Raw genomic sequence first — 449,004 nt, forward strand, 5'->3', positions numbered from 1 at the left:
TCGAACCGCGCGAAAACACGCCGCGCATCGTGCGCGAAGAGAATTACGGGGACGTCTGATATGGCCGAAATTCGTAACTACACCATGAACTTCGGGCCCCAGCACCCTGCGGCCCACGGTGTGCTGCGCCTGGTGCTGGAGCTCGACGGCGAAGTCGTGCAGCGCGCCGATCCGCACATCGGCCTGCTGCACCGGGCTACCGAGAAGCTGGCGGAAACCCGCACCTGGATTCAGTCCGTGCCCTATATGGACCGTCTGGACTATGTGTCCATGATGTCCAACGAGCATGCCTACTGCCTGGCCGTTGAAAAGCTGCTGGGCATCGAGGTGCCGGTCCGTGCCCAGTACATCCGCGTGATGTTCGACGAGATCACCCGTCTGCTCAACCACCTGCTGTGGATCGGCTGTCACGGCCTGGACGTGGGTGCCATGGCCATGGTGCTGTACACCTTCCGCGAGCGGGAAGACCTGGTCGATGCCTACGAGGCCGTTTCCGGTGCCCGCATGCACGCAGCCTACTACCGTCCGGGCGGCGTCTATCGCGACCTGCCGGACCGCATGCCCCAATACACCGAGAACCGCTTCAAAAGCGCGTCCACGGTCAAGACCCTGAACGAGAACCGCACCGGTTCCCTGCTGGATTTCCTGGAAGACTTCACCAATCGCTTCCCGACCTATCTGGACGAGTACCACACCCTCCTGACCGACAACCGGATCTGGAAGCAGCGTCTGGTGAACGTCGGCGTGGTCAGCCCCGAGCGCGCCCTGCAGCTCGGCTTCACCGGCGCCATGCTGCGCGGCTCCGGCATTGCCTGGGACCTGCGCAAGAAGCAGCCGTACGAAGTCTATGCCGATCTGGATTTCGACATTCCCGTTGGCGTGAACGGCGACTCCTACGACCGCTATCTGGTGCGTATGGAAGAAATGCGCCAGTCCAACCGCATCATCAAGCAGTGCATCGACTGGCTGCGCAAGAACCCGGGTCCGGTCATCACCGACAACCACAAGGTTGCACCGCCGGCCCGCGAAGGCATGAAGTCCAACATGGAAGAGCTGATCCACCACTTCAAGCTCTTCACTGAAGGCATCCACGTGCCCGAAGGCGAGGCCTATGCCGCCGTCGAGCATCCCAAGGGCGAGTTCGGCATCTATTTCGTCTCCGACGGTGCCAACAAGCCGTATCGCATGAAAATCCGTGCTCCTGGCTACGCCCACCTGGCGGCCATGGACGAGATGGCACGGGGCCACATGATCGCCGACGTGGTGACGATCATCGGCTCCCAGGACATCGTTTTTGGCGAGATTGACCGCTGATGCTGACTCCCGAATCCCTCAAGAAGATCGACCGCGAGGTCGCCAAGTATCCGGCTGATCAAAAGCAGTCGGCGGTGATGGCATCTCTGGCGATCGCCCAGGAAGAAAAAGGCTGGCTGGCCGACGAAACCATCGAGTTCGTCGCCAACTATCTCGGCATGCCGCCCATGGCGGCCCTGGAAGTGGCCTCCTTCTACAACATGTACGATCGCAAGCCGGTGGGCAAGTACAAGCTCACCGTCTGCACCAATCTGCCCTGCGCCCTGACCGGCGGCGAACACGCCGGTGAGTACCTGCAGCAGAAGCTGGGCATCGGCTACGGCGAGACCACTCCCGATGGCAAGTTCACCCTGGTCATGGGTGAGTGCATGGGAGCCTGCGGCGACGCCCCGGTGATGATCGTCAATAACCGGTCCATGTGCAGCCACATGAATCCGGAACAGATCGACCAACTGCTGGCGGAGTTGAAATAATGGCCATTCTGGGAGCGATCAACCCCACCCTGACCGCCGGCTGGAACGGTGACGCGGGCTGGAGCCTGAAGGATTACGTGGCCCGCGGTGGCTACGAGGCCCTGAAGAAAATCCTGGCGGAAAAGATTCCCCAGGAACAGGTCATTGCCGAAGTGAAGACCTCCGTCCTGCGCGGACGGGGCGGCGCCGGTTTCCCCACCGGTCTGAAGTGGAGCTTCATGCCCCGCTCCTTCCCCGGCGACAAGTACGTGGTCTGCAACTCCGACGAGGGCGAGCCTGGCACCTTCAAGGACCGGGACATCCTGCGCTACAACCCCCACTCCGTGATCGAAGGCATGGCCATTGCCGCCTACGCCATGGGGGCCACCCGCGGCTACAACTACATCCACGGCGAAATCTGGGAAGTGTACAAGCGCTTCGAGGATGCCCTGGACGAAGCCCGTGCCGCCGGTTTCATCGGCCAGAACATCCTGGGCTCCGGCTTCAACTTCGAACTGTTCGCCCACCACGGCTACGGCGCCTACATCTGCGGTGAAGAAACCGCCCTGCTGGAGTCCATCGAAGGCAAGAAGGGTCAGCCCCGCTTCAAGCCTCCGTTCCCCGCCTCCTTCGGCCTTTACGGCAAGCCCACCACCATCAACAACACCGAGACCTTCGGCTCCATTCCCTTCATCATCCGGGACGGTGGCGAGAAGTTCCTCAACCTGGGCAAGCCCAATAACGGCGGTACCAAGCTGTTCTCCATTTCCGGCCACGTCAATCGTCCCGGCAACTACGAGATTCCGCTGGGCACCCCCTTCAGCACCCTGCTGGAGATGGCCGGCGGCGTGCGCGGCGGTCGCAAGCTCAAGGCGGTGATTCCCGGGGGCTCTTCCGCTCCGGTGCTGCCCGGCGACGTGATGATGGAATGCACCATGGACTATGACTCCATCAGCAAGGCCGGCTCCATGCTGGGCTCCGGTGCGGTCATCGTCATGGACGAGACCACCTGCATGGTCAAGGCTCTGGAGCGCCTCTCCTTCTTCTATCACGAAGAGTCCTGCGGCCAATGCACTCCCTGCCGTGAAGGCACCCCCTGGCTGTACAAGGTGGTGAGCCGCATCGAGCACGGCCTGGGCCGTCCCGACGACCTGGATCTGCTCGATTCCGTCTGCGAAGGCATCATGGGCCGCACCATCTGCGCCCTGGGCGACGCCGCCGCCTTCCCCGTGAAGAGCTTCATCAAGCACTTCCGCGACGAATTCGTGCACCACATCGAACACAAGACCTGTCTCGTGCCCAAGGATGTCCAGCGGGCGGGTAGCGGGTTCTTCAAGGCTCAGAACTGAGGCTTAAGCGACATGCTTGAAATCGAAATCGACGGCAAGAAGGCCGAGGTACCCGACGGCAGCACGGTGATGGATGCCGCGCAGCAGGTGGGTGTCTACATTCCGCACTTCTGCTACCACAAGAAGCTTTCCATCGCCGCCAACTGCCGCATGTGTCTGGTGCAAGTGGAGAAGGCGCCCAAGCCGCTGCCGGCCTGTGCCACTCCCGTGACCAACGGCATGAAGGTGTTCACCCACTCCGAGCTGGCCGTCAAGGCCCAGAAGGGTGTGATGGAATTCCTCCTCATCAACCACCCCCTGGACTGCCCCATCTGCGACCAGGGCGGCGAATGCCAGCTGCAGGATCTTTCCGTGGGCTACGGCGGCGTCAAGAGCCGCTACCAGGAAGAGAAGCGGGTGGTGTTCCACAAGGACATCGGCCCCCTCATCTCCATGGAGGAGATGAGCCGTTGCATCCACTGTACCCGTTGCGTGCGCTTCGGCCAGGAGATTGCCGGCATCATGGAACTGGGCATGGCGAACCGGAATTTCCATTCCGAGATCACCACTTTCATGGCCCGCACCGTGGATTCCGAGCTGTCCGGCAATGCCATCGACCTGTGCCCGGTGGGTGCCCTGACCTCCAAGCCTTTCCGCTACAGCGCCCGCACTTGGGAACTGCAGCGTCGCAAGTCCGTCAGCCCCCACGATTCCCTCGGCGCCAACCTGGTGGTCCAGGTCAAGGGCAACAAGGTCATGCGCGTTCTGCCCCGTGAAAACGAGGAAGTGAACGAGTGCTGGATTTCCGACAAGGACCGTTTCTCCTACGAAGCCCTGAACAGCGAAGAGCGCCTGACCAAGCCCATGGTCAAGCAGGGCGGCGAATGGAAGGAAGTGGAGTGGAACGTGGCCCTGGACTACGTGGCCCACGGTCTGAAGGACGTCTCCCGTGAGTTCGGCGGCGATGCCCTGGGCTTCCTGCTGTCTCCCCACGCCACCCTGGAAGAACTGGCTCTGGCCAAGAAGCTGGCTGCCGGCCTGGGTTGCGACAACGTGGACTTCCGCCTGCGTCAGCGCGACTTCTCCGCCGACGGCAAGCGTACCGGCACTCCCTGGCTGGGCCTGAAGCTGGCCGAGATCAAGGATCTGGACGGTGCCCTGGTGGTCGGTTCCTTCCTGCGCAAGGATGCCGCCCTCTTTGCCCAGCGCCTGCGCCAGGCCGCCAAGAAGTTCACCAAGGTGAGCTTCATCGATGTGGCCGGCGATGACCAGCTGATCAACACCCATGCCCGTCTGACCCTGGCCCCGGCCGACCTGATCCGCGGTCTCGGTGCCGTGGTCAAGGCCGCCGCCCTGATCAAGGGCGTGGCAGTGCCCGCCGGTCTGGACAGCCTCAATCCCTGTGAAACCGCCCAGAAGATCGCCCAGTCCCTGGTGGATGGCGAGAAGAAGGCCGTGTTCCTCGGCAGCGTGGCCCAGCAGTCCGGCGACGCCGCCCAGCTGCAGGTGCTGGCCAACGAACTGGGCAAGATCACCGGCGCCACCGTCGGCTTCATCGGCGAGGCCGCCAACAGCGTCGGCGGTTATGTGGCCGGCGCTCTGCCGGGCAAGCTCAATGCCCGCACCATGCTGGAACAGCCCCGCCAGGGCTATCTGCTGCTGAATGCCGAGCCCGAGTTCGACTTTGCCAATGCCCAGCAGACCCTGGCCGCCCTCAAGCAGGCCAAGCTGGTGGTGTTCATGTCCGCCTTCAAGCACGCGCCGGCCCTGGAGTACGCCGATGTGATGCTGCCCGTTGCCCCCTTCACCGAAACTGCCGGTACCTTCGTCAATGCCGAAGGCCGTGTGCAGAGCTTCAACGGTGTGGTGCGGCCCCTGGGCGAAGCCCGTCCGGCCTGGAAGATCTTCCGCGTCCTGGGTAATGTGCTCAACCTTTCCGGCTTCGATTACGAAAGCGCCGAAGCAGTGCGCGACGAGTTGCTGGGGCAGGGCACCGAATTCGCCGCCGGTCTCGACAACGGCATCAGCGGTGTGAATGTGGCACTGGCCCCGGCCCCTGCCGGTCTGCAGCGGGTGGGCGATGTGCCCATCCACTTCGCCGACACCCTGGTGCGTCGCGCGCCTTCCCTGTTGCGCACCCGTGACGGGCAGGCCCCCGTGGCCCGCATCAACGGCGCCACGGCAGCCCAGTTGGGTCTGGAAGAGGGCGCCCAGGTTCGTGTGCGCCAGGGCGACGGTACTGCCACCCTGACCCTGAAGCTGGACGAAGGGACTCCTGCCGGTTGCGTGCGGGTTCCCGCCGCCCATGCCGCCACTGCGGCCTTGGGTGACCTGTTCGGCACCATCACCGTGGAGCGTGCATGATGGATATGCTGCAGCAATTCATTCAGGGCGTTTTCGGCCCCGCCTGGCCGGTGGTCTGGAACCTGCTCAAGATCGTCGCCGTGGTTGCCCCCCTGCTGCTGGGTGTGGCCTACCTGACCTACTTCGAGCGCAAGGTCATTGCCTACATGCACGTGCGGATCGGTCCCAACCGGGTCGGTCCCCTGGGCCTGATCCAGCCGATCGCCGACGGCCTCAAGCTGTTGCTGAAGGAAATCATCGTTCCGTCCGGTGCCGACAAATGGGTCTATCTGATTGCTCCCGGCCTGGCCATCGCTCCGGCGCTGGCAGCCTGGGCGGTGGTGCCCTTTGCCGACGGCCTGGGTGTGGCCAATATCGATGCCAGCCTGCTCTACATCATGGCCATCGCCTCCATGGGCGTGTACGGCATCATCCTGGCCGGTTGGGCTTCCAACTCCAAGTACGCCTTCCTCGGTGCCATGCGTTCCGCGGCCCAGATGGTGTCCTATGAAATCTCCATGGGCTTTGCCCTGGTGACCGTGCTGATGGTGTCCAACAGCCTGAACCTCACCGAAATCGTGCGGGCCCAGGATCACGGCATCTTCGCCGGCATGGGCCTGACCTTCCTTTCCTGGAACTGGCTGCCCCTGCTGCCCATGTTCATTGTCTATCTGGTCTCAGGCGTGGCTGAAACCAACCGGGCCCCGTTCGACGTGGTGGAAGGTGAATCCGAAATCGTGGCCGGCCACATGGTGGAATACTCCGGCATGGCGTTCGCCCTGTTCTTCCTGGCCGAATACGCCAACATGATCCTGATTGCAGCCCTGACCTCCCTTTTGTTCCTGGGCGGCTGGCTGTCTCCGGTGGGATTCCTGCCCGACGGCTTCTTCTGGCTGGCCGCGAAGATGTCCTTCGTGCTGTTCCTGTTCCTCTGGTTCCGTGCCACCTTCCCGCGCTACCGTTTCGACCAGATCATGCGTCTGGGCTGGAAGGTGTTCATTCCGGTTAGCCTGGTGTGGTTCACCGTGGTCGGCGTCTGGATGATGTCGCCCCTGAACATCTGGAAGTGAGGATTACACCATGGGTGCCATGAAAGATATTGTTAAGAGCCTGTTCCTCAAGGAACTGTTCCAGGGTATGAGCGTTACCGGGCGCTATTTCTTCGCCCGCAAGATCACCGTTCAGTATCCGGAAGAGAAAACTCCGCAAAGTGCGCGCTTCCGTGGCCTGCATGCCCTGCGTCGCTACCCCAACGGGGAAGAGCGCTGCATCGCCTGCAAGCTGTGTGAAGCGGTCTGTCCGGCGATGGCCATCACCATTGAAGCGGCCCAGCGGGATGATGGTTCCCGTCGCACCACGCGCTACGACATCGACCTGACCAAGTGCATCTTCTGCGGTTTCTGCGAAGAAGCCTGCCCGGTCGATGCCATCGTCGAAACCCGCATTTTCGAGTATCACGGCGAAAAGCGCGGCGATCTCTACTACACCAAGCAGATGCTCCTGGCCAACGGCGACCGCTACGAAGCGCAGATCGCCGCTGACCGTGAAGCCGATGCCAAATTCCGCTGACGGGACCTGAAATGGAATTCAAGACTGTCGTTTTCTACTTCCTGTCGGCGATTCTGGTTTACGCCGCCCTGCGGGTGATCACTGCCCGTAACCCGGTCCATGCCGCCCTGCATCTGGTGCTGTCCTTCTTCAGCGCCGGTGGCGTATGGGCGCTGCTGCAGGCCGAGTTCCTCGCCATCTCCATCGTTCTGGTCTATGTCGGCGCGGTGATGGTGCTGTTCCTCTTCGTCGTCATGATGCTGGACATCAACATCGACCGCATTCGCGAGGGCTTCTGGAACTACCTGCCCCTGGGGGCCGTGGTCGGCCTGCTGATGGTCGTGGAAATGGGCGCCATCCTGGGTAGCCAATACCTCGGCGCTGCCGAAGCCCAGGTGCCCCAGACTGCCGCCGGTGTCTCCAACGTCAAGGAACTGGGGCGTCTGCTCTTCACCGAGTACGTCTATCCCTTCGAACTGGCGTCGGTGATTCTGCTGGTGGCCCTGATCGCCGCCATCGTCCTGACCCATCGGGGCGCCAAGAAGACCAAGTACACCGATCCTGCCAAGCAGGTGTTCGTGAAGGCAGCCGACCGCATCCGCGTTTTGCAGATGCCGGCCGAAAAACAGGACTAAACAACGTGGCTGCGGCCTGGCCGCAGTCTGCTGAAGAAGGATAAGGGAGGCCCCTTGCTTACTCTGTCGCATTTCCTCGTGCTTGGCGCGATTCTCTTCGCCATCAGCGTGCTCGGTATCTTCCTTAACCGGAAGAACCTGATCGTGCTGCTCATGGCGATCGAACTGATGCTGCTGGCGGTGAACATGAATTTCATCGCGTTCTCCCATTACATGCAGGATCTGGCCGGGCAACTCGCCGTTTTCTTCATCCTCGTCGTCGCCGCGGCCGAATCTGCAATCGGCCTCGCCATCCTGGTGGTGCTGTTCCGCAATCTGCGCACCATCCATGTGGATGATCTGGACAGCCTGAAGGGTTAAGCATCTATGGATATGAAGAGCCTCTATCTGCTGGTTCCCCTGGCCCCCCTGGCGGGTGCCATCGTCGCCGGCCTGTTCTGCCGCGTCATTCCCCGCTGGCTGGCCCACACGGCCACCATCCTGGGAGTGGCCGTGGCGTTCATCACCTCCATCGTCATCTTCCAGGACGTGCTGGCGGGTAACAGTTTCAACGGCACCGTCTATCAGTGGCTGGCCAGCGGCGAATACAAGTTCGAAGTGGGTTTCCTGATCGACAAGCTGACGGTGACCATGATGCTGGTGGTGACCTCCGTCTCCCTGATGGTGCACCTCTACACCATCGGCTACATGCAGGAAGACCCCGGCTACAACCGCTTCTTCAGCTACATCTCGTTGTTCACCTTCTCCATGCTGATGCTGGTGATGAGCAACAATTTCATGCAGCTCTTCTTCGGCTGGGAAGCCGTGGGCCTGGTTTCCTATCTGCTGATCGGCTTCTGGTACACCCGTCCCACCGCCATTTTCGCCAACATGAAGGCCTTCCTGGTGAACCGGGTCGGTGACTTCGGTTTCATCCTCGGCATCGGCCTGGTGCTGGCCCATTTCGGCAGCTTGGACTACGCCACCGTGTTCGCCAAGGCGCCTGAACTGGCTAACAAGACCATCAACATCTGGGGTTCCGCCGATTGGTCCCTCATGACCGTTGCCTGCATCTGCCTGTTCATCGGCGCCATGGGCAAATCCGCCCAGGTGCCGCTGCACGTGTGGCTGCCCGATTCCATGGAAGGCCCGACCCCCATCTCCGCCCTGATCCACGCGGCGACCATGGTGACTGCCGGCATCTTCATGGTGGCCCGCATGTCCCCGCTGTTTGAACTGTCCGACACGGCGCTGTCCTTCGTCCTGGTGATCGGTGCCACCACCGCCCTGTTCATGGGCTTCCTCGGCATCATCCAGAACGACATCAAGCGCGTGGTGGCCTATTCCACCCTGTCCCAGCTGGGTTACATGACCGTGGCCCTGGGCGCTTCCGCCTACTCCGTGGCCATCTTCCACCTGATGACCCACGCCTTCTTCAAGGCCCTGCTGTTCCTCGGTGCCGGTTCCGTCATCATCGGCATGCACCACGACCAGGACATGCGCAACATGGGCGGCCTTCGCAAGTACATGCCCATCACCTGGATCACGTCCCTGATCGGTTCCCTGGCCCTGATCGGCACGCCGTTCTTCGCCGGCTTCTACTCCAAGGACTCCATCATCGAAGCGGTGGCCCTGTCCAACATCGCCGGCGCCAAGTACGCCTACTTTGCGGTCATGGCCGGTGTCTTCATCACTGCCTTCTATTCCTTCCGCATGTATTTCCTGGTCTTCCATGGCGAGGAACGCTTCGGCAAGGCTCACCACGATCATCATGGCGACCATGAGGACGAAGAACCGGCCGACGACCACCACCACGGCCTGGCTCCCGGTCAGAAGCCCCACGAGTCTCCCTGGGTGGTGACCGTGCCCCTGATCGCCCTGGCCATTCCGTCCGTGATCATCGGTTACATCGCCATCGAGCCCATGCTCTTCGGCGACTACTTCAAGGGCGTCATCCACGTCAATGAAGAGGCCCACCCGGTGATGGAAGCCCTGCATCACCACTTCCATGGTGCCGTCGCCATGGCGCTGCACGCCGTGACCACCCCGGTGTTCTGGCTGGCCTTCTCCGGCGTTGCCCTGTCCTGGTTCTTCTACATGAAGCGCCCCGACATCCCGGCTGCCATCAAGGCCCGTTTCTCCGGTATCTACACCCTGCTGGACAACAAGTACTACTTCGACAAGTTCAACGAAGTGGTCTTTGCCGGCGGTGCCCGCCTCCTGGGCCGCGGCCTGTGGAAGGGCGGTGACGTGGCGCTGATCGACGGTCTGCTGGTGAATGGTTCCGCCCGTCTGGTGGGAGCGATCGCTTCCGTGGTCCGCTTCTTCCAGTCCGGCTACATCTACCACTATGCCTTCACCATGATCATCGGCGTGTTCGTGCTGCTGACCCTCTGGTTTAACCGCGCCTAAGCTAGAAGACTGGGATCAATATGTCTGGTTACTTGCTCTCTCTCGCCATCTGGACCCCGATTGTGGCCGGTCTGGTGGTGTTGTTCACCGGCTCCGACCGCAACGCGCCCCTGGCCCGCGGCCTGGCCCTGCTCGGAGCCGTCCTGGGTCTGCTGGTGACCCTGCCGCTCTATACCGGTTTCGACAAGGCCACCAGTGCCATGCAGTTCGTCGAACAGGCCTCCTGGATCGCCCCCTTCAACATCAACTACCACCTGGGGGTGGACGGCATTTCCATGCCCTTCGTCATCCTCAACGCCTTCATCACCATTCTGGTGGTGCTGGCCGGCTGGAAGGTGATCGAGCAGCGGGTGGCCCAGTACAACGCCGCGTTCCTGATCATGTCCGGTCTGCTCAACGGCATCTTCTGTGCTCTGGACGGCGTGCTGTTTTACGTCTTCTTCGAGGCCAGCCTGATTCCCCTGTACCTGATCATCGGCATGTGGGGCGGCCCCAACCGGGTTTACGCCGCCATCAAGTTTTTCCTCTACACCCTGATGGGCTCCCTGCTGTTCCTGATCGCCCTGATCTATCTCTTCTTCCAGTCCGGCGGTTCCTTCTCCATCCAGGACTGGCATCAGCTGCCCCTGGATCTGACCACCCAGATCTGGCTGTTCCTGGCTTTCCTGGTGGCCTTCGCCGTCAAGGTGCCGATGTGGCCGGTGCACACCTGGCTGCCCGATGCCCACGTGGAAGCGCCCACCGGCGGTTCCGTGGTGCTGGCCGCCATCGCCCTGAAGCTCGGTGCCTACGGTTTCCTGCGCTTCTCCCTGCCAATCGCTCCCGATGCATCCCATGAGCTGTCCGGCTTGATGATCGGCCTGTCCCTCATTGCCGTCATCTACATCGGTTTCGTTGCCCTGGTGCAGGCCGACATGAAGAAGCTGGTGGCCTACTCCTCCATCGCCCACATGGGCTTCGTCACCCTGGGCTTCTTCATGCTCAACCCCCTGGGCGTCGAGGGTGCGCTGGTGCAGATGATTTCCCACGGCTTCGTTTCCGGCGCCATGTTCCTTTGCATCGGCGTGCTGTATGACCGCATGCACAGCCGCCAGATTGCCGATTACGGCGGCGTGGTGAACACCATGCCCAAGTTTGCCGCCTTCTTCATGCTCTTCTCCATGGCCAACGCCGGCCTGCCTGCCACTTCCGGCTTCGTCGGCGAGTTCATGGTGATCCTGGGGGCCGTCGAGTACAACTTCTGGGTTGCTTTCGCTGCCGCCACCACCATGATCGTTGGCGCTGCCTACACCCTCTGGATGTACAAGCGGGTGGTTTTCGGCGCCGTCGCCAACAGCCACGTGGCCGAACTGGAAGACATCAATGCACGGGAATTCTTCTTCCTCGCCATCCTGGCCCTGTGCGTCCTGGGCATGGGCCTGTATCCCCTGCCTTTCACCGAAGTGATGCATGCGTCGGTCAATGACCTGCTGCAGCACGTGGCCCAGAGCAAACTCCAATAATGGAAGCCGCCATGCTGACGAATTTCGTTATTCCCGACCTGCTGCCGGCAGCGCCGGAACTCTTCATCCTGGCCATGGCCTGCGTGATCCTCATTGTGGACCTGTTCGTCAAGAGCAAGGCCCGCACCCTGACCTTCGCGCTGACTCAGCTGACCCTGGTCGGTTGCGCCGCCATCACCTACATGACCAGCACGGGGGAGATCACCTATACCTTCTCCAACATGTTCGTCGATGACCTGATGGCGGACCTGCTGAAGCTGTTCCTCGACCTCACGGTCATCGTGGTCCTCTTCTATGCCCGCGGCTACATCGCCGAGCGGGTCTCCATGGCCAAGGGCGAGTTCTACGTCCTGGTGCTGCTGGCGACCCTGGGCATGATGGTGATGATTTCCGCCAACCATCTGCTGACCCTGTACCTGGGCCTGGAAATGATGTCCCTGTCGGTCTACGCCATGGTCGCCCTGAACCGGGATTCGACCCAGGCTACCGAAGCCGCCATGAAGTACTTCGTGCTCGGCGCCCTGGCCTCCGGCCTGCTGCTGTACGGCATCTCCATGGTCTACGGCGCCACCGGCACCCTGGAAATCACCCAGGTGGCCCAGGCCCTGGCCCAGGGCGCGGTCAACAAGACCATCCTGATCTTCGGCCTGGTGTTCCTGGTGGCCGGCATCGCCTTCAAGCTGGGCGTGGTTCCCTTCCACATGTGGATTCCGGACGTCTATCACGGCGCTCCCACCCCGGTGACCCTGTTCATTGCCTCCGCCCCCAAGCTGGCCGCCTTCGCCATGGTCATCCGCCTGCTGGTCAACGGCCTGTTCTTCCTGGCGCCCGATTGGCAGCAGATGCTGATGATCCTGGCCGTGCTGTCCATGGCCATCGGTAACCTGGCTGCCATCGCCCAGACCAACATCAAGCGCATGCTGGCCTATTCCGCCATCTCCCACATGGGCTTCATGCTGCTCGGCATGGTTTCCGGTGTGGTCGGCGGCGATGCCCGTTTCGCCCTGAATGCCTACAGCTCCTCCATGTTCTACATGGTGGCCTACGTCATCACCAGCGTGGCCGGCTTCGGCATGATCCTGCTGCTGGCCCGGGCCGGTTTCGAGGCCGACTCCCTGGACGATTTCAAGGGCCTGAACAAGCGCAGCCCCTGGTTCGCCAGCATGATGATGGTGGTGATGCTGTCCATGGCCGGCATCCCGTTCTTCGTCGGCTTCTTCGCCAAGTTCGCCGTGCTGCAGGCGGTCGTCGCCGCCGGCTACATGTGGCTGGCCATCGCCGCCGTGCTGTTCTCCCTGATCGGCGCCTTCTACTACCTGCGGGTGGTGAAGCTGATGTACTTCGATGCTCCCCTGGACGAAACCCCCATCGCCTCCGGCTTCGACACCAAGCTGCTGCTGTCCGCCAACGGCCTGGCGGTGGCCCTGCTGGGTCTGTTCCCCCAGACCCTGATGTACCTCTGCGCCGTGGCCCTGGTGCGCTCCCTCTGAGGCGCCTTCCAGCCCCGCTCAGCAACGCCCCGGCAGCCCCGGGGCGTTTTCTTTTTCCTTGTTGCAACCCTTGCCGGAGCCATGCGTGGAAAGTCAAACCAAGCCCGATGCCCATCTCGTCGAAGAAACCCTGAGTACCGAGCAGGTCTGGCGGGGCCGCCTGCTCGATGTTCGCCGTGACCAGGTGCGTCTGCCGGACGCCCATGAGGGGGTGCGGGAGTACATTGTCCATCCCGGTGCCGTGGTGATCATTGCCGTGCTCGATAATGGCAAGCTGCTTTTCGAACGCCAGTACCGCCACCCGGTGGGGCAGGTGTTCCTCGAACTGCCTGCCGGCAAGATCGATCCGGGGGAGGAAATACTGAAGACCGCCATCCGCGAACTGCGTGAGGAAACCGGCCATGCCGCGGGTCAATGGCGCTATCTGGGGGTCATGCATCCCTGCATCGGCTACTCCAACGAGCGCATCGAGATACTCCTGGCCCGGGAACTGATCCGGGAGTCGGCTCCCCAGTTGGATCACGGCGAGCATCTGGAGGTGATCGAAATGTCCCTGGAGGAGGCTGCCGCCGCCATCCGCGACGGGCGCCTGACCGATGCCAAGACCATCACCGCCCTCTATTGGGCGGAAAAGGTGCTGCAGGAAGGCTGGTGATCTAGGTCACCAAAGCAAAAGGCCCGCAATTGCGGGCCTTTTGCTTGATATCAGCCGTTGCTCAGACGGTATCGTCGCAGACCACCCGGTCGCGGCCGCTCTGCTTGGCGCGGTACATGCGCTGGTCAGCCTTTTCCACCAGGGTTTTCCAGTCCAGGGTCTGGTCTTCCAGGCGCTCGGCGATGCCGATGCTGGCGGTCACCGGCGAGCCGTCCGGACGCAGGCCGAAGCCGGCCTGGCGCATCCGCCGCATGGCCTGCTGGGCCTGTTCCAGATCCGTGTTGGGCATGATCAGGATGAATTCCTCGCCGCCCCAGCGGGCCAGCATGTCGCCCCGGCGCAGATTGTTCGAAATGGAGTCGGTGGCGCCCACCAGGACGCTGTCGCCGGCCTCGTGGCCATAGCGGTCATTGACGGCCTTGAAGTTGTCCAGGTCGAGGAAGGCGATGGCCAGGGGAGCGTTGCTGCGGGTGGAGATGATGAACTGCAGTTCCAGCACTTCCTCGCCGCTGCGGCGGGAGAAAATGCCGGTGAGGGGATCCCGCACGGCCTGGCGTACCAGGGCGATCATGAAGGCGAGCTGGGATAGTCCGGCCAGGGTGGACACACCGGTGATCAGGGTCAGCAGCCAGAAGGCGCCGGCAAAGGACGGCCAGTCCAGTGTGGCCCAGCTGATGATGCCGGAGACGGCCTGGGCCAGCAGCATGGGCAGGGCGAAGAGGATGTTCTCCAGCAGGGTCAGGGGGAAGATGGAGAGTCCCGCCAGCAGGACGAAGGGCAGGAAGGCGTAGCCGGCACCGATGGCGGCCTGCATGCCGGTCAGCTGGTAATTGACCAGCAACTGGTGGGTGGCGACGTAGAAGACGGTGGGGATGGCAAACAATATGGCCATGGCCCGGTAGGCGTCCGTGAGGCTGCCGGAGGGGCGGTAGTAGAGCACCAGCAGGGCAAAGGCGACGCTGGCCAGGATGCGCATGGAGGCCAGGGCGAACCACAATGGGAAGGGGAAGACCAGGTAGTCGATGATGCTCCACAGGGGCGTCAGGACGGCGAAGAGGAAGGCGAACAGGCGCACCCGGTTCACGATCATGGTCGCACGCCGCCGGGAGAGCAGAGTGAGGTGGAAATGGGGTGACACCAGCCAGGCCAGCTCGGCCTGGTTCAGCTCGCCGGGCATGAGGCCGGTGAGGCGGTGCCAGACGATATGTGCAAGTCGACTGGTCATGAAAAAGGGTCTTTTGTCTCGATGTAGCCTGTCGTGTTGTTGGTTGTACGGTGCCCCAAAAACAAGGGCAGCCCGCAGGCTGCCCGAGAGGATAGCATCAAATTGTTGCGCTGCGCTTAGCCGCAGGAGCCCACGGCGCCGCAGGCGGTGCAGAATTCGCAGCCATCCTTTTTGATGACCGTGGTATTGCCGCATTCGCTGCACAGCTTGCCCTGGGTGGGGCGAACGCTGTTGGAGGCTTCTTCCGGCGCTTCCAGGATGCCCATCTGCTGCAGGGGCACGCCCTGCTCGTCGAGGATGCCGAGCATGGCGTAGCGGTGGATGATGAGCTGGGCCAGGTAAGCCACCGTGGACGGGTAGTTGGTCTGGCGGCGGGTGCCGGGCACGAAGGCCATGAAGTCGCCCAGGGGTTCCGGGTAGTCCAGCAGCTTGCGCAGCTTCATGCCGATCCAGGCCGGGTCCACCACCCGCATGTCGAGGGAGAGCAGCTTGCACAGGCCGTCCAGGGCGCGCGGATAGTTGCCGGAGAGCCACATGGAGTAGGGGCGGGTGACGCCGTCGGGCAAGGTGATTTCCTTCAGGCCCAGGACGAAGTCTTCGCCGGTGGTCGGGTTGAAGACATCCACCGTCCAGGACAGGGTGCCGTCGGTGCCGGTCTTCGGTTCCTTGGCGCTGAACATGGCGTCCACCACCGGAGTCGGGCCTTCGTGCTTCATGGCACCCAGCTGCTCCACACGCCAGTGGATCACCTGGGCCATGGCGGAAACGATGGAGGGCATGCGCTTGTGCTCGCCGTGGGGCGGGAAGGGCAGGTCGAAAGCGTCGCCCGGGGTCTTGGCCAGGGCATCCAGCTTCATTTCCAGCAGGCCCCGGTCATTGGCCCGCATGTCCATGGACAGGGTCTTGGCCACGGCACCCAGGCCGCGGGGCACGTCGGGACCGTTCACCCAGATCTCGAAGGGCCAGGAGCGGCGTGGGGCGCCTTCCTCTTCCTGCTCCACATGGCCGACGAAGAGGGCGAACTTGCCCTGGGGGTAATCGAGCATGTAGGTCCAGGCCATGTTGCCTTCCGGCAGGGTGGGGCGGCCGGGCCAGCGCAGGGAGGCCAGCACGGGGGCCGGCAGGTTCTTGATGGAGAGGCGGCGGTTGGCGTCGGAGACGAAATCCTGGGGGTGATTCTTTTCCTCTTCAGCCTGGGCCTGGGCCTTGGTCGGCTCGACGGAGAGCACGGAGCCCAGGATGCTGTTGGGCCGGTAGGTGGCCAGGCCCTTGAGGCCGGACTTCCAGGCTTCCACGTAGAGGTCCTGGAAATCCTCGTAGGGGTAGTCGCCGGGCACGTTCACCGTCTTGGAGATGGCGGTGTCGATGTAGGGGGCGACGGCTGCCACCATGTCCTTGTGGGCGGCGGCGGAAATTTCCAGGGCGGTGACGAAGTAGTCGGGCAGCTTTTCCACATTGCCGCCCTGGTGCTTGTAAAGGCGCCAGGCGTAGTCTTCCACCGCGTATTCCTTCAGGGTGCCGTCGGGCATGCGCTTCTTCCGGTTGTAGGTCCAGGAGAAGGGCGGCTCGATGCCGTTGGAGGCATTGTCGGCGAAGGCCAGGGAAATGGTGCCGGTGGGGGCGATGGACAGCAGGTGGGAATTGCGCAGGCCGTGCTTGCGGATTTCGGCCTTGACCTCGTTGGGCAGGCGGGAGGCAAAGTTGCCGCCGGAAAGGTACAGCTCGGCGTTGAAGAGGGGGAAGGCGCCCCGTTCCTTGGCCATTTCCACGGAGGTCAGGTAGGCGGTGTCGCGCATGAATTCGGAAATGCGGGAGGCCATGGCCCGGGCTTCGGCCCGGTCGTAGCGCAGGCGCAGCATGGCCAGGGCGTCGCCCAGGCCGGTGAAGCCGAGGCCGATGCGGCGCTTGTTGGCGGCTTCTTCCTTCTGCCGTTCCAGGGGCCAGTGGGTGGCGTCCAGCACGTTGTCCAGCATGCGGGTGGACACCTTGATCACTTCACCGAAAGCGTCGAAGTCGAACTCGGTCTGTTCGGAGAAGGCGTTCTTGACGAACAGGGTCAGGTTGATGGAACCCAGGCAGCAGCAGCCGTAAGGCGGCAGGGGCTGTTCGGCGCAGGGGTTGGTGGCCTCGATCTGCTCGCAGTAATTAAGGTTGTTGTCCTTGTTGATGCGGTCCAGGAAGAGGATGCCGGGTTCGGCGTGGTCGTAGGTGGACTTCATCACCTGGTCCCACAGGTCCCGGGCCCGTACCTTGCGATAGACCCACATGCCGTCCTCGCGCTGGAAGGCGCCCTGGGACTTCATGTCGGCGTTGGGTTCGGCCTTGTGCACCAGTTCCACCTCGCCGTCGGCTTCCACCGCCTGCATGAAGGCATCGGTGACGCCCAGGGAAATGTTGAAGTTGGTCAGGTCGCCCTTGTCCTTGGCGTGGATGAAGTCCTCGATGTCCGGATGGTCGCAGCGCAGCACGCCCATCTGGGCGCCGCGGCGGGCGCCGGCGGATTCCACGGTCTCGCAGGAGCGGTCGAAGACGCGCATGTAGGAGACGGGGCCGGAGGCACGGGACTGGGTGCCCTTGACCTGGGCGCCCACAGGCCGGATGGAGGAGAAGTCGTAGCCGACGCCGCCACCGCGACGCATGGTCTCGGCGGCCTGGGCCAGGGCGGTGTAGATGCCGGGACGGCCGTCCACCACTTCAACGATGGAGTCGCCGACCGGTTGCACGAAGCAGTTGATCAGGGTGGCGGCGAGATCGGTGCCGGCGGCGGAGTTGATGCGGCCGGCGGGGACGAAACCGTTTTCCTGGGCCCAGAGGAATTTTTCTTCCCACTTGGCCCGGTCCTTCTCGTGTTCGACGGCGGCCAGGGCGCGGGCAACGCGGCGGCGCACGTCATGCACGTTCATTTCCTTGCCCTTGGCGTACTTTTCCACCAGCACTTCGGTGGAGATTTCCTGCTCGGGCAGCGGGGCAAATTCGGGTGCTTCGGGAATGGCGGACAGGGAGAGCTGTTCGGCGACCTGATTCATGGGTTTCCTCTCCAAAAATGTGGGTATGCGGTTGGTAATATGCCCCGGTAGTCCGGAGTCGAATGGGAGGTAAAGCTACTACATGTAGTGGTGCTAGGCAAATGCTTGACTAGATGTAGTTGTTGCGCTGTTCCCGGGGTGGTTCGCGGAAAGGCTGGAAAAATCAGGATTGGCACATTTTTTGACAATAAAACGGTGGTTCCGTTTGCAGCCGGTGGAACAAAAAATACCTAGGGGGAGGGCGGGGGAGTAGGGGGTGGTCCGGGGTAGTCCGGTCACAAAATCCGGTGGGGCGATTGGCCGATGGCCGGGGCCGTCCAAGGGCGGCGGTGGCGGTCCGGGAGTCCGGACCGCCGAGGGGTGTTGCGGCTATTACAGGTTGAGCAGGGTGGCGGTGTGGCGGGCGATCATCCATTCCTCGTTGGTGGGGATCACCAGCACGTCCACGGTGCTGCGGGGTTCGCTGATGCGGTTGGCGTGCAGAGCGTTGGCCGATTCGTCGATGCTGATGCCCAGCCAGGAGGCCTGCAGACAGACGCGACGGCGCACTTCGGCTGCGTGCTCGCCGATGCCGCCGGTGAATACCAGGGCGTCGATGCCGCCGATGGCGGCCGCCAGGGAACCCAGCTCCCGCACCACGCGGTAGCAGAAGAGATCCACCGCCTCCTTGGCTTCCGGCTTGTCGCTGGCCAGCAGGGTGCGCATGTCCGGGGAAATGCCGGAAACGCCGAGCAGGCCCGACTCTTTGTACAGCAGCTTGGTCAGGGCCTTCACGTCCATGCCCTTGTTTTCCATCAGGTACAGCATCACACCCGGGTCCAGGGCGCCGGTACGGGTGCCCATCATCAGGCCCTCGACCGCGGTGAAGCCCATGGTGGACACCTGGCTCTTGCGATCCACCATGCCGCACATGGAGGCGCCGTTGCCCAGGTGGGCCACCACCACCCGGCCATTGGCCCGGGGCGAGTAGTCCGGCAGCACCCGGGCGATGTACTCGTAGGAGAGGCCGTGGAAGCCGTAGCGTTTGACCCCTTCGCCGGTGATCCAGCGGGGCAGGGCAAAGGCCTGGGCCACGGGGGCTTGGGTACGGTGGAAGGCGGTGTCGAAACAGGCCACCTGGGGCACTTCCGGCATCATGGTGCGCAGGGCATCGACGCCGTCCAGGTTGTGGGGCTGGTGCAGGGGCGCCAGGGGAATGAGCCGGGTCAGGTGCTCGATGATGTTGTCGTCGAGCTTCATGGGGCGCGAATAGCGCTCGCCGCCATGGACCACCCGGTGGCCCACGGCCACGATCTTCCAGCCCTTTTCATGGTCGTGCAGCCAGGAGATGAGGAACTCCAGGGCCTCGTGGTGCTGGCTTTCCGCATCGCCCTGGAGCGGGATGTCCACGTCGTCCAGCTTCTTGCCCTTGTCGTCCTTGGCCTTGATGTGGGCCTTGACGCCGATGCCGTCGATCTGGCCGGAGAGCACGGGTTCAGCAGCGATGCCGCCGCCGTTCTCCAGCTCGTAGAGGGAGAACTTGATGGAGGAGGAGCCGGCGTTGAGGGTGAGGACGGCGCGGGTCATTGGTTCTGCTTCCGGTAGGCGTGGGCCATCAGGGCGGCAATGGCGCAGGACGCGGTGCGGGTCTCGGCGGTGTCGGCGCGGGAGGTCAGCACGATGGGGCACTTGGCGCCCAGCACGACGCCGGCGGAAAGGGCGTTGGCCAGGTATTCCAGCTGCTTGGCCACCATATTGCCGGACTCCAGGTCAGGCACCACCAGGATGTCGGCCTGACCGGCGACGGCGGACTTGATGCCTTTGGTCTTGGCAGCCACCAGGGAAACGGCGTTGTCGAAGGCCAGGGGGCCGTCCAGCAGGCCGCCCTTGATCTGGCCCCGGTCGGCCATCTTGCACAGGGCGGCGGCATCCAGGGTGGACTGGATCTTGGGATTGACCGTTTCCACGGCGGAAAGGATGGCCACCTTGGGTTCCGGGTTGCCCAGGATGTGGAAGAGATCGATGGCATTCTGGATGATGTCCACCTTGTCTTCCAGGGTCGGCGCGATGTTGATGGCCGCATCGGTGATCATGATGGGCTTGGGATAGGTGGGCACGTCCATGTAGAAGACGTGGGAGATGCGGCGGGAGGTGCGCAGGCCGTTGGCCCGGGATACCACCTCGCCCATCAGCTCGTCGGTGTGCAGGCTGCCCTTCATCAGGGCCTCGCAGTCGCCGTTGCGCACCAGGGTCACGGCCATGGCGGCGGATTCGTGGCTATGGCGGGTATTGACGATGCGGATGCCCGTCAGGTCCAGTCCGTTTTCTTCGGCGACGGAGCGGATCTTGGCCTCCGGACCCACCAGGAAGGGTTCGATGAGGCCGGCCCGGGCGGCGAAGATGGGGCCCTTCAGAGATTCGGCATCGCAGGGATGGGCCACGGCCACGGGAATGGGTTCCAGGCCGGCGGCGGTGGCCAGCAGGGCCTGGTAGCGGGCTTCCTTGTCGCTGATGGTGAATTCGGGCAGGTGCACCCGCTCGCGGCGGATCTTCTCCGTCGGCGCCAGCACCTCGGCGGTGCCGCTCACCACCTGCAGGCCTTCCTGGTTGGTGCATTGGCAGTCGAAGAGGATGTGCTTGTTATGGTCGAACTTCTGCTTGGCGGTGATGGTGATGGTCACCGTGTCGCCGATGGTCACCGGCCGGGAGAAGTGCAGGGACTGGTCGACGTAGATGGTGCCCGGCCCCGGGAACTGGGTGCCGAGCACGGTGGAAATGAGGGCGCCGCTCCACATGCCATGGGCCACCACCTCCCGGAAAATGCCGCTCTGGGCGAATTCCGGGTCCACCACGGAGGGATTCACATCCCCCGACATGATGGCGAACAGCTTGATGTCTTCCGGACGCAGGGTCCGGATCAGGGTGGAAGAGTCTCCCACCTGGATTTCGTCGAAAGTCTTGTTTTCGATGTACTGCTCGGTGTGCTCAGCGTGCATGGCGCCTCCCGTTTTTGATTGTGTGGAGCTCTTAGCCGACGATGTTGTAGCCGCCGTCAATGTAGATGGTACCGCCGGTCAGGGTCTTCGCCACATCGCTGCACAGGTAGGCGGCCAGGGCGCCGACGTCGTCGATGGAGACCAGGCGGTGCAGGGGGGCCCGTTCCACGGCGTCCTTCATCAGGTCGTCGAAGTGGGCGATGCCGGAGGCGGCGCGGGTGGCCAGGGGGCCCGGGGAGATGGCGTGCACCCGGATGCCCTTGGGGCCCAGCTCGGTGGCCAGGTAGCGGGTGGAGGCCTGCAGGGCGGCCTTCACCGGGCCCATCATGCCGTAGTTGTCCACCACTTCATCGGCGCCCAGGTAGCTCATGGTCAGCAGGGAGCCGCCGTCCTTCATCAGGGGCTCGGCCAGCTTGGCCATGCGGATGAAGGAGTGGCAGGAAATGTCGATGGCCCGCAGGAAGCCCTGGCGGGAGCAGTCCACCACCCGGCCGTGCAGGTCTTCCTTGGGGGCGAAGGCGATGGAGTGCAGGAGGAAGTCCAGCTTGCCCCACTTCTGTTCGATGGCGGCGAAAACAGCTGCCAGCTGATCGTCCTGTTCCACGTCCAGGGGCAGCACCAGGGGGGCGGCCAGCAGCTCGGCCAGGGGGCGCACGTGGGGTTCGGCCTTTTCATTCAGGTAGGTGACCGCCAGTTCGGCGCCGCAGATGTTGAAAGCCTTGGCGCAGCCGTAGGCAATGCTCTTGTTGTTGGCGATACCGACGACCAGGCCTTTTTTGCCGTTGAGGTTGAACATTTGCAGAACTCCAGGTTAGTTGAATGAAGGTGAACCATCCGGCGTCCAGTCTGGACCGGGGCCGTTATTGCAATCCTGTTTTCGTTATCATGCCGCATTTTGTGTTGCGGTGCAGCATATCGATTTTGACCTAGATCAAGGCCTAGTGGCAGTAGGACCTTAGCGGACGAGGGATAAGCCGGTATTTCGTTCCGATGACGTCCCCGTTACAGCGGCTTGCGCTGTGTCAACGTTTTTGCATTGACCATACCTATAATCCTCCGGCATGACCTTACAAGGGGGAGGGATTTTGGAACCGATTGCCAATTCTCTGGATGCAGTCCTCGAGGCGGTTTTGAGTAAACGCCGCCGGGACCCCACCCAACTGCTGCAAATTCTCCGGGAAGTGCAGGAACAGGTGGGCTACATCCCCTCTCCCGCCCTCACCGCCATCGCCGCCGCCCTGAAGCTGCCCCGGGCCCGGGTCGAGGGCGTGGCCGGCTTCTACTCCTTCCTCCATCTGCAGCCGGTGGGCAAATACCGGGTGCTCTTCTCCGACAACGCCACCGACCGTCTCCTGGGCAATCTGGACCTGCTCGGCACCATGTGCCAGAAGCTGTGGGTCGAACAGGGCAAGGTGTCGGAAGACGGCCTGGTCTCGGTGGACGTCACCTCCTGTACCGGCATGTGCGACCAGGGTCCGGCCCTGCTGGTTAATGGCCGCCCCATCACCCGTCTCACCCACCAGCGCGTCAATGAAATCTGCGAGCTGATCCGTTCCCGCCGGCCCCTGTCCCTGTGGCCCCAGGAATACTTCCGGGTGGAGGACAACATCCGCCGCAAGGACGATCTGCTCAATACCGTGCTGGAGCCGGGGGCTGCCCTGGCGGCGGCCATGGCCCTGGGGCCCGAGGCCTGGCTGGGCGAGGTGCAGAAGTCCAGCCTGCGCGGCCGTGGCGGCGCCGGCTTCACCACCGGGGTCAAGTGGGAGGCCTGCCGCAACGCACCCGGCGAGGAGCGGGTCATCGTCTGCAACGCGGACGAAGGTGAGCCCGGCACCTTCAAGGACCGGGTGCTGCTGACCTCCTATCCGGACCACGTGTTCGAGGGCATGACCCTGGCGGCCTACGCCACCGGCGCCCGCCAGGGCTTCCTCTATCTGCGGGGTGAATACCGCTACCTGCTGGAGCCCCTGGAGGCGGCCCTGCAGCGCCGCCGGGAGGCCGGGCTGCTGGGGCAGGGCATCCGGGGCCAGGCCGGTTTCGATTTCGACATCGAGATCCATCTGGGGGCCGGCGCCTATGTCTGCGGCGAGGAAACGGCCCTGATCGAGTCCCTCGAAGGCAAGCGGGGCACGCCCCGCATCCGCCCGCCCTTCCCGGTGATCAAGGGCTATCTGGGGCGGCCCACGGTGGTCAATAACGTGGAAACCCTGGCCAAGACGGTGCTGATCGCCCTGGAAGGAGCCGAGCGCTTCGCCGCCGTCGGCACCGCCCAATCCACCGGCACCAAGCTCCTCTCCATATCCGGCGACTGCGCTTTTCCCGGCATCTACGAGTATCCCTTCGGCGTTTCCATCGAGCAGATCCTGGAGGATTGCGGCGCCACCGACGTGCAGGCGGTCCAGGTGGGCGGCGCTTCGGGCACCTGCCTGGCGTCCTACGAGTTCCACCGGGGCATTGCCTACGAGGACGTGCCGACGGCCGGTTCCTTTATGATCTTCGATACCAGCCGGGACCTCTTCGAGGTGGCGCGCAACTTCGTCCACTTCTTCGCCCACGAGAGCTGCGGCTTTTGCACCCCCTGCCGGGTCGGCACCTCCCTGCTGCAGAACTTCATGGACAAGCTGGCCACCGGCCACGGCGCCAAGTACGACCTGGCCGACATCGAGTGGATCAACCGCCTGCTCAAGGCGGCCAGCCACTGTGGCCTGGGCCTGGCCGCCGCCAACCCGGTAGTGGAGACCCTGATCAAGTTCCGCCCCGCCTACGAGCGTCGGCTCCAGTCCCTGGATTTCGCTCCCGCCTTCGACCTGGACCAGTCCCTGGCCGAGGCCCGGCGCATGACCGGGCGCGACGATGCCGACGCCCACCTGAGTTCCGTGGAGGCCCACTGATGAGCGATACCAAGAAATTCCTGCTGGACGGCAAGCCGGTGCTCTTCCAGGATGGCCAGACCATCCTGGAGGCCGCCCGCCAGGCCGGCCACTACATTCCCCACCTGTGCTGGCATCCGGATTTCCCGGCCCACGGTTCCTGCAAGCTGTGCATCGTCAAGGTGGGCGGACGCCACGTCTCGTCCTGCGCCATGCCGGCCAAGGAAGGCATGGAGGTGGAGAGCAATACCCCGGAGATGAACGGCGAGCGGCGGGCCCTGCTGCAGATGCTGTTCGTCGAGGGCAACCATTTCTGTCCCTCCTGCGAGAAGAGCGGCAACTGCCAGTTGCAGGCCCTGGCCTACGACCTGGAAATGCTCTCCGCCCATTTCAACCATTTCTATCCCAACCGGCCGGTGGATGCCTCCCACCCGGACGTCCTACTGGACTTCAACCGCTGCATTTTCTGCGAGCTGTGCGTGCGGGCCAGCCGGGACATCGACGGCAAGAGCATCTTCGCCCTCACCGACCGGGGCATCCACAAGCACCTGGTGGTCAATGCGGAAAGCGGCCGCCTGGCCGACACGGATTTTGCCGCCAGCGACCGGGCGGCCAACATCTGTCCCGTGGGCGTCATCCTGCACAAGCGCCAGGGCTTTGCCAGGCCCATCGGCGAGCGGGACTACGACGCCAAGCCCATTAGCGTGGTGGCCATGGAAGAGGTGGAAAAATGATCGTTTCCGGACGCAAGCTGCGGGTCGCCACCACCTCCCTGGCCGGGTGCTTCGGCTGCCACATGTCCTTCCTCGACATCGACGAGCATCTGCTGGAACTGGTTGAACTGGTGGAATTCGACCGTTCGCCCCTGACCGACATCAAGCACTGCGGCCCCTGCGATATCGGCATCATCGAAGGCGGCGTCTGCAATGCGGAGAATGTCCATGTGCTGCGGGAATTCCGCAAGCACTGCAAGATTCTCATCGCCCTCGGCGCCTGCGCCGTCACCGGCGGCCTGCCGGCCCAGCGCAACCACCTGGACGTAGGCCAGTGCCTGCAGGAGGTCTACCACACCTGCATCGGCGTCGAATCCCTGCCCGGCGGCCAGGTACCCAACGACCCGGAATTGCCCCTGCTGCTGGACAAGGTCCATCCCATCCACGAAGTAGTGCGGGTGGATTACTTCATCCCCGGCTGCCCGCCCTCGGGGGAGGCCATCTGGAAGTTCCTGACGGACCTTATCGCCGGCCACACGCCCCGGCTTTCCCATCCCATCCTGCGTTTCGACTGAGGCTTGCCCACCATGTTCGAACTTGAAACCGCGTCCCAGACCGACAACCTGCGCCGCGTCGCCATCGATCCTGTTTCCCGGGTCGAAGGCCACGGCAAGGTGACCCTGCTGCTGGACGATCACAACCAGGTGCAGCAGGTGCGCCTGCACATCGTCGAATTCCGGGGCTTCGAGAAATTCATCCAGGGCCGCCCCTACTGGGAAGTGCCGGTGATGGTGCAGCGCCTCTGCGGCATCTGCCCCGTCTCCCACCATCTGGCGGCCTCCAAGGCCCTGGACCTGGTGGTGGGCGCCGCCAGCATCACGCCGACGGCGGAAAAGATGCGCCGCCTCATGCACTACGGCCAGATGCTGCAGTCCCACGCCCTGCATTTCTTCCACCTGTCCTCGCCCGACCTGCTGTTCGGCTTCGATTCCGACGTGGGTCAGCGCAACATCGTCGGCGTCGCCGCCGCCCATCCGGAGGTGGCCAAGCAGGGCATCCTGCTGCGCAAGTTCGGCCAGGAGGTGATCCGCGTCACCTCCGGCAAGCGCATCCACGGCACCGGCGCCGTTCCCGGCGGGGTGAACAAGGCCCTGGACCCGGCCGACCGGGCCATGCTGCTGCAGGACGTGGAGCAGATGATCGCCTGGAGCCGGGACGCGGTGCATCTGACCAAGCGCCTGCATACCAGCAACCCGGCCCTCTACGACCAGTTCGGGCTGTTCCGTTCCAACCTCTTCAGCCTGGTGCGGGCCGATGGTGCCCTGGACTTCTACCACGGCCACCTGCGTCTGCGGGACGGGGACGGCAAGGTGCTGCTGGACGGCGTGGACTACCAGAACTACCACCACCTGCTGACCGAGGAGGTGAAGTCCTGGAGCTACATGAAATTCCCCTATGTGACCGCCATGGGCCGGGAGCAGGGCTGGTACAAGGTGGGCCCCCTGGCCCGGGTGCAGAACTGCGACTTCATTCCCAGCCCCCTGGCCGAGATCGAGCGGCGCGAATTCATGGACCACGGCCAGGGCGGCCTGGTGCACGCGCCCCTGGCCTACCACTGGGCCCGCATGATCGAAATGCTGCACGCCGCCGAAGTCATCAAGGAACTGCTGGCCGACGACGACCTGCTGGGGGATGACCTGATGTCCTGCGGCGACCGCCGCCGCGAAGGCGTGGGCGTGATCGAGGCGCCCCGGGGCACCCTGATCCACCATTACCAGGTGGATGAGGACGACCTCGTCACCATGGCCAACCTGATCGTCTCCACCACCCACAACAACCAGGCCATGAACGAGGCGGTGCGCCAGGTGGCGCGCCAGTACCTGAACGGCCGGGAAATCACCGAAGGGCTGCTCAACCATATCGAGGTGGCCATCCGCGCCTTCGATCCCTGCCTTTCCTGCGCCACCCACGCCCTGGGCCAGATGCCCCTGACCGTGGAACTGCTGGACGGCAGCGGCCGCCTGCTGGACCGCCGGGTCAAGGGATGACGCGCCGGTTGGTGGTCTTCGGCATCGGCAACCCCAGCCGCGGCGACGATGCCCTGGGGCCCCTGCTGCTGCAGCGCCTGGAGCAGGCCCGTCTGCCCGGAGTGGTGACGGTGGAGGATTTCCAGCTGCAGATCGAGCACGCCATCGACCTCCAGGGTCGGGATCTGGCCCTCTTCATCGATGCCGGGGAGGGCACGCCGGCGCCTTTCAGCTTCGCTCAGGTGACGCCCCTCTTCAATCCGGCCCACAGCACCCATTCCCTGGCTCCCGGCGCCGTGCTTGCCGTCTATGGCCAGGCCCTGGAACAGGCGCCGCCGCCGGCCTACGTCCTCTGCGTGCGGGGCCAGCGCTTCGAGCTGGGGGAGGGGCTCAGCCCCGCCGGGCGCCAGCACCTGGAGGCGGCCTGGGACTTTCTCCGCCAGCTGTGCACCGAGCCGGACCCGGAGCGCTGGAGCCAGCTCCGGCCCCTGCCCGGATTGCCGCCCCTGCTCTAGGATTCCGGGCCGCCGGTGAATTGACCTGCATCATGGTTTGTTCCCTGCCCGCCGACAGATCATGGCGCATGCTGCCCGGGGAGGGTGGCTCCTTTTTGGCAGAACGACCATGACCCATCCGACGTCCACCCAGCCCGGCCTGCTCCTGCGCGGCTTCCTGCTGCTGTTCCTTGCCGGTTCACTCCAGGCGGCGCCCTGGCCCAGCCCGGTGGCCTCCTACCAGGCCGTGGCGGCCGGGGAAGGGCGGGGCGAGGACATCCTCCTGGCGGCGGCCCCCGATTCGGGGCTGGAAGTCTCCTACGATGCTGCCAGCCGGCGCCTGCACCTGCACTACCCCATGGCCTTCAACCAGTTGACCGAAGGCTGGAGCTGGCGGCCCCTGGCCGATCCGGCCAGCGAGGACTACTACCGCTTCAAGTATCTGCCCCTGGGCAGCGTGAACGAGGAGCGGGACAGCTATGTGGGGGAGGACAAGATCGGCGAGCCGGAAACCATGCGGGTGCTCTGGCGTTACGACTATTTCCTGGCCTTCGACAATCTCTACGACTTCATGCCCCGGGGTACCGACGACGAAGCCGGCTTCGACGCCGAGCTGACCCTGGAGCCGGAGCAGGCGGCGCCCCTGCTGGAACCGGGGGCGGTGAGCCTGATCGCCCGGGTGCACCTGCAGGATCCCTACGTTTCCGAGAGCACCACCTTCTGGAAGGCCATCCATGCCCGGCCCACGGATTTCACCCTGAAGAAGCGCTACCTCATCGGCGAGGTGGAGGAAATCCGCTTCGTCACCGGGCAGAATCGAGTGCTGGCGCAGCTTCCGCGGCATCCGCAACAAAAACAGCAGAGCGGCAAGCCGTAAGGGCACAGCTTGCCGGGGGCTGCCGTGCTAAAATCTCGTTCTGTCACAAAACCTAAACTCAAAATTCATGTTCGGACGTCTGATGCCCCAAGAGGGCAAGTTTTTCGACCTGTTCAACGCTCACGCAGAACAGATCGTGCAGGGTGGTCAAGCCTTGGCCACCTTCATCAACCATCTGGGACGTAACCCCGAAGAGGCCACCCAGGCCGCCGACGCAGTGGATACCGCCGAAAGCCGGGCCGACAAGATCACCCACGAGACGGTCGCCCTGCTGCACAAGACCTTCATCACCCCCTTGGATCGGGACGAGATCCACTCCCTCATCACCGGCATGGACGACATCCTGGACCTGATCCAGGACGTGACCCAGACCGTCTCCCTCTACGACATCCGCAAGGGCACCCCGGAAGCCATCCAGCTGGCCGAGATCTGCGTCTCCTGTTGCGACCGGGTGCGCTGGGCCGTCTCCCTGCTGCCCAACGCCGACCAGGGTCCGGCCATCCTCAAGACCTGCGAGGAAATCGACCGCCTGGAGTCCGACGCCGACCGCGTCATGCGTTCCGCCATGTCCCGCCTGTTCCGCGACGAGCCGGACGTGCGCCAGCTGATCAAGCTCAAGGCCATCTACGAACTGCTGGAAACCGTGACCGACCGCTGTGAGGATGTGGCCAACATCCTCGAAGGCATCGTCCTCGAAAACTCCTAAGCGATAACCATGACTGGTCTCGAAATCAGCCTGGGAGTCGTGGTGCTCCTGGTGGTGCTGGCGTTGGCGTTCGATTTCATGAACGGCTTTCACGATGCCGCCAACTCCATCGCCACCGTGGTTTCCACCGGGGTCCTGAAGCCCCACCAGGCGGTGGCTTTCGCCGCCTTCTTCAACATCGTCGCCATCTTCATCTTCCAGTTGAAGGTGGCCACCACCATTGGCAAGGGCACCATCGATCCGGCCATCGTGGACCACATCGTCATCTTCGGTGCCCTCATGGGGGCCGTGGTGTGGAACCTGGTGACCTGGTTCTACGGCATCCCGTCCTCCTCCTCCCACGCCCTCATCGGCGGTCTGGTGGGGGCGGCCCTGGCCAAGTCCGGTCCCGATGCCCTGATCGCCGCCGGCATCCTGAAGACCGTGGCCTTCATTTTCGTCTCCCCCCTGCTCGGCTTCATCCTCGGCACCCTGCTCATGGTGGCGGTGTCCTGGCTGTTCTTCCGCACCACGCCGCGCAAGGTGGACAAGTGGTTCCGCCGCCTGCAGCTGGTTTCCGCCGGTCTCTACAGCCTGGGCCACGGCGGCAACGACGCCCAGAAGACCATCGGCATCATCTGGATGCTGCTCATCGCCGCCGGCCTGTCCCAGTCCAGCGACCCCATCCCCGTCTGGGTGGTGGTCTGCTGCTACGTGGCCATCGGCCTGGGCACCATGTTCGGTGGCTGGCGCATCGTCAAGACCATGGGCCAGAAGATCACCAAGTTGAAACCCGTGGGCGGCTTCTGCGCCGAGACGGGCGGGGCCATCACCCTGTTCCTGGCCACGGCCCTGGGCATTCCCGTGTCCACCACCCACACCATCACCGGCGCCATCGTCGGCGTCGGCTCCGCGCGCAAGTTCAACGCCGTGCGCTGGGGCATCGCCGGCGGCATCGTCTGGGCCTGGATCCTCACCATCCCCTGCAGTGCCCTCATTGCAGCCGGTGCCTGGTATCTGGGCAGCTTCCTGCTTTGATTCCCCGCCGCCCGCCCCGTCCGGGGCGGGCATAATGGAGCCTGACTCCATTTCCGCTCCACACCCATGGTCTGGCTCAAGCTCCTGGCGGTGATCGCCGCCTCCGTCCTGCTCGTCTGGTCTTTCCCCTTCCTTTGGGAAATCGGCATCGCCGCCATTTTCGGTGCCTGTTTCTGGCTCTTCGCCCGGCCGCCGCAAAACCGTCCCCCCGCCGACGACGGCCAGCCATGAGGGCATTGCCCCAGCGTCTCCGCGGAGGGCTGTGGATTGCCGCTTCCGCCGCCGGTTTCGGCGCCATGGCCATATTCGCCAAGCTGGCCTATGCCGAGGGCGTCGGCCTGGAAACCCTGCTCTTCCTGCGCTTTGCCCTGGGCGGCGCCTGCCTCGCCCTGATCCTGCGCTGGCGGCGCCAGACCTGGCCGGCCCCTGCCCTCTGGCCCGGGCTGGCGGCCATGGGCGGGATCGGCTACGTGGGCCAGTCCTACTGTTACTTTGCCGCCCTGCGCCATGCCTCGGCCGGACTCACGGCGGTGCTGCTCTATCTCTATCCGGTGCTGGTGACCTTGCTCGCGGCCCTGCTGGGGCGCCAGCGGCTCAGCGGGCGCAAGCTGCTGGCGGTGGGGGCCGCCTTCGTCGGCACCCTGCTGACCATCGGCGGCAGCCTGGCGGGCACGCCCCTGGGCATCGGCCTGGGCCTGGCGGCAGCCCTCATCTACTCGGTCTATATCCTGGCCGGGGAGCGCCTGACGGCCCGGGCCGGGGCCCTGGCCTCGGCTGCCGTGATCATGCTGGCGGCGGCGGTGGTGTTCGGCGTGCTGGCTTTCCATGCCGCCTCGCCGTGGCCGGCTTCCCTGGCGGGATGGGCGGCGGTGCTGGGGATCGTGGTGTTTTCCACCATCGTCGGCATGGTGGGGTTCTTCGCCGGCATGGCCAAGCTGGGGGCGGCGGATGCGGCCACCCTGTCCACCCTGGAGCCGGTGGTGACCCTGGTGCTGGCGGCCCTGTTTCTCGGGGAGGTGGTGGGGGGCTGGCAGTTGGCCGGCGGCGCCCTCATCCTGGGCGCGGTGGTGGTCCTGGTGCGCAGCCCGGTCATGCCGGAGAGGCGCGCCGGATAAGGCGCTCCGGCCATGCCCCGGTGTCGTGTCCGGGGCATGGGCCTGGTGGCAGCGGGCTTACTCGGCGATGGGCCGGGCGGAGGTGATGAAGGAGAGGGCCTTGGTGCTGTAGAGGTCCACATGCACCGCTTCCACCTGGGGCGTGTTCACGGTGGTCTCGGCCTGCCAGCGGATGAGGAAGTTGGCGCCGGAACCGCCTTCGTCCTCCCGCCGCTCGATGAACAGCTCCAGGGTGCCCAGGGGCGGAATGGTGCGCACCTTGGGCACGAAATCCTTGAGCAGCTTGCCGTCCGTGTCGTAGTAGCGGGCAGAGAGCACCTTGATGGGGTTCTTCGTATCCGTGTTGCGCACGCTGACCAGGGCCGACAGGTAGGACTTGTCCGGATTGCCGCCCTTGTCCAGGTTGCCGTGCCAGAGGTGGGAATAGATGGGCAGATAGAGGGTCTGGCTCTTGGCCTGGTAGATTTCCTGGGCCTGGACCGGGGCCGCCAGCAAGGCCCCGGCCAGCATCAGGCCGGCGAGGGTCTGCAGCGGGCGGAGCAGGCGATGGGGCAGGGCGTTGGCGTTCATGACAGAGGTCCCTTGGCAATGGTCAGAGGAGGAAGGCCCGCAGGGCATCGAGCACCCGGTCCGGCTGTTCCGCCATCATGGCATGGCCGGCGCCGTCGATCTCGGCTTTGCGCACGTCCTTGAGGGCTTTCGCCAGGTCGCCGGCGGCTCGGGGCGGGGTCATCAGGTCCCGCTTGGCGATGACCAGCAGGGCCGGGCAAGCCACCTGGGAGGCAGCTTCCAGTCCGCTCTGGTAGTCGTTGCAGTTGGACAGGTCGATGAACAGGGAGCCGGCCCGGGCGCGGCGCATCAGGGCCAGGCTGGCCCCGGGCTGCCAGGCGCCGGGCACGGTGTTGCCGCCCAGGCCCAGGGCATTGGACCACTGGTTAATCATGCGGTAGGCCTTTTCCGGTTTGTCCTTGGCGGCGGCCAGGAGTTGGTCGGAGACGGCCATGGGCACGGCGCTGCCGAGCAGGGCGATCTTGACGATGCGGCCGGGGTGGCGGGCGGCGGCTTCCAGGGCAGTCAGGGAGCCCATGGAATGGCCGGCCAGCACGGCTTTTTCCACGCCGGCCGCATCCAGCAGATCGGCCACCCAGTCGGCCAGGGCGACGATGGAAGCCAGGGGCTCGCCGCCGGAGCGGCCGTGGCCGGGCAGGTCCACCGCCAGCACGCTGTAACCGTGGTTGGCGAAATAGCGGCTCTGCAGGCCCCATACCGTGTGGTCGTTGGCGGCGCCGTGGAGGAAGACCAGGGCGGGCTTCTTCGGGTCGAAGGTCTTGCCGCCGGTGTAGGCGTAAATCTTGGTGTCGCGGACGATCAGTTCCATGGCCCCCTCCTTACGCCGCAGCCTTGGCCGCAGCGGCCAGGCCCCGGGACAGGTCTTCGATGAGGTCGTCCGCATCTTCCAGGCCCACCGAGAGGCGGATGGTGCCGGCGCCGATGCCGGCCGCCAGCAGGGCCTCGTCGGACATGCGGAAGTGGGTGGTGGAGGCCGGGTGGATCACCAGGGACTTGGCATCGCCCACGTTGGCCAGGTGGGAGAAGAGCTTCAGGGTCTCGATGAATTTCTTGCCCGCCGGGCGGCCGCCCTTGACGCTGAAACTGAAGACGGAGCCACAGCCGCGGGGCAGCAGCTTCTGGGCCAGGGCATGGTCCGGATGGCTTTCCAGGCCCGGGTAGGCGACGCTTTCCACCGCCTCGTGGGCAACGAGGAAATCCACCAGCTTGCGGGCGTTTTCCACATGGCGCTGCATGCGCAGGGGCAGGGTTTCGACGCCCTGCAGGATCTGGAAGGCGTTCATGGGGCTCATGCAGGCGCCGAAGTCGCGCAGGCCCTCGCGCCGGGCCCGCAGCAGGAAGGCGGCGACGGTGGATTCTTCGGCGAAGTCCATGCCGTGGAAACCGTCGTAGGGCTCGGTCAGGGTGGGGAATTTACCGGAGGCTTCCCAATCGAAATTGCCCGAATCCACCAGCACGCCGCCGACAGCGGTGCCGTGACCGCAGAGGAACTTGGTGGCGGAGTGGAAGACCAGATCGGCGCCGTGCTCGAAGGGCTTCAACAGGTAGGGGCTGGTGAAGGTGGAGTCGACAAGAAGCGGCAGGCCGTGTTCGTGGGCCAGGGCGGAAATGCGGGGAATGTCCAGCACGTCCAGGCCCGGGTTGCCCAGGGTCTCGCCGAAGAGCAGGCGGGTGTTGGGGCGGATGGCGGTGCGCCAGGCGTCCACGTCCCGGGTGGGAACGAAGGTGGTCTCGATGCCGAAGCGGCGCAGGGTGTAGTCCAGCAGGTTGTGGCTGCCGCCGTAGAGGGCGCCGGAGGCGACGATGTGGCTGCCGGCCCCCATCAGGGTGGCCACGGCCAGGTGCATGGCGGCCTGGCCGCTGGCGGTGGCGATGGCGCCGACGCCGCCTTCCAGGGCGGCGATGCGCTCCTCCAGCACCGACACGGTGGGATTGGAAATGCGGGAATAGACGTGGCCGGCCCGTTCCATGTTGAAGAGGGCAGCGGCCTGGTCGGAGTCCTTGAAGACGAAGGAGGTGGACAGGTAGATCGGGGTGGCGCGGGCGCCGTACTGCGGGTCGGGCACCTGGCCGGCGTGCAGGGCCAGGGTGTCGAGGGTGTAGCCGTCCTTACCGGCCATGGGCGTTCTCCTGAGGGTCTCGTTGTTCTTGGGCTGTCAGGCCGGCATGTCCGGCAGCAGCATGTCTTCCAGCAGCCTGATGCGGTCCTTGAGCTGCAGCTTGCGCTTTTTCAGGCGCCGCACCAGGAGCTGGTCCGGCGGCGGGTTGGCGGTGAGGTGTTCGATCACCAGGTCTAGGTCCCGGTGTTCCACTTCCAGCTCGTGCAGCCGGCCGCGGATGATGCCGGCCTCGTCGTCGCTCAGGGTCATGGGCTGTTTACATTCGTAAAATGATCTTTGCCGGCGGCTTTCTTCCCGCGAGGGAAGCGGCCGCCAAGGCAGGATCGAGGACGCATTGTGGACCATTCCACAGCGTACGGAAAAGGGCATAGAATAGACCGTACAATTCTAACCTTATGGAGGAGATCCATGTCCCACACCGTCATTGTCGTTTTCGGCAAAGGCAAGGAGTACGAATTCAAATTCACCCAGGCAGACCTCGGCGGCCAGACCGCGGAAGAGGCCCGTCGCTGGTTCGACAAGGAATTCGTCACCCTGGAATGCGAACCCTCCAATCCGGTGGGCAAGGTCCTGATCATCGACAAGGTACTCAACGTCGCCAAGTACGGCGGCGAAGCCCGCTTCGCCGAGGCCGGCGGCTGGGCCAAGGACTTCACCCGTAACGCCGCCCTGGCCCTGGGCCGCGATACGGTGCGGGTGGATGTGGCCGATTTCATCATCGGTTACTGAAACCGCAGCGGCGGGAAAAAAAGAACGGCGCACCTCGGTGCGCCGTTCTGCTTTTGTGCCTCAGTCTTTGCCATCGGCCAGGGCCGGGTGCCGGGCCAGCTCCCGGGTCCATTCCAGGGGCGGCTGGGATGCGGCGACGTACTGCTGGTGCCGCCGCAGATGGTCGCCCAGCAGGGTCCGGCCGGGTCCGGCCGCCGCTCCGCTGTAGGCCTGCAGCAGGCCCCGGTAGCACTGGCGGAAGCGGCGGGGCTCGCCTTGCCAGGCGTCCACCTGCTGCAGCAGCCGTTGCAGGAGCTGGGCGTCCTGCAGCAGGTGCCGGCCGTCCCAGGGATTGGGCCGGTCCACGGCGTGGCACAGGTATTTGAGATCGATGAAGCGCAGTCTGTCGCCGCTGCGGAAGGCCAGCAGGGCCCGGGCGGAGCGGGGCGAGGCGGCCAGGGCGCCGCTGTCGCCGAAGGCCAGGCGAACACGCTGCAGGGCCCGGGTCATGGGCGCCGGATTGGCGGGGTCGGCTGTCGGGTCCAGCCTGGGGCAGGGCTCCCCCAGGGCCAGGGCGAGGGCCTGCAGGTCGCTGCCGGCCTGGCTCACGGGGCGTCCAGGGGGCAGCGGCTGTCCCCTTCCTGGAGCCGCGGCCGCAGGGCCGGAGCCCGTTCGCCGAGATCGCGGAATTCCAGGCGCAGTTCGATGCGGCGACTTTCCTCGGCGCTGGCCTTCTGGAAATTGAAGGAGGAGCCGCCCACCAGGAACAGTTCCCGTACCGTCTGCTGGTCCGTCTCCGAGAGGGCGTCGGCGCTGCCGGCCGGGCTGGCGAGGAGGGCGCAGAGGACCCGTTCCGAGCGCTGCAGGCTGAGATTGAGGTTGTACAGGTAGCTGCCCCGGGCATCGGCGAAGCCCTCGACCACGATCTGCTTCAGCCATTTGCCGGCCACCGGGTCCCGGGCCAGGGCCAGGATCTTCGGCACCAGTTGCCGCAGCAGGCGGGCCTGCTCGGCGGAGAGCTTGTGGCTGTTGGTGTCGAAGCGGGCCCGTTCGCCGAAGTCCACGGACTGGCCGCGCAGGGTGACGCCGGGGAAGTCCCGGGTCATGTCCCGTACCCGCTGCAGCACCTCCCGGATGTCTTCCTCGCGCCGGGTCTTTTCCCGCTCGCTTTCGGAAATCTCGTGGGTGACCGCCAGCAGGGCCACGGTCATGGCCACCAGGAACAGCACCATGAGGCCTGACATGAGGTCGGAAAAGGAAATCCAGAAGGGCTTTTCCCCTTCCTCGCGGCGGGCGCGGCGCTTGCCGGGCAGGAGTCCGATCATGGCGGCGGTTTAGCCCTTGCCGTCGGCGAGGACGTCGCCCAGGTGTTCGATGGCGTCCTTCAGGTAGCCCACGGCCTCGGCCAGCTCCCGCTGGAACTGGGCGTTGCCGGCCTTGAGTGAACGCTCCACGTTGTCGGCGAAGGCGCCGTGGGCCTTGGCCAGGACCTCGCTGACGCCCTGCAGATAGACGTCGGCCCGCTGCTCGGCCCGGGCGAGGGACTGGGCGGCGCCTTCCAGGCGGCCCACCACCTCGTTGTTGAGGGTGGCCTCCCGCTGGGCCAGGGCCACCGTGCCCTGCACTTCCTGCAGCAGTTCCCGCAGGCTGGCGCCGACCTTGTGCTGCTGTTCCAGCAGCTGGCCGTTGCCGGCGCTGGCGGCGGCCAGGCTGCCGGCGGCGCTCTGGATGGCACGCCCGGCCTCGGCCACGGTCTGGGCGGTGTGGTCGAAGCTGCGCCCGGCGGCGGCGAAACCGCCGCAGGCCAGTTGCACGGCTTCGGCGCCGGCGCTGAGCTGGCCCATGGCCTGGCTGCCGGCCCGGTTGAAGCTGGCGACGCAGCTTTCCAGGGTGGCGGCGGCATTTTTCAGTTCCGTGGTGACGCCCTGCAGATGGCCGGCCACCTTGCCCATGAGCTTGTCGGTCTGCTCCGTCAGGCGCTCCTGCTGGGCCTGCTGGCCGCCGCCGATGGCCTCGGAGACGCCGGCCACCTGCTGGGCGAGCTGGCCGGCCAGCTGGGCCATGGATTCCTGGATGGCTTTTTCCAGGCGCTGGCTGCTGGCCTCGAAACGCTGGCCGGTGGCTTCCAGGCTTTGCAGCAGGCGGTCCTGGCGCTGCTCCGCCTCCCGCTCCTGGCGTCCCAGCTGTTCGCCGATCTGCTGACCCACATTGCCCAGCAGGCCGTCCAGAGCCTGGCTGATGCCGCCGGCCACCGCCTTGCCCTGCTGGGCCTCCATCCGTTCCAGGGTCTGGGTCAGGCGCTCCAGGGGCGCGCGGATGCTGTCGCCGACGGCGCCGGCCAGGCCCGCCGTCATGTTCTCCAGCTGGCGCTGGCCGGCCTGTTGCTGCTGCTCCAGCAGGCTGGCCATGGCCTGGCGCATTTCCGCCACCAGGGCCTGGCGCAGCTGGGCGGCCTGTTGTGCCGCCTGCTGGGCGGCGCCCTCGCTGGCGCCCACCAGGCGGGCCAGGTATTCCTCGCCGATGCCGGTGTCGAAGAGACTGTCGATGAGCTGGTTGAGGCGTTCCACCTGGCGGTAGCGGGCCACCACCAGGGATTTTTCGACCCAGGTGAGGAGCATGGCCAGGCCGATGGCGATGGCGGAAATCTTGAAGGCGTGGCCGACGCCCTGGATCAGCTCCCTGAGGCTGCCCCGCACCACGTCGGCGCTGGCGGAAACCTCGAAGTGGGTGAGGCCGACGATGAGGCCGGAAAAGGTGCCGAGGATGCCGATGCCGGTGAGGATGCCCGGCAGGTGCTTGTAGAACTCGGCCCGCAGGGGCGTATCCACCAGGGCCTGTTCGGTGAGGAAGCTTTCCGCCAGGGCCGTGGCGCGCCAGCGGGGGCCGGCCTCGGTGCGGGTCGGGTGCAGGGTCTGGGCGTATTCGCGCCACAGGTGGGCCAGGGGCGGGGCGCCCATGATGTCGCGGCCGATCTGCTGGGGATCGGGGTTGCCGCCGCTCTCCCGCAGCTGCTCCAGCTGCCCGATGGTGCGGCGGAAGAGGCGGCCCAGGCCCAGGGCGGGCAGGACGAAGCGGAAGATGAAACCGGTGCAGATGGCCGCCAGGAGCAGGGCGATGACCAGCATGTGGCCCGGAATGTCGGTGGCGGCGAGGAGGGAAGTGAGGGAGGAAGGCATCGGGCCCGGCGGGTCAGGGTGGTCGGCAAAGGCGGCAACGAGCCCGGATTCTAGCACCCCGGCCCGGCGCTGCTGCCGGTGGCCTCCGCTGCCGCAGCGGGGGAGCGGTGCGGGTCCGGGATTGATGCGGGTTTGGGGTGGCTGGAGGCCGGCGCCGTTCCTGGCCTCCAGCCATGGCATGGCCGGGAGGCACTTGCCGCCTGCCCTGGAGGCAAGGGGTGTCCGAGGTGGTCGTCGCCAGGGCCTGGGTGGGAACTGTTTGCATCTGTCATCTTTGCAGAGTGGAAAGAAAGTTTCCAGGTGTCGGCTTTGTGACGTCGCAAGGTTTACAACTTTATGAAACGCCATTTTACGCGAGTTCCGTAGCTGCTTGATTGTTATGGTTTTGCCCTGTCTGGCACGGTTCTTGTAATCGTCCCACCCCAATAAGGGCGCGGCGATCCCCGCGCAACCATGCAAATAGCCCCGTGGGAACGGGGCAACAGACCGAGGGTGAGGCCATGCAAGAGCAAAAACTCCAGTCCCTGGAAATCCACGAGCACGTCATCGAGGCGGCCAAGCGCCTGGAAATGGGCCGCCGGGAATTCCTCCAGTTCTGTACGGCCATGGCCGCCACCCTGGGCCTGCCGGCCGGGGCCGAGGCCGCGGTGGCCGAGGCGGTGGCGGTGAAGAAGCGCCCCTCCGTCATCTGGCTGCACTTCCAGGAATGCACCGGCTGTACCGAATCCATGCTGCGGGCCGAGCATCCCACCATCGAGAAGCTGATTCTCGACGTCATCTCCCTCGACTACCACGAGACCCTCTTCGCCGCCGCCGGCCACCAGATCGAGGCCGCCAAGCAGGCCGCCATGAAGGCCAACAAGGGCCAGTACCTGCTGGTGGTGGAAGGTGCCATCCCGACCAAGGATGGCGGCATCTACTGCAAGGTGGGCGGCAAGACCGCCATCGACATCGTCAAGGAATGCGCCACCGACGCCGCCGCCATCATCGCCATCGGCTCCTGTGCCTCCTGGGGCGGCATGCCTTCCACCGACCCCAACCCCACCGGGGCCGTGGGGGTGAACAAGATCATCGACAAGCCGGTGGTGACCATTCCCGGCTGTCCGCCCAACCCCTACAACTTCCTTTCCACCGTGGTGCACTTCCTCACCTTCGGCCAGCTGCCGCCGGTGGATGAGCTGGGCCGTCCCAAGTTCGCCTATTCCCGCCTGGTGCACGAGAACTGCGAGCGCCGCGCCCACTTCGACGCCGGCCGCTTCGCCATGGAGTTCGGCGACGAGGGCCACCGCAAGGGCTACTGCCTGTACAAGCTGGGCTGCAAGGGTCCCGAGACCTACGCCAACTGTCCCACCATCCTCTTCGGTGACGCCGGCGCCGGCACCTGGCCCGTGGCCTGCGGCCACCCCTGCATCGGCTGTACGGAGCAGGGCGTGGGCTTCCAGAAGCCCATCCACCAGACCGCCAAGGTCATGACCTACGCCCCGCCCGCCTCCTTCCCGCGCATCGTCGAGGAACAGGGCAAGGGCGCCTCCCTCGGTGCCGCCGCCGTGCTGGCTGCCGTGGCCGGGGCCGCCGCCGGGGCCGGGGCCATGGTGGCGAAGAACCTGGGTCTCTCCCACGCCGCCGAGGAGGCCGAGAAGGCCAAGCAGTCTTCCGAACAGAAACCCGCCGAGAAGGTGTGACCATGACTTCCCGTCGCAATTTCCTGAAAGGGACGCTGGCGGGGGGCGCAGCCGCGGCTGCGGTCTCCGTTTCGGTGAGTGGCCCGGCCTGCGCCCGGGACAACAATCCCCAGCCCGAGGGCGCCCTCGGCCTGCTCTACGACGCCACCCTGTGCGTCGGCTGCAAGGCCTGCGTCGCCGCCTGCAAGGAGGTCAATGGCAACCCGGCGGAATTCTCCACGTCTGAACAGCTGTGGGATACGCCCCTGGATACCACCGCCAAGACCTTCAACGTCATCAAGATGTTCCGCAGCGGCACCATGGAGACGAAGGACGATCCGGACAACGGCTACGCCTTCATGAAGACCTCCTGTCTGCACTGCAACGACCCCTCCTGCGTCTCGGCCTGTCCGGTGTCGGCCATGACCAAGGACCCGGTCACCGGCATCGTCGGCTACGACGCCGACGCCTGCATCGGCTGCCGTTACTGCGTTGCCGCCTGTCCCTTCGGCATTCCCAAGTACGACTACTCCTCCGCCACCGGCAAGATCGGCAAGTGCGAGCTGTGCCGCCACCGCCTGCCGGAAGGCAAGTACGCCGCCTGTGCCGAGGTCTGCCCCACCGGCGCCACCCTCTACGGCAAGGTGTCGGACCTCAAGGCCGAGGCCGAACGCCGCCTCTCCCTCAAGCCCGGCACCAAGACCGTGTTCCAGCGCGGCCAGCTGGGGGGCAAGGACCAGAGCTACGAAAACGTGGTGGGCCATTACGTGCAGCACGTCTATGGCGAGAAGGAAGTGGGCGGCACCCAGGTGATCAAGCTGTCCGCCGTGCCCTTCGAGAAGGTGGGCCACAAGCCCCTGCCCGAGCGTTCCGCCTCCTCCAAGTCGGAAACCCTGCAACACACGCTCTACGGCGGGCTGGTGATGCCCCTGGCGGTGCTCGGCGTGATGACCTATTTCGCCAAGCGCAACGTCAAGCCTGACGACGACGAGCTGTAAGGGAGAGATCGCAATGTCTGCACAACAACACGCTGCACCCACCCCCGTCGGCGGCAAGCTGCTGACCCCGGTGACCCTCACCGCGGCGACCCTGATCGTGGTGGCTCTGGCCATCATCCTGGTCCGTTTCGTCTTCGGCCTGGGCGCCGTCACCAACCTCAACGACGGCTACCCCTGGGGCCTGTGGGTGGTGGGCGACGTGGTCATCGGTTCCGCCTTCGCCTGTGGCGGCTTCTCCGTGGCCATGCTGGTCTACATCTTCAACAGGGGCGAATACCATCCCCTGGTGCGCCCGGCCCTGCTGGCCTCTCTCTTCGGCTATACCCTGGCCGGCGTCGGCGTCATCTTCGACCTGGGCCGCTGGTGGAACTTCTGGCACATCCTGACCCCGGGCTACGCCTCGGCCAACTCGGTGATGTTCGAAGTGGCCCTGTGCATCTCCCTCTACATCGTGGTGATGTGGATCGAGTTCTCCCCCACCTTCATGGAAAAGTGGGGCATGCACGAGAAGCGCAAGAAGCTGAACAAGGTGATGTTCTTCTTCATCGCCCTGGGCACCGTGCTGCCCATGATGCACCAGTCCTCCCTCGGCTCCCTGCTGGTGGTGATGGGCACCCAGGTTCATCCCCTGTGGCAGTCCATGGCTTTGCCCCTGATCTACCTGCTTTCCGCCATCACCATCGGCTACGCCGTGATTCTCTTTGAATCCTGCATGGCCGCCGCCGGCTTCCGCCGCCAGATGGAGACCCACATCCTGACGCCCCTGTCCAAGGTCATGCTGGGCATGCTGGCGGTGTTCCTGGTGGTGCGGATGGGCGACCTGCTGGTCCGCGGCGCCTTGCCCCGGGCTTTCGAGGGCAGCCTGCAGGCCCTCATGTTCTGGCTCGAGATGGCCTGCTTCATTGCTCCCCTGGCGCTGCTGGGCAAGGAAGCCTCCCGCCGCAACCCGGCCCGACTCTTCGTCGGCGCCGTGCTGCTGATGCTGGGCGGCGTCCTGCTGCGCATCAATTCCTACCTGGTGGGTTACGAGACCGGCGACGGCTGGCACTACTTCCCCTCCGTCCCCGAAATGCTGGTCACCTTCGGCATGTTTGCCATCGAGGTCTTCGGCTACATCGTCATCACCCGCCGCTTCCCGGTCCTGGCCGCGGAAGACGCTGCTGCACACTAAGAATTCAAGGAGAAACCCAAAATGACCAAGCGCGTAACGATCGATCCGGTGACCCGCATCGAAGGCCACCTGCGGGTGGACGTGGAAGTGAATGGCGGCAAGGTGACCAAGGCCTGGTCCTCCGGCCAGATGTGGCGCGGTGTGGAGAACATCCTCATCGGCCGCGACCCCCGCGACGCCTGGGCCATCACCCAGCGCATCTGCGGCGTGTGCACCACCGTCCACGCCATCTGTTCGGTGCGGGCCGTGGAGGATGCGCTGAAGCTGGAAATTCCGGTGAATGCCCAGTACATCCGCAACATGATCATCACCGCCCACAACCTGCACGACTCCATCGTGCATTTCTATCACCTCTCCGCCCTCGACTGGGTGGATGTGGTCTCCGCCCTGCAGGCCGACCCGGACAAGGCTTCCGCCCTGGCCGAGAGCCTCTCGCCGTGGAACCGCAACGGCAAGCACGAGTTCCGCAAGGTCAAGGAAAAGATCGCCGGCTTCGTCAAGACCGGCCAGCTCGGCATTTTCACCAACGGCTACTGGGGCCACCCGGCCATGAAGCTGCCGCCGGAAGTGAACCTGATCGCCGTGGCCCACTACCTGCAGGCCCTGGAAATCCAGCGCTTTGCCTCCAAGATCGTTTCCGTGCTCGGTTCCAAGTCCCCCCACATCCAGAACGTGGCCGTGGGCGGCGTGGCCAACCCCCTGGCGGTGGATTCCCAGTCCGTGCTGACGGTGGAACGCCTGCTGGCGGTGAAGGAATGGATCGAAAAGCTGGACGAGTTCGTCAAGCAGGTGTACCTGCCCGACGTGGCCGTGGTCGGCGCCCATTACCCCGAGTGGACCAAGATCGGCCGCGGCATCGTGGACTACCTGTCCGTGCCCGACCTGCCCCTGGACGGCAAGGGCACCCAGTTCGCCCTGCCCGGCGGCTACATCCAGAACGCCGACCTCGGCACCTTCAAGCCCATCACCCAGTTCGGCGACAAGTACTTCGAAGCCGGCGTCTCCGAAGCCGTCAAGCACGCCTGGTACTCCTACAAGGATGGCGACAACGCCACCCTGCACCCCTACAAGGGCGAGACCACGCCGAACTACACGGACTTCCAGGACGAGGGCAAGTATTCCTGGCTGAAGTCCCCCACCTTCTACGGCAAGCCCGCCCAGGTCGGCCCCCTGTCCCGCATGCTGGCCATGCTGGCCGCCGGCCACGAGCCCACCAAGAAGTACGCCACCCTGGCCCTGGACACGGTCTCTTCCCTGGCCAAGACCAAGATCGGCCTGGATGCCATGCACTCCACCATCGGCCGCCATGCCTCCCGGGCCGTGGTGGCCTGCGTCCAGGTGGACGAACTGGCCCACCAGTGGGACCTGCTCCTGGCCAACATGGGCAAGGGCGACCTCAAGACCTACAACAAGCCCACCTTCCCCAAGGGCGAGATCGCCGGCGTCGGCTTCCACGAAGCGCCCCGCGGCGTGCTCTCCCACTGGGTGGTGATCGACGACGGCAAGATCAAGAACTACCAGTGCGTCGTGCCCACCACCTGGAACGCCGGCCCGCGTAACGAGAAGGGCGTTTCCGGCGCCTACGAGGCCTGCCTGCTGGACAACCCGGTGGCCGATCCCGAGAAGCCCCTGGAAGTGCTGCGCACCGTGCACTCCTTCGACCCCTGCCTGGCCTGCGCCGTGCATGTGGTGGACAAGGAAAACGACCAAGTGGTGAAGGTCAAGGCGGCCTGAGCCGCCGGTTTGACGGGAAGCGGCGGCGCCGGTGGTGCCGCCGTTTTGTTTGGTGCCCCGGCTGGTCCCGGAGCATTTCTTGCGTTGCCTCAAACCGGCCCGGGGCCGGATTGTTTAAAGTGCCGCCCATGACTACTACCCCCACCATCGCCGTCCTTGGCGTCGGCAACATCCTCCTCACCGACGAGGGCATCGGCGTGCGCATCGTTGACGAGCTGCAGCGCCGTTACTCCCTGCCCGAGCACGTGCTGGTGCTGGATGGCGGCACCGCCGGCATGGAACTGCTGGAGCCCCTGGAAGGCCTGGACAAGCTCATCATCGCCGACGCCGTGCGGGTCGGCCAGCCGCCCGGTTCTGTCGTGCTGCTGCAGGGCGACGAGGTGCCCAAGTTCTTCCGCACCAAGATCTCGCCCCATCAGATCGGTCTCTCCGACCTGCTGGCGGCCCTGGAACTGACCGAGAAGGCGCCCAAGGCGGTGGCCCTCATCGGCCTGCAGCCCGTCTCCCTGGATACGGGCATGGCCCTGACGCCGGAGGCGGAAGCCAAGGTGCCGGAAATGCTGGAACTGGTGCTGGCCGAGCTGGCCAAGGCCGGCGTCGTGCCCCAAGCCATTGAAGGGATCGCCTGATGTGCCTCTCCATTCCCATGCAGATCGTCGAGCTGGAAGGCGAGGAGGGCGAGTTCGCCTGGGTCGAGCGGGGCGAGGGCGAGCACTTCCGCCGGGAGCGGGTGAACATGATGCTGCTCGGGCCCCAGCCCGTCGGCACCTGGATCCTGGCCTCCCTCGGCCTGGGCAAGGAAGTGGTGGAGGAAGAGGAGCGCCTGCTGATCGAGGATGCCCTGGCGGCCCTGGCCGAATCCCTGGAAGGGGACTACGACCCGGCCCGCCACTTCGCCGACCTCAACCGGCAGTAGGGCATGAGTTCCTTCCGCCCCCGCGTACCGGCCTGGACGCCGCCCCCTGCCCGGGAAGGCAAGCCCTGGGCCGATGACCCGGCACCCCGGCTGGAGGAGCACTTCCGGCGCGTGCGCCAGGGCACCATGGCCGGCATGCCTTTCCTCAACGAGGCCCTGGCGGTGGCGGCGATGCCCTTCGCCCGCGTTCAGGGCGACTGGGTCGGCATCGTGCTGACGCCCTGGTTTCTCCACGTCTATCTGCTGCCCGGCGGCGGCGAACTGTGGCAGGACCTGGCCCAGGGCCTGCGCCGCCAGGTGCAGCTGCCGGCCGGGACCATGGATTTCATCGGCGACGAGGACGAGGCCCTGGGCCCGCTGCAGTACTGTGTGCTGCTGGCGCCGGTGCCCCAGTTCGCTACCCAGGACGAAGCCCTGGCGGCGGCCCGGGAAGCCCTGGGCGCCCTGCTGACGCCGCCTCCGGCTGAGGCCGTCTTCACCCCCGCTGCCACCGTCGGCAACGAGGCAGGTGCGCCGGTCGCCACCGCTGCCGGCACTGCCGCTGCGGCCGCCACGGCCGAGAGCGCGGCCGTCAATGACGGGCGGCGGGGCTTCCTGCGGGGCATCCTGGGGCGCCCCTGAAACCCCTTCCCGGCGCCCGCCGGGACTGCCGCAAATGCCACGTCAGGCCTGACGCTGAGGGACGGCGGCGGGCTTTTGCACTATCATGTGCGTGAATTATTTCGCATCCTGCAGCACTCACCGAGCATTTCCCTTCATGAGCAAGGCTTTCACCAAAGAGTCGGACGACGCGGACGAGGACGAACTCGAGCCCGCCCAGCGCCTGCCGATCGGCACCAAGAACTACATGACGCCGGTCGGCCACGCCCGTCTCAAGGCCGAACTGGAGCATCTGCTCAAGGTGGAACGACCGAAGGTGGTGGAGGTGGTGCACTGGGCCGCCTCCAACGGCGACCGCTCGGAAAACGGCGACTACATCTACGGCAAGAAGCGCCTGCGGGAGATCGACCGCCGCATCCGCTTTCTCACCAAGCGCCTGGACAACTCCCTGGTGGTGGATCCCCTGTTGCGGGAAGCCACGGACCAGGTGTTCTTCGGTGCCACCGTCACCATCGCCGACGAACAGGGCCAGGAACAGACCTACACCATCGTCGGGGTGGATGAAACCGATATCTCCCGGGGCCACATCAGCTGGATCTCGCCCCTGGCCCGGGCCCTGATCAAGGCCAGGGAAGGGGATACGGTGCGCTTCCAGAGCCCCATGGGCCAGCGGGAGATCGAGATCGTCGAAGTCCGCTACCTGGCCATCGAGTAAAGACAGAAATCATGCATTACGACCTGCCCATCTCCCAGATCCTGCGGCACGAGCTGCTGGAATGCGCTCCCCAGACCACGGTGGCGGAGGCGGCAGGGCGCATGCACCAGGCCCGCTGCGGCTCCATCCTTGTGGTGGAGCTGGGGGAGGTGCGGGGCATCTGGACCGAGCGGGACGCCCTGGCCCTGAATTTCTCCGACCCCGAATCCATCCATCTGCCGGTTTCCCGGGTCATGAGCACGCCGGTGAAGACCGTGCGGGAAACGGACACCGTGGCCGACGCCGCCATCCGCTTTAAGCAGGAGCGCCTGCGCCACCTGCTGGTGGTGGACCGGGACGGGCGGCGCCTGGGTATCGTTTCCCAGACCGACATCGTGAACCACCAGGGGGTGGAGTTCTACGTGCACATGCGCGACGTGGGCTCGGTGCTGAAGAGCGCCCCCCTGCAGGTGCCCGGCAGCATGCCGGTGGCCGAGGCGGTGCAGCGCCTGCGGGAGGCCCGCAGCGACGCCGCCATCGTGGAGCACAACGGCCATCTGGGCATCCTCACCGGCCGCGACGTGCTGCGCCTGATCGGCCAGGAATCCCTCAACTGCAGCGCCGGCGAGGTGGCCACCTTCCCCCTCATCACCGTGCCGCGCAGTTCCACCCTGTACCACACGCGCAAGATCTTCAACGACCGGCGCATCCGCCACCTGGGGGTGATGGACGAGCACGGCCGCATCACCGGCCTGCTCTCCTACGCCGACATCCTGGACAGCGTCGAGCAGGAATACGTGGCCGAGCTGCGGGCCGCCCTGCAGGAGCAGAGCCAGCGGCTGCAGCAGTCCCGCCACGCCCTGCTGCTGGCCTCCAAGGTGGCCGAGTCGAGCCAGCAGGCGATCATGATCGTCAATGCGGAACGGATCATCCAGTCCATCAACCCGGCTTTTTCCGCCATCACCGGCTATTCCGCCGAGGAGGCGGTGGGCCACGATACCCGCCTGCTCAAGTCCGGCCTCCACGACGCCGACTTCTACCGTCAGCTCTACGCCGACCTGGCGGCCTTCGGCGTGTGGAGCGGGGAAATCTGGAACCGGCGCAAGAACGGCGAGCTGTACCCGGAGAACCTCACCATCACCTCGGTCAAGGGAGAGGGCGGCCAGGTCATCAACTATGTCTGCGTGTTCACCGACATGACCGAGCAGAAGCGGGCCCGGGACGACCTCAAGGAAAGTCACCAGCGCCTGGAGCAGCAGTCCAGCCTGACCGAGATGATCCTGGACACCCTGCCGGTGATGGTCTTCGTCAAGGACGAGGACGGCCGCTACCTGGTCATGAACGAGGCCGCCGCCGCCTTCGTCGGCCACGACAAGCACGAGGTGGTGGGGCGCAGCGATTTCGAGCTGTACCCGGCCGACGTGGCTTCCCGCCTGCGCCAGGACGACATCAAGGCCCTGGCGGCGAAGAAGGTCACGGGCCGGGAAGAGAAGCACCTGACGCCCAAGGGCGAGCGCTACCTGCTCTCCTACAAGCGGGGCGTGGACCTGGGCGGGCGGCGCCTGCTCATCGGCAGCTCCACCGACATTTCCGAGCGCAAGCAGGCCGAGCAGCTGCTGGCCGCCGAGCTCCAGGTGCTGGAGCTGATCGCCAGCGATGCCTCCCTGCAGGTGGTGCTGGACGCCCTGTGCAACCGGGTCGAGTCCCTCATTTCTGACTGCTTCGCCGCCGTCCTCCTGCTGCAGCCGGACAACGGCCACCTGGTGCTGGGCTCCGCCCCCAGCCTGCGCCGCACCTGCCGCGACGTGGGCCAGAACTGCCCGGAAAACCCCGCGGTGTGCGCCTGCGCCGCCGCCATCCGCACCGGCAAGCAGATCATCGCCGAGCACATCGACGATTCGGAACAGTGGCAAGACTGCCGCGACTTCGCCTCGGCCCTGGGGCTGAAGACCGCCTGGTCCACCCCCATCGTCTCCCCGGGCAAGGAAGTGCTGGGCACCCTGTCCCTCTATTTCCGCCAGGGCCGGCGTCCCAACCGCTTCGACAAGGACGTCATCGAGCACGCCTGCCGCCAGGCCGCCATCGCCATCGACCGCAACCGGGCCATGGATTCCCTGCACCGGCTGGCCACCGTGGACACCCTGACCGGCCTCAACAACCGCTCCCGCTTCCTCGACCAGGGGGAGGCGGAGATCACCCGCGCCCGCCGCCTGGGCCGCAGCGTGGCCGTGCTGATGCTGGACGTGGACCACTTCAAGCGCATCAACGACACCCACGGCCACGGGGCCGGGGACGTGGCCCTCAAGATCGTCGCCGCCATCATCGCCCGGGAGCTGCGGGCCATCGACATCTGCGGCCGTCTGGGGGGCGAGGAATTCGCCGTCATGCTGCCGGAAACCGACGGCCAGGGCGCCATGCAGGCCGCCGAGCGGCTGCGCCAGGCCGTGGCCCAGGAAAAGGTGCGGGTGGCCGAAGGCGTCGAGCTGGGCATCACCGTGAGCATCGGCGCCACCATCCTGGCGCCCCAGGATGCCAACATCGACCATCTGCTGGCCCGGGCCGACGGCGCCCTCTACGAAGCCAAGCGCAGCGGCCGCAACCTGGCGCTCTACGCCGCCCCCGGCAACATTCCCTCTTGAAATCCTGATTGCCGTCCCCATTTTCCGGGGCAACGACCGCGCCGGCCCCCGGGCCGGCACGGCGACAACCGTTCGTTCCCACCTTTTACCCACGGAGTCTTGCATGGGCGCACCCAAGGAAACCCTCGGCTTTCAGGCAGAGGTCAAGCAGCTGCTGCAGCTGATGATCCATTCCCTCTACAGCAACAAGGAAATCTTCCTCCGCGAACTCGTCTCCAACGCTTCCGATGCCTGCGACAAGCTGCGCTTCGAGGCCCTCAACAACAACGGCCTCTACGGCGACGATTCCGAGCTGAAAATCCGCCTCTCCTTCGACAAGGCGGCCCGCACCCTGACCATTTCCGACAACGGCATCGGCCTTTCCCGGGAGGAAGCCGTGGCCCACCTGGGCACCATCGCCAAGTCCGGCACCAAGGAATTCTTCGCCTCCCTCTCCGGCGACGCCCAGAAGGACGCCCACCTCATCGGCCAGTTCGGCGTCGGCTTCTACTCCGCCTTCATCGTCGCCGACAAGGTCACCGTCATTTCCCGCCGCGCCGGCCTGGAGCACAACCAGGCGGTGAAATGGGAATCCGAAGGCGCCGGCGACTACTCCGTGGAAATGGTGGAGAAGGCCGGCCGCGGCACCGACGTCATCCTGCACCTGAAGGACGGCGAGGACGACTTCCTCAATGCCTGGAAGTTGAAGTCCATCATCCGCAAGTACTCCGACCACATCACCCTGCCCATCGTCATGAAGGCGGAGAAGTGGGACGAGGAGAAGAAGGAACAGGTCCTCACCGACGAAGACGAGACGGTGAACCAGGCCAACGCCCTGTGGGCCCGCCCCAAGAGCGAGATCACGGAAGAGCAGTACCAGGAGTTCTACAAGCACGTCGCCCACGACTTCGAAAATCCCCTGGGCTGGATCCACGCCAAGGTGGAAGGCAAGCAGGAATACACCCAGCTGCTCTACATCCCCGCCCGGGCCCCCTTCGACCTGTGGGACCGCAACGCCCGTCACGGCGTCAAGCTTTATGTGAAGCGCGTCTTCATAATGGACGATGCCGAGCAGCTGATGCCGCTTTACATGCGCTTCGTGCGCGGGGTGGTGGATTCCGCCGACCTGCCGCTCAACGTCTCCCGGGAAATCCTGCAGCAGAGCAAGGACATCGAGACCATCCGCGGCGGCTGCGTGAAGAAGGTGCTGTCCCTGCTGGAAGGCATGGCCGACAGCGACGACGCCGCCGAGAAGGAAAAGTACGCCGGCTTCTGGAAGGAATTCGGCAATGTGCTGAAGGAAGGCGTGGGCGAGGACTTTGCCAACAAGGAACGCATCGCCAAGCTGCTGCGCTTCGCTTCCACCCACCACGACACCACCGAGCAGAACGTCTCCCTGGCCGACTACGTCTCCCGCATGAAGGAAGGCCAGGAGAAGATCTACTACGTCACCGCCGAGACCTTCCTCGCCGCCAAGAACAGCCCCCACCTGGAAATCTTCCGCAAGAAGGGCATCGAGGTGCTGCTGCTCTCCGACCGCGTCGATGAATGGGTGGTGGGCCACCTCACCGAATTCGACGGCAAGCCGCTGCAGTCCGTGGCCAAGGGCGGCCTGGATCTGGGCAAGCTGGAGGACGAGGCCGAGAAGAAGGAGCAGGAAAAGGAAGCCGGCGAGTACAAGGAACTCACCAACAAGGTGAAGCAGGCCCTGGAGGCCCGGGTCAAGGACGTGCGCATCACCCACCGCCTGACCGATTCCCCCTCCTGCCTGGTCTCCGACGAGCATGACCTCTCCGGCAACCTGGCGCGCATGCTCAAGGCCGCCGGCCAGAAGGCCCCGGAGGTCAAGCCCATCCTGGAGATCAACCCCCACCATCCGGCGGTGCAGCGCCTGAAGTATGAGGAAGCCCGCTTCGACGACTGGGCCAACCTGCTCTTCGAACAGGCCCAACTGGCCGAAGGCGGCCAGCTGGAAGACCCGGCCGGCTTCGTCAAGCGCATCAACGACCTGATGCTGGCCCTGTCCCTGGGCGGCAAGTAAGTCCGCCGCCAGGGCAGGCGAGGGCGGGGAGGCGGCATGGCCGCTTTCCCGCCCTTCGTATTTCTGGCATTTCCGCCGGCGAGGGCTTAGCATGGCGGAAAGAAACCACGCGCCGTACGTGGATATAACAAAGACCGCCATGAAATTCCGCCATTCCCGCCTCCCCCTGATGGCCGGCCTGTCCGGTCTCCTGGGTTTTTCCATCCTGGTCGGCGTCAGCCTGAAGAGCGACTACGACGGTCTGGAGGAGCGGGCCCGGGTCGAGGTGGGCAACCTGGGCCACCTCATGGAGCTGCACACCGCAGCCCGCATCCGCAACATCGACCAGATCCTGCAGGACGTGCAGGGCCACGTCACCCCCGAGGACATGGCCCGTTCCCAGGCCCAGCGTGGCGCCCGGGGCGAGGAGCTGGAGCGGCTGCTGCGGACCAAGCGGGAAATCGTGCCCGAGGTCCATGGCCTGCACCTGGTCAATGTGAAGGGAGATTTCCTCTACAGCTCCCTCAGTCCCCTGCCGCCCTACAACATGGCGGACCGCAGCCATTTCACCGCCCACGTGCAGAACCCGGAGGCGGGCCTGGTGATCGCCGAGCCGGTGCTGGGCCGCACCACGGGCAAGTGGACCCTGGCGGTAAGCCGCCGCCTCAACAATGCGGACGGCAGTTTTGCCGGGGTGGTGGTGGCCACCTTCCTGCCCGAATCCTTTGCCCCCTTCTACCAGAGCCTGGATCTGGGGCCCCACGGCAACGTCTCCATCCGCGACACCCATGCCCGCATGCTGATGCGCTTCCCGGCCCGGGACGACCGTATCGGCCAGCCGGTGGAATCCCATCCGGCCCAGCCCTACATGGCCCGGGGCGACCGGGAAATCCTGATGAAGATCCGCAGCGGCACGGACCAGGTGGAACGGCTGGTGAGCATCCGCAAGGTGGGCGAGTATCCGCTCTACGTCTTTGCCGGCATGGCGCCGGAGGACTACCTCAGCAACTGGCGCAGCAAGCTCTACTACTACAGTGCCGGCAGCCTGCTATTGGCGGCGGTGGTGCTGGGCCTGCTGGTGATCAACCGGCGCGGCGAACGGCAGGAGGAGTCGGCCCTGCGGGCCCTGGCCGAGACGGAGGGACGTTACCGCCTGCTGCTGGAAAACCTGCCGGTGGGCGTCATCCACTTCGATTCCCGCCTCTGTCTGACCTTCTGCAACGAGCGTTTTGCCACCATGGTGGGCAGCACGGTGCAGGCCTTGCAGGGCCTGGACCTGCAGCGCCTGCGGGACCAGTCGGTGCTGCCGGCCATGCGCCAGGCCCTGGCCGGGGAGGGCGGCACCTACGACGGCAGCTATCGCACCACCCTCAGCCATATCGACGTGTGGATATCCTTCCGCGCCAATCCCCTGCGCGATGCCAGCGGCACCATCATCGGTGGCATCGGCATCGTCGAGGACGTGGGCGAGAAGCGGCGGGCCGAAGACAGCCTGCGGCAAAGCGAGCGGAACTTCCGCACCATGGCCGACTTTACCTACGACTGGGAATACTGGCAGGGGGCCGACGGCCGCATCGTCTACATGACCCCCTCGGTGGAACGCATCACCGGTTACGGGGTCCAGGCCTTTGCCGACGATCCTTCCCTGCTGCAGCAGATCGTCCACCCCGACGACCGGCAGGAGTTCCAGGAACACCTCAACCAGGCAGTCTTCCATCACGAGCACATGGTGGACTTCCGCATCGTGCGCCGGGACGGGCAGGTGCGCTGGATCGCCCACGGCTGCCAGGCGGTGGTGGGAGAGGAGGGGGAGGCCCTGGGGCGGCGGGTGAGCAACCGGGACGTGACCGAGCGCAAGACCCTGGAAGCGGAACTGCAGGCCCTCAACAGTCGCCTGGAGGCCCGGGTGCAGGAGGAACTGGCGAGCAACCGGGAAAAGGACCAGCTGCTGATCCAGCAGTCCCGCCTGGCGGCCATGGGCGAGATGGTGCACAACATCGCCCACCAGTGGCGCCAGCCCCTCAACGCCCTGGGCCTGGTGATCGCCAACATCCGCGACGACTTCGCGTTTGGCCAGCTGGATGCGGCGGCCCTGGACGAAAGCGTGGGCCGGGCCCTGAAGCTGCTGCAGCGCATGTCCACCACCATCGACGATTTCCGCAATTTCTTCCGTCCCGACCGGGACCCGGCGGACTTCGACCTGGGGGCGGCGGTGGAGGATGCGGCCTTCATCATGGAGGCCTCCCTGAAGAACAACGACATCGCCCTGGAACGGGCCATCGAGCCGGACCTGCGGGCCTGGGGCTTCCACGGCCAGTTCTCCCAGGCCGTGCTCAATGTCCTGGCCAACGCCAAGGAGGTGCTGCAGGAGCGCCATGTGCGCCCGGCCCGCATCCGCCTGCAGGTCAGCCGTTGCGACGGCCAGGTGGAAGTGACGGTGGAGGACAACGCTGGCGGTATCCCCGGTAACGTCCTGGGGCACATTTTCGAGCCCTATTTCACCACCAAGGAGCAGGGCAGCGGCATCGGCCTGTATATGACCAAAATGATACTGGAGCGCAGCATGCACGGTAAAATAAGGGCTGAAAACACCGCCGAAGGCGCCCGCTTCGTCCTCACCGTGCCTTTGTACACCCTTCCGCCCACGGCCCCAATGCAATGAACGCCCTCGAAAAAGACCAAGACGCGGAATTCCTGCGCACCCTCAGCCTGCTTTACGTCGAAGACGAGGAAGAGGTGCGCCGGGAACTGACCCGCTTCCTCTCCCGCCGTTTTGCCAAGGTGGACGTGGCGGCCAACGGCCAGGAAGGGCTGGAACTGTTCCGTCAGCATGGCGGCTACGACATCGTGGTCACCGACGTGCGCATGCCGGTCATGGACGGCCTCTCCATGGCCGCCGCCATCAAGGACATCCAGCGGGAAGTGCCGGTGATCGTCATCACCGCCTACAACGAGATGGACTATTTCGTGCGGGCCATCGAGATCGGCATCGACCGCTACATCACCAAGCCGGTGGACCCTTTCCTGCTCATGGAGGCGGTCAGCCGCAGCGCCAAGATGCATTTCCACCAGCGGGAAATCGAGCGGGCCCGGGAGGAAACCACCGAGGCCCTGAACCAGGTGGTGGCGGTGCTGGCGCGGGCCATCGAAGTGCGGGACCCGTATACCGACGGCCACCAGAAGCGGGTCTCCCAGCTGGCCGGGGCCATCGCCGAACGCATGGGCCTGCCGGCCGCCCAGGTGGCGGGCATCCGGGTGGGGGCGTCGATCCACGACATCGGCAAGATCCAGGTGCCGGCCGAGTTCCTCAGCATGCCGCGGCGACCCTCGCCGGACGAGTTCGCCCTGATCAAGGCCCATGTGGAAGCGGGCTACGAGATCCTTGGCGACGCCACCTTCCCCTGGCCCATCGCCCAGATGGTGCGTCAGCACCACGAGCGCCTGGACGGCTCCGGCTATCCCCAGGGCCTGAAAGGGGACGAGATTTCCCTGGAGGCCCGCATCATCGCTGTGGCCGACGTGGTGGAAGCCATGAGTTCGGACCGTCCCTACCGGGCGGCCCTGGGTCTGGAAGCGGCGAAGGAGGAAATCCGCCAGCACCGGGGCACCCTCTACGACGGGGCTGCGGTGGATGCCTGTCTGGCGGTGCTGGAGAGCAATCCGGAACGCTACGTGGGGACGGCCGCCTGAGAGCGGCCGCATAACACCGGGAATAACGGGAAAGGGCGGGGAGGGCTCAGGCTCGGCCCCCGGCAGGCTGGCTTACAGCCCCTGCTCCGGCAGCAGATCGGGCCGCCGCCGCATGAGGCGCACGCAGGCGTTCACCACTTCGGCATCGTAAAGCTGGCCGGCGCCGCTTTCCAGTTCGGCCAGGGCCTGCTCCAGCCCCAGGGCGGGGCGGTAGGGACGGTGGGAACTCATGGCTTCCACCACGTCGGCCACGGCCAGGATGCGGGCTTCCAGCAGGATGGCTTCACCCTTGAGGCCCTGGGGATAGCCGGAGCCGTTCAGGCGCTCGTGGTGCTGGCGCACCATCTCGGCGATGGGCCAGGGAAAATCCACATCCTTGAGCAGCTCGTAGCCGGCCTGGGAGTGGTTCTTGATGATCTCGAACTCGATGGGCTTGAGCTTGCCCGGCTTGCACAGGATTTCGCTGGGGATGCGGATGGAGCCGATGTCGTGGATCAGGGCGCCGAAACGCACCCCTTCCACCACCTCCCGCGCCAGCCCCATTTCCTTGGCGATGGCTGCCGCCAGGGCTGAAACCCGCTTCTGGTGGCCGTCGGTGTAGGGGTCCCGCATCTCGATGGCACGGGCCAGGGCCATCACCGTCTGCTGCAGGATGTCGGCAATGCGGGTTTCCGCCGCCAGCAGGGCCTTCTGCTGGGTGCGCACCATGACTGCGTCGTGGATGGCGGTGAGCAGGGCGTCCGGGTCGATGGGCTTGGTGACGTAGCGGTCCACCCCCAGGTCGATGGAGCGCAGCAGGTAATCCCGGTCGCTGTAGGCGGTGACCACGATGATGGGCACCGCATGGCCCGTGGCGCGAATCCTGGAGGCCATTTCCAGGCCATCCATTTCCGGCATCTTGATGTCGGTCACCACCACGTCGTACTCGCCCTTGAGGAAGGCTTCCAGGCCTTCCCTGCCATTGACGGCCACCTCCAGGGTGCCGACGCGGCGGCCGAGGAAGCGGGAGAGCAGTTCCCGCACCTCGTCTTCATCTTCCACGTAGAGCAGGCGCAGGCCTTGCAGGAAGTTCAGATCGAGGCCGGGCGGGGTATGGGAGTCCATGAGCGTATTCTAATTCTTTTTCGGCTGGCGCACCGGCACGGTCAGGGTGAAACAGGCGCCGTCGCCCAGGTTGGCGGCGCTGATGCTGCCGTTCATATTGTGTTCGATGATGGTCTTGGCCATGTACAGACCGATGCCGCTGCCCTTGTCCTTGGTGGTGAAGTAGGGGTCGAATATCTTCGGCAGGATCTCCGGGGCGATGCCGCCGGCGTTGTCGCTGACCCGCAGGAGGATGGTTTCGCCCTGGCGCTGCAGTTCGATCTCGATGCGGCCGGCGGCGACCTTGCGCGCCAGGATTTCTTCCTTGGCATTGGCCAGGATGTTGAGCACCGCCTGGGCGAACTGGGAGGGGAAGCCTTCGGCTTCGACGCCGGGGTCCAGTTTTTCCACCAGTTCGATGCCGTGGCTCTTCAGGGTGCCCTGCATGATGAACACCGCCTCTTCCACGGCATGGCTGACGTCGAACTGGGTCATCTCCTTTTCCGGACGGAAGAAGTCGCGGAAATCGTCGATGGTGGTGGACATGCGCCCCAGCAGGCGCTGGGCGTCGGCCACAGAGCGGTCCATGACTTCCGGGGTGAGGGCCTGGAAGTCGTAGTCGTCCTTGATGTTGCGCACCAGCAGGGAGAGGGCGTTGAGGGGCTGGCGCCACTGGTGGGCGATGTTGTGCACCATCTCGCCCATGGCGGCCAGGCGGGATTGCTGGATCAGCATGTGGTCCTTCTCCCGGTTCTTCGCCAGTTCCTCCTGCACCCGCTGTTCCAGGTGCTCGTTGAGCTGGCGCAGGCTCTGCTGGGTGGCCTGGACCTGGTCCCGCATGGCGGCGAAGGTATTGACCAGGGTGCCGATCTCGTCCTTGCCGCCGGGGGGCAGGTGGGCGTCGAAGCGGCCCTCGGCCAGTTCCCGGGCGGCAGTCATGAGGCGGTTGACCGGGCGCCGCACCGTGGCGTCGAGCACCACGCCCAGGGCCAGGAAGGCTCCCAGCAGCACCGAGGCGAGCAGGGCGAAGAGGGTCTTCTGGGACTGGGCCACGCTTTCCAGCAGGGCCCGGTGGCTGATCCGGATGCGCAGGCTGCCGACGCTGTCGTTGGCCAGGTTCAGCTGCTGGGTGTGCAGCTGCTCGTCGGGCCCGGCCGGCGGGACGGGAGTGCCGGCCAGGGGGTAGAGCTGACGCCCTTCGTGGTCCTGCAGCACCACCTCGACCCATTCCGGATTCTCCTGGCGCAGGGAATCCAGGGTGTCGTGGATGTCCCCCAGTTGCCGGGCCACTACCAGGGGCAGCAGGCTTTCCGTCAGGTTGTGCATTTCCCGTTCCTGCTGCCGCTCGAAGACGGCGATCTGGTAGCGCACCGAGTCGGGCAGCCAGATGCCGTAGAGATAGGCGATGAAGGCGGTCCACACCAGGGCCAGGGGCAGCAGCAGCTTGAGGCGCAGGGTCATGGGTTCAGCGTTCCGGGACGAAGAAGTCTTCCAGGCCCAGGTCCTTCAGGGGCTGGTAGTCCTTCATGGCGGTGGGCACCATGCGGGCCAGGGGGATTTCCTGCAGCAGGGCCTTGCCCGCCGGGGTGGCGGCGAAGTCCAGGAGGGCGCTGCGCACCTGCTCGCGCACGGCCCCGTCGACCCGGGGATGGGCGGCGATGGGGTGGGCGGCGAAGGCGGCGGTGCGGTACAGCACCCGCAGGCGTTCCTGCACTTCCGGCTTCTGTTCGTTGAGGGTCTTCTGCACGCCGCCGCCGGCGCTGGCCAGGCCCTGGGTCACCGAGAGATAGACGGCGGTGTGGGAATTGACGTAGCGGGGCGTGAAATTGACCTTGTATTTGCGCACCAGCTCGGCCCGGATGAGCAGGCTGGCGCCGATGGCGTTGGGGGCGGGGAAGGCGATTTCCTTGCCTTCCAGGTCGGCCGGGGTGTGGAAGGGACTGTCCCTGGCCACCACCAGGATGCCGGTGACTGGTGTGTCGTCCCGCACCAGGGGAATGTAGCCGGCCGGGTTGGCCACCATCAGGTAGGGATTCATGTAGGCGAAATCGAAGGCGCCGGCGTTGTACTGGCGCTCGAAGCTGGGGATGTCGGGCATGATGGCCAGGTCGAAGCGCAGCCCGGTGCGCTTTTCCAGCTCGATGAGGATGGGTTTCCAGATGGCGAAGAGCTGGCGCCGCTCGAACTGGGGCGTCACCCCCAGGGTGTAGACCCGCTCCGCCGGCTTGCCGGCGGTGGCCTTTGCGGTGGCGGGGGCGGCAGGGGCCGCGAGGGGGAGCATCAGCAGGCCTGCCCACAGCAGGCCGGACAGGCGCCGGAGCAGCGGTCCCATGGTGGTTCCTCCTCGGGTGATGAGTGCCGGACGTCCCGTTGTCCGCTGCGCACGCCCTAGCCGGAAGCTGCGGGGGCGGAGTGGCGTTGCCGTCCCCTGGGGGTGGCGGAGGGGCAAACGGGGGAGCGCCAGTATCCCCTATTAAGAGTAGGGTTTCAATGGCGAAGGGCGGCGGGCCAGGCTGGAGAAGGGCTCCGGGCGGTGGCCCGGGGCCGGCTGGCAGCCTTATTTGGCGGGCTGTTTGGCGGCCTTCTTGGCGCCGGGGTGGCTGTTGGGATGGCTGCTGGTATGGCGGTTGATGCAGTCCCGCAGCTCGGGGCCGAACTTGTCCTGGCAAGCCGCCTGGGCCTTCTGCATGGCTTCGCAGCGATGGGGCTGGCGGCTCTTGCTGCAGTCGGCCTGGAGCGGGGCAGGGGCTGCCGCCGGGGCCTTGCCGGCCGGACTCCGCTCGGCTGGGGCCGACACGGCTGCCTGGGCGCAGAGGAGGGTCAGCAGGAGCAGGGCAGTGGCCGGGGCTTTCATGGTCGGTCCAATGTAAAAATGCGTATGGCCTGAGTATAGCGCCCTTGCCGCGCCCCCGGGCGGCGCGGGATTCGTTTATAGTGCGGATCAGTTCCGCCCCATGTTTCCGACATTTTCCGCCGCCATGCCAGCCTCCACTTCCGCCAGCGCCACTTCCGCCAAAGCCACCGTCGCCGAGCATCGCCTGACCCTGGGGGAACTGGTCAAGCTGCTGGTGGAGGACGGCATGGTGGATGCGGTGGTGGCCGACGGCCTGGTCAAGGAGCGGCGCTATCACCGGGGCGACGTCCATCCCCTGGTGGTGATCGCCGACCAGAACTGGAAGTCCCTGGTCCCGCCCCACAAGCCCCTGATCCTGGAAACCCTGACCGAGTGGCTGGCGGCCAAGGTGGGCCTCGACTACCTGCACATCGACCCCCTCAAGATCGACTTCTCCGCCGTCACCGAGGTGGTCTCCAACACCTATGCCGGCCGCTTCAAGATCCTGCCCATCCAGGTGACCACGCGGGAGGTGATCATCGCCACCGCCGAGCCCTTCCTGCGGGAGTGGGAGAAGGAGCTCAAGCCCATCCTGCGCAAGGACATCCGCCGGGTGGTGGCCAATCCCCAGGACATCGCCCGCTATCTGGTGGAGTTCTACAACCTGGCCCGCTCGGTGAAGAAGGCGGCGGCCGGGGGCGGCGAGGTCAGCGGCCTGTCCTCCTTCGAACAGCTGGTGGAGCTGGGCAAGACCAACCGCCAGTTCGACGCCAACGACCAGCACATCGTCCATATCGTGGACTGGCTGTGGCAGTACGCCTTCGAGCAGCGGGCCTCTGACATCCACATCGAGCCCCGACGCGAGTTGGGCATCGTGCGCTTCCGCATCGACGGGGTGCTGCACCAGGTGTACCAGATCCCGATGGCGGTGATGGCCGCCATGACCAGCCGCATCAAGCTCCTCGGCCGCATGGACGTGATCGAGAAGCGGCGCCCCCAGGACGGCCGCATCAAGACCCGCACCGCCGGCGGCCAGGAGGTGGAGCTGCGCCTGTCCACCCTGCCCACCGCCTTCGGCGAGAAGCTGGTGATGCGCATCTTCGACCCGGAGGTGCTGGTGCGGGACTTCGCCGAACTGGGCTTCGGCGAGGAGGACAAGGTCCGCTGGCAGTCCATGACCAGCCAGCCCAACGGCATCATCCTGGTGACCGGCCCCACCGGCTCGGGCAAGACCACCACCCTGTATTCCACCCTGAAGCAGCTGGCGACGCCGGAAGTGAACGTGTGCACCATTGAGGACCCCATCGAAATGGTGGAGCAGTCCTTCAACCAGATGCAGGTCTCCCAGAACATCGACCTGGGCTTTGCCGACGGGGTGCGCGCCCTCATGCGTCAGGATCCGGACATCATCATGATCGGCGAAATCCGCGACGGGGAAACCGCCGACATGGCCATCCAGGCCGCCCTCACCGGTCACCTGGTGCTGTCCACCCTGCACACCAACGACGCACCTTCCGCCATTTCCCGCCTGCTGGACCTGGGCATGGCGCCCTATCTGATCAACGCCACCATGCTCGGGGTCATGGCCCAGCGCCTGGTGCGCACCCTCTGCCCCCACTGCAAGAAGCCGGTGGACCTGCGGCGGGAGGACGAGGAAATCTGGGACAGCCTGGTGGCGCCGTGGAAATCCAAGCGTCCGGCCCAGATCTACCAGCCCGTGGGTTGCCTGGAGTGCCGCATGACCGGCTACATGGGCCGCATGGGCCTGTACGAGCTGCTGCTGATGTCCCCCGAAGTGAAAAAGCTGGTGACCACCACCACCGACGTGGCCAAGGTGCGGGAGCAGGCCTACCGGGAAGGCATGAAGCCCCTGCGCATTTCCGGCGCCATGAAGGTGGCCGCCGGCCTCACCACCCTGGAAGAGGTGATCAAGGTGGCGCCCCCGGCCAGCCAGGGCTGAGGCTCCGCGCGGTTCTCCGGCCCAGCTGCGGTCGGCGGCATCCATTCATCTCCGTGGCCGGGGCGTCCAGCTTCCGCCGCCTGCCCCATCCCGTCCCATTCCCGTGCCATTTCCGGCGCCCCCCCTTTTCCGCGAAAGACGCCCATGCTGCCTGAGGTTCTCCACCCCTATCCCGACGCCGAGGCGGCCGGGAAAATTCTCGCCGACACCCGGCGCTGGCTGGAGCGGGCCGTCATCGGCCTCAACCTGTGCCCCTTCGCCAAGTCGGTGCATGTGAAAAAGCAGATCCGCTACGCCCTCAGCGCCGCCGCCACGCCGGACGAGCTGCTGGCAGAACTGGAGCGGGAGTTCACCCTGCTGAGCGAGACCGACCCGGCCCTGCTCGACACCACCCTGCTGATCCATCCGGACGTGCTCACCGACTTCCTCGACTACCACTTCTTCCTGCAGGAGGTGGAGGCCCTCATCCGCAACCTGGGCTACGAGGGCGTGTACCAGGTGGCCAGCCTGCATCCGGATTACGAGTTCGCCGGCAGCGAGGCGGACGACATCGACAACGTCACCAACCGTTCCCCCTATCCGACCCTGCACCTGCTGCGGGAGGCCAGCATCGACCGGGCCGTGGCCGCTTTCCCCGATCCGGAGAGCATCTACGAGCGCAACATCGCCACCGTGCGCCGTCTCGGTCACGAGGGCTGGCGCAAGCTGTTGCAGGAGGAGCCGGGCCAGGAGTAAGCAAGGGCGGCCATCCCAGCCATGCCATGGCCGAACGCCGCGCCCTCTGGGCGTGAGCGGCATGGCCCCATGAAAAAAGGCCCGGGAGCTGCCTCCCGGGCCTTTGTCTTTTCCGGTACCGGCCGCCTACAGCTGCTCCAGGCTGTCCCGGCCCAGCAGCTTCCACAGGGACGGGGCCTGGCTGGGGCGCAGGCGCACCAGATAGACCTCATCGTTGCCCTGGCGGATGCGGGCCACCGCCTCGGCCACCGGCAGCTGCAGCAGGTGGGCCAGGATCAGGGGCGTGACGCCGCCGTGGCTGACCACCAGCACCTGGCCCTGGGGCTGCTCGCGGCGGATGCGTTCCACCGCCTGGGCCACGCGCCGGGCCTGGCTGGCGAGGGATTCGCCGCCGTCCAGGCTGTCCTCCAGCTTGCCGCTGCGGGCCTTTAACTCGGCCAGCAGGGCGGCTTCCTGCCCTTCCCGGCCGTCCTCGGCCATGCCCTCGAACTTGCCGAAGCTGCGTTCGGCCAGCTCCGGCAGGGCCTGCACGGTCATTCCGGGACGGGCCAGGGCGGCGCTTTCCCGGGCTCGGGCCAGGCTGCTGCTATAGACCGCGGCGAAGTTTTCGCCGGCCAGTTTTTCCCCCAGCTGCCGGGCCTGGCTGCGGCCCGTGTCGTTGAGGGGATTGTCGGTGCTGCCCTGCAGGCGCTTCTCCAGGTTCCAGGCGGTCTGGCCGTGGCGGGCCAGGTACAGCTCCAGCACCGCCTCCTCGGCCCGGGCCGGCAGGCTGGCGGCCAGGCCCAGGCAGAGGGCGAGGAGGGCGGCGAAGCGTTGGCGTTTGCCCATGGCGTCTCTCCTTAGCGGGCCTGCAGCAGTTCGGGCACCCGCAGCAGGATGAACTCGTTGTCGTCCTGCAGGTTGGGCTGTCGGGCGGCGGAATAGGGCAGGTTGTTGTCGTTGGCGACGACGATGTGCTCCCCGTCCACCACGTCCACATCCTCGATGGTGACGAAGGGGAAGGTGAATTTGCCGTCCTTGCCGCCGCGCCGGGCCAGGTGCTTCGGATCGTCGATGTCCAGCAGGTCGATGTGGCCGATCTTGCGCACGAAGCCGTCGCCGTCGGCGTCCTTCAGGCTGATCTTGTAGATGCGCTTGAATCTGGCCGGCACGTTCTGGCAGTCCGGGCGGGCCGGGCCGTTGCAGGCGTGCTCCGGCAGGCCCTCGCCGTTGTCCCGCTCGATGATGAGGCCGGTGTCGGCGTCGATCATGTTGAAGTCGCCGATGTTGTTGCCGTTCTGCTCCAGGCGGTACTTCCAGGAGCGGCCCGTCCATTCGCCCCGGGCCACGCTGAACTCCAGGATGCGCAGGTATTCCCGGCCGTCCTGCTGTTCCCATTTTTTCTCTTCGGCATTCCACAGGGGCCCTTCCAGCAGGGGGTAGAGGAACTGGCCGTCCCTGGAGGCGGCCATGCCCTCGTAGCCCCGGGAGCGGCGGGCCACGGTGGTGAAGCTGCCGCTGGTGGCCGGGGTGGTGACGCTGAAATGGTCCGGGGACTTGAGCACCTTGCCGTCCACCTTGGTCTCGAACACGGCCAGCACCTTGCCCTGGCGGTCGGTCTTGAGCAGGTAGGGGCCCAGCTCGTCGCCGAACCACACCGCATCGCCCATGGGCTGGATGGATTCGATGTCGAAGTCGGCCCCGGTCAGGTAGCGTTGGCGGGTGCCTTCGTTGACGATGAGGAAGGGCACCTTCTGGTCCGGGTCGTGCAGGGCGGCGCTCTTCACCAGTTTGACACCACCCTGGCCCCAGTCCGGCTGCAGCAGGTGAAACATCAGGAGGGCGTCGGCGCTGTTGTTGCGGACGCCGTAGCCGTTGTCCTGCAGCACCCAGTAGCGGCCCTGGCCGGCGTGCTTGATGCCGGAGAAGCCCTGCACCGGCTGGCCCTTGAAGGGCAGGGAGACGCCGGTGGGACGGGGCGCGTTCTTGTCCGAGAGATAGGAGGTGCCGGGCAGGGATGCGGGCGTGTCCACGCGCCGGGATTCGGGCCCGGTGTACTTGCCGGAGACGGCCAGGCTGGCCGGGGCATCCTTGGGCGGGGCGATGAAGGTGCGGGCCGGCAGCACGGCATGGCCCGCCAGGGTGGCGGGGAAAGCCTGGTCGGCCAGGGCGGGAACCTGGGCCAGGGCGGCGGCAAAGGCCAGGGCGAGGGGCGTCTTGGGGCTCATGCTTCTTCCATGGGTGGGGATGAAGCAGCCAAGCCTAGGAGACGCCTGTTGCAGGACGGTGACAGAAGCCGGCGTCCCGGCCGGGGCGGTGCTCTCAGCCGCTTCGGGAGAGCTGCTTCATGGCCTCGCCCAGGCCGGCCAGGGTCAGGGGATACATGCGCCGGCCCAGCAGGTCCTGCAGCAGCTGGATGGACTGGGTGTGCTCCCAGCGCCGCTGGGGTTCCGGGTTGAGCCAGACGGCGTGGGGAAAGGCCTCGGTGAGGCGGCGGATCCAGGCGGCCCCCGGCTCCGGGTTGGAGTGCTCGACGCTGCCCTGGGGGTAGAGGATTTCGTAGGGGCTCATGGTGGCGTCACCGACGAAGATCAGCTTGTAGTCGCTGCCGTACTTGTGCAGCACGTCGCTGGTGGCGATGCGCTGGTCGAAGCGGCGCCGGTTGTCCTGCCACAGGTTTTCATAGACGCAGTTGTGGAAGTAGAAGTGCTCCAGGTGCTTGAACTCGCTGCGGCAGGCGGAGAACAGCTCCTCGCAGACCTGGATGTGGTCGTCCATGGAGCCGCCCACGTCGAGGAAGAGCAGCACCTTGACCGCGTTGTGCCGTTCCGGGCGCAGCTGCAGGTCCAGGGTGCCGGCGTTGCGGGCGGTGCCGGCGATGGTGCCTTCCAGGTCCAGCTCCTCGGCGGCGCCGCTGCGGGCGAAGCGGCGCAGACGCTTCAGGGCCACCTTGATGTTGCGGGTGCCCAGTTCCACTGAGTCGTCCAGGTTGCGGAATTCCCGCTTCTCCCACACCTTCACCGCGGTGCGGTTGCCGCCGCTCTCGCCGCCGATGCGGATGCCTTCCGGATGGTAGCCGCCGTGGCCGAAGGGGGAACTGCCGCCGGTGCCGATCCACTTGCTGCCGCCGGCATGGCGCTCCTTCTGCTCCGCCAGCCGTTCCCGGAACTGCTGCATCAGCCGCTCCCAGCCCAGGGCCTCCAGCTTCTGCCGGTCCGCCGCGCTGAGATGGCGCCGGGCGGCCAGTTGCAGCCATTCCTCGGGCACGGCGCCGGCGTCGAAGCCGGGCAGGGTTTCCACTTCCCGGAAGTAGGTGGCGAAGGCCTGGTCGAAGCGGTCGTAGAGGCTTTCGTCCTTGATCAGGCAGGCCCGGGCCAGGATGTAGAAGTCGTCCAGGCTGGGGCCCACCACCCGGGCCTGCAGGGCCCCCAGGAGGGTGAGGAATTCGGTGGTGGAGACGGGCAGGCGGGCGTCCCGCAGGTGCAGGAGGAATCCGGCGAGCATGGCCTATTCCTCCACCGCGCCGGCCACTTCGACCCGGTTGCGGCCGCCGGCCTTGGCCCGGTAGAGGGCGGCATCGGCCGCATCCACCAGGGCGTCGGCGCTCTTGCCGTGGCCCGGGTAGCAGGCGACGCCGACGGAGAGGGTGGCCTGCAGGGCCAGGCTGCCGAAGTTCACCGTCAGCCCGGCGAAGCCGGCACGCCATTCCTCGGCACGCTGGCGGGCCGTCTCCAGGTCCACCCCGGGCAGCACCAGCAGGAACTCCTCGCCGCCGTAGCGGCAGGGTACGTCGCCGCTGCGGGCCCGGGCCTGGAGGAAGTGGCCGAGCTGGCGCAGCATCTCGTCGCCGGCCCGATGGCCGTAGGTGTCGTTGAGCTGCTTGAAGTGGTCGATGTCGAGCAGGGCCACGGCCAGGGGATAGCCTTCCCGCTGGGCCCGGGCCACTTCCCGCTCCAGGGTCTCGTCCAGGTAGCGGCGGTTGTAGAGGCCGGTGAGGGCGTCCCGGGTGGCCTGCTCCTGCAGCCGTGCCTGCAGCAGGTTGATTTCCTGGAGGCGGTAGGCCAGCTCGCCGTTGAGGGCCTGCAGGGCCTCTTCTGCCGCCTTGCGTTCGTTGATGTTGTTGAAGGAAACGAAGGCCAGGGGTTCTTGTTCCTCCAGCAGGATGCGGGCCGAGAGGAGGGCCCAGAAGGGCTGGCCGGCCGCATCCCGCAGGCGCACTTCCATGTCGGTCACCACCTGCTTCTGCCGCAGTTCCTCGATCAGCCGCTGGCGCTGGCCCATATCCACCCAGTAGTCCGGGGCATGGCGCCCCACGGCATCCTCCTGGGGCACCTGGAAGCAGGTGGCGGCCCGCTGGTTGATGTAGGTCACCAGGCTGTCCCGGAGGCGGGTGATGACCACCGGGAAAGGGGCGGTTTCCAGCAGGGTGCGGTAGCGCTGCTCGCTGTCCTGCAGGGCGGCGCGGACCCGTTCCCGCTCGGTGACGTCGGCGGCCAGGGCGATGACGCTGGGCGGCCCGCCGGCCTCGTCGCGGAGGATGGCGTTGCTCCATTCGCAGAGGATGGCGCGGCCGTCCCGGGTCAGGTTGCGGTTGAGGGAATACTGGATTTCCGGCCCGCGGAAAATGCTGTCCACGATGCCCTGCACCTGCTGCCGGGCCTCTTCGGGCACCATGTGTTCGAAGAAGCTGCGGCCCAGCATTTCCTCCCGGCGCCAGCCGAAGATTTCCTCGGCCCGGTGGTTCCATTCCAGGACTCTCGCTTCCTGGTCGTAGACGATGGCCGCCAGGGGCGCCGTCTCGAAGATGCGGGCCAGGTGTTCCCGACTCGCCCGCAGGTTGCGTTCGCTGCTGTCCCGCTGGCGCATCTGCCCCTGCAGGCGGCCGTAGAGGCGGTGGATGTAGAGGGCGGCGAGCAGGGCCAGGGCGGCCAGGAGCAGGGTGCCCCAGGCCCACGGCGGCAGGGGCTGGGGGCTGGCCGGGCGGTACAGCAGGGTTTCCACCGCATAGTCCCGGGGCATCATGCCCAGTTCCGCATAGGTGTCGCCGATGCGGCGCCAGCGGGCCGGGCTCATGTGACCCAGTTCCACCAGGGCCGGCTCGATCAGGGGGCGCATGCGTTCCGCCTCGAAGAGGAGGTGTTCCAGGCTGTGGCGGGTGGAGTAGTGCTGCAGAATCTCCCGGGCGGCGGCGTCCGGGTCGGCCAGGGCGGCGGCCCAGCCCTGCAGGCTGGCGCGGCGGAAGGCCTCCACCTGCTGCGGATGGGCGACGGCGTGGGCTTCGGCGGTGAACAGGGTGTCGCCGTAGAAGTCGATGTTGGCGGCCCGGGGCGAGAAGGAAAGGTAGGGGAAGCCGGCCTTTTCCAGTTCGTAGGTCTCGTCCGTGAGATAGCCGGAAACGGCATCCACCTTGCCCGCCATGAGGTCGGCGGCGGAGAAGGAGTGGGGGACGCGCTGCAGGCGTTCTTCCTTGACCTGTTCCCGGCGCAGGAAGGCGAACAGCTCGGCCTCCGTCGGTAGCAGCATGAGGCGCCGCCCTTCCAGGTCGGCCGGGCGGCGGATGGGGCCGCCGGCCCGGGCCAGCAGCACCAGGGGCGAGTGCTGGAAGACCGCGGCCAGGGCCACCACCGGCTTGCCCCGGCTGCGTTCCAGCAGCAGTTCGGAGGCGCCGATGCCGTACTGGGCCCGGCCGGCCAGCACCTCGGCCACCGGGTCGGTGTCGGCCCGGCCTTCGACGATGCGCACCTCCAGGCCCGCCTCCCGGTAATAGCCCCTGGCCTGGGCCATGTAATAGCCGGCGAACTGGAACTGGTGCTGCCATTTGAGCTGCAGGGTGACCGTTTCCAGGGCGCCGGCCGCACCTGCCGCCAGCAGCAGGCACAGGGCCGCCAGCAGATGGCGCAGCAGGCGGCGGTGGGCGGCTCCGGGGGGCATGGTCAGCGTCCCTGTCGGGCGAGGAAGACGAGCTTTTCGAAGAGATGAACATCCTGCTCGTTCTTCAGCAGGGCACCGTGCAGGGGCGGAATGCTGGTGCGGGCATCCTTGCTGCGCAGGGCCTCGGCCGGAATGTCCTCGGCCAGCAGCAGCTTGAGCCAGTCCAGCAGTTCCGAGGTGGAGGGCTTCTTCTTCAGCCCGGCCATCTCGCGCAGGCCGAAGAATACTTCCAGGGCCTCCTGCAGCAGTTCCCGCTTCAGTTCCGGGTAGTGCACGGCAACGATTTTCTCCATGGTCTCCCGGTCGGGGAAGCGGATGTAGTGGAAGAAGCAGCGGCGCAGGAAGGCGTCTGGCAGTTCCTTCTCGTTGTTGGAGGTGATGAAGATGAGGGGCCGGTGCCGGGCCCGCACTGTCTGCCGCGTCTCATAGACGTGGAACTCCATGCGGTCCAGCTCCCGCAGCAGGTCGTTGGGGAATTCAATGTCGGCCTTGTCGATCTCGTCGATCAGCACCACCACCGGGGTTTCGCTCTCGAAGGCCTGCCACAGCACGCCCTTGACGATGTAGTTGGCGATGTCGGAAACCTTGGGGTCCCCCAGCTGGCCGTCCCGCAGGCGGGACACCGCATCGTATTCGTAGAGGCCCTGCTGGGCCTTGGTGGTGGATTTGATGTGCCACTGGAACAGGGGCAGGCCCAGGGCCCGGGCCACTTCCTCCGCCAGCAGGGTCTTGCCGGTGCCCGGCTCGCCCTTGATCAGCAGGGGGCGTTGCAGGGTCACGGCGGCGTTCACCGCCAGGGTCAGTTCCCGGGGGGCGACGTAACGCGCGGAACCGTCGAAACGTGGGGTCATGGGGATGCTCCGGTGGGGTTGGCGGCACGGCGGCGAGGCGGCGCCCGGTCTTTTTCTGTTTCTCATTGTAACGACAGCGTTAAGTGGCCATTTGTTGATTTGTGCCGCTTGCCATTCCTGCCGTTTTGCTATAATCAAAAGCGATATTACAAAAGTTATGCCATTCCAAGAATGGCGTCTTTCCTTAGTCTCATGGCATAGCCTCTTTTTCGCGGCAGCAACGATGAAAATCAATCTTCCGGTTACAAATCAAGAGATTCCCTTTCCCCCCAATCAGTATCTGGTCTCCAAAACCGATCTCAAAGGCGTCATTACCTATGCCAACGACGCTTTCGTCGAGATCAGCGGTTTCTCCCGCGACGAGCTGATCGGTACCAGCCACAACCTGGTGCGCCATCCGGACATGCCGCCCCAGGCCTTTGCCGACCTGTGGCGCACGGTGAAGTCAGGCAATCCCTGGCGCGGCCTGGTGAAGAACCGCAGCAAGGACGGCGGCTTCTACTGGGTCGAGGCCTTCGTCGTACCGGTGGTGAAAAACGGCCATACCGAAGGCTATATGTCGGTGCGCACGCCGCCGGCCCGGGACAAGGTGCAGGCGGCCGAGGCCCTCTACCAGCGCCTGCGGGAGAACAAGAACGCCTCCCTGCCCCAGTCCGCTGCCGGCTTCTGGTCCCGCCTCTCGGTGAAGGGTCGCCTTGGGGCCATGATGGCGGCTTTCGTCGCCATCACTGCGGTGGTGACCGGCATCGGCCTCTCCGGCCTGCAGGAAGGCAACGCCAGCCTGCAGGAGCAGTACCAGCGCAAGCTGGAGCCGACTACGGTGGTGAACGAGGTGCTGGCCCTGCTGGGGGAAAACCGCTCCCAGATCATGCTGGCCCTGCAGCACGATCCCAAGAGCGAACTGGCAAAGCTGCACGACCACGGCCTGGAAGTGCATCTGGAAAAGACCCTGGCCAACCGGCAGCAGATCAACGCCCAGCTCGAAGCCCTGCAGAAGCTGCCCCTGTCGGAGAAGGAGCGGCAGCTGGTGGAGCAGCTGGGGGAGGCACGCAAGCAGTTTTCTGCCGAAGGCGTCAATGCGGCCCGGGATGCCCTCAAGGCCGGGGATTTCCATCAGGCCTCGGTGCTGCTGCTGACCAAGATCAACCCCATCTACGGCCAGGTGCAGCAGGCCGGCAAGGCCCTGGTGGATGAGCTGAAGGCCTCGGCCCGGGCCGATTTCGAGCGGGCCCAGGCACGTTACGAGAACATCCTGTGGGCCATGGCCCTGGCCACCCTGGCGGCCCTGGCCCTGGCGGTGGTGGGTGGCTGGCTGCTGGTGCGGGCCATCGTCAATCCCATGCGCCAGGCCATCGACACCTTCAAGCTCATCGCCGAGGGCGACCTCACCAGCGATATCGACATCAGCCGGCGCGACGAGGCCGGCCAGCTGCTGTGCCAGCTGGCCACCATGCAGGCCACCCTGAAGGCCATGCTGGACCAGATCCAGGAAGCCTCCCGCCAGATGGACCAGCGCTGTAGCCAGCTGGAATCCGAGGTGGCCCTGGTGGCGGCCAAGTCCCAGCAGCAGCTGGACGACGTGCAGAGCGTTGCCGCCGCCACGGAGGAATTCTCCCAGTCGGTGCAGGAAGTGGCCGGCCACGCCGGGGAGACTGCCAGCGCGGCCCAGAACTCGGAACGGCTGGTGGAGGAAAGCAACACCCAGATCGGCCGCAGCATGGCCGTCACCAACCGGGTGGTGGAAGCGGTGACCGGTTCTTCGGCCACCCTGCACGAGCTGAACACGGCCATCGACCAGATCGGCCAGATCACCCAGGTGATCAAGGAGATCGCCGACCAGACCAACCTGTTGGCCTTGAATGCCGCCATCGAGGCAGCCCGGGCCGGCGAGGCGGGCCGGGGCTTTGCCGTGGTGGCCGACGAGGTGCGCAAGCTGGCCGAGCGCACCACCACCAGCACCGCCGACATCACCGGCAACATCGGCGCCATCCAGGGTGCCACCCATGAGGCGGTGAGCCGCATGGAGCAGGCGGTGCGGGAGGTGGAGGAGGGCATCGGCATGATGCGGGAGAGCGTGGCCGGGCTGGAGGGTATTACCGCCGCTTCCCAGCAGGTCAGCGCCATGGCCCGGCAGATTTCCGAAGCCTCCCAGCAGCAGAGCATCGCCAGCCAGGAGGTGAACGGCAGCATGGAGCACATTTCCGTGCTCATCGAGCAGAACACCGCTACCGCCCAGGAGGCCCAGCGGGCCACCGAGGCCCTGGTGTCCACGGCCGAGGGCCTGCGCGCCATCCTGGCCGCCTTCCGCCTGTATCGCTGATCCGGCCTGGCGCCGGCAGCGGCAAACAAAAGGGGCGCCCGCGGGCGCCCCTTGTCATTGGTGCCGGGCCGGTATCAGGTGGTGAAGCGGCCCACCATGGTGTTCAGCTCCCGGGCGATGTTGTCCAGGGCCTCGGCGGTCTCGGCCGTGTTGCGCATGGCGGCGGAGGTCTCTTCCACCATCTGGGCGATCTGCTCCACCCGCTGGGCGATGCTGGTGCTGGCGGTGCTCTGTTCCCGGGTGGCTTCGGCCACTTCCTGGATGCGGTGCAGGGTGGTTTCCGAACCCTCGCGGATCTGCCGCAGGGCGTCGGCGGCGGATTCGGCCAGGGTGACGCCTTCTTCCACCTGGGGCAGGGCTGCATCCATGACCTGCACCGTCTCGTCGGTTTCGGTCTGGATGCTGACGATCATGTCCTCGATTTCCACCGTGGCGGAGGCGGTGCGTTCGGCCAGCTTGCGCACCTCGTCGGCCACCACGGCGAAGCCCCGGCCCTGTTCTCCGGCCCGGGCCGCCTCGATGGCGGCATTGAGGGCCAGCAGGTTGGTCTGGGCGGCGATCTCCTTGATGACGCCGGCGATGCCGGAGATTTCCTTGATGCGGCCTTCCAGGTGGCGGATCTTTTCCGAGGCGCCGGTGACCGAGCCGGCCAGGTTCTTGATGGCACTGGAGGCGGTGGTGACCCGGGTTTCGCCGTCGGCCGCCAGGCTGGCGGAATTGTGGGAGTCGGCCTCCGTATCCCGGGAACTGTCGGAAATGTGGTTGATGCTCACCGTCAGTTCCTCGATGGCGGCGGCCATGGAGGAGGTGGCGTCAGCCTGGTGCTGGGAGGCGGTGGACACTTCCTGGGAGGCGGTGTTGATGCGCTCGGCGTTGTTGGAGAGGGCGGTGGCGCTGTTGCCGATTTCCCGGATCACCTGGCGCAGTTCGCTCACCATCTGGCCGAAGGAGGCGAGCATGGAGCCCTTGGGCGCATTGCCCACCTCAACCGCCAGGTTGCCGGCGGCGGCCTGGCTCATCAGTTTGATGACGTCGGCGGGTTCGCCCCCCACCTGCTGGCGGATGCTGCCGCCCACCAGGAAGGTGGCCACCGCCACGGCGATGAGGATGATGGCGGCGATGAAGGTGTCGGAAAGGGCCCGCTCCCGCACTTCGGCGCTCACGTCGTCCATGTAGATGCCGCTGCCGATGACCCATTCCCAGGGGGCGAACAGCTTCAGGTACTGCAGCTTCTCCACCGCCTTGTCCGCCGGCTGGCCCGGGCGCGGGAACAGGGTTTCGACGAAGGCGCCCTCGGGCGCGGCCTTGGAGGCGGCCAGGATGTTTTTCAGGGTATAGCGGCCGAGCACGTCCTTCACCTCTTCCACCTTGCTGATGCCTTCCCATTCCGGCTTGGTGGTGTGCATGACGGTGACGCCGTCGCTCCTGTAGACGTAGAAGTATTCGGACTTGCCGTCGGCGCCGCCGTAGCGGCCGTGGCGCATGGCTTCCCGGGCCGCCTTCTGGGCCTCTTACCGGCTCATCTTGCCGGCGGCTTCGAGAGCCTGGTAGTTGGCGGCGATGCTGTAGGCCGATTCGACAGCGGCCTTGACCACCGCCTTGCGGCCGTCGGTCAGGTCCCGTTTCACCCCCCAGGCGCTGAGGCCGGTGAGCAGGACCATGCCGATGACGGACATGACCAGCAGCAAGACGAGCTTGGTCTTGAGCGAGAGTTTCGCAAACATGGATTTCCCCCAGGGTGTAGGTTTTTTGTCTATTACTTTTGGCTAATGTGGCTAAATACTGCACCTGTCCGTAGGGGAATGACAAGTGCCCGCCAAAGTCCGCGACAGGCGCGGAATTCCAGGGGGTGGGGGTGGCTGCCGTCAGCCAGGCGTCAGGTTCAGCCGCGGCCGGCGCGCTTGACGGCTTCCAGATAGGCTTCCGGGTCCAGCTGGTTGCCGGCCTGCTGGGCATGCCAGACGGCTTCGCCCAGGCATTCGAGCAGCTGGTGCTTGGCGGCGTGGGGATCGTCCAGGCGCCGGGCCAGGGCGTGGAAGGCTTCCCGGATGCCCCGGGGATGGTCGATGGAAATCTGCTCCTCCACCGCCAGATGCAGGGAGAGGTGCAGGAAGGGATTCATCTGCCCTTCCTCCGGCGTCCATTCCTGGCTCAGGGCCCGCTCCACGTCGGCCAGCAGGGCGTGGTATTCGGGATGCAGGCGGATCAGGTCCACGGCGATGGTTTCGGCGCCCACCAGGGGCAGGCCTTGCCGGTCTTTTTGCCAGGCGTCGCAGAAGAAGCGGCGCACCTGGTCGCGGCTGGGATTGAACATGGCTTAAATCTCGGAAAAGAGGGCGGTGACGACGCTGTTGTGCAGCAGCCGTCCGCCGTTGCTGGGGGCGATCTGGCCGCTGCCGTAGAGGCCCAGCAGGGGCACGCCGGGGAAGCGTTCGGTGAAGACCAGCAGGTCCCGGTCCTCGCCGCCGTAGAAATAGGGGCCGCGGCCGATGCAGGAGAACATCAGGCCCAGGCTGGGCCGGGGCAGCTCATCGCCCAGGGCCACCAGGGTGTCGCGCATTTCCTGTTCCGCCGCCAGGGGCTGGCGCACCGCCCAGGCCAGGGACTGGCCCGGCACCAGCTTGTCGGCCAGGGTGACGACACCTTCCGGGCCGGTGTCGATCACCGGCAGCAGGCGGCAGTAAGTGCCCTCGGGACGGTCCAGGGCATGGCCCGGTTCCGCCACCACGGCGGTGACGTGGTGCAGCAGGCGCCGCTCCCGTTGTTCCAGGGGCAGGGCCCGCAGCAGGGAATCCAGGGCGGTCTGCTGGCCCAGGGTATGCAGGTCGTGTCCCCGCACCTCCACCACCGGCGCCGGTTCGGTGAGCAGGCGCAGGCCGCAGGAGAGGGCGACGCTGGCCTGGCTGCCGGCGATGGCCAGGGACAGGCGGTGGTCGGCGCAGGGGCGGCCCTGCTGCCACAGCGGCCCGGGTTCGCTGGCCAGGGCGTCCAGGTGCAGGGCGCCGAAGCGCTGGCTGCCCGGGGTCGCCCATTCCGGCGGCAGGCTGGAGGCGGAGGCGAGGGAGAGCAGGGGCGCGGCGCCGGGACGGCCCGGCACCAGGGACAGGGGGCCGGCGAAAACCATGGCCGCAGCGGCGGGCCGGTCCAGCACCCAGCCTTCCTCGGTGAACAGGCCGGCGGCCACGCTGCCGGCCACCTGGGTGCAGGCGGCGGCACGGCTGGCGGCGAGCAGGGCCGGTTGCACCTGGCGGGAGAAGTCCTGGGTCAGGTAGAGCAGCACGCTGTTGGCGTGGCTGGCGCCGGCGGCAAGGAGTTTGTCCAGGGCCTGGCGCACCGCGTCCTCCGCCAGGCGGGGCAGGGGATCGTTGCCGGAAACCAGGGCGGTGGCGACAGTCATGGCAGTGCCTCGGGAGGGGCTACAGGTGGGCGGGTTCGGAACAGGTCTTGCCCGGATATTCGCACAGATCGGCGATGACGCAGCGTTCGCATTCGGGCTTGCGCGCCTTGCACACGTAGCGGCCGTGCAGGATCAGCCAGTGGTGGGCATCCAGCCGGTATTCCGGCGGCGTGGTCTTGAGCAGCTTTTCCTCCACCGCCAGCACCGTCTTGCCCGGGGCCAGGCGGGTGCGGTTGCAGATGCGGAAGATGTGGGTGTCCACGGCGATGGTGGGTTCGCCGAAGGCGGTGTTGAGCACCACGTTGGCGGTCTTGCGGCCGACGCCGGGCAGGGCCTCCAGGGCCTCCCGGTCCCGCGGCACCTCGCCGCCGTGCTGTTCCAGCAGGATGCGGCAGGTGGCGATGGTGTTCTTGGCCTTGGTGCGGAAGAGGCCGATGGTCTTGATGTAGTCCATCAGCCCTTCCTCCCCCAGGGCCAGCATGGCGGCCGGCGTCGGGGCGGCGGGGAAGAGCTTGCGCGTGGCCTTGTTCACGCCCACGTCGGTGGCCTGGGCCGAGAGCAGCACGGCGATCAGCAGCTGGAACGGGGTCTCGTATTCCAGCTCGGTGCGGGGCGCCGGGTTGGCGGCTTGGAGCCGGGCGAAAATCTGGGCCCGCTTGGCGGCATTCATGGTCTTGGGCTTGGCTGGAGGTTTGTTTTAGCCACAGAGATCACAGAGAGTGACTTGCCTCGTGATTGAGGCCGGTGGCTGGATTCAATTTTTATCTGACCGGAAAAGCAAGCCGGACGCCATTTTCAGCCGCACCTGGGTGGAGAGTGGCGTCCCTATTGCCTCCCAGGCCAAGCGTCCACATCTTTCTCGGTGTCCTCTGTGCCCTCTGTGGCAAGGGGTTTTCAATGGCAGCCGGCTTCCGCCACCGGCGCCGGCGGAGCCTTCTGCTGGCGGGCGGCGGCCCGGGCTTCGATCCAGTTCTTCCAGGCGATCAGGCAGCCCAGCAGGATGAAGGCGCCGGGGGGCAGGATGGCCAGCAGCAGGCCCGGGTAGTCCTTGGGCAGCAGCTGCAGGGGCTGCAGGCCGGGGAAGACCATGTCGATGCCGGAGAACAGGGTGCCGGCGCCGATCAGCTCCCGCAGGCCGCCGAGGAGGCCCAGGGTCCACAGCATGCCGACGCCCATGAAGACGCCGTCGGCGGTGGCCTGCAGGGGCGGGTTCTTGGCGGCGTAGGCTTCCACCCGGGCCAGCACGATGCAGTTGGTGACGATGAGGGGAATGAAAATGCCCAGTACCAGGTACAGCTCGTGCAGGTTGGCGTTGAAGAGCAGGTCCACCACTGTCACCAGGGCGGCGACGACCAGGATGAAGACCGGGATGCGGATTTCGTGGGGGATGAAATTGCGCAGGCTGGCGATGGCCACGCCGGAGAGGGCCATGACGATGATGGTGGCCAGGGACAGCATGACGCCGTTCACCAGGTTGGTGGTCACGGCCAGCAGGGGGCACAGGCCCAGGATCTGCACCAGGCTGGTGTTCTGCTTCCAGATGCCGTTGCCGGCGATCTGCTTGAATTCCTCGCGGGTGATCATGGTCGGCCTCGCTTATTTCCGGTCCGCTGCGTTCTTGTCGGCCGCGGCGAACAGTTCGTCCCGGTGGGCGTCCACGTAGGCGACGGCTTTCTTCACCGCCTTGACCACGGCCCGGGGCGTTACGGTGGCGCCGGCGTTGGAATCGAAATGGCCGCCGTCCTTCTTCACCTTCCACTCCTTCTCCGCCAGGGTGGCGAGGGAGAGGCCGTTGAACTGGGTGATCCAGGGCCGTTCCTTGTTCCTGTCCTTCTTCGGCTCCACGTAGTCGCCCAGGCCCGGGGTTTCCTTGTGCTGGGTGACGCGCACGCCGGCCACCCGGCCGTCGGCCTGCACCGCCAGGATCAGGCGGATCTTGCCGGCATAGCCGTCCGGCGCCACGGCTTCCAGCACCAGGGCCGCCGGAGCGCCGCCCATGCGGGCGCGGAAGACGGTGGAAGGTTCTTCCAGCCCCAGTTCCGGGGTGGGGGCCAGGGCCAGGGTGTCGTGCAGCAGGTCGTTGTCGTAGCTGGCGGTGGGCAGCACTTCGTTCACCAGCTTCATCTTCTCTTCCGTGGCCGAGGCCTGGATGGCCGGCAGGGTCCACTGGTAGGCGCCCGCCAGGAGGCCGGTGAAGACGATGACGAAGACGAACAGGATGACGGCGGTGCGCGCCGCCATGGTGCCGGCCGTGGGTTCCTTTACCGTCACCATGTCATTGGTCCTTCATGCCGAAGACCTTCGGCTGGGTGTACATGTCGATCAGGGGCACGCAGATGTTCATGATCAGCACGGCGAAGGCGATGCCGTCCGGATAGCCGCCGAAGACGCGGATGATGTAGGCCAGCAGGCCGACGCCGGCGGCGAAGATGAGCTTGCCCCGGGGCGTGGTGGCGCCGGATACCGGGTCGGTGGCGATGAAGAAGGCCCCCAGCATGGCGCCGCCCCCCAGCAGGTGGAAGACAGGATTGGCGAAGCCGGCGGGCTGCCACAGCCACAGCAGGCCGGCGAGGAGGCCCATGGCGCCGAGGAAGGCGGTGGGGATGTGCCAGGTGATGACCTTGCGCCAGATGAGGAAGAGGCCGCCGGCCAGATAGCAGAGGGCGATCACCGCCTGGGCGTTGCCTGCCAGGAAGGGCAGGGGCCCGCTGTGGCCTTCGTCGGCGCGCAGGGCGGTCTTCAACGCATCCAGCGGGGTGGCGCTGGTCATGCCGTCCAGGCGCGGTGCCAGGCCGAAGATCCAGTCCAGCTGCTGGGCCGGCGCCAGGTGGGAGCCGGGGCCGGGCCACTGGGACATGAGGGCCGGGAAGGAGACGATGCACACGGCGAAGGCGATCATGGCCGGGTTGAAGGGGTTCTGCCCGAGGCCGCCGTAGAGGTGCTTGGCGACGACGATGGCGAACAGCACGCCGACCACGGTGAGCCACCAGGGCGCCACCGGCGGGAAGGTGAGGGCCACCAGCCAGGCCGTGACCACGGCCGAGCCGTCGCCGAGGAAGAGGGCCAGGGGCTTGTCCCGCAGGCGCAGCATGGCGGCCTCGGCGGCCAGGGCGGTGAGGGTGGCGATGGCGATCTGGGCCAGGATGCCCGCGCCGATGAGCAGGGCGTAGGCGACAATGCCCGGCACCAGGGCCAGCAGCACCTGGGTCATGACCCGGCGCACCGAGGTGTCCTTGAGCAGGTAGGGGGAGGTGGAGAATTCCATGACCGGGGCGTCAGTTCTTGGGGGTTTGGCCGTCGTCCGCCGGAGCGGCCGGGGCGGCCTCGGCGGGATGGGCTTCGGGGTGGGCCAGTTCGGTCTTGGCGATGTCCCGCAGGCGGGCGCGGCGGGCCTCGATGTCGGCCACTTCCTGCTGCTGGGCGGGGGCCAGGTCGTCCGTATTCTGGGGCTGGGCCTGGGCGCGCTGGGCCTTGGCCCGCTCCATGGCGGCGGCGATGGCAGCTTTCTTGGCAGCTGCGGCGGCCTCTTCCGGACTCTGGGCGGCCGGCGTTGCAGTGGCTTCGGCCGGGGTGCCGCCTTCGGCAGCAGCGGCAGCGGCGGCTTCGGCGGCCTTCTTGGCGGCCTGGGCAGCGGCGGCCTTGGCCAGCTTCTCGGCCTTTTCCTGCTTTTCCCGCTCGTCCCGGAGCTGCTTGAATTCGAAACGGGTCTTGGCGCCGTCGGCCGCCTTCTTGTCCCGTTCCCGGGCCCAGATCTCGCTCTTGGCGAAACGGAAGTACTGCACCAGGGGAATGCGGGAAGGGCAGACGAAGGAGCAGCAGCCGCACTCGATGCAGTCGAAGATGTTGTATTCCTGGGTCTTGCCGAAATTCTTGGCGCGGGCGAACCAGTACATCTCGAAGGGCTGCAGTTCGTGGGGGCAGACCTGGGCGCAGGAGCCGCAGCGGATGCAGGGCATCTCCGGCGCCTTGGGCGGGAACAGGGCCGGCGAATGGGCGATCAGGCAGTTGGTGGCCTTGACCACCGGCGCCTTGGCCTCGGGCACCAGGAAGCCCATCATGGGGCCGCCCATGATGATGCCGTCGGTGTCCGCCTTGGGGCCGGCGATGGCCAGCAGTTCGTCCATGGGGGTGCCGATCAGCACCTCGTAGTTGCGTGGCTCGGCCACGTTGCCGGTGAGGGTCACCAGGCGGGAGATGACCGGCTCGCCGTGGCCCAGGGCGCGCCAGGCAGTGTAGGCGGTGGCCACGTTGAAGCACTGCACGCCCATGTCGGTGGAGCGCTTGTTGGCGGGCACTTCCTTGCCGGTGAGGACGCGGATCAGCTGCTTGGCGCCGCCGGCCGGGTACAGGGTGGGCACGCTGACGACCTGGAAGTCCTCGCCCGCGGCCTGTACGGCCTGGGCCATGGCGGCGGCGGCTTCCGGCTTATTGTCCTCGATGCCGATGAGGACCTTCTTCGGCTGCAGCAGGTCGCGGAAGATGGCGATGCCCTTGACCACCTCGGCCGCCCGTTCCCGCATCAGCAGGTCGTCGCAGGTGATGTAGGGCTCGCATTCGGCGCCGTTGATCACCAGCTCTTCCATGGGCACGCTGCGGGAAGCCTGGGTCTTGGCGTGGGAGGGGAACGCGGCCCCGCCCAGACCCACCACGCCCATGTCACGCAGCAGTTCGCGCACCTGTTCCGGGGTCAGGGTTTTGTAGTCGACGCTCTGCCGTTCGATCCAGCGGTCCTCGCCATCCGGCTCGATGACGACGCAGTCGGTGAGCAGGCCGGAGGGGTGGGCGGCGGCGTACATGCCCACTTCCCGCACGGTGCCGGAGGTGGGGGCGTGCACGGCGGCGGAGATCCAGCCGTCGGCCTCGCCGATCATCTGGCCCTTCAGCACCTTGTCGCCCACCTGCACCAGGGGCCGGGGCGTGCCGCCGATGCTCTGGTGCAGGGGCACGGCCACCACGGAGGGCAGGGGCGCCTTGGCGATGGGCAGGGTGACGGACTGGGCCTTGTTGGTGGCCGGCTTGACGCCTCCCTTGAACTTGAACAGCTGCATCAGGCCCATGGCTTAGGCGACCCTCTTCAATTCAACGACCGGGTATTTCCACTTCCACGTATCCACCGTTTCCTGGATCGGCTCCATGGTGATGCATTCCACCGGGCAGGGCGGCAGGCACAGCTCGCAGCCGGTGCAAAGGGATTCGACGATGGTGTGCATCTGCTTGGCGGCGCCGACGATGGCATCCACCGGGCAGGCCTGGATGCACAGGGTGCAGCCGATGCAGGTGTTCTCGTCGATGAGGGCCACCTGGGGCGGCTTCTCCACCCCGTCCAGGGGCTTGGCTTCCCGGCCCAGCAGGTCGGCCAGCTTGCCCACCCCCTCGGCACCGCCGGGGGGGCACAGGTTGATGTCGGCCTCGCCCTTGGCGATGGCTTCGGCGTAGGGCTTGCAGCCCGGGTAGCCGCACTGGCCGCACTGGGTCTGGGGCAGGATGGCCTCGATCTTGTCCACCAGGGGATCGCCGTCCACCTTGAACTTGACCGAGGCAAAGCCCAGGGCGGCGCCCAGGACGACGGCCCCCAGGGCCATGATGGCGATGGCGATGAGCATTATTGGTACTTGTCCAGGCCGGAGAAGCCCATGAAGGCCAGGCTCATGAGGCCGGCGGTGACCATGGCGATGGCGACGCCGCGGAAGTGAACCGGCACGTCAGCCCCCTCGATGCGCTCCCGGATGCCGGCGAAGAGCACCAGCACCAGGGAGAAGCCGACGGCGGAGCCCATGCCGAAGAGCAGGGACTCGACGAAATCGTAGTGGTTGGCCACGTTGAGCAGGGGCACGCCGAGCACGGCGCAGTTGGTGGTGATCAGGGGCAGGTAGATGCCCAGCACCTGGTGCAGCACCGGGCTGGTCTTCTGGATCACCATTTCGGTCAGCTGCACGATGGCGGCGATGGTGACGATGAAGGAGAGGGTGCGCAGATACTCCAGGCCGAAAGGCATCAAGAGGTAATGGTCGATGATGTAGCTGGCCCCGGTGGCCACGGTCAGCACGAAAGTGGTGGCGGCCCCCATGCCGAAGGCGGTTTCCAGTTTCTTGGAAACGCCCATGAAGGGGCAGAGGCCGAGGATTTTCACCAGCACCACGTTGTTCACCAACACGGCGCCGATGACGATGAAGAGATAGTGGCTGATCATGGTCGGATTTTCAGGGGCGGTGCATTATCCCGCCGAACAACGTAAGGGGCAACCTTGGCGGCCCTGGGGGCATTGCCCGCCGGGCCGCCCCGGAGGGCTCAGCGGCCCATCCGGCAGAGGGTTTCCGCTGCCTCCCGGACCAGGTCCGGCCCCCGGTAGATGAAGCCGGAATAGATCTGCACCAGCTTGGCGCCGGCCTCGATCTTTTCCGCCGCATCGGCACCGGAGAGGATGCCGCCGACGCCGATGATGGGCACCTCGCCCTGCAGGGCGGTGGCCAGCTTGCGGATCACCTGGGTGGACAGGTCCCTCACCGGGGCACCGGAGAGGCCGCCGGCCTCGTTGCCGTAGCGGCAGCCTTCGACGCCGTTGCGGGAAAGGGTTGTGTTGGTGGCGATGACCCCGTCCATGCGGTGCTGGCGCAGCAGGTCGGCGATGGCCTGGATCTGGGCGTCGTCCAGGTCCGGGGCGATCTTCAGGGCCAGGGGGGTGTGCTTGCCGTGCTTTTCCGCCAGGCGGGCCTGGGCCGCCTTCAGCTGGCGCAGCAGGTCGTCCAGGGCGTCGTCCCGCTGCAGGTCGCGCAGGTTCTTGGTGTTGGGGCTGGAGATATTGACCGTGACGTAGCTGGCGGCGGCATACACCTTCTCCAGGCAGATCAGGTAGTCGTCGGCGGCCTTCTCGATGGGGGTGTCGAAGTTCTTGCCGATGTTGATGCCGAGGATGCCGCCGCACTTGGGGAACTGGGCCAGGGCCACGTTCTGCAGCAGGTGGTCCACCCCCTCGTTGTTGAAGCCCATGCGGTTGATGATGGCCTGCTTCTCCTCGATACGGAACAGGCGGGGCTTGGGGTTGCCCGGCTGGGGCCGGGGCGTGACGGTGCCCACTTCGAGGAAGCCGAAACCCATGGCGGCCATGCCGTCGATGCATTCGCCGTTCTTGTCCAGGCCGGCGGCCAGGCCCACCGGGTTGGGGAAACGGAGGCCCATGACCTCCACCGGGCATTCCTGCGCCTTCTTGCCCATGAGGCAGGACAGACCGGCAGCGTGGAGGGCGGCCAGGCCGTTGAGGCCGATGCCGTGGGCCTTCTCCGCATCCAGGGAGAAGAAGATTTTGCGGGCGAGTGAATAGAGCATGGGCGCGATTTTACCGCAATGCACCATGGACCGGTCTTGCGGCATATGACTAAAGGTAAGGGCGCAGTTTTACCACACCCCGAGAAGCATTCCTATCTGCGAGATTGAATTGCGTATCGTAAAATGCTATTCGCACGGCATGGGACGGGCTGCGTCGGCCCAATTGGCGCGGTGTTCAGGGCGGAAGGGCGGAGACGGCGTCCATGCTGCCTGAATAAAGCGCCTGCGGCTCGGCTGGGATGGGGTGGATACGGCTTTTCGTGCAGGTTTTTCCGTTCTACAATAAGAATAATTCTTATTCGTTTCTTTCCTTTGCCATGAGCGCCGTCATTTCCCAATCCGATCTGGCCGTGGCCGCCCTCTACCGGGAGTACGGCGGGTGGCTGCGTTCCTGGCTGCGGCACAAGCTGGGTTGCGCCGAGAGCGCCGCCGATCTGGCCCAGGACACCTTTTGCCGCATCCTGCGGCGGGAAAATCTGGAGGGGCTGCGGGAACCCCGGGCCTACCTGACCACGGTGGCCCACGGCCTGGTGGTGGACCACTGGCGGCGCCTGGAGATCGAACGGGCCTACCTGGAAGCCCTGGCCTGGCAGCCCGAGGCCCTGGCTCCGTCGCCGGAGGAGCGGGCCCTGGTGCTGGAGGCACTGCTGGAAATCGAGGCCCTGCTCGCGGCCCTGCCGGAGAAGGTGCGCCAGGCCTTCCTCCTGGCCCAGCTCGATGGCCTGGGCTACCGGGAGATCGGCGAGCGCCTGGGCGTTTCCGAGCGCATGGTGAAGAAGTACATGGCCCGTGCCATGCTCCACTGCCTGTTGGCCGGAGGCGCCGCTTGAGCGCCCGGGCCGGCATCCAGGCCACCGACTACCGGGTGCTGCAGGCCGCGGCTGAATGGTTTGCCGTGCTCCACGACCCGGGCGTCAGCGCCGCCGAACGGCAGCGCTGGCAGGCCTGGCTCGAAGCCCGGGAGGAACATCGCCGGGCCTGGCAGCAGGTGGAGGCGGTAAGCCGCAGCTTTGCCAGCCTGCCCCGGGCCGGCCAGTCCGGCGAAGCGGCCCGGCTGGCGGTGGAGGCGGGCAGTCGCCAGCGCCGCATGCAGCGGCGCCAGGCCATGAAGGCCCTGGTGCTGTTCGCTGCCGTCGGCGGCATGGCCTGGGGCGGCCGGCGCCTGGGACTGTGGCCCGGCGAAGCAGCGGATTTCGAGACGGCCCGGGGCGAAACCCGGGAAGTGCAACTGGCCGACGGCACCCGGGTCTGGCTCAACACCGACAGCGCCATCAGCGTGCGCTTCCAGACCGGCGAGCGCCGCCTGGGCCTGCTGCGCGGTGAGGTGCTGGTGGAAACGGGCAAGGGCGAGCCGGGCGTGGACGACGAAGCGGCGCTCCGGCCCCTGCGCCTGGCCACGCCGGAAGGCCTGCTGCGGCCCCTGGGTACCCGCTTTCTGGTGCGCCGGGACGAAGACGCCGGTGCCGGCGAATCCCTGGCGGTGTTCGCCGGGGCGGTGGAAATCACGCCCCATGACCAGCCCGGGACCCGGCAGGTGATCGCCGCCGGCCAGGAAGTGCGCTACGACCGGAATGGCGTCGCCACCCCGGTACCGGCCCAGGCGGCGCGCCAGGCCTGGAGCCGGGGCATGCTGGTGGCCGATGACATGCGCCTGGGCGACTTCCTCGCCGAACTGTCCCGCTACCGCAGCGGCCACCTGGGCTGGGACCCGGCGGTGGCCGAGCTGCGCCTGGTGGGCGCCTTCCCCCTGGGGGATACGGACCGCATCCTGGCCAGCCTGGAGGAAAGCCTGCCCTTGCGGGTGCGCCGCACCCTGCCCTGGTGGGTCAGCGTGGAGCCCCGCTGAGGTTCTGTCACTGCGCCGGCCCCGGCCTGGACCGGATTTGAAGCAGGTCAGGCGGCGCCCCCAAATATTTGTTGCCGCTCCGGTTCCCTTTTTCGTTTCCCCCTCGGCAATGCAGATGAGCCCCCTGCGGCGCACATCTTCCACGCATTGATAGAGGTTTCCCCATGTCCTTCGCCCTGCCTTCCCGCCGGCCCCTGGTGCTGGCCCTGCAACTGGCCTTCGTCGCCGCCCCCATGCTGACGCCCGCCCTGATGCCGGCGGCCCAGGCCCAGGCGGCGGCACGCAGCTACAGCATTGCGGCTGGCACCTTGAGCCGGGTCCTCAGCCAGTTCGCCGCCGAGGCCGGGGTGCTTCTATCCGTTGATGCCGCCCTCACCGAAGGCAAGCAGAGCAGCGGTCTTCAGGGCAGCTACGGTGTCGCCCAGGGATTGGAGCGCATCCTGGCCGGCAGCGGTCTGGAAGCGGTGCCCCAGAACAGCGGCGGCTATACCCTGCGCCGCCTGCCCGCCGGCAGCGGCAAGGAGGCGGCCCTGGCCACGGTGGCCGTCACCGCCAACAGCGCCGGCCAGCCCGGCCAGCAGCCCAAACCCTATGCCGGCGGCCAGATGGCCCGGGGCAGCCGGGTCGGCCTGCTGGGGGACCTGGACATGATGGACACCCCCTTTGCCACCGCCGCCTACACCTCCCAGCTGATGCAGGACCAGGCCGCCAAGAGCGTGGCCGACGTGGTGGCCAACGATCCGGCGGTGCGGGTCTATCGCGGCTACGGCAACTATGCTGAGGCCTATACGGTGCGCGGCCTGCCCCTCTACGCCGACGACCTGGGCTTCAATGGCCTCTACGGCCTGCTGCCGCGGCAGTACGTGGCGGTGGAAATGCTGGAACGGGTGGAGGTGTTCCGCGGCGCCAACGCCTTCCTCAACGGCATGGCCTCCGGCAACTCCGGCATGGGCGGCAGCATCAACCTGGTGCCCAAGCGGGCCGGCGAGCTGCCGGTGACCCAGGTGACCGGCACCCTGCACGGCGATTCCCTCTTCGGCGGCCATGTGGATATCGGCCGCCGCTTCGGTCCGGACCAGTCCGTGGGCGTGCGGGTCAATGCCCTGAGCCGGGACGGCGAGGGCTCCATCGACCGGGAAAAGCGCAGCCTGGACATGCTGGCCGTGGGCCTGGATTTTCGCGGCGACAAGCTGCGCCTCTCCGCCGACTTCGGCTACCAGAAGAGCAAGATCCGCCAGGGCCGGCCCAATGTGCAGGTGGCTGCCGGTGTGGCCGTGCCCACGGCCCCGGATGCCAGCCGCAACTTCGCGCCGTCCTGGAGCTATTCCGACACCGAGGACACCTTCGCCGCCGTGCGCGGTGAGTACGACCTGAACCAGGACTGGACCGCCTACGCCGCCTACGGCGTGCGCTACAACAAGGAACTGGGCATCTACGCCACGCCGACGGTGAACAGCAGCAACGGCAACGCCACCATTTCCCGCTTCGAAGTGCCCCACGAGGAAGACGTGTCCACCGGCGAGGCCGGCCTGCGTGGCAAGTTCTCCACCGGCGGCGTCAGCCACCGGGTCAGCCTTTCCGCCAGCCGCACCAACCTGGTGGGGCGCAATGCCTGGGCCATGTCCTGGCCGGCCCAGAACACCAATATCTACAACCCGGCGGACCTGGCCAAGCCCGGCCTGGCCTTCTTCGGTGGCGATCTCAACAATCCCCAGCGCACCGCCGACACCCGCCTCTCCAGCATCGCCGTGGCCGACACCCTGGGCTTCCTGCAGGACAAGGTGCTGCTGACCCTGGGCGCCCGCCAGCAGAAGGCCCTGGTGGGCAACTATGCCTACGGCAGCGGGGTGCAGAGTTCGGTGTACGACGTTTCCGTTACCACCCCCTCCGCCGGCCTGGTGGTGAAGGCGGCCGACAATCTCTCCCTCTACGCCAACTACATCGAAGGCCTGCTGCAGGGCGGCGTCGCTCCCACCGGCACCGCCAACCAGGGCCAGGCCCTGGCGCCTTTCCGCTCCAAGCAGAAGGAAGTGGGGGCCAAGGCCGACTTCGGCCGCATCGCCGCCAGCGCCGCCCTGTTCGAGGTGAACCAGCTGAGCGCCGCCACCAATCCGGGCACCAACGTCTATGAAGTCAGCGGCGAGCAGGTGAACCGGGGCCTGGAACTGAGCCTCTTCGGCGAAGCCAGCCGCAACCTGCGCCTCATCGGCGGCATCACGGTCATGGATGCCAAGCTGGAACAGGCCGCCAGCGCCGCCAACGTGGGCAAGCAGGCCATCGGCGTGGCCAGATTCCTGGCCAACCTGAGCGGCGAGTACGACGTGCCCGGCGTGCCCGGCCTGGCGGTGGTGGGGCGCATGGTGCATACCGGCAAGCAGTACCTGGATACGGCCAACACCCAGGAAGTGCCGGCCTGGACCCGCTTCGACGCCGGCGTGCGCTACGGCTTCCAGGCCGGCAGCCAGGCCGTGGTGCTGCGGGCCAACATCGAGAACCTGGTGGACAAGAACTACTGGGCTTCCGCCACCGGCGGCTACCTGACCCTGGGCGCCCCCCGCACCCTGACCCTCTCCGCCACGGTGGATTTCTAAGGGCTTTCCATGCGGCGTTTCTGTTCCCTGCTGCACCGCTGGGTCGGCCTGGCCATGGCCCTGTTCCTGGTCGTGGCCGGCCTCACCGGGGCCATCATCTCCTGGGACCACGAACTGGACGAGTGGCTCAACGACCACCTGTTCGAGGCCGTCACCCCGGGCCAGCCCCTGTCGCCCCTGGAAGTGGTGCGGCGGGTAGAGGCGGCGGACCCGCGCATCCAGGTCACCTTCCTGCCTCTGCAGTTGGAGCCGGGGCACAACCTGCAACTGGGCGTGCGGCCCCGGCTCGATCCGTCCACCGGCAAGCTTTTCGTGCCGGGCTACAACCAGGTCTTCGCCGACCCGGTGAGCGGCGAAATCCGGGGGCGGCGGGAGTGGGGTGGCCTTTCCCTGTCCCGGGAAAACCTGCTGCCCTTCCTCTACAAGCTGCACTACAGCCTGCACATCCCCGACTTCGGCGGCAAAAATCGCTGGGGCTACTGGTTCATGGGGGGCGTCGCCCTGCTCTGGCTGCTGGACTGTTTCGTCGCCGTGGTGCTGACCCTGCCGGCAGGTCGCCGCAAAGGCAGGCTGGATGATCCTGTCGGGGCAGGGCAGGCCGAACGCCGCTCCTGGTGGGCACGCTGGAGCACCTCCTGGAAAATCCGCCGCGGCGCCGGCGCCTACAAGTTCAACTTCGACCTGCACCGGGCCGGCAGCCTGTGGACCTGGAGCCTGCTGTTCCTCCTGGCCCTGTCCTCCGTCTCCCTCAACCTCTACCAGGAAGTGTTCCGCCCGGTGCTGGCCGCCGTCTCCACCCTGACGCCGGACCCCTTCACCCAGCGTCCCATGCGTCCCCTGGAGCAGCCCATCGCCCCCCGCCTCAGCTACGCCGAAGCGATCGCCGCGGCCGAGACGGCGGCCCGGGCCCGGGGCTGGACGGAGCCTGCCGGCAGCCTCTTCTACACCCTGCAGTACGGCATCTACGGCGTCCAGTTCAACGAGCCCGGGGACGACTTCGGCAACATGAAGGTCAAATCCCTCTACCTGGACGGCCAGGACGGCCGCATCCTGGGTGAGCGGGTGCCCTGGCAGGGCACGGCGGCGGACGTCTTCGTGCAACTCCAGTTCCCCGTCCACTCCGGCCGCATCCTGGGCCTGCCCGGGCGCATCCTCATTTCCCTGATGGGCCTGGCGGTGGCCGTGCTGTCGGCGACCGGGGTCTATATCTGGTGGAAGAAGCGCCGGGGGCGGCGGCGCCGGGAATTGCAGCAGGAGGTGCCAGTGCTGGGGCCTGCCTGAAGGATCAGGGCTGGGGGGCTGGCTCAGTCTGGGCGGCGGCGAGTGCCTCCAGTTCCTGCCATTCCCCGTCCACCAGCCCTTCCAGGGGCTTGAAGCGGATCTTGTAGGCCATCTTGCGGCTGGCGCCGATCCAGTAGCCCAGGTACAGGTGGGGCAGGCCCAGTTCCCGGCACTGCTGGATCTGCCACAGGATGTTGTAGGTGCCGTAGCTGGCGCCGGGCACGTCCGGGTCGTAGAAGGTGTAGACGGAGGAGAGGCCGTCGGTGAGCACGTCGATGACGCTGACCATGCGCACGGCGCCGCTGCCGGGTTCGAGGAATTCCACCAGCCGGGTGTCCACCCGGCTTTGCAGCAGGAAGTGGGCGTACTGCTCGTGGCTGTCCTGGTCCATGCCGCCGCCGGCGTGGCGGTTGGCCTGGTAGCGCTGGTACAGCTCGTAGTGGCTGGCGGCGAATTCCAGGGGCACTTCCCGGGCCACCAGGTTTTCGTGCTGGCGGGCCACCCGCCGCTGGGTCCGGTCCGGGGCGAAGCGCTGCACCGGGATGCGCGCCGGCACGCAGGCGCGGCAGGCGTCGCACCAGGGACGGTAGGTGAACACGCCGCTGCGGCGGAAGCCGGCCCGCACCAGCTCGCTGTAGATTTCCGTGTTGATCAGGTGGGTGGGCGTGGCCACCTGGGAGCGGGCCTGCTGCTCCGGCAGGTAGCTGCAGCCGTAGGGCGAGGTGGCGTAGAACTGCAGCAGGGAAAAGGGCAGGGACGAGTCGTTGAGTTGGGACATGTCGGTCAGGCTGCGCTATGCCACAGGTGGCTTGCATCTGCCGCCGGCCAGGGGCCGGGGGCGGACCCCGCGGCCACCAGGGCGTCGAGGCGGGCGATGAAATCGTCCCGGGGGATTTCCCGGGCGCCGAGGGAGGCCAGGTGGGCGGTGTGCATCTGGCAATCTACCATGCCGAATCCGAGCCTTTCCAGGTAACGGGCGAGATGGGCGACGGCGATCTTGGAGGCGTCGCTGCGCCAGGAGAACATGGATTCGCCGTAGAACATGCGTCCCAGGGCGATGCCGTAGAGGCCGCCGACCAGTTCGCCATCCACCCAGGTTTCGACCGAATGGGCCAGCCCGAGTTCATGCAGGCGGCGGTAGGCGGCCTGCATCTCCGGCACGATCCAGGTGCCGTGCTGGCCCCGCCGCGGCGTCTGGGCGCAGGCGGCGATGACCCGGGCGAAGGCCGTGTCCAGGCACACCTCGTAGCCGCCCCGGCGCAGGGTCCGGCCGAGGGAGCGGGAAACCTTGAATTCGGCGGGGAACAGCACCATGCGCGGGTCCGGGCTCCACCACAGGATCGGCTCCCCGGGCGAATACCAGGGGAAGATGCCGCGCCGGTAGGCCGCCAGCAGGCGTTCCGGCGCCAGGTCGCCGCCCACGGCCAGCAGGCCGTTGGGCTCGCTGAGGGCGGTGGCGAGGGGCGGGAATTCGTGGGCGGCGGTGAGCCAGGGCAGCATGGGCGCTTTCAGCCGAAGGCAAAGGTGGAAGGGCGGGCCGGGGTGGGGCTCATTATAATGTGGCCCTTGCCCCGGACCAGCGCCCGGGAAAATTCTGCGAGACCTCCATGCTTTCTGCCCGTCGTACCTGCCTTGGCGCCCTCCTGGGGGCCGCTTCCCTGCTGCTTTGCGGCTGCGTCACCCTGGACCGGACGGAGGCCCCGGCAGCGGCGACGGCGGTGGGCCATCCGCCGCCCAAGGTGGTGCTGGCCCTGGGGGGCGGCGCCGCCCGGGGCTTTGCCCATGTGGGGGTGATCAAGACCCTGGAATCCCACGGCATCGTGCCGGACATGGTGATCGGCACCAGCGCCGGTTCCGTCGTCGGCGCCCTCTATGCCGCCGGCTATTCTGGCTACGAATTGCAGAAGCTGGCCATGAAGCTGGACGAATCGGCCATCACCGACTGGTCCCTGGCGGATCGGGGCGTGCTCAAGGGCGAGGCCCTGCAGAAGTTCATCAACGAGGCGGTGAAGCAGCAGCCCATGGAAAGGCTGAAGAAGCCCTTCGCCGCCGTCGCCACCGATCTCAAGAGCGGCGAGGCGGTGACCTTCCGCAGCGGCAACACAGGCATGGCGGTGCGGGCCTCCAGCAGCGTCCCCGGCGTCTTCCAGCCGGTCACCATCAACGGCCGCGAGTACGTGGACGGCGGCCTGGTCAGCCCGGTGCCGGTGCGGGCCGCCCGGGCCATGGGCGGCGAGGTGGTGATCGCCGTGGACATTTCCAGCAAGCCGAAGAACGGCAAGGTTTCCGGTCTCATGGAGGTGCTGCTGCAGACCTTCGCCATCATGGGCAGCCACCTGGGCCAGGCGGAGATGAAGGAGGCCGACGTCGTCATCCGCCCCGACATTCCGGGTATCGGCTCCACCGACTTCAAGTCCCGCAACGACGCCATCCTGGAAGGGGAACGGGCGGCCCAGGCGGCCCTGCCCCTGATCCGCGCCAAGCTGGGCATCCGGTGAGCGCCGTGGCCGCCGAGGAGAACGTCACCTGCGCCACCTGCCGGGCCTGCTGCTGCAAGCTGGAGGTGATGTTGCTGGGGGGCGACGACGAGGTGCCCGAAGCCCTGACCCGGCAGGACCCCTGGGGCGGCTGGATCATGCACCGCCTGGAGGACGGCTGGTGCGCCGCCCTGGACCGCCGCACCATGCTGTGCACCATCTACGAGCAGCGTCCCTTCATTTGCCGCGACTACCAGGCGGGGGATTACGACTGCCTGGAGCAGCGGGCCGCCGGCCTGCCGGCCTGACCCAAGGCCGGCCTCAGGCCAGGGCGGAGGGCCGTTCCGGGGCGGCCAGGGCCACCACGCTGCCGATGACCAGCAGGGTCGGCGGCTTGATGCCGTGGCGCTGGGCCGTCGCCGCCAGGGTGGCCAGGGTGCAGGTGTGGAGCCGCTGTTCCGGCCAGGTGGCGCGATAGACCAGGGCCGCCGGCGTTTCCGGGGCCAGGCCGGCGCCCTGCAGGCCGGCGGCGATGCGTTCCAGGCCGTGGATGCCCATGTAGATCACCAGGGTCTGGTTGGGCTGGGCCAGGGCCTGCCAGTTCAGTTCCAGGGCCTGGTCCTTGAGGTGGCCGGTGACGAAGACGCAACTCTGGGCATGGTCCCGGTGAGTCAGGGGAAAGCCGAAACTGGCGCCGGCCCCCAGGGCGGCGGTGATGCCGGGCACGATTTCCACCGGCACCGCATGTTGCAGCAGCACGTCCATCTCCTCGCCACCGCGGCCGAAAACGAAGGGATCGCCGCCCTTGAGACGCACCACCCGCTTGCCTTCCCGGGCCTTCTCCAGCAGCAGTTGGCAGATGTCTTCCTGGGGCAGGGTGTGGTTGCCGGCGGATTTGCCGACGTAGATGTGCTCCGCCGTCGCCGGGGCGAAATCGACGATGCCCGGGCCCACCAGATTGTCGTAGACCAGCACTTCCGCCGTCTGCAGGCGCCGCCAGGCGCGCAGGGTCAGCAGTTCCGCATCGCCGGGGCCGGCCCCCACCAGGGAGACGCTGCCCGGCGCCTGCTCCGACCAGACCCGGCTCACAGGCCGGGCCCCTGGTGGAAAACCAGATCGTCCACGGGGCAGCCGTGCTTCAGGTGTTCCTCGACGATGCGCTCCAGGTTGTCGGCGGTGACGTTGTAGTACCAGGTGCCGTCGGGCTGCACGCACATCACCGGGCCGCCCTTGCAGGCGGCGAAGCAATTGACGCGGGAACGCTTGACCCGCAGCTCGCCCTCGGTGAGACCGGCGGCCTTGAGCTTGTCGCCCAGGGAGTCGAAGAGGGCCTGGCCCTCGCCGTTCTGGGTGCAGCGGGGGCCGGTGCACACCAGCAGGTGGCGGCGGTAGTCGCCGATGCGGGGCTTGCTGACTTCGCTCATGCTTCCGCCTCGGCCTCGGTTTCGTCCGCCGCTTCCGGACCGGCGGCCAGGGCGGCGGCGATGTAGTCCTCCGGCAGGCGGTATTCCACGGCCAGTTCGGCGGCGCTCTTGCCGCTGTCGCGGATGGCTTCCAGCCAGCCGTTGAGGCCGGTGGAAAGGGAGCGGCCGGCCTGCTCGCCGCCCTTGGTGGAACGTTCACCCTCGGCCACGTCGTACTTGTTGGCATAGCCCCGGGGGGTGACCATCAGGCCGTCCCGGATGAAGGTGTTGGAGTTGCCGATGAGCACGGTGGACAGCATGCCGATGTCGGCCTCGGCCATTTTCTCCAGGGTGGTGAATTCCAGGCGCTGCTTGGGGCGGAAGGCGCTCTTGACGATGGCCACCGGGGTCTTGGGATCGCGGTGGCGCAGGAAAATGCGCTGGGCTTCCTGGATCTGGCGGGTGCGGCGGCCGCTCTTGGGGTTGTACAGGGCCACCACGAAATCGGCGTAGGCCACCGCATCCAGGCGGCGGGCGATGGTGGGCCAGGGGGTGAGCAGGTCGGAGAGGGAGATGGCGCAGAAGTCGTGGGTCAGGGGCGCGCCCACCAGGGCGGCGCAGGTGTTCAGCGCCGAGGCGCCGGGGACGATTTCCACCTCGATGTCCGATTCCGGGGTCCAGCCGGCCTGGAACAGCACTTCGAAAGTGGGGCCGGCCATGCCGTACACGCCGGCGTCGCCGGAGGAAATCAGGGCCACCTTCTTGCCCTGCCTGGCCCGGTCCAGGGCTTCGATGGCCCGGTCCAGTTCCTCGGTCATGGACTTCTTGATCACTTCCTTGCCGTCGATCAGGTCGGCCACCAGGCGCACATAGGTGACGTAGCCGATGATGGTGTCGGCTTCGGCGATGGCGGCCCGGGCGCGGCCGGTCATGTGTTCCACGGCGCCGGGGCCCAGGCCCACCAGCATGATCTTGCCGGTCTTGGCCGGGGTGTTGGTTTGAATGTCGGTCATGAAATCGTTCCTCGGAAATTCAGTGAATGCAGTGGTCGGGCTCAGGGCAGCAGGGCGATGGAAACGGTGGCATTGCGCCCGTCCGGTCCCCGCAGCTTGTGTTTTTCGATCAGCAGCCGGCTCATGTCGGTGCCGGCGGCCAGCAGGGCGGCGGCTTCCGACACCGACGGGGTGCCGGTGTACTTGCGCACCGTCTCCGACGGGTTGGGCACGGGTACGGTGGCCAGTACTTCCGGCGGGTAGAAGGTGAGGGTGAGGCCGAAGCGTTCGGCAAAGCCCAGCAGGCCCACCTCGTCCGCCTTCAGGGTGATGCTGGCACCGGCCGCCACCTGTTCCGGGGCGAGGCCGGCGGCGGCCAGGGCCTCCTGCACGGCTTGCGCAATGGTCGCCTCCGGGGTGCCCCGGTCGCAGCCCAGGCCCAGCGCCACTCTGCGGCTGCCCAGGCTCAAGCGCCTTGCTCCACGGGCGGCCGGTAGGTGACCAGGCGGCCTGCCAGACGGGGCGCCAGTTCCGGCGGCAGGGGGCGGTGGCTGATCCACAGCACGGCGGCGACGCTGTCCAGGTCCACCTCTTCCAGGCGGCTGAACTGCTTGATGTTGGCGGGCACCGGGCCGCTGCGACCATTGGCGTGGCGCGGCCACCAGTCCGGGCTGCCGGCCTCCTGCACCAGGGCCACCGGCTCGTCGTTCACCACGGCGGCGCTGGCCTTCACCACTTCGTCGTGGGTCGCTTCAAAGGTCCAGCCCAGCTCCCGGCCCAGCAGGTCCACGCCCAGGGTCTGGCGGGAATCGGAGGCGGTGGTGAGCACCGGGGTGGCGCCCAGGCTGGCCGCCAGGATGCCGGCCAGGGCGTTGGCGCCGCCCAGGTGGCCGGAGAGCATGGGAATGGCAAAGCGCCCGGCCTCGTCCACCACCACCACCCCCGGGTCCTGTTCCTTGTCCTTGAGGTGGGGGGCGATGAGGCGCACCAGGGCGCCCAGGGAGACGATGGCGACGATGCCGTCGAAGTTGGCGAAGAGGGCAGGAATCTGGTCGCCGGTCTTGCCGCCGTAGGTGGTTGCCGCGCCAGGAGTGCTGGCAACTGCGGCCTCCGCCTCGGCCCGGAATTTCTCCGGGGCGAACAGGCGGGCGCCGGGCAGGGCCGCCACCACCTTGCCCGCCAGGGCAATGCCGTGGCGGGTGATGGAGACGACGGCGATTCTCTCGTTGGGGAAGGGGAGGGGAATAGTCATTTTATTTTTTGGGTTGGGGCAAAACTGTTCAGGCGGCAGCCGTTTCGTCCTGCTGCTCGGCCTTGCGCTTGCGGCAGCCCCGGCGCAGTTCGCCGCGCTGGCGCTTGGGGTTCTGCACCAGCATGAGGGAGAGGTAGTTCACCTTCTCGCCCTTGAGGGAGGCCACGTCGCGCACGATGCGCTCGTCGGGGGAGCCCACCTTCTCGATGAAGCAGCTGGTGCTGAGCAGCTCGCGCCGTTCCAGCAGGTCCAGCACCTCATCCACCAGGGGCTTCACCTTGAGCAGCACCAGGGTGTCGAATTCGTCCAGCAGGTGGTCGATGACTTCCACGCCGTAGGCGGCGGGGATCACCGCCAGGGTTTCGTCTTCCTCGGCCAGGGTGGTGCCGGTGGTGGCGGCCGCGGCGGCAAAGGAGGAGACGCCGGGGATGGTTTCCACCTCAACTTCCGGCACCAGTTCCCGCACCACCCGGGCCAGGTGGCCGAAAGTGGCGAAGGTGGAGGCATCGCCTTCCACCAGGAACACCAGGTCCCGGCCTTCGGCCAGCAGCTCCACGGTGCGGGCGGCGGCCCGGGCCCAGGCCTTGGTCAGGATTTCAGCGTCCCGGGTCATGGGGAACACCAGTTCCTCGGCGTCGGCGGGCACTTCCAGACCACCCCGGGTGACGATGGAGAGGGCGTAGGAGCTTTCCTCCGCCTTCTTCACCGGATAGAGCCAGCGGGCGTCGCCGTTGAGCACGGCCCAGGCACGGCGGGTGATCAGTTCGGGGTCGCCGGGACCCAGGGAGGCGCCGATGAGGCGGCCGTATTTCTTGTCGGTCATGGTTTCACTCTTTGATTTTGGAAAGCCTTAAACATGCAGCGCAGCGGCCCTGATGCGACGCGTCGACGCAGGCAGTACAAGTAGTACTAGCGGTACGCCTAGGAGGCGCAACAAAGTCAGGGGCATGTTTCAGGCTTTCCTAGCGGAGACTATCCAGATGGGGTTTTGTGCGGCCATGCGGTGCATGTCCAGGATGGGCTGGCTGCGGCTGGCCTGGAGCTGGGTCACGTCCCAGTTGGCGCCGAATTTCTCCACCGCAGCGGCCAGGGCGGTGGTGGCGGTGGCCAGGTTTTCCAGGGTGACGAAGTTCATCACCAAGCGGCCGTTGGGCTTCAAGCGGGTGAGGATCAGCTCAATGAGGGCCGCCAGTTCGCCGCCGGAGCCGCCGACGAACACCGCATCCGGATCGGGCCAGGTCTCCAGCCCTTCCGGGGCCTTGCCGTGGCGCAGGGTGTAATTGGTGGCCTGGAAACGCAGGGCGTTTTCCCGGGCGTTGGCGGCATCGCCCTCGTTCTTTTCGATGGCATACACGTGGCCGTGGCGGCACAGGCGGCTGGCCTCCAGGCCGACGGAGCCGGAACCGGCGCCGATGTCCCACACCACGCTGTCGGGTTTGAGACCCAGCTTGGCCAGGGATAAAGCCCGGGCTTCCAGCTTGGTGATGAGACCCTTCTCCGGCTGGCGCTGGACGAAGTCCAGGTCGTCGAAACCGAAGATGGCGCGGCTGTCGGCCACGCTGCGTTCCACCAGCACCACATTGGGGTCGGGGAAGCTCATGGCCGCAGCCTGTTCCAGGGAAAGGTCGGGGAACAGCTGTTCCTCCGGCAGGGCCAGCTTGGCCGCCACCGAGAGGCGGACCTCCTCACCATAGCCCGCCGCCAGCATGGCCCGGGCCAGGCGGGCCGGGTTGTTGTCCGGGCCGGTGAAGGCGGCTACCTTGGGGTATTCGGCGATGGCCCGGATCAGCTTGTAGAGGCCGTTGTCCGGGGTGGTGCCGAACTGCCATTCGCCCGCATCGGCGGTGTGGCAGGTGGAGATGCGGTAGTCCTGCCAGGGCCGCTGGAAGCGGGCGAAGGCCAGTTGCAGGGTGGAGGGGGCGGGCAGCACGGTGACCGATTCGGCCCCCAGCTTGCCCACCAGATAGCTGGCCATGCCGTGGCAGAGGGGGTCGCCGGTGGCCAGCACGACAGTGCGCAGGCCGTCAGCGGCAGCTTGTTGAATCCAGCCGGGCACCTGGCCCAGCTTGCCGTCCATGTCCTTGAGGGTGGCGCCGGCGGCCAGATGGGGCTGCACCAGGGCCAGGGTGCGGCCGGCGCCGACGATGAGGCCGGCGGATTGCAGGCAGTGGCGGGCGGAATCCGGCAGGCCGGCCCAGCCGTCGTCCAGGATGCCGAGGACGGTGCAGTAGGGTTGTTTAGACACTTTCGCCCTCTTCGACGCGACAGATGAACTGGCCCTCGAAATCGCAGACCAGCACGGTGAGTTGGTAGGGACCCGGGTGGCAGGCCCGCAGGCTCTGCATGGCGTGGATGGCCAGGGCCCGGTGGAAGGGCACGGTGAGGCCCAGCAGGGCCAGGCGCTCGGCGGCGAAGCGGGCCGTCTCGGCGTTGCGGATTTCCTCCACCAGGTCGGCGGGGGCGCCCACTTCGGTGGCGCAGGCGGCCAGCAGGTCCCGGTCGATCTCCTGCTTCCAGGCGTGGGTCACGGCCAGGCCCTGGCCCATCTTGGTCAGCTTGCCCACCATGGCGCCGATGTAGACGTGCTGCATCTTGCGCTTGATGGCGCTCTGGAAGGCGGCCTTGACGAAGTCCCCCATCTGCACGAAGCAGGCTTCCTGCAGTTGCGGCAACTGCTTCATGGCGAATTTTTCGGTGCGGCCGCCGGTGGTGAACACCACGCTGGTCTGGCCCTGGCGCGCCGCCACGTCCACCGCCTGGACCACGCTGGCGCGGAAGGCGGCGGTGGAATAGGGGCGCACGATGCCGGTGGTGCCGAGGATGGAAATGCCGCCCAGGATGCCGAGGCGGGCATTGAGGGTCTTCTTCGCCATCTCCTCGCCGCCGGGTACGGAGATGGTCACCTCCAGGCTGTCGCCGGCGGCCAGGATGGCAGCGCCGGCCCGGGCCACGTTGTCGCTGATATTGCGCCGGGGCACCGGGTTGATGGCCGGGCCGCCCACTTCCAGGCCCAGGCCTTCCTTGGTGACGACGCCGACACCCGGGCCGCCCTTGAGGATGACCTGGCCGCCGCCACCGGGAATGCGCACCACGTCGGCGGTCATGTGGGCGCCGTGGGTGGCGTCCGGATCGTCGCCGGCATCCTTGATGCTGACGGCGTGGGCCCGCAGGGGCATGCCTTCGCCCTCGACGCGGCCGTCGGTGATCTGGAAGGGCACTTCCTGGCCGTTGGGCAGGCGGCAGAAAATCTGGGCCGGCACCTGGCCCTGGACCAGGCCCTGGGTGGCGGCCACGGCCGCCGCCGCCGAGTTGGCGCCGGTGGTGAAACCGGTGCGGTTGCCCCGTTCCCGCTTGGCCGTGCCCTTGCGGACCTTCTCGGCCGGCGGCGGCGCTTCGCTGTTCACGGGAGCGCTGTTGGCGGCTTCAGGCGGCATTGCGCTGGCGGGCTTCGGCGACGCCGAGGAGGGCGTGGATGGCCGCCACCACCAGGGTGGAGCCGCCCTTGCGGCCGCGGATGACGATCCAGGGCACGTCCTGCACTTCGGCCATCAGGTCCTTGGATTCGGCGGCGGAGACGAAGCCCACGGGCATGCCGATGACCAGGGCCGGGCGGGCCCCTTCTTCCTTGATCAGGCGCACCACTTCGATGAGGGCCGTGGGGGCGTTGCCGATGCCGACAATGGCCCCGTCCAGCAGGCCCTGGCGATGGGCCTTGCGCATGGCCTGCACGGCCCGGGTGGTGTCCTCGGCCTGGGCCTGGGCGATGACGTCGGCGTCGGAAATGAAGTGGTGGGTGGTGACGCCGAAGTGCTTGAGGCGGCTGGCGGAGAGGCCGACGCAGATCATTTCCACGTCCGCCACGATGGGGGTGCCGCCCTTGAGGATGGCAGCCAGGCCCGCTTCCACCGCTGCCGGGTGGAAGTCGGTGAGGCCGTTGAATTCGAAGTCGGCGTTGGCGTGGATCATGCGCCGCACCACCGGCCACTGGTCGGCGCTGTAGGCGTGGGGGCCGGCTTCGGCGTCGATGATGGCGAAGGAATCGTGCTCGATGGCGCGGCCGGCGGCGGTGAGCTGTTCGGTGACGACGTTGGCGTTGTGGTTCATGGCTTACCCGTGGGAGTGATGATCGTGGGAGTGATTGTGCCCATGGCAATGGCCGTGACCATGATCGTGATCATGTTTGCCCCCATGTTGGTGGCCGCAGCCGCCGTGGGCGTGGCCATGCTCATGTCCGTGGTCGTGGGTGGCGGTGTGGCTGTGGTCGTGCAGGTGCTCGTCCTCGGCGGCCAGGCGGTACTTGCAGCCGTCGCATTCGAGCAGGCTGCCTTCGGGCAGTTCATCGCCGCCCACCTTGGCATCCAGCAGGTCGAAGATGCCCTTGTCGAAGCCGAAGTGGGTGCCCAGTGCGAAGGCCACCTGGGGATACTGGCGCTGCAGGCGCTCGGCCTGGGCCTTGATGCGCTCCATGAGCACGCCGGTGAAGAGATAGACCGGAACGATGGCCACCTGGGTCATGCCCAGCTTGACCTGGCGCTGCACGGCGGTTTCCAGCCGGGGCCAGGTGACGCCGGTGAAGGCGATGTCCACCAGCTCGTGGTCGTTGTCCTCGAAGATCCAGCGGGCCATCTTGGCCAGCTCGCCGTTGGCGCCGGCGTCCGACGAACCGCGACCCAGCAGGATGACGCCGGTGGTGCAGGGGTCGGGCATGTCCAGCTGCTTCATCAGCCGGTCCAGCTGGCCCTGCAGCACCTCGAAAATCTCCCGGCCCATGCCCAGGTGGCGCACCACCTGGAAGTCCACGCCCGGGTGGCGGGCTCGTGCCTCTTCCACGGCGTGGGGCAGCTCCATTTTCACGTGGCCGGCGGCGTTGAGGATGAAGGGGATCACCACCACCTTCTTCGCATTGCCGGCGGCCCGGTTCAGGCCCTCATCCAGCAGCACCTCGGCGTGCTCGATGAAGCACACCTCGATGCGCCAGCCGGGGTGGCGTTCCCGCCACTGGGCGGCGAAATGGAGGATTTCCTTGTTGCCGTCCCGGTTGCGGGAACCGTGGCCGACCAGGAGCAGGGTGGTGTCTTGGGCACTGAAGGTCATGGGCATTTCTCAGGAGGCCTCGCCCACGCTGGCCTTGCGGAAGCGGTGGGTGAAGCTGGGGTCGTAGAGCTTGGAGCGGGCGATGTCCTCCCAGTCCCGGGCGCCGAGGGCCGGGCTGGCGATGATCATGGCCTGGGCGGCGATCTTCTCCGCCTGGCACTTTTTCTTGATGTCCGCGATGGTGCCGCGCACGATCTTCTCCTCCCCGGGCCAGGAGGCCTTCTGCACCACCAGGATGGGCGCATCCTCCGGCCAGCCGGCGGCCAGCAGGGCGCGCTGCACCTCGTGCAGCAGGGTGATGGAAAGGAAGATGCAGAGGGTGGAACGGTGGGCCGCCAGGGACTCCAGGTCTTCCCCGGGCGGCATGGGGGTGCGGCCGGCGACCCGGGTGAGGATCACCGTCTGGGTCACTTCCGGCAGGGTCAGGGTCTCGCCGGCCGCGGCGGCGGAGGCCAGGGCCGAGGAGACGCCTGGCACCACGGCCCAGGGCACGCCCACCTCGTCCAGGGGCCGGGTCATTTCCACCAGGGCGCCGTAGAGGCCCGGGTCGCCGGTCTGCAGGCGCACCACGGTCTGGTGGCGGCGGCTGGCCTGGAGCAGCCAGTAGGTCATTTCCTCCAGGGTCATGTCCTTGGAGTCCCGGATCTCGCAGCCCGGCGGGGCGTAGAGGGTGGCAGCCTGGTCCACCAGGGAGCCGGCGAAGAGGATGGCGCCGGCCTGTTCCAGCAGGCGGCGGCCCTTGACGGTGATGAGGTCCGGGTCGCCGGGGCCGGCGCCGACGAACCAGATCTTGCCGAGGGTGGCTGGGGTCATGGCATGTTCCTTCTCAGCAGTCTTCTTGTTGCAGCTGGGCCAGGAGGGCGCTGCAGCTGTGGATGGGGGTGTCGCCGCGGAGCAGGCCGCGCTGCCGCAGCTGCCGTTCCAGGCCGATCACCGAGGGCAGGCGCAGGCCGATGGCGGCCAGCTCGGCCTCGTGCCCGGCCAGGGCCGGGGCGTCGAAGCTGGCGCAGCAGCGGCCGGCGGCCATGAGGTGGATGCGGTCGGCCCAGCGGTAGGCGAAGTGGATGTCGTGGGTGGCCAGGAGGATGGTCATACCCCGGCGGTGCAGGCCGTCCAGCACCGCCAGCAGTTCCTCCTGCATGGCCTGGTCGAGGCCGGCCATGGGCTCGTCCAGCACCAGGAGCTCCGGCTCCATGGCCAGCACGCCGGCAATGCAGACCCGCTTCTTCTGGCCGAAGCTGAGGTTCTGCACCGGCTTGTGGGCCAGGTCGTCCATGCCCACGGCCTGCAGGGCGGCTTCCACCCGGGCGGCGACGGTGGCATCACTCAGGCCCAGGTTGAGGGGGCCGAAGGAGACGTCCTCCCGCACGCTGGCGGAGAAAAGCTGCCGGTCCGGATTCTGGAAGACCAGGCCCACCTTGCTGCGCAGGGCGCGCAGGCCGGCCCGGCCGTAGTCCACCGGGGCGCCGGCGTAGTGCACCCGGCCGGCGGCGGGGCGCAGCAGGCCGTTGCAATGCTGGAAGAGGGTGGTCTTGCCCGAGCCGTTGGCGCCGATGAGGGCGTTGCGGCTGCCCCGGGAAACGCTCAGGGAACAGCCGGCCAGGCCCGCGCTGCCGTCCGGGTAGCGGTAGTGCACGTCCTCCAGCTGCAGCAGGGGCGTGCTCACCGGCCGCTCCAGGCGAGCAGCACCAGGGCCAGGGCGGCCACGCCGGCCAGGCCGGCATCGCGCCGGGCATGGGGGTGGCGGCTGCCGAGGAAGCGCAGGGGACCGTCGTTGTTGCGGGCCAGGGCCGCCAGGTGCAGGGCGTGGGAACGCTGCCACACCTGCAGGGTGAGGTGGGCGGCCATCTGCCCCAGGCTGCGCAGCAGGCGGCTGCGGTCCAGGTGGCCGAGGCGGGCGGCCTGGGCGGCGCGCATATCCTGCAGGGCGGCGGCGAAGACGAACAGGGTGCGGTAGCACAGCACCATGATGTCCAGCAGCACCTCGGGGGTGCGCAGGCGGCGCAGCAGGGCGATGAGGTCGCTCAGGGGCGTGGTCAGCACCAGGAACAGCAGGGCCGCCAGGGCGCCCAGGGAGCGGGTCGCCACCACGGCGGCCTGGCGGGTGCCGGCGGCGGTGGCCTGCAGGCCGCCCCCATCCACGGAGACGGCCAGGGAGAGGGCGCTGATGGCGAGGAAGAAGAGGGCCGGGGCCGCCACCCGCAGATAGAGCAGGGGCGATACCCGGGCGCCGCCGATGGTCACGGCCGCCAGCAGGGCGGCCACGCCGAGCCCGGCGGCCGGGGTGGCGGCGGCGACGAAGGCGGCCGTCACCCCGCCCAGGGCGAAGAGGCCCTTGGCCTGGGGCGCCACGCCGCGCCAGCGGTTGGCGTAGGCCGACTGCTCGATCAGCACGCCGGCCCTTCCTGGTCCTCGTCTTCGCGCCGGGCTGCAGCTTCATCGCGTCGTTGTTCCCGGCGCAGCTTTTCCCGGGTGCGGGCGCAGCCCAGGTAATAGCCGATGAAGCCGGCGCCAAGGGCCGCCTGCAGGGCGAAAAGGAGGGAGGCGATCTCGCCGCTGGCCGGCTCCAGCAGGGGCTGGAACCAGGGCTGGTAGTCCGGGGCGATGCGGGTGATGAGGGCCTGGGCCTCGCTGTCGGCGCCGCCGAAGATTTCCGCCGGCTGGCCGTCCGGCCCGACCGGCCGTTCCACCAGCCACAGGGGCAGGGCCGCCAGCAGCACCACGGCGATGAGCAGCAGCAGGTTCTGGTGGCGCTTCATGCCCGCACCTCCGGCGTCGGGGCCACGCCCAGGTCCTGCAGTTCCTGCGGGTTGAAGCGCGCCAGGGCGTTGCAGATGACCACGGTCAGCAGGCCTTCGCTGATGGCCAGGGGAATCTGGGTGAGGGCGAAGATGCCGGCGAACTTGAGGAAGGAGGCGCCAAAGCCGCCCACCGGATCGGGGAAGGCCCAGGCCAGTTGCACCGAGGTGGTGACGTAGGTGAGCAGGTCCGCCAGGCTGGCGGCGAGGAACACGCTCACCGCCAGGGAGGCCTTGAGGCGGCGGGCCAGGGCGAAGATGCCGTAGGCTGCGAAGGGTCCCACCACGGCCATGGAGAAAATGTTGGCGCCCAGGGTGGTGAGGCCGCCGTGGGCCAGCAGCAGGGCCTGGAACAGCAGCACCACGGCGCCGATGGGGGCCATGGCGGCAGGACCGAAGAGCACGGCGCCCAGGCCGGTGCCGGTGGGGTGGGAACAGCTGCCGGTGACCGAGGGCAGCTTCAGGGCCGAGAGGACGAAGGTGAAGGCGGCAGCCACTCCCAGCAGCATGCGCTGCTCGGGATTTTCACGGATGCGGCGGTTCACGGAACGGATGCCCCAGGCGACGAAGGGGGCGGCGGCGACGCTCCAGCCCACGGCGTGTTCGATGGGCAGGAAGCCTTCCATGATGTGCATGAGTCTCTCCCTCGGCGAGCATGACGGTGGCGCACCAGGCGGGGGAGTTGTGGCAGGTCGGATAAAGGGCCGCGGCGGATGGAACAGCGAGGAGGCGGCAAATCACCAGAACCGTTCCCGTCACCCCGGGGAATGGTGCAACTTGTGATGTCAGGCCGGTCTTCTGGCTTGCCTTCATCCTTCCCTGCCGGCCTTCCCGTGATGAACCACAGTGGCGTGAGGCAGCGTCGTCTGGCTTACAGCAGCGGGGGCTGCGCCGGACTGTCCTGGGTGGTCCCTGGAGTCACCGGCTTCCCGTTTCACCGTCCCCGCAGAGCGCGAGGCACGGCACCTGAATCGGGGCGGATGATAGCCCACTCCCCCCGGGCTGGGCAATCCGCCGCGCCAGGCGCGGCGTTTGGCGAATCGGTTGGGGCGGGTTAGACTGGCCCCGCTTCGGTTCCCCCCTCCAGGGGATGAAAAGGGAATCCGGTGCGAGACAGGGCGGCGACGCCCCGACTCCAGTCCGGAACTGCCCCCGCAACTGTAGGCGGCGAGCGTTGCGCTCCACTCTTTGCCACTGGCGATACTGCCGGGAAGGCTGGCGCAACGTGACGACCCGCAAGTCAGGAGACCTGCCGCGGCATTACTTCATATCAATCCTAATTGGGGCGGGGTGTCCCCTGAGGAAGGTAAATGCGCGCATTCCCTGACTGTCATCGTTGTCCGCTCTCGGCTGCCTGCCGCTCCGAGCCGCTTTGCCGCGGCCCGGGGTGTTCGCCCTTCTCCGACGCTCCCGCTCCGCTTCATCCAAGGAGTTGCGCATGCGCATGGAAGCAATGGAAATCGGCGCCGTCGTGGGGACGGCCGCCCAGCCCGTAGAAGCCAATCCCGCCCCCACTTCGTCCACTTCGCCGCGGCAGCAGCAGGCCACCCTCATGGTGGACGTGGTCTTCCCCGAACAGGTGAACCACCACGGCACCCTTTTCGGCGGTTCTGCCATGGCCATGATGGACAAGCTGGCCTTCCTGGTGGCCACCCGGGAGACCCGCCGGCCCATGGTCACCGCCAGCAGCGGCCGCATCGACTTCCGCAAGCCCATTCCCCAGGGGCGCCTGGTGGAACTGTCCGGCCGGGTGGTGCAGCGGGGCCGGCGCTCGGTGCAGGTGGAGGTGGCCCTGGCGGCGGAGGACCTGGCCACCGGGCTGCGGGAGACCAGCGCCACCGCCCACTTCACCCTGGTGGCGGTGGACGGTCCAGGGGCGCCGCTGCAGGAGGACGACGAGAGCTTCGCCCAGCTGCCCGGCATCGGCCCGGTGACGGCCATGGTGGAGATGGTCTTTCCCGGCCACACCAACCACCACGGCAGCCTCTTCGGCGGCCAGGCCCTGGCCTGGCTGGGTAAGGCGGCCATGGTGGCGGCCAGCCGCCAGGCCCGCATGCCTGTGGTGATGGCCGCTTCCGAGCGCATCGACTTCCACGCGCCGGTGCTGGAGGGGGAGATCGCCGACCTGGCGGCCCGGGTGGTGGCCATCGGCAACAGTTCCATGACGGTGGAAGTGCTGCTGCACGCCGAGGCCCTGCTCACCGGCCAGCGCCGCCTGTGCACCCGGGGCCGCTTCATCATGGTGGCGGTGGGCTACGACGGCCGCCCGGTGCCCGTGCCCCAGCCCCTGGGGCGGCGTCTGGCCTAGGCGCCGGCCTTCGCCCGCCCCGGTCGGGGCGGGCGCCCGGTTTCCGGCCCGGAACGGCAGGCGGCAGGCTGCCCGGCCGGACAGCGGACCCCCGCCGCGGTGTGACATAGTCGAGCCAATTCAGCGGTGGCGGGCCGTTATACTGCCGACAGAAGAAGATGGGCCGGAGCCCGTGCCGTGATCGGCATGGCGCCCTCCGCAGCCCAGGCTGCCCGGGCATCGGCAGCGACGATCCCTCCAACCTGCCTAGTCCCCATGTCCCTCAAGACAGCCCTGGCCCTGTGCGCCGCCTGCCTTTCCCTGAGTCCGCTGCCCGGCGTCGCCTCCGAGCCGGCGTCCATCGTCTTCACGGCTGCCGAGCAGGCCTACCTGGACAGGGTGCGGTCGGTGAAGATGTGCGTCGATCCGGACTGGGAGCCCTTCGAGCGCATCAACGAGCAGGGGCGGCACGAGGGCATCGGCGCCGACCTGGTGCAGCTGGTGGCCCAGCGGGTCGGCCTGCGCATCGAGCTGCTGCCGGTGCGGACCTGGGACGAAAGCCTGGCCGCCGCCAAGGCCGGGCGCTGCCAGCTCATGAGCTTCCTCAACCAGAGTCCGGAACGGGACCGCTGGCTGAATTTCACCGCTCCCGTGTTCACCGACCCCAACATCATCGTCACCCGGGAGGAGCACGCCTTCGTCGGCGACCTCCTCGGCCTCAGCGGCGAGAGCGTGGCCCTGCCCCGGGGCACCATGGTGGAGGAGCGCATCCGCAAGGACTTCCCCAACCTGCGGGTGATCCTCACCGGCAGCGAGCCGGAGGCCGTCTCCCTGGTTTCCGAGCGCAAGGCCGACCTGACGGTGCGCTCCCTCATCGTCGCCGCCTACGCCATCCGCAAGGAAGGCCTGTTCAACCTCAAGATCGCCGGCCAGATTCCCGCCTACACCAACCAGCTGCGCATCGGCGTGATCAAGGATGAACCCCTGCTGCGGGACATCCTGGACAAGGGCGTGGGCACCGTGACGCCCCAGGAGCGGGAGGCCATCGCCAACCGGCACGTGGCCATCAAGGTGGAGCAGCACACCGACTACAGCCTGCTGTGGAAGAGCCTGGCCGTGGCCGCCTTCGTCCTGGCCGTGGTCATCTACTCCAACCGCAAGCTGAGCGCCCTCAACCGGGAGCTGGAGCGACTTTCCGTCACCGACAAGCTGACCGGCCTGTTCAACCGCATGAAGCTGGACGAGGTGCTGGAAAGCGAAATCCAGCGCTCCCAGCGTTTCGGCCAGCCCTTCAGCCTGATCCTGCTGGACCTGGACCACTTCAAGCTGGTGAACGACTGCCACGGTCACCAGGCGGGAGACCAGGTGCTGGTGGAAGTGGCCCGGCTGCTGCAGCGCCATACCCGGGAAACGGACCTGGCAGGCCGCTGGGGCGGTGAGGAATTCATGGTGGTCTGCCCCCATACCGACGAGGCGGGCGTCCGGGTCCTGGCCGAAGACCTGCGTCAGGTATTCGAGCTCAACGAGTTTCCGGTGGTGCGGCAGAAGACCGCCAGCTTCGGGGTCGCCACCTACCGCCCCGACGACCAGGCCAAGGACATCGTGGCCGGGGCCGATGCCGCCCTTTACCGGGCCAAGGACCTGGGCCGCAACCGGGTGGAATGGCAATAGGCGCGGGCGTGGGGCGCTGCCTTCGCCTGCTGGGCCTGGCCTGCCTCCTGGGCGCCTCCGTCCAGGGCCGGGCCGGGGACGATGCCGCGGAGGCCCTGGCGGGCACCACCTTCTTCGGCTATGGCAAGGCCATGTACGTCTTCGACGACAAGAAGGGCGGCCGGCCGAACCAGAACACCGCCGGCTTCGGCGGCAAGCTGGGCCTGGAGAGCGGCGACTACCGGGGCTGGCGCCTGCGGGCCGCCTGGTACACCACCCAGGACCTGGGCCTGGCCCGGGACAATCCGCGCCAGACCGACGCCTACATGTTCGGCCTGGACAAGCGCCCCTATTCCCTGTGGGGCGAGGCCCAGCTCATCTACAGCCGGGGCCGCAGCCGCCTGACCCTGGGGCGCCAGGAAATCCAGTCGCCCCTCATCAACAGCTACGAATACCGCATCATCCCCAACCTGTTCGACGCCTACGTGCTGAGCAGCCGGGAGCTGCCCGGCACCACCCTGACCCTGGGCTATGTCGGCCAGATGTCGGGCCTGGACGGCCTGGTGAGCTTTTCCGATTTCCGCAGCATGTCCCAGCAGACCTACACCTCCCTGCTAGTGGACGGCCGGGGCCGGCCGGATGCGCGCAACGGCGAGACCCTGGACCCCTCCACCGTGGTCGGCCACCGGGGCGTGTGGATGACGGGGGTGGCCTACGAGGGGGAGCACAAGCTGCAGCTGTGGCACTACTACGGCCGCGATACCCTGCAGACCGTCTATGCCGACGGCCGCTTCAAGCAGCCCCTGGGCCGGGGCTTTACCGCCCTCATCGACGGCCAGGCCTACCGGGTGTCCGAGGTGGGCGCCTTCCGCGACTATCTGGCCCGTCACGGCCTCAACGCCAGCTACGGCCTGGCGGGCCTCAAGGGCACCCTGGCCCATGCCCCCAGCGGCCTCAGCCTGGCCCTGATGGCCAACCGCTTCGGCGGCGACCAGCGCACCGTGACGGCCTACGGCAACTGGGGCGGCTATCCGGAATTCGTGCTGATGCCCTATCTCTACGCCGAGAACGACGCCATGTCGGCCATCGCCCGCAGCCGCCTGCGCAAGGCCACCCTGCTGCTGGACCTGGGCCCCTACGGCCTGCCGGAGCACAGCCTGCTGCTGGGCCACGCCCGCATGGACATCGACGAGGCCATCCTGCCCGGCGCCGACATCATCGCCAACAGCCTCATCTACCGGGCCCGGCTGACGCCCCGGGTCTCGGCCCGGCTGCACCTGGAAGCGCGCAGCTCGGCCCATTCCCGCTACGACAACCACTTCCTCACCCTGGGCCTGCGCTACGACTTCTAGGCCCGGGCCGCGCCCCGCTGCCGGCCGCGGCGCTTCTTCCACCACAGATAGACCCCGGTGACGGCGAGGCCGGCCACCACCAGCCCCATCAGGGAGACCAGGATACGCCCCGGCAGGCCCAGGATGCGGCCCGAATGGAGGGGGAACTGGGCTTGCACGAAAATGTCGGCGGCACTGCCCTGCCAGGGCAGGCGCTGGCCCAGGGGGCGGCCGTCGTCCCCGTCCAGGTAGAGCTGCTTGTGGCCGACGCCGCCGGCCCCGTGCTCGTCTTCCGGGTGGAAGAATTCCACCGTGTAGAAGCCATATTCCCGGGCGTAATAGACGCCACCCGCCGGCTCCGGCCAGCCGCGCCGGGCCGCTTCTGCCCGGGCCAGTTCCAGGATCGGGGCGTAGCCCAGGGCGGGCACCCGGGGCCGGGTCGGCGGGCTGGCTTCCCGGGTCTCGAAGGGGGTGGGCGTCACTGTCGAGACCAGGGACATGGCCGGGAAGAAGACTTCCCGGTAGAGGTTGAGGGAAAAGGCGGTGAAGGCCAGCACCAGCAGCAGGGCCCAGGTCCACAGACTAGCGGCCCGGTGCAGGTCGAAATTGAGGCGGTAGGCGCCGCTGCGCCAGCGCACCTTCCAGGCGATGGCCCAGCGCGCCCACCAGGAGCGCCTCTCCGCGATGTCTGCCTGGAGAGGCGCATCCTGCCTGGCCTGGCGGCCGGTACCCGATTGGAATCGGGGCAGGGTCAGCAGCAGGCCGGTGAAACAGTCCAGGGTCCACAGCAGGGCGACGCCGCCGAGGAGCCACACGCCCCAGTGGTCGATGCCCCAGAATTCCGGCAGGTGCAGGCTGAAGTGCAGCTTGTAGAGGAAGGAGACGGCGTTTTCCCGGTTTACCGGCCACACCGCGCCCCATTCCCGCCGGCCCAGTTCCTCCCCCGACACCGGGTCGAGGAATATCTGGTTGAAGCCGGGCCGGAGCAGGGCGCTGCCGTCGGCTGTGGGCCGGGGTTCCACCCACAGGGCCAGGCTGTGGCCCGGTTCCGTCGCCAGGGGAATGTAGGTGACCTGGATCTCCGGGTGCCGGGCCTCGGCCGCCGCCGCCAGGGCCAATGGGTCCCGGGGGTGGCCCGGGGTGGCGCTGTGCAGCAGGTGGCCGTTGAGCCACTCGTCCAGCTCGTGGTCCCAGGAGATGACGGCGCCGGTGAGGCCCGTCACCACCAGGAAGGCGGCCATGAACAGGCCGCACCAGCGATGGCCCAGGACCAGCAGGGGACGTAGTCGTTTCATGCTCACCAGCGGTAGTTGAGGCTGCCGATGACGCTGCGGCCCCGGCCCCGGTAGCAGTACCCGTCATGGCACATCAGGTACTCCTTGTCGGTCAGGTTGGTGGCGTTGATGGCCAGGGTGACGCCGGGGGCCAGCTGCTTCAGCTCGTAGCCGATGCGGGCATCCACCAGGGTGTAGCCGGCGTTTTCCCGGCTGTTGGCGCTGTCGGCGTAGCTGCGGCCGATGCGCCGGGCCCCCAGGCCCAGGTCCAGGCCCGCCAGGGTGCCACCCTCGATCTTGTACTTGGCCCACAGGGCGGCCATCTGTTCCGGCTTGCCCACCGGCACCTTGCCCTGGTTGCCGTCGTTGCTGCGGCTCACTTCCAGGTCCTGCCAGGTGTAGCTGCCCACCAGGTTGAGGCCGCCCTTCAGGTTCAGCACCGATTCCAGCTCCACGCCCCGGGAGCTGACTTCGCCGGTCTGCACCTGGTTGAGGACGTTGTTCGGGTCCCGGGTCTTGACGTTCTGCTGCACCAGATCGAAAACGCTCAGGGTCACCATGGCGTTGCCGTCCACCGGCTGGTACTTGAGGCCGGCTTCCCACATCTTGCCCTCGGTGGGCTTGAAGGCCTCGCCGGCCAGATTGACGCCGAACTGGGGATTGAAGGAGGTGGCGTAGCTGACGTAGGGGGCCCAGGTGTCGTTGATCAGGTAGAGCAGGCCGACGCTGCCGCTGGTGGCACTGTCCTTCTGGCTGCTGCTGGTATTGGTGCTGAGTTCCCGCTGGGTCTGGGTGACGTTGTCCCGGCGCAGGCCCAGGGACAGGCGCCAGTTGTTCCAGTTCACCTGGTCGTTGGCGTAGACGCCGGTCTGGCGTCCCTCCACGTCCTGGTTGGAAAGCAGGGTGTCCGGGTTGGCGATGGTCTGGTTGTAGTTGGGCGACCACATGTCGATGCTGGGGGCGCTGCCGGACAGGTAGCGGATGTTGCCGCCGAAGCGGTTGTAATCCACCCCCAGGGTCAGGGCGTGGCTCAGGGCGCCGGTGCGGAAGCGGCTTTCCAGGGCCGTGTCCACCGCCAGGGTGTTCATGTGCTCATAGACGCCGGTGGTGGTCCGGTCCACCGTGTGGCCGTCCGCGTTGAGGGAGGCGTCCAGATACTGGTTGCTGGTGGTGATGCCGCCGTAACGCAGGTTCTGGCGCAGGGTGAAGGTGTCGTCCACCTGGTGCCGGGCCTCGTAGCCGATGGTGGACTGGCGCTGTTTGAGGCCGTCGAAGGCCTCGTCGCCGGGCCAGAAGCGGGACAGCTCGCCCGAAGGCAGCTGCAGGGGCCGGGGCGAGGCAGAGGTCTCGTATTCCTGCCAGTGGCCGAGGAAGGTGACCTGGGTGCGGGCCGAAGGGGACCAGGTGAGGGCCGGGGCCAGGTAGTTCACGTCGTCGTTCACGCCCTTGGTGCCGGTGTTGGAGCGGCGCATGATGCCGGTGAGGCGGTAGCTCCAGTCGCTCTCCGGGGAGAGGGCGCCGCCCAGGTCGAACTGGGCCTGGGCGTGGTCGTTGTTGCCGGTCTGCACTTCCACTTCCCGCAGGGTCTGCCGGGTGGGCCGCTTGCTCACCCGGTTCACCAGGCCCCCCGGGCTGATCTGGCCGAACAGCACGGAGTTGGGGCCCTTGACGATCTCCAGCCGCTCCAGGGCGTAGGGCTCGCTGCGGAAGACGGAGAGCCAGCCGGTGTAGGGCTGGCGCAGGCCGTCCCGGTAGTCGGCGTCGGTGGTCACCTCGAAACCGCGCACGGTGATCTGGTCGAAGCGGGGATCGTCGCCCCAGGCCGCCACCTGCACCCCGGCGGTGTAGGCCACCGCCTCCTCCACGCTCTGCACCTTGCGCTCCCGCATCTGTTCCTCGGTCACCACCGAGATGGAGCGGGCGGTTTCCAGCAGGGGCGTGTCGCTCTTGGTGGCGCTGCGGGCGTCCACCGCCACGTAGCCGCTGCCCTCGGCGGCGGCGGAGACCTGCACCGTGCCCAGGGTGGTCTCGCCCCGGGTCGGCGGCGGCAGGCGGCGCAGGGAAAATTCCCCCGGGCTTACTTCGTTGAGACCCAGGCCGCTGCCGGTGAGGATGCGCCGGAAGCCTTCCTCGACTCCGTAGCTGCCCTGCAGGCCGCCGCTGCGCAGACCGTCCACCAGGGCCGGGTCGAAGGAGAGGCGGGCCCCGGCCTGGGCGGCGAAACGGGTCAGCACCTCGCCCAGGGGGCCGCCGGCGATGGTGTAGCTGCTGCGCACGGCCTCGGCCGCCTCCAGCCGGCCCGGCAGGGCGGGGGCGAGGAGGGCGCCGGCCAGCAGGAGCTGCAGGGCCAGGGCGAGGGGCCGGGGACGGCCGGGGAGGGCGCCAACAGCGCGTCGCGCCGATGACGGGGCGGGGGACAGGGACATGACTTCCGTTCCTTTCTTCGTTCGTATGGCCAGGGGGCTGGCGGGGAGAGGTCTTCTCCCGGTACACCGCACGAGGCGAAAAAAGGTATCAGGGCAGAGGCGAAATTTTTTGGACGATGCCTGGAGAGTGGCTCAGGACCTGGGTTCCAGGCTCACCCAGTAGCGCGTCAGGCGGCGCAGGGCGAGGGGCCGGGTCTTCACCAGCAGTTCCAGGGCCGCCTCCGTGTCCTGCAGGGGGAAGGTGCCGGAGACCCGCATTGCCGCCACCGCCGGATGGCAGCGCAGCACCCCGCTGCGGTAGCGGCCCAGCTCCGCCAGAAAGTCCGCCAGGGGCAGGTCGTTGGCCGTCAGCAGGCCCGCCTCCCAGGCGTCCTCGGCCGGGCCCAGGGGCGCCGGGGGAATGATGGTGTCGGCGGCGAAATCGCTGCGGGCGCCGCTCGGCACCACCTGGCGACCGCCGCTCTTGGTGGTGATCTCTACCGCTCCGGCGAATACGGCCAGGCGGGTGCGGTCCTCCAGCTGGCGCACCGAGAAGCGGGTGCCCAGGGGGCGCAGCAGACCCTGGGCGCTTTCCACCAGCAGGGGCCGGTTGCGGCCCGGCAGGTCGGGGGCGGTGGTGACCAGGATTTCGCCGTGGCGCAGGCGGATGCGCCGTTCCGTCTGGCCGTAGGTGACGCGCACGGCGCTGTCCGTGTTGAGCACCAGCACCGTGCCGTCTTCCAGTTCCAGGCGCTGCTGCTCGCCGGTGGCGGTCTGCCAGCGGCCGTCCTCCCAGGGCGCCTGCCGCCACAGGGCCACGGCGGCGGGCGCCAGGAGGGCGGCCAGGGCCAACTGGCGCAGGGCGGCGCGACGGCCGCGGCGGGGCGTCTCCGCCAGCACCTGGCGGCCCAACTGGCCCAACTGGGGCGGCAGTTCGGCAAAGTGCTGCATGACCCGCTCGGCCCGCTGCCAGGCGGCCCGGTGAGCCGGACTGCGGCTGCGCCACTGGGCGATGGCCTGGTGCAGCGCCGGGGTGTCGCCCTCGGTCTGCAGGCGCACCAGCCAGTCGGCGGCCTCCTCCAGCAGGCGCGGGTCGATGGCGGCCCCAGCGGCAGGAGTGGCAGAAGCGGCGGGTGTAGTGGGTGCAGCGGCGCTGGCGGGGGGCGGTGCCATCAGTCCTCCAGGGCGGCCATGCAGGCGATGAAGCCGTTGCGCATATGGCGTTTGACGGTGATGAGGGAGGTGCCCAGGCGTTCGGCGATGGCGCCGTAGGTGAGGCCGTCGAGCTGGGAGAGGAGGAAAATCTCCCGGGTCTTTGGCGGCAGTCCGGCCAGCATGGCGTCCACCCGGCACAGGGCTTCCAGCACCAGCAGGCGGGTTTCCGGCGAGGGAGCCTGGGCCTCCGGCAGCCGGGCCAGGGCCTCCAGATAGGCCTGTTCCACCGCCTGGCGGCGCCAGTGGTCCACCACCAGGCCCTTGGCGATGTGGGTGAGCAGGGCCCGGGGTTCCCCCAGGTCGGCGCCGTGCCGGCCCAGCAGGCGCAGGAAAGTGTCCTGGGCCAGGTCGGCGGCCTGGTGGCTGCAGCCCAGCTGGCGCCGCAGCCAGCCGTGCAGCCAGCCATGATGGGCGCGGTAGAGGTGGGCGAGGGGATCGGATGAGACAATAGCCAAGGAACTGCTCCTGATGGACGGGGCTTCCCTGGCTGGCGCCGCTTCAAACTGATCGGGCGTGGCTGGGTTGTTGCGAATTGTTCTTATTGTCTCGTTTTTGTGCCGAGGTGGTCAATGCGCTTGCAGCAAGGGGGAAAAGGGCGGTGTCGCCCGCAGCGGGAGGATGGGCGGTGAGCGGGAGCGGAAAAGCCGCGGCGACGGATTACCTGGCCGGCTATCCGGCCGAACTGACGGCCCGGGTGCAGCACCTGATCGGCCAGGGCCTGCTGGCGCCCTGGCTGCTGGAACGCTATCCCCGGGCCCATGAGGTGCGCACCGACCGGGCGTTGTACGACTACGTGCTGGATTTGAAGGGGCGCCATCTGCGCAATGCGGACACGCCGAGCAAGGTGGCCTTCGACAGCAAGCTGCACGACCTGCGCAACGCCCTCGGCACCCACACCACGGTGGCCCGGGTCCAGGGCGGCAAGTTGAAGACCAAGCGGGAGATCCGGGTCTCGGCCCTGTTCCGGGAGATGCCGGAGGCCTTCCTGCGCATGATCGTGGTCCACGAACTGGCCCACCTCAAGGAGCGGCAGCACGACAAGGCCTTCTACCAGCTGTGCCGGCACATGGAAGCGGACTACCACCAGCTGGAATTCGACCTGCGCACCTACCTCTGCTACCTGGAGCAGGGCGGTGCGCCCCTGTGGGCCGCCGCCTCGCCTTCCTCGCCGGGGGAAGCCCCGCCGGCCTAGTCTTCCAGCAGGCGGGTCTTGACGCTCTTGCCCTTGACCTTGGCCAGCTTGCGCACCGCCTCCCGGGCGATGTTGCGGGCCACGGCCACATAGGTGACCTGCTCGGTGACGGTGATCTTGCCCACCTGTTCCTTGGCGAAGCCGGCCTCGCCGGTGAGGGCGCCGAGGACGTCGCCGGGACGCAGCTTGTCCTTGCGCCCGCCGAGCAGCAGCAGGGTGGCCATGGGCGGCACCAGGGGCGCCTCGTTGCCGCTCTGCAGGCTGCCCAGGGTGTGCCATTCCGGCTCCATGCCCATCATCTGGGCGATGGTCTCCACCCGGCGCCGGTCCCGCGGGCTGCACAGGCTCAGGGCCCAGCCGTCCTCGTCACCGCGGCCGGTGCGGCCGATGCGGTGGATGTAGATTTCCGGGTCCGGCGTCACGTCCACGTTGATCACCGCTTCCAGCTGGGCGATGTCCAGGCCCCGAGCGGCCACGTCGGTGGCCACCAGCACGGAACAGCTGCGGTTGGCGAACTGGATCAGCACCTGGTCCCGCTGCCGCTGCTCCAGGTCCCCGTTCAGGGTCAGGGCGGAAAAGCCCTGGCCGTGGAGCACTTGCACCAGGTCCCGGCACTGCTGCTTGGTGTTGCAGAAGGCCAGGGTGCTGGCCGGGCGGTAGTGCTTGAGCAGGGTGCATACCGCCTGCAGCCGTTCCTCGTGTTTCACCTCGTAGAAGCGCTGGCGGATCTTGCTGCCTTCGTGCTGTTCCGCCAGCTTCACTTCCTGCGGCTGGCGCAGGAAGCGCTGGGCCAGTTCGGCGATGCCGGGCGGATAGGTGGCGGAGAAGAGCAGGGTCTGGCGTTCCGCCGGGCAGCGCCGGGCGACCCAGGCGATGGCGTCGTGGAAGCCCATGTCCAGCATGCGGTCGGCCTCGTCCAGCACCAGAGTGTTGAGGGCGGCCAGGCTCAGGCTGCCCCGTTCCAGGTGGTCCATGAGGCGGCCCGGAGTGCCGACCACGATGTGGGCGCCGTTCTCCAGGCTGGTGATCTGGGGCTTCATGGGGCTGCCGCCGCAGAGGGTGAGGATGCGCACGTTCTCCTCGCCCCGGGCCAGGCGGCGCAGCTCCTGGGTCACCTGCTCCGACAGTTCCCGCGTGGGGCACAGCACCAGGGCCTGGATTTCCAGACGGCGCGGGTCGAGGCGGCTGAGCAGGGTGAGGCCGAAGGCGGCGGTCTTGCCGCTGCCGGTCTTGCCCTGGGCGATGAGGTCGTGGCCGGCCAGGGCCAGGGGCAGGCTGGCGGCCTGGATGGCCGTCATGCTGCGGTATTCCAGCTGTGCCAGGGTGGCCAGCAGGCCGGCGGAAAGGGGCAGGCTGGCGAAGGACAGGTCGGCCGGGGCGTTCAGCTCGGCATCGGGGGAAGTGGGGGCGTCGCTCATGGGGTGCATCAGCTCCGGCGCCGGGCCTTGGGGGCCGGCTTGCGCTGGCGCTGGCCGGGGCGGGGCTTGTCTTCCACGGGCTTGGGCTTGGGCATCAGCAGGTTCTTGGCGCCGCCCTTGCCGGCCTCGCGGTGGGCCTGGATGGCGGCCTTGATGTCGTCGGCGGCCACGGTCACCACGGCGTGTTCGCCTTCGGGCTTGAAGGTGGACAGGTTGTCCTTGACGCGGAAGAGGCGCTCTTCGGCTTCGCCCTTCTTCGGCAGGTTGCTGACCATCTCCTCGGCCGCCGGGCTCAGGCGGAAACCGCCGTCTTCGGCCAGGACCAGGCCCATGCCGGAAAGGCGGGCGAAGGCCTCGCTCAGCTTGGCCTCGCTGGGAATGTTGCCCTGCAGGAAATCGATGGCGGCCATGATCTCCAGCAGTTCGGCCGGGCGGCGTTTGGCGGCGATGCCCAGGGCGAGGAGGAGGAGGGTGTCGATGTCGTGAATCTGTTTCATGGCGGGCCTTTGCAGTGCCGGGCTGACCGATGGGGTTCCCGGGCGGGGGTGAGAGTTTAACGGCTGGCGGGGGAAAGGGCGAATCGGCCGGTCGGCGGCGGGGGCGGAATTGGCGCTGCTTCTCTCACCACCTGCCCGCCGGGCCGCGCCGGGCGGGCATCCGCCGGGTCCATGCCCTGTCACTGAAGCGTGGGCGGGCGCTGGGCCTGATGCCCGCCGCTGCGGACCACCCCTGGCCCGGAGCAGGGTGCTAGTGCCAGGGCCCGCCTCCAGCCTGGCCCCTGGCATGATGGACAGGGTTTCAGGCGGCGCTTTGCGGCCCGCCGGCGACCCGGTTGCGTCCTGCCTCCTTGGCCCGGTAGAGCTGGGCGTCGGCCTGGCGTACCGCCTCGTCCATGTCTTCCTGCTCCGGCGTGGCCAGGGCAACGCCGACGCTGACCGTGACCTGGCGGTCGATGGGGGGCTGGCTGGCGGCGATGCCGGCGCGGATTTTCTCCCCCACCCGGGCGGCGTCGGCCAGGCTGCTTTCGGGCAGGATGACCATGAATTCCTCGCCGCCCACCCGGGCGATGAAATCGCTCTCCCGCACCAGGGTGCGCAGCGTCGCCGCCACATGGCGCAGCACTTCGTCGCCGCCGGCATGGCCCAGGGTGTCGTTGATGCGCTTGAAGAAGTCGATGTCCAGCATCAGCAGGCCGTAGCTGCCGCCATGGCGCCTCATGCGCAGGAATTCGTCCTGCAGGCGCTCGTTGGCGGCGAAGCGGTTGGCTAGGCCGGTGAGGGCATCCCGTCGGGCCAACTGGTGCAGTTCTGCATTGGCCTGGGCCAGGGCGGCGGTGCGCTCGGTCACCTTCTCTTCCAGCTGGGCATTGCTCTGGGCCAGGGCTTCCTGATGGCTGAGCAGGGCGTCGGCCATGTCCTGCAGGGCCGCGGCCAGGCCACGGATTTCCTGGGGCGCGTCGGCCACTTCCAGGCGGGTCTTTTCCTCCCCCGCCTCGATGCGGTGGGCCAGCGCGGCCAGGCGTTCCAGGGGACGGCTAAAGCGGGTAGCGCTCCACCACACCAGGGCCAGGAAGAGGATGGTGGCAGCTGCCAGGGACAGCAGCACCACCCGCTGCAGGTGCCGCACATCGGCCGGCTGGCGTACGACGATGCGCCAGCCCAGGCTCTGGCCGGCAATGAATTCCCGAACCGGGGCCGTGGCAGTGAGGTAGGAAATAGCGTCGCCCCAGCCATCGGTGGTGTAGGACTGGGGATTAAAGGCAGCCTTGTCCGGTGCCAGCAGAGTTTTTTCCTGGCTGTCGGGGTAGATCACCACGTTATCCTGGTTGACGATGAAGACGTCCAGGCCGTTGGTGGCCGCGTCGTGGGGTGTCATCACCTGGACCACTTCGGCGGCCCAGCGCCAGTGGGCGTGGGCAGCCAGGACCCCTCGCAGATGGCCGGCCTCGTCGAACACGGGCGAGGCGAAATCGATGAAGCGGACCGGCCCCTGGCCTTCGGCAGGGGGCAACAGCTTGGTCAGCAGCAGGGCTTCGTGGAGGTCGCCGAAGAAAGGGCCCTGCAGTCCGTTGATGAACCAGGGACGCTGGGCCACACTCTGGCCCACCAGCATGCCGCCGGTAGCGGCACGCACGGTGCCCTGGGCATCGGCCAGGCCGATCCAGGAATACTGGGGATAGGTTTCCTGGACCCGCTCCAGGCTGGATCGAAAGTCGGAGCTGTCCAGGGGGGCGCGGCGGTAGAGGGGGCTCTGGGCCAGCAGCTCGATTTCCCGCTGCCGCTCCCGCAGGTTTTCGCCGAGCACGGCGGCCACGGCGGAGGCCAGGTCCCGCAGGGCTTCCCCCCGGTCCCTGATCAGCCGGGCGGCATAGACGTGGTCCAGGTAGATGTAGGTCGGCAGACCCACCAGCAGGGCCAGTCCGATCAACAGCAGGGTGAGGCGGTTTCTGAAACTGTCCGGTAGGAGCGACATGGCTTGCAGTCCAGTAACAAGCATGGGATGTCTGGGTAGGCTGGTGGCCGAGTGCGCTTATTGGATCATGGTCTAGATCGCTCGGCTAGGCAGGAAAGTCACAAAACGAGGGCAAAATTTGCCCGCCGTCCCTTTTCTGTTCCTGCTGCAGTTTCAGGCCGCCGGAGTCCGCTTGAAGGCCACCACGTGGTCCACGTCGAGGCGGATGCCGATTTTCTCGCCGAGGGCGTGGTTGTGGTGGGAGGGCACCAGGGACAGCACCCGGGCGCCGCTTTCCAGGCGCAGGGTGTACAGGATGTCGGCGCCGCGGAAGGCCTTGTGTTCCACCGCGGCCTGCAGGGGGCTCTTGTCGTCGTGCACCACGTCGTCGGGGCGCAGCAGGATGTCCACGCCGCAGCCCTTGCCGCAGACGCCGCAGCCGGCGCTGCATTCGACGGGCACGCCGGATTCCAGGATGCCCAGTTCCATCTGCACCCGGTTGCCGGCCAGTACCGTGCCGGGGACGAACACGCCCTGGCCGACGAAGTCGGCGACGAAGCGGTTGGCCGGCTGGTGGTACAGGTTGTAGGGCGTATCCCATTGCTGGATGCGGCCCTCGTGCATGACGCCGATCTCGTCGGCCATGGCGAAGGCTTCGTGCTGGTCGTGGGTGACCAGGATGGCGGTGGTGCCGGCCTTCTTCAGGATCTCCCGCACCTCCAGGGAGAGGCGCTCGCGCAGGTCCACGTCCAGGTTGGAGAAGGGCTCGTCCAGCAGCACCAGGCGGGGCGCCGGGGCCAGGGCCCGGGCCAGGGCGACGCGCTGCTGCTGGCCGCCGGAAAGCTCGTGGGGATACTTCTCGCCCTGGCCGGAGAGGCCCACCAGGTCGAGCATGGCTGCCACCCGCTGCAGCCGTTCGCCGCCCTTGGTCTTCAAGCCGAAGGCGATGTTGTCGGCCACCGTGAGGTGGGGGAAGAGGGCGTAGTCCTGGAACACCATGCCGATGCGCCGCTGTTCCGGCGCCAGCTTGAAGCCGGGGCGGCTCACCAGTTCGCCGTCGAGGGCGATGCTGCCGGCGGCGATGTCCTCGAAACCGGCGATACAGCGCAGCAGGGTGGTCTTGCCGCAGCCCGAGGGGCCCAGCAGGCAGGCGATGACGCCGGCCTCGATGTGGAAACCGATGCCGTCCACCACCGTGTGGGCGCCGTAGCGCTGCATCACGTCCGCCAGTTCCAGATGGGCCATCTTTGGAGTCAGTTGAGAAGGATTGGCAATTATAATGTGCCGCGGCGCCTTTGCTGCCGCTTTTGCCGCTTCCGGCCACCCTTCCACCATGATCCCTATGCGCTCCCCCCTGCTGCCCGTCGCCGTTGCCATCGCCGCCCTGGTGGGCCTGCCCGTGGCCAGCGTGCTGACCCACCTCTTCGCCGGCGGCACCGGGGAAACCTGGCAGCACCTGGCGGCCACGGTGCTGCCCGAATACGTGGGCAACACCCTCTGGCTGTGCCTGGGGGTTGGCCTGGGCACGGCCCTGGTGGGGGTGGGCACGGCCTGGCTGACGGCCATGCACCGCTTTCCCGGCCAGGCCGTGTTCGAGTGGGCCCTGGTGCTGCCCCTGGCGGTGCCGGCCTATGTGCTGGCCTACGTCTATACGGACCTGCTGCAGTTCGTCGGCCCGGTGCAGACCTGGCTGCGGGAGACCTTCGGCTGGAGCAAGGCCGACTACTGGTTCCCCGAGGTGCGCAGCCTGGGCGGCGCCGTCGCCATGTTCGTGTGCACCCTCTACGCCTACGTCTATCTGCTGGCCCGGGCGGCTTTCCTGGAGCGGGCCTCGGGCATGCTGGAAGCGGCGCGGATGCTCGGTGTGGGGCCCTGGGCCAGCTTCTTCCGCGTCTCCCTGCCCCTGGCCCGGCCGGCCATCGTGGTCGGCGTTTCCCTGGCCCTGATGGAAACCCTGGCCGACTACGGCACCGTCGCCTACTTCGCCGTGCAGACCTTCACCACCGGCATCTACCGGGCCTGGTTCTCTTTGGGCGACCGCATCGCCGCGGCCCAGCTGGCCGCCAGCCTGCTCGGCTGCGTCATCCTGCTGGTGCTGCTGGAAAAACTCTCCCGGGGCCGGGCCCGCTTCCACAACACCACCGGCCGCAGCCGGCCCCTGGCGGGCCACACCCTCACCGGCTGGAAAGGCGCCCTGGCCACCCTGGCCTGCCTGCTGCCCCTCACCGCCGGCTTTCTCCTGCCCGCCGCCCTGCTGCTGAAAATGGCCCTGGCCGAGGGCGATGCTCAGTTCGGCCAACGCTTCCTCATCCTCGCCCGCAACAGCTTCACCGTGGCCGGCGTCACCGCCGCCGTGGCCGTGCTGCTGGCCCTGGTGCTGGCCTACAGCGTGCGCCTGGCCCGCCGCAGCCAGCCCGGCTGGCCCAGCCTGCTGGCCCGGGGCCTGAACCGGCTGGTGGGCCTGGGCTATGCCGTGCCCGGCTCGGTCATCGCCGTCGGCGTGCTCATTCCCGTGACCCGGCTCGACAACTGGCTGGCTGCCCAGTGGCAGGTCTGGTTCGGCGCCAATCCGGGGCTGCTGCTCACCGGCGGCATCGCCGCCCTGGTCTATGCCTACCTGGTGCGCTTTCTCGCCGTGGCCCTGCAGACGGTGGATGCCAGCCTGGGCAAGATCACCCCCTCCATGGACGACGCCGCCCGCAGCCTGGGCCTCTCCCAGGGCCAGACCCTGGCCCGGGTGCATGCGCCCCTGCTCAAGGGCAGCCTGCTCACCGCCGGCCTGCTGGTGTTCGTGGATGTGATGAAGGAATTGCCGGCAACCCTGGTGATGCGCCCCTTCAACTTCGACACCCTGGCCACCCAGACCTACACCCTGGCCGCCGACGAACGCCTGGCCGAAGCCTCCACCGCCGCCTTGGCCATCGTCGCCGTCGGCATCCTGCCTCTCATCGCCATCTCCCGCCAGATCGCCCGTTCCCGGCGCTGAGGCGCCGTCTTCGCCGCTGCGCGACGCCCCGGGGCGGCGGGTGCTACCATCGACGCTGCCGTATTCACTCAGGATGACGTCATGGCCCCCGCCAAACTGCTTGCCTTCGCCGCCGGCCTCGCCGCGCTGGCCGCTTCCACCGCCCCGGCCCAGGCCGGCATCTACAGCGACGACATGGCCAAGTGCCTGGTCCGCTCCACCACGCCGGCCGACCGGGCCTCCCTGGTCAAATGGATGTTCAGCGCCATGGCCCTGCACCCCGACGTCAAATCCATGGCCCGGGTGGAACCGGCCCAGCGGGAAGGGCTGGACCGCAACACCGCCAACCTCATCGTCCGCCTCATGACCGAGACCTGCCGCAGCGAAACCCAGCAGGCCCTGACCCTGGAAGGCCCCCAGACCGTGCAGCAGAGCTTCCAGGTGCTGGGCCAGGTGGCCGCCCGGGAACTCTTTTCCAACCCGGAAGTGATGGCCGGCGTCGGCAACCTGGGCAAGTACGTGGACCCGGCCCGCTTCAAGGGCATGGCCATGCCCGCCGCGCCCCAGAACCCCCGCTAGGCCCGGCCAGGGCGATGGCCCAGGCCCGAGGCAGGACGGACCTGTCCGGGCAGGCATGCCGGAGATGCCCATGGCTATTGGCTTGCAGGCCATCCAGGTTATGCTGGCCGCCTCACCACCTTTTGGGCGCAACCGTACCCGTTCAAACAGCGGGGCAAACCCGCCGAACCGCCTCACCGACCCCACGCAAAGGAGCGATCAATGCAACGACGTGAAGTACTGAAAACCGTCGCCGGCGCCGTAGCCGCCGCCATGGCCACCTCCGCGGCCGCCGCCGCCCAGGACCACCAGCATCACCACCACGACCACGGCGCCATGGGCGGCAAAAGCTACGCCGCCCTGATCGACAGCAGCAGCGACTGTCAGAAGACCGGCGAAGCCTGCCTCGCCCACTGTCTGGTGCTGCTGGGCCAGGGCGACAAGGAAATGGCCGCCTGCGCCCAATCCGTCAGCGAACTGCTGGCCACCTGTAATGCCCTGATGAAGCTGGCCCTGCAAGGCTCCAAGTTCACCCCGGCCATGGCCAAGGTCGCCGCCGACGTCTGCGCCGCCTGCGAAAAGGAATGCCGCAAGCACGAAAAGAAACACTCCGAGTGCAAAGCCTGCGCCGACTCCTGCGCCGCCTGCCTCAAGGAATGCAAGGCAGTGGCTGCCTGAGCCGTTTGTGATCGTAAAAAACCCCGGACTGCGTTGCGGCGGTCCGGGGTTTTTTTATGGGCGGGAGTAGGGGCTTCTGACTGAATGGAAGGCGGCTATCGGCCAAGAGCGGAAATTCGTCCTCGCCGGCAGTTTGACGCTCAAATGGCTGCTCTGCACCAGAAAGCCGTCCAAGGCGTTTTCTTGTATGCCGAGTCAACACGCCATTAGATAGCCTCCAAAGTCACCGAAAATGCATCAAATAAAATCCGCCTTCAGTTTCCACGAACGCATATCTACCTCCATACGCTTGATTACACACGCCTGATGCCTCAATCCTTCGAGTTGTTTAGATCGCTCTTCCTCGGAAAATTCAAGCCATGGATTTTTGGCACCCAAGTAGACCTCCTTTATCCCGGCAGTGAAGTGCATCAGCCGCAACCCTTTGGGTTCCTCGAGTGGCGTATAGCCAGACAGCTCATCGAAAAATTCCTCCTGAGAGTCTCTGAAAAAATCAATGGCCGTTCGGACAAGACGTACCTCCTCTTCGTAAACCCAAGAGGCGTGCTTTGTCAGAAACACCTTCCTGACGATGCTCCTGAATTCAGGCTCTCGAAAGCTTGAGTCACCACAGGCGCGAACCCACACATCGTGCAAAGAAGTGAGAAATGGATCAGACAGGATGTATTGGCTTTTCGTGTTTGTATAAACCACATCTCCTTCGTCCACAGAAATTATGTTTCTTTCCTTGTCTTCGAAGAATGGCCCGGTTACGTCATAACCAATAACAAAACCGCGATGACTATTTCCATAGTGAGACCACATCAACGGATTGTCGTAAGTTCGGGTCAAAGACAATATAACGACGCTATCAGCGAGTTCCTTCAGCTTGTCATGAAGGGCGCCAATTTCGCTCTCTGCGCCTAAGGCATTCCCCAAAAATGTGAGTTCAAAGGGGTCGTTGAATTCCGAGGGTTTCCGGAAACCAAGCTTTCTGCTGTTGAGCGCCTCTTTCCCCGATTCAAATCCATAGTACTTGTAAAGAATCATCCGCGAATTCCTTGACTAATCCTGCCGATTCCGGGCTAAACGAGTAACTGCTGAATTCTTCGCAGGTAGTCTTGTTCGGTAGCTAATTCGACACCGATTTTTCCAGCCAGGGTGCTTGCCGATTGCGTGTAACGGGAACTTGTAACGACCATCGCATAGTCGGCTTCGTAATACTCCTTTGCGGCGAAGACCTCCTGCACAGCCGTATTCCCTACCACCCCTGTATATTTCTTGGCCTGAATAACGATCTTGACTCCCTCGATCAGTATTAACACGTCAGCACCTTGATCGCCGGTTTTGGGTGTTGTCTCTATTTGTGCATTCGGGTAAACCCCTGAGATTTCCTCGATTAATTTTTTCTCGAATTCGATTCCGATTTCTGACGTGCTGCGTCCGCCCGGGCGAGAGAGGAATTTCACGGTGGCTATTAGCGCCCAAAGGAATCTCGCGCCGCCAACGCCCATCTCCTCCGCAAGATACTCCCTGAGATAGCGTGGTGCAGGTTCAGGAAAGAAGTCTACAGGCTGGACACCAACTAGATGCTGTTGTGAAAATCTCCGAGTAAATCCGCGCCAGAGCGACAATTTAGTCCCGCCAGCATGTGGGCAGTGCTCTTGCTCTGCTTGGGATAGTTCCTCAATGTGGGATTGTACGACCTCGATATTTTTGTCTACCAAGTCTATGAAACGGTTGACGCCCTGGACGTAAAACCATCGATAGATAACGAACTCCCCCACGTAATAGTCAACGCTTCGTGGATAGCTATTCCGACGCGTCCGAGTTTTCTCTTCGATGATTTTCTTGAAATCGTTCAGATCGAATAGTCTTTCGATCCTCTGCTGCAATTGCACCCGAAAACTCTCCTCAAGAATTGAGTCGGGGGCAAGATCGAAGTAGGAGCTCAATGGCATAAGGAAAATTTCGCCACCATTTTGCTGTAGGAAGGAAAGCTTTTCCTGCAGCAAGGAATGCTGGTTAACCCATTCGGCCTTACCCTTCTCAATGTCATTCAGCCATGCATCAGAGTTCGTCAACTCGGCATCGATCATTGCTTGTGTTTTTGCTGGGGTTTGTTCAGGTGAGGCGAGCCAGTCGACTGGCGACCTCTGAAGCTCAGATACTGAAAAGGGAAGGACTGCCTCAGCGACAGAAGGCGATTCCCGAACCGTCGCGGACCCAGCCGAGTCAATTCGGGATGCAGCTGGCTCACCGCCCAAACATTCGGCATCTGATCCATTTTCCAAGGACTTCGCCTGATTATTACGTCTAGATGTATGAGATAGCCAGCGTGTCAAAAAACGCATTTATCAAACTCCTCGTCGCGCCATTGCGAAGTGCAAATTTTCAGCTTCCAACGATAACAGACGCTGGGCACGATGATAGTCAAGGACGTGCGAACTTTTGTTTAAAGCAGCCATTGCCATTTGTATGGAAGAAAGCTGGGTAAGGCTGCGTAGTTCACGGTCAGACTCTACGTTGAACGGCAACTACGCATCAGAAACCTGCCGCAGTGCCAACGAGGCAACGAATGTCTCTTACGGGTCGATAACGGAGCACCACAATTTTTATTCCCAACAAAAACGCCGGCCCCAAGGCCGGCGTTTTTTTATCGCTACCACCCCAACTCACATGCTCTTCAAATTCTGGATGATCTCCCCGGCCATGGGCTGGGCGTTGCCGTAGAGCATGCGGCAGTTGTCGGTGTAGAAGAGGGCGTTTTCCACTCCGGAGTAGCCGGTGCCCTTGCCGCGCTTGATGACGATGACGTTCTGGGCCTGGTCGGCGTTGAGGATGGGCATGCCGTAGATGGGGCTCGATTTGTCGGTGCGGGCCGTGGGATTGACCACGTCGTTGGCGCCGATGATCAGGGCCACGTCGGCCTGGCCGAATTCGGCGTTGATTTCCTCCAGGTCGAAGATCTTGTCGTAGGGCACCCCGGCTTCTGCCAGCAGCACGTTCATGTGGCCCGGCATGCGGCCCGCCACCGGGTGAATGGCGAACTTCACTTCCACCCCGGCTTCTTCCAGTAGCTCGGTCATTTCCCACACCTTGTGCTGGGCATGGGCCACGGCCATGCCGTAGCCGGGCACGATGATGACCTTCTGGGCGTAGCGCATCATGGCGGCGGCGTCGATGGCGCCCAGTTCCTTCATGCTGCCGGCGATGGCCTCGCCACCCTGGGCGGCGCCGCTGATGGGCGTGAACAGGATGTTGCTGATGGGCCGGTTCATGGCCTTGGCCATGAGCTGGGTGAGCAGGGTGCCGGCGGCGCCGACGACGATGCCGGCAATGATGAGGGCCGGGCTGCCCAGGACGTAACCCTCGAACCCTACGGCCAGGCCGGTGAAGGCGTTGAAGAGGGAGATCACCACCGGCATGTCGGCGCCGCCGATGGGCAGGGTCACCACCAGGCCCAGCAGCAGGGCCAGGGCGAAGAAGGCCAGGATCAGCCCGGGGCCAGCGTTTTCAGCCAGCACCAGGGCGGCGCCCAGGCTCACCACCAGCAAGGCCAGCAGCACGTTGACGACGTTCTGGGCGGGCAGCCGGTAGGCCTTTTTCAGCAGGCCCTGGAGCTTGGCGAAGGCGACGCAGGAGCCGGTGAAGGAGACGGCGCCGATGAGGGCGCCGATCACTGCCAGGGTGACGGTCACCAGGCCGTGGGCCTCGCCCCGGGCCAGTTCCACGGCGGCGATGGCGGCCGCGGCGCCGCCGCCCATGCCGTTGTAGATGGCCACCATCTGGGGCATGTCGGTCATCTTCACCTTCTTCGCCGACAGCCAGGCGCCGACGGTGCCGAGGGCCAGGGCCAGGGCCATCAGGCCCAGGTTGTGCAGGTCCGGCACGAGGAAGGTGGCGGCCACCGCCACCACCATGCCGACGCCGGCCCGCAGGATGCCCTGGCGGGCGCTGGCCGGGGAACTCATGCCCTTGAGGCCGACGATGAAGAGCAGGGCGCCGAGGAACCAGGGCAGCTGGACGTAGAGGGGCAGGTTCATTTACGCACCCTCCTTGCCGCCGGCCCGCTTGCCGGGCTGGAACATGGCCAGCATGCGCTCGGTGACGACGTAGCCGCCGGCGGCGTTGGCCGCCCCCAGGGCCACGGCGAAGAAGCCGATGGCCTGCTCCAGGGGCGTTTCGGCCCGGCCCAGGGCCAGCATGGCACCCACCACGACGACGCCGTGGATGAAGTTGGAGCCCGACATGAGGGGGGTGTGCAGGATCACCGGCACCCGGGCAATGATCTCGTAGCCGGTGAAGGCGGCGAGCATGAAGATGTAGATCGCGATAAAGCCGTCCATTACGCCTCTCCCATGGCTTGTCTGACGCCGTTGTGCGTCGTCTTTCCGTCGCGGCACAGCAGGGTGCCGGCCACCACCTCGTCTTCCCAGTCGAAGGCCAGGCGGCCTTCCTTGATCCAGGGCGAGAGGAAGTTGTAGAGGTTCTTGGCGTACAGCTCGGAGGCGTGGGTCGGCATGCGGGAAGCCAGGTTGAGGGGACCGTGGATGTTCACGTCGTTGGCCACCACGTGTTCCCCCGGCTGGGTCAGGGCGCAGTTGCCGCCGGATTCGGCGGCCATGTCCACGATCACGGCGCCGTACTTCATGCCCTTGATCATGTCGGTGGTGACGATCACCGGCGCCTTCTTGCCGGGGATGGCGGCGGTGGTGATGACCACGTCGGCCTGGGCCACGGCCTTGGCCAGGCGCTCGGCCTGGCGTGCCTTCTCCTCGGCCGACAGCTCCCGGGCGTAGCCGCCGGCGCCATCGGCGGAGACGCCGGTGTCCACGAACTTGGCGCCCAGGGATTCGATCTGCTCCTTGGCAGCGGCGCGCACGTCGTAGGCTTCCACCATGGCGCCGAGGCGCTTGCAGGTGGCGATGGCCTGGAGGCCAGCGACGCCGGCGCCGATGACCAGCACCCGGGCCGGGCGGATGGTGCCGGCGGCGGTGGTCAGCATGGGGAAGAACTTGGTGCAGCGGGCGGCGGCGATGAGGCCGCACTGGTAACCGGCACAGGAAGCCTGGGAGGAGAGGGCGTCCATGCTCTGGGCCCGGGAAATGCGGGGCAGCAGCTCCAGAGCGAAGGCAGTGATGCGGCGTGCGTTGAGGGCCGCCAGGCGGGCCGGGTCCTCGAAGGGCTTGAGCAGGCCGATGAGGGTCGCCCCTTCCGGCATGGCGGCGATTTCCTCGGCGCTGGGGGGCGTTACCCGCAGCACCAGGTCGGCGCCGCCGTAGGCCTCGGCGATGCCGGGCACGGCCTGGACTTCCGGGTAGTCGCTGTCGAGAAAGTGACTTTCGCTGCCCGCACTCTGCTCCATGCGGATGGCGGCCCCGAGGGCCATGAATTTCCTGGCGGTTTCAGGCACCAGCGCCACCCGGCGTTCGCCGGACGCTCGTTCCCGAACCACCGCGATGTTCAGCGGCATGGTGATGTTCTCCCAAAGACAAAGTGATGAAACTGTTTTATTTGCCCGGGATTATGGTGTTCGGGTAGCGGGTGCTGTATTAGGGGATACCCTACGCCGGAGTATGGAAAAGGGCCTGGGTGGGGCGCATCGGGCCTCGCTCAGGGCCGATTCGCCCGGCGTCGGCCAGAGTGGGCGTTGCTGGCAAGAAAAAGCCCCGCCGGATCGCTCCGGCGGGGCTTTTGCTTTGCTCCCTTACTTCACTTCAAAGCGGGCCTGCAGGGGCTTGCGTCCGGGCAGTTCCACCGCGGCCACCACCTTGGCGCCAGGCTTGAGGCTGGCGGTGGTTTCCAGGCGGTTTTCCGCCGCCGGGGCCAGTTGCAGTTCGCGCTTGGCGCCGCCTTCCAGCACCGTCAGGCGGGCCTTGCCGCCCTGCACCGGCACCGGGGCGCCGTGCTGGGTGACGTAGAGGGCCACCTTGCCGGCCTGGTTCACCAGTTCCAGCTGGGCTTCGCCCGCTTCGGCGAAGATGCCCCCGTACTGGGGCTGGCCGTGTTCGGCATGGGCCATCACGGCGGCAGGGGCGGCCAGGGCGGCGGCCAGCAGCAGGGAGGAAGCGAGGGTGTGCAGTTTTTTCATGGCAGTGCTCCTTGGCAAATGGGAATTGATGGGTATGGGATGGAGGTTGGGAAATGGGCGCAGCATGGGCCGGCTCACAGGGCTTCGCCGCCGGCTTCCGCCAGCAGCCGTTCCGCCGCCGGCCGGGCATGGCGCCAGAACAGCAGGGGGGTGAGGAAGGTGTCGAGCAGGGTGGAGCTGATGAGGCCGGAGAAGATCACCACCGCCACCGGGTGCAGGATTTCCGTGCCCGGCTCGCCGGCTTCGAAGAGCAGGGGCGCCAGGGCGAAGGCCGCCACCAGGGAGGTCATCAGCACCGGCGTCAGGCGTTCCAGGGAGCCGCGGATGATCATCTCCTTGGTGAAGCCCTCGCCCTCGAAGCGCATCAGGTTGAGGAAGTGGCTGACCTTGAGGATGCCGTTGCGGGTGGCGATGCCGGCCAGGGTGATGAAGCCGATGAGGGCGGCGATGGAGAGGGGCTGGCCCGAGAGCCACAGGCCGATGACGCTGCCCACCAGTGCCAGGGGCACGTTGGCCATGATCAGCCCGGCCAGCAGGCCGGAGCGGTAGCGGCTGTAGAGCACCAGGAAGATCATCAGGGCCGAGACCAGGGAGAGCAGGCCGATGCGCCGGGCCGCCTCCTCCTGGGCCTGGAACTGGCCGCCCAGGGTGACGAAGTAGCCCTGGGGCAGGGGATGGGCCGCCACCACGGCGCGGATGTCCGCCACCACGTCGGAGAGGGCCCGGCCCTGGGCGTTGGCGGAAATCACCAGGCGGCGCCGGCCGTCGTCCCGGGAAATCTGGTTGGGCCCGTCCGACTCCTCGATCTGGGCCACCTTGGCCAGGGGTACCCGGCCCGCCGGGGTCTCGATCAGCAGCTGCTCCAGCCCGGTGGTGCCCCGGGCGCTTTCGGGCAGGCGCAGCACCAGGGCGAAGCGGCGGTTGCCTTCCACCACCTGGGTGATGCGCTCCCCGTCCACCAGGGACTGCAGGCTGGCCAGCAGCTGGGCCGTGGACAGCCCGTACTGGGCCGCCGCCCCCGCGTCGATGCGCACCTGGATCTGGGGCGAGAGCACCTGCTTTTCGATCTCCAGGTCGGCCAGGCCGGGGATGGCCTTGAGCCGTTCCTGCAGGGGGCCGGCCTGGGCCCGCAGCACATCCAGATCGTCGCCGAAGATCTTGATGGCGATCTGGGCCCGCACCCCGGAGAGCATGTGGTCGATGCGGTGGGAGATGGGCTGGCCCAGGTTGAGGGAGGCCGGCAGCACCGAGAGGCGCTGGCGCAGGTCGGCGAAGACTTCCTCCTTGCTGCGTTTGGAGGGCGTCAGGCGGATGTCCAGCTCGGTCACATGGACCCCTTCGGCATGCTCGTCCAGCTCGGCCCGGCCGGAGCGGCGGCCCACGTGTTCCACCTCGGGCACCTGGCGCACCAGCTTTTCCGCCTGGCTGGCCATGCGCACCGACTCGGCCAGGGTGGCGCCGGGGTTGAGGCGCAGGGAGAGGATCAGGGCGCCCTCGTTGAAGGGCGGCAGGAAGGTGGTGGGAAAGAAGGGAATGGCCGCCAGGGCCAGCAGCACCGCCGCCGCCGTGCCCGCCAGCACCGGCCGGGGCCGGGCCAGGACCCGCTGCAGCAGGTTCCGGTAGCGTTCCTTGAGCCAGCGCACCAGGCGGGTGTCGCCGTCGTGCAGGTGCTTCATCTTCGGCAGCAGGTACCAGGCCAGCACCGGGGTCAGGGTCACCGCCACCGCCAGGGAGGCGAGGATGGAGACGATGTAGGCGGTGCCCAGGGGGGCGAAGAGGCGGCCCTCGATGCCCGGCAGGGCGAACAGGGGCACGAACACCAGGGCGATGATTACGGTAGCGATGACCACCGCCGAGCGCACCTCGACGCTGGCGTCCCGTACCAGGGTCAGCAGGCGGGCCGGGCTCAGGGCTTCGTGGCGGGCCCGGGCCAGCTTGAGGCGGCGCAGGATGTTCTCCACGTCCACCACCGCGTCGTCCACCAGTTCGCCGATGGCGATGGCGATGCCGCCCAGGGTCATGGTGTTGATGGAGAGGCCGAAGTACTTGAAGACCAGGGCCGTGGTCAGCACCGAGACGGGGATGGCGGTGAGGGAGATGAAGGTGGTGCGGAAGTTGCCGAGGAAGAGGAACAGCACCGCGGCGACGAAGACCGAGGCGGCCAGCAGCTTCACCTCCAGGTTGTTGATGGAGGCCTCGATGAAGTTGGCCTGGCGGAAGGTCACCCGGGGCGCCGCCAGGCCCGGCGGCAGGGCCTTTTCCATGTCGGCCAGGGCCGCTTCCACGGTGCGCGTCAGGGCCACGGTGTCCGCCGCCGGCTGCTTCTGCACCGACAGGATCACCGCCGGACCGCCGTCGTAGCCCGCGTCGCCGCGCTTGATGGCCGGGGCGAAGGTGACGTTGGCGATCTGCCGCAGCAGAATGGGCTGGCCGTTTCTGGCAGTGACGGCCAGGTTCTGCAGGTCCTCCAGGCGGGAGGTGCGGCCCAGGTGGCGGATCAGGTATTCCCGGCCGTTGAGTTCCAGGAAGCCGCCGGAGGTATTGGCGGCGTAGCCCTGCAGGGCCGCCTTCAGCTGCTCCAGGGAAATGTCCAGGCTGCCCATGAGGCGGGTGTCCGGCTGCACCTGGAACTGGCGCACCTCGCCGCCGATGGGAATCACCTGGGCCACCCCGGGGATGGACAGCAGCCGGGGCCGCAGCATCCAGTCGGCGTATTCCCGCACCGCCATGGGCGTGGTCTTGGCCGGGTCGATGGGAATGGCGATGAGCAGGATCTCGCCCATGATGGAGGAGACCGGCGCCATGCGCGGCGTCACCGCCGGCGGCAGGGCCCCCTCCAGGGTGGTGAGGCGCTCAGCCACCATCTGCCGGGCCCGGTAGATGTCCGTCTCCCAGTCGAAGCTGAGGTAGAGGATGGACAGGCCGGCGGAAGAGACGGAGCGGATGCCCGCCACCCCGGGCAGGCCGTTCATGGCCGTTTCCAGGGGGAAGGTGACCAGCTGCTCCACCTCCTCCGGGGCCATGCCGCCGGCCTCGCTCATGAGGGTGACGGTGGGGCGGTTGAGGTCGGGAAAGACGTCCACCGGCGTGCGCGACAATTGCAGGCCGCCGAAGACCATCAGGGCGAAGGCCGCGGCCAGCACCAGGAGGCGGTTGGCCAGGCTGTTTTCCAGGAGCCACTTGAACATGCCGGTTCTCCTAGCGCACCTGGTTGAGCAGGGGGGCGCCCTGCACCACCACCCGGTCGCCCGGGGCCAGGCCCTGGGGCACCGCCACCCGGGCCCCGTCCAGGGGCTGGTAGCGGATGGCCCGGGGCTCGAACAGCTCGGGGCTGCGCTTGACCCAGAGGATGGTCTCGTTGCTGGGATTCTTCACCAGGGCCGTGGCCGGCACGGCGGCCGCCTCCAGGGTGCCCTTGAGGCGCACCTGGACCTTCACCGGCTGGCCCAGGGCCAGCCACTGGCCGACGCCGGCGCTGTGGTTGTCGAAGATCACCGGCAGGGCCTGTTCCTTGAGGCGTCGCCCGGCGCCGAGGAATTCCAGGGGAATGACCCGGGGCGCGGCCGGCCCGGCCCCGGCGCCGCCTTCGCTGACGGCGACGCTGGCCGCCTCGATGGCTTCGGCGGCCAGGGGCGTGTAGGCCATGGCCTCGATGTGCAGGCTGTCCGGGTCCACCACCTCGAAGATGATGTCCCGGGCCTCCACGATCTGGCCCGCCATGCCGTTGGCGGCGGCGATGACGCCGGTCACCGGCGCCACCAGGGTGTCCCGGTTGGAGAGGCCGCCGCCCACCGCTGCGATGCGGCCCTTGAGGCTCTTCACCTCACTCTCGGCCGCCTCGATGTCCTTGCGCGGCACCGTGTCGGCCAGTTCCTGCAGCCGGGCCAGGCGCTTTTCCGCCAGGCTGCGGGCGGCCTGCAGCTCGGCCAGCAGGGCGCTCTGGTTGGAACGCTCGATCTGGCCGGCGCTGGGCACCACGTAGGCCAGCACCTGGCCTTTGTGCACCTTCTGGCCGACGCTGGGCAGGCCCGCCGGACCCGGCTCCAGGCGCCCGGCCAGCATGGACTGGACGCGGCCGCCCTTGTGGGGGTCCATGATCACCGTGGCGTTCAGCTCCAGGGTGCGGGGCAGGGGGCCGGGAGTGACCGGCAGGGTGCGGATCTCGATCTGGCGCTGGCTGGCCTTGGGCAGGAAGACGCTGCCGTCGGCCTGGCGCCGGGGCGCATCGCCGGAGACCGGGGCGGCGGCTTCGTCGCCGTGGCCTTCGTGGGCCTGCAGGGGCATGGCCGGCAGGGCCAGGGCGGCGCCCAGGCAGGCGGCGAGGGATGCCCGCAGCAGCAGGCGGGACGGGATTCTACGGGCGCTCATACGGCACCTCCTTGTCGTTGCTGACGGCGGCGCCATGCCAGGCCAAGGCCCAGCAGCAGTGCGGCTGCCAGGGCAAGGCCGGCCAGCAGGGCCGTGGATATTGGGCCGGAGGCCAGGGCATGATCCTCATGCACGTCCAGATCCCCCAGCAGCAGGTCGCTTTCTTCCGCCTGTCCCTCGGCGGCGGGCAGGCTCAGGGTGAAGGTCAGGCTGTGCTCGCCGGCCTGTTGCAGGGCGGGCAGCAGGGCGGCGTCGCCGAGCAGGTAGTCGCCGTGCTCGGGGCGGAAGGCGGCGACGGCGCTCTGGCCACCGCTTTCCACTTCCAGCCGGGCGTTGAGCACCGGGGCGTTGTCGGCGCTGCGGTCCAGCCACAGCACCAGCCCTTCGGGACGCAGCCGGCCCACCAGTTCGAACTGGTCGGAGACGGCCTCCACCCGGGGGCTGGGGGCGGGACTGCCGGCAGGGGCGGCGGGGCCGTCGGCCCGGGCCGGGGCGGCCAGGGCGAGGCAGAGGAGCAGGGGGGAGATGAGTCGCAACATGGCTTTACTCCGGCAGCAGGCCCAGGGCCTGGCGCAGTTGGGAAAGGGCGGCGGCCGCCTGGATGCGGGAGCGCACCGCCTGGCGCTCGGCCTCGAAGGCTTCCAGCTCGATGCGCAGGCGGGTGGGCAGGTCGGCTTCGCCGAGGCGGAAGGCCTTGTCGTAGAAGCCCCGGTTTTCCGCCGCCAGCCGGGCCCGGGTTTCTGCCGCCGCCAGTTGCAGGCGGGCCGCATCGAGCTGGGCCCGGGCGGTCTCGCCTTCCTGGGCCAGGCGCTGCCGTTCCAGGCGCAGCTGGGTTTCGGCCTCGATCAGGTCGGCGTTGGCTTCGGCGATGCGGGCCTGGTTGCGCGGGGTCGAAGAGAAGGGCAGGCGCAGGGCCAGGGCCCAGGTCTGGTCCGTCATCTCGCCGGCGGCGCTGCGGTCGCGGCGGGTGGAAATGGCAATTTCCGGATTGGCCCGGGTCTGGCGGGAGGCCAGTTCCAGGGCCCGGCGGGAAACGGCGCTGCGCTGGGCCAGGTCCTGCAGCAAGGGGTGGCCGATAGCTGTAGCGGCGCCTTCGGCGTCGGCGCCATCCTCGTCGGCGAGGCCCGCAGGCAGGGCGTTGGCAGCAGGCTCCGGTTCCGTCTGCGGGGGGCCGTCGGCCGGCTTGGGAGGTTGGCCGGTGAGGCTTTGCAGGCGACGGGCAGCAGCCAGGGCGGCCACCCGGCTTTCGGCCAGGGCCGCCTGGGCGGCGGCCTGGGCGCCCTGGGCCTGGTTGAGGTCGGCCCGGGAAAGGTCGCCGGCCTTCATCCGCCGTTCCACATCAGAAGCGAGACGGGCGGCGTTGTCGGCCCGGGCCTGGGCCACCTGCTGGTCCTGGCCGGCCTGCTGCCAGGCCCACCAGGCGCTGCGCAGTTCGGCGGCCAGTTGCAGGCGGGCGGCCAGGGTGCGGGCGTCCAGGGCTTCCTTGCGGGCATCGGCCAGGGCCCGGGTGCCGTCCTTCTCGCCGGGCAGCCAGAGGGGCAGGGCGATGCCCGTTTCCACTTCCCGGGCGCCCCGGTCCCGGTTGTAGCGGTCGGTGCGGGTGGACAGGTCCAGGCTCGGCGGCTGGGCCAAAAGGGAGTCAGCGGCTTCCTGCTGGGCCCGGGCGGCGTCCTGCCGTTGGGGCAGGGCGGCAGCCAGGGGCTGGCGCTCCCAGGCGGCGGCAAAGGCCCGGGCCAGGGGCGTTGCCGGGGCGACGGAAGGCTCTGCGGCCCGGGCAGGGGACAGGAATCCCTGGCCGAGGCCCAGGCTCAGGGCGAGCAGGGCCGGCAGCAGGCGGGCGCGATGGCGGACGGGGTGCCCCGGATGGGGGGCGGTTGCGGTCTTCCGCATGGTTTTCTCCGGTGAGGCAGGGAAAAACCGGCGGTACTCCGCGGTGAGGTCACGGGCGCAGGCGGCGCGGCGCCTTTCAGGGCGTCGGCAGCATGGGCTGGCTCAACGGGAATTTCCGCCGGACTTCAGGCGGAGAAGGAGCGGGGGGGACGTTCCAGGCCCAGGGGAATGGGCGAGAGATAGCGGGCGGCGATGGCCGGGGGGCGCACGTCCTGGCCGGCAGCGGCCGGCAGGGTGGTGTCGGCGGTGAGACCGATGAGGTGGCCGAAAACGTGACCGGCGCAGTAGTGGTGATGGCCCGGCTGGCCCTGGCCGTCGTCGCCGGCGGCGTGGTGCTGGGGGGCGCAGTCCTGGTCGTGGTGGGTGTGCTGCAGGCTGTCGTGGGCACCCTGGTCGCCGTGGTGGTGCTCGGCCACGGCGGCATGGTCGTGGGGCGCGGCCGCACTCACCATTTCCCAGCCGAAGGTCGGCGTCAGGAAACCGGCCAGCATCACGGCCAGGAGGCCGCGGGCGATGGCAGTGGTGAGGAGGGCGGTGAGTCGCATGGGTCGCATTCTAGGCGCCGGAAGCGGTTTTGACCATGGAGATGGATCAAAAACGGGATCAAAAACGGCGGATGTCCCCCGGGGGCATCCGCCTGGCGCCGCTTCGGATCAGCGGTAGTTGGCCCGGTCGAAGAGGATCTGGGCCTTGGCCCGGTACATGGCCAGGGAACCCACGGGCAGGGCGTCGGCCTTGAACTTGCCGAGACTTTCCAGAGCCGGGTTGCCGACCTTGACGCTGGCCACCACCGGCCATTCGTTGTTGCCGTCGGCGAAGTAGCGCTGGGCTTCGTCGGAGGCCAGGTACTCGAGGAACTTCACGGCGGCGGCCTTGTGCGGTGCGTTCTTCAGCATGCCGGCGCCGGAGACGTTGATGTGGGTGCCGCTGGTCTTCTGGTTGGGCCAGACGACGCCGACCTTTTCCATGACCTTCTTGTCCTCGGCCTTGTCGGAGCGCAGCAGGCGGGCCACGTAGTAGGTGTTGGAGACGGTGACGCCGCATTCGCCGGCGGCCACGGCCTTGATCTGGTCGGTGTCGCCGCCCTTGGGGGCGCGGGCGAAGTTGGCCACCACGCCCTTGGCCCAGGCTTCAGCCTTGGCCTCGCCCTGGTTGGCGATGATGGAGGCCATCAGGGACAGGTTGTAGGGGTGGGAGCCGGAGCGGGTGCACACCTGGCCCTTGAGCTTGGGGTTGGCCAGGTCGTCGTAGTTCTGCACGTCCTCGGCCTTCACGGCGCTCTTGTTATAGACGATGACCCGGGCCCGGGTGGAGAAGGAGAACCAGTCGTCGGTGCGCAGATTGGCCGGGATGCGGGATTCCAGGACCTTGGACTTGACCGGGGCAAACAGGCCCAGTTCGTGGGCCAGGGCCAGGCGGGAGGCGTCCACCGTCAGCAGCACGTCGGCGGGGCTGTTGGCGCCTTCGTTCTTGATGCGCTCCAGCAGTTCCTCTTCCTTGCCTTCGATGCGGTTGATCTTGATGCCGGTCTGCTTGCTGAAATTCTCGTAGAGCTTTTCGTCGGTCTGGTAATGGCGGGCGGAATAGAGGTTCAGCACGTTTTCCTCGGCGGCCTGCAGATTGAGGGACAGGGCTGCGGCCAGGGCGCCGGCGAGAAGGGGGAGACGCAGGGTCATGGAGAACTCCAGCACGGGTTGGTCAGGTAAGTGTCAGATTCTAGTCAGGCTTGAGTTTTGTGTAAATGAGAATATTTCTTGTGCTGTAACCGGTGGTCGCGACAGCGGTGGCCGGGGCGCGGGCAACAAAAAAGCCGGCATCGGCCGGCTTTGTCGGGGAGGTGGTGGTGCTGTGTTACTGCTGTTCGGTGACGCGGCGGGCGCCGTTGTAGCGGGCCACCCAGTAGCTCTGGCGCATGTCCTCGACCCGCACTTCGCCGCCGGGGCGGGGGGAATGGACGAACTGGTTGTTGCCGAGGTAGATGCCGACGTGGGAGAAGGCGCGGCGCATGGTGTTGAAGAACACCAGGTCGCCCGGCTTGAGGTCGTTGCTGGCGACCTGCTCGCCCACCTGGCTCATTTCCTTGGCGGTACGGGGCAGGTTGAGGCCCAGGGAGTCCTGGAAGACGTAACGCACGAAGCCGCTGCAGTCCAGGCCGGAATCCGGCGTGTTGCCGCCGCGAACGTAACGCACGCCAACGAACTCCAGGCCCTTGATGATCAGGTCCTGGACGCCGCTGGTGTAGCGTTTGAAAAAGGTGGGTTCCTCCCCGCGGGGCTCCATCCTGAATTCATCCGCCGTGGCGGTGCCGGTGTTGGCCAGAACCCCGATGAACAGGGCCAGGAGGGAAGCTGCGAGCTGTTTTTTATTCAGCATGGGGCCGGACTTTATTGGAAAATCAGCCAGTTGTAAACCTAAGGTCATATACGTACAAAGCTTCTGTCACATTCGGTGGCCGGGGGTAAAGCCGCTTTTACACCGGCCTCGCCGCCGGGGCGCGGCGCCGTGGTTATAATCCCGGGACCCCGGTGGGCTGCGCAGGCCTTGCCTGGCGGTGCCGCCCCTGCGCCCGCGCCGTCCCCTGCTTGCCCCGGACCCCATGAGCCAACAGGAAAGATCATGACCGAAGCACCCCATCCCAGAATCTTGATCGTGGACGATTCCCGCATGGTGCGGGCTTCCATCATCAAGCACCTGAAAGGGCACTACGAGATCCGGGAAGAGGGCGACGGGGAGGCCGCCTGGCAGACCCTGGTGCTGGACCACGACATCCAGGCCGTCATTTCCGACCTGTCCATGCCGGTGATGGACGGCTTCGACCTGCTGGCCCGCATCCGGGATTCCAAGGTCAGCCGCCTGCGCCAGCTGCCGGTGATCATGATCTCCGGCGAGGAGGACGAGGAGTCCCGGGACAAGGCCCTGGCCCTGGGGGCCAACGATTTCATCACCAAGGGCATCGGCACCGCCGAGCTGCTGGCCCGGGTCGATTCCCTGGTGCGCCTGGGCCAGGCGGAGCAGGCGCTGCACAGCCACCAGGACCAGCAGTTGCGCCATCCCCACAGCGGCCTGTTCACCCGGGCCTATCTGGAAGCCCAGGCCGAACAGGCCCTCTCCCTGGCCGGGCGGCAGCAGGCTCCCGCCAGCGTGCTGGTGCTGGGCTTCGATTCCCTGGAACGCTATACCGCCCAGTACGGCGGCGCCCTGGTGGACAAGCTGCAGGAACGCTTCGCCAAGCTTTTGGCCGGCAACATCCGCAAGGAAGACAGCCTGGGCCACTATTCCGACACCACCTTCGCCATCGTCTCCCCCGGCACCCCGGGGGCGGCCAGCGAGGCCTTCGCCAACCGCCTGCGCCATGCGGTGGAAACTTCCAACATCGCCGTGCACGGCCAGCGTCTGCCCCTCACCATCAGCATCGGCATCGCCAGCTTCCCCCTGGACGGGGCGCCCAGCGCCACCAGCCTGCTGGCCATGGCCGAGGCGAGGCGGGCGGCGGCGGCCGCTGCCGGCGGCAACCGGGCCGTGGCGCCGGCGCCTGCCGTCGAACCGGCGGCGGTGCGCGGCGGCGCCGCGGTCAGCGTCGACCAGGCCCTGGCCATGCTGGCCGCCGGGCAGGACGAGGAATTGCGGCCCCAGGCGGCGGCTTTGGCCAAGGCCTTGATGCCCCTCCTTAGCTTTCTTAATTATGAATTACAATACGGGCCTTCCGCAGACGTACCGGAGTCCAAATTCCAGGCGTCGGGGGAACCCCAGGGCAACCGCAATCCGGGTGGGGATGCGCCCTAGGTGAAAATAGAACAGGACGAGATCAGCCTCGAATCCACCCCATAAAAAATAATCAGCAAACCAAAGTAGTGCAGGACGCAAACGCTAGAGGGAGTTTTATGACCAGCTACAAAGAGTTTCATCGTCGTTCCATCGAACAACCGGATGCCTTCTGGAGCGAGCAGGCCCAACTGATCGACTGGCACAAGCCTTTCGACCAGGTCTGCGATTACTCCCGTCCTCCGTTTGCCAAGTGGTTCGTCGGCGGCCAGACCAACCTGTGCTACAACGCCGTTGATCGCCACGCCAAGACCCGCCCCAACGACAATGCCCTGATTTTCATCTCCACCGAAACCGACGTGGAGAAGGTCTACTCCTTCGCCGAGTTGCAGCGCGAAGTCGAGCGCATGGCCGCCATCTACCAGAGCCTGGGCGTCAAGAAGGGCGACCGCGTCCTGATCTACATGCCCATGATTGCCGAAGCCTGCTTCGCCATCCTGGCCTGTGCCCGTATCGGCGCCATCCACTCCGTGGTCTTCGGCGGCTTCGCCTCCGGCTCCCTGGCCACCCGCATCGACGATGCCAAGCCGGTGCTGATCGTCTCCTCCGACGCCGGCATGCGCGGCGGCAAGGCCGTGCCCTACAAGCACCTGCTGGACGACGCCATCAACCAGGCCGAGCACAAGCCCGGCAAGGTGCTGATGGTGGACCGGGGCCTGGACAAGGCCTTCAACAAGGTCGAAGGCCGGGACGTGGATTACGCCGCCCTGCGCGCCCAGTTCATGGACGCCCAGGTGCCCGTGACCTGGGTGGAGTCCTCCGACCCCTCCTACATCCTGTACACCTCCGGCACCACCGGCAAGCCCAAGGGCGTGCAGCGTGACACCGGCGGCTACGCCGTGGCCCTGGCTTCCTCCATCAAGCACATCTACTGCGGCAAGCCCGGCGAGACCTTCTTCTCCACCTCCGACATCGGCTGGGTGGTGGGCCACTCCTACATCATCTACGGCCCCCTGATCGGCGGCATGGCCACCATCATGTACGAAGGCACCCCGATCCGTCCGGATGCCGGCATCTGGTGGCAGATCGTCGAGAAGTACAAGGTCAATGTGATGTTCTCCGCCCCCACCGCTGCCCGGGTGCTGAAGAAGCACGACCCCGCCTTCCTGCACAAGTACGACCTCTCCAGCCTGAAGCACCTGTTCCTGGCCGGCGAGCCCCTGGACCAGCCGACCCACGAATGGATCATGGGCGAGCTGAAGCTGCCGGTGATCGACAACTACTGGCAGACCGAAACCGGCTGGCCCATGCTGTCCACCGTGCGCGGCGTCGAAGACACCAAGATCAAGTACGGCACCCCGTCCTTCCCGGTCTATGGCTACGACGTGCGCATCTTCCGCGAAGACGGTTCCGAGTGCGACGCCAACGAGAAGGGCATCCTGGGCGTGGTGCCGCCCCTGCCGCCCGGCTGCCTGACCACCGTGTGGGGCGACGACGAGCGTTTCGTGAACACCTACTTCAGCCTGTTCAAGGAACCGCTGGTTTATTCCTCCTACGACTGGGCCATCAAGGATGACGAGGGTTACCACTTCATCCTGGGCCGTACCGACGACGTCATCAACGTCGCCGGCCACCGCCTCGGCACCCGGGAAATCGAGGAAGCCGTGCAGGGTCACCCCGCCGTGGCCGAAGTGGCCGTGGTCGGTGTGAACGACGCCCTCAAGGGCCAGCTGCCGGTGGCCTTCGCCGTGGTCAAGGACGCCTCCAAGATCGCCACCCCCGAACTGGTGGCGGCCCTGGAGAAGGAAGTGATGAAGCGGGTGGACGAGACCCTGGGCGCCATCGCCCGTCCCGGCCGCGTGTACTTCATCTCCGGCCTGCCCAAGACCCGTTCCGGCAAGCTGCTGCGCCGTTCCATCCAGGCCCTGGCCGAAGGCCGGGATCCGGGCGACCTCACCACCATCGAGGACCCCACCGCCCTGGAGCAGATCAAGGCCGCCCTCAGCGCCTGATCCCGCCGGCCTCCGGCAAAAAGCCCGCTGCATCGCTGCAGCGGGCTTTTTTTTGGACATTCGCCGCCGGCATCAGGCCGACGTCAGGCAGGAAGGGCCCAGATGGCCACGTTCCGCAGCGGCCTGCCGGCCGGTTGCGGCAGGGGCTCCCCCTCAGGACGGCAAACGGCTACACTGTCTGCCAAACGTCATAGGCGGCAGGCCGGCGCGGTGCCGGCGGCCCCTTCCTGGGGAGGAAAACAAGCGATGTCCACGTCCTGGCTCGCCACCAATCTGGTGGCTACCTTTCTGTTGCCGCCGGGCAACGGTCTGGGGCTCCTGCTGCTGGCCTTCCTCTTCCGACAGCGACGCCCCCAGCTCGCCATAAGCCTGGGACTGACGGGGGGATTGCTGCTGCTGGTGCTGTCCCTGCCGGTGGTGGGCCGTGCCCTGGTGCAGCGCCTGGAGGCGCCGCCGGTGGTGCCGGAGCAGGTGCAGGAAAAGGCCAAGGGAGCCGGCGCCATCGTCGTCCTCGGCGGCGGCCGCTACCGGGAAGCGCCGGAATACGGCGGCGATACGGTGGGCAACGAGACCCTGGTCCGCCTGCGCTACGCCGGGCAGCTGCAGCGCCAGACCGGCCTGCCGCTGCTGGTCACCGGCGGCACGCCGGACGGCGGCGAGGTGAGCGAGGCCGAGGCCATGGCCCGGGTGCTGCGGGACGAATTCAAGGTGCCGGTGCGCTGGGTCGAAGGCGAGTCGGACAACACCCGGGAGAATGCCCTGAAGACGGCGGCCCTGCTCAAGGAGGCCGGCGTGTCCCGGGTCCTGCTGGTCAGCCACGCCTGGCACCTGCCCCGGGCGGCCCTGGCCTTCAGCCGGGCGGGCCTGGAAGTGGTGCCCATGCCGACCCTGTTCCAGCGCGGCGTGCCCACGGCCCTGGACTACCTGCCCCAGGCCGACGGCCTGCGCGCCTCGCGCACCGCCCTGCACGAATGGCTGGGGCGTTTCTGGTACTGGCTGCGGGGCTGAGCCGGCCCCTTTTCAGGCGGCCCGGGGCAGCCGGGCCGCAGCCGGCGCGCCCAGCACCTGGGCGAGAAAATCCAGCGCTTCGCCGCTGACCCGGCGCCGCTCGTTGTCCAGGGTGATGATGTGGTAGCTGTCGTCCAGCACCACCTTACGCCGGCGCTCGGCGCTGATGCGGCGGTATACCTGCTCCGGGCTGCGCAGGCTGGCCACGTCGTCTTCCCGGGAGTGGATCACCAGGGTGGGGCTGACCACCTGGGGCAACTCCTTCTTGATGCTGCCGATCAGGCGCTGGGCCTGGTAGATGCCGTTGAGGGGCAGCTCCGAGGCGCCGGCGGCGGAGACTTCCCTTTCCCGCATGTCCCGTTCCACCCGGGCCCGCACCCGGGGATTCTTCAGGCCGAAGGGGGCCCGTTCCCGATAGGTGTAGATGTGGCGCAGGGGCGTGTAGTAGCTCAGGGGCAGGAGGAAGCTGTACCAGGGAATGCCCCAGCCGTCGTAGTAAAGGGTGGTGGCCAGGGCGAGCACCGCCGCCACCTGCAGGCCCCGCTGGGCCGCCAGGTGCAGGGCCAGGTCGGCGCCGATGCACAGGCCGCCGACAACCACGTGGCGATGCTGCTGCCGCAGTTCGTCGAAGACCGTTTCCACTTGGGCGTACCAGTCCTCCCAGGGGCTGCGGGCGAAGCGGCGGTCCAGCACGTCTTCGGCGCACACCGTATAGCCCTGCAAATGGGGAATGGCGACGCGGTAGCCGGCCTTTTCCAGCTCCTTGCCGAGGGGGGACATTTCGTTGGGGTTGCTGTAGAGGCCGTGCAGCAGCAGGACGGCGGCGTCGTCGCCGGGGGGAAGCGGGTGGGGCAAGTCACTCTCCTAGCCGTTGATCGGCTTATGGCGCGCCATGCTAGTCCCCGGGACTGACCCACCTCTGACCCTCCGCTGACCGGGGGCTGACCCTGCCGCCGGCGCCATCCCAGGCGCCAGCCGCGTTGCCGCTACGACTCCTTGCGGCGCCGATCGCCGGCGCTGCGACCGTCACGCGCCCATTGGCCCGTCCCTCGCTTCAGCTCTCGCTGCCGCTCACCGCCTGCCAGTAGGCCCGGTGCCGGGCGACGCTCTCCGACCGTTCCACCACCGCCTCGACCAGCCAGGGGCCGCCCGTGGCAACGGCCTCGGCGATGGCTGCCTGGAACTCGGCGCGGGATGCGGCCCGGCGGTAAGGCACCCCGTAGGCCGCCGCCCCATGGGCGAGGACGAGGGGCACCGGGGTCAACCAGCCCGTCTCGTATTCGGGCAGGGCCCGGGCCGGCAGATATTCGAAAATGCCGCCGCCGCCGTTGTTCACCACCACCAGCAGGCAGTCCAGCTCCCGGGCCGCGGCCAGGGCGTTGAGGTCGTGGTGGGCGGCCAGGTCGCCGAGGAGGGCGGCACTGTAACGGCCTTCGGCGCTGCCTGCCGCCGCCAGGCCCAGGGCCGTGGACAGCTGGCCGTCGATGCCGCTGCAGCCCCGGTTGCCATGCTCCTCCAGGGGTTTGGCGGAGAGGCCGGAAAAGGAATCGCCGTCCCGCACCGCCATGGAATTGCCCCAGAAGAGGCAGCTCTCCGCCGGCAGGGCCGCCAGCAGGTCGGCCACCACGGCCCCTTCCCACAGGTCGTCGCCGGCCGCGTCGAGGGCGGCCCGGGCCAGGTCCCCGGCCCGCTGCTCGGCGGCGCGCCAGGCCTGCATCCAGGCCGGCGGCGCCTTGGCCGCCACAGCCTGGGCCAGGGCCGCCAGGGTGGCGGCGGTGTCGCCCCGCAGCAGCAGGCTGGTACCCCGTTCCGGGTCGGGCCAGCGGCCTTCGCCTTCCAGCAGCAGCAGTTCGGTGCCCTGGTCCAGGCACTGGCTGAGCCAGGTCTGCAGGGAGCGGCTCACCTGGGCGTCGCCGCAGCGCAGGATCCAGGCCGGGGCCTGGGCGGCGGCAAAGGCGGCATCCCGCACCAGGGCTTCGCCGTGGGCGAGGAAATGATGGCTGTCGGGGCGGCTGTCGGCCTCAAGCCCGGCGGTATCGTGGCGCAGGCCGGAAAGGGGTTCGGCCAGCACCGGGCAATCCAGGGCCCGGGCCAGGGCGGCCACGGCCCGGGCGTAGTCGGGGCCGGCGCTGCCCGGCGGCAGGGCGCCGGCCAGGATCAGCCCGGGGCGCCCGGAGAGACGGGCCGCAGCCTGGGCCACGGCGTGGGGCGCCGGCAGCACCAGGGGCGGCGGCGCCTCCGGCGGATGGACCGGGCCCAGGTCCGGGCTGGCCGCCAGCTTGGCGGCGGGCGGCAGCAGAGGCTCGCGGAAGGGCAGATTGACATGCACCGGCCCCGGGCAGGGCCAGCGGCATTCGGCCAGGAGCCGGGCCGCCAGGGTATGCACCTGGCGCGGCAGGAAACCTTCCTCCGGCGTCGCCAGGGCGTGGGCGGCGCGCACGAAACCGGTGAACAGGCCGGCCTGTGCCACCGTCTGGTTGGCACCCCAGCCGTGCAGTTCCGCCGGCCGGTCGGTGGAGAGCAGCAGCAGCGGCACCCGGCCGGCGTCGGCCTCGATCACGGCGGGCAGCCAGTGGGCCGGGGCGGAGCCGGAGGTGCACACCAGGGCCACCGGCAGTTCCGTGGCCTTGGCCAGACCCAGGGCGAAGAAGGCGGCGGAGCGCTCGTCCACCAGTACGTGGCAGCGCACGCCCGCCTGCCGCAGGAAGGCCAGGGTCAGGGGGGTGGAGCGGGCGCCGGGGGAAATGACGACGTGGGCCAGCCCGGCGCCGGCCAAGGCGGCGGCGAAGTGGCGGGACCAGAGATAGTTGGTGGTGCCGGTGGCGTTCATGGGCGAAGGACCGTGAGGTTAGGCGCCGCGGCGGCTGGCGGCGGCAGGGGCTGGGGCCGAGGGTGCCAGGGCCTCCAGCATGGTGGCGAGCTTGGCCTCGGTTTCGGCCAGTTCCTGTTCCGCGGCGGAGCCGGCGACGATGCCGGCGCCGGCCTGGAGTTCGGCCCGGTTGCCGCGCAGGTCGGCGCAGCGCAGGGGCACGGCCAGGGTGCCGTTGCCGGCGGCGTCGATCCAGCCCAGGCCGCCGCTGTACCACAGGGGCCGTTCCTCGCCGTGGGCCTGCAGCCATTCCCGGGCCGGGGCCGCCGGCCAGCCGCCGACGGCGGGGGTGGGATGGAGCCTGGCGGCCAGGTCGAAAAGGCCGACTCCGGGCGCCGGACGGCCGTGGAAGGGGGTACGCAGATGGCTGAGGCCGGCGTGGCGTCTGCCGCCGGGCAGTTGCAGCACTTCCGCCGGGGCGGCCTGCAGTTCGGCGCAGAGGGGGGCCAGGGTGTGGCGGATGGCCTCGGCCACCCAGCCGTGTTCCCGCTGGTTCTTGTCCGAGGTCAGGGGGGCGTCGGCCCGGCCCCAGCCGGTGCCGGCCAGGGCTTCGGTGTGCAGCTGGCCGTCCTGCAGGCTGAGGAGCCGCTCCGGCGTGGCGCCGAGGAAGGTGCCGGCCCGGTGGCCGACGGCGAAGACGCTGCTGTCGGCCTGCTGGGTTGCCAGGGCGGCGAAGACGGCGGCCGGCTCCAGGGCGCTGTCGGCCTCGAAGGCGACGCGGCGGGAGAGCACCACCTTGTCCAGCTCGCCCCGGGCGATGGCGGCCAGGGCGGCCCGGGTGCGGGCGACGAAGGCCTGCTCGGGCAGGGGCGCCGGCGGCCGTTGCAGGTGGAGCGCGGCCAGCGGCGCGGGTTGGGACAGCAGGGTCCGTTCCAGCGTTTGCCACAGGGCCTCCCAGCCGGCCATGGCCTGGGCGGCGCCATGGGCGGGGCAGGTGAGGACCAGGGTCTGGCGACCGGCCCGGCGCCTCAGCAGCAGGGCGGGCACCCGCAGGCGGGCGTTCGGCAGGGGGCTGTCGCCGCTGGCGTCGTAGAAGGCAAAGCCCAGGTGGGCCAGGGGCGCCTGGAGGTCGCCGCTGCCATCACTGTCCTGCGACATGGCGGCAATCTGCCAGCGGGCCGCCAGGCCCTGCCAGGCGCCGTTGAGGGCGGTGAAGCGGCCCGGCCCGGCGCTTTCCACGGTGCAGGCGGCGCCCAGGGCCAGCCAGGCGTCGTCCGGCCGCTGCCAGGCCAGGCTGTCGGGGGCGGCGAGGTAGGGCAGGGGGCCGGCCATGGACAACGGGGGCGCCGGCAGGCACAGGCTGAGGAGGTCCGTGGGACGGGCCCGGGCGGCCAGGGCCGCCAGTTCCCCGGCCAGGCCGGGATAGCGCTGGCCGAGGCTGACGGTGCCGGCGGCGGGGCGGGCCTGGGGGCGGCTCATGGAGCTTCCCCTGGGGCCAGCAGCCCGTCCTGGGCCAGTTGTTGGGCCAGCTGCCGCAGGGCCGGACGTTGCAGCTTGCCCATGGGATTGCGCGGCAGGGTGGCGACCCGCTGGATCAGCCGGGGCCGGCGCGGCGAGGGCAGGCGTTCGGCGCACCAGCGGTGCAGGCCGGCGTCGTCCATGGCGGCGGAGTCGCCCACCACCAGGGCCAGCAGCCGGTCGCCCCACACCGGGTCGGGCAGGGCCGTCACCGCCGCGTCGCGCACGCCGGGGCAGGCCAGCAGCACCGCCTCCACCTCGGCCGGATGCACATTGACGCCGCCGCTGACCAGCATGTCGTCGGCCCGGCCCAAGAGGGTCAGGCTGCCATCCGCCTCCAGGCGGGCCAGGTCGCCGCTGACCAGGGCGCCGTCCGTCAGGCCCCGGCCCGGCTCCAGGTCCGGATTGAGATAGCCCCACATCACCTGGGGCCCGGCCAGGCGCAGCCGTCCTTGCCGATCCAGTTCGACACGGCAGCCGGCCAGGGGCGCACCGACCCGGCCTTCCTGCCAGGCATCGGGGGGCGGATGGATCCAGGTGGCGACCTGGGCGGCGCATTCGGAAAGGCCGTAGCTGACGCAGAGGGGCCAGCCGGCAGCCATGGCGCGGCGGAAGAGGGGGGCGGAAAGGGCGGCGCCGCCCACCAGCACGTAGCGCAGCGGGCCCGGCGGGACGCCGGCCTCCAGCAGCCGGTCGAGCATAGCCGGCACCAGGGACAGGTGGGTGATGCCGCCTGCGGCCAGGGCCGCCGCCACCGCTTCCACCGTGAAGCGGTCCAGCACCCGGGCCGTGGCGCCACTGCGGGCGCAGCGGGCGAGGATGGAGACGCCGCCGATGTGATGCAGGGGCAGGCAGGCCAGCCAGGTGTCGCCCGGGCCCAGGGGCAGGCGCTCGGCCGAGGCATCCGCCGCCGCCGCCAGGTTGGCGTGGCTCAGCACCACGCCCTTGGGCTCGCCCTCGCTGCCGCTGGTGGCGATGACCAGGGCCGGCTGGGCAGCCGCGGGTAGCGGTGGCAAGGGATCGGCAGCGGTCGCCGCAATCGTCGCAGCAGACGGCAAGGCCTCCAGCAGACGGCCCCGGGGGCCGGCCAGGGCCAGCAGGGCGGCGCGGCGTTCCGGCGAAGTGGCCGGGTCCAGGGGAAAGAGGGCGATGCCGGCCCGGGCGCAGGCGAAAAACAGCCGGGCCAGGTCCGGGGCGGGCAGGGGAGCGAGGAGGATGGTGCCGGGAGCAGCGCCCCAGGCAAGGAGCGCAGCGGCCAATGCCCCGCCATCCGCCACCAGCGCCCCACGCCGCCAGGCACCGTCAGGGGTGACCAGCTGGAGCGGATCTTCGGACAGGGGACCGAGCCAGTCCAGGGGCTCGTGGGGATCAATGAAAGGCGCGGGGTTCATCAGCGCCTGATTATACGCAGGGCCGGCGGGGGGCTACACGATGTGGGTCAAATCTGGGAACGGGCCAGGCGCTTCCTGTATTCCCGCTGCAAGTTCAGCCACATAGCAGGGGAGGTTGAAAAATAGCCAGCCAGCTTGGCGGCACTGTTGCTGGTAATGGAGCTGTTGCCACTGACGATTTTGCTGACGAGGGATGCCGAGAGCCCTGTTCTTCTTGCCAATTCAGCGCGTGAAAGACCTGAGGGCTTCATGAACTCTTCGAGGAGTATTTCGCCCGGGGAGATTTCGTCAAGCAAATGCCCATTGCCTGCAGGCCCGGACGGTGCTTGATTGCGTTGCGTAGGTTGTCCAGATTTTTCCATTGGCTGTTCACTCCCCAATAGCCGGTATTCGTTCAGGGGGGAATTTATCAGTCTGTACTGCAGGATGCACAGTTCAGAATGGACAAAGAGAACGTCGGAAGCAACTGAGGTGGATAGGGGGAGCCGCAATCGGTGGAGCGCGGGGGCGGTAGTGATTGGGCCTAGCGGCTCCTGACCTCGATGCGGCCGTTGCGGATGGCGTCGATGAACCGGTCCGCATTGGCGTCGCCTGGGCGGCGGCGCTTGTAGTCTTCCAGGTACTTGAGGGCGCCGTCCTGGTCCTTGAGGCTGAGATGAGCCATGCCCAGGGTGAAGGCGGCATCCGCGATGCCGGCGGCCAGAGCCTTTTCCAGGTAGGGGAGGGCTTCCCGGGGCTTGCCGGCGCCGGCCAGGAAAGTCCCGTACAGGTAGTTGCCCCGGGGATGGGCCGGCTCCAGCTGCAGCAGGCGCTGGAACAGGGCGTTGGCCTTGTCGGCGGCGCCGGGAATCTCCAGGTTGTGGCCCATGCTGCCGAGATGGGCAGCGCGGAGCAGCAGGTCGGGATTGGGGTTGGGCACATTGACCAGGGTGTCGAGCATGCCGGAAATTACCTTGACATCCTGGGTGGCCCGTTGCCGGTCCTGGGGCGTGTCGAACTGGGGCGGGTAGTTTTTGGCGTGGGCGGCCAGGTCGTTCAGCATCTGGTCCAGATAGGCGCCGTCGAAGCCGTATTTCTTGCCCGAGGGGGTTTCCGTCACCGTCAGCAGGCGTTTGGGATCGTAGGTTCCGTATTCCCGGGCATGGGCGGCGGTGCCCAGGAGCAGGGCGAGGGCGGCAAGGGTGATCAGTTGCAGGTGGCGCATGGATGGTGGCTCCAGGGGACTCCGGGTCGGTCCCGGAGGATGGCAGGAATGCAGCATATTTGCCATTGGCATGAATGTTGAGGGCCGGGACGCAACTGCCGGCGCTCGCCGCGGCGGGCGGGCGCCTCAGGCCGGCGTGGCGAAGGGCTGGAAACCGAGGCCGGGGCCGGCAGGGAGGGTGAGGTAGCCGGCGGCGACGGGGGGCGGGGCGCCCAGGTCCGTCGCCAGCCATTCGGCGGTGGCCAGGCCGTGGGCCAGATCACCGCCGAGGGCGGCGGCCAGATGGGCAGCGGTGAGGAGGCCGCAGGCGGATTCCAGGTTGCTGGTGACGACGCAGTCGCCGCCGGCGGCGGCGAAGCGCTGGGCCAGGGCCACGGCGGGGAGGAAGCCGCCGAGGCGGGGCAGCTTGAGGATGAGGCGGCGCACGGTGCCGTCGAAGAGGGCGGCCTGGGGCAGGTCGGCCAGGGATTCGTCCAGGGCCAGGGGGAAGGCGGCCCGGGCCTGCAGGGCGGCCCAGGCCGGGGCGCTGGGCTGGGCCAGGGGTTCTTCCAGGGCGTCGATGGGCAGGCCGGCCAGGGCGTCAAGCCAGGATCGGGCATCGCCTTCCTGCCAGGCCCGGTTGGCGTCCAGGCGCAGGGTGCTGCCGGCGGGCAGGCGTCGGCACAGGGCCTGGACCAGGGGTATCTCCTGGGAGGCAGGCGCCAGGCCGATCTTCAGCTTGAGTACCTGGAAACCGGCTTCCAGCGCGGCATCTAGAGCATCTGCCGTATGCGGGCCGAGGCTGCCCAGGCTGGCGTTGACCCGCACCCGCTGGCGGCAGTCGCAGCCCCGGATGCTGGCGTTGAGGGAGCGGCCGTTGCGCCGGGCCAGCAGGTCGAGCAGGGCGCTTTCGACCCCGGCCCGGGCGGCGGGAGTATCGAAGCTGGCGGCGTCGTTGAGGGCTTCCAGGGCGGCGGCCGCCTCCAGCCCCGTGAAGCGTTGCTGCCAGTGGACCAGGGCGGCGGCTGCGGCGGCGGGGGGTTCCGTACCGATGCCGGACAGGGGGGCGCAGTCGCCGTAGCCAACGCCGCCGTAGTCGTCTTCCAGGCGCACCAGCCAGCCTTCCCTCTGGTCGAGGCCGCCGGCGGCGCTGCGCCATTGCTGGCGGAAGGGCAGGCGGTAGGGCTCGAAGGTGAAGGCGCGCAGGGTCATGGGCGGAGTGTAGCGGGTTGCTCCGGCCGCCGGGAGGGGCTGGCGGGGCGGATGAGTGCGGATGCGGTGCGCTTAAGGCGGGCTTAAGGATCGGGCCTTAGGCTGCAGGCATCATCCTGTTGTGGAGTGTTCCATGGAAACCGTGACCTACCGCCGCCAGCGGGTGTTCGACCCCCTGCTGCGCCTCTTGCACTGGTTCAACGCCCTGGCCATCGTGCTGCTGTTCGCCACCGAGCTGGGGGCCGAGGCCCTGGAGAAGGGACCGGTGCGGGACGCGGTGTGGCACGGCCACGTGCTGCTCGGCTACGGCCTCATCGCCGGCCTGGGGCTGCGTCTGCTGTGGGGCTTGGTGGGGCCGCAACGGGCCCGCTGGAGCGACTTTTTCCACGTCTCCGTGTGGTTGCGCCGCCAGAAGGCCGATGCCGGCGCCTTCGGCCATGACGCCTGGGCCAGCCTGGCCTACCTGGGGCTGTACGCGGTCTTGATCGGCATGGGCGCCACCGGGCTGGTGGCTGCTGCCGGCTACTTCCAGCTGGGGCCCCTGGCCGATGGCGGCATCACCAGGGAACTGGCCCACAGTTTCAAGGAGGTGCATGAGCTGGGCGCCAATCTGGTGTGGGCCTTCATCGCCGTGCACATCGGCGCCCTGATCTGGCACGAGCGCCGCGGCGCACCCATGGCCCAGTCCATGGTCAGCGGCTACCAGTACCGGGTGGCGGACGAGTCGCAGCAGGCGCAATCCGCAGTATGAAAAAAGGGACCTGGAGGCCCCTTTTTTTTACGGCCGCTTGCGGTATTTGCCGAAGTCCGGCGGGCGCCGTTCGAGCCAGGCGTCGCGCCCTTCCCGGCCTTCCTCGGTCATGTAGAAGAGGCCGGTGGCGTTGCCCGCCAGTTCCTGGATGCCGGCCAGGCCGTCGGTATCGGCGTTGAAGCCGGCTTTCAGCATGCGCAGGGCCATGGGCGAGAGGCGCAGCATTTCCTGGCACCAGGCCACGGTTTCCTCCTCCAGCTTTTCCACCGGCACCACCGTGTTCACCAGGCCCCAGTCCAGGGCCTGGGTGGCGTCGTACTGGCGGCAGAGGAACCAGATTTCCTTGGCCCGCTTCATGCCGATGGTGCGGGCCATGAGGCCGGCGCCGAGACCCGCGTCGAAGCTGCCGACCCGGGGGCCGGTCTGGCCGAAGCGGGCGTTTTCGGCGGCGATGGAAAGGTCGCACACCAGATGCAGCACGTGGCCGCCGCCGATGGCGTAGCCGGCCACCATGGCCACCACGGGCTTGGGCAGGCGGCGGATCTGCATCTGCAGGTCGAGCACGTTGAGGTGGGGAGTGCCGCTTTCGTCGTGGTAGCCGCCGTCGTCGCCGCGCACCTTCTGGTCGCCGCCGGCGCAGAAGGCATCGGGCCCTTCGCCGGTGAGGATGATGGCGCCCACGGCGTTGTCCCGGTGGGCCAGGTGGAAGGCGTCGATGAGCTGCATCACCGTTTCCGGGCGGAAGGCGTTGCGCCGCTCGGGCCGGTTGATGGTGATCTTGGCGATGCCGTCACAGGTTTCGTAACGGATGTCGGAGTAGTCGGCCTGGGCAACCCAGGGCAGGGCGGGTCGGATCATGGCGTCTGGCGCGGGGATGGGGAAAGAAGGCGCCAGTATAACGGCCCGGGCGGCGCGGCGATTTGATCTGGAACCGCCCGGGTGGCAGGCCTTCAGCCCATGAGGAATTCCGGCCCCTGCTGCATGAGCTGGCCGGCCCGGCCCGGTACTTCGCCCCGGGTCACCTGGCAACGGGGCAGCATGTCCCGGTCCAGGGCGTCCACCATCTGGCGGCAGGCCACCAGTTCGTAGCCCTGTTCCTTCCAGCCGGCCAGGAGGCGCTCGAACTCGGGCAGCAGCTTCATGCCTTCCAGTTCGGCGTGCAGGGTGAATACGTGGCCGTTGTCGGGTGCGTCGTGGGTCAGGGCCAGCAGGCGGTCGGCATAGGTTTCGGCGGTGATGCCGTCCCGGCCCACCATTTCTTCCGCCGTCGGCAGGGTGGTGGGCAGCTGGGGGCAATTGACCAGCTCGCCCTCGATCACCGGCAGGTAGGGGCCGGTGCCCCGGGTGTCGCTGGCGTAGGCCAGGCCCAGCCGCTGGGTCAGGCGCAGGGCGTGGCGGGTGGTCTGCCAGCCGCTGGCGGCGCCGGCGGCGGGGCGCTGGCCGAGAATGTCCTCGTAGCGCTTGGCGGCCTTGGCCATTTCCACTTCCACCCATTCGTTGTCGGCCTGGGCCAGCTTCTTCTGCCACATCACCCGGTCCCAGCTCTGGATGCCGGTCTCGAAGCCGGCCTCATGCACGGCCCGCAGGATGTGGGCAGCGCGGCGGCCGATCTCGGGAGCGGGAATCCAGGCGCCGTAGAGCAGGCTGGTGAAGCCGTAGCGCTCCAGGCGGGAGAAGGTCTTCTGCCCGGCCGGCGTGGTGCGGGGCGGCACGTAGCCCGTGTTGTCCTTGCCCAGGGAGAAGAAGAAGGTGGCCTGGGCGCCGTGCTTCTGCAGGGCTTCCACCAGGCGGGGCACGCCGACGCGGGCGCCTCGCAGGGTGTCGACATTGATCTTGAGGGCGAGTTTGGGCTGGGACATGGGGCGATTTCGGGTCTGACTGGAGAGGCCGTCGCGGCCGGAATAGGATTGGCGCCGTCTTGCGCAGCGGCCGGGGGGAGATTGTAGTTTCATTCCGGCCGTTTGCGGTGGCCGTGTGGACGGAAATGGGCGGGAACAACGCGGGCAACGCTATCCGCCAATGAAAAAACGCGCTCCGGCGTTGGGTCCGGAGCGCGTTGAAAGTACAGCTGTCCGTCTTGGAGGAGAGGACAGCCTCAATTGTAAGGATATCTACTGACGCCTTTCTGACGGACTTCAGGCGGAGCGGGTGATGACGTACACGCCGAGGACGATGCAGCCGATGCCGAGGAGCTTCTGGGCACTGAGGGCTTCGCCGAACCAGTGCCAGGCGATGAAGGCATTGATGACGTAGCCGATGGAGAGCATGGGGTAGGCGATGGAGACGGGCACCCGGGAGAGGGCCATGATCCACACCACCAGGCTGACGCCGTAGGCCACCATGCCGGAGAGGATGAAGGGGTTGAAGGCCAGCTTGAGGCCGATGGGCAGGACGTTGTCCAGGTGGAAGTCGAAGTGGCCGACGGCGTTGGTGCCGGCCTTGAGCAGCAGTTGCCCGGCGGCGTTGAGGATGACGCCGGCCAGGATCAGGGAAAAGCTGATGGCGTTCATGCCCCTCAGCCCTGCAGCAGGGCGCAACCGACGCTGCGGCCTTCCGCCACCAGGATGTTGTAGGTGCGGCAGGCGGCCTGGGTGTTCATCACCTCCAGGCCGACGCCGGCCCGCATCAGGCCCTGCAGCAACTGGGGATGGGGAAAGCGCTGCTTGGCGCCGGTGCCGAGGATCATGATTTCCATCTTCAGCTCGGCGAGGAAGTCGAAATCGGCCTGGGTCAGGCTGTCGAAAGTGGCGTCGGTCCAGTCCTGGATCAGGCGCCGGGGCAGCAGCACCAGATTGCCCTGGTGGTTCTTACCGTTGATGGCCACGTAGTCGTCACCGTAGCCGGTGAAGGAATAATGGCCGTCTGTACTGTCTCTGTGGAGCTTCATGGTCGGCTGCGGTGCACAAACGGGGTAAGAAAGGGTAGGATTATAGCCTTTTTACGCGCCCGTCCGGACCGTCCGGCCGCTGGTGCCGACTGCCGGAATTCCCCTGCGCCCATGAAAGACTTTCCCCGCATCAAGCGTCTGCCGCCCTATGTGTTCAACATCACCGGCGAGCTGAAGATGGCTGCCCGCCGTCGGGGCGAGGACATCATCGACATGTCCATGGGCAACCCGGACGGCGCCACGCCGAAACACATCGTGGACAAGATGGTGGACGCCACCCAGCGCGGCGACACCCACGGCTATTCCGTTTCCAAGGGCATTCCTCGCCTGCGCAAGGCCATCTGCGACTGGTACCTGCGCCGCTACAACGTGGAATTCGACCCGGACAGCGAGGCGGTGGTCACCATCGGCTCCAAGGAAGGCCTGGCCCACCTCATGCTGGCCACCCTGGACCGGGGCGACACGGTGCTGGTGCCCAATCCCAGCTACCCCATCCACATCTACGGCGCCATCATCGCCGGGGCCAACACCCGCTCCGTGCGCATGACCGACGATGTGGATTTCTTCGAAGAATTGCAGCGGGCCATCCGGGAATGCACGCCCAAGCCCAAGATGATGATCCTGGGCTTCCCCAGCAACCCCACGGCGCGCTGCGTCGAGCTCGACTTCTTCGAGCGGGTGGTGGCCCTGGCCAAGGAGCACGACATCCTGGTGGTGCATGACCTGGCCTACGCCGACATCGTCTTCGACGGCTACCGGGCCCCCTCCATCATGGAAGTGCCCGGCGCCCGGGACGTGGCGGTGGAATTTTTCACCATGTCCAAGAGCTACAACATGGCCGGCTGGCGCGTCGGCTACATGGTCGGCAACAAGGAGCTGTGCGCCGCCCTGGCCCGCATCAAGAGCTACCACGACTACGGTACCTTCACGCCGATCCAGGTGGCCTCGGTGATCGCCCTGGACGGCCCCCAGGACTGTGTGGAAGAAGTGCGCCAGACCTACGAACTGCGCCGCAACGTGCTGGCCAAGGGGCTGCATGAGGCGGGCTGGATGGTGGAGGTGCCCAAGGCCTCCATGTACATCTGGGCCAAAATCCCCGAGCCCTATGCCCACCTGGGTTCCCTGGAATTCGCCAAGAAGCTGCTGGCGGAGGCCAAGGTGGCGGTCTCCCCGGGCATCGGCTTCGGCGATTACGGCGACGACCACGTGCGTTTCGCCCTGATCGAGAACGAGGCCCGTACCCGCCAGGCGATCCGCGGCATCAAGGACATGTTCCGCAAGGACGGCCTGCTCAAATAAGCCAGCCGCCAGACAAAACCGAATTGATCTTCGTCCGGCCCCGCCGGCAACCCCGCAGGAAAACAAAGTGCGACCCATCAAGAAATCCGCCAAGCTCGACAACGTCTGCTACGACATCCGCGGCCCCGTGCTGGAAAAGGCCAAGCAGATGGAAGAGGACGGCCACAAGATCATCAAGCTCAACATCGGCAACCTGGCCTCCTTCGGTTTCGACGCGCCGGAAGAGATCCAGCAGGACATGATCCGCAACCTGCCCAATTCGGCGGGCTATTCTGACTCCAAGGGCATCTTCGCGGCGCGCAAGGCCATCATGCACTACGCCCAGCAGAAGAAGGTCAAGGGCGTGGGCCTGGAAGACATCTACGTGGGCAACGGCGTTTCCGAACTGATCGTCATGTCCATGAACGCCCTGCTCAACCCGGGCGACGAAGTGCTGGTGCCGGCCCCCGACTATCCCCTGTGGACCGCCGCCGTCAGCCTTTCCAGCGGCACCCCGCGGCACTACATCTGTGACGAGGGCGCCGGCTGGCTGCCCGACCTGGACGACATCCGGGCCAAGATCACCGAGAACACCCGGGCCATCGTCATCATCAACCCCAACAACCCCACCGGCGCCCTCTATCCCGATGACCTGCTCAAGGAAATCGTCGAGATCGCCCGCCAGCACCACCTGATCATCTACGCCGATGAGGTGTACGACAAGGTGCTCTACGACGGCGTCGAACACACCGCCATCGGCTCACTTTCGGAAGACGTGCTGACCATCAGCTTCAACGGCCTTTCCAAGAACTACCGTTCCTGCGGCTACCGGGCCGGCTGGATGATGGTCTCCGGCGACAAGCGTCCCGCCGCCGACTACATCGAAGGCCTCAACATGCTGGCCTCCATGCGCCTGTGCGCCAACGTGCCCGGCCAGTGGGCCATCCAGACCGCCCTGGGCGGCTACCAGAGCATCAACGACCTGGTGGCCGAGGGCGGCCGCATGCGCCGCCAGCGGGACGTGGCCCACGAACTGATCACCTCCATTCCCGGGGTCACCTGCGTCAAGCCCAAGGCCACCCTGTACATGTTCCCGCGCCTGGACCCCAAGGTCTATCCGATCCAGGACGACCAGCAGTTCATCGCCGAACTGCTGCAGGAAGAAAAAGTGCTGCTGGTCCAGGGCACCGGTTTCAACTGGCCCGAGCCGGACCACTTCCGCCTGGTCTTCCTGCCCCATGTGGACGACCTCAAGGAAGCCGTCGGCCGCATCGACCGCTTCCTGGCCGGCTACCGCAAACGTCACGGCACCTGACCGCACCTGATTTTTCCAACCACGATAATTAACTCAGCAACTAGGGATCTTGCATATGAAAGCGATCAACGTCGGCCTGCTCGGCATCGGTACCGTCGGTGGCGGCACCTTCACCGTCCTCAAACGTAATGCGGAAGAAATTACCCGCCGGGCCGGCCGTCCCATCGAGATTTCCATCGTGGCCGATCGCAATCTGGACCTGGCCCGCCAGGTTACCGGCGGCGCCTGCAAGGTCACCGACGATGCCTTCGCCGTGGTCAGCGACCCCAATGTGGACATCGTCGTCGAACTGATCGGCGGCTACGGCGTGGCCAAGGACCTGGTCATGAAGGCCATCGAGAATGGCAAGCACGTGGTCACCGCCAACAAGGCCCTGCTGGCCACCCACGGCAACGAAATTTTCGCCGCCGCCCAGAAGAAGGGCGTCATCGTCGCCTTCGAAGCCGCCGTGGCCGGTGGCATCCCCATCATCAAGGCCCTGCGCGAAGGCCTCTCCGCCAACCGCATCGAGTGGGTGGCCGGCATCATCAACGGCACCACCAACTTCATCCTCTCCGAGATGCGCGACAAGGGCCTGTCCTTTGCCGACGTGCTGAAGGAAGCCCAGCGCCTGGGTTACGCCGAAGCCGACCCCACCTTCGACGTGGAAGGCGTGGACGCGGCCCACAAGCTGACCATCATGTCCGCCATCGCTTTCGGCATCCCCATGAGCTTCGACAAAGCCCACGTGGAAGGCATCACCAAGCTGGACGCCATCGACATCAAGTACGCCGAGCAGCTGGGCTACCGCATCAAGCTGCTGGGCGTGACCAAGCGCACCCCGGAAGGCGTGGAACTGCGCGTGCATCCCACCCTGATCCCGGAAAAGCGCCTCATCGCCAATGTGGAAGGCGCCATGAACGCCGTCCTGGTGAAGGGCGACGCCGTCGGCGCCACCCTCTACTACGGCAAGGGCGCCGGTGCCGAGCCCACCGCTTCCGCCGTCATCGCCGACCTGGTGGACGTCACCCGCCTGCACACCTCCGATCCGGAACACCGGGTGCCCCATCTGGCCTTCCAGCCGGACGCCGTGGTGGACCTGCCGATCCTGCCCCTGGCCGAAGTGCAGACCGCCTACTACCTGCGCCTGCGGGTGGAAGACAAGCCCGGCGTGCTGGCCGACATCACCCGCATCCTGGCCGACCAGTCCATCTCCATCGATGCCATGATCCAGAAGGAGCCGGGCGAGGGCGAAGTGCAGACCGACATCATCCTGCTCACCCACCAGACCCGGGAAAAGAACGTGGACGCGGCCATCGCCAAGATCGAAGCCCTGGCCGCCGTGCAGGGCAAGGTCACCCGCCTGCGCCTGGAAGAACTGCAGTAAGCCGCACCGCGCAGTCCTGACGGGCTGCGATGCAACAAGGACGGGCATCTTCAGCCTGCCATCCCGGAAATGTACGCCCCGTGCGGGTCTCCAGGGTGGTGCGGTGAAGGTGCCCGTCCTTTTCCTTTGGCAGGATGGGGCAAAAGGCCTTGGCCGCCTCAGGGGTTTTGCCTGTCTGGATCAAAGACGGAGCGGTGCCGCCTGGACACAATGGGCGCTCCTGTTTTTACTCCGATCCCTGCGAGGACATCCATGCACGCCTGCGACCAACCCACTCCCCTGGCCCTCTATCCCTTCGACGCCCGGGGCGTTGCCAAGCGCTTCCGCCACGCCGCCATCTTCGGCGCCTTCGACGCCCTGTTCCCCGGCGAGACCATGCGCTTCTGCAACGACCACGACCCCCTGCCGCTGCTGGACCAGCTGCTCACCCGCTACGGCGACGGCATCTCCATTGCCTACGTGCAGCGCGAGCCGGGCGCCATCGTCATCGACTTCACCAAGCAGGGCTGAGGCAGCGCGCCGGCCAGCCCGGCGCCGCCCGATCCCACCAGGCCGGCCTTGCGCCGGCCTTTTTTATCGCAACAGGCGAAGGGCGGTGGAGGGGGCGGTGTTGGCTTGGCCGAGAACTGCTGTTCCGGCCTGTTGCAGGATTTGATTGCGGGTCAGCCGGGCGGTCTCTTCTGCAAAATCCGCATCGGTGATGCGGCTGCGGGCGGCGCTGGTGTTCTCCACATAGGCCTGCACATTGGCCACCACCGCTTCGAAGCGGTTCTGCACCGAGCCGAAGGTGGCCCGCAGGTTGGCGATCTTGGCGATGTCCGCATCGACACTGCCGACCGCCGCCGCCGCCAGGGCCTGGTTGGTGATGTTGATGGTGCCGGTGGCGGTCATGCTCTGGTAGTAGGAATACAGGCCGGTGCCGGCGCCTACCCAGCCGTAACCTGCAGCGGCGTTGGCGGCGGCGTTGTTCACTGCCGCCAGGACGACTGCCGGTTTGGCGCCCGCATTGGCGTTATAGGCGGCTTCGGCGGCCTGGTAGGTGGCCCAGGCCGCGTTCTGGGCCGGGCTGCCGCTGGTGAAGCCGCTGACGTTGTAGGTGTTGCTGCCCACCGTGGTGGTGAGTCCGCTGGTGACGAATTTGCGCAGGGCCTGGTCGGCGGCGGTGATGGCGGCCAGGGGCGAGCTGCCGCCCTGGACGGCGCCGAGAATGGCGCTGGAGGCCTTGGCCGCCGGACTGGGACTGCCCAGGGATTGGGCCAGGTCCGTGGTGCTGACCTGGATGCGGTTGTCGCCGCTGCCGCTGTAGCCGACCTGGAAGGTCAGGGTGGAGGCGCCGGAGAGCAGGCGGGAGCCGTTGAAATCCGTGGTCTGCACGGTGCGGCTGATTTCCTGGGTCAGCTGGTCCACTTCCTTTTGCAGCTGGGAGCGGTTGCTGTCCACCATGGAGCCGTTGGCCGCCTGGATGGCGATTTCCCGGATGCGTTGCAGGTTGCCGCTGATCTGACCCAGGGCCGACTCGGCCACCTGGCTCAGGGAAATGCCGTCGTTGGCGTTGCGCACCGCCTGGTTGCCGCCGCGGATGATGGTGCTGAGGCCCTCGGCGATGGCCATGCCGGCGGCGTCGTCCTTGGCGCTGTTGATGCGCAGGCCCGATGACAGGCGCTGCAGCGATTGGGCGAGGGTCCCGGACGAGCGCGCCAGGTTCTGCTGCACGGTCTGTGCGAGAACGTTGGTGTTAATGATCAGCGGCATCGGGCGTTCGTACCATCGGGATGGGCGGCTATTCCGTATTTTTTGCGGAGCAGGGGGCTACCCATCCCTATCGGCCTTGGGCCCGCCAACTTGAGGGTGTTGCCCGTATTCGTCCTTACGTTATGCCCTTGGGGCGCTAGGCTTCGGCAAGGGGAGCGGCCGTGGTATCCTTCGGCCCTTCCTTAAGTCCTTGAACGTCCCGGATTTTCCATGCGCTATCTGTCTACCCGCGGTGATGCAGCCTCCTCCCCGACCCAGTCCTTCTGCGACATCCTCCTCGGCGGCCTGGCCCCCGATGGCGGCCTCTACCTGCCGGAAACCTATCCCCAGGTGAGCCGGGCCGAGCTGGATGCCTGGCGTCAGCTGTCCTACGCCGAGCTGGCCTTTGCCGTGCTGTCCAAGTTCATCGACGACATTCCCCCGGCCGACCTCAAGGCCATCTGCGACAAGACCTACACCGCCGAGGTTTATTGCCATGCCCGTCCCGGCGACAACGCCGCCGATGTGACCCCTATCCACTGGCTGGAGCAGGGCAAGCTGGCCCTGCAGGAACTGTCCAACGGCCCCACCCTGGCCTTCAAGGACATGGCCATGCAGCTCCTGGGCAACCTTTTCGAGTACGTGCTGGCCAAGCGCGGCGAAGAGATCAACATTCTCGGCGCCACCTCCGGCGACACCGGCTCCGCCGCCGAGTACGCCATGCGCGGCAAGAAGGGCGTGCGCGTCTTCATGCTCTCCCCGGACGGCAAGATGAGCGCCTTCCAGCGGGCCCAGATGTATTCCCTGCAGGACGAGAACATCCACAACATCGCCGTGCGCGGCATGTTCGACGACGCCCAGGACATCGTGAAGGCCGTCTCCAACGACGCCGCCTTCAAGGCCAAGTACAAGATCGGCGCCGTCAATTCCATCAACTGGGCCCGGGTCGCCGCCCAGATCGTCTATTACTTCAAGGGCTACTTCGGCGCCACCGAAAACAACGACCAGCAGGTGGCCTTCTGCGTGCCTTCCGGCAACTTCGGCAACATCTGCGCCGGCCATATCGCCCGCATGATGGGCCTGCCCATCGGCAAGCTGATCCTGGCCACCAACGAAAACAATGTGCTGGACGAGTTCTTCAAGACCGGTGTCTATCGGCCGCGCAAGACCGCCGAGACCTTCGTCACCTCCAGCCCCTCCATGGACATTTCCAAGGCCTCCAACTTCGAGCGTTTCGTCTTCGATCTGGTGGGCCGCGACCCGGCCAAGGTGCGGGAACTGTGGGCCCAGGTGGATGCAGGCCAGGCCTTCGACCTGCGCGGCACCCCCTACATGGACAAGCTGGCCGGCTTCGCCTTCGTCTCCGGCGCCAGCAGCCACGCCGACCGCCTGGCCACCATCCGCTCCTGCTGGGAAACCTATGGCGTCATGATCGACACCCACACCGCCGACGGTCTCAAGGTGGCCAGGGAAAACCCCGTCGCCGGCATGCCCACGGTGGTGCTGGAAACGGCCCTGCCGGCCAAGTTCGCCGAGACCATCCGCGAGGCCCTGGGCCGGGAACCGGAAGTGCCCGCCGATCTCCAGGGTCTGGAAAAGCTGGCCCAGCGCGTCGAGGTCATGGACCCGGATGTGAATGCGGTGAAGGCCTTCATCCAGGCCCGGGTCTGACAGGTCTGGCGGGCCTGATAACGGCCGGCCATTGCCGAACGGGGCACCTGCGGGTGCCCTTTTTCTTTGATGGAGCGATCAAGATGAGCCAACACGAAAAATTCTGGAGCGAGCGCTTCAGCGCCGCCGGCGAGGACTACCTTTTCGGCACCGCTCCCACCCGTTTTCTCGCCCTCCACGAATTCCTCCTGGGGGCGGGCAGCACGGCCCTGTCCGTGGCCGACGGCGAGGGACGCAACAGCGTCTGGCTGGCGGAGCAGGGCCTGCAGGTGACGGCGGTGGAAGTGTCGCCGGTGGCGGTGGACAAGGCGCGCCGTCTGGCCGCCGGCCGGGGCGTCCTGGTGGATTTCCAGGTGGCGGACCTGCTGGCCTGGGTGTGGCCCGAGGCCGCCTACGACCTGGTGCTGGCCGTGTTCATCCAGTTCGCCAATCCGGCGGAACAGGAGCGGATTTTTGCCGGCATGGCCCAGGCCCTGAAGCCGGGCGGTCGCCTGCTGCTGCACGGCTACACCCCCAAGCAGCTGGAATACCGCACCGGCGGCCCCAGTGCGCTGGAAAACCTGTACACGCCGGAACTGCTGCGCCAGGCCTTCGCCGGCCTGGAGATCGAGGAACTGCGGGAGTATGAGGCGGAACTGCATGAAGGCCTGGCCCATCGGGGCCGTTCGGCCCTGATCGACCTGGTGGCGAGAAAGCCGGGCTGAGGTTCAGCCCGGCGGGAATGGCGAGGCGCGGCTAGAGGTAGATGACGGCCGGGAACACGGCGGCAGCCAGGACCAGGACCAGCCATTCCAGATTGTGACGGGCGAGGAAGCCGGTGAAGTGCAGCACCAGCACGGCGATGGCGATGACGTAGAAAAGCGCGAACAGCATGTCGTTCCCCCGGTGACGACCCCGGCGGATGGCCCGCCGTGGCGGCGGAACCGGGGTTCTTCGGCCGATTATAGCCACCTGCTCCGGCGCTGCCGTGACATATTTGGCTCCCGGCCGGCCCGGGAACAAAGAGATGCAGGCCTGCCGGAGGGCAGGCCCCAGGCGGACGGGTAAGGCGCTGGGGAAGCCGGGGAGAGGCGGTGGAGAGCCGCTGCGGCGGCCCCTCAGCCCGCCTTGAAGCGCATGGAGAGATCCAGGGCCTGCACGTCCTTGGTCAGGCCGCCGATGGAGATGCGGTCCACCCCGGTTTCGGCGATGGCCCGCACCGTTTCCAGGCTGACGCCGCCGGAGGCTTCCAGCACGGCCTGGCCGGCGGCCAGGCGGGAGGCTTCCGCCATGTCGGCCAGGCTCATGTTGTCCAGCAGGACCATGGTGGCGCCGGCGGCCAGGGCCTGGTGCAGCTCCTCCAGGTTTTCCACTTCCACCTGGATGAACTTGCAGGGCACGGTCGCCGCGGCGGCCACGGCCTTGGCCGCCGCCATGGCCTGGGCGATGCCGCCGGCGGCCATGATGTGGTTTTCCTTGATCAGGATGGCGTCGTAGAGGCCGATGCGGTGGTTGTCGCCGCCGCCGCAGGTGACCGCATATTTCTGGGCCAGGCGCAGGCCGGGCAGGGTCTTGCGGGTGTCCACGATGCGGGCCCTGGTGCCGGCCACCGTATCGACGAAGCGGCGGGTGCGGGTGGCGACGCCGGAGAGCAGCTGCAGGAAATTGAGGCCGGTGCGCTCGGCAGTGAGCAGGGCCCGGGCCGGGCCGGCGATGTCGCACAGCAGCTGGTTGGGCTGGACCCGGTCGCCGTCCTGGGCGTGCCAGGTGATGCGGCAGGCCGGATCCACCTTGCGGAAGGCGGCTTCGAACCAGGCGGTGCCGCACAGGGTGGCCGCTTCACGGGAAATCACCGTGGCCGTGCCGGGCTGGCCGGCCGGGATCAGCTGGGCCGTCAGGTCGCCGCCGGCTACGTCCTCGGCCAGGGCGCCATCCACATTGCGCTCGATTTCGGCGGCGGGGGGCAGTTGCAGGGTGAGTTGGGAATCCACGGGCTTGGGCACGGCAGGCTTTCGTTCATGTTAGATTGACCGGACGCAATTCTAACATCCGCAAAGGAGGCGCCATGGGCAGCGAAGCAATGGGTATCCTGCATGTCAGTCTGGGCGTCCTGCTCGCCCTGGGCCTGGCGGCGTGGCTGGTGTACTGGTATGTGCAGGACATCACCCAGAAGCGCCACACGGTGCTGCGCAACTATCCCATCGTCGGCCACCTGCGCTATTTCTTCGAGAAGCTGGGGGAGTACTTCCGCCAGTACTTCTTCCTCAACGACCGGGAGGAGCGCCCCTTCGACCGGGCCACCCGGGGCTGGATCTACCGCCTGGCCAAGAACGAGGGCGGCATCCTGGGCTTCGGCTCCACCTACGACCTGCACCAGACCGGCGCCATCCTCTTCGTCAATGCGCCATTCCCCGTGCTCGACGAGGAACGCCTGCCGACGCCGCCCCTGGTCATCGGTGAGGGCTGGTGCGACAAGCCTTTCACCGGCCGTTCCCTGATCAACATCAGCGGCATGAGCTTCGGCGCCATTTCCAAGCCCGCCGTCCAGGCCCTGGCCCGGGGCGCCCAGATGGCCGGCTGCTGGATGGATACGGGGGAGGGCGGCCTTTCGCCCTACCACCTGGAAGGGGGCTGCGACATCATTTTCCAGATCGGCACCGCCAAGTACGGCTGCCGTGACGAGCAGGGGCGTCTGTCGGAGCAGAAACTGCGGGAACTGGCGGCCCACGACAACGTGAAGGCCTTCGAGATCAAGCTGTCCCAGGGGGCCAAGCCGGGCAAGGGCGGGGTGCTGCTGGCGGCCAAGGTGACGCCGGAGATCGCCGCCATCCGCGGCATTCCCCTGGGCCAGGATTCCCTCTCGCCCAACCGGCACCGGGACATCGCCGACATGGAGCAGCTGCTGGACATGGTGCAGCGGGTGCGGGACGTCACCGGCAAGCCGGTGGGCATCAAGACCGCCATCGGCGGCTGGCAGTTCATGCACCTGCTCAACGAGGCGGTGCTGCGCCGGGGGCTGCACTGCGCTCCCGATTTTCTCGCCATCGACGGCGGCGAGGGCGGTTCCGGGGCGGCGCCCCAGGCCCTGGCGGACCACATGGCCCTGTCCATCATGGAGGCCCTGCCCCGGGTGGTGGATTCCCTGCTGGAGGCCGACCTCAAGGGCCGGGTGCGGGTCATCGCCGCCGGCAAGCTGGTGACCCCGGCCAAGGCCGCCTGGGCCCTGGCCTGCGGCGCCGATTTCGTCAATTCGGCGCGGGGCTTCATGTTCTCCCTGGGCTGCATCCAGGCTTTGCGCTGCCAGAGCAACACCTGTCCCACCGGCATCACCACCCACAATCCGCGCCTGCAGCGGGGCCTGGACGTGGAGGACAAGGCCGAGCGGGTCGCCGCCTACTGCCGCAACATGGGCAAGGAGATGGACATGATTGCCCACTCCTGCGGCCTGCGCCACGCCCGGGAATTCCAGCGGGAGCACGTGCGCATGGTGCAGCCCAACGGCGAGAGCGTGGCCCTCAACATGCTCTATCCCTATCCCCGCCCGGCCTAGCCGCGGCGGCTTTCCCGCCGCTGGGCCAGGGCCAGCCACAGGCCGCTGCCGGCGATGACGGCCATGCCGGCGGTGGTGAGGCCGTCCGGCAGGTGGCCGAAGACGATCCAGCCGAGCAGGGTGGCCCACAGCAGCTGCACGTAGAGGAAGGGCGACAGGGTGGAAGCCGGGGCGTGGCGGAAGGCGGCGATGAGCAGGAAATGGCCGCTGCCGCCGAACAGCCCCATGGCGCACAGCAGGGCCCAGTCCCAGCCCTGGATGGCCGGGACGGCGCCGAACCAGGGTGCCGCCAGGGTCATGGTGAGGGTGCCCACCAGGGCGGTGTAGAAAAGCATGGTCAGGGTGTTCTCGGTGGGCGAGAGCTGGCGCGTCAGCAGCTGATAAACGGTGTAGCAGCCAGCGCAGGCCAGGGCCCAGGCAATGCCTTCCAGATTGAGGTCGCCGCCGGGGCGGGCGATGAAGAGCACGCCGATGAAGCCGATGCCCACCGCCAGCCAGCGGTTGAGGCCGATCTTCTCGCCCAGCCAGGGGCCGGCCAGGATGGCCACCAGCAGGGGCGTGATGAAGACCACGGCAGTGGTCTCGGCCAGGGGCATGTTGCGCAGGGCCGCCATCATGCAGGCGGTGACGCCCACCAGCAGCAGGGCGCGCAGGATCTGCAGCCCGGGCCGCCGGGTGCTGACCAGGCCCCGGCCCAGGCGGGGACCGAGAAAGACCAGCATCAGCAGGCAATGCACCAGGTAGCGGGCCCAGGCCAGGAAGGGAATGGGATAGGTGGCGGCCAGGGTCTTGGAGGTGGCATCCAGCAGGGCGAAGAAGAAGACGGCGGCGAGCATGAGCAGCACGCCCCGCAGGGGATGGCTGGGATGGGACATCGTTTTTCTTTTGACGGGCGGAGCGGCGCTCCGCGGTAAGGGTCAGACGGCCGTCCGGCACCAGGCGTTGAACAGGGCCCTGGCTGCCACTGCCGTCTCCGAGGCAGTCAGACCGATGGGGCCGACGCCGGTTCCCGGCAAGGTGTCGGCGGCGGCGCCGTGCAGATGCACCGCCCCCAGCAGGGCTGCGCCCGGCTCCCAGCCCTGGGCCAGGAGCGCCACCGTCATGCCGGTGAGCACGTCGCCCTGGCCGGCGGCGGCCTGGCCCGGGTTGCCGCTGGTATTGATCCACCAGCGCCTGTCCGGTGCGGCGACCACGGTGCCGGCGCCCTTGAGGGCAACCCAGGCGCCAAACTGCTCGGCCAGTTGCGTGGCGGCGCCGATGCGGTCAGCCTGCACTGCGGCCACTTCCGTGCCCAGCAGGCGGGCCGCTTCCGCCGGGTGGGGCGTGAGCAGCCGCGGCGCCTGGCGGGTGGCCAGGGCCTGGGCCAGGGTGGGGTCGGCCGCCAGCAGGTTGAGAGCATCCGCATCCAGGACCAGGGGCAGTGGGCCGGTAATGGCCCGGGACAGGAATTCCCCGACCTCCGGCGCCTGGCCCAGACCCGGGCCCACGGCCAGGGCGGTGAGAGGGGCGGCTTCCAGGGCCGCGGCCGGACGCAGCATCAGTTCCGCCTGCTGGGGATCGAAGGCGGGGCCGTGGCGGTCCGCCAGGCCGACGAAGACCCGGCCGCAGCCCAGGAGCAGGGCGGCGCGGCCGGCGAGGAGGGCGGCACCGACCATGCCGGCGGCGCCGCCGAGAATGCCGGCGCTGCCGTAGCTGCCCTTGTGGCTGTTGCGGCGGCGGGGCTGCAAGTGGGCGGCGAAGTGTTCCCGGCCGATGCTCCAGCCGTCCGCCGGCACCAGGGCGGGGGCGTCCAGCTCCAGGGCGGCCAGATGCAGGGCGCCGCAGTGGTCCGGCCCGTCCAGGGTGAGCAGGCCCGGCTTGTGGGCGATGAAGGTGAGGGTGTGGCTGGCGCGGATGGCCGGCCCCAGGGCGCGGCCGCTGTCCGCATCGAGTCCGGAGGGGCAGTCCAGGGCCAGCAGGGGGCAATGGTCCCGCTCCGCCAGATGGTTGGCGGCGGCCACGGCATCGGCGTAGGCGCCGCTCAGGGGGCGTTGCAGGCCGATGCCGAAGAGGCCGTCCAGTACCAGGCCCCAGCGGGGGCAGGGGGGGATGGCGTCGAGGATGGCGCCGCCGGCCTCGAGGAAGGCTTGGCGGGCGGCCCGGGCGTCGGCCGGGGCCCGCTGGCCGTCGTCCCAGGCCACCACCTGTACGGCGAAGAAGCGGGCCTGCAGGTGGCGGGCGGCCACGTAGGCGTCGCCGCCGTTGTTGCCGGGGCCGGCCAGCACCAGCAGCGGGCCGGGGCGGCACAGGCTGGCGGCCAGGTCGGCGGCGGCCAGGCCGGCCCGTTCCATCAGGGGCTGCTTGCCGGTGGCGGCTTCGAGGGCGCGCAGGCCCTGGCTGCGGTAGAGGGGCTGGGCGGGGGGCGGGGGCGTCAGGGTGGCGGTCATGACTGGATTCTAGCGCTGCTCGAAGTGCCGGCGGGCACAGCGTATCGTGTTGGCATGGATGGCCACGGTGTCGCCGATGTCCCGGGCGTAGCCGCCGGCCATGGCGATGGCCACGGGGATGCCCCGCTCCCGGCAGGCCGCCAGGACCCGCTCGTCGCGGGCCTCCAGGCCGGCCATGGTCAGGGAAAGGCGCCCCAGGCGGTCCCCGGCATAGGGGTCGGCGCCGGCCAGGTAGATCGCCAGCTGGGGCCGGCAGCGGCTGAAGAGGTCCGCCAGCCCTTGTTCCAGGGCCGCCAGATAGGCGGCATCGTCGCAGCCGTCGGGCAGTTCGATGTCCAGGTCGCTGCGGGCCTTGGCGAAGGGATAGTTGCGGGCGCCGTGGATGGAGAAGGTGAACACGCTGGCATCCCCTTCCAGGATGCGGGCGGTGCCGTCGCCCTGGTGCACGTCGCAGTCGATCACCGCCACCTGATCCACCCGGCCTTCCGTCTGCAGGGCCCGGGCGGCCACGGCGGCATCGTTGAAGACGCAGAAGCCGGCGCCGGCGGCATGGGCGGCGTGGTGGGTGCCGCCCGCCAGATTGACGCCCCAGCCCTCCGCCAGGGCTGCCCGGCAGGCGCCCAGGGTGGCGCCGGCGGAGCGGCGGGAGCGCTCCACCATGGCGTCCGACCAGGGAAAGCCGATCTGGCGCATTTCCTCCGGCGTCAGTTGGCCGCTGCAGACCCGTTCCACGTAGACCGGATCGTGGGCCCGGCAGAGGTCCTCACGGCTGGCGGCCTCGGGCAGGATGAAGTCCGCCGGCGGGTAGCCTTCGTCGAGCAGGGTCTGGCGCAGGCGGGCGTACTTTTCCATGGGAAAACGGTGGCCCGGGGGCAGGGGCAGGACGAAGGTGTCGGAGTAGAAGAGCTGCATGCCTAGTAGTGATTTCTGCGCTTGTTCGATACGGGGATTCCCGTTAAGGTGGCAACTACAAAAATTTACAATATGCTGCTGTCAGTTTTTGCCGCCAATCAGCTGTACCGGAAGCGGGTCTGGCAACCGGCATTGGTCACCTGTCACCGCGCCCCAATAATGATGAAATACCTGTCCCGGGCCAGCATTCTGCCCATGTTCCTGATGATTTCTGCTCTGCCCGGCCAGGGGGCGGAGTCGGTTGCCGACCTTTCCGAACAGGATTTCCTCGCCGACGTGCCGGTGGTGCTGACCGCTTCCCGCCTGCGCCAGAATGTAGCAGATGCGCCGGCGGCGGTGACGGTGATCGACCGCCAGATGATCCGGGATTCCGGCGCCTGGAGCATTCCCGACCTGTTCCGCCTGGTGCCCGGCATGTACGTGGGGGAGGGAGCGGACAAGGGAGCATTGGTGCCAAACACCATGGTCAGCTACCATGGTCTCTCCGATTCCTTTTCGCGCCGCATGCAGGTGCTGGTGGACGGCCGTTCCATTTATACCCCCCTCTTCGGCGGCGCCGTCTGGAGCACCTTGCCTCTGGCGCTGGAGGACATCGAGCGCATCGAGGTGATCCGTGGCCCCAACTCGGCCACCTACGGCGCCAATGCCTTCCTCGGCATCATCAACATCATCAGCCGCCAGGCTGCCGATGTTTCCGGCACTATGGTCTCCCTGACCCAGAGTAGTCGTGGCAACGATTCCACCTTTCGCTATGGTGGTCAGTCCGGGAGCCTGGACTACCGGATTACTGGCAGCCTCCGCGCAGACCAAGGCATCGAATTGCAGGCGCCCACGGCGCCAGGTCATTCCTTTTCCGCCCGGCGCCATGATGACAAGCGTCTGGCCAACCTCAGTTTCCGTGGCGATCTGCAACTGGGAAACCGGGATTCTCTGGAAATCCAAGCCGGTCTTTCCTCCGGAGATCACCAGTCTGGCCGCCGGGAATCACCCGGGGCCTATGAGGGCTCCCCACCCCACACCAGGCAGTTGAACAGCTACTACGGCTCTCTGCGCTGGCAGCGTACTCTCAGTGCTGACGAGCAGCTTTCCCTTAAAGCCTACGCCAGCCGGGACGAGCAGAACCTGGACCTGTCCGCCCTACTCAGGGACCCCAAGGTCACCATTGCCGGTTTGCCGTTCTACCTCGAGGTTCCCTATCCCCTGAACAGTCCCCAGCGTTTGGTGGCGGAGCGCTACGACGTGGAACTGCAGCACGCCTTCGCCCCTACTTCCTCGACACGTCTGGTATGGGGTGGTGGCGCCCGCCTGGACCGCTTTTCCAGTACCTACTATCTCAACTCAACGGAGCCGGTGGAGTTCCGCCAGCAGAACCTGTTTGCGAATCTGGAATGGCGGCCGACTGCCAAGTGGGTGCTCAACGCGGGAGGGATGCTGGAACGCAACAGCTTCACGGGTACCTACTGGTCGCCCCGGGTGGCGGCCAACTATCACTGGCAGCCCGGCCATACTTTGCGCCTGATTGCCAGTCGTGCCACCCATACCCCGACCATTTTCGAGGCGAAATCGGACATCCGCCTCAGTACTTCCTGGACACCTGCCTCCTGCGCCACGCTGAAGGCGTTTGGCCTAATTACTTCCTGCGCCTTTCCCTCCGTGCGCAGTGCCTATCACCAGGATGACCTGCGCTCTGAAACCATCGACTCCCGGGAACTAGGCTACTTGTGGGAGTTGCCGGGTGGCCATCTGGATTTCAAGTATTCCTACGACCGACTTGGAGATTTGCTGGAGACTTATCGGCCTGCCGGAAAGAGTTGGCAGGAGTACCGGAACGAAGGTAATGCCCAGATCCGGGCGGTGGAAATGCAGTGGCAACAGAGAGTGGCTAGCAATACCCGTATTCATCTGGCCTTGGCGGCCTCCCGTATTTCCGGCTTCAATTCGGAGCGCTCAGGTGCCTATGCAGAATCGGCGGCCTCCCACAGCCGTAGCATGTTGCTGGCCCACGATTTCGACCACCGCTGGACCGGCAGTCTGGCTTACTACGCAGTGGGGCGGCTGACGGTACAAGGCGATGGCGATCTGCAGACGCCCTACGAGCGGGTCGATGCCCGTCTGGCCTACCGCTTCCGCGACGGCGCCTACCAGGGCGAGGTCGCCTTCATCGTGCAGAACCTGTTCGACAAGCCCTATCAGGAGGTTTATTACGAAAACCTCATCGGCCGTCGTTCCTACGTCAATCTGCGGCTGGAATTCTGATTTCCCATGTCGCGCCTGTTCCCTTCCCCGGCCCTGCCTCGCCTGCGAATGCTTTGTCATATCGCATTGGCATTGCTGTGGCTGGGACTGACGGCAGGTGCTGCACCGGCCACGGCGGCGGATACGGTGGCCGTGGTCCTGAGCGAGCGGGGCGGTGTCTACGCCGAATTCCTTGACGCCCTGAATGCCGGCATGGCCCAATCCCCGGGCCGGCGGGTGGTGCGGCTGACCGGGGTGGCGGCAGCCGGGGAAAAGATCGACGAGGCGGAACTGGGCGATGCCTCCCTGGTCCTGGCCGTAGGGGCCGGCGCCGCCCGGGCCCTGGCGCGGATGGAAGGGACGCCGCCGGTGTTGAGCGTCCTGGTGCCCCGCCTGACCTTCGAGCGGATCGCTGCCGAATCCGGGCGCCGCGCCCGGCCCGGCAGCTTTTCCGCCCTCTACCTGGACCAGCCCCTGTCGCGTCAGCTCAACCTGCTGCGCTTCGCCCTGCCCGGACGCAAGCGGGTGGCGGCGCTGCTGGGGCCCGAATCCGCCGCTCTGGCGCCGCGCCTGCGCAGTGCCGTGTCCCGGGCCGGCTTTGAGCTGCAGATGGAGCAGGTGGCCGAGGAGGGGGACATCGTGCCCGCCCTCAACCGCCTGCTGCCGGCCACCGACGTGCTGCTGGCCCTGCCCGACGGCCTGGTGTTCAACCGCAACACGGCCCGGCCGGTGCTGCTCACCACCTATCGCCACCAGCGCCCGGTGGTGGGCTTTTCCCAGGCCTACGTGACTGCCGGAGCCCTGGCGGCGGTGTTCTCCACCCCGGCCCAGATGGGGCGTCAGACGGCCGAGTTCCTGCGCGGCCTGCCGGCGGGACGGGTGACCCTGGGGGCGCCCCTGTACCCGAGCTACTTCAGCGTCGCCGTCAATCGCAACGTGGCCCGTTCCCTGGGACTGGACCTGCCGGACGAGGGTGTGCTGCGGGAAGCCCTGGAAAAGGCGGGGGAGGGCGAATGATGCAGCACCTCTATCTGCGCCTGGTCGGCAGCATCCGCCAGCGGGCCCTGTGGCTGGCCCTGTTGCCGGCCGTGCTGGTGGCCACGGCCCTGGCCTCTTATTTCTCCATCACCGGCATGGGCGAACTGGACGAGGAACTGCGCCGGCGTGGCCACACCATCGTCCAGTACCTGGCGCCGGCCAGCGAGTACGGCCTCATCTCGGGCAACCGGCCCAGTCTGCAGGCCCTGGTCCAGGCCGCCATGCAGCAGCCCGACGTGCGCGCCGCCGTGGTGACGGACTTCCAGGGCCGGGTTCTGGCCATCAGCGGCCGCACCCAGCTGCCGGTGCGCCTGGCGGAGCAGGCCGGCGACCTGGTGGGGCTGCTGGCCAGCAGTCACGACACCCTGGGCTTCGTCGCCCCGGTGCGCCGCAGCCAGCTGGATATCGACGATTTCCTCAGCCTCGAGCCGATGCCGCCCCAGCCCCCCGGCAGCGACCGCCTGGGCTGGGTCTATGTGGAACTGTCCAGCGAAGACCTGCAGGCGCGCAAGTCGGCCCTGCTGCTGCATACCCTGCTGATCCTGACGGCCGGCCTGGGGGCCGGCGCCTACGTGGCCCTGCGCATGGCCCGTTCCCTGTCCCGTCCCGTGGGGCGCCTGTTGAAGGCCGTCGGACGCATGGCCGCCGGCGAGCTGGAGGCCCGGGTGGAGCAGGCTTCCGCCGGCGAACTGGGGGCCCTGGAACGGGGCTTCAACCACATGGCCAGCCGTCTCCAGGACATGCACGAATCCATGCAGGAGCGCATTGCCACCGCCACTGCCCAGCTGGCCCACCAGGCCAGCCACGATCCCCTCACCGGCCTGGCCAACCGGCGCGAATTCGAACTGCATCTGCAGGCCACCCTGGACGGGCGCGGTGGCGAAGAACTGCACCACGTGCTGTGCTACATCGACCTGGACCGTTTCAAGGTCGTCAACGACACCTGCGGCCACGCCGCCGGCGACGAACTGCTGCGCCAGATCACCCAGCTGCTGCGGCAGCGGGTGCGGGGGCAGGACCTGCTGGCCCGCCTGGGCGGCGACGAGTTCGGCCTGCTGCTGGAACGCTGCAGCCTGGAAGACGGCCTGCGGGTGGTGGAATCCCTGCGTCAGCTGGTGGAAGACTTCCGCTTCGTCTGGAACAACCGGGCCTTCGGCATTGGCGCCAGCATCGGCCTGGTGGAACTGGATTCCCGCATCCAGACCCTGGAGGAGGCCCTGGCCGCCGCCGACCAGGCCTGCTTCGCAGCCAAGGACCTGGGCCGCAACCGCATCCACGTCTACCAGGCCGACGATCGGGAGGTGGTGCGGCACCAGGGGGAAATGGACTGGGCCTCCCGCCTGACCCAGGCGGTGGAGGAAAACCGCCTGCTGCTCTACGCCCAGCCGGTGGTGCCCCTGGTTTCCGGCATTTCCTCCTGCCTGCGCTTCGAGGTCTTTCTGCGCCTGCTCAACGAGCGGGGCGAGGTGGTGCTGCCGGAGGTGTTCCTGCCGGCGGCGGAGCGCTTCAACCTGATGCCCAGGCTGGACCGCTGGGCCATCGATGCGGCCTGCTCCGGCCTGCGCCGGCTGCTGGATCAGGAAAGCCACCCCAGCCTGCAGTGCGGCATCAACCTATCGGTGCAGACCGTGGGCCGGCCCGAGACCCTGGAATATATCGGCGAGCGCCTGCAGCACTACGACATTGCCCCGGCCTGCCTCTGCTTCGAAGTGGCCGAGGCTGCCGCCAGCCGCCAGTTCGCCGAGGTGCAGACCTTCGCCCAGGGCCTGCGCCAGCTGGGCTGCGGCTTTGCCTTCGACGCTTTCGGCAGCGGCCTCTCCTCCTTCGCCTACCTGCGGGCCCTGCCGCCGGACTATGTGAAGATCGACGGCGACCTGATCCACCGCATGACCGACGACCGGGTCAGCCAGACCCTGGTGCGGGCCATCCACGACATCAGCCGCCAGCTGGGCGTGGCCGCCGTGGCCGAGATGGTGGACGATGCCGCGGTTTTCGCCATGGTGCGGGAGATCGGCATCGAGCTGGGGCAGGGCACCTGGTTCGATCCGCCCCAGCTGTTCGAGGACTGGCTGGCGGTGTGCGAGGCCCGTCACGTCAATGGCGAGGCCGGCGTCTATTCGATCCTGCCGTCGCCGGCGGCCTGAGGCCGGCGAACTTTTCGCGTTTTTTGCGTTCTCTCCAGCAGAAGAGCCCGGGGTCGTGGATACAATGCGGTATCCAGGGCGCAGACGGGCAGGGGCGGGGAGCATGGGGAAGGATACGGAGCGTATCTCGATCAGGCTGGTGGTGGGACTCACCGCCGTCTTCCTGCTTTGCCTGTGGGCCTTCGTCGCCTACTGGAGCCTGCGCAGCCGCGATCTGGAAATCGACAGCACCCGGGTCACCCTGGTGCGCCTGTCCACCGCCGCGGAAGAGCAGGTGCGGCGCATGTTCAAGCTGGTGGAAGTCTTTCTCGACACCTCCGACCTGTGGCTGGCCAACCATCCCCAGGCCGATCCCCTCACCGATCCCCAGTTCTCCGCCCTGGTGCAAGGCTTCTACCGGGCTTCCGGCAATGCCATCCAGCTGCGCCTGGTGAAGCGCGACGGCGCCCTCTACCGCATTCCCGCCGAAGGCCCCAAGCCCAACGCCCGGGTCGGCGACCGGGACTATTTCCTTGCCCAGGGCGACGCCGGACGGCGCGGCTTCTACATCGGCACCCCGGTGCAGAGCCGGGAGAACGGCCACTGGCTGATCCCCATCTCCGTGCCCCTGCAGCGGAGCAGCCACGACGTGACGGTGCTGCTCGCCTCCATCCGGGTGGACTATTTCGCCGGCGTCTTCGAGCAGGAGCGCATCCGCCCCAACGGCGCCATCACCCTGCTGCGCCGGGACGGCACCCTGCTGGCCCGGGCTCCCCACCTGCCCCAGTTGCTGGGCAAGTCGGCGGCCCAGACCGACGTCTTTGCCGACTTCCTGCCCCGGGCGCCCCGGGGGGTGGAGTTTTCTTCCTCCAGCGCCACCGACGGCGTCAGCAAGCTCACCTCCTATGCCGCCATGGACGATTTTCCCCTGGTGGTGGTGGCCGCCGCCACCGACGACATCCTGGCCCGCTGGGAGCTGGACGCCACGGTCATCACCCTGGTGGGGCTGATCCTCACCGTCTTCGCCCTGGCCGCTTCCGGCCGCCTCATCTGGCTGTTGCGGGACCAGGAACGGGCCCGCTGCGAACTGTTCCGCATGGCCAGCACCGACGACCTGACGGGCTGCCTCAACCGGCGTCATTTCATGGCCTCCCTGACCCGGGAGTTTTCCCGCAGTCAGCGCCACGACGACGACTTCAGCCTGATGGTGCTGGACCTGGATTTCTTCAAGCGCATCAACGACGGCTATGGCCATGCCGTCGGCGACAAGGCCCTCGGCGCCTTTGTCGCCGCCGCCCAGTCCTGCCTGCGCCAGTCCGACCAGTTCGCCCGCCTGGGGGGTGAGGAATTCGGCATCCTGCTGCCGGTGACCACGGTGGAACAGGCTCAGCCCGTGGCCGAGCGCCTGCGCCAGAAGGTGGCCGAGATCCGCATCCCGACGCCCCAGGGCGTGGTGCAGTTCACCGTCAGCATCGGCATTGCCGCTTACAGCAGCGATCTGGCCTCGGCGGAAGAACTGCTGCTGCAGGCCGACCGGGCGCTCTACGCCGCCAAGGGGGCCGGGCGCAACCGGGTGGTGGCGGCGCCGCCTGCCGGGCTCCCCGCAGACACCGTCGTTACCCCGGGCTAGGGGGGCGCCAAGCGGGTATAATCCCGCCTTTCGCCTTACCCCTTCAGCCACTCCCTCTCGAAATCCCATGGCCGACATCATCTTCCTGCGTGGCGCTCCCGCCTTTTCCGCTTTCCGTCTGCAACGTCTCCAGGCTCGATTGAGCGCCGCCGTGCCCGCCGTGGCCGGGGTGGAAGCGGACTACTGGCACTTCGTGCAGCTCGACCAGCCCCTGGCCGACGATGCCCGCGGCCAGTTGGCCAGACTGCTCGAAGAGCGTCACGGCGAGGAACGCGGCGACGACCTGGAACTGTTCCTGGTGACGCCCCGCATCGGCACCATTTCCCCCTGGTCCTCCAAGGCCACCGACATTGCCATCAATGCGGGCCTTGCCGCCGTCGAACGCATCGAGCGGGGCATCGCCTACTGGGTGCGCACCCCGGGCGGCCGCAGCCTTTCCGCCGAGGAGCGGGCTGCCGTGGCGGCCCAGCTGCACGACCGCATGACCGAATCCGTCATGGCCGACTTCGACGAGACCGCCGGCCTGTTCCGCCATTTCGAAGCCCAGCGCCTGTCCCGCGTGGACCTGCTGGCCGGCGGCCGGCCCGCCCTGGTGGCGGCCAACACCGACCTGGGCCTGGCCCTGTCGGAGGACGAAATCGACTACCTGCTGGACATCTACCAGAAGGCGGGGCGCAACCCCACCGACGTGGAACTGATGATGTTCGCCCAGGCCAACTCCGAACACTGCCGCCACAAGATCTTCAACGCTGCCTGGGTGGTGGATGGGGAAGCCCGCGACGAGACCCTGTTCGGCATGATCAAGGCCACCCACAAGGCCAATCCCCAGGGCACGGTGATGGCCTATGCGGACAACGCCTCCATCATCGAGGGTGCCACGGTGCCCCGTTTCTACCCCCAGGCCGACGGCTCCTACGCCTACAGGGAAGAGCTGACCCACATCCTGACCAAGGTGGAAACCCACAACCACCCCACCGCCATTTCTCCCTTCCCCGGCGCCTCCACCGGCTCTGGCGGCGAGATCCGCGACGAGGGCGCCACCGGCCGCGGCTCTAAGCCCAAGGCCGGCCTCTGCGGTTTCTCCGTCTCCAACCTGTTCGTGCCCGGTGCCGAACGGCCCTGGGAAACCAGCATCGGCAAGCCCTCCCGCATCGCCTCGGCCCTCTCCATCATGCTGGAAGGCCCCATCGGCGCCGCTGCCTTCAACAACGAATTCGGCCGCCCCAACCTGACCGGCTACTTCCGCACCTATGAAGAAAACGTGGGTCCGGAAGTGCGCGGCTACCACAAGCCCATCATGATCGCCGGCGGCCTGGGCAACATCGAGGACGGCCAGTCCTTCAAGGCCGAAGTGTTCCCCGCCGGCACCCTGCTGGTGCAGCTGGGCGGCCCCGGCATGCTCATTGGCCTGGGCGGCGGCGCCGCTTCCTCCATGGCCACCGGCGCCAACAACGAGGACCTGGACTTCGCCTCCGTGCAGCGGGGCAACCCGGAAATCCAGCGCCGCGCCCAGGAAGTGATCGACCGCTGCTGGCAGATGGGCGTGCCGAAGAACGACATCGCCGCTCCCGGCGACGGCAACCCCATCCTCTCCATCCACGACGTGGGTGCCGGCGGCCTGTCCAACGCCTTCCCCGAGCTGGCCCACTCCGGCCAGTGCGGCGCCACCTTCGACCTGCGCGCCGTGCCCATCGAGGAACCGGGCATGAGCCCGGCGGAAATCTGGAGCAACGAATCCCAGGAACGCTACGTCCTGGCCCTGCCGCCTTCCCGCCTGGAAGAATTCAAGGCCCTGTGCGAGCGGGAGCGCTGCCCCTTCGCCGTGGTCGGCGTCACCACCGCCGATGGCCGCCTCAAGGTGACCGACGCCAAGCTGGGCGAGGACCCGGTAGACATGGACATGGAAGCCCTGCTCGGCAAGCCGCCGCGCATGACCCGGGAGGCCGTACACCAGGCGCCCGCCGCCGTGCCCTTTGCCGCCGACAGCATCAATCTCAAGGATGCGGGCTACCGGGTGCTGCAGCTGCCCTCCGTGGCCGACAAGACCTTCCTCATCACCATCGGCGACCGTTCCGTCGGCGGCATGACCGCCCGGGACCAGATGGTCGGCCCCTGGCAGGTGCCCGTGGCCGACGTGGCCGTGACCCTGATGGGCTACCAGGGCTACCAGGGTGAAGCCTTCGCCATGGGCGAGCGCACCCCCCTGGCCGTGCTCGACGCCCCCGCTTCCGGCCGCATGGCCGTGGGCGAGGCGGTGACCAACCTGGCCGCCGCCCCCATCAACAAGCTCTCCGACGTCAAGCTCTCCGCCAACTGGATGGCCGCCGCCGGCTACCCGGGCGAGGACGCCCGTCTCTTCGACACGGTCAAGGCCACCTCCGAGGTGTGCCAGGCCTTGGGGCTTTCCATCCCCGTGGGCAAGGATTCCCTCTCCATGCGCACCGCCTGGGAAGAGGGCGGTGAAAAGAAGCAGGTGGTCTCCCCCCTGTCCCTCATCGTCACCGGCTTTGCCCACAGCCCGGATGTGCGCCGCACCCTGACCCCGGTGCTGCAACTGGACCAGGGCGAAACCGAACTGCTGCTGCTGGACCTCTCCGCCGGCAAGAACCGCCTGGGCGGCTCCGCCCTGGCCCAGGTCTACAACGCCACCGGCGAACAGGTGCCCGATCTGGATGAGCCCAAGCTGCTGGCAGCCTTCTTCGCCGTGGTGCAGCAGCTCAACCAGGACGGCCTGCTGCTGGCCTACCATGACCGTTCCGACGGTGGCCTCTTCGCCGCTGCCTGCGAGATGGCCTTCGCCTCCCGTTGCGGTATCACCATCAACGCCGACATCCTGGCCTACGACCCCCTGCAGAACGATGTGGATGGCGCCGAGAAGCGCCCCGACCTGCTCGAGGGCCGCTCCATGGAACTGCTGGTCAAGGCCCTGTTCAACGAGGAACTGGGCGCCCTGGTGCAGATTCGCCGGGCCGACCGGGAGAAGATCACCGCCATCCTGCGCGAGGCCGGCCTGGGCCAGTGCTACGCCCTGGTGGGCTACCCCAACGACCGGGACCAGGTGCGCGTCTTCCGCAACGCCAAGCCCCTCTTCTCCGAGAGCCGGGTGGACCTGCAACGGGCCTGGTCCGAGACCTCCTACAAGCTGCAGTCCCTGCGCGACAACCCGGACTGCGCCCAGCAGGAATTCGACCGCATCCTGGACACCCAGGACCCGGGCCTCTCCGCCAGCCTCACCTTCGACATCGCCGAAGACGTGGCCGCCCCCTTCATCAACAGCGGCGCCAAGCCGAAGATGGCCATTCTGCGAGAGCAGGGCGTGAACAGCCATTACGAGATGGCCGCCGCCTTCGACCGGGCCGGCTTCCATTCCGTTGATGTGCACATGAGTGACATCCTGGCCGGCCGGGTCTCCCTGCAAGACTTCAAGGGTGCCGTGGCCTGCGGCGGCTTCTCCTACGGCGACGTGCTCGGCGCCGGCCAGGGCTGGGCCAAGACCATCCTGTTCAACGGCAAGGCCCGGGACGAGTTCTCCGCCTTCTTCCAGCGCCCCGACACCTTCGCCCTGGGCGTCTGCAACGGCTGCCAGATGATGAGCGCCTTGAAGGAGCTGGTGCCCGGTGCCGAGCACTGGCCCGCCCTGCAGCGCAACATCGTGGAGCAGTTCGAAGCCCGCTTCGTCATGGCCGAAGTGACCGAGTCGCCTTCCCTGTTCTTCGCCGGCATGGCCGGTTCCCGCATGCCCATCGTCGTCTCCCACGGCGAGGGCCGGGCCCAGTTCGCCAACGCCCAGGACCAGGCCAAGGCCCTGGTGGCCCTGCGCTATGTGGACAACAAGGGTGCGCCCACCGAGGTCTATCCCTACAACCCCAACGGCTCGCCTGCCGGCGTCACCGGCTTCACCACCGCCGACGGTCGCTTCACCATCATGATGCCGCATCCGGAACGGGTCTTCCGCTCCGTGCAAATGTCATGGCATCCTAGCGCCTGGGGCGAAGACAGCCCCTGGATGCGCATGTTCCGCAACGCCCGCCGCTGGGTGGGTTAGGAACACCCAGGGCCGGGGGCGGCAGCCGGACAGAAGATCCGGCGCCGCGCCACAGGAACGGCCCTCAACTTTCAGGGAGGTATGCGATGGCATTCATGCCATGGACCAAGGAGCTGGAACTGGGGCTGGCCGAGATCGACCGGCAGCACCACTGGCTCGTGGATCAGACCAACGCGCTGCACGACGAGCTGTCCGCCCCGGCCCCCAGCCGGGACAAGGTGGGGCAGATTCTGGAGGGGCTGGTGGATTACACCCACAACCACTTCATCGTCGAGGAGGTGTTGTTCCAGCAGTTCGGTTACCCGGAAACCCCGGCCCACAAGGCCGAACACGATGGTTTCACGGGCAAGGCCATGGATCTGCTGATGCGTTTCGAGGATGGGGAAGAGGTGACCATGGAAGCCCTGGATTTCCTCAAGGAATGGCTGGTGCACCACATCTGCCAGGTAGACCGGGCCTACGTGCCTTTCCTCAAGTCCAAGGGCGCCCTCTAGCCGCCCCCAACGATACGGTAATCAGATGGCGGCTGCGGCCGCCAGGCCAGGCCGGCGGCGCTCGATGAAAAGGGTGCTCCCGGCCTGTCTTTTTGCCTGCTTCTTGGCCATGCTGGCCGCCGCCGCCACCTCGTGGTGGGAGCTGAAGAGGCCCGGCTCCACCCGCAGGGCGCCGATGGAAAGGGAGGGCAGGGGATTGAAGACGGTGCGGCCCTTGCGGTCCTCGCCGACGAAGCCGCCCCGGGCTAGGTCTTCCGGCGCCACCAGGGCCGGCATGCGCTGGTCGAACAGGCGCAGGGCGCGGGCGCAGCGCTCCTCCCAGTCCGGGCTCTGGAACAGGATGATGAAGTCGTCGCCGCCGATGTGGCCGATGAAGTCCAGGCGCGGGTCCGCCACTTCCGCCATGAGCAGCCCCAGCATCTGGATCACGTCGTCGCCCTTGCGGTAGCCGTAGGCGTCGTTGAAGGGCTTGAAGTTGTCGATGTCGTAGTAGCAGGCGGCAAAGGCCGTCTGGCTCTCCAGCAGGCGCTCGGCATGCTCGTTGATGGGCACGTTGCCCGGCAGCTGGGTCAGGGGATTGGCGTAGCGGGCGGCGGAAATCTGCATTTCCGTGATCATGGCCATCAGGTCCTGGCCGCTGCCGACCCCGACGTAGGAACCCTGGTCGGTGATGACGAAGCCGTCGTAGAGATAGTGCTTGGCGGCCCGGGCGATCATCAGCCCCACCTCCTGTACCGACAGGTTCTGGTCCACCACCAGGGGCGCCGGGTCCATGAACAGGGTGCACGGCTTCTTGCCGTACAGCTCCCGGCGGAAGGGGCGGGCGAAGCGGTCGATCAGGTTGTGACGGTTGATCAGGCCCAGGGGCTGGCCCTGGTGCACCACCGGCAGCACGTGCAGTTCCGGGTTGTCCTCGAAGCGCTGGTAAACCATGTCGTTGCAGGCGTCCGGGGCGATGGGCTCGATGAAGTGGCTGAGGGCCCGGGCGGTGCTGCCGCCGGCGCCGCCGGCATTGGGGAAGATGGCGATCTGGCGGTTCTTCAGGGCGGCCAGGGTGTCGCTTTCCGGCAGGGTTCGCGGCGTTGGCGCCGGGCGGGCGATGAAGAAGCCCTGGCCGCAGGCGATGCCCAGGTCGCGCACGGTGGTGAAGTCGGCCTCGGTCTCGATGCCCTCGGCGATGATGTAGGCGCCGCAGGTTTCGGCGATCTCGTGCATGGAACTGACCAGCTTGAACTTGAGGGCGTCGTCGGCGATGCCCTGGATGAAGTGCCGGTCGATCTTCACGTATTCGGGGCGCAGCTCCGACCACAGGCGCAGGTTGGAGAAACCCTCCCCCAGGTCGTCGATGGCGATGCGGTAGCCCTGGCCCCGGTAGTGCATGAGGGCGTCGTGGAGGTCGGCGAAGTCCTCGATCTGCTGGTTTTCCGTCAGTTCGATGATGATGCGGCTGGGGGACAGGCCCAGTTCCCGCAGCAGGCCCTGGGTTTCGCCGTTGCGGAATTCCGGGTCCTTGAGGCAGCCGGGGCTGACATTGACGAAGAGGTTGCCGGGCAGGTTCAGCTGGGCGAAGGCGCGGAAGATGGCGATGCGGCAGGCCCGCTCCAGCTCCATGGTCAGGTCCAGGCGGCGGGCCAGTTCGAAGAGGGCGGCCGGGGTGTGCAGGGGGGAGTCGATGGGGCCCCGGATGAGGCCCTCGAAGCCCATGTAGGACTGGCCCCGGTAATCCAGGATCGGCTGGAAGACGGGAGTGAGCCGGCCTTCCCGGATCAGTTCGAGCAGGATGTCGGCTTCTTCGGCGCCGGGCAGGGAGTGGGCGCGGAAATTGAGGGCAAGGCGTTCGAGCAGGGAGGCGGCGGTCATCGTCTTCTCCACCAGGGAGGCAGGATCGCCACTGTAGGCGGGGGAGGTTACATGGCGATGACGTAGGACGAAAAAAAGGGGGAGGGCCATGGGCCGCTCCCCCTTGATCGGCGGGCCTCTCCGGGGAGAGGCCGCCAGCAGGCTTATTCCACCTTGGCCTTGGCGCGCAGGTCCTTGACCATGTTTTCCACGATCTGCTGCTGGGCGCGCTGTTGCAGCTGGCCCTTGACCTGGTCGAAGGGAGGCGGGTTCAGGGGGCGGGTGTCTTCCAGCTGGATGATGTGCCAGCCGAAGTCGGACTTCACCGGGGCGTCGGTCAGCTTGCCCTTTTCCAGGCGCACCAGGGCGTCGGCGAAAGGCTTGACGTAGTTGCTGGGGTTGGCCCAGCCCAGGTCGCCGCCGTTGTCCTTGGAGCCGGGGTCCTTGGATTGCTTGGCCAATTCCTCGAACTTCTCGCCCTTCTTCAGCTTGTCCAGGATCACCTTGGCTTCGGTTTCGTTGTCCACCAGGATGTGGCGGGCCTTGTATTCCTTGCCGCCGAGCTTGGACTTGATCTCTTCGTAGTCCTTCTTCAGCTGGGCATCGGTGACCGGGTGCTTGGCCAGGTAGTCCTGGATGAAGGCGCGGATCAGCACGGCCTGGGAGGCCAGACCCATCTGGGCGGCGACGTCGGCCTTCTTGTCCAGGCCCTTCTTCTTGGCTTCCTGGCTGAGGATTTCGCGGCGGACCAGTTCCTCGCGCACGGCGGCGCGCAGTTCCGGACCTTCGGGGGCGCCCTGGGCCTTCTGTTCGGCGATGAAGGCGTCAGCCAGGCTCTGGGGCACGGCGGTGCCGTTCACCACCACGGCGGCGGGAGCCTTTTGGGCCATGGCATTGGCCGAGAGAAGGGCGCCGCAAACCAGGGCGGCGGCCAGCTTGGAAGCGGACTTGGAAATAGTCTGCATGAACTTGTCCTTGTGCTGTGTGATGGGTGGGGTAAAACGCGATTATACGGAGTCTTGGTCCGGCGTCAGGGCATTTATGGCGAGGGCATGGATGGGCCCCCGCATCATGTCGCCCAGGGCGTCGTAGACCAGGCGGTGGCGGGCCACCGTGTTCTTGCCGGCAAAGGCGGCGCTGACCAGGGTCAGGCGGTAATGACCGCCGCCGCCGGCAGCGCCGGCATGGCCCCGGTGGGCCGCCGACTCGTCGTCGATGTGCAGACGCAGGGGGGCCAGCACGGCCAGCCGCCGCTGCATTTCGGCCAGGGTGTCGCTCACGCCGGCAGCACCTTCTTGAAGGGCTTGACCGTGACCTGGGCGTAGACGCCGGCGGCCACATAGGGGTCCGCATCGGCCCAGGCGCGGGCGGCTTCCAGGGAGGCGAACTCGGCGACGATGAGGCTGCCGGAGAAGCCGGCCGGGCCGGGATCGGGGGAGTCGATGGCAGGGCAGGGGCCGGCCAGGATCAGGCGGGCTTCCTGCTGCAGCTGGGTGAGCCGCTCCAGGTGGGCGGGACGGGCGGCCAGACGGGCCTCCAGGCTGCCGGGGCGGTCTTCGCCGATGATGATGTAGAGCATCAGTTTTTCTCCTCGTCGCTCACGTACTTGGACAGCATGGCCCCCTGGATGAGGACGAACACCAGCATCAGGCCCATGCCGCCGAACAGTTTGAAATTGACCCAGGTTTCCGTGGGGTAGTGGAAGGCCACATAGAGGTTGAGGGCCCCCATGAGGCTGAAAAAGGCGATCCAGGACAGATTCATGCGCTGCCAGGCGACATCGGGCAGTTCCATCTTTTCCTGCATCAGGCTGCGGATCAGGTTGCGGCGGAAGAACAGGGTGGCGCCGCCCAGGATCAGGGCGAACATCCAGTACAGCACCGTCGGCTTCCACTTGATGAAGGTCTCGTCGTGCAGCACCAGGGTGGCGCCGCCGAAAATGACGATGATGGCCAGGCTGACCCAGAGCATGGTGTCCACCGGCTGGCGGCGCAGCTTGAGCCAGCCGATCTGGCCGAAGGTGGCGGCGATGGCCACGGCGGTGGCGACGTAGATGCCGGCGAACTTGAAGGCGATGAAAAAGAGGAGGACGGGGAACAGGTCGAAGAGAAACTTCATGGGTATCCGGAAAGGGGCATGCAGCCGTGCTGGGGTCGCTGGATTATGGCGGCTTTCCCCCGGGCTGTCCATGGCGCCTCTGCTATACTTTGCGGTTACAAATCGTCACGAAAAACACCGTGGGGCGGGGCTTTGCAGCCCGCCGCCGGCAGGCGCTTCCCCGGCCCCGCCGGACCCTTTCGTCGCGGCCCTTTTGGCGCACTTTCCGTTCTTCCGGCCCTTGCCCATGAACCAGACTCCTGCCGTCCGCCGCCGCTTCAGCCTGCTGCCCTACCGCATCAGTTCCCAGGTGGCGCTGCTGGTGTCCCTGCTGTTCATGCTTACCGTGTTCGCCTTCACCGCCTACACGGTGCAGGAGCAGGCCGATCTGTCCCAGGAAACCATCACTCGCCACAGCCAGGCCCTGGCCGAGAACATCGCCCTCACCGCGGCGCCCCAGATGGTGCTGGGGGACGAGAGCGCCCTCGAGTATTTCCTGCTGCGCTCCGCCGAGTATCCGGACATCCAGGCCCTGACCCTGATCGACGCCAGGGGCAAGGTCCTGGCTTCGGTGCGCAAGGATGCCCAGGGCGGCTCCAGCGCCGAATACGGCGTGTCCCGCCTGTTGCCGCCCCATGGCGAGGAGCCCCGCTCCAACCTGCTGGAAACCCCGGCCGGCCGCCGTCTGCTGTTGTGGCAGCCGGTCGCCAACGGCCAGGTGCTGGGCTGGCTGCGTCTGGAGATCGGCCTCGACCTGCTGGCCGACGCCCGGCGCCACATCTGGCAGGACAGCATCGTCACCGCCCTGGCGGCCATCATCGGCAGCACCACCCTGTTGCTGCTGTTCCTCCTGCGGCCCCTGCGGGCCCTGCGCCAGGCCACGGATTTCGCCTCACGCCTCGACGTGCTGCGGGGTCAGAGCCTGCCGGCCTACCACGGCAGCCTGGAGATCGGCGAGCTGGTGCAGGCCCTCAACCGGGCCTCGCGCCGCCTCAAGCAGCAGGAAGAGACCATCGAGGAAAACAGCCGCTTCCTGCAGAGCCTGACCGACGCCCTGGGGGAAGGGGTCATCGCCACCGATGCCGAGGGGCGTTGCACCTTCATCAACGCCGAGGGCGAGCGCATGCTCGGCTGGCGCCGCCAGGAGCTGCTGGGCAAGGATGTGCACCACACCATCCACTTCCAGACCGCCACCGGCTTCCACGTCAGCCAGGACGAATGCCCCCTGCACTCGCCGGCGGTGGCCAGCCGGCCCTTCCGTTCCGAGCTGGATGCCTTCACCCGCAGCGATGGCAGCGTCTTCCCCATCTCCGTCGTTTCCGTGCCCCTCTTCGAGGGCGAGCGCTTCACCGGCACCGTGGCCGCTTTCCAGGACATCACCGAGCGCAAGCGGGACGAGGACTTCCTCATGGCCACCACCTCCCGCCTCTCGGCCCTGATCGAGAGCATGCAGGCGGGCATCCTGGTGGAGGACGAGAACCGCCAGATCGTGCTGGCCAACCAGGCCCTGGGCCAGCTGTTCGAACTGGATGTGGACCCCCAGGAACTGGTGGGGGTGGATTGCCGCCTGGTGCTGCAGCACCTGCAGGGCCTGTGCGCCGACGGGGCCCGGTTCGTGCCCCGGGTGGAGGCGGTGGTGGAGGACCGGCGCGCCGTCCTCGGCGAGGAAATCCGCCTGGCCGACGGGCGCGTCCTGGAGCGGGACTACATTCCCATCTACCTCTTCCCCCAGGTGGCCCAGCCGGAGGACTACCGGGGCCACCTGTGGCTGTTCCGCGACATCACGGAGCGCAAGCATGCGGAGCTGGAACTGCAGCAGGCCAAGGAGGCGGCGGAATCGGCGAACCGGGCCAAGGGCGAATTCCTGGCCAACATGAGCCACGAAATCCGCACCCCCATGAACGGCATCCTGGGCATGACCGACCTGGCCCTGGATTCGGCCCTGACGCCGGAGCAGCGGGACTACCTGGAGATGGTCAAGTCCTCCGCCGACGCCCTGCTGGTGATCATCAACGACATCCTGGACTTCTCCAAGATCGAGGCCGGCAAGCTGGAGCTGGAGCACATCCACTTCCACCTGCGCCAGCTGCTGCGGGAAACTCTCAAGCCCCTGGAACTGCGCGCCCGCCAGCGCGGCCTGACGCTGCGCTGCGAGGTGCCGGAGGAGGTGGCCGACGGCTATCTGGGGGATCCGGGGCGGCTGCGCCAGGTGCTCATCAACCTGGTGGGCAACGCCATCAAATTCACCGAGGAAGGTCAGGTGGCGGTGCGCGTCGAAGCCCGGGACGGGCTCCTGCACTTCGCCGTCAGCGACACCGGCATCGGCATTCCGGCGGACAAGCAGCAGCTCATCTTCGAGGCCTTCTCCCAGGCCGACAGCTCGGTCACCCGCCGCTTCGGCGGCACCGGCCTGGGCCTCACCATCTGTACCCGGCTGGTGCGCCTGATGGGCGGCCACATGTGGGTGGAGAGCGACCCGGGCCAGGGCAGCACCTTCCACTTCACCGCCCGCCTGGAGGCCGTGGCCGGTCCGGCCGAGAGTGGCAAGGCCGACGCCGGTCGGGGCGAGGTGGTGCTGCCGCCCCTGCGCCTGCTGGTGGCCGAGGACAACCCGGTGAACCAGAAACTGGTGCTGACCCTGCTGCGGAAGCGGGGCCACCGGGTGACCCTGGCGGACAACGGCCAGCAGGCCCTGGCGGCCCTGGCGACGGACCATTTCGACCTGGTGCTGATGGACATGCAGATGCCGGTCATGGGCGGCCTCGAAGCCACCCGCCGCATCCGGGCGGCGGAAGCGGCCCGGGGCGACGGCAAGCACCTGCCCATCGTCGCCATGACCGCCAACGCCATGGCCGGGGACCGGGAACTGTGCCTGGAGGCGGGCATGGACGGCTACGTTTCCAAGCCCCTGCGCCGGGACGAATTCTTCTCTGCCATGGCCGATGTGCTGCCGTCCGAGCTGTTGCGCCAGGCCGGCGCCGCTGCGGCGATACCCGCAGACGGCCAGGCGGCGGCTGCCGCGGCCCCTTTCGAGTCGGCGCCGGCGGCGCTGCGCCGCTGCGACCGGGCCGAAGCCGTGGCCCGCCTGGAAGGGGACGAGGAACTGTTCGCCATGCTGGTGAAAATGTTCAGCGACGACCTGCCCAACTACCTGCAGCGCCTCAACGCCGCCCTGACGGGGCAGGACATGGAGGCCCTGTCGCGGGAGGCCCACACCCTGAAAGGGCTGCTGGCCACCTTCAGCGCCGGCCGCGGCACGGCCCTGGCCCTGGAACTGGAACTGGAAACCCGGGCCAAGGGCGGCCACGTGGAAACCCTGGGCGTGCTGGTGCGGCAACTGCAGGAAGAACTGGAACTGGTGCGCCAGGAACTCTTGGCGGGCGCGCCCGCCGCCTGAAACGGCAGGCCGGAGACGCCCGTCCGGTAGCGCTTTCCGTCATGCCATGCCGGACATCGGCCAGGGATGCGCCTCCTGGCCGGGTGCCCGCAGGGGTTTGTTGCCGGGCGCCTAGGGCAGGCGCAGCAGGTCGCCGGCCGCGGCAGCGTCCACGCCGTGGGGAATGACGCCCAGCAGGGGCGCCGGCAGGGCCCGCTCCAGGCAGGCCAGGTTTTCCTCGAAGCGGCTCATGGCCGGATCAATGCGGTTGGCCACCCAGCCCGCCAGGGGCAGGCCCTGGGCGGCGATGGATTCGGCCGTGAGCAGGGCGTGGCTGATGCAGCCCAGGCGCATGCCCACCACCAGGATCACCGGCAGGCCCAGTTCCCGGGCCAGGTCGGCGGCGTCGAAATCGTCCCCCAGGGGCACGCGCCAGCCGCCCACTCCTTCCACGATCAGCACCTCGGCCAGGGGCTTGAGCTCCTGGAAGGCATGGCGGATCACCGCCGCCTTGATGGGCCGGCCGGCTTCGGCGGCGGCGATGTGGGGAGCGATGGGCGGGGCGAACAGATAGGGATTGACCAGGTCCCGGGGCGCCACCACGGAGGCGGCGGCCATCAGGCGGCGCACGTCGTCGTTATCCCCGTCGGCCTCGGTGCCGGCCGCCACCGGCTTCATGGCCAGGGCCGACAGCCCCTGGCGCCGGGCGGCGTGCAGCAGGGCGCAGGCGGAGAAGGTCTTGCCGATTTCCGTATCGGTGCCGGCGATGAAATAACCCTGTTTCATGGTGCGGTCCTCACTGAAAGGCGTTGGCCACAGAGGGCACAGAGATCACAGAGAAAAGCCTGAAATAACAGAGGGGACGGAATGCTGCCGCCGGCCGTGGCAGCCGGATGGTTCTTCCCCTCAGCGTTCTCTGTGCCCTCTGTGGCAAAAAAGAATTTCCCCCCGCTCACTTCACCGCCGTACACAGCACCACGTCGTAGGTGGCGGGCAGGCCGGCGGCGCTGCGGTGGCGTTCGTAGCGCGCTTCCACGGTCTTCCAGGCGGCCTTGCCGAGGAAGCCGGTGCGACGGGCACCGCCCACCTGGTTGGCGCCGATGTCCTTGATGGCCCGCAGCAGGCTGCGCAGGTCCGGGTAGAAGATCTGCAGCTTGCGCCGCTCCACCCGCAGTTCCTGGAAACCGGCGCCGAGCATGGCTTCGCCGCAGGTGGCCGGAGGCGCGAAGGGCAGCACGTGGCGATGGCTGTCGATGCCGGCGAAAGCCTCCCCCAGTTCGGCGAAGGTGCCGGGCCCCAGGGTGCTGAAGGCGAGGACGCCGCCGGGCGCCAGCACCCGGGCCGCTTCCTTGAGACTGTGGCCCAGGTCGCACCACTGCACGGCCAGGCTGGACCAGTAGAGGGCGGCGCCGCCGGCGGCCAGGGGCAGGTGCTCCAGGTCGGCGCACAGCGGCAGGCCGCCGTTGTCCCCTTCCCGGGCTCGGGCCAGCATGGCCGGGGCGAAGTCGGCCAGGAGCAGGGGGCGGCCCGGATAGCGGTGGGCCAGCAGGCCGGCGCCGTAGCCGGTGCCGCAGCCGGCATCGAGGAGAAAGCCGGCGGGCAGCTGGCCGTCCCCGGGCGGCAGGGAGGATTCCAGGGCGTCGCACACCTGGCGTTGCAGGGCGGCGGCCTGGTCGTAGGAGTCGGCGGCCCGGTCGAAGGCGCGGCGGATGTGGCGTTTTTCCATCAGGCGGGCAGTCCTTCCGCCCAGGCCTGCAGATGGCCGGCGAAGGCAGCCGGATCGTGCAGGAAGGGGGTGTGGGCGGCCTCCGCCATGAGCTGCAGTTGGCCGTGGGGCAGCTGGGCGGCCAGCCAGCGGGCGGCCTCCACCGGCATCAGGGGATCGGCCTCGCCGTGGATGACCAGGGCCGGATGGGGCAGTTTGGGCGCCAGGGGGCGCAGATCCAGGTCCCGCAGCCAGTCCAGACCCCGCAGCAGGGCGGCCTTTTCCGCCAGGGGGGCCTTGGTCAGGGGCGCCAGCTGGCGGTTGATGTCCTTGGCCAGGCTGTCGCCCTGGTTCATCAGGGTGGCGAAGCGCGGCAGTACCGGGCCCGGGGCCAGGCCCACGGCGGCGGAGAAGCCGCCGAGCAGGCTGGCCGGCTGGCCGGCATTCCAGCCTTTGCCGGCGAGGAAGCGGGGCGAGGTGGCCACCAGCACCAGGCCGGCGATGCGCTTGGGGGGCCGGGCCGCCATCAGCTGGGCCAGCTGGCCGCCGAGGGACCAGCCGAGCAGCAGGGCGCCCTCGGGCACGTCGGCCAGCAGGGCGTCCACGGTGGCGGCCACCGAGTCGGCGCCGTCGGGGCGGCCCGGATAGCCGGGCAACTGCAGCCGGGTGACGGAGAAATGGGGCGTCAGGTGGGGCAGCAGGGCCTCCCACACCCGGGAATCCAGGCCCCAGCCGTGGAGCAGGGCCAGGGGGCGCTTGGCGGGGGAATTCATGGCGTCGGACTCAATTTTTCAGCGGCCCGCATTCGGCCAGGGCCGCCACCAGGGCGTCCACCTGGCCCACGGTGTGGGCGGCGGAAAGGGTGATGCGCAGCCGGGCCTGGCCCTTGGCCACGGTGGGCGGGCGGATGGCGGGCACCCAGATGCCCCGCTCCAGCAGGGCCCGGCTCAGGGCCAGGGTGGGTTCGTTGTCGCCGATGACCAGGGGCTGGATGGGGGTAGGGGAATCCAGCAGCTGCCAGCCCCGCTCGGCGCAGAGGGGTTCCAGGCCCAGGCGCAGGCGGGCGATGAGGGTCACCAGATGGGCCCGGCGCTCGCTGCCGGCGGCGATCAGCTCCAGGCTCTTCTGCAGGGCGCAGGCCACGGCCGGGCTGGCGGCGGTGGTGAAGATGTAGGTGCGGGCCTTCTGCAGCAGCCATTCCAGGACCTTGGCGCTGCCGGCGACGAAGGCGCCGGAGACGCCGGCGGCCTTGCCCAGGGTGCCCATGTAGAGGACCCGGGGCGAGGGAATGAGCTTTACCGCGGCGGCACTGCCCCGGCCCTGGCCCACCACGCCGAAGCCGTGGGCGTCGTCGATGACCAGCCAGGTGTCGTATTTCTCGGCCAGTTCGTAGAGTTCTTCCAGGGGGGCGATGTCGCCGTCCATGCTGAAGATGGCGTCGGTGACGATCATCTTGCGCGGCGCCTGGCTGGCGGCCAGCTGGCTTTCCAGATGGGCCAGGTCCAGGTGCCGGTAGCGGTGGCTGTCGGCCCGGGAGAGCTGCACCGCATCGATGAGGGAGGCGTGGTTGAGCTTGTCGGCGAAGACCGCGTCGCCCCGGCCCACCAGGGCCGGAATCATGGCCAGGTTGGCCATGTAGCCGGTGGAGAAATACAGGGCCCGCTGGCGCATGACGAAGGCGGCCAGGGCTTCTTCCAGCTGGTGGTGGGGGCGCAGATGCCCGCTCACCAGATGGGAGGCGCCGGAGCCGGCGCCCCACTGCCGGGCGCCCTCGGCCATGGCCTCGGCGATTTCCGGGTGGTTGGCCAGGCCCAGGTAGTCGTTGCTGCAGAAGGCCAGCACCGGCTTGCCGTCCGCCACCATTTCCGGCCCGCAGGGGGAATCGACGATGCGGCGGCGGCGGGTCAGGCCTTCGGCTTCGATGGCTTTGAGTTCGGCGTCCAGGCTTTCCCAGATCATGCGAGTGTGGCCTCCAGGGTGGCCAGGGTGCCCTGGCAGAGATGGCGGGCCTCGTCCTCGGAGAGCACGTAGGGCGGCATCAGATAGACCGTGTTGCCGATGGGGCGCAGCATCAGTTCCCGCTCCAGGCCGGCCTTGTAGAAGCGGCGGGAGAAGGAAGCGTCGGCCCCCTCCACGTCGAACGCCAGGATCATGCCGCGGCGCCGGTAGTGGCGCACCCGGGGATGCTGGCGCAGGGGTTCCAACAGCTGGTGCAGGCGCTCCGAGAGCTGCCGGTTGGCGGCGATCACGTCGTCCTGCTCGAAGATGTCCAGGGTGGCCAGGGCGGCCCGGCAGGCCAGGGCGTTGCCGGTGTAGGAATGGGAGTGGAGGAAGCCCCGGGTCACGGCATCGTCGAGGAAGGCTTCATACACGGTGTCGGTGGTCAGCACCACGGAGAGGGGCAGGTAGCCGCCGGTGATGCCCTTGGAGAGGCAGAGGAAGTCCGGCCGGATGTTGGCCTGCTCATGGGCGAAGAAGGTGCCGCTGCGGCCGAAGCCCACGGCGATCTCGTCGCAGATGAGGTGCACGCCGTAGCGGTCGCAGGCCTGCCGCGCCAGACTCAGGTAGAGCGGATCGTGCATGGCCATGCCGGTGGCGCACTGGATCAGGGGCTCCACGATGAGGGCGGCGATGTGGTCGTGGTGGGCTTGCAGATGGGCTTCCAGGGCCGCGGCGGCGCGCCGGGCCACGTCGGCGGCGGTCTCGCCGTCCCGCGCCAGGCGGGCGTCGGGGGAGGGCAGCACGGCGGCGGGGCGGATCAGGGGGGCGTAGGCATCCTTGAACAGGGCCACGTCGGTGACCGCCAGGGCGCCCACGGTCTCGCCGTGGTAGCTGCCTTCCAGGCAAAGGAAATCGGTCTTCTCCGGCTGGCCCGTGTTGCGCCAGTAATGATGCGACATCTTCAGGGCGATCTCGGTGGCCGAGGCGCCGTCGGAGGCGTAGAAGGCGTGGCCCAGGGCGCCGCCGGTGAGAGCGGAGAGGCGCTCGGAGAGCTGCACCACCGGCTCGTGGGTGAAGCCGGCCAGGATCACGTGCTCCAGGGTTTCCAGCTGGTCCCTGAGGGCAGCGTTGATGCGCGGGTTGCGGTGGCCGAAGAGATTGACCCACCAGGAGCTGACCCCGTCCAGGTAGCGGCGGCCGTCGAAGTCCGTCAGCCATACCCCCTCGCCGCTCTGGACGGGGATCAGGGGCAGTCCGTCGGCCGCCAGGTGGTGCTGCATCTGGGTGCACGGATGCCAGACAGCGGCAAGGCTGCGGTCCAGGAGGCGGCGGTTTGCGGACATGGGGCGTGGGCGGGATGGTGGGCAGGGATGGTGGACAGGTCGCGGCGCCGGGGCCACCACCTCAAGCCCGCCATTTTACCCGCCCCGGCAGGCCAGTGCCAAAAGCGATGCGCAAAGACGGCGACAAAATGGCTAGAATAGCCTGCGGCAGCCCCGCCGACTGAGGCGGGGAGGGGCCGACCAAAACAATATCGCTGGCACAACTAAGGGTTGAGAGGCGGGAGACAATCGATGAAAAACATGAAGCTGGGTTGGAAGCTTTTCCTGCTGGTGGCCCTGGCGGTCGCCGGCTTCCTCGTCAATTCCGGCCAGGGGCTGTTCCTGCTCAAGGAAAACCTGCTGGAAGACCGCAAGCTGAAGACCAAGAACGTGGTGGAAACGGCCCACGGCATCCTGGCCTACTACTACCGGGAGCAGCAGACCGGCCGCCTCTCCGAGGAGGACGCGCGGCAGACCGCCGCCGCCGCCATCAAGGGCCTGCGTTACGAGGGCGAGGAATATTTCTTCCTCATGGACTTCAACGCCAACATCGTCATGCATCCCATCAAGCCGGAGATGGATGGCAAGAACTTCGCCGAGACCAAGGACCCCAAGGGCAACCGCCTGTTCTCGGAAATGTCCCGCATCGGCCGGGACGTGGGCCAGGGCTACTACGCCTATTTCTGGCCCAAGCCGGGCAAGAGCGAGCCGGTGGAGAAGATCTCCTACGTCAAGGCCTTCAAGGAATGGGGCTGGCTGGTGGGCTCGGGCATCTACATCGACGACGTGGACGCGGTCTTCTTCAAGGCCGCCACCACCCAGGGCAGCCTGGCCATCGGCGGCCTGATCCTGCTCATCGGTTTCTCCGTCTATCTGATGAAGACCATCGTCGGGCCGGTGCAGCGCATGCAGAAGGTGATGGAGGCCCTGGCCGAGGGCGACATGACGGTCCATGCCTCCTCCGATGCCAGGGACGAAATCGGCCTCATGCTGCAGGCGGCCGAACGCATGATCGACCGCACCCGCAAGGTCATCCAGGAGGTGCGGGTCAGCGCCGACGCCCTGGTCAATGCCTCGGACCAGGTCAGCGTCACCTCCCACAGCCTCTCCCAGTCCGCCTCCGAGCAGGCCGCCAGCGTCGAGGAGACCTCCGCCTCCATCGAGCAGATGTCGGCCAATATCGAGCACAACAAGGACAACGCCCACCTGACCCAGGACATGTCGGCCCGGGCCGCCAGCGATGCCCAGGTCGGCGGCAAGACCGTGGGCGCCACGGTGGAGGCCATGAAGCAGATCGCCGACAAGATCGGCATCGTGGACGAGATCGCCTACCAGACCAATCTGCTGGCCCTCAACGCCGCCATCGAGGCGGCCCGGGCCGGCGAGCACGGCAAGGGCTTCGCCGTGGTGGCCGGCGAGGTGCGCAAGCTGGCCGAGCGTTCCCAGGCCGCCGCCCACGAGATCGGCGAACTGGCCGGCAAGAGCGTGGAGCAGGCGGAAAACGCCGGGCGCCTGTTCCAGGACATGATGCCCAACATCGAAAAGACCGCCCAGCTGGTCAAGGAAATCGCCGCCTCCTCCGAGGAGCAGGCCATCGGCGCCGGCCAGATCAGCCAGGCCATCAGCCAGGTGAACCAGACCACCCAGCACAACGCCAGCGCCTCCGAGGAACTGGCGGCCACGGCCCAGGAACTCCATTCCCAGGCCGAGCGGCTGAAGCAGAACATCGCTTTCTTCCGCATCGACTGAGGCGGGGAAAGCTTAGCCACAGAGGGCACAGAGAACACAGAGAGTTGAAACGGCGGCCACGGGCCGCCGTTTTTTTCGCCCCCAGCTTTCGCCCCCAGCTTTCGCCCCCAGCTTTCGCCCCCAGCTTTCGCCCCCAGCTTTGCCACGGCGACGCCTTAACTCTGTGTTCTCTGTGCCCTCTGTGGCCCGCCTTTATGACCTGGCCTGAAACGCAGAAGGGACGCCATTCTCCGCGGTGATGCGGTGGAGAGTGGCGTCCCTTCTGCCTGGTGGGGCAGGGCCTTGTGAAGTTTTACTGGTAGCGCAGGGCCTCGATGGGGTCCAGGCGGGCGGCCTTGCGGGCCGGGTAGTAGCCGAAGAAGATGCCGACCCCGGCGGCGACGCTGAAGGCGACGATGACCGAACTGCCGGAGATGATCACCGCGGTGCCGGTGAGCAGGTTGGTCAGCACGGCGCCGCCGATGCCCAGCAGCAGGCCGATGAGGCAGCCGGCGATGGAGATGACGATGGCCTCCAGCAGGAACTGGGTCAGGATGTCCTTCTCCCGGGCGCCGATGGCCATGCGGATGCCGATTTCCCGGGTCCGTTCGGTGACCGAGACCAGCATGATGTTCATGATGCCGATGCCGCCCACCAGCAGGGAGACGGAGGCGATGGCGCCCAGCAGCAGGGACATGATGCGGGTGGTCTCCGCCGCCGAATCGGCCACGGCGGTGAGGTTGCGCACGTTGAAGTCGTCGTCCTGGCCGGGGCGGATGCGGTGCCGCTGGCGCAGCAGGGCGTTCATGGAATTTTCCACCGCCGGCATCACCTCGGGCGCCGCGGCCTTGACCATGATGGCCCGCACCGAACCCTGGAAGGGCGTGCCGAAGAGTTTGCGCTGGGCCGTGGTGAGGGGAACGATGAGCACGTCGTCCTGGTCCCGCCCGTCCAGGCTCTGGCCCTTGGGCGCCAGCACGCCGAGGATGAGGAAGGGGGCCTGGCCGATGCGCAGGGTCTTGCCCGTCGGGTTCTCGGCGCCGAACAGGTTCTGGGCCGCGGTCTTGCCGATCAGGGCCACCCGGGTCGAGGCCCGCAGGTCCGAATCGGTGAAGGGGGAGCCGTCCACCAGGGCCCAGGAGCGCACGTCCAGATAGGCCGGCGTGGTGCCGATGACGTAGGAGTTCCAGTTGCTCGAGCCATACACCAGCTGGGCCGAGCCCTGGTGCACCGGCGCCGCCGTTTCCACCCCGTCCAGCTCGGTGATGGCTTCCGCATCGGTGACGGTCAGGGTGGGGGCGTTGCCGCTGCCGCTGCGCACGCCGCCGGCGTTGGTGAAGCCGGAGAGGACGATGAACAGGTTGCTGCCCATGGAATTGATGGACTGGGCCACGGCGTACTGGGCGCCCTGGCCGATGGCCAGCATCAGCACCACGGCGCCGACGCCGATGACCATGCCGAGCATGGTGAGGAAGGTGCGCAGCCGGTTGGCGCCCATGGCGCGCCAGGCTTCGCCGAGCATGGCGGTCAGCATGGCTGGGTCTCCCCGGCGGGCAGGTCGTGGTGGGTCGGCGCATCGTGCACGATGCGGCCGTCGAGGAAGCGCACCTGGCGCTTGGCGTGCTGGGCGATGTCCGGCTCGTGGGTGACCAGGACGATGGTGATGCCCTCCCGGTTCAGTTCCTCGAACAGGGCCATGATCTCCTCGCTGGTGTGGCTGTCCAGGTTGCCCGTGGGCTCGTCGGCCAGGATCAGGCGGGGCCGGTTCACCAGGGCCCGGGCGATGGCCACCCGCTGCTGCTGGCCGCCGGAGATGCGGTTGGGCAGGGATTTGGCGTACTGGCCCAGGCCCACCTTGGCCAGCAGTTCCCGGGCCCGCTGGCGCCGCTCTTCCTTGTCCACGCCGCAATAGACCAGGGGCAGGGCCACGTTGTCCTCCAGGCTCATGCGCGGCAGCAGGTTGAAGCCCTGGAAGACGAAGCCGATGGTGCGGTTGCGCAGCAGGGCGGTCTGGTCCTTGTCCAGGGCCGAGACGTGCTTGCCGTCGAGGATGTAGTCGCCGCCGCTGGGCCGGTCCAGGCAGCCCAGGATGTTCATGAAGGTGGACTTGCCGGAGCCGGAGGGGCCCATGATGGCGACGAACTCGCCGGCATGGATGGCAAGGCTGACGCCCTTGAGCACCGGGAAGGGGCCCATGGGGGTGTCGTAGGCCTTGTCCAGGCCGGCCACCTCGATCACCGCCGCCGCGTCGGCGGAGGCCGTCGCAGCGCTCATCAGAACATCCTCATGCGCATGGTGCCGCCGCTGCTGCCGCCGGCATTGGCGCCGTCCGGCAGGTTCTCGCCGACGATCACCTGGTCCCCCGCATTGAGTTCGCCGCCGACGATTTCCGTGTTGCGGTTGTCGGTGATGCCCAGGCTGACGCTGACCGGCACCACTTCGCCGCCGCGCAGCACGTAGACGGTGCCGCTGGCGCTGTCCCGCTTGCGCTGGCGCTCGCCGGCACCCTTGCCGTTGCCGGGGCCGGCTGCTCCCGGCGGGCCGCCGGCCGGGGCGCCATTGGCGGCGGCATTGCTGGCGGCATTCGGAGCCGGCTTCTGGCCGCCGTTGGGCTTGTAGCGCAGGGCCGCGTTGGGCACCAGCAGCACCTCGCTGCGCTTGGCCACGGCGATGTTCACATAGGCGGTCATGCCCGGCAGGAGAATCTGCTCCGGGTTGTCCACCACCACCACCACGTTGTAGGTGACCACGTTCTGCTGGGTGGTGGGGTTGAGCCGCACCTGCTTCACCTCGCCCTTGAACTGGCGGTTGGGGAAGGCATCCACATTGAACTTCACCGGCTGGCCCACCTTGATGTTGCCGATGTCGGCCTCGGCGAAGCTGGTGTAGATCTGCATGGCCGTCAGATCCTGGGCGATCTTGAACAGGGTGGGGGTCTGGAAGCTGGCGGCCACGGTCTGGCCCACGTCGATCTGCCGATCCACCACCACGCCGGAAACCGGGGAGCGGATCACCGAGTAGCCCAGGTTGGCCCGGTCCTTGTCGTTGGCCGCCTTGTACTGGTTGAGCTGGGCCTGGGCGCTGCGGCGGGCCTGCACCGCCTGGTCCAGCTCCTGGCGGCTGACGTATTCCTGGGCGAAGAGGGACTTCATGCGTTCCTCGCTGGCGATGGCCAGGTCCAGGGAGGCCCTGGCGCTGGCGATGTTGGCATCGCTCTGGTGCACCTGGGCGGAATAGAGGGAGTCGTCCAGCTCGGCCAATATCTGGCCCTGCTTCACCTGGTCGTTGAAATCCACGTAGAGCTTTTTCACCGTGCCGGAAACCTGGGTACCCACATTGACCAGGGTCACCGGGTTGAGGGTGCCGTTGGCCGAGACGCTCTGGGTCAGTTCCCCCTTTTCCAGGGTCTGCAGCTTGTAGCGCTGCTCCAGGCCCGGGGCGGTGAGCTTCTGGTAGGCGACGTAGCCGCTGCCGGCGAGGAGCAGGGCGGCCAGAATCAGGACGACGGTTTTCTTCTGGGGGCGTTTCATGATCAGTTGGAGCCTTGGATGGGGCCGCTGGCGGCGGACTGGCCGGCATTGGCGGTGGCTGCGTCGGGGAGGCTTTGCAGCAGGGAAATGTCCAGGTTGCCCATGGACTGGGCCAGGGTGGCGCGGGAGACGTTCCACTCGAAGGTGGCCTGGACCCGCTGCTGGCGGGCCGCCGCCAGGGCGCTCTGGGCGTTGAGGACGTCCAGGATGCTGCCCAGACCGGCCTTGTAGCGGCCCAGGGCGACCTTTTCCGCCGCCTCGGCGGAGACCAGGAGGTCGGCGGTGGTCTGCAGGGACTGGCCGGCGGTGATGAGGCCCTGATAGGCCTTCCACACGTCCAGGGCCACCTGCTGGCGGATGCGCTCCCGCTGGGCTTCCCGGGCTTCCTTCAGTGATTCGGCGTTGCGCACCTTGTAGGTGGTGGAAAAACCGGTGAACAGGGGCACGTTGAGGGTGACGCCGATGCTCGAGGTATTGCTGACGTTGCCGCCCAGATCCTGGTAGGCCGGGCCGGCGCTGAGGGACAGGGTGGGCAGGCCGGCGGCGCGCACCGCTTCCACATTGGCCTGGGCCGCCTGGTACTGGGCCTCCGCCGCCACCAGGTCGGGCCGGCGGCGCCGGGCTTCCGCCACCAGGGCGTCCACATCCGCCGTGAATTCCCGGGTCGGGGCGACCACCGGCGTGGCCGGCACCAGGGCCGGCGGACGGTGGGCCTCGCCGCCGATGACGTTGGCCAGGGTGCCCTGGGCATTCTTGAAATCCCGGTCGGCCTGGATGCGCTTGAGGGAGGCCTGGGAGTAGGCGGTCTGGGCCTGCAGCCGGTCCGCCGGGGTGGCGGTGCCCACCTTGTAGCGGGCATCGGCGGCGTTGAAGCTTTCCAGGCTGGCCCGTTCCGATTCCCGGGCGGCCACCAGGGCCGCCTCGGTGGCCTGGACCTGGTAGTAGGCCTGCAGGGCGGCGAGGAACACGGCCTGCACCGTGCTGTCCTGGGTGGCGGCCGCGGCGGCCAGCAACTGCCGCGCATTCTCCAGGGTGGCGGCCCGGGCGCCGAAGTCGAACAGCAGGTAGGAAAGTGTCAGGCCGGCATTTTTCTGGGTGTAGCTCTCCGGCTTGCGGCTGTCGTTGCGGTTGCGGCTCTGGCCGGCGCTGAGGCTGAGGCCGGGCAGGTAGGCCGCCTGGGCCACGCCCACCAGGGCCGCCTGGGCCCGGGCGTTGGCCCACACTTCCCGGGTCTGGGGATTGTGGCAGAGGGCCCGCTCCACCACCTCGGTGAGGGACAGGGGGCCGCTCACCGGCTGCTCGGGGCAGGGATTGGCGCCCTGGCCCTCGCTGCCGCCGAGGGTCGGCCGGGGTGGCGCCAGGGCATCGCTGCCCAGGGGGTCCAGGGCCAGGGCCGGGGCGGCGGCCAGGACCGCGGCGAACGCCAGGGTCAGGGGAAGGGGGGCGAAAGCGGAGCGGGCAGGTGCCGTCACGGGCATGGTTGCGGGTTTCATCGGGGCGCGGCCGGAGCCTTAGGAATTTTGAGCCGAAGTATAGCGGGCCCCTGGGCCGTACCGGGACGGCAAGTTGTTACCGGATGTTGCATCGGCCCCCGTCCGGCCATCCTGCCGGGCGGGGGCGTGGCGGTCTCAATCGGCCAGTTCGATCTGGCCGGAAATGTTCACCGTGACGGCCGAGTCGCCGCCTTCCAGGGGCATGGGAACGGCCTCGGCGGCCATCAGGGCGCTCTTCATGCGCGGATAGACGGGGGGGCGGCCGCCGCTGCTGCCGACGCTGAGCTGCTTGATGCGCCAGGATTTGCCCAGGGTGTCGCCCACCAGCTTGGCCCGGGCCTTGAAGGCGGCGATAGCCTCCACGGTGGCTTCATCCTCGGCCTTCTTCTGGGTTTCCGGGGTCGGCATGAACTGCACGCCGCCCACGCCCATGGTGGCCTGCAGCTTGCCCAGCAGCTCGGAGAGGGCGCCTGCGTCCCGGGCTTCCAGGGCGATGTCGGAGCGCATGCGCCAGGACTCGATGCGCCCGCTCTTGCCGTAGACCGGATAGGTGTGGGTGCCGCCGCTGCGCACCTTGACGTCCTTGTAGGCCTTGGCGGTACGCAGGCCTTCGGCGATCTGGGTGTTCACCTTCTGCGCCAGGTCGGCGGTGGTGGGGCCGCTGGCTTCGGCGAAGACGCTGGCCAGGACCAGGTCGTTGGGGGCGCTGCGGCTGGCGCTGGCGGAAAGGTCCACCGTGGTGCCGGCCTGGGCGGCAGCGGCGAGGCCGAGGGCGAGCAGGGCGAAGCTGAGGCGGGAGGTCGGGCGGGAGGGATGCATGGCTTTCCTTTCGACGGCAAAGAGAGGCTGACCCGGGCAGGCGAATGAAGGTTCCGTCAATGCCGGATGAATAGCGATGCCGCCGGCCCGGTGCAATTGGCCATTCTAACGCCGCCGCCGGCCCTCCCGGACATTTGTTCGGTCGCTGGCACGGCCCTTCAAGCTCGGCTAGAATCGGCTCACCTCGGGCAAGGTCCTTGAGGCGTCTTTGAGGAGACAGCAATGCTGAAACCTGGTCAGGCTGCGCCGGAGTTCGCGCTTCCGGATGCAGACATGGAGCTGGTGGAGCTTGCGGCATACAAGGGCAAGCGCCACATCATTCTCTTCTTCTACCCCAGAGACGACACCCCGGGCTGCACCCTGGAGGCCACGGACTTTTCCGATCATGAGGACGAGTTCGAGCGCCGGGACTGCACCCTGCTCGGCATCAGCCGGGACGACTGTCTGCGTCACGCCGCGTTCCGCGACAAGCACGGCATTTCCGTGCGCCTGTTGTCGGACGAGGAGGGCCAGGTCTGCCGTCGTTACGGGGTGTGGCAGGCGAAGGAAGTGGACGGCGTGAAAAAGCACGGCATCCTCCGCTCCACCTTCGTCATCGACAAACAGGGCCTTGTTCGCCACGCCTTCTACGGCGTCAACGCCAAGGGCCATGCGCTGGAAATGCTGCGCCTGGCCAAGGAACTTTAGGAAATTCCCCATGCAAGTAGCTAAGAATACCGTCGTCACCCTGGACTACAACGTCACCGATCCGGACGGCGTCCTGGTGGATGCGGGCAAGGATCCGCTGGTCTACATCCACGGCGGTTACGACGATATCTTCCCCAAGATCGAAGAGGCCCTGCAGGGCAAGAGCGTGGGCGAAACCGTCAAGGTCAAGCTGCAGCCAGACGACGCTTTCGGCGAATACGATTCCGAACTGGTGCAGATGGAGCCCCGGGAAAACTTCCCCGAGACCCTGGAAGTGGGCATGCAGTTCGAAGGCGCCCCCGAAGGCAGCGACGACGATGACTTCATCCTCTACCGCGTCACCGACATCGCCGACGGCAAGGTGGTCCTGGACGGCAACCATCCCCTGGCCGGTACCGCCCTGGTGTTCACCTGCACCGTCACCGCCGTGCGCCCCGCCAGCGCTACCGAGCTGGAACACGGTCACGTGCACGACGACGGCGAGTGCGACGACGAGTAATCCCGTCCCGCTTCCGTGCCGTGAAAGGGCCCTGCTGCTGCAGGGCCTTTTTTCATGGGGCGCCGGTCATGCCGTTTGCTTAGCTCGGGGGGCTGGTCTATAGTCCCGAGCCAGTTGCCGCGTTGCACTCAAATCATTGACAGGCCCGGGCCACGGGCCGTTTCAGGGAGAACTCCATGCACGATTCCGCAGCCAATGCCATGGTGGGATTGGGCTTCATCGTTGTCGGTCTGGTCCTGCTGTTCGCCATCGGCGTCATCGTCGCCATGGTCTTCTATCTGCTCAACCTGCAGCGCTGCCTGGATGCCACCCGTCCCGAATTCCGCCCGGCCATTCCCTCGGCCCTGGTGTGGCTGACCCTGATTCCTGCCATCGGCTTCATCGTCTGGCTGGCTGCGGTGGTGATCCTCTCCAGCGCCCTCAAGCGGGAGGGCGAGGCGCGGCAGACCCAGGCCTTCGGCGACGGCGGCCTGACCGTGGGCCTCATCAGCTGCATCTTCGGCCTGCTTTCGCCCATTCCCTTCCTCGGCCTGCTGTTCGGCCTGGTCAGCCTGGTGTGCTGGATCATCCACTGGAACAAGGTGTCCACCTACCGCCGCCTGCTGGCCGGCGAGGCGTCCCAGCCTGGGGCTGGCCGCGTCGAGCCTGCCGTGCCGTCGCCGGTGGCGACCCTGCCGCCGGTGGCACCGGCACCTGCCGCTCCTGCTGCCGTTGCCGAGGCAATGCCGGGCAGCGATGCCACTCTGGTTTCCCGGCCGGAGCCGGTGGCCTGCCTGCGCTGCATTGCCGGCCCCCTGCAGGGCCAGGAATTCCCCGTGGGCCAGGGCCTCATGCTGGGGCGCTCGGTGGAGGCCAGCGTGGTCATCGGCGATCCCCACGTTTCCAACCGCCACGCCTGGGTCGGCCCCATCGGCGGCAAGCTACTGCTGCGGGACAACCAGTCCACCAACGGCACCTTCCACAACGGCAACATGGCCCAGCGCGTGGGCGAGGTGACCCTGCAGGACGGGGATGTGGTGATCCTGGGCGACCAGGGCAAGGTGCGCTTCCAGGTCTTCTACCGCTGATCCCGGCTTCACGAAAAAAAACGGCAGCCCCAGGGCTGCCGTTTTTTTTGGCGGGCGGAAGGCCGGATTTCAGGCCAGCTGCTGGGCCACCCACAGGTAAAGGGGAATGCCGAAGAGCACGTTGAAGGGGAAGGTGAGGGCCAGGGCCGCCGCGATACCCAGGGCCGGGTTGGCTTCCGGCACCGCCAGGCGCATGGCCGTCGGTGCGGCGATGTAGGAGGCGGAGGCCGCCAGGGTCATGAGCAGCACGGTCCCGCCCACGGACAGCCCCATCCAGCTGGCGGCCAGCCAGCCCAGGGCGGCGTTGCCCAGGGGCAGGGCGATGCCGCAGGCCACCAGGAAGAACCCGGCCTTGCGCAGGTCCCCCAGGCGGGAAGCCGCCACCAGCCCCATTTCCAGGAGGAACAGGCACAGGGCGCCCTTGAAGAGGTCGGTGAAGAGGGGCTTCAGGGGCTCGGTGCCGTGGGGGCCGGCCGCCCAGCCGATGAGGATGCCGCCCAGGAGCAGCAGCACGCTCTTGTTGGCAAAGACTTCATGGATCAGCTTGCGCCAGTCCGGGCGCTCTTCGCCGCCAAGCCGGGCCAGCACGGTGGCCACCAGGATGGCGGGCGCCTCCATGAGGGCGGCCAGCAGGGCCAGATGGCCTTCGTAGGCCACCCCACGGCTGGCCAGTACGGTGGTGCCGACGGCAAAGGTGACGACGCTGATGGAGCCGTAATGGGCGGCCAGGGAGGCCGCATCGAAGCGGTTGAAGCGCAGGCGGAAGAGGGGGAAGGCGAAGAGGGGGATGAGGGCTCCCAGGCCGATGGCCAGGGCGGCATGGGTCAGCAGGGCCGGGTCGCTGCTATGGGCGATTTCGCTGCCGCCCTTGAGGCCGATGGCCAGCAGCAGGTAGATGGAGAGGGCCTCGAAAACCGCAGTCGGCAGCTTCAGCTCGCTGCGGGCCAGGCTGGCGACAGCGCCGAGGGCGAAGAAAAAGGGGACGGCATCAAGCACGAACAGACTCCGTTTGTTTTGGTGTGGCGCATTCTGAGTCTTTTCATGTATTTGTAAAAATCATATATTTCTAAATATTGCATAGATAAAGATCAATATATGTATCGGCTTGGCGGTTCCCTGCACCTGACCCTCCATCAACTGCGCCTGCTGCTGGCCACTGCCCAGGAAGGGAGCGTTTCCCGGGCGGCGGAGCGCCTGCACCTGACCCAGCCCACCCTCTCGGCCCAGCTCAAGCAGCTGGCCGAGCAGGTCGGCCTCCCCCTGCACGAGCGGGTGGGACGCCGCCTGCACCTGACGGAAGCGGGGCGCCTGGTGGCGGCGGCCGCCGCCCGGGTGGCGGAGGAGCTGGGGCAGCTGGAAAACGAGCTGGCCGTGCTGCGGGGCGACCAGGGGGGGCGGCTGCGGCTGGCAGTGGTCAGTACCGCCGAAGCCTTCATTCCCCGCCTGCTGGGGGAGTTCCGCAAGGTCCGGCCGGCGGTGGAAGTGTCCCTGGTGGTCCTGAACCGGCAGGCGGTGGTCGGCCGGCTGCTGGAAAATCAGGACGACCTGTACATCATGACCAAGCCGCCGGCGGAGACGCCGGTGAGCGCCGTTCCCTTCCTGACCAATCCGCTGGTGGTGGTGGCGGCGGCCGACCATCCCCTGGCCAAGCGCAAGCAGGTGGCGGCAGGGGCCCTGGCCGATGCGGAGTTCGTGCTGCGGGAACCGGGCAGCGGCACCCGGCTGGCGGCCGAGGAGTTCTTTGCTGCCCGGGGCGTGCAGCTGCGGCCCCGGCTGGAGCTGGGCAGCAACGAGGCGGTGCGTCAGGCGGTGGCGGGGGGGCTGGGCCTGTCCGTGCTGTCGGCCCACGCCCTGGGGCCCCATCCGGAAGAACTGGGGATCGCCGTGCTGCCGGTGCGGGGCACGCCCATTCCGGCCCGCTGGCAGGTGGTGGCGCCGGCAGGCAAGCGCCTGACGCCCCTGGCCCAGGCCTTCCTGGACTATCTGCAGGAACGGGCTCCCCGGCTCGAGGCCGAGGCGGGCCAGCGTCTGGCCCTGGCGGTGGCAGGGGCTATTCCCGGTCGTTGAAGCGTGCGGCCTTCACCGGCTTGAGCAGGAAGCGGGCCGGGTCCAGGGCGTCCGCCAGATCCCCTTCCAGGGGCAGGGGATCGCCGGCCATCTGGCTGGCCAGGAATTCGCCGGCCCAGGCGGACCAGACGAAGCCCCGGGCGCCGAAGCCGCTGGCCAGCCACAGGCCGGGGCGGCGCGGCAGGGTCTGCAGGCGGGCGCCGGTTGCCGGAGCGGTGTTTTCCGGCAGGGGGCCCAGCATGGGCAGGCGGTCCGGGGAAATGGGGCGGAAGCCCACCCGGCTGCCCAGGTCTGCCGCTGCCAGGTCCTTGGCGAAGCCGGGCAGGATGAAATTGAGCTTGGCCAGGTTGTCCTGCTGCTCTTCCAGGCGCGGCTGGGGGTCTTCATCCCCGGCCAGGAAGGAAGCGCCGCAGACCCGCAGGCCGTCCAGGGCCGGCGTCACGTAGCCGAGGCGGCACACCACCATGTCGAGGGGCGGCGTGGCTGTCTCCGGCACCAGGGTGGCCTGGCCCCGGGCGCTGCGCAGGGGCAGCCAGTCGCAGCCCCCCAGGCGCCTGGCGTCGGCGGCATTGGCCAGCACCACCTGGTCGGCCTCAGCCAGCAGGGTGCCGTCGGCGGCGTAGGCGGCCCAGCCGTCGGCGCCGGCCTGCAGTTTTTCCACCCGCTGGCTGTAGCGTTGCTCGATGGCCGGATGGGCCTGCAGATTGGCCTGGCACAGGCTGGGGGGCATGCCCCAGCCGCCGCCGGGGAAATGCCAGCCGCCCACCGATACCGGCCAGCCGATGAGGCGGGAGGCCTCGGCCGCGTCCACGTAACGGAACAGCTCGGGGGCGGCGAAGGTTTCGGCCACCTGGCGCTGGGTGGCTTCGTGGGTCTTGTCCCGGGCCAGGTGCAGGACGCCGCTGGCGCCCCAGCGCACCGGCAGGCCGGCGGCGGAGAGGGCCAGCAGGTGGCGGCGGGTGTACAGGAAGGCGCTGCGGGTAAGGCGGGAGAGGCGGTTGTCGTCCAGGCTGGGCAGGGGGCGCAGGACCCCGACCCGGTTGCCGGAGGCGCCGCAGCCGGGGCCCTCGGCCTGATCCAGCAGGGTCACCTGGTAGCCCCGCTCCGCCAGGCGGTGGGCCGTGGAGGTGCCGGCGAAACCGCCGCCGATGACCAGGATGCGCTTGCCCGGCATCACCGTCCGGCGCACGCCCGGGCCCCGGTACTGGCCCTGCAGCATGTCCCGCTTGCCGCCGAAACCGGGGGCCTTGTCGCTGACGAAGCCGACGGCCTGCAAGCCTTCGCGCACCCCGACGGCCACCGACCAGGTGGCCAGGGTGGCGCCGGCGGCGGCGCAGCGGGCCAGGCCGCGGAAGACGAAGGGGGACCACAGGTCCGGATTCTTGGCCGGGGCGAAACCGTCCAGGTAGAAGGCGTCGGCGGCCAGCCGCAACTGGGGCAGCAGGCTCTGGGCGTCGCCGAAGAAAAGGGTCAGGCTGACCCGGCCGCCGGCGAAATGCAGGCGGTGCACGCCGGGGGTGAGCAGGGGCCACTGGGCCCGCAGCTCGGCCGCCAGTTCCGCCAGCTCGGGATGGGCGGCGTGCAGTTCGCCCAGGTCGGCGGCGCTGAAGGGATGCTTTTCCAGGGAGACGAAATGCAGGCGCCGGCAGGCGGCCGGATCGTCCCGCCAGGCGGCCCAGGTGGCGAGGAAATTGAGGCCGATGCCGAAGCCGGTCTCGACGATGGTGAAGCTTTCCCGCTGCTGCCAGCGCCGGGGCAGGCCGTTGCCGGCGAGGAAGACGTGGCGGGCCTGGCCCAGGGCCCCGGCGGCGGTGTGGTAGATGTCGTCGTAGTCCGGCGAGTAGGGCACGCCGGCGTCGTTGCGGCAGAGGCGGGCGGGAACGAGGGGCCGGTAGGCGTCGGGATTGGCGTCGGCGACTGAATGGGGGGCAGGGGAGGCGGGCGTGCTCATGGGGGCGGATTGTCGCACGCCCCCATGGGACCGTTAAGCCCGGGCTTCAGTCGGCGCTGCGCAGGATGCCGTCGCTGACCTTGACCCGGTCGCCCTGGCGCCAGGCCGGGGGATTGGCCTCGGTGAAGCGCTGGGTGGTGCCGTCGTCGAAGCGCACCGTGATCTGGTATTCCATGTTGCTGCGGGCGTTCTTTTCCACCTGGTGCCCGGCGTAGGCGCCACCGGCGGCACCGAGGACGGCCATGGCGGTGCGGCCCTTGCCGCCCCCCACCTGGTTGCCCAGGAGACCGCCGAGGACGCCGCCGGCGACGGCGCCCAGGCCCGTGCCTTCACCGGGCTTCTTCACTTCCATGATGTTTTCGATGACGCCGCAGTCCTTGCATACAGGTGCCGCAGCCTTGGCCGGCACGGCTTCGCCTTGGGCCACGGTGGCCGCTGCCGGCTGTTCCTTGGTCACGGGCTTGGCCCGCTTGGCGCTTTCCTTGGGCTTGCTGGCGGCCACCGGCGGCGCCGTCTTGGCGGCGGCCGGGGGCGTGGTGGCGGCCGGGGCTGCGATCGTTGCCGGGGCAGGTTCTGTGGCGGCCATGGTGGCACTGGGCGTTTCCGCCGGCTTGTTTTGGCCTGGGGCCGGTAGGATGCCGGTGAGGACGCCGACACCGGCCAGGCTGAGGGCGGTGACGGAAACGGCGGCGATCTTGATCAGGGGATGGAGGGTTTTGACTTCCATGGCGTTGCTCCGGGGGCGAATGAGGGATTCCATGGCTATTAGAACGCCTTGCCCGGCCTTTTGCCGACCGGGGAAACAGATTGTTACCTTTGTTAATGCTTCTTGCCGCAAGGGGAGGGCGGTGTGCCTCTAGGCCGGTTTTTCGGCGTAGATACAATCGATTCGCTTTCCCTGGGGGCTTCAAGCCGATAAAATCCACCCTTCATAAAAAGGGGCCGGGGGCTCCTTGCCATAGAGCATCGAACAACAAGAAACGTTCAGGGGTGGTGTGCATGCCTTTCAAGGCGCGTCTTTCTGCGCTGCTGGCGCTGGCTTCGTGCAGCGCCGCCTGTTTGCTCCAGGAACCGGCCCGTGCGGCCGGGGATGAGCCCGTGGCGGCCGAGCTGGCCAGCCTGTCCACCCTTTCCATCGAAGAGCTGCTGCGTACGGAAGTCAGCTCCGTGCTCAAGCACCCTTCCGAACTGGCCCAGGCGCCGGCTGCCACCACCGTGCTGCGGCGGGAGGACATCCAGCGCCTCGGCGCCACTACCCTGCCGGACCTGCTGCGCACCGTGCCCGGCCTGCACGTGGCCCAGATCGACGGCAACAAGTGGGGCGTCTCCGCCCGGGGCTTCAACGGCTTCTTCGGCGGCAAGCTGCTGGTGCTGATCGACGGCCGCAGCATCTACAACTCCATCTATTCCGGCGTTTTCTGGGACGCCTACGACATCGCCCTCGACGACATCTCCCGCATCGAGGTGGTGCGGGGGCCGGGGGCCGCCCTGTGGGGGGCCAACGCGGTCAATGGGGTGATCAACATCGTCACCCGCTCCGCCCACGAGACCCAGGGCGGCCAGGCGACCCTGGCGGTGGGTAACGTGGAAAAGGGCATGGCCAACGTGCGCTGGGGCAGCACCACGGAGGAGGGCGGTGCCTGGCGCCTCTACGCCCGCAGCCGCAGCCGGGACGACCACCAGTCCCTCACCGGCAGCGGTGCCGGCGACACCTGGCGCGCCGACCGCATTGGCTTCCGCGCCGATAGCGCCGCCGGCAGCGACACCTGGATGGTCAACGGCGAGGCCTACCAGGGACATAGCGGCGGTGCTCCCTATCCCCTGTCCACGGCCAACGACATTTCCGGCCAGCACCTGCTGGGCCGTCTCAGCCGCCGCCTGGGCGATGGCTCCCAGTTGCAGGTGCAGTCCTATGTGGACCACTCCTGGCGCCGGGAGCCCTCTTCCGGCGCGGTGCTGGAAGAGACCGTGGCGGACGTGGATCTGCAGCACACGGTCAACCTGAACCCGGCCCACCGGCTGGTGTGGGGCGGCGGCTGGCGCCAGTACCGTTTCGACTCGGTGAGTTCGGCCAAGCTCTCCTTCAGCCCGGTCAGTTCCCAGCGCACCGTCACCAACCTGTTTGTCCAGGACGAGTGGACCGTCATCCCGGAAACCCTGCAGATCATCGCCGGGGCCAAGCTGGAGCGGGTTCCCGACCACGGCAGCGAATGGCAGCCCAACCTGCGGGCGGTGTGGAACGCCGCCGCCGGCCACACCCTGTGGGCCGGCACGGCCCGGGCGGTGCGTTCCCCCAACCAGGTGGATACGGCCATCCGCTTCAACGGCCCCGGAGTCGGGCCTTTGCCGGCCGTCGGCAATCCGGCCTTCCGCCCGGAGCGGCTGCGCAGCCTGGAGGCCGGCTGGCGGGCCCAGCTGACGCCGAACCTGAGCAGCGATGTGTCGGTCTATCAGAACCATTACAAGGACCTGCAGACCATCGAGTTCGATGGCGCCAGTTCCATGATGTACTTCAACAACGCCCAGGGCCGCACCCGGGGCCTGGAATGGGCGCTGGACTGGCAGGCGGCGGCCCACTGGCAGCTGCGCGGCGGCTTCACCCTGTACCGGGAGGCCCTGGACTACAGCAGCCGGCCCGCCGGCCCGGCCCTGATCTCCTTCCAGGGCGGCTTTCCCCGGGAGCAGCTGTTCATCCGCTCCCTCTGGGACCTGTCCCGCAACCAGCGCCTGGACCTGACCTGGCGCGGCGTCGGCCCCATGGACCAGCGCGGCGTCGCCGGCTACGGCACCTTCGACCTGCGCTGGACCCGGCGCCTGGACCGGCGCAGCGAAGTCTCCCTGATCGGAAGCAATCTCCTGGGGCCCAAGCACCGGGAATTCGGCGACCAGCCCTTCTTCCAGGAAACCGTGTTGCGCCGGGAACTCAGCGTCGTGCTGAGCTGGGGCTTCTGACGTGAGGCGTTGCCTGCTGCTGCTCTGCTGCTGGCCCCTGTGGGCGCTGGCCAACCCGCCCTCGGAGGCGGCGGTGAAGGCGGCCCTGGTGGCCAATCTGGCCAACTATGCAGAGTGGGGCGAGGGCAACTGGTCGGTCAGGCACACCCTGATCTGCGTCGCCGGCCGGGGGCCGGTGGTCGATTCCCTGCTCGCCCTGGACAGCCAGACCCTGCTCGGGCGGCGCATCGGCGTCTCTCCCCGCAGCCGCCCGGCCGAGGCCCGGGACTGCCAGGTGCTGTTCCTCGGCGACGCCCCCGGGCGCAGCCAGGGGGACTGGGACCTGGAGTGGACCCAGGCCCTGGCGACGGCGCCGGTGCTGACGGTGTGCGAAGGCGAGGACCTGGTCAGCCAGGGCTGCATGGTGGGCCTGGCCCGGGAAGGCACCCAGGTCGCCTTCGACGTCAATCTTGCGGCCCTGCGCCGCGCCAACATCCGGCTCAGCGCCCATCTCCTGCGCCTGGCCCGCACCATTTACGGAAGGCCACGATGATGCGCCGTAGATTCCGCTCCCTGCCCATCGGCGAAAAGCTGCGCCTTGTCCTCATGCTGGTGGCCGCCTCGGCCCTGCTGGTCTATGCCAGCCTGACCCTGATCCACGGCCTGCGCGAGGTGGAGCAGTTCAACCGGGAAAACCTGCAGGCCCTGCTCGACGTCACCGCCCGCAACCTGGAGGCGCCCCTGGTCTTCAACGACGGCAAGGCGGCCCAGGATACCCTGCGGGCCCTTTCCGCCGACCCGGCGGTGATCGAGGTGCTGGTCAGCGATGCCCAGGGCCAGCTCTTCGCCCGCTACCTGCGCGGCAACCCCCTGCAGCAGGAGCGCCTGGCCTGGCTGCCGGCCTCCTGGAACCGCATCCGGGAGAGCCGGGAAATCGTCTTCCGCAGCGGCGTGGTCGGCCACATCGAGCTGCTGGCCAGCCGCGACGGCTATTGGGATGCGGTGGGCCGGGGCGCCCTCATCTGGCTGCTGGTGACGGTGCTTTCCATGCTCGCCGCGGTGCTGGCGGCACGCCGCCTGCAGCACATCATTGCCGCCCCGGTGGTGCGCCTGGAGCAGGCCACCCGGGACATCACCCGGCACAAGCGCTTTTCCCTGCGGGTGGAGCGGGAGGAGAGCGGCAGCGAGGACGAGGTGGGCCGCCTCATCGACAGTTTCAATGCCATGCTGGCGGAGATCGAGCAGCGGGACGAACGCCTGGCCCGCTACCGGGAATCCCTGGAGGAAATGGTGGCCTCCCGCACCGAGGAACTGACCCATTCCCGGGATGCGGCGGAGGAGGCAAGCCGGGTCAAGAGCCGCTTCCTCGCCACCATGAGCCACGAGATCCGCACCCCCCTCAACGGCGTGCTGGGCATGATCCGCCTGTTGCAGACCACGGCCCTCTCCAGCGACCAGCGGCGCATGACCGAGGCCGCCCTGCGTTCCGGCGAAACCCTGCTCAACGTGCTCAACGATGTGCTCGACTTTTCCAAGATCGAGGCCGGCAAGCTGACCGTGGATGCGGTGCCCTTCGACCTGGCCGACACCGTGGAGAGCGCCGCCCTGCTGCTGGCGCCCAATGCCCGGGAAAAGGGCCTGGAGCTGGCGGTGTATCTCAAGGGCGAACTGCCCGTGACTCTGGCGGGGGACCCTAACCGGCTCAAGCAGGTGCTCTTCAACCTGCTCGGCAATGCGGTCAAGTTCACCGAGCAGGGCGAAGTCTGCCTGCGGGTGGAGCGCAGTCCGGGGGCCGCCGGCGACAGCCGGGAGCGGGGCGATGTGATCCTGCTGCGCTTCACCGTGCGCGACACCGGGCCCGGCATTCCCGAATCGGAGCAGGGCAAGCTGTTCCAGGCCTACTCCCAGACCAGCGCCGCCTCCCAGACGCCGGCCGAGATCGAGGAAGCCGCCAGCCGGCGGGCCGAAGGCACGGGCCTGGGCCTGGCCATCAGCCGGGAGCTGGTGCGTCTGATGGGGGCCAGGGACCTGACCGTCTCCAGTCGTCCCGGCGAGGGCTGCGAATTCAGTTTCGAACTGCCTTTCCATGTGGTGCGGGACAACCCCACCGGCATCCACTATCCGGGCTTCCGCCTGGTGCTGCTGGAACCCCAGCCCACCCTGGCCCTGATCCTGCAGGACTACGCCCAGAGCCTGGGCCTGGACTGCCGCCTGGCCCGCAATGCCGCCGAGGCGGAGCGGCTCCTGGGCGAGGGCGCGGCCCAGGCGGTGCTGGCCGACCTGTGCTACCTGCAACTGCCCGAGGCCACCTGGCAGGACTGGCACCGCCGCTGCGGCGGCGTCTGGATCGCCCTCTCCGACTTCGGCGCCAGCACCCTGGAAGGGGAACTGGCCCAGGTCTTTGCCCAGCGCCTGTCGAAGCCGGTGTCGCGCAAGGAATTCGTGCGCAGCATCGGCCAGGCCTTCATGGTGGCGCCCCGGGGTGCCGAGCTGCCGCCGGCTGCCGGCTGGCAGGGGGCCGCCTGGCGCCCGGCGGCCGCTGCGGTGCCGAACCGGCCCCGCTTCCACGGCAAGGTGCTGCTGGTGGAGGACAACCTGACCAACCAGGAGGTAACCCGGGGCCTGCTGCAGGTCTTCGGCTGCCAGGTGGAGGTGGCCAACCACGGCCGGGAGGCCCTGGAAAAATGGGCCGAGCGGGATTTCGACCTGATCCTCATGGATTGCCAGATGCCGGTCATGGACGGCCTCACCGCCTCCCGGGAGCTGCGCCAGCGGGAGATCCAGGCGGGTCGGCTGCCCACCGCCATCATCGCCCTCACCGCCAATTCCTTCGCCGAGGACCGGCAGCGCTGCCTGGCCGCCGGCATGAACGGCTTCCTGCCCAAACCCTTCGACGAGCTGGCCCTGGTGGCCCTGCTCACCGACTGGCTGGGGCCACCGGAAGGCGGCGCCCAGGTGCGGGTCCAGGCCCGGCCGGAGCGGGAGGCGGGAGCCCTGCTGGACGCGGCGGTGCTGGACGCCATTGCCGCGCGCCAGGAAGAGGCGGGGGAGGTGCGCAGCATCTTCCTGGCCCGCTTCGTTTCCACCTTCCTTGCCCAGGCCAGCCAGGCCCTGCAGAACATGGCCCAGGACGACCTGGCGGCGGCCCGGGAGGCGGCCCACAGCCTCAAGTCCGCCGCTGCCAGCATCGGTGCCCGGCCCCTGTCCGAACTGGCGGCCCGGGTCGAGGCGGCCGCCCGGGAAGGGCAGGCGGCCGAAGTGCGGCGCCTGGGCGAGAGCCTGCCCCAACTCCTGGCCGATACCCGCAGCGCCCTGGAACGCTACATGGAGCAGGGCGGCCACTAGGGCGGCGGAGCGCCCGCCGGGCCAGCATCCGGGCCGCGGCGGCAGGCAAGAAAAAGGCGCGGGGCCTTGCGGCCACCGCGCCTTTTTTTATCGACTCCGGGCGGAGTCCATAGGGTTCGGCGTTCAGTCTTCCTTGCGCATCTGGGGGAAGAGGATGACGTCCCGGATGTTGGCGGTGTCGGTGAGCAGCATGACCAGGCGGTCGATGCCGATGCCGCAGCCGCCGGTGGGGGGCAGGCCGAATTCCAGGGCCTTGATGTAGTCGGCGTCGTAGAACATGGCTTCCTCGTCGCCGGCATCCTTGGCCTTGGCCTGCTCCAGGAAGCGGGCGGCCTGGTCTTCCGGATCGTTCAGCTCGGAGAAGCCGTTGGCGATTTCCCGGCCGACGATGAACAGCTCGAAGCGCTCGGTGATTTCCGGATTGCTGTCGGAGGCCCGGGCCAGGGGGGAGACTTCCACCGGGTAGTCGATGATGAAGGTGGGGTCCCACAACTGGCTTTCCGCCACTTCCTCGAACATCAGCAGCTGCAGGGCGCCCAGGCCCATGCCGGGCTTCACCGCGACCTTCATCTCGCCCAGCTTCTTCTTCAGCCACTCGGCGTCGTTCAGTTCGGCTTCGGAGTAGCCGGGGCACTGGGCACGCACGGCCTGGACCATGGTCAGGCGGGCGAAGGGCTTGGACAGGTCCAGCTCCCGGCCCTGGTACTGGAACACCTCGGTGCCCAGGGCGTCCCGGGCGGCGTGGCGCAGCAGGCCTTCGGTGAAGTCCATGAGGAGCTTGTAGTCGGCATAGGCCTCGTAGAACTCCATCATGGTGAATTCGGGGTTGTGGCGGGTGGAGAGGCCTTCGTTGCGGAAGTTGCGGTTAACTTCGAAGACCTTCTCGAAGCCGCCCACCACCAGGCGCTTCAGGTACAGCTCCGGCGCGATGCGCAGGAACAATTCCATGTCCAGGGCGTTGTGGTGGGTGATGAAGGGCTTGGCCGAGGCACCGCCGGGGATGGGGTGCATCATGGGCGTTTCCACTTCCAGGAAGTGGTGGCTGATCATGTAGTTGCGGATGGACTGGATCATCCGGCTGCGGGCCACGAAGGTGAACCGGGAGGACTCGTTCATGATCAGGTCGAGATAGCGCTGGCGGTGGCGCTGTTCCATGTCGGTCAGACCGTGGAACTTCTCCGGCAGGGGGCGCAGGGCCTTGGACAGCAGGCGGATCTCGGAGACCTGGATGGTCAGTTCGCCGGTGCGGGTCTTGAACAGGGTGCCTTCGGCACCGACGATGTCGCCGATGTCCCAGTGCTTGAAGTCGTCATAGGCTTCGGCGCCCACCAGGTCCACCTTGACGTAGAGCTGGATGCGGCCGGAAACGTCCTGGATGGTGGCGAAGCTGGCCTTGCCCATGAGGCGGCGCAGCATGATGCGGCCGGCAACCTTGACGCTGATGGGGGCCGCTTCCAGTTCCTCGGCGGTTTTCTCGCTGTACAGCTCGTCGAGGCGGCCGGCGGTGTTTTCGCGGCGGAAATCGTTGGGGTAGGCCTTGCCGCTCTCGCGCCACTTGGCCAGCTTGGCCCGGCGCTCGGCGATGAGCTGATTCTCGTCCTGGGGTTGTGCGGTCTGTTCGGTCATGGTCGTCTGCCTGATGTTTTATTCGCTTACACGCCTTGCTTGAGGCTGGCCTGGATGAAGTCGTCGAGGTCGCCGTCGAGTACGGCCTGGGTGTTACCCGTTTCGAAGTTGGTGCGCAGGTCCTTGATGCGGGACTGGTCCAGCACGTAGGAGCGGATCTGGTGGCCCCAGCCGATGTCGGACTTGGCGTCTTCCAGCTTCTGCTGCTCGGCCTGCTGCTTGCGCAGTTCGAATTCGTAGAGGCGGGCCCGCAGCATCTGCCAGGCTTCGTCCCGGTTGCGGTGCTGGGAACGGTCGTTCTGGCACTGCACCACGATGCCGGTGGGCACGTGGGTCAGACGCACGGCGGAGTCGGTCTTGTTGATGTGCTGACCGCCGGCGCCGGAGGCGCGGTAGGTATCGGTGCGCACGTCCGCCGGGTTGATGTCGATCTCGATGGAGTCGTCCACTTCCGGATAGACGAACACGGAAGTGAAGGAGGTGTGGCGGCGGGCGTTGGAGTCGAAGGGGCTCTTGCGCACCAGGCGGTGGATGCCGGTCTCGGTGCGCAGCATGCCGTAGGCGTAGTCGCCGGCGATGCGCAGGGTGGCGCTCTTGATGCCGGCCACGTCGCCTTCGGATTCTTCCAGCACCTGCACGTCGAAGCCCTTGCGCTCGGTGTAGCGCAGGTACATGCGCAGCAGCATGGAAGCCCAGTCCTGGGCCTCGGTACCGCCGGCGCCGGCCTGGATTTCCAGGAAGCAGGGATTCGGGTCCTGGGGATTGTTGAACATGCGGCGGAATTCCAGGGCCGCCACCTTGGCCTCGATGGCCTCGTTGTCGGCGGCCACGGCGGCCACGGTGTCGAAGTCGCCTTCTTCACGGGCGATCTCGAACAGCTCCTTGCCGTCGGCCAGACCCTGGGCCACTTCCTGCAGGGTCACCACCACGCCTTCCAGGGCCTTCTTTTCCCGGCCCAGGTCCTGGGCGCGCTTGGCGTCGTCCCAGACGTCGGGACTTTCCAGTTCGCGGGAGACTTCGACTAGACGGACTTCCTTGGTGTCGTAGTCAAAGATACCTCCGAAGTTCCGCCGACCGGGATTCCAGGTCGGCAAGCTTGTTGGCGATGGCGTTGAGCTGTTCCGCTTCCATGTTCTTGGCTGTTCTGCTGGGAAAACCGGCAATTATACACTTTGCACCGGGCTCCCGGTGGCCGCGACGATGCAAGGAAGGCGGGCAAAGGAGTAAACTCCGTAGCCCCTTTTCTTCCGGGTTGCCGCCGGTGTCCCTCCCCACCTCCAGTTTCGAACGTCTGCCCCGCCAGGGGCTCCTGCTGCTGGCCGCCCTGGCCCTGGGCTGGGGCTTCAACTGGCCGGTGATGAAAGTGGTGCTGTCCGAAGTGCCGCCCCTCTATTTCCGCGGCAGCTGCCTGCTGCTGGGCGGCCTCGGCATCCTGGCCATCGCCCGGGCCGGCGGCGGCAGCATCCGGGTGCCCCGCAGCCGCTGGGGCCGCCTGGCCCTGGTGACCCTGACCAACATCGTCGGCTGGAATGTCCTCGCCATCTACGGCGTCGGCCTGCTGCCCTCGGGACGGGCGGCCCTCTTGGGTTACACCATGCCCCTGTGGAGCGTGCTGCTGTCGGTGTGGCTTCTCGGCGAGCGGCTGACGGCGGGCCGCATCGTGGCCCTGCTGCTGGGCCTGGCCGGGGTCGGGGTGCTCATGGGCGACAGCCTGGAAGGCATGCTGCGGGCGCCGGTGGGGGTGGCCTGCATGGTTGGCGCGGCGTGGAGCTGGGCCCTCGGGGTGGTGCTGCTGAAGCGTCTGCCGGTGGGGCTGTCCACCACCGCCCTGACGGGCTGGATGATGGTCCTGGGCGGCCTGCCCATGCTGGCGGTGGCGCTTCCCCTGGAAACTTCGCGCCTGGCCTGGCCCTCGTTCTGGCCGGCCTTCGGCGTCTCCTACAACGTCTTCGTCGCCTTCATGTTCTGCTACTGGGCCTGGAACCGCATCGTGCTGATGGTGCCGGTGGCGGTGTCCTCCCTGTCCTCCCTGGTGACGCCCCTCATCGGCGTCCTCGGCGGCGCCCTGATACTGGGGGAGCAGCCCGGCTGGCGGGAAGGGGTGGCGGCCCTGTTGATCCTGGCGGCGGTGGGGGCGGTGTCCCTGAAGCGCAGCTAGACGGCGACCGGCGCCCGGGCAGGCGTCGCGGCCCGGGGCGAAGGCTGGAAATCACCTGCCCTGGGAGCCAGCATTCATGCGACTTTCCCGGTAGGCTGCCTGGAAAGGCCCGTCCCTTATGCCCCTCAGGCCGGGGCGCAGTGCTCCACCACCAGCTGGGGCGTCTGCACCCCGTTGTAGTCGTTGATGGTCAGGCGGTAGGCCAGGCGGGCCCGGGGGCCGGGATTTTCCGTGGCGTTGAACTGGATCGCCTCCAGCAACGACCGCTCCTTCTTCAGGCGCAGCTTGAGGTGCTTGTCCTTCAGCACCCGTTGGCTTTCCACCTCGAACACGTCCTCGAACAACGGTGCCGGGAAGCCCTGGCCCCACACTTCGCCGGCCAGCATTTCCGCCACCTGCAGGGAGATGTAGCCGGCCTCCAGGGCGCCGTCCGTCTCCAGGGTGCGGGTCAGGTCCGCCGGGTTGAGCAGTTCGTCGGCCACCTGGGCGAAGAGGCTCTTGAATTCCTCGAAGCGTTCTTCCATCAAGGTGGCGCCGGCGGCCATGGCGTGGCCGCCGAAGCGCAGCAGGATGCCGGGGGCCCGCTTGGAGACGAGATCCAGGGCATCCCGCAGGTGCAGGCCGGGAATGGAGCGGCCGGAACCCTTGATCTGGCCGTCGTCGCCCCGGGCGAAGGCGAACACCGGGCGGTGCAGCTTTTCCTTGATGCGGGAGGCCAGGATGCCGACCACGCCCTGGTGCCAGTCCGGGTCGAAGAGGGCGACGCCGGCGCCGCTGGCTTCCAGGTCGAAGTTTTCCAGGTGGATGAGGGCCTGTTCCTGCATGCCGGCCTCGATCTCGCGCCGTTCCCGGTTGAGCTGGTCCAGCTGCTGGGCGATGTTGGCGGCCCGGGCCTCGTCGTCGGTGATGAGGCATTCGATACCCAGACTCATGTCCGAGAGGCGGCCGGCGGCGTTGAGGCGGGGGCCGACGGTGAAGCCCAGGTCGAAGGCGGAGGCGGTCTGCAGATTGCGTCCGGCAGCACGGAAGAGGGCGCGGATGCCCGGCGTCAATTTGCCTTCGCGCATGCGCTTCAGGCCCTGGGCCACCAGGATGCGGTTGTTGTGGTCCAGCTTGACCACGTCGGCCACCGTGCCCAGGGCCACCAGGTCCAGCAGGCAGGAGAAGTTGGGCTCGGGGCGCTCCGGGCCGAAGGCGCCGCGGCGGCGCATCTCGGCGCGCAGGGCCAGGGCCACGTAGAACATGACGCCGACTCCCGCCAGGGCCTTGCTGGGGAAGGTGCAGCCGGGCTGGTTGGGATTGACGATGCAGTCCGCCTCCGGCAGGGTCTCGGCCGGCAGGTGATGGTCGGTGATGAGGGTGGCGATGCCCAGCTGGCGCGCGGCTTCCACCCCTTCGATGCTGGCGATGCCGTTGTCCACGGTGACCAGCAGGTCCGGCTGGCGCTCTGCCGCCAGTTCGACGATCTGGGGCGAGAGGCCGTAGCCGTGAATGAAGCGGTCGGGCACCAGGTAGTCCACCGTGCCGCCCAGGAGGCGCAGGGCGCGCACGGCCACGGCGGTGGCGGTGGCGCCATCGCAGTCGTAGTCGCCGACGACGAGGATGCGGGCCTCGGCCTCGATGGCATCAGCCAGGAGGATGGCGGCTGCTTCGGTGCCGGTGAGCTGGCTCGGGGGAATCAGGCTTTTCAGGTCGTAATCCAGTTCGGCCTTGTGCTTGATGCCCCGGGCAGCGTAGATGCGGGCCAGGAGCGGGTGCAGGCCTTCCTGCTCCAGTTGCCACTGGGGGCGGGGCGGGACGGGGCGGGCGATGAGCTGGGTCATGACGGTGACTTTGGGGAAATTGGGGGCGGTCGGGGCCTAGGCGGCGGCCAGGCGGCGGGCCAGCTGCTGCAGGGCTTCGGGCTTGCCGGCGAGGAAGGAAAAGAGGCCGCCCTTGATCTGGCGCGGGCTCGCCTGCCAGGTCAGGTCGCCGTAGCTGGTGCCGGCCACCACTTCCAGCTGGCTGAGGCGCCCCCTGGCCAGGGCCGTCTTGAGGGGAGCGAACCAGCGGTTTTCCAGGTCTGCCAGGGCGTCGCGCCAGGCCTGGGCATCCTGGTCCTGGGCCGCCTGCAGCAGGTCGTCGAGGCACACCAGATGGCGTTCTTCAGCCGGCCCGGCCTGCAACAGGGAGTGGGCGGAGGCGGGCAGGGGATGGTGCTGCAGACCGGCGGCCAGGGCCAGTCCCCGGGGCAGGGGCTGGTTGCTCCAGATGGCGCCTGCCTCCGGGGCCGCTGCCGCCGGCCCCAGGCTGCCGGCGCCCCACAGCCAGAGGCCGTTCACGGCGGGCAGGCCCCGCTCGCCCCGGGCTTCGTTTACCGGGTGGCTGTGCAGCAGCATCTGGATTTCGTTCATCAGGGCCAGCAGGCGGCGCGACGGCAGGTCCGCCGGGGTCGGCAGGTTGAGGCGGCGGCCGGCGGCGGCGGAAAGGGGCGGCAGGGCGTCCCCGGGCAGTTCGGCCGCCCAGGGCGTCTCCAGGCGCACATACCAGCGGCTGGCCGTCACCGGGTGGAAGCTGGCCTCGCCCGCATAGTGGGCGTTGAGGCTGGCGGCCAGGGTTTCGACTTCGGCGGCTTCCAGGTCCAGTTCCCGGCTGTCGGCGACGATGATCTCTTCCTGGTGCAGGCGCAGGTGGATGGGGTCGGCACAGAGCCAGACGCCGGTGTCCGGTGCCAGGGCGGCACCATCCTCTCCCAGCAGGCGCAGGGCGCCCAGGGGTTGCGGTGTCGGTCCCAGCCAGCGGGCCGCCTGGGCCTCGGCGGCCAGGGCCGGGCGGCGCTGCAGTTCGCTCCGTTGCAGCAGGGTGTCCAGGGCCGGGCAATCCAGGGCCTGCCAGGCCAGATCGTCTTCCGGTTCGGGCCACAGCAGTTCGGGAACGAGGAGGGTGAGGCGCATGGGCAAAGCCTGGCTGGAAAAGAAGAATATGGGGGAAAACAAGGAGAATGCGGCGGGGCCGACCGAGGCGACATTTGGTGCTGCTCCGGGAGCTGCGGCCAGCCTTTGAGCCGGGTCCGGCGCCGTCGGCGCCAGCTCGCTGCGTATTGCCGCAAGTGGCCAAAAGCGGGCAAAAGTGTAGCATAGCGCCTTTGCTTTTCAGCCCGTTCCCGCGGGCCTCCCCTCGGCATGAAACTGCCCTACGAACTCCTGGTCGGCCTGCGTTATACCCGGGCCAAGCGCCGCAACCATTTCATCTCCTTCATTTCCCTCATTTCCATGGCCGGCATCGCCCTCGGCGTGGCGGCCCTGATCGTGGTGCTGTCGGTGATGAACGGCTTCCAGAAGGAGCTGCGCACCCGCATCCTGGGGGTGGCTTCCCACATCCAGGTCACCGCCATCAACGGCGAGCTGCACAACTGGCTGGAGGTGGGGCGGCAGACCCTGCAGCATCCGGAAGTGAAGGCGGCGGCGCCCTTCGTCCAGGCCCAGGCCATGCTCTCCCGGGACGAGACGGTGCGCGGCACCCTGGTGCGGGGCATCATCCCCGAGCTGGAGGACAAGGTGGCGGACTTCGGCCGCTTCATGAAGGCGGGCAAGCTGGAGAACCTGCAGCCCGGCGGTTTCGGCATCGTCCTCGGCAGCGACCTGGCCAATGCCATGGGCGTCACCCTGGAGGACAAGGTGACCCTGATCGCGCCCCAGGGCACCGTGACCCCGGCCGGGGTGGTGCCCCGGCTGCGCTCCTTCACCGTGGTCGGCATTTTCGAGGCCGGCATGTATGAATACGATTCGGGCCTGGCTCTCATCGACATGAGCGACGCCCAGCTGCTGTACCGCCTGGGCGACGGCGTCTCCGGCGTGCGCCTGAAGTTGGACGACCTGTTCCGCGCTCCCCGGGTGGCCCGGGAACTGGTGCCCCTGATCCAGGAGGACGCCTACATCTCCGACTGGACCCGCAGCCACGCCAACTTCTTTCGCGCCGTGCAAATCGAGAAAAACATGATGTTCATCATTCTTTCCCTGATTGTGGCCGTGGCAGCATTCAACATCGTCTCCACCCTGGTCATGGCCGTCACCGACAAGCAGGCGGACATCGCCATCCTGCGCACCCTGGGGGCCAGCCCCCGCAGCATCATGGCGGTCTTCGTGGTCCAGGGCGCCCTCATCGGCGTCATCGGCCTGGGCTTGGGGGTGGTCGGCGGCGTCGCCCTGGCCCTGAACATCGACGTGGTGGTGCCCTTCATCGAGCGGGTGCTGGGCACCCAGTTCCTGGCCAAGGATGTGTATTACATCTCCCAGCTGCCGTCGGAACTGCAGTGGGGCGACGTCACCGGTATCACCGCCATCGCCTTCGTGCTGGCCCTGGCGGCAACCCTCTACCCGAGCTGGCGCGCTTCCCGTGTCAATCCGGCGGAGGCCCTGCGTTATGAATGAGGCAGCGATGGCAAGTGCGGCAGCAGTAGCGGAAAGTGCGATGGAGAATAGGGCCGGCGATACGGCCAGCGATGCGGCCGTGCTGGCCTGCCAGGGCCTGTCCAAGGTCTATCGCCAGGGCGACCTGGAAGTGCCGGTGTTGACCCGCATCGACCTTTCCCTGCAGCCCGGCGAGCGTCTGGCGGTGGTGGGTTCCTCCGGCTCGGGCAAGAGCACCCTGCTGCACCTCCTGGGCGGGCTGGACCGGCCCACCGCCGGCACGGTGCGGCTCAAGGGTGCCGATCCCTTCAGCCTGTCCGAGGCGGCCCGGGGCGAGTGGCGCAACCGCTACCTGGGCTTCGTGTACCAGTTCCACCACCTGCTGGCGGAATTCACGGCCCTGGAGAACGTGGCCATGCCCCTGCTCATCCGCCGCCTGCCCCGGGCCGAGGCGGAAAGCCAGGCCGAGGCCATGCTGCAGAAAGTCGGGCTGGGCCATCGCCTGCACCACCTGCCGTCGGAGCTGTCCGGCGGCGAGCGGCAGCGGGCGGCCATCGCCCGGGCCCTGGTGACCCGCCCGGCCTGCGTGCTGGCCGATGAACCGACGGGCAACCTGGACCGTCATACGGCGGAGCAGGTGTTCGACCTGATGCTGGAAGTGAGCCGGGAGCAGGGCACCGCCTTCGTCATCGTCACCCACGATCCGGCCCTGGCGGCCCGGGCCGACCGCACGGTGCACCTGGCCGACGGCATGTTCCTGGAGGAGCCCCGGTAAGCGACCTGTTTTGGCATTGCCCGTAGCAAATACTAAAAAAAGACCCGAGGGAGAAAGGCGGCGCAGACCGCAAGACGCTGTTCAACCTGGAGCCTAAAAAAATGATGCAAATCCTGTTTGCACCGGCCATTGCCTTGATGCATCGGCTGACCTATCCGAAGAAATTCGCCCTCATCGGCCTGGTGGCCCTGATCGCCATCGCCGTGCTCTTCGTCAATCTGTCGCGCCAGTTGCAGAGCCAGATCCACCTGGCCAACGACGAACTGGCGGCCCTGGAGGTGATCGTGCCCATGGACCGCCTGGTGCAGGCGGCCCAGCAACATCGCGGCCTCTCCTCCGGCGTCATCAATGGCGACGCCAGCCTGCTGCCCAAGAGGGAGGCCAAGACCGGCGAAGTGAAGACCGCCCTGCAGGGCCTGGGTCCGATCCTGCCGGCCTCCGTTGCCGCCTCCGAAGAGTGGAAGAAGATCAACGAGGAGTGGAACCTGATTGCCGCCGATGGCCTTTCCTGGACCGCCACGGAGAGCTTTGCGGCCCACACCCGGCTGATCGCCGCCATCCTGCAGCTGAAGGTGGACGTGGCCGACGAGAGCGGCCTCACCATCGACCCCAACATGGATTCCTACTATCTGCTGGAAACCGCCGTGGTCAAGCTGCCCTCCATGCTGGAGCGTCTCGGCCAAACCCGGGCCAAGGGCACCGGCATCCTGGCCAAGAAGAGCATCAACGATCACCAGCGGGTCGATATCGGCATCCTAATGGCCCAGGTTTCCGACACCCTGGCCGCCCTCAATGTGAACCTGCAGAAGACGGCCCGCCACAACCCGACCATCCGCGACACCCTGGGCACTTCCTCCAAGGATCTCAACGAGGCGGTGAGCGGCCTGGTGAATATCGTGAACCAGGACATCATCGCCGGCATGTTCGTCACCGATTCCGGCGACTTCTTCAAGCAGTCCACCGCCGTCATCGACAAGGGCTACGCCCAGCTCTACGACACCCTGCTGCCCACCGCCAAGCAGCTCATCGGCGAGCGCAAGGCCAAGGCCGAACGGGGCCTGCTGCTCAACCTGGGCCTGTCCCTGGTGATGGTGCTGGTCTTCATCTACCTTTCCGCCGGCGCCTACCTGGCCATCGTTTCCTGCATCACCGGCTTTTCCGCCAGCGCCCACCGCATCGCCCAGGGCGACCTGACGGCCCGCATCCAGCTCCAGTCCAGGGATGAACTGCAGCAGGTGGCCGGCAGCTTCAACGAGGTGGCCGGCGCCTTCGCCAGCCTCACCACCAGCGTGCAGCAGAGCGTGAACCAGCTCTCCGCCTCGGCCCGCAGCATGGCCGACGCCAGCGAGCAGATCACCCTGTCCACCCAGCAGCAGAGCGAGGCCGCCTCCTCCATGGCGGCCGCCATCGAGCAGATGACGGTGGGCGTGGACCACATCAGCAAGAACGCCCAGGACGCCCACGCCCTTTCGTCCCAGTCCGGCGACCTGTCGGCCCGGGGCGCCCAGATCGTCGGCAACGTGGTGCAGGAGATCGAGCAGATCGCCAGCGCCGTGAACCAGTCCGCCGGCATCGTGGAGGACCTGGGCCAGCATTCGGAGAAGATTTCCACCATCGTTGGCGTCATCAAGGAAATTGCCGACCAGACCAACCTGCTGGCCCTCAATGCCGCCATCGAGGCGGCCCGAGCCGGCGAGGCGGGTCGGGGCTTCGCCGTGGTGGCCGACGAGGTGCGCAAGCTGGCCGAACGCACCGCCCATTCCACCCAGGAGATCACCGACATGGTGGCCGCCATCCAGGGCGGCACCCAGGAGGCCGTGGTCAGCATGAAGCACGGTGTCGAGCGGGTTTCCCAGGGCGTCGAACTGGCCCGGGAGGCCGGCGACGCCATGGGCCAGATCCAGGCCGGGGCCCAGCAGGTGGTGGACATGGTGAGCGACATTTCCTCCTCCCTGCGGGAACAGAGCGCCGCCAGCACCGAGATCGCCAAGAACGTGGAGCGCATCGCCCAGATGGCGGAGGAGAACAGCGCCGCCGTCAACGAAAACGCCAACACCGCCGGCCAGCTGGAGCAACTGGCCGAGGCCCTGCAGACCGAGGCGGCCCGCTTCCAGGCCGGCTGATCCCGCTCTGCCGGCCCGCCTTCTTCAACGGCCCTGCGGGGCCGTTGTCGTTGGTGCCGGGGCCTTGCTGTCGTTACCGTTCTCTTCTTCGTCCGGCCCACCCTGGCCGCTCTCCTTCCAGGCGTAACGGTCGTACCAGTAGCGGGGCCGGCGCTGCCGTTCGGCCCAGAGTTCCGGCTTGCCGTTGGCCGTGGCTGCGCCCAGGACCAGGCCGATGGCCCCGTCCCGGTCCGTGCGCCAGGCCCGGGCGCCGCTGGCGGCATAGCGTTCCACGACCTCCGGCCGGGGATGGCCGAAGCGGTTGCGGTAGCCCACCGGGTACAGCACCTCCCGGGCGCCGACGGCAGCGACGAAGGGGGCCGTGGATGAACTGCGGCTGCCGTGGTGGGGCACCAGCAGCACCTGGCTGGCCAGCTCCGTCCGGTGACGGGCCAGCAGCCAGGCTTCGTCGGCGGCCTCGATGTCGGCGCTGAGCAGCAGCCGTTGCCCCGCCGCTTGCACCAGCAGGACGCAGCTCTGGTGGTTGCTCCTGCCCTGGGGCGCATCCACCCTGCCTGCCGGCGGATGCAGCATGGAGAAGCGCACCCCGTCCCATTCCCAGCCTTGCCCCTCGGCGCAGGCCCGCCGTTCCTGGGCCAGGGGCTGCAGGTCCCGGGCCTCGGGGGATGCCGGGGGCAGTGAATCGAGCAGCAGCGCCACCGGCAGGCTTTCCAGTACCGAGCGGGCGCCGCCCGAGTGGTCCCAGTCCCGGTGGGTCACCACCAGGGTGTCGAGGCGATCCACGCCGACGGACCGCAGCCAGGGCAGCACCAGCCGCTCCCCCGCATCCGATTCCGGGCTGTAGTAAGGCCCGGCGTCGTAAAGGAGGGTGTGCTTTTGCGTGCGCACCGCCACTGCCAGCCCCTGGCCCACGTCGAGCAGGGTGACCCAGGCCTGGCCCGGCGGCGGCCGGGGCTGGGGCGTGGCCAGCAGGGGCAGCAGCATCAGCAGCCCCAGCCAGCGGCCGGGAAAGCCCCGGGGCAGGAGCACACAGACGCAGCCGAGGGCGGCCAGGAACAGGGCCGGCAGGGTGGGCGCCGGCGGCGTCCACAGGGCCCCGGGCAGGGCTGCCAGCCACTGCAGGCAGAGCATCAGTCCGTGCAGCAGGGCGTGGGCAGCGGCGGCCAGCCCGGGCAGGGGCAGCAGGGCCGCCGCCAGGGCCAGGGGCGTCACCGCCAGGCTGACCAGGGGAATGGCGAGGGCGTTGGCCAGGGGCGAGACCAGGGAGAACTGCTGGAAGAAGAGCAGCAGCAGGGGCAGGGTGCCCAGGGTGGCGACCCACTGGGTCAGGCTCCAGTGTCCCAGGTGTCGCCCCAGGCGGCGGCGCCAGGACTGGCGTGGCGGCCCCTCCGCCAGTGGGCGGGCGGCCAGCAGCAGGGCACCGACGGCGACGAAGGACAGCCAGAAGCCCGGCGCCAGGACGGCCCAGGGGTCCGGCAGCAGCACCGCCAGCAGGGCGAAGGCGAGGACGTTGCCGGGTGCCACCCGGCGGCCGCTGGCCAGGGCCAGGGCGGCAGCGCCGAGCATGGCCAGGGTGCGCAGGGCCGGCACCCCGGCACCGGCCAGCAAGGTGTAGCCGGCCGCCGCCAGCCAGCCGGCCAGGAGCGCCGCCCGCTGGGCCGGCCAGCGCGCCATGAGGGCTGGCGAGCGGCGCCACAGGCCGCCGGCCAGGGCGGCGGCAAGGGCCGCCATCATGGTCACGTGGAGCCCGGAAATGCTCATCAGGTGGGTGGTGCCGGTGCCGGCGAAGACCTTCCACTGGTCGCCGGGAATGGCCTTCTGGTCCCCCACCGCCAGGGCGGTGAGGACGCCGGCGTAGGGATAGTCGGCCTGCGGCAGGCGGGCCTGGAAGTCCTCCCGCACCGCCTGGCGCAGCCGCTCGATGCGGCTGAAGAAGCCGTCGCTGCGGCCCAGCAGGCGGTTGTCCGCCGCTTCGCGCACATAGCCGGTGGCGCCGATGCCCCGTTCCAGGAGCCAGGCCTCGTAATCGAAACCGGCGCCGTTGGCGTGGCCGTGGGGGCGCTTCAGGCGCACTGTCAGCTGCCATTCCTGGCCCGGCTCCAGGCGCGGCCGGGGCGTTTCCGGCCGGTCGTACCAGGAGAGCAGGAGGGTCGGCGGCAGGCTCACTCCGGCCCCGGGCGCCACGGCGAACTCGAAGCGCTGGCCCCGGCCAAAGTCCTGGGGCAGGGCGGCGATGCGGCCCTGCAGCTGCAGATCCTGCCCTTCCAGGGCCGGCGCCAGCCGTTCGGCAAGGCGGGTCTCGGCCCGCCAGCCGGCCCACAGGAAACCCAGGGCCGCGGCCAGCAGGATTGTTCCCAGGCGGGGCAGGGCGCCCGGCCGCCGCCCCAGTGCCAGCAGCCCGAGGACTGCCGCCGCCCCCAGGGGCAGCCAGGGCCAGGGCGGCAGGGCTGGCTGCTGTTGCAGCAGGAGGATGCCCAGGGCGAAGGAATAGAGGGGCCAGTTCATGGCGATAGCATAGCCACTTTCGTTCCCGGGCTGGCCCTGGGCCGTCCGGGGGCCGGCGCAGTAGAATGAATCCATGGTGCGCAAACATCTGAAGCGTTTTCTGCCCGACCACCAGGCCCTGATCGGCAACCGCTGGCTGGCGCCCTTTGCCGGCACCCTGCTGCATCCCCGCCTGTGGCACCTGAACCGCCATTCCGCCGCCGGCGGCGTGGCCGTGGGCCTCTTCTGCGGCCTCATTCCAGGCCCCTTCCAGATGCTGGGGGCGGCCATCCTGGCCACCCTGTTCCGGGTCAATCTGCCCCTGGCCCTGGTGACCACCCTGTACACCAATCCCCTGACCATCGTGCCGCTCTACTTCGTCGCCTACCATCTGGGCCGGCTGGTGCTGCTGCGGGAAGGAGGCGCCTTCGTGGCGCCGCCGGAGCCGGGGGATGGGGGCATGCTGGCCTGGATCGGCGCCCTGGGCGACTGGCTGCTGGCCCTGGGCGAGCCCCTGGCCCTGGGCCTGGTGTGCCTGGGCCTGCTGCTGGCCCTGGCGGGATATGGTATTGTCCGTACGGCATGGCGCGCATACCTGCTCTACGCATGGCGCCGCCGCCGCTATCGCCAACCACCGCCGCCGCCCCCGCCCCCGAATCCATTCCCATGAGTGCCAGCACCAGCAATCAGCCGCTCCAGGTCCAGCGTTACCTCTATGGAGCCCTGATCATGCTGGTGGCCGTGCATGTCATCGGCACCTTCGGCTACCACCTGCTGACCGGGGGGCGCTACACCTGGTTCGACTGCTTCTACATGACCTTCATCACCGTGGCCACCATCGGCTACGGCGAAATCATCGAGATGACCCAGAATCCGGCGGCCCGGATGTTCACGGTGTTCATCGGCATTCTCGGGGCAGGCACCCTGTCCTTTCTCTTCTCCACGGTCACGGTGACCCTGGTGGAATCGGATCTCAACGGCACGCTGCGGAGACGGCGCATGGAAAAGATGATCAAGAAGCTCACCGGCCATTACATCGTCTGCGGTTTCGGACGGGTGGGCCGCAACGTGGCGCGGGAGCTGGAAGCCACCAACCGTCACTTCGTCGCCATCGAGGAAAACCTGGAAGGCCTGGAGGCCCAGCGGGAAAAAAGCCCGGGCCTGCTCTACCTGCACGGCGACGCCTCCGACGACGATGTGCTGCTGGGCGCCGGGCTGGAATCGGCCCGGGGCGTCTTCGCCGTCACCGGCGACGATTCGCGCAACCTGATGATCACCATCACGGTGAAGCAGCTCAATCCGGCCATCCGGGTGGTGGCCCGCTGCCAGGAGTCGCGCAATGTGGAGAAGATGAAGAAGGCCGGCGCCGACGCCATCTTCTCCCCGGACCTGACCGGCGGCATGCGCCTGGCCTCCCTCATGGTGCGGCCCCACGTGGTGTCCTTCCTCGACGAGATGTTGAAGTCGGAAAAGCGCCTGCGGGTGGAGGAGGTGGCGGTGCCCGGCCATTTCCCGCCGACGCCCCTGGGCAACCTGAAGCTGCGCAGCAACGAGTACGTGCTGCTGGCGGTGCGGGAAAAGCTGGACTGGGTCTTCAACCCGCCCAAGGACTATGAACTGAAGCCCGGCTACGTCATCGTCGCCATGGCCTCGGCCCTGGGGCGCCAGGAGCTGGAAGCCTCCCTGCTGGAAATGATCGGCTAGGCGGCGGGGCGCTCCCCCGCGGGAGTGCTAGACTTTGGGCCATACCCTCTGCCAGGAGACGAGGCCCATGAATATCTGCAACAGTCTGCGCCGCCTGTTTTCCCCCGCGCCGGCCATGGTCGAGAAGCGGGTGCTCTGCGCCGCCCTGGACGGCTCCGGCCTGCACCGCATGGCCTATACCCAGTGGGGCGATCCCGCCAATCCCCGGGTCCTGGTGTGCGTGCACGGCCTCACCCGCAACGGCCGCGACTTCGATTTCCTCGCCCGCCAGCTGAGCCGGCACTACCGGGTGGTGTGCCCGGACGTGGTCGGCCGGGGCCGCAGCGACTGGCTGAAAAAGGCGTCCGGCTACGGTTTTCCCCAGTACGTGGCGGACATGGTGAGCCTCATCGCCCGCCTCGACGTGGCCGAAGTGCACTGGCTCGGCACCTCCATGGGCGGCCTCATCGGCATGTGCATCGCCGCCATGGAGCGCAGCCCCATCACCCGCCTTATCCTCAACGACGTGGGGCCGGTGATCACCAACGAATCCCTGCGCCGCATCGGCGAATACGTGGGCAAGGCGCCCCGCTTCCCCAGCCTGGAGGCGGCGGAGCAGTTCATCCGCCAGGTCTCGGCCCCCTTCGGCTCGCTGACGGACGCCCAATGGCGCCACCTGACCGAGACCAGCGTGCGCCAGGCCGACGACGGCCAGTGGGAGATGCGTTACGACCCGGCCATCGCCGAGGCCTTCCAGCTCGGCTTCGTCATGCACCAGGACGTCATCCTGTGGCCCTACTACGACGCCATCCGCTGTCCGACCCTGGTTATCCGCGGCGCCGAGTCGGACCTGCTGCCCCGGGAGGCCCTGGCCGAGATGGCCCGGCGCGGTCCCCAGGCGTGGACCCGGGAAATCCCCGGCGTCGGCCACGCCCCCATGTTCCAGGACCCGGCCCAGGTGGCGGTGGTCCGGGAATTCCTGCTGGGAGCCTGATGTGGCCAAAGTGAATGTGCTCGGGCGCGAGCTGGAATACGAGCTGATCAGCGCCCACCAGATCTATCGCCCGACCCTGGTGTTCCTGCACGAGGGCCTGGGCTGCGTCGGCTTCTGGCGCGACTTCCCGCACAAGGTGGCCCAGGCCACGGGCTGCCGCACCCTGGTCTTTTCCCGCCAGGGTTACGGCGATTCGGACCCGGCGCCGTCACCGCGCACTCCCCGCTACATGCACGACGAGGCCCTGGAGATGCTGCCCGCCACCCTGGCCGCCCTGGACATCGAACGGCCCGTGCTGGTGGGCCATTCCGACGGCGGCTCCATCGCCCTGATCCACGCCGGCACCTATCCCGAGGCCGTCTCCGGCCTGGTGGTGCTGGCGCCTCACGCCTGGGTGGAGGAGGAGGCCCTGGCCGGCATCCGCCAGGCCGGCGAAGCCTGGCGCCAGACCGACTGGCCCTCCCGCCTGGGCCGCTACCACCGGGATGCCTTCCGGGTCTTCCACGACTGGCACGATACCTGGCTCTCGCCCCAGTTCCGCGACTGGAACATCGAGTCCTACCTGTCGGGCATCCGGGTGCCGGTGCTGGCCATCCAGGGCAAGGACGACGAATACGCCACCCTGCGCCAGATCGAGGTCATCGCCGAGCAGGTGCCGGCGGAGGTGGAACTGCTGGAACTGGCGGACTGTCGCCACTCGCCCCACCGGGACCAGCCGGAGGCGGTGCTGGAAGCCCTGGTGCGCTACCTGGAGCGGCTGGAACCGGCGGCCTGAGCCCGGGCCAGGGGGTCCTGGCGGTAGAACAGGGCCAGCTGGGCGTAGAGGGCCGGATACTCGGCGGCCACCACCTGGGGCTGTTCGAAGAAGCTCTCCGAGACCACGGCGAAAAATTCCCCCGGATGCTCGGCGCCGTAGGGGTCGATGGGCAACTGCTCGAGGGCCTCCTCGCCCCTGGCTTCGGCCCGCTCCACCCGGGCCAGGAAATCGTCGTAGGCCCCGGCCAGGGCGGCCCCCCAGGCTTCCCTGTCCATGCCCGGATGCAGGGGCGGCAGGCCGTCCGGGGCGCCGTTGATCATGTCCAGCTTGTGGGCGAATTCGTGGATCACCACGTTGTAGCCGTCCCCCGCCATCTGGCTGTCCTGCCAGGAGAGGATCAGGGGGCCGCCGTCCCAGGCCTGGCCCGCCGCCACCTCGTCGTATTCGTGCACCACCCCGTCCGGGTCCATCTCCTGGCGGGGCACCACGAACTCGTCCGGATAGACGATGATCTCGACCCAGTCGTCGTACCACTCCAGGCCCAGGTTGAGGATGGGCAGGCAGCCCTGGGCGGCGATGTGCACGCCCATGGCGTCGTCCACCTCCAGGCCGGCGGCGCCGGAAAACTGCTTGGCCGCCAGGAAGGCTTCGCTGAGGCTCTGCAGGCGCGCCAGGTCCGCCGCCGGAAGCCATTGCAGGAAGGGCAGGCGGGCCACGGTCTGCTGCCACAGGGCGGTTGGAATGGGGCGGGGCCGGCGGCGTCCCAGCAGTCGGTCGAGCCAGCCCATCAGGCGCCCTTGAGACGGGGCAGGCGGGCCATGGTCAGGTAGATGCCGCTGAAAATGAGGCCGATGCCGACGAAGTGGTAGAGGTGGGGCAGTTCGCCCAGGAAGAGGGCGGAGAGCAGGGTGCCGAAGACCGGCATGAGGTGGATGAAGAGGCTGGCCTTGTTGGCCCCCACCTCGGCCACGCCCCGGTTGTAGAAGATGTAGCCGACAAAGCTGGGCAGGACGCCGACGTAGGCGATGCCGGCCAGGGAGCCCCAGTGCAGGTTGATGTGCCGAGCCGGGCCGCCGAAGGCCCCCAGTTCATGGGCGTAGATGGGCGCCAGGGCCAGCACCCCCACCAGGGTCAGGGCACCCAGCATGAGCATGGGATGGACCCCGGCCGGGCGCCACTGCAGGCCCACGGTGTAAATGGCCCAGGTCAGCACCGCCCCCAGCATCCATACGTCCCCCAGGTTGAGGGAAAGGCCCAGCAGCACTGCCAGGTCGCCCCGGGCGATGATGGTGGTGGCGCCGAGGAAGGAAATGGCCACGCCCACCGCTTCGATGGGTTTGAGGCGCTTGCCCAGGAACAGCCAGGAGAGGGCGATGGTGACGATGGGAATGAAGGAGTTGAGCAGCACTGCGTTGGTGGCGGCGGTGTACTGCAGGGCCACGTAGGCGAAGGTGTTGTAGCAGCCGACGCCGAGGATGCCCAGCAGCAGCACCGGCTTCCAGCCCTTTTTCAGCAGGGGCCACTGTTCCTTCAGGTGGGGCAGGGCCAGGGGCGCGATCAGGGCCAGGGCGATGACCCAGCGCCAGAAAGCCAGGGCGATGGGCGGCACGTCGGCGCGGATGCCGCGGCCCAGGACCATGTTGCCGGACCAGAAGAGGGCGGTCAGGGTCAGCAGCAGGTAGGGATGCCGGTAAAGGGGCGTGTTGGGGTTCATGTCTCTCTGTCCGGCCGCTACCTGGGGGCGCGGCCTTTGTCGTTGGCTGGAGCGTGGATTATGCCCCAACGGCGGGCCAGTGCCCGGGGGCCGCGGCGGACCTGCCTTGGCGGCACTGCCGGCCCCGGGAGGCGGCCCGGCGCGGGTCCCGGCGTATTTGCCGCCAGGGGCGTATAATCCGCGCCATGGTTTCCGTCGTCCATTCCGTCGCCGCCCAGAGCGACTTCGAACAGTCCCTCCTGACCCTCACCGATGGCCTCTCCGAAAACGAGACGGCCTTTATCCGGGAGGCGGCCCTCTTCGCCCGTGACGCCTATGGCGACAACACCCTGGGCAGCGGCGAGGGCATCCTCTCCCACGCCCTGGGGATGGCCCTCATCATCGCCGGCCTGAAGCTGGACGCGGACTCCCGCGCCGCGGCCCTGCTCTTCGCCGTGGCCACCTACGACGAGAAGGGCCTGGAAACCCTCAACGAACGCTTCGGCGGCGGCGTTGCCCACCTGGTGGGCGGCATCTCCCGCCTCAACCGGCTGCGCCCCATCTCCCGCGGCTTCGTCGCCGACACCACCCAGAATCCCCAGGAAATGAAGGCCCAGGTGGAAGTCCTGCGCAAGATGTTCCTGGCCATGGTGGAAGACATCCGGGTGGTGCTGCTGCGCCTCGCCTCCCGCACCCAGACCCTGCGCTACTACGCCGCCGAGCCGGACGACCTGCGGGTGCACGTGGCCCGGGAAACCCTGGAACTGTATTCCCCCCTGGCCAACCGCCTGGGGGTGTGGGAGCTGAAGTGGGAGCTGGAGGACCTCTCCTTCCGCTTCATCCACCCGGATACCTACAAGAAAATCGCCAAGATGCTCGACGAGAAGCGTCTGGAGCGGGAGCAGTTCATCATTGACGCGGTGGACCGGGTCAAGTCCGAGCTGGCGGCGGTTGGCATCCACAAGGCCGAGATCTACGGCCGGCCCAAGCACATCTATTCCATCTGGAACAAGATGCGCAAGAAGGGCGTGGATTTCTCCGAGGTGTACGACATCCGGGCCCTGCGCGTCATCGTGGACGAGGTCAAGGACTGCTACACGGTGCTGGGCATCGTGCACAACATCTGGACGCCGATCCCCAAGGAATTCGACGACTACATCTCCAATCCCAAGGGCAACAACTACCGTTCCCTGCATACCGCCGTGCGCTGCCCCGACGGGCGCAGCCTGGAAGTGCAGATCCGCACCTGGGAAATGCACCGCCACGCCGAGCTGGGCGTGGCCGCCCACTGGCGCTACAAGGAAGGCACCAAGCACAGCTCCGAGGACAACTACGACGACAAGATCGCCTGGCTGCGCCAGCTGCTGACCTGGAAGGACGAAGTCTCCGACTCCTCCGACTGGGTGAACCACTACAAGCAGGCCGCCCTGGACGAGACCATCTACGTCATGACGCCCCAGGGCAAGGTGGTGGACCTGCCGCAGGGCGCCACCCCGGTGGACTTTGCCTACCGCCTGCACACCGACCTGGGCCACCGCTGCCGCGGCGCCAAGGTGGACGGGGCCCTGGTGCCCCTGGATACGGCCCTGAAGACCGGTCAGCGGGTGGAGATCGTCGCCGCCAAGCAGGGCGGCCCCTCCCGGGACTGGCTCAATCCCTCCCTCGGCTACATCGCCACCAAGACGGCCCGCACCAAGGCCCGGGCCTGGTTCTCCAACTTGGCCCTGGAAGAATCCCTGGCCGAAGGCCGGGGCATCGTGGCCAAGGAAATCCAGCGGGTCGGCGGCGGCGGCACCAATCTGGAAGAACTGGCCGGCAAGCTGGGCTACGCCAAGGCGGACGACCTCTATATCGCCGCCGCCCGCAACGAACTCAACCTGCGCCTGTTCCAGGCTGCCGTGCGCGGCACCGAGCCGCCGGTGGACGAGCGGGGTGCCGAGCCCATGCCGGTGCGCCGGCCCAAACCGGCCGAAGGGGAGGGCGCCGGCGACCGGGGCATTCTCATCGTCGGCGTGGACAAGCTATTGACCCAGCTGGCCCGCTGCTGCAAGCCGGCACCGCCGGACCCGATCCAGGGCTTCGTCACCCGGGGCAAGGGCGTCTCCATCCACCGGGCCGACTGCCCGGACTTCGCCAACCTCCAGGCCCTGCACCCGGAGCGGGTGATCGAGACCGAGTGGGGCGGCCATCCCCACGGCATTTTCCCGGTGGACATCACGGTGGACGCCCACGACCGCCAGGGCCTGCTGCGGGACATCTCCGACGTCTTCGCCCGGGAGAAAATCAACGTCATCGGCGTGCAGACCCTCTCCAAGCAGGGGCAGGCCCACATGGGCTTCACCGTGGAAATCCTCAACCTGCCCCAGCTGACCCGCACCCTGAAGCTGATCCACGAGGTGCAGGGCGTGGTGGGGGCGCGGCGCGGCTGACGTCCGCCAATCCCCCGGCCGCTCGTCCCGGCGGCAAGAAAGAACGCCCTCCTCGGAGGGCGTTTTCGTTGGTGCCGCCGACTGCCTGCTCAGGCGCCGGCGCGGATGAAGTCGGCGAACTTGGCCAGCTGGCCGGCGATGTGGTCCCGGGTGCTGGCGTCGTTGAGCTTGCCGCTGGCGGCATCCACCTTGTTCTGCACGCCGCCCACCATCACCTCGGGCACGTTGAAGACCCGCGGGTTGAGATAGATCAGCACCTGGCGCAGGTGGTACTGGGCCCGGGCGCCGCCGAAGGGGCCCATGGAGGCCGACTGCAGCAGCACGGGCTTGCAGGCGAAGGGCTGGTTGGGCACCCGGGAGAGCCAGTCGATGGCGTTCTTCAGCACCCCGGGCACGGAGTAGTTGTATTCGGGGGTGACGATGATGAGGCCGTCGGCGGTCCGGATGGCTTCGGCCAGGGCGGTCACGGCCGGGGGAATGCCCTTGGCCTCGACGTCGCCGTCGTAGAGGGGAATGTCGTGCAGGGCGGGCAGGGTGCTGATGCTGATGCCGGCCGGGGCCAGTTCCGGCAGGGTGTTGGCGACCATGCGGTTATAGGAAGCCTGGCGCAGGCTGCCGACCAGGGTGACGAGGCGCAGCGGAGTGGCGGTGCTCATTTGCTCTTCTCCTTGAATTCGGTGCAACGGTGGATGGGACGTTTGCTGAGGGTGAGGCAAGGAAAGTCACAGCTTCGTTCCCCCGGCGCGGAAGTGCAAGGTCGGGTGGGCCGATCATGCGGCGCGGCATCGCCACAAGGGATGACCTGGAAGGCAGAAGGGACGCCGTTCCCGGCCGGCAGTGGCTGGAAAGTGGCGTCCCTTCTGCCTCCTGGCAGGGGTGATTGCAGCGGCTCAGACCCCGCTGGAGAGCCCGTGCAGCAGTTCGCTCTGGGCACAGCGGGGCTTGGCCCGGGCGTTCTTCTTGCGCGTGTAGGTGCCGCTGGAACCGTCCATCTCCCAGGCCTGCTGGTTGTCCACCAGATAGGGACGCAGGCCTTCGCTGATGACCCGCTTTTTCAGCTTCGGGTCCAGCACCGGGAAGCACAGCTCAATGCGGCGGAAGAAGTTGCGCTCCATCCAGTCGGCGGAGGAGAGATAGACGTTCTCGGCGCCGCCGGCATGGAAGTAGAAGATGCGGTGGTGCTCCAGGAAGCGGCCGATGATGGAGCGCACCCGGATGTTCTCCGACAGCCCCGGCACCCCGGGGCGCAGGGCGCAGACGCCGCGCACCACGAGGTCGATCTTGACCCCGGCCTGGGAGGCTTCGTAGAGGGCCATGATGGTTTCCGGCTCCAGTAGGGAGTTCATCTTGGCGATGATGGTGGCGGGCAGACTGGCCTTGGCGTTCTCCGTCTCCTGGCGGATGGCGGCGATGATGTTGGAGTGCAGGGTGAAGGGCGCCTGCCACAGGTGGTGCAGGGCCTGGGCCCGGCCCAGGCCGGTGAGCTGCTTGAAGACTTCGTTGACGTCGGCCCCCATCTGCTCGTCCGCGGTGAGCAGACCGAAGTCGGTGTACAGCCGGGCGGTGCGTGGGTGGTAATTGCCGGTGCCCAGGTGCACATAGCGGCGCAGGCGGCTCTGGCCGTTCTTGTCCTCTTCCCGGCGCACGATCATGATCATCTTGGCGTGGGTCTTGTGGCCCACCACGCCGTACACCACGTGGGCGCCGACTTCTTCCAGACGGGTGGCCCAGTTGATGTTGGCCTCTTCGTCGAAACGGGCCATCAGTTCCACCACCGCGGTCACTTCCTTGCCGTTCTCGGCGGCGCGGATGAGGGATTCCATCAGCACCGAGTCGGTGCCGGTGCGGTACACCGTCATCTTGATGGCCACCACCGCCGGGTCCGTGGCCGCCTGGCTGAGCAGGTCGATCACCGGGGTGAAGCTCTGGTAGGGGTGGTGCAGCAGGATGTCGTTCTTGCGGATACTGGCGAAGATGCTGGCCCGCTTTTCCAGGGTCTTCGGCAGCCCCGGGGGGAAGGGGGGGAATTTCAGGTCCGGCCGGTCCACCTGGTCGGGAATTTGCATCAGGCGCACCAGATTCACCGGGCCGTTTACCCGGTACAGATCGTTTTCCGACAGGTTGAACTGGCCGAGCAGGAATTCGCTCATGGCGGGGGAGCAGTTGTCTGCAACCTCCAGACGCACCGCATCACCGAAATGACGCTGGGGCAGTTCGCCCTGAATCTTGGTGCGCAGGTTCTTCACCTCTTCCTCGTCCACGAAGAGGTCGGAGTTGCGGGTGACGCGGAACTGGTAGCAACCCAGCACGTTCATGCCGGCGAATAGTTCGCCGACGAAGGCATGGAGGATGGAGGAGAGGAAGACGAAGCTATATTCCGTTTCTCCCAACTCACGCGGCAGGCGGATGACCCGGGGTAGCACCCGGGGCGCCTGGACGATGGCGGCGCCGGAATTGCGACCAAAGGCGTCCCGCCCTTCCAGTTCCACGGCGAAGTTGAGGCTCTTGTTGAGCACCCGGGGGAAGGGGTGGGAAGGGTCCAGGCCGATGGGGGTGAGCACCGGCATCACCTCGCGGAAGAAATAGTCTCGCACCCACTCGCGCTGGGCGTCGGTCCAGCGGGTACGGCGCAGGAACTGCACGCCTTCCTTCTCCAAAGCCGGCAGCACATCGGCGTTGAGCAGTTCGTACTGCTCGTGCATCAGGCGGTGGGCTTCGGCGGATACCTGGCGATACACCTCCTGGGGCGTCTTGCCGTCGGTGGTGCGGGTGGAGGAACCCAGCTTGAGCTGTTCTTTCAGGCCGGCGACACGAATCTCGAAAAACTCGTCCAGGTTGGAGGAAACGATGCACAGGTAACGCAGCCGCTCCAACAGTGGGATGGAAAGGTTCTCTGCCTGGGCGAAGACACGGCGGTTGAAGGCCAGCAGGCCCAGTTCCCGGTTGATGAAATTTTCCGGGGGGAAGCGGCGGTAGATGTGGGATCGGTTCAGGTTCATGGCGGCGGTGGCGCGGGGCAGGGGAGTGGCGTGATTGCCGGATTACGGACAAACGCCATTTTGTTACGTTAATGTTAAGGGAATATGACCGCAAACGACCAGTATGCGCCCTTTCCCACGGTTGGTGCCGTGCGGGGCGTTCCGGGTCGCTGTCACGAGACGCCCACATTGCGGGTGCTAGAATGACGGCTCTCCGACAGAACAAGAGCCACTGAAAAGGCTGCCCGCTGCATGCGCTATGAATTGATTGCCGCCGTCGATCTGGGCTCCAACAGCTTCCGCCTGCAGGTCGGGCGGGTGGTGGACGACCAGATCTATCCCCTGGATTCCCTCAAGGAGCCGGTCCGGCTCGCTTCCGGCCTGTCCCCCGACAAATACCTCAACGAAGCCGCCCAGGAACGGGCCATCGCCGCCCTGCGCCTGTTCGGCGAGCGCCTGCGGGGTTTCGCCCCCGACGCCGTGCGGGTGGTGGCCACCAACACCCTGCGGGTAGCGAAGAACGCCCCCGAACTGCTGCCCCGGCTGGAAGAGGCCCTGGGCTTCCCCATCGAAATCATCGCCGGCCGCGAAGAGGCGCGCCTGATCTACATCGGCGCCGCCCATTCCCTGCCGCCGGCGGAGCACAAGCGCCTGGTCTTCGACATCGGCGGCGGCTCCACCGAATTCATCATCGGCCGCGGCGCCGAGCCCCTGCTGCTGGAATCCCTGTACATGGGCTGCGTCAGCTACACGGTGCGCTTCTTCCCCGACGGCAAGGTGGACAAGAAGCGCCTGCGGGAAGCCGAAGTGGCGGCGGGCAAGGAAATCCAGACCATCGCCCACGACTACCAGCGCCTGGGCTGGAACGAGGCCGTCGGCTCCTCCGGCACGGCCCGGGCCATCGCCGACGTGCTGGAGCTGAACAACCTCAATCCGGGCGGCGTCGCCGGCATCACCCGGGAGGGCCTGCAGAAGCTGCGCGCCATCCTGCTCAAGGCCGGCTCCGCCGAGGCCATGCCCCTGGAAGGCCTGCGCAACGACCGCACGCCGGTGCTTTCCGGCGGCATCGCCATCATGGGCGCCATCTTCGAGACCCTGCAGCTGGAGCACATGACCTACGGCGACGGCGCCCTGCGCCTGGGGGTGCTCTACGACCTGCTGGGCCGCTTCCACCACCACGACATGCGCGACGCCACCGTGGCCAGCTTCATGCGCCGCTACCAGGTGGACCTGTGGCAGGCCCAGCGGGTGGAGCAGACCGCCGGGGAAATCTTCAGCCACCTGGATGCGGGTGGCTGCGGCGGCGACAGCACGGACCGGGACAATGCGGAGCATTTCCTGCGCTGGGCCGCCAAGCTGCACGAGATCGGCATTTCCATCGCCCACAACGGCTACCACAAGCACGGCGCCTACATCCTCACCTTCGCCGACATGCCCGGCTTCTCCAAGAAGGACCAGGCCCGCCTGGCCATGCTGGTGCTGGGGCACCGGGGCAAGCTGGACAAGGTGGCGGTGCTGCCCAAGGGCGACGTGAACTGGCTGCTGATCCTCTCCCTGCGCCTGGCCGTACTCTTCCACCGCTCCCGCAGCGACCAGGGGCGGCCTCCCTACAGCATCGCCATGGGCGACAAGGGCGCCACCCTGGAACTGCCGGCGGACTGGCTGGCCGCCAATCCCCTGACGGCGGCAGCCTTCGCCGAAGAAATCCAGGCCTGGCAGCGGGCCGGCCTGGAATTCCGCCTGAAGCGCCTCAACGCCGCCAAGGGTGGCGGCAGGCAGGCGGCCTGAAGCCATGAACGCGGGTGGCCTGGAAACGGTACAGGGCGACGCGGGCCCCATCGCCCGCATCAGCGGGGACTGGACCCTGGCCTCCCTGCCCCGTTCCCTGGCCGAGCTGGAAGGTCGCCTGGCCGCCCTGGCCGCCGCCGGTGCCGGCTGGGACCTGACTGCCCTGGGGCGTCTCGACAGCCTGGGGGCGCTCCTCCTGTGGCGCGCCTGGGGCCGCCAGTGGCCGCCCGGCGTGGCCCTGGCAGCCGATCACCGGCGTGCCCTGGAACGGGTGGCGGCCCTGCCGCCGGCGGCTGCGGCCCTGCCGCCGGCCCGCCCCTTCGAAGCGGTGGAAGCCCTCGGCGTCTTCGTCCTCAAGTTCAGCCACAACCTGCTCGGCCTGGTGGCCCTGCTGGGCCAGCTGGTGCTGGACCTGGCCTACCTGCTGCGCCATCCCCGGGAACTGCCCTGGGTCGAGTACTCGGCCACCCTCTACAAGAGCGGCGCCAAGGCCCTGCCGGTGACGGCCCTGGTGGGCTTTCTCATCGGCGTGGTGATGAGCTACCTGTCGGCCCTGCAACTGAAGATGTTCGGCGCCGACATCTTCATCGTGAACATCCTGGGCATCAGCATCATCCGGGAACTGGGGCCGGTGCTGGTGGCGGTGCTGGTGGCGGGCCGTTCCGGCTCGGCCATGACGGCCCAGATCGGCGTCATGCGGGTCACCGAGGAAATCGACGCCCTGGCCACCATGGGCATCTCCCGCACCCAGCGCCTGGTGCTGCCGAAAATCGCCGCCCTCACCACCGCCTTGCCCCTGCTGGTGCTGTGGACCTCCGCCGCCGGCATCCTGGGCGGCATGGTCTCGGCCAACCTGCAGCTGGGGCTGTCCTACGGTTTCTTCCTCGACCAGCTGCCCAAGGCCGTGCCCCTGGCCAACCTGTGGATCGGCCTGGCCAAGGGCTGGGTCTTCGGCCTGCTCATTTCCCTGGTGGCCTGCCACTTCGGCCTCCACGTCAAACCCAACACCGAGAGCCTCTCTGCCCGCACCACCGCCGCCGTGGTCACCGCCATCACCATCGTCATCCTGGTGGATGCCCTGTTCGCCATCGCCACCCGCGAGATCGGGCTGCCCAAATGAGCCGGCCGGTCATCGAAGTTCATGGCCTGTGGAGCCGCTACGGCGACACGGTGATCCACCGGGAACTGGACCTGGTGGTGGAACAGGGCCAGATGGTGGGCCTGGTGGGCGGCTCCGGCAGCGGCAAGACCACCCTGCTGCGGGAGGTGGTGGGGCTGCTGCGGCCGTGGAAGGGGCGGGTCCATCTCTTCGACTGCCCCCTCTATTCGGGGGACCCGGGCGTGGACCGGGCCCTGCGCCAGCGCTTCGGCATGCTGTTCCAGCAGGGCGCCCTGTATTCGGCCCTCTCCGTCTTCGACAACCTGGCCTTCCCGTTGCGGGAATTCGGCCTGGAGGACGAGAGCCTGATCCGGGACCTGGTGCACCTGAAGCTGGCCATGGTGGAACTGGACCCGCGCCACGGCCTGCTCAAGCCGGCGGAGCTCTCCGGCGGCATGGTCAAGCGGGTGGCCCTGGCCCGGGCCCTGGCCCTGGAGCCGGAACTGCTGATCCTGGACGAGCCCACCGCCGGCCTGGACCCGGACCGCAGCGAAGGCTTCGTGCGCCTGATCCGGGAACTGCAGGCCGAGCTGGGCTTCACCGTGATCATGGTGACCCACGACCTGGCCACCCTGACCGGCCTGTCCACCCATATCGCCGTACTGGCCGACCAGCGCATCGTCGCCTTCGGCACGCCGGAGGAGGTGCGCCGGGTGGAGCATCCCTTCATTTCGAGTTTTTTCGGCGGCGCCGCCGCGGCCCCAGGCCCGGCCGCCCCCGCGCCCCTCTAGGCGTCAGCAGGAGTCGTTTATGGAAAACCGCGCCCATGCCCTCGTTGCCGGACTGTTCACCCTGCTCCTGGCAGCGGCCGTCCTGTTCTCTGTGTGGTGGTTCGGCGGCAAGCACGACGTCACCCGGGACTACCTGGTGGTGACCCAGGGCAACGTCACCGGCCTCAACCTGCAGGCCCAGGTGCGCTACCGGGGCATCCGCGTCGGCCGGGTGGAGGATATCCGCCTGGACAAGAACCAGCCCGACGACATCCTCATCCGCATCAGCATCCTCGACGAGGTGCCGGTGACCCGCAGCACCGTGGCCCTGCTCAACTACCAGGGCGTCACCGGCCTGGCCCAGGTGCAGCTGGAGGAGCGGGGCGACGACGACCGTCCCCTGGCGGCCGGCGACGGCCTGCCGCGCATTCCCATGCAGCCTTCCCTGATCCAGGAGCTTTCCGATGCCGGCGCCGAGACCCTGCGCCAGGCGCGGGAACTGCTGACTTCCGCCAACCAGCTGGTGGGGGAGGAGAACCAGCGCCGGGTCGGCAACACCCTGGCCAACCTGGAAAGCATCTCCGCCGGCTTGAAGCCCGCCGCCCAGGAGCTGGGGCCGACCCTGGTGCAGCTGCGCAAGGCCCTGGCCGACGACAACCTGAAACACCTCAGCAGCGCCCTCGAAGGCAGCGCCGGTACCGCCAGGGAAGCCAAGGAACTGGTGGCCGGCCTGCGCCGCCTGTCGGAGCGGCTGGAACAGTCCGGCGGCGGCGAATCCGGCGCCGGGCTGCTGTCGCCGCGCTGGGGCGACCTGGCCGGCGACATCGCCGCCAGCACGCGCCAGCTCAACCGGGTCCTGAACCAGGTGGAACGGGACCCCCAAAGCCTCATCTTCGGCGCCCCGGCCCCCGTGCCCGGCCCCGGGGAGCCCGGCTTCCTGCCCCATCCCGGGAGAAATCCATGACCTTCGCCACCATCGGGCGCCTCGCCGCCTGTTCCCTGTTGCTGACCCTGGCCGCCTGCGCCGGCGGCCGCAGCGCCCTGCCGGCTGCCACCTACGATTTCGGGCCGCGCCCGGCCGAGGCCGCCGTCGATGGCGCCGCCAGCGCCGCGGCCAGGCCCGTCAGCCTGGAGCTGCGCCTGGCCCCCTGGCTCGATACGCCGGCAGTGAATTACCGTCTGGCCTACGACGACGCCAGCCGCCTCATGGCCTACGGCCAGAGCCGCTGGGCGGCGCCGGCGGGGCAGTTGCTCAACCTGCGCCTGCGTCAGCAGCTGGGCGGCGGCAACGGCGGTTGCGCCCTGCGCCTGGAGGTGGATGAATTCACCCAGGTCTTCGACAGCCCGACCCAGAGCCGCGGCGTGTTGCAGGGCCGCATGACATTGTTCGACAAACAGCGCAAACTCATATTCGAGCGTCCGTTCAGCGTGGAGAAGCCCGCTCCTAGCCCCGATGCGCGGGGTGGGGTGGTTGCGCTGAGCCTGGCTGCCGATGCCTTCGGCCAGGAAATCGGACGTCGGCTGGCCGACCTGGAGCGGGAGGCCAGACTGGCTCCCTGCCGTTAGCAGTCCGGGGGCAGGGAGTTCATGAAAAATACCAACGCAAACACATAAGAGGGATATTCATGGCAGGTCATAACGACAACAGCAGCAACATCTACAAGCAGGGTCTGGAAAAGAATGCGGCCAACTATGTGCCGCTGTCGCCGCTAACCTTCATTGCCCGTTCCGCCTACATCTACCCGGACCGGGTGTCCGTGATCCACGGCCAGCGCCGCTATACCTGGCTGGAAACCTTCAACCGCGCCAGGCGCCTGGCCTCCGCCCTGGAAGCCCGGGGCATCAAGGAAGGCGACACCGTCGCCGTGATGCTCAACAACACGCCGGAAATGTACGAATGCCACTTCGGCGTGCCCGTCACCGGGGCCGTGCTCAACACCCTCAACACCCGTCTCGATCCCGAAGCCGTGGCCTTCATGCTGAACCACGGCGAGGCCAAGATCCTCATCACCGACAAGGAGTATTCCCACATCGTCGGGCCGGCCCTGGAAAAACTGGGCCGCAGCATCGTCGTCATCGATGTGAACGACAGCGAATACACCGGCCCCGGCGACCTGCTGGGAGAGAAGGACTACGAGGCCCTGCTGGCCGAAGGCACCCCGGACTACGAGTGGAAGGGCCCCCAGGACGAATGGGACGCCATCTCCCTCAACTACACCTCCGGCACCACCGGCAACCCCAAGGGCGTGGTCTATCACCACCGGGGCGCCTACCTCAACGCCATGTCCAACATCGTCTCCTGGGGCATGCCGCCCCACTCGGTGTACCTGTGGACCCTGCCCATGTTCCACTGCAACGGCTGGTGCTTCCCCTGGACCATGGCGGCCAATGCCGGCACCAACGTCTGTCTGCGTCGGGTCGATCCCAAGCTGATCCTGCAGTCCATCCGGGAAAACAAGGTCACCCACTACTGCGGCGCCCCCATCGTCCATTCCATGCTGGCCAATGCGCCGGCCGAATGGCGTGAAGGCATCAACCACGGCGTGTCCGGCCTCATCGCCGCCGCACCGCCCCCCGCCGCCGTCATCGAAGGCATGGCCAAGATCGGCTTCAAGATCACCCACGTCTATGGCCTCACCGAGACCTACGGTCCCGCTTCCGTCTGCGCCCAGCAGCCCGAGTGGTTCGACCTGCCGGTGGGCGAGCAGGTGAACCTGAACGGCCGCCAGGGCGTGCGCTACCACGCCCAGGAAGCCATCACCGTGCTCGATCCGGCCACCATGGAGGCGGTGCCCTGGGACAACGAGACCATGGGCGAGATCATGTTCCGCGGCAACCTGGTGATGAAGGGCTACCTGAAGAACCCCAAGGCCACGGAAGAGTCCTTCGCCGGCGGCTACTACCACACCGGCGACCTGGCGGTGATGCAGGCCGACGGCTACGTCAAGATCAAGGACCGTTCCAAGGACGTGATCATCTCCGGCGGCGAGAACATCTCCTCCATCGAGGTGGAAGACACCCTCTACCGCCATCCGGCGGTGATGGCTGCGGCCGTGGTGGCCACCCCCGATCCCAAGTGGGGCGAGGTGCCGGCCGCCTTCATCGAACTGAAGGACGGCGTCAGCATCACCGAGGTGGAAATCATCGAGTTCTGCCGCGAGCACATGGCCCGCTTCAAGGTGCCGAAGAAGGTCATCTTCGGACCCCTGCCCAAGACTTCCACGGGCAAGATCCAGAAGTACGTGCTGCGGGAAATGGCCAAGTCCACCGCCGCCATCGAGTAAACCAGCCGCATCCATAACCAAGCCGGGGGCAGACAGCACAGCCTCCGGCTTTTTTCTGTAGGAGACAAAAAATGACAAACCAGGAACCCATCCTGCTGCGTGAAGACCGCCCCGACGGCCGTACCACCCTGGTGCTGAACCGTCCGGCCCAGTTCAATTCCCTCTCCAACGCCATGCTGGAAACCCTGCTGGCCGAACTGCAGAGCATCGCCGCCGACAAGACGGTCCGCGTCGTGGTGCTGCAGGGCGCCGGCAAGGCCTTCTGTGCCGGCCACGACCTCAAGGAGATGCGCAGCAACCACGACAAGGCCTTCATGCAGGCCCTGTTCAAGCTGTGTGCCAAGGTCATGCTGACCATCCAGGAAATGCCCCAGCCGGTCATTGCCCGCATCCACGGCATCGCCACCGCTGCCGGCTGCCAGCTGGTGTCCATGTGCGACCTGGCGGTGGCCGCCGACGTGGCCAAGTTCGCCGTTTCCGGCATCAACGTGGGCCTCTTCTGCTCCACCCCCGCCGTCGGCCTGGCTCGCAACATGGGGCGCAAGGAAGCCCTGGAAATGCTGCTCACCGGCGAGTTCATCGATGCCGGGGAAGCCCAGCGCCGGGGCCTGGTGAACCGGGTGGTGGCCCTGGGCGATCTGGACGAGGCGGTGGAGCACCTGGTGCAGTCCATCCTGGCCAAGAGCCCGGTGGCCGTGGCCACGGGCAAGCAGATGTTCTACAAGCAGCTGGAAATGGGCATCGAAGCCGCCTACCAGTATGCCGGCGAGGTCATGGCCTGCAACATGATGGCCGGCGATGCCGCCGAGGGCATCGACGCCTTCATCGAAAAGCGCAAGCCGGTCTGGCAGGCCGCCTGAACGGGCCCGACAGGGCCGGAAATGTCCTGCAGCCGGGACTTTCCCGGCCCTGCCGCGGTAGGATGCCCCATGGCCGGAGATCCGCCGGCCGGGGCCTGGCGCCGCACAGGCCGGGGAGAGAGTGAACGCCATGTCCGCAGGTGATAGGGTTGAGACGGCCTTCGTGCCGACCGCAAGGCACTGGCTGGTGGCCATCATCGGCTTCGTCCTGCTCCTGGCGGGCGGGCTCTACCGCAGCCACCAGGTGCTGTTCGGCGCCGCCCGGGAGACGGCGGAACAGCAGCTGCAGGCGGTGGCGGCCCTCAAGTCCCAGGAAATCCAGCGCTGGATCGAGGATCGCCTGATCTTTCTCAGCCAGCCGCCGGGCAGCGTCATGTCCCAGCATTTCGCCCGCCTCCTGCAGCAACCGGGCGACGCCCGGGCCGCGGCCGGGCTGCGTCAGCGTTTCCGCTACCTGCAGCAGACCATTCCCGAAATCTCCGCCATCGGCCTGCATGACCTGGCCGGCCGCAGCTATCTGGCCGACCCGGCGGACGATCATCTGCGGGACGACACCCTGCACCAGGAAGCGGTGCAGGCCATGCTGGAGAGCCGCAGGCCGCGCCTGGTGGACTTCCATCGCAAGGCCGGACGCGAGGGCGAGGTGGTCCTCGACCTGCTGGTGCCCCTCTTCGCCGAGGGGGAGACGGGGCGCCTCATCGGCTACGCCCTGTTCGAGATCGACCCGGCCAGGGTGCTCTATCCCATGGTCAGCCAGTGGCCCGTCCCCAGCGCCACCGGGGAAAGTCTGCTGGTGCGCCGGGACGGGGACGAGGTGCTGTTTCTTTCTCCCCTGGGGCGGCAGGCCGGGGCTCCCCTCAAGCTGCGCCTGCCCCTGGACACGCCGGGACTGATCTCGGGCATGGCCCTGCATGGCGTCGGCGAGGTGCTGGCGGGGCGGGATTACCGGGGCCTGGCGGTGCTGGGCGTGGTGCTGCCGGTGGGCCAGACCGACTGGCTGCTGGTGGCGAAGATGGACGACAGTGAAATCTATCGCGAGGCCCGGCGCAACTTCGCCTGGCTGACGGCGGCGGGCGTCGTGCTGATGGCCGTGCTGCTGCTGCTGGGGCGGGTCTTCAGCGCCGCCCTGCAGGCCCGGGAGCAGGAAGCCCGCTTCCGCCTGCTGGCCGAGAGCGGCAGCGACGTGGTGTGGCTGTACGAACTGGCTTCCCGCCGCTTCGCCTATGTCAGCCCCTCGGTGCAGGCCATGCGCGGCATCACCGTGGCCGAGGCCCAGCAGCAGACCATGGCGGATCTGCTGACACCGGAGTGCCACCAGCACCTGGACGGGGAGCTGGAGCGCTGGATCGCCGCCGTGGATACGGGCCAGGAGGCTGCCGCCTCACGCCACTACGAACTGGTGCAGCCGAGGAAGGACGGTTCCCTGATCCAGACCGAGGCGGTGATGACCCTGATCACCGATGCCCAGGGACGGGTCACCCACATCCAGGGCATTTCCCGGGACATCACGGAACGCAAGCGGGCCGAGGCCGAGCTGCGCAAGTTCCTGCTGTCGGCGGAGCAGAGCCCGGTGAGCATCGTCATCACCAACCTGGCGGCAGAAATCGAATACGTGAACGAGGCCTTCGTGCGCACCGCCGGCTACAGCCGGGAGGAGGTGCTGGGGCAGAATCCGCGCATCCTGCAGTCCGGGCGCACGCCACGCTCCAGCTACGAGGAGATGTGGCGCTGCCTGTCCCGGGGCGAGGGCTGGCGCGGCGAGCTGTTCAACCGGCGCAAGGATGGCAGCGAATACCTGGAATACGCCAGCATCAACCCCATCCGCCAGCCCGACGGCAGCATCACCCATTACCTGGCGGTGAAGGAGGACATCACCGAGCGCCGGGCCACCGAGGCGGCCCTGGCCGAGAGCGAGGACAAGTTCCGCACCATCTACGACACCATCGGCGATGCCATTTTCGTGCACGACGTCGCCAGCGGCAGCATCCTGGACGTCAATGGCGGCGCCTGCCGCATGTACGGCTACAGCCGGGAGGAGCTGCTGTCCCTGGATGTGCAGGGCATCACCGCCGACGACCCGGCTTTCCCGCCCCAGGCGGCCCGGGACTACATGCGGCGGGTGCAGGAGGAGGGGCCCCAGTCCTTCGAGTGGATGGCCCGGGGCAGTTCGGGACGGCAGTTCTGGGTCCTGGTGAACCTGCAGGTATTCCGTCTTTCCGGCGGCCAGCGGGTACTGGCCGTGGTGCGCGACATCGACGGGCACAAGCGGGCGGAGCAGGAACTGCAGCAGGCCCTGGCCGAGGCCAAGGCCCTCAACCAGCGGCTGGCCGAGGCCCAGAGCCAGCTGCTGCAGTCGGAGAAGATGGCCTCCATCGGCCAGCTGGCGGCCGGGGTGGCTCACGAGATGAACAACCCCATCGGCTTCGTCTATTCCAACCTGGGCACCCTGGACCATTACCTGCGAGAAATCTTTGCCATCATCGCCGCCTATGAGGCGGCGGACAGCGGTCCCTGCCGCGATTGCCGGCAGCTGGAGAGCGCCCGCCAGCTGAAGCTGGAGAAGGACTTCGATTTCCTCCGCAGCGACATCGTCCAGCTTCTGGCCGAGTCCCGGGACGGGCTGGAGCGGGTGGCCAAGATCGCCCGGGATCTGAAGGACTTCTCCCGGGCCGGCGAGGCCGAGAGCCAGTGGGCCGATTTGCACCAGGGTCTGGATTCCACCCTCAACATCGTCTGGAACGAACTCAAGTACAAGTGCACCGTGCACAAGGAATACGGCGAACTGCCCCTGGTGTGGTGCGAGCCGTCCCAGATCAACCAGGTCTTCATGAACCTGCTGGTCAATGCGGCCCAGGCCATTCCCAAGAAAGGCGACATCTGGCTGCGCACCGGCCGCCGTGGCGACGAGGTGTTCGTCGCCGTGAGCGACAGCGGCTGCGGCATCGCCCCGGAGTACCTGCACCGCCTGTTCGAGCCCTTTTTCACCACCAAGCCCGTGGGCAAGGGCACCGGCCTGGGCCTCTCCCTGGCCTACAGCATCGTGCAGAAGCATCAGGGCCGCCTGGAGGTGGAGAGCGAGCCGGGCCGGGGCAGCACCTTCACCGTCTGGCTGCCCATCGAGGCCAGGCCAAGGCCGGAGGAGGGGGCCGAGGCTGCCAGCGCGCCCCGGTGATGGCATACTCCCGCCTCCATTAGCCGGATGGCCCCGGGCCGTCGTTTTCTCCCATGCCTTACCTGATCACCGTCAACCTGCTCTGGGCCTTTTCCTTCAGCCTCATCGGCGAATACCTGGCGGGGCGGGTGGACAGCGATTTCGCCGTGCTGGTGCGGGTGGCCATCGCCGCCCTGGTGTTCATTCCCTTCACCCGCTGGCGCGGCCTGCCCGGGCGCCTGGTGGCCGGGCTGTGGCTGGCCGGGGCCCTGCAGTTCGGCGTCACCTACCTCTGTCTCTACCGCAGCTTCACCGTGCTGACGGTGCCCGAGGTGCTGCTGTTCACCGTGCTCACCCCCATCTACGTCACCATGCTCGACGACGCCCTGGCCCGGCGCTTCAATCCCTGGGCCCTGGTGGCCGCCCTGGTGGCGGTGGGGGGCGGGGTGGTGATCCGCTTCCAGCCGGTGGCGGGCGAATACCTGGCGGGCTTCCTGCTGCTGCAGCTGGCCAACGCCACCTTTGCCGCCGGGCAGGTGCTGTGCCGTCACCTGCTGGCCCGCTATCCGCTGCAGTTTCCCCTGTCCCGCTGTTTCGGCCATTTCTTCCTCGGCGCCCTGGTGCTGGCCCTGCCGTCCTTCCTCATCTTCGGCAATCCGGCCCGGCTGCCCGCGACTGCCGTACAGTGGGGCGTGCTGCTGTGGATGGGCCTGTTCGCCACGGCCCTGGGCATGTTCTGGTGGGTCAAGGGCAGCACCCGGGTGGACGGCGGCACCCTGGCGGTGATGAACGAGCTGCACGTGCCCCTGGGGCTGGTGGTCAATCTGCTGATCTGGAACCGGGATGCGGACCTGCAACGCATCGCTCTGGGCGGCAGCGTCATCCTCGTCTCCCTCTGGCTGAACCGCTGGGGACGCCGCCGTTTTGCGGCGGCGGCAACCTGATGGGGACTTCAAGTCAGATTGCGGTCCGCCGCCTTCCGCTATGATGGGCACCATGAGACTGCGCCAGCTTTCCCACAGCATCATCCTGCGCATCCTGCTCCTGGGGCTGGGGATCGTGGTCGTCGGCACGACGGCCCGTTATTTCATCCTCAGCCAGTTCCTGCGCGAGGATCTGGACAAGGTGGTGGCGTCCCAGCAGCAGGCCCTGGCCAGCTATGTGGCCCGGGACGTGGATAGCAAGCTGGTCGAGCGGCGCGACCTGCTGCAGCGCCTGGCGGCCAGCCTGCCCCGGCAGTTGCTGGGCCAGCCCCGGCAGTTGCGGGCCTGGCTGCAGGAGCGGCATGAACTGCATCCCCTGTTCAACCAGGGGCTGCTGCTGGTGGATTCCCGGGGTGCCATCCTGGCCGATTTCCCCGAGCGCCCCTTGCAGGCCAGGATCAACCTGGCGGATCGGGAATATGTGCAGGCCGCCCTGGCCGGCGAAGCCAGCCTGGGCCGGCCGGCGCCGGACTGGCTGGACCGGGAGCCGGTGCTGCCCATGGCGGCCCCGGTGCGGGACGAGCAGGGCCGGGTGCAGGCCGCCCTGGTGGGCCTGACGCCCCTGGCCACCCCGGGCTTCCTCAACCTGCTGCTGCAGAGCCGGATCGGCCGCAGCGGCGGCTTCCTTCTCATCTCTCCGCGGGACCGGGTCTTCGTCGCCGCCACCGAGCCGGAACTGGTGCTCAAGCCGACGCCGCCGGCCGGCGTCAATCCCCTGCACGACCGGGCCATGGCCGGCTATCGGGGCACCGGCATCACCGTCAACGCCAAGGGCGTGGAAGAGGCGGTGGCCATCGTTTCCGTGCCCAGCGCCGAGTGGTTCGTGGTGGCCCGCCTGCCCACCGCGGAAGCCTTCGAGCCGGTGACCCGGGTGCAGCAGTACATCCTGCGCAACAGCGTGGTGGTGTCCCTGGTCTTTCTGGTGCTGGCTTCCCTGGGCCTGGCCCACGTCTTCCGCCCCCTGCGGCGCACGGCGGAGCACGCCGACCGCATGACCCGCGGCGAGTGCCCCCTGGAACCCCTGCCGGTGCTGCGCAACGACGAGGTGGGCCATCTCACCGCCGCCTTCAACCGGCTCCTGCGCAAGCTCAGCGAGAGCCAGGCGGCCCTGGCCCAGGCGGCGCACCACGACGCCCTCACCGGCCTGCCCAACCGCATGCTGCTGGCCGACCGCCTGAGCCAGGCCCGGGTCCTCGCCCAGCGCAAGGGCAGCCGCATCGCCCTGCTGTTCCTCGACCTGGACGGCTTCAAGCCGATCAACGACAGCCTGGGTCACGAGGCCGGGGACGAGGTGCTGCGCCTGGTGGCCGGCCGCCTCAGCGGCTGCGTGCGGGCCAGCGACACCCTGGCCCGGGTCGGCGGCGACGAATTCGTCATCCTCATGGGCGATCTGGATAGCCAGGCGGAGCAGGCCGCGGCCCGGGTCGCCGCCAAGTGCATCGAAGCCCTGGCGGAGCCGTTCCCGGTCCAGGATCAGAGCTGCCGTCTCGGGGTTTCCATCGGTATCGCGCTGGGTGACGGCGAGAGCGCCGCCAATACCCTGTTGCTGCAGGCGGATCAGGCCATGTACCGGGCCAAGGAAAGCGGCCGCGGCCGCTACGTGATCGCCACCACCTGAAGCGGTGAGGCGGAAGGAAAAGGGCGCCGGCGGCGCCCTTTTTCAGTTCTGGGCCGGCAATTCCAGCTCGTGCAGGGCCAGGCGGCTGTGGTTGTGCTTGAGGTAGGCGAGAAAATCCATGCCGGAACAGTTGAGGCCCAGTTCCGGATGGCCCTGTTTCAGGGAGAAGAAGGAAATGTCCCGGCCCACGATCTCCAGGCCGCACTGGGAGGCGACCTCGATGATCTCCCGCAGGCGGGTGGAGAGGGGGTCGATGCTGGGGTCGCTGGGCATGATGATCCAGAAATCGACGCCGTGCCGGGCCACCAGGTCGGTCTTGCGCAGGGTCTGGCCGAGGGCGTCCTGGACTTCGTGCAGCTTGAGGCTGGCCGCCTGGGCGCCGTAGGTCTCGCCCAGGATGTGGGGGGAGCCGAAGTCGACATGCACCAGGTGGAAGTGGATATTGCTGTCGTAGCGGGCGGAGACTTCCAGCAGCCATTCCAGGGTGAACAGGAAATTCCCGAACTGTTCGACATCTTCGTGCAGCATAAGTCCCTCCTTGATGGCGACGGGAGGCTCCCGGAAATGGCGCAGGGGCGGCCGGGAGCGGCGTCTGGCGTTGGGGCGGCCCTTATGTTGTTGTGCTGGCCGCCCGTTGCCTCAACTTTAACCATTGCCCGGCTCCCATGCCAGCTTTTCGGCCGGTGCAGAAGCAGGCGGTGAGCAGATAGCCGCCAGTGGGTGCCTCCCAGTCCAGCATTTCGCCGGCGCAGAAGAGGCCGGGCCGCTGCCGCAGCATGAGCTGCTCGTCCAGCTCCTCCAGGCCCACGCCGCCGGCGCTGCTGATGGCTTCGTCCAGGGGGCGGGGCGCCAGCAGCCGCAGGGGCAGGGCCTTGATGGCGGCGGCCAGGGCGGTCTCGTCCTGGAAGCGCTCCTTGTCCAGGCATTCCCGCAGCAGGCCCATCTTCACCCCCTTCAGGCCCAGGCGGCTTTGCAGGTGGCTGGAGAGGGAGCGGGAGCCCCGGGGGCGGCGCACCTCGGCCAGCACCCGCTCGGCGCTGTGGCCGGGCAGCAGGTCCAGGCTCAGGGTGGCGCTGCCGTCCCGCTCGATGAGGTCCCGCAGGGGGGCGGAGAGGGCGTAGATGAGGCCGCCCTCGACACCGTCGGCACTGACCACGAATTCCCCCTGGCGGCGCCAGGCCCGGCCGTCGGGGCCGCTGCAGGCGGCCACCACCGGTTTCACCGGCTGGCCGGCGAAGTGTTCGCGGAAGTGGGTGCTCCAGGCAGCATCGAAGCCGCAGTTGGCCGGCCGCAGGGGCGCCACGGCAATGCCGGCCCGGGTCAGGGTGGGCACCCAGGCGCCGTCCGAGCCCAGCTTGGCCCAGCTGCCGCCGCCCAGGGCCAGCACCGTGGCGGCGGGCTTCACTTCAATTTCCCCTGCCGGCGTGGCAAAGTGCAGGGCGCCGTCGGCGCTCCAGCCGAGCCAACGGTGCCGCACCTGGAAGGCGACGCCGTCCTGGCGCAGCCGGTGCAGCCAGGCCCGCAGCAGGGGGGCCGCCTTCATCTCGGTGGGGAAGACCCGGCCCGAGGTACCGACGAAGGTGTCGATGCCCAGGCCGTGAATCCAGGCCCGCAGGGCCTCCGGGCCGAATTCCTGCAGCAGGGGCGCCAGCCGTTCCCGGGCGCTGCCGTAGCGTTCCTGGAAGGCGGCGAAGTCCTCGCTGTGGGTGATGTTCATGCCGCCCTTGCCGGCCATGAGGAACTTGCGTCCCACCGAGGGCATGGCTTCGTAGACGGTGACCTGGGCGCCGTCCCGGGCCAGCACTTCCGCCGCCATGAGCCCGGCCGGGCCGCCGCCGATGACGGCGACGTGGGGAGGAGGGGAGGGCATGGGGGTCATGGGCTGGACTCGGGTGGGACTCTGGCAGGAGCAAAAGAAGGCAAACCGGCCGCCATTCTAGGGCCGGCGCCGGGTCCGGGCAAAGCGCTTTGGTGGTCAGGGGCGGGGCGGCCTTGGTATAGTCGCGGGGTCATGCTTGCCTACCTCCTGCGTCGCCTCCTCTACGCCATCCCCATTCTCATCGGGGTGAACCTGCTCACCTTCGCCCTCTTCTTCGTCGTCAATACGCCGGACGACATGGCGCGCATGCAGCTGGGCGTGAAACGGGTGACCCCGGAAGCCATCGCCAAGTGGAAGGCGGAGCGGGGCTACGATGCGCCCCTCTTCTGGAACGGCGAGGCCGCCGGCCTGGAAAAGGCGACCCGCACCATTTTCTTCACCAAGTCGGTCCGGCTCTTCGTCGGCGACTTCGGCGCGGCGGAGGACGGCCGCGACATCGCCACCGAAATCCGCACCCGCATGGGGCCCTCCCTGGCCATCGCCATCCCCACCTTCATCCTGGGCCTGCTGGTGACCGTTTCCCTGGCCCTGCTGCTGGCCTTTTTCCGCGCCACGGCCCTGGATTTCTGGGGCGTCGTCGCCTGCGTCGCCATGATGTCCATCTCCGGCCTGTTCTACATCATCGGCGGCCAGTGGCTCATCTCCAAGGTGTGGCGGCTGGTGCCCATCTCCGGTTACGTGGAGGGCCTGGACGCCTGGAAATTCCTGCTCCTGCCGGTGGCCATCGGCGTCGTCGCCGGCATCGGCAGCAGCGCCCGCTGGTACCGCACCATCTTCCTTGAGGAAATGGGCAAGGACTACGTGCGCACCGCCCGGGCCAAGGGCCTCTCGGAGAGCGCCGTGATGTTCCGCCACGTGCTGCGCAACGCCATGATCCCCATCCTCACCGGGGTGGTGGTGGTGATTCCGTCATTGTTTCTCGGCGCACTAATTACAGAAGCTTTTTTTGGCATTCCCGGATTAGGTAGTTACACCATTGATGCCATCAAGAGTCAGGACTTTGCCGTAGTGCGTTCGATGGTCTTCATCGGCTCCGTGCTGTACATCGCCGGCCTGATCCTGACCGACATTTCCTACACCCTGGCGGACCCGCGGATTCGCTTCGACTGACATGGCCTTCCTTCCCGTCTTTCTCTGGTCCGACCTGGTCATCTGGCTGCTGGTGGCGGCCCTTGGCCTGCTGGCCTGGGGCGTGGCCCGCACGCCGCCCCTGCGCGCCGCCTGGGGCCGGGTGCTGCACAGCCGTACCGGCATGGCCTCTCTGGCAGTACTGGCGTTGTTCGTGGCAGTGGGTCTGCTGGACTCCGCCCATTACCGGCCCCGCCTGGCCGATGCCCCGCAGAACGGCCAGGGTGGCGGCGTTGCGGCGGCCCCGGCCTACGGGGTTGAAGTCCTTTCGCTCCTGGACGCCCTCCTGACGCCTCTGCGCACCCAGGTGGAAAAGACCTATTCGGCGCCCCTGGCGACCCGGGCCTACGCCAAGGAAATGCAGGAAGTCCGCCAGCCCGACGGCAGCCTGGTGCAGCAGCGGGACTTTCCCCGCCTCAAGTTCGGCGGCGCCCACCTGGGAACGGAGGAATCCGCCTGGGCCGGCGACGTGGCCCGGCGCCTGCTGCAGGGGTACGGCCTGGCGGCCCTGCTGTGGGGGGGGCTGGCGATTTTTCTCGTCGGCCGTCTGGCCCGGCGCCGGCAGTGTTCCTTCCGGCAGTCCTGGCGGGACCTGTGGTGGCGGCCGCCCACCAGTACGGCGCCGGCCTGGGATGCCTTGCTGCTGACCCTGGCCGGCCTCTTCCTGCTGCTCACGCCCCTGCTGGCCCTGGCACCGGAATACCATGTACTGGGTACCGATAAGGTGGGTCAGGATATCCTCTATTTGGTCTTGAAGAGTATCCGTACCTCACTTGTTATCGGTTTGGTCACTACCCTTGTAACTCTTCCTATTGGCGTATTGCTAGGTATCTCTGCTGGCTATTTTCGCGGTTGGGTGGATGACCTGATCCAGTATCTATATTCCACCCTGAACTCCATCCCGAGTGTGCTGCTCATCGCTGCTGCCGTGCTGATGATGCAGGTGGTGATCGACACCCATCCGGAGTGGTTCGCCACCGCCGCCGAGCGGGCCGACCTGCGCCTCTTGGCCCTCTGCTTCATCCTCGGCATGACCAGCTGGACCGGCCTGGCCCGCCTGCTGCGGGGCGAGGCCCTGAAGCTGTCCCAACTCGAGTACATCCAGGCGGCTCAGTCCTTCGGCGTTTCCTCCTGGCGCATCCTGCTGCGTCACATCCTGCCCAACGTCATGCACATCGTGCTGATTGCCTTGGTCATGGACTTTTCCTCTCTAGTGATGACTGAGGCTGTTCTTTCATATTTGGAAATTGGAGTTGATCCGACCATGGTCAGCTTTGGGTCGTTGATCAACAACGCCCGCATGGAACTGGCCCGGGAGCCCATGGTGTGGTGGTCCCTGGCCGCCGCCTTCGTTTTCATGTTCATCCTGGTCCTGGCCGCCAACCTCTTCGCCGACGTGGTGCGGGACGCTTTCGATCCGAGGGCCGCCTGATGTCCGACCTGCTTTCCGTCCGCAACCTCAAGGCCGGCTTCCTCGCCGGCGGCCGGGTGCTCACCGCCGTGGACGGCGTCTCCTTCGCCGTGGCCCCCGGCGAGACCTTCGCCCTGCTCGGCGAATCCGGCTGCGGCAAGTCCGCCACCGCCCTGGCCCTGTTGCGCCTGCTGCCCAACGCCGGGCGCATCCAGGGCGGCGAGGTGTGGCTGGAAGGGGAGGAAATCCTGGCCCTGCCCGAAGCGGCCATGCGCGACCGCCGCGGCAGCGCCGCCGCCATGATCTTCCAGGAGCCGGCCACCAGCCTCAATCCGGTGCTGACCATCGGCCGCCAGATCGGCGAATCCCTGGAACGGCACCGGGGCATGAAGGGCGAGGCGGCCCGCCGGGAAGCCCTGGCCCTGCTCACCGCCGTCGGCATCGCCGACCCGGAGCGGCGGCTGGAGGAATATCCCTTCCAGCTCTCCGGCGGCATGAAGCAGCGGGCCATGATCGCCATCGCCCTGGCCGGGGAGCCGCGCCTGCTCATCGCCGACGAGCCGACCACGGCCCTGGACGTGACCATCCAGGCCCAGATTCTCGACCTGCTGGCCAGGCTGCAGGCGGAACGGGCCATGGGCATGCTGCTCATCACCCACGACCTGGGCGTGGTGGCCCGCAGCGCCCACCGGGTCGGCGTCATGTACGCCGGCGAAATCGTCGAGACGGCCCCCCGCCAGGAGTTTTTCGCCAGCCCGCGCCACCCCTATACGCAAAAGCTCTTCGCTGCCCTGCCGGACCTGGGCCAGCGGGGCGCCCAGCTGGCCACCATTCCCGGCCAGGTGCCGGGCCTGGCCGCCATGCCCGCCGGCTGCCGCTTCGCCCCCCGCTGCCCGGTGGCCATGGACCGCTGCCGGCTGGAAAGCCCGGGCTGGACAGAGCTTGAAGCAGGTCATCAGGTGCGCTGCCATTGGGTGGCCCAGCAGCTGCCGGGTGGCGAGCAGCGCCTGCCGGACCTGCCCGCCGCGCCACCGGCTGCTGCCGCTGCCGCCGACGCCGCCCGGGAAAACCTGCTGGCCGTGGGCGAACTGAAGGTCCATTTCCCCATCCGCAAGGGCCTCTTCAAGCGCACCGTGGGCCACGTCAAGGCGGTGGACGGGGTGTCCCTGGAACTGCAGCGGGGCCGTACCCTGGCCCTGGTGGGCGAATCCGGCTGCGGCAAGACCACCGCCGGCAAGGCCGTGCTGCGCCTGCTGCCGGCCACCGGCTCGGTGCGGCTCGATGGTCGGGAGCTGCTGGGTCTGCCGGAGCGGGAACTGAAGCCCCTGCGCCGGCGCATGCAGATGGTGTTCCAGGACCCCTTTGCCTCCCTCAACCCCCGCCTCACCGTGGGGGAGATCATCGAGGAAGGCATGACCGCCTTGCGGGTGGCCGCCAGCCGGGACGAACGGCGGGCGGCCCTGGCCGCCCTGCTGGAATCGGTGGGCCTGCCGGCGGAGGCTCTGGGCCGCTATCCCCACGAATTTTCCGGCGGCCAGCGCCAGCGCATCGCCATCGCCCGGGCCCTGGCGGTGCAGCCCGAACTGCTGGTGTGCGACGAGCCCACCTCGGCCCTGGACGTTTCCGTGCAGGCCCAGATTCTCAACCTGCTGCGCCGCCTGCAGGAGGAACTGGGGCTGGCCTATCTTTTCATCACCCACAACTTCGCCGTGGTGGAATACCTGGCCCACGACGTGGCGGTGATGTACCTGGGCCGCATCGTCGAGCAGGGGCCGGTGCAGCAGGTGCTGGCGGCTCCCTGCCATCCCTATACCCGGGCCCTGCTCTCGGCCGTGCCCGAGCCCCGCCTGGCGGGGCAGCGGGAAATGGTGCGCCTGCCCGGCGAAACGCCGTCCCCGGCGCGGCCGCCCCAGGGCTGCCATTTCCATCCCCGCTGCGCCCAGGCCAGCGAGCGCTGCCGCCAGGAGTATCCGGCCCCCAGCACCCAGGCCGGCGGCGTGGTGGTGCGCTGCCATCTCTATCCGGCGGACTAGCCGCAAAACAAGCACCCCTGCAAGGCAGAAGGGACGCCATTCTCCACCGTGCCATGGTGGAAAGTGGCGTCCCTTCTGCCTTTGCGGCCTGGGTTTTTTCCGGGTTCCTTAGCCGTCTCCCAGGCGCCGCAGGGAGAGGGCGATGCCCAGCACCACCGCCACGCAGGCCAGCAGGGTGGCCACCACTCCCGGCCAGCCGCCATGGATCCAGGGCCAGCCCGTGGCGCTGCCGATGACGCTGCCGCCCAGGTAATAGCTGGACAGGTACAGGGCGGAGACCAGCCCCCGCCGCGGCCCGGCCCGGCGTCCCACCCAGCCGCTGGCCACCGCATGCACGGCGAAATAGCCGAAGGTGAACACGGCCAGGCCGAGGATGATCAGGGGCAGGGCCGCGGCTAGGGTGAGGCCGATGCCGGCGGCCATGGTCAGGCTCATCAGCAGCACGATGCGGCTGCGTCCGATGCGGTCCGCCAGGTGGCCGGCCAGGGCCGAGGAGGCGCTGCCCACGGCGTAGAGCAGAAAGATGGCGCCGATGGCCGCCGGGCCCAGGCCGTAGGGCGGCAGGCTGAGGCGGAAGCCCAGGTAGTTGTAGATGCCGACGAAGCTGCCCATGATGAGGAAGGCGGTGACGAACAGCCAGGGCAGGCCCGGGTCGGCGTAGATGCGGCCCACGTCCGCCAGCAGCAGGCGGGGCTTCAGGGAGCGGGGCCTGAAGTGTTGGGCCGGCGGCAGCAGGCGCCAGAAGGTGAAGGCCGCCAGCAGCCCCAGCAGGCCCAGGGCTCCCAGGCCGTGGCGCCAGTCCCACCAGCCCGTCACCAGGGCCGAGAGAAAGCGCCCGGACATGCCGCCCAGGGCGTTGGCGGCGATGTAGAGGCCCATGGCCCGGCCTCGGGCGTGGGGGGCGATCTCTTCCCCCAGGTAGGCCATGGCGGCGGCGGGTACCCCGGCAATGCAGGCGCCCAGCAGGGCCCGGCACAGCACCAGCAGGTGGAAGTCCGGCATGAAGGCGGAGGCGCAGGCGAACAAGGCGGCCCCCAGCAGCCCCAGGCGCATCAGCCGTTCCCGGCCATAGCGGTCGGCGATGAGGCTCAGGGGAATGAGCAGCAGGGCCATGGAAAGGGTGCCGGCGGCGACGCTGAAACTGGCGCTGGCCGGGGAGATGCCAAACTCGTGGGTGAGCTGGGGCAGCACCGGCTGGGTGCCGTAAAGCAGGGCGAAGCAGGTGAAGCCGCCGGTGGCCAGGGCCAGGTTGGCGCGACGGAAGGCGGGAGTGCCGGCTTGCAGCCCTCCGTTATCGGCGGCTGCAGCGGTGGAAGACGTGGGGGTCATGGTCAGCGAGTGGAGGCCGGGTTCCGGGGCGGCCAGGCGCGGCCCGGCGCCGGCAGGGACGGCGGCGAAGGCTTGAATTCTACGCCCCGCCGCAATCCCGCCGGAGCGGGGATATCCGTACTTGAAGCACTGGAGATGACGGTGTAGGGCTGCACCTGCAGGTGGCGGCAGCTTAGGCGCGCCACAACGTAGCCGTCGGGGAAAGGTGGCGGAAGGCGGAAAATCCTTGCCGCGCCCCGTCGGCCAAAAGAAAAGGCGCCCGCAGGCGCCTTTATCCGTCGTCCTTCGGCCTCAGTCGTTCTGGGCCAGCTGGATGGTGATGGTCTGGCCCGGTTTCAGGTTGCCCGGAGCCACCTTGTTCCAGCGCTTGATGTCGTCCGCTTCCACCTTGAACTTCTTGGCGATGCCGGCCAGGGTGTCGCCCTTGCGGATGGTGTAGCGGGCCACCTTGGCCTTGGCGGCAGCGGCCTTGGCATTGGCCGGGGCCTTGTCGTTCTTGCTCAGCTTGAGGTTCTTGCCTTCCAGGGTGGCGCTGACGCGGCCGTTGGCCGGGGCGCTGGCCACCGTGGTCTTGGCGGCAGCAGCGGGAGCAGCGACGGCGGGGGCCACGGTGAGCTTGGTGCCGGCGGCCATGTTGCGGCCCAGCTTGTTCCAGCGCTTCAGCTCGTCCACGGAAACGTCGTAGCGGCGGGCGATGGAGAAGAGGGTGTCGCCTTTCTTGACCACGTGGAACTTGGCCGGCTGGGCCCGGGGTTCGTTGCGGGAGTCGGCACGGGAATCAGCGCGGGCGTCGCTGCGGGCGGGTGCGGTTTCGGCTGCCGGCGGGGTGAAGGAGGCGACGGCGAGGTCGCCTTCGATGCCGTCCCGGGCCGGGACCAGCAGGGTGGTGCCGGCGCCTACCTTGGCCTTGGGCGGCAGGCCGTTCACCGTCTTCAGGTGGGCTACGGAGACGCCCAGGCGGGCTGCCACCTTGTCCAGCTTTTCCCCGGCCTTGAGGGTGTAGGAGGTCCAGGAGGAGAGGGGGGCTTCGTTGTTTTCCAGGTTGGCGCGGAAGCGCTCCACCTTTTCCGCCGGCAGCACCAGGGGACGGTCGGCCTTGATCACCGGGCGGTTATGGGCCGGGTTGAGGGCGACGAATTCATCCACCGGCATTTCCGCCAGCTTGGCCGCCACCTTCACGTCCATGTCGGCCGGCTTGGCCACGGCGGCGAAGTAGGGCTGGTTGGGAATCTGGGGCAGGTCCAACTGGGCCAGCAGGCGGGGGTTGGAGAGGATGTTCTTGAGGGCCTGCAGCTTGGGCACGTAGTTGCGGGTTTCCGCCGGCATGGTCAGGTTTTCGTAATCTGTCGGCAGACCCTTGGCCCGGTTCTTGGCGATGGCCCGGCCGACGGCGCCTTCGCCCCAGTTGTAGGAAGCCAGGGCCAGCTGCCAGTCGCCGTGCATCTCGTAGATGGTCTGCAGATAGTCCAGGGCGGCGGAGGTGGAGGCGATGATGTCGCGCCGGTCGTCCACCCACCAGTTCTGTTCCAGCTTGAAGTTCTTGCCGGTGGAGGGAATGAACTGCCACAGGCCGGAAGCGTGGCTGCGGGAATAGGCCATGGGGTTGTAGGCGCTTTCCACCATGGGCAGCAGGGCCAGTTCCATGGGCATGCCGCGCTTCTCGATGGCCTCGACGATGTGGAACATGTAGCGGCGGCTGCGTTCGACCATGCGTCGCACGTAATCGGGCCGGTTCATGTACCACTGCTGGTGGGTCAGCACCAGGTCGTTGTTCAGGTTCGGCATGCCGAAGCCGTTGCGGATGCGTTCCCATAGGTTGTCGGGGGAGGCGGTGAGGTCGATGGTGCGGGGTAACTGGGGGATCGGCGCGATCTCCTCCACCGGCAGGCTGCCATCGTTCTGGACCGGGCTGGCTTCGGGGCGGGCGGACAGTTCGGTGCGGGACGGCACCATGGACTGCAGGCTGGGCGCGAAGGAAAGCGTCAGGGGCTGGTCGTTGGCCTGGGCGGGAGTGGCGGCGAAGAGGGCGCCGCAGGCCAGGGCCGGGAGGGAACGATGGAGTTGCCGGATGAAGCGGAGGGTGCAGCCTAGCGTGTCGTCGAGCGTCATAGATTCTCTTTGTCTGCTGTTCCCCGCCAGGCGGGGGGATTCCCGAGGGCCGGCACGGCAGGCGGGCCGGGCGTCGGGCACGACGTTTCAGGATGACCTAATCGCGGAATTATACCCTATGAAAAGAAGGGGATATCCGCTGCCAAAGGTAAAAAATCCAGGCCGTTGGAATGACGTACGGTCTTTACCGGAGGCGTTGCCACAGGGCCTCCAGGGTGGCGGCAGCCCCCTGGGTGATGTGGTGGTCGGCGAAGGGGCTGACGGGCGTGGTGCCCGGATTGATCTCCACCGTGGTGATGCCCTGCTCGCTGGCCCACAGCACCGGTTCGGCCACATAGGGAAAGAGGCTGGAAGTGCCGATGGAAAAGACCATGTCGGGGCCGGCATCCAGGGTGCGGAGCAGCTGTTCCATTTCCATCTGCGGCAGGGATTCGCCGAAAAGCACCACCCGGGGCCGTACCAGGGCGTTACAGCGGGGGCAGGCCGGCGGCAGTTCCAGATCGGAGAAGCTGTCCACTTCCACCTCGTAACTGCAGCGGGTGCAGTGCAGATGATGCAGGCGACCGTGGATCTCGATGACGTCGGAAGAGCCGGCCTGGCGGTGCAGACCATCGATGTTCTGGGTGAAGACGGTGACCGCGGTGCCGCGCCGTTCCAGATCGGCGATGACCTGGTGGGCCCGGTTGGGGCGGGCGTCGCGGCAGGTGCGCTCGATCTGGGCCAGGTATTTCCAGGTGATCTGGGGATGCTGGTGCAGCATGGGGCCTGACAGCGCCTCTTCGATGGAGAAGCCTTCCGCCGTCAGGTCCTCCTCGTAGAGTCCGCCGACGCCCCGGTAGGTGGGCAGTCCCGAGTCGGCGGAGATGCCGGCGCCGGTGATGAAAAGGACGCGGCGGGCCTCTGCCAGTTCTTCGGCAACGGCATCCAGGGTGGCGGCTGTGTCCATGGCGGATTCCCGGAGATATGAGGAAATGGGGGCTGGAAACGAAAAAACCGGCCCAGGGCCGGTTTTTTCTATTTTGTTGGCGGAGTGGACGGGACTCGAACCCGCGACCCCCGGCGTGACAGGCCGGTATTCTAACCAACTGAACTACCACTCCAAACTGCTTTAACTCTGTACTGCGCTACCGATGCTGCCGGTACCACTTGAATCTGTGGCGTCCCCACGGGGATTCGAACCCCGGTTATCGCCGTGAAAGGGCGGTGTCCTAGGCCTCTAGACGATGGGGACCCTAGGTATCTTTCGCATTTGTATGGTGGAGGTACGCGGGATCGAACCGCGGACCTCTTGCATGCCATGCAAGCGCTCTCCCAGCTGAGCTATACCCCCGCCGCGAAAGAAGACCGAATTATAGGGAGCGTTTTTGGGGTTGTAAAGCCCTTTTGTGATTTTTTTTAAGAAAATCGCCATTCACCTGGATAAGTCCCTGTTTTGTCTCTTGCCGCGTACTCTTTGACGGGCTGTGGGCCTGATGGGGAAAGGCTCGTAGGGCGGTCGGGGGTGACAAGGGGAGGGCTGAAAAGCAAAAAGCCAGCATTTCTGCTGGCTTTTTGCTTTTAGCTGGCGGAGTGGACGGGACTCGAACCCGCGACCCCCGGCGTGACAGGCCGGTATTCTAACCAACTGAACTACCACTCCGAACTTCTGAAGCTTGCAACGGTAAAACTGGTGCCGCTTACAAAACTTAGGGCTTGCTGATTTTGTCGATCAGCAAGCCCTGCTGTAGGTGGCGTCCCCACGGGGATTCGAACCCCGGTTATCGCCGTGAAAGGGCGGTGTCCTAGGCCTCTAGACGATGGGGACCCTAGGTATCTTTCGCATTTGTATGGTGGAGGTACGCGGGATCGAACCGCGGACCTCTTGCATGCCATGCAAGCGCTCTCCCAGCTGAGCTATACCCCCGCCGCGAAAGAAGGCCGAATTATAGGGAGCGTTTTTTAGCTTGTAAACCCTCTTCGCCAACTTTTTTTAAATTTTTGCTGCGGCCAGTCGTGCCAGCACCTTTTCCCGGGGGAACAGGGCCACCACTGCATCCACGGACGGGGTCTGGGCCTGACCGGTGAGCAGCACCCGCAGGGGCATGGCCAGCTTGGGCATCTTCAGGCCGTGTTTGGCCACGGTCTCCTTGATCAGGGCGCCGATGGCCGGCGCTTCCCAATTGACGCCCTGGACGCCGGCAATGAAGTCGGCCAGGGCCGGCTTGGCTTCCTCGCTGAGGTGCTGGGCCAGCAGTTCGGCGTTGGGGTGGATGTCGATGTAGAACACCTCGGCCGCATCCGCCAGCTCATTCAGGGTATGCACCCGTTCCTTGTAGAGGGCGATGATGGATTCCAGGGCCGGCACCGGCGCCGGCGTGATGCCCCGGGCCGCCAGGCGCGGGCGCACCAGGTCGGCCAGGCGGCCGTTGTCGGCCTGCTTGATGTAGTGGGCGTTGAGCCAGTTCAGCTTTTCCGTATTGAACTGGGCGGCCGACGGGGTGATGTGGTCCAGATCGAACCACTGGCAGAACTGTTCCATGGAGAACACTTCGTCGTCGCCATGGGACCAGCCCAGGCGGCCCAGGTAGTTGAGCACCGCTTCCGGCAGATAGCCGTCCTCGTCGTACTGCATGACGGAAACGGCGCCATGGCGCTTGGACAGCTTCTGGCCGTCGTCGCCCAGGATCATGGAAAGGTGGGCGTACTGGGGCACGCTGGCGCCCAGGGCCTGCAGCACATTGATCTGGCGCGGGGTGTTGTTCACGTGGTCATCGCCGCGGATGACCTGGGTGATGCCCATGTCCCAGTCGTCCACCACCACGCAGAAGTTATAGGTGGGGGTGCCGTCGGCCCGGGCGATGATGAAGTCGTCCAGCTCGCTGTTGCTGATCTCGATGCGGCCCTTGACCAGGTCGTCCCAGGTCACCACGCCGTCCACCGGGTTCTTGAAGCGCACCACCGGCTGGATGCCGGAAGGCGGGGTGGGCAGGGTCTTGCCCGGCTCCGGGCGCCAGCGGCCGTCGTAGCGGGGCTTTTCGCCCTTGGCCCGCTGGGCTTCGCGGATCTGTTCCAGTTCTTCGGGGGAGGTGTAGCAGTGGTAGGCGGTGCCGGCTTCCAGCATCTGCTGGATCACTTCCTTGTACCGGTAGATGCGCTGCATCTGGTAGAAGGGGCCTTCGTCGTGCTCCAGGCCGAGCCAGTTCATGCCGTCGATGATGGCCTGCACGGCTTCCGGGGTGGAACGGGCCACGTCCGTATCCTCGATGCGCAGCACGAACTTGCCCCCGTGGCGGCGGGCGTAGGCCCAGGAGAAGAGGGCGGTGCGGGCGCCGCCGATGTGCAGATAACCGGTGGGGCTGGGGGCGAAACGGGTACGGATCATGGTGGGTGTCTGGCGTTGAACAAAAGAAGGCTATTGTAATGGATGCCATGGACGCCGGTCCCGGCAGCGGGCGCTCCGGGGGAGAAAAGATGTTTTTTTCAAAAACGTTTGACCACCCGAAATTGTTGTGGTCTAATGCGCACCTCTTCGACGCACCGGGTGGTTAGCTCAGCGGTAGAGCACTGCCTTCACACGGCAGGGGTCACAGGTTCAATCCCTGTACCACCCACCAGAAATCTCTGGAAAACGACGGTGTGACGAAGAACAAAAAGCTGCCTTTTGGCGGCTTTTTTGCTTTTTGCCTTCTGCTCTGGCAAAAAGCCCCATCTCCGCTAGTCCTGTCGATGTCCTTTGCGACCTCAGACTCGTCCCCCGGTTTTCCCCTTTCGTCATCATCCCCCTGCCTGCTCCGTGCCGGCTGTCGGTGTTTCCTACTACTGTTTCGTCCGGGTTGCCGAAACCTTCGTTGCCGAGAAGAGCCTTGCCATCGGTACCAAGAGCTTTGCATTGGCCAAGTTTTTCGCGGAGCTTTCTGCTGGGTATGCCCGCTACTTCTCTGTGGGGAGCAGCCATAACGCAGGCCAAGGGGGCCGCTCCCTCGCTCCAACCAAGCCGCAACCAGTTCCGTGATCCTGGCGGGTAGGCGAGTTTGTCGAGAGGTGTCCTTAGAGCAAGGTCATGGAGCTAACGAAGGATGCTACCTCTATGGCCACGTTTCTCGAGGTCGTGGGCGACAAGCCCATTTCCTTGCTCCGGCAGCAGGAGACCTACGTTGTTTTTCATGTTGTCCGGAGGCTTGCCCGTGGCAAAAAGGTTTTCGTAGAATCTGCCCCCTCGTTGAACCTGGAGAGGAAAAAGCCTATGAAAAAAAACCTCGCTATCGTTGTCGCTGCAGTCGCCCTGTCTGGTTGCGCAACCTTTGGTCAGCTTGAGGATGGTCTCAATGCCTTGGTAGGACGACATGAGAAGGAAGCATTCAGTGCTCTCGGCTATCCGAACAGTAAGCAGGAGTTTTCCGGGGACACGGTCTATTACTGGGGAGAAAGCCGGAATTCAGCAGTTTTTATGCCCCAAACGGCGACTACGACTGGATATGTAGGACGCACGCCGGTTTTTGGAACCACAACCTCATCTCAATTGGTACCTGTTAGCTATAACTGCACCATCAAATTGGTTGTGGGGGAGGACAAGGTCATCAAGGATTGGGAGTTCAGCGGCAATCTGGCTGGATGCGAACCGTATATCAAAAGGGTCAAGAGCTACACCAAGGGTGGGCAATTGTGACCATCTAGTCCGGTCCTTCGCTGGGGGAGTCTGGCGCAGTTCGTCGATTCATGCGCCGGTGGAAATCCCACCGGCGAGAGCCTGTGATGTGGCCCATCTGCAGCCACCGGGTGCTGTCTTCGATACGCGCTTCAGACTCGTCTTCTCTGCTGCAGGGGAATCGTAGCCATCCCGCCCCAGGGACAGCCTCGGAAAAGACTTCAGCCGGTGGTTTTTGCAGCCCAGGAATTGATTTGGATGGACAGATCTACTGGCCTTCCACCGGAGTGCTGGGTGTCGGGGCACTGGGCGGCGGCGGGGCCAGGGGATTGAAGCCCGGTTCGCCGTAGCGGTTGGCCTCTTCCGGCGGGGGGGCCGGGGGCGGTTCGACGGGCAGGGGCTCGGGTTGCGGCGGCGGGCTGGTCGGGGCGGGGGCGCGGCGGGAGCTGTGGGGCGGGGGCGCTTCCGGCGCGGGGGCCAGCAGTTGGGTTAACCAGTCCCGGCCCCAGGCAAGGACGCGGGTGAACAGGTTGCTGTCCTCGGGTTCGGCGAAGCGGGCCTTGGCGTCGATCTGGCGCGAGCGTAGGGCCTGCTGGAAGAAATCGCCCACCATGGGCAGGGCGCTGTGGGCGCCCTGGCCCCAGTAGTCGCTGCGCAGGGTGATGCGGGCATCGTTGAATCCGACCCAGGCGCCAGCCACCAGCTGGGGGTGCATGAGGATGAACCAGCCATCCGTGTTGTCCTGGGTGGTGCCGGTCTTGCCGGCCACGTCGGCGCGGATGCCGAAGCGGCTGCGGATGGCGCTGCCGGTACCCCGGTCGATGACGCCGCGCATGGTGTCCACCAGGGTGTAGGCCACCTTGGGTGGCAGGGCCGGTTCCGGGTCCGCCGGGGCGAATTCGGCCAGGATCTTGCCCTTGCCGTTTTCGATGCGGCTCACCAGCACCGGCTCCAGGTAGCCGCCGCCGTTGGCGATGGTGCCGTAGGCGGCGACCATTTCCCGGAGGCTCACCGGGCTGGTGCCCAGGGCCAGGGAGGGCACCGTTTCCAGCCGGCTCTGGCGGATGCCCATGGCCTGGGCCAGGCGGGCGACCCGTACCGCGCCCACTTCCTGCATCAGCTGGGCGGTGACGGTGTTTTTCGACAGGGCTAGGGCGGAGGCCAGAGTAATAGGCTGGTTGCTGGGCGGCTCGTGGTCGGCGGGGCGCCAGATTTCGCCGCCGGCCAGGGGGATTTCCACGGCCTGGTCCATGCGGCTGTCGCCGGGCTGGGCGCCCCGCAGGAAGGCGGCGCCATAGACAAAGGGCTTGAAGGTGGAGCCGGGCTGGCGCTTGGCCTGCTGCACGTGGTCGAAGGCGTCCTGGCTGAAATCCCGGCTGCCGACCCAGGCCCGGACCTGGCCGTTGCGCGGGTCCAGGGCGAGGAAACCGGCCTGGATGCGGGTCTTCTGCTGGCGCAGGGCGGCCATGAAGGGCTTGTCGGCGAGGAGTTTCTTCAGTGCCTCCTCCTGGCTCAGGCCGGCGGTGATGGCGCTGCGGTATTCCGGCGTTTCACCCACCAGGGTGCGCACCAGGGGATTGGCGGCGTTCCAGCCGCCGCGTCGGTTCCAGGCCGCATCGGCCTGGTTCTGCAGCACGTAGCCCTGGCGCGCCACGGCCTGGTTGGCCCAGGCCTGCAGGCGGGAATCCAGGGTGGTGTACACCACCAGGCCGTCGGCGTAGGCGTTGTAGCCATGGTCGTCGGCCCAGGCGATGAGCCATTTGCGCAGCTGCTGTGCGAAGTGGGGGGCCGGGCCTTCCGGCTCGCTCTGGCGCTCGAAGTCCAGGCGCAGGGGCTTTTTCTTCAGGCCGTCGAACTGGGCCGGGGAGAGTCGCTCCCGCTTCACCATCTGGGCCAGCACCGTGTTGCGCCGCTGCACCGCCCGTTCCGGGTTGAGCACCGGGTTGTAATAGCTGTTGCCCTTGAGCATGCCCACCAGGGTGGCGCTCTGCAGCACGTCCAGGTTGCCGGCGGAGGTGTCGAAATAGGTGCGGGCCGCCATTTCGATGCCGTAGGCGTTGTAGAGGAAGGGCACTGTATTCAGGTAGGTCTCGAGGATTTCCTCCTTGGTATACAGGGCCTCGATCTTGAGGGCGGTGATGGCCTCTTTCAGCTTGCGCGTCAGGGTGGGGGCCCGGCCGATCTCGTCCGGGTAGAGATTGCGGGCCAGCTGCTGGGTCAGGGTGGAGCCGCCCTGGCGGTCGCCGGAAAAGGTGTTGAGGGCGGCGCCGGCGGTGCGGCGCCAGTCGATGCCGTGGTGCTGGTAGAAGCGGTGGTCCTCGGTGGCGATGAGGGCCTCCACCACCCGGGGCGACACCTGGGCCAGCTTCACCCATTCCCGGTTGGCCCGCTTGAACACGGCCAGTTCCTTGCCGTCGGCGCTGAGGATGCGGGCCGGCTGCTCCTGCTTAGCCTTGCGCAGGTCGCTGATGCCCGGGGTGAAGGGGATCAGCAGCAGGGTATAGGCCAGCAGCAGGGCCGGCGGCAGGGCCAGGAGCAGCAGCACGCCGCGCCAGCCGAGGCGGCGCAGGCGTTGCCAGTAGTCGAGGAGAAGGGTCTGGAGGCGAACGGGGAAGGTGTGGGGATTCAAGGGCTGGATCGCTTTCCGCTGTCTGGCCGCTGCCCTTGCCGCAGGTGGGGCGGGGCCGGACTTCTTGGCTGGCGCTGGAACGGCTGCCTGGCGCCAATTTTATCGCTGCACCGCAATAGTCGGGGAATTATCGGACGCAAACCCCCGTTTTCAGCAATGGCCCTTGTTTTTCAACGATTAAATATGATCCGGCAAGGCCGGGGCGCCGCGCCGGGGCCGGTGGACGGCCCGCCTGTCATACAAGCAGGATGGGCGTTGCCGGCCCGAATTTGGTAATCTGACGCCCGTTTTGTTTAGCCTGTCGCGGCGTTTTTGCCGCTTTGCCCGAAACGGGGAAAAAAAGCACCATGAGCAATCCTTCCGATTACAACGCTTCGTCGATCACGGTCCTCAAGGGCCTGGAACCGGTGAAGCAGCGCCCGGGCATGTACACCCGGACCGAAAATCCCCTGCACATCATCCAGGAAGTCATCGACAACGCGGCGGACGAAGCCATTGCCGGTTTCGCCAAGAGCATCCTGGTCACCGTCCATGTGGATGGCTCCATTTCCGTGGCCGACAACGGCCGCGGCATTCCGGTGGAATTGCACCCGGTGGAAAATGCGCCGACGGTGGAAGTGGTGTTCACCCGCCTGCACGCGGGCGGCAAGTTCAACAAGGGCGCCGGCGGCGCCTACAGCTTCTCCGGCGGCCTGCACGGGGTCGGCGTTTCCGTCACCAACGCCCTGTCCACCCGCCTCGAGGTGGAAGTGGCCCGGGAAGGTGGCATGCACCGCCTGGTCTTCGCTGCCGGCGACGTGGTGGAGCCCCTGGCCCGCATCGGCGATGCGCCGAAGAAGGCCAGCGGCACCCGGGTGCGCGCCTGGCCCGACGCCAAGTATTTCGATTCCCCCACCATCCCCATGGGCGAGCTGGAGCACATCCTGCGCTCCAAGGCCGTGCTGCTGCCCGGCGTTGCCGTCACCCTGCACATCGAGCGCAGCGGCGAGACCAAGGAATGGGCCTACAAGGACGGCATGCGCGGCTACCTGGCCGAACTGCTGGACGGCACCGACCTGGTGATCCCCATGATCGTCGGCGAGAAATACGCCGGCAAGCCGACCAACGGCGACGGTTTCGCCGAGGGCGAGGGCGCCGCCTGGGCCATCGCCTGGACGGAAGAGGGCGCCCTGGCCCGGGAATCCTATGTGAACCTGATTCCCACCCCCGGCGGCGGCACCCACGAATCGGGCCTGCGGGACGGCATCTTCCAGGCCGTGAAGAGCTTCGTGGACATGCACAGCCTGCTGCCCAAGGGCGTCAAGCTGCTGCCGGAAGACGTTTTCGGCCGCGCCAGCTTCCTCCTTTCCGCCCGCATCCTGGACCCCAGCTTCCAGGGCCAGACCAAGGACCGCCTCAATTCCCGGGACGCGGTGAAGCTGGTCAGCGCCATGTTCCGCGACACCTTCGAGCTGTGGCTCAACGAGCACGTGGAATACGGCAAGAAGCTGGCCGAGCTTTCCATCAAGCAGGCCCAGAGCCGCCAGCGTTCCGCCCAGAAGGTGGAAAAGAAGAAGGGCAGCGGCGTCGCCGTGCTGCCGGGCAAGCTCACCGACTGCGAATCCGACGACATCGAGCGCAACGAGCTGTTCCTGGTGGAAGGCGATTCCGCCGGCGGTTCCGCCAAGCAGGGCCGGGACAAGGAATTCCAGGCCCTCCTGCCCCTGCGCGGCAAGGTGCAGAACAGCTGGGAAGTGGAGCCGGACCGGCTCTACGCCAACGTGGAAATCCACAACATCGCCGTGGCCATCGGTGTGGACCACCACACCCTGGAAAGCGACACCAGCATCGACGGCCTGCGCTACGGCAAGGTCATCATCATGTCCGACGCGGACGTGGACGGCAGCCACATCCAGTGTCTGCTCCTGACCCTGTTCTTCCGCCATTTCCCCAAGCTCATCGCCAACGGCAACATCTACGTCGCCAAGCCGCCCCTGTTCCGGGTGGACGTGCCGGGCCAGGGCAAGAACCGGCCGCCGCGCAAGATCTACGCCCTGGACGAGAACGAGCTGGAAGCGGTGAAGGACAAGCTGGTCAAGGAAGGCATCAAGCTCGAAGCCCTCTCCATCTCCCGCTTCAAGGGCCTGGGCGAAATGTCCAGCGAACAGCTGTGGGACACCACCCTCAACCCGGACACCCGCCGTCTGGTGCGGGTGGAATTCGGCGACTACCCCATGGAAGAGACCATCGCCAAGATGAACATGCTCATGGGCAAGGGCGAAGCCAGCTCCCGCCGCGAATGGCTGGAAGTGCACGGTAACGAAGTCGAGGCGGATATCTGACCATGACCCACAAGAACGAGCATAACAACGACAGCCTGAGCGGCGATCTCTTCGCCGCCGACGACAACAAGGCGACTGCCGCCGAAGTGGCCCAGGCCGAGGCCGTGGCCGAACACCTGATCGAACAGGCCGCGCAAATGGACGGTGCCCTGGAAGCCGCATCCAGCGGCGATGCTGGCGATGCCGATGCGGACATGCCCGTGGCTGCTGCCTCCGGGGGCAGCGGTGGCGGCAACAACCTGGCCCCCCTGCCGCCCCTGCCGACGGACGCCGATTCGGCCCCCCTGGCCCTCTTTGCCGAGCGGGCCTATCTGGAATACGCCGTCAGCGTGGTCAAGGGCCGGGCCCTGCCCGATGTCTGCGACGGCCAGAAGCCGGTGCAGCGCCGCATCCTCTACGCCATGAACGAGCTGGGCCTGACCAGCGGCGCCAAGCCGGTGAAGTCCGCCCGGGTGGTGGGCGACGTCATCGGTAAATACCACCCCCACGGCGATTCCTCCGTCTATGAAGCCATCGTCCGCGTCGCCCAGGATTTCTCCCTGCGCTACCCCCTGGTGGACGGCATCGGCAACTTCGGTTCCCGGGACGGCGACACCGCCGCCGCCATGCGTTACACGGAATGCCGCCTCACCCCCATCGCCCAGCTGCTGCTCGGCGAGCTGGACATGGGCACCGTGGATTTCCAGCCCAACTACGACGGCGCCTTCCAGGAACCGGCCCTGTTGCCGGCCCGCCTGCCCATGCTGCTGCTCAACGGCGCCTCCGGTATTGCCGTCGGCATGGCCACGGAAATGCCCAGCCACAACCTGCGGGAAGTCTCCGAAGCGGCCATCGCCCTGATCAGGAAGCCCGAACTGTCCGTGGCCGACCTCATGGAATACATCCCGGCGCCGGACTTCCCCGGCGGCGGCCAGATCATTTCCACCCCCGCCGACATCCGCAACGCCTACGAGACCGGCCGCGGCTCCCTCAAGGTGCGCGCCCGCTGGAAGGTGGAAGAACTGGCCCGGGGCCAGTGGCAGCTGGTGGTCTATGAACTGCCGCCCTCCGCCTCCAACCAGAAGATCCTGGAAGAGATCGAGGACCTGACCAATCCCAAGGTCAAGACCGGCAAGAAGACCCTGACCCAGGAACAGACCCAGACCAAGCAGCTGATCCTCTCGGTGCTGGAAAAGGCCCGGGACGAATCCGACAAGCAGCACCCGGTGCGCCTGGTGTTCGAACCCCGTTCCAGCCGCCAGGATGCGAACGAGTTCATGAACATCCTGTTGGCCCACACCTCCATGGAATCCTCGGCCCCCATCAACATGGTGGCCATCGGCCTGGACGGCCGGCCGCGGCAGAAGACCCTGAAGGACCTGCTGGCCGAGTGGATCGCCTTCCGCTTCGACACCGTGCGCCGCCGCACCGAGCACCGCCTGGGCAAGGTGAACGACCGCATCCACATCCTGGAAGGCCGGCACATCGTCTTCCTCAACATCGACGAAGTGATCCACCTCATCCGCGAGTCGGACGAGCCCAAGGCGGCGCTGATCGCCCGCTTCAACCTCTCCGACCGCCAGGCCGAAGACATCCTGGAAATCCGCCTGCGCCAGCTGGCCCGCCTCGAAGGCATCAAGATCGAGCAGGAACTGGCCGAGCTGCGGGAAGAGAAGGCCGGCCTGGAAAACCTCCTGGCCGACGACAAGGCCATGAAGAGCCTGATCATCAGCGAGATCAAGGCCGACACCAAGAAATACGGCGACGAGCGCCGCACCGTGGTGGAAGCCGCCGAGCGGGCCGCCGTGGCCCAGGTGGTGGTCAATGAACCTGTCACCGTGCTGCTCTCCGAAAAGGGCTGGATGCGCACCCGCCAGGGCCACGGCCTCGACCTTTCCACCGTCGGCTTCAAGGAAGGGGACCGCCTCTTCGCCGCCCAGGAATGCCGCACCGTGGACAACGTGGTGGTGCTGCTCACCGATGGCCGGGCCTGCACCGTGCCCGTCTCCAGCCTGCCCGGCGGGCGCGGCGACGGCGTGCCGGTGGCCACCCTCATCACCATCCCCAGCGGCGCCAAGGTGGCCCAGATGGTCTGCGGCAACGCCGAACAGCGGGTGCTGCTGGCCGTTTCCAGCGGCTACGGCTTCACCTGCCGCATCGGCGACATGCTCGGCCGCAACAAGGCCGGCAAGCAGTTCATCAGCGTCGAGCCGGGCGACACCATTCTCTCGCCATGGACCTTCGACAGCCACGAAACCCTGCTCGCCATCAGCAGCGGCGGCCGCCTGCTGGTGTTCCCCATCGCCGACGTGAACGAACTGCCCCGGGGCGGCCGTGGCGTCATCCTGATGAAACTCAACGAAGGCGACACCCTGGCCGCCGTGGCCGTGGCCGCCTCCGACGAGACCCTGCAGATCCGCTGCATCTCCAAGACCGGCAAGGAAACCCAGATGTCCGTGACGCCCAAGGACGTGCAAATCTTCCTCAGCGCCCGGGCCCGCAAGGGCGAAGCCTTCATCGGTAGAACCCAGCCGGTGGGCTTTGTACGGGAGACGCCGCTGAAGTAGGGCGGTTGATGGGAAAAGAAAAGGGGCGCTTAGGCGCCCCTTTTTTTTGACTGCTTTCGACTCAAAGCTGAAATCGGTTGCTTGGGAAAGCGGAAGTTCAACGTTGGAATTCAGCGGCCGCCGGAGGCGGTCCACTGGAATGACGGGTTAGGTGCGTTCATTGCTTTGCATCCTTTCAATAAACGCCCCAAAAATTTTGTCACCAGCGGTGGATTCGAGCGATCTGAACTGTTTACCTGCAGCAATGGACAAGCGGGTAGCAAGCCCTTCGTCCTTGGAAGCGAGCTTCGCAATTGTTGCGACGGCCCCCTTAACAGCAACTAGAAGTTCATCGGGCCTAAGCGAGACAAATTGGCCTGGATTGGTAAGTTCGAGTGCTGCTTGAGCTAGCGTTGGATCGTCAGTACCGAATGAGTAGAAGACTGACCTTGCTTTACCTGATTTACTCAAATCCGACTCCCACCCAAGGGTGTGGAGAACAGAGCATCTTGCGGCGTAGAGTTCTAGCGCCGCACATTGAATGCTACTGCCTGGAAGAATGTGACTGTCGCAGAGCGCAGTGAACCGCTCGCGAACCCCTTGGGTCTTATCGCCATAAAGCGCCCAAGCCAACGTATCCATCGCCGTGTAGAGCAATACAAGCATAGGAATATCAAGAGCGCGCTCCCGGCACAACTCGGCAGCCTCAAACATCTTCGCGAATGTGCTCTTTTCTAGGGGAGACATTAAAGCACCCAACGTGGAGGTCATGGACGCTGCGCGACTTTATCGCGCAGTGTCCCCCGCCGCAGGGTTAGCTTTCTCGTTCGTCGCCACTCCCTGAGGCGCCGCCACCTCCGCAACCTTGGTAGGGTCACTTGGGGCCGGAACACTGTTAGCGGCCAAACCTACAAGCTGAAAAGTGACCGCCACGTAGATGCATGACAAGCCAAGGTAAGTCCAGCCCTTCAAGGAGCCAAACATGAAACCAAGGGTTCTTTTGAACTTGCTGCTGTTCCTTTTATCGGCGGCGTTCTGTTGTCGCAGTTGATCGAGAGTTTGACCGAGCCCTGCGTCAATCGGCATGAGGATGTGATTCACACCAAACGCCATGTTCAAGGTGAATAGACCGATGAAAGTTGCGAACATGAGGAGCACTAAGCACCAATTGCCGGATGGCCCGAGCGCAATGGTGAATTTCAACAATGCGCCACAGGCAAGATACCAAGTCAGATTCTTGAATATGGCGTCAGTGACGTCTTTCTGAGTAATGACGTCACCAAAAGTCATCTTCGGAGTTTCCTGGGACATACGCACCTCTGTGTTGAGAAACCTAAGAGTTATTAAACGGACCCTCTGGGTCCGTATATGAATTGATATACAGGCAGCAACTATGCTTAAGGAATTGCTTGTGGGGCAAGGAAGTGGCCTCCGATGGGTCCGTATAACAACTCCAATAATGCGGACACCAAGAAGGTTGCTCGGATGTCCGCTTACGGGACAAATTCATCAATGACCACTCATGGTCGGAAGTGGACATGGCTAGGTAGAGATTCGGCTCAAGAAAGTCGGTCCAATTATGAATTGCCAATTTTTGCGAGCAGCCGTCGTTTCCGTTCGGCCGACAAACATTCATTCCCCCTCACTGCCTCACCGCCTTCCCCTGAATAGCCCGGTTCAACGCCCGCACCACTTCCCTCAACCTGATTTCCAGCGTCTCCTGGCCGGCCTGGGAGGCGCTTTGGTCTTCCATGGCGGCGCGGGCCATGCGGATCAGGGAGTGTTCCTGTTCGCTGCTGAGGCCCAGGCGGACGAAGGCGTCTTCCATTTCGTGCAGGTGGGCGATCAGGGCGGCCTGGGCTTGCAGGCGCTGTTCCTGCTGCCGTTTTTCGATCTCTTCCAGGGTGACGCTGAGCTGGGTGACGGCCTGGACGATGGCTTCGGCCTGGGCCAGGCGCAGGTTTTCCGTGCCCAGGGCCTGCAGCCGGGCTTCGGCGGCTTCGGCGACGATGGCCAGGTGGTCCCGCAGGCGGCCGACCCGGTCCGGGTCGTCCTGGGGCAGTTGGGGAATGAGCAGGGTCACCAGGGGGTAGTTGATGACCATGCGTTCTGCGGACTGGACGATGCGCGGCAGGTTGCGGGCGTATTCGAGAATGGCGCTTTCCAGGGGGGCTACCGAGCCCTGGCTGCTGAAGTGCAGGGGGGCGTGGTCGGGGCTGCGGATTTCCACGGCGCCCTGGAGGCCGTAGCCGCCCAGGGTGTTGAAAATTTCCTGGGCCAGTTCCCGGGGGCTGAGGGCAAGGAAGGACTTGCGCATGAATTCGAGCACGGCGCCCATCTCGCCCATGGAGGACATGGCGGAGAAGGCCACGGTCTGGGCCATGTCGGCCCGGGAGGCGAGGGAGTCGCGCAGTTCCAGCTGGCCGATGGCCTGGCGGATCTTGCGCGTCAGCTCGTCGGGCATGAAGGGCTTGACCAGGAAGTCGTTGCCGCCCGCGTCGTAGGCCGCCAGCCGGGTCTCCATGTCGTCGTGGCTGGAGATGAACAGCACGTGGGGCCGTTCGTGGCCGTCCTGGCGCAGGGCGCGGCAGGTGGCGATGCCGTCGAGGCCGTCCATTTCCACGTCGAGGATGATGATGTCGGGCTGCTCCTCCACCCGGCCCAGGCAGGCCTGGCCGTCCTCCAGCTCGATCATGGTGAAGCCCTGTTCTTCCAGGCTGTTGGTGGTGACCAGCCGGGCCAGGGGGTCGTCGTCGACGATGAAAATCTTCATGGTTCCTCCCGCAGATTACTGATTGCTGATGTGAATTGGTTCAGTCGCTAAATTCGGTGGCGGTGCGCACGAAGGCCCGCTCCTGGGCCTGCATGGCGGCCACCACGGTGGGGTCGAAATGCCTGCCGGCCTGGCCGACGATGTAGGCCAGGGCTTCGTCGTGGGGCATGGGCGGCTTGTAGACGCGCCGGGAAATGAGGGCGTCGTAGACGTCGGCCACGGCCATCAGGCGGGCCGAGACGGGAATGTCCTCGCCCTTGATGGCCTGGGGGTAGCCGCCGCCGTCCCAGTGCTCGTGGTGGCCGTAGGCGATCTCCATGCCGTAGCGCAGGAAGTCGTTGTCTTCCCCCACTTCCTTGGCCACCTGGGAAATGGCGTCGCGGCCGATGCGGCAGTGCTCGCGCATGATTTCCCACTCGGCGGCGTCGAGCTTGCCCGGCTTGAGCAGGATGCGGTCGGGGATGCCCACCTTGCCGATGTCGTGCAGGGGGGCGGACTTGTAGAGCAGGGTCACCACCTGGTCGTCCAGGTGGTGGCGGAAGTCCGGGTGGTCCTGCAGTTCCAGGCCCAGGATGCGCACGTAGTTCTGGGTGCGGCGGATGTGGTTGCCGGTCTCGTTGTCCCGGGCCTCGGCCAGGGAGCAGAAGGCGCGGATGGTGGCCTCCTGGCCGGAAATGACCTGCTGCTTGCGCTGCAGCAGTTCCCGGGTCTGCTCCATGTATTCCCGGGTGCGCTGGGCGACCAGGGCTTCCAGGTTTTCGTTCTGCTCCCGCAGCTGGCGGCTGGTGGCGGCCAGCTGCAGGTGGGTGCGCAGGCGGGCCTTGATGCCGGGCATGGAGAAGGGCTTGTGGATGAAGTCCACCGCGCCCAGGGCCAGGCCCCGGGCTTCCACGTCCGGGCTGTCGAGGGCGGTGATGAAGATCACCGGCAGTTCCCGGGTGGTCGCATTGGCCTTGATCTGGCGGCAGAGGGAAAAACCGTCCAGGTGGGGCATGACGATGTCGAGCAGGAAAATGTCGGCCCGGCCGCCCTGCTTCAGGTAGAGCTGGACGTCGGTGCCGTCGGGGAAGGTGCGCACCTCGTAGTCTTCCTGGAGCATGGCCTCCAGCAGCAGGAGGTTTTCCGCCTGGTCGTCGGCGATCACGAGGATGGGCCGGGAGGTCATGGCGCGTTCTCCTGCAACTGGTCCAGATACTGGTGGATGGTGGCGAACAGCCGCTCCAACTGGTCCGCCAGTTCGCCGGCCAGGACCGCGCTTTCCGGCTCGCCGGCGGCGGCGGCGTATTCCAGGCGGCGGGCCAGGGTGGCGGTGGGTACGGCGGCCAGGTTGGCGGCGGAGCCGTAGAGAGCATGGCCGAGGCGGCGCAGCCGCTCCAGGTCCGGGTTGCAGGCCAGGTCCCGCAGTTCGTCGGGCAGGCGGCCGTTGCTTTCCAGGAACAGGCGCAGGAAGCGCTCCATCAGCCCGGGCTTGACCCCCAGGCGGCTGCGCAGCTGGGGCCAATCTATCGCGTCGGAATCGAGGTCGCTAGCAGGGGGAGGTGGTGGGGTTGTCGGGGTCGGCAGCGGGTTGGGCGGGGCCTGCCACAGGGGCGAGGGCCGGGCGTCGCTGCGCACCACCCGCAGGATGGCCTCCACCAGGGCGTCGAGCTGGTAGGGCTTGCCCACGTGGTCCACCATGCCGGCGTTGAGGCAGTTCTGCCGGTCTTCCAGGGTGACGTTGGCGGTGACGCCGATGATGGGCAGCTCCGGGTACTGGCGGCTCACTTCCCGGGCCGCGGTGTAGCCGTCCATGACCGGCATCTGGACGTCGGTGAGGAACAGCTGGAAGTCCTGGGGGCCGCGTCGTTGCAGGGTTTCCACCGCCTCCAGGCCGTTCTCGACGCAGACGATGCTGGCCCCTTCCGATTCCAGCAGTTCCCGCAGCACCAGCCGGTTGGCCTGGTTGTCCTCGGCGATGAGGATGGCGATGCCGCCCAGGCGGCGCTGGGGGTCCGCCGCCGTGGTGCCGGCGGCGCACTGGCCCAGGGCCAGGGATTCCACATGGCAGGCGCGCAGGGGCCGCTCCAGGTATTGCAGCTCCGGCGCCAGGGGGCTGGGAGGGGGCAGGCAGCCGGGCTGGTGCAGCACGGCCACCCGTTCGCCCCGTTGCAGCAGGCGGCCGAGGAGGGCGGGCTCCACCTTGACGTCGGCGACGACCAGGGCCAGGCCGCTGGGGGTGGTGGCCGCGTCGCCGCCGATGATGGCGGTGGAAATGCCGTAGGCCGCCAGGGTGGCGGCCAGCTGGCGCCGGTCCTCCTGCTCGAAACCGAGCAGGCCGACCTGCAGGGGCGGGGAGGGCTGGGCCTCGACCACGTTGTGCATGGGGATGCGGATGGAGAAGCAGGTGCCCTGGCCCGGGGTGGATTCCACCTCGATGCTGCCGCCCATCATCTCCACCAGGCGCTTGGTGATGGTGAGCCCCAGGCCGGTGCCGCCGAAGCGCCGGGAGGCGCCGCCGTGGCCCTGCTCGAAGGCGTGGAAGAGGCGCCCCAGCTGCTCCCGGTTCATGCCGATGCCGGTGTCGCGGATGCTGTAGATGAGGTCCTGGCCGTCCCGTTCCTCGCGCAGGGTGATGCTGCCCTGGTCGGTGAACTTGAGGGCATTGCCCAGCAGGTTGAGCAGCACCTGGGCCAGGCGCAGGGAGTCGCCGTCGAAGGCGGCGGGCAGGTTGTCGCTTTCCTCCACCCGCAGTTCCAGGCCCTTCTGGAAAACCGAGGCGGCCATCAGCTTGACCACGTGGTCCACCACCTCGCAGGGATTGGTGGGCTGCATCTCCAGCTTCATCTTGCCGGCTTCGATCTTGGAGAAGTCCAGGATGTCGTTGATGATGCCCAGGAGGTGCTGGCCGGCGTCATGGATGCGCTGGAAGCCAATCCTGGCGCGGGATTCCGGCGTCTCCCGCTGGCCCAGCTGGGCGAAGCCGAGGATGGCATTGAGCGGGGTGCGGATCTCGTGGCTCATGTTGGCGAGGAACTCGCTCTTGATGCGGGCCAGCTGCTCCGCCGCCTCCCGCGCCGCTTCCCGGGTGGCGTCGGCCTGGCGTCGCTCGGTGATGTCCTGCAGGGTGCCCACCACCTGCAGGCGGCCCTGGCGGCGCTGCACGTCGAAGGTGTCCGCCACCCAGCGGCAGGTGCCCTGCTGCAGCACCCGGTATTCGAAGAGATGGCGCCCTTCGGTGTGGAGGGCCTGGCCCATGGCCTGGGCCATGGCTTCCCGGTCCTCCGGGTGGATGGCCTGGAGGAATTCGGCGAAGCTGCCCTGGTGCAGGTCGAACAGGGTGTTGCCGCTGAGGGCCGGCAGGTGGCATTCCAGTTCCGGGTCGTATTCCCAGGCCCCCAGGCCGGCGGCGGCGATGGCCAGGCGCAGGCGGGCCTCGCTGGCCCGCAGTTCGGCGGAGCGGGATTCCACCAGCTGTTCCAGCTTGTCCCGGTGCTGCTCCAGTTCCACCTGGGTCTGGCGCAGGGCCTGCTCGGCCTGTTTCAGCTCGCTGACGTCGGTGAGGCTGGCGACGATGCCGTCGATCTGGCCGTTCTGCATCAGGGGCTGGTAGCGCAGGCTGATGTGATAGGTGCCCCGGCTGGGCCTGTCCACCGACAGCTGGAAGCGCACCGACTGGCCTTGCAGCGCCGCCTGCAGGTGGGGCAGTGCCTTCTCGAAGCGGTCCGCCGGCAGCAGCTCCTGCAGGGCCAGGCCGCGGATGCTCTCCGGCGTGTGGCCCAGGAATTCGGCGAATTCCCGGTTGCACAGGCACACCCGCAGGTCCCGGTCGTAGATGGCCAGGCCGTCGCCGGCGTTGAGCACCAGCTGCTCGTAGCGCTGCTGGTTGAGCTCGGCCAGCTTCTTGTCGTGGATGTCGATGTTCATCCCCACCCAGGCGCCGATGCGGCCGTTGGCCAGGCGCAGGGGCACGGCGCGGCAGTGGGTCCAGCGCCACTGGCCGGAATGGTGGCGCAGGCGGTGGTCCATCTCCAGGATGGAGTTCTGGCTGAGGGCCTGGCGCCAGCGCCGGGCCAGTTCCTCCTTGTCTTCCGGGTGAATGGAGGCCAGGCGCAGATCGCCGTCGGCCATGCTGCTGCCGGTGTAGGCCTGCCAGGAGGGGGAGTCCTCGAAGATTTCGCCCCGGGCGTTGCAGCTCCAGACAATCTGGGCCGAGGCTTCCACCAGGGCCTTGTAGCGGGCTTCCGTCTGCAGGGACTGGTGCTGGGCCTGGCTGATGGCGGTGACGTCGGTGTTGGTGCCGATGATGCGGCGTACCTGGCCGTCGTTGCGGATGGCCATGGCGCGGCAGAGCACGTCGTGCCAGGTGCCGTCCTTGCTGCGCATGCGCAGGACCTGCTCGATACGCTCCCGGCCGGTGGCGTCGCTGAGGATGGCCATGGCCCGGGTCAGGTCGTCCGGGTGGATGAACTGGCGCCAGGTTTCCAGGCTGCAGGGATATTCGTTTTCGCCGTAGCCGAGCATGGTGAACCAGCGGGGCGAGAGGTAGAGGGCGTTGCTGCTCAGGTCCCAGTCCCAGAGGCCGTCGTTGGTGGCGGTGAGGGCCAGGTCGAGCCGTTCCCAGACGATCTCCAGCTCCCGCTCGATGCGCTGGCGCCGCTGCTTTTCCTCGCTTTCCTCGATGCTGCGGCAGATGGCGGGCATGAGCCGGGCCAGCCGGTCCTTGAGGACGAAGTCGGAGGCGCCCAGCCTGAGCAGGTCCACCGCGTCCTCGTCCATGAGGGAGCCGGAGACGACGATCACCGGCACCTCCGGCTGGCGCCGGCGGATCAGGTGGAAGGCGTCCTCGAAAGAGAGGCCGGGAATGGAGTAGTCGCACAGCACCACATCCCAGTGGCGATCCTCCAGGGCCTCGTTGAGCTCGTCCACGTTGCCGACGTGCCGGGTTTCCACCGGGATCTCCCCGTGGCTGAGGCTGCGGGCCAGGAGCAGGTAATCGCTGGCCATGTCCTCGATGACCAGGATGTGCAGCGGCGAGAGCATGGGGCAGCCTCCTCTCAGTTCTTCGGCGGTATGTTGGTGGCCAGCCAGTACACCCCCATGCGGGCCACGGTTTCGGCGAATTCGCCGAAATCCAGGGGTTTGCGCACGAAGCTGTTGGCGCCGTCCTCGTAGGAGGCGAGGCGGTCCTGCTCTTCGTCGGAGGAGGTCAGCATCACCACCGGCAGCAGGTGGGTGCGGGAATCGGCGCGCAGGCGCTTGAGCACGTCCAGGCCGCTGATGCGGGGCAGGTTGATGTCCAGCAGCACCACGGTGGGCAGGGGCTGGCCGGCCCGTCCGGAAAACTCGCCTTCGGCGAAGAGGTAGTCCAGGGCCTGCTGGCCGTCCCGGGCCACGTCCACCTGGTTGGCCAGGTTCACCTTGCGCAGGGCCCGCAGGATCAGCTTTTCGTCCTGGTCGTTGTCTTCCACCAGCAGAATGTTCTTGTCCATGGTTCGGGTCCTTTCAAGTGGGCAGGGTGATGCGGAAGACGGCGCCCTGGTTCACCGCCGAGGAGGCCGTGATGTCGCCGCCGTGGCGGTGGATGATGCGTTGCACCGTGGCCAGGCCGATGCCGGTGCCGGCAAATTCGCTCTGCCGGTGCAGGCGCTGGAAGGGCTTGAACAGCTTGTTGGCGTAGTTCATGTCGAAGCCGGCGCCGTTGTCGGCGACGCACCAGGCGACGGTGTCGGCGGTGATGCTGTCGGCGTAGACGCGGATGTGGGGCGCCTTCTGGTGGGCCGAATACTTCCAGGCGTTTTCCATGAGGTTGCGCATCACCACTTCCAGCATGGCGGGATCGCCGTGGACCTGGATGCCGGGTTCCACCTCCAGGGTGAAATGGGCGCCCCGCTGGTGGCTGCGGATTTCCCGGGCCATGGCCTCGGCCAGGGCGGAGATGTCCACCGGCTCCCGGCGCAGTTCGCCCCGGGTGCAGCGGGAGAGGGTGAGCAGGCCGTCGATCAGTTCTCCCAGGTGGCGGCCGCCGCGGATGATCTCGTCGAGGAATTCCCTGGCCTCGCCTTCCAGCTTGTCGCCGTAGTCCTCCAGCAGCGCCTGGCTGAAGCCGGTGATGGCCCGCAGGGGCGCCCGCAGGTCGTGGGAGACGGCGTAGGCGAAGCCTTCCAGCTCGTGGTTGGCCGCCGCCAGCTCGGCGGTGCGCTCCTTCACCCGCCGTTCCAGGCTGTCGTTGAACTGGCGGATCTGCTCTTCCGCCGCCACTTCCCGGGTGATGTCCCGGGCCACGCCGGCGGCGCGCTCGGCCTTGCCCTCCGGGGTGCGTTCGAATTCCGCCGTGAGATGGACCCAGCGCAGTTCGCCCCGGTGCCGGATGCGGCACTTGATGTCGAAGGGGGCCGTACCGGCCTCGGCCTCGCGCCAGGCCTGCTGCAGGTTCGCCACGTCTTCGGCGTGGGCCAGCTGCAGCAGCTGGGCGCAGTTGTACTCGCCCGGCGGCCAGTCCACGATGGGGGTGAAGTCGGGGATGAACCAGCGGCCCTGCTTGAGGTCCGCCGCCCAGCTGGCGAAGTGGCCGAGGCGCTGGCCCTGGGAAATGATGCGGCGGGCTTCGCTGAGGGCCGCCATCATTTCCCGCTCCACCTGCACGTCCGTGTTGCTGCCGATCCAGCGGATCAGCTTGCCTTCCCGGTCCTTGAGGGCCGAGGCCCGGGTGTCGAACCAGCGGTACTGACCGTCGTGGCGGCGGATGCGCAGGTCGATGCGCAGGTTCTCGCCCCGGGCGATGCAGCTTTCCCAAGCGGCGTTGAGGCGGCCCTGGTCCTCCGGGTGGATCTGGGCCATCCAGGCCCGGCCCAGCTGCTCGCTTGCCGGCCGGCCGGTGTATTCCTCCCACTGGCGGCTGAGAAAGTCGCAACGGGTGTCCGGCGTCGCAGTCCAGATCAGCTGCTGCAGGGAATTGCACAGCTGGCGCAGCTGGTTCTCGCTTTCCTGCAGGGCCTGCTGGTCCTTGAGGGCGTCGATCAGCTGGGAGCAGCTGTCCACCACCGGCTGCAGGTAGTCGGCCAGGGCCTGGTCGTAGCCGCCGGGCCGATTGGCCAGGCCGACGCTGCCGACGATGCGGCCGTCGCGGAAGATGGGCAGGCCGAGGAAGGCCTGCATGGGCGGATGTCCGGCCGGGATGCGGTCGTTGTGCCGGGGATGATGTGCCGGATCGTTGGCGATGACTGCCGCGCCGCTGTCGATGGCGGCGGCGTAGAGACCGTTGAGGCCGACGAACTGCATGCGGCCCGCGGCCGCTCCGGCGTATTGCTGACGGCTGGCCTCGTCCCAGGCAATGTCGGAGAGGGCGAGGAAGCGCTGCACCGGCTCGCCGTCGGGGCGGTAGCTCAGTTCGGTGATGTAGCCGAACTGGCTGTTGGAGAGATCGAGGATTTCCGTCAGCACCAGGGCGAAGATGGTGTGACCGTCGTGGCCCCGGATGTAGGCGTCGCGCAGGCGGGCGATGCTGGCCAGGCGCCGGTGCTCCTGGGCCAGGGCGGCCTGGTTGCCCTGCTGTTGCCGCACTTCCCGGGCCAGGCTGCGTAGCAGCTGCAGCAGCAGCAGGCTGATGGTGCCGCCGGTGGCCAGGATGATGAGGGAGGAATGCTGCTCCAGTTCCGCCTCGAAGGCCGGGGTGCTCTGGAAGCGCAGGGTCCATTCGCGCATGGGCAAGGCCAGGGTCACCTGGGTGCGGCGGATGCCGCTGCTGTCGGTGATGCCGCTACGGGTGGCGTAGAGGCGGTTGGCTTCGCTGAAGGGGGCGCCGTCGTAGATCTCGAAGTCCAGTTCCCGGCCCCAGTGGCCCAGGATGTCGGTCATCAGGTCGCCCATACGGAAAGGGCTGTAGACGAAGCCGAGCAGGGCCTGGCGGCGCTGGGCGGTGGTTTCCAGGGGCTGGCCGGGGCGATACACCGGCATGTAGAGCACGGTGCCGGCCTGGATGTCGTGGCCGTCCTCCTGCACCAAGGTGACCCGGCTGGTGAGGGCGGCACTGTTGCGGTCCCGGGCCAGTTCCATGGCGGCGCGGCGGGTCGGGTCCGAATACATGTCGTAGCCGAAGGCCCGCTGGTTGCGCTCGGAGAAGGGCTCGATCAGGTGGATGCTGCTGTAGACGGGACGGTCGCCCCGGGGGCTGATGGCAAAGTCGGGAAAGCCTTCCTGGCGCACCTGTTTTTCGTAGGCCGCCCGCTCTTCCGCCTTGAGCATGACGGTATAGCCCAGGGCCAGGATGCCCGGGTAGTGTTCCTTCAGGTTGAGGGCCTGGAAGAAGTCCCGCCATTCCTGCCGGGTGACGTCATCCGAGGACAGGATCAGGCCGACGGCGCCGCGCAGAATCTGCTCGTGCTCCTGCATGCGCAGGGTGATGCGCTGGCTGGCCTCGGCCACGTAGCGCTGGAAGCGTTCCTCAGTGATGCGGTCGTTGGTGGCGACGGACGTGCGCCAGAACCACAGGCTCAGGGCCAGGGCAATGGTCAGGACCGCCCAGGGGCTGGCCGGGTGCAACAGCAGGGCTTGCCCCCGGGAGAGCCGGGGCGGCGGCTGGGGATGTGCCGTCATGGTCTTGTCTCCAGGCTGTGGCAGCCTTGGTTCTGGTTATTTTCCAGGCCATTATGGGGAAAAGACTATGGTGGCGACATACGAAAAAAGTAGTAGGAATAAAGACTTAAGTAGTTCTACGGATATAAAAAAGGCCGGGGTCGCTCCCGGCCTTCTGCCGCTGCCTGGCGCAGCCCGCCAGGCCTACAGCTCCACCAGCCTGCTGGCGTAGCGGCGGGCGTTGTCCACGTAATGGTCGGCGCTCTTTTGCAGCCGGGCCTTTTCCTCCTCGCTCAGCTCCCGCACCACCTTGCCGGGGGAGCCGACGATCAGCACCCCGTCGGGGAAGACCTTGCCTTCCGGGATCAGGGTATTGGCGCCGACGATGCTGTGCTTGCCGATCACCGCCCGGTTGAGGATGACGCTGCCGATGCCGATCAGGGAATTGTCGCCCACGGTGCAGCCGTGCAGCATGACCATGTGGCCCACGGTGACGTTGGCGCCGATGTGCATGGGCACGCCTTCGTCCGTATGCAGCACGGAGCCGTCCTGGATGTTGCTGTTGGCGCCGATGTGGATGGGGTCGTTGTCGCCCCGCAGCACGGCGTTCCACCAGATGGAGACGTTGTCACCCAGGCGGGCGTCGCCGATCACCGTGGCGTTGGGGGCGACCCAGGCGCTCGCGGCGATCTGGGGCGTCTTCTGGTCGATCTTGTAGATGGGCATGGGGGGCTCCTGGGGTTTGTTTTTTTAGCCACAGAGGGCACAGAGATCACAGAGAGGCGGCTATGGCAGCTGGCCTGCCTGCTGATACGGTTTGGCTTTTGCCCGCCTCTGTGTTCTCTGTGCCCTCTGTGGCAAAGGTTTGTCAGGCCCGGGGCAGGGCGGCCAGGAGGGCCACCAGGAACTGCCAGCTCCTGGCCACCGTTTCCACCTCGACCCGCTCGCCGGGAGCGTGGGCGCCGTGGATGGTGGGGCCGAAGGAGAGCATGTCCAGGCCCGGGTACTTGGCGCCGATGATGCCGCATTCGAGGCCGGCGTGGATCACCTCCACCTGGGCGCTGCCGCCGAACTGTGCGGCATAGACCTGCTGGGCCAGGGCCAGCAGGGGCGAATCCGGGTTGGGCTTCCAGCCGGAGTAGCCGTCGGTGAGCTGGCAGTCGGCGCCGATCAGGCCGAAGAGGTCGGCGATGCGCCGGGCATGGGCCTGGGCGGCGGAATCCACCAGGGAGCGCACCATGAAGTTGGCCCGGGCCTGGCCGTTGGCGACGCTGAGCACCCCCAGGTTGTTGGAGGTTTCGACGATGCCGGGCACGCTCTGGCTCATGCGGGCAACGCCGTGGGGCGCCGCGTTGAGGGCGGCCAGCAGCTGGCGCTGGGCGGCGGGGGCCATGGCCGGACCGGCCAGGGAGGGCAGCTCGGAGAGGCGCACGGATAGGCCGTTTTCAACCCCCTTCAGCTCCCGGGCAAGGGCCTGGGCGCCCGTAGCCAGGGTCGCCTCGATCTCGGCCAGGCAGGCCGGGTCCAGGATCACGGTGGCGAAGGCCTCCCGCGGCAGGGCGTTGCGGGCGGTGCCCCCTTCCAGCTGCAGCAGGCGCCAGGCCTCGGCGCCGAGTTGCTGGCCCAGTTCCCCTAGCAGGCGCACCAGCAGCTTGATGGCGTTGCCCCGCTCCTTGTGGATGTCGATGCCCGAGTGGCCGCCGCTGAGGCCGGTGAGGGAGATTTTGGCCACCGTCCAGCCCGCCGGGGCCGGCTCGCTGCTGTAGGGATAGGTCACATTGACGTCCATGCCGCCGGCGCAGCCCAGGTACAGGTGGCCCCATTCCTCGGTGTCGATGTTGATCAGGTAGCGGCCCCGCAGCAGGCCCGGGGCCAGGCCCAGGGCGCCGCCCATGCCCGCTTCCTCGTCCACCGTGAGCAGCACTTCCAGGGGCGGATGGGAGAGGCCGTCGGCTTCCAGGGCGGCCAGGGCCAGGGCCACGCCGATGCCGTTGTCGGCGCCCAGGGTGGTGTTCTCCGCCAGCAGCCAGCCGTCCTTCAGTACGGGGCGGATGGGGTCCTGCTGGAAATCGTGGCCGGTGCCGCTGTTCTGCTGGCAGACCATGTCCAGGTGGCCCTGCAGGATGACGCCGGCCTCCTGTTCCCGGCCCGGGCTGCCGGGCTTGCGGATCACCAGGTTGCCGACGCCGTCCTGCTCGCTGGCCAGGCCCCGGCCCTCAGCCCAGGCCGCCAGGTGGTCGCGCAGGGCGGCTTCGTGCTTGGACTGGCGCGGAATGGCGCAGAGGGCGGCGAAATGGCGCCACACGGCGACGGGCTGCAGGTCGGCGAAAGGGAAGTCGGGCGTGGGCTGGTAGGCGGCGACGCGGGGGGAGAGGGCGGGTGCGGCAGAGACAGAGGAGGCGGCAGTGGGGGCAGAAGAGGGGGCAGAGTCGGTCATGGTCCGGTGCGTCGGGGCATAATCACGGTCCGCCCCGTCCAACATTGAAAAGCCCATGACCTTAGCAGAAATGCCCGTCCCTGCCGACCCTGAATCCCGCTCCCCGTCCGATCTGCAGCGGCTGACCGAGGCCATCCTGGCCTTCCGCGACGAGCGGGACTGGAAGCAGTTCCACAGCCTGCGTCACCTCATCGTCTCCCTCAACCTGGAGGCGGCCGAACTGCTGGAGCTGACCCAGTGGAAGAGCGACGCCGACATGGCCGCCCTGGTGGCGGACCCGGCGGGGCGGGAGGCCCTGGCCGACGAATGCGCCGACGTACTGCTGTACCTGCTGCTGCTGACGGCGGAGGCGGGCATCGACCTGCCGGCGGCGGCCCTGGCCAAGATCGGCAAGAACGCGGCCAAGTATCCGGTGGAGAAGGCCCGGGGCTCCTCGCGCAAATACACGGAGCTGGAGTGAGCCGGGAGCACCGCCGGGGGCAGCCATGAACTTCCTGGCCCACGCCTATCTGGGCGGCGAGGTAGCGGAGCACCGCCTAGGCGGCTTCCTCGGCGACTTCGTCAAGGGGCCTCTGGACAATGCTCCGGGCGGCCTGCCGGCGGAGGTGCTGGCCGGGGTGGAACTGCACCGGCGCCTGGACAGCTTTGCCGAAACCCATCCCGCCTTCTGCCGCAGCCGGGAGCGCATCAGCCCGGCACGGCGCCGGGTGGCGGGGATCATGGTGGATCTGTTCTACGACCACTTCCTGGCCCGGGACTGGGCCGAGTGGTCAGCCCTGGCGGCGGGCGATCTGCCCCGGGGGCTGGCGCAGTTTTCCGCCGGCCTTTACGCCCAGGCAGAAGAGCTGGGGCCGGCCCTGCCGCAGCGGCTGGCGGCCATCCTGCCGCGCATGCGGGGCGACGACTGGCTGGCCTCCTACCGGGAGCCGGAGATCATCGCCCTGGCCCTGGACCGCATGGCCCAGCGCTTTACGCGCCCGAGCGCCCGGACGGCCCTTTGCGGGGCGGGCGCGGAGTTGCTGCAGGATTACGCGGGCTTTGCGGCGGATTGCCGGGCTTTCCTGCCGGACGCCCAGGCTTTTGCCCGGCGCTGGCGGCAGGCGCGCGGGGCGCCTTCCGGCCCGCCGTATTAGACGGAAAACCGGCGCTGCCCCGGGGATTGAACACCGTCGGCCGGGCCCGCTCCGGGCGTAGCGGCGTATCGCCGAGGGTGCCACCGGCGCCGCTCTCCAGGACGAAGTGGGCGCCCTTGCCGGCATCCCCTTCTTCCGCCAGCAGTTCCACCAGCCGGGGCAGCACTTCCTTCAGGGTGGCGGCCAGGGTCCAGGGCGGGTTGAGGATGAACATGCCGCTGCCGGCCATGCCGAAGCCGTCCGCGTCCGGCGAACGCACGTGCAGGGAGACGTGGAGCCAGTCCTTGGCCGGCAGGCGCTTCAGGCGGTCGGGAAACTGGCGGGATTCGGGGCGGTTGAGACAGGGATACCAGACGGCGTAGGTGCCGGTGGCGAAGCGCTGCAGGGCGTCCTGCAGGGATTTGTAGATGGTGGCGTAGTCGGTCTTGACCTCGTAGGAGGGGTCGATCAGCACCAGGGCCCGGCGCGACGGAGGCGGCAGCAGGGCCTTCATGCCGGCCAGGCCGTCGCCGGAGGTGACCTGGACCTGGCGGCCGGCATCCTTGAAGTTGGCGGCCAGCAGGCGGGCGTCGGTGCTGTGCAGCTCGTACAGGCGCAGCCGGTCGATGTCCCGCAGGCCCTGCTGGGCCAGCCAGGGGGAGCCGGGGTAGAGGCGCAGGGGGCCGTTGGCCTCGTTGCCGTTGAACTGGCGGATGCGGGCCACGTAGTCGGCCAGGGCCGGCGGCAGGTCGGCAGGAGGCACTTCCCACAGGCGGCCGATGCCGCCCTGGAATTCGGCTAGCTTCTTGGCGTAGTCCGACTTCAGGTCGTAGGCGCCGGCGCCGGCGTGGGTGTCGATGACGTAGAGGGCCTTGTCCTTCTGGGTCAGGTAGTCGAGCAGCTGGAGCAGAACCAGATGCTTGAGGACGTCGGCGTGGTTGCCGGCGTGGAAGGCGTGGCGGTAGCTGAGCATTAGATTACAGCCTTGAAAAGTTCGAGTTGGGGCGGGCCGACGTAGAGTTCCCGGGGCGTCAGGGCCGCGTTGGCGTGGGCCTTGCGGAAGGCCTCCGACTGGGTCCAGTCCTCGAAAGCCTGTTGCGAAGCCCACATGGTGTGGGAGGCGAAGAGGGTGAATTCGCCCGGGTCGTCGCCCAGGGGTTCCAGTTGCAGCAGGTGGAAGCCGAGAAAGCCCGGGACTTCGGCCAGATAGCTTTCCCGCTTTTGCCAGTGTTCGATGAAGGCGGCTTCGCTGCCCGGCTTGATGCGAAAGCGGTTCATGGCGAGGAACATGGGCGGGCTCCGGGAAATGGCGGTCGAGGGGGCGGATATTAGCGGACTTTCGCCCGCCCCGGCAGTCGCCAGGCGGGGCGCGGCTCCCGGCCCGGCGCAAGAATGGGTCGGGGGCAAAAAAGGGCTTGCCGGGGCAGGCAACTCTTGGGGAAAATAGAAGTCAAACGATCGTTTGAATTAACGCAATGGCCGGCGATGGCCGACCGTGAGCAATGCCGGAGGCTCCGGCTTTGGCCCATCGCGCCGTGGTCACGGGTCCGAGCTGACCGCCGCGGATGCCGCCCGGCGCGCCGTGGCCCGGCCGGCCATTGCCCATCCCCTTTCCCGACGAGAGATTCATGAAAGCCAGCACCTTCCGCCGCCTCATCAACCTGTGGCCGCCCTTCCTGTTCACCGGCATCCGCAGCCCCCGCATCGCCCCCGACTACCGGGAGGCGGAAGTGGAACTGCGCCTGCGCTGGTACAACCGCAATTACGTCGGCACCCATTTCGGCGGCAGCCTTTTCGCCATGACCGATCCCTGGTACATGCTGCTGCTCATGCAGCGCCTGGGCAAGGACTACCTGGTGTGGGACCAGCGGGCCGTGATCGACTTCGTGGCTCCGGGCAAGGGCGTGGTCAAGGCCCTGTTCAAGGTGGATGACGCCACCCTGGAGGAGATCGTGGCCCGCACCGCCGGCGGCGACAAATACCTGCCCGAGTTTCACATCGACGTGGTGGACGAGGCCGGGCAGGTGGTGGCCCGGGTGCACAAGACCGTCTACGTGCGGCGCAAGCGGCGGGCCCGGGGCGAGGGCTGAAAGGCGGCTGAACGGCTGCCGGCCCGGGATGCAGGAAGGACGCCATTCTCCGGGCAGGCATGCCGCTCATGCCCGTCCCTATTGCCTCCCGGGGCAGTGCCCTGCAAGGCAGCAGGACCCGGCATTACCCGGCCGCCGCGGCCCTGAGGCGCCATGAGCGGCGCCACGGCCCCCGCCGTTGTCCCAAGTGCGGGTAAAATGCCCGCCCTATGGCTCTCAAATCCACCGTATTCAAGGCCGACCTCAGCGTCGCCGACATGGACCGGCACCACTACGCCGATTATTCCCTGACCCTGGCACGGCACCCGTCGGAAACCGACGAGCGCATGATGGTGCGCCTGCTGGCCTTCGCCCTCAACGCCGACGAGCGTCTGGCCTTCTGCAAGGGCCTCTCCGACGACGACGAGCCGGACCTGTGGCGCAAGGACTACACCGAAGCCATCGAGCAGTGGATCGAAGTGGGCCTGCCGGACGAAAAGCGCATCAAGAAGGGCCTCTCCCGTTCTGCCCAGGTGCTGGTCATGGCCTACGGCGGCCGGGCGGCGGAAATCTGGTGGTCCCAGCTGGCCAGCAAGGTGGAGCGCCAGGAAAAGCTCACCGTGCTGTTCATCCCCGAAGCCCAGAGCCGCGCCCTGGCCGAACTGGCCGACCGCACCATGCGCCTCTCCTGCACCATCCAGGACGGCCATGTCCTGGTCGGCTGCGACAAGGGCACGGTGAATATCGAGCCGGTGAAGTGGCTGTACAAGGAATGAACGGAATGTGCAGGAAATGAAAAAAGGCCGGGACCACCGGCCTTTTTTTCGGCCTTTTTTCGCCCCTTTTCACGGGGGCCAGGGTTTCCTCTGCCCGGCAGCGTCAGCGCCGGCTTTTCCCTTTCAGGGCCCGGACTTCGAAGGCGGCCTCGTCGATCACCCGCTGCCGGGCATCCACCAGCTGCAGGCGGTGGCGGCCGGGCTGGGGCAGCCAGTGGGGCGCCGGCTGGGCGGCGGCCAGCCGCTTGCCGTCGAGTTGCCAGTGCCAGCCCGGGGCGGCGGGGCCGCTCAGGCGCAGTTCGATGCGTTGCAGGTTGGGCGGAATGTCCGGGTCCAGGGCCAGGATGGTGCCGTCGGCCGGGTAGGCGATGCGGCCCAGGGCCTGGCCGCCGGCCTGGCGGATGACCGTCTGTTCCGTGCCGGCGAGGAACCACTCCTGGCGGGCCGGTTCCCGGGCCGGCTCGAAGCGGATGCTCTGGCGCACCACGCCGGCGGGGGTCGGCGGCGGCCGGCTGGATTGGGGTGGCCGGGCCCGGGCCGGATCGCCCCGGTGCAGCCAGTCCATGACCTCCCGCCACACCGGTGCCGCGCCGCTGATGCCGGAAACGTCGTGCATGGGGCTGCCGCCGGCATTGCCCACCCACACCGCCACGGTGTAGCGGCGGGAATAGCCGGCGCACCAGTTGTCCCGCATGTCTTTGCTGGTGCCGGTCTTGACCGCACTCCAGTAGGGCGTGGCGAGCCAGGATTCCAGGCCGAAGGTGGAGGCCCGGGCATTGCGGTCAGCCAGGATGTCTCCCACCAGGAAGGCCGCTGCCGCGGTGAAGGCCGGGCGGGGCGCGTCGCTGAAAACCCCGGCGCAGCCTTCGCGGCGGCAGGGAATGGGCTGGGCCTTGCCATTGCTGCCGGCAGCGGTGGCAGGCACGGCCCGCAGGGGGCTCCAGCGGCCGCCGTTGGCCAGGCTGCGGTAGCCGTTGGCCAGCATCAGCAGGGAAATGTCCGCCGAGCCCAGGGCCAGGCTGTAGCCGTACCAGTCGCCATCCTGGTTGAGGCTGGACAGGCCGGCCTGCAACAGCTTGCGGCGGAAGGGCTCGGGCCCCAGGCGCACCAGGGTGCGCACCGCCGGCACGTTGAGGGAGCCGGCCAGGGCACGCCGCACCGAGACCCAGCCCTGGTAGTGGGGTTCGTAGTTCTGGGGAGCGTAGAGGCCGTTGCCCGTATCCAGGGCCAGGGGCGCATCCTCGATGAGGGAGGCGGGCGTCAGGGCCCGCTGTTCGAAGGCCAGGGCGTAGAGAAAGGGCTTGAGGGTGGAGCCGGCCTGGCGCAGGGCGGTGACCCCATCCACTTCCGCCGCCTCCGAGAGGTCGCCGCTGGAGCCGACCCAGGCCAGGATTTCGCCGCTGGCGTTGTCCAGCACCAGCACCGCGCCGTCTTCCACGTTCTGCTGCCGCAGGGCATGGAGGTGGCGCCGCAGGGCGTGGCTGGCGAACTGCTGCAGGTCCCCGTCCAGGCTGGAACGCAGGGCCTGGCCGGGGTGCTCCAGCAGCTTGCGGGCCAGGTGGGGCGCCAGTTGGGGGGCGGGGGCCTGGGGCGTGCGCTGGGCGCCGCTGAGGGCGTAGTCCACATAGGCGGCGAAGGCCTGGGCGTCGCTGCATTCCTGTTCCCGGCCCATTTCCGCCAGCAGGCGGCAGGCCCGGCGGGCCACCACGGCGGGGGCGGCATTGGGGGAGCGCAGCAGGGCAGCAGCCAGGGCGGATTCCCGCTCGTCCAGGCCGTGGGGCCACTTGCCGAACAGCTCCTGGCTCATGGCGCCGACGCCCTGCAGCTCGCCCCTGAAGGGCACCAGGTTGAGATAGGCCTCGATGATCTGGCGCTTGTTCCAGGTGCGCTCCAGGCGTCCCGCCGCCATGGACTGGCCGAGCTTGTCGAGGAAGGAGCGGCGGCCCCGGCGCTGCCCGTCCTCCTCCAGCAGGCCGGCCAGCTGCATGGTCAGGGTGCTGGCGCCCCGGGTGCGGCTGCCCCAGAAATTGCTCCAGGCGGCCTTGCCGGCGGCGCGCCAGTCCACGCCGTCATGCTCCATGAAGCGCCGGTCTTCGGAGACGATGACGGCCCGCACCAGGGCTGGGGAGATTTCCGCCAGGGGCGTCCAGGCCCGGCGCCGGACGTTGCGGTCGAGGCGCAGGCTCTGCAGCACCTGTCCGTCCCGGGCCAGCAGGGTGGCGTCGGAGGCCCGGTATTCCCGGCGCACCTGGGCGTAGTCCGGCAGGGCCTGGGCAGCAGGCGCGGCCAGCCCCAGAAGCAGGGCCAGGGTGGGGAGCAGCGCCCGTCGCCGCAGCGGCGGGCGGGGCTCCCCAAAGCCTGAAGAGCGCGGCACGGCCGGTCTAGTCGCCAACCTTGATCCGGCTGTTGGGCACTTCGCCGAACACGTCGGGGGCGTAGAGGGCCTCCACCCGGGTCGGCGGCAGGGCGAAGTCGCCGCTGTTGTTGAGGCGCAGGGTGTATTCCAGGACGAAGCGGCCCTTGGGCAGCCACTGGTAATAGGCCCGGAAGGCGCTGAAGCTGCGCTCCACGTAGCTGGGCCGCAGGCCGTGCGCGTCCCGGTTCTCATCCAGGGTGCCGATGGCGCTGTCCCGCCCGTCGCCGTCGCCCAGGATGCGGGCACCGGCGGGAATGGGGTCGCTCAGGGCCACCCAAGTCATATCCTGGTCCGCATCCACCGTCAGGGTCACGCGCCACAGATCGCCGCGGCTGACCTTGCCCGGGGTCTTCTCCTGCAGCGGCGCCACCTTGCGGCTGATGCGGTAGCCCATGGCCCGGGCCGGGCCGTCGGCCACGGCCGCCAGCACCTGCACGGTGGCCCAGGGCTTGCCGCTGCCCTGGTGGCTCAGCTGCAGCTTGTCCTCCTTGCCGGCCGGATTGGGCCAGGGCAGGGCCAGGGGGGCAGGCTGGGCAGCGCCGGCCTGGCGCCAGTCCACCTCGGCACTGGCTTTTGCCAGGCTGGCCACGGTTCTGCCGGTCACCGGCTCCCGCTCGAACTTGCGGGCGAAGCGGTCCAGGGTGACCCGGGCCCAGGCATTGGCTGTGGTGGTCAGCCAGCGACCCCGCACCTGGCGCTCCATGGCGCCCTGCACCAGGCGCGGCAGGTCCTCCTGCCAGGCCGGGTTGTCGAGCATGGCCTCGATGAGGCGGAAGGCGTTGGCGTCGGCGTTGAGCATCATCCACCACCAGTAGTCTTCCCGTTCCGTGGTGAAGGTCAGGCGGCCGCCGGTGTAGGAGAGGCGGTTGCGCAGTTCCTGCTGGGCCTCGGCCAGGCGCTTGCTGCGCTGGGGCAGGTCGGCGGTGCGCTGCAGCACCAGATACCAGTCGATGAGGGCCGCCGTGGGCAGGCGCAGGGGATCGACCTCCAGGGCCGCCACCGTGCGCGGCAGTTGCACACCCTGCCGGCCCAGGGCCTGCAGGGCGTTGAGGCGGCGCAGCAGCAGCGGGTCGCCGTAGCTGGCGGGTGCCCATTCCCCGGTGCGCAGTCGGCCTTCGGCGTAGGCGGTGAGGCCCTGGAGCATGCGCCGCTTGCTCTCCTCCGGCACGGTGAAGCCGGCCAGGGTGGTGAGGTCGAGCAGATAGGCCGTCAGGGTGGCGCTGCCCGGGGTGCCGGGGAAGTAGCCGGCCAGGCCGTTGCTGTCCAGCATGCCGGGCAGGCTGTCGGCCACGGCCTGCCAGCGCCCGGCATCGTTGAGGCCGACGGCGACGGAGGTCTTCTGCTCCAGGCAGGAGAAGGGGTACTCCTCGAAGAAGCGGCGCAGGCCCGGCGGCGGCACCGCCAGCTTGGGCGACAGGCTGATCTCCAGCCCGCCCTTGCCGGGCAGGGCGCCGGCCGGCGGACTGACGCCGACCTCGTACTTGCCGTCGACCCGGGTGAAGGTGGCCTGCTGCACCGTCACCGGCACGGCGGGGGCGACCTGCTGGGTAATCTTCAGGGCATCCTGGGCCTTGCCGCCTTCTTCTTTGGCGGTGAATTCCCAGTCCTGGTGGTTGGCACCATCGGGGGCGTCCGCCTCCCAGCTGAGTTCGGCGGCCCCTTCGGCGGCCAGGACGACCTGGCGTTCGGGCAGGCTCTGGCTGCCATGGCGGGCCTGGAGGCGCACCGTCATCTGGCGGGCGGTGCCGTTGCGCAGGGTGACCAGGGCCTTGAAATGGTCGCCCTCCCGCACCAGGGGCGGCAGGCCGGAGATGATCTGCAGGTCCTGCCGGGTGCGCACGCTGCTGCTGCCGCTGCCGAACAGGCCGGCCCCGGCCGTGGCCACACCCACCAGGCGGAATTCGCTGAGGGAATCGTTCATCGCCACCTTGAGGGTGGCGCTGCCGTTGGCATCCAGCTTGACCCGGGGCTGCCAGCTGAGCAGGGTGTCGAACAGTTCCCGGGCCGGGGCGCGGCCGCCGCCGCCGCCGGGGGGCAGGGCTTTCTTGCCGAAATGGCGCTTGCCGATGACCTGGGATTGGGCGGTGGCGGTTTCCACCTGATAGGCCCGCTTTTGCAGGAAGGCCTGCAGCAGGTCCCAGCTGTCGTTGGGGCGCAGTTCCAGCAGGGCCTGGTCCACCGCGGCAAAGGCCACCTCGCTGCCGGCGGGGGCCGGCTTGCCGTCCGGCGTGGTGACGCGGATTTTCACCGTGGCCTCTTCCCGGGGCCGGTAGTCGCTCTTGTCGCTGCTCACCTCAACCTTGAGGCGGAAGCCGTCGTTGCCCACGGCGATTTCCCCCAGGCCCAGGCGGTAGGCCGGCTTGGCCAGGTCCACCATAGCGGTGGGCTGCTCCGGGTGCCACCATTCCTTGAACCAGGCCAGGGGCTCGCGCCAGCCCCACTGGAAGAAGCTGGTCCATTTCAGGGGCTCCACCCGGCCCCGCACGGCGAGCACGGAGACATAGACATTCGGCCCCCATTCGGGTTTGACCGGGATTTCCACGGTGGGCTTGAAGCGGGAAAGGGGCTGCACGAAGGTGTCGATGATGCCGCCCGCCTCCACGGAAACCAGGGCGGTGGCTTCCCGGAAGGGCGTGCGCACCTGGAAGCGGGCCGTCTCCCCGGGCTGGTAGCTGCGCTTTTCGGGAATGACGTCGATGCGGTCCTGGTTGCCGGCGGTGAACCACAGGTCGCCGCCGCCGCTGACCCAGTAGCTGGTGCTGGCCCGGGCCACGTTGCCCTGGCTGTCCCGGGTTTCGGCCAGCAGGTGGATGGCCCCCGGCTCGCCGGCCTTGGGCTCGCACAGCAGCAGGCCCCGGCTGTCCGTGGTACCGGCGCAGACTTCGCCCATGTCCTGGTATTCCTGCTGGTTTTCGTAGGCGTAGAAACCGCCGACGATGCGCCGGCGGTGGCTGTAATCCACCCGCCGCTTGGCCTTGACGCTCACCGCCTGGCCCGCCACGGGCTTGCCCTGGATATCCAGCACCGCCACTTCGATGCGGTTCTTGCCATTGCCGGAGGCCCAGTCCGCCACCTTGATGCCCACCGCCACATTGGCCGGCCACAGTTCCACCTGGCCCCGCAGGGTCTGGATTTCCCCGTTGGGGTCGGCGAAGGTCATTTCCGCATAGACCTCGCTGGGTCCCTTGGGCTTGCCGGGCAGCACCACCTCCAGCTTGCCGGCGCCGGCCTGGTCCAGGGTCACGGCCTGGCGATCGAGAATGAGGGTTTCCTGTTCCCGGTTGGACTCCACCTTGAAGGCGGCCAGGGCAGCGGCATCGAAATCGATGTGGAAGTTGTAGGCCTCGAAGTTCTTGTACACCGGCCAGCGTGGGCGCAGGGTGGCCGAGACCTGGACTTCCGCCCGCTTGGCCGCGCCGCCGTTGAGGAAGGACAGGCCCAGGGCCAGGGGCACCTTGCCCGGCGCCACCTGGCGGGCCGGCACGCCCTGCACGCTGCCGGTGAACACCGGCAGGCGGAAGTCGGCGACCCGGAATTCCCCGGTGTACTGCTCGCCCCGCTTGCCGCCGGAGAGCACGATTTCGTAGTTGCCCAGCTTGGCCGAGTCCGGCACCTTCCAGCTGCTGGTGGCGGCGCCCTGGGCATCCCAGCTCAGGGGCTGGGGATATTCGGTACCGCTCTCGCCGTGGCGGATGACCAGGCGGGTGGGTAGCTCCTCCGCTGCCGGAATGGCAAAGCCCCGGCTGTTGCGGCTGCGGGCCAGGTGCTTCATGGAGAGGGTCTGGCCGGGACGGAAGAGGGTGCGGTCGAGCACGGAGTGGATCTTGAAGTCGCCGCTCTCGCCCCAGGTTGCCACGCCGAAGCGCCAGGGTTCGATGCCTTCGTTCCAGTCGGAGCGGACGAAGCTGTAGTCCCCGTTGAGGCGGGCGCTGGCAAAGAGGAACTGGGTATCCCGGCAGTAGGGCGCTTGCAGGGCCTGATCCACCCGGGCCCGGCCCTGGGCATCGGTGCTGCCTTGCCAGAGGGACTGGCCGTTGCAGCCGGAGATGCGCACCTCGGCGCCGGCCACCGGCTTGCCGCTGTCCAGGGCGGTGACCCAGACCAGGCCGTTGTCCCGTCCCGTTTTCAGATGCACCGCCAGGTTGGTGACCAGGGCCGCGGCCCGCACGTACATGGGCTTGGGCGTTGCCAGCAGGGCCTGGCCCAGCAGCTGGCTTTCGATTTCGACGATGTGGTAGCCGGGCTTCTGCAGGGGTACGCCGATCACCTCGAACTCGCTGCTGCCGCCGGGCTTGGGCAACTCCTGGCGGGCGACGCCGGCTCGCCCCTGGAGGAAGGAAAGCTCCCGGGCGTAGTAGGGGTCGATCAGTTCCCGCCATTCCCCATCCACCTTCAGGCGGACCTTGCGGCTCTGCTGCTCGAACTTCTCCAGGGCCAGCATGGCGGCAATCACGTCCGCATCTTCCGTCAGGCGCTGCTGGCTGAAGCGGTGCTGGCCCGGCAGGGTCAGCCCGGCGGTCTTCAGGCTGGCCTCCACGTTGCGCAGGGTGACCGGGAGCAGCCCGCCTTCCTGCAGCTCGATGATGCCGAAGGCGCCGGGAAACTTGGCCAGGGGCGGCAGCCCGCCGGTACGCAGTTTGAGGGGGAAGCTGGCGGCGTTGGCCAGGGGGCGGCCCGCGTCATCTTTCAGCCCGGCGGGGATTTCCAGGGTCAGCTCGGCATTCTGGGGCAGGGGGCCGGGGAAGCTGAGGGATTGCAGGGTGTCGCTCTTGCTGCTGCTGTTCTGGTTGGGGTCCTGGGGCTTGCGCTTGCCCTCCGGGGTGACCAGGGCGAACTGGCCGATCTGCTTGGCATCGAAAGGGGCATTGAACTGGAGGCTGAGGCCCGAGAGGGCGGAGCAGGGCGCACCGGCCTTTTCCCGCTCGCAAGAGAAGGTGGCCTTGAAGGGCTCCCGCACCTTGTAGACGAAGCTCTCCTCCTTTTCCGTCGGCGTGCCGTTGGCAGCACGGATGCCGGCGCCCCAGACCAGGCGGGCCCGGCTGCCGGCGGGCAGACGTTCGCTGCAGGTCACCACCAGGGGCGCGGCGCCCCCATTGCCTACCCGTTGCAGCACCTCCTGACGCACCTTGGCCGCCACCGGCCGGGCCGGCAGACGCTGGCCGACGCCGTCGGCTTCGCACCAAAGATTGTTTTCCAGGGAACGGGCATCCAGCTCGCCGCCGCCGTTGATGACGAAAGCCTGTTCCTCGTCGATGGCGCTGCCGGGGGACGGGACAATGCGCCAGGGCCGGGGAGGGGCGCCGAACAGCTCGAAACGGGTTTTGCCGCCGATGCTCTCCCCGCTCAGGGCAAGCTGTTGGGATTTGACCGTGAAAACGCAGCGTTCGCCGGGCTGCAGGGCGCGTGCCAGTTGCCAGGCCCAGGTGCGGGCATCCACCCAGCGGCCTTCGCCGGAGATGCGGGCGCAATCCACCTCGAAGGGCGCGGCCGCCGTGGCCTCTCCCAGCTTCACCATGTCGGCGCTGAAGCGGGCCGTGATGCGGGTCTGGTCTGCGACCTTGCCCTGGGGCTGGAACTGCTGCACGGTGGCGGCGGAGACCAGACCGGTCAGGGACAGGCTACAGACAAGCAGGGCCAGTTTTTTCATGGGCGAGCCTTTGGGGCAGGTGGCTGGGGAATGTCGCATTTTATGACGATCGCTTCGATCGTGAGTCGCGAATTGGCATGCCAAGCGCGGCAGAGGGAAAGTATCGGTCTCTGTCGTGGGCGTAGCCGGGCCGAGAGCTGTGGCGACCCGCCGGGTGTCGCCGCCCCCAGGTCGGTTGTGGCAAAGCGGAGGAAAGGGCGGTGTGAGGGCGGTCCATTCCATGCCGGATCATGCCGGCGCCACCGGCGCTGCGGTCGCCGTCCGTTCGCAGAGCGCCTGTTCCCCGCTGCTACTTGCTGAACAGCCCCTTGATGGCCTTGCCGACGCCTTCGGCCGCTTCCACTGTTTTCTGGCCCACGGTACCGACGCCCTTGGCCAGGCCTTCGAAGCTGATGCCGAAGGTGTCGGCGATGGAGGCGCCGACCTTGGTGGCGAAGCTTTCGTTGAGATGGAACTGGGGGTCCTTCAGGTTGCCCTCGAGGACGAACTTGATGTCGATGCGGCCGTTCTTGTCCTTCAACAGGCCGAGCACCGCCTGACGCGGCATGCCCATGAAGGTGCTGCCGTTGCTATCCAGCTCCAGCTGGTTCAGCACCAGATTGCCTGGGGCCCTGAGGCGCTGCTCCTTGACCACGGAGTGCAGGTCCAGGTCCAGGCTGCCCTTCTTGACGCCGGTTTCGGCGGCCTTCACCAGATAGGGCTGGAGGGCCACCAGGTCCACCTGGCGGAAGGTGCTGGTGATGTCCGAATCCCGGGTGGCCAGGTCCATCCAGCCCTTGATGCTGATGCGGCCGTCCTGGCGCACGCCCTTCAGCACGCCGTCCAGGGCCAGCCGGGTGCGGCCGGCAAGGTCGGGCAGCTGGATGTCCTGCACCGTGGCGTCGAGCTGTTCCAGGCGGATTTTCAGGGCAGGCTTGCGCACCGTGGCGTCGAAAAATTCCAGCACGGCGCCGGTCAGTTCGATGCGGCCCAGGTGCACCCGGGGCGGCGGCGTCTTCTCGGCCTGCTCCGCCGGCGCCGGATGTTCCAGCAGGTTCGGCACCACCCGCATCTTGCCGTCGGCGCTGCGCAGGGCCGAGACATAGGCGCCTTCGATGCGGATGGAGGACACCCGGATGGGCTGGCCCAGCAGGCTGCGCAGGTCGGGACTGACGACGATGCGCTCGGCCCGCAGGGTGTCGGCCGCCGGCCAGCCTGCGGGGGCCTTGAGGCGCAGCTTGAGGATTTCCACCTCGCTCCAGCCGAGGCGGATTTCCCCCACTTCGCTGTCGGGCCCCAGGGCCTGCTGCACCTGGTCCTTGAGCAGCCGGGTGCCGACCTGGAGGCCGGCGACGGCGAGCACGATCAGGGTGACGGCGAGGATGAGGAGGGCGGAGAGCCAGCGCTTGAGTCGGGTCATGGCAGCAGTCGGTACGGGAAGGGCGAGGTCGATGGTCGATGGCGAGGATAGCACCGCCACCCTGGCGGCATAAAGCCGGGATGGGGCGGCCTGGTGCGGGGCCGCGGCTTCAGCGCCTGAGGGCGGCGATGAACTCGTCGCTGTCGAAGCCGTCCTTCATGTGGTGGCCGCGCACGATCAGGTAGGGCACGCCGTTGCCGCCATAGCTCTGCATTTCCTGCTCGCAGCGGCGGTCGATGCTCATGTTGCAGTCGGTGTAGGCAAATCCGTACTGGCTCAGCCAGGAGCGGGCCTGGGCACTGTAGGGGCATTCGCTGGTGGTGTACATCACCACTTCGCCGGGGCCGACGCCGCGGGCCAGGGCCTGCAGTTCGTCGAGACTGGGTGAGGTGCTGGCCGCAACCGTGGCGGCCCCTGCGACATCGGTGCCGGCATAGTGACGCCAGCCCAGGTGGACGGCGCCGGCCAGGATCAGGATGAGGAACAGCTTGGGCATGGGGAAGGCTTGGGGTGACGAGGCTGTCAGTCTAACGTCATGGAGGCGGTGGGTGTGCGCAAGCCCCTTAGCCGAACAGTTCCAGGGGCCCCTCGTCCATCAGGGCGATCTGTTCTTTCAGTTCCAGGATGCGTTCTTCCCAGTAGCGCTGGCTGCCGAACCAGGGGAAGGCGGCGGGAAAGGCCGGGTCGTTCCAGCGGCGGGCCAGCCAGGCGCTGTAATGGACCAGGCGCAGGGTGCGCAGGGCCTCCACCAGATGCAGTTCCCGGGGATCGAAGTCCATGAAGTCCCGGTAGCCGGCCAGCACGTCGTCCAGCTGCCGCTGCTGTTCCCGGCGGTCGCCGGAAAGGAGCATCCACAGGTCCTGGATGGCCGGGCCCGTGCGGCTGTCGTCGAAGTCCACGAAGTGGGGGCCGGCATCGGTCCACAGCACGTTGCCCATGTGGCAGTCGCCGTGCAGGCGCAGGCTGGCGACGTCGCCGGCCCGCTCGAAGCAGCGGCGGGCGCCGTCCAGGGCCACGTTCACCGTGCCTTCCCAGGCGTTTTTCAGTTCCGGCGGAACGAAGCCGCCGGCCAGGAGGAAGTCCCGGGGCTCCTCGCCGAAGCTGTGCAGGGTCAGGGCCGGCCGTTCCCGGTAGGGGGCGAGGGCGCCGACGGCGTGGATGCGGGCGATGAAGCGGCCCAGCCATTCCAGGGTGTCCGGGTCCGACAGCTCCGGTGCCCGGCCACCGCGGCGGGGGAACAGGGCGAGCCGGTGTTCGCCGCTGTGGTGCAGGGTGCGGCCGCCGATTTCCAGGGGGGCGACCACGGGAATTTCCCGCTCCGCCAGTTCCCGGGTGAAGGCGTGTTCTTCCAGGATGGCGCCATCACTCCAGCGGCCCGGGCGGTAGAACTTGGCGACGACAATGTTGTGGCCGGCCAGGGGCTCGTCCAGCCACAGCTGGTACACCCGGTTTTCGTAGCTGTTGAGGGCCAGCTGGCGGCCGTCCGGCAGCAGGCCCAGGCTTTCCAGGGCGTCGAGCACCGCGTCCGGGGTCAGGCTGGCGTAGGGCGGCGGGGCTTGGGTTTCGGGCATGGTGGGGTCCGGCTTTGCGCGTAGAATGGGCCGATTGTAACCGGCCGCCCCGAGAGCCGCGCCCCATAAGGAGTCCGCCATGTCTCCCCTGAGTCCCGATGCGCTGAAAATCTACTGGTCCGCCGACGAGGTGGCCACCAATCTGCTGGTCTTCGTCAATCTGCTGGGGGCTTTGCTGCTGGGTTTCATCGTCGGCTACGAGCGCTCCTACCACGGCCGGGCGGCCGGCATGCGCACCTACGGCCTGGTCTGCATGGCCTCGGCGGCCCTGGTGGTGATCATCGGCTATCCCGGCTACTGGTATGGTGGCCAGGGATTGCAGCCCGCGGCCACCGATCCCACCCGGGTGATCCAGGGCATCGTCACCGGCATCGGCTTTCTCGGTGCCGGGGTCATCATGCGCGAGGGCTTCACCATCAGCGGCCTGACCACGGCGGCCTCCATCTGGGCCTCGTCGGCCATCGGCATCCTGGTGGGAGTTGGGTTCTACGCGGCGGCCATCCTGCTGGCCCTGTTGTCGGCCACCTGCATGATGCTGGTGTCCCGGCTGGAGGGCTGGCTGCCGTCGCGGCAGGCGGTGGCCATCACCATGCGTTTCCGGGCCGGCTTCACGCCGCGCCAGGATGTGCTGGCCCGGGCCGCCCTGAAGCGGGGTTACGAACTGGCGCCGGGCAGTTTTGCCATCGGCTACGATGCCGGCCAGGCCGAATGGCGCTTCGTCGCCGTATCCCTGGGCAAGGCCAACGGCACGCCCATCACCCAGCTGGCGGAGGAACTGGCCAGCTTCGAGGGCGTGGACAGCTTCAAGCTCTCCCACGCCCGCAACTGAGTCCCTACTTGCCGGTGTCGCTCCCGGCCTTTTCCGCCTTGCCCTGTTCCACCAGCTTGCCCAGCTTCTGGGTGAAATAGCCGGCGTAGGCCAGGGCCGCCAGGGTGAGGCCGGCCAGCAGCAGCTGGGTGCCGCTCATCTGGCCCGGGGTCAGGTTGTTCATGGTGGAGTAGCCCAGCACCAGGGCGGCGACGAAGCCGCCGATGACCTGCATCAGGGCGAAGACTTTTTGCGCTTTGAGGGGGGGAGTGGCCATGGCGGAACGGATATTTGGCTGAAAGTGGGCGATTGTAACGGATGGGGCGCCCAACTCCTGCGATAATGGCGGCCTTTCGCGGGATTTTCCCGGCGTCCGACGCCCCTTCCCGTCGCATCCTATTTGAGATTTCAGGCAAGACATGACAATACAGTGGTTCCCCGGCCATATGACCTCGGCCCGCAAGAAGGCCGCCGAAACCATGGAGTTCGCCGACGTGGTGATCGAAGTGCTCGACGCCCGTCTGCCCGAAGCCAGCCGCAACCCCATGATCGAGGAACTGCGCAAGCACCGCCAGCGGCCCTGCCTCAAGCTGTTGAACAAGTCCGACCTGGCCGACCCGGCCGTGACCCAGGCCTGGCTCGACTACTACAAGCAGCAGCCCGACGTGAAGGCCGTGGCCATCTCCTGCAAGAAGCCCGGCGAGGTGGCCCGCATCCCGGCCCTGGCCCAGACCCTGGCGCCCCACCGCAACAGCAACGTCAAGCCCCTGCGGCTGATGATCATGGGCATCCCCAACGTGGGCAAGTCCACCCTGCTCAACGCCCTGGTCAAGCGCAAGGTGGCGGCGGTCGGCGACCAGCCGGCGGTGACCAAGCAGCAGCAGCGCATGGATCTGGGCCCGCGCCTGTCCATCGTCGATACCCCGGGCCTGATGTGGCCCAAGATCGAGCTGGCCAGCGACGGTCTGATGCTGGCCGCCAGTCATGCCGTCGGCCCCAATGCCTACATTGACGAGGAGGTGGGGGTGTATCTGGCGGAACTGCTGTTGCAGCGCTATCCCCAATGCCTGGAGGCCCGCTACGGCCTCAAGGCGGCCGAGACCGATGCGGTGGGCGTGGTGGAAACCGTGGCCCGCAAGCGGGGCTGCATCATCAAGGGCCGGGCCGGCGAGCTGGACCTGGAGAAGGCCTCCCTGATCCTGCTCAACGACTACCGCAACGGCACCCTGGGTCGCATCAGCCTGGAGACGCCGGAGAGCCGGGCCGCCCTGCTGCAGGCCGCCGCCGCGGGCCAACTGGTGCCGCCGGAAGAGGCGCCGGGCGCGGACGAATAACAGCCGCCATCAGAAAAAAAGGCCTGTCAGCGACAGGCCTTTTTTTTGCGCCCGCTTGGCCGGGCTAGTGCTGATGCTGCTGCATCATTTCCTTGAAGCGGGGATCCTTCATCATCTCCGCCGGGTTGAAGGTGCCCATGTTGGGCATGATGATGTCGCCCGGTTTCTGGCCCTTGGCGCAGGGGCCCAGCCAACGGGTCTCCTGGGTCATCCTGGTTTCCTTCATGCCCTGCAGCGGCGGGCTGTAACGCATGGTCATGTCGCTCTTGTAGCCGCTGGAGAAATCCCCGGTGAGGACGCCATCGGTGGTCACCGTGGTCTTGTCCATGCGGCAGACGGTATGGATGGTGACCTTGTTGCCGCTCTGCTTGACGTCCATGGCGCTACAGTCCGGCTTCTGGCCGGGCTGCTCCTGCATCAGGTTGTCCGTGTTGGCGTCCACGCACATCTTCATGGGGCCGGGGCTGGGGGCGCCGACGATCTGGGTGTGGATTTCCCACAGACCCGACTTGCGCTTGGGCAGCTCGGCGGACCAGGTGGAAAGGGACAGGCTGCCGGCGAGGACGGAGCAGACGGTCAGGGCCAGGGGGTGACGGAAGGGAGAGGGCATGGCGGCTCCTTTGCCTGAAAGGGGACTCTGCAACGCCGGAACGGTTTTCCGGTGGCGTCGAGTGTAGCAAAACTGCCCGTTGCTACGGGGCAGGTTTTCAGGCAGGTATTACAGGAAAGGAGCGCCGCGGCGGGTGGCGCTGGGAGGACGGCGGCGCCGGCCTCAGCGGAAGGCGGAGATGTAGGCGTTGCCGTTGTAGTGGGCAGAGGCCTCGCCCCGGTGGGAGCGGAAGGTGACTTCAAAACGGTGGCCCAGGGGGCGTACTGCGATGACTTCGTAATGCTCGTCGTCTCCCTTGCAGAAGTCGACAATCCGGTCGCCCGGCATGAGTTCTTTTACTTTCACTAAGCTTTGTTTCCTTGAGTTGATCAGCACCCTGCGAAGTTCCGCATCGGCGGGGATGGCGCAGGGTGCCGTGGCGCGCCTAGCGGCGGCGGCGTGCGGGGGCGGGGCCCCGGGCACCTTCGCCGAGGTGGCGGAAGGTGATGCGACCCTTGGTCAGGTCGTAGGGGGACATTTCCACGGTGACCTTGTCACCCATGAGCACCTTGATGCGGTGCATCTTCATTTTGCCTGAACCGTAGGCGAGGATTTCCACGCCGTTGGCCAGGGTGACGCGATAGCGGGATTCGGGCAGCACTTCCATGACGGTGCCTTCAAATTCGAGGGCTTCTTCCTTGGACATTCAGTTCTCCGTTTGGTCTGCCCCATTCCTGTCGGACAGGCGGAACAGCGCGAGGTGGATCAGAGCCGGGCGCACAAACACATGGCGCAAGCCGGCCGGGGGCTGATGCGATCTCTTCTGGACGTAGTTCCGGGGCAGCGCCTGGGGCGTGGCCGGCAACAAGCACGAATGCATCTGGGGATGACTCGGGGCGCGGGGCGCCGAGGGTACCGCAAGGGCGGAGGGCTTGAGGGCAGAGGGGGCATCACGTTGGCCGAGGTGATGCTATTCGGCCAAGGTGCAGCAGTGTACTGCATTTCCCCCGGGGACGTCGGAATATCTTTACATCCCCGGGAAAGGGGGGAGGGGGCTAGAACTTCTCGTCGCTGCGCAGGTAGCGCCACTGGCCCGGCGGCAGCTTGCCGAGGACCACGCTGCCGATGCGGATGCGCTTCAGGCCCACCACCTTCAGACCCACCAGCTCGCACATGCGGCGGATCTGGCGCTTGCGGCCCTCGCGCAGGACGAAGCGCAGCTGCTCCTCGTTCTGCCAGGAGACGTGGGCCGGCTTGAGCTTGACGCCATCCAGGCTGAGGCCGTGGTTGAGCAGGGCCAGGCCGTTTTCGATCAGTTCGCCCTCGACCCGCACCAGGTATTCCTTTTCCACGGTGGAGTCTTCGCCGATCAGGCGCTTGGCCACGCGGCCGTCCTGGGTCAGCACCAGCATGCCGGTGGAGTCGATGTCGAGCCGGCCGGCGGGGGCCAGGCGGCGCAGGTGGGCGCTCTTGAAGCGGGTGCCGCCCTTGTCCTCTTCCCAGCGGTTTTCCGGCTGGACCAGGACCACGGCGGGCTCGTAGCCGTCCTCGGCCTGGCCGGAGACGTAGCCGATGGGCTTGTGCAGGATGATGGTGACGCTTTCCGCCTGGTGCTTGCGGGCCTCCGGATCGACCTCGATGCGGGCCGTGGGCACGATGCGGGAACCCAGTTCGCTCACCACCTTGCCGTCCACCTTGACCCAGCCGGCCTCGATCCATTCGTCCGCTTCGCGGCGGGAACACAGGCCCTGCTCGGACATCACCTTGGACAGGCGCGGCAGTTCGCTGGGATTGCCGCGGTCGCCTCGGGGCGGCCGGGTAGCGGCGGAGCGCTCGCCCGTGGCCGCATCGTCGCGCCGCGGCGCGGGACGGCGGGGGGTGTCGTCGAAACGGCGTGCCGGCTTGGCGAAGTCACCCGCCGGCTTGCCGCGGAAGGGCCGTTCCCGGTCGCCGTAGGTCCGTTCGCCGCCTTCGCGGCGGGGGCGCTCCGCCCGTTCGCCGTCCCGGGCGTAGGCCGGACGGGCGGGGGCGTCGCCACGCCGAGGCGGGCGACCATCCTCACTGCGGGGCTTGCCGAAAGGGGCGCCGGGCTTGCGTTCGCCGTAGCTGCGCTCGCCGTCCTCGCGGCGGGGCGCGCGGGGCCCACGGGGGGCATCCCCATCCCGGCCGTCGCGGGCGTAGGCGGGCTTGCCGGGTCCATCGCTGCGCCGGGGCGGGCGGCCATCGGCCTGGCGCGGCGGCCGCTCATCGCGGCCGGCGGGCTTGCCCCAGGCCGGGCGGTCCCGGTCGCCATAGGGGCGTTCGCCGTCTTCCCGGCGGGGGCGGCGCGGTGCTTCACCATTCCGGTCATTGCGGCTATCACGACCATCGCGGCCGTAGGCCGGCTTGCCAGGGGCGTCGCTGCGCCGCGGCGGACGGGCATGGTCGCTGCCTTCCCGGCGCGGCTGTTCGCCTTCGCTGCGGCGGCGGGGTGACTCTTCACTGCGCGGTGCGGAGCGGCGGGGTGCCTCGTCCCGGGCCGGGGCTTCCGCCCGGGGCTGGTTGCGGGTGGCGCGGTTGCCGCCGCGGATGGGCTTGCGCGCCGGATCGCGGGAGGGTTCGCTGCTGGCGTCGCCGGCTTTTTTACTCGGCAGTTTGAGGGTGGAGCGGGTCATGGTGGGGCCGTGGAAATCTTCAGGCCTCGCAGTGTACGCCAAGTGGGGCATCCCAAGCGGGAAAACGTCGCCGCCTGCCGCCGTGCGGCGCGGGGGGGCGTGGCGGCAGCGATGCCGGTGGTGCGTCGCCCAGTGGGGCGGGCAACGTGACCGCGGCTTTTGCCGCATGGCGCCCTGGCGCCGTTGGACGAGTGCGGTCGTCGCCGTGTCGGCCTCATCCATAAAAAAAAGCGGCACTCCCGGAGGAGCGCCGCCTTTTTCCGGCTTGGTCGGCAGACGGAGGTCAGACCCGCAGCAGCACCGTCTTCAGGGGCGGCTGGCCGTCCGGGCTGGGGAAGTCGGCCTCGGGGACGATCCATTCGGCCGCCCGCACTTCCCGGCCGGCCTTGCGGGCGCTGCGCTGCAGCTGGTCGAGCCAGGCGTCGCGCTGCACTTCGGCCACGTTGTTGCAGCAGACCAGGGTGCCGCCTTCGGCGGTGGCCAGCAGGGCCGGCTTGAACAGGGCCGGGTAGTCGTTCACCAGGTCCACCACGCCAAAGGGGCTCTTGGCGTAGCGGGGCGGGTCGAGGAACACCAGGTCGAACTGGCGGGGCTCCAGTTCGATGAAGGGGGGCATGCGCTTGCCCCGCACCATCTTGGGCTGGCCGATGCCGGCCAGCTGGCGGATGGCGGGGAAAACGTCGCTCTTGATGAAGCGGGGCCGGTGATTGAGTTCGTTGAGGGCGGCGTTGCTCTTGCCCACGGCCAGGCTGCTTTCGGCGAAATCGACATTGACGACGAAGGCGGCCCCGGCCTTGGCGGCGGCGATGCCGACGCCGCAGGTGTAGGCGAAGAGATTGAGCACGGACTTGCCGACGGCTTCCTGCATGATGCGGCGGCGGCCGGCCCGCAGGTCCAGGAACAGCCAGGGGTCCTGGCCGGCGTGGCGGGCCTGGATCAGGTAATTGACGCCCAGTTCGCTGAACTGCCGCGGGCGGTGGGCCGGTTCCACCTTTTCCGGCGGCAGATCGTTGGCGATGCGGGAATTGGCGCGGCTGCGGTCGTTGTAGATGCAGTCCAGGCCGGGCAGGACGCCGGCGTAGAAGGCTTCCAGCTCGGCCAGTTCGCCGGCTTCCAGGGGCGTGTGGAAGCTCTGCACCAGCAGCAGGTCGCCGTAGCGGTCCACGGTGAGGCCGGAGCGGCCTTCGACGCTGCCGTGGAAGAGGCGGTAGGCATTGGTGCCTTCGGCGTGCAGCTGGGGCAGCAGTTCGCTGCGGGCGGAATGGGCGGCGGCCAGGCGGTCGCTGAGCAGGTCTGACATGGGGACTCCGGTGCTGCTGAGGGGGAGGCCGGCGCCCGGGCGGCGGTCGGCAGGGGGGGGCGGCGGAGCGGCGGCGGGCTGGTGCCCGGCGGCCGGCCCCGACGACGGGCAGGCCGGCATTGTAGCGGAAGGCCTGCCGCGGTGCTGGCCTATCGCTGCAAACAGTGCCGTGGAAACAGCAGCTTGGCCACCGCTGCGGCCTCTTGCCGAGGTTCAGGCGGAGCGGCCGCGGCCCCGCTGCTTGCGCCGGCCTTCCAGGGCCCGGCGCAGGCGGGCGGCGGTGTCCGGCAGGTCGATGGGGTGGGCGGGGGCCAGCTCGTTGCTGCGGCTGCGCAGCTGCTCCAGGGACGGGGGGAAGTCCTCCTGCTTGCAGGCGAAGGCGATCTGGTTGCCTTCCTCCTGGGCGTCGATCAGCAGCACCCGGCCGTCGAAGCACTGGCGCAGGCGGCCCAGGTAGAGCTGCAGCAGGTCGTCGCCGGCCCACAGGTTGACCACCATGACGCCGCCGGGCTTGAGGCGGGCGTAGCAGTAGTCGTAGAAGGCGGTGGTGCAGAGCTGGCGCGGCAGGCCGTCGAGGCAGAAGCCGTCGATGAGCAGCACGTCCACGCTGTCCTCTATGGCCCGGATGTAGTCGGCCCCGTCGGCGCAGACGACGCGGAAGTTGTCGCCGTCCGGCGGCAGGCGGAATTCGTCGCGCAGGGCGATCACCGCCGGGTCGATCTCCACCGCGGTGAAATCCACCCCGGGCAGGCGCTGCAGGCAGTACTTGGCCAGGGAACCGCCCCCCAGGCCGATCATGGCGATGCGGGCCGGCTCCGGATGGAGCAGGAGGAAGCCCATCATGGAGCGGGTGTAGCCCAGGGTGAGGGCCGTGGGGTCGGCCTTGGACATGGTGCTCTGCACCGTGCGGAAGTCGAAGTGGAGGGCCAGTTCATCCGCCTCGTCCTTGAGGTAGGGACGGCCGCTGAGGCGCTCGGGCGGCACGCTCTGCCTCAGTTCGTAGTCGTCGTCCCGGGCCATGGTTCAGGTGCCGGCGTAGCGGCCGGGGCGGTGATTGACGGCGATGACGAAGTTGAGGGCGACGGCGCCGAGGATGGAGAGCAGCACGTGGTAGGGGTCCCGCACCAGCAGGGCGGCCGAGAGGATGGCCACGTCGGCGGCCATCTGCACGTGGCCGGCGCGCCAGCCGCGCCGCTCCTGCAAATACACGGCCATGACGCCGAGGCCGCCGAGGCTGGCCCGGTGGCGCACCAGCATGAGCAGGCCGATGCCGGTGAGAAAGCCCCCCATGAGGGCGGCAAAGACCGGCTCCAGGCTGGCAAAGGCGACGTGGGCCGGCAGCAGCTCCGTATAGAGGGAGAGCAGGGCCACGGCGATGAAGGTCTTGAGGGTGAAGTTCCAGCCCAGGGCCCGCACCGAGAAAAAGTAGAAGGGCAGGTTGATGAGGAAGAAGGCGGGGCCGAACGGCAGGTCGAGGCCGTAATGGGCGAGGAAGGCGAGGCCGGTGGTGCCGCCGGTGAGGAGACCGGCATGGCGGAACAGCAGCACGGCGAAAGCGACCACCAGGGGCGCCACCAGGAGGGCCTGGAGGTCTTCGAAGAGGCTGTGGCGGGGCGGGGCGGGGGGCTGGGTAGTCAAGGCAGGGTGGGAGCAGGCGTGAGGGGCGTAGTGTAAGCCATGGGGCGGCAGGCGTAGAATCCGCCCTCACTCAACGACCGGGAACCGCCATGGAAGAGCGTCTGAACGAACTGGAAATCAAGCTCAGCTTTGCCGACGATGCCATCGACGAACTGAATCGCACCGTCTTCCGCCAGCAGCAGCTGATCGAACAACTGCAGCACGACCTGCGGGCCCTGCGGCAGCAGATGCTGGCCAGCCTGCCGGAAGAAAAGCGCACCCTGCAGGACGAGATTCCGCCCCATTATTGAGCTAACTTTTTGCCACAGAGGGCACAGAGAACACAGAGGTAAAGCAACGGCTTGGCATCGCTCTTCTCTGTGTTCTCTGTGCCCTCTGTGGCTAAAGGTTTTTCCCCCACTCAGTGGGGCATGAGCTGGATGCTGCGGTTCTTGCGCATCTTGCCCACCACGTGCATTTCGCACTTCACGCAGTCGAACTTCAGGGTCAGGCGCTCGCCGTTGTTCACCAGGGTCAGGGGATCGGGCTTTAATCCCTTCACTTCCTTGGGGCACAGGTTGAAGCTGTGGCGCAGGCAGTGCTTGGTGATCATCAGGGAAACGGCGCCCTTCTCCTCGTCCGCCTCGTAGGCCGCGGCGATCAGTTCCACCCCGTGCTTGAGGTAGAACTCCCGGGCCTTGCGGTTGTACACATTGCCCAGGTAGGTCAGTTCCACTTCCGGGTAGAGGGCCGGCGGCTCCACCGGCCTGGCCCGGGGCGGGCGCTGGTAGGCGGCGGCCCGGGCCGTATCCAGGGCTGCCACCGCTTCCCGGCGCAGGGCGTTGATGGCGCCGGCGGGCAGGAACCAGGGCTGGGACAGCTGCAGCTCCACCCCGTCGGCCACGTACAGGGTGTTGCCCAGCTTGGCCAGGTTTTCCCGGAGGCCGGCCAGGGCCCGTTCGCCGTTCTGGGCGGCTTCCTTGGCGTGGGCCAGGGGCACGCTGACGGCTATGCCGGTTTCGTCCGTCAGGGTCAGGGCGAAGCCGTCGCCGCTTTCGGCGAAGACCATGGTGATGCCCACCCGGCGTTCCGCCGACTTCTTTTCCAGGATGCGTTCGAATTCCTGGTCCCGGTTGCGGTGGATGGCGGTGCCCACGGCCAGGTCCGCCGGCACTTCGTTGGGCGTGCAGCGCCAGGCCGCGCCCACCTTCTCCGCCGTATTGAGGCGCAGGCCCACCAGTTCGCCGTGACCGTCGAAATAGGAGAGGCCGTCGCCGTTGTGCAGGGCTTCCGCCGTCTCGACCTCGAACCAGCCCTTGCCCAGGCGGCTCACCTTGCCGATGGCCGGGCCGGAGAAGGCGGGGGTGTCGAAGGCGCCCACTTCGCTGTGGCCCCGGCCGTGCACAAAGTAGTCGGTGGCGCCCCGGTTGAAGGTCTTTTCCGGCTGGGGGGTGAAGAAGAAGGTGCTGCGGCCGGCGGAGGAGCGGGTGAATTGGGGATGCTGCGCCAGGATGCCGTCCAGCAGGGTGCGGTAGTGGGCGGTGATGTTCTTGACGTAGGAGAGGTCCTTCAGCCGGCCTTCGATCTTGAAGGAGCTGATGCCGGCCTGGGCCAGGGCCAGCAGGTTGGCGCTCTGGTCGTTGTCCTTCATGGAGAGCAGGTGCTTGTCGCTGGCGATGATCTGGCCCTGCTCGTTTTCCAGGTCGTAGGGCAGGCGGCAGGCCTGGGAACATTCGCCCCGGTTGGCGCTGCGGCCGGTGTGGGCGTGGCTGATGTTGCACAGGCCGCTGTAGCTGACGCAGAGGGCGCCGTGCACGAAAAACTCCAGGGCGATGTCGGTCTGGGCGGCAATCTGGCGGACCTGTTCCAGGTCCAGCTCCCGGGCCAGGACGATCTGGGAGAAGCCCACGTCCTGCAGGAAGCGGGCCTTGTCCACGGAGCGGATGTCGGTCTGGGTGCTGGCGTGGAGCTGGATCGGCGGCAGGTCGAGCTGCAGCAGGCCCATGTCCTGGATGATGAGGGCGTCGGCGCCGGCGTCGTGGCATTCCCAGGCGATGCGGCGGGCGGTCTCCAGTTCCTCGTCCTTGAGGATGGTGTTGAGGGCCACCAGTACCCGGGCGTTGTAGCGGTGGGCGAATTCGCTGAGGCCGGCGATGTCGGCCACGCTGTTGCCCGCATTGGCCCGGGCGCCGAAGGCCGGACCGCCGATATAGACGGCGTCGGCGCCGTGGACGATGGCTTCCATGCCGAAGTCGGCATTCTTGGCGGGGGCGAGGAGTTCAAGCGGGTGGGCGAGGGGATGGGGCATGGGGGAATCTTTTATTGCCACAGAGGCACAGAGAACACAGAGTAAAAGCGGGAAAGCCGTAACGCCATGGGTACGGGCAGGCGTTACTTGGTGCGCCGCGGGCGACAGGAGTTCAGATTATTTCAGCTGGCCGCTGGAAATGACACTGCCCGGAGAGGAAGGAGGGACGCCATTCTTCGCGGTGCAGCGGTGAAGAATGGCGCCAATATTACCTCTCCAGCCAGCAGGTATTCGCTCTCTGTGCCCTCTGTGGCGAAGGTTCTTACAGGAAGCGTTCGAGAAACTTGCGGCTGGGCTTGTCCAGGGCCTGGCGGTTGCGGATCAGGTACTGCACGCCGTGGCTGTCGGAAATGAGCAGGGCCTGCTGGTTGAGGCGGCGGATGTCGTCCTCGCCCTTGAGCACCAGGCGGGCGTTGCCCCGGTCCGTTTCCACGTCCCAAGTACTGGGGGTGGCGAAGCTGGAAACGTGCACGATGCGGGAGATGACCGGCATGAACTCCCGGTTGGCCAGTTCTTCGACCACCAGTTGCCGCGGGCCTTCCGGCAGGTCGGCCAGGCGCTCGATCCATAGCAGTTCCTTGCCGTGGGCGTTGACCAGGGCCAGGCCCTCGTCCGGGGCGGTGATGCCGAAGGCGCGCACCGGCACCACGCCTTCGTGGACGTCGCCCTCGGCGCCGGTGAACACCAGCTGGCCGAAGGGATTGCGAATCAGGGTGAAATTGCAGGGCGTCATGGCGTTCATTCCTCGCTCTCACGCTCGGCCAGCTGCTCGTCGAGCTGCTTGGTCTGGGCGGTGTACAGGCGGTAGTAGGCGCCTTCCTTGGCGATCAGTTCGTCGTGCTGGCCTTCTTCCACCACCACGCCGCGATCCATGACCACCAGCCGGTCGGCTTTGCGCAGGGTGGACAGGCGGTGGGCGATGGCGATGGTGGTGCGGCCCTTGATCAGGTTGTCCAGGGCGCCCTGGATTTCCAGTTCGGTTTCCGTATCCACGGCGGAAGTGGCTTCGTCCAGGATCAGGATCTTGGGGTCGATGAGCAGGGCCCGGGCGATGGAGATGCGTTGGCGCTCGCCGCCGGAGAGGGCCTGGCCCCGTTCGCCCACCAGGGAGTCGTAGCCGTGGGGCAGGCGCAGGATGAACTCGTGGGCATGGGCGGCCCGGGCGGCGGCGACGATTTCCTCCCGGCTGGCGTCCGGCTTGCCGTAGGCGATGTTCTCGGCAATGGTGCCGAAGAAGAGGAAGGGCTCCTGCAGCACCAGGCCGATGTGCTTGCGGTATTCGGACACGGGAATGTTGCGCACGTCCACGCCGTCGATGCAGATGGCACCTTCGCCCACGTCGTAGAAGCGGCAGATGAGGTTCACCAGGGTGCTCTTGCCGGAGCCGGAGTGGCCCACCAGGCCGATCATCTCGCCCGGGTTGATCTTCAGGTCCACACCCCGCAGCACGGTGCGGTTGCCGTAGCGGAAGCCCACCCGCTCCACGGTGATGCCGCCTTCCACCTTGGTCAGGTGCTGGGGCTTGACCGGTTCCGGCACGCTGGAAACGTGGTCCAGGATGTCGAAGATACGCTTGGCGCCGGAAGCGGCCTTCTGGGTGTGGGAGACGATGCGGCTCATGGAATCGAGGCGGGTGTAGAAGCGCCCGATGTAGGCCAGGAAGGCGGCCAGGGTGCCCACGGTCACCTGGTTCTTTGTCACCAGCCAGATACCCAGGCCCCAGACGATGAGCAGGCCCACTTCCGTGAGCAGGGTGATGGTGGGGGAGAAGAGGGACCACAGCCGGTTCACCCGGTCGTTGGCCTCCAGGTTGCGCTGGTTGGCGTCCTTGAAACGGCTGGTTTCCCGCTTTTCCTGGGCGAAGGCCTTGACCACCCGGATGCCCGGGATGGTGTCGGCCAGCACGCTGGTGACGCCGGACCAGACCCGGTCGATCTGCTCGAAGCCGTGGCGCAGCTTGTCCCGCACCACGTGGATGAGCCAGACGATGAAGGGCAGGGGAATGAGGGTCACCGCCGCCAGCCAGGGATTGATGGAGACCAGGATCACCGCCGTCATGGTGATCATCAGCACGTCGGTGAAGAAGTCCAGCAGGTACAGGGAGAGGAAGACGCAGATGCGGTCCGACTCGCTGCCGATGCGGGCCATCAGATCGCCGGTGCGCTTGCCGCCGAAGTATTCCAGGGACAGCTTGAGCAGGTGCTCGTAGGTCTGGCTGCGCAGGTCGGCGCCAAGGCGCTCCGACACCAGGGCCAGGATGTAGGTCTTGGCCCAGCCCAGGCCCCAGGCCAGCAGGGCCGAACCCAGCAGGCCGCCCAGATAGAAGTAGACCTTGCCGGTGTCCAGGGGCTGGCCGTTCTGGTAGGGGATCAGCACCTCGTCCATGAGGGGCATGGTCATGTAGGGCGCCACCAGGGTGGCGGCGGTGGAGATCAGGGTCAGGATGAAGCCGGCCAGCAACTGGCCCCGGTAGGGCCGGGCAAAGCGCCACAGGCGGAACAGGGTCCAGGTGGAGGGCGGGGTGTACAGCTCCTTGGCGCAGCTCGGGCAGTCGTCCTGGCCCGGCACCAGGGGGGCGCCGCAGCGGGCGCAGATGGCGGCGGGCGGGGCTTCCACGGGCTGGCCGCTGACGGCGGCATCCCGCTGCTGCTCGAAGTGATCCAGCACCTGGCGGGCGTTGGTGTCCTTGCCCAGGGTATGGCGCCAGCGGGCCAGCTGTCGCTGCTCGTCCACCAGCTCCAGGCTGGCCACGCCGGCATGATCCCGACGCTGCAGGTGGAGGCCGGCCCGGTAGGGAAAGGCCTGCCAGGCAGGCTCTTCGCCGCTGCGGGCGATGAGCTGGCGGTCGGTGACCAGGACCAGGCCCCGGGCAAAGCGCAGGGTCTTGTCCAGGTCCAGTTCCAGGTGGGCCAGGATGGTTTCGTCCGGCCCCAGGAGGGCGGACAACTCCGTCAGCCAGGCACCGGGAAGCTCTTCCAGAGTGGTGGTGAGGGATGCGGATTGGGAGGACAGCTTGGAAATTTCCCGTAAGGGTTCTACGTTTTGTGAAATAATTTTTGCACCCGCCGGTGAACCAAAAGAAAAGTTGCGCGTTGATTTTACCTTACAAAGGAGAGTCCCCCGGAAAAACGGGCCAGGTTGATCCCTTCTTGGGCTACATCGGAAATAGCGCGGAAGCTAAGCTAAACGCAGTTTTCCCCAAGGAGTTGACCTGAGCCTGCAGGTTCCCCGGTTCCGGCACAAGGTATGAGCCACAAGACAATCAAATTTCTGAGCATTACCCATCTCAAGGGTCCCAACGTCTGGACCTACACCCCCGTCCTCGAAGCCCTGATCGACATCGGCGATCTGGAGGACTGTCCGTCCAACACCATCCCCGGTTTCTACGAGCGCCTCTCATCCTGGCTGCCCGGCCTGGTGGAACACCGCTGCAGCTATGACGAGCGCGGCGGCTTCCTGCGCCGGGTGGAAGAGGGGACCTGGCCCGGCCACATCATGGAGCACGTCTCCCTGGAGCTGCAGGCCCTGGCCGGCATGCCCGGCGGCTTCGGCCGCGCCCGGGAAGTGCCGATCCGCGGTGTCTACAAGGTGGTGGTGACGGCCTGGCACGAGATGGTCACCCGCTACGCCCTGGAAGCGGCCCGGGACCTGGTCATGGCCGGGATCGAGGACAAGCCCTTCGACGTGGCGGCGGCGGTGAGCCACCTGCGGGAGCTGGTGGACGACTACTGCCTCGGCCCCTCCACCGGCTGCATCGTGGAGGCCGCCGAGAGCCGGCACCTGCCCTTCATCCGCCTGTCCACTGGCAACCTGGTGCAGCTGGGTTACGGTTCCCGCCAGCGCCGCATCTGGACGGCCGAGACGGACCGCACCAGCGCCATTGCCGAAAGTATCTCCCGGGACAAGGACCTGACCAAGAGCCTGCTGGCCTCCTGTGGCGTGCCGGTCCCCGAGGGCGTCACCGTCAAGTCGTCGGAAGATGCCTGGGAAGCGGCCGAGGACATCGGCCTGCCGGTGGTGGTCAAGCCCAGCGACGGCAACCACGGCCGCGGCGTGTTCACCAACCTGACCACCCGGGAAGAGATCGAGACCGCCTTCAGCGTGGCCCAGGACGAAGGCAGCGAAGTCATCGTCGAACGTTTCATTCCCGGCAACGAACATCGCCTGCTGGTGGTGGGCGGCCGCATGGTGGCCGCCTCCCGGGGCGAGACCGCCCAGGTGGTGGGGGACGGCAAATCCACCGTGCTGGAACTGATCGAGCTGCAACTGAATTCCGATCCCCGCCGCGGCAACAGCGAAGATCATCCGCTCAACCGGGTCCGCCTGGATTCCGCCGCCCGCCTGGAGGTCCGGCGCCAGGGCTTCGAGCCCGACGGCGTGCCGCCGGAAGGCAAGGTGGTGGTGATCCAGCGCAACGGCAACGTCTCCATCGACTGTACCGCCGAAGTGCATCCGGATACGGCCGAGACCGTGGCCCTGGCGGCCCGCATCGTCGGTCTGGACATCGCCGGGGTGGACCTGGTGGTGGAGGACGTGTCCAAGCCCCTGGCCGACCAGGGCGGCGCCATCGTCGAGGTCAATGCCGGTCCCGGCCTGCTGATGCACATCAAGCCCGCTGCCGGCGAGCCCCAGCCTGTGGGCAAGGCCATCGTCGAACACCTGTTCCCCAACGGCGACAGCGGCCGCATCCCCGTGGTGGGCATCAGCGGCGGCAAGGGCAAGACCACCGTGGCCCGCGTCGTCACCCGCCTGCTCGAATTGTCCGGCCACTACACCGGCCTGGCCTGCAGCACCGGTCTGTACCTGGACCGCCGCCTGGTGGAAGCCGGGGACCGGGCCCAGTGGGATACGGCCCGCCGCGTCCTGATGAACCGTTCGGTGCAGGCTGCCGTGATCGAGAATAGCGCCACTTCCATCGTCACCGAAGGCCTGGCCTACGACCGTTGCCAGGTGGGGGTGCTGACCAATTTCGAGCCCATCGAGGACCTCAGCAAGTACTACATGGACTCCCCGGAGAAGCGCTTCACCACCCTGCGTACCCAGGTGGACGTGGTGCTGCCCACCGGCGTCGCCGTGCTCAATGCCCGGGAACCCCAGCTGGTGGAGATGGCCGAGCTGTGCGACGGCGAGGTGATCTATTTCGCCGCCGATCCGAGCCTGCCGGTACTGGCCGAGCACCGCTCCAAGGGCGGTCGTGCCGTGCTGCTGCGGGAAGGTGCCGTGGTCCTGGCCAAGGGCTGGGAGGAAACCAAGCTGCTGGACCTGGCCCAGGTGCCCATGGCTGCCGGCGGCGAAGCCTTCCAGGCCGAGAACGTGCTGGCCGCCGTGGCTACGGCCCGGGCCCTGGACATTGCCCCCGAGGTGATCCGCGCCGGCCTGGAAACCTTCGTGCTGGACGCTGCACCCGCCATTTGATGATTGCCGACTGACGAGACGCCTGCCCCGGGCTTTCCCGGGCAGGCCCGACTAAACGGTCACAACAGGATTTTTTATGGAAGTCTCCCGCATCCGAGCCCTGCGCGGCCCCAACCTGTGGAGCCGCCACACCTCCATCGAAGCCATCGTTACCTGTAGCGAGGCCGAGCGCTTTTCCCCCGCCTCTTCCGCCCTGCTGGAAAGTTTCCTCGACCGGCTGCTGGAGCGCTTCCCGGAAATCGGCCTGGTCATGCCGGCCGGTGCCGCTGCCCTGCCGTCCGTGGCCCATGCCCTGCAATTTGCGGCCCTGGGCCTGCAGGCTTCCGCCGGCTGCCCGGTGACCTTCAGCCGCACTTCCGAAACCCTGGACCCCGGGGTTTACCAGGTGGTGGTGGAATACACCGAGGAGCCCGTCGGGCGCCTGGCCTTCGACCTGGCCGTGTCCCTGTGCCAGGCGGCCCTGGAGAACACGCCCTTCGACCTGGACAATGTGCTGGCCCGCCTGCGGGAACTGGACGAGGACGTGCGCCTCGGTCCTTCCACCGGTTCCATCGTCGATGCGGCCATTGCCCGCAACATCCCCTTCCGCCGTCTGACCGAGGGCAGCCTGGTGCAGTTTGGCTGGGGCAGCAAGCAGCGCCGCATCCAGGCGGCCGAAATGGATTGCACCAGCGCCATTGCCGAATCCATCGCCCAGGACAAGGAACTGACCAAGGAACTGCTGCGCGCCGCTGGCGTGCCGGTGCCCTGGGGCCGGACCGTGGCCGATGCCGACGATGCCTGGGCGGCCGCCCAGGAGATCGGTCTGCCGGTAGTGGTCAAACCCCGGGACGGTAACCAGGGCAAGGGCGTGGCGGTCAACCTGAAGAGCGAGGCGGAGGTCCGCCAGGCCTTCGATGTGGCTTCCGAATTCCGCGATGATGTGATGGTGGAACGCTACCTGCCCGGCCAGGACTTCCGCGTCCTGGTGGTGGGCAAGCAGCTGGTGGCGGCCGCCCGCCGCGATCCGCCCCAGGTCATCGGCGACGGCGTGCATACCATCCGCCAGCTGGTGGACCAGGTGAATGCGGACCCGCGCCGGGGCGAGGGCCATGCCACCTCCCTGACCAAGATCCGTTTCGATGAAATCGCCCTGGCCACCCTGGCCCGGCAGAACTACAACGCCGACTCGGTGCCGCCCCGTGGCGCCCGGGTGCCCCTGCGCAACAACGCCAACCTGTCCACCGGCGGCTCGGCCACCGACGTCACCGACGACGTCCATCCCGAACTGGCGGCCAAGGCCGTGGCCGCGGCCCAGATGGTGGGCCTGGACATCTGCGGTGTGGACGTGGTGTGCGAGACCGTGCAGCGCCCCCTGGAAGAGCAGGGCGGCGGCATCGTCGAAGTCAATGCAGCCCCCGGCCTGCGCATGCACCTGCAGCCTTCCTTCGGCAAGGGCCGGGCGGTGGGCGAGGCGGTCATCTCCACCATGTATCCGGACGGCGACGACGGCCGCATCCCGGTGGTGGCCGTGGCCGGCACCAACGGCAAGACCACCACGGTGCGCCTGATTTCCCACCTGTTCACCTGCAATGGCCAGCGCACCGGCATGACCGGCACCGACGGTGTCTATATCCAGGGCAAGCGCATCGACACCGGCGACTGCTCCGGTCCGAAGAGCGCCCGCAACGTCCTGCTGCACCCGGATGTGGATGCGGCCGTGCTGGAAACCGCCCGGGGCGGCGTGTTGCGCGAGGGCCTGGGGTTCGATCGTTGCAACGTGGCCGTGGTCACCAATATCGGCATGGGCGACCACCTGGGCCTGGCCTACATCAATACCGTGGAAGACCTGGCGGTGGTGAAGCGGGTCATCGTCGAGAACGTGGCCAACAACGGCACCGCCGTGCTCAATGCCACCGACCCCATCGTCGCCCGCATGGCCGAGTCCTGCCCGGGCAGCGTCACCTTCTTCGCCGCCGATCCGCACCATCCGGTGATGGCCACCCAGTTCGCCCAGGGCCGTCGCGGCCTCTATGTGGAAGGCGGCGACATCGTGGCCGCCGAAGGTTCCACCGTGGTCCATCGCATCCCCCTCTCCGGCGTGCCCCTGACCCGTAACGGCAGCATCGGCTTCCAGGTGGAAAACGTCATGGCGGCCACCGGTGCCGCCTGGGCCATCGGCATCTCCTGGGAGGTGATCCGCCAGGGCCTGGCCACCTTCGTCAGCGACGCCTCCACCGCTCCCGGCCGTTTCAACCTGTTCGACTACAAGGGCGCCACCCTGATCGCCGACTACGGCCACAATCCGGATGCCATCCAGGCCCTGACCAACGCCATCGCCACCATGACGGCCAAGCGCCGTTCCGTGGTCATCAGCGGTGCCGGCGACCGCCGCGACGAGGATATCCGCCAGCAGACCCGCATCCTCGGCGGTGCCTTCGACGAGGTCATCCTGTACCAGGATGCCTGCCAACGCGGCCGCGCCGACGGTGAAGTGCTGGGCCTGTTGCGGGAAGGCCTGCAGGGCGCCAGCCGCACCCGGAACGTGGAGGAGGTGCGGGGCGAGTTCCTGGCCATCGACACGGCCCTGGCCCGGCTGAGCCCGGGCGACCTGTGCCTGATCCTGGTGGATCAGGTGGATGAAGCCCTGGAGCATATTGCCAAGCGCGTCAAAGAGGCTTGATTTTGCTACAATTCCGGGGTTTGCCTGACGGCGGGCCCCGGACGTTGTCCCCGGGCCGTTCTCTCAACCGCAATTTACAACCTGGAATCCGTGCCACCATCGCCCGCGGCGATGGCGACCCCCTGCTCAAGCTGCCATGTCCTCCGGACCATCCCGCCTGGTATTCATCGACGTCCTCAAGGCGTTTGCTTCCCAACTGATCGTTCTGCACCACCTGGCCTTCTACGGCCCCATGTCCGACGCCGCCCAGGAGCTGGTTCCCGGCCTCATCGGCTGGCTCAGCGAATATGCCCGCATCGCCGTCCAGGTGTTCCTGGTGGTGGGCGGCTTTCTCGCCATTCGCGCCCTGGCGCCCCAGGGCCAACTGCTGACGCGACAGCCGGTCAATATGCTGGCGCGGCGTTACCTGCGCCTGGTGCCGCCATTCCTTGCCGCCATGGCCATCGCCGTCGTCTGTGCCCATGTGGCCCGCCTGTGGATGGATCACGACTCCATCCCGGACAAGCCCATGGCCCTGCAGGTGCTGGCCCACGCCTTCCTGCTGCACAACATCCTGGATTTTGATGCCCTCTCCGCCGGGGTCTGGTATATCGCCATCGACTTCCAGCTCTTCGCCCTGCTGGTCGGCCTGCTCTGGCTGGGGCGCTGGGGCCGGGAACGCATTCCCGCCATGGCCGGCGGTCGCAGCCGCGGCGTGCACAGCCTGGGCATGATCCTGGTGTTTTCCCTGGTGCTGGCTTCCCTGTTCCATTTCAACCGGGACGCCAGCTGGGATGTCTGGGCCGTCTATTTCTTCGGCGCCTACGGCATGGGTGTGATGGCCTACTGGGCTTCCGAGCGGGGGCAGTCCCCCGTCTGGCTGGCCATCATCGCCTCGGTGGCCCTGGTGGCCCTGTTCCTGGATTTCCGCCTGCGCATCGCCGTGGCCCTGTGCGCTGCCCTGGCCCTGGGCCTGGCCCGGCGCAGCGGCTGGATGGAACGCTGGCCCCTGGGTTTGCCGGGCCAGACGGCCATCACCTTCCTCTCCCGGGTTTCCTATTCCGTTTTCCTGGTGCATTTCCCGGTCTGCCTGCTGGTCAATGGTGCTTTTGACCGCTTCGTCCCGGCGGAGCCTGCCCTGCAGCTGACGGGCATGGTCCTGGCCTGGCTGGGCAGCATCGTGGCGGGCACGGCCTTCCATTTCTATGTGGAAAGCCGCCAGTGGAACCTCTCCGGAATGCTGCAAACCCTGTGGCGGCGCACTGCCAAGGCCTGATTCCGGGCCTGGCGGCGACCTGGCAATTAAAGTGAAACTTTAAGTCAACCGATTAAATCTCTCCTGCGTTATTGGCCTCATGGGGCAAGAAATTGTCCCGGTCATTCAAAGGAGAGTATCAAATGGGCAGTCTGAGCAACGAATCCTTCGAAGAATTCCTGGATTCCCTGAAACGGGCCGGAATCACCATCACCCGCGAAGATGAACTGCGCGAGCGCCTGGCCGAAGCCCAAAGCTGGCGTTACGCTTTCATGACCCTGGCCAACAATGGCCGTTCCATCGGTATCCGCTTTGAAGATCAGGGCGCCAGCCAGAATCTGGATGTGGTGCGCAACGCCTTCAGCGCCTACCAGTTTCCCGAGCAGTACGAAGCCGCGTTCGAAGCCAGCCTGCGTCCCCGCCACTAAGCGGGCCGCCCAGGTAAAGGGCCACCAAAGATTCCCAAAAATACCCGTCCTTGAGGCGGGTATTTTTTTGCCGGCCATCCCGACAGGGATGGCTAGGGCGAAATCTGAATTCGGGCTTTGACCTGCTTGAGGCCGCTGATCAGGGAAAAACTCATCAGGGCCAGCATGGTCCAGGATGACCATTTGCCCAGATGCACGGTGGCCCAGGCACCCAACTGGTTGGGATAGCGCCAGACGCCGAGAAAGGTGCCCATGTTCTCTGCCAGCCAGATGAAAAAGCCCACCAGGATGAAGCCGAGCAGGAAGGGCATGGAACGTTCCCGGTCCAGGGGGGGGAAAACGATGCTGCTGCGGGCGTAAAGCCCCAGGGCGAGGGCGGCCAGATACCAGCGGTAGTCGCCGATGAAGTGGTGGGTAAACAGGTTGAGATAGAGCAGCAGGGCCAGGCCGCCGCTCATCCAGTAAGGCGGGTGGCGTTCGATTCGCAGATGGAGGATGCGCCACGCCTGCATGACATAGCTGCCGACAGCTGCGTACATGAAGCCGGAGAACAGTGGTACGCCCAACACCTTGGTCAAGGCGGGGTCCGGGTAGCTCCAGGAGGCGATGGGAGCGGATACCTTGAAGACCTCTAGGGCGAATCCTGCCAGGTGGAAGAGCAGGATGGTCCGGGCTTCATCCCAGGTTTCAATGCGCCGCCACAGCAGCCATGCCTGCAAGGCCAGGGCGATCAGCAGGAGCAGGTCGTAGCGGGCGATGCCCAGCCAGCCCCCCCGCGGCACGACGAAGAGGGCGAGAAAGAACAGTCCGGCGAAGATGCAGGCCCGGGCTTCCTTGATGCCGAACCACCAGAATTCCGCCACAAAACGCCGCCAGCCGCTCAGGGCGGGGCGTTCCTGCCGGTTTTCCAGGTGCAGGTCGAGGCGGCGCAAGGTGGCGTAAAGGGGCATGAAAGTTATCTAGATGGAAAAAGCCCGCCAAAGGCGGGCTTGGGGTCGTGCTGACAGGCGGCCATTCCGGACGGCAACGTCGCGGGGGGGCTGCCTGAGCCCTCAACGGCTGATGGGCTTGTAGCGGATGCGCTTGGGCTTGGCGCCTTCTTCGCCCAGGCGCTTCTTCTTGTCGGCTTCGTATTCCTGGTAGTTGCCGTCGAAGAAGGTCCATTGGGAATCGCCTTCGGCCGCCAGGATGTGGGTACAGATCCGGTCCAGGAACCAGCGGTCGTGGGAGATGATGAGGGCCGAGCCGGGGAATTCCAGCAGGGCGTCTTCCAGGGCCCGCAGGGTTTCCACGTCCAGGTCGTTGGAAGGTTCGTCCAGCAGCAGGACGTTGCCGCCCTCCAGCAGGGTCTTGGCCAGGTGCAGGCGGCCACGCTCGCCGCCGGAGAGGGTGCCGACCTGCTTCTGCTGGTCGCCGCCCTTGAAGTTGAAGCGGCCGATGTAGGCCCGGCTGGGCATTTCGAACTTGCCCACGGTGAGGATGTCGGCGCCGTTGGCGATTTCCTCGAAGACGGTCTTGTTGGCGGAAAGGTTTTCCCGGCTCTGGTCCACGAAGGCCATCTTCACCGTGCTGCCGATCTTCACTTCGCCGCTGTCCGGGGCTTCCTTGCCGGTGATCATGCGGAACAGGGTGGATTTACCGGCACCGTTGGGGCCGATGATGCCGACGATGGCACCGGCGGGAATCTTGAAGGACAGGTTGTCGATCAGCAGCCGGTCGCCGAAGGCCTTGGAGACGCCATTGAACTCGATGACCTCATTGCCCAGGCGCTCACCCACGGGGATGAAGATTTCCTGGGTTTCGTTGCGCTTCTGGTATTCGTAGCTGGAGAGTTCCTCGAAGCGGGCGATACGGGCCTTGGACTTGGCCTGGCGACCCTTGGGGTTTTGCCGCACCCATTCCAGTTCCTGTTTCATGGCCTTCATGCGGGCGGCTTCCTGGCGGCCTTCCTGCTCCAGCCGCTCCTCCTTCTGTTCCAGCCAGGAGGAGTAGTTGCCCTTCCAGGGAATGCCCTGGCCCCGGTCCAGTTCCAGAATCCATTCAGCGGCGTTGTCGAGGAAGTAGCGGTCGTGGGTGACGGCCACCACGGTGCCGGGGAAGCGGCAGAGGAACTGTTCCAGCCATTCCACGGACTCGGCATCCAGGTGGTTGGTGGGTTCGTCCAGCAGCAGCATGTCGGGCTTGGAGAGCAGCAGCTTGCACAGGGCGACGCGGCGCTTCTCACCGCCGGACAGGTTCTTGATCAGCGCATCCCAGGCCGGCAGGCGCAGGGCGTCGGCGGCGATCTCCATCTGGGCTTCGGTGTCGCTGCCGGCGGCGGCCAGGATGGCCTCGCAGCGCGCCTGTTCCTCGGCCAGCTTGTCGAAGTCCGCATCGGGTTCGGCGTAGGCGGCGTACACCTCCTCCAGGCGCTGCTTGGCGCCCATGATCTCGCCCAGGGCCGATTCCACCTCCTGGCGCACGGTCTTTTCCGGGTCCAGCTGGGGTTCCTGGGGCAGGTAGCCGATGTTCAGGTTCGGTTGCCACTGCACTTCGCCATCGTATTCCTTGTCGGCGCCGGCCATGATCTTCAGCACGGTGGACTTGCCGGAGCCGTTCAGGCCCAGCAGGCCGATCTTGGCGCCGGGGAAGAAGGAGAGGGAAATATCCTTGATGATCTGCCGCTTGGGCGGGACGATCTTGCTCACGCGGAGCATCGACATTACGTATTGGGCCATGGAGCACTCTTGATGGGTGGAATTCGGCTGGGCCGCGGGCGGGGCCGGCGGCAAAGGCGCTATTGTACCGAGCCTTGCCGCGGGCGCCACCGGGCTTTGTCGACGGAGGCTTTTAGGCAATGATGGCGGTATAGTTTTGGACTATAGTGGTGGAACGTACGAGCAAGCGCCATAAGGCGTACCAATAACAGTCCCTGGGGGTAGCGAAGATGACCTGGTTTGACAACCTGAGCCTGCGGGCCAAGCTGTACTTCAATTTCGCCATTACCGGCGGGGTCCTGATCCTGGCCCTGCTGTTCTGTCTCTATCAATTGCAGAAAGTCGGCGGGGAAACCCGGGACATCATCGGCAACTGGCTGCCTTCCCTGCAGATGGTGGGCAAGATCAGCCAGGAGCGCCTGCGTTACCGGGTGCGCAGCCTGGAGTACATGCTGCCCGGCAGCGCCGAGGACAAGGCCAAAATCGAAAAAAGCCTGGCCAAGCTGGATGAAGACGTGCGTACCGTGCTCAAGGAATACGCGCCTCTGGTAACCGGCTCGGAAGAGCAGAAAATCCTCGACGAGGTGGGTAAGGCGGTCAATGCCTACAAGGCCGTGGTCGAGGAGGCGATTGTGCTGGAAAAGGCTGGCAAGGAAGAGGAGGCCCAGCAGCTGCGGCGCAAGGGCTGGGTGGAAAAGGCCAACCAGCTGCGCGACTCCACCGATGCCCTGGCTAAGTTCAACCGGGAAGGGGCCGACCGTTCCGCCGCCCAGGCCATGAGCGATGTTTCCAGCGCCATCAGCAGCGGCCTGACGGCCCTGGTGCTGGGGCTGCTGGTGGCCCTGGTGGCCTCCTTCCTGCTGGCCCGGCGGATTTCCCGGCGTCTGGAAGAGGCTCTGGCCGGCGCCCGGCGCATCGCCGCCGGCGACCTCACCGGCGCCCTGCCGGCACCGACGGCGGATGAAGTGGGGCGCCTGGTGGGCGCCATGGGCGACATGCAGACGGCCCTGCGCAGCACCATCGGCCAGACCAAGATGGGGGCGGAGGAAATCTCCAGCGCAGCCCAGCAGCTGAACCAGACGGTGAAGCAGATGGAGCAGAGCGTCACCGTGCAGAGTTCCGCCTCTTCAGCCATCGCTGCCAACATTGAGGAACTGACCGTTTCCATCAACCACGTTTCCGACAGTACCGGCGATGCCGCCCGGCTGGCCGGTGAATCCGACGAGCAGGCCCGGGAAGGGCGGGAGACGGTGGAACGGCTGGTGGGGGAAATCGACCAGGTGTCCCATGTGGTGAAGGCGGCGGCCGAGCAGATCGGTGAGCTGGAAGTGGAATCGGCGAAGATTTCCAGCATCGTCAGCGTCATCAAGGACATCGCCGACCAGACCAACCTGCTGGCCCTCAACGCCGCCATCGAGGCGGCCCGGGCCGGCGAGCACGGCCGCGGCTTTGCCGTGGTGGCCGACGAAGTGCGCAAGCTGTCCGAGCGGACGGCCCATTCCACCGGGGAGATCACCCAGATGGTGGATTCCATCCAGGAATCCACCCGGCAGGTGGTGGCCGGCATCAGCGGCGGCGTCGGGGCGGTGGAGAGCAGCGTCAGCCACGCCCAGCAGGCCGGCGAGACCATCGCCAAGCTGCAGGAGATGGCGCGCCGGGTGGCTGAGATCATCGGCGACGTGGATATCGCCCTGCGGGAGCAGTCCACCGCCTCCACGGAAGTGGCGCGCAAGGTGGAGGAAATCGCCACCCACGCGGAGGAAACCAATGCGGCGGCCAACGAGACTTCCCGGGCTTCCGATACCCTGGACCGGGTGGCCGGCGAAATGCAGCGGGCGGTCAGCGGCTTCCGGGTTTGATCCTGGCGGGGCCATGCCCCGCAGCCAGCAAAAACGGCACCCCGCGGGGTGCCGTTGTCGTTGATGGCGTCCTGCCTGGGCGCCAGGGCAGGGGGGCTCAAAGTCCGCCCAGGTCCTCGATGGCGTCCACCACCATGCTGGTGCCCACGGCAATGAGCAGGATATCGGAGGCAACCCGCACGTAACGGTAGCCGGCTGGCGGCGTGCCGAGGCGGATGGAAAGGTCCCGCGGCAGGTCGTAGATGACCACGCCGCTGGGCAGGCGGGCGCCCCGCTGCCACTGCTTGGCCTGTCCCGGCGGCAGGCAGCCGTTGTGTTTTTTCGCCAGCCCGGGCGGGCAGCCCTTGCTGCGGATGCTGTTGCCGTAGTAATCCCGGATCAGGTCCCGGTCACCGCCGCCGAAGCGGATTTCCACCGAGGCGCCGTCACGGCGCCCATCCCGGCCATCCCGGCGGCCATCATCGCCCCGGCCCCGGTCATCCCGGTCGTTACGGCCCTTGCCCGGACGTTCGTCCTGGCCATGTTTGTCGTTGCCGCCGCCGGCCCAGGAAGGTTTGTCGGCGAAGGCCGGGGCGGTGCCGAGCATCAGGCCTAGGCCGATGGCGGTCCACAGGGGGGCATGTTTGTGTTTTGGCTGGGACATGGATCAGTCTCCTGGCTGGTGTTGTCGTGGCCCGCAGGAAGCGGGCGGGTCGAGCTTAACCCTCCGCCCGCAGCCGTTCAAGGCCCGGCGGCGGATGGGCCGCAAAGCCCGCCCGCCGCCGGGCCTGCCGGTGGCCTAGAGCAGTGCGTTTTCCTTCTTGCCCTCCTTCAGGGTGACGTTGCCGTGCAGGGTCGGAATGCCGGGTTCGGCCGGGCTGGCCTTGGCCGAGCCTGCCTGGTGTTCATCCCCCAGGGAGCGCACGTCGCCGGAAACCTGGCCGCCTTCGTCGATGAGGATGCTGCCGTAGCGGATGGTGCCGCTGACTCGGCCGCTGGCGTGGATGAACAGCTGCTTGCGGGCCACCAGCTCGCCTTCGAAGGTGCCCCGGATTTCCGCCACGTCGATGCTGACCTTGCCGGAAAAGGCGCCCTGTTCGGCGATCTGGATCAGGCGGCTGTCCAGGGTGGCCTCCACCCGTCCTTCCACCACCAGGGTGTCGCAATCCTGGATTTCCGCCCCCTTCAGCTTGACGTCGGGGCCGACGATGAGACGGCTGCCGGAGGGCTGTTCCTTGTCGGCAGCCACCGGCGCCGGCGGCGGTGCACTGGCCGTGCTGGCCGTGCTGGCTTTGGGCGCGCTGCTGACGTTGCTGCTGTTGGTCTGGGGCGCGCTGCCGGGCCAGGGATTGCGGGGCAGGACGGTTTCCTCGCGCTTGGAGGAAAACAGGGATTGCTTGTTCAGCATGGAAGCTCCTTTTCGCAGGTTGGAGCCTTTACTTCGCAAGGCCCGTGCCTGGGATCGGGAAAGGATGCCGCTGCCAGCCAGGGCTGGCTGAAATCCCGCGCCAGTTGGCGACTTTGGGGCGGGTGCGACGATTACGGCAATGCTCCCGGCCTGCTTCCGGCGACCCGGATTTGTCGTGGGCTCCCGACGGCCTGGGGAGCCAATGCCCCTAAGTGCCTGTTTTTTAGGCGATGGCTGCCTGTTGGGGGAGGGCGACGTCGGGGCCGGCCCGGGTCGGGGGTGCCGGCCATGGGGCCGGGCGCCCCTTTTCCCCGTTGCCTCAATGGCTTGGCCGACCGCCCGGGTAGACATCCGCCGGAGCCTGGCGTAGCATCCGCCGCCCCCTGCCGACCTCGCCGCGTTGGCCGGCAACCTTCGTCTTCGCCACCAACCGCCGTCATTCCATGCCTGCCACCGCTCCCCGCCGCGCCTGCGGCCTCGACTTCGGCACCTCCAACTCCACCGTGGGCTGCCTGCGCCCCGGCCAGCCCACGCTGCTGGCCCTGGAGGAGGGCAAGGTGACCCTGCCGTCCGTGGTCTTCTTCAATGCGGAAGACAACAGCACCAGCTTCGGCCGGGCCGGCCTGGGCGAGTATCTGGCCGGCTACGAGGGCCGCCTGATGCGCTCCCTGAAAAGCCTCCTGGGCAGCAGCCTGCTGGACGGCAAGACCGAAGTGCAAGGCCGGGCCCTGCATTTCCGTGACCTGCTGGCCCAGTTCATCGGCGAACTGAAGCGACGGGCCGACCGCCAGGCCGGCGGCGAATTCGAGCAGGCGGTGCTGGGCCGGCCGGTGTTCTTTGTGGACGACGACAGCGACGCCGACCGCCTGGCCGAGAACACCCTGGGCGACATCGCCCGGGCCGTGGGCTTCAAGGAGGTCAGCTTCCAGTACGAGCCCATCGCCGCCGCCTACCACTACGAGACCACTCTGGCGCGGGAGGAACTGGTGCTGGTGGCCGACATCGGCGGCGGCACCTCGGACTTTTCCCTGATCCGCCTTTCCCCCGAGCGGGCACGCCAGGCGGAGCGCCGGGACGACCTGCTGGCCAACGGCGGCGTGCATATCGGCGGCACCGATTTCGACCGCCTGTTGAGCCTGGCCGGGGTCATGCCCCTGCTGGGCTACCGCAGCCTGCTGCGCAGCGGCCGGGAAATGCCGGCCAGCATCTTCTTCAACCTGGCCACTTGGCACACCATCAACTTCGCCTACACCCGCCAGGTGCTGGCCGAACAGCAGCGCCTGGCCATGGATGCGGCAGCGCCGGAAAAGATGCAGCGCCTGCTGGGGCTGATCGGAGAACGGGCCGGTCACTGGCTGGCCAACGAGGTGGAGCAGGCCAAGATCGCCCTCTCGGATGCGGACACCTGCACCCTGTCCCTGGAGCGCCTGGAAGCCGGCCTCAGCCATGAGCTGAGTCGCAGCGAGTTCGATCAGGCCACGACAAGCCTGGTGGAACGGGTCGAAGGCACCGTCAGCGACTTGCTGCGGCAGGCGGGTGTCGACGCCGGGCGGATCGATACGGTGTTCTTCACCGGCGGTTCCAGCGGCATTCCCCGTCTGCGCCAGCGCATCGCCGCCGTCCTGCCCCAGGCCCGGGCGGTGGAAGGGGATCTCTTCGGCAGCATCGGCGCTGGCCTGGCGGTGGAAGCGGCGCGGCGCTACGGCTGAGGCCGAGGCTGGCGGCTGAACCGGCTCAGGCCCCTGCCGGCTTGTCGGCAGCCCAGGCCAGGGCCAGGGAGCCGATGGTCTGGCCCGTATCGTCCTGGATCACGGAAAAACTCATGCTGACGTAGCGCTTCTGCCCGTCCACCTGCAGGGCCCGGGTCAGGCGGGGCTTGCCCGGATGCTGCACGGCGCCCCGGGCCATGGCCTGGTGGAAGCCGCGCCAGTGGGCGGCGCGCAGATGCTCCGGAATGATCAGGTCCAGACTGGCGCCGATGGCGGCGGCGGCGGGAAAGCCGAAGAGGGCGGTGGCCGCCCCATTCCACAGGCGGATTACTCCTTCCTTGTCGGCCAGGATCAGGGCCGCATCCATTTGCTCGGCCAGCAGCCGGTGGATCGACGCCGGCAGGTCGTCCGGGGCAGGGCCCAGCACCTGCCAGGCATACATGAGGGAAGCTTCGTTGAATTCCTGGCCGCTTTCCTCATCCCGCCACCACCGGTTGCCCTGGGCATCCTCTCCCCGGTAGCGCCAGCGGCGCTGTTCGCCGCTGCACAGTTCGATGCGGTAGAGGCTGTGCGGCAGCAGGGGCGCAGACATGGGAACTCCCTTTATTCCAGGGGAAAGACCTGTTGGTAGAGGGCGTGGCTGGCGTAGGCCAGCAGGGGGAAAACCAGCGGAAAGGGAAACAGCAGCAGGATGCTGCCGATGACGCCGGCAGCCAGCAGGACGCCCCACAGCAGCGCCAGGAGGAAGTTACCGAAGACGGCGCGGACGCTGAGAACCACGGCCTGGATCAGGTTGGCCCGGCCGTAGTGCAGCAGGGGCACGGCGAAGGCGGTGACGGCGTAGATCATGAAGGCCAGCACCGCCCCCATGAGGGAGCTCCAGCGCAGGAAGGCCTGCACGTCGGTGCCGGGGCTGAGCAGGGTGGCCAGGCCCCGGGGTTCGCCGCCCACCATGAAGCCGTAGAGTGTGGCCGCGTCGGTGATCCAGATCAGGTAGAAAAAGGTGCACACGGCACCGATGGCCCACAGGCCGGTGGGGGCGCGCCGGTAGGCGGTGAAGGCCAGGGCTGCAGGGGCCGCTTCACCACGGGCGCTGCGGTCCGCCAGTTCGAAATAGCCCACCAGCAGCAGGGGGCCGACCAGCATGAAGCCGCCGCTGGCGGCTAGGGCCAGGGGGGCGACGGCGGCCTGGCCCAGGATCAGCCAGATCAGTACGCCGACGACGGCCAGGGGCAGGGCCAGGAGCGCGCTGGGGCCCGGGTTGCGGGCGAAGGTGCGCCCGCCGCTGGCCAGGGCGGCCCCCAGATGGGCAAGTCGCAGACGTCGGGGCTGGATGGCCATGGGGGCTCCCATAGGATCAGGCGGTTAGGACGGGTCCAGGGTCAGCAGCAGGGCGCCTTCGGCCAGGACGTCGCCTGCGCAGACGAAGACTTCCCGCACCGTGCCGGCGTAAGGGCTGGGAATGTCCAGGGCCACCTTGCCGGTTTCCAGGGTCAGGATGTTGTCGTCCCGTGCCAATGTGTCACCGGCTTGGACCAGGAGTTCCAGCACGAAGACGTCGCCCTGGGCGCAGTTGCCGCAACTCTCCCAGCATTCGGGGTATTTGGGCATGCGCACTTCGATGGGACCGGACATGGGGGAAGGGTAAGGGGATGGAGGTGGAATTGTGCCCCGGCCCGGGGCATCGGCCTTTGACCGAAATGAAATGTGGGGAAAAAAGCGGGGAGTGGCCCCGCCCCGGGAACGGGACGGGGGGCGGGAAGCTCAGGCGCTGAGCTTTTCGTCCAGGGAAATATCGACCATGAGATCGTTGGAGAGCCGTTCCAGCTCGCCGGTGAGGCCGCGCACATCCAGTCCCGGCCCGGCCAGCAGGCTGACCTGGGCGTGGAAGAGGATTTCGGCGGACATGGGGGCACTGGAGGTGTGGGTGGCCAGCTCCTCCACATTGACGCCGTGGCGGGCCAGCACTTGGGAGACCTCGCGCACGATGCCAATGCGGTCGTGGCCCACCAGGGAAAGGCGCAGGCGGCGGCCCTTGGGGGCTTCCTGGCTTTCGGGGGAGCTTTCTACCGTCACCTTGAGCAGGGAGAGGCCGGCCAGTGCCTGCTGCAGGGCTGGGGCCTGCTCGGCCGGTACGCTGACCTTGAGGATGCCGGCAAACTTGCCCGCCAGACGGGACATGGAGGATTCCAGCCAGTTGCCCTGATGGGTGGAGATGGCGGTGGATAGCTGCTCCACCAGGCCGGGGCGGTCGTCACCGATGACGGTGAGTACCAGGATCTGATCAGCCATGTTGGTAGTCCTCCACAGGGGCGCAGGCGCAGAAGAGATTGCGGTCGCCGTACACGTCGTCGATGCGGTTCACGCTGGGCCAGAACTTGTTCTCAGCCACCCAGGCCAGGGGATAGCAGGCTTCCTGACGGCTGTAGGGGCGGCTCCAGACCTCGTCGGCCAGATCCTTCTGGGTGTGGGGGGCGTGCTTCAGCGGGTTGTTGTCCGCCGGCCACTGGCCCGCTTCCACCTTGCGGATTTCGTTGCGGATGGCGATCAGGGCGTCGATGAAGCGGTCCAGCTCGGCCTTGGATTCGGATTCGGTGGGCTCCACCATGATGGTGCCGGCCACCGGGAAGCTCACCGTGGGGGCGTGGAAGCCGTAATCCATGAGGCGCTTGGCGATGTCGATCTCGGCGATGCCGGTGGCCGCCTTGATGGGGCGGATGTCCAGGATGCACTCGTGGGCGACGCGGCCGTTCTTGCCCCGGTACAGCACGGGGTAGTGTTCCTGCAGGCGGGCGGCGACGTAGTTGGCGTTGAGGATGGCCACCTGGGTGGCGGTCTTGACGCCCTTGCCGCCCAGCATGGCGATGTACATCCAGGAAATGGGCAGGATGGAGGCGGAGCCGAAGGGAGCGGCGGAAACGGCGCCCTGGCCCTTGTGCTTGCGCTCGGCAGGGCCGGTGGCCTGCACCGCGTGGTCGGCCATGTAGGGGGCCAGATGGGCCTTGAGGCCGATGGGGCCCATGCCCGGGCCGCCGCCGCCGTGGGGGATGGCGAAGGTCTTGTGCAGGTTCATGTGGGACACGTCGGCGCCGATGAAGCCGGGAGCAGTGAGGCCCACCTGGGCGTTGAGGTTGGCGCCGTCCATGTACACCTGGCCGCCGTTGGCGTGCACGATGTCGCAGATATCCTTCACCGCTTCCTCGAACACCCCGTGGGTGGAAGGGTAGGTGAGCATCAGGCAGGAGAGCTTGGCGGCGTGCTGCTCGGCCTTGGCCTTGAGATCGGCCACGTCCACGTTGCCGTTGTCGTCGCAATCCACCACCACCACCTGCAGGCCGGCCATCTGGGCGGTGGCCGGGTTGGTGCCGTGGGCGGACTTGGGAATCAGGCAGATGTCGCGCTGGCCCTGGCCGTTGGCCTCCTGGTAGCGGCGGATGGCCACCAGGCCGGCGTATTCGCCCTGGGCGCCGGAGTTGGGCTGCATGCAGACGGCGTCGAAACCGGTGACGGTCTTCAGCCACTCGGCCAACTGCTCGATCATCTCCAGGTAGCCCTGGGCCTGGTCCAGGGGCGCGAAGGGGTGGATGTCGCCGAACTCGGGCCAGGTGACGGGAATCATCTCGCTGGTGGCGTTCAGCTTCATGGTGCAGGAACCCAGGGAGATCATGGAGTGATCCAGGGCCAGGTCCTTGTTCTGCAGCTTCTTCAGGTAGCGCAGCATCTCGTGTTCGGTGTGGTGGGTGTTGAACACGGGATGGCTGAGGATGGCGTCGGTGCGCAGCAGCTCGGCCGGCAGGGCTGGGTCGGCGGCGGCCACCTGGGCGTCCAGGGCCTCGATGTCGACTTTCACGCCAGCGATGAGTTGCAGCAGGGTGGCCACGTCTTCCCGGGTGGTCTTTTCATTGAGGGCGATGCCGAGGCGGCCGCCCTCGATCAGACGCAGGTTGTAGCCGGCATTCTGGGCGGCCTGGTACACGGTGAGGGCCTTGGCCCCCAGGTCCAGCTGCAGGGTGTCGAAGTAGCAGGCGTTGAGCTGCTTGATGCCGGCCTTGGCCAGGCCCGTGGCCAGGATGGCGGCCAGGCGGTGGATGCGGCGGGCGATGGTCTTGAGACCCTCGGGGCCGTGATAGACGGCATACATGCCGGCCATGTTGGCCAGCAGCACCTGGGAAGTACAGATGTTGGAATTGGCCTTCTCCCGGCGGATGTGCTGTTCCCGGGTCTGCAGGGCCATGCGCAGGGCCTTGTTGCCCCGGGCATCGACGGAGACGCCGATGATGCGGCCGGCCACGGAGCGCTTGTGTTCGTCCTTGCAGGCGAAGAAGGCGGCATGGGGGCCGCCGAAGCCCATGGGAATGCCAAAGCGCTGGGAAGAACCCAGGGCCATGTCGGCCCCCATGGCACCGGGGGATTTCAGCAGCACCAGGGCCATGAGGTCGCAGGCCACGGCGGTGACGGCACCCTTGGCCTTGAGGGCGGCGATGGTGGCGGTGAGGTCCTGCACCTCCCCCTTGTCGTTGGGGTACTGCAGCAGGGCGCCGAAGACCTCCACCGTGGCGGCTTCTTCCACCGGCCCGAAGATCAGCTCGAAGCCGAAGTAGGCGGCCCGGGTCTTGACCACGTCGATGGTCTGGGGGAAGCAGGCTGCATCCACGAAGAAGCGGTTGGAGCCGGACTTGGAGACGCGGCGGGCCATGGTCATGGCCTCGGCGGCGGCGGTGGCCTCGTCCAGCAGGGAGGCGTTGGCCAGTTCCAGACCGGTGAGATCGATGATCACCTGCTGGTAGTTGAGCAGGGCTTCCAGGCGGCCCTGGGCGATCTCGGCCTGGTAGGGGGTGTAGGCGGTGTACCAGCCCGGGTTTTCCAGCACGTTGCGCAGGATCACCTTGGGCGTCAGGGTCTCGTGATAGCCCTGTCCGATGAGGGACTTTTTCACCACATTGCGACCGGCCAGGGCCTTCAGGTCGGCCAGGGCCTCATGCTCGCGCCGGGGGGCGGGCAGGGGCAGGTCGGCGGGGAAGCGGATGGCGGCGGGCACGGTCTGATCCACCAGCTGATCCAGGCTGGCGGCACCGATGGCGGCCAGCATCTGGCTCATTTCGCTGGCGCAGGGGCCGATGTGGCGGGCGATGAACTCGTCCTTCTGTTCCAGGGCGGAAAGGGACTGGGGCAGGGTATCGGACATGGGCAATCTCGGGAGGCGGAAAGAAAAAAGGGAAGGGGCTTTGCCCTTCCCTTGTCTGTTGGCTTATTCGCTGTCGGCCACGGCACCGTAGGCGGCGGCATCGAGCAGGGCGCCCAGGTCGCCGGCGTTGGCCGGCTGCAGCTTGAACAGCCAGGCGGCGTAGGCGTCCTGGTTGAGGGTCTCGGGGGCATCCACCACGGCCTCGTTGACGGCGGTGACGCTGCCGGCGATGGGGGCGTACACGTCGGCGGCGGCCTTCACGGATTCCACCACGGCGGCTTCCTGGCCGGCGGCCAGGGTCTTGCCCACTTCCGGCAGCTCGATGAAGACCAGGTCGCCCAGGGCTTCCTGGGCGTGGTCGGTGATGCCCACGGTGACGCTGCCGTCGGCTTCGAGGCGAACCCATTCGTGGCTCTTGGTGTACTTCAGATCGGCGGGAACGTTGGACATGGAACTCTCCTTAAGTTGAATGTGAATTCTGATTGCTGAAATCGGGATAAATCAGGCCACGGCCTTGCCGTGACGGGCGAAAACGGGTTTGACCACCTGGGCGTTGAGCAGCTTGCCGCGGATATCCACCTGCACGGTGTCGCCAATGGCGACGCCCAGGGGCAGGCGGGCCAGGGCGATGGATTGTTCCAGGGTGGGGGAGAAGGTGCCGCTGGTGATTTCACCCTCGCCCTGGCTCGTCACCACCTTCTGGTGGGCCCGCAACACGCCCTTGTCCAGCAGCTTGAGGCCGAGGAACTGGGCCTTCTGGCCGTTGGCGAGGAGGGCGGATTTGCCGACGAAGTCCCGCTCGGACTTGAGGTCCACGGTCCAGGCCAGGCCGGCGTCCAGGGGGGAGACGGTTTCGTCCATATCCTGGCCGTAGAGGTTCATGCCGGCCTCCAGGCGCAGGGTGTCCCGGGCGCCCAGGCCGCAGGGGCGCACGCCGGCGGCGATCAGGGCATTCCAGAAGTCCTCGGCCTTGGCAGCGGGGAGGGCGATCTCGAAGCCGTCCTCGCCGGTGTAGCCGGTGGTGGCAATGAAGAACTGGCCGATCTGGGTGCCGAAGAAGGGGGCCAGGTTTTTCGTGGCGGCCTTCACCTCGGGCAGCACCTGCCACACCTTGGCCTTGGCCTGGGGGCCTTGCACGGCGATCATGGCTACGGCCTTGGGACCTTCGCGCAGGGGAATGACGGAGACGTCCAGCTGCCACTGACCCAGGAGCTGATCCATCCAGGCCAGGTCCTTGTCGGCGGTGCCGGCGTTGATGACCACCCGGTAGTGGGTGTCGGTGAGGTAATAGACGATGAGATCGTCCACCACGCCGCCTGCCTCGTTGAGCATGGCGCTGTAGAGGGCCTTGCCCGGGACTTTCAGCTTGTCCACGTTGTTGGCGATGAGGCGCAGGAGGAAGGCCTTGGCGTCGGCACCGGTGACATCCACGGCGCACATGTGAGAGACGTCGAACATGCCGCAGTCGTTGCGCACGGCATGGTGCTCCTCGATCTGGGAGCCGTAGTTCACCGGCATGTCCCAGCCGCCGAAATCCACCATGCGGGCATTGAGGGCGCGGTGGGCCTTGTTGAGGACGGTTTGCTTCGTCATTTCAGTTCCTTGGGCGGGGCTGTGAAAGCCGATTCTGAAAACGAAAAAGGGGCGAGCCGGAAAATTCCAGACAGGTCTGGTTTCCGGCTCGCCCCCTCTGTCCTGCAACCTGAGAGTGTTGCGGTCCCCGTTCGTTCCACCCGGAGGATGGAGAAACAGCGGCCGTTGCCCCCTTCGGTGGGCCGCCCGGACCGGGGGCCGCTCTCCAGAGATGTTCTGCCGCAAACGGTCCTTTTTGCCTGAGCGATTTCGGGGCTAGCGAATGGTGGATTGCGCCTTCGGCGGCAGCCCGTGGAAGCCGGGCCGCGCTCTCCCGTTTGCGCGGCGGACTATACCCAAAGGCAGGGGGCATGACAACAAGCCCGGGCGGCGCTGCCAGCGGCGTTTTCCCAGACCGCGCCAATGCTAGATTTCAGGCCGTCGCCCGGATGCCCGGCAAGGGCCTCCGGGAGGGCCGGGAGTTGGCTTGCTACATGGGTTGATAAATATTTGTTGAGAAGCACTTGCATTTGGATGGGTTCGTGATAATAATTCTCATTAGTTTGTTAGCCATCCATCTGTTCAGGAGCACCCGCCATGTATGTCTGTGTCTGCCACGCCGTTACTGATCGCCAGATCTCAGCGTCCGTAGCCATGGGCGCCTCCACGCTTGCCGACCTGCGCGACGAGCTGGGGGTGGGCACCTGCTGCGGCAAATGCGCCCGGGAAGTGCGCCAGCAGTTGCGCGACGAACTGGGCCAGTGCCGGGGCTGCGGCAAATGCGCTAACGCCAAGCATTGTTGAACCTCGGGTTGCGGTTCGGTCGGGCAGTCCGTTCCGCTTTTTCCCCTTGCCCTCGCGTCACATCGGCGCGGGGGCTTCTTTTTTGTGCCTTGTGCTAATCTACCGGCATCCATTCCCCAACGAATCAGGAGCCAGCCATGAAGGGCGATAAAAAAGTCATTCAGTACCTCAACAAGATTCTGGCCAACGAGCTGACCGCCATCAACCAGTACTTCCTGCATGCCCGCATGTACAAGAACTGGGGCCTGAAGAAGCTCAACGAACACGAGTACCACGAGTCCATCGACGAGATGAAGCATGCCGACAAGGTGATCGAGCGCATTCTCTTCCTCGAAGGCCTGCCCAACCTGCAGCAGCTGAACAAGCTGTTCATCGGCGAGAACACCAAGGAAATGCTGGAGTGCGACCTGAAGCTGGAACTGGCCGCCATCCCCCTGCTGCGCGAAGCCATTGCCTACTGTGAAGGCGTGGCCGACTACGTCACCCGGGATCTGCTGGAAGACATCCTGGAAAGCGAGGAAGAGCATGTGGACTGGCTGGAAACCCAGCTGGAGCTGATCGCCAAGGTGACCCTGCCCAATTACCTGCAGTCCCAGATGCACGACGACTGAGTCCTGCGCCACCACACCCGGGGCCGGCCTGTGCCGGCCCTTTTCATTTGCCTGCCATGAAACCGAGCCGAGTCGAATATTTCTCCCTGCGCGGCCGTCGCCAGGCCCTGCGCCGCTGGGGGCCTGCCGAGGCGCCGCCCCTGGTGTTGCTGCACGGCTGGATGGACGTTGCCGCCTCCTTCCAGTTCGTGGTGGATGCCCTGAGTCGGGAGTGGTCCGTGCTGGCACCGGACTGGAGGGGCTTCGGCGACAGCCAGGAAAATCGGGGGCCCTACTGGTTCGCCGATTACCTGGGTGATCTGGATGCCATGCTGGACAGCCTGTTCCCCCGGCAGGCCGTGCCCCTGGTGGGGCACAGCATGGGCGGCAACGTGGCCTGCCTGTACGCCGGATTGCGGCCCCAGCGGATCAGTCACCTGGTCTCCCTGGAAGGTTTCGGTATCAATGACATGGTCCCGGCCCAGGCGCCGGAACGCTTGTCGGCCTGGCTGGATCAACTGGCTGCGCCGCCCTCACTCCATGCCTACGCCGACCGGACCGCCCTGGCATCCCGCCTGCGCCGGGACAACCCGCGCCTGACACCTGCTCGGGCCGAGTTCCTGGCCACCCATCTGGGGCGTGTCGACGATGACGGGAGTGTGAAGTGGGCCGGCGATCCCTGGCACAAGGCCGCCAGTCCGCTGCTCTACCGGCTTGAGGAAGCCAAGGCCTGCTGGCGCCGGGTCCAGGCGCCCACCCTGTGGGTGCGGGGAGCGGAAACCTCTTTCCTCAAACGCTTTCATATAGACGAGGGCGACTATCGGGAACGCCTGGGCTGTTTTGCCTCGGCCCGGGAAGCCGTGGTGGCCGATGCCGGCCACATGCTGCATCACGATGCGCCCGAGGCGGTGGCAGCGCTGCTGGAGTCCTTCATCACGGCCTGAGGCCAAGGGGCGGCGCGGCCCCTGTGCTATGATTCCGCGCTTTCCTGCTGTCTTGGGGCGCCTTTGTCGCGACCTGCCGATGTCTGACCTGAACTGGGATTTCCACTGCCACTCCACCGCTTCCGACGGCCTGCTGCCGGCGGCCGAAGTGGCGCGCCGCGCCGCCGGCAACGGGGTGCAATTGCTGGCCCTGACCGACCATGACGATCTGGCCGGCCTGCCCGCAGCCCGGGCCGCGGCGGAGGAAATGGGCATGGGCCTGGTCAATGGCGTGGAAGTTTCCATCGAATGGGAAGGCCTCTCCATCCACGTGGTGGGCCTGGGCTTCGATGCCGCCAATCCGGTTCTGAACGAAGGGCTGGCCGGCATCCGCAGCGGCCGGGTGGAACGGGCTAGGCGCATGGCCGAGGCCCTGGAGGCCATTGCCATCCGCGGCGCCTTCGAGGGCGCCATGGCCTATGCGGAAAACCCCAACCTGATTTCCCGCGCCCATTTCGCCCGCTATCTGGTGCAGATCGGCCTGTGCAAGGACGTGCACAACGTCTTCGACAACTACCTCACCCCGGGCAAGCCCGGCTACGTGGAGCATCGCTGGGCTTCCCTGGAGGACGCGGTCAGCTGGATTCGTGCCGCCGGCGGTTTGGCCGTGGTGGCCCATCCGGGGCGCTACAAGATTTCCAATGCGGCCTTGCGCCGTTTTCTGGGCCAGTTCAAGGATGCGGGCGGGGAGGGCATCGAGGTGGTGACCGGCAGCCACAGCCCCGACCAGATCCATCATTTCGCCCGCCTGGCCCGCCATTACGGCTTTCTCGCCTCCCGCGGCTCCGACTTCCACGGGCCGGAGGAGAGCTATACCGATCTGGGGCGCCTCTCGCCCCTGCCGGACGGCCTCACGCCCATCTGCTCCCGTTTCGTCTGATCATCCACGCCATGGCCGAATATCTTTCCCTCCATCCCGATAATCCCCAGCCCCGCATGCTGGCCAAGGCCGCCCAGGTCCTGCGGGAGGGGGGGCTGATCGCCTTTCCCACTGACTCCTGCTATTCCCTGGCCTGCCATCTGGGCGACAAGGAGGCCCTGGATCGGCTGCGGGCCATCCGCGGCGTCGATGACCGGCACCACATGACCCTGATGTGCCGCGACCTGTCCCAGATCGCCCACTTTGCCCGGGTGGACAATGCCCAGTACCGCCTGCTCAAAACGGTCACGCCGGGCAGTTACGTGTTCATCCTGGAAGGCACCAAGGAACTGCCGCGACGGGTGATGCACCCCAAGCGCAAGACCATCGGTCTGCGGGTGCCCGACCATCTGGGCGCCCTGGCCCTGCTGGAGGAGTTCGGCGAGCCCCTGCTCACCGCCACCCTGCAGCTGCCCGGGGATGAAGCGCCTCTCACCGAAGGCTGGGAGATCCAGGACCGTCTCGACGACCAGCTGGAGCTGATCCTGGATGGCGGCCATTGCGGCACCGAGCCCACCACCGTCATCGACCTCACCAGCGGGGCACCGGAACTGGTGCGGGCCGGCCGCGGAGCGCTGGCCCCCTTCGGTCTCTGACCAGCACGGCCGACCGGAGCCGGGTCGGTCCCTTTGGTAGAATCCCCCCTTTATTACGCTGACGCGCCATGGACCAACTGATCCAGACTCTTGCCATTGCAGCCCTGCCGGTGATCTTCGCCATCACCCTGCACGAGGCCGCCCATGGTTATGTGGCGCGCCACTTCGGTGACCTGACGGCCTATGCGGCGGGGCGCATCAGCCTCAATCCCCTGCGCCACATCGATCCGGTAGGCACCATCCTGATTCCGGTGCTGATCCTGCTCTTCTCCGGCGGTAGCCTGCTGTTCGGCTATGCCAAACCGGTGCCCGTGGATTTCGGCCGCCTGCGCCGTCCCAAGCAGGACATGCTGTGGGTGGCCGCCGCCGGCCCCCTGGCCAACCTGGCCATGGCCATCGGCTGGGGTTGCATGCTCAAGCTGGCCCAGCTGCTGCCGGTGAATGCCTATACCCTGCCCCTGGAGCGTATGGCCGACCTGGGCATGGATGTGAATATCGGCCTGATGCTGCTCAACCTGCTGCCCATTCCGCCCCTGGATGGCGGCCGCATCGCCGTCAGCCTTTTGCCCTACCGCCAGGCCGTCGCCTTTTCCCGGGTGGAACCCTGGGGTTTCCCGATCCTGATCCTGCTGCTCTTTTCCGGCGTGCTGGCCAGCATCCTTTATCCGCTGATGGGTATCATGCGTTACCTGTTGGCCCTGATTTTCAATTTCCAAGCCTGAGACAAACATCACCATGTACGCGGAACGAGTCCTTTCCGGCATGCGCCCCACGGGCAGCCTGCACCTTGGCCACTACCACGGGGTCCTGAAGAACTGGGTCAAGCTCCAGCACGACTACCCCTGCCTGTTTTTCGTGGCCGACTGGCATGCCCTGACTACCAGCTACGACCAGCCGGACATCATCGAGAAGGCCGCCTGGGACATGGTGATCGACTGGCTGGCCGCCGGCGTGGACCCCAATCAGGCCACCATCTTTATCCAGTCCCGGGTGCCCGAGCACGCCGAACTGCACCTGCTGATGTCCATGATGACGCCCCTGGGCTGGCTGGAGCGGGTGCCGACCTACAAGGACCAGATCGAAAAGCTCTCCCACAAGGACCTCACCACCTACGGTTTCCTCGGCTATCCCCTGCTGATGTCTGCCGACATCCTGGTGTATCGCGCCAACCGGGTGCCCGTGGGCGAGGACCAGATTCCCCACCTGGAGTTTTCCCGGGAAATCGCCCGCCGCTTCAACCATCTCTACGGCCGGGAGCCCGGCTTCGAGGAGAAGGCCCTGGAAGCGGTGAAGAAGCTGGGCGGCAAGGTGGGCAAGCGTTTCAACGAGCTGCGCACCCGCTTCCAGCAGGACGGCGATGCTGCCGCGGTGGAGGAGGGCAAGCGCCTGGTGAACGAGGCCCAGAGCCTGTCCCTGGTGGATCGGGAGCGCCTGCTGGGCCATCTGGAAGGCACCGGCAAGATGATCCTGGTGGAGCCCGATGCCCTGCTTACCGAGGCTTCGCGCATGCCCGGCCTGGACGGTCAGAAGATGTCCAAGTCCTACGGCAACACCATCACCCTGCGGGAGGATGAAGCCTCCGTCACCCAGAAGGTCAAGCGCATGCCCACCGATCCGGCCCGGGTGCGCCGCACCGACGCCGGCAATCCGGACAAGTGCCCGGTGTGGCAGCTGCACCAGGTCTATTCCGACGGGGCCACCAAGGAGTGGGTGCGCCAGGGCTGCACTTCCGCCGGCATCGGCTGCATCGAATGCAAGCAGCCGGTGATCGACGGCATCCTCAAGGAACAGGCGCCCATGCGGGAGCGGGCCCAGGTCTATCTGGACAATCCGGCCCTGGTGCGGGAGATCGTCAACGACGGTTGCGCCAAGGCCCGCCGCCTGGCCCAGGAAACCATGACCGATGTGCGCGCCGCCATGGGCCTGAACTACGCCTGACATGAGCGATACTCCGGTCCTCGACGACATTCCGGCCCCCCAGGCGGCGCCGGCCCAGGAGGCCCTGGCCCGCATCTACGGCCAGCCCCTGGAGCAGCTGCCCCTGGACCTGTACATCCCGCCCGACGCCATGGCGGTGATGCTGGATGCCTTCGAAGGCCCCCTGGACTTGCTGCTCTACCTGATCCGCAAGGCCAACGTGAATGTGCTCGACATTCCCATGGCGCCCCTGACGCTCCAGTACCTGGAGTACGTGGAAGCCATGCGCTCCCAGAACATGGAGCTGGCGGCCGACTATCTGGTGATGGCCGCCATGCTCATCGAGATCAAGTCCCGCATGCTGCTGCCCCGGGCCAAGCAGGCGGAAGAGGACGAGGTGGAGGATCCCCGGGCCGAACTGGTGCGCCGCCTCATCGAATACGAGCAGATGAAGCTGGCGGCGGTGCGCCTGAACGAGCATCCCCAGGCCGAGCGGGACTTCGTCTGGGTCGAGACCTGGGTGGAAAAATCCCAGATGCAGCGTTTCCCCGACGTGTCGGTGGCGGACCTGCAGCAGGCCTGGCAGTCCATCCTGCGCCAGGCCCAGCTGCATACCTCCCACAAGGTGCAGCGGGAAGAGCTGTCGGTGCGCGAGCACATGGGCCTGATCCTGCGCCAGCTGAAGGAAGCGGACGGCTTCGTCGAGTTCATCCACATGTTCGACGTGGAGCTGGGCGCCCCTTCCGTGGTGGTGCATTTCCTGGCCATGCTGGAACTGGCCCGGGAGCGGCTGATCCGCATCACCCAGGCCGAGGCCTTCATGCCCATCTACGTGCGCCTGGCCATTGCCGACGACGCGGAAACGCCCCTGACCGAGGAAGAGGCGGGGCAGATAGTCGAAATCCCTGCGGAAGAAGGAGAGGGCGATGCCCCAGTTACCGTCTAACCCCGCCGAGATCAAGCGCATCCTGGAAGCGGCCCTGCTGGCCGCCCAGCAGCCCCTCTCGGTGTCCGAACTGCGCCAGATGTTCGATGGCGAGCTGGCGCCGGAAGTGGTGCGCAAGCTGCTCGACGAACTGCGGGAGGAGTGGAGCGAACGCACCGTGGAACTGGTCCAGCTGGCCACCGGCTGGCGCTTCCGCACCCGCACCGAGTACATGCCCTATCTGGAAGCCCTCAATCCGGAAAAACCGCCCAAGTATTCCCGGGCAGTGCTGGAGACCCTCTCCATCATTGCCTACCGCCAGCCCGTGACCCGGGGCGACATCGAGGACATCCGCGGCGTCACCGTCGCCACCCAGGTCATCAAGGCCCTGGAAGAGCGGGGCTGGGTCGATGTGGTGGGCTACCGGGATACCCCGGGCCGTCCCGCCCTGTTTGCCACCACCAAGAAATTTCTCGACGATCTGGGGCTGCGCAGCCTGACCGAGCTGCCGCCCCTGGAACAACTCAATCAAACACTGGAATTAAGCGATGCCTCCTAAGCCTCCCCGTAAGCCTGCCGCACCCAAGACGGGCCAGGCACCCCGCCGCAGCCCTGCCGGCGGTCGTCAGCGCCGGGACGACGGCGCCGAGTGGGTGGAGGGTTCCGACCCCGCTCCCCATGGTCGTCGCTCAGGCAGCACTGGTGCGGCTTCTGGCCGGCCTGGCCCGAAACCCGCGCGCGACGCGGCGAAGCGGACGCCATTCCGCGCGCCCACCCGCCCCCGTCCCGAGCCTGTCGCCGCCGTGGAGGAAGTAGAGGAGCAGGAAGCGCCTCGTCCCCGTCGCGGTGCCGGCCGCAATGCCCCTGCGCCCCGTGCCGTTGGCCGCAGCGGCCGCAATGCACCGGTGGAGGCCAAGCCCGAGCGCCTGCACAAGATCCTGGCCCAGAGCGGCGTCGGTTCCCGGCGCGACATGGAGGAGTGGATTGCCGCCGGCCGCGTCACGGTCAATGGCAAGCCGGCCGAAGTGGGCCAGCTGGTGGGGCCGGAAGACAAGGTCAAGGTCAGCGGCCGCCTGGTGCATCTGCGCTTCGGCTCCCTGCGCCTGCCCCGGGTGGTGCTCTACCACAAGCCCGAAGGTCAGATCGTCTCCCGCGACGACCCGGAAGGCCGGGACAGCGTCTTCGACTTCCTGCCACGCATGCGCGGCAGCCGCTGGGTGGCGGTGGGGCGGCTGGACTACAACACCAGCGGCCTGCTGCTGTTCACCAACTCCGGCGACCTGGCCAACCGGCTGATGCACCCCCGCTACAACCTGGAGCGGGAGTACGCGGTGCGGGTGCTGGGCGACCTGGACGACGCCACCCTCAAGCAGCTGGCCGCCGGCATCGAACTGGAAGACGGTCCGGCCCGCTTCACCACCCTGCTGGACGCGGGCGGCGAGGGGGCCAACCACTGGTACCGGGTGACCTTGTCCGAAGGCCGCAACCGGGAAGTGCGGCGTATGTTCGAAGCCGTAGGGGCCACGGTGAGTCGCCTGATCCGCGTGCGTTACGGCCCCTTCGTCCTGCCGGCCCGCCTCAAGCGGGGCAGCACCATGGAGCTGACGGACATGGATGTGGCCAAGCTGATGCGGGAATTTGGCCTGCCGGCACCGGAAGTGATCCAGAAGCGGGACAAGCGTACCCGGAAGTGATTTCGGGCCGCAGCGGCCCGATCCGCGGCTACCCCCAGGGTCGTTTGGAGCCCGGGTGGCGGCTTTCCGGCAGGAAAGCCGTTGTCCGGGCTGTTGTTTTCCGATATAATTCAAAAGTTTTCATCGTCCTGCCCGGCTTTGGGCGGGTAACTTTTTGGATGGGCGTTTCGCCCATTTTTTATTTGTAGCGCATGGATCTGCACTCATTAGTTGAAAATACGGTCACCGGCCTGGGTTACGAGCTGGTGGACCTGGAACTGACGCCCCGGGCCCGGGTTATCCGCGTCTTTATCGACCAGCCTGAAAAGGAGGGCGGTATCGGCGTGGAGGATTGCGTTGCCGTGAGCAACCAGCTTTCCCGCGTGCTGATGGTGGAAAACATCGACTACGACCGGCTGGAGGTTTCCTCCCCCGGTCTCGACCGGCCTTTGAAGAAGCTGGCCGATTTCGATCGCTTTGCCGGCCAGGAAGTGCATATCCGCTTGCGCGTGGCGCTGAACAACCGGCGCAACTACAACGGCATTCTCATGGGCGTGCGCGACGGCAAGGTCTGCGTGCGCCTGATTGACAAGAACAGCGGCAAGGAAGAGGGCGAAGTGGCCCTCGAGCCGGGCAATATCGACAAGGCCCGGCTGGAGCCGAAGTTTGATTGATGGCGGGTTGAAGGCAGATACGAGGAGAGAAAAGCAATGAGCCGCGAGATTTTGTTGCTGGTGGATGCACTGGCGCGCGAAAAAAACGTTGCCAAGGATGTGGTGTTCGGCGCTCTGGAGTCGGCCCTGGCATCCGCTACCAAGAAGCGTATTAACGACGAAGCCGACGTGCGCGTCGTGATCGACCGCAATACCGGCGAGTACGAGTCCTTCCGCCGCTGGCAGGTGGTGGCTGACGAAACCTACGTCAACGAGTTCCTGGAAATGCCCCTGTCCGAAGCCCAGAAGCAGGACGAAGGCGTGGAAGTCGGCGACGTGATCGAGGAATCCCTGGAGCCCATCGACTTCGGCCGTATCGGCGCCCAGGCCGCCAAGCAGGTCATCCTGCAGCGCATCCGCGATGCCGAGCGGGAGCAGATCCTGGCCGACTTCCTGGAGCGCAAGGAACACATCGTTTCCGGCACCATCAAGCGCATGGAGCGCGGCAACGCCATTATCGAAGCCGGCAAGATCGAGGCCCTGCTGCCCCGGGACCAGATGATCCCCAAGGAAAACCTGCGCGTCGGCGACCGGGTCAAGGCCTTCCTGCTGCGTATCGATCGCAATGCCCGCGGTCCCCAGATCATCCTTTCCCGCACCGCGCCGGAATTCATCATCAAGCTGTTCGATCTGGAAGTGCCCGAGATCGAAGACGGTCTCATGGAAATCAAGGCTGCCGCCCGGGATCCCGGCATGCGAGCCAAGATCGCCGTGAAGTCCAACGATCCCCGCGTGGATCCGATCGGTACCTGCGTCGGCATGCGCGGTACCCGCGTCACCGCCGTCACCAACGAACTGGCCGGCGAGCGCGTGGACATCGTGCACTGGTCCCAGGACCCGGCCCAGTTCGTCATCGGCGCCCTGGCTCCGGCCGAAGTCAGCTCCATTGTGGTTGACGAGGAAAAGCACAGCATGGACGTGGTGGTGGACGAGGCCAACCTGGCCATCGCCATCGGCCGCGGCGGCCAGAACGTGCGCCTGGCCTCCGAACTGACCGGCTGGAACATCAACCTGATGACCCAGGAAGAGTCGGAAAAGAAGGTGGAAGCAGAAACCGCTGCCACCCGTGTGCTGTTTATGGAAAAACTGGATGTGGACGAGGAAGTCGCCAACATCCTGATCGACGAAGGCTTCTCCACCCTGGAAGAAGTTGCCTATGTGCCCCTGGCGGAAATGCTGGAAATCGAGGCCTTCGACGAAGATACGGTGAACGAGCTGCGTAACCGCGCCCGTAATGTGCTTCTGACCGAAGCCATCGTCACCGAAGAGCAACTCGAAGGTGTGGAAGATTCCCTTTTGGCCCTGGACGGTATGGACAAGTCCCTGGCTGCCAAGCTGGCTTCCGGCGGTGTGAAAACCCTGGACGACCTGGCCGACCTGGCTGTGGATGAACTCACCGAAATTACCGGCATTGACGCAGATCGCGCCAAGCAACTGATTACCAACGCCCGCTCGCACTGGTTCGAGTGAGAGGGAAGGGAGAGAAGTAAATATGGCGCAAACCACCGTATCCCAATTTGCCGCCGAGCTGAAAATGCCGGCCGCTGTTCTTCTGGAACAGCTACAGAAAGCCGGCGTCAGCAAGCAAGCCGCTGAAGATCAGCTCTCCGAGCAGGACAAGACCCGTCTGCTCGACTACCTGCGCAGCAGCCACGGCGAAGCCCAGGGTAAGAACAAGATTACCCTGACCCGCAAGCAGACCAGCGAGATCAAGGCCCAGGATTCCACCGGCAAGACTCGTACCGTCCAGGTCGAAGTGCGCAAGAAGCGCGTCCTGGTCAAGCGTGAAGCCGGCGAAGGCGTGGTCGAGGCAGCAGTCGAAGAAGCCCAGCAAGCTGCTGTTCAGGCTGAGCCGGTTGTCGAGCCCGTGGCTGCACCCGTGGTCGAGGCCGCGCCCGAACCTGTGCCCGAGCCCGTGGTGGAAGTTGCTCCCGAACCCGCACCCGAGCCTGTGCCCGAACCCGTGGTGGAAGCCGCTCCCGAGCCCGTTGCTGCTCCGGCTGAGGAGCCCGTGGCTGCCGCCGAGCCTGCTCCGGCTGCCGCGCCGACCCGCACCAAGGTGGTCAAGCGCAGCATGGTTTCCGTCATCGGCGAAGCCGAGATGAAAGCCCGGGAAGAAGAGGCCCGTCGCCACCAGGCCCTGCTGGAACACCAGCAGCGGGAATACCAGGAAAAGCAGGCCCGCGCCGCCGAACTGGTGCGCCTGCGGCGTGAAGCCGAGGAAAAGGCCGTGGCCCTGAAGGCTGCTGAAGCTGCCAAGAAGGCGGCGACCGCCCACCAGGTGGCCCAGCCGGCAGACGACAAGCCCGCCGACCGCACCCTGCACAAGCCCGCTGGCAAGCCCGGCGACGCCAAACCCGGTGCAAAGAAAGAAGGCGGCTGGAACGACGGCAACAAGAAGCGTCCCGGTCTCAAGACCCGTGGCGGCGATGCCAACAGCGGCTGGCGCAGTGGCGGCGGCAAGCATGGCAAGCGCCATGGCGGCGGCAACGACGAAGCCCATGCCTTCCAGGCACCGACCGAACCCATCGTGCGTGAAGTACACGTGCCCGAAACCATTTCCGTGGCTGATCTGGCCCACAAGATGGCAGTCAAGGCCACCGAGGTGATCAAGACCCTGATGAAGATGGGTTCCATGGTCACCATCAACCAGGTGCTGGACCAGGAAACCGCCATGATCGTGGTGGAAGAAATGGGCCACAAGGCACTGGCGGCCAAGCTGGATGATCCGGATGCCTTCCTCGACGACGCCGTCGAGCATGTGGATGTGAAGCAGGAGCCCCGCGCCCCGGTGGTGACCGTGATGGGTCACGTGGACCACGGCAAGACCTCCCTGCTCGACTATATCCGCCGCACCCGCGTGGCTTCCGGCGAAGCCGGCGGCATTACCCAGCACATCGGCGCCTACCACGTGGAAACTCCCCGCGGCATGGTGACCTTCCTCGACACCCCGGGTCACGAGGCCTTCACGGCCATGCGGGCCCGCGGTGCCAAGGCCACCGACCTGGTGATCCTGGTGGTGGCGGCCGACGACGGCGTCATGCCCCAGACCAAGGAAGCCATCCACCACGCCAAGGCGGCCAATGTGCCCCTGGTGGTGGCGGTGAACAAGATCGACAAGCCCGAAGCCAATCCGGACCGCGTCAAGCAGGAGCTGATTGCCGAAGGCGTGGTGCCGGAAGAGTACGGCGGCGATTCCCCCTTCGTGCCGGTGTCTGCCAAGAAGGGTACCGGTATCGACGACCTGCTGGAGCATGTGCTGCTGCAGGCCGAAGTGCTGGAACTGACCGCGCCCAAGGATGCTCCGGCCAAGGGCATCATCATCGAAGCCCGTCTGGACAAGGGCAAGGGCCCCGTGGCCACCATCCTGGTGCAGTCCGGCACCCTGAAGCGGGGCGACATCGTCCTGGTCGGTCAGGTGTTCGGCAAGGTGCGCGCCATGCTCGACGAGAACGGCAAGCCCATCGACCAGGCCGGTCCTTCCATCCCGGTGGAAATCCAGGGCCTGTCCGACGTGCCGGCTGCCGGCGAGGAAGCCATGGTGCTGGCCGATGAGCGCAAGGCCCGTGAAATCGCCCTGTTCCGTCAGGGCAAGTTCCGCGAAGTGAAGCTGGCCAAGCAGCAGGCCGCCAAGCTCGAGTCCATGTTCGACAACATGGGCGAGGGCGCCGCCAAGTTCCTGCCGCTGATCGTCAAGTCCGACGTGCAAGGTTCCCAGGAAGCCTTGGTGCAGTCCCTGAACAAGCTGTCCACCGACGAAGTGCGGGTGAACGTGATCCACGCAGCGGTCGGTGCCATTACCGAAACCGACGTGAACCTGGCATCCGCCTCCAAAGCCGTCATCATCGGCTTCAATACCCGTGCCGATGCCGGCGCCCGCAAGGCGGCCGATACTTTCGGCGTGGATATCCGCTACTACAACATCATCTACGACGCCGTGGATGAGGTGAAGGCAGCCCTGTCCGGCATGCTGTCCCCGGAAAAGCGGGAACAGATCACCGGTCTGGTGGAGATTCGTCAGGTCTTCCGCATTTCCAAGGTCGGTTCCATCGCCGGTTGTCTGGTGCTGGAAGGCGTGGTCAAGCGCAATTCCCGCGTCCGTCTGCTGCGCAACAACGTGGTGCAGTGGGATGGCGAGCTGGACTCCCTGAAGCGTTACAAGGATGACGTGAAGGAAGTGAAGGGCGGCTTCGAGTGCGGTCTGTCCCTGAAGAACTTCAATGAAATCGAGGAAGGCGATCAACTGGAAGTGTACGAAATCCAGGAAATCGCCCGGAGCCTGTAAGGCACGATGGCTAACAAGAGTTTTTCACGCAAGGACCGGGTGAATGAGCAGATCCGCCGCGAACTGGCGGAGCTCATTCGCACCGAGCTGAAGGACCCTCGCGTCGGCATGGTCAGCCTGACCGACGTCGAGGTGACTCCCGATTACGCCCATGCCAAGGTTTTCTTCACCACCCTGGCGGCCTCGGAGCAGCTGGCGGAAATCAAGAAGGGCCTGGACAAGGCTTCCGGTTTCCTGCGGCGGGAACTGGGGCGCCGGGTGCGCATCCACACCACGCCCCAGCTGCATTTCGTGTACGACAATTCCATCGAGCACGGCACCAGCCTTTCCCGTCTGATCGACGAAGCGGCGGCCACCAGCCGCCAGACTTCGCCCGACGAGGATGGGGAAGCCCCGCCGGATACCGCTGCCGAAAGCTGACCAGCTCATGTCCAAACCCAGACGCACCTGGAAACAGGTGGATGGGGTGCTGTTGCTGGACAAGCCCCTTCACCTCTCCTCCAACGACGCGCTGCAAAAGGCGCGTCGTTTCTTTTCGGCCGCCAAGGCCGGCCATACCGGTACCCTCGATCCCCTGGCCACCGGCCTGCTGCCCATCTGCTTCGGCGAAGCCACCAAGTTTTCCGCCGACCTGCTGGATGCCGACAAGGCCTATGTTGCCGATGTCCGCCTCGGTCAGACCACGGCCACCGGCGATGCGGAGGGTGAAATCCTGCAGACCCGGCCGGTACAGGTTTCCGCCGAGCAGCTGGCTGCCGTGCTGCCCCGCTTCACCGGGGTGATTGCCCAGGTGCCGCCCATGTATTCGGCCCTCAAGCGCGATGGCAAGCCGCTCTACGAGCTGGCCCGCCAGGGGCTGGAAGTGGAGCGGGAAGCCCGGGAAGTAACCATTCTCAGCCTGGCTGCCAGCGATTTCGACGGCGTTAACTTCCGTCTGCATGTGGATTGCAGCAAGGGTACCTACATCCGTACCCTGGCCGAGGACATTGGCGAGGCCCTCGGCTGCGGTGCCCATCTGACGGGCCTGCGGCGTACCCGGGTCGGTCCGCTGGAACTGGATCGTGCGGTGTCCCTGGCAGAGCTGGAAAATACGGAGGAGGCGGACCGGGGGCGCTACCTGCTGCCGGTGGATGCCTTGCTGCGCAGCCTGCCCGAGGTATTGCTGGAGGCTGAATCCCTGCAGCGCTTTGCCCACGGCAATCCGGTGGCAACCGAACTCCAGTCCGGCAAGGCCCGGGTCTATGGCGAGGGCGTCCTGCAGGGGGTGGGAGAGGTCAGGGAAGGCAAGCTGTGGCCCTACCGCCTGCTGCGCCAGAAGGACAACGGCTAGGGGCGTGCAAAATAGCGGGGAATGGCCGGAATTATCTTGCTACTCCTCTGCTCCCTGCGTATAATCCGCCGCTTCGCTCCCCGTGGAGCGAAGTTTTTTTAACCGTCGGGCGCCTGGCTCTATCAAACTGGGGCAGCGTCGTAACACTCAAGAGAGTTTGACATATGGCTATCAACACCACTCAAAAGGCCCAGATCGTTGGCGATTTCCAACGCGCTCAGGGCGATACCGGTTCCTCCGAAGTGCAGATCGCGCTGCTGACCGCACGCATCAACGACCTGACCGGTCACTTCAAGGAACACATGAAGGATCACCACTCCCGTCGCGGTCTGCTGCGCATGGTGTCCCGCCGCCGCAAGCTGCTGGACTACCTGAAGCGCACCGATGTGGACAAGTACCGCAGCGTTATCGAGCGTCTGGGCCTGCGCAAGTAATCTTGCCCACGCCTGATACCGTCCGCCCATGCGGTCGGGACGCATCAAGTAGCGTTTGAAAGAGCGGGCGGCCTTTGGCCGCGCCGCTCTTTTGCTTTCCGGGAGCATGGTTTTCCCCGGGTAAGCAGGTAGAATCGGCGGTTGCAAGAATTTAAGCGAAGACAAGAGAAAGAGAGAAAGGAAGATATGTTCAATATTGCAAAGAAAACCTTCACCTACGGTGCCCATCAGGTCACTCTGGAAACCGGCGAGATTGCTCGCCAGGCCTCCGGCGCCGTACTGGTCACCGTTGACGACACCGTGGTCCTGGTGACCGTGGTCGGCGCCAAGCAAGCCAAGCCGGGTCAGGATTTCTTCCCCCTGACCGTCGACTATGTCGAGAAGACCTACGCTGCCGGCAAGATCCCCGGTGGCTTCTTCAAGCGCGAAGGCCGTCCTTCCGAAAAGGAAACCCTGACCTCCCGCCTGATCGACCGTCCCATCCGCCCCCTGTTCCCTGAAGGCTTCTACAACGAAGTCCAGGTGGTGGCGACCGTCATGTCCCTGAATCCCGAAGTGGATTCCGACATTCCCGCCCTGATCGGTGCCTCCGCTGCCCTGGCCATTTCCGGCATTCCCTTCTCCGGCCCCATCGGTGCAGCCCGCGTCGGCTACATCGACGGCCAGTACGTGCTGAATCCCTCCGCCACCCAGCTCAAGGACAGCAAGCTGGACCTGGTGGTTGCCGGCACCCAGTCCGCCGTGCTGATGGTGGAATCCGAAGCCAAGGAACTCTCCGAAGAAGTCATGCTGGGCGCCGTGGTCTACGGCCACGAGCAGATGCAGGCCGTCATCAACGCCATCAATGAACTGGTGGAAGAAGCCGGCAAGCCCGAATGGGAATGGCAAGCTCCGGCCCAGGACCAGGTCCTGGTGGGCAAGCTGGAAGCCCTGGTCAAGGCCAAGCTGGAAGAGGCTTACAGCATCACCAGCAAGCAGACCCGCAGCCAGCGCGTCAAGGAAATCCGCAGCGAAGCCGTTGCCGCCCTGTGCCAGGGTGAAGATGCTCCCGACGAAAACACCGTGGCCGACCTGTTCTTCGCCATGGAAGCCGCCATCGTCCGCGGCCGCATCCTGGCCGGCGAGCCCCGCATCGACGGTCGCGACACCCGCACCGTGCGTCCCATCACCGTGCGTACCGGCGTGCTGCCCCGTACCCACGGTTCCGCCCTGTTCACCCGTGGTGAGACCCAGGGCCTGGTGGTGGCCACCCTCGGTACCAGCCGCGACGAGCAGATCATCGATGCCCTGGCCGGCGAGTACAAAGACCGCTTCATGCTGCACTACAACATGCCTCCCTACGCCACTGGCGAAACCGGCCGCGTCGGTTCCCCCAAGCGTCGCGAGATTGGTCACGGTCGTCTGGCCAAGCGTGCCCTGCTAGCCGTGCTGCCGCCCGCCGACGAGTTCTCCTACTCCATGCGCGTGGTGTCCGAGATCACCGAATCCAATGGCTCCTCCTCCATGGCTTCCGTCTGTGGCGGCTCCCTGGCGCTGATGGATGCTGGCGTGCCCCTCAAGTCCCACGTGGCCGGTATCGCCATGGGCCTGATCAAGGAAGGCAACCGCTTCGCCGTGCTGACCGACATCCTGGGTGACGAAGACCACCTGGGCGACATGGACTTCAAGGTGGCCGGTACCGATTCCGGTATCACCGCCCTGCAGATGGACATCAAGATCCAGGGCATCACCAAGGAAATCATGGCGGTGGCGCTGGATCAGGCCAAGGCCGGTCGCCTGCACATCCTGAACATCATGCAGGATGCCCAGGATGCTCCGCGTACGGAAATGTCCGCTTACGCTCCCCGTCTGTACACCATGAAGATCAATCCGGAAAAAATCCGTGACGTGATCGGCAAGGGTGGCGCGGTAATCCGTGCCCTGACCGAGGAAACCGGTACTTCCATCGACATCCAGGACGACGGCACCATCACCATTGCCTCCACCGACGGTGAAGCCGCCGAGATGGCCCGCAAGCGCATCGAGGCCATCACCGCTGAAGTGGAAGTGGGCAAGGTCTACGAAGGTCCTGTGCTGAAGATTCTGGACTTCGGTGCCATCGTCAGTGTCCTGCCGGGCAAGGATGGTCTGCTGCACATCTCCCAGATCGCCAACGAGCGCGTCAATGCCGTGGCCGACTACCTCAAGGAAGGTCAGGTCGTCCGCGTCAAGGTTCTGGAAACCGACGAGAAGGGTCGCATCCGCCTGTCCATGAAGGCTGTGGCTGCCGAAGAGGCTGCTCCCGCCGTGGCTGCAGAACCGCAACAGTAAGTTTTTCACCGTTGCAAAGGAAAAAGGGCGCTTCGGCGCCCTTTTTCATAGTTTGATCCGCCGACAATAAAAAAGCGCAGCCGAGGCTGCGCTTTTTTGCGGCGGAGTGCTCCGCTTACTTGGCGACCTGCTTTTCCCGCAGTTCCTCCAGGGTCTTGCAGTCGATGCATAGGGTTGCCGTGGGGCGGGCTTCCAGGCGCTTGATGCCGATTTCCACGCCGCACTTGTCGCAGAAGCCGTAGTCGCCGGAATCGATGCGACCCAGGGTCTCGTCGATCTTCTTGATCAGCTTGCGCTCCCGGTCCCGGTTGCGCAGTTCCAGGGCGATATCCGTTTCCTGGCTGGCCCGGTCGTTGGGGTCGGCAAAGACAGTGGCTTCATCCTGCATGGTATGCACCGTGCGCTCGATGTCAGCCATCAACTCCTGCTTCAGCGTGCCAAGAATGGCGCGGAAGTGAGCCAGCTGCTTGCTGTTCATGTATTCCTCGCCCTTCTTGGGGACGTAGGGCGTGAAATGTTTGTGGAGCAAATCTTCAGCCATGTTCGAAGACCATCCGTGTTTGTGCAAAAAGGCGATTAAATATCAGAAAAGCATCTTACCTGCAACAATCATTGATTGCACGAAAAAAAACTACTTTTGGCGCTTGACCACCCCGGGGGGCATGTGTAGAATTCGCGTCTCTTCGGGGCGTAGCGCAGCCTGGTAGCGCATCTGCTTTGGGAGCAGAGGGTCGTGAGTTCGAATCCCACCGCCCCGACCAGCAGATACAGGTTGCACCCAAGGCGAGCGAGAATTAGCGCCCGTAGCTCAACAGGATAGAGCAACGGCCTTCTAAGCCGTAGGTTGTGAGTTCGAGCCTCGCCGGGCGCGCCAAACAGGTTTCAGTGGCGGTATTAGCTCAGTTGGTAGAGCACTGGATTGTGATTCCAGGTGTCACCGGTTCGATCCCGGTATATCGCCCCAAAATAAAGAAAAACCCGGCCTAGTGCCGGGTTTTTCTTTTTCTGCTTCAAAAATTCAACTTTAATCTTCCGCCACCGCGCTGTTGCCCGCAGTTTTGCCCAGCTTTGCCGCCAGCCCCAGCAGGGGGGCGTTGCCGGGGTCCCTGGCCACATCCAGCAATACCAGATTGCCGTACTTGCCGATGTCGCGCATGGCATCGATGCGGTTGGTTTCCAGCAAGACGGTCAGGGCTTCGGCCGAATTGACGTGGAATTTCTCGAAGTCGGCGAGGGATTCCCGCAGACCTTCGGCCAGCAGCTTGCGCGAGTCGGCCAGGCCTTTGGCCCGGGCCCGCTGGGCGTCGGCCTCCGCTTCGGCCTGGCGCACGGTCTTGATGCGCATGGCTTCCGCTTCCTGTTCCGCAGCCTCCCGTTCCCGCTTGGCGGCCACCACCCGGTTGAAGGAGGCCTGGACGTCGCCGGAGACCGTGGGCTGGTCTACCAGCACCGCTTCCAGGACGTATCCGAATTCCTCCAGCTTGGCCGAGAGGGCCTTTTCCACCTGAGTCACAAGATGGTCCCGGTCCTTGAACAGGTCCTCCAGGGTCATGGAAGCGGCGATGGCGCGGATGGTGTTGAGGACCCAGGTGGAGATCTGGGCCGACGGGTTCTGCAGCTTGTACCAGGCATGGCTGGCACGCTCCGGTGTGACACGGATCATCAGGCTGACGGGGAGGGAGACAAACATGTTGTCCGAGGTCTTCACCTCCACCGTGCTCTGCACTTCGTCGATGCGCAGGGAGAGCATGCCGGTGACGCGCTGGAAGGGGAAGAAAATCCAGTTGAGGCCGGGCTCCAGCACCCGGGAATAGCGGCCCAGGGTTTCAACGACGGCGGCGGTCTGCTGATTGATGATGCGGATGCCGAGAACAGCGATGGCCACGGCCAGGATCAGCAAGAGTGACATCAGTTCCATGAAGAAAATCTCCGGATTGAGGTGGTGCTAGTGTAATCCGGTTGTCATCGTCGGCGGGTAGGATTCAGCCGTCACAGGGAGCAAACCGCTTGAGCAAGGATGATGAACATGATGGAACTGGAACAGGTGCTGGCCCGCATTCTGCGCGATACCCGCGGTCAGTGGGGATTGAGCTGAAATCTGCGGAATGCCCATAAAAAAAGCCCAGGTGTTTGCCTGGGCTTTTTTTATGTCGGGTCGTTTGGCCCTTCGTTCCGTCTTCAGTTGGGCAATTCCTCACGCCGCAGCAGGAAGACGAACTGGTCGCCACCGGAAGTGTCGAGCCAGGTAAATGGGGTCTGGGGGTAGGCTTCTTCCAGGACGTCCCGGTTGTGGCCGATTTCCACCACCAGCAGGCCGCCGGGGTTGAGGTGGTCCTTGGCTTCCCGCAGCAGGGTGCGCACCAGGTCCAGCCCGTCGTCGCCCCCGGCCAGGGCCAGTTCCGGCTCGGCCCGGTATTCCGGTGGCAGGGTTTCCATGGATTCCGCATTGACGTAGGGCGGGTTGGAAATGATGAGGTCGTAGCGCTGGCTCGCCAATCCGGCGAAGAGGTTGGATTGCACCAGGCGCAGCCGGTCTTCCAGGCCGTAGTCGGCCACGTTGCGCTTGGCCACTTCGAGGGCGTCGGCAGAGATGTCCACGCCGTCCACGTCGGCTTCGGGGAAGGCCAGGGCCGCCAGGATGGCGAGACAGCCGGAGCCGGTGCAGATGTCGGCTACCCGGGTGATGGCCCAGGGATCGTCGATCCAGGGGGCGAACTGCTCTTCCAGCAGTTCAGCGATGAAGGAGCGGGGCACGATGACCCGTTCGTCGACGTAGAAGCTATGCTCGCCGAGCCAAGCTTCATGAGTCAGGTAGGCCGCCGGAACGCGGCTTTTGACGCGGCGTTCGATGATGTGCAGGACGGTGTTGCGCTCGGCTTCGGTGAGGCGGGCGTCGAGGAAGGGTTCCAGCCGGTCCAGGGGCAGATGCAGGGTGTGCAGCAGCAGATAGGCGGCTTCGTCCCAGGCATTGTCGGAGCCGTGGCCGAAGAACAACTCGGCTTCGTTGAAACGGCTGACGGCGTAGCGCAGCAGGTCGCGCAGGGTGAAGAGTTCGGTGCGGGCGTTTTCGGACATGGTCAGGTCAGCAGTTTTTCCAGGATGCGGCAATAGGTGGCGGAGAGGCGGGGCAGGGCGGCTGCCTCCACACACTCGTCGATTTTGTGGATGGTGGCATTCACCGGCCCCAGCTCGATCACCTGGGGGCAGATTTCGGCAATGAAGCGGCCGTCGGAAGTGCCGCCGGTGGTGGAAAGTTCGGTCTCGATATTCAGCTCTTCGCGGATGGCTGCCATGGCTGCATCCACCAGGGGGCCACGCCCCGTGAGGAAGGGCTTGGCGCCCAGGGTCCAGGCCAGGTCGTAGTCGATGCCGTGCTTGGCGAGGACGGCTTCGAGACGGCTTTTCAGGCCTTCCGGGGTGCTGGCGGTGGAGAAGCGGAAGTTGAAGAGGATGTCCACCGTGCCGGGAATGACGTTGGTGGCGCCGGTGCCGCCCCTGATGTTGGAGACCTGCCAGGTGGTGGGCGGGAAGTACTCGTTGCCCTGGTCCCACTCGGTGGCCGCCAGTTCGGCGATGGCCGGCGCTGCCAGATGGATCGGATTCTTAGCCAGGTGCGGGTAGGCGATGTGGCCCTGGATGCCCTTCACCGTCAAGCGGCCGGAGAGGGAGCCGCGGCGGCCGTTCTTCACCATGTCGCCCAGGCGATTGACGCAGGTGGGCTCGCCGACGATGCAGCAGTCGATGCCTTCACCGCGCGCCTGCAGGGCTTCCACCACGGCCACGGTGCCATCGGTGGCGTCGCCTTCCTCATCGGAGGTGAGCAGGAAGGCGATGGAGCCCTGGTGCTGCGGATGGCGGGCGACGAAGGTTTCCACGGCGGTGACGAAAGCGGCCAGGGAACCCTTCATGTCGGCGGCACCGCGGCCATAGAGCATGCCGTCGCGCAGGGTCGGCGTGAAGGGATCGGAGGCCCATTGTTCCACGGGGCCGGTGGGCACCACGTCGGTATGGCCGGCCAGGCAGACCAGGGGAGCGGCGCTGCCGCGGCGGGCCCAGAGGTTCACCGTGTTGCCCTGGTTGATGGCTTCCAGGGTGAAGCCCAGAGGCTTCAGGCGGGCGCTGATGAGGTCCATGCAGCCGCCGTCTTCCGGGGTGACGGAGCGGCGGGAAATGAGCTGTGCAGCCAGGTCCAGGGTCGGGTCGCTGGTGCAGGAAATGGGCTGGGACATGAATGGTGGTGGAGTGATGATCTTATTCGTCGCTCATGCTGAGCGTGAATTCCTTGAAGGAGGCGCCCCCCGTTGGATTGGTGACATGGGGGTCGATGGAGGGTTCGGCCGGCGCTTCCTCGATGGTGGCGGTACCGCTGTTGCCGAACTCCGAGTTGTTGATCAGCCAGGAGAGGTTGGTCGGCGAATCGGAGGTGCCCAGGGCCTCTTCCAGAGTGATGACATTGGTCTTGTAGAGGCGGAACAGGTCCTGCTCGAAGGTCTGGGAACCGGGGGCCAGGCTTTGTTCCATGGCCTCCTTGATGGCATTGATCTCACCACGTTCGATCAGTTCCTGGATGTGGCGGGTGTTGAGCAGGATTTCCGCCGTGGGAATGCGCTTGCCGTCCGGCTTCTTCAGCAGCCGCTGGGAAATGATGGCCTTGAGGCTGACCGACAGGTCCAGGTTGAGGGCAGAGCGGTTTTCCAGGGGGAAGAAATTGATGATGCGGTTGAGGGCGTGGTAGCTGTTGTTGGCGTGTAGGGTGGCCAGGCACAGGTGGCCGGTCTGGGCGTAGGCCAGGGCAGCGGACATGGTCTGCTTGTCCCGGATTTCGCCGATGAGGATGCAGTCCGGGGCCTGGCGCATGGCGTTCTTCAGGGCATTGTCCCAATCGGCAGTATCCATGCCGATTTCCCGCTGGTTCACGATCGACTTCTTGTGCTTGAAGAGGAATTCGATCGGGTCCTCCACCGTCAGGATGTGGCCGGAACGGTTGGCGTTGCGGTGATCCAGCATGGAGGCGATGGTGGTGGACTTGCCCGAGCCGGTGGAGCCGACGATGAGGATCAGGCCCCGCTTTTCCATGATCAGTTCGCTCAGCACCGGAGGCAGCCCCAGGCTGTCCAGGGCCGGGATGTTGCCCAGGATGTAGCGGATGACGATGGAGGTGGAACCGCGCTGGCGGAAGAGATTCACCCGGAAATTGCCGACCCCGGACATGCCGAAGGACAGGTTCATTTCCATGGTCTGGCCAAAGGTCGCCAGTTGCTCGGCGTTCAGCAGTTCCTCGGCGATCTTGTCGATCATGGCCGGGTCCATCATCTGCTGGTTCACCGGGATGGTGTTGCCCTGGATCTTGATGTGGATGGGGGCGCCGGCGGAGATGAAAATGTCCGAGGCCTGCTTTTCCGCCATCAGCTGGAACAGCTTGTCGAGAATCACGCTTCCTCCCTCCCGCCGAAAAGATTGGGGCGCCTCGTGGCGCCCCTGTTGTTATTGGCTTAGTCGCGCAGCAGTTCGTTGATGCTGGTCTTGGCCCGGGTCTGGGCGTCCACCTTCTTCACGATCACGGCGCAGTACAGGCTGTGGCTGCCGTCCTTGGCCGGCAGGTTGCCGGAGACGACCACGGAGCCGGGGGGGATGCGGCCGTAGCTGATCTCGCCGGTTTCCCGGTCGTAGATCTTGGTGGACTGGCTGATATACACGCCCATGGAGATGACGGAACCTTCGCCGACGATGACGCCTTCCACCACTTCGGAGCGGGCGCCGATGAAGCAGTTGTCCTCGATGATGGTGGGGTTGGCCTGCAGGGGTTCCAGCACGCCGCCGATGCCGACGCCGCCGGAGAGGTGCACGTTCTTGCCGATCTGGGCGCAGGAGCCGACGGTGACCCAGGTGTCCACCATGGTGTTTTCATCGACGTAGGCGCCGATGTTCACGTAGGAGGGCATCAGCACGGCGCCCTTGGCGATGTAGGAGCCGCGACGGGCCACGGCCGGCGGAACGACGCGGAAACCGCCCTGACGGAAGGCGTGTTCGTCGTAGTTGGCGAACTTGGTCTGCACCTTGTCGAAGAAGCGCAGGTCACCGGACTGCTGCAGCACGTTGTCCTGCAGGCGGAAGGAGAGCAGCACGGCCTTCTTGATCCACTGGTGGGTGACCCAGTCGCCGTTGATTTTCTCGGCAACGCGCAGGGTGCCCTTGTCCAGCTGTTCCAGCACGTGGTCCACGGCTTCGCCGATCTTGGCTGGGGCGGTGCCGGGCTGCAGGGAGGTGCGGTTTTCCCAGGCGTCTTCGATGATCTGTTGCAGTTCTTGCATGTTGTAGTTTCCGTTTTGGGGGTTAGGGTTGCTGTTCGAGTTGCTGCACAAAGAGGCGGATGCGTTCGGCGGCTTCCAGGCAGTCGGCCAGGGGGGCCACCAGGGCGATCCGGACAAAATTCTCGCCGGGATTCACGCCCCGCGCCTCGCGCGCCAGGTAGCTGCCCGGCAGGACCACGACATTATAGTCGGCGAGCAGACGGCGGGCGAACTCGGTATCGGCGATGGGCGTGCGGGCCCACAGGTAGAAGCTGGCATCCGGCAGGCCGGTCTGCAGCACGGAGGCGACGATGGGCGTCACCGCATCGAACTTTTCCTTGTACTGGCGACGGTTTTCCCGCGCATGGGCTTCCTCGTTCCAGGCGATGGCGGAGGCCGCCTGCACCGCCGGGTTCATGGCGCCGCCGTGGTAGGTGCGGTAGAGCAGGAATTTCTTCAGCACTGCCGCATCGCCGGCGACGAAGCCGGAGCGCAGGCCCGGCACGTTGGAGCGCTTGGAGAGGGAGGAGAACATGACCAGGCGCTCGAAACCCCGTCCCAGCTGTTTTGCAGCCTGCAGGCCGCCCAGAGGCGGCTTGGCTTCGTCGAAGTAGATTTCCGAGTAGCACTCGTCGGAGGCGATGACGAAGCCGTACTTGTCGGAGAGGGCGAAGAGCTTCTTCCAGTCTTCCAGGTCCAGCACCTTGCCGGTGGGGTTGCCGGGGGAGCAGACATAGAGCAGTTGCACCCGGGCCCAGTCGGCCTCGGAGAGGGCCTCCAGTTCCAGGGAGAAGTCGTTCTCCGGCAGGGTGTTGAGGAAGTAGGGTTCGGCCCCGGCCAGGTAGGCCGCGCCTTCGTAGATCTGGTAGAAGGGATTGGGGCTGACCACCAGGGGCACGTAGCCGCGGCTGGGGTCGATGACGGTCTGGGCGAAGGCGAAGAGGGCTTCGCGGGAACCGTTCACCGGCAGGATCTCGGTGTCCGGATTGACGCCGGCCAGGCCGTAGCGGCGCTCCATCCAGGCGGCGATGGCCTGGCGCAGGGCGGGCGTTCCCTGGCTTGTGGGATAATTGGCGAGGCCGCCCAGATTGGCCGTCAGGGCTTCCTTGATGAAGCCCGGGGTGGCGTGCTGGGGCTCGCCGATGGACAGCTTGATTTCCTGGTAGTCCGGATTGGGCGTGACGCCCTGGAACAGCTGGCGCAGTTTTTCGAAGGGGTAGGGCTGCAGCTTGGCGAGAAATGGATTCACGGCGGGGTTCCCGGTGTGGGGCTGGGCTGAAAACAACGGATTATAAAGGGCGGAGCGTGAGGGAAGAAGCGGCACGGAGAGGAAATGGCAGGCGCACCCACCTGGCCGTCGGCGCCCTGCTCACCGGCGCCCTGGTCTGGGGTGTGCTGTGGTATCCCTACCGGGTGCTGGCCGGCCTGGGCATCAGCGGCATCGCCGCCTCGGCCCTGACCTACGCGGTGGCCCTGGCGCTGGCCCTGGTCTTCTGGCGCCGGGCCCTGGCCGCCCTGCGGCCCTCCTGGCTGCTGGCGGCCATCGGCCTGGCCGGCGCCGCCTGCAACATGGGTTATGTATTGGCCACCCTGCACGGGGAAGTGATGCGGGTGCTGCTGCTGTTCTACCTGGCGCCCCTGTGGACCATCCTGCTGGCACGCTGGTGGCTGGGGGAGCAGCTGGGGGTGTGGGGGCTGGCGGTGGTGGGCCTGTCCCTGGGCGGTGCCGCCGCCATGCTCTGGCATCCGGCCATGGGCCTGCCCTGGCCCCGCAATGGGGCCGAATGGCTGGGCCTGGCGTCCGGCTTCTTCTTTGCCTGTTCCAACGTGCTGTCGCGACGGGCCCAGGCCCTCTCCATCGAGGTCAAGTCCGTCGCCATGTTCGTCGGTGCCCTGGTCATCAGCGGTGCCCTGCTGCTCACCGGCTGGGGCTCCATGCAGTGGCCCCAGAGCGGTGCCGGCGTCCTGTGGCTGCTGGGTATCGGCGTGATCCTGATGCTGGTGAACAGGGTGGTGCAGTTCGGCCTGCACCACACCGCGGCCAACCGGGCCATCGTCATCCTGCTCTCGGAGCTGGTTTTTGCCGCCATCTCCGCCTGGTTCCTGGCGGGGGAGGCCATGGGGGCGCGGGAGTGGCTGGGCGGGGCCATGATCGCTGCCGCCAGCCTGTTGTCCACCCGCCTGGAAGCACGGGTGGAAGCGGCTGCCTGAGCCGTTCTGCAGCCTATCGCCTCAGTAGCGGAGGAGGGTGAAGGTCGGCAGGCCGGCCTCCGCCAGACGGGCCGATCCGCCCAGTTCCGGCAGGTCCACCACCGCCGCCGCTTCAATGATGCGGGCCCCCAGCCGGGTCATGAGATTGACCGCCGCCAGCAGGGTGCCACCGGTGGCGATGAGGTCGTCGATGATGAGCACGTGTTCCCCCGGCAGGGCCGCATCCGTATGCACCTCGATGCTGGCCTCGCCGTATTCCAGGGCATAGGACTCCTGCATCGTGGTGAAGGGCAGCTTGCCCGCCTTGCGTACCGGGATGAAGCCGCAGCCGAGCCGGTAGGCCAGGGCGGCGCCGATGATGAAGCCCCGGGCGTCGATGCCGACCACGGCGTCGATGTGGCTGTCGGCATAGCGCTCGGCGAAGGCGTCGATGAGGCGGCGGAAGGCGGCGCCGTCCCGCAGCAGGGGCGTGATGTCGCGGAACTGCACGCCGGGCTGGGGCCAGTCGGCAATGGTGCGGATGTGGGAGGCGAAAAAGGCGTCGTTCATGGGCGGCTCAGAGCAGGGCGAATTTGAGGACGAAGGCCAGGGCGATGACCACCACCATGGGCTTGAGGTCGCCCTGCCGGCCCGACAGCAGCTTGAGGGCGGCATAGGTGATGAAGCCGAAGGCGATGCCGTGGGCGATGGAGAAGGTGAAGGGCATGGTGATGGCCGTCACCACCGCCGGAGCCGACTCGGTGAGGTCGTCCCAGTCGATCTCGGCCAGGCCGCGCACCATCAGCACCGCCACATAGCACAGGGCCGGAGCGGTGGCATAGGCCGGCACCACCCCGGCCAGGGGCGCGAGGAAGAGGGCGGCCAGGAACAGCAGGGCCACCACCACGGCGGTGAGGCCGGTGCGGCCGCCGACGGAGGTGCCGGCGGCGGACTCGATGTAGGCGGTAGTGGAGGAGGTGCCCAGGGCGGCGCCGGCCAGGATGGCGCCGGAGTCGGCCAGCAGGGCCTTCTTCAGGCGCGGCAGGCGGCCCTCGGCGTCGAGCAGGCCGGCCCGGTGGCAGACGCCGATGAGGGTGCCGGAGGCGTCGAACAGTTCCACCAGGAAGAAGGTCATGACCACGGTCAGTAGGCCGGCGTGGAAGGCGCCCTCCAGGTCCATCTGCAGGAAGGTGGGGGCGATGCTGGGCGGCATGGCGACGATGCCGTTGAAGGGCGTCAGACCCAGCAGCATGGAGGTGGCGGTGACCGCCAGGATGCTGATGATGATGGCGCCGGGAACGCGGCGCTGCTCCAGGGCCAGGATCAGGATGAAGCCGCCGATGGCCAGCAGGGCGCCCGGCTGGTGCAGGTCCCCCAGGGTCAGCAGGGTGGCCGGATGGGCGGTGATGAGACCGGCGTTCTTGAGGCCGATGATGGCCAGGAAAAGGCCGATGCCGGCGGAGATGGCGTACTTGAGGGAGCGGGGAATGGCATTGACGATGGCCTCCCGCAGGCGGAACAGGCTGATCAGCACGAACAGGCAGCCGGAGATGAAGACGGCGCCCAGGGCCGTCTGCCAGGGGAAGTGCATGCCGCCGACGACAGTGAAGGCGAAGTAGGCGTTGAGGCCCATGGCCGGGGCCAGGGCGATGGGGTAGTTGGCGTAGAGCCCCATGATGGCCGAGCCGAGGGCGGCGGCCAGGCAGGTGGAGACGAACACCGCCTCCCGGGGCATGCCGGCGGCCGAGAGAATGTCCGGGTTCACGAAAATGATGTAGGCCATGGTGAGGAAGGTGGTGATCCCCGCCATGAGCTCGGTGCGAGCGGTGGTGCCGTGGGCAGACAGTTGGAAGTAGCGTTCCAGCATCGGAAGAATCCTGGAAGATCGACGGCAGGAGGCCGTCGCCGGTGGAAGGAAGGGGTGGGTGGGTCCCGGCGGCGCGGGGCCGCCGGGGCAGGGCTTCAGCTGAGGCTCATTCCTTGCCGCAGCACTGCTTGTACTTCTTGCCGCTGCCGCAGGGACAGGGATCGTTGCGGCCCACCTTGTCGCCGTCGCGGCGCTGGGTGGCCGGGTTGCGCTTGGCCAGCCAGAAGCGGTGGATTTCGGCCACGGCCAGGGGCAGGTCGTCCTGGCACTGCTTTTCCATGTCGGCCTTTTCCTTGCCGTCGGGCCATTCCTCGCCGTGTTCCTTGGCGGCGGCCTCGGCTTCGCCGGTCAGCACCATGAAGGGGAACAGGCGCTCGTCCAGCCATTCCAGTTCCTCTTCGTCGGCGATGGCGTCGAACCAGTCTTCCGGCGCCGCATCCACGCCCAGCAGGTAGGCGGAACACCAGGGGGCGAAATCGCTGGGGGCGTCGTCCCCTTCCTCCTGGCCGTAGAGCAGCAGCACGGGAGGCTCGCCGGAGTTGAGCAGCTCGGCCTGGCCGGCGGCAAAGCGGCGCAGCAGGCCGGTCAGTTCCTGGCCGGCGGGGCTGGCGGCGGCTTCGTCGCTGCCCAGGACCTCGGCCAGCCATTCTTCTTCGGGCACCGGCACCGGGCCGCCCAGGGTGGCGCAGAGGTAGCCCTGGATTTCGTCCAGGCGCAGGGTGTCTTCCAGGGCCGGGTCGTCCAGCAGGACTTCCAGACGGTCCAGGTCGGCATCGTTGAGCGGGGTGGGGGGAGTGGTGGTCATGGTGAGGTCTCAGGGTTTGATTTCAGTGGAATCCGGGTGCAACAAATCGGTCGTGTGGGGCCTTGGCCGGGGCTGGTCTGCCGGCGGCGGTGTCGTGCGGCAGGGCGGAAAACCGGACATGTCGCCTGCCACGCCGAGGCGCTTCAGGCGGGGCGCCGCACTGCCGTTGCCTGAATGAAACTGTCGGCGGACGGCCAGTTTTTGCTGCTGCCCGGCCCGGTCCCGGTTTCTGCCGGTGAAAAAGGACCGGGGCATGATGGCGGGGTAGTTCGTCCGCCACAGGCAAAATGCTATTATACGCGCCCATGTATGTGGATTCCGGGGCGCCCGCAGTCTTTTCTGGCGCCCTTTTCGTTTCATTTGGATTAACGAGAAACGCGATCCGGGCTTTTCGGGGGAAAAACCAAGTTTTCTCCTCCGGCCGACCCGCCGCCTGACTGACCCGCCGATGCGCCTGACCAAGCTCAAACTTGCCGGCTTCAAATCCTTTGTCGATCCCACCATGGTGGCCCTGCCGGGGCAGCTGGTGGGCGTCGTCGGCCCCAACGGCTGCGGCAAGTCCAACATCATGGACGCGGTGCGCTGGGTGCTGGGGGAGTCCAAGGCCTCGGAGCTGCGCGGCGAGTCCATGCAGGACGTCATCTTCAACGGCTCCTCCAACCGCAAGCCGGTGTCCCGGGCCTCCGTCGAGCTGATCTTCGACAATTCCCTGGGCCGGGCCATGGGCCAGTGGAGCCAGTACGCCGAACTGTCGGTGAAGCGGGTGCTGACCCGTTCCGGCCAGTCCGACTACCTGATCAACAACATCAAGGTCCGCCGCAAGGACATCACCGACCTGTTCCTGGGCACCGGCCTGGGCCCCCGGGCCTACGCCATCATCGGCCAGGGCATGATCTCCCGCATCATCGAGGCCAAGCCCGACGAGTTGCGGGTGTTCCTGGAAGAGGCCGCCGGCGTCACCCGCTACAAGGAACGGCGCAAGGAAACCGAAGGTCGCCTGGCCGACACCCGGGAAAACCTGCTGCGGGTGGAGGACATCCGTCTCGAGCTGGCCGGCCAGATGGAGCGCCTGGAAGCCCAGGCCGCCGTGGCCCGCCAGTACCACCAGCTGAACGACGAACTGACCCTGAAGCAGCAGGTGCTGTGGGTGCTGCGGCGCAACGAGGCCAAGGCCGAGCAGCAGCGCTTCGCCATGGAAATCGAGCGGGCCGGCACCGACCTGGAAGGCCAGACCGCCGCCCTGCGCGACATCGAGGCCCAGCTGGAAGCCTCCCGGGAAGCCCATTTCGCCGCCAGCGACGGCGTGCACCAGGCCCAGAGCGACCTCTTCGCAGTCAATGCGGACGTGGCCCGGCTGGAAACGGAAATCCGCCACCAGCGCGAATCCGGCGTGCAGCTGGAATCCCGTCTGGCCCAGCTGGAAGGCGAGCAGCAGCACTGGCAGGAACAGGCCGAGCGCCTGGACATGGACGAGGAACGCTGGCGCGAACTGCAACTGGTGGCCGAAGGCCGCCAGGAACAGGCCCAGATGAAGCTGGAGGCCCGCCAGGAACGCCTGCCCATGGCCGAGGAGGCCCAGGCGGCGGCCCAGGAGGCCCTCAACCAGCAGCGGGCCGAGATGGCCAAGGTGGAGCAGGCACTGCAGGTGGAACAGACCCACCGCAGCCATGCCGAGCGCACCCTGCAAAGCATCGCCCAGCGCCGCGACCGCATGGAGCAGGAGCGGGAAAGCCTGGCCGATCCGGATACCAGCGAGCTGGACCTGAAGACCGAGGAACTGGCCGAACAGCAGGAGCGCCTGATCGCCCTGCAGGACAAACTGGGCGCCGCCCAGGGCGAACTGCCCCAGCTCGAGGCCCGTCGCCGCGAGTTGCTGGAGGAAGTGCAGGCAGCCGTGAAGGACGTGGCCGATGTGCGCGCCCGCCGCGCCGCCCTGGAACAGTTGCAGGAGCGGGTCCAGTCCGGCGGCAAGGTGGGTGAATGGCTGCGCCGCCACGGCCTGGAAAGCCGCACCCCCCTGTGGAAGCGCCTGGAGGTGGACGCGGGCTGGGAAGACGCGGTGGAAGCCGTGCTGCGCGAACGCCTCAACGCCGTTTCCCTGGAAGACCCGGTGGCCCTGGCCGCCCTGGTGGACGACAAGCCGGCGGGCAAGCTGACCCTGCTCCTCTCCGGCGCCGCCGAAGCCCCGGCCGGCGGCCTGCTGGGCCGCATCCGCTGCCATGAGCCGGCCCTGGCCGGCGTCCTGGCCGACTGGCTGCACGGCATCGATTGCGTGGACAGCATGGAGGCGGCCCTGCAGCGGCGCGCCAGCCTGGCCCCCGGCCAGCTGCTGGTGACCCGGGAAGGCCATCTGCTGAGCCGTCACAGCCTGACCCTGTTCGCCCCCGATTCGGCCGAACACGGCCTGCTGGAACGCCAGCGGGAAATCGAGGCCCTCGCCGCCGCCCTGGACGACAAGCAACTGGCGGTGGAAACCGCCCAGGCCCGCCTGGCCGAAGTGGAGGAACGCATCGCCGCCGGCCAGAGCGACAGCCAGAACCTGCGCCGCCGCACCCAGGAACAGCAGGACCGCATCCACACCCTGCAGATGGAAGTGATGCGGCAGAACCAGATTCTCGAGCGCATCCGGGAACGCCACGCCCAGATCGAACAGGCCGCGGCCGAACTGGCGGCGGAAGAGGAAGTGGAGCAGGAGCGCCTCTTCATCGCCGACGAGGCCATCGCCCAGCAGCGGGAAAACCTGGACGCCCTCCATGCCCGCTTCGCCGGCGTGCGGGCCCGCCTGGAAGAGGCGGACCGGGCCCTGCGCGAGGAGCGGGAGGCCCTGGCCAACGTGGAGCGGGAACACCGGGAAGCCCAGTTCTCCCTGCGCGAGGCCGAAGGCAAGCTGGCCGAAGTGGCCAACAACCGGGTCATGTCCCAGCGCCAGCTGCAGCGCATCGCCGACGACCTGGCCCAGTGCCGCCAGACCCGGGAAAACCTTCAGGTCGAGATTCTCGAACCCAAGCTGCAGGAAGCCCTGGAACAGCGCGTGCTGCGCGAGCAGGCCCTGGCGGCCCAGCGGGAGGCCATGGAAAACGCCACCCAGGCCCTGCGCCAGCTGGAAGAGCAGCGCCTGAAGATCGAGCAGGGCCTCAACCCCATGCGCGACCGGGTCGGCGAACTGCGCCTCAAGGAACAGGCGGCGGCCCTCAATGTGGAACAGCTCACCGCCCAGCTGCTGGAAGCCGGCGCCAACGAGGAAGTCCTGGCGGAACAGGCCCAGGCCTTCGCCGGCACCAAGGCCAGCAGCCTGCAAAGCTCCATCGGCAGCCTGCAGAAGGCCATCCTGGAACTGGGAGCGGTGAACCTGGCGGCCCTGGAGGAACTGGAATCGGCGACCCAGCGCAAGCAGTTCCTCGACGACCAGGCGGAAGACCTGAACACCGCCATGGAAACCCTGGAAAACGCCATCCGCCGCATCGACAAGGAAACCCGGGACCTGCTGCAGGCCACCTACGACACGGTGAACCGGCACTTCGGCGAACTGTTCCCGACTCTCTTCGGCGGCGGCGAGGCCCGGCTGGTGATGACCGGCGACGAGATCCTCGATGCCGGCGTGCAGATCACCGCCCAGCCCCCGGGCAAGAAGAACGCCACCATCCATCTGCTCTCCGGCGGCGAGAAGGCCCTCACCGCCATCGCCCTGGTGTTCGCCATGTTCCAGCTCAACCCGGCGCCCTTCTGCCTGCTCGACGAAGTGGATGCGCCCCTGGACGATTCCAATACCGAGCGCTTTGCCGAGATGGTCAAGCGCATGTCTGCCAATACCCAGTTTTTGTTCATCAGCCACAACAAGATCGCCATGGAAATGGCCCAGCAACTGGTGGGCGTGACCATGCAGGAATCCGGGGTGTCCCGGATCGTCGAGGTGGATATCGCCGAGGCCCTGCGCATGCGCGAACAGGTGGCCGCATGACCCCGATGGAAAAGGAAAAGCCATGACCGAATTGCATATTGGCCTGTTGGCTTTCGGCGGCGTCGCCGTGGTTGGCGTGCTGGCCTACAACAAGTGGCAGGAGCGCAAGCACCGCCAGGTGGCCGAGCAGATGCTGCGTCCCAGCGACGAGGACGTGCTGCTCGACGGCGAGGAGGATGCCGTGGAGGAAGAGGGCGAGGAGGAATACGCCGTCCTCATCCAGCGCGACGAAAACGGCGAGATCATCCGCGCGCCCCAGCTGGCCCAGCGCAAGGAGCCGGTGTTCGAGGCAGAGGCGGAGCCGGCCCCGGCCGCGCGCCAGGAACCGGTGTTCAACTTCGACGACGAACCGGCCCCGGCGGCCGAACCCGTCTATGCCGCCGAAGCACCCCGGACCGCCGCCAAGGCCACGCCCCAATCCGCCCTGGACTTCGATGCCGAGCCTGCCCTGGCGGTGAAGCCCGCTGCGCCTGCCTTCGCCGCGACACAGGCCCAGGGTGCCCTGTCCATCGACCCGATCGCCATGCCCCTGCGGGAAGCCGCGCCGGCCGTGGCTGCGCGGGCACCCGCCAGCGAGATGCCAGCCCCGGGCGAAGCCGAGGCCCCCCGCACCCTGATGGCGCCGGCCCTGCCCACCTTCCTGCTCTCTCCGGCCGCCGACTACATCGTGGCCCTGGAAACCGTGGATTTCATTCCCGCCGGCCAGTTCATGCAGTCCCAGCGGGAAGCCCTGCTGCGCATCGGCAAGCGGGTCACCTGGGTCGGCCTCAACGAAGGCAGCGGCGAGTGGGAAGTGATGGACGAGAACAGTCCCCAGGAGTACCGCCGCCTGCGCATCGGCGTGCAGCTGGCGGACCGCCGCGGCGCCATTTCCGACGCCGAGCTGTCCATCTTCCACACCGCCATGCGCCAGCTGGCCGAGGAATTCATGGCCGTGGCCGACCTGCCGACCCGCAAGTCGGCCCTGGAAGACGCCTACGAACTGGACCGCTTCTGCGCCGACGTGGATATCCAGATCGGCATCAACGTGGTGGCCGTGGGCCAGCTCTTCCCCGGCACCAAGATCCGCGCCCTGGCCGAAGCCGCCGGCATGGTGCTGGAAGCCGACGGTGCCTTCGTCCGCCGTGACGACGACGGCCGGGTGCTGTACACCCTCAGCCACCAGAGCCAGCAGCCCTTCACCGCCGAGGCCATGAAGACCCTCTCCTGCCACGGCCTGACCTTCCTCCTGGATGTGCCCCGGGTGCCCAACGGCGACCGGGTCTTCAACCAGATGGGCGACCTGGCCCGCCGCTTCGCCGATTCCCTGCACGGGGTGGTGGTGGACGACAACCGTCAGCCCCTGACCGAGGCCCTGCTGGAGCCCATCCGCAAGCAGGTGGCCCAGTACCAGGGCGCCATGGCCCAGCGCGGCCTGGTGGCCGGCGGTTCCCTCTCCCTGCGCCTGTTCGCCTGATGCCGGTGGGGGAAGTCGCCCGGGCCCGGGCCGCGGCCCTGCGGGCCGAGCTGGAAAGCCACAACCACGCCTACTACGTGCTCGATGCGCCGACGGTCCCGGACGCGGAATACGACCGTCTGTTCCGGGAACTGCAGGCCCTCGAAGCCGAGTATCCGGAGCTGCTCAGCGCCGATTCGCCGACCCAGCGGGTGGGCGGCAAGCCCCTGGACAGTTTTCCCAGCGTCAGCCATGCGGTGCCCATGCTCTCCATCCAGACCGAGACGGATACGGAGCCCAGCGGCGCCTTCAATTTCGACGCCCGGGTGCGCAAGGAGCTGGAGCTGGAGGAGGGCGCGGCGCCGGTGGAATACGCCGCCGAGCTGAAGTTCGACGGCCTGGCGGTGAGCCTGCGCTACGAGCACGGCGTGCTCGTCCAGGGGGCCACCCGGGGCGACGGCGCCAGCGGCGAGGACGTCACCCAGAACCTGCGCACCGTGCGTTCCATCCCCCTGCGCCTGCAGGGCCCGGCGGCAAGCCTGCCGCCCCTGCTGGAAGTGCGGGGCGAGGTGTACATGCGCCGGGACGACCTGGCCCGCTACAACGAAAAGGCCCTGGCCCGGGGCGACAAGACCCTGGTCAATCCGCGCAACGGCGCGGCCGGCAGCATCCGCCAGCTGGACCCGGCCATCGCCGCCAGCCGCCCCCTCAATTTCTTCGCCTACGGCATCGGCGCCGTCTCCGGATGGACGCTGCCCGCCACCCATGCCGGCCTGCTCGACGCCCTGGCCGCCTTCGGCCTGCCCGTGTGCCAGCACCGGGACGTGGTGCGGGGCGCCGCCGGCCTGGCCGATTTCCACCGGCGCATGGGCGCCCTGCGGGACAGCCTGCCCTTCGACATCGACGGCGTGGTGTACAAGGTCAATTCCCTGGAACTGCAGGCCCGCCTCGGCTTCCGCTCCCGGGAGCCGCGCTGGGCCGTGGCCCACAAGTATCCGGCCCAGGAGGCCCTGACCGTGGTCGAGGCCATCGACATCCAGGTCGGCCGCACCGGCGCCCTGACTCCCGTGGCCCGGCTGCAGCCGGTCTTCGTCGGCGGCGTCACGGTGACCAACGCCACCCTGCACAACGAGGACGAAATGGCCCGCAAGGGCGGCCTCTGCACCGGCGACACGGTCATCGTGCGCCGGGCCGGCGACGTCATCCCCGAAGTGGTGGGGGTGGTGGCCGAGCGCCGTCCCGCCGGCGCCACGCCCTTCCAGATGCCCCGCAGCTGCCCGGTGTGCGGCTCCCATGTGGTGAAGGAGGAGGGCGAGGCAGTGGCCCGCTGTTCCGGCGGCTTCGCCTGCCGGGCCCAGCGCATCCAGGCCATTCTGCACTTCGCCGGGCGCCGCATGATGGACATCGAGGGCCTGGGGGAGCGCTATGTGGAGCGGCTGGTGGAGTTCGACCTGATCCACGGCGTTGCCGACCTCTACCGCCTGACCCTGGCCGACCTGCTGGAAATGAAGCGCCTCGCCGACGAGCGGGATGGCGTCACGCCGGAGACGGTGAAGCAGGGCCAGATCGCCACCCGCTGGGCGGAGAACCTGCTGGCCGGCATCGCCGCCAGCAAGACGCCGCCCCTGGCGCGGCTGCTGTTCGCCCTGGGCATTCGCCACGTCGGCGAATCCACGGCCAAGACCCTGGCCGACTGGCTGGGCTCCCTGGCCGTGGTGCGCCGGGCTCCGGCGCCCCTCCTGGCGGCCCTGCCGGATATCGGCGCCACCGTGGCCACGGCCATTGCCGACTTCTTCGCCGAACCCCACAATGCCGCCGCCGTGGATGCCCTGCTGGCGGCCGGTGTGGCGCCGGCCGACGAACATGCCCCCAGCCCCGAGCTGGGTGGCCGCCTGGGCTGGACCGAACTCTACGCAGCCCTCGGCATTCCCCGCCTGACGCCGGTGCGGGCGCGCCAGCTGGCCGATCTGGTGCCTGAAGGCGAGGGACTGGCGGCCCTGGCACCCGGCTGCCTGGAACTGGCGGCCCTGCCCGCCGAGGTGGCGACCGCGGTGCTGGCCTGGCTGGAGGAGGAGGGCAACCGCGCCCGCCTGACGGCCCTGGCGGCCCTGCGGCGGGAACTGCTGGCGGCCCTGCCGGCCCAGGCCCTGGGGCCCCGGCCCCTGGCGGGCTTGACCTTCGTCCTCACCGGCACCCTGCCGACCCTGAAGCGGGACGAGGCCAAGGCCCGCATCGAGGCCCAGGGCGGCAAGGTCAGCGGCTCGGTGTCGAAGAAGACCGATTATGTGGTGGCCGGCGAGGAAGCCGGCTCCAAGCTGGAAAATGCCTTGAAACTGGGGGTGCCCGTGCTCGACGAGACGGCCCTCCTGAATCTGCTGAATGAGGAAAAATCCAATGAAAAAAGTGCGTAAGGCCGTCTTTCCCGTGGCCGGTCTGGGAACCCGCTTCCTGCCGGCGACCAAGGCCAGTCCCAAGGAAATGCTGCCCATCGTGGACAAGCCCCTGATCCAGTACGCGGTGGAAGAGGCCTGTGCGGCCGGCATCACCGACATGATTTTCGTCACCGGCCGCAGCAAGCGGGCCATCGAGGACCATTTCGACAAGGCCTACGAACTGGAGAAGGAACTGGCCGAGCGGGGCAAGACCGAAATGCTCAAGTTCGTGCAGGATATGCTGCCCAAGTCCATGAACTGCATCTATATCCGCCAGCCCGAGGCCCTGGGCCTGGGCCACGCCGTGCTGTGCGCGGCGCCGGTGGTGCAGGACGAGCCCTTCGCCGTGATCCTGGCCGACGACCTGCTGGATGGCGAGACGCCGGTGATGAAGCAGATGGTGGACACCTACGACTACTACCATTGCTCCGTGCTGGGCGTGCAGGACGTGCCCCGGGCCGACACCAAGAGCTATGGCATCGTGGACGCCAAGCCGGTGGCCGAGCGCCTGGAGCAGATCGCCGCCATCGTCGAGAAGCCCAAGCCCGAGGAGGCCCCTTCCACCCTGGCGGTGGTCGGGCGCTACATCCTGACGCCGCGCATCTTCCACCACCTGGAGCGCATCGGCAAAGGCTCCGGCGGCGAAATCCAGCTCACCGACGGCATCGCTTCCCTGCTCTCGGAAGAGCAGGTGCTGGCCTACCGCTACGCCGGCACCCGCTACGATTGCGGCTCCAAGCTGGGCTATTTGCAGGCCACGGTGGACCTGGGCCGGCGCCATCCCGAAGTGGGGGCCGCCTTCGGCGCCTATCTCGATTCCCTGAAATAAGAAGGAGCAGCCCATGGCTACCCGCGAAGAAGCCCTGGCCCTGCTGGCCCGGGGAGAACTGGTCCATTCCGCCGAAACCGTGTCCGCCGCCGTGGACCGGGTGGCGGCGGAAATCACCGCCCGCCTGGGGGAGAGCAATCCCCTGATCCTCTGCGTCATGACCGGCGGCGTGGTCTTTGCCGGCCAGTTGATGGCCCGCCTGCCCTTCCCGGCGGACTTCGACTACCTGCATGCCACCCGCTACGGTCAGGATACGGCCGGCGGCGCCCTGTCCTGGCGCGCCGCGCCCTGGACCAGCGTCAAGGACCGCACCGTGCTGGTGGTGGACGACATCCTGGACGAAGGCGTGACCCTGGCGGCCATCAAGGACCGCCTGCTGCACCAGGGGGCCAAGGCCGTCTATCTGGCGGTGGCGACGGACAAGGAAAACGGCAAGAATAAGCCCGTGACTGCCGATTTCGCGGCCCTCAAGGTGCCCGACCGCTTCGTCTTCGGCTACGGCATGGATGCCTACGGCGCCTGGCGCAACCTGCCGGCCATCTACGCCCTCAAGGACGAGTAATCCCGGCGGCGGCTTTCGCCGCCACCGGCCAATCTTCGGAGTTTTCCCGCAATGCTTGCAATCATCGGCGGCAGTGGCCTGACCCAGCTGGCCAACCTGGACATTTCCCACCGGGAAATCGTCCGCACCCCCTACGGCGAGCCCTCCGGGCCTGTCACCTTCGGCAACATCTGCGGCCAGCCCGCCATGTTCGTCGCCCGCCACGGCTACGGCCACACCATTCCGCCCCACGAGGTGAATTACCGCGCCAACCTGTGGGCCCTGTGGTCGAAGAAGGCCACAGCCATCGTCTCCGTGGCTTCCGTCGGCGGCATCCGCGGCGACCTGGCCCCCGGCGACATCGTCGTGCCGCACCAGATCATCGACTACACCTGGGGCCGCCGCTCCACCTTCCATGAAGGCGACGGCTGCACCGTGACCCACGTGGATTTCACCCATCCCTACGACGAGCTGTTGCGCAACCAGATACTCACCGCCGCCTCCATGATCGGCGAGGAGGTGCGCATGGGTGGCGTCTATGCCGCCACCCAGGGGCCGCGCCTGGAGACGGCCGCCGAAATCAACCGCATGGAGCGGGACGGCGCCGACCTGGTGGGCATGACCGGCATGCCCGAAGCGGTGCTGGCCCGGGAGCTGGATCTGCCCTATGCCGCCATCAACGTGGTGGCCAACTACGCCGCCGGCCGCGGCGAGAGCCGGGACGGCATCCACTTCGAGTCCATCGAGGACGTGCTGCAGAACGCCATGGGGCGGGTGCGGGGCATCATCGAGCAGCTGGTCGCCAACCACGGCGCCCGGGACTGACCATGGCCGCCGGCGTCGCCCGTCCCGTCCTGCGCATGGGCCATCCGGTGCTGCGGCAGCGGGCCCGGGAAATCACCGAGTTCGGCACTCCGGCCCTGGCCGCCCTGATTGCGGACATGGAAGCGACCATGGTGGCGGAGGGCGGCGTCGGCCTGGCGGCGCCCCAGATCGGCGTGGACCTGCGCCTGGTGGTGTTCGGCTTCGACAGCAGCGAGCGCTATCCGGAGGCCCCGGCCATTCCCTTCACAGTGCTGCTCAATCCGCAGCTGGAGCCCCTCGACAGCGAGGAGGAAGAGGGCTGGGAAGGCTGTCTCTCCCTGCCCGGCATGCGCGGCTGGGTGCCCCGCTGGAAGCGCCTGCGCTATAGCGGCTTCACCCCCGAGGGAGAGCCCCTGGAGCGGGTGGTGGAAGGTTTCCACGCCCGGGTGGTGCAGCACGAGTGCGACCATCTGGACGGCCTGCTCTATCCGGCTCGCATCCGGGACTTTTCCCGCTTCGGCTTCATCGAGGAGTTGTTTCCCGAGGGCCCCGGCACGGGGGCGGAGGATTAAAAAAGGAGGCCGCGGCCTCCTTTTTTTCATGGCGCAGTCCGCCGCCTGGAGTCTGCCCTAGACCTGCAGCATTTCCAGCAATTCCGTTTCCAGACGGATGCGCTTGCTGCTCTGGTCCAGGTCGCCGCCGGAAACGAGGAAGGTGTCCTCGGCCCGTTCGCCCAGGGTGGCGATTTTCGCCGTCTGCAGCCCGGCGCCGTGTCGGGCCAGGGTCTGGGCAACGGAGAAGAGCAGGCCGGGACGGTCGGCGGCGACGATGGAGAGGACGCAGTGGCCCCGGTCGTCGGGCAGCAGGCTGACCTGGGGCGTGATGGGGAAGTGCCGCACCTGGCGGGACAGGCGGCCGGTGGGCGGTGCCTCCGGCGGCCCCGGGTGGAGCAGGGCCTCGGTCAGTTCGTGTTCCACATAGCTGGCCATTTCCCGAGGAATCTCCCGGTTGGAGACATCGAGCAGGATGAAGCTGTCCAGGGCGTAGCCGTGGCGGGTGGTGTGGATCTTGGCATCGACGATGTTGAAGCCGGCGCGGCCGAAGAAGCCGCAGAGGCGGGCGAAGAGGTCCGGCTGATCCCGGGTGTAGACCATCACCTGCAGGGTCTCGGTGGCCTCGCTGCAGTCCTGGATCTGGCGCAGGCGGGCCTTCACCAGGGGCTCGTCGTGGTGGATGCGGTAGTGCAGGCAGCGGGTATGCCAGGCGATTTCCTCGGCCGAGTGGCGCAGGAAATAGACCGTGTCCAGCTGCTTCCACAGGCCCTGGTGCACCGTGTCGGAGAGGGCGAAGTAGCGCAGCAGGCGCAGGGCCTCCTCCTGGCGCTCCTCGATGACGCCGTGGGGTTCGGGCGTGACACCCTTTTCCAGCAGGCGCAGGGTCATGCCGTAGAGGTCCTCCAGCAGCTTGCCCTTCCAGGCGTTCCACACCTTGGGGCTGGTGCCCCGGATGTCGGCCACGGTGAGCAGGTAGAGGGCGGTGAGATGGCGTTCGTCCCTGACCCGGGCGGCAAAGGCGGCCACCACTTCGGGATCGGTGATGTCCTCCTTCTGGGCCACCTGGGACATGACCAGGTGCTGGCCCACCAGCCATTCCACCAGCTCCGTGTCTTCCGGCGCCAGGCCGTGGTTTTCACAGAAGGCGCGGGCGTCGGCCATGCCCAGGCTGGAGTGGTCGCCGCCCCGGCCCTTGGCGATGTCGTGGAACAGGGTGGCGATGTAGAGCAGCCAGGGGCGGTCGAAGCCGGCCACCAGGCGGGAGCAGAGGGGGTATTCGTGGGCGAATTCCTCCATGGTGAAGCGGCGCATGTTGCGCATCACCTGGAGGATGTGCTGGTCCACCGTGTAGGCATGGAACAGGTCGTGCTGCATCTGGCCCACCACGGCGCCGAAGGCCGGGATGTAGCGGCCCAGGATGCCGTACTGGTTCATGCGGCGGAATTCGTGGACGATGCCCTGCTTCTGCTGGAAGAGCTTGAGGAAGCAGGCCCGGTTGGCCGGATCGGCGCGGAATTCGTCGTTGATGAGCAGTCGGGCCCGCCACAGGGCGCGCAGGGTGCGGGCGGTCATGCCCTTCAGGTCCGGGTTCTGCTGCAGCAGGAGAAAGGCTTCCAGCAGGGCGCCGGGACGGCGCTGGAAGACTTCTTCGTCGCTGACGTCGAGCAGGCCGTTGGCCTTCTGGAAATCGGCGTCGATGGCTTCGGGGGCCCGTTCCTGGGCCGGGAAGATGGCGGCCCCGATGTTCTGCATGAGGATGATGTTGAGCTGGGTCACCAGCTTGGCGTTGCGGTAGTAACGCTGCATCAGCTGTTCGCTGGAGCGGCGGGTGGGCGTGGCTTCGATGCCCATGTCCGCCGCCATGGGCGTCTGCACGTCGAACAGCAGCCGGTCCTCGCGCCGGCCGGTGAGCAGGTGCAGCCTGACCCGCAGGGTCTCCAGCAGGCCCTGGGCCTCGATCAGGGCCTGGGTTTCCTCGGCGGTGATGAAACCGCCCCGTTCCAGGTCCTGCCAGGTTCGGCCCAGGCCGGCCGCCTGGGCCACCCACAGCACCACCTGGAGGTCCCGCAGGCCGCCCGGGCTTTCCTTGAGGTTGGGCTCCAGGGCGTAGGGGGTTTCATGGAAACGGATGTAGCGCTCATCCTGCTCCAGCTTCTTGGCCTTGAAGAAGGTCTGGGGGTCCAGGGTGGCCGCCAGTCCCTGCTGGAAGCGGCTGAAGAGGGCCTGGTCGCCGCTCAGCAGGCGGGCTTCGATGAGGGCCGTCTGTACCGTGATGTCGCCGGCAGCCTCCTGCAGGCATTCTTCCAGGGTGCGGACGCTGTGGCCGATTTCCAGACCGATGTCCCAGAACAGGCCCACCAGCTGTTCCAGCTTGCCCTTCAGGGCCTCGTCGGGCTCCTCCGGCAACAGCAGCAGCAGGTCGATGTCGGAGGCCGGATACAGCTCGCCGCGGCCGTAGCCGCCCACGGCCACCAGGGCCAGGGAGGAGGGGAACTGCTGGTCCTGCCAGATCTGCACCAGCAGTTTGTCGATGTTGCTGCAGCGTTGCCGCAGCAGGGCAGCGGCGTCGCCTTGGGACTGGTAGTCCGACTTCAGCGCCTGCTGCCCTTCCTGCAGCATGGCTTTGTAATGGGCCAGGGGATGGGGAGCGGGGGCGCTGCTGGGCATGGGCTTCAGATCCAGTCGGGTTTGGGGCGGCTGCCGGCGGAGACGGTCAGGGCTTCGTAGCCGGTTTCGGTGACCAGGATGGTGTGTTCCCACTGGGCGGAAAGGCTGCGGTCCTTGGTGACGATGGTCCAGCCGTCGCCCATTTCCTTGATGGCGGCCTTGCCGGCGTTGATCATGGGTTCCACGGTGAAGATCATGCCGGGCTTCAGTTCGATGCCGGTGCCGGCCTTGCCGTAGTGCAGGACCTGAGGGTCTTCGTGGAACTTGCGGCCAATGCCGTGGCCGCAGAATTCCCGGACCACGGAAAAACCGACATTTTCCGCATATTTCTGGATGGCGGCGCCGATGTCGCCCAGGTGGGCGCCGGGCTTGATCTGGTTGATACCGATCCACATGCAGTCGTGGGTGATCTCGCACAGGCGCTTGGCCAGGATGGAGCCTTCGCCGACCACGAACATGCGGCTGGTGTCGCCGTGGAAGCCGTCCTTGATGACGGTGATGTCCAGGTTGACGATGTCGCCATTCTTCAGCGGCTTTTCCCCCGGGATGCCATGGCACACCTGGTGGTTGATGGAGGTGCAGATGGACTTGGGGTAGGGAGTGTAGCCCGGCGGGGCGTAGTTGAGGGGGGCGGGGATGCAGCCCTGCACATTGACCATGTAGTCGTGGCAGATGCGGTCCAGTTCGCCGGTGGTGACGCCGGGCTTCACATAGGGGGTGACGTGGTCGAGCACTTCCGCCGCCAGGCGGCAGGCGATACGCATTTTTTCGATTTCGTCGGCGGTTTTAATGATGACGCTCATTGCGGCTCTTTGTCTGATGCGGGTTGAAGGGCGAAGGATATAGAAGGCGCCCCCCTTAGGCAATTTTGGCGGCCGGTGGTTCGCCTTGAGTAAAAAGCGATGAAATGCTAAAATCCTGCGGCTTTTCGGCTTCGGTCCATCGAAACCGGGAAGACGGGGCTGGCGAAACTGTTTTGCCAGGCCTGCATGTCATGGAACCGGGTGGTCCGGTTCCGGGCAAATCACTCACATCCGCCTCTATCTAGGGTGCCCGCTTTGCGGGTGGCAGTAGTGGCTTTTTAAGCTGTAATGCGGCGGATGGCGGTTCAACCCTTGAGGAGTTTTATATGTCCGCAACTATGCGTCAGATGCTGGAAGCCGGTGTTCACTTCGGCCACCAAACCCGTTTCTGGAACCCGAAGATGGCTCAGTACATCTTCGGTGCCCGCAACAAGATTCACATCGTCAACCTGGAAAAGACCCTGGCCAAGTACAACGAAGCCATGGCCTTCGTGAAGAAGCTGGCCGCCAACAAGGGCACCATCATGTTCGTCGGCACCAAGCGCCAGGCTCGCGAGATCATCGCCGAAGAAGCCCAGCGCGCCGGCACCCCCTATGTTGACCAGCGCTGGCTGGGCGGCATGCTGACCAACTTCAAGACCGTCAAGCAGTCCATCAAGCGTCTGCAGGACATGGAACAGTCCGTCGAGGACGGCTCCATCGAGCGTCTGGGCAAGAAGGAAGCCCTGATGCAGAAGCGCGAACTGGAAAAGCTGCAGAAGTCCATCGGCGGCATCAAGAACATGGCCGGCCTGCCCGACGCCCTGTTCGTGGTGGACGTGGGCTACCACAAGATCGCCATCACCGAAGCCAACAAGCTGGGCATCCCCGTGATCGCCGTGGTTGATACCAACCACTCCCCCGAAGGCGTGGATTACGTGATCCCCGGCAACGACGACTCCTCCCGCGCCATCCGCCTGTACGCCCGTGGCGTGGCCGATGCCATCCTGGAAGGCCGCAGCATGTCCCTGCAGGAAATCGTGGCTGCCACCGGCGGCGACGACGAGTTCGTTGAAGTGGAAGAAGCTGCCGAGTAATCGGTCCCTTCCGACGCCGCTTCCGAGCGGCGTTTCTGATTCGTTTATGTCAATCCGGAAGGGCGCCTGCGTGGCGCCCTTCCAGTAGCAACCGGAGAAAAAATATGGCGGCAATTACCGCAAGCATGGTGGCTGAACTGCGCGCAAAGACCGATGCGCCGATGATGGAATGCAAGAAGGCCCTGACCGAAGCCGACGGCGACATGGGCAAGGCCGAGGAAATCCTGCGCGTCAAGCTGGGCAACAAGGCTACCAAGGCCGCTGCCCGCGTGACCGCCGAAGGCGTGGTCGGCATCTACATTTCCGCTGACGCCAAGCTGGGCGCCATCGTCGAAGTGAACTGCGAAACCGACTTCGTGGCCAAGAACGACGACTTCCTGGAACTGGTGAAGAACGCCGCCGAACTGGTGGCCACCAAGAACCCGGCCGACGTGGAAGCCCTCTCCGCCCTGGAAGTGGGTGGTCAGAGCCTGGAATCCATCCGTGCCGCCCTGGTCGGCAAGATCGGTGAAAACATGTCCTTCCGCCGCTTCGTGCGCGTGGAAGCCCAGGGCAAGCTGGCTTCCTACATCCACGGCGGCGCCAAGATCGGCGTGCTGCTGGACCTGGTGGGCGGCGACGAACAGCTGGCCAAGGACATCGCCATGCACATCGCCGCTTCCAAGCCCAAGGCTCTGGATGCTTCCGGCGTTTCCCAGGAACTGATCGACACCGAGCGTCGCGTCGCCATCGAAAAGGCCCGTGCCGACAACAAGCCCGAAGCCATGCTGGAAAAGATCGCCGACGGCACCGTGCAGAAGTTCCTGAAGGAAGTGACCCTGCTGGCCCAGGTCTTCGTCAAGGCTGAAGACGGCAAGCAGACCATCGAACAGCTGCTGAAGGCCAAGGGTGCCTCCGTGGCCGCTTTCACCCTGTTCATCGTGGGCGAAGGCATCGAGAAGAAGGTCACCGACTTCGCTGCTGAAGTGGCTGCCCAGGCTGCCGCTGCTGCCCAGAAGTAATCTAGCAATCTAAGGATGCCCATGCCCGATACCACTCCCCAGCCGGCCTACAAGCGTATTCTCCTCAAACTCAGCGGCGAGGCCCTGATGGGCTCCGATGCCTACGGCATCAATCGCCAGACGATCTCCGAGATTGTCGCCGAGATCAAGGAAGTGGCTGAACTGGGGGTGGAAGTCGGCGTGGTCATCGGCGGCGGCAACATCTTCCGCGGTGTTGCGCCTGCCGCCACAGGCATGGACCGGGCTACCGCCGACTACATGGGCATGCTGGCCACCGTCATGAACGGTCTGGCCCTGCAGGACGCCATGCGCATGGCCGGCCTCAACAGCCGGGTCCAGTCCGCCCTGGATATCGAGCAGGTGGTGGAGCCCTACATCCGGGGCAAGGCCATCCGCTATCTGGAACAGGGCCGCATCGTCATTTTCGCTGCCGGCACCGGCAACCCCTTCTTCACCACCGATACCGCCGCCGCCCTGCGCGGTGCCGAAATCGGCGCCCAGATCGTGCTCAAGGCGACCAAGGTGGACGGCATCTACACTGCCGATCCGAAGAAGGATCCGTCCGCCACCCGTTACGACAAGATCAGTTTCGACGAAGCCATCGCCCGCAATCTGGCGGTCATGGATGCCACTGCATTCGCGCTGTGCCGCGACCAGAAACTGCCGATCAACGTGTTTTCCATCTTCAAGAGCGGCGCCCTGAAGCGGGTGGTGCTGGGTGAAGCGGAAGGCACGCTGGTCTACTGCTGAGGGGAACAGACCATGATTTCCGAAGTCAAGAAGAACACCGAAGCCAAGATGCAGAAGTCCATCGAGGCCTTGAAGAACGACCTCGCCAAGGTCCGCACCGGCCGTGCCCATACCGGCCTGCTGGATCACGTGCAGGTGGATTACTACGGCAGCATGGTGCCGGTTAACCAGGTGGCCAACATCACCCTGGTGGACGCCCGTACCATTGGCGTGCAGCCCTGGGAAAAGGGCATGGGCGCCAAGATCGAAAAGGCCATCCGCGATTCCGACCTGGGCCTTAATCCGGCCACCCAGGGCGACCTGATCCGCGTGCCGATGCCTCCCCTGACTGAAGAGCGCCGCCGCGACCTGACCAAGGTGGTCAAGGGCGAAGGCGAGAATGCCAAGGTGGCCGTGCGCAACCTGCGCCGGGATGCCAACAACAGCCTGAAGGAGGGCGTCAAGTCCAAGGAGATTTCCGAGGACGACGAGCGTCGTACCCAGGACGACATCCAGAAGCTCACCGACAAATACATTGCCGAAGTGGACAAGCTCGTCGCCCAGAAGGAAGCCGAGCTGATGGCGGTCTGACCGCCATCTTCCCCTTCCGGGAGATTTCACCGGATGTCCATTTTCAAAAGCTCCACCCGGGAGATTCCCCGGGCGGCAGCGGTGCCCCGGCACATTGCCATCATCATGGATGGCAATGGCCGGTGGGCCAAAAAGCGTTTCCTCCCCCGTTTTGCCGGTCACACCAAAGGCGTCGAGTCCGTCCGCGACATGGTGCGGGCTTGCCTGGAAAAAGGGGTGGAATACCTGACCCTGTTCGCCTTCAGTTCCGAGAACTGGCGCCGTCCCCAGGATGAAGTCAGCCTGCTCATGCAGTTGTTCGTCAAGGCGCTGCAGCAGGAGGTGGAACGGCTGCACAGCAACGGTGTACGCCTGCGCATCGTGGGCGACCTGTCCCGTTTCGATCCCGCCTTGCAGCAACTCATCCGCCAGGGCGAGGAACGCACTGCCGGCAACGAGCGCCTGACCCTGACCATTGCCGCCAACTACGGCGGTCGTTGGGACATCCTGCAGGCGGCCAACCGTCTGGCCCAGGCCTGTCCCGACAAGCTCGGACAGTGGCAGGAAGAGGACCTGGCGCCTTTCCTGGCCATGGCCTATGCCCCGGAGCCGGATCTGTTCATCCGCACCGGGGGCGAGCAGCGCATCAGCAATTTCCTGCTCTGGCAGCTGGCCTACTCGGAATTCTATTTCACCGATACCCTCTGGCCCGAATTCGATACGGCCGCCCTGGAGGCCGCCATTGCTTCCTACCAGCAGCGGGAGCGCCGCTTCGGCCGTACCAGCGAGCAGCTCGCCACCGACACCAAGGGGAACTCCCATGCTTAAGGCCCGGGTCATCACCGCCATTTTCCTGCTGATCGGTTTCCTGGCCGCCCTGTTCCTGCTTTCGCCCCTGGGCTGGACCCTGCTGGCCACCGTAGTCGCCATGCTGGCGGCCTGGGAGTGGGGCGGCCTGATGCGTCTGGTCGGCATCCAGCGGATCGCGGTGGCCTTGCTCCTTGGTGTCCCTTGTACCACCTTGATGCTTGCCCAGCCGGAGGCGCTCGGTCTCTCCGGCAGCCTCGACAAGGGCGCCGCCCTGTCCCTGGCCTGGTGGTTCCTGCTGCCGGCCCTGGGTTTTTGGACCCTGCTGGTGCCCTTATGGCTGGTGCGGCGCTTTCCCTTGTCGGGGACAGCGTTCGGCCTGCTGACCGGCGCCGTGGTGCTCTTGCCCACCTGGCTGGCCCTGGTCCTGCTGCGCCACCTGGGTCCTTGGGCTCTGCTCGGCATCATGGCTCTGGTCTGGATCGCCGATATTGCCGCCTACTTCACCGGCCGGGCCTTCGGTCGCCGCAAGCTGGCGCCCCAGATCAGCCCGGGGAAGACCTGGGAGGGAGCCTATGGCGCCGTGGCCGGCGTCCTGATCTACGGTCTGGCGGTCTATTTCCTTGCCGGTTCCGCGCTGGCTTTGCCCTTGCTGCTCCTGATCCCCACCCTGCTGGTGCTGACCGCGGTCAGCATCATCGGCGACCTGTTCGAGTCCCTGCTCAAGCGCCAGGCCGGCATCAAGGACAGCAGCCAGCTGTTGCCCGGCCATGGCGGCATTCTGGATCGCATCGACAGTCTCACTTCGACCCTGCCTTTGGTGACCCTGCTCTGGCTCGTTCTCTGATCCTTCCGTATTTTTTGCCGGACTCCCCATGCAGCCCCAGCGTCTCACCATCCTAGGTTCCACCGGCTCCATCGGCGTCAGCACTCTGGACGTCGTCCGCCGCCATCCCCAGCGCTACCGGGTGGTGGCTCTGTGTGCCCACCGGCAGGTGGACAAGCTGGCGGAACAGTGTCGGGAATTCCTGCCATCTTATGCCGTAGTCGGTACCGAGGCTCTGGCCCACGATTTGAGGGGCCGGCTGGCGGGGCTCTCCATCGAGGTGCTACACGGTCCCCAGGCCTTGTGTCAGATGGCGGAGCTGGCGGAGGTGGATGCGGTCATGGCTGCCATCGTCGGCGCAGCCGGTCTGGCGCCCACCCTGGCCGCGGTCCGTTGCGGCAAGAAAGTGCTGCTGGCCAACAAGGAAGCCCTGGTCATGGCCGGGCCGGTGTTCATGGCTGCAGTGGCCCGGCATGGCGCCACATTACTGCCTATCGATAGTGAGCATAACGCTATTTTTCAATCACTTCCGATTAATTTCTCAAGTGATTTATCAAGAAATGGGGTGCGTCGGATTCTGCTCACCGCCTCCGGCGGGCCGTTCCGCAACGCCACGGCAGAGAGTCTCGAATCGGTCACGCCGGATCAGGCCTGCGCCCATCCCAACTGGGTCATGGGGCGCAAGATTTCAGTGGATTCCGCTTCCATGATGAACAAGGGCCTGGAGGTGATCGAGGCCCACTATCTGTTCAACGTGGCCGCCGACAAGATCCAGGTGGTGATCCATCCCCAGAGCGTCATCCATTCCCTGGTGGAGTATGTGGATGGCTCGGTGCTGGCCGAACTGGGCAACCCGGACATGCGCACTCCGATCGCCCACGCACTGGCCTTTCCCGAGCGCATCGAGTCCGGGGTCGGCCCTCTCGACCTGTTCCAGGTTGGTCGGCTGGATTTCCAGGAGCCCGACAACCGGCGTTTCCCCTGCCTCTCCCTGGCCTATCGGGCTCTGGCGGAGGAGGGCAGTGCCCCGGCCCTGCTCAACGCAGCCAACGAAGTGGCAGTGGAGGCATTCTTGGCCGGTACCATCAGCTTTACCGCTATTCCCCGCGTCATTGAGGCGACCCTCGATGCCATTCCCGCGGTCGCCGTGGGCAGTCTTGACGACGTGATGGGCGCCGATGCCCAGGCCCGTGCCAAGGCCAGGGAACTGTTGGCCCGGGAATCGCTGCGGTGAGCAACTTCCTTTTCTACCTGGCGGCATTCGCCGTCGTCCTCGGTATCCTGATCGTGGTGCACGAACTGGGACATTATTGGGTCGCCCGGCTTTGCGGCGTGAAGGTCCTGCGCTTTTCCATCGGTTTTGGACGGCCAGTTTTTTCGCTGTTCTCCGGGGCGGACCGTACCGAATGGGCCGTCGGTGCCTTCCCGCTGGGCGGCTACGTCAAGATGCTCGACGAGCGGGAGGCTCCCGTGGCGGCCCAGGAACTGCACCGGGCCTTCAACGTGCAGCCGGTGGGCAAGCGCATGGCCATTGTGGCGGCGGGCCCCCTGGCCAACCTGCTGCTGGCGGTCCTGATTTACTGGGGGCTTTTCTACAGCGGCACCGAAGAACTGCGCCCCATCCTGGGCGCGCCACCGGCCGCCTCCGCGGCCGCCGAGGCGGGTATTCAAAACGGCGAAGTGGTGGTCCGGGTGGATGGCCGGCCGGTGCAGACCTGGCAGGATTTCCGCTGGGAACTGCTGCAGTCCAGCGTCAATAAGTCCGCCGGGGCCGAAGGTGGAGAGCCCGATCCCGGCTATGTGAGTATCGAAGTCCAGGACGCCCGTCAGCAAATCGTATTCCGGCGCCTCAACCTGGCACCCTTGAGGGAGCAGGGTTACGAGGGGGATCCGCTGGGGCTCCTGGGGGTGAATTTTTTCCGGCCCCAGCTGGCGCCGGTGTTCGGCAAGGTGACGCCCGGCAGTCCGGCGGAGGCCGCGGGGCTCCTGAGTGGTGATCGGGTGCTGGCGGTGGATGGCGTGGCCATCGAATTCTGGTCGGATGTGGTGCAGAAAATCCGCAATGCGCCGGACCAGCCGCTGCGCCTGAGCATTCTTCGCGACGATGCCCGGCTGGAAATCAGTGTCGTGCCGGAAGGCTATGGGGATCGCGGCGCCAGGATCGGGCGCATCGGCGTCGGCGTGCGCGATGCGGGTCCCAGCCGCGACGAGTTGACGGTCACGGTGCGCTACGATGTGCTGACCGCCTTGTCCAAGGCGGTCGAGGAAACCTGGGAAAAATCCTCCTTCAGCCTGGTGATGATGGGCAAGATGCTGACGGGAGAGGTGTCCTGGCGCAATCTCAGCGGTCCGGTCACCATCGCCGATTACGCGGGTCAATCGGCTCGCATGGGGATCGACTACTACCTCAAGTTTTTGGCCCTGGTCAGCATCAGTCTGGGCATCCTCAATCTGCTCCCCGTGCCGGTGCTGGATGGCGGGCATTTGATGTATCATATGATTGAGATTATCAAGCGAGGGCCAGTCTCGGAGCGGTTCATGGAGATTGGTCAACAAATCGGGCTGGCGCTGCTTTTGTTGCTCATGGCGTTTGCCTTCTACAACGACATCAACCGATTGATTTCCGGCTGAATATGAACAAAAACCTGTTGGCAGGGGTTGTTGCGGCGCTTTTCGCTTCTGCGGCCCAAGCCTTCGACCCGTTTGTGGTCAAAGATATCCGTGTTGAAGGTATTCAGCGTACCGAAGCCGGTACCGTATTCAGCTACCTGCCGGTCCGCGTTGGCGACACCCTGAATGACGAGCGTGCCGCCCAGGCCATCAAGGCCCTGTTCGCCACCGGCTTTTTCAAGGATGTGCGCATCGAGGTTGATGGCGATGTCATGGTCCTGGTGCTGGAAGAGCGCCCGGCCATCTCCCAGATCGATTTTGTCGGCCTCAAGGAGTTCGACAAGGACCAATTGAAGAAGGGCCTGAAGGACGTCGGTCTGGCCGAGTCCCGCATCTTCGACCGGGCGCTGCTGGACAAGGCGGAGCAGGAGTTGAAGCGCCAGTATCTCTCCCGTGGCAAATACGCGGTGGAGATCAAGACCACGGTAACGCCTCTGGAGCGGAACCGGGTTGCCATCAACTTCACCATTGACGAAGGCGATGCGGCCAAGATCAAGCAGATCAACATCGTCGGCAACCAGGCCTTCAAGGAAAAGGAACTGCTGGAACTCTTCCAGTTGCAGACGCCTGGCTGGCTGACCTGGTATACCAAGAACGATCAGTATTCCAAACAGAAGCTTTCCGCCGACCTGGAAAGCCTCAAGTCCTATTACCAGAACCGGGGCTATCTGGAATTCAATGTGGAGTCCACCCAGGTTTCCATCAGTCCGGACAAGAAGGACATCTACATCACCATCAGCGTCAATGAGGGGGAACGGTTCATCGTTTCCTCGGTGAAGCTGGCGGGTGACCTGATTGCGCCTGAAGCCGAATTGCGCAAGCTGGTGACCATCAAGCCGGGCGAGATTTTCTCCCGGGAAAAACTGAATGAAACCCAGAAGGCCGTTTCCGACCGTCTGGGTCGCGAAGGTTACGCCTTTGCCAACGTGAACTCCGCACCCGAAGTGGACAAGGAAAAGCGCCAGGTCGCCTTCACCATCTTCGTGGATCCGGGCAAGCGGGTTTACGTGCGCCGTATCAACATCGGCGGCAACACGCGGACCCGGGATGAGGTCATCCGCCAGGAAATGCGCCAGATGGAGGGCGGCTGGTACGATGCCGAAAAGATCCAGCTCTCCAAGCAGCGCGTGGACAAGCTCGGCTACTTCTCCGATGTGACCGTGGAAACACCACCGGTGGCCGGCACCAGCGACCAGGTGGATGTCTCCATGAACGTCACGGAGAAACCCACTGGCAACCTGATGCTGGGTGCCGGCTTCTCCAGTAACGATGGTGTCATCCTGTCCGGCTCCATTGCCCAGCAGAACGTCTTCGGCAGCGGCAAGTCGGTTTCGGTCGGCGTGAATACGGCCAAGTCCCGGGAGACCTATTCGCTCTCCTATACCAATCCCTACTTCACGGTGGACGGTATCAGTCAGGGTTTCGATGTCTATAAGAAAACCTACGATCCCACCAACTCGAGCTACTACGCCAAGAGCTACAAGACCACCTCCATCGGTGGCGGCCTGCGTTGGGGTATTCCCATTGCCGAAAAGGAAACCTTCAGTTTCGGCGTGGCTGTGGATAACACCGATATCACGACGCTCTCCACCAGTCGCCAGATTTACCTGGACCACGTCAAGGAATTCGGTAATTCCAATACCTCGGTCAGTGGTACGGTCGGTTGGTCCCAGGATGGTCGGGACAGTTTGATCTATCCGACCAAGGGCGGTATGACCCGGGTCAGTGCCGAAGTGGCACCGGCTGGCAGTCTCAAGTACTACAAGATGAACCTCCAGCACCAGCGTTTCTTCCCCTTCACCAAGGACCTGGTCCTGATGCTGAATGGGGAGCTTGGTATCGGTAATGGCCTGAACGGCAAGTCCCTGCCGTTCTATCGCAGCTATTACGCTGGCGGCGTGACTTCAGTGCGCGGCTACGATGTGGCCAGCCTCGGCCCCCGTCAGAATGACGAAGCCATCGGCGGTACCAAGCGGGTGGTGATGAATGCCGAACTGTTGTTCCCGATGCCCGGTACTGGTCTGGACAAGTCCTTGCGTCTGGGCTGGTTCGTGGACGCCGGCCAGGTCTTTGGTCCCAAGGACGACAACGGGGATTACTCCAAGTTTGCCTTGGGCGACCTGCGTTATTCCACGGGTCTGGCCGTGGCGTGGGCTTCGCCCATGGGGCCGCTCAAGTTCAGCGTGGCTCAGCCGCTGAACGACAAGGAAGGCGACAAGACCCAGCGCTTCCAGTTCACCATGGGTACTACTTTTTAATCAGGAGAGACTGGTTTGAAATACAAAATGCTTAATGTCGGTGCCGCCGCTGTCCTGTCTGCATTTCTGGCTGTGCCCGCTTTTGCCAATGAAGCGAACAAGATCGGTTACGTGAATACCCAGCGGGTGTTCCGCGATGCCCCCGCTGCCGTCAAGGCCCAGAAGAAGCTGGATGCCGAGTTTTCCCGCCGGGACCAGGACCTCCAGGTCGTTGCCAAGAAACTGCAGACCCTGCAGGAAAGTCTGGAAAAGAACGGCGTCACCATGTCCGAGAGCGAGCGCCGCAACAAGGAGCGCGAGCTGAACGATCTGAACCGCGACTTCCAGCGCCGTCAGCGTGAGTTCCGCGAAGACCTGAACCTGCGCCAGAACGAGGAAATGGCCGCCGTGCTGGAAAAGGCCAACAAGGCCATCAAGCAGATCGCCGAGAACGAGAAGTTCGACCTGATCCTGCAGGATGTGGTCTGGGTCAGCCCCAAGCTGGACATCACCGACAAGGTGATCAAGGCCCTGTCCGACGACAAGGCCGGCAAGTAAGCCGATTTGCCAGGGGGTCGCGTGACGGGGGAGGGGATTCGTCTCGACGAAATCGTCGCCCGTCTGGGAGGCTCCCTGCTGGGTGACGGTGCCGTCCAGATTTGCGGGGTGGGCACCCTGGCCGGGGCCGGCGAGGGGCAGATCAGCTTCCTCTCCAACCCCAAGTATCGCAGCCAGCTGGCGAGCACCCGGGCGGCCGCAGTCATCGTGCCGCCGGCCATGCAGGACGGCACGGACCGGCCCCGCATCGTTGCCGCCAATTCCTACACTTATTACGCCCGGGTAGCCCAGCTGCTCTATCCGGCTCGTCAGCCAAAAACGCCGGTGCATCCGAGCGTGGTGCTGGGGCAGGATGTGCAATTGGGCGAGGGTGTGGTGATCCATGCCGGCTGCGTCATCGGCGACGGCGCCAGTATCGGCGACGGTTCGGTGCTGCATCCCAATGTCACCGTGTATGCCGGTTGCCGCATCGGCAAGCGGGCCCTGATCCATGCCGGTGCAGTGATCGGTGCCGACGGCTTCGGTTTCGCCAAGGATGGCGAGGCCTGGCTGAAGATTCCCCAGGTGGGGCGCGTCATCATCGGCGACGATGTGGAAATCGGCGCCAACACCACCATCGACCGGGGCGCTATCGAGGACACCGTGATCGGCGACGGCGTCAAGCTCGACAACCAGATCCAGGTCGGCCACAACGTGGTGATCGGCGACCACGCGGCCATGGCCGGCTGCGTCGGCATCGCCGGCAGCGCCCGCATCGGCAGGCGCTGTACCGTCGGTGGCGGTGCCATCATCCTGGGCCACCTGGAGCTGGGGGACGATGTGCATGTCTCTTCCGGCACCCTGGTGGCCAAGAGCCTGAAACAGCCCGGTCAATACACCGGAGCCTTCCCCGTGGAGCGCCACGAGGGCTGGCTGAAGAATGCGGCCCATCTGCGCCATCTGTCGAAACTGGCGGACCGGGTCCATGAACTTGAAAAAAAACTTAGTGAGCTGGAGAAAAAATCTTGACCAATATGGATATTCACCAAATTCTCGAATACCTGCCCCACCGTTATCCCATCCTGCTGGTGGACCGGGTGCTCGAATGCGAGCCGGGCAAGAGTATCCATGCCATCAAGAACGTGACCATCAACGAGCCCTTCTTCAACGGCCACTTCCCGCACCATCCGGTCATGCCCGGCGTGTTGATCCTGGAAGCCCTGGCCCAGGCCGCTGCCATCCTGTCTTTCAAGACCATGGGCTCCAAGCCTGACGACAAGTCCGTCTATTACTTTGCCGGCATCGACGGCGCCCGTTTCAAGAAGCCGGTGAGCCCGGGCGACCAGCTCAATCTGCATGTGGAGATCATCGCCAGCAAGCGCGGCATCTGGAAGTTCAAGGCCGAAGCCCGGGTCGATGGTCAGCTGGCCACCGAAGCCGAACTGATGTGCACCGTCCGCTCCATCGAGTAAGCCCATGATCCATCAGACGGCCATCGTCCATCCCGGAGCCAGGCTCGGAGCGAACGTCTCCGTCGGCGCCTATTCCATCATCGGCGAGCATGTGCAGATCGGTGACAACACCGAGATCGGTCCCCATGTGGTGATCGAAGGCCATACCACGATCGGTCGGGACAACCGGATTTTCCAGTTCTGCTCCATCGGTGCCGAACCCCAGGACAAGAAGTACGCCGGCGAACCGACCCGTCTGGAAATCGGCGACCGCAACGTCATCCGGGAATTCTGCACCTTCAACCTGGGCACCATCCAGGACGGCGGCGTCACCCGTCTGGGCAACGACAACTGGATCATGGCCTACGTGCACCTGGCCCACGACTGCCAGGTGGGCAACCACACCATTTTCGCCAACAATGCCCAGCTGGCCGGCCACTGCCATGTGGACGACCACGCCATCCTCGGCGGCTTCACCGTGGTGCACCAGTTCGTGCGCATCGGCGCCCATTCCATGACCGGCATGGGCACCATCCTGTTCCAGGACCTGCCGCCCTACGTCACCGCTGCCGGCAATACGGCCTCGCCCTACGGCATCAACAGCGAGGGCCTGAAGCGCCGCGGTTTCTCCTCCGAGGCGGTGATGGCCCTGAAGCGGGCCTACCGGGCCATCTACAAGTCCGGCCTGACCCTGGAAGAAGCCAAGGCCAAGCTGGAGGCTGATCTGGCCAAGCATCCCGAATACCAGCTGTTGCTCGATTTCCTCGCCGTGTCCAAGCGCGGCATCGTTCGGTGAGGCCATGGCGGGCAACGGAATCCGTATCGCCATGGTGGCGGGGGAAGCCTCGGGCGACCTCCTGGCCAGCCATCTGATCAAGGCGCTCAAGCAGCACCTGCCGGACGCCACCTTCTACGGCATCGGCGGCCCCAAGATGTCGGCCCAGGGCTTCGATGCCTGGTGGCCCCTGGAAAAGCTGGCGGTGCGCGGCTATGTGGAAGTGCTCAAGCACTACCGGGAAATCACCGGCATCCGCCGCCAGCTGAAAAAGCGCCTGCTGGAGGAAAAGCCCGATGTCTTCATCGGCGTGGACGCGCCGGATTTCAATCTGGATCTGGAGCGGGGCCTGAAGAACAAGGGCATTCCCGCCATCCACTACGTCAGCCCCTCCATCTGGGCCTGGCGCGGCAAGCGCATCCACAAGATCGCCCGTTCCGTCTCCCGCATGCTCTGCCTGTTCCCCTTCGAGCCGGCCCTGTACGAGGCCAAGGGCGTGCCGGTGGACTACGTGGGCCATCCGGTGGCCGACATGGTGCCCCTGGAGATCAACCGCCAGTCGGCCCGGGAAAAGCTGAACCTGCCCCTGGAGGCGCCGATCTTCGCCTTCCTCCCCGGCAGCCGCCAGTCCGAGCTGGAGTACATGGCGGACACCTTCATCGAGACGGCCAAGCGCATTTACGCCCGCATGCCCAAGGCCCTGTTTCTGGTGCCCCTGGCCACCCGGGAAACCCGCCTGCTGTTCGAGACCGCCATCTACCGCCATCAGGCCCTGGATGTGCCGTTCACCCTGCTCTTCGGCCATTCCCACGATGCCATGGCGGCCGCCGACACGGTGCTGGTGGCCAGCGGCACCGCCACCCTGGAAGCGGCGCTGCTCAAGCGTCCCATGGCCATCGCCTACCGCATGGCGCCTTTCTCCTGGCGCCTCATGAAGCGAATGAAGTACCAGCCCTGGGTGGGCCTGCCCAACATCCTGGCCGGTCAGTTCGTGGTGCCCGAATTCCTGCAGGACGATGCGACGCCGGACAATCTGGCCCAGGCCCTGCTCAACCTGCAGACCGACAAGCTGCTGCGTAGCCGCATCGAGGACGAATTCACCCGCATCCACCTGCAGCTGCGCCAGAACACGGCGGAGAAGGCGGCGGCGGCCATCCTTTCCGTGCTCGGGCGCCGTCCCGTGCGGGCCGACGATGTCCCTGCAGCTGTTTGACGACCTGGTCTGCGGCATCGACGAAGCCGGCCGCGGCCCCCTGGCGGGCAGCGTGGTGGCGGCGGCGGTGATCCTGGACCCGGCCCGGCCTATCGCCGGCCTCAACGACTCGAAAAAGCTGAGCGCGGCGAAGCGCGAGGCCCTGGCCCCGGAAATCCGGGAAAAGGCCCTGGCCTGGTGTGTGGCAGAAGCCTCCGTGGCCGAGATCGACCGTCTTAACATCCTCCACGCCACCATGCTGGCCATGCAGCGGGCCGTGGCCGGCCTTGCCGTGGCGCCCCTGCGGGCCCTGGTGGACGGCAACCGCTGCCCCAAGCTGGCGGTGCCGGCTGAGGCGGTGGTCAAGGGCGACGGCAAGGTGGCCTGCATTGCCGCCGCCTCCATTCTGGCCAAGACGTTCCGGGACGGGGCCATGCTCGACCTGCACCGGCAATACCCCGAATACGGCTTCGACCGCCACATGGGCTACCCAACGGCGGACCATCTGGAGCGCCTGCGGCAGCATGGGCCGAGCCCCATCCACCGGCGCTCCTTCGGCCCGGTGAAGCTGCTGCTGGCCCAGGCCGAGCTGTTCTGAACCATGCGCTTCGTCGAATCCCCCGACAATCCCGCCTACCGCCAGTTGCGGCGCCTCTGCCAGTCCGGCCGGGAGCGGCGCAAGACCGGCTTTTCCGTGCTCGACGGCATGCATCTGCTGACGGCCTACGAGGAACGCTTCCAGAAGGTACGGGAGCTGTTCGTCAGCGAGGCGGCCCGGGACAAGCCCGAAATCGCCGCCTACCTGGCCGCCTCCGCCGGCATCAAGCAGACGGTGCTGAGCGAGCGCCTGTTCGAAGACCTGGGGCTGGTGGATACGCCCACCGGCATCGTCGGCCTCATCAATACCCCGGTGCCCGCCGCCGGCCCCGACGCCCAGGGCGATGCGGTGCTGCTGGACGGCGTGCAGGACCCGGGCAACCTGGGCTCCATCCTGCGCAGCGCCGCCGCCGCCGGTTTCCGCCAGGTGCTGCTGAGCGCGGATTGCGCCCAGGCCTGGGCACCCAAGACCCTGCGGGCGGGGCAGGGCGCCCATTTCCAGACGGTCATCCATGAGAACCAGGACCTCTGCGCCTTCCTGGCCGGCTATGGCGGCAAGGCCGCCGTTACCTGCCTGGGGGCCCAGGGCGACCTCTTCGATGCGGACCTGCGCGGCCCGGTGGCCTGGGTCTTCGGTTCCGAAGGGCAGGGCGTGCGGCCCGCCGTGCTGGCCCTGACCAATGCGCCCCTGGCCATTCCCATGCCGGGGGGCAGCGAATCCCTCAACGTGGCTGCTGCCGCCGCCATCTGCCTGTTCGAGACGGTGCGCCAGCGGCGCTGAGCCGCAGCAGCGAGATCAGTACCTTAAAGCGGCCCGGCCTGAAATGCAGCAGGGGCGCCATTCTTCCCGGCCTATGGCTGGAGAATGGCGCCCCTGCTGCCTTGTAGGGCGACGGGGTTAGAAGCTCAGCCGTTCCAGCTTCACTTCCTGCATGATGGTGGTGGAGATTTCCTCGATGGACTTGGTGGACGAATCTAGCCAGCGGATGTCGTGCTGGCGCATCATTTTTTCCGCCTCCTTGACCTCGTAGCGGCAGTTTTCCAGGGAGGCGTACTTGCTGTTGGGGCGCCGCTCGCTGCGGATCTGATTGAGGCGCTCGGGCTGGATGGTGAGGCCGAACAGCTTCTCCCGGTGCTTGACCAGGCTGTCGGGCATTTTCATGCGCTCGAAGTCTTCCGGAATGAGGGGGAAGTTGGCGGCCTTGACCCCGAACTGCATGGCCAGGTAGAGGCTGGTGGGCGTCTTGCCGCAGCGGGAGACGCCGACGAGAATGACATCGGCCTGCTCCAGCCCCTGGTTGGTGACGCCGTCGTCGTGGGACAGGGTGTAGTTGATGGCCTCGATGCGTTGCTTGTAGTCGTTGGTGTCGATGGAGCCGTGGGTGCGGCCAATGGTGTGGGTGGACTTGACGCCCAGCTCCGCCTCCAGGGGCACGATGAAGGTGTCGAAGAAATTGAGGCAGAGGACGTTGGCCTCGCTCAGGATGCGGTTCAGGTCCCGGTCGATGAGGGTGGAGAAGACGATGGGCCGGGCGCCGTCCAGGATGGTCGCCTCCTTCAGTCGCTCCAGGCATTCCCGGGCCTTGTCCGTGGAATTGACGAAGGGAATCCGCACCATCTTCAGGCGCACACCCTCGAATTGGGTGAGCAGGCTGTGTCCCAGGGTTTCAGCGGTGATGCCCGTGCCATCGGAGATGAAGAAGATGGTGCGGGAGGGGAGATGGGACGGCGCTTGAGTCATGGATTTCCCTAATCGGCGGGTCAAGTGTTGTGGAAGGCGCTAAAATAGCGGTTTCCCGATTTTGAAACAATCTTCAGAGGACTTCATGAGCGATTATGTAATCGGTTTCGACCAGCTGCGCATGACAGATGTGGACCGTGTCGGCGGCAAGAACGCCTCTCTCGGCGAAATGATCAGCCAGCTGGCCAATACCGGTGTGCGGGTTCCCGGCGGTTTCGCCACCACGGCCCATGCCTATCGGGAGTTCCTGGCCCATGAAGGCCTGGCCGCCCGCATCGAGGCTGAACTCTCCAACCTGGACGTGGACAACGTCAATGCCCTGCTGGCTGCCGGTGCCAAGATCCGCCAGTGGATCATCGACACCCCGTTCCCGGCCCAGCTGCAGAACGAGATCAAGGCCCACTACGACGCCCTGATCGCCGATTCCACCGCCGACGCCTCCTTCGCCGTGCGCTCCTCCGCCACCGCCGAGGACCTGCCCGACGCTTCCTTCGCCGGCCAGCAGGAAACCTTCCTCAACATCCACGGCTTCGACAACATCCTTCACGCCATGAAGGAAGTGTTCGCCTCCCTCTATAACGACCGCGCCATCTCCTACCGCGTGCACAAGGGCTTCACCCACGCCGAGGTAGCCCTGTCCGCCGGCGTGCAGCGCATGGTGCGTTCCGACAAGGGTGCCGCCGGCGTGATGTTCACCCTGGATACCGAATCCGGCTTCCGCGACGCCGTCTTCGTCACCGCCTCCTATGGCCTGGGCGAGACCGTGGTGCAGGGCGCCGTGAACCCGGACGAGTTCTACGTGCACAAGCCCATGCTGGCCGCCGGCAAGAAGGCCGTGATCCGCCGCAACCTGGGTTCCAAGCTGATCAAGATGACCTTCTCCGCCGAGAAGGTGGCCGGCAAGTCCACCATCACCGAGGACGTGGCCGAGGCCGAGCGTCACCGTTTCGCCATCAACGATGCCGAAGTGGAAGAGCTGGCCCGCTACGCCATGATCATCGAGAAGCACTACCAGCGTCCCATGGACATCGAGTGGGGCAAGGATGGCGTGGACGGCAAGCTGTACATCCTGCAGGCCCGTCCCGAGACTGTAAAGTCCCAGGAAGGCCACGGCCGCGTCGAGAAGTTCAAGCTCAAGTCCTTCTCCAAGGTGCTGGCCTCCGGCCGCGCCATCGGCCAGAAGATCGGCGTCGGCCCGGTGCGCGTGGTGCACGATCCTTCCGAGATGGACCAGGTCAAGCCCGGCGACGTGCTGGTGGCCGACATGACCGATCCCAACTGGGAGCCGGTGATGAAGCGGGCTTCCGCCATCGTCACCAACCGTGGCGGCCGTACCTGCCACGCCGCCATCATCGCCCGGGAACTGGGCATCCCCGCCATCGTCGGTTGCGGTGACGCCACCGAGACCCTGGCCGAAGGCGAAGTGGTCACCGTCTCCTGCACCGAAGGCGACACCGGCCACGTCTATCGCGGCAAGCTGGACTTCGAGGTCACTTCCCGCGATCTGGGCGCCATGCCCGAGATCAAGACCAAGATCATGATGAACGTGGGCAACCCGGAGCTGGCCTTCGAGTTCTCCCAGCTGCCCAGCGCCGGCGTCGGCCTGGCCCGGGTCGAGTTCGTCATCAACAACGTCATCGGCATCCACCCCAAGGCCATCCTGGAAATCGACCGTCTGCCCGCCTCCAAGCGGGAAGAGATCCTGCGTCGCGCCCGGGGTTACGCCAATCCGGTGGAATTCTTCGTCGAGAAGCTGGCCGAGGGTGTGTCCACCATCGCCGCCGCCTTCTGGCCCAAGCCCGTCATCGTGCGTCTCTCCGACTTCAAGTCCAACGAGTACCGCAAGCTGCTGGGCGGCGACCTCTACGAGCCCGAGGAAGAAAACCCCATGCTGGGCTTCCGCGGTGCCTCCCGCTACATCGCCAGCACCTTCCGCGACTGTTTCGAGATGGAATGCCGGGCCATGAAGAAGGTCCGCGAAGAAATGGGCCTGACCAACGTGGAACTGATGGTGCCCTTCGTGCGCACCGTCGATGAAGGCAAGGGCGTGGTCAGCCTGCTGGCCGAACATGGCCTCAAGCAGGGTGAGAACAATCTCAAGCTGATCATGATGTGCGAGATTCCCTCCAACGCCCTGCTGGCCGACCAGTTCCTGGAAGTGTTCGACGGCTTCTCCATCGGCTCCAACGACCTGACCCAGCTGACCCTGGGCCTGGATCGTGACTCCGGTCTGGTGGCTTCCCTCTTCGACGAGCGGGACCCGGCGGTGAAGACCCTGCTGGCCATGGCCATCGCCTCCGCCAACAAGAAGGGCAAGTACGTCGGTATTTGCGGCCAGGGCCCCTCCGACCATCCGGATCTGGCCGAGTGGCTGATGGACCAGGGCATCTCCTCCATCTCCCTCAACCCGGATACGGTGGTGGACACCTGGACCCGCCTGGGCGCCCACAAGGCCGGCTAAACGAAAAGGGAGCCCCGTCTCCCTGACGACTGCGGAAAAGGCGCCGAGTGCACAACTCGGCGCCTTTTTTCTTGGCATGCCCCGGGAGGTAGAAGGCATGCGGTTTTCCGGATCGGGTGCCTGGAGAGGCGCATCCGTGCTGGCTTGTGGGGGAGATGCTGGGGCGGGACCGAAAATGGCCAGCCACCGCGGCCGGCGGCTAGGTCCGGGCCTTGAAGGTAGGCAGGGAAATCTTGAAGACGATGGCGGCCCAGCGCAGGCCAAAGATCAGCGCCGCCGCCAGCCAGGCGGCCCAGACCGGGGAAACGCCGAGGGCCTGCAGGCCGATCAGCAGCAGGCAGCCGGCCAGGGCGGCCGAGGCGTAGAGTTCGCCGGGAAGGAAGATCAGGGGCACCTGGTTGCAGAAGATGTCCCGCAGTACGCCGCCGAACACCCCGGTGATGACGCCCATGAGGCTGGCCACCAGCCAGGGCGCATGCCAGTGCAGGGCGGCCTGGGTGCCGAGGACGGCGAACAGGGCCAGGGCCAGGGCATCCGGATAGAGGAAAAGGCGAGGGGAGATGGGGCGCCGGCGGACGATGAAAAAGGTGAGAATGCCGGTGGCGAAGGCGGTGATCAGATAGGTCTGGTCCACCACCCAGAAGACATTGCGGTCCAGCAGCAGGTCCCGCACCGTGCCGCCGCCCAGGCCCGTGGCCACCGCCACCATGACCGTGCCGACCAGGTCCATGCCCTTGCGTTCGGCTTCAAAGACGCCGGTGGCGGCACCAACCGCCACGGCCACCAGGCCGACCCAGTAGAGCAGATCGGCCAGCAGCATCAGACCTTGACCCGCATCAGGCGCTGCTTTTCCCGGTCCCAGTCGCGCTGCTTCTCGGTTTCCCGCTTGTCGTGCATCTTCTTGCCCTTGGCCAGGCCCACTTCCACCTTCACCCGGCCCCGGGTGTAGTGCAGGTCCAGGGGGACGAGGGTGAAGCCGGCCCGTTCCACCTTGCCGATGAGCTTGTCGATCTGCTCCCGGTGCAAGAGCAGCTTGCGGGTGCGGGTGGCTTCGGGATGGACGTGGGTGGAGGCGGTGTAGAGGGGCGTCAAATGCATGCCCAGCAGCCAGATTTCGCCGTTCTTGATGACGACGTAGGATTCCTTGAGATTCACCCGTCCGGCACGAATGGCCTTCACTTCCCACCCTTCGAGGGCGAGACCGGCTTCGATCTTCTCCTCGACGAAGTAGTCGTGAAAGGCTTTCTTGTTGGTGGTGATGCTCATTGGGCCGGGCTTTCCGCTAAAATGCGCCATTCTACAAGGATTCCGAGAAAAAGGCCGCCCATGGCCCTGGTGGAAAAATCAGTATTGATCGAGTTTTCGGCCCAGCAGATGTTCGATCTGGTGGACCGGGTGGAGGACTATCCCCAGTTCCTGCCCTGGTGCAGCTCCACGGAACTGAAGTTCCGCGACGGGCAGAAGACGGCGGCGACCCTGCATATCAACTATCACAGCGTCAAAAGCCACTTCACCACCGAGAATGAGAAGGAAATTCCCCTGTGGATGAACATCCGCCTGGTGGATGGTCCCTTCCGCCGCCTCGAGGGGCGCTGGGTATTCAAGCCTCTGGCGGAAAAGGCCTGCAAGATCGAATTCACCCTGAGCTACGAGTTTTCCAGCAAGCTCTTTGAAAAGGTGATCGGTCCCGTCTTCAATCACATTGCCAATACGTTCGTCGAAGCCTTCGTCAAACGTGCGGCCCAGATTTATGGCTGAAAAAATCAACGTCGAAGTCGTCTACGCCCAGCAGCGCAAGCAGGACCTGGTGTCCGTCAAGCTGGAGGAGGGCGCCACCGTGCGCCAGGCCATCGAGGCCTCGGGCCTGCTGGAGAAATATCCGGAAATCGACCTGGCCAAGAACAAGCTGGGCATCTTCGCCAAGCTGGCCAAGGCCGACGGGGTGCTGCGGGACAAGGACCGGGTGGAAATCTACCGCCCCCTCATCGCCGACCCGAAGGAGGTGCGCAAGCAGCGGGCCGCCGAAGGCAAGGTGATGAAGAAGGGAGCCGGGGACGAAGGCTCCGGCGAATGAAAAAGGCGGCTTGAAGCCGCCTTTTTTATCGAATCAGATCTGCTGCAGCGCTATTTGCACCATTCATTGACCGCTTGCTGTGCCTTGGCTGCTTCCGCAGCCCGCTGGCTGTCGTCGAGAATTTCCCGTTCGCCGGCGTCGTTGCGGCGGGCGATGCGCTCTCCGGACTGATAAAGCGCCAGATTGCGGCGGGCTGCATCGCAGTTGTCCTTGCGCTTCTTCTGCTGGGCAGCCTCCTCTTCAGCCTCTTTCGCCTTGTCCTGCCGGATTTTCTGCTGCTGGCGGAATTCCATTTCCTTTTCCGCCAGGCTCTTCGGTGGGGGCGTCTGGACACTGCCGGCAGGAGGCGTATCAATCACCCGTTTCTGCTGCACCTTGCCCACGGGAGGCTTGTCGGACATGACGGTGCGGCCGTTTTCGTCCTTCCAGGTATAAATTTGTGCCAGTGCCGAAGTGGCTGCGAAAAGTAGGGATATGGCAGCGATTCGGGCAATATGGGGACGGTTGCCGGAGGATGTCGCAGGCCGGAATGGGAAGATGGGCATGCCTAGGCTCTTTTCCGAGGGTAATCCAGTCCCGTATAATACGTTTTTGAGACTCCGGATCAAAGCCATGCGTGTAATCCAGAAGGCCTTGACGTTCGACGACGTCCTGCTTGTCCCCGCCCATTCCAACATCCTGCCTCGCGACGTCAGCCTGGCCACCCGCCTGACCCGCAACATCTCCCTGAATCTGCCCCTGGTGTCCGCCGCCATGGACACCGTGACCGAAGCCCGCCTGGCCATCGCCATCGCCCAGGAAGGCGGCATCGGCATTGTGCACAAGAACCTCTCGGCCAAGGCCCAGGCCGCCGAAGTTTCCAAGGTCAAGCGCCACGAAGCCGGCATCCTCAAGGATCCCATCACCATCACCCCCAGCATGACCATCGGTGAAGTGGTGGCCCTGACCCGCCAGCACAAGATTTCCGGCCTGCCGGTCTTGGAAGGCAAGAAGGTGGTGGGTATCGTCACCAACCGGGACCTGCGGTTTGAAGGCAAGCTGGATCAGCCGGTGACCAAGATCATGACCCCCAAGGAGCGCCTGGTCACGGTCAAGGAAGGTGCCAGCATCGAAGAGGCCAAGGAACTGATCCGCGAGCATCGCATCGAGCGCGTGCTGGTGGTCAATGACGACTTCGAACTGAAGGGCCTGATCACCGTCAAGGACATCCTCAAGACCTCCGAGCACCCCCTGGCCAACAAGGACGAAGCCGGTCGCCTGCGCGTTGGCGCCGCCATCGGCGTCGGTGCCGGCACCGAGGAGCGGGCAGAACTGCTGGCCGCCGCCGGTGTGGACGTGCTGATCGTGGACACCGCCCACGGTCATTCCCAGGGTGTGCTGGACCGGGTCAAGTGGGTCAAGCAGAACTTCCCCCATGTGGAAGTGATCGGCGGCAACATCGCCACCGCCGCCGCCGCCCGTGCCCTGGTCGATCACGGCGCTGACGGCGTCAAGGTCGGCATCGGCCCCGGCTCCATCTGCACCACCCGTATCGTGGCCGGCGTCGGCGTGCCCCAGATCACCGCCATCACCAATGTGGCCGAAGCGCTCAAGGGCACCGGCGTGCCCATGATCGCCGACGGCGGCATCCGCTTCTCCGGCGATATCTCCAAGGCCATTGCCGCCGGCGCCAACTGCGTCATGCTGGGCGGCCTGTTTGCCGGTACCGAAGAGGCCCCGGGCGAAGTGGAACTGTTCCAGGGCCGCTCCTACAAGTCCTATCGGGGCATGGGCTCCCTGGGCGCCATGCAGGCCGGCTCCTCCGACCGCTACTTCCAGGACAACACCGCCAACGTGGACAAGCTGGTGCCGGAAGGCGTCGAAGGCCGGGTTCCCTACAAGGGTTCCGTGCTGGCCGTGATCCACCAGCTGATGGGCGGCCTGCGCGCCTCCATGGGCTATGTGGGCTGCGCCACCATCGACCAGATGCGGGAGACCGCCGAGTTTGTCGAGATCACCGCTGCCGGCGTCCGGGAATCCCACGTCCACGACGTGCAGATCACCAAGGAAGCGCCCAACTACCACCAGGACTGATCCTCCGGGACCAAGCAAGGGCGGCCAGTTCCAACTAGGCCGCCCTTTTTCATAGCATCGGCTTCATCGCCCCTATTGCCCACATAGCAGACCCATCATGGCCCACCAGAAAATCCTCATTCTCGACTTCGGTTCCCAGGTCACCCAGCTCATCGCCCGCCGGGTGCGGGAGGCCAAGGTTTTCTGCGAAATCCACCCCTACGACGTGTCGGAAGAGTTCATCCGCAACTACGGCGCCAAGGGCATCATCCTCTCCGGTGGCCCCAGCTCCGTGACCGAGGGCGATACCCCCCGGGCCCCCAAGGTGGTGTTCGAACTGGGCATCCCCGTGCTGGGCATCTGCTACGGCATGCAGACCATGGCCCAGCAGCTGGGCGGCACCGTGATGACCGCCGAAGCCGCCGGCAAGGCCCGGGAATTCGGCTATTCCGAAGTCCGCGCCCACGGCCATACCGCCCTGCTGAAGGACATCGCCGACTTCACCACCCCCGAAGGCCACGGCATGCTCAAGGTGTGGATGAGTCACGGCGATTCCGTCATGGAACTGCCGCCGGGCTTCAAGCTCATGGCTTCCACCCCTTCCTGTCCCATCGCCGGCATGGCCGACGAGGAACGCAAGTTCTACGCCGTCCAGTTCCATCCGGAAGTGACCCACACCGTGAAGGGCCGGGCCATCCTGGAAAGCTTTGTGCACGGCATCTGCGGTTGCGGCACCGACTGGGTCATGGGCGACTACATTGCCGAGGCTGTGGCAGCCATTCGCGCCCAAGTGGGCAGTGAAGAAGTCATCCTGGGCCTCTCCGGCGGCGTCGATTCCAGCGTGGCCGCCGCCCTGATCCACAAGGCCATCGGCGACCAGCTCACCTGCGTCTTCGTGGACCACGGCCTGCTGCGCCTCAACGAAGGCGACATGGTGATGGACATGTTCGCCCGCAACCTGGGCGTCAAGGTCATCCGCGTCGATGCGGTGGACGACTTCATGGGCAAGCTGGCCGGCGTTTCCGACCCGGAACAGAAGCGCAAGATCATCGGCAAGGAATTCGTGGAGGTCTTCCAGGCCGAATCGAAAAAGCTCTCCGCCGCCAAGTGGCTGGCCCAGGGCACCATCTACCCGGACGTGATCGAATCCGCCGGCAAGGGCAAGAAGGGCGCCCACACCATCAAGAGCCACCACAACGTGGGCGGCCTGCCGGAAGACATGCACCTCAAGCTGCTGGAGCCCCTGCGCGAGCTGTTCAAGGACGAGGTGCGGGAACTGGGCGTGGCCCTGGGGCTGCCCCGGGAGATGGTCTACCGCCATCCCTTCCCCGGTCCCGGCCTGGGCGTGCGCATCCTGGGCGAGGTGAAGCAGGAGTACGCCAAGCTGCTGCAGCGGGCCGACGCCATTTTCATCGACGAACTGCGCGCCACCCTGGCCACCGAGCGGGACGTGGCCGCCGGCGCCTGCACCGAGGCCGATATCGGCAAGAGCTGGTACGACCTGACCAGCCAGGCCTTCGCCGTCTTCCTGCCGGTGAAGAGCGTGGGCGTCATGGGCGACGGCCGCACCTACGAAAACGTGGTGGCCCTGCGCGCCGTGGTCACCAGCGACTTCATGACCGCCCACTGGGCCCATCTGCCCTACGAGCTGCTGGGCAAGGTCTCCAACCGCATCATCAACGAAGTCCGCGGCCTCAACCGGGTGGTGTACGACGTCTCCGGCAAACCGCCCGCCACCATCGAGTGGGAGTGAGTGTGCCGTTCTGCCGATAGATATCAGGCAGCCTGGCCCAATAAAAAACCGGACGCGAAGTCCGGTTTTTTTATTCCGAGTCCTGGGGATCAGGTCCGGATGAAGCTCGAATCCGGGTTGAGGCGCGGCATTTCGTCGTCCTGCCGATCCTTCAAGGTCTCCCGCAGGGCACTCACAACTTCGGCATGGCCGTGCTGCTGCGCCAGCATCAGGGCGGTCTGGCCGTCACCGGCCGCCTGGGTCGGATTGGCGCCGGCCTGGAGCAGGGCCTGTACCAGGGGCAGGTGGCCGTTCATGGCGGCCATCGCCAGGGGCAGACGACCCTGTTCGTCCATCTGGTTGGGATCGATCTCCATGGCCAGGACGCGGCGGGCCAGGGACAGGTTGTTCCGTTCTACCGCGCCGCACAGGGCTCGGGTGCCTTCGCTGCTTTTCACCTTGGGCTTGGGCTCCAGGCCGCTCGGCACCAGGCGGGTGACCTGATTCACCAGGGAACCGGCCACCATGAAGCCGAGGGCGATGAGCAGGGGCATGCGCGATACGCCCAGGCCATCGGCCCACTGGTCCGGCAGGTTGGCGCCGACCACCAGCAGGGCGTAGAGCAGGAAAAAGGTGAAGCGGACGTAAAGGAAGAGGGCCAGCAGCACCATCAGGCCGAGGACGGCCACCAGGTAGTTGGTGTTGAGATGCAGGGCCTGGCTCAGGTCGTGGGGCAGGTTGGCCAGCACGGCCAGCAGCAGGACCAGGCCAACGAGCATCCATTCGCGGCGACGGCGGGCTTCAAATTGATCCATGGCGATCACTTGTGTGAAATATTTCACAAAATTGTCCGGCATTATTCTTCCCCCTGCAAGTCTTGCCTGAGCCGTTGGCACCCCCAACCCCTTTCCACCTGTCATGGTTCTGTCACATGGGGCGCGAACAATGGCTCGTTTTCGCCACGAGGCTCCCATGAAAGACTTCGACGACGCCTGTTGCAGCAATGCCAGTCCCAATCCCCATCTTCTCGATCTGACCAGTCCAGGCCGCCGCCAGATGCTGGCCGGCGGCCTGGGAGCCGCTGCCCTGGCCGGCCTGCCCATGCCGGCAGCAGCCGTCAGCGCGGCTTCCGATGCCGGGCGGGCGGCCAAGGTGCCCATTGGTTTCGATCCCATCCCGGTTTCCCAGCTGGATCAGGTACGGGTGCCGGCCGGTTACCGGGCCGAACTGCTCTATGCCTGGGGCGACCCGGTGTCCGACGGCCCCGCCTATCGGGCCGATGGGGGCAACAGTGCCGCCGAGCAGCGCCTGCAGTCCGGCAGCCACCACGACGGCATGCATTTCTTCCCCTTCGTCGAGGGCAGGAAGCTCTCTTCCACTCACGGCCTGATGTGCATCAACCACGAATATACGGACGACGGTCTGCTCCACGCCGGCGGCATGGCCGACTGGTCTGCCGAGAAGGTGGCCAAGTCCCAGGCGGCCCACGGGGTTTCAGTCATCGAAGTGAAGGAGGAGGGCGGCCGCTGGCAGGTGGTACGGCCTTCCGCCTACGCCCGCCGCATCACGGCCCAGAGCGCCATCACCGTCTCCGGCCCGGCCGCCGGCAGTGCCGGCCTGAAAACCGCCCAGGACCCCCACGGCCGGCTCATTTTCGGCACCCTCAACAACTGCGCCATGGGCCATACGCCCTGGGGTACCTACCTGACCTGCGAAGAGAATTTCAACGGCTACTTCAAGGCCGGCAGGAGCGCCACGCCGGACGAGAAACGCTACGGCATCAACGACAAGACCGCTGGCTATCGCTGGCACGAGTTCGACGAGCGCTTCGACGCCGCCAAGCACCCCAATGAGCCCCACCGTTTCGGCTGGGTGGTGGAAATCGATCCGTGGAACCCCATGCAGCCGCCGGTCAAGCGCACCGCCCTGGGCCGCATCAAGCACGAGGGCGCCACCGTGACCCTGGCGGCGGATGGCCGGGTGGTGGTCTACATGGGCGACGACGAGCGCTTCGAGTACATCTACAAGTATGTCTCCAGGGGCATCTACCAGCCCGGCGACCGGGCTGCCAACGCCAGCCTGCTGGACGAAGGCACCCTGTACGTGGCCAAGTTCGGCGAGGAGGGTAAGGGGCGCTGGGTGGCCCTGGAACACGGCAAGAACGGCCTTACGGCGGAAAACGGCTTTGCCGACCAGGCCCAGGTGCTGATCCGTACCCGCCAGGCCGCCGACCAGGTGAGCGCCACCAAAATGGACCGGCCCGAGTGGATCGCCGTCCATCCCAAGAGCGGCGAGGTCTATGTTTCCCTCACCAACAACGTCAAGCGCGGTACCAGTGAAGTGCCCGGGCTCAATGCCGCCAATCCCCGGGCCGACAACGTCTTCGGCCACATCGTGCGTTGGCGCGAGACCCCGGCCAAAGGCCGGCACGACGCCGGCAGCCTGGACTTCGAGTGGGACATTTTCCTCCTGGCCGGCGACCCCCAGCATCCGGAGGCTTCCCGCCGCGGCAACATCAAGGGCGATGCCTTCGGCAGCCCGGATGGCCTGTGGTTCGACGCCGCCGGCCGCCTGTGGATCCAGACCGACGTTTCCACCAGCGTCCTCAACCAGGGCGACTACGCCCGCCTGGGCAACAACCAGATGCTCGTGGCCGACGTGGCGACGGGCCAGGTCAAGCGCTTCCTCACCGGGCCCAAGGGCTGCGAGATCACCGGCATCACCAGCACGCCGGACGGGCGGACCCTGTTCGTCAATATCCAGCACCCGGGGGAGCCGGCCAGCGAGCGTTCCGAGCCGGCCAAGGCCACCGCCATTTCCCACTGGCCCCACAGCCAGTTCCCGGAAACGCCGGCCGGCCGGCCCCGTTCCGGCACCGTGGTGATCCGGCGCGAAGACGGTGGCGTGGTGGGGGGCTAGGGCAGCAGCTTGGGAGCCAGGGGGCGGACCAGGTAGGCCGCTCCCGGCCCGTAGGAGGAAAGATCGGGCGCTACCTGCCCGGGAACGAAGCCGTGACGGGCCCAGTAGGGCACGGAGCCCTGGACGGCAATCAGGCTGGCCCACCGCAGGCGGCCATGCCGGAACTCGGCTTTCTGTGCGGCCTTCATGGCATGGGCCGTCATGCGGGCCGCCAGCCCTGCCCCCCGGGCCAGGGGGCTGACGGCCATGTCATGCAGGTGCAGGGTGTCGGCGCCATCCCCTTGGCTACCGCCGCCGTCGCCAAGACAGGGCGGGCGGCCCAGGCGGGCGGGCTGGGTGAAAAGGTAGGCGGCCAGTTCGCCGTCCGCCATCTGCGCCACCCAGCACCAGTCCGGAAAGGCCGCCAGTTTGCCGCGAAAGACGGCTTCGTCCTCATGGAAGAAGGGCGCGTAGGCCCGGGCCTGGAGCGCCAGCACGGCGGGCAGGTCGGCCCCTTGCATGGGGCGCAGGCGGAAGTTGCTGGAGGTCATGGTCGCGAGCCCCTATTTGGGGCGGTTGGCGGACTTGTCCCGCTGCACCGTCTCCCGGGCAGCCAGGATGTCCGCCAGGTTGCCCTCGATCCAGTCCGCCAGGGCCTGGACCCGCGCCCCGGCCTCCCGGCCCAGGCCCGTCAGGCTGTATTCCACATGGGGCGGCACCACCGGGAAGGCCTGGCGCCGCACCAGACCGTCGGCCTCCAGCCATTGCAGGGTCTGGGCCAGCATGCGTTCGCTGACGCCGGCCACCTTGCGCCGCAGGTCGCTGAAGCGGTGGGTGCCCTCCAGCAGGGCCACCAGCACCAGCACGCCCCAGCGGCTGGTGACGTGCTGCAGTACTTCCCGGGAGGGGCAGCGGTCGGAAAAGACGTCGCCCCGGCGCATCAGTTCGGCCAGGGTCGGTGTCTCGGCGGGAGTGGGGGCCGGAACGGCGAGTGGGGAGGAGGGCATGGGTACTTACCTTTGTGTGCGTACTTATTTTTAGTTTGTATGGTTGCTATTCTCCCATTTCCCTTGGCAAAACCCAAGCCCGGGGCGGGAGGCGGCCAGTGGCCAATGCTTTCCGCCTCCAACCAGAGAAGAAGGAGCAATTCCATGATCGTCGTTACCGGCACCACCGGCCAACTGGGCCGCCTGGTCATCCAGTCCCTGCTGCAACGGCAGGTTCCCGCCAGCCGCATCGTCGCCGCCGTGCGCAACCCGGCCAAGGCCGCCGACCTGGCGGCCCAGGGCATCGTCGTGCGCCAGGCCGACTACAGCCAACCGGAAAGCCTGCGTACCGCTTTCGCTGGTGCCGAGAAGGTGCTGCTCATTTCCTCCAGCGAAGTGGGCCAGCGCCTGCCCCAGCACCGCAATGCCATCGAGGCCGCCCAGGCAGCCGGCGTGGGCCTGCTGGCCTACACCAGCCTGCTGCATGCCGATACCTCGCCCCTCGGGCTGGCGGAAGAGCATCGTCAGAGCGAAGCCCTGCTGCGCCAGTCCGGACTGCCCCACGTGATCCTGCGCAACGGCTGGTACACCGAGAACTACCTGGCCAGCGTCGCTCCGGCCCTGCAGCACGGCGCCTACATCGGCGCCGCCGGCGAGGGGCGCATCGCCTCGGCGGCCCGGGCCGACTATGCCGAGGCGGCCGCTGCCGTCCTCACCCAGCCCGATCAGGCCGGCAAGGTCCATGAACTGGCCGGGGACACGGCCTACACCCTGGCCGATCTGGCCGCCGCCATCACCCGCCTGAGCGGCAGGGCCGTGCCCTATGTGAACCTGAGTCAGGCCGATTTCGAGGCCGCCCTGCTCAAGGCCGGCCTGCCGGCGCCCCTGGCGGCCCTGCTGGCCGACTCCGATGCCGCTGCGGCCCGGGGCGCCCTGTTCGACGACCAGCACCAGCTGAGCCGCCTCATCGGCCGTCCCACCACGTCGCTGGAGGCCCTGCTGCCGTCCGTGCTGGGCTGACGACGTCTGCGCCCGTCTCTCCCAGGCCGTCCCGGGGTTACGCCCCGGGGCGGCTTTTTTGCGCCCATCGTCTATAATTTAGATAACGTTATCAAAATTAACTGCCATGGACGACGCCAATCCGGAACAACGCCCCAGCCGGGGACGGCCCCGTAGCCGCTATGCGGAACGCAGTGAGCAGGTGAAGCAGAACATGCGCCTCTACCGGGCCCGCCAGGCGGCAGAACAGGCGGCCCTGGGGCGGGCCCTGGAAGGCTTGCTGCAAGCGGTTTCCAGCGGCGACCTGCAGAGTAGCTTCGCCGCCGGCGCCGCCGTGGCCGGCATCTGGCAGGAAAGCCTGATGCGCTCCCGCTTCCTGGGGGAGGGCAAAAACAAATCGCCGAAGCGCCGGAAAAATCCGGACGGTTCGGCGACTGGGGCGGCGTGAAGCCAGATCAGGCGGCGGGCACGGCAGGCGGGGCGTCGTCGTTGGCGGCGCCTTCGCTGCCCTCAGCCGGCTCCTGATTTTCCGGAGTGTCGTCCGGCAGGCCTTCCTGCTTGCGGCGCAGCTTTTCCTCCTTTTTCCTTTTCTTGGCCAATTCCCTCTGGCGTTTTTCAAACTGAAAATTGGTTTTGGCCAACTGGATTCCTTCGCGGGTCTACTACGTTGATGATTCGGAATGTGCCGTCCGGTCGGGCACAGCGGTGAAGAAGCGGGACTGCATCTCTTCCAGTCCCAGGCTTTGCAGCAGTTCGTTGAGGCGCTCGGCGGGCTTGCGCCGGGGCAGGTTCTTGTAGGTGGCGATGATCAGCTCGTTTTTCATGGAATGCTCCCAGCCCACCAGTTCGGTCACCCGGACCTGGTAGCCGTGGGCCTCCAACTGCAGGCAGCGCAGCACGTTGGTCAGCTGGCTGCCGAATTCCCGGGTGTGGATGGGGTGGCGCCAGATTTCCGTCAGCACCGTCTGGCCCAGGGACTTGCCCTTGTTCTTGTTCAGCACCGCCGCCACTTCCGCTTGGCAGCAGGGCACCAGGACGATGAAACGGGCCTGCTTTTCCAGGGCGAAGCGGATGGCGTCGTCCGTGGCCGTGTTGCACGCATGCAGGGCCGTGACCATGTCCACCCGGGGCGGCAGCAGGGGCGAGGTGATGGAGTCGGCCACCGACAGGTTGTGGAATTCCATGCCGGGAAAGCCCAGCCGTTGGGCCAGTTCCCGGGATTTGCCCACCAGTTCGTCCCGGGTCTCGATGCCGACGATGCGGGCCAGGGGGGCGCCAGACTTGAAGAACAGGTCGTACAGAATGAAGCCCAGGTAGCTCTTGCCGGCGCCGTGGTCCACCAGGGTGAATTCCGGCTTGTCCTGCAGCAGCTCGAGCAGCAGGGGCTCGATGAACTGGTACAGGTGGTAGACCTGCTTCAGCTTGCGCCGGCTGTCCTGGTTCATCTTGCCGTCCCGGGTCAGGATGTGCAGTTCCTTGAGCAGATCGAGGGACTGGCCGGGGCGGATTTCCGGCATGGAGGCGGCGGCAGGGGCGGGCGTGGCTTTGGCTTTTGCAGGCATGGCGAAACGGGAGGCAGCGTGAGGCGAAGGGGCGATTATAGGCGCTGGGCCCGCAGGCCATGAGGTAAACTATGGGCCTGCTTCGATTCGCTGCCGCCTTTTTCCCTTATTTCGCCTCTTTGCCGTCCTTTTTCCGCCCATGACCGACGAATTTTTCATGCGTGAAGCCCTGTCCCAGGCCGTGGCTGCCGGCTGCCTGGGGGAGGTGCCGGTGGGCGCCGTCGTCGTGCGGGAAGGCGTCATCGTCGGCCGGGGTTTCAATTCGCCCATCGGCGACAGCGATCCCACGGCCCACGCCGAAGTGGCGGCCCTGCGGGATGCGGCCCGCAACCTGGGCAATTACCGGCTGCCCGGCTGCGAGCTGTTCGTCACCCTGGAGCCCTGCGCCATGTGTGCCGGCGCCATCATGCATTCCCGCATCGCCCGGGTGGTTTATGGCGCCCGGGACCCCAAGACCGGCGTGCACGCCAGCGTGCTCGACCTGTTCGCGGTGGACCAGCTCAACCACCACACGGAAATCGTCGGCGGCGTCCTGGCCGACGAATGCGGCCAGCTGCTCTCCCGTTTCTTTGCCGAACGGCGCAAGGCGGCCAAGGCATGAAACTGCGCGTCTCCCTCGGGCGCCAGGTCCTGGAACTGCTGGACGATCAGGGCCGGGTGCTGCGCGGCTATCCCGTCTCCACCTCGGCCAGGGGCGCGGGGGAGGAGAGCGGCAGCTTCTGTACCCCCCGGGGCCGCCATTACGTGCGGGCCAAGATCGGCGAGGGCCTGCCGGCCCATGCCGTATTCCGCGGCCGCCGCTTCACCGGCGAAATCTGCACGCCGGAACTGGCTGCCGCCATGCCGGAGCGGGACTGGATTCTCTCCCGCATTCTCTGGCTCTGTGGCCGGGAGCCAGGCTTCAACCGGCTCGGCCCGGTGGATACCATGGCCCGCTACATCTACATCCATGGCACGGCGGACGAGGCCGCCCTGGGCACGCCGGCGTCCCACGGCTGCATCCGCATGGGCAATGCGGACATCGTCGATCTTTTCGAGCGGGTCCCGGCGTTTACGGAAGTGGATATCGTCGAGGATTGAGCTTTTGGGACTGGGGCTGTGCAGATGGAAATTCCAAAAGCGGTGCCACGGCCGGCACCATGAAAAAAGCCCCGCAGTGCGGGGCTTTTTTTACAACCGTTCAGCGAACCTGGATTACAGGGGCTGAATGTTGGTTGCCTGGGGGCCCTTTTGGCCTTGACCGGCGACGAAGTTAACCTTCTGGCCTTCGCTCAGGGACTTGAAGCCGTCAGCCTTGATTTCGGAGAAGTGGGCGAACAGATCGGGGCCGCCATTGTCCGGGGTGATGAAGCCGAAGCCCTTAGCGTCGTTGAACCACTTAACGGTACCAGTTTCCATTTTGTATTCCTTAAAAACAGCTTAAAAAATGAGCAGATGCTCGAGGCGCGCAATAATCAAGGGAGACTACATGGAACAATGGAGTACCACTATGCAGAGGGACAACGATGAACTTGAATCTGGAACTTGAAGATTTAGCCCGATCCGTTATACGCACCCCCCAAGGGGCTGTCAAACGATTCTTGGAAAAATGCCGATTTATTTGATGTCGAGGCACCTCGGCATGGGCAATAGCCATCGTGCCTGCCGATGGCCCGGTGGATGACGCCGCGCCACCAAAGGCCTTCAGCCGGCAGCGGCGGCCCCCTTAACAGGACGCCCGGGTCATCCTAGTCAGCCTGGAAGTGCCGCTGCACTTCGCCGCTGGGGCCGGCGGCGTTGAAACTGCGCTCCGTCAGGCAGACCTCTCCCTGCCGATCCACCGTCAGGACGGTGGAGGCCCGGGTGCCGTATGCCGGTGACTGGACGAAGATGGCGGAGAGCATTCTTTCCCATTCCAGGGAGACGCCCGTATCCGGCAGGTGCTCGTCGGGCCAGCGGGTGGGATCTGCCAGCAGATGGAACAGGGGTTCGGTCTCCGGCAGGGCCTGCAGGGCCTCGCTGAAACGGGCCTTGGCCGCCACCAGCTTGGGCCAGGGGGTTTCCAGGAGATGGTTGGAAAGGCCGTAGATGCCGGGCGGAAGTTCCTGGATGCGGCCCTGCCGGTTGGAGTAGTAACAGAGGCTGTCCCGGTCGGCGAGAAACAGGTTGAAGCCGCCGTAGGCCCCGCCGTCCAGTCCGGAGAGGAAGTCCCGGGGCGAGAGGTCGCCGGCCAGATAGTCCCGGGTCAGGTCGCCCCGGGAGCGCTGGCCTTCGGGAGCCTTGGGATCCCGGTAGTTGGTGACGGCGGCAAAGCGCCGCCGCCGGTCGATGCCGAGCCAGGTGCCGCCGGCCTGCAGGTCCCTTCCGGCCAGGATGCCGGGCTGGTCGCTCCAGAAATCGGCGGCCAGGGTGGGGCGCGCATGGAATTCATCCCGGTTGGCACAAACCGCCAGGGGGTAATCCGGATGGGTCTGCCAGGCGAGGAGGATGAGGCACATGGGAAGGATTTTTGGCCACAGAGAGCACAGAGGGAAAAGCGGGTGTGCGCCAAAAGGACAACGGCGCCAGTTCAGCCTGCCGGGGTCAAAATACCCGGGGTTTAACTCTGTGTTCTCTGTGCGCTCTGTGGCAATGGTTTTTTAGTAGGGCAGGGGCAGCAGTTCCAGCACCGGGCCGTCCGGGCCGCCGGCATGCACCGGGCCGCCACTGGCGCAGTTTTCCGGGATCACTGCCAGCAGCTCCCAGCTGCCGTCCGCTGCCGGTGCCCCATTGACCACGGTACCGCCGTGGTTCTCGTCGGCCAGGGTGGAGAAAAGGGCGTCGCCAGCCCGGACCGGAGCAGCCACCTTGGCGCGGAAGAGGGAGCGCTTGACCTTGCCCAGGTACTGGGTGCGGGCAACGATTTCCTGGCCCGGGTAGCAGCCCTTGTGGAAGCTGACGCCGCCGATGCGTTCGAAATTGGCCATCTGGGGCACGAAGGCTTCCTGGGTGGGGCCGCTGATGTGGGGAATGCCGGCCTGGATCTGCAGCCATTGCCATACCGGCGTGCCCACGGGGCGGGCACCGGCGGCCAGGGCTGCCCACAGGCTGGGCGCGGCGGCCACGGCCACGGCGATTTCGAAGCGCTCCTTGCCTTCCAGGCGGATCACCTTGCCCGCCGGCGCTTCCAGTGCTTCCAGGGGCTGGGCCGGCACCGGCAAAGCGGCCTGGGCCAGCAGGGCGGCGCTGCCCGGTCCGGCCAGGCCGATCAGGGCCACTTCGTCGCTGCGACTGGTGATCTGCACCTTGGCCCGCAGCACAAACATCTGCAGGCGCTTCTGGATGGCGGGCTGCAGTTCGGCAGCCAGCTGCACCTGGTAGGCGTCGCCTTCCTTCCACAGCAGGAAGCTGGCCAGCATGCGGCCCTTGGCGGTACACCAGGCGGAATGCTGGGCCGCTTCGGCTTTCAGGTGGTTCACATCGCTGGTCACCTGGTTGTGCAGGAAGGACTTGGCATCCTCGCCGCCGACGGCGATCAGGCCCAGGTGGGAAAGGGGAGCCAGCACCGGTCCGTTGAGGGCGGCCTGGCGTTCGCCGGCGGCATCGCCGAAATCGGTGACCAGATCGGCGTCGAACTTGGCGCCAGCCGTTTCCAGGGTGTTTTTCCAGAGAGCGTTCATGGGGATTTCCGTGGCAATTGGGGGAAAGTTAAGGGTTTTCGTGAGTCGCTTGTCGGAAACGGTCGGCCATCGGGGGCCGGCTCGTACAGCAGGTCCGCGTCGTCATTGGCCGGCGCGGGCGTCAATAGCTGGGGAGAATACAGGGCTTGGGCTATTATATCGCCTCCTTTTACCCCGAATTCTCGGCAACGGCCAGGCCGGTGGCGGCAGCCGTTCCCCTAGACCCGCTTTCCTATGCGCTTGTTCCGCAGACTGTTGTCCCTGCTGATCCTCGCGGCCCTGCTGGGCGGCGGCGGCCTGGCCTGGCTGGCCCTGAGCCCGGTCCGCCTCAATGCCTCGCCCCTGGACTTCCAGGTGCAGCCCGGCAGCAGTGCCCGCGCAGCCGCCCGGCAGATGGTGGAGGCGGGCATCGATCTCAATCCCTGGGCCTTCGAGGCCCTGGCCCGGGCCAGCCGCAGCGCCGCGGCCCTCAAGGCGGGCAGCTACGAGGTGGAGCAGGGCATCACCCTGTGGGCTCTGCTGCAGAAGCTGACCCGGGGTGACGTCAGCCAGAGCGAACTGGCCATCATCGAGGGCTGGAATTTCCGCCAGCTGCGGGACAAGCTCAATGCCCACCCCGACCTGCGCCATGACGGCGCCGGCTTGTCGGACCGGGAACTGCTGCAGCGCATTGGCGCCGCCGAAAGCCATCCGGAAGGACTGTTCTTCCCCGACACCTATCTCTTCAGCAAGCAGTCCAGCGACCTGGACCTGCTGGCCCGGGCCTACCGGGCTATGCAGAAGCGCCTCCAGACCGAATGGGCGGCCCGGGACCCGGGCCTGCCCCTGCAGCATCCCTACCAGGCCCTGATCCTCGCTTCCATCGTGGAAAAGGAAACGGGTCGGGCCGCGGACCGGCCCCATATCGCCGCAGTGTTCGTCAATCGCCTGCGCCAGGGCATGCTGCTGCAGACCGACCCCACGGTCATCTACGGCATGGGCGAGCGCTTCGACGGCAATTTGCGGCGCCAGGACCTGCTCACCGATACGCCCTACAATACCTACACCCGGGGCGGCCTGCCGCCCACGCCCATCGCCATGCCCGGCCAGGCGGCCCTGCAGGCGGCGCTCCATCCCGCTGCCAGCCCGGCCCTTTATTTCGTCGCCCGGGGCGATGGCAGCAGCCATTTTTCCTCCTCCCTGGACGAGCACAACCGGGCGGTAAACAAATACCAGCGGGGCGGACGCTGATTACAGGATGACCATGCGCGGAAAATTCATCACCTTCGAAGGTATCGACGGGGCCGGCAAGAGCACCCACATCCAGTGGCTGGCAGACCAGCTCACGGCCCGGGGCAAGACCGTGGTCACCACCCGGGAGCCCGGCGGCACGCCCCTGGGGGAAAAGCTGCGGGCCCTGCTGCTGGCCGAGCCCATGCACCTGGAAACCGAGGCCCTGCTGATGTTCGCTGCCCGCCGGGAGCACCTGGCCGAGGTCATCGAGCCGGCCCTGGCGGCCGGCACCTGGGTCATCTCGGACCGTTTCACCGATGCCACCGTGGCCTACCAGGGCGGCGGCCGGGGGCTATCCCTGGACAAGCTGAAAGTCCTGGAGGACTGGGTCCACGGCCACCTGCAGCCGGACCTGACCCTGCTTTTCGATCTGCCCCTGGCGGTAGCCCAGGCCCGCATCGGCAAGGAGCGCATCCTCGACCGCTTCGAGCAGGAAGAGGCTGATTTCCACGAGCGGGTGCGCCAGTGCTATCTGCAACGGGCCGGCCAGTCCAACGGCCGCATCCGGGTGGTACAGGCCGACCGGACCGTGGATGAAATTAAGAAATCAATTGAAGAATTGATTTCAACTATTTGTTTATGAATATATTTCAATTACAGGAATCGGCCTGGCAACGGCTCCAGGGGCGGCGTGCCCAGCTTCCCCACGCCCTCCTGCTGATCGGCCAGCGCGGCGTCGGCAAGTTCGAACTGGCCCGGGCCTTTGCCGCCGGCCTGCTCTGCGAGGCGCCGGGCATGGACGGCCATGCCTGCGGCCAGTGTTCCGCCTGCAACTGGCTGGGGCAGGGCAACCACCCGGATTTCCGGCTGGTGCAACCGGCGGCCATGAGCGACGAAGAGGCCGAGGCCGACGAGGAAACGGGCAAGAAGAAGCCCAGCCAGCAGATCACCATCGACCAGGTGCGGGGGCTGGACGACTTCCTCCACGTCGGCACCCACCGCCAGGGGGTGCGCATCGTCCTGCTGCACCCGGCGGAGGCCATGAACCGCAACACCGCCAACGCGCTGTTGAAGAGCCTGGAAGAACCCCGGCCCGACACCCTGTTCCTGCTGGTGTCCAGCGAGGCCGACCGGCTCCTGCCAACCATCCGCAGCCGCTGCCAGACCGTGGAAGTGCCCCTGCCGTCGCCCCAGGCGGCCACCGCCTGGCTGGCGGCGCAGAAGGTCAGCGACGGCGGGCGCTGGCTGGCCCTGGCCGGCGGGGCGCCGCGCCTGGCGGCGGAACTGGCCGGCAGCGGCCAGCGCAGTCTGCTCGATGCCCTGCTCGGGCAGTTGCAGAAGGGACGCCAGCTGGACCCCATTGCCGCGGCCGCTCTGATCGAGAAAACTCTCAAGGCGGACAAGTCCGGCGCCCTCACCATGAAGCGGACGGTGGAATGGCTGCAGAAATGGAGCGCCGACCTGGCTCTGGTGGCGGAGGGGCTGCCGCCGCGCTACTTCCAGGACGATGGCGCTACAATAGGGCAGCTGGCGGCTTCATCAAGCACTATTAAAATAATAAATTTCAATAGATTGCTGATTAAATTTAAAGCTCAATCTGAGCATCCGTTGAACCTGCGCTTGGTACTGGAAGAACTCTTCTTCGCCTACCGGGCCCTGTACTGAAAGACGCGAGGACCCCATGTCGGACACCAATGCCGCAAGTTCTGCCGCTCCAGCCGCCGCCGGAGCCCGCCCCAGCGTTCTCTCCCTCAACATCAATTCCAAGTCGGCCCTTTACGCCGCCTACATGCCCCACCTGAAAAACGGCGGCATCTTCATCCCCACCAACCGTCGCTACACCCTGGGGGACGAAGTTTTCATGCTGCTCTCCCTGATGGAGGACCCGACCAAGCTGCCCATCGCCGGCACCGTGGTCTGGGTGACCCCGGCCGGGGCCCAGAACAGCAAGGCCCAGGGCATCGGCATCCATTTCAACAACGACGAGAGCGGCATCGAGGCCCGGCGCAAGATCGAAGGCCTGCTCGGCGGCCTGCTCCAGTCCAGCCGCGCCACCCATACCATCTGAGGGCCCTGGCGGCCCCGCGTAGAGAAACCATGCTTGTCGATTCCCACTGCCACCTGGACTTTCCCGACCTGGCCGCCAGGCTGCCGGAAATCCTGGCCAAGATGGCAGCCAACCAAGTCCAGGCCGCCGTCTGCATCGGCGTCAATCTGGAGGACTTTCCCCGGGTCCTGGCCCTGGCCGAGGCCCATCCCCAGTTGCTGGCCAGCGTCGGCGTCCATCCCGAACACACGGAAGGGGCCGAGCCCACGGCGGAGCAGCTGGTGGCCCTGGCCGCCCATCCCCGGGTCGTCGCCATCGGCGAAACCGGGCTGGATTACTACTGGCACAAGGACAAGCCGGAGTGGCAGCGACAGCGCTTCCGCACCCACATCGCTGCCGCCAAGGCCTGCGGCAAGCCCCTGGTGATCCATACCCGGGACTCGGCCGCCGACACCATCCGCCTCATGGCGGAGGAGGGGGCCGGAGCGGTGGGCGGCGTCATGCACTGCTTCACCGAGGACTGGGAAGTGGCCAAACAGGCCCTGGACCTGGGCTTCTACATTTCCTTCTCCGGCATCGTCACCTTCAAGAACGCCAAGGTGGTCAAGGAAGTGGCCGCCAAGGTGCCCCTGGAGCGCATCCTGGTGGAGACCGACTCGCCCTACCTGGCACCAACGCCCTTCCGGGGCAAGACCAACGAACCGGCCTACGTGCGCCACGTGGCCGAGGAAATCGCCACCCTGCGCGGTCTCACCCTGCAGGAGGTGGCCGCCGCCACCACCGCCAATTTCTTCCGCTGTTTCCCTGCCGCCGGCACCGCCCTGGCCGCCTGACCCTCGAGGAACCACCATGCGCAAGCTCCTGGCAGCCCTGCTGCTCTCCCTGGCTTTCCCCCTTGCCCAGCCGGTCCTGGCCGGCATCTACGACGACACCCTCAAGGCCGTGCTGGAAAACCACACGGAGGAGGCGGTGGCCCTGCTGGAGCGGGGCATCGATCCCAATACCGCCGATGCCGAAGGCAGCACCCTGCTCATGCTGGCGGCCCGCAACGGCAATGCGGAGCTGGTGGACCAGCTGATCCTGCGCCGGGCCAAGGTCACCGCCCGCAATCGTTTCGGCGACGACGCCCTGCTGCTGGCCAGCTTCCGCGGCCATCTGCCGGTGGTGAAGCTGCTCCTGGCCGGCGGCGCCCCGGTGAACCGCAGCGAAGGCTGGCCGCCCCTGGCCTATGCGGCCTTCAACAACCAGCTGGAGGTGATGGAATACCTGCTGGCCCACGGCGCCGACATCAACGGCACCAGCGACAACGGCACCACCGCCCTCATGGTGGCGGCCCGCAATGCCCATATCGAAGCGGTGCGCCTGCTGCTGAAGCACAAGCCGGATGTGGACAAGATCAACGAGGCCGGCGGCACCGCCCTGAAGTGGGCCGTGGCCGCCAACAATACGGAAATCGCCGACCTGCTGCGCCAGGCCGGCGCCGTCCTGGAGTAAGCGGGAACGCGGGTTTCGGCCGCTCCCGATTTTTCCTGCAGCAACCTGGTTTCGGGAAGAACACTGCCATGCAACGACGTGACTTCCTGCTCGGCGCCGGCGCTTCGGCGGCCCTGGGCGCGGCTACGGCCCGGGCGGCGGACGGCCAGCCGGTGGTGCGCTGGCGCCTGGCCTCCAGCTATCCGAAGAGCCTGGATACCCTCTACGGCGCCAGCGAAGTGCTGGCCAATCGGGTGGCGGCCCTGACCGAGGGACGCTTCCAGATCCGCCCCTTCGCCGCGGGCGAAATCGTCCCCGGTCTGCAGGCCCTGGATGCGGTGCAGCAGGACACCGTGGAGTGCGGCCACACCCTGGGTTCCTTCTACGTCGGCAAGAACCGGGCATTCGCCTTCGACAGCGTCCTGCCCTTCGGCCTCACCACCCGCCAGCAGACGGCCTGGATGCATTTCGGCAACGGTCTGACCCTGCTGCGGGAGCTGTACCGGGATTACGGCGTCATCAACTTCCCCGGCGGCAACACCGGCGCCCAGATGGGGGGCTGGTTCCGCAAGGAACTGCAGGGCCTGGCCGATCTCAAGGGCCTGAAGATGCGCATTCCAGGCCTGGGCGGGGAAATCATGGCGCGCCTAGGGGCGGTGCCCCAGACCATTCCCGGGGCCGACGTCTATCCGGCCCTGGAAAAGGGCGCCATCGACGCCGCCGAATGGTCCGGCCCCTACGATGACGAGAAGCTGGGCTTCTTCAAGGTGGCCCGCTATTACTACCATCCGGGCTGGTGGGAACCCAGTGCCCAGCTGAGTTTCCTGGTCAATGCCCGGGAATGGGAAAAACTGCCCAAGGCCTACCAGCAGGCCTTCGAGGTGGCGGCGGCAGAAGCCCACCTGCTCACCACCGCCGAATACGACGCCAAGAATCCGCCGGCCCTGACGCGCCTGCTGGCCCAGGGCGTCAAGCTGCGCCGTTTTCCGGATGACGTGATGAAGGCCGCCTACAGGGCCGCCTTCGCCTTCTACGAGAGGGTCGGCCGGGAATCATCCGAAATCCTCGAAAAAATCGCTTAGTTGATTGTTCCGAAAAGAAAATCACCTTATTTGAAGTGAAGGCCAGTTTTCACCGGCCTACCCTCTTCAGTTGAAGCTTAGGCTCCGCAGGTCAGTGCTTTGTTTGCGCTGACAAAAACTTTGTCAGGCTTGGATTTGAACTCAGTGTCCGGCTGATTGTTGTGTGACTTACACATCGGCGCAATGTAGTTGAGTTTTCGCAGCGATTCGTCTTTCATGTTCGGCAAAATGATATGCGCCCCAACCTCAGCTTGAGAGTCACACCCTTGCACGTGGCTTTTGGCGTTGCGGAAGCCTTCGCAAACTTCTTCCAGTGGCCAAGCCAAGTACCGCAACTACAATTTTTGTCTGAGGTTCCATTCAGATTTTTCATCGTGATCGAACCACTGCCGGTCAGTGTCTTGCTCATGAACATCTCCCTAAAGTGACCACGCACGCGCATGGCAATCCATGATATTGGGATTCTCTCCGAGAAATTCAATAGTCATTGACCTTGGCTTGTTGATTCGGCCTCCAAAATCCGGAATCCCTCATCCAGCGCTTCGGCCTTGCGGCGGAAATCCAGCACGTAATCGCCGAAACGATTGATGTGCTCCAGCCGGTATGGTGCCAGTCCAGCCAAGACTTCCTGGTTGATCACAGCCCCTTCGGCTTGGAGTTGCTTCAGCACCCGGCTCATCCCCACCACGTTGTGCAAGATGACCAGGTTGGCAACAAGATGGTTGTACTTGATGATCTTGCGCTGTTCATGGCGCAGGTTTTCGGCAATCACCCCTTCTCCGCCGAAGAACAGTTTTTTCTCGAAACCATTGAATTGCTCCGACTTGTTGGTTTCCGCGTGGATGAGCCGGCGTAGTTCGACGTTGCCAACGTATTTCAGCAGAAACATGGTTCGGATTACTTTGCCGAGTTCCTTAAAGGCGAAATACAGCTTGTTCTTTCGACTGTAAGTCCCCAGGCGGCGCAGGATGGCCGAGGCAGAAATTTTCCCGAGCTTGATGGAAACGGCCACGCGCAGCATGTCCGGCAGATGAGTCTCGATCATCTGCCAATTGATGTCATCACTGAATAATCGGTCGATATGGGTGAACTTCTTGTTGTTGTCGGGGCGATGGAATACCAGATCCTTGATGCCACGGATGCGCGGCATCAGCTTGATACCCAAGAGGTGGGAAAGAGCAAAAACCGTGTAGCTCTGGGCTTGGGTATCACCGTGAATGGTGTCCGGTCGGATATCCGAGGTATTGGTCATCAGTCCATCGAGGATGTGGGTGCCTTCGTAGGTACCACAGGAAATGAAGTGGCTGAACAGCGCAATGAACTTGTCGGAAACATGGTAGTAGCCGATACCGCCATAGCCGCCGTAGCGGATGTGATGCTCGGAAATCAGATTTTGCTCGTAGAGGTTCCATTTCGTGCCGTCGGCCGAAGCATGCTTGCCTGATCCCCAGTAGCCAGGCAATTCGAACTTGTTGTAGGCATTGATGACTTTGACGATGGCTTTTTCCAGCACCTCTTCCGTTACGTACTTGATGTTGAGCCAAGCGATCTGCTTGCGGCTCATGCCCCGAATTGAGCGCGCCGTCTGGGTCGGTCCGAGGTTGCAGCCATAACAGAACAAGGTGCTGATCACTCGTGGCCGCAATTCCTCGATCCGGCTTTCGGTCCCCATCAAGGGCCGAAACAACTTGTGCAATTGCAGCCAGCGCTCGGTGTCGATCAGTACGTCGACGATACTGATGTTCTCCATGTGCTCGGTGATTAGCTGGTCGATCGCCCTGATGCCGGGCGGTGGTTCGCTGGCTGGCGGTTTCTTCAGGATCAGCCGGCCATCGACGATTTCGGCATAGGCATTTTCGGGAAATTCGGCATCGACCTCCTCAGCCGTCTCCAGTAAAGCCGCCTTCAAGGACTCGGTAAAGGCCCTGGAATCCGTTTCGACACCGGTGACCTCGCCATACTGCGCCAATTCCCGATTCAGGGTGTCGTCATCAACCAGTTGTTCCCGGTAGTCGTCGTAGCGCTCACCGTGCTGAATAAACAGATCGCCCGACTTCAGTTCATCGCGGATCGCATACAGAACCGCCAATTCGAAGTAACGGCGATTGATGGCAACGACCTGACCGTCGGCGCGTTCGGAAATGACCAGCTTCCGCCAGGTCGAGGGGAGCCACTGGAAGTCCTCCTCGACATTCAGACCGACCAACGATAGCGGAACGACTTCGTGCCGGGTGCCACGTAGCGCCTGCAACGCTTTCATCATCCGGATCAGGGTATCGTCTTCACTGCTGCTCTGCGGATTGACGATTTCGATACAGTTCAGCAACTGAGCTCGAACCATCTTGTAAGGCTGGATGAGGAACGGCAGATGATTGCGTCCGGCGTAAGCCATGTGCTCATCGCAGATGGCCACCAGGTCATCGACCTCGGCGATCAGGCTGCCGCCGATGGCTTCCACCCGTTGATGATCCGTGCCGTCGATCCGGTAGGCCAGCAACATCTCTTTCAACTGGCCGATCAGGCGATCAGTTCGCTGGAGGTGTTCCTGCTGGTATTCACCCAGCTTGTTGCGTGCCTGATTGTCCAGGTTCTGGAGCATGCGGACGAATAGGTCGGCCGCATCGTCAAGCGTCTGGGCAAATTGCGAGCGGATGTAGATGACCGCCAGGGCATAGCGCTTCTGGGGCTTCAGCTCCGCCATTTCTGTCGCATCCAGCGAACGGGCGATGTAGCGGTACTGTTTGAGTTTTGGAACGGGAATATCGGGGATGGGTAGTTGGTCGACCAGCAACTGGAGCCTGCGGATATGCTGGAGATAGAAGCGGGTTTCCTTGTTGGTTGGCTTTTTTGGTTCGCGCTTGAGCAGGTTCCAGGTACTGCTGGTCTCACCCGACTTGACCTTGAACAAGTTGTCGATCAAGGCTTTCACCTTGGCATCAAGTTGGTCGGCAAGGCTCGCAAAATGGACGTCGTGGATCTTTTCCCGGGCCTGGACGGCCAGTCGGTCGAGTGTTGAGAAACCAGGGAGTTCGTAGCGGTGGTGCACCAGTTCTTCAAGCATCACATTGATGATGTCGGCCACCACATGTCGGCTGTCTGCGGCGGTTTCTGCAACATGCCGTAACCAGGCGCGTCCCTGATCGTCCAGAGGGCGAACATTCAGGTAGCGTCGCAAGGCAGCAATCAGGGTGGTGCGCGCCGTCGTTCGGTCGAACTGCCGAAGTTCATCTGCCCTGGCTGGCCGATGCCCCGTTTGGACCACAATGTGTTGGCGAATCGCCGCCGGAACATCCCTGATGTGGACGAAGTACCCAAGACGCTGAAACAGCTTCAGGTAGATGAATGCAGCCGAGCGAGCAATGGGACGCTTTACAGTCTTATCGATGAATCTGATTTCATCAGGCGTCAGGGTATAAATCTCGTCGAGATCCTGTGCCGATGGGTCCGCTTTCAGGCGGGGATACGCGGTCTCGTGAAGCTGGGTCATGCGGGATCAATCCCAATGCCTGCCGGTGGCCGGGTCACGGCAGACCGCCTCCAGGAAGCACTCACGGGCATCGGCAATACGATGGAGTTCGTCGAGCAAGGTGTAGAGGTGCTCGTCCAGGGTGTCGGTTGAAGGCGTCGGGACGGAAATTTGATATCGACGGCCATCCTGATCCAACGGTTGTGCCTGGAACTGGGCAAGGCAAGTGTTCGTCATGTCCCGCAAGGCATTGGCGACACCGCGTCGGCCGCCATTGAAGGCAGACAAATCGATGGAAACCTCGATCATTGCGAGTGGGACCTCGGGCAGACTGGGCAACTGTGGGGTCGAGGCTGTTGCTGTTTCTGGCAGCGCCCGATCCAGTCCCTGCTCGAAACGCGCCTTCTGGTCGGTGCTGACCCCATCCAGATAGCGCATGGCAGCCTTCACATCACGCCAGCCCACGTAACTCATCAACTCCCGGATATCCCAGCCGCTCATGCCAGCCCACTGGGCGAACCCACGGCGTAGCGAGTGACTACTGAAGGTCTCTGCATCGGCCACACCTGCCCGGCTCAGCAACTTTCGAAGCATGGGAATGATACTGCTCGGGGTCAATTCGACTTCAGATAGATGCCCCCAGCGATCGACCTTGCGGAATAGCGGCCCTCCAGTCAGTTTGGACAAGGCTAACCAGTCTTCAACTGCCTCGACCGGACACAGCCGGGACAGTGCTGGACATGAGTAGCTTCGGCCTTCCAGGTTGCGATCTCCCTTGCTGCGCGGCAAGAAACAGGTCAGCCCCTCGCCAGGCTTGATTTCGATAAATTCGATGCGAAGGTTGGCCAGTTCGTCGGAGCGGAACCCGCGCCAGAAACCGAGGAGAACCAGGGCTTGGTCCCGCGTGTGTCGCAGGGCGCTGGTCAAATCCCCCCGGCTGATTGCAGCCGCCGTGGCCGAAGTCAGCCAGTCGGCAACACCGCGCAGGATTTCCAGTTCCAGTGGCTTGGCCCGTTTTTCCTGGGCAGGATGCAGCGTTCGGATACCTTTCAACAGTTGCCGAATTTTTGGGGCTTTGGTCGGGTCCGGAAAGCCATGATCCTGATGCCAGCGCGACAGCGCCGCGAGGCGGTGCTTCAGCGTGTTCAGCGACAGGGATTCGGCATAGGCCGCCAGGTAGCGGGCAACCGAATCGATGGTTGCCGGCAACAAGCCTCCCCACTCGATCTCGAAGTGCTGGATGGCTGACGCATAGCTGCGTCGGGTATTGGCCCGTGCGGCGGCATTGAGGTAGAGATCGACCTGGCTCATCGCATTCCTAGCTGGATTCAGGTCCGTGCGCGCAGCGGCAGCGAGACTTGCGGTTCCAGCGCTTGGAGCACGGCGTGGGCCTTGAGTATGTCCTGATGTAACTGCGCATGCTTCGGGGCGTGTACGGTAACCACCAAGGCGTAGCGGATGGCAGGCGCCCCTGACGAAGCCTGGCCCCCAGCCTCGCGAGCGTTGTAATGCACGTCGAACAAGGGTTCAAGCAGGCTGCTACCGTAGTAACTGTGCTCAGCGTGCAGCACAGTTTCCCACTTACCCAGATCTGCCCGCAGTTCGGCCTCGGTCCGAAAGTCGGCCGATGGGAAAAAACTGACCGACGATGCATTGGTAGCACCGGCCTTGCGCTTGCTGCTGTTGGGTCGAAAGGTAATGCCGAGGCCGGCTTTCGTGTAGGCGCCGGCATCCTGAGGATCGACCGGGCTGGCGTAACAGAAGGTTGCCCGTAAACGCACCTTCCCCTCCAGCTTAAAAGCCGGCAAGGGAATCGGTGCGCGCAGGAATTTTCCTGGACGTAGCTCGCCCTGATAGATGATTCGAGCTACCCCGTCGTCACAGGTGATCAGGCGATTGATGTCCGACGGGACACGTCCCCAACCGACATGATGCACATCGTGCTCTTCATTGCTTTCGCAGCCATGGACCAACAGCGTCTTGATGGTCAACGGATGTACAGGGTCGCCCAGAATAGCCCGGATACCAACTGCCGAGCGCAGCGCGAGTGGTGCCGCGAAGCTGGTTCCCAGCGTGGCGGCCAGGTTCGGTCGGCTGCCAGGGGCTGCTACGTGAAAATACTCCTTGGGCGCGCCGCCAAACGCCACCACATCGGGTTTCCGTCTTCCCGGGCTACGACCGGGGCCGGTGGCGCTGTAACCAGCGCGTTTCCAATCCGGGCCGCTTCGATCGGCGGCGCCCACAGACAACGCATTCACGCTATCAGAAGGCACCTGGATACGGTTAAGGCCAAGTGCTGCATCGCGTTCCCCATTATTGCCGACTGCAACAGTCATCAGGGTTTCACCATCGCTCAAAATGCTGTCGATCACCGCTGTCCACGCGTGTACATCTTGGTCCTCGACTGGCAGATCCGGACCCAAGCTGAGGTTGATGAACTGGTATTGACGGGAAAGCAGTACGGTTTCGACGTGGCCGAGCGTGCGATACAACTCGTAGGGATCTTCTCCGTCAATCTTGGCATCCAGCACGCGATGATGGTCAACCGGCGCGTAGGGACGTTCTGCCGCTGCTTCCGGCTCAATCGGCCCAAACAGCAAAGCCGAGGTGACGCCGAGTCCATGCTCGGTGAAGTCGGGTACGTCGCTCGCATCCTCGTCAGCCAGGAAATAGCGGCGGACATAGCCATCGAGGATGTGCTCCGCCGGTAGGCCGCCATCCAGTACAGCGACCTTGGGTTCGCGAGAAAGCGGCTCGCCGCTCGGCAACGAGAACGACACCGCAAGCGGCATGCTGCGGGTGACCGGACGTGCCGCCCGCAAGTGCGGCATCGGCCGGACGACGCGGGTCAGGGTGAACTGGGCCAGGTTTTCTAGGGCGGCAGCCTCCCCCTCGACCGCAACGAACAGCAGGCGGCCCGCTTCAAATTCGAATTCGCCATTGACCCTGAAGCCGCAGTCCTTGGCGTAGTCAGCGAACATGGCACGAACATCCGAGGCGTCGCCTTCGGGGGGTAAATGCAGGCCGACCTCGAAAACGTGGCCGATATTGGCGCCCTCAAGATGCAGGCGATCAGATGGGGTCATGGCGGCAAAGGTCTCGATGCGAGCAAACTGCTCGGCGACCGGCATCTGTTCGTTCAGGTTTCGGGCGAAAGCCGGGAAGTTTCCCAGTGCCGCCCGCGTGCCAGCCACGAAAAGTTCCGTGGTTTCTGCTTCCGGCGGCGCCTTCTTCTGAGTTTGGCGGCGCGGCTGGATACGGCGGGTCCGCGACCCGACCGAGGCGAGGCCGACCTGATCGAGCAGCAGCTTCGGGAAAAACGACTTGGCCAGGTAGGCCGGGTGCAATACCAGACGGGCCACCGCTAAATCATCGGCACAGGCCTTCGCCGGTAATTCTTGGAAAATGCTGTTGGCTAACTCGATCTCCGGCACGATGATGCGCTTGGCCTCGCCAAGCGTATAGGGGTGAGCCTTGTCGCCAACCTTCTTCTTGGGCGCTTCGATGGGATAGGTCAGTAACTCGGCACGGCCGATCAGGTATCGCGTAGTCATTTATTTGAGCCCCCTGCCTTTGCGGGGTGATGGTCCCGCGTGTTTGCGAATGGTGTCGCGAGCGACCCCCGTCATCTGGCTAATCTGCATGTGAGTGTGCTGGCCCGCCTTGGCCAGTTCGATTGCTAGATTGAGGCGTTCTGCCTTGCTCAAGGCTTCCTGACGCTGGCCCAGTGCCGAGCCGATCAGTTGTTCTAACGGTGCTGTCTGCAAGGCATGGCCACGACGCAAGGCGTTAATGCTACGTTCGACATCCGACAGCGACTGCCCCTGTAGGCCGGCGGCCAGCACATCGACCCAAGACTCAAACAGTTTCAGGTCGTCGCCAAGGAATCGCTGGATGGCAACCGCAATCGCCGAGGCATCCGGTGCGTCGAACTTGAGGACCAGATCGAAACGTCGCCACAGCGCCGGATCGACCAGCTCCGGATGATTGGTGGCTGCCAGCAGTAATCCGCTGTCCGGCCACTGGTCGACTTCCTGCAACATAACGGTGACCAAGCGCTTCAGTTCGCCGATATCGGATTCATCGCTGCGCCGTTTGGCGATGGCGTCGATCTCATCGAGCAGTAGGACGGCGGCGTGCTTCTTGGCGTGGTCCAGGGCGGCACGCAGATTGTTGCCAGTCTTGCCAAGCAGGCTGCTCATGACCGCCGTCAGGTCAAGCACCCATAGGGGCTTGCCCAAGGCGCTGGCGATCCAGCGGGCCGAGAGTGTTTTGCCGACCCCGGGTGGCCCAACCAAAATGGCTGAACGGGTCGGGCTGATACCGCGAGCAGCCAGCCGTTCGCGTTCCTGGCGTTCGCGAATGATGGCGCCGATGGCGTCATGAACGCCGCCGGGAAGAATCGGCGGAGCCAACCCGACTCGATCATCGAAGACGCGAATCAGTGCTAGGCGGGAGTCGCCATCAACTGGTAATGCCACTTCGCCAGCTTCAACCACTGGTGTGCCTCGACGCAGGATTGAATTACCTGCTGATCGGGTCTGGGATGCTTTCAGAGATTGATCAAGACGTGCTGCCAGTTCGGGGCGCTGCTGACGATACTTGCGTACGAGGCGCGCTAGCAGCAGGCGTGTATCTTCATGTGCCTCTGAAGCAGCGAGTCGAGCTAAATTGGCGAAATCATCCTCTATGTTTTCTATCTCGCCTGAAATTCTTTTTTTTTCCACAAAATAGCCTTTTAAAGAGTGCAGTTTGTTTTGGCGAATTTTATGGCGAAATATAATTATTGGTCAATAAGGCCGATGTTGATCAGGCCATCCTGAGATCAAGCATTTTTGAATGGGAAACAATTACCGGTGAGAACTGGGCAGGGATAGCGTAAAGCGCGTTTTTTCAGCGGTCGATTGGACACGTACTTTCCCGCCATGTGCAATCACAATTGATTGGGTGATAGCTAACCCAAGTCCCGAATTTTCGGTTGTCCGCAGTCGGGAACTGTCAACCCGATAAAAACGATCGAACAGGCGGGGCAAATGCTCCGCAGGAATCTCGTTCCCTGTGTTTTCGACGGCAATATGTGTCAATCCGTCATCACGCTCCTCGATTTGCACTGTAACCACTCCATCGTTTGGCGTGTGCCTCAACGCATTGGACAGCAGATTGCTTATCGCTCGGCGCAACATCAATCGGTCTCCGAGGATTTGGCCGGCGCCAGAGAATGACAAGTCAATCGATTTCTCTTCGGCAAGCACATCGTAATACTCGAGCAAATCGCCAATTTCCTCGGCAAGGTCTATCGCCTCTCGATTGGGGATGATCTGGTTGTTGTCGGCCTTGGCCAGGAAAAGCATGTCGGAAATGGTTCGCGATAAGCGTTCGAATTCTTCCGCGTTCGATGCCAGGATGTCCCGGTAGTCCTCTGCAGAGCGTGCTTTCGAGAGCGTGACCTGGGTCTGGGTCAACAGATTGCTGACCGGCGTTCGCAACTCATGGGCCAAGTCCGATGAAAAATCCGACAGGCGCTGAAAGGATTCTTCCAAGCGCGAAAGCATGCCATTCAGTGTGTCAGCCAGATCCGCCAATTCGCGGGGGATGGCTTCGACCGGCAAGCGGGTATGCAGGCGATTGGCGGTGATCTCAGCCGCCTGCCGCTTAATGGCCAGTAAAGGCAACAGGCCGCGCCGGACGACAAACCAGCCGAGCAATCCCATCGCCAGGGTTGCCAAGCTCATGAACCCCCACAAGGTCTGCCGGAAGGAAGTCATGAAGTGCTCGTGATGGGTGATTTCGGTAGCAATTGCCACGGTGTAACTACCGCCACCATCGGTGCCTTTGATCATCGAGGAAATTCCCCGCCATGGCTGGCCGTCGTTACTGTTCCATTTGACGGGTTGCTCGCGCCTTGGTGTCGCGCCAATGCTTAGTAGATCCTGCGGAAACACCATCGCTTCGTTGGCATACAGCGTTTCGCCATTCTGGTCATAGACGGCAACGATCAGCCCGTGATGCCCCGTCAGCGCATCGTCCAGTTGCTGGGTCAGTGTCTCTTTCGGCTGACTATCTGGTTTTCGTTCCAGGATATGCCTCGCCAACTGCATTTTGCCGGTCAGCACATCCAAATCCTGCTCTTCGAAGTGGCGCTCAACCGCATTGCCAATCAGCAGGCCGAGCAGGAACAGCACAAAGGCCGAGGCCAGCGCAAACAGCAGGGTCAGGCGAAGCGTCAGTGAAGGGCCGCGAGTCGGGGTCAATCGGTAATCTCCAGAACATAGCCCATGCCACGCACCGTACGAATCAATTTGGGTTCGAACCCGTCGTCAATCTTGACCCGCAGGCGCTTGATCGCGACCTCGATGACGTTCGTGTCGCTGTCGAAATTCATGTCCCAGACCTGAGAGGCTATCAATGAGCGTGGCAACACCTCACCCTGACGGCGCAGCAACAGTTCGAGCAAGGCAAACTCCTTGGCGGTCAGGTCAATCCGTTTCCCGGCCCGATTGACGCGGCGGCGCAGCAAGTCGAGTTCGAGGTCGGCTGCGCGCAGAATCTCGGATTCCTTGGCTTTTCCGCCACGACGCAAAAGAGATCTGACGCGAGCCAACAGTTCAGAAAACGCAAAGGGCTTGACCAGATAATCATCTGCTCCCAGTTCAAATCCTTTAACCCGATCTTCCACCTGGTCGCGTGCCGTCAGAAACAGCACCGGCATTTCCTTGCCGGCCCGGCGAATGCCTTGCAACACCTGCCAGCCGTCGATACCCGGGAGCATGACGTCGAGGATCGCCAGATCATAGGCCTCTGTCAGCGCCAAATGCAGCCCGTCGAGGCCGTTGACGGCCAAATCCACGACGAAGCCTGCCTCGACCAAGCCCTGCTTGAGGTAGGTGCCGGTTTTGGTTTCGTCTTCCACTACAAGAATTTTCATCGCTCTCTCCGCCAACCATTGGCTATTGATGGCGCATTTTCCGTCGCTTTTAAAGGCCAATTGCCTAGATTACGAAAATGTAATCCGCAAGTCAGCAAGATGTTGGTTTGGCGAAAGCATGATGTCGATCATCGGGGCAAAAGACTCCGCATATTCCCAATGGAGGCATCATGAAAATCATGGCGTTAACGGTCGCGCTCGCCGCGACACCCGCCTGGGCCGATTCCCATCCGCCCAAGGAACCGATACCCGAAACATCCTACCAATCGGCTTTCGCGGATTACAAACCGTTCCAGGATGAGACGCTGCATGACTGGCGTCAGGTCAATGGCGAGATGGGTCGCCTGCGCGGACACATCGGGCATCTTGAAACCGGCCAAGCGGCTGGAGAGCCAGCCCATGAGCACGGAAACCCTGCTGAACGCACCCCACAGGCGACCGGAGATAAGCCATGACGTCCGCTCTCTCTTTGTTGCCGATGCGTCGCGGAAAACTGCTTGTCGCCACCGTCGGAATTCTCGGTTTGGCCGGTTGTGCCACGTTTTCGGACGATGGCGGATTCGGCCGTGTCGAGCAAACGACCCGCGAGCGTCTGGACAAGGACGTCCAATGGGCGCGCAGCGATGCGGAGCGCTCGACACTGCAGGCCCCGGGTCGGCGAACTGCTCGCCAATCCGCTAACGGCGGATGACGCGATTCAGCTTGCGCTCTACAACAATCGCGGCTTGCAGGCGGCGTTTTTCGACCTGGGGATCGGCGAGGCCGAACTGGTACAGGCGGGACGCTTGCCCAATCCTCATTTCTCGATGTTGCGTGCCAGCAAACCTGAGAACGGCATCCGTGAATACAAGATTGAACAGGCGCTGACCTTCAACATCTTCGCCCTGATCACCATGCCGCTGGCGGTCGAGGTGGAGAAACGCAAATTCGCCCAGGCGCAGCAACTGGCGGTGATCGATGTGGCCCGCCTGGCCGCTGAGGCCCGCCAAGCTTATTACACGGCGCTGGCTGCCGAGGAGTCCGTGCGTTACCTGCGTAAAGTCAGGCAGGCCGCCGAGGCAGGTGCCGAACTGGCCCGGCGCATGGCGTTGGTGGGCAATTTCAGCAAACTGCGCCAGACTCGCGAGCAAGCGTTCTATGCCGATGCGGCTTTGAACCTGGCCAGATCGGAGCAGTCGGCAATCGCGGCACGCGAACGCCTTGCTCGCGTGCTGGGCCTGCCTGATCGCAATGCCATTCGCTTGCCCGAACGACTCCCCGATTTGCCCAAGACGGTCGACGAGTTGCCGGGTGTCGAGCAGGCGGCGCTCGACCAACGCCTCGATCTGCAGGCAATCCGCCTCGAAACCGAGGCGCTGGCGAAGAATCTTGGCCTGTCCAAGGCGACCCGTTTCATCAACGTTCTCGAAGTCGGCCCGGCCCGGGTGCTCGAAGGCGCACGCGACAGCGGCTACAAGAAAGGCTACGAAATCAGCTTCGAATTGCCGATTTTCGATTGGGGTGGTTCCAAGGTGGCCAAGGCTGAATCGATTTACATGCAGGCGGTGGAGCGTGCCGGCGAATCGGCAATCAATGCCCGCTCGGAGGTTCGTGAGGCCTATCACGCCTACCGAACCAATTACGACATTGCCCGCCATTACCGTGACGAGGTGGTCCCCCTCAACAAGCGGATTTCGGACGAGAACATGCTCCGCTACAACGGCATGCTGATTGGCGTTTTCGACTTGCTCGCTGATGCCCGGACGCAGATCGGTAGCGTCAACAGCTATATCGAAACCTTGCGCGATTTCTGGATCGCTCGCGGTGATTTGGAAATGGCGATGATCGGCAAGCCGTCTTTGAATGCTTCGGCCCGAGCCACCATTGCGGCCACCGGCCGCGCCGACCATTAAGGGGACATCCATCATGACCACACGTCGCGATTTTTTCAAAAACCTTGGCATGGCTGGCGGTGCCGTGGCGGCTGCCTCTGTCAGTTCCGTCGCGCTTGCCGCGTTGCCCGAACTGGTGTCCATGGACAACCCGGACACGGCATCTCCACTGACTCCGCCCAACGGACGTCCCTACAATCCGGTCGTCACCCTTAACGGCTGGACTCTGCCTTGGCGCATGAACAACGGCGTCAAGGAGTTTCATTTGGTTGCAGAACCGGTTGTCCGCGAAATCGCTCCCGGCATGAAGGCTCACCTGTGGGGTTACAACGGACAAAGCCCCGGCCCGACCATCGAGGTGGTCGAGGGCGACCGGGTACGTATCTTTGTGACCAACCGGCTGCCGGAGCACACAACCATTCACTGGCACGGCCAGCGCTTGCCCAGCGGCATGGATGGCGTGGGCGGTCTCAACCAAAAGCAGATTCCGGTCGGCAAGACCTTCGTCTACGAGTTCGTCGCGCGTCGCCCCGGCACTTTCATGTATCACCCGCACGCTGACGAGATGACGCAGATGGCGATGGGCATGATGGGATTCTGGGTGACCCACCCGAAAGAGCGCCACCCGCTTATCGAAACTGTCGACCGCGACTTCTGCTTCCTGTTGAATGCCTACGATATCGACCCCGGCAGCTACACGCCCAAGGTCAACACGATGCTCGATTTCAACCTCTGGACCTGGAATAGCAGGTCATTCCCCGGGATCGACTCGCTCAACGTCCGCAAGGGAGACAAGGTCCGCATCCGGATCGGCAATCTGACCATGACCAATCATCCCATGCACCTGCACGGACACGAATTTGTCGTCAGTGGCACCGATGGCGGTCCGACGCCAATCGGCTCGCGTTGGCCCGAGGTGACCACCGACGTGGCGGTCGGCCAGATGCGGCAGCTTGATTTTCTCGCTGACGAAGAAGGCGACTGGGCTTTCCATTGCCACAAAAGTCATCACACGATGAACGCCATGGGGCACGACGTGCCGACCATGATTGGCGTTGATCACCGAGGCGTCGTCAAGCAGATCACGGACTTGATACCCGACTACATGGTGATGGGGGAACGCGGGATGGCCGACATGGGCGAGATGGAAATGCCCATCCCCGACAACACGCTGCCGATGATGACCGGCCAAGGCCCTTATGGTGCGGTTGAAATGGGGGGCATGTTCTCCGTCCTCAAGGTCCGTCGCGACCAGAAACCAGGCGACTATCGCGATCCGGGATGGTACAAACAGCCAAAAAACACCCAAGCCTATGAATGGACCGGACCGGTGGCGGCCGCAACCCGCAGCCACGATGCCGGCAAGGGCGCGATGCGCCCAGCGGGCAAAGCGCAATCCCAGGAGGTCGTGGTCAGGAAGCCTGGCAGCCACGGCCAACACTGAAATCACACCCATATCGCAGGAGATTTATCATGAACAAACTACTCTTGGGCGCTCTGGCTACCATCGGCTTGGGCGCGGCAACGGCTGGGATCGTCGTCGTGGCCGGCGTCGTCGATGTCGGTGCCGACACCCCCCACAGTTCATTCACCTACCAGGCGCTGACGTTTGCCCGCGAAAGGGCCATTGCCAGCCGTACGGGTGAAATCCAGATCCCGGCTGATCTTGCCGATCCCGAGCGCGTGCGACGCGGGGCCGGCAACTATGCTGCAATGTGCGTCAATTGCCATTTGTCTCCGGAAGCGCCAGATTCGGAGATTCGCAAGGGGTTGTATCCGACTCCCCCCAATCTTTCCGAAAAACCGGCGGCGCAATCGTCACGTGACGCTGCCCGCGATTTCTGGATCATCAAGCACGGAATCAAGGCTTCCGGTATGCCGGCCTGGTCGAAGGGCGGCATGGAGGATGAGGCCATTTGGGACCTGACGGCCTTCCTGCAAAAGATACCTTTGCTGTCGGCGACCGCCTACGAGCAACTGGTGGCAGCCAGTGATGGTCATTCCCATGGCGGACTGGAAGGCCACGAGCAGGGGCATGGAGGCCACGAAGAGGCACCAGTAGCCCCGGTCGAGGAAAAACCGGTGGCCAAGGGCAAAAAAGCGCACAGCCATGACCACGGATCGCACAAACATTAACCCCATGAAGATTACAAAAATGTAATCAGGCGGACAGCAAATTGTTGGCGTCTGCTATCCATACTGACGCCACTCGACTGACACAGGATCTTCGCCATGCGTAACCCCATTCTTGTTCTTGCTTTGAGCGCCGTCCTCGGCACCGGCCTTTCCACTGCCGTGGCGGCCGGCGAAACGGTGGATGTTTACAAGAGCCCGAATTGCGGTTGCTGCGGCAAGTGGGTCGATCATCTGAAAAATGCGGGCTTCGAGGTCCGCTCGCACAACGTCATGGATGTCACGGCGGCCCGCAAACAATTGGGGATGCCCGATCGCCTGGGCTCCTGCCACACCGCCAAGGTGGCCGGCTATGTGGTCGAAGGCCATGTGCCGGTTGCCGACATCCAGCGTCTGCTCAAGGAAAAACCGAAAGCCCTCGGCATCGCGGTGCCGTCGATGCCGCCAGGATCGCCGGGCATGGAAAGCCCGAAACCCGTCCCCTACAACACGCTGCTGGTCCAGACCGGTGGCGAAACCAGCATCTTTGCCAAACATTGATCCCCAAAACAGGAGAAACTCATGAAAGCCCTTATCACCGCCTCCCTGATCGCCTTTTCTACCCTCAGTGCTATTTCTGCTCAAGCTGCAAGCGACCATGCCGGTCATGCCATGGCGGCACCGGCCGCCGCGTCCGCTGAAATGCAAATGGTCGATGGTCAGGTCAAGAAAGTGGACAAGGCCGCCGGCAAGGTGACCTTGTCGCATGGTCCGCTGACCAACCTGAACATGCCGGCGATGACCATGGTCTTCAAGGTATCCAATGCCGCCTGGTTGGACCAGATGAAGAGCGGCGATAAGATTCGCTTCATGGCCGACAACGTCAATGGTGCCATTACCGTCGTCCATTTCGAGCCAGCCAAATAACATCATTAACTGACGGCGAGACCGTTCTACCTCTCGCTGTCAGCATGCTTCATAAAAACAAATATTTTCAGGGAGGTCGCATGCGCCGACTCAGGCCGTTACCCGTTTTGATCCTGGCGCTTGCCGCCGCCTTTGGAACGCCCGTGCTTGCCCAAGAGAGCGCCCTTGGCGCAAACGTCGACAGCCTGATCAATTACGCCAAAACGCGCAATCCGGAGTACGCCGCGATGCAGGCCGAGGCCGAAGCGTCGGGCGAGCGGGTGACGCCAGCCGGTGCCTTGCCCGACCCGAAGTTTCGTACCGAGTTGCGCGACATCACCCGATTTGGCGAGCAGAACGCAACCTTGTCCCCGAGTCGCGTCGGCAGCACACGTTACCTGCTGATGCAGGATATTCCCTGGTTCGGCAAGCGCGACCTGAAACGCGAGATTGCAGAGCTTGAGGCCGACGGCGCCAAGGGTCGTGCGCTGGGCACCTGGGCCGATGTGGCCGGGCGGATCAAAGTCAATTTCGCCCAACTTTATTACGTGCACCGCAACGAACAACTGACTCGGGAAATTCTCGACCTGATGACCCGCCTGGAGAAAGTCGCCCAGGTGCGCTACGCCGGCGGCCTGGCGGCGCAGCAGGATGTCATCCGCGCCCAGGTCGAGCAGACCAACATGCGCAACGAATTGATTGCGCTGGAGACCGAACAGCACCACCTGCATGCCCGGCTGAACGCCTTGCTGGCCCGCCCAAGCAATGCGTCCTTGCAGGAACCAGCGCAGTTGCGCAAACTGCCGGCTCCCGTGGCGCTGGATTACGCCACGCTGGAAGAGCGCGTGCGAACCCGCAACCCACAACTGTTCGCCGATGAATCGAAAATCAAAGCCGCCGAGAAATCCCGCGACCTGACCTACAAAAACCGCTATCCCGACTTTACGCTGGGGGTCTCCCCCATCCAGTACCAGAGCGCCATCAAGGAATGGGAGTTGATGGTCGAACTGAATATCCCACTGCAACAGTCTTCGCGGCGGGCACAGGAGCGGGAATCGGAATCCATGCTCAATGCCGCGCGCTCGCGCAAGGAAGCCACCACCAACCAAGTCTCTGCCGAACTGGCCGAGGCTCTGGCCGGCATCGAAGCCGCCCGTCGCACGGAAAACCTGCTGACCAACAGCCTACTGCCACAGGCCGAACTGACCTTCAAGGCGGCACTGGCCGGCTACGAGACTGGCAAGGTCGATTTCGCCACCTTGCTCGATGCCCAGCGCCAAATCCGGCAGGCCAGACAAAACCAGCTTAAGGCCCAAGTCGACGCCCAGATGCGTCTGGCCGAAATCGAACGTCTTTTAGGGGAAGATCTATGAACAAGGGTGCAGGACTGACCATCGGCGTTATTGCCGTTGCCGTGGCAGCCGGGAGTGGTTACTGGCTGGGCGGACGTGGCGGCGCTTCCCATGGCGATGCTGTGCCGGTCGCCAGCGCTCCGGCCGAGCCGGCCAAGAAAGAGAAAAAACTGCTTTTCTACCGTAATCCGATGGGGTTGCCCGACACCTCGCCGGTGCCCAAGAAAGACCCGATGGGGATGGATTACATCGCGGTCTATGAGGGAGAGCAGGATGAGGAGCCGGCATCGGCCAACCAGATCAAGATCAGCACCGAGAAGGTGCAGAAACTGGGTGTGAGGACCGAAGTCGCCCAATTGCGCGTCCTTGACAAGGTGGTCCGCGCCGCAGGTCGGATCGAGCCGGACGAGCGTCGCATCTACGCGATTTCCCCCAAGTTCGAGGGCTACGTCGAACGCCTGCACGTCAATGTCACGGGCCAGCCGGTCAGCAAGGGGCAGCCGCTGTTTGAGGTGTATAGCCCGGAACTGGTTTCCGCCCAGCGCGAATACGCGATTGCCGCCCAAGGCGTCGAGTCGCTGAAGGAAGCCGGCGGCCAAGCGCGGGACGGCATGAAGCAACTGGCCGATTCAAGCCTGTTGCGTCTGAAGAACTGGGATATTTCGGAGGAGCAGGTCAAGGCGCTGGCCAAATCCGGCGAAGCACGGCGCACGCTGACTTTCCGCTCACCGGTCGCCGGCATTGTCACCGAAAAGAAAGCCCTGCAGGGCATGCGTTTCATGCCGGGCGAGGCGCTTTATCAGGTGGCCGACCTGTCGGCGGTCTGGGTGGTGGCTGACGTCTTCGAGCAGGACATCGGTCAGGTCAAGACCGGTGCCAAAGCCAAGGTCAGGATCAATGCCTACCCGGACAAAGTGTTCGAAGGGACGATCACCTACGTCTATCCGACCCTGAAGGCCGAGACGCGGACGGTACCCGTGCGAGTCGAACTGCCCAATCCCAGTCAGTTGCTGAAACCGGCCATGTTCGCCCAGGTCGAGTTGCCGGTCGGGGCCAAAGGAGAGGTCGTCACCGTACCGACCTCGGCCGTGATTGACAGCGGCACCCGCCGCATCGTGCTGGTCCAGGCCAAGGAAGGCCGTTTCGAGCCACGCGAGGTTAAATTGGGGCAACGCAGTGACAACCATGTTGAGGTGCTCGAAGGGATCAAGGATGGCGAGCCCGTGGTGGTTGCCGCCAACTTCCTGATTGACGCCGAAAGTAACCTGAAGGCGGCGGTCGGCGGTTTCGGCCATGCCAGCCATGGCAGCCAACCGAAGCCGGAGTCAGCCAAGTCGGCAGCTGTTGGGCATCAGGCCGAGGGCACGGTGGAGGGTTTCGACACCAAGGCAGGTCTGCTGACGCTCAATCACGGGCCGGTCGCCAGCCTCAAATGGCCGGGCATGACCATGGAGTTCCAGGTCGCGACGCCGGCGCTGTTGAGCGGACTCAAACCGGGTGCGACGGTGGCCTTCGAGTTTGTCGAGCGCAAACCCGGTGAATGGGTCGTCACCAGCATCAAACCGATGGCTGGCAAAGTGGCGGCCAATCCCCACGCAGGCCACTGACAGGGGATACCATGCTCGCCAAAATCATCGAATGGTCGGGACGCAACCGCTTCCTCGTCCTCCTGGCTACACTTTTCGTCATTGTCGGCGGTGTCGTTGCGGTCATGAAAACGCCGCTCGACGCCTTGCCTGATCTCTCAGACGTACAGGTCATTGTCTACACCGAATATCCCGGGCAGGCACCGCAAGTAGTTGAGGATCAGGTGACCTATCCGCTGACAACGGCCATGTTGTCGGTACCGAAGTCCAAGGTCGTGCGCGGCTTCTCATTCTTCGGAGCCTCTTTCGTCTACATCATCTTTGAAGACGGTACGGATATTTATTGGGCGCGGTCCCGGGTACTCGAATATCTTAACTTTGCTGCTGGCCGCATGCCCAAGGGCGTCACGCCGCAGATCGGCCCGGACGCCACGGGCGTGGGCTGGGTCTATCAATACGCGCTACTCGCCAAGGACAAGACGCTGGCAGAACTGCGCACGCTGCAGGACTGGTATCTGCGCTACCAACTGACCAAGGCGCATGGCGTCGCCGAAGTGGCTTCGATTGGCGGCTTTGTCCAGACCTACCAGGTCACGGTTGATCCGGTGAAATTGCGCGCCTATGGCATTCCGCTGGCGGCGGTTTCAAAAGTCATTCGGGAGTCGAACCGCGATGTCGGTGGTCGTGTCGTCGAGATGGCGGAAACTGAATACATGGTACGTGGCAAGGGCTATCTGCGGGGCACGGTTGATATTGAAAACCTGGTGGTCAAGTCACAAGGGGGAACGCCCGTCCTGGTCCGTGACATTGCCCGCGTCGAACTGGCGCCGGACGAACGGCGTGGCCTCACCGAATTGAATGGTGAAGGCGAAGTGGTATCCGGTATCGCCATGGCGCGCTACGGGCAGAACGCGCTGGAAGTCATCCATAACCTGAAGGAAAAGATCGGCGAGATTTCTGCCGGCCTGCCGGAGGGCGTGACGATCCAGACGGTCTATGACCGTTCGGAATTGATTCACCGTGCGATCGATACTTTGACGCGCACCTTGGCGGAAGAAAGTCTCATTGTCGCGCTGGTCTGCGTCGTCTTCCTGATGCACATGCGCAGTGCCTTGGTGGCCATCCTGATGCTGCCGGTCGGGGTGCTGATTGCCTTCATTTCCATGCGATTGCTGGGGATGAACTCGAACCTGATGAGCCTGGGCGGTATCGCCATCGCCATCGGGGCGATGATCGATGCGGCCATCGTGATGATTGAAAACGCCCATAAGCACATCGAGCGTTTGCCGGAGGACCATACCCACGGGGATCGCATCGAGGCAATGATTGCGGCCTGCAAAGAGGTCGGCCCCGCGCTGTTCTTCTCGCTGCTCATCATCACCGTTTCCTTCCTGCCCGTCTTTACGCTGGAATCCCAGGAAGGACGTCTGTTCTCGCCCTTGGCCTACACCAAGACCTTCTCGATGGCGGGCGCGGCTTTGCTTTCGGTGACCTTGGTGCCGGTGCTGATGATGCTGTTCATTCGCGGCAAAATCATGCCGGAATCGAAGAACCCGGTGAATCGTTTCCTGATCTGGGCTTATCGTCCGATCATCGCCGGCGTCATGCAATGGAAAAAGACCACCATTGTTGCTGCGCTGCTTGCTCTGGTGGTCTCGATTTACCCGGCCAGCAAACTGGGTTCCGAGTTCATGCCGACGCTGAATGAAGGCACGTTGTTCTACATGCCGGCCTCCTTGCCCGGAATGTCGATCACCAAAGCAGCGGAACTGTTGCAGACCCAAAACAAAATCATCAAGAGTTTCCCGGAAGTCTCCTCGGTTTATGGCAAGGCAGGACGTGCCAACACGGCAACGGACCCAGCGCCGACGGAAATGTTCGAGACGGTGATCAACCTGAAGCCGGAATCCGAGTGGCGCCCGGGCATGACGACCGACAAGCTGATCGCTGAAATGGACAAGGCACTGCAGTTCCCCGGTGTCTCGAATGCCTGGACGATGCCGATCAAGGCGCGTATCGATATGCTTTCGACTGGCATCCGGACGCCGATCGGGATCAAGGTGTTCGGCAAGGATCTCAACGAGATGGAGCGGCTGGCCCGTGAAATCGAGACGGTCGTCAAGACGGTTCCGGGGACAACCTCGGCTTTCGCGGAACGGATTACCGGCGGTTTTTACTTGAACATTGAACCGGACCGCACGCAGTTGGCCCGCTACGGGTTGGCGGTCGGCGATTTGCAGGATGTCATCGGCCAGGCCTTGGGCGGCGAGATGGTCACCACGACCGTCGAGGGGCGCGAACGGTTTGGCGTCACCGTGCGCTATCCGCGTGAACTTCGTTCCGATCCGCAGCAGATTGCCCGTGAGGTGCTGGTGCCGACCATGGAGGGGGCAATGATTCCGCTCGGCCAATTGGCCCGCGTCGAGGTGGCCAAGGGAACGCCCGGCATCCGGACTGAAAACGCGTTGCTTTCCGCTTATATCTTCGTGGACATTCGCGAACGCGACATCGGTGGCTATGTCGCGGATGCCAAGAAGGCAGTGGCAGAAAACGCCAAATTCCCACCGGGTTACTACGCGACCTGGAGCGGCCAGTTCGAATCCATGGAGCGTGCGATCGAGAAAATGAAGATCGTCGTCCCGGTGACGCTGTTGATCATCTTCTTGCTGCTTTACCTGAATTTCAAGCGACTGACCGAAACCCTAATCGTCATGCTGTCGGTGCCCTTCGCGCTGGTCGGCGGGGTCTGGTTGATGTGGTTGCTCGGTTACAACCTGTCCGTCGCCGTCGCCGTCGGCTTCATCGCCCTTGCCGGGGTTGCGGCGGAAACCGGGGTCATCATGTTGATTTACCTCGATCATGCTTGGGAAGAACTAAAGGCCAAGCGCCGCACTGAAAACCAGGCGCCAACGCTGCATGATCTCTACGAGGCCATCATGGAAGGCGCCGTCGAACGGGTACGGCCGAAGATGATGACCGTCGTCGCCATCATGGCCGGCCTGCTGCCCATCATGTGGGGTACCGGCACCGGTTCCGAAGTCATGAGTCGTATTGCGGCGCCGATGGTTGGAGGGATGATTTCATCGACGGTGCTGACGCTCGCGGTCATCCCCGCCATCTACGCCTTGGTCAAGCAGTGGCGAATGAAACAGGGGATGGAGCAATGAGGCGCAAGCGTTTGTTTTGGATTCCTGCATCGCTTCTTGTGCTGCTGCCCAGCCTTGCCCTGGCTCAAGGCTGGAGCATTCCCAAACCTGGCCCCGGCCTAATGCCCAATCCCGTCATGGGCAAGGCGCTGTTCGCCAATCACTGTGCGGGCTGTCATGGCGGCGACTTGAAGGGATCGGAAAAGGGACCGCCCTTGCTGCACAAGATCTACGAGCCGTCACATCATGCAGATGCGGCCTTCCAGTTGGCCGTGGCCAACGGTGTGCGGGCCCATCACTGGAAGTTTGGTGACATGGCCCCCGTGAAAGGTGTGACGCCAGACGACGTCGCCCATATCACCGCCTATGTGCGGGCTGAGCAGCGGAAGGTTGGCATCCAATAGCGGATGGTTCGAACAAAGCACTATCAGGGGGGAAATTGTCCAAAGAAGACAATTCAATGCGACCGTTTGAGGATGCCGTTGCCATTCTTGTGGTGCTCACCACCGGTCTGAGAGACCATCATCGCGATGCCTTCGATGCGGCAAGGGCAGATCTGTTGCGACTGACGCAAGGCAAGGCATCCGCGCTGGCTTATGTGCGTCGGATTGTCGCTGCCGAACTGAACGGCCCCCATGACTCTCAGTGGCAGGTTTCTGCAGCAGAATTTGAGAGGCGGAGGCAACAAGTCTTTCAGGGGCTAAGCGCCCAGACTCAAGAAATAATCGCTCTCTGTGAGCAGCACGGCAACAAGCTGACGGAATAGTGACCGGGTTGTAATGCTCCCGTTATGGGCGCGACAGCTACCCCCCGACTTCCATTTGGATTTGCTTTCCCAGTTACTTCGCGTGAATCTCGATTGTTTGGAAAAGATGGTTTCCACGCAGTTTTCCCCGCTCAAGGAACTCCTTGAGCAAACTTCATCGCTGTCTCTGGATGATCCTGGGCAAAGCGGGGCATGGTGGGCTGCAGTCGGCAATTTATCCATCGAGTATTGGAAGGCATACACCCTCGACAGCATGGAGTACCAGCACCGGGTTTTGCAGGTACTAGCCCAACATTCGACAAAGTGAACTCGATGATGAGTTCGTCGGGGTCGGTGCGCTGGCAAGACTCTTCCGGCAAGGTCATTGCCTGTACGGAAAAAATCAAGGTACTCAATGAGAACCTGGATGAACTTCGCCAGATGGCCCAGGATGCACTGGAGGACGGAATTTTGATGGGGTGTTGCGAACGGCAATTGCGCGATGCGCTTGCCGACGCAATCGTGCATTTGGTGAATCCGTATTTGGCCATGCTTCCTGAGAACAATGTAATCGACAAGTCACCTTGTTGACAGTGACAGAAGCACAAACTGTATCTGTCCACTCGATTCGGACCGTTGAAATCCCCAAAACTCAGGAGTCAAGATCATGAAAATCTCTTCCCTCATCGCCGCCGTTCTTTTCGCCGGTGCCGCCATGTCTGGTGCCGCTTATGCCGATGACAAGGCAGGTGCCCCGAAAGCCGCCGAGGCCCAAATGGACAAGACCGCGAGCAAGCCGCATTCCCATGTCCAGGAAAAAACCGGCATGCCGCAAAGCATGCCGGATGCCAAGGCCGATAAACCAAACGCAGCTAAGGACAAGAGCAAGCACTACCATCCGCGAGATGGTAAATAACTGTCCAGCAAAGGCCCCGAAACCGGGGCCTGATTATTTCAGCCATGGATATCCGCAAGCCGGCAGAGCACGGCGATCGATGTGTATGTCGCACGCTTGCGCTTGCGGTCGGCAGTGACCCGAAGATGCTGACCTACAACTATTGTCGAACAGTGCTTCAGAAACGCTGGATTGTCGAATGCAATCATGGATGCCTTGCAGAGCCGGCCGTGGCGGCCAGCGATCTGAAATGGCATGACGGCGGCCAGATCGATCCGGTGAAGGCCATCCTGATCATGAACGAGTAATCGCTGCCATGGCGGGACTCCCATCCATTCCCCCGTCCGCCAACACTCCGTTACCTTCGGTTCAAGGTGGACATGAGGGGCATGGAGGAGCGCCGGGCAACATTGACAACGGAGTGTTCTCCGAAGCATTAAATCAGGCGATTGCCCAAAAAGCCAACACCCCCGGTGCCGGCCACGGTGCTCATGGCGGACAATTTCCCGGAATGGCATCCAACACGGCATCTGCCCATCCGAACCACTTCTCAGTCGGGCAAGGGGGTCATGCCGGCCATGATTTTCAGCAGAAAATGCTGGGGGTCCGTGTCTATCGGCAGCAGCTTCTGGCCTCGAACATCGCCAACGCCGATACGCCTGGCTACAAGGCCGTCGATATTGACATCGAAGAAGCCGCCCAAATCGTCAAAGGTGTATCGGGATCGCTGCCATTGGCTACCACCGCTACTAGCCATCTGTCAGGGGGAGTGCAGGCACCACCATTCCCCCTGAAGTACCATGTACCGTATCAAACTGCTGCCGATGGCAATACGGTGGAAATGGATACCGAGCGACAGAAATTCTCGGAAAATTCGCTGATGTACCAGTTTTCCCTGGATCGCGTCAGCGGGCATTTCAAACACTTCATGGAATTGCTGCAGAATTTAAGATGAGAACCTTTGCGCTTCCTGAAACCCCCCGGCAATTGCGCCGCATGTTGGCGCGGCGCCTCGGTATCGGTGCGCTTCTGGTTGGCAGTCTCGCGGGAGGTCTTGCCTACTGGGTCGAATCGTATCGCGTAGAACAGCGCACCCTTGAGCGCGCCATAGCGGGGGTCAGGCATTTCGAGTCGCCCGCCATGCAGATGACGGTCAGCGGAGAGAAAGGTGATGGCCATTCCGCGATAGCTCAGTTGCTGACCGATGAGTTTGTCGGGATTCGAGTTTTTGCGCCCAATACGGAGATGGTGTTTGATGCTTGGCGGCCAATCCCCGAGGCACTGAAAGAGATCGCCCGACAACAGCGCCATCCATGGCCGACACCTCCCGGCAGCCATAGCAAACGATTTTCGGTGGCGGGCGAAGAACTGGTTCAGGTCATTCTGCCGATGAGCACCAATGATGGCCGACTTGCCGGCTATGTTGAGGGAATCACCCTGGTGTCCCGCTCGGCGCTGCACGAGAGAGAACAGCAGATTCGCGGGGCTGTGCTGACGGCCTCGATATCTGTATTCGCAGCAGCGCTGTTGCTTTACCCGTTAATGTCAGGACTGCTGGGCCAAACGGTGGCATTGTCGTCTCGTCTCCTGGAGTCCAATCTTTCGTTGCTGCGTTCCCTTGGAAACGCCATCGCCAAGCGTGATGCGGACACCGACGCCCATAACTACCGGGTTACCTGCTATGCGGTCACACTTGCCGAAGCGCTGGGCGTTGGCAAAGAAACCATTGCCGAACTGGTGCTGGGTGCCTTTCTGCACGACGTTGGAAAAATCGGCATTCCGGATCAGATTCTGTTGAAACCGGGACGGCTGACCAGCGAAGAATTTCAGATCATGCAGACCCACGCCATGCTGGGCATCGAGATCGTCGCTGGCAATCCGTGGCTGGCTGGCGCAGAGAAGACCATCCGGCATCATCACGAACGCTTCGACGGAAAGGGCTATCCGGATGGTCTCATTGGCGAGGCGATCCCGCTAGCCGCACGGATTTTTGCCCTGGTCGACGTGTTTGACGCATTGACATCCGTTCGCCCGTACAAGCCAGCCTTGTCATTGGAAGAGACGTTGAGCATCATGGAACGGGAAGATGCCCAGCATTTCGACCCCAAGATTCATGCCGTCTTCCGGCAAGTTGCTCCGGTGCTATACGCACAAGGCCAATCCAGAGATCATGCCCAATGGAGTCAGGAATTGAAGGCGATGCTTGAACGGTATTTCAAAATGAGAACGACTCCCGAAGGAGCCGTGACTGCGGCAGAATAGTCTTAACCGCGACTACTCGCTGGGCGGAGAATATTCTCGAGGCGCATAACCTCATCACCGTGCATCAAGATTTTCTGGCCATCTTTGGTTTCCATCACGGTATCCTTCTTCATGCGGACCGTGCGGCCAAGTTTATCTTCCATGGCCATCTTTCCGTCTTTGAAGATATAAACCGTCGAGCCGTCTTTGAGTTCGATGGACTTCTCAACTTGGGATGCATCAACGGCATAGGCGGAAACACCCAGAGAACTCAGGGCTAGGATTGCGAGCATTTTCTTCAACATGTTCATCTCCTTAGAAAGTGTTGTACTGCAATGTGAATAGTAGGGGGGGGCTCCTGACAATTTGCCAACTGCTGGATGACGATTCCGTCACCCAGCAGTCAGGTTAATCAACCGCCCTGGTAGGCAGGGTTTTCGGTCACATACACGGTGATACCATCAGCGCCCGATACGATCTTGGAGAGCGGGAAGGAGGCGGTACCCAACGTATCGAAGGTCCAAACGACACTCTTGCCACCAAGATTGATCTTGATGGTCTCCAAGCGGGTGACGTTCAGATACTTGCTTCCGCTAGACAGCGTGACTTCGCGATCGGCATTTCTCGACGCAGCGTAGCCATACGGGGCCAGTTGATTGGCTGTGGGCGCGCCCTTGGCTTCTGAAACATGACTCAGCCAATGATTGGTGCCAGCCTCGGAATAATCCTCGTGAGCGTAGCTCGTTCCAGCTGCAGCAAAGCTAATCGCTGCAATCAGGGCCAGTTGGGAAAATTTCGTTTTCATGGTTCTCTCCTTGTGACATCGGGTTAATCGTGTCGGACTCATCTCGTCCAACCGTGATGCCATCTTAGGATTCCGATACCAACAAGAAGCTGACCCCTGCGTTACGTTTTTGAAAGTTTTCGTACGAAAATTGTCAGGAAGCAAACCGTTTATTTCGTTCCACTCTTACATGAGTTTTCCGCTCGATTGCTTATCACAACAAATAATCAACCATTATCGCGTCTTAGAATTACTGATTTTATGGTCTTGAATTACCTTGGTTTAGTATGTAATATCATATTACGTAATACGGTACGAAATTCGAGGATGCCATGGCCAGAGCCGGAATCTACAAATCAGAAGTCATCAGAGCGCGTAACAACCTATTGGCGACTGGGCGCTACCCGTCGATCGATGCCATCCGTAGCGAATTGGGGAATACCGGCTCGAAAGGCACGATCCACCGCTATCTGAAGGAAATCGAGGAAGAGGAAGGTGGGAGTACCGGTACTCAGGTTGCGGTCAGTGAAGCCATTCAAGACCTGTCAGCCAGGCTCGCCGAACGCTTGCATGAGGAAGCCGATCAGCGCATGGCGGCACTGACCGACAAGCACAAGGCGGAAATTTCTGCGCTGAACGACACTATTACCGCGCTACGTCATGAAGTCGAATCCTTCCGTAGCCAGTCTGAGCGCCAAGCCTTGGAGTTGGCGGCAGAAAAAACGGCCCACGCCGAAACCCTGGCCACGCTCCAGGAAGAGAGAATCGTTCGGGCGCAAATGACTCAGCACATCCAGGACATGGAGGGGCAACAGGCAAAGGATGAAGCGCACCGTGTATCAATGGAAGAAAAGCACCAGCATGCCAGAGAGGCTCTGGAGCATTTCCGCTCTGCGGCGAAGGAACAACGGGAGCAGGATCAGCGACAATTCGAGCAGCAGATTCAGTTCTTGCAGGGCGAACTGCGTGCAGCCAAGGAAACGGTGAACGCGAAACAGCAGGAACTCATCCGCAGCCACCAGGATAATGCCCGTCTTTCCAGCGAGCAGACCCATCTTCGTAGCGAGTTGCATCGTTTGGAAACTGAGATTCGTCCGCTACGCACAACCCGAGAAAATCTGGCCGTTTCCGAACTGAAGAATCAACAATTGGAAGAGCGCTTGGCTCAGACTACCGCACGCGTTGATGAATTGCTCGTGGAAAATCAAAGCTGTGCAGAAAAGTTACAAGATGCGAATCAAGCCGGACTCCGCCTGGAGACTGAATTGACCGCAGCGAGGGCGGTGTTGGTCAGCCAGGAACAAATCCTGCAAAAGCTTACCGTCAGTCAGACACCGGTAACGAAAAACAGCGGGCAGCGCAAAGGAAGTGCCGAGAACCAAGAATCGCTCTTTGACCCGGACAAGCAATGAGGGGGGGGCAGCGTTGACCAGATTTTTTGCACTAAATCCGATGGTTAGCAGAAGTTTTCGAGGATTTCACACGAATCCCGGCCGCCCCTCTACGACGAGGAAGCCGAGCGCAATCCGGTATTCCGCAAGATCTATAACGACTGGCAGCGCTTCCGCAGCCAGCAACAGGCCTGGTTCCGCATCGGCGAAACCGGCATCGAAAACTTCATGTATTCGCAGAACCTGCAGAAATAAGAGTCCCCATGGAAGAACAGACCCTGAACGATCCCGTCGCCGACCTGGCGCCCCACGCCCTGCAACGGGAAGCTGCCCGCCTGGCCCAGGAGGCCTTTGCCCTGGCTTTCCGCCAGACTCTGGAGGGCAAGGGGGAAGAGCGGCCCCAGATCATCGCCCAGATCGTCCAGCGCCTCATGGGCTGGGCCAACGACAAGCGGGAAGGGGAGGCGGGCGACCACCATGCCGGCCGCCACCTGCGCCAGGCCATGCTGCTCAGCGGCCTGGATCAGTGGGGCCTGGCCTATGCCCAGGTCTACGGTCCCAGCGCCATGACCGGCCTCTCGGCCATGGTGGCCGGCCTGCGCGCCGGCCTGGACGGGGCGGGGGAGAGCGAAGGCTACCAGGCCTTCTTCGAGCGCCTGGTGAACGAGGAAACGGCGGCCTTCAGCTTCAAGTCCGACCTGCGCCAGGCCATCCACATGGCCCTCTGGCACACCATGATCGCCACGGAAAACCGGGGTGAAGCCCTGCAATTGCTGCAGCAGCTGGGCGGCATGATGCTGGCCTTGCCCCAGGCCATGCCGCAGCACGGCTGGATGATCCTGGCCAACACCCTGGCCGACATCCAGATCCGCTGCCTGGCCCACGCCCTGGCGGCGGAAGGCCTGGGCCAGGAAATGACCCAGGAGCTGTTCGGCGCCCTGGCCAAGCAGTTGCCGGGGGAACTGCGTTCCCAGGTGATGGGCAATGCGGCCCGCACGGTGCTGGAATGGCAGCAGACCAACCGGGCCCAGGGCACGGTGCATTAAGGTGGAGGCAGGGGAGGGCTGGCAGGCCTGGTTCGACGGCGCGGCGGCCCCCAATCCGGGCCGCATCGGTTTGGGCGGGCTGCTGCTGTCGCCCGGCGGCGCCCGGCAGGAGCTTTCCCTGCGTCCGGGGCAGCTGGGCTGCAATAACGAGGCGGAGCTGCTGGCCCTGGCCGAGGTGCTGGATCTGGCCTGGGCCGCGGGGGCGCGGCGCCTGACGGTGCGCGGCGACAGCGATTTTGCGGTACGCCACCTGCAGGGACAGGCCCATACCGCGGTGCCCCATCTGGCAGAACTGTTGCAGACCGTGCTGGCCAAGGCGGCCCGTTTCGAGGCGGTGCAGTTTCTCTGGGTGCCACGGCACCGCAACGGCGAGGCCGATCGCCTATCCCGTCAGGCCCTGGGGCTGACGACGGAACCGGTGCAACGCCCCATCAGCAAACGCCGCCGTTAGGCCATCCTGGCCGGGGCAGGGCGGAGAAGACCGCCCCTGGCCGATCTTCAGGGCATCCAGAATTTGGTTTTTTCCGTCACCCGGATGCTGGCGTCAGCCTCGTCCTGCACCGTCAGGGTGATGGGATGGGCGCCCTTGTCGGCGCTACCCGCATCCACCCGGATTTGCAGCGTCAACGTGCCGGTGGACGCCGCTGCCAGGGACACCTGGGCCGGCTGGCTGAGGCGGATGCCCTCGAGGCCGGCCACCTGCACGGTGTAGCGCCGGGGCTGCTCGCTGGCATTGACCAGCTGCAGCTGGTAGTTGTTTTCGATGCTGCCATCGTCCGCCTCCCGGGCCAGGGTACTGCGGTCCCGCAGCACGTCCACCTTGAGGGGCACCCGGGTGGCCAGGGACCAGGCCGTGGCCCCGGTCAGGAGGAAGAACACTGAGGCATAGACGATGGTGCGCGGACGCAGGGCGCGGCGGATGATCTCGCTGCGGCCGAAGTGCTGCTTGACGGCGTTTTCCGTGGAATAGCGGATCAGGCCCCGGGGGTATTCCATCTTGTCCATCACCTGGTCGCAGGCATCGATGCAGGCAGCGCAGCCGATGCATTCGTTCTGCAGGCCGTCCCGGATGTCGATGCCGGTGGGGCACACCTGGACGCAGATGCCGCAATCGACGCAATCACCCAGGCCCTTTTCCTTGGCATCGGCGCCTTTCTTGCGGGTGCCCCGGGGATCGCCCCGCTCGGCGTCGTAGGTGATGATCAGGGTGTCCGGATCGAACATGACAAACTGGAAGCGGGCGTAGGGGCAGATGTACTTGCACATCTGCTCCCGCAGGAAGCCGGCATTGCCGTAGGTGGCAAAGCCATAGAAGGCGACCCAGAAAGCCTCGTTGAGGGTTGGCCGCAGCTGCCACAGGTCCGCCACCAGTTCCCGGATGGGCACGAAATAGCCGACGAAGGTAATGCCGGTCCAGAAGGAAAAGGCCAGCCAGGCGCCATGCTTGGCCGTCTTGATGCCCACCTTACGGGCATCCCAGGGCGCTGCGTCCAGCTTCATGCGCTTGGGCCGGTCACCCTCGATCACCTTTTCGATCCACAGGAAAATTTCCGTATAGACGGTCTGGGGACAGCTGTAGCCGCACCACAGGCGGCCGGCCAGGGTGGTAAAGAGGAACAGGGCGAGGGCGGAGAGGACCAGCAGGATGGCCAGGTAGATGGTGTCCTGGGGCCACAACACCAGGTCGAAAATGTAGAAACGGCGGGCGTCCAGGTCGAACTGCACCGCCGGACGGCCGTTCCAGGGCAGCCAGCAGAGGCCGAAATAGACCGCCTGGGTCAGCCACACCAGGCCCCAGCGCCAGTTGGCGAACCAGCCCGAGATGGAACGCGGATACACCTTCGCGTCGGACTGGAACATCGGTTGAATCGGGATGACTTTGGGCGCTTTGGGAGGCTGGGACATGGGGAAAACGCAAAGACATGGGCGGTTGGAGCAAAGCGTCCGTCACCCAAAAGATTGAAATTTCGTATATCTTTAATGTAACAGGCGCATCAACCTAAATCAATACAACAAATATATCTTTACGGTGTGAACAGTCATGAAGCTCAGTACCTTTTCCGATTACAGCCTGCGGGTGCTCATCTACCTGGGCCTGCACCCCGAACGCCTGGCCACCGTGGCCGAAATCACGGCCGCCTTCGGCATCTCCCGCGGGCACCTGATGAAGGTGGTGCACCAACTGGGCAAGGCCGGCTATCTGGAAACGGTACGGGGCAAAGGCGGCGGCATACGGTTGGGCCAGGCGTCGGAGCAGATCGTCCTGGGACGGGTCATTCGCCACACGGAAGGCGACATCAGCCTGGTGGAGTGTTTCAGCACCGGTTCCGACTGCCGCATCCAGCCGGCCTGTCGCCTGAAGGCCATACTGGCCGAAGCCCTGGCGGGGATGTTCCTGGTCCTGGACAGTTACACCCTGGCGGATCTACTGCAGCAACCCCAAGCCCTGGAAGCGTTGATCGGCTGCGAAAGTCAGGTCACGGTGAGCGCAGGCTGATGCCGTCGTTAGGGCAGCGTCAGCCGATCGGTAGCTGGTACCGGGAGCCCAGAAGCACCGGTAGTTCGCTCCACTAATAGCTATTCTGATGCTTTGCAAAAGAGTTAAAAATAACCAACAGGTTATCTTTTTCTTCTCCAACTTTTAGTGGTGTTTTTTTACGACAATGGGTTAGTTTGCACGTGCGATGTCAGGAAAACATGGGCTTAGGTGAACGCGGAAGTCACCCAATTCACTAAATATTGATGCCTATTCGCCAATGTGCAGAGTCAGGGCTTTCTGACTCTGGTATAAAAATTCCAGAAAATTGCAAAAGTTCGTTGTGTTGCATTAAATAATGTAGTTGAAACAAATGCTTAGCTAATATAGGCTGGTGGGTAGGTTTAAACCAATCCGTCAAGAAAGACCAGCCGCGATGAGTAGCCTGATTGGAGATTTTTCTCAGAAGAGACTGCTTAATTTTGGCTTACGCCAGTACGAGGTGGAAAGGGTGTTTGGCTATGAACACCCCCACACTTTTGCTATTGAGGTGTGTCTTCACTCTCCGAGTCAGGAATTCTTGAGCCGATTTACCAAATGGCTTCATTTGAATGAAGTCGAATTTAGCGAAATTCTGCAAGCGGCCAAAAAGTTTCGTCGTCAGTTGGTGCTCCCGAAACAAGGTTCTTTAGAAAAATATCAGCTCTGTAATGAGCTTGGGGAAAAAATCGACCGTTTATATCCAGGAAAAATCGTTGCCATCCGCCAGCGATTAAGGCCGAACGAAAAAAGCAAGGGGAAAAATGACGGACGTGCGTTACTCCTTTACCAGCTCATAAATCAGGAGACGAAAATGTAGACGGGACAATCCTCACGGCTTGTCCCGTCTGGGGCGAGATCGCCCGGTGAATTTACAGCTAGTTGGCGCTTGTTAGTATCTTTGCCACGCGGTTTTCGGTCAAGACCGTGTTCAATATTCCTCAGATCGTTAATCGAACTTCAGGTTTTTTCCTGAAGAGTAGGTCGTTTTTTGTCTCAAATTGGTAGTGCAGCCTAAGCGGGGACAACTCCGGATTCATATTTTGAAGCGTATGACATTACTTCTCAGTATGGGTGGATATCATGAGTACGATAGGCCATGTGCAAATACATCAAGCCCCCACTACGATTCGTCTTGCAGTGGCAGAGCGGGGCCATAAGCTGCATAACTTGTGGTCAGTGTGGTCATACAAACTGCAAATATCCTGTTTGCTGCCATCGGATCCCGCACTGTTTCACTTTGCACTTTTGGAATCTGATCTGAGAGTGCGTTCTTATGAACTGGAAGCGCCATCACTCGCCATTCGCCTCAACCACGAAGTTGTTGGAACGAGATTTGATGCCGAAGTACATTTCAAAGACGGGACGGTTGCCTGGGATGAAGTAAAAGGCGACGTTGAAGCGATAGATGACGCACAGCAAAAACAGCTGGAAGCGCAGGCAAAATTGGCGGCCGCTCATCAAGTTTTGTATCGCCTTTTTACTATCAACGAACTAAAACCCCATACCACACGCGTTTGGAATTGCCTGCGCATGCTGCAGGTGCTCCAAGCCGCAAAAGAATTTTCCGTGGCTGGTGCCAGAACACTTGTGCTCTCACGTTTATGCGGGGGAGTAGCATCGATCGGAGAGTTGATTGAAACAGGCGGTGACGATAGGGGAATCACGCTAGCTGCTATCTTCGGGTTAATGTTGGACGGCAGCGTTCTCGGCGACCTTGAATCCACGCCGCTAACTTTGGCCACAAAACTGCACCGCATGGAGGACCTCCATGCGTAAGAACACAGTATTACAGCGCATTCCATCTACTCGGCGTGACATACGTACTTGGCCTTCTGTCGATGCTTATGCGCTTCCTGAGGAAAAACGTGAGGATTTTCTACGGAATCGGAAAGCCATTACGGCTTTGCTCGCCCAAGCCTCTTACCGAGAAATCACCAAGGAAACCGGGGTTTCGAGTGCGAAGGTCAGGCGCCTGCTAGCAAAATGTCTTCAACCCGATGGAAACGGTGATATCTGCGGAGAACGTGGTCTTTTACCTTTTATTCATGTGCGGCCCTATATCCGAAGAACGAGGGTTGCCCGGATGGAGGGTGCGGGCCGTGGCGGTTGCTCCGGTGCATTGACTCAACTGTTTGACGAGTTTCCTGAGCTGGAAGAGCGCATCGAGCAGGAGATTCTCAAACGATTACCAGCAGGGGTCAAAGTTGCTGAAGCCAAAATTTCGATTGTCGATTTACATCGAGTCTTCCTCCAGCTATGCGAGAAAGTCGGCCGCAATGCAGACCAACAATGGCCTTTCAACACAAAAACCAAGGGGCGAACGTCGCTCATCAACTATGTCAAAAGAGTGGGGCAGAAGAAACCGCATCAATTCATCCGGGCGCGTTATGGTAAGGATGCGGGTACTCGCCTCCATGTTGGCAGCGGACATAGTTCTCTGTTGTCCCCTCAGCTGCCTTACGACATTGTCGGAATTGACGAATTTACGTTCGACCTGATTACAACGGTTGCTATTCCAATACTGGGCGGAGGTGTCAGGGACGTTGCGATAGAGAGGATTCATGTAGTCGTCGTCATTGAGTTGGTATCGAAAGCGATCTGCAGTTGGTACGCGTTTTTCACCAATTCAGTGACTTCACGCGACATCAGGCATGCGATTCAGAATGCCCTGAATCCCTGGAAGCCGAAGGAGTTCTCTATTAGCGGCCTGACGTATGGCCACCCGGATGCGGGACTGCCGAGCGGACTCATCCCCAGTCTTGCCTACCATCCCTGGACGGTCTTGGTTGTCGACAACGCCCTTGCTCATCAGGATATCGGGCTGCTGTCGGATCTCGGTGAGGTTATCGGAAGTTTCATCAATTTGGGACCGGTGGGGGCCTGGTATAGAAGAGCGGATGTCGAACGAAAGATTCTTGAAGAGGGTTGGCCGGGAATCGTGCGAAATCCTCAAAAAAACAACTTAACTTATTGTTCGTGAAAGGAAAATAACTTGGTTTAGGGTAAGGCCAGTTTTCACTGGCCTTACCCTCTTCTCATCAATTGAGGCTTAGGTTCCGCAGGTCAGCGCCTTATTTGCGCTGACGAAAATGCTGTCGGGCTTGGATCTGAACTCTGTGTCTGGCTGGCCGTTGTGCGACTTGCACATCGGTGCAATGTAGTTGAGTTTTCGAAGTGCTTCATTATCAAGCTTCGGCAGTATCACGTGCGCCCCTACCTCCGCCAGTGAATTGCACCCCGCTACATGACATGTTGGCGTTGAGGAAACCTTGGTGAAGACCTTCCAGTGGTCCAACCAAGATCCGCACTTACAGTCCTTGTCCGAGGTCCCATTAAGATTCTTCATCGTAACGGAACCATTGGTGGTCAGTGTCTTGCTCATGAGCATCTCCCAAAAGTAATCACGCACGTGCATGGCAATTCATGATATTGGGATTTTTCCTGAAGAAATCAATAGTCATTGACCTTGGTTTGCTGATTCAGCCTCCAAAATCCGGAACCCATCATCTAGCACCGCGGCCTTACGTCGGAAATCCAGCACGTAGTCACCAAAACGATTGATGTGCTCCAGCCGGTATGGCGCCAACCCAGCCAACACTTCCTGGTTGATCAGAGAACCTTCGGCTCGTAGTTGCTTTAGGACCCGACTCATCCCCACCACATTGTGCAAGATGACCATGTTGGCGATCAGATGGTTGTATTTGATGACCTTGCGCTGTTCGTGGCGCAGGTTTTCGGCGATCTCCCCTTCTCCACCGAAGAAGAGTTTTTTCGCGAAGCCATTGAATTGCTCCGACTTGTT

392 protein-coding genes, 10 tRNA genes, 1 pseudogene and 3 riboswitches (2 of these 406 cut by a window edge) are annotated in these 449,004 nt (G+C 66.2%); of the genes and pseudogenes, 202 read left to right on the forward strand and 201 right to left on the reverse strand.

Translation table 11 applies throughout. The features are described from left to right. The 13 genes from ACLSSQ_RS07020 to ACLSSQ_RS07080 all read left to right on the forward strand — a co-directional run. Positions 1 to 59: the final stretch of an NADH-quinone oxidoreductase subunit C gene (locus ACLSSQ_RS07020; RefSeq protein ID WP_130458756.1), read on the forward strand. The gene continues 535 nt to the left of window position 1, outside the view; the window shows 59 of its 594 coding nt (coding positions 536–594); the start codon falls outside the window, past its left edge; its stop codon occupies positions 57 to 59. A 1-nt stretch (position 60) separates the two neighbouring features. After that, positions 61 to 1,314, forward strand: coding sequence for an NADH-quinone oxidoreductase subunit D (locus ACLSSQ_RS07025; RefSeq protein ID WP_014238062.1), 1,254 nt, complete (start codon positions 61 to 63; stop codon positions 1,312 to 1,314). Beyond that, positions 1,314 to 1,787, forward strand: coding sequence for an NADH-quinone oxidoreductase subunit NuoE (nuoE, locus tag ACLSSQ_RS07030; protein ID WP_014238061.1), 474 nt, complete (start codon positions 1,314 to 1,316; stop codon positions 1,785 to 1,787). The genes ACLSSQ_RS07025 and nuoE overlap by 1 nt, the downstream gene beginning before the upstream one ends. Then, positions 1,787 to 3,115, forward strand: a complete 1,329-nt coding sequence (nuoF, locus tag ACLSSQ_RS07035) for an NADH-quinone oxidoreductase subunit NuoF (RefSeq protein ID WP_014238060.1) — start codon at positions 1,787 to 1,789, stop codon at positions 3,113 to 3,115. Before nuoE ends, nuoF begins: the two co-directional genes overlap by 1 nt. 12 nt (positions 3,116 to 3,127) lie before the next feature. Further along, complete coding sequence (gene nuoG / locus ACLSSQ_RS07040) at positions 3,128 to 5,458, forward strand: NADH-quinone oxidoreductase subunit NuoG (protein WP_416244150.1); 2,331 nt, start codon at positions 3,128 to 3,130, stop codon at positions 5,456 to 5,458. Further along, positions 5,458 to 6,507, forward strand: coding sequence for an NADH-quinone oxidoreductase subunit NuoH (gene nuoH / locus ACLSSQ_RS07045; protein WP_043799532.1), 1,050 nt, complete (start codon positions 5,458 to 5,460; stop codon positions 6,505 to 6,507). The genes nuoG and nuoH overlap by 1 nt, the downstream gene beginning before the upstream one ends. Positions 6,508 to 6,517: 10 nt before the next feature. After that, on the forward strand, positions 6,518 to 7,006 hold the full coding sequence (gene nuoI, locus ACLSSQ_RS07050; RefSeq protein WP_014238057.1) for an NADH-quinone oxidoreductase subunit NuoI: 489 nt from the start codon (positions 6,518 to 6,520) through the stop codon (positions 7,004 to 7,006). 11 nt (positions 7,007 to 7,017) lie between these two features. Further along, entirely contained in the window at positions 7,018 to 7,620 is a 603-nt protein-coding gene (locus ACLSSQ_RS07055) for an NADH-quinone oxidoreductase subunit J (protein ID WP_014238056.1), read from the forward strand. A gap of 54 nt (positions 7,621 to 7,674) precedes the next feature. Continuing rightward, positions 7,675 to 7,980: an NADH-quinone oxidoreductase subunit NuoK gene (gene nuoK, locus ACLSSQ_RS07060; RefSeq protein ID WP_014238055.1), complete on the forward strand. Its 306-nt coding sequence runs from the start codon at positions 7,675 to 7,677 to the stop codon at positions 7,978 to 7,980. 6 nt (positions 7,981 to 7,986) lie between these two features. Further along, positions 7,987 to 10,011 carry an NADH-quinone oxidoreductase subunit L gene (gene nuoL / locus ACLSSQ_RS07065; RefSeq protein ID WP_130458754.1) on the forward strand — a complete coding sequence of 675 codons (2,025 nt, stop codon included), beginning with the start codon at positions 7,987 to 7,989 and terminating at the stop codon, positions 10,009 to 10,011. Positions 10,012 to 10,031: 20 nt separating this feature from the next. After that, positions 10,032 to 11,513 carry an NADH-quinone oxidoreductase subunit M gene (locus ACLSSQ_RS07070; protein ID WP_014238053.1) on the forward strand — a complete coding sequence of 494 codons (1,482 nt, stop codon included), beginning with the start codon at positions 10,032 to 10,034 and terminating at the stop codon, positions 11,511 to 11,513. 11 nt (positions 11,514 to 11,524) lie between these two features. After that, the gene (nuoN, locus tag ACLSSQ_RS07075; RefSeq protein ID WP_416244151.1) at positions 11,525 to 13,003 is read left to right on the forward strand and encodes an NADH-quinone oxidoreductase subunit NuoN; all 1,479 of its coding nucleotides are present in this window, start codon (positions 11,525 to 11,527) and stop codon (positions 13,001 to 13,003) included. 85 nt (positions 13,004 to 13,088) lie between these two features. Then, positions 13,089 to 13,658 carry an NUDIX domain-containing protein gene (locus tag ACLSSQ_RS07080; RefSeq protein WP_416244152.1) on the forward strand — a complete coding sequence of 190 codons (570 nt, stop codon included), beginning with the start codon at positions 13,089 to 13,091 and terminating at the stop codon, positions 13,656 to 13,658. A 61-nt stretch (positions 13,659 to 13,719) separates the two neighbouring features. On the opposite strand, the gene ACLSSQ_RS07085 is transcribed toward ACLSSQ_RS07080, so the two are convergent. The 5 genes from ACLSSQ_RS07085 to fabI all read right to left on the reverse strand — a co-directional run bounded on the left by ACLSSQ_RS07085 (position 13,720) and on the right by fabI (position 21,680). Further along, on the reverse strand, positions 13,720 to 14,883 hold the full coding sequence (locus ACLSSQ_RS07085) for a sensor domain-containing diguanylate cyclase (RefSeq protein WP_014238050.1): 1,164 nt from the start codon (positions 14,881 to 14,883) through the stop codon (positions 13,720 to 13,722). A 116-nt stretch (positions 14,884 to 14,999) separates the two neighbouring features. Continuing rightward, entirely contained in the window at positions 15,000 to 17,909 is a 2,910-nt protein-coding gene (locus tag ACLSSQ_RS07090) for an adenosylcobalamin-dependent ribonucleoside-diphosphate reductase (protein WP_416244153.1), read from the reverse strand. Positions 17,910 to 18,281: 372 nt separating this feature from the next. Beyond that, a complete protein-coding gene (locus ACLSSQ_RS07095; RefSeq protein WP_014238048.1) occupies positions 18,282 to 19,475 on the reverse strand; it encodes an acetate/propionate family kinase in 1,194 nt (397 codons plus the stop codon). Next, complete coding sequence (locus tag ACLSSQ_RS07100; protein WP_416244154.1) at positions 19,472 to 20,884, reverse strand: bifunctional enoyl-CoA hydratase/phosphate acetyltransferase; 1,413 nt, start codon at positions 20,882 to 20,884, stop codon at positions 19,472 to 19,474. The genes ACLSSQ_RS07095 and ACLSSQ_RS07100 overlap by 4 nt, the downstream gene beginning before the upstream one ends. A gap of 31 nt (positions 20,885 to 20,915) precedes the next feature. Then, positions 20,916 to 21,680, reverse strand: coding sequence for an enoyl-ACP reductase FabI (gene fabI, locus ACLSSQ_RS07105; protein ID WP_014238046.1), 765 nt, complete (start codon positions 21,678 to 21,680; stop codon positions 20,916 to 20,918). 265 nt (positions 21,681 to 21,945) lie between these two features. On the opposite strand from fabI, the gene ACLSSQ_RS07110 reads away from it, so the two are divergent. The 10 genes from ACLSSQ_RS07110 (at position 21,946) to ACLSSQ_RS07155 (ending at position 30,703) form a co-directional block, all read left to right on the forward strand. Continuing rightward, on the forward strand, positions 21,946 to 23,775 hold the full coding sequence (locus ACLSSQ_RS07110; RefSeq protein WP_416244155.1) for an NAD(P)H-dependent oxidoreductase subunit E: 1,830 nt from the start codon (positions 21,946 to 21,948) through the stop codon (positions 23,773 to 23,775). Continuing rightward, positions 23,775 to 24,488: a 2Fe-2S iron-sulfur cluster-binding protein gene (locus ACLSSQ_RS07115; RefSeq protein ID WP_416244156.1), complete on the forward strand. Its 714-nt coding sequence runs from the start codon at positions 23,775 to 23,777 to the stop codon at positions 24,486 to 24,488. The genes ACLSSQ_RS07110 and ACLSSQ_RS07115 overlap by 1 nt, the downstream gene beginning before the upstream one ends. Continuing rightward, entirely contained in the window at positions 24,485 to 25,042 is a 558-nt protein-coding gene (locus tag ACLSSQ_RS07120) for an NADP oxidoreductase (RefSeq protein WP_014238043.1), read from the forward strand. Before ACLSSQ_RS07115 ends, ACLSSQ_RS07120 begins: the two co-directional genes overlap by 4 nt. A 12-nt stretch (positions 25,043 to 25,054) precedes the next feature. Next, positions 25,055 to 26,515, forward strand: a complete 1,461-nt coding sequence (locus tag ACLSSQ_RS07125) for a Ni/Fe hydrogenase subunit alpha (protein ID WP_152088957.1) — start codon at positions 25,055 to 25,057, stop codon at positions 26,513 to 26,515. Further along, positions 26,512 to 27,009 carry a hydrogenase maturation protease gene (locus ACLSSQ_RS07130; protein WP_416244157.1) on the forward strand — a complete coding sequence of 166 codons (498 nt, stop codon included), beginning with the start codon at positions 26,512 to 26,514 and terminating at the stop codon, positions 27,007 to 27,009. The genes ACLSSQ_RS07125 and ACLSSQ_RS07130 overlap by 4 nt, the downstream gene beginning before the upstream one ends. Positions 27,010 to 27,118: 109 nt before the next feature. Beyond that, a complete protein-coding gene (locus tag ACLSSQ_RS07135) occupies positions 27,119 to 27,865 on the forward strand; it encodes a hypothetical protein (protein WP_416244158.1) in 747 nt (248 codons plus the stop codon). Positions 27,866 to 27,932: 67 nt separating this feature from the next. Further along, positions 27,933 to 28,571 carry a DUF47 domain-containing protein gene (locus ACLSSQ_RS07140; protein ID WP_043798343.1) on the forward strand — a complete coding sequence of 213 codons (639 nt, stop codon included), beginning with the start codon at positions 27,933 to 27,935 and terminating at the stop codon, positions 28,569 to 28,571. Between the two features lie 9 nt (positions 28,572 to 28,580). Beyond that, on the forward strand, positions 28,581 to 29,588 hold the full coding sequence (locus ACLSSQ_RS07145) for an inorganic phosphate transporter (RefSeq protein WP_130458749.1): 1,008 nt from the start codon (positions 28,581 to 28,583) through the stop codon (positions 29,586 to 29,588). A gap of 66 nt (positions 29,589 to 29,654) precedes the next feature. After that, on the forward strand, positions 29,655 to 29,819 hold the full coding sequence (locus ACLSSQ_RS07150) for a hypothetical protein (RefSeq protein ID WP_014238037.1): 165 nt from the start codon (positions 29,655 to 29,657) through the stop codon (positions 29,817 to 29,819). After that, positions 29,816 to 30,703: a DMT family transporter gene (locus ACLSSQ_RS07155; RefSeq protein ID WP_416244159.1), complete on the forward strand. Its 888-nt coding sequence runs from the start codon at positions 29,816 to 29,818 to the stop codon at positions 30,701 to 30,703. Before ACLSSQ_RS07150 ends, ACLSSQ_RS07155 begins: the two co-directional genes overlap by 4 nt. A gap of 57 nt (positions 30,704 to 30,760) precedes the next feature. Here ACLSSQ_RS07155 and ACLSSQ_RS07160 read toward each other — a convergent pair whose 3' ends face one another. Genes ACLSSQ_RS07160 through ACLSSQ_RS07175 form a run of 4 tightly spaced genes read right to left on the reverse strand, consistent with a single transcriptional unit; the run spans position 30,761 to position 33,642 of the window. Continuing rightward, on the reverse strand, positions 30,761 to 31,273 hold the full coding sequence (locus ACLSSQ_RS07160; protein ID WP_416244160.1) for a DUF3124 domain-containing protein: 513 nt from the start codon (positions 31,271 to 31,273) through the stop codon (positions 30,761 to 30,763). 22 nt (positions 31,274 to 31,295) lie between these two features. Next, on the reverse strand, positions 31,296 to 32,081 hold the full coding sequence (locus ACLSSQ_RS07165; RefSeq protein WP_416244161.1) for an alpha/beta fold hydrolase: 786 nt from the start codon (positions 32,079 to 32,081) through the stop codon (positions 31,296 to 31,298). A gap of 10 nt (positions 32,082 to 32,091) precedes the next feature. After that, the gene (locus ACLSSQ_RS07170) at positions 32,092 to 33,393 is read right to left on the reverse strand and encodes an O-acetylhomoserine aminocarboxypropyltransferase (protein ID WP_416244162.1); all 1,302 of its coding nucleotides are present in this window, start codon (positions 33,391 to 33,393) and stop codon (positions 32,092 to 32,094) included. A gap of 36 nt (positions 33,394 to 33,429) precedes the next feature. Next, complete coding sequence (locus ACLSSQ_RS07175) at positions 33,430 to 33,642, reverse strand: YdcH family protein (protein WP_014238032.1); 213 nt, start codon at positions 33,640 to 33,642, stop codon at positions 33,430 to 33,432. Between the two features lie 159 nt (positions 33,643 to 33,801). On the opposite strand from ACLSSQ_RS07175, the gene ACLSSQ_RS07180 reads away from it, so the two are divergent. After that, positions 33,802 to 34,122, forward strand: a complete 321-nt coding sequence (locus ACLSSQ_RS07180) for a hypothetical protein (protein ID WP_130458744.1) — start codon at positions 33,802 to 33,804, stop codon at positions 34,120 to 34,122. A gap of 60 nt (positions 34,123 to 34,182) precedes the next feature. On the opposite strand, the gene ACLSSQ_RS07185 is transcribed toward ACLSSQ_RS07180, so the two are convergent. From ACLSSQ_RS07185 to ACLSSQ_RS07195, 3 genes are read right to left on the reverse strand one after another with little or no spacing between them, the layout of a single operon-like run. Continuing rightward, the gene (locus ACLSSQ_RS07185; RefSeq protein WP_416244163.1) at positions 34,183 to 34,710 is read right to left on the reverse strand and encodes a hypothetical protein; all 528 of its coding nucleotides are present in this window, start codon (positions 34,708 to 34,710) and stop codon (positions 34,183 to 34,185) included. Beyond that, positions 34,707 to 35,426, reverse strand: a complete 720-nt coding sequence (locus ACLSSQ_RS07190) for an OmpA family protein (RefSeq protein ID WP_130458742.1) — start codon at positions 35,424 to 35,426, stop codon at positions 34,707 to 34,709. The genes ACLSSQ_RS07185 and ACLSSQ_RS07190 overlap by 4 nt, the downstream gene beginning before the upstream one ends. Before the next feature lie 9 nt (positions 35,427 to 35,435). Continuing rightward, on the reverse strand, positions 35,436 to 37,277 hold the full coding sequence (locus tag ACLSSQ_RS07195) for a hypothetical protein (protein WP_416244164.1): 1,842 nt from the start codon (positions 37,275 to 37,277) through the stop codon (positions 35,436 to 35,438). 500 nt (positions 37,278 to 37,777) lie between these two features. Between ACLSSQ_RS07195 and ACLSSQ_RS07200 the strand changes: the two genes are divergently transcribed. The 12 genes from ACLSSQ_RS07200 (at position 37,778) to ACLSSQ_RS07255 (ending at position 53,379) form a co-directional block, all read left to right on the forward strand. Beyond that, positions 37,778 to 38,959 carry a hydrogenase small subunit gene (locus ACLSSQ_RS07200; protein WP_014238027.1) on the forward strand — a complete coding sequence of 394 codons (1,182 nt, stop codon included), beginning with the start codon at positions 37,778 to 37,780 and terminating at the stop codon, positions 38,957 to 38,959. A 2-nt stretch (positions 38,960 to 38,961) separates the two neighbouring features. Beyond that, complete coding sequence (gene hybA / locus ACLSSQ_RS07205; RefSeq protein ID WP_416244165.1) at positions 38,962 to 39,936, forward strand: hydrogenase 2 operon protein HybA; 975 nt, start codon at positions 38,962 to 38,964, stop codon at positions 39,934 to 39,936. A gap of 13 nt (positions 39,937 to 39,949) precedes the next feature. Continuing rightward, positions 39,950 to 41,107, forward strand: coding sequence for a Ni/Fe-hydrogenase cytochrome b subunit (gene hybB / locus ACLSSQ_RS07210; protein ID WP_014238025.1), 1,158 nt, complete (start codon positions 39,950 to 39,952; stop codon positions 41,105 to 41,107). Positions 41,108 to 41,128: 21 nt separating this feature from the next. Continuing rightward, on the forward strand, positions 41,129 to 42,841 hold the full coding sequence (locus tag ACLSSQ_RS07215) for a nickel-dependent hydrogenase large subunit (RefSeq protein ID WP_014238024.1): 1,713 nt from the start codon (positions 41,129 to 41,131) through the stop codon (positions 42,839 to 42,841). Positions 42,842 to 42,969: 128 nt separating this feature from the next. Continuing rightward, positions 42,970 to 43,470, forward strand: coding sequence for a HyaD/HybD family hydrogenase maturation endopeptidase (locus tag ACLSSQ_RS07220; protein ID WP_287873707.1), 501 nt, complete (start codon positions 42,970 to 42,972; stop codon positions 43,468 to 43,470). Then, on the forward strand, positions 43,470 to 43,757 hold the full coding sequence (gene hypC, locus ACLSSQ_RS07225) for a HypC/HybG/HupF family hydrogenase formation chaperone (protein WP_014238022.1): 288 nt from the start codon (positions 43,470 to 43,472) through the stop codon (positions 43,755 to 43,757). Before ACLSSQ_RS07220 ends, hypC begins: the two co-directional genes overlap by 1 nt. Positions 43,758 to 43,760: 3 nt before the next feature. Next, positions 43,761 to 44,378 carry a [NiFe]-hydrogenase assembly chaperone HybE gene (gene hybE / locus ACLSSQ_RS07230; protein ID WP_416244166.1) on the forward strand — a complete coding sequence of 206 codons (618 nt, stop codon included), beginning with the start codon at positions 43,761 to 43,763 and terminating at the stop codon, positions 44,376 to 44,378. A gap of 136 nt (positions 44,379 to 44,514) precedes the next feature. Next, entirely contained in the window at positions 44,515 to 45,072 is a 558-nt protein-coding gene (gene greB / locus ACLSSQ_RS07235) for a transcription elongation factor GreB (RefSeq protein ID WP_014238020.1), read from the forward strand. 11 nt (positions 45,073 to 45,083) lie between these two features. After that, positions 45,084 to 47,690: a diguanylate cyclase gene (locus ACLSSQ_RS07240; protein ID WP_416244167.1), complete on the forward strand. Its 2,607-nt coding sequence runs from the start codon at positions 45,084 to 45,086 to the stop codon at positions 47,688 to 47,690. Between the two features lie 103 nt (positions 47,691 to 47,793). Further along, entirely contained in the window at positions 47,794 to 49,710 is a 1,917-nt protein-coding gene (gene htpG / locus ACLSSQ_RS07245) for a molecular chaperone HtpG (protein WP_416244168.1), read from the forward strand. Positions 49,711 to 49,849: 139 nt separating this feature from the next. After that, complete coding sequence (locus ACLSSQ_RS07250) at positions 49,850 to 52,351, forward strand: PAS domain S-box protein (protein WP_416244169.1); 2,502 nt, start codon at positions 49,850 to 49,852, stop codon at positions 52,349 to 52,351. Further along, on the forward strand, positions 52,348 to 53,379 hold the full coding sequence (locus ACLSSQ_RS07255; protein WP_130458734.1) for an HD domain-containing phosphohydrolase: 1,032 nt from the start codon (positions 52,348 to 52,350) through the stop codon (positions 53,377 to 53,379). The genes ACLSSQ_RS07250 and ACLSSQ_RS07255 overlap by 4 nt, the downstream gene beginning before the upstream one ends. A 72-nt stretch (positions 53,380 to 53,451) precedes the next feature. Here ACLSSQ_RS07255 and ACLSSQ_RS07260 read toward each other — a convergent pair whose 3' ends face one another. The 4 genes from ACLSSQ_RS07260 to ACLSSQ_RS07275 form a co-directional block, all read right to left on the reverse strand. Continuing rightward, on the reverse strand, positions 53,452 to 54,483 hold the full coding sequence (locus ACLSSQ_RS07260; RefSeq protein ID WP_130458733.1) for an HD-GYP domain-containing protein: 1,032 nt from the start codon (positions 54,481 to 54,483) through the stop codon (positions 53,452 to 53,454). Between the two features lie 9 nt (positions 54,484 to 54,492). Next, complete coding sequence (locus tag ACLSSQ_RS07265) at positions 54,493 to 55,923, reverse strand: sensor histidine kinase (RefSeq protein ID WP_014238014.1); 1,431 nt, start codon at positions 55,921 to 55,923, stop codon at positions 54,493 to 54,495. A 4-nt stretch (positions 55,924 to 55,927) separates the two neighbouring features. Beyond that, positions 55,928 to 56,794 carry a phosphate/phosphite/phosphonate ABC transporter substrate-binding protein gene (locus ACLSSQ_RS07270; protein WP_416244170.1) on the reverse strand — a complete coding sequence of 289 codons (867 nt, stop codon included), beginning with the start codon at positions 56,792 to 56,794 and terminating at the stop codon, positions 55,928 to 55,930. A gap of 225 nt (positions 56,795 to 57,019) precedes the next feature. Beyond that, a complete protein-coding gene (locus ACLSSQ_RS07275; RefSeq protein WP_416244171.1) occupies positions 57,020 to 57,316 on the reverse strand; it encodes a hypothetical protein in 297 nt (98 codons plus the stop codon). 100 nt (positions 57,317 to 57,416) lie between these two features. On the opposite strand from ACLSSQ_RS07275, the gene ACLSSQ_RS07280 reads away from it, so the two are divergent. Both ACLSSQ_RS07280 and ACLSSQ_RS07285 read left to right on the forward strand, forming a co-directional pair. Next, entirely contained in the window at positions 57,417 to 59,255 is a 1,839-nt protein-coding gene (locus ACLSSQ_RS07280) for a GspE/PulE family protein (RefSeq protein ID WP_232058832.1), read from the forward strand. A 144-nt stretch (positions 59,256 to 59,399) separates the two neighbouring features. Continuing rightward, positions 59,400 to 59,990, forward strand: a complete 591-nt coding sequence (locus ACLSSQ_RS07285) for a DUF1415 domain-containing protein (protein ID WP_152088973.1) — start codon at positions 59,400 to 59,402, stop codon at positions 59,988 to 59,990. Positions 59,991 to 60,116: 126 nt separating this feature from the next. Here ACLSSQ_RS07285 and ACLSSQ_RS07290 read toward each other — a convergent pair whose 3' ends face one another. The 5 genes from ACLSSQ_RS07290 to ACLSSQ_RS07310 all read right to left on the reverse strand — a co-directional run bounded on the left by ACLSSQ_RS07290 (position 60,117) and on the right by ACLSSQ_RS07310 (position 66,751). Beyond that, positions 60,117 to 60,818, reverse strand: coding sequence for a histidine phosphatase family protein (locus ACLSSQ_RS07290; RefSeq protein ID WP_416244172.1), 702 nt, complete (start codon positions 60,816 to 60,818; stop codon positions 60,117 to 60,119). Between the two features lie 11 nt (positions 60,819 to 60,829). Beyond that, on the reverse strand, positions 60,830 to 62,197 hold the full coding sequence (locus ACLSSQ_RS07295; protein ID WP_416244173.1) for an esterase-like activity of phytase family protein: 1,368 nt from the start codon (positions 62,195 to 62,197) through the stop codon (positions 60,830 to 60,832). A gap of 94 nt (positions 62,198 to 62,291) precedes the next feature. Beyond that, the gene (locus tag ACLSSQ_RS07300) at positions 62,292 to 63,473 is read right to left on the reverse strand and encodes a vWA domain-containing protein (protein WP_416244174.1); all 1,182 of its coding nucleotides are present in this window, start codon (positions 63,471 to 63,473) and stop codon (positions 62,292 to 62,294) included. A 3-nt stretch (positions 63,474 to 63,476) separates the two neighbouring features. Then, positions 63,477 to 65,900, reverse strand: a complete 2,424-nt coding sequence (locus tag ACLSSQ_RS07305) for a diguanylate cyclase (protein WP_416244175.1) — start codon at positions 65,898 to 65,900, stop codon at positions 63,477 to 63,479. 2 nt (positions 65,901 to 65,902) lie between these two features. Next, entirely contained in the window at positions 65,903 to 66,751 is an 849-nt protein-coding gene (locus ACLSSQ_RS07310; RefSeq protein ID WP_416244176.1) for an AAA family ATPase, read from the reverse strand. A gap of 223 nt (positions 66,752 to 66,974) precedes the next feature. Here ACLSSQ_RS07310 and ACLSSQ_RS07315 point away from each other — a divergent pair, with 223 nt between their 5' ends. Further along, positions 66,975 to 69,071: a methyl-accepting chemotaxis protein gene (locus ACLSSQ_RS07315; RefSeq protein WP_416244177.1), complete on the forward strand. Its 2,097-nt coding sequence runs from the start codon at positions 66,975 to 66,977 to the stop codon at positions 69,069 to 69,071. Positions 69,072 to 69,145: 74 nt separating this feature from the next. On the opposite strand, the gene ACLSSQ_RS07320 is transcribed toward ACLSSQ_RS07315, so the two are convergent. From ACLSSQ_RS07320 to ACLSSQ_RS07375, 12 genes are all read right to left on the reverse strand, one after another. After that, complete coding sequence (locus ACLSSQ_RS07320) at positions 69,146 to 70,555, reverse strand: methyl-accepting chemotaxis protein (protein ID WP_416244178.1); 1,410 nt, start codon at positions 70,553 to 70,555, stop codon at positions 69,146 to 69,148. A gap of 27 nt (positions 70,556 to 70,582) precedes the next feature. Next, positions 70,583 to 70,795, reverse strand: coding sequence for a hypothetical protein (locus ACLSSQ_RS07325; RefSeq protein ID WP_232058834.1), 213 nt, complete (start codon positions 70,793 to 70,795; stop codon positions 70,583 to 70,585). Between the two features lie 158 nt (positions 70,796 to 70,953). Then, on the reverse strand, positions 70,954 to 71,385 hold the full coding sequence (locus ACLSSQ_RS07330) for a DUF1841 family protein (protein WP_130458721.1): 432 nt from the start codon (positions 71,383 to 71,385) through the stop codon (positions 70,954 to 70,956). Positions 71,386 to 71,388: 3 nt separating this feature from the next. Next, positions 71,389 to 72,468 carry an FIST C-terminal domain-containing protein gene (locus ACLSSQ_RS07335; protein ID WP_152088981.1) on the reverse strand — a complete coding sequence of 360 codons (1,080 nt, stop codon included), beginning with the start codon at positions 72,466 to 72,468 and terminating at the stop codon, positions 71,389 to 71,391. 19 nt (positions 72,469 to 72,487) lie between these two features. Continuing rightward, the gene (gene nth, locus ACLSSQ_RS07340) at positions 72,488 to 73,138 is read right to left on the reverse strand and encodes an endonuclease III (protein ID WP_014238001.1); all 651 of its coding nucleotides are present in this window, start codon (positions 73,136 to 73,138) and stop codon (positions 72,488 to 72,490) included. A gap of 224 nt (positions 73,139 to 73,362) precedes the next feature. Beyond that, positions 73,363 to 74,052 (reverse strand): electron transport complex subunit RsxE, encoded by a 690-nt coding sequence (gene rsxE / locus ACLSSQ_RS07345; RefSeq protein WP_014238000.1) that lies wholly within the window; start codon positions 74,050 to 74,052, stop codon positions 73,363 to 73,365. Between the two features lie 12 nt (positions 74,053 to 74,064). Beyond that, on the reverse strand, positions 74,065 to 74,742 hold the full coding sequence (gene rsxG / locus ACLSSQ_RS07350; RefSeq protein ID WP_014237999.1) for an electron transport complex subunit RsxG: 678 nt from the start codon (positions 74,740 to 74,742) through the stop codon (positions 74,065 to 74,067). 1 nt (position 74,743) lies between these two features. Next, positions 74,744 to 75,733 carry an RnfABCDGE type electron transport complex subunit D gene (locus ACLSSQ_RS07355; protein WP_152088983.1) on the reverse strand — a complete coding sequence of 330 codons (990 nt, stop codon included), beginning with the start codon at positions 75,731 to 75,733 and terminating at the stop codon, positions 74,744 to 74,746. Positions 75,734 to 75,743: 10 nt separating this feature from the next. After that, positions 75,744 to 77,525 carry an electron transport complex subunit RsxC gene (rsxC, locus tag ACLSSQ_RS07360; RefSeq protein WP_416244179.1) on the reverse strand — a complete coding sequence of 594 codons (1,782 nt, stop codon included), beginning with the start codon at positions 77,523 to 77,525 and terminating at the stop codon, positions 75,744 to 75,746. 3 nt (positions 77,526 to 77,528) lie between these two features. Continuing rightward, the gene (gene rsxB / locus ACLSSQ_RS07365) at positions 77,529 to 78,071 is read right to left on the reverse strand and encodes an electron transport complex subunit RsxB (RefSeq protein WP_014237996.1); all 543 of its coding nucleotides are present in this window, start codon (positions 78,069 to 78,071) and stop codon (positions 77,529 to 77,531) included. Beyond that, the gene (rsxA, locus tag ACLSSQ_RS07370) at positions 78,071 to 78,655 is read right to left on the reverse strand and encodes an electron transport complex subunit RsxA (RefSeq protein ID WP_130459282.1); all 585 of its coding nucleotides are present in this window, start codon (positions 78,653 to 78,655) and stop codon (positions 78,071 to 78,073) included. Before rsxA ends, rsxB begins: the two co-directional genes overlap by 1 nt. Positions 78,656 to 78,756: 101 nt before the next feature. Beyond that, a complete protein-coding gene (locus ACLSSQ_RS07375) occupies positions 78,757 to 79,791 on the reverse strand; it encodes a quinone-dependent dihydroorotate dehydrogenase (RefSeq protein ID WP_416244180.1) in 1,035 nt (344 codons plus the stop codon). Positions 79,792 to 80,108: 317 nt separating this feature from the next. Between ACLSSQ_RS07375 and ACLSSQ_RS07380 the strand changes: the two genes are divergently transcribed. From ACLSSQ_RS07380 to ACLSSQ_RS07395, 4 genes are all read left to right on the forward strand, one after another. Beyond that, a complete protein-coding gene (locus ACLSSQ_RS07380) occupies positions 80,109 to 80,621 on the forward strand; it encodes a sigma-70 family RNA polymerase sigma factor (protein WP_416244181.1) in 513 nt (170 codons plus the stop codon). Next, the gene (locus tag ACLSSQ_RS07385; protein ID WP_416244182.1) at positions 80,618 to 81,637 is read left to right on the forward strand and encodes a FecR domain-containing protein; all 1,020 of its coding nucleotides are present in this window, start codon (positions 80,618 to 80,620) and stop codon (positions 81,635 to 81,637) included. Before ACLSSQ_RS07380 ends, ACLSSQ_RS07385 begins: the two co-directional genes overlap by 4 nt. A gap of 164 nt (positions 81,638 to 81,801) precedes the next feature. Beyond that, on the forward strand, positions 81,802 to 84,228 hold the full coding sequence (locus ACLSSQ_RS07390; protein WP_416244183.1) for a TonB-dependent siderophore receptor: 2,427 nt from the start codon (positions 81,802 to 81,804) through the stop codon (positions 84,226 to 84,228). Positions 84,229 to 84,237: 9 nt separating this feature from the next. Continuing rightward, entirely contained in the window at positions 84,238 to 85,509 is a 1,272-nt protein-coding gene (locus ACLSSQ_RS07395; protein ID WP_416244184.1) for a PepSY-associated TM helix domain-containing protein, read from the forward strand. 4 nt (positions 85,510 to 85,513) lie between these two features. On the opposite strand, the gene ACLSSQ_RS07400 is transcribed toward ACLSSQ_RS07395, so the two are convergent. Together ACLSSQ_RS07400 and aat are read right to left on the reverse strand one after the other, a co-directional pair. Further along, positions 85,514 to 86,287, reverse strand: a complete 774-nt coding sequence (locus ACLSSQ_RS07400) for an arginyltransferase (RefSeq protein ID WP_416244185.1) — start codon at positions 86,285 to 86,287, stop codon at positions 85,514 to 85,516. Between the two features lie 5 nt (positions 86,288 to 86,292). Then, positions 86,293 to 87,009: a leucyl/phenylalanyl-tRNA--protein transferase gene (gene aat / locus ACLSSQ_RS07405; protein ID WP_416244186.1), complete on the reverse strand. Its 717-nt coding sequence runs from the start codon at positions 87,007 to 87,009 to the stop codon at positions 86,293 to 86,295. Positions 87,010 to 87,116: 107 nt separating this feature from the next. On the opposite strand from aat, the gene ACLSSQ_RS07410 reads away from it, so the two are divergent. Then, entirely contained in the window at positions 87,117 to 88,007 is an 891-nt protein-coding gene (locus ACLSSQ_RS07410) for a patatin-like phospholipase family protein (protein WP_416244187.1), read from the forward strand. Next, entirely contained in the window at positions 88,004 to 88,294 is a 291-nt protein-coding gene (locus ACLSSQ_RS07415; protein WP_014237986.1) for a YkgJ family cysteine cluster protein, read from the forward strand. The genes ACLSSQ_RS07410 and ACLSSQ_RS07415 overlap by 4 nt, the downstream gene beginning before the upstream one ends. 13 nt (positions 88,295 to 88,307) lie before the next feature. Here ACLSSQ_RS07415 and cobA read toward each other — a convergent pair whose 3' ends face one another. The 15 genes from cobA to ACLSSQ_RS07490 form a co-directional block, all read right to left on the reverse strand. Further along, positions 88,308 to 89,075, reverse strand: a complete 768-nt coding sequence (cobA, locus tag ACLSSQ_RS07420; protein ID WP_416244188.1) for a uroporphyrinogen-III C-methyltransferase — start codon at positions 89,073 to 89,075, stop codon at positions 88,308 to 88,310. Next, the gene (locus ACLSSQ_RS07425; protein WP_416244189.1) at positions 89,072 to 89,410 is read right to left on the reverse strand and encodes a (2Fe-2S) ferredoxin domain-containing protein; all 339 of its coding nucleotides are present in this window, start codon (positions 89,408 to 89,410) and stop codon (positions 89,072 to 89,074) included. Before ACLSSQ_RS07425 ends, cobA begins: the two co-directional genes overlap by 4 nt. Then, positions 89,407 to 90,402, reverse strand: a complete 996-nt coding sequence (cobJ, locus tag ACLSSQ_RS07430; RefSeq protein WP_416244190.1) for a precorrin-3B C(17)-methyltransferase — start codon at positions 90,400 to 90,402, stop codon at positions 89,407 to 89,409. Before cobJ ends, ACLSSQ_RS07425 begins: the two co-directional genes overlap by 4 nt. A gap of 41 nt (positions 90,403 to 90,443) precedes the next feature. Further along, on the reverse strand, positions 90,444 to 90,830 hold the full coding sequence (locus tag ACLSSQ_RS07435) for a cobalamin biosynthesis protein (protein ID WP_416244191.1): 387 nt from the start codon (positions 90,828 to 90,830) through the stop codon (positions 90,444 to 90,446). 17 nt (positions 90,831 to 90,847) lie between these two features. Continuing rightward, complete coding sequence (locus ACLSSQ_RS07440) at positions 90,848 to 91,633, reverse strand: cobalamin biosynthesis central domain-containing protein (protein WP_416244192.1); 786 nt, start codon at positions 91,631 to 91,633, stop codon at positions 90,848 to 90,850. 28 nt (positions 91,634 to 91,661) lie between these two features. Then, positions 91,662 to 92,456 (reverse strand): precorrin-2 C(20)-methyltransferase, encoded by a 795-nt coding sequence (gene cobI, locus ACLSSQ_RS07445; protein WP_416244193.1) that lies wholly within the window; start codon positions 92,454 to 92,456, stop codon positions 91,662 to 91,664. Between the two features lie 129 nt (positions 92,457 to 92,585). Beyond that, complete coding sequence (gene cbiE / locus ACLSSQ_RS07450; protein WP_416244194.1) at positions 92,586 to 93,878, reverse strand: precorrin-6y C5,15-methyltransferase (decarboxylating) subunit CbiE; 1,293 nt, start codon at positions 93,876 to 93,878, stop codon at positions 92,586 to 92,588. Then, entirely contained in the window at positions 93,871 to 95,067 is a 1,197-nt protein-coding gene (locus tag ACLSSQ_RS07455) for a cobalt-precorrin-5B (C(1))-methyltransferase (RefSeq protein ID WP_130458706.1), read from the reverse strand. Before ACLSSQ_RS07455 ends, cbiE begins: the two co-directional genes overlap by 8 nt. Then, positions 95,057 to 95,737, reverse strand: coding sequence for a precorrin-8X methylmutase (locus ACLSSQ_RS07460; protein ID WP_026687354.1), 681 nt, complete (start codon positions 95,735 to 95,737; stop codon positions 95,057 to 95,059). Before ACLSSQ_RS07460 ends, ACLSSQ_RS07455 begins: the two co-directional genes overlap by 11 nt. A gap of 3 nt (positions 95,738 to 95,740) precedes the next feature. Continuing rightward, on the reverse strand, positions 95,741 to 96,727 hold the full coding sequence (locus ACLSSQ_RS07465; RefSeq protein ID WP_152089002.1) for a sirohydrochlorin chelatase: 987 nt from the start codon (positions 96,725 to 96,727) through the stop codon (positions 95,741 to 95,743). A gap of 9 nt (positions 96,728 to 96,736) precedes the next feature. Then, positions 96,737 to 97,540 (reverse strand): precorrin-4 C(11)-methyltransferase, encoded by an 804-nt coding sequence (gene cobM / locus ACLSSQ_RS07470; RefSeq protein ID WP_205229826.1) that lies wholly within the window; start codon positions 97,538 to 97,540, stop codon positions 96,737 to 96,739. A 13-nt stretch (positions 97,541 to 97,553) separates the two neighbouring features. After that, on the reverse strand, positions 97,554 to 98,393 hold the full coding sequence (locus ACLSSQ_RS07475) for an energy-coupling factor ABC transporter ATP-binding protein (protein ID WP_416244195.1): 840 nt from the start codon (positions 98,391 to 98,393) through the stop codon (positions 97,554 to 97,556). Further along, positions 98,390 to 99,121 carry a cobalt ECF transporter T component CbiQ gene (gene cbiQ, locus ACLSSQ_RS07480; RefSeq protein WP_416244196.1) on the reverse strand — a complete coding sequence of 244 codons (732 nt, stop codon included), beginning with the start codon at positions 99,119 to 99,121 and terminating at the stop codon, positions 98,390 to 98,392. Before cbiQ ends, ACLSSQ_RS07475 begins: the two co-directional genes overlap by 4 nt. Next, a complete protein-coding gene (locus ACLSSQ_RS07485) occupies positions 99,115 to 99,486 on the reverse strand; it encodes an energy-coupling factor ABC transporter substrate-binding protein (RefSeq protein ID WP_416244197.1) in 372 nt (123 codons plus the stop codon). The genes cbiQ and ACLSSQ_RS07485 overlap by 7 nt, the downstream gene beginning before the upstream one ends. After that, positions 99,483 to 100,160 (reverse strand): energy-coupling factor ABC transporter permease, encoded by a 678-nt coding sequence (locus ACLSSQ_RS07490; protein ID WP_416244198.1) that lies wholly within the window; start codon positions 100,158 to 100,160, stop codon positions 99,483 to 99,485. The genes ACLSSQ_RS07485 and ACLSSQ_RS07490 overlap by 4 nt, the downstream gene beginning before the upstream one ends. A 135-nt stretch (positions 100,161 to 100,295) precedes the next feature. After that, positions 100,296 to 100,510, reverse strand: a riboswitch (cobalamin riboswitch). 69 nt (positions 100,511 to 100,579) lie between these two features. Next, positions 100,580 to 100,797, forward strand: a riboswitch (cobalamin riboswitch). A gap of 166 nt (positions 100,798 to 100,963) precedes the next feature. Between ACLSSQ_RS07490 and ACLSSQ_RS07495 the strand changes: the two genes are divergently transcribed. From ACLSSQ_RS07495 to ACLSSQ_RS07505, 3 genes are all read left to right on the forward strand, one after another. Then, entirely contained in the window at positions 100,964 to 101,833 is an 870-nt protein-coding gene (locus tag ACLSSQ_RS07495; RefSeq protein WP_232058835.1) for an acyl-CoA thioesterase, read from the forward strand. A 255-nt stretch (positions 101,834 to 102,088) separates the two neighbouring features. Beyond that, on the forward strand, positions 102,089 to 103,483 hold the full coding sequence (locus tag ACLSSQ_RS07500) for a diguanylate cyclase (protein WP_416244199.1): 1,395 nt from the start codon (positions 102,089 to 102,091) through the stop codon (positions 103,481 to 103,483). Between the two features lie 8 nt (positions 103,484 to 103,491). Then, positions 103,492 to 104,814, forward strand: coding sequence for an OprD family outer membrane porin (locus ACLSSQ_RS07505; RefSeq protein WP_416244200.1), 1,323 nt, complete (start codon positions 103,492 to 103,494; stop codon positions 104,812 to 104,814). Here ACLSSQ_RS07505 and ACLSSQ_RS07510 read toward each other — a convergent pair. From ACLSSQ_RS07510 to ACLSSQ_RS07525, 4 genes are all read right to left on the reverse strand, one after another. Beyond that, on the reverse strand, positions 104,811 to 106,088 hold the full coding sequence (locus ACLSSQ_RS07510) for a PepSY-associated TM helix domain-containing protein (RefSeq protein ID WP_416244201.1): 1,278 nt from the start codon (positions 106,086 to 106,088) through the stop codon (positions 104,811 to 104,813). The two genes, ACLSSQ_RS07505 and ACLSSQ_RS07510, sit on opposite strands and share 4 nt — an antisense overlap. Positions 106,089 to 106,090: 2 nt before the next feature. After that, positions 106,091 to 108,493 (reverse strand): TonB-dependent siderophore receptor, encoded by a 2,403-nt coding sequence (locus ACLSSQ_RS07515; RefSeq protein ID WP_416244202.1) that lies wholly within the window; start codon positions 108,491 to 108,493, stop codon positions 106,091 to 106,093. A gap of 132 nt (positions 108,494 to 108,625) precedes the next feature. Beyond that, entirely contained in the window at positions 108,626 to 109,645 is a 1,020-nt protein-coding gene (locus ACLSSQ_RS07520; protein WP_416244203.1) for a FecR domain-containing protein, read from the reverse strand. Beyond that, positions 109,645 to 110,142, reverse strand: coding sequence for a sigma-70 family RNA polymerase sigma factor (locus ACLSSQ_RS07525; protein ID WP_416244204.1), 498 nt, complete (start codon positions 110,140 to 110,142; stop codon positions 109,645 to 109,647). Before ACLSSQ_RS07525 ends, ACLSSQ_RS07520 begins: the two co-directional genes overlap by 1 nt. Before the next feature lie 170 nt (positions 110,143 to 110,312). Between ACLSSQ_RS07525 and ACLSSQ_RS07530 the strand changes: the two genes are divergently transcribed. After that, positions 110,313 to 110,879: a YgjP-like metallopeptidase domain-containing protein gene (locus ACLSSQ_RS07530; protein ID WP_416244205.1), complete on the forward strand. Its 567-nt coding sequence runs from the start codon at positions 110,313 to 110,315 to the stop codon at positions 110,877 to 110,879. Here ACLSSQ_RS07530 and dbpA read toward each other — a convergent pair. From dbpA to ACLSSQ_RS07550, 4 genes are all read right to left on the reverse strand, one after another. Then, on the reverse strand, positions 110,876 to 112,297 hold the full coding sequence (gene dbpA, locus ACLSSQ_RS07535; protein ID WP_416244206.1) for an ATP-dependent RNA helicase DbpA: 1,422 nt from the start codon (positions 112,295 to 112,297) through the stop codon (positions 110,876 to 110,878). The genes ACLSSQ_RS07530 and dbpA overlap by 4 nt on opposite strands. Positions 112,298 to 112,305: 8 nt before the next feature. Further along, positions 112,306 to 112,794: a hypothetical protein gene (locus tag ACLSSQ_RS07540; RefSeq protein ID WP_416244207.1), complete on the reverse strand. Its 489-nt coding sequence runs from the start codon at positions 112,792 to 112,794 to the stop codon at positions 112,306 to 112,308. A gap of 301 nt (positions 112,795 to 113,095) precedes the next feature. Continuing rightward, positions 113,096 to 114,769 carry a diguanylate cyclase gene (locus tag ACLSSQ_RS07545; protein ID WP_416244208.1) on the reverse strand — a complete coding sequence of 558 codons (1,674 nt, stop codon included), beginning with the start codon at positions 114,767 to 114,769 and terminating at the stop codon, positions 113,096 to 113,098. Positions 114,770 to 114,922: 153 nt separating this feature from the next. Further along, entirely contained in the window at positions 114,923 to 115,993 is a 1,071-nt protein-coding gene (locus ACLSSQ_RS07550) for an ABC transporter ATP-binding protein (protein ID WP_205229811.1), read from the reverse strand. Positions 115,994 to 116,081: 88 nt separating this feature from the next. On the opposite strand from ACLSSQ_RS07550, the gene ACLSSQ_RS07555 reads away from it, so the two are divergent. The 4 genes from ACLSSQ_RS07555 to ACLSSQ_RS07570 all read left to right on the forward strand — a co-directional run bounded on the left by ACLSSQ_RS07555 (position 116,082) and on the right by ACLSSQ_RS07570 (position 118,949). Continuing rightward, the gene (locus ACLSSQ_RS07555; protein ID WP_416244209.1) at positions 116,082 to 117,734 is read left to right on the forward strand and encodes an ABC transporter permease; all 1,653 of its coding nucleotides are present in this window, start codon (positions 116,082 to 116,084) and stop codon (positions 117,732 to 117,734) included. An 81-nt stretch (positions 117,735 to 117,815) separates the two neighbouring features. Continuing rightward, entirely contained in the window at positions 117,816 to 118,292 is a 477-nt protein-coding gene (locus ACLSSQ_RS07560; protein ID WP_014237957.1) for a hypothetical protein, read from the forward strand. Positions 118,293 to 118,362: 70 nt separating this feature from the next. Continuing rightward, on the forward strand, positions 118,363 to 118,515 hold the full coding sequence (locus ACLSSQ_RS07565) for a hypothetical protein (RefSeq protein WP_416244210.1): 153 nt from the start codon (positions 118,363 to 118,365) through the stop codon (positions 118,513 to 118,515). Continuing rightward, a complete protein-coding gene (locus ACLSSQ_RS07570; RefSeq protein ID WP_205229809.1) occupies positions 118,494 to 118,949 on the forward strand; it encodes a four-helix bundle copper-binding protein in 456 nt (151 codons plus the stop codon). The genes ACLSSQ_RS07565 and ACLSSQ_RS07570 overlap by 22 nt, the downstream gene beginning before the upstream one ends. Positions 118,950 to 119,186: 237 nt before the next feature. Here the strand turns inward: ACLSSQ_RS07570 and ACLSSQ_RS07575 are convergent, their stop codons facing one another. The 13 genes from ACLSSQ_RS07575 to ACLSSQ_RS07635 form a co-directional block, all read right to left on the reverse strand. Next, positions 119,187 to 119,978 (reverse strand): DUF2971 domain-containing protein, encoded by a 792-nt coding sequence (locus ACLSSQ_RS07575; RefSeq protein WP_205229808.1) that lies wholly within the window; start codon positions 119,976 to 119,978, stop codon positions 119,187 to 119,189. A gap of 35 nt (positions 119,979 to 120,013) precedes the next feature. After that, positions 120,014 to 121,282: a restriction endonuclease gene (locus tag ACLSSQ_RS07580; protein WP_205229807.1), complete on the reverse strand. Its 1,269-nt coding sequence runs from the start codon at positions 121,280 to 121,282 to the stop codon at positions 120,014 to 120,016. A 321-nt stretch (positions 121,283 to 121,603) separates the two neighbouring features. After that, positions 121,604 to 122,974: an NAD(P)(+) transhydrogenase (Re/Si-specific) subunit beta gene (locus ACLSSQ_RS07585; protein WP_205229806.1), complete on the reverse strand. Its 1,371-nt coding sequence runs from the start codon at positions 122,972 to 122,974 to the stop codon at positions 121,604 to 121,606. Beyond that, positions 122,975 to 123,277 (reverse strand): NAD(P) transhydrogenase subunit alpha, encoded by a 303-nt coding sequence (locus ACLSSQ_RS07590; protein ID WP_014237952.1) that lies wholly within the window; start codon positions 123,275 to 123,277, stop codon positions 122,975 to 122,977. Continuing rightward, positions 123,277 to 124,404, reverse strand: coding sequence for an NAD(P) transhydrogenase subunit alpha (locus ACLSSQ_RS07595; RefSeq protein ID WP_205229805.1), 1,128 nt, complete (start codon positions 124,402 to 124,404; stop codon positions 123,277 to 123,279). The genes ACLSSQ_RS07590 and ACLSSQ_RS07595 overlap by 1 nt, the downstream gene beginning before the upstream one ends. Positions 124,405 to 124,638: 234 nt before the next feature. Further along, positions 124,639 to 125,022: a hypothetical protein gene (locus ACLSSQ_RS07600; RefSeq protein WP_416244211.1), complete on the reverse strand. Its 384-nt coding sequence runs from the start codon at positions 125,020 to 125,022 to the stop codon at positions 124,639 to 124,641. 74 nt (positions 125,023 to 125,096) lie between these two features. Beyond that, positions 125,097 to 128,210: an efflux RND transporter permease subunit gene (locus ACLSSQ_RS07605; protein ID WP_416244212.1), complete on the reverse strand. Its 3,114-nt coding sequence runs from the start codon at positions 128,208 to 128,210 to the stop codon at positions 125,097 to 125,099. 10 nt (positions 128,211 to 128,220) lie between these two features. Continuing rightward, positions 128,221 to 129,390, reverse strand: coding sequence for an efflux RND transporter periplasmic adaptor subunit (locus ACLSSQ_RS07610; RefSeq protein WP_416244213.1), 1,170 nt, complete (start codon positions 129,388 to 129,390; stop codon positions 128,221 to 128,223). After that, positions 129,387 to 129,929: a hypothetical protein gene (locus ACLSSQ_RS07615; protein WP_205229802.1), complete on the reverse strand. Its 543-nt coding sequence runs from the start codon at positions 129,927 to 129,929 to the stop codon at positions 129,387 to 129,389. The genes ACLSSQ_RS07610 and ACLSSQ_RS07615 overlap by 4 nt, the downstream gene beginning before the upstream one ends. A 4-nt stretch (positions 129,930 to 129,933) precedes the next feature. Continuing rightward, positions 129,934 to 131,280, reverse strand: coding sequence for a TolC family protein (locus tag ACLSSQ_RS07620; protein WP_416244214.1), 1,347 nt, complete (start codon positions 131,278 to 131,280; stop codon positions 129,934 to 129,936). Positions 131,281 to 131,405: 125 nt separating this feature from the next. Further along, the gene (locus tag ACLSSQ_RS07625) at positions 131,406 to 131,825 is read right to left on the reverse strand and encodes a hypothetical protein (protein WP_416244215.1); all 420 of its coding nucleotides are present in this window, start codon (positions 131,823 to 131,825) and stop codon (positions 131,406 to 131,408) included. Positions 131,826 to 131,933: 108 nt separating this feature from the next. Further along, positions 131,934 to 132,956, reverse strand: a complete 1,023-nt coding sequence (locus tag ACLSSQ_RS07630; protein WP_014237944.1) for a Fe(3+) ABC transporter substrate-binding protein — start codon at positions 132,954 to 132,956, stop codon at positions 131,934 to 131,936. A gap of 175 nt (positions 132,957 to 133,131) precedes the next feature. Continuing rightward, a complete protein-coding gene (locus tag ACLSSQ_RS07635) occupies positions 133,132 to 133,653 on the reverse strand; it encodes a C40 family peptidase (RefSeq protein ID WP_014237943.1) in 522 nt (173 codons plus the stop codon). A 243-nt stretch (positions 133,654 to 133,896) separates the two neighbouring features. Between ACLSSQ_RS07635 and ACLSSQ_RS07640 the strand changes: the two genes are divergently transcribed. The 3 genes from ACLSSQ_RS07640 to ACLSSQ_RS07650 all read left to right on the forward strand — a co-directional run bounded on the left by ACLSSQ_RS07640 (position 133,897) and on the right by ACLSSQ_RS07650 (position 138,062). Beyond that, positions 133,897 to 135,063 carry a response regulator gene (locus ACLSSQ_RS07640; protein WP_130458679.1) on the forward strand — a complete coding sequence of 389 codons (1,167 nt, stop codon included), beginning with the start codon at positions 133,897 to 133,899 and terminating at the stop codon, positions 135,061 to 135,063. 98 nt (positions 135,064 to 135,161) lie between these two features. Continuing rightward, positions 135,162 to 137,054, forward strand: coding sequence for a propionate--CoA ligase (locus ACLSSQ_RS07645; RefSeq protein ID WP_014237941.1), 1,893 nt, complete (start codon positions 135,162 to 135,164; stop codon positions 137,052 to 137,054). Positions 137,055 to 137,300: 246 nt separating this feature from the next. Continuing rightward, entirely contained in the window at positions 137,301 to 138,062 is a 762-nt protein-coding gene (locus ACLSSQ_RS07650; protein ID WP_416244216.1) for a YdcF family protein, read from the forward strand. 12 nt (positions 138,063 to 138,074) lie between these two features. Here the strand turns inward: ACLSSQ_RS07650 and ACLSSQ_RS07655 are convergent, their stop codons facing one another. From ACLSSQ_RS07655 to menC, 7 genes are all read right to left on the reverse strand, one after another. After that, on the reverse strand, positions 138,075 to 138,917 hold the full coding sequence (locus ACLSSQ_RS07655; RefSeq protein ID WP_416244217.1) for an alpha/beta hydrolase: 843 nt from the start codon (positions 138,915 to 138,917) through the stop codon (positions 138,075 to 138,077). 199 nt (positions 138,918 to 139,116) lie between these two features. Next, positions 139,117 to 140,892, reverse strand: a complete 1,776-nt coding sequence (menD, locus tag ACLSSQ_RS07660; protein WP_416244218.1) for a 2-succinyl-5-enolpyruvyl-6-hydroxy-3-cyclohexene-1-carboxylic-acid synthase — start codon at positions 140,890 to 140,892, stop codon at positions 139,117 to 139,119. Positions 140,893 to 140,910: 18 nt separating this feature from the next. Continuing rightward, on the reverse strand, positions 140,911 to 142,350 hold the full coding sequence (locus tag ACLSSQ_RS07665; protein ID WP_416244219.1) for an isochorismate synthase: 1,440 nt from the start codon (positions 142,348 to 142,350) through the stop codon (positions 140,911 to 140,913). Then, complete coding sequence (locus ACLSSQ_RS07670; RefSeq protein WP_416244220.1) at positions 142,347 to 143,780, reverse strand: class I adenylate-forming enzyme family protein; 1,434 nt, start codon at positions 143,778 to 143,780, stop codon at positions 142,347 to 142,349. Before ACLSSQ_RS07670 ends, ACLSSQ_RS07665 begins: the two co-directional genes overlap by 4 nt. Positions 143,781 to 143,827: 47 nt before the next feature. After that, on the reverse strand, positions 143,828 to 144,142 hold the full coding sequence (locus tag ACLSSQ_RS07675; RefSeq protein WP_014237935.1) for a HigA family addiction module antitoxin: 315 nt from the start codon (positions 144,140 to 144,142) through the stop codon (positions 143,828 to 143,830). Between the two features lie 161 nt (positions 144,143 to 144,303). Next, positions 144,304 to 144,984, reverse strand: coding sequence for a tetratricopeptide repeat protein (locus ACLSSQ_RS07680; protein ID WP_416244221.1), 681 nt, complete (start codon positions 144,982 to 144,984; stop codon positions 144,304 to 144,306). Between the two features lie 126 nt (positions 144,985 to 145,110). Continuing rightward, positions 145,111 to 146,175: an o-succinylbenzoate synthase gene (menC, locus tag ACLSSQ_RS07685; RefSeq protein WP_416244222.1), complete on the reverse strand. Its 1,065-nt coding sequence runs from the start codon at positions 146,173 to 146,175 to the stop codon at positions 145,111 to 145,113. A 133-nt stretch (positions 146,176 to 146,308) separates the two neighbouring features. Between menC and ACLSSQ_RS07690 the strand changes: the two genes are divergently transcribed. Then, a complete protein-coding gene (locus ACLSSQ_RS07690) occupies positions 146,309 to 146,926 on the forward strand; it encodes a cytochrome b/b6 domain-containing protein (protein WP_416244223.1) in 618 nt (205 codons plus the stop codon). Between the two features lie 27 nt (positions 146,927 to 146,953). On the opposite strand, the gene menB is transcribed toward ACLSSQ_RS07690, so the two are convergent. From menB to ACLSSQ_RS07710, 4 genes are all read right to left on the reverse strand, one after another. Further along, positions 146,954 to 147,784 carry a 1,4-dihydroxy-2-naphthoyl-CoA synthase gene (menB, locus tag ACLSSQ_RS07695; protein ID WP_416244224.1) on the reverse strand — a complete coding sequence of 277 codons (831 nt, stop codon included), beginning with the start codon at positions 147,782 to 147,784 and terminating at the stop codon, positions 146,954 to 146,956. A 92-nt stretch (positions 147,785 to 147,876) separates the two neighbouring features. After that, the gene (locus ACLSSQ_RS07700; protein ID WP_014237928.1) at positions 147,877 to 148,785 is read right to left on the reverse strand and encodes a polysaccharide deacetylase family protein; all 909 of its coding nucleotides are present in this window, start codon (positions 148,783 to 148,785) and stop codon (positions 147,877 to 147,879) included. A 276-nt stretch (positions 148,786 to 149,061) separates the two neighbouring features. Next, positions 149,062 to 149,436, reverse strand: a complete 375-nt coding sequence (locus ACLSSQ_RS07705) for an SMR family transporter (protein ID WP_014237927.1) — start codon at positions 149,434 to 149,436, stop codon at positions 149,062 to 149,064. Positions 149,437 to 149,441: 5 nt separating this feature from the next. Beyond that, positions 149,442 to 149,813 (reverse strand): Mth938-like domain-containing protein, encoded by a 372-nt coding sequence (locus tag ACLSSQ_RS07710; protein ID WP_130458666.1) that lies wholly within the window; start codon positions 149,811 to 149,813, stop codon positions 149,442 to 149,444. Positions 149,814 to 149,924: 111 nt separating this feature from the next. Here ACLSSQ_RS07710 and alaC point away from each other — a divergent pair, with 111 nt between their 5' ends. From alaC to ACLSSQ_RS07730, 4 genes are all read left to right on the forward strand, one after another. After that, positions 149,925 to 151,112: an alanine transaminase gene (gene alaC, locus ACLSSQ_RS07715; protein ID WP_014237925.1), complete on the forward strand. Its 1,188-nt coding sequence runs from the start codon at positions 149,925 to 149,927 to the stop codon at positions 151,110 to 151,112. Positions 151,113 to 151,179: 67 nt separating this feature from the next. Then, the gene (locus tag ACLSSQ_RS07720) at positions 151,180 to 152,406 is read left to right on the forward strand and encodes a pyridoxal phosphate-dependent aminotransferase (RefSeq protein WP_130458665.1); all 1,227 of its coding nucleotides are present in this window, start codon (positions 151,180 to 151,182) and stop codon (positions 152,404 to 152,406) included. Positions 152,407 to 152,461: 55 nt separating this feature from the next. Next, positions 152,462 to 153,772: a homoserine dehydrogenase gene (locus tag ACLSSQ_RS07725; RefSeq protein WP_416244225.1), complete on the forward strand. Its 1,311-nt coding sequence runs from the start codon at positions 152,462 to 152,464 to the stop codon at positions 153,770 to 153,772. A gap of 252 nt (positions 153,773 to 154,024) precedes the next feature. After that, positions 154,025 to 154,282 carry a DUF2249 domain-containing protein gene (locus ACLSSQ_RS07730; RefSeq protein WP_014237922.1) on the forward strand — a complete coding sequence of 86 codons (258 nt, stop codon included), beginning with the start codon at positions 154,025 to 154,027 and terminating at the stop codon, positions 154,280 to 154,282. A 63-nt stretch (positions 154,283 to 154,345) separates the two neighbouring features. Here ACLSSQ_RS07730 and ACLSSQ_RS07735 read toward each other — a convergent pair whose 3' ends face one another. Further along, a complete protein-coding gene (locus ACLSSQ_RS07735) occupies positions 154,346 to 155,524 on the reverse strand; it encodes a flagellin (RefSeq protein WP_130458664.1) in 1,179 nt (392 codons plus the stop codon). 210 nt (positions 155,525 to 155,734) lie between these two features. Here ACLSSQ_RS07735 and thrC point away from each other — a divergent pair, with 210 nt between their 5' ends. Both thrC and ACLSSQ_RS07745 read left to right on the forward strand, forming a co-directional pair. After that, positions 155,735 to 157,174 carry a threonine synthase gene (gene thrC, locus ACLSSQ_RS07740; RefSeq protein WP_416244226.1) on the forward strand — a complete coding sequence of 480 codons (1,440 nt, stop codon included), beginning with the start codon at positions 155,735 to 155,737 and terminating at the stop codon, positions 157,172 to 157,174. A gap of 83 nt (positions 157,175 to 157,257) precedes the next feature. Then, entirely contained in the window at positions 157,258 to 157,878 is a 621-nt protein-coding gene (locus ACLSSQ_RS07745) for a class I SAM-dependent methyltransferase (RefSeq protein ID WP_416244227.1), read from the forward strand. A gap of 31 nt (positions 157,879 to 157,909) precedes the next feature. Here the strand turns inward: ACLSSQ_RS07745 and ACLSSQ_RS07750 are convergent, their stop codons facing one another. Both ACLSSQ_RS07750 and nadC read right to left on the reverse strand, forming a co-directional pair. Further along, positions 157,910 to 158,047 (reverse strand): hypothetical protein, encoded by a 138-nt coding sequence (locus ACLSSQ_RS07750; protein WP_014237918.1) that lies wholly within the window; start codon positions 158,045 to 158,047, stop codon positions 157,910 to 157,912. A gap of 224 nt (positions 158,048 to 158,271) precedes the next feature. Next, complete coding sequence (gene nadC, locus ACLSSQ_RS07755) at positions 158,272 to 159,156, reverse strand: carboxylating nicotinate-nucleotide diphosphorylase (protein ID WP_014237917.1); 885 nt, start codon at positions 159,154 to 159,156, stop codon at positions 158,272 to 158,274. A gap of 62 nt (positions 159,157 to 159,218) precedes the next feature. On the opposite strand from nadC, the gene ACLSSQ_RS07760 reads away from it, so the two are divergent. Continuing rightward, positions 159,219 to 160,703: an FMN-binding glutamate synthase family protein gene (locus tag ACLSSQ_RS07760; protein WP_416244228.1), complete on the forward strand. Its 1,485-nt coding sequence runs from the start codon at positions 159,219 to 159,221 to the stop codon at positions 160,701 to 160,703. On the opposite strand, the gene ACLSSQ_RS07765 is transcribed toward ACLSSQ_RS07760, so the two are convergent. Genes ACLSSQ_RS07765 through ACLSSQ_RS07775 form a run of 3 tightly spaced genes read right to left on the reverse strand, consistent with a single transcriptional unit; the run spans position 160,700 to position 164,041 of the window. After that, complete coding sequence (locus ACLSSQ_RS07765; protein ID WP_014237915.1) at positions 160,700 to 161,578, reverse strand: DMT family transporter; 879 nt, start codon at positions 161,576 to 161,578, stop codon at positions 160,700 to 160,702. The two genes, ACLSSQ_RS07760 and ACLSSQ_RS07765, sit on opposite strands and share 4 nt — an antisense overlap. Before the next feature lie 42 nt (positions 161,579 to 161,620). Beyond that, positions 161,621 to 163,129 carry an NAD(P)H-hydrate dehydratase gene (locus ACLSSQ_RS07770; RefSeq protein ID WP_416244229.1) on the reverse strand — a complete coding sequence of 503 codons (1,509 nt, stop codon included), beginning with the start codon at positions 163,127 to 163,129 and terminating at the stop codon, positions 161,621 to 161,623. 9 nt (positions 163,130 to 163,138) lie between these two features. After that, entirely contained in the window at positions 163,139 to 164,041 is a 903-nt protein-coding gene (locus tag ACLSSQ_RS07775; protein WP_416244230.1) for a histone deacetylase, read from the reverse strand. Positions 164,042 to 164,200: 159 nt separating this feature from the next. Between ACLSSQ_RS07775 and ACLSSQ_RS07780 the strand changes: the two genes are divergently transcribed. The 6 genes from ACLSSQ_RS07780 (at position 164,201) to ACLSSQ_RS07805 (ending at position 175,606) form a co-directional block, all read left to right on the forward strand. After that, complete coding sequence (locus ACLSSQ_RS07780; RefSeq protein WP_416244231.1) at positions 164,201 to 166,297, forward strand: TonB-dependent receptor plug domain-containing protein; 2,097 nt, start codon at positions 164,201 to 164,203, stop codon at positions 166,295 to 166,297. A gap of 48 nt (positions 166,298 to 166,345) precedes the next feature. Continuing rightward, entirely contained in the window at positions 166,346 to 167,293 is a 948-nt protein-coding gene (locus ACLSSQ_RS07785) for an ABC transporter substrate-binding protein (protein ID WP_416244232.1), read from the forward strand. Beyond that, positions 167,290 to 169,458 (forward strand): EAL domain-containing protein, encoded by a 2,169-nt coding sequence (locus ACLSSQ_RS07790; RefSeq protein ID WP_014237910.1) that lies wholly within the window; start codon positions 167,290 to 167,292, stop codon positions 169,456 to 169,458. The genes ACLSSQ_RS07785 and ACLSSQ_RS07790 overlap by 4 nt, the downstream gene beginning before the upstream one ends. Before the next feature lie 103 nt (positions 169,459 to 169,561). Further along, positions 169,562 to 171,067 carry a diguanylate cyclase gene (locus ACLSSQ_RS07795; RefSeq protein WP_416244233.1) on the forward strand — a complete coding sequence of 502 codons (1,506 nt, stop codon included), beginning with the start codon at positions 169,562 to 169,564 and terminating at the stop codon, positions 171,065 to 171,067. 67 nt (positions 171,068 to 171,134) lie between these two features. Continuing rightward, positions 171,135 to 175,112, forward strand: coding sequence for a phosphoribosylformylglycinamidine synthase (gene purL / locus ACLSSQ_RS07800; RefSeq protein ID WP_416244234.1), 3,978 nt, complete (start codon positions 171,135 to 171,137; stop codon positions 175,110 to 175,112). Between the two features lie 86 nt (positions 175,113 to 175,198). After that, positions 175,199 to 175,606 carry a bacteriohemerythrin gene (locus ACLSSQ_RS07805; protein ID WP_130458653.1) on the forward strand — a complete coding sequence of 136 codons (408 nt, stop codon included), beginning with the start codon at positions 175,199 to 175,201 and terminating at the stop codon, positions 175,604 to 175,606. 21 nt (positions 175,607 to 175,627) lie between these two features. Here the strand turns inward: ACLSSQ_RS07805 and ACLSSQ_RS07810 are convergent, their stop codons facing one another. From ACLSSQ_RS07810 to ACLSSQ_RS07830, 5 genes are read right to left on the reverse strand one after another with little or no spacing between them, the layout of a single operon-like run. Further along, positions 175,628 to 177,556 (reverse strand): GGDEF domain-containing protein, encoded by a 1,929-nt coding sequence (locus tag ACLSSQ_RS07810; RefSeq protein WP_205231231.1) that lies wholly within the window; start codon positions 177,554 to 177,556, stop codon positions 175,628 to 175,630. A 53-nt stretch (positions 177,557 to 177,609) separates the two neighbouring features. Beyond that, positions 177,610 to 178,410: a peptidylprolyl isomerase gene (locus ACLSSQ_RS07815; protein ID WP_152089051.1), complete on the reverse strand. Its 801-nt coding sequence runs from the start codon at positions 178,408 to 178,410 to the stop codon at positions 177,610 to 177,612. 42 nt (positions 178,411 to 178,452) lie between these two features. After that, a complete protein-coding gene (locus ACLSSQ_RS07820) occupies positions 178,453 to 178,725 on the reverse strand; it encodes a BolA family protein (RefSeq protein WP_014237904.1) in 273 nt (90 codons plus the stop codon). Further along, a complete protein-coding gene (locus ACLSSQ_RS07825) occupies positions 178,722 to 179,024 on the reverse strand; it encodes a YciI family protein (protein ID WP_014237903.1) in 303 nt (100 codons plus the stop codon). Before ACLSSQ_RS07825 ends, ACLSSQ_RS07820 begins: the two co-directional genes overlap by 4 nt. After that, positions 179,024 to 179,563, reverse strand: coding sequence for a septation protein A (locus ACLSSQ_RS07830; protein WP_205231229.1), 540 nt, complete (start codon positions 179,561 to 179,563; stop codon positions 179,024 to 179,026). Before ACLSSQ_RS07830 ends, ACLSSQ_RS07825 begins: the two co-directional genes overlap by 1 nt. A 226-nt stretch (positions 179,564 to 179,789) precedes the next feature. Here ACLSSQ_RS07830 and ACLSSQ_RS07835 point away from each other — a divergent pair, with 226 nt between their 5' ends. Then, the gene (locus tag ACLSSQ_RS07835) at positions 179,790 to 182,939 is read left to right on the forward strand and encodes an ATP-binding protein (protein ID WP_416244235.1); all 3,150 of its coding nucleotides are present in this window, start codon (positions 179,790 to 179,792) and stop codon (positions 182,937 to 182,939) included. 111 nt (positions 182,940 to 183,050) lie between these two features. On the opposite strand, the gene bioD is transcribed toward ACLSSQ_RS07835, so the two are convergent. The 5 genes from bioD to ACLSSQ_RS07860 form a co-directional block, all read right to left on the reverse strand. Continuing rightward, entirely contained in the window at positions 183,051 to 183,704 is a 654-nt protein-coding gene (gene bioD / locus ACLSSQ_RS07840; RefSeq protein ID WP_416244236.1) for a dethiobiotin synthase, read from the reverse strand. A gap of 166 nt (positions 183,705 to 183,870) precedes the next feature. After that, positions 183,871 to 184,644 carry a malonyl-ACP O-methyltransferase BioC gene (gene bioC / locus ACLSSQ_RS07845; RefSeq protein ID WP_416244237.1) on the reverse strand — a complete coding sequence of 258 codons (774 nt, stop codon included), beginning with the start codon at positions 184,642 to 184,644 and terminating at the stop codon, positions 183,871 to 183,873. Next, positions 184,644 to 185,396: an alpha/beta fold hydrolase gene (locus tag ACLSSQ_RS07850; protein ID WP_416244238.1), complete on the reverse strand. Its 753-nt coding sequence runs from the start codon at positions 185,394 to 185,396 to the stop codon at positions 184,644 to 184,646. Before ACLSSQ_RS07850 ends, bioC begins: the two co-directional genes overlap by 1 nt. A 10-nt stretch (positions 185,397 to 185,406) precedes the next feature. Further along, positions 185,407 to 186,582 (reverse strand): 8-amino-7-oxononanoate synthase, encoded by a 1,176-nt coding sequence (gene bioF / locus ACLSSQ_RS07855; RefSeq protein ID WP_014237897.1) that lies wholly within the window; start codon positions 186,580 to 186,582, stop codon positions 185,407 to 185,409. Continuing rightward, complete coding sequence (locus ACLSSQ_RS07860) at positions 186,579 to 187,907, reverse strand: adenosylmethionine--8-amino-7-oxononanoate transaminase (protein WP_416244239.1); 1,329 nt, start codon at positions 187,905 to 187,907, stop codon at positions 186,579 to 186,581. The genes bioF and ACLSSQ_RS07860 overlap by 4 nt, the downstream gene beginning before the upstream one ends. 231 nt (positions 187,908 to 188,138) lie before the next feature. Between ACLSSQ_RS07860 and ACLSSQ_RS07865 the strand changes: the two genes are divergently transcribed. Continuing rightward, positions 188,139 to 189,635 carry a methyl-accepting chemotaxis protein gene (locus ACLSSQ_RS07865; RefSeq protein WP_416244240.1) on the forward strand — a complete coding sequence of 499 codons (1,497 nt, stop codon included), beginning with the start codon at positions 188,139 to 188,141 and terminating at the stop codon, positions 189,633 to 189,635. Positions 189,636 to 189,927: 292 nt separating this feature from the next. On the opposite strand, the gene ACLSSQ_RS07870 is transcribed toward ACLSSQ_RS07865, so the two are convergent. From ACLSSQ_RS07870 to ACLSSQ_RS07890, 5 genes are all read right to left on the reverse strand, one after another. After that, positions 189,928 to 191,148, reverse strand: coding sequence for an ABC transporter permease (locus ACLSSQ_RS07870; protein ID WP_014237894.1), 1,221 nt, complete (start codon positions 191,146 to 191,148; stop codon positions 189,928 to 189,930). Continuing rightward, the gene (locus ACLSSQ_RS07875; protein WP_152089058.1) at positions 191,142 to 191,888 is read right to left on the reverse strand and encodes an ABC transporter ATP-binding protein; all 747 of its coding nucleotides are present in this window, start codon (positions 191,886 to 191,888) and stop codon (positions 191,142 to 191,144) included. The genes ACLSSQ_RS07870 and ACLSSQ_RS07875 overlap by 7 nt, the downstream gene beginning before the upstream one ends. Further along, complete coding sequence (locus ACLSSQ_RS07880) at positions 191,888 to 193,144, reverse strand: efflux RND transporter periplasmic adaptor subunit (protein WP_416244241.1); 1,257 nt, start codon at positions 193,142 to 193,144, stop codon at positions 191,888 to 191,890. The genes ACLSSQ_RS07875 and ACLSSQ_RS07880 overlap by 1 nt, the downstream gene beginning before the upstream one ends. Before the next feature lie 2 nt (positions 193,145 to 193,146). Then, positions 193,147 to 194,637, reverse strand: a complete 1,491-nt coding sequence (locus ACLSSQ_RS07885; RefSeq protein WP_416244242.1) for a TolC family protein — start codon at positions 194,635 to 194,637, stop codon at positions 193,147 to 193,149. A 135-nt stretch (positions 194,638 to 194,772) separates the two neighbouring features. Next, complete coding sequence (locus ACLSSQ_RS07890) at positions 194,773 to 195,456, reverse strand: SIMPL domain-containing protein (RefSeq protein WP_130458642.1); 684 nt, start codon at positions 195,454 to 195,456, stop codon at positions 194,773 to 194,775. A gap of 222 nt (positions 195,457 to 195,678) precedes the next feature. On the opposite strand from ACLSSQ_RS07890, the gene ACLSSQ_RS07895 reads away from it, so the two are divergent. From ACLSSQ_RS07895 to ACLSSQ_RS07905, 3 genes are all read left to right on the forward strand, one after another. Beyond that, positions 195,679 to 196,143: a peroxiredoxin gene (locus tag ACLSSQ_RS07895; RefSeq protein ID WP_014237889.1), complete on the forward strand. Its 465-nt coding sequence runs from the start codon at positions 195,679 to 195,681 to the stop codon at positions 196,141 to 196,143. 10 nt (positions 196,144 to 196,153) lie between these two features. Further along, complete coding sequence (locus ACLSSQ_RS07900; protein WP_014237888.1) at positions 196,154 to 196,642, forward strand: FKBP-type peptidyl-prolyl cis-trans isomerase; 489 nt, start codon at positions 196,154 to 196,156, stop codon at positions 196,640 to 196,642. A 176-nt stretch (positions 196,643 to 196,818) separates the two neighbouring features. After that, a complete protein-coding gene (locus ACLSSQ_RS07905) occupies positions 196,819 to 197,709 on the forward strand; it encodes an FHA domain-containing protein (protein ID WP_416244243.1) in 891 nt (296 codons plus the stop codon). A 69-nt stretch (positions 197,710 to 197,778) separates the two neighbouring features. Here the strand turns inward: ACLSSQ_RS07905 and ACLSSQ_RS07910 are convergent, their stop codons facing one another. Further along, complete coding sequence (locus ACLSSQ_RS07910) at positions 197,779 to 198,705, reverse strand: sodium-dependent bicarbonate transport family permease (protein WP_130458640.1); 927 nt, start codon at positions 198,703 to 198,705, stop codon at positions 197,779 to 197,781. A 120-nt stretch (positions 198,706 to 198,825) separates the two neighbouring features. Between ACLSSQ_RS07910 and ACLSSQ_RS07915 the strand changes: the two genes are divergently transcribed. Further along, positions 198,826 to 199,776: a LysR family transcriptional regulator gene (locus ACLSSQ_RS07915; protein WP_130459273.1), complete on the forward strand. Its 951-nt coding sequence runs from the start codon at positions 198,826 to 198,828 to the stop codon at positions 199,774 to 199,776. Here ACLSSQ_RS07915 and mnmC read toward each other — a convergent pair. Together mnmC and ACLSSQ_RS07925 are read right to left on the reverse strand one after the other, a co-directional pair. Continuing rightward, a complete protein-coding gene (gene mnmC, locus ACLSSQ_RS07920; RefSeq protein ID WP_416244244.1) occupies positions 199,760 to 201,727 on the reverse strand; it encodes a bifunctional tRNA (5-methylaminomethyl-2-thiouridine)(34)-methyltransferase MnmD/FAD-dependent 5-carboxymethylaminomethyl-2-thiouridine(34) oxidoreductase MnmC in 1,968 nt (655 codons plus the stop codon). The two genes, ACLSSQ_RS07915 and mnmC, sit on opposite strands and share 17 nt — an antisense overlap. A 46-nt stretch (positions 201,728 to 201,773) precedes the next feature. After that, positions 201,774 to 202,454, reverse strand: a complete 681-nt coding sequence (locus ACLSSQ_RS07925) for a glycine zipper 2TM domain-containing protein (RefSeq protein ID WP_416244245.1) — start codon at positions 202,452 to 202,454, stop codon at positions 201,774 to 201,776. A gap of 371 nt (positions 202,455 to 202,825) precedes the next feature. Between ACLSSQ_RS07925 and ACLSSQ_RS07930 the strand changes: the two genes are divergently transcribed. From ACLSSQ_RS07930 to ACLSSQ_RS07940, 3 genes are read left to right on the forward strand one after another with little or no spacing between them, the layout of a single operon-like run. Then, the gene (locus ACLSSQ_RS07930; protein WP_416244246.1) at positions 202,826 to 204,679 is read left to right on the forward strand and encodes a TonB-dependent receptor plug domain-containing protein; all 1,854 of its coding nucleotides are present in this window, start codon (positions 202,826 to 202,828) and stop codon (positions 204,677 to 204,679) included. 1 nt (position 204,680) lies between these two features. Then, a complete protein-coding gene (locus ACLSSQ_RS07935) occupies positions 204,681 to 205,211 on the forward strand; it encodes a YfiR family protein (RefSeq protein WP_014237881.1) in 531 nt (176 codons plus the stop codon). After that, the gene (locus ACLSSQ_RS07940) at positions 205,208 to 208,003 is read left to right on the forward strand and encodes a response regulator (protein WP_416244247.1); all 2,796 of its coding nucleotides are present in this window, start codon (positions 205,208 to 205,210) and stop codon (positions 208,001 to 208,003) included. Before ACLSSQ_RS07935 ends, ACLSSQ_RS07940 begins: the two co-directional genes overlap by 4 nt. 123 nt (positions 208,004 to 208,126) lie before the next feature. Here ACLSSQ_RS07940 and lysS read toward each other — a convergent pair whose 3' ends face one another. Both lysS and prfB read right to left on the reverse strand, forming a co-directional pair. Then, positions 208,127 to 209,629, reverse strand: a complete 1,503-nt coding sequence (lysS, locus tag ACLSSQ_RS07945) for a lysine--tRNA ligase (protein ID WP_152089066.1) — start codon at positions 209,627 to 209,629, stop codon at positions 208,127 to 208,129. Between the two features lie 26 nt (positions 209,630 to 209,655). After that, a protein-coding gene (prfB, locus tag ACLSSQ_RS07950) for a peptide chain release factor 2 (protein ID WP_014237878.1) occupies positions 209,656 to 210,760 on the reverse strand; the annotation gives its coding sequence in 2 pieces (ribosomal slippage) (positions 209,656 to 210,678 and positions 210,680 to 210,760; 1,104 coding nt in all). 130 nt (positions 210,761 to 210,890) lie between these two features. Between prfB and ACLSSQ_RS07955 the strand changes: the two genes are divergently transcribed. Next, positions 210,891 to 211,787: a DMT family transporter gene (locus ACLSSQ_RS07955; protein WP_130458634.1), complete on the forward strand. Its 897-nt coding sequence runs from the start codon at positions 210,891 to 210,893 to the stop codon at positions 211,785 to 211,787. 125 nt (positions 211,788 to 211,912) lie between these two features. Here the strand turns inward: ACLSSQ_RS07955 and recJ are convergent, their stop codons facing one another. Both recJ and ACLSSQ_RS07965 read right to left on the reverse strand, forming a co-directional pair. Next, a complete protein-coding gene (gene recJ, locus ACLSSQ_RS07960; protein WP_416244248.1) occupies positions 211,913 to 213,610 on the reverse strand; it encodes a single-stranded-DNA-specific exonuclease RecJ in 1,698 nt (565 codons plus the stop codon). Positions 213,611 to 213,646: 36 nt separating this feature from the next. Beyond that, positions 213,647 to 214,720: a hypothetical protein gene (locus ACLSSQ_RS07965; protein WP_416244249.1), complete on the reverse strand. Its 1,074-nt coding sequence runs from the start codon at positions 214,718 to 214,720 to the stop codon at positions 213,647 to 213,649. A 234-nt stretch (positions 214,721 to 214,954) separates the two neighbouring features. On the opposite strand from ACLSSQ_RS07965, the gene ACLSSQ_RS07970 reads away from it, so the two are divergent. The 3 genes from ACLSSQ_RS07970 (at position 214,955) to ACLSSQ_RS07980 (ending at position 219,073) form a co-directional block, all read left to right on the forward strand. After that, entirely contained in the window at positions 214,955 to 216,196 is a 1,242-nt protein-coding gene (locus tag ACLSSQ_RS07970) for a lipoprotein-releasing ABC transporter permease subunit (protein ID WP_287874890.1), read from the forward strand. Between the two features lie 40 nt (positions 216,197 to 216,236). Then, positions 216,237 to 216,950 (forward strand): lipoprotein-releasing ABC transporter ATP-binding protein LolD, encoded by a 714-nt coding sequence (lolD, locus tag ACLSSQ_RS07975; RefSeq protein ID WP_130458631.1) that lies wholly within the window; start codon positions 216,237 to 216,239, stop codon positions 216,948 to 216,950. Positions 216,951 to 217,051: 101 nt separating this feature from the next. After that, positions 217,052 to 219,073 (forward strand): methyl-accepting chemotaxis protein, encoded by a 2,022-nt coding sequence (locus tag ACLSSQ_RS07980; RefSeq protein WP_416244250.1) that lies wholly within the window; start codon positions 217,052 to 217,054, stop codon positions 219,071 to 219,073. Positions 219,074 to 219,097: 24 nt separating this feature from the next. Here ACLSSQ_RS07980 and ACLSSQ_RS07985 read toward each other — a convergent pair whose 3' ends face one another. Next, on the reverse strand, positions 219,098 to 221,578 hold the full coding sequence (locus ACLSSQ_RS07985) for a DNA internalization-related competence protein ComEC/Rec2 (protein ID WP_416244251.1): 2,481 nt from the start codon (positions 221,576 to 221,578) through the stop codon (positions 219,098 to 219,100). A 76-nt stretch (positions 221,579 to 221,654) separates the two neighbouring features. On the opposite strand from ACLSSQ_RS07985, the gene ACLSSQ_RS07990 reads away from it, so the two are divergent. The 4 genes from ACLSSQ_RS07990 (at position 221,655) to ACLSSQ_RS08005 (ending at position 225,009) form a co-directional block, all read left to right on the forward strand. Then, positions 221,655 to 222,227: a DUF2062 domain-containing protein gene (locus tag ACLSSQ_RS07990; protein ID WP_416244288.1), complete on the forward strand. Its 573-nt coding sequence runs from the start codon at positions 221,655 to 221,657 to the stop codon at positions 222,225 to 222,227. After that, positions 222,224 to 223,261 (forward strand): potassium channel family protein, encoded by a 1,038-nt coding sequence (locus tag ACLSSQ_RS07995; protein ID WP_130458628.1) that lies wholly within the window; start codon positions 222,224 to 222,226, stop codon positions 223,259 to 223,261. Before ACLSSQ_RS07990 ends, ACLSSQ_RS07995 begins: the two co-directional genes overlap by 4 nt. Positions 223,262 to 223,328: 67 nt before the next feature. Beyond that, positions 223,329 to 224,234, forward strand: coding sequence for an alpha/beta fold hydrolase (locus tag ACLSSQ_RS08000; protein ID WP_014237840.1), 906 nt, complete (start codon positions 223,329 to 223,331; stop codon positions 224,232 to 224,234). Between the two features lies 1 nt (position 224,235). Continuing rightward, positions 224,236 to 225,009: an alpha/beta fold hydrolase gene (locus ACLSSQ_RS08005; protein ID WP_130458627.1), complete on the forward strand. Its 774-nt coding sequence runs from the start codon at positions 224,236 to 224,238 to the stop codon at positions 225,007 to 225,009. On the opposite strand, the gene ACLSSQ_RS08010 is transcribed toward ACLSSQ_RS08005, so the two are convergent. Then, on the reverse strand, positions 224,979 to 225,779 hold the full coding sequence (locus ACLSSQ_RS08010; RefSeq protein WP_416244252.1) for a zinc-dependent peptidase: 801 nt from the start codon (positions 225,777 to 225,779) through the stop codon (positions 224,979 to 224,981). The two genes, ACLSSQ_RS08005 and ACLSSQ_RS08010, sit on opposite strands and share 31 nt — an antisense overlap. After that, positions 225,779 to 226,705: a DMT family transporter gene (locus ACLSSQ_RS08015; protein WP_014237837.1), complete on the reverse strand. Its 927-nt coding sequence runs from the start codon at positions 226,703 to 226,705 to the stop codon at positions 225,779 to 225,781. The genes ACLSSQ_RS08010 and ACLSSQ_RS08015 overlap by 1 nt, the downstream gene beginning before the upstream one ends. Positions 226,706 to 226,890: 185 nt before the next feature. On the opposite strand from ACLSSQ_RS08015, the gene ACLSSQ_RS08020 reads away from it, so the two are divergent. Then, on the forward strand, positions 226,891 to 229,113 hold the full coding sequence (locus tag ACLSSQ_RS08020) for a RelA/SpoT family protein (protein WP_130458625.1): 2,223 nt from the start codon (positions 226,891 to 226,893) through the stop codon (positions 229,111 to 229,113). 89 nt (positions 229,114 to 229,202) lie between these two features. Here ACLSSQ_RS08020 and ACLSSQ_RS08025 read toward each other — a convergent pair whose 3' ends face one another. Both ACLSSQ_RS08025 and ppk1 read right to left on the reverse strand, forming a co-directional pair. Continuing rightward, on the reverse strand, positions 229,203 to 229,769 hold the full coding sequence (locus ACLSSQ_RS08025) for an NADPH-dependent FMN reductase (protein ID WP_416244253.1): 567 nt from the start codon (positions 229,767 to 229,769) through the stop codon (positions 229,203 to 229,205). 234 nt (positions 229,770 to 230,003) lie between these two features. Next, positions 230,004 to 232,112, reverse strand: coding sequence for a polyphosphate kinase 1 (gene ppk1, locus ACLSSQ_RS08030; RefSeq protein WP_416244254.1), 2,109 nt, complete (start codon positions 232,110 to 232,112; stop codon positions 230,004 to 230,006). 231 nt (positions 232,113 to 232,343) lie between these two features. Here ppk1 and ppx point away from each other — a divergent pair, with 231 nt between their 5' ends. The 10 genes from ppx to ACLSSQ_RS08080 all read left to right on the forward strand — a co-directional run bounded on the left by ppx (position 232,344) and on the right by ACLSSQ_RS08080 (position 245,644). Continuing rightward, entirely contained in the window at positions 232,344 to 233,879 is a 1,536-nt protein-coding gene (ppx, locus tag ACLSSQ_RS08035; RefSeq protein ID WP_152089081.1) for an exopolyphosphatase, read from the forward strand. A 4-nt stretch (positions 233,880 to 233,883) separates the two neighbouring features. After that, positions 233,884 to 234,999 (forward strand): MlaE family ABC transporter permease, encoded by a 1,116-nt coding sequence (locus ACLSSQ_RS08040; RefSeq protein WP_416244255.1) that lies wholly within the window; start codon positions 233,884 to 233,886, stop codon positions 234,997 to 234,999. After that, positions 234,996 to 235,769, forward strand: coding sequence for an ABC transporter ATP-binding protein (locus ACLSSQ_RS08045; RefSeq protein WP_130458620.1), 774 nt, complete (start codon positions 234,996 to 234,998; stop codon positions 235,767 to 235,769). Before ACLSSQ_RS08040 ends, ACLSSQ_RS08045 begins: the two co-directional genes overlap by 4 nt. 19 nt (positions 235,770 to 235,788) lie before the next feature. Further along, positions 235,789 to 236,712 carry an MlaD family protein gene (locus ACLSSQ_RS08050; RefSeq protein WP_014237830.1) on the forward strand — a complete coding sequence of 308 codons (924 nt, stop codon included), beginning with the start codon at positions 235,789 to 235,791 and terminating at the stop codon, positions 236,710 to 236,712. Continuing rightward, the gene (locus ACLSSQ_RS08055; protein WP_416244256.1) at positions 236,709 to 237,314 is read left to right on the forward strand and encodes an ABC-type transport auxiliary lipoprotein family protein; all 606 of its coding nucleotides are present in this window, start codon (positions 236,709 to 236,711) and stop codon (positions 237,312 to 237,314) included. Before ACLSSQ_RS08050 ends, ACLSSQ_RS08055 begins: the two co-directional genes overlap by 4 nt. A 59-nt stretch (positions 237,315 to 237,373) precedes the next feature. Continuing rightward, positions 237,374 to 239,032 carry an acyl-CoA synthetase gene (locus ACLSSQ_RS08060; RefSeq protein WP_130458617.1) on the forward strand — a complete coding sequence of 553 codons (1,659 nt, stop codon included), beginning with the start codon at positions 237,374 to 237,376 and terminating at the stop codon, positions 239,030 to 239,032. Between the two features lie 71 nt (positions 239,033 to 239,103). After that, complete coding sequence (locus ACLSSQ_RS08065; protein ID WP_014237827.1) at positions 239,104 to 239,892, forward strand: enoyl-CoA hydratase; 789 nt, start codon at positions 239,104 to 239,106, stop codon at positions 239,890 to 239,892. A gap of 163 nt (positions 239,893 to 240,055) precedes the next feature. After that, positions 240,056 to 243,064, forward strand: a complete 3,009-nt coding sequence (locus ACLSSQ_RS08070) for a PAS domain S-box protein (RefSeq protein WP_416244257.1) — start codon at positions 240,056 to 240,058, stop codon at positions 243,062 to 243,064. Between the two features lie 53 nt (positions 243,065 to 243,117). Continuing rightward, positions 243,118 to 243,987 (forward strand): EamA family transporter, encoded by an 870-nt coding sequence (locus tag ACLSSQ_RS08075; protein WP_416244258.1) that lies wholly within the window; start codon positions 243,118 to 243,120, stop codon positions 243,985 to 243,987. Between the two features lie 52 nt (positions 243,988 to 244,039). Further along, complete coding sequence (locus tag ACLSSQ_RS08080; RefSeq protein ID WP_043799383.1) at positions 244,040 to 245,644, forward strand: diguanylate cyclase domain-containing protein; 1,605 nt, start codon at positions 244,040 to 244,042, stop codon at positions 245,642 to 245,644. A gap of 42 nt (positions 245,645 to 245,686) precedes the next feature. On the opposite strand, the gene ACLSSQ_RS08085 is transcribed toward ACLSSQ_RS08080, so the two are convergent. Beyond that, on the reverse strand, positions 245,687 to 246,172 hold the full coding sequence (locus ACLSSQ_RS08085) for a diguanylate cyclase (protein WP_014237823.1): 486 nt from the start codon (positions 246,170 to 246,172) through the stop codon (positions 245,687 to 245,689). Positions 246,173 to 246,254: 82 nt separating this feature from the next. Then, complete coding sequence (locus ACLSSQ_RS08090; RefSeq protein WP_416244259.1) at positions 246,255 to 247,523, reverse strand: TIGR03862 family flavoprotein; 1,269 nt, start codon at positions 247,521 to 247,523, stop codon at positions 246,255 to 246,257. Between the two features lie 132 nt (positions 247,524 to 247,655). On the opposite strand from ACLSSQ_RS08090, the gene ACLSSQ_RS08095 reads away from it, so the two are divergent. Genes ACLSSQ_RS08095 through ACLSSQ_RS08105 form a run of 3 tightly spaced genes read left to right on the forward strand, consistent with a single transcriptional unit; the run spans position 247,656 to position 252,095 of the window. Next, positions 247,656 to 248,633, forward strand: coding sequence for an ABC transporter permease (locus ACLSSQ_RS08095; protein WP_416244260.1), 978 nt, complete (start codon positions 247,656 to 247,658; stop codon positions 248,631 to 248,633). Position 248,634: 1 nt separating this feature from the next. Continuing rightward, the gene (locus ACLSSQ_RS08100) at positions 248,635 to 250,083 is read left to right on the forward strand and encodes an ABC transporter permease (RefSeq protein WP_014237820.1); all 1,449 of its coding nucleotides are present in this window, start codon (positions 248,635 to 248,637) and stop codon (positions 250,081 to 250,083) included. Continuing rightward, the gene (locus ACLSSQ_RS08105; RefSeq protein ID WP_014237819.1) at positions 250,083 to 252,095 is read left to right on the forward strand and encodes a dipeptide ABC transporter ATP-binding protein; all 2,013 of its coding nucleotides are present in this window, start codon (positions 250,083 to 250,085) and stop codon (positions 252,093 to 252,095) included. The genes ACLSSQ_RS08100 and ACLSSQ_RS08105 overlap by 1 nt, the downstream gene beginning before the upstream one ends. Positions 252,096 to 252,203: 108 nt before the next feature. Here the strand turns inward: ACLSSQ_RS08105 and ACLSSQ_RS08110 are convergent, their stop codons facing one another. The 10 genes from ACLSSQ_RS08110 to gltX all read right to left on the reverse strand — a co-directional run bounded on the left by ACLSSQ_RS08110 (position 252,204) and on the right by gltX (position 258,894). Next, on the reverse strand, positions 252,204 to 253,424 hold the full coding sequence (locus ACLSSQ_RS08110; protein ID WP_014237818.1) for an MFS transporter: 1,221 nt from the start codon (positions 253,422 to 253,424) through the stop codon (positions 252,204 to 252,206). 291 nt (positions 253,425 to 253,715) lie between these two features. Then, positions 253,716 to 255,533 (reverse strand): lytic transglycosylase, encoded by a 1,818-nt coding sequence (locus tag ACLSSQ_RS08115; protein ID WP_014237817.1) that lies wholly within the window; start codon positions 255,531 to 255,533, stop codon positions 253,716 to 253,718. 184 nt (positions 255,534 to 255,717) lie between these two features. Further along, positions 255,718 to 256,479 (reverse strand): SIR2 family NAD-dependent protein deacylase, encoded by a 762-nt coding sequence (locus ACLSSQ_RS08120; RefSeq protein ID WP_014237816.1) that lies wholly within the window; start codon positions 256,477 to 256,479, stop codon positions 255,718 to 255,720. Between the two features lie 77 nt (positions 256,480 to 256,556). Continuing rightward, positions 256,557 to 256,633 (reverse strand) — tRNA-Asp (locus ACLSSQ_RS08125). Positions 256,634 to 256,688: 55 nt separating this feature from the next. Further along, positions 256,689 to 256,764 (reverse strand) — tRNA-Glu (locus ACLSSQ_RS08130). 23 nt (positions 256,765 to 256,787) lie between these two features. Next, a tRNA-Ala gene (locus ACLSSQ_RS08135) sits at positions 256,788 to 256,863 on the reverse strand. Positions 256,864 to 257,095: 232 nt separating this feature from the next. After that, positions 257,096 to 257,172 (reverse strand) — tRNA-Asp (locus ACLSSQ_RS08140). Between the two features lie 89 nt (positions 257,173 to 257,261). Next, positions 257,262 to 257,337 (reverse strand) — tRNA-Glu (locus ACLSSQ_RS08145). Positions 257,338 to 257,360: 23 nt separating this feature from the next. Then, positions 257,361 to 257,436: transfer RNA gene (locus ACLSSQ_RS08150), tRNA-Ala, on the reverse strand. A gap of 66 nt (positions 257,437 to 257,502) precedes the next feature. Continuing rightward, positions 257,503 to 258,894, reverse strand: a complete 1,392-nt coding sequence (gltX, locus tag ACLSSQ_RS08155; protein ID WP_014237815.1) for a glutamate--tRNA ligase — start codon at positions 258,892 to 258,894, stop codon at positions 257,503 to 257,505. A 157-nt stretch (positions 258,895 to 259,051) separates the two neighbouring features. Between gltX and ACLSSQ_RS08160 the strand changes: the two genes are divergently transcribed. Then, positions 259,052 to 259,126 (forward strand) — tRNA-Val (locus ACLSSQ_RS08160). A 473-nt stretch (positions 259,127 to 259,599) separates the two neighbouring features. Then, positions 259,600 to 260,178, forward strand: a complete 579-nt coding sequence (locus tag ACLSSQ_RS08165) for a hypothetical protein (RefSeq protein WP_287874836.1) — start codon at positions 259,600 to 259,602, stop codon at positions 260,176 to 260,178. 247 nt (positions 260,179 to 260,425) lie between these two features. Here the strand turns inward: ACLSSQ_RS08165 and ACLSSQ_RS08170 are convergent, their stop codons facing one another. Further along, positions 260,426 to 262,786 (reverse strand): penicillin-binding protein 1A, encoded by a 2,361-nt coding sequence (locus ACLSSQ_RS08170; protein ID WP_416244261.1) that lies wholly within the window; start codon positions 262,784 to 262,786, stop codon positions 260,426 to 260,428. Between the two features lie 347 nt (positions 262,787 to 263,133). On the opposite strand from ACLSSQ_RS08170, the gene ACLSSQ_RS08175 reads away from it, so the two are divergent. Then, positions 263,134 to 265,107 (forward strand): DNA topoisomerase IV subunit B, encoded by a 1,974-nt coding sequence (locus ACLSSQ_RS08175; protein WP_014237813.1) that lies wholly within the window; start codon positions 263,134 to 263,136, stop codon positions 265,105 to 265,107. A gap of 2 nt (positions 265,108 to 265,109) precedes the next feature. Beyond that, positions 265,110 to 267,653, forward strand: a complete 2,544-nt coding sequence (parC, locus tag ACLSSQ_RS08180; protein ID WP_014237812.1) for a DNA topoisomerase IV subunit A — start codon at positions 265,110 to 265,112, stop codon at positions 267,651 to 267,653. A 147-nt stretch (positions 267,654 to 267,800) separates the two neighbouring features. On the opposite strand, the gene ACLSSQ_RS08185 is transcribed toward parC, so the two are convergent. From ACLSSQ_RS08185 to ACLSSQ_RS08225, 9 genes are all read right to left on the reverse strand, one after another. Continuing rightward, positions 267,801 to 268,403 (reverse strand): hypothetical protein, encoded by a 603-nt coding sequence (locus ACLSSQ_RS08185; RefSeq protein WP_014237811.1) that lies wholly within the window; start codon positions 268,401 to 268,403, stop codon positions 267,801 to 267,803. Positions 268,404 to 268,418: 15 nt separating this feature from the next. After that, positions 268,419 to 268,943, reverse strand: coding sequence for a hypothetical protein (locus tag ACLSSQ_RS08190; protein WP_157870644.1), 525 nt, complete (start codon positions 268,941 to 268,943; stop codon positions 268,419 to 268,421). Between the two features lie 331 nt (positions 268,944 to 269,274). Continuing rightward, complete coding sequence (locus ACLSSQ_RS08195) at positions 269,275 to 270,405, reverse strand: response regulator (protein ID WP_014237810.1); 1,131 nt, start codon at positions 270,403 to 270,405, stop codon at positions 269,275 to 269,277. Between the two features lie 40 nt (positions 270,406 to 270,445). Then, a complete protein-coding gene (locus tag ACLSSQ_RS08200; RefSeq protein ID WP_014237809.1) occupies positions 270,446 to 271,570 on the reverse strand; it encodes an HD domain-containing phosphohydrolase in 1,125 nt (374 codons plus the stop codon). Next, the gene (locus tag ACLSSQ_RS08205) at positions 271,567 to 275,424 is read right to left on the reverse strand and encodes a PAS domain-containing protein (protein WP_416244262.1); all 3,858 of its coding nucleotides are present in this window, start codon (positions 275,422 to 275,424) and stop codon (positions 271,567 to 271,569) included. The genes ACLSSQ_RS08200 and ACLSSQ_RS08205 overlap by 4 nt, the downstream gene beginning before the upstream one ends. A gap of 14 nt (positions 275,425 to 275,438) precedes the next feature. Next, positions 275,439 to 275,873, reverse strand: a complete 435-nt coding sequence (locus ACLSSQ_RS08210) for a response regulator (protein WP_014237807.1) — start codon at positions 275,871 to 275,873, stop codon at positions 275,439 to 275,441. Positions 275,874 to 275,886: 13 nt separating this feature from the next. Continuing rightward, entirely contained in the window at positions 275,887 to 278,976 is a 3,090-nt protein-coding gene (locus tag ACLSSQ_RS08215) for a CHASE domain-containing protein (protein WP_014237806.1), read from the reverse strand. Positions 278,977 to 279,159: 183 nt separating this feature from the next. Next, positions 279,160 to 279,681, reverse strand: coding sequence for a gamma carbonic anhydrase family protein (locus tag ACLSSQ_RS08220; protein ID WP_014237805.1), 522 nt, complete (start codon positions 279,679 to 279,681; stop codon positions 279,160 to 279,162). Positions 279,682 to 279,823: 142 nt separating this feature from the next. Next, positions 279,824 to 281,392 (reverse strand): aminoacyl-histidine dipeptidase, encoded by a 1,569-nt coding sequence (locus ACLSSQ_RS08225; RefSeq protein ID WP_014237804.1) that lies wholly within the window; start codon positions 281,390 to 281,392, stop codon positions 279,824 to 279,826. A gap of 55 nt (positions 281,393 to 281,447) precedes the next feature. On the opposite strand from ACLSSQ_RS08225, the gene ACLSSQ_RS08230 reads away from it, so the two are divergent. Both ACLSSQ_RS08230 and ACLSSQ_RS08235 read left to right on the forward strand, forming a co-directional pair. Next, a complete protein-coding gene (locus ACLSSQ_RS08230; RefSeq protein ID WP_014237803.1) occupies positions 281,448 to 281,852 on the forward strand; it encodes a nucleotide pyrophosphohydrolase in 405 nt (134 codons plus the stop codon). A 25-nt stretch (positions 281,853 to 281,877) separates the two neighbouring features. Then, positions 281,878 to 282,525 carry an ACP phosphodiesterase gene (locus ACLSSQ_RS08235; protein ID WP_014237802.1) on the forward strand — a complete coding sequence of 216 codons (648 nt, stop codon included), beginning with the start codon at positions 281,878 to 281,880 and terminating at the stop codon, positions 282,523 to 282,525. 187 nt (positions 282,526 to 282,712) lie between these two features. On the opposite strand, the pseudogene ACLSSQ_RS08240 reads toward ACLSSQ_RS08235, so the two are convergent. Together ACLSSQ_RS08240 and ACLSSQ_RS08245 are read right to left on the reverse strand one after the other, a co-directional pair. Next, positions 282,713 to 283,477, reverse strand: a pseudogene (locus ACLSSQ_RS08240) (23S rRNA (adenine(2030)-N(6))-methyltransferase RlmJ); the annotation flags it as partial. Further along, positions 283,477 to 283,794, reverse strand: coding sequence for an antibiotic biosynthesis monooxygenase family protein (locus ACLSSQ_RS08245; protein WP_014237801.1), 318 nt, complete (start codon positions 283,792 to 283,794; stop codon positions 283,477 to 283,479). The pseudogene ACLSSQ_RS08240 and the gene ACLSSQ_RS08245, both read right to left, overlap by 1 nt. A 338-nt stretch (positions 283,795 to 284,132) precedes the next feature. Between ACLSSQ_RS08245 and ACLSSQ_RS08250 the strand changes: the two genes are divergently transcribed. Next, complete coding sequence (locus ACLSSQ_RS08250) at positions 284,133 to 284,594, forward strand: DUF4442 domain-containing protein (RefSeq protein ID WP_014237800.1); 462 nt, start codon at positions 284,133 to 284,135, stop codon at positions 284,592 to 284,594. Between the two features lie 209 nt (positions 284,595 to 284,803). Further along, entirely contained in the window at positions 284,804 to 285,349 is a 546-nt protein-coding gene (locus ACLSSQ_RS08255) for a YaeQ family protein (protein WP_014237799.1), read from the forward strand. 103 nt (positions 285,350 to 285,452) lie between these two features. Here ACLSSQ_RS08255 and pbpC read toward each other — a convergent pair whose 3' ends face one another. From pbpC to ACLSSQ_RS08280, 5 genes are all read right to left on the reverse strand, one after another. Continuing rightward, entirely contained in the window at positions 285,453 to 287,723 is a 2,271-nt protein-coding gene (gene pbpC, locus ACLSSQ_RS08260; protein ID WP_014237798.1) for a penicillin-binding protein 1C, read from the reverse strand. 7 nt (positions 287,724 to 287,730) lie between these two features. Then, positions 287,731 to 293,412 (reverse strand): alpha-2-macroglobulin family protein, encoded by a 5,682-nt coding sequence (locus tag ACLSSQ_RS08265; RefSeq protein ID WP_014237797.1) that lies wholly within the window; start codon positions 293,410 to 293,412, stop codon positions 287,731 to 287,733. 289 nt (positions 293,413 to 293,701) lie between these two features. Next, positions 293,702 to 294,811 (reverse strand): DUF748 domain-containing protein, encoded by a 1,110-nt coding sequence (locus tag ACLSSQ_RS08270; RefSeq protein ID WP_014237796.1) that lies wholly within the window; start codon positions 294,809 to 294,811, stop codon positions 293,702 to 293,704. Between the two features lie 109 nt (positions 294,812 to 294,920). Further along, positions 294,921 to 295,307 (reverse strand): glutaredoxin family protein, encoded by a 387-nt coding sequence (locus tag ACLSSQ_RS08275; protein ID WP_014237795.1) that lies wholly within the window; start codon positions 295,305 to 295,307, stop codon positions 294,921 to 294,923. A gap of 67 nt (positions 295,308 to 295,374) precedes the next feature. Further along, the gene (locus tag ACLSSQ_RS08280) at positions 295,375 to 296,382 is read right to left on the reverse strand and encodes a serine/threonine protein kinase (protein ID WP_014237794.1); all 1,008 of its coding nucleotides are present in this window, start codon (positions 296,380 to 296,382) and stop codon (positions 295,375 to 295,377) included. A gap of 79 nt (positions 296,383 to 296,461) precedes the next feature. Between ACLSSQ_RS08280 and ACLSSQ_RS08285 the strand changes: the two genes are divergently transcribed. Then, the gene (locus ACLSSQ_RS08285) at positions 296,462 to 297,211 is read left to right on the forward strand and encodes an MgtC/SapB family protein (protein WP_014237793.1); all 750 of its coding nucleotides are present in this window, start codon (positions 296,462 to 296,464) and stop codon (positions 297,209 to 297,211) included. Positions 297,212 to 297,215: 4 nt separating this feature from the next. On the opposite strand, the gene ACLSSQ_RS08290 is transcribed toward ACLSSQ_RS08285, so the two are convergent. Then, complete coding sequence (locus ACLSSQ_RS08290) at positions 297,216 to 297,467, reverse strand: hypothetical protein (RefSeq protein ID WP_014237792.1); 252 nt, start codon at positions 297,465 to 297,467, stop codon at positions 297,216 to 297,218. Positions 297,468 to 297,609: 142 nt separating this feature from the next. Here ACLSSQ_RS08290 and ylqF point away from each other — a divergent pair, with 142 nt between their 5' ends. Further along, positions 297,610 to 298,524, forward strand: coding sequence for a ribosome biogenesis GTPase YlqF (ylqF, locus tag ACLSSQ_RS08295; RefSeq protein WP_014237791.1), 915 nt, complete (start codon positions 297,610 to 297,612; stop codon positions 298,522 to 298,524). A gap of 64 nt (positions 298,525 to 298,588) precedes the next feature. Here the strand turns inward: ylqF and ACLSSQ_RS08300 are convergent, their stop codons facing one another. The 7 genes from ACLSSQ_RS08300 to ACLSSQ_RS08330 all read right to left on the reverse strand — a co-directional run bounded on the left by ACLSSQ_RS08300 (position 298,589) and on the right by ACLSSQ_RS08330 (position 304,705). Further along, positions 298,589 to 299,134 carry a DUF3617 domain-containing protein gene (locus ACLSSQ_RS08300; RefSeq protein WP_014237790.1) on the reverse strand — a complete coding sequence of 182 codons (546 nt, stop codon included), beginning with the start codon at positions 299,132 to 299,134 and terminating at the stop codon, positions 298,589 to 298,591. 162 nt (positions 299,135 to 299,296) lie between these two features. Further along, positions 299,297 to 299,479 (reverse strand): hypothetical protein, encoded by a 183-nt coding sequence (locus ACLSSQ_RS08305; protein WP_043798298.1) that lies wholly within the window; start codon positions 299,477 to 299,479, stop codon positions 299,297 to 299,299. A 79-nt stretch (positions 299,480 to 299,558) separates the two neighbouring features. Next, positions 299,559 to 299,819 carry a translation initiation factor IF-1 gene (gene infA, locus ACLSSQ_RS08310; protein ID WP_014237788.1) on the reverse strand — a complete coding sequence of 87 codons (261 nt, stop codon included), beginning with the start codon at positions 299,817 to 299,819 and terminating at the stop codon, positions 299,559 to 299,561. Between the two features lie 349 nt (positions 299,820 to 300,168). After that, complete coding sequence (locus ACLSSQ_RS08315; protein WP_014237787.1) at positions 300,169 to 301,767, reverse strand: pseudouridine synthase; 1,599 nt, start codon at positions 301,765 to 301,767, stop codon at positions 300,169 to 300,171. A gap of 283 nt (positions 301,768 to 302,050) precedes the next feature. Next, on the reverse strand, positions 302,051 to 303,067 hold the full coding sequence (locus ACLSSQ_RS08320) for a class I SAM-dependent rRNA methyltransferase (protein WP_014237786.1): 1,017 nt from the start codon (positions 303,065 to 303,067) through the stop codon (positions 302,051 to 302,053). A gap of 213 nt (positions 303,068 to 303,280) precedes the next feature. Then, positions 303,281 to 304,087 (reverse strand): fused MFS/spermidine synthase, encoded by an 807-nt coding sequence (locus ACLSSQ_RS08325; protein ID WP_014237785.1) that lies wholly within the window; start codon positions 304,085 to 304,087, stop codon positions 303,281 to 303,283. Between the two features lie 3 nt (positions 304,088 to 304,090). Continuing rightward, positions 304,091 to 304,705 carry a YitT family protein gene (locus ACLSSQ_RS08330; protein ID WP_014237784.1) on the reverse strand — a complete coding sequence of 205 codons (615 nt, stop codon included), beginning with the start codon at positions 304,703 to 304,705 and terminating at the stop codon, positions 304,091 to 304,093. A gap of 89 nt (positions 304,706 to 304,794) precedes the next feature. On the opposite strand from ACLSSQ_RS08330, the gene ACLSSQ_RS08335 reads away from it, so the two are divergent. Further along, positions 304,795 to 304,995 carry a SlyX family protein gene (locus tag ACLSSQ_RS08335; protein ID WP_014237783.1) on the forward strand — a complete coding sequence of 67 codons (201 nt, stop codon included), beginning with the start codon at positions 304,795 to 304,797 and terminating at the stop codon, positions 304,993 to 304,995. A 110-nt stretch (positions 304,996 to 305,105) separates the two neighbouring features. Here ACLSSQ_RS08335 and ACLSSQ_RS08340 read toward each other — a convergent pair whose 3' ends face one another. The 3 genes from ACLSSQ_RS08340 to ACLSSQ_RS08350 form a co-directional block, all read right to left on the reverse strand. Then, on the reverse strand, positions 305,106 to 306,992 hold the full coding sequence (locus ACLSSQ_RS08340; RefSeq protein WP_014237782.1) for a peptidase U32 family protein: 1,887 nt from the start codon (positions 306,990 to 306,992) through the stop codon (positions 305,106 to 305,108). 262 nt (positions 306,993 to 307,254) lie between these two features. Beyond that, positions 307,255 to 307,725 (reverse strand): DUF1854 domain-containing protein, encoded by a 471-nt coding sequence (locus ACLSSQ_RS08345; RefSeq protein WP_014237781.1) that lies wholly within the window; start codon positions 307,723 to 307,725, stop codon positions 307,255 to 307,257. A gap of 5 nt (positions 307,726 to 307,730) precedes the next feature. Beyond that, on the reverse strand, positions 307,731 to 309,938 hold the full coding sequence (locus ACLSSQ_RS08350) for an ABC transporter ATP-binding protein (protein ID WP_014237780.1): 2,208 nt from the start codon (positions 309,936 to 309,938) through the stop codon (positions 307,731 to 307,733). 300 nt (positions 309,939 to 310,238) lie between these two features. Here ACLSSQ_RS08350 and cphA (ACLSSQ_RS08355) point away from each other — a divergent pair, with 300 nt between their 5' ends. The 4 genes from cphA (ACLSSQ_RS08355) to ACLSSQ_RS08370 all read left to right on the forward strand — a co-directional run bounded on the left by cphA (ACLSSQ_RS08355) (position 310,239) and on the right by ACLSSQ_RS08370 (position 316,731). Continuing rightward, positions 310,239 to 312,407 (forward strand): cyanophycin synthetase, encoded by a 2,169-nt coding sequence (cphA, locus tag ACLSSQ_RS08355; protein ID WP_014237779.1) that lies wholly within the window; start codon positions 310,239 to 310,241, stop codon positions 312,405 to 312,407. A 76-nt stretch (positions 312,408 to 312,483) separates the two neighbouring features. After that, positions 312,484 to 315,069 carry a cyanophycin synthetase gene (gene cphA, locus ACLSSQ_RS08360; RefSeq protein WP_014237778.1) on the forward strand — a complete coding sequence of 862 codons (2,586 nt, stop codon included), beginning with the start codon at positions 312,484 to 312,486 and terminating at the stop codon, positions 315,067 to 315,069. 136 nt (positions 315,070 to 315,205) lie between these two features. Continuing rightward, on the forward strand, positions 315,206 to 316,324 hold the full coding sequence (locus tag ACLSSQ_RS08365) for an acyltransferase family protein (RefSeq protein WP_014237777.1): 1,119 nt from the start codon (positions 315,206 to 315,208) through the stop codon (positions 316,322 to 316,324). 122 nt (positions 316,325 to 316,446) lie between these two features. Continuing rightward, a complete protein-coding gene (locus ACLSSQ_RS08370) occupies positions 316,447 to 316,731 on the forward strand; it encodes a hypothetical protein (RefSeq protein ID WP_014237776.1) in 285 nt (94 codons plus the stop codon). 92 nt (positions 316,732 to 316,823) lie between these two features. On the opposite strand, the gene ACLSSQ_RS08375 is transcribed toward ACLSSQ_RS08370, so the two are convergent. Both ACLSSQ_RS08375 and ettA read right to left on the reverse strand, forming a co-directional pair. Beyond that, complete coding sequence (locus tag ACLSSQ_RS08375) at positions 316,824 to 317,681, reverse strand: DUF817 domain-containing protein (protein ID WP_014237775.1); 858 nt, start codon at positions 317,679 to 317,681, stop codon at positions 316,824 to 316,826. Positions 317,682 to 317,783: 102 nt separating this feature from the next. Beyond that, positions 317,784 to 319,448 carry an energy-dependent translational throttle protein EttA gene (ettA, locus tag ACLSSQ_RS08380; RefSeq protein WP_014237774.1) on the reverse strand — a complete coding sequence of 555 codons (1,665 nt, stop codon included), beginning with the start codon at positions 319,446 to 319,448 and terminating at the stop codon, positions 317,784 to 317,786. A 209-nt stretch (positions 319,449 to 319,657) separates the two neighbouring features. Here ettA and ACLSSQ_RS08385 point away from each other — a divergent pair, with 209 nt between their 5' ends. Beyond that, positions 319,658 to 321,286 (forward strand): methyl-accepting chemotaxis protein, encoded by a 1,629-nt coding sequence (locus ACLSSQ_RS08385; protein ID WP_014237773.1) that lies wholly within the window; start codon positions 319,658 to 319,660, stop codon positions 321,284 to 321,286. Positions 321,287 to 321,383: 97 nt separating this feature from the next. Here ACLSSQ_RS08385 and ACLSSQ_RS08390 read toward each other — a convergent pair whose 3' ends face one another. Together ACLSSQ_RS08390 and ACLSSQ_RS08395 are read right to left on the reverse strand one after the other, a co-directional pair. Next, positions 321,384 to 321,929 (reverse strand): hypothetical protein, encoded by a 546-nt coding sequence (locus ACLSSQ_RS08390; protein ID WP_014237772.1) that lies wholly within the window; start codon positions 321,927 to 321,929, stop codon positions 321,384 to 321,386. Positions 321,930 to 322,064: 135 nt separating this feature from the next. Continuing rightward, entirely contained in the window at positions 322,065 to 322,673 is a 609-nt protein-coding gene (locus tag ACLSSQ_RS08395; protein ID WP_014237771.1) for a bactofilin family protein, read from the reverse strand. 443 nt (positions 322,674 to 323,116) lie between these two features. Between ACLSSQ_RS08395 and ACLSSQ_RS08400 the strand changes: the two genes are divergently transcribed. Beyond that, positions 323,117 to 324,382: an Hsp70 family protein gene (locus tag ACLSSQ_RS08400; protein WP_014237770.1), complete on the forward strand. Its 1,266-nt coding sequence runs from the start codon at positions 323,117 to 323,119 to the stop codon at positions 324,380 to 324,382. A 25-nt stretch (positions 324,383 to 324,407) separates the two neighbouring features. On the opposite strand, the gene ACLSSQ_RS08405 is transcribed toward ACLSSQ_RS08400, so the two are convergent. The 7 genes from ACLSSQ_RS08405 to gcvT all read right to left on the reverse strand — a co-directional run bounded on the left by ACLSSQ_RS08405 (position 324,408) and on the right by gcvT (position 331,160). Then, positions 324,408 to 324,974, reverse strand: coding sequence for a PAS domain-containing protein (locus tag ACLSSQ_RS08405; RefSeq protein WP_014237769.1), 567 nt, complete (start codon positions 324,972 to 324,974; stop codon positions 324,408 to 324,410). Positions 324,975 to 324,985: 11 nt separating this feature from the next. After that, the gene (locus ACLSSQ_RS08410) at positions 324,986 to 325,723 is read right to left on the reverse strand and encodes a DUF2189 domain-containing protein (RefSeq protein WP_014237768.1); all 738 of its coding nucleotides are present in this window, start codon (positions 325,721 to 325,723) and stop codon (positions 324,986 to 324,988) included. Positions 325,724 to 325,747: 24 nt separating this feature from the next. Beyond that, positions 325,748 to 326,017, reverse strand: a complete 270-nt coding sequence (locus ACLSSQ_RS08415; protein WP_014237767.1) for a biotin/lipoyl-containing protein — start codon at positions 326,015 to 326,017, stop codon at positions 325,748 to 325,750. Between the two features lie 129 nt (positions 326,018 to 326,146). Beyond that, positions 326,147 to 326,674: a glycine cleavage system protein R gene (locus ACLSSQ_RS08420; protein ID WP_014237766.1), complete on the reverse strand. Its 528-nt coding sequence runs from the start codon at positions 326,672 to 326,674 to the stop codon at positions 326,147 to 326,149. Next, complete coding sequence (gene gcvP / locus ACLSSQ_RS08425) at positions 326,667 to 329,567, reverse strand: aminomethyl-transferring glycine dehydrogenase (protein ID WP_014237765.1); 2,901 nt, start codon at positions 329,565 to 329,567, stop codon at positions 326,667 to 326,669. Before gcvP ends, ACLSSQ_RS08420 begins: the two co-directional genes overlap by 8 nt. A 63-nt stretch (positions 329,568 to 329,630) precedes the next feature. Further along, the gene (gcvH, locus tag ACLSSQ_RS08430) at positions 329,631 to 330,017 is read right to left on the reverse strand and encodes a glycine cleavage system protein GcvH (RefSeq protein WP_014237764.1); all 387 of its coding nucleotides are present in this window, start codon (positions 330,015 to 330,017) and stop codon (positions 329,631 to 329,633) included. A 51-nt stretch (positions 330,018 to 330,068) separates the two neighbouring features. Further along, positions 330,069 to 331,160 (reverse strand): glycine cleavage system aminomethyltransferase GcvT, encoded by a 1,092-nt coding sequence (gcvT, locus tag ACLSSQ_RS08435; RefSeq protein WP_014237763.1) that lies wholly within the window; start codon positions 331,158 to 331,160, stop codon positions 330,069 to 330,071. A gap of 216 nt (positions 331,161 to 331,376) precedes the next feature. Continuing rightward, positions 331,377 to 331,486: riboswitch (glycine riboswitch) on the reverse strand. 307 nt (positions 331,487 to 331,793) lie between these two features. Here gcvT and ACLSSQ_RS08440 point away from each other — a divergent pair. The 17 genes from ACLSSQ_RS08440 to pnp all read left to right on the forward strand — a co-directional run bounded on the left by ACLSSQ_RS08440 (position 331,794) and on the right by pnp (position 348,618). After that, positions 331,794 to 331,943 (forward strand): (2Fe-2S)-binding protein, encoded by a 150-nt coding sequence (locus ACLSSQ_RS08440; protein WP_416244263.1) that lies wholly within the window; start codon positions 331,794 to 331,796, stop codon positions 331,941 to 331,943. Positions 331,944 to 332,080: 137 nt separating this feature from the next. After that, positions 332,081 to 332,554 carry a bacterioferritin gene (bfr, locus tag ACLSSQ_RS08445; RefSeq protein WP_014237761.1) on the forward strand — a complete coding sequence of 158 codons (474 nt, stop codon included), beginning with the start codon at positions 332,081 to 332,083 and terminating at the stop codon, positions 332,552 to 332,554. A 56-nt stretch (positions 332,555 to 332,610) separates the two neighbouring features. Next, complete coding sequence (locus ACLSSQ_RS08450; protein WP_014237760.1) at positions 332,611 to 333,477, forward strand: alpha/beta fold hydrolase; 867 nt, start codon at positions 332,611 to 332,613, stop codon at positions 333,475 to 333,477. A gap of 79 nt (positions 333,478 to 333,556) precedes the next feature. Further along, positions 333,557 to 334,396, forward strand: coding sequence for a 3',5'-nucleoside bisphosphate phosphatase (locus tag ACLSSQ_RS08455; protein WP_014237759.1), 840 nt, complete (start codon positions 333,557 to 333,559; stop codon positions 334,394 to 334,396). 11 nt (positions 334,397 to 334,407) lie between these two features. Then, a complete protein-coding gene (locus ACLSSQ_RS08460; protein WP_014237758.1) occupies positions 334,408 to 335,031 on the forward strand; it encodes an L-threonylcarbamoyladenylate synthase in 624 nt (207 codons plus the stop codon). Between the two features lie 68 nt (positions 335,032 to 335,099). Further along, a complete protein-coding gene (locus tag ACLSSQ_RS08465; RefSeq protein WP_014237757.1) occupies positions 335,100 to 335,753 on the forward strand; it encodes a site-2 protease family protein in 654 nt (217 codons plus the stop codon). A 13-nt stretch (positions 335,754 to 335,766) separates the two neighbouring features. Next, on the forward strand, positions 335,767 to 336,969 hold the full coding sequence (locus tag ACLSSQ_RS08470) for a tryptophan--tRNA ligase (RefSeq protein WP_014237756.1): 1,203 nt from the start codon (positions 335,767 to 335,769) through the stop codon (positions 336,967 to 336,969). Position 336,970: 1 nt separating this feature from the next. After that, positions 336,971 to 337,894 (forward strand): segregation and condensation protein A, encoded by a 924-nt coding sequence (locus tag ACLSSQ_RS08475; RefSeq protein WP_014237755.1) that lies wholly within the window; start codon positions 336,971 to 336,973, stop codon positions 337,892 to 337,894. Then, positions 337,875 to 338,432 carry an SMC-Scp complex subunit ScpB gene (gene scpB, locus ACLSSQ_RS08480; protein WP_014237754.1) on the forward strand — a complete coding sequence of 186 codons (558 nt, stop codon included), beginning with the start codon at positions 337,875 to 337,877 and terminating at the stop codon, positions 338,430 to 338,432. Before ACLSSQ_RS08475 ends, scpB begins: the two co-directional genes overlap by 20 nt. A 244-nt stretch (positions 338,433 to 338,676) precedes the next feature. Further along, positions 338,677 to 339,567 (forward strand): 23S rRNA pseudouridine(2605) synthase RluB, encoded by an 891-nt coding sequence (gene rluB, locus ACLSSQ_RS08485; protein WP_238526306.1) that lies wholly within the window; start codon positions 338,677 to 338,679, stop codon positions 339,565 to 339,567. Positions 339,568 to 339,758: 191 nt separating this feature from the next. Further along, positions 339,759 to 340,220, forward strand: coding sequence for a ribosome maturation factor RimP (gene rimP / locus ACLSSQ_RS08490; protein ID WP_014237752.1), 462 nt, complete (start codon positions 339,759 to 339,761; stop codon positions 340,218 to 340,220). A 36-nt stretch (positions 340,221 to 340,256) separates the two neighbouring features. Beyond that, a complete protein-coding gene (nusA, locus tag ACLSSQ_RS08495) occupies positions 340,257 to 341,729 on the forward strand; it encodes a transcription termination factor NusA (protein WP_014237751.1) in 1,473 nt (490 codons plus the stop codon). Between the two features lie 22 nt (positions 341,730 to 341,751). Beyond that, entirely contained in the window at positions 341,752 to 344,544 is a 2,793-nt protein-coding gene (infB, locus tag ACLSSQ_RS08500; protein WP_014237750.1) for a translation initiation factor IF-2, read from the forward strand. A gap of 6 nt (positions 344,545 to 344,550) precedes the next feature. After that, the gene (gene rbfA / locus ACLSSQ_RS08505) at positions 344,551 to 344,964 is read left to right on the forward strand and encodes a 30S ribosome-binding factor RbfA (RefSeq protein ID WP_014237749.1); all 414 of its coding nucleotides are present in this window, start codon (positions 344,551 to 344,553) and stop codon (positions 344,962 to 344,964) included. A gap of 7 nt (positions 344,965 to 344,971) precedes the next feature. Then, positions 344,972 to 345,874: a tRNA pseudouridine(55) synthase TruB gene (truB, locus tag ACLSSQ_RS08510; RefSeq protein WP_014237748.1), complete on the forward strand. Its 903-nt coding sequence runs from the start codon at positions 344,972 to 344,974 to the stop codon at positions 345,872 to 345,874. A gap of 164 nt (positions 345,875 to 346,038) precedes the next feature. Then, positions 346,039 to 346,308, forward strand: a complete 270-nt coding sequence (gene rpsO, locus ACLSSQ_RS08515) for a 30S ribosomal protein S15 (RefSeq protein ID WP_014237747.1) — start codon at positions 346,039 to 346,041, stop codon at positions 346,306 to 346,308. A 186-nt stretch (positions 346,309 to 346,494) separates the two neighbouring features. Then, positions 346,495 to 348,618, forward strand: coding sequence for a polyribonucleotide nucleotidyltransferase (gene pnp, locus ACLSSQ_RS08520; RefSeq protein ID WP_014237746.1), 2,124 nt, complete (start codon positions 346,495 to 346,497; stop codon positions 348,616 to 348,618). 115 nt (positions 348,619 to 348,733) lie between these two features. Here pnp and dksA read toward each other — a convergent pair whose 3' ends face one another. Then, positions 348,734 to 349,159 carry an RNA polymerase-binding protein DksA gene (gene dksA, locus ACLSSQ_RS08525; RefSeq protein ID WP_014237745.1) on the reverse strand — a complete coding sequence of 142 codons (426 nt, stop codon included), beginning with the start codon at positions 349,157 to 349,159 and terminating at the stop codon, positions 348,734 to 348,736. A 143-nt stretch (positions 349,160 to 349,302) separates the two neighbouring features. Here dksA and ACLSSQ_RS08530 point away from each other — a divergent pair. The 3 genes from ACLSSQ_RS08530 (at position 349,303) to ACLSSQ_RS08540 (ending at position 349,582) form a co-directional block, all read left to right on the forward strand. Further along, positions 349,303 to 349,379: transfer RNA gene (locus tag ACLSSQ_RS08530), tRNA-Pro, on the forward strand. A gap of 36 nt (positions 349,380 to 349,415) precedes the next feature. Further along, positions 349,416 to 349,492 (forward strand) — tRNA-Arg (locus ACLSSQ_RS08535). Positions 349,493 to 349,506: 14 nt separating this feature from the next. Then, positions 349,507 to 349,582, forward strand: a tRNA-His gene (locus tag ACLSSQ_RS08540). 60 nt (positions 349,583 to 349,642) lie between these two features. On the opposite strand, the gene ACLSSQ_RS08545 is transcribed toward ACLSSQ_RS08540, so the two are convergent. From ACLSSQ_RS08545 to dapC, 6 genes are all read right to left on the reverse strand, one after another. Then, on the reverse strand, positions 349,643 to 350,536 hold the full coding sequence (locus tag ACLSSQ_RS08545; RefSeq protein ID WP_014237744.1) for an SPFH domain-containing protein: 894 nt from the start codon (positions 350,534 to 350,536) through the stop codon (positions 349,643 to 349,645). A gap of 260 nt (positions 350,537 to 350,796) precedes the next feature. Beyond that, the gene (gene prmB, locus ACLSSQ_RS08550) at positions 350,797 to 351,693 is read right to left on the reverse strand and encodes a 50S ribosomal protein L3 N(5)-glutamine methyltransferase (RefSeq protein ID WP_014237743.1); all 897 of its coding nucleotides are present in this window, start codon (positions 351,691 to 351,693) and stop codon (positions 350,797 to 350,799) included. Between the two features lie 2 nt (positions 351,694 to 351,695). After that, a complete protein-coding gene (dapE, locus tag ACLSSQ_RS08555) occupies positions 351,696 to 352,847 on the reverse strand; it encodes a succinyl-diaminopimelate desuccinylase (RefSeq protein ID WP_014237742.1) in 1,152 nt (383 codons plus the stop codon). 22 nt (positions 352,848 to 352,869) lie between these two features. Then, entirely contained in the window at positions 352,870 to 354,051 is a 1,182-nt protein-coding gene (locus ACLSSQ_RS08560; protein ID WP_014237741.1) for a PilT/PilU family type 4a pilus ATPase, read from the reverse strand. 59 nt (positions 354,052 to 354,110) lie between these two features. Continuing rightward, positions 354,111 to 354,929, reverse strand: a complete 819-nt coding sequence (gene dapD, locus ACLSSQ_RS08565) for a 2,3,4,5-tetrahydropyridine-2,6-dicarboxylate N-succinyltransferase (protein WP_014237740.1) — start codon at positions 354,927 to 354,929, stop codon at positions 354,111 to 354,113. A gap of 22 nt (positions 354,930 to 354,951) precedes the next feature. After that, positions 354,952 to 356,157, reverse strand: coding sequence for a succinyldiaminopimelate transaminase (dapC, locus tag ACLSSQ_RS08570; RefSeq protein WP_014237739.1), 1,206 nt, complete (start codon positions 356,155 to 356,157; stop codon positions 354,952 to 354,954). A 56-nt stretch (positions 356,158 to 356,213) separates the two neighbouring features. Between dapC and ACLSSQ_RS08575 the strand changes: the two genes are divergently transcribed. After that, on the forward strand, positions 356,214 to 357,119 hold the full coding sequence (locus ACLSSQ_RS08575) for a DMT family transporter (protein ID WP_014237738.1): 906 nt from the start codon (positions 356,214 to 356,216) through the stop codon (positions 357,117 to 357,119). Between the two features lie 21 nt (positions 357,120 to 357,140). Here the strand turns inward: ACLSSQ_RS08575 and ACLSSQ_RS08580 are convergent, their stop codons facing one another. The 3 genes from ACLSSQ_RS08580 to ACLSSQ_RS08590 form a co-directional block, all read right to left on the reverse strand. Beyond that, positions 357,141 to 357,668 (reverse strand): adenine phosphoribosyltransferase, encoded by a 528-nt coding sequence (locus ACLSSQ_RS08580; protein ID WP_014237737.1) that lies wholly within the window; start codon positions 357,666 to 357,668, stop codon positions 357,141 to 357,143. Between the two features lie 7 nt (positions 357,669 to 357,675). After that, positions 357,676 to 358,965: an NCS2 family permease gene (locus tag ACLSSQ_RS08585; protein ID WP_014237736.1), complete on the reverse strand. Its 1,290-nt coding sequence runs from the start codon at positions 358,963 to 358,965 to the stop codon at positions 357,676 to 357,678. Positions 358,966 to 359,071: 106 nt separating this feature from the next. Further along, positions 359,072 to 359,770, reverse strand: a complete 699-nt coding sequence (locus tag ACLSSQ_RS08590) for a YecA family protein (protein ID WP_014237735.1) — start codon at positions 359,768 to 359,770, stop codon at positions 359,072 to 359,074. A 448-nt stretch (positions 359,771 to 360,218) separates the two neighbouring features. On the opposite strand from ACLSSQ_RS08590, the gene smc reads away from it, so the two are divergent. The 7 genes from smc to def are packed head-to-tail and all read left to right on the forward strand — an operon-like array spanning position 360,219 to position 370,341. Then, positions 360,219 to 363,728 carry a chromosome segregation protein SMC gene (smc, locus tag ACLSSQ_RS08595; RefSeq protein WP_014237734.1) on the forward strand — a complete coding sequence of 1,170 codons (3,510 nt, stop codon included), beginning with the start codon at positions 360,219 to 360,221 and terminating at the stop codon, positions 363,726 to 363,728. A gap of 22 nt (positions 363,729 to 363,750) precedes the next feature. Beyond that, positions 363,751 to 365,184 (forward strand): cell division protein ZipA C-terminal FtsZ-binding domain-containing protein, encoded by a 1,434-nt coding sequence (locus ACLSSQ_RS08600; protein ID WP_014237733.1) that lies wholly within the window; start codon positions 363,751 to 363,753, stop codon positions 365,182 to 365,184. After that, a complete protein-coding gene (ligA, locus tag ACLSSQ_RS08605; RefSeq protein ID WP_014237732.1) occupies positions 365,184 to 367,574 on the forward strand; it encodes an NAD-dependent DNA ligase LigA in 2,391 nt (796 codons plus the stop codon). The genes ACLSSQ_RS08600 and ligA overlap by 1 nt, the downstream gene beginning before the upstream one ends. Further along, entirely contained in the window at positions 367,558 to 368,424 is an 867-nt protein-coding gene (gene galU, locus ACLSSQ_RS08610) for a UTP--glucose-1-phosphate uridylyltransferase GalU (RefSeq protein ID WP_014237731.1), read from the forward strand. Before ligA ends, galU begins: the two co-directional genes overlap by 17 nt. A 13-nt stretch (positions 368,425 to 368,437) precedes the next feature. Further along, a complete protein-coding gene (locus ACLSSQ_RS08615; protein ID WP_014237730.1) occupies positions 368,438 to 368,986 on the forward strand; it encodes a hypoxanthine-guanine phosphoribosyltransferase in 549 nt (182 codons plus the stop codon). Positions 368,987 to 369,037: 51 nt separating this feature from the next. After that, positions 369,038 to 369,790 (forward strand): S-methyl-5'-thioinosine phosphorylase, encoded by a 753-nt coding sequence (locus tag ACLSSQ_RS08620; protein ID WP_014237729.1) that lies wholly within the window; start codon positions 369,038 to 369,040, stop codon positions 369,788 to 369,790. 2 nt (positions 369,791 to 369,792) lie between these two features. Further along, the gene (def, locus tag ACLSSQ_RS08625; protein WP_014237728.1) at positions 369,793 to 370,341 is read left to right on the forward strand and encodes a peptide deformylase; all 549 of its coding nucleotides are present in this window, start codon (positions 369,793 to 369,795) and stop codon (positions 370,339 to 370,341) included. Positions 370,342 to 370,398: 57 nt separating this feature from the next. On the opposite strand, the gene ACLSSQ_RS08630 is transcribed toward def, so the two are convergent. Then, a complete protein-coding gene (locus ACLSSQ_RS08630) occupies positions 370,399 to 372,990 on the reverse strand; it encodes a [protein-PII] uridylyltransferase (protein WP_416244264.1) in 2,592 nt (863 codons plus the stop codon). 5 nt (positions 372,991 to 372,995) lie between these two features. Continuing rightward, entirely contained in the window at positions 372,996 to 373,793 is a 798-nt protein-coding gene (map, locus tag ACLSSQ_RS08635) for a type I methionyl aminopeptidase (protein ID WP_416244265.1), read from the reverse strand. 326 nt (positions 373,794 to 374,119) lie between these two features. On the opposite strand from map, the gene rpsB reads away from it, so the two are divergent. The 16 genes from rpsB (at position 374,120) to ACLSSQ_RS08715 (ending at position 389,042) form a co-directional block, all read left to right on the forward strand. Continuing rightward, complete coding sequence (gene rpsB, locus ACLSSQ_RS08640) at positions 374,120 to 374,869, forward strand: 30S ribosomal protein S2 (RefSeq protein ID WP_014237725.1); 750 nt, start codon at positions 374,120 to 374,122, stop codon at positions 374,867 to 374,869. Positions 374,870 to 374,973: 104 nt separating this feature from the next. Further along, positions 374,974 to 375,870, forward strand: coding sequence for a translation elongation factor Ts (gene tsf / locus ACLSSQ_RS08645; protein ID WP_014237724.1), 897 nt, complete (start codon positions 374,974 to 374,976; stop codon positions 375,868 to 375,870). Positions 375,871 to 375,891: 21 nt separating this feature from the next. After that, on the forward strand, positions 375,892 to 376,620 hold the full coding sequence (gene pyrH, locus ACLSSQ_RS08650) for a UMP kinase (protein WP_014237723.1): 729 nt from the start codon (positions 375,892 to 375,894) through the stop codon (positions 376,618 to 376,620). 12 nt (positions 376,621 to 376,632) lie between these two features. Beyond that, a complete protein-coding gene (gene frr / locus ACLSSQ_RS08655; protein ID WP_014237722.1) occupies positions 376,633 to 377,190 on the forward strand; it encodes a ribosome recycling factor in 558 nt (185 codons plus the stop codon). Between the two features lie 33 nt (positions 377,191 to 377,223). Beyond that, positions 377,224 to 377,997: a polyprenyl diphosphate synthase gene (uppS, locus tag ACLSSQ_RS08660; protein ID WP_014237721.1), complete on the forward strand. Its 774-nt coding sequence runs from the start codon at positions 377,224 to 377,226 to the stop codon at positions 377,995 to 377,997. Next, entirely contained in the window at positions 377,990 to 378,823 is an 834-nt protein-coding gene (locus tag ACLSSQ_RS08665) for a phosphatidate cytidylyltransferase (RefSeq protein ID WP_014237720.1), read from the forward strand. The genes uppS and ACLSSQ_RS08665 overlap by 8 nt, the downstream gene beginning before the upstream one ends. 28 nt (positions 378,824 to 378,851) lie before the next feature. Further along, positions 378,852 to 380,036 (forward strand): 1-deoxy-D-xylulose-5-phosphate reductoisomerase, encoded by a 1,185-nt coding sequence (gene ispC, locus ACLSSQ_RS08670; RefSeq protein ID WP_014237719.1) that lies wholly within the window; start codon positions 378,852 to 378,854, stop codon positions 380,034 to 380,036. Continuing rightward, the gene (gene rseP, locus ACLSSQ_RS08675; RefSeq protein WP_014237718.1) at positions 380,033 to 381,433 is read left to right on the forward strand and encodes an RIP metalloprotease RseP; all 1,401 of its coding nucleotides are present in this window, start codon (positions 380,033 to 380,035) and stop codon (positions 381,431 to 381,433) included. The genes ispC and rseP overlap by 4 nt, the downstream gene beginning before the upstream one ends. Positions 381,434 to 381,435: 2 nt before the next feature. Further along, positions 381,436 to 383,730 (forward strand): outer membrane protein assembly factor BamA, encoded by a 2,295-nt coding sequence (gene bamA, locus ACLSSQ_RS08680; RefSeq protein WP_014237717.1) that lies wholly within the window; start codon positions 381,436 to 381,438, stop codon positions 383,728 to 383,730. Between the two features lie 15 nt (positions 383,731 to 383,745). Then, a complete protein-coding gene (locus ACLSSQ_RS08685) occupies positions 383,746 to 384,267 on the forward strand; it encodes an OmpH family outer membrane protein (RefSeq protein WP_014237716.1) in 522 nt (173 codons plus the stop codon). A gap of 21 nt (positions 384,268 to 384,288) precedes the next feature. Further along, positions 384,289 to 385,275: a UDP-3-O-(3-hydroxymyristoyl)glucosamine N-acyltransferase gene (gene lpxD / locus ACLSSQ_RS08690; protein ID WP_014237715.1), complete on the forward strand. Its 987-nt coding sequence runs from the start codon at positions 384,289 to 384,291 to the stop codon at positions 385,273 to 385,275. A gap of 5 nt (positions 385,276 to 385,280) precedes the next feature. Continuing rightward, entirely contained in the window at positions 385,281 to 385,718 is a 438-nt protein-coding gene (fabZ, locus tag ACLSSQ_RS08695; RefSeq protein WP_014237714.1) for a 3-hydroxyacyl-ACP dehydratase FabZ, read from the forward strand. Positions 385,719 to 385,722: 4 nt separating this feature from the next. Continuing rightward, positions 385,723 to 386,493: an acyl-ACP--UDP-N-acetylglucosamine O-acyltransferase gene (lpxA, locus tag ACLSSQ_RS08700; protein ID WP_014237713.1), complete on the forward strand. Its 771-nt coding sequence runs from the start codon at positions 385,723 to 385,725 to the stop codon at positions 386,491 to 386,493. Positions 386,494 to 386,497: 4 nt separating this feature from the next. Next, the gene (gene lpxB / locus ACLSSQ_RS08705; protein WP_014237712.1) at positions 386,498 to 387,685 is read left to right on the forward strand and encodes a lipid-A-disaccharide synthase; all 1,188 of its coding nucleotides are present in this window, start codon (positions 386,498 to 386,500) and stop codon (positions 387,683 to 387,685) included. Continuing rightward, positions 387,666 to 388,262: a ribonuclease HII gene (gene rnhB, locus ACLSSQ_RS08710; RefSeq protein WP_014237711.1), complete on the forward strand. Its 597-nt coding sequence runs from the start codon at positions 387,666 to 387,668 to the stop codon at positions 388,260 to 388,262. The genes lpxB and rnhB overlap by 20 nt, the downstream gene beginning before the upstream one ends. Positions 388,263 to 388,265: 3 nt before the next feature. Continuing rightward, entirely contained in the window at positions 388,266 to 389,042 is a 777-nt protein-coding gene (locus ACLSSQ_RS08715; protein WP_014237710.1) for a TrmH family RNA methyltransferase, read from the forward strand. A gap of 117 nt (positions 389,043 to 389,159) precedes the next feature. Here the strand turns inward: ACLSSQ_RS08715 and ACLSSQ_RS08720 are convergent, their stop codons facing one another. Continuing rightward, a complete protein-coding gene (locus ACLSSQ_RS08720) occupies positions 389,160 to 390,002 on the reverse strand; it encodes a pyruvate, water dikinase regulatory protein (RefSeq protein WP_014237709.1) in 843 nt (280 codons plus the stop codon). A gap of 85 nt (positions 390,003 to 390,087) precedes the next feature. On the opposite strand from ACLSSQ_RS08720, the gene ppsA reads away from it, so the two are divergent. Beyond that, entirely contained in the window at positions 390,088 to 392,463 is a 2,376-nt protein-coding gene (ppsA, locus tag ACLSSQ_RS08725) for a phosphoenolpyruvate synthase (protein ID WP_014237708.1), read from the forward strand. Between the two features lie 199 nt (positions 392,464 to 392,662). Here the strand turns inward: ppsA and ACLSSQ_RS08730 are convergent, their stop codons facing one another. After that, positions 392,663 to 393,283 (reverse strand): trimeric intracellular cation channel family protein, encoded by a 621-nt coding sequence (locus ACLSSQ_RS08730; protein WP_014237707.1) that lies wholly within the window; start codon positions 393,281 to 393,283, stop codon positions 392,663 to 392,665. Beyond that, positions 393,283 to 393,729 (reverse strand): SsrA-binding protein SmpB, encoded by a 447-nt coding sequence (smpB, locus tag ACLSSQ_RS08735; RefSeq protein WP_014237706.1) that lies wholly within the window; start codon positions 393,727 to 393,729, stop codon positions 393,283 to 393,285. The genes ACLSSQ_RS08730 and smpB overlap by 1 nt, the downstream gene beginning before the upstream one ends. Positions 393,730 to 393,789: 60 nt before the next feature. On the opposite strand from smpB, the gene ACLSSQ_RS08740 reads away from it, so the two are divergent. Further along, on the forward strand, positions 393,790 to 394,221 hold the full coding sequence (locus ACLSSQ_RS08740) for a type II toxin-antitoxin system RatA family toxin (protein WP_014237705.1): 432 nt from the start codon (positions 393,790 to 393,792) through the stop codon (positions 394,219 to 394,221). Then, positions 394,214 to 394,537: an RnfH family protein gene (locus ACLSSQ_RS08745; RefSeq protein WP_014237704.1), complete on the forward strand. Its 324-nt coding sequence runs from the start codon at positions 394,214 to 394,216 to the stop codon at positions 394,535 to 394,537. The genes ACLSSQ_RS08740 and ACLSSQ_RS08745 overlap by 8 nt, the downstream gene beginning before the upstream one ends. 50 nt (positions 394,538 to 394,587) lie before the next feature. Here ACLSSQ_RS08745 and ACLSSQ_RS08750 read toward each other — a convergent pair whose 3' ends face one another. After that, complete coding sequence (locus tag ACLSSQ_RS08750) at positions 394,588 to 395,082, reverse strand: DUF4124 domain-containing protein (RefSeq protein ID WP_157870641.1); 495 nt, start codon at positions 395,080 to 395,082, stop codon at positions 394,588 to 394,590. A gap of 67 nt (positions 395,083 to 395,149) precedes the next feature. On the opposite strand from ACLSSQ_RS08750, the gene guaB reads away from it, so the two are divergent. Next, on the forward strand, positions 395,150 to 396,610 hold the full coding sequence (gene guaB, locus ACLSSQ_RS08755; RefSeq protein ID WP_014237702.1) for an IMP dehydrogenase: 1,461 nt from the start codon (positions 395,150 to 395,152) through the stop codon (positions 396,608 to 396,610). Positions 396,611 to 396,707: 97 nt separating this feature from the next. Continuing rightward, on the forward strand, positions 396,708 to 398,342 hold the full coding sequence (gene guaA, locus ACLSSQ_RS08760) for a glutamine-hydrolyzing GMP synthase (protein ID WP_014237701.1): 1,635 nt from the start codon (positions 396,708 to 396,710) through the stop codon (positions 398,340 to 398,342). Positions 398,343 to 398,431: 89 nt separating this feature from the next. On the opposite strand, the gene ACLSSQ_RS08765 is transcribed toward guaA, so the two are convergent. Beyond that, the gene (locus ACLSSQ_RS08765) at positions 398,432 to 399,136 is read right to left on the reverse strand and encodes an ankyrin repeat domain-containing protein (RefSeq protein WP_157870640.1); all 705 of its coding nucleotides are present in this window, start codon (positions 399,134 to 399,136) and stop codon (positions 398,432 to 398,434) included. 157 nt (positions 399,137 to 399,293) lie between these two features. On the opposite strand from ACLSSQ_RS08765, the gene ACLSSQ_RS08770 reads away from it, so the two are divergent. Next, positions 399,294 to 401,240, forward strand: coding sequence for a PhoX family protein (locus ACLSSQ_RS08770; protein WP_014237699.1), 1,947 nt, complete (start codon positions 399,294 to 399,296; stop codon positions 401,238 to 401,240). On the opposite strand, the gene ACLSSQ_RS08775 is transcribed toward ACLSSQ_RS08770, so the two are convergent. Together ACLSSQ_RS08775 and ACLSSQ_RS08780 are read right to left on the reverse strand one after the other, a co-directional pair. Next, complete coding sequence (locus ACLSSQ_RS08775) at positions 401,237 to 401,770, reverse strand: GNAT family N-acetyltransferase (RefSeq protein ID WP_014237698.1); 534 nt, start codon at positions 401,768 to 401,770, stop codon at positions 401,237 to 401,239. The genes ACLSSQ_RS08770 and ACLSSQ_RS08775 overlap by 4 nt on opposite strands. 12 nt (positions 401,771 to 401,782) lie before the next feature. After that, entirely contained in the window at positions 401,783 to 402,226 is a 444-nt protein-coding gene (locus ACLSSQ_RS08780) for a winged helix-turn-helix transcriptional regulator (protein WP_014237697.1), read from the reverse strand. A 144-nt stretch (positions 402,227 to 402,370) separates the two neighbouring features. Here ACLSSQ_RS08780 and ACLSSQ_RS08785 point away from each other — a divergent pair, with 144 nt between their 5' ends. Next, positions 402,371 to 403,225: an SDR family oxidoreductase gene (locus ACLSSQ_RS08785; RefSeq protein WP_014237696.1), complete on the forward strand. Its 855-nt coding sequence runs from the start codon at positions 402,371 to 402,373 to the stop codon at positions 403,223 to 403,225. A gap of 106 nt (positions 403,226 to 403,331) precedes the next feature. Continuing rightward, positions 403,332 to 403,652: a hypothetical protein gene (locus tag ACLSSQ_RS08790; RefSeq protein ID WP_014237695.1), complete on the forward strand. Its 321-nt coding sequence runs from the start codon at positions 403,332 to 403,334 to the stop codon at positions 403,650 to 403,652. 7 nt (positions 403,653 to 403,659) lie between these two features. Here ACLSSQ_RS08790 and ACLSSQ_RS08795 read toward each other — a convergent pair whose 3' ends face one another. Continuing rightward, positions 403,660 to 403,803 carry a hypothetical protein gene (locus ACLSSQ_RS08795; RefSeq protein WP_202945971.1) on the reverse strand — a complete coding sequence of 48 codons (144 nt, stop codon included), beginning with the start codon at positions 403,801 to 403,803 and terminating at the stop codon, positions 403,660 to 403,662. A 63-nt stretch (positions 403,804 to 403,866) separates the two neighbouring features. Further along, complete coding sequence (locus ACLSSQ_RS08800; RefSeq protein ID WP_014237693.1) at positions 403,867 to 404,766, reverse strand: class I SAM-dependent methyltransferase; 900 nt, start codon at positions 404,764 to 404,766, stop codon at positions 403,867 to 403,869. A gap of 139 nt (positions 404,767 to 404,905) precedes the next feature. Between ACLSSQ_RS08800 and tadA the strand changes: the two genes are divergently transcribed. Both tadA and ACLSSQ_RS08810 read left to right on the forward strand, forming a co-directional pair. After that, positions 404,906 to 405,367 carry a tRNA adenosine(34) deaminase TadA gene (gene tadA / locus ACLSSQ_RS08805; protein ID WP_014237692.1) on the forward strand — a complete coding sequence of 154 codons (462 nt, stop codon included), beginning with the start codon at positions 404,906 to 404,908 and terminating at the stop codon, positions 405,365 to 405,367. After that, positions 405,364 to 405,846, forward strand: a complete 483-nt coding sequence (locus tag ACLSSQ_RS08810) for a L,D-transpeptidase (RefSeq protein ID WP_014237691.1) — start codon at positions 405,364 to 405,366, stop codon at positions 405,844 to 405,846. The genes tadA and ACLSSQ_RS08810 overlap by 4 nt, the downstream gene beginning before the upstream one ends. 114 nt (positions 405,847 to 405,960) lie before the next feature. Here ACLSSQ_RS08810 and ACLSSQ_RS08815 read toward each other — a convergent pair whose 3' ends face one another. From ACLSSQ_RS08815 to ACLSSQ_RS08825, 3 genes are all read right to left on the reverse strand, one after another. Next, entirely contained in the window at positions 405,961 to 406,164 is a 204-nt protein-coding gene (locus ACLSSQ_RS08815) for a cold-shock protein (RefSeq protein ID WP_014237690.1), read from the reverse strand. Between the two features lie 329 nt (positions 406,165 to 406,493). Continuing rightward, positions 406,494 to 407,243 (reverse strand): NRDE family protein, encoded by a 750-nt coding sequence (locus ACLSSQ_RS08820; protein ID WP_014237689.1) that lies wholly within the window; start codon positions 407,241 to 407,243, stop codon positions 406,494 to 406,496. Positions 407,244 to 407,384: 141 nt separating this feature from the next. Next, positions 407,385 to 408,404: a YgfZ/GcvT domain-containing protein gene (locus ACLSSQ_RS08825; RefSeq protein ID WP_014237688.1), complete on the reverse strand. Its 1,020-nt coding sequence runs from the start codon at positions 408,402 to 408,404 to the stop codon at positions 407,385 to 407,387. Between the two features lie 234 nt (positions 408,405 to 408,638). On the opposite strand from ACLSSQ_RS08825, the gene mltG reads away from it, so the two are divergent. The 7 genes from mltG (at position 408,639) to ACLSSQ_RS08860 (ending at position 414,218) form a co-directional block, all read left to right on the forward strand. Continuing rightward, positions 408,639 to 409,634 carry an endolytic transglycosylase MltG gene (mltG, locus tag ACLSSQ_RS08830; RefSeq protein WP_014237687.1) on the forward strand — a complete coding sequence of 332 codons (996 nt, stop codon included), beginning with the start codon at positions 408,639 to 408,641 and terminating at the stop codon, positions 409,632 to 409,634. A 13-nt stretch (positions 409,635 to 409,647) separates the two neighbouring features. Further along, positions 409,648 to 410,259 (forward strand): dTMP kinase, encoded by a 612-nt coding sequence (tmk, locus tag ACLSSQ_RS08835; protein WP_014237686.1) that lies wholly within the window; start codon positions 409,648 to 409,650, stop codon positions 410,257 to 410,259. Further along, the gene (holB, locus tag ACLSSQ_RS08840; protein WP_014237685.1) at positions 410,256 to 411,281 is read left to right on the forward strand and encodes a DNA polymerase III subunit delta'; all 1,026 of its coding nucleotides are present in this window, start codon (positions 410,256 to 410,258) and stop codon (positions 411,279 to 411,281) included. The genes tmk and holB overlap by 4 nt, the downstream gene beginning before the upstream one ends. A 16-nt stretch (positions 411,282 to 411,297) precedes the next feature. Then, positions 411,298 to 411,684, forward strand: a complete 387-nt coding sequence (locus ACLSSQ_RS08845) for a PilZ domain-containing protein (protein WP_014237684.1) — start codon at positions 411,298 to 411,300, stop codon at positions 411,682 to 411,684. Positions 411,685 to 411,713: 29 nt separating this feature from the next. After that, entirely contained in the window at positions 411,714 to 412,496 is a 783-nt protein-coding gene (locus ACLSSQ_RS08850; RefSeq protein WP_014237683.1) for a TatD family hydrolase, read from the forward strand. A gap of 16 nt (positions 412,497 to 412,512) precedes the next feature. Continuing rightward, entirely contained in the window at positions 412,513 to 413,157 is a 645-nt protein-coding gene (locus ACLSSQ_RS08855; RefSeq protein ID WP_014237682.1) for an ankyrin repeat domain-containing protein, read from the forward strand. Positions 413,158 to 413,225: 68 nt separating this feature from the next. Continuing rightward, a complete protein-coding gene (locus ACLSSQ_RS08860) occupies positions 413,226 to 414,218 on the forward strand; it encodes a TRAP transporter substrate-binding protein (RefSeq protein WP_014237681.1) in 993 nt (330 codons plus the stop codon). Positions 414,219 to 414,702: 484 nt separating this feature from the next. On the opposite strand, the gene ACLSSQ_RS08865 is transcribed toward ACLSSQ_RS08860, so the two are convergent. The 6 genes from ACLSSQ_RS08865 to ACLSSQ_RS08890 form a co-directional block, all read right to left on the reverse strand. Then, complete coding sequence (locus tag ACLSSQ_RS08865; protein ID WP_014237680.1) at positions 414,703 to 417,705, reverse strand: Tn3 family transposase; 3,003 nt, start codon at positions 417,703 to 417,705, stop codon at positions 414,703 to 414,705. A gap of 6 nt (positions 417,706 to 417,711) precedes the next feature. Then, positions 417,712 to 418,995 carry a site-specific integrase gene (locus ACLSSQ_RS08870; RefSeq protein ID WP_014237679.1) on the reverse strand — a complete coding sequence of 428 codons (1,284 nt, stop codon included), beginning with the start codon at positions 418,993 to 418,995 and terminating at the stop codon, positions 417,712 to 417,714. A 17-nt stretch (positions 418,996 to 419,012) separates the two neighbouring features. Continuing rightward, positions 419,013 to 421,238, reverse strand: coding sequence for a S8 family peptidase (locus ACLSSQ_RS08875; RefSeq protein WP_014237678.1), 2,226 nt, complete (start codon positions 421,236 to 421,238; stop codon positions 419,013 to 419,015). Beyond that, positions 421,239 to 422,411 carry an AAA family ATPase gene (locus ACLSSQ_RS08880; protein WP_014237677.1) on the reverse strand — a complete coding sequence of 391 codons (1,173 nt, stop codon included), beginning with the start codon at positions 422,409 to 422,411 and terminating at the stop codon, positions 421,239 to 421,241. 123 nt (positions 422,412 to 422,534) lie between these two features. Beyond that, positions 422,535 to 423,935 (reverse strand): heavy metal sensor histidine kinase, encoded by a 1,401-nt coding sequence (locus ACLSSQ_RS08885; RefSeq protein ID WP_014237676.1) that lies wholly within the window; start codon positions 423,933 to 423,935, stop codon positions 422,535 to 422,537. Next, a complete protein-coding gene (locus ACLSSQ_RS08890) occupies positions 423,932 to 424,609 on the reverse strand; it encodes a heavy metal response regulator transcription factor (RefSeq protein ID WP_014237675.1) in 678 nt (225 codons plus the stop codon). Before ACLSSQ_RS08890 ends, ACLSSQ_RS08885 begins: the two co-directional genes overlap by 4 nt. A 170-nt stretch (positions 424,610 to 424,779) precedes the next feature. Here ACLSSQ_RS08890 and ACLSSQ_RS08895 point away from each other — a divergent pair, with 170 nt between their 5' ends. The 16 genes from ACLSSQ_RS08895 (at position 424,780) to ACLSSQ_RS08970 (ending at position 439,484) form a co-directional block, all read left to right on the forward strand. Then, positions 424,780 to 425,064 carry a hypothetical protein gene (locus ACLSSQ_RS08895; protein WP_153150882.1) on the forward strand — a complete coding sequence of 95 codons (285 nt, stop codon included), beginning with the start codon at positions 424,780 to 424,782 and terminating at the stop codon, positions 425,062 to 425,064. A 111-nt stretch (positions 425,065 to 425,175) separates the two neighbouring features. Then, on the forward strand, positions 425,176 to 426,501 hold the full coding sequence (locus ACLSSQ_RS08900; RefSeq protein ID WP_202945970.1) for a TolC family protein: 1,326 nt from the start codon (positions 425,176 to 425,178) through the stop codon (positions 426,499 to 426,501). Positions 426,502 to 426,514: 13 nt separating this feature from the next. After that, positions 426,515 to 427,924 (forward strand): multicopper oxidase family protein, encoded by a 1,410-nt coding sequence (locus ACLSSQ_RS08905; RefSeq protein ID WP_014237672.1) that lies wholly within the window; start codon positions 426,515 to 426,517, stop codon positions 427,922 to 427,924. A gap of 29 nt (positions 427,925 to 427,953) precedes the next feature. Further along, positions 427,954 to 428,616 carry a c-type cytochrome gene (locus ACLSSQ_RS08910; RefSeq protein ID WP_014237671.1) on the forward strand — a complete coding sequence of 221 codons (663 nt, stop codon included), beginning with the start codon at positions 427,954 to 427,956 and terminating at the stop codon, positions 428,614 to 428,616. Between the two features lie 96 nt (positions 428,617 to 428,712). After that, positions 428,713 to 429,153 (forward strand): DUF411 domain-containing protein, encoded by a 441-nt coding sequence (locus ACLSSQ_RS08915; RefSeq protein ID WP_014237670.1) that lies wholly within the window; start codon positions 428,713 to 428,715, stop codon positions 429,151 to 429,153. A gap of 21 nt (positions 429,154 to 429,174) precedes the next feature. Continuing rightward, positions 429,175 to 429,519: a copper-binding protein gene (locus tag ACLSSQ_RS08920; RefSeq protein WP_014237669.1), complete on the forward strand. Its 345-nt coding sequence runs from the start codon at positions 429,175 to 429,177 to the stop codon at positions 429,517 to 429,519. Positions 429,520 to 429,599: 80 nt separating this feature from the next. Beyond that, the gene (locus tag ACLSSQ_RS08925) at positions 429,600 to 430,871 is read left to right on the forward strand and encodes a TolC family protein (RefSeq protein ID WP_014237668.1); all 1,272 of its coding nucleotides are present in this window, start codon (positions 429,600 to 429,602) and stop codon (positions 430,869 to 430,871) included. Further along, complete coding sequence (locus ACLSSQ_RS08930) at positions 430,868 to 432,457, forward strand: efflux RND transporter periplasmic adaptor subunit (protein WP_014237667.1); 1,590 nt, start codon at positions 430,868 to 430,870, stop codon at positions 432,455 to 432,457. Before ACLSSQ_RS08925 ends, ACLSSQ_RS08930 begins: the two co-directional genes overlap by 4 nt. Before the next feature lie 11 nt (positions 432,458 to 432,468). After that, positions 432,469 to 435,603, forward strand: coding sequence for an efflux RND transporter permease subunit (locus ACLSSQ_RS08935; RefSeq protein ID WP_416244266.1), 3,135 nt, complete (start codon positions 432,469 to 432,471; stop codon positions 435,601 to 435,603). Then, positions 435,600 to 435,986 (forward strand): c-type cytochrome, encoded by a 387-nt coding sequence (locus tag ACLSSQ_RS08940; RefSeq protein WP_014237665.1) that lies wholly within the window; start codon positions 435,600 to 435,602, stop codon positions 435,984 to 435,986. Before ACLSSQ_RS08935 ends, ACLSSQ_RS08940 begins: the two co-directional genes overlap by 4 nt. 35 nt (positions 435,987 to 436,021) lie before the next feature. Beyond that, positions 436,022 to 436,348 carry a hypothetical protein gene (locus ACLSSQ_RS08945; protein WP_157870639.1) on the forward strand — a complete coding sequence of 109 codons (327 nt, stop codon included), beginning with the start codon at positions 436,022 to 436,024 and terminating at the stop codon, positions 436,346 to 436,348. Between the two features lie 312 nt (positions 436,349 to 436,660). Further along, entirely contained in the window at positions 436,661 to 436,918 is a 258-nt protein-coding gene (locus ACLSSQ_RS08950; protein ID WP_014237664.1) for a hypothetical protein, read from the forward strand. A gap of 76 nt (positions 436,919 to 436,994) precedes the next feature. After that, complete coding sequence (locus ACLSSQ_RS08955) at positions 436,995 to 437,243, forward strand: hypothetical protein (RefSeq protein ID WP_014237663.1); 249 nt, start codon at positions 436,995 to 436,997, stop codon at positions 437,241 to 437,243. Positions 437,244 to 437,287: 44 nt separating this feature from the next. After that, a complete protein-coding gene (locus tag ACLSSQ_RS08960) occupies positions 437,288 to 437,530 on the forward strand; it encodes a hypothetical protein (RefSeq protein WP_014237662.1) in 243 nt (80 codons plus the stop codon). Between the two features lie 113 nt (positions 437,531 to 437,643). Then, the gene (gene flgB, locus ACLSSQ_RS08965) at positions 437,644 to 438,177 is read left to right on the forward strand and encodes a flagellar basal body rod protein FlgB (RefSeq protein ID WP_238526304.1); all 534 of its coding nucleotides are present in this window, start codon (positions 437,644 to 437,646) and stop codon (positions 438,175 to 438,177) included. Continuing rightward, entirely contained in the window at positions 438,174 to 439,484 is a 1,311-nt protein-coding gene (locus ACLSSQ_RS08970) for an HD-GYP domain-containing protein (protein ID WP_014237660.1), read from the forward strand. The genes flgB and ACLSSQ_RS08970 overlap by 4 nt, the downstream gene beginning before the upstream one ends. Before the next feature lie 2 nt (positions 439,485 to 439,486). On the opposite strand, the gene copK is transcribed toward ACLSSQ_RS08970, so the two are convergent. Both copK and ACLSSQ_RS08980 read right to left on the reverse strand, forming a co-directional pair. After that, positions 439,487 to 439,768: a periplasmic Cu(I)/Cu(II)-binding protein CopK gene (gene copK / locus ACLSSQ_RS08975; protein WP_014237659.1), complete on the reverse strand. Its 282-nt coding sequence runs from the start codon at positions 439,766 to 439,768 to the stop codon at positions 439,487 to 439,489. Positions 439,769 to 439,875: 107 nt separating this feature from the next. Continuing rightward, a complete protein-coding gene (locus ACLSSQ_RS08980) occupies positions 439,876 to 440,268 on the reverse strand; it encodes a CzcE family metal-binding protein (protein ID WP_014237658.1) in 393 nt (130 codons plus the stop codon). A gap of 311 nt (positions 440,269 to 440,579) precedes the next feature. Here ACLSSQ_RS08980 and ACLSSQ_RS08985 point away from each other — a divergent pair, with 311 nt between their 5' ends. From ACLSSQ_RS08985 to ACLSSQ_RS08995, 3 genes are all read left to right on the forward strand, one after another. Beyond that, the gene (locus ACLSSQ_RS08985) at positions 440,580 to 441,659 is read left to right on the forward strand and encodes a DNA-binding protein (RefSeq protein WP_416244267.1); all 1,080 of its coding nucleotides are present in this window, start codon (positions 440,580 to 440,582) and stop codon (positions 441,657 to 441,659) included. A gap of 242 nt (positions 441,660 to 441,901) precedes the next feature. Further along, complete coding sequence (locus ACLSSQ_RS08990) at positions 441,902 to 442,684, forward strand: hypothetical protein (protein WP_130458524.1); 783 nt, start codon at positions 441,902 to 441,904, stop codon at positions 442,682 to 442,684. Between the two features lies 1 nt (position 442,685). Next, positions 442,686 to 443,135, forward strand: coding sequence for a ribonuclease HI family protein (locus ACLSSQ_RS08995; RefSeq protein ID WP_197739044.1), 450 nt, complete (start codon positions 442,686 to 442,688; stop codon positions 443,133 to 443,135). 47 nt (positions 443,136 to 443,182) lie between these two features. Here the strand turns inward: ACLSSQ_RS08995 and ccoG are convergent, their stop codons facing one another. Then, entirely contained in the window at positions 443,183 to 444,589 is a 1,407-nt protein-coding gene (gene ccoG / locus ACLSSQ_RS09000; protein WP_414635386.1) for a cytochrome c oxidase accessory protein CcoG, read from the reverse strand. Positions 444,590 to 444,725: 136 nt separating this feature from the next. Between ccoG and ACLSSQ_RS09005 the strand changes: the two genes are divergently transcribed. The 4 genes from ACLSSQ_RS09005 (at position 444,726) to ACLSSQ_RS09020 (ending at position 448,182) form a co-directional block, all read left to right on the forward strand. Next, the gene (locus ACLSSQ_RS09005; RefSeq protein WP_287874720.1) at positions 444,726 to 445,181 is read left to right on the forward strand and encodes an Rrf2 family transcriptional regulator; all 456 of its coding nucleotides are present in this window, start codon (positions 444,726 to 444,728) and stop codon (positions 445,179 to 445,181) included. A 415-nt stretch (positions 445,182 to 445,596) separates the two neighbouring features. Next, a complete protein-coding gene (locus tag ACLSSQ_RS09010) occupies positions 445,597 to 446,019 on the forward strand; it encodes a hypothetical protein (RefSeq protein WP_287874719.1) in 423 nt (140 codons plus the stop codon). Positions 446,020 to 446,282: 263 nt separating this feature from the next. Then, complete coding sequence (locus ACLSSQ_RS09015) at positions 446,283 to 446,978, forward strand: hypothetical protein (RefSeq protein ID WP_416244268.1); 696 nt, start codon at positions 446,283 to 446,285, stop codon at positions 446,976 to 446,978. Continuing rightward, entirely contained in the window at positions 446,971 to 448,182 is a 1,212-nt protein-coding gene (locus ACLSSQ_RS09020; protein ID WP_416244269.1) for a hypothetical protein, read from the forward strand. Before ACLSSQ_RS09015 ends, ACLSSQ_RS09020 begins: the two co-directional genes overlap by 8 nt. 69 nt (positions 448,183 to 448,251) lie before the next feature. Here the strand turns inward: ACLSSQ_RS09020 and ACLSSQ_RS09025 are convergent, their stop codons facing one another. Then, the gene (locus ACLSSQ_RS09025) at positions 448,252 to 448,584 is read right to left on the reverse strand and encodes a hypothetical protein (RefSeq protein WP_133247322.1); all 333 of its coding nucleotides are present in this window, start codon (positions 448,582 to 448,584) and stop codon (positions 448,252 to 448,254) included. 75 nt (positions 448,585 to 448,659) lie between these two features. After that, positions 448,660 to 449,004: the 3' end of a Tn3 family transposase gene (locus ACLSSQ_RS09030; RefSeq protein ID WP_109041812.1), read on the reverse strand. It continues 2,658 nt past the right edge of the window; 345 of the gene's 3,003 nt are visible here — the last part of the coding sequence; the start codon falls outside the window, past its right edge — the gene reads right to left on this strand; it ends in the stop codon at positions 448,660 to 448,662.

Source organism: Azospira sp. APE16 (assembly GCF_047901315.1).
GTDB classification, from domain to species: Bacteria; Pseudomonadota; Gammaproteobacteria; order Burkholderiales; family Rhodocyclaceae; genus Azospira; species Azospira oryzae.

Excerpts from the sequence above, each read along its gene's own strand:
- ACLSSQ_RS07580 (WP_205229807.1), bottom strand. The coding sequence starts at position 121,282 with ATGCGTTTTTTGACACGCTGGCTATCTCATACATCTAGACGTAATAAT.
- ACLSSQ_RS07620 (WP_416244214.1), bottom strand. The coding sequence starts at position 131,280 with ATGCGGAAGACCGCAACCGCCCCCCATCCGGGGCACCCCGTCCGCCAT.
- menD (WP_416244218.1), bottom strand. The coding sequence starts at position 140,892 with ATGAACGCCACCGGCACCACCAACTATCTCTGGTCCCGCCACTTCGCC.
- ACLSSQ_RS07900 (WP_014237888.1), top strand. The coding sequence starts at position 196,154 with ATGCAAGTAGCTAAGAATACCGTCGTCACCCTGGACTACAACGTCACC.
- ACLSSQ_RS07995 (WP_130458628.1), top strand. The coding sequence starts at position 222,224 with ATGAGTGCCAGCACCAGCAATCAGCCGCTCCAGGTCCAGCGTTACCTC.
- bioF (WP_014237897.1), bottom strand. The coding sequence starts at position 186,582 with ATGATCTGGGAAAGCCTGGACGCCGAACTCAAAGCCATCGAAGCCGAA.
- ACLSSQ_RS08890 (WP_014237675.1), bottom strand. The coding sequence starts at position 424,609 with ATGAAAATTCTTGTAGTGGAAGACGAAACCAAAACCGGCACCTACCTC.
- mltG (WP_014237687.1), top strand. The coding sequence starts at position 408,639 with ATGCGCTTGTTCCGCAGACTGTTGTCCCTGCTGATCCTCGCGGCCCTG.
- ACLSSQ_RS08010 (WP_416244252.1), bottom strand. The coding sequence starts at position 225,779 with ATGGGCTGGCTCGACCGACTGCTGGGACGCCGCCGGCCCCGCCCCATT.
- nuoH (WP_043799532.1), top strand. The coding sequence starts at position 5,458 with ATGGATATGCTGCAGCAATTCATTCAGGGCGTTTTCGGCCCCGCCTGG.
- ppx (WP_152089081.1), top strand. The coding sequence starts at position 232,344 with ATGCGCTATGAATTGATTGCCGCCGTCGATCTGGGCTCCAACAGCTTC.
- ACLSSQ_RS08100 (WP_014237820.1), top strand. The coding sequence starts at position 248,635 with ATGGCCTTCCTTCCCGTCTTTCTCTGGTCCGACCTGGTCATCTGGCTG.
- ACLSSQ_RS07180 (WP_130458744.1), top strand. The coding sequence starts at position 33,802 with ATGTCCCACACCGTCATTGTCGTTTTCGGCAAAGGCAAGGAGTACGAA.
- ACLSSQ_RS07590 (WP_014237952.1), bottom strand. The coding sequence starts at position 123,277 with ATGGACGGCTTTATCGCGATCTACATCTTCATGCTCGCCGCCTTCACC.
- ACLSSQ_RS07130 (WP_416244157.1), top strand. The coding sequence starts at position 26,512 with ATGACGCGCCGGTTGGTGGTCTTCGGCATCGGCAACCCCAGCCGCGGC.
- ACLSSQ_RS08970 (WP_014237660.1), top strand. The coding sequence starts at position 438,174 with ATGAGAACCTTTGCGCTTCCTGAAACCCCCCGGCAATTGCGCCGCATG.
- ACLSSQ_RS08930 (WP_014237667.1), top strand. The coding sequence starts at position 430,868 with ATGAACAAGGGTGCAGGACTGACCATCGGCGTTATTGCCGTTGCCGTG.
- ACLSSQ_RS07735 (WP_130458664.1), bottom strand. The coding sequence starts at position 155,524 with ATGCCGCTGATCATTAACACCAACGTTCTCGCACAGACCGTGCAGCAG.
- ACLSSQ_RS08580 (WP_014237737.1), bottom strand. The coding sequence starts at position 357,668 with ATGAACGACGCCTTTTTCGCCTCCCACATCCGCACCATTGCCGACTGG.
- bioD (WP_416244236.1), bottom strand. The coding sequence starts at position 183,704 with ATGAAACAGGGTTATTTCATCGCCGGCACCGATACGGAAATCGGCAAG.
- ACLSSQ_RS09025 (WP_133247322.1), bottom strand. The coding sequence starts at position 448,584 with ATGAGCAAGACACTGACCACCAATGGTTCCGTTACGATGAAGAATCTT.
- ACLSSQ_RS07150 (WP_014238037.1), top strand. The coding sequence starts at position 29,655 with ATGGTCTGGCTCAAGCTCCTGGCGGTGATCGCCGCCTCCGTCCTGCTC.
- ACLSSQ_RS07550 (WP_205229811.1), bottom strand. The coding sequence starts at position 115,993 with ATGGCCCATCTGGAACTGGCGGACGTGATGCAGCGCTACGGCGCCCAC.
- ACLSSQ_RS07890 (WP_130458642.1), bottom strand. The coding sequence starts at position 195,456 with ATGCATCCCTCCCGCCCGACCTCCCGCCTCAGCTTCGCCCTGCTCGCC.
- galU (WP_014237731.1), top strand. The coding sequence starts at position 367,558 with ATGAAAAAAGTGCGTAAGGCCGTCTTTCCCGTGGCCGGTCTGGGAACC.
- bamA (WP_014237717.1), top strand. The coding sequence starts at position 381,436 with ATGAACAAAAACCTGTTGGCAGGGGTTGTTGCGGCGCTTTTCGCTTCT.
- ACLSSQ_RS07070 (WP_014238053.1), top strand. The coding sequence starts at position 10,032 with ATGTCTGGTTACTTGCTCTCTCTCGCCATCTGGACCCCGATTGTGGCC.
- ACLSSQ_RS07710 (WP_130458666.1), bottom strand. The coding sequence starts at position 149,813 with ATGAAGCTCCACAGAGACAGTACAGACGGCCATTATTCCTTCACCGGC.
- gcvP (WP_014237765.1), bottom strand. The coding sequence starts at position 329,567 with ATGTCCGATACCCTGCCCCAGTCCCTTTCCGCCCTGGAACAGAAGGAC.
- ACLSSQ_RS08105 (WP_014237819.1), top strand. The coding sequence starts at position 250,083 with ATGTCCGACCTGCTTTCCGTCCGCAACCTCAAGGCCGGCTTCCTCGCC.
- nuoL (WP_130458754.1), top strand. The coding sequence starts at position 7,987 with ATGGATATGAAGAGCCTCTATCTGCTGGTTCCCCTGGCCCCCCTGGCG.
- ACLSSQ_RS08245 (WP_014237801.1), bottom strand. The coding sequence starts at position 283,794 with ATGTTCCTCGCCATGAACCGCTTTCGCATCAAGCCGGGCAGCGAAGCC.
- ACLSSQ_RS07275 (WP_416244171.1), bottom strand. The coding sequence starts at position 57,316 with ATGAAAGCCCCGGCCACTGCCCTGCTCCTGCTGACCCTCCTCTGCGCC.
- ACLSSQ_RS07825 (WP_014237903.1), bottom strand. The coding sequence starts at position 179,024 with ATGCTCTACATCATCATCGGCGAAGACCGCCCCGGCAGCCTGGAGGCC.
- ACLSSQ_RS07585 (WP_205229806.1), bottom strand. The coding sequence starts at position 122,974 with ATGAACCTGCCCCTCTACGTCCAGCTGCCCTGGTTCCTCGGCGCCCTG.
- ACLSSQ_RS08980 (WP_014237658.1), bottom strand. The coding sequence starts at position 440,268 with ATGAAAACGAAATTTTCCCAACTGGCCCTGATTGCAGCGATTAGCTTT.
- ACLSSQ_RS07310 (WP_416244176.1), bottom strand. The coding sequence starts at position 66,751 with ATGACCCCACGTTTCGACGGTTCCGCGCGTTACGTCGCCCCCCGGGAA.
- ACLSSQ_RS07610 (WP_416244213.1), bottom strand. The coding sequence starts at position 129,390 with ATGAGCGCCCGTAGAATCCCGTCCCGCCTGCTGCTGCGGGCATCCCTC.
- ACLSSQ_RS08400 (WP_014237770.1), top strand. The coding sequence starts at position 323,117 with ATGCCTGCCACCGCTCCCCGCCGCGCCTGCGGCCTCGACTTCGGCACC.
- ACLSSQ_RS07895 (WP_014237889.1), top strand. The coding sequence starts at position 195,679 with ATGCTGAAACCTGGTCAGGCTGCGCCGGAGTTCGCGCTTCCGGATGCA.
- ACLSSQ_RS08545 (WP_014237744.1), bottom strand. The coding sequence starts at position 350,536 with ATGGAACTGATGTCACTCTTGCTGATCCTGGCCGTGGCCATCGCTGTT.
- ACLSSQ_RS07680 (WP_416244221.1), bottom strand. The coding sequence starts at position 144,984 with ATGCGCCACCTGCAACTGATCACCCTTGCCGCCCTCGCCCTGCTCCTG.
- ACLSSQ_RS08300 (WP_014237790.1), bottom strand. The coding sequence starts at position 299,134 with ATGCCCTCTCCCTTCCGTCACCCCCTGGCCCTGACCGTCTGCTCCGTC.
- ccoG (WP_414635386.1), bottom strand. The coding sequence starts at position 444,589 with ATGTCCCAGCCTCCCAAAGCGCCCAAAGTCATCCCGATTCAACCGATG.
- mnmC (WP_416244244.1), bottom strand. The coding sequence starts at position 201,727 with ATGAGCACGCCCGCCTCCCCTGCCCCCCATTCAGTCGCCGACGCCAAT.
- ACLSSQ_RS07300 (WP_416244174.1), bottom strand. The coding sequence starts at position 63,473 with ATGCTCGCCGGATTCCTCCTGCACCTGCGGGACGCCCGCCTGCCCGTC.
- cphA (WP_014237779.1), top strand. The coding sequence starts at position 310,239 with ATGAGCCACAAGACAATCAAATTTCTGAGCATTACCCATCTCAAGGGT.
- ACLSSQ_RS08590 (WP_014237735.1), bottom strand. The coding sequence starts at position 359,770 with ATGACCACCACTCCCCCCACCCCGCTCAACGATGCCGACCTGGACCGT.
- dksA (WP_014237745.1), bottom strand. The coding sequence starts at position 349,159 with ATGGCTGAAGATTTGCTCCACAAACATTTCACGCCCTACGTCCCCAAG.
- ACLSSQ_RS07410 (WP_416244187.1), top strand. The coding sequence starts at position 87,117 with ATGCTTTCTGCCCGTCGTACCTGCCTTGGCGCCCTCCTGGGGGCCGCT.
- ACLSSQ_RS07485 (WP_416244197.1), bottom strand. The coding sequence starts at position 99,486 with ATGAAGCGCCACCAGAACCTGCTGCTGCTCATCGCCGTGGTGCTGCTG.
- ACLSSQ_RS08200 (WP_014237809.1), bottom strand. The coding sequence starts at position 271,570 with ATGACCTCCCGGCCCATCCTCGTGATCGCCGACGACCAGGCGGAAAAC.
- ACLSSQ_RS08475 (WP_014237755.1), top strand. The coding sequence starts at position 336,971 with ATGAGCGATACTCCGGTCCTCGACGACATTCCGGCCCCCCAGGCGGCG.
- ACLSSQ_RS08960 (WP_014237662.1), top strand. The coding sequence starts at position 437,288 with ATGGATATCCGCAAGCCGGCAGAGCACGGCGATCGATGTGTATGTCGC.
- ACLSSQ_RS08920 (WP_014237669.1), top strand. The coding sequence starts at position 429,175 with ATGAAAGCCCTTATCACCGCCTCCCTGATCGCCTTTTCTACCCTCAGT.
- nuoI (WP_014238057.1), top strand. The coding sequence starts at position 6,518 with ATGGGTGCCATGAAAGATATTGTTAAGAGCCTGTTCCTCAAGGAACTG.
- ACLSSQ_RS07190 (WP_130458742.1), bottom strand. The coding sequence starts at position 35,426 with ATGATCGGACTCCTGCCCGGCAAGCGCCGCGCCCGCCGCGAGGAAGGG.
- ACLSSQ_RS08850 (WP_014237683.1), top strand. The coding sequence starts at position 411,714 with ATGCTTGTCGATTCCCACTGCCACCTGGACTTTCCCGACCTGGCCGCC.
- ACLSSQ_RS07325 (WP_232058834.1), bottom strand. The coding sequence starts at position 70,795 with ATGTTTGCGAAACTCTCGCTCAAGACCAAGCTCGTCTTGCTGCTGGTC.
- ACLSSQ_RS08335 (WP_014237783.1), top strand. The coding sequence starts at position 304,795 with ATGGAAGAGCGTCTGAACGAACTGGAAATCAAGCTCAGCTTTGCCGAC.
- ACLSSQ_RS07705 (WP_014237927.1), bottom strand. The coding sequence starts at position 149,436 with ATGAACGCCATCAGCTTTTCCCTGATCCTGGCCGGCGTCATCCTCAAC.
- ACLSSQ_RS08785 (WP_014237696.1), top strand. The coding sequence starts at position 402,371 with ATGATCGTCGTTACCGGCACCACCGGCCAACTGGGCCGCCTGGTCATC.
- ACLSSQ_RS07330 (WP_130458721.1), bottom strand. The coding sequence starts at position 71,385 with ATGTTCAATCCCAGCCGCGACCAGGTGCGCCGCTTCTTCTGCGACGCC.
- ACLSSQ_RS07140 (WP_043798343.1), top strand. The coding sequence starts at position 27,933 with ATGTTCGGACGTCTGATGCCCCAAGAGGGCAAGTTTTTCGACCTGTTC.
- ACLSSQ_RS08255 (WP_014237799.1), top strand. The coding sequence starts at position 284,804 with ATGGCTCTCAAATCCACCGTATTCAAGGCCGACCTCAGCGTCGCCGAC.
- holB (WP_014237685.1), top strand. The coding sequence starts at position 410,256 with ATGAATATATTTCAATTACAGGAATCGGCCTGGCAACGGCTCCAGGGG.
- ACLSSQ_RS07160 (WP_416244160.1), bottom strand. The coding sequence starts at position 31,273 with ATGAACGCCAACGCCCTGCCCCATCGCCTGCTCCGCCCGCTGCAGACC.
- hypC (WP_014238022.1), top strand. The coding sequence starts at position 43,470 with ATGTGCCTCTCCATTCCCATGCAGATCGTCGAGCTGGAAGGCGAGGAG.
- ACLSSQ_RS08060 (WP_130458617.1), top strand. The coding sequence starts at position 237,374 with ATGGCAGGTCATAACGACAACAGCAGCAACATCTACAAGCAGGGTCTG.
- gltX (WP_014237815.1), bottom strand. The coding sequence starts at position 258,894 with ATGATCCGTACCCGTTTCGCCCCCAGCCCCACCGGTTATCTGCACATC.
- ACLSSQ_RS08225 (WP_014237804.1), bottom strand. The coding sequence starts at position 281,392 with ATGACCGACTCTGCCCCCTCTTCTGCCCCCACTGCCGCCTCCTCTGTC.
- fabI (WP_014238046.1), bottom strand. The coding sequence starts at position 21,680 with ATGTTCAACCTCAACGGCAAAAAAGGCCTGGTCGTCGGTATCGCCAAC.
- ACLSSQ_RS08365 (WP_014237777.1), top strand. The coding sequence starts at position 315,206 with ATGTCCTCCGGACCATCCCGCCTGGTATTCATCGACGTCCTCAAGGCG.
- ACLSSQ_RS07195 (WP_416244164.1), bottom strand. The coding sequence starts at position 37,277 with ATGCCTTCCTCCCTCACTTCCCTCCTCGCCGCCACCGACATTCCGGGC.
- ppsA (WP_014237708.1), top strand. The coding sequence starts at position 390,088 with ATGAGCGATTATGTAATCGGTTTCGACCAGCTGCGCATGACAGATGTG.
- ACLSSQ_RS07125 (WP_152088957.1), top strand. The coding sequence starts at position 25,055 with ATGTTCGAACTTGAAACCGCGTCCCAGACCGACAACCTGCGCCGCGTC.
- cphA (WP_014237778.1), top strand. The coding sequence starts at position 312,484 with ATGGAAGTCTCCCGCATCCGAGCCCTGCGCGGCCCCAACCTGTGGAGC.
- ACLSSQ_RS07115 (WP_416244156.1), top strand. The coding sequence starts at position 23,775 with ATGAGCGATACCAAGAAATTCCTGCTGGACGGCAAGCCGGTGCTCTTC.
- rpsO (WP_014237747.1), top strand. The coding sequence starts at position 346,039 with ATGGCTATCAACACCACTCAAAAGGCCCAGATCGTTGGCGATTTCCAA.
- ACLSSQ_RS08080 (WP_043799383.1), top strand. The coding sequence starts at position 244,040 with ATGAGACTGCGCCAGCTTTCCCACAGCATCATCCTGCGCATCCTGCTC.
- ACLSSQ_RS07465 (WP_152089002.1), bottom strand. The coding sequence starts at position 96,727 with ATGACCTTCAGTGCCCAAGACACCACCCTGCTCCTGGTCGGCCACGGT.
- ACLSSQ_RS07355 (WP_152088983.1), bottom strand. The coding sequence starts at position 75,733 with ATGGAATTCTCCACCTCCCCCTACCTGCTCAAGGACACCTCGGTGCGC.
- ACLSSQ_RS07630 (WP_014237944.1), bottom strand. The coding sequence starts at position 132,956 with ATGACCCTGCGTCTCCCCCTTCTCGCCGGCGCCCTGGCCGCAGCCCTG.
- ACLSSQ_RS08420 (WP_014237766.1), bottom strand. The coding sequence starts at position 326,674 with ATGGCTGATCAGATCCTGGTACTCACCGTCATCGGTGACGACCGCCCC.
- menB (WP_416244224.1), bottom strand. The coding sequence starts at position 147,784 with ATGATCCGACCCGCCCTGCCCTGGGTTGCCCAGGCCGACTACTCCGAC.
- ACLSSQ_RS07085 (WP_014238050.1), bottom strand. The coding sequence starts at position 14,883 with ATGACCAGTCGACTTGCACATATCGTCTGGCACCGCCTCACCGGCCTC.
- ACLSSQ_RS07110 (WP_416244155.1), top strand. The coding sequence starts at position 21,946 with ATGACCTTACAAGGGGGAGGGATTTTGGAACCGATTGCCAATTCTCTG.
- ACLSSQ_RS07675 (WP_014237935.1), bottom strand. The coding sequence starts at position 144,142 with ATGGAAAAATCTGGACAACCTACGCAACGCAATCAAGCACCGTCCGGG.
- nuoN (WP_416244151.1), top strand. The coding sequence starts at position 11,525 with ATGCTGACGAATTTCGTTATTCCCGACCTGCTGCCGGCAGCGCCGGAA.
- ACLSSQ_RS07645 (WP_014237941.1), top strand. The coding sequence starts at position 135,162 with ATGACCAGCTACAAAGAGTTTCATCGTCGTTCCATCGAACAACCGGAT.
- ACLSSQ_RS08040 (WP_416244255.1), top strand. The coding sequence starts at position 233,884 with ATGAACGCGGGTGGCCTGGAAACGGTACAGGGCGACGCGGGCCCCATC.
- ACLSSQ_RS08405 (WP_014237769.1), bottom strand. The coding sequence starts at position 324,974 with ATGTCTGCGCCCCTGCTGCCGCACAGCCTCTACCGCATCGAACTGTGC.
- ACLSSQ_RS07980 (WP_416244250.1), top strand. The coding sequence starts at position 217,052 with ATGATGCAAATCCTGTTTGCACCGGCCATTGCCTTGATGCATCGGCTG.
- thrC (WP_416244226.1), top strand. The coding sequence starts at position 155,735 with ATGCGCTATCTGTCTACCCGCGGTGATGCAGCCTCCTCCCCGACCCAG.
- ACLSSQ_RS07165 (WP_416244161.1), bottom strand. The coding sequence starts at position 32,081 with ATGGAACTGATCGTCCGCGACACCAAGATTTACGCCTACACCGGCGGC.
- ACLSSQ_RS08875 (WP_014237678.1), bottom strand. The coding sequence starts at position 421,238 with ATGACTACGCGATACCTGATCGGCCGTGCCGAGTTACTGACCTATCCC.
- ACLSSQ_RS08290 (WP_014237792.1), bottom strand. The coding sequence starts at position 297,467 with ATGGCCACTCCCCCCCTCAAAGCGCAAAAAGTCTTCGCCCTGATGCAG.
- ACLSSQ_RS07320 (WP_416244178.1), bottom strand. The coding sequence starts at position 70,555 with ATGCGCCACGGCCGCTACGGCGGCGCCGACGGCAAGTCCGAATACTTC.
- prmB (WP_014237743.1), bottom strand. The coding sequence starts at position 351,693 with ATGTCCGAAAACGCCCGCACCGAACTCTTCACCCTGCGCGACCTGCTG.
- ACLSSQ_RS08720 (WP_014237709.1), bottom strand. The coding sequence starts at position 390,002 with ATGACTCAAGCGCCGTCCCATCTCCCCTCCCGCACCATCTTCTTCATC.
- gcvH (WP_014237764.1), bottom strand. The coding sequence starts at position 330,017 with ATGTCCAACGTTCCCGCCGATCTGAAGTACACCAAGAGCCACGAATGG.
- rsxB (WP_014237996.1), bottom strand. The coding sequence starts at position 78,071 with ATGCTCATCGCCATCGCCATCATGGCCCTGGGGGCCGTCGTCCTGGGC.
- ACLSSQ_RS07750 (WP_014237918.1), bottom strand. The coding sequence starts at position 158,047 with ATGCTGTTCGCGCTTTTCTACGTCATCGCCATCGCCGTGCTGGTGCTG.
- ACLSSQ_RS07215 (WP_014238024.1), top strand. The coding sequence starts at position 41,129 with ATGACCAAGCGCGTAACGATCGATCCGGTGACCCGCATCGAAGGCCAC.
- ACLSSQ_RS08820 (WP_014237689.1), bottom strand. The coding sequence starts at position 407,243 with ATGTGCCTCATCCTCCTCGCCTGGCAGACCCATCCGGATTACCCCCTG.
- ACLSSQ_RS07760 (WP_416244228.1), top strand. The coding sequence starts at position 159,219 with ATGGGCAGCGAAGCAATGGGTATCCTGCATGTCAGTCTGGGCGTCCTG.
- ACLSSQ_RS07830 (WP_205231229.1), bottom strand. The coding sequence starts at position 179,563 with ATGAAGTTTCTCTTCGACCTGTTCCCCGTCCTCCTCTTTTTCATCGCC.
- ACLSSQ_RS07570 (WP_205229809.1), top strand. The coding sequence starts at position 118,494 with ATGCAACGACGTGAAGTACTGAAAACCGTCGCCGGCGCCGTAGCCGCC.
- dapD (WP_014237740.1), bottom strand. The coding sequence starts at position 354,929 with ATGCAAGAACTGCAACAGATCATCGAAGACGCCTGGGAAAACCGCACC.
- ACLSSQ_RS07775 (WP_416244230.1), bottom strand. The coding sequence starts at position 164,041 with ATGCAGCTCTTCTACTCCGACACCTTCGTCCTGCCCCTGCCCCCGGGC.
- rsxE (WP_014238000.1), bottom strand. The coding sequence starts at position 74,052 with ATGATCACCCGCGAGGAATTCAAGCAGATCGCCGGCAACGGCATCTGG.
- fabZ (WP_014237714.1), top strand. The coding sequence starts at position 385,281 with ATGGATATTCACCAAATTCTCGAATACCTGCCCCACCGTTATCCCATC.
- ACLSSQ_RS08470 (WP_014237756.1), top strand. The coding sequence starts at position 335,767 with ATGTACGCGGAACGAGTCCTTTCCGGCATGCGCCCCACGGGCAGCCTG.
- ACLSSQ_RS07965 (WP_416244249.1), bottom strand. The coding sequence starts at position 214,720 with ATGCGCCTCACCCTCCTCGTTCCCGAACTGCTGTGGCCCGAACCGGAA.
- ACLSSQ_RS07390 (WP_416244183.1), top strand. The coding sequence starts at position 81,802 with ATGTCCTTCGCCCTGCCTTCCCGCCGGCCCCTGGTGCTGGCCCTGCAA.
- ACLSSQ_RS07145 (WP_130458749.1), top strand. The coding sequence starts at position 28,581 with ATGACTGGTCTCGAAATCAGCCTGGGAGTCGTGGTGCTCCTGGTGGTG.
- cobM (WP_205229826.1), bottom strand. The coding sequence starts at position 97,540 with ATGACCCCAGCCACCCTCGGCAAGATCTGGTTCGTCGGCGCCGGCCCC.
- ACLSSQ_RS07640 (WP_130458679.1), top strand. The coding sequence starts at position 133,897 with ATGACCGAAGCACCCCATCCCAGAATCTTGATCGTGGACGATTCCCGC.
- ACLSSQ_RS07795 (WP_416244233.1), top strand. The coding sequence starts at position 169,562 with ATGGGGAAGGATACGGAGCGTATCTCGATCAGGCTGGTGGTGGGACTC.
- ACLSSQ_RS07090 (WP_416244153.1), bottom strand. The coding sequence starts at position 17,909 with ATGAATCAGGTCGCCGAACAGCTCTCCCTGTCCGCCATTCCCGAAGCA.
- ACLSSQ_RS07785 (WP_416244232.1), top strand. The coding sequence starts at position 166,346 with ATGCTTTGTCATATCGCATTGGCATTGCTGTGGCTGGGACTGACGGCA.
- ACLSSQ_RS08770 (WP_014237699.1), top strand. The coding sequence starts at position 399,294 with ATGAAAGACTTCGACGACGCCTGTTGCAGCAATGCCAGTCCCAATCCC.
- ligA (WP_014237732.1), top strand. The coding sequence starts at position 365,184 with ATGCCGGTGGGGGAAGTCGCCCGGGCCCGGGCCGCGGCCCTGCGGGCC.
- ACLSSQ_RS08340 (WP_014237782.1), bottom strand. The coding sequence starts at position 306,992 with ATGCCCCATCCCCTCGCCCACCCGCTTGAACTCCTCGCCCCCGCCAAG.
- aat (WP_416244186.1), bottom strand. The coding sequence starts at position 87,009 with ATGCTGCCCTGGCTCACCGCCGCCCACGAATTCCCGCCCCTCGCCACC.
- ACLSSQ_RS08095 (WP_416244260.1), top strand. The coding sequence starts at position 247,656 with ATGCTTGCCTACCTCCTGCGTCGCCTCCTCTACGCCATCCCCATTCTC.
- ACLSSQ_RS08865 (WP_014237680.1), bottom strand. The coding sequence starts at position 417,705 with ATGACCCAGCTTCACGAGACCGCGTATCCCCGCCTGAAAGCGGACCCA.
- ACLSSQ_RS07650 (WP_416244216.1), top strand. The coding sequence starts at position 137,301 with ATGTCCACGTCCTGGCTCGCCACCAATCTGGTGGCTACCTTTCTGTTG.
- ACLSSQ_RS08745 (WP_014237704.1), top strand. The coding sequence starts at position 394,214 with ATGGCTGAAAAAATCAACGTCGAAGTCGTCTACGCCCAGCAGCGCAAG.
- smpB (WP_014237706.1), bottom strand. The coding sequence starts at position 393,729 with ATGAGCATCACCACCAACAAGAAAGCCTTTCACGACTACTTCGTCGAG.
- cobJ (WP_416244190.1), bottom strand. The coding sequence starts at position 90,402 with ATGACCGACATTCAAACCAACACCCCGGCCAAGACCGGCAAGATCATG.
- ispC (WP_014237719.1), top strand. The coding sequence starts at position 378,852 with ATGCAGCCCCAGCGTCTCACCATCCTAGGTTCCACCGGCTCCATCGGC.
- ACLSSQ_RS08185 (WP_014237811.1), bottom strand. The coding sequence starts at position 268,403 with ATGACCTCCACGTTGGGTGCTTTAATGTCTCCCCTAGAAAAGAGCACA.
- lpxB (WP_014237712.1), top strand. The coding sequence starts at position 386,498 with ATGGCGGGCAACGGAATCCGTATCGCCATGGTGGCGGGGGAAGCCTCG.
- rbfA (WP_014237749.1), top strand. The coding sequence starts at position 344,551 with ATGGCTAACAAGAGTTTTTCACGCAAGGACCGGGTGAATGAGCAGATC.
- ACLSSQ_RS07455 (WP_130458706.1), bottom strand. The coding sequence starts at position 95,067 with ATGCCGCCTGAAGCCGCCAACAGCGCTCCCGTGAACAGCGAAGCGCCG.
- ACLSSQ_RS07175 (WP_014238032.1), bottom strand. The coding sequence starts at position 33,642 with ATGACCCTGAGCGACGACGAGGCCGGCATCATCCGCGGCCGGCTGCAC.
- frr (WP_014237722.1), top strand. The coding sequence starts at position 376,633 with ATGATTTCCGAAGTCAAGAAGAACACCGAAGCCAAGATGCAGAAGTCC.
- ACLSSQ_RS08600 (WP_014237733.1), top strand. The coding sequence starts at position 363,751 with ATGACCGAATTGCATATTGGCCTGTTGGCTTTCGGCGGCGTCGCCGTG.
- ACLSSQ_RS07625 (WP_416244215.1), bottom strand. The coding sequence starts at position 131,825 with ATGCGACTCACCGCCCTCCTCACCACTGCCATCGCCCGCGGCCTCCTG.
- lolD (WP_130458631.1), top strand. The coding sequence starts at position 216,237 with ATGGAGAATAGGGCCGGCGATACGGCCAGCGATGCGGCCGTGCTGGCC.
- ACLSSQ_RS08375 (WP_014237775.1), bottom strand. The coding sequence starts at position 317,681 with ATGCCCCTTTACGCCACCTTGCGCCGCCTCGACCTGCACCTGGAAAAC.
- ACLSSQ_RS08775 (WP_014237698.1), bottom strand. The coding sequence starts at position 401,770 with ATGACCTCCAGCAACTTCCGCCTGCGCCCCATGCAAGGGGCCGACCTG.
- ACLSSQ_RS08990 (WP_130458524.1), top strand. The coding sequence starts at position 441,902 with ATGGAAGAACAGACCCTGAACGATCCCGTCGCCGACCTGGCGCCCCAC.
- tmk (WP_014237686.1), top strand. The coding sequence starts at position 409,648 with ATGCGCGGAAAATTCATCACCTTCGAAGGTATCGACGGGGCCGGCAAG.
- ACLSSQ_RS08730 (WP_014237707.1), bottom strand. The coding sequence starts at position 393,283 with ATGCTGCTGGCCGATCTGCTCTACTGGGTCGGCCTGGTGGCCGTGGCG.
- ACLSSQ_RS08385 (WP_014237773.1), top strand. The coding sequence starts at position 319,658 with ATGACCTGGTTTGACAACCTGAGCCTGCGGGCCAAGCTGTACTTCAAT.
- hybA (WP_416244165.1), top strand. The coding sequence starts at position 38,962 with ATGACTTCCCGTCGCAATTTCCTGAAAGGGACGCTGGCGGGGGGCGCA.
- uppS (WP_014237721.1), top strand. The coding sequence starts at position 377,224 with ATGTCCATTTTCAAAAGCTCCACCCGGGAGATTCCCCGGGCGGCAGCG.
- ACLSSQ_RS08585 (WP_014237736.1), bottom strand. The coding sequence starts at position 358,965 with ATGCTGGAACGCTACTTCCAACTGTCTGCCCACGGCACCACCGCTCGC.
- ACLSSQ_RS07865 (WP_416244240.1), top strand. The coding sequence starts at position 188,139 with ATGAAAAACATGAAGCTGGGTTGGAAGCTTTTCCTGCTGGTGGCCCTG.
- nuoG (WP_416244150.1), top strand. The coding sequence starts at position 3,128 with ATGCTTGAAATCGAAATCGACGGCAAGAAGGCCGAGGTACCCGACGGC.
- lysS (WP_152089066.1), bottom strand. The coding sequence starts at position 209,629 with ATGACCGAACAGACCGCACAACCCCAGGACGAGAATCAGCTCATCGCC.
- htpG (WP_416244168.1), top strand. The coding sequence starts at position 47,794 with ATGGGCGCACCCAAGGAAACCCTCGGCTTTCAGGCAGAGGTCAAGCAG.
- ACLSSQ_RS07885 (WP_416244242.1), bottom strand. The coding sequence starts at position 194,637 with ATGAAACCCGCAACCATGCCCGTGACGGCACCTGCCCGCTCCGCTTTC.
- ACLSSQ_RS07400 (WP_416244185.1), bottom strand. The coding sequence starts at position 86,287 with ATGTCCCAACTCAACGACTCGTCCCTGCCCTTTTCCCTGCTGCAGTTC.
- ACLSSQ_RS08210 (WP_014237807.1), bottom strand. The coding sequence starts at position 275,873 with ATGGACAAGAACATTCTGCTGGTGGAAGACAACGACCAGGACGAAAAG.
- ACLSSQ_RS07285 (WP_152088973.1), top strand. The coding sequence starts at position 59,400 with ATGCTGCCTGAGGTTCTCCACCCCTATCCCGACGCCGAGGCGGCCGGG.
- ACLSSQ_RS08250 (WP_014237800.1), top strand. The coding sequence starts at position 284,133 with ATGAAAGCCAGCACCTTCCGCCGCCTCATCAACCTGTGGCCGCCCTTC.
- ACLSSQ_RS07770 (WP_416244229.1), bottom strand. The coding sequence starts at position 163,129 with ATGACCGCCACCCTGACGCCCCCGCCCCCCGCCCAGCCCCTCTACCGC.
- ACLSSQ_RS08315 (WP_014237787.1), bottom strand. The coding sequence starts at position 301,767 with ATGACCCGCTCCACCCTCAAACTGCCGAGTAAAAAAGCCGGCGACGCC.
- ACLSSQ_RS08020 (WP_130458625.1), top strand. The coding sequence starts at position 226,891 with ATGGTTTCCGTCGTCCATTCCGTCGCCGCCCAGAGCGACTTCGAACAG.
- ACLSSQ_RS07940 (WP_416244247.1), top strand. The coding sequence starts at position 205,208 with ATGATGCGCCGTAGATTCCGCTCCCTGCCCATCGGCGAAAAGCTGCGC.
- hybE (WP_416244166.1), top strand. The coding sequence starts at position 43,761 with ATGAGTTCCTTCCGCCCCCGCGTACCGGCCTGGACGCCGCCCCCTGCC.
- ACLSSQ_RS07520 (WP_416244203.1), bottom strand. The coding sequence starts at position 109,645 with ATGGCACCGCCCCCCGCCAGCGCCGCTGCACCCACTACACCCGCCGCT.
- dbpA (WP_416244206.1), bottom strand. The coding sequence starts at position 112,297 with ATGAGCGACGCCCCCACTTCCCCCGATGCCGAGCTGAACGCCCCGGCC.
- ACLSSQ_RS07335 (WP_152088981.1), bottom strand. The coding sequence starts at position 72,468 with ATGACTGTCGCCACCGCCCTGGTTTCCGGCAACGATCCCCTGCCCCGC.
- ACLSSQ_RS07540 (WP_416244207.1), bottom strand. The coding sequence starts at position 112,794 with ATGAAACAGATTCACGACATCGACACCCTCCTCCTCCTCGCCCTGGGC.
- ACLSSQ_RS07440 (WP_416244192.1), bottom strand. The coding sequence starts at position 91,633 with ATGACTATTCCCCTCCCCTTCCCCAACGAGAGAATCGCCGTCGTCTCC.
- ACLSSQ_RS08055 (WP_416244256.1), top strand. The coding sequence starts at position 236,709 with ATGACCTTCGCCACCATCGGGCGCCTCGCCGCCTGTTCCCTGTTGCTG.
- ACLSSQ_RS08950 (WP_014237664.1), top strand. The coding sequence starts at position 436,661 with ATGATGAGTTCGTCGGGGTCGGTGCGCTGGCAAGACTCTTCCGGCAAG.
- ACLSSQ_RS07500 (WP_416244199.1), top strand. The coding sequence starts at position 102,089 with ATGTCCCTCAAGACAGCCCTGGCCCTGTGCGCCGCCTGCCTTTCCCTG.
- ACLSSQ_RS07805 (WP_130458653.1), top strand. The coding sequence starts at position 175,199 with ATGGCATTCATGCCATGGACCAAGGAGCTGGAACTGGGGCTGGCCGAG.
- bfr (WP_014237761.1), top strand. The coding sequence starts at position 332,081 with ATGAAGGGCGATAAAAAAGTCATTCAGTACCTCAACAAGATTCTGGCC.
- nusA (WP_014237751.1), top strand. The coding sequence starts at position 340,257 with ATGAGCCGCGAGATTTTGTTGCTGGTGGATGCACTGGCGCGCGAAAAA.
- ACLSSQ_RS07555 (WP_416244209.1), top strand. The coding sequence starts at position 116,082 with ATGATCCCTATGCGCTCCCCCCTGCTGCCCGTCGCCGTTGCCATCGCC.
- ACLSSQ_RS08320 (WP_014237786.1), bottom strand. The coding sequence starts at position 303,067 with ATGTCAGACCTGCTCAGCGACCGCCTGGCCGCCGCCCATTCCGCCCGC.
- ACLSSQ_RS07815 (WP_152089051.1), bottom strand. The coding sequence starts at position 178,410 with ATGCAGACTATTTCCAAGTCCGCTTCCAAGCTGGCCGCCGCCCTGGTT.
- ACLSSQ_RS07545 (WP_416244208.1), bottom strand. The coding sequence starts at position 114,769 with ATGTCGCTCCTACCGGACAGTTTCAGAAACCGCCTCACCCTGCTGTTG.
- smc (WP_014237734.1), top strand. The coding sequence starts at position 360,219 with ATGCGCCTGACCAAGCTCAAACTTGCCGGCTTCAAATCCTTTGTCGAT.
- ACLSSQ_RS07790 (WP_014237910.1), top strand. The coding sequence starts at position 167,290 with ATGATGCAGCACCTCTATCTGCGCCTGGTCGGCAGCATCCGCCAGCGG.
- nth (WP_014238001.1), bottom strand. The coding sequence starts at position 73,138 with ATGAATGCCGCCAAGCGGGCCCAGATTTTCGCCCGGCTCCAAGCCGCC.
- parC (WP_014237812.1), top strand. The coding sequence starts at position 265,110 with ATGACCCACAAGAACGAGCATAACAACGACAGCCTGAGCGGCGATCTC.
- ACLSSQ_RS07025 (WP_014238062.1), top strand. The coding sequence starts at position 61 with ATGGCCGAAATTCGTAACTACACCATGAACTTCGGGCCCCAGCACCCT.
- ACLSSQ_RS08855 (WP_014237682.1), top strand. The coding sequence starts at position 412,513 with ATGCGCAAGCTCCTGGCAGCCCTGCTGCTCTCCCTGGCTTTCCCCCTT.
- ACLSSQ_RS07265 (WP_014238014.1), bottom strand. The coding sequence starts at position 55,923 with ATGACCCTGCGCCTCAAGCTGCTGCTGCCCCTGGCCCTGGTGTGGACC.
- ACLSSQ_RS07600 (WP_416244211.1), bottom strand. The coding sequence starts at position 125,022 with ATGAAAAAACTGCACACCCTCGCTTCCTCCCTGCTGCTGGCCGCCGCC.
- ACLSSQ_RS08045 (WP_130458620.1), top strand. The coding sequence starts at position 234,996 with ATGAGCCGGCCGGTCATCGAAGTTCATGGCCTGTGGAGCCGCTACGGC.
- ACLSSQ_RS07725 (WP_416244225.1), top strand. The coding sequence starts at position 152,462 with ATGAAAGCGATCAACGTCGGCCTGCTCGGCATCGGTACCGTCGGTGGC.
- ACLSSQ_RS07780 (WP_416244231.1), top strand. The coding sequence starts at position 164,201 with ATGATGAAATACCTGTCCCGGGCCAGCATTCTGCCCATGTTCCTGATG.
- ACLSSQ_RS08955 (WP_014237663.1), top strand. The coding sequence starts at position 436,995 with ATGAAAATCTCTTCCCTCATCGCCGCCGTTCTTTTCGCCGGTGCCGCC.
- ACLSSQ_RS08765 (WP_157870640.1), bottom strand. The coding sequence starts at position 399,136 with ATGGATCAATTTGAAGCCCGCCGTCGCCGCGAATGGATGCTCGTTGGC.
- ACLSSQ_RS08065 (WP_014237827.1), top strand. The coding sequence starts at position 239,104 with ATGACAAACCAGGAACCCATCCTGCTGCGTGAAGACCGCCCCGACGGC.
- ACLSSQ_RS08205 (WP_416244262.1), bottom strand. The coding sequence starts at position 275,424 with ATGCTCTCGCCGCTGCACATCCTGGTCATCGAGGACATGGCCAGCGAT.
- ACLSSQ_RS08390 (WP_014237772.1), bottom strand. The coding sequence starts at position 321,929 with ATGTCCCAGCCAAAACACAAACATGCCCCCCTGTGGACCGCCATCGGC.
- ACLSSQ_RS08780 (WP_014237697.1), bottom strand. The coding sequence starts at position 402,226 with ATGCCCTCCTCCCCACTCGCCGTTCCGGCCCCCACTCCCGCCGAGACA.
- ACLSSQ_RS08195 (WP_014237810.1), bottom strand. The coding sequence starts at position 270,405 with ATGAAGATTTTCATCGTCGACGACGACCCCCTGGCCCGGCTGGTCACC.
- ACLSSQ_RS08165 (WP_287874836.1), top strand. The coding sequence starts at position 259,600 with ATGGCCACGTTTCTCGAGGTCGTGGGCGACAAGCCCATTTCCTTGCTC.
- rnhB (WP_014237711.1), top strand. The coding sequence starts at position 387,666 with ATGTCCCTGCAGCTGTTTGACGACCTGGTCTGCGGCATCGACGAAGCC.
- ACLSSQ_RS08630 (WP_416244264.1), bottom strand. The coding sequence starts at position 372,990 with ATGCCCAGCAGCGCCCCCGCTCCCCATCCCCTGGCCCATTACAAAGCC.
- greB (WP_014238020.1), top strand. The coding sequence starts at position 44,515 with ATGAGCAAGGCTTTCACCAAAGAGTCGGACGACGCGGACGAGGACGAA.
- ACLSSQ_RS07095 (WP_014238048.1), bottom strand. The coding sequence starts at position 19,475 with ATGACCCGCGCCGTCCTCACCCTCAACGCCGGCTCCTCCTCCATCAAG.
- map (WP_416244265.1), bottom strand. The coding sequence starts at position 373,793 with ATGAGCGTCATCATTAAAACCGCCGACGAAATCGAAAAAATGCGTATC.
- ACLSSQ_RS07255 (WP_130458734.1), top strand. The coding sequence starts at position 52,348 with ATGAACGCCCTCGAAAAAGACCAAGACGCGGAATTCCTGCGCACCCTC.
- ACLSSQ_RS09015 (WP_416244268.1), top strand. The coding sequence starts at position 446,283 with ATGAGTACGATAGGCCATGTGCAAATACATCAAGCCCCCACTACGATT.
- ACLSSQ_RS08345 (WP_014237781.1), bottom strand. The coding sequence starts at position 307,725 with ATGACGCCCTGCAATTTCACCCTGATTCGCAATCCCTTCGGCCAGCTG.
- ACLSSQ_RS08370 (WP_014237776.1), top strand. The coding sequence starts at position 316,447 with ATGGGCAGTCTGAGCAACGAATCCTTCGAAGAATTCCTGGATTCCCTG.
- ACLSSQ_RS07260 (WP_130458733.1), bottom strand. The coding sequence starts at position 54,483 with ATGGACTCCCATACCCCGCCCGGCCTCGATCTGAACTTCCTGCAAGGC.
- ACLSSQ_RS08000 (WP_014237840.1), top strand. The coding sequence starts at position 223,329 with ATGAATATCTGCAACAGTCTGCGCCGCCTGTTTTCCCCCGCGCCGGCC.
- ACLSSQ_RS08110 (WP_014237818.1), bottom strand. The coding sequence starts at position 253,424 with ATGACCCCCACGTCTTCCACCGCTGCAGCCGCCGATAACGGAGGGCTG.
- ACLSSQ_RS07305 (WP_416244175.1), bottom strand. The coding sequence starts at position 65,900 with ATGCCCCCCGGAGCCGCCCACCGCCGCCTGCTGCGCCATCTGCTGGCG.
- ACLSSQ_RS07280 (WP_232058832.1), top strand. The coding sequence starts at position 57,417 with ATGTTTCCGACATTTTCCGCCGCCATGCCAGCCTCCACTTCCGCCAGC.
- menC (WP_416244222.1), bottom strand. The coding sequence starts at position 146,175 with ATGACCCTGCGCGCCTTCACCTTCGAGCCCTACCGCCTGCCCTTCCGC.
- ACLSSQ_RS08910 (WP_014237671.1), top strand. The coding sequence starts at position 427,954 with ATGAACAAACTACTCTTGGGCGCTCTGGCTACCATCGGCTTGGGCGCG.
- ACLSSQ_RS08235 (WP_014237802.1), top strand. The coding sequence starts at position 281,878 with ATGAACTTCCTGGCCCACGCCTATCTGGGCGGCGAGGTAGCGGAGCAC.
- ACLSSQ_RS07155 (WP_416244159.1), top strand. The coding sequence starts at position 29,816 with ATGAGGGCATTGCCCCAGCGTCTCCGCGGAGGGCTGTGGATTGCCGCT.
- tsf (WP_014237724.1), top strand. The coding sequence starts at position 374,974 with ATGGCGGCAATTACCGCAAGCATGGTGGCTGAACTGCGCGCAAAGACC.
- ACLSSQ_RS08075 (WP_416244258.1), top strand. The coding sequence starts at position 243,118 with ATGCCTTACCTGATCACCGTCAACCTGCTCTGGGCCTTTTCCTTCAGC.
- ACLSSQ_RS07925 (WP_416244245.1), bottom strand. The coding sequence starts at position 202,454 with ATGGAAGTCAAAACCCTCCATCCCCTGATCAAGATCGCCGCCGTTTCC.
- ACLSSQ_RS07810 (WP_205231231.1), bottom strand. The coding sequence starts at position 177,556 with ATGGCCCTCCCCCTTTTTTTCGTCCTACGTCATCGCCATGTAACCTCC.
- ACLSSQ_RS07315 (WP_416244177.1), top strand. The coding sequence starts at position 66,975 with ATGAAAATCAATCTTCCGGTTACAAATCAAGAGATTCCCTTTCCCCCC.
- bioC (WP_416244237.1), bottom strand. The coding sequence starts at position 184,644 with ATGGAAAAACGCCACATCCGCCGCGCCTTCGACCGGGCCGCCGACTCC.
- ACLSSQ_RS07575 (WP_205229808.1), bottom strand. The coding sequence starts at position 119,978 with ATGATTCTTTACAAGTACTATGGATTTGAATCGGGGAAAGAGGCGCTC.
- cobI (WP_416244193.1), bottom strand. The coding sequence starts at position 92,456 with ATGACCGACAAGAAATACGGCCGCCTCATCGGCGCCTCCCTGGGTCCC.
- ACLSSQ_RS07120 (WP_014238043.1), top strand. The coding sequence starts at position 24,485 with ATGATCGTTTCCGGACGCAAGCTGCGGGTCGCCACCACCTCCCTGGCC.
- pnp (WP_014237746.1), top strand. The coding sequence starts at position 346,495 with ATGTTCAATATTGCAAAGAAAACCTTCACCTACGGTGCCCATCAGGTC.
- ACLSSQ_RS07135 (WP_416244158.1), top strand. The coding sequence starts at position 27,119 with ATGACCCATCCGACGTCCACCCAGCCCGGCCTGCTCCTGCGCGGCTTC.
- ACLSSQ_RS08015 (WP_014237837.1), bottom strand. The coding sequence starts at position 226,705 with ATGAACCCCAACACGCCCCTTTACCGGCATCCCTACCTGCTGCTGACC.
- lpxA (WP_014237713.1), top strand. The coding sequence starts at position 385,723 with ATGATCCATCAGACGGCCATCGTCCATCCCGGAGCCAGGCTCGGAGCG.
- ACLSSQ_RS08815 (WP_014237690.1), bottom strand. The coding sequence starts at position 406,164 with ATGGAAACTGGTACCGTTAAGTGGTTCAACGACGCTAAGGGCTTCGGC.
- ACLSSQ_RS08810 (WP_014237691.1), top strand. The coding sequence starts at position 405,364 with ATGAAACTGCGCGTCTCCCTCGGGCGCCAGGTCCTGGAACTGCTGGAC.
- ACLSSQ_RS08280 (WP_014237794.1), bottom strand. The coding sequence starts at position 296,382 with ATGCCCGAAACCCAAGCCCCGCCGCCCTACGCCAGCCTGACCCCGGAC.
- ACLSSQ_RS08845 (WP_014237684.1), top strand. The coding sequence starts at position 411,298 with ATGTCGGACACCAATGCCGCAAGTTCTGCCGCTCCAGCCGCCGCCGGA.
- ACLSSQ_RS08190 (WP_157870644.1), bottom strand. The coding sequence starts at position 268,943 with ATGTCCCAGGAAACTCCGAAGATGACTTTTGGTGACGTCATTACTCAG.
- ACLSSQ_RS08090 (WP_416244259.1), bottom strand. The coding sequence starts at position 247,523 with ATGACCCCCATGCCCTCCCCTCCTCCCCACGTCGCCGTCATCGGCGGC.
- nuoE (WP_014238061.1), top strand. The coding sequence starts at position 1,314 with ATGCTGACTCCCGAATCCCTCAAGAAGATCGACCGCGAGGTCGCCAAG.
- ACLSSQ_RS08115 (WP_014237817.1), bottom strand. The coding sequence starts at position 255,533 with ATGACGCTCGACGACACGCTAGGCTGCACCCTCCGCTTCATCCGGCAA.
- ACLSSQ_RS07220 (WP_287873707.1), top strand. The coding sequence starts at position 42,970 with ATGACTACTACCCCCACCATCGCCGTCCTTGGCGTCGGCAACATCCTC.
- ACLSSQ_RS07765 (WP_014237915.1), bottom strand. The coding sequence starts at position 161,578 with ATGTCCCATCCCAGCCATCCCCTGCGGGGCGTGCTGCTCATGCTCGCC.
- ACLSSQ_RS08395 (WP_014237771.1), bottom strand. The coding sequence starts at position 322,673 with ATGCTGAACAAGCAATCCCTGTTTTCCTCCAAGCGCGAGGAAACCGTC.
- dapE (WP_014237742.1), bottom strand. The coding sequence starts at position 352,847 with ATGTCCCAGCCCATTTCCTGCACCAGCGACCCGACCCTGGACCTGGCT.
- ACLSSQ_RS08215 (WP_014237806.1), bottom strand. The coding sequence starts at position 278,976 with ATGACGGCACATCCCCAGCCGCCGCCCCGGCTCTCCCGGGGGCAAGCC.
- ACLSSQ_RS07615 (WP_205229802.1), bottom strand. The coding sequence starts at position 129,929 with ATGTTGCGACTCATCTCCCCCCTGCTCCTCTGCCTCGCCCTGGCCGCC.
- ACLSSQ_RS08410 (WP_014237768.1), bottom strand. The coding sequence starts at position 325,723 with ATGGCCATCCAGCCCCGACGTCTGCGACTTGCCCATCTGGGGGCCGCC.
- ACLSSQ_RS07905 (WP_416244243.1), top strand. The coding sequence starts at position 196,819 with ATGCACGATTCCGCAGCCAATGCCATGGTGGGATTGGGCTTCATCGTT.
- nuoF (WP_014238060.1), top strand. The coding sequence starts at position 1,787 with ATGGCCATTCTGGGAGCGATCAACCCCACCCTGACCGCCGGCTGGAAC.
- ACLSSQ_RS07875 (WP_152089058.1), bottom strand. The coding sequence starts at position 191,888 with ATGAGCGCTGCGACGGCCTCCGCCGACGCGGCGGCGGTGATCGAGGTG.
- ACLSSQ_RS08085 (WP_014237823.1), bottom strand. The coding sequence starts at position 246,172 with ATGCTGCACGAAGATGTCGAACAGTTCGGGAATTTCCTGTTCACCCTG.
- ACLSSQ_RS07880 (WP_416244241.1), bottom strand. The coding sequence starts at position 193,144 with ATGAAACGCCCCCAGAAGAAAACCGTCGTCCTGATTCTGGCCGCCCTG.
- ACLSSQ_RS08440 (WP_416244263.1), top strand. The coding sequence starts at position 331,794 with ATGGGCGCCTCCACGCTTGCCGACCTGCGCGACGAGCTGGGGGTGGGC.
- ACLSSQ_RS07170 (WP_416244162.1), bottom strand. The coding sequence starts at position 33,393 with ATGGCCGGTAAGGACGGCTACACCCTCGACACCCTGGCCCTGCACGCC.
- ACLSSQ_RS07380 (WP_416244181.1), top strand. The coding sequence starts at position 80,109 with ATGAGCGCCGTCATTTCCCAATCCGATCTGGCCGTGGCCGCCCTCTAC.
- ACLSSQ_RS07670 (WP_416244220.1), bottom strand. The coding sequence starts at position 143,780 with ATGAACCCCGCGCCTTTCATTGATCCCCACGAGCCCCTGGACTGGCTC.
- ACLSSQ_RS08800 (WP_014237693.1), bottom strand. The coding sequence starts at position 404,766 with ATGCCTGCAAAAGCCAAAGCCACGCCCGCCCCTGCCGCCGCCTCCATG.
- ACLSSQ_RS08050 (WP_014237830.1), top strand. The coding sequence starts at position 235,789 with ATGGAAAACCGCGCCCATGCCCTCGTTGCCGGACTGTTCACCCTGCTC.
- ACLSSQ_RS07250 (WP_416244169.1), top strand. The coding sequence starts at position 49,850 with ATGAAATTCCGCCATTCCCGCCTCCCCCTGATGGCCGGCCTGTCCGGT.
- ACLSSQ_RS09020 (WP_416244269.1), top strand. The coding sequence starts at position 446,971 with ATGCGTAAGAACACAGTATTACAGCGCATTCCATCTACTCGGCGTGAC.
- ettA (WP_014237774.1), bottom strand. The coding sequence starts at position 319,448 with ATGGCCCAATACGTAATGTCGATGCTCCGCGTGAGCAAGATCGTCCCG.
- tadA (WP_014237692.1), top strand. The coding sequence starts at position 404,906 with ATGACCGACGAATTTTTCATGCGTGAAGCCCTGTCCCAGGCCGTGGCT.
- ACLSSQ_RS07395 (WP_416244184.1), top strand. The coding sequence starts at position 84,238 with ATGCGGCGTTTCTGTTCCCTGCTGCACCGCTGGGTCGGCCTGGCCATG.
- ACLSSQ_RS08415 (WP_014237767.1), bottom strand. The coding sequence starts at position 326,017 with ATGTCCGGTCCCATCGAAGTGCGCATGCCCAAATACCCCGAATGCTGG.
- ACLSSQ_RS07700 (WP_014237928.1), bottom strand. The coding sequence starts at position 148,785 with ATGTCCCAGCCCAAACTCGCCCTCAAGATCAATGTCGACACCCTGCGA.
- ACLSSQ_RS08465 (WP_014237757.1), top strand. The coding sequence starts at position 335,100 with ATGGACCAACTGATCCAGACTCTTGCCATTGCAGCCCTGCCGGTGATC.
- ACLSSQ_RS08025 (WP_416244253.1), bottom strand. The coding sequence starts at position 229,769 with ATGAGCACCGCCACTCCGCTGCGCCTCGTCACCCTGGTCGGCAGCCTG.
- ACLSSQ_RS07490 (WP_416244198.1), bottom strand. The coding sequence starts at position 100,160 with ATGCACATCATGGAAGGCTTCCTGCCCATCGAACACGCCGTGGGCTGG.
- ACLSSQ_RS09010 (WP_287874719.1), top strand. The coding sequence starts at position 445,597 with ATGAGTAGCCTGATTGGAGATTTTTCTCAGAAGAGACTGCTTAATTTT.
- copK (WP_014237659.1), bottom strand. The coding sequence starts at position 439,768 with ATGTTGAAGAAAATGCTCGCAATCCTAGCCCTGAGTTCTCTGGGTGTT.
- ACLSSQ_RS08285 (WP_014237793.1), top strand. The coding sequence starts at position 296,462 with ATGTCTCCCCTGAGTCCCGATGCGCTGAAAATCTACTGGTCCGCCGAC.
- ACLSSQ_RS07560 (WP_014237957.1), top strand. The coding sequence starts at position 117,816 with ATGGCCCCCGCCAAACTGCTTGCCTTCGCCGCCGGCCTCGCCGCGCTG.
- ACLSSQ_RS07635 (WP_014237943.1), bottom strand. The coding sequence starts at position 133,653 with ATGCTGAATAAAAAACAGCTCGCAGCTTCCCTCCTGGCCCTGTTCATC.
- ACLSSQ_RS08750 (WP_157870641.1), bottom strand. The coding sequence starts at position 395,082 with ATGCCCATCTTCCCATTCCGGCCTGCGACATCCTCCGGCAACCGTCCC.
- ACLSSQ_RS08870 (WP_014237679.1), bottom strand. The coding sequence starts at position 418,995 with ATGAGCCAGGTCGATCTCTACCTCAATGCCGCCGCACGGGCCAATACC.
- ylqF (WP_014237791.1), top strand. The coding sequence starts at position 297,610 with ATGACAATACAGTGGTTCCCCGGCCATATGACCTCGGCCCGCAAGAAG.
- ACLSSQ_RS08895 (WP_153150882.1), top strand. The coding sequence starts at position 424,780 with ATGAAAATCATGGCGTTAACGGTCGCGCTCGCCGCGACACCCGCCTGG.
- ACLSSQ_RS07835 (WP_416244235.1), top strand. The coding sequence starts at position 179,790 with ATGAACCAGACTCCTGCCGTCCGCCGCCGCTTCAGCCTGCTGCCCTAC.
- hybB (WP_014238025.1), top strand. The coding sequence starts at position 39,950 with ATGTCTGCACAACAACACGCTGCACCCACCCCCGTCGGCGGCAAGCTG.
- ACLSSQ_RS07595 (WP_205229805.1), bottom strand. The coding sequence starts at position 124,404 with ATGCCGCTGAACATCGCGGTGGTTCGGGAACGAGCGTCCGGCGAACGC.
- ACLSSQ_RS08620 (WP_014237729.1), top strand. The coding sequence starts at position 369,038 with ATGCTTGCAATCATCGGCGGCAGTGGCCTGACCCAGCTGGCCAACCTG.
- rpsB (WP_014237725.1), top strand. The coding sequence starts at position 374,120 with ATGTCCGCAACTATGCGTCAGATGCTGGAAGCCGGTGTTCACTTCGGC.
- ACLSSQ_RS08985 (WP_416244267.1), top strand. The coding sequence starts at position 440,580 with ATGGCCAGAGCCGGAATCTACAAATCAGAAGTCATCAGAGCGCGTAAC.
- ACLSSQ_RS08740 (WP_014237705.1), top strand. The coding sequence starts at position 393,790 with ATGGCCCTGGTGGAAAAATCAGTATTGATCGAGTTTTCGGCCCAGCAG.
- ACLSSQ_RS08220 (WP_014237805.1), bottom strand. The coding sequence starts at position 279,681 with ATGCCCATCTACAAGATCGACCAGAAGACGCCCCAGATCGCCGCGAGC.
- ACLSSQ_RS07985 (WP_416244251.1), bottom strand. The coding sequence starts at position 221,578 with ATGAACTGGCCCCTCTATTCCTTCGCCCTGGGCATCCTCCTGCTGCAA.
- infB (WP_014237750.1), top strand. The coding sequence starts at position 341,752 with ATGGCGCAAACCACCGTATCCCAATTTGCCGCCGAGCTGAAAATGCCG.
- ACLSSQ_RS07495 (WP_232058835.1), top strand. The coding sequence starts at position 100,964 with ATGCGCATGGAAGCAATGGAAATCGGCGCCGTCGTGGGGACGGCCGCC.
- guaB (WP_014237702.1), top strand. The coding sequence starts at position 395,150 with ATGCGTGTAATCCAGAAGGCCTTGACGTTCGACGACGTCCTGCTTGTC.
- ACLSSQ_RS09005 (WP_287874720.1), top strand. The coding sequence starts at position 444,726 with ATGAAGCTCAGTACCTTTTCCGATTACAGCCTGCGGGTGCTCATCTAC.
- ACLSSQ_RS08790 (WP_014237695.1), top strand. The coding sequence starts at position 403,332 with ATGGACGACGCCAATCCGGAACAACGCCCCAGCCGGGGACGGCCCCGT.
- ACLSSQ_RS08665 (WP_014237720.1), top strand. The coding sequence starts at position 377,990 with ATGCTTAAGGCCCGGGTCATCACCGCCATTTTCCTGCTGATCGGTTTC.
- ACLSSQ_RS08915 (WP_014237670.1), top strand. The coding sequence starts at position 428,713 with ATGCGTAACCCCATTCTTGTTCTTGCTTTGAGCGCCGTCCTCGGCACC.
- recJ (WP_416244248.1), bottom strand. The coding sequence starts at position 213,610 with ATGACCCAGCTCATCGCCCGCCCCGTCCCGCCCCGCCCCCAGTGGCAA.
- ACLSSQ_RS08120 (WP_014237816.1), bottom strand. The coding sequence starts at position 256,479 with ATGGACACAGCCGCCACCCTGGATGCCGTTGCCGAAGAACTGGCAGAG.
- ACLSSQ_RS08860 (WP_014237681.1), top strand. The coding sequence starts at position 413,226 with ATGCAACGACGTGACTTCCTGCTCGGCGCCGGCGCTTCGGCGGCCCTG.
- ACLSSQ_RS07290 (WP_416244172.1), bottom strand. The coding sequence starts at position 60,818 with ATGGGCAAACGCCAACGCTTCGCCGCCCTCCTCGCCCTCTGCCTGGGC.
- pyrH (WP_014237723.1), top strand. The coding sequence starts at position 375,892 with ATGCCCGATACCACTCCCCAGCCGGCCTACAAGCGTATTCTCCTCAAA.
- ACLSSQ_RS07730 (WP_014237922.1), top strand. The coding sequence starts at position 154,025 with ATGCACGCCTGCGACCAACCCACTCCCCTGGCCCTCTATCCCTTCGAC.
- infA (WP_014237788.1), bottom strand. The coding sequence starts at position 299,819 with ATGTCCAAGGAAGAAGCCCTCGAATTTGAAGGCACCGTCATGGAAGTG.
- ppk1 (WP_416244254.1), bottom strand. The coding sequence starts at position 232,112 with ATGAACCTGAACCGATCCCACATCTACCGCCGCTTCCCCCCGGAAAAT.
- ACLSSQ_RS07240 (WP_416244167.1), top strand. The coding sequence starts at position 45,084 with ATGCATTACGACCTGCCCATCTCCCAGATCCTGCGGCACGAGCTGCTG.
- ACLSSQ_RS07375 (WP_416244180.1), bottom strand. The coding sequence starts at position 79,791 with ATGCTCTATTCACTCGCCCGCAAAATCTTCTTCTCCCTGGATGCGGAG.
- ACLSSQ_RS07200 (WP_014238027.1), top strand. The coding sequence starts at position 37,778 with ATGCAAGAGCAAAAACTCCAGTCCCTGGAAATCCACGAGCACGTCATC.
- ACLSSQ_RS08450 (WP_014237760.1), top strand. The coding sequence starts at position 332,611 with ATGAAACCGAGCCGAGTCGAATATTTCTCCCTGCGCGGCCGTCGCCAG.
- scpB (WP_014237754.1), top strand. The coding sequence starts at position 337,875 with ATGCCCCAGTTACCGTCTAACCCCGCCGAGATCAAGCGCATCCTGGAA.
- ACLSSQ_RS08460 (WP_014237758.1), top strand. The coding sequence starts at position 334,408 with ATGGCCGAATATCTTTCCCTCCATCCCGATAATCCCCAGCCCCGCATG.
- ACLSSQ_RS08935 (WP_416244266.1), top strand. The coding sequence starts at position 432,469 with ATGCTCGCCAAAATCATCGAATGGTCGGGACGCAACCGCTTCCTCGTC.
- ACLSSQ_RS08825 (WP_014237688.1), bottom strand. The coding sequence starts at position 408,404 with ATGAACGCTCTCTGGAAAAACACCCTGGAAACGGCTGGCGCCAAGTTC.
- ACLSSQ_RS08615 (WP_014237730.1), top strand. The coding sequence starts at position 368,438 with ATGGCTACCCGCGAAGAAGCCCTGGCCCTGCTGGCCCGGGGAGAACTG.
- ACLSSQ_RS08325 (WP_014237785.1), bottom strand. The coding sequence starts at position 304,087 with ATGGCCCGGGACGACGACTACGAACTGAGGCAGAGCGTGCCGCCCGAG.
- def (WP_014237728.1), top strand. The coding sequence starts at position 369,793 with ATGGCCGCCGGCGTCGCCCGTCCCGTCCTGCGCATGGGCCATCCGGTG.
- ACLSSQ_RS08230 (WP_014237803.1), top strand. The coding sequence starts at position 281,448 with ATGACCTTAGCAGAAATGCCCGTCCCTGCCGACCCTGAATCCCGCTCC.
- ACLSSQ_RS08265 (WP_014237797.1), bottom strand. The coding sequence starts at position 293,412 with ATGAAAAAACTGGCCCTGCTTGTCTGTAGCCTGTCCCTGACCGGTCTG.
- ACLSSQ_RS07100 (WP_416244154.1), bottom strand. The coding sequence starts at position 20,884 with ATGCACGCTGAGCACACCGAGCAGTACATCGAAAACAAGACTTTCGAC.
- gcvT (WP_014237763.1), bottom strand. The coding sequence starts at position 331,160 with ATGACGAAGCAAACCGTCCTCAACAAGGCCCACCGCGCCCTCAATGCC.
- ACLSSQ_RS08905 (WP_014237672.1), top strand. The coding sequence starts at position 426,515 with ATGACCACACGTCGCGATTTTTTCAAAAACCTTGGCATGGCTGGCGGT.
- rsxG (WP_014237999.1), bottom strand. The coding sequence starts at position 74,742 with ATGGTGACGGTAAAGGAACCCACGGCCGGCACCATGGCGGCGCGCACC.
- ACLSSQ_RS07055 (WP_014238056.1), top strand. The coding sequence starts at position 7,018 with ATGGAATTCAAGACTGTCGTTTTCTACTTCCTGTCGGCGATTCTGGTT.
- ACLSSQ_RS07460 (WP_026687354.1), bottom strand. The coding sequence starts at position 95,737 with ATGAACCACAACGCCAACGTCGTCACCGAACAGCTCACCGCCGCCGGC.
- ACLSSQ_RS07850 (WP_416244238.1), bottom strand. The coding sequence starts at position 185,396 with ATGAATTCCCCCGCCAAGCGCCCCCTGGCCCTGCTCCACGGCTGGGGC.
- ACLSSQ_RS08925 (WP_014237668.1), top strand. The coding sequence starts at position 429,600 with ATGCGCCGACTCAGGCCGTTACCCGTTTTGATCCTGGCGCTTGCCGCC.
- ACLSSQ_RS07425 (WP_416244189.1), bottom strand. The coding sequence starts at position 89,410 with ATGAGCGAAGTCAGCAAGCCCCGCATCGGCGACTACCGCCGCCACCTG.
- ACLSSQ_RS08940 (WP_014237665.1), top strand. The coding sequence starts at position 435,600 with ATGAGGCGCAAGCGTTTGTTTTGGATTCCTGCATCGCTTCTTGTGCTG.
- ACLSSQ_RS07605 (WP_416244212.1), bottom strand. The coding sequence starts at position 128,210 with ATGTTCAAGTGGCTCCTGGAAAACAGCCTGGCCAACCGCCTCCTGGTG.
- ACLSSQ_RS07665 (WP_416244219.1), bottom strand. The coding sequence starts at position 142,350 with ATGAGCCGCCCCCAGGCCCGCCCCGCCGCCGGCACCGTCAGCCTCGGC.
- ACLSSQ_RS07860 (WP_416244239.1), bottom strand. The coding sequence starts at position 187,907 with ATGTCCGCAAACCGCCGCCTCCTGGACCGCAGCCTTGCCGCTGTCTGG.
- ACLSSQ_RS07745 (WP_416244227.1), top strand. The coding sequence starts at position 157,258 with ATGAGCCAACACGAAAAATTCTGGAGCGAGCGCTTCAGCGCCGCCGGC.
- ACLSSQ_RS07270 (WP_416244170.1), bottom strand. The coding sequence starts at position 56,794 with ATGGGACCGCTGCTCCGGCGCCTGTCCGGCCTGCTGTGGGCAGGCCTG.
- ACLSSQ_RS08270 (WP_014237796.1), bottom strand. The coding sequence starts at position 294,811 with ATGACCCGACTCAAGCGCTGGCTCTCCGCCCTCCTCATCCTCGCCGTC.
- ACLSSQ_RS07510 (WP_416244201.1), bottom strand. The coding sequence starts at position 106,088 with ATGAAACGACTACGTCCCCTGCTGGTCCTGGGCCATCGCTGGTGCGGC.
- rsxC (WP_416244179.1), bottom strand. The coding sequence starts at position 77,525 with ATGGGCCTGATGCAGCTGTTCAAGTTCAAGGGAGGCGTCAAGCCGGCC.
- truB (WP_014237748.1), top strand. The coding sequence starts at position 344,972 with ATGTCCAAACCCAGACGCACCTGGAAACAGGTGGATGGGGTGCTGTTG.
- ACLSSQ_RS07295 (WP_416244173.1), bottom strand. The coding sequence starts at position 62,197 with ATGAGCCCCAAGACGCCCCTCGCCCTGGCCTTTGCCGCCGCCCTGGCC.
- ACLSSQ_RS07870 (WP_014237894.1), bottom strand. The coding sequence starts at position 191,148 with ATGCTGACCGCCATGCTCGGCGAAGCCTGGCGCGCCATGGGCGCCAAC.
- ACLSSQ_RS08175 (WP_014237813.1), top strand. The coding sequence starts at position 263,134 with ATGAGCAATCCTTCCGATTACAACGCTTCGTCGATCACGGTCCTCAAG.
- rimP (WP_014237752.1), top strand. The coding sequence starts at position 339,759 with ATGGATCTGCACTCATTAGTTGAAAATACGGTCACCGGCCTGGGTTAC.
- ACLSSQ_RS07690 (WP_416244223.1), top strand. The coding sequence starts at position 146,309 with ATGGAAACCGTGACCTACCGCCGCCAGCGGGTGTTCGACCCCCTGCTG.
- ACLSSQ_RS08275 (WP_014237795.1), bottom strand. The coding sequence starts at position 295,307 with ATGCCCAAGCTGTTCCTCATCCTGATCCTGGCCGGCGCCGTCCACCTG.
- ACLSSQ_RS08715 (WP_014237710.1), top strand. The coding sequence starts at position 388,266 with ATGCGCTTCGTCGAATCCCCCGACAATCCCGCCTACCGCCAGTTGCGG.
- guaA (WP_014237701.1), top strand. The coding sequence starts at position 396,708 with ATGGCCCACCAGAAAATCCTCATTCTCGACTTCGGTTCCCAGGTCACC.
- alaC (WP_014237925.1), top strand. The coding sequence starts at position 149,925 with ATGAAAGACTTTCCCCGCATCAAGCGTCTGCCGCCCTATGTGTTCAAC.
- ACLSSQ_RS07565 (WP_416244210.1), top strand. The coding sequence starts at position 118,363 with ATGGCTATTGGCTTGCAGGCCATCCAGGTTATGCTGGCCGCCTCACCA.
- purL (WP_416244234.1), top strand. The coding sequence starts at position 171,135 with ATGGCCGACATCATCTTCCTGCGTGGCGCTCCCGCCTTTTCCGCTTTC.
- ACLSSQ_RS08455 (WP_014237759.1), top strand. The coding sequence starts at position 333,557 with ATGTCTGACCTGAACTGGGATTTCCACTGCCACTCCACCGCTTCCGAC.
- ACLSSQ_RS07515 (WP_416244202.1), bottom strand. The coding sequence starts at position 108,493 with ATGTCCCTGTCCCCCGCCCCGTCATCGGCGCGACGCGCTGTTGGCGCC.